Annotated in this window: 407 protein-coding genes, 4 tRNA genes, 5 pseudogenes, 1 CRISPR repeat array and 2 riboswitches (2 of these 419 cut by a window edge); of the genes and pseudogenes, 148 read left to right on the forward strand and 268 right to left on the reverse strand. The window is 69.5% G+C overall.

Features of this window, described 5'->3' with window-relative positions:
• The 3 genes from J4H86_RS04525 to J4H86_RS04535 form a co-directional block, all read right to left on the reverse strand.
• Positions 1-823, reverse strand: the 5' portion of a protein-coding gene (locus tag J4H86_RS04525) for a methionine ABC transporter ATP-binding protein (protein ID WP_236542248.1). It extends 167 nt beyond the left edge of the window; only the first 823 of its 990 coding nucleotides appear in the window; it begins with the start codon at positions 821-823; the stop codon falls past the left edge of the window.
• A 281-nt stretch (positions 824-1,104) separates the two neighbouring features.
• A complete protein-coding gene (locus J4H86_RS04530; protein ID WP_236542249.1) occupies positions 1,105-1,737 on the reverse strand; it encodes an NUDIX domain-containing protein in 633 nt (210 codons plus the stop codon).
• Positions 1,734-3,392, reverse strand: a complete 1,659-nt coding sequence (locus tag J4H86_RS04535) for a CTP synthase (RefSeq protein ID WP_236542250.1) — start codon at positions 3,390-3,392, stop codon at positions 1,734-1,736. The genes J4H86_RS04530 and J4H86_RS04535 overlap by 4 nt, the downstream gene beginning before the upstream one ends.
• 389 nt (positions 3,393-3,781) lie before the next feature.
• Here J4H86_RS04535 and J4H86_RS27210 point away from each other — a divergent pair, with 389 nt between their 5' ends.
• Positions 3,782-3,904, forward strand: coding sequence for a hypothetical protein (locus J4H86_RS27210; protein ID WP_269134529.1), 123 nt, complete (start codon positions 3,782-3,784; stop codon positions 3,902-3,904).
• Here the strand turns inward: J4H86_RS27210 and J4H86_RS04540 are convergent.
• From J4H86_RS04540 to polA, 6 genes and pseudogenes are all read right to left on the reverse strand, one after another.
• A pseudogene (locus J4H86_RS04540) lies at positions 3,901-4,895 on the reverse strand (GNAT family N-acetyltransferase). The gene J4H86_RS27210 and the pseudogene J4H86_RS04540 sit on opposite strands and share 4 nt — an antisense overlap.
• A 295-nt stretch (positions 4,896-5,190) precedes the next feature.
• Positions 5,191-7,293: an excinuclease ABC subunit UvrB gene (gene uvrB, locus J4H86_RS04545; protein ID WP_330932486.1), complete on the reverse strand. Its 2,103-nt coding sequence runs from the start codon at positions 7,291-7,293 to the stop codon at positions 5,191-5,193.
• Between the two features lie 125 nt (positions 7,294-7,418).
• Positions 7,419-8,012, reverse strand: coding sequence for a dephospho-CoA kinase (gene coaE / locus J4H86_RS04550; protein ID WP_236542251.1), 594 nt, complete (start codon positions 8,010-8,012; stop codon positions 7,419-7,421).
• Between the two features lie 63 nt (positions 8,013-8,075).
• Complete coding sequence (locus J4H86_RS04555) at positions 8,076-8,600, reverse strand: GNAT family N-acetyltransferase (RefSeq protein ID WP_236542252.1); 525 nt, start codon at positions 8,598-8,600, stop codon at positions 8,076-8,078.
• A 95-nt stretch (positions 8,601-8,695) separates the two neighbouring features.
• Positions 8,696-10,207, reverse strand: coding sequence for a 30S ribosomal protein S1 (rpsA, locus tag J4H86_RS04560; RefSeq protein ID WP_236543899.1), 1,512 nt, complete (start codon positions 10,205-10,207; stop codon positions 8,696-8,698).
• Between the two features lie 351 nt (positions 10,208-10,558).
• The gene (polA, locus tag J4H86_RS04565) at positions 10,559-13,339 is read right to left on the reverse strand and encodes a DNA polymerase I (RefSeq protein WP_394356447.1); all 2,781 of its coding nucleotides are present in this window, start codon (positions 13,337-13,339) and stop codon (positions 10,559-10,561) included.
• An 80-nt stretch (positions 13,340-13,419) separates the two neighbouring features.
• Here polA and J4H86_RS04570 point away from each other — a divergent pair, with 80 nt between their 5' ends.
• Both J4H86_RS04570 and J4H86_RS04575 read left to right on the forward strand, forming a co-directional pair.
• On the forward strand, positions 13,420-13,836 hold the full coding sequence (locus J4H86_RS04570) for a PaaI family thioesterase (RefSeq protein ID WP_236542253.1): 417 nt from the start codon (positions 13,420-13,422) through the stop codon (positions 13,834-13,836).
• 249 nt (positions 13,837-14,085) lie between these two features.
• Positions 14,086-15,333, forward strand: coding sequence for an ABC transporter substrate-binding protein (locus tag J4H86_RS04575; RefSeq protein WP_236542254.1), 1,248 nt, complete (start codon positions 14,086-14,088; stop codon positions 15,331-15,333).
• Positions 15,334-15,474: 141 nt separating this feature from the next.
• Here the strand turns inward: J4H86_RS04575 and J4H86_RS04580 are convergent, their stop codons facing one another.
• Entirely contained in the window at positions 15,475-16,095 is a 621-nt protein-coding gene (locus J4H86_RS04580; protein ID WP_236542255.1) for a helix-turn-helix domain-containing protein, read from the reverse strand.
• Positions 16,096-16,176: 81 nt separating this feature from the next.
• Here J4H86_RS04580 and J4H86_RS04585 point away from each other — a divergent pair, with 81 nt between their 5' ends.
• Positions 16,177-17,181: an NAD(P)/FAD-dependent oxidoreductase gene (locus J4H86_RS04585; RefSeq protein WP_236542256.1), complete on the forward strand. Its 1,005-nt coding sequence runs from the start codon at positions 16,177-16,179 to the stop codon at positions 17,179-17,181.
• 1,314 nt (positions 17,182-18,495) lie between these two features.
• On the opposite strand, the gene J4H86_RS04590 is transcribed toward J4H86_RS04585, so the two are convergent.
• From J4H86_RS04590 to J4H86_RS04610, 5 genes are all read right to left on the reverse strand, one after another.
• Positions 18,496-19,332, reverse strand: a complete 837-nt coding sequence (locus J4H86_RS04590) for an ABC transporter ATP-binding protein (RefSeq protein WP_236542257.1) — start codon at positions 19,330-19,332, stop codon at positions 18,496-18,498.
• Complete coding sequence (locus J4H86_RS04595) at positions 19,329-20,201, reverse strand: ABC transporter ATP-binding protein (protein WP_236542258.1); 873 nt, start codon at positions 20,199-20,201, stop codon at positions 19,329-19,331. Before J4H86_RS04595 ends, J4H86_RS04590 begins: the two co-directional genes overlap by 4 nt.
• A complete protein-coding gene (locus tag J4H86_RS04600; protein WP_236542259.1) occupies positions 20,191-21,216 on the reverse strand; it encodes a branched-chain amino acid ABC transporter permease in 1,026 nt (341 codons plus the stop codon). Before J4H86_RS04600 ends, J4H86_RS04595 begins: the two co-directional genes overlap by 11 nt.
• A gap of 8 nt (positions 21,217-21,224) precedes the next feature.
• Positions 21,225-22,790: a branched-chain amino acid ABC transporter permease gene (locus tag J4H86_RS04605; protein ID WP_236542260.1), complete on the reverse strand. Its 1,566-nt coding sequence runs from the start codon at positions 22,788-22,790 to the stop codon at positions 21,225-21,227.
• Positions 22,791-23,051: 261 nt separating this feature from the next.
• A complete protein-coding gene (locus tag J4H86_RS04610) occupies positions 23,052-23,564 on the reverse strand; it encodes an ANTAR domain-containing response regulator (protein WP_236543901.1) in 513 nt (170 codons plus the stop codon).
• 174 nt (positions 23,565-23,738) lie between these two features.
• Between J4H86_RS04610 and J4H86_RS04615 the strand changes: the two genes are divergently transcribed.
• Positions 23,739-23,824, forward strand: a tRNA-Leu gene (locus tag J4H86_RS04615).
• A gap of 517 nt (positions 23,825-24,341) precedes the next feature.
• A complete protein-coding gene (locus J4H86_RS27360; RefSeq protein ID WP_330932487.1) occupies positions 24,342-24,695 on the forward strand; it encodes a hypothetical protein in 354 nt (117 codons plus the stop codon).
• A gap of 61 nt (positions 24,696-24,756) precedes the next feature.
• Here the strand turns inward: J4H86_RS27360 and pyk are convergent, their stop codons facing one another.
• The 21 genes from pyk to hppD all read right to left on the reverse strand — a co-directional run bounded on the left by pyk (position 24,757) and on the right by hppD (position 46,494).
• Positions 24,757-26,187 (reverse strand): pyruvate kinase, encoded by a 1,431-nt coding sequence (gene pyk / locus J4H86_RS04625; protein ID WP_236542262.1) that lies wholly within the window; start codon positions 26,185-26,187, stop codon positions 24,757-24,759.
• A 72-nt stretch (positions 26,188-26,259) separates the two neighbouring features.
• Positions 26,260-27,138, reverse strand: a complete 879-nt coding sequence (locus tag J4H86_RS04630; protein WP_236542263.1) for a prenyltransferase — start codon at positions 27,136-27,138, stop codon at positions 26,260-26,262.
• A complete protein-coding gene (locus tag J4H86_RS04635) occupies positions 27,135-27,542 on the reverse strand; it encodes a DUF2784 domain-containing protein (RefSeq protein ID WP_236542264.1) in 408 nt (135 codons plus the stop codon). The genes J4H86_RS04630 and J4H86_RS04635 overlap by 4 nt, the downstream gene beginning before the upstream one ends.
• 142 nt (positions 27,543-27,684) lie before the next feature.
• On the reverse strand, positions 27,685-29,139 hold the full coding sequence (locus tag J4H86_RS04640; RefSeq protein ID WP_236542265.1) for a glutamate synthase subunit beta: 1,455 nt from the start codon (positions 29,137-29,139) through the stop codon (positions 27,685-27,687).
• A gap of 29 nt (positions 29,140-29,168) precedes the next feature.
• On the reverse strand, positions 29,169-33,719 hold the full coding sequence (gltB, locus tag J4H86_RS04645; RefSeq protein ID WP_236542266.1) for a glutamate synthase large subunit: 4,551 nt from the start codon (positions 33,717-33,719) through the stop codon (positions 29,169-29,171).
• 879 nt (positions 33,720-34,598) lie between these two features.
• Positions 34,599-35,441, reverse strand: a complete 843-nt coding sequence (locus J4H86_RS04650) for a hypothetical protein (RefSeq protein WP_236542267.1) — start codon at positions 35,439-35,441, stop codon at positions 34,599-34,601.
• 88 nt (positions 35,442-35,529) lie between these two features.
• Positions 35,530-36,468: a hypothetical protein gene (locus J4H86_RS04655; protein WP_236542268.1), complete on the reverse strand. Its 939-nt coding sequence runs from the start codon at positions 36,466-36,468 to the stop codon at positions 35,530-35,532.
• Between the two features lie 2 nt (positions 36,469-36,470).
• Positions 36,471-37,460: a prolipoprotein diacylglyceryl transferase gene (gene lgt / locus J4H86_RS04660; RefSeq protein WP_236542269.1), complete on the reverse strand. Its 990-nt coding sequence runs from the start codon at positions 37,458-37,460 to the stop codon at positions 36,471-36,473.
• Positions 37,461-37,481: 21 nt separating this feature from the next.
• Positions 37,482-37,688: a hypothetical protein gene (locus tag J4H86_RS04665; protein ID WP_236542270.1), complete on the reverse strand. Its 207-nt coding sequence runs from the start codon at positions 37,686-37,688 to the stop codon at positions 37,482-37,484.
• A 16-nt stretch (positions 37,689-37,704) separates the two neighbouring features.
• On the reverse strand, positions 37,705-38,451 hold the full coding sequence (locus J4H86_RS04670; protein WP_236542271.1) for a DsbA family protein: 747 nt from the start codon (positions 38,449-38,451) through the stop codon (positions 37,705-37,707).
• Positions 38,396-38,956 (reverse strand): DoxX family protein, encoded by a 561-nt coding sequence (locus J4H86_RS04675; RefSeq protein WP_236542272.1) that lies wholly within the window; start codon positions 38,954-38,956, stop codon positions 38,396-38,398. The genes J4H86_RS04670 and J4H86_RS04675 overlap by 56 nt, the downstream gene beginning before the upstream one ends.
• Before the next feature lie 110 nt (positions 38,957-39,066).
• Positions 39,067-39,879: a tryptophan synthase subunit alpha gene (trpA, locus tag J4H86_RS04680; RefSeq protein ID WP_236542273.1), complete on the reverse strand. Its 813-nt coding sequence runs from the start codon at positions 39,877-39,879 to the stop codon at positions 39,067-39,069.
• Complete coding sequence (gene trpB, locus J4H86_RS04685; RefSeq protein WP_236542274.1) at positions 39,876-41,102, reverse strand: tryptophan synthase subunit beta; 1,227 nt, start codon at positions 41,100-41,102, stop codon at positions 39,876-39,878. The genes trpA and trpB overlap by 4 nt, the downstream gene beginning before the upstream one ends.
• A 198-nt stretch (positions 41,103-41,300) precedes the next feature.
• Positions 41,301-42,107 carry an indole-3-glycerol phosphate synthase TrpC gene (gene trpC, locus J4H86_RS04690; RefSeq protein ID WP_236543902.1) on the reverse strand — a complete coding sequence of 269 codons (807 nt, stop codon included), beginning with the start codon at positions 42,105-42,107 and terminating at the stop codon, positions 41,301-41,303.
• A 203-nt stretch (positions 42,108-42,310) separates the two neighbouring features.
• Positions 42,311-42,790 carry a DUF2752 domain-containing protein gene (locus J4H86_RS04695; protein ID WP_236542275.1) on the reverse strand — a complete coding sequence of 160 codons (480 nt, stop codon included), beginning with the start codon at positions 42,788-42,790 and terminating at the stop codon, positions 42,311-42,313.
• Positions 42,791-42,986: 196 nt separating this feature from the next.
• On the reverse strand, positions 42,987-43,340 hold the full coding sequence (locus tag J4H86_RS04700; RefSeq protein ID WP_236542276.1) for a CD225/dispanin family protein: 354 nt from the start codon (positions 43,338-43,340) through the stop codon (positions 42,987-42,989).
• Between the two features lie 60 nt (positions 43,341-43,400).
• A complete protein-coding gene (locus J4H86_RS04705; protein WP_330932488.1) occupies positions 43,401-43,676 on the reverse strand; it encodes a CD225/dispanin family protein in 276 nt (91 codons plus the stop codon).
• A 304-nt stretch (positions 43,677-43,980) separates the two neighbouring features.
• Entirely contained in the window at positions 43,981-44,268 is a 288-nt protein-coding gene (locus J4H86_RS04710) for an HGxxPAAW family protein (protein ID WP_236542278.1), read from the reverse strand.
• A 15-nt stretch (positions 44,269-44,283) separates the two neighbouring features.
• Positions 44,284-44,883 (reverse strand): Trp biosynthesis-associated membrane protein, encoded by a 600-nt coding sequence (locus J4H86_RS04715; protein ID WP_236542279.1) that lies wholly within the window; start codon positions 44,881-44,883, stop codon positions 44,284-44,286.
• Positions 44,880-45,257, reverse strand: coding sequence for a phosphoribosyl-AMP cyclohydrolase (gene hisI / locus J4H86_RS04720; protein ID WP_236542280.1), 378 nt, complete (start codon positions 45,255-45,257; stop codon positions 44,880-44,882). The genes J4H86_RS04715 and hisI overlap by 4 nt, the downstream gene beginning before the upstream one ends.
• A gap of 136 nt (positions 45,258-45,393) precedes the next feature.
• Positions 45,394-46,494, reverse strand: coding sequence for a 4-hydroxyphenylpyruvate dioxygenase (hppD, locus tag J4H86_RS04725; protein WP_236542281.1), 1,101 nt, complete (start codon positions 46,492-46,494; stop codon positions 45,394-45,396).
• A 102-nt stretch (positions 46,495-46,596) separates the two neighbouring features.
• On the opposite strand from hppD, the gene J4H86_RS04730 reads away from it, so the two are divergent.
• On the forward strand, positions 46,597-47,073 hold the full coding sequence (locus J4H86_RS04730) for an Lrp/AsnC family transcriptional regulator (RefSeq protein WP_236542282.1): 477 nt from the start codon (positions 46,597-46,599) through the stop codon (positions 47,071-47,073).
• A gap of 6 nt (positions 47,074-47,079) precedes the next feature.
• Here the strand turns inward: J4H86_RS04730 and J4H86_RS04735 are convergent, their stop codons facing one another.
• From J4H86_RS04735 to hisD, 12 genes are all read right to left on the reverse strand, one after another.
• The gene (locus J4H86_RS04735; RefSeq protein ID WP_236543903.1) at positions 47,080-48,891 is read right to left on the reverse strand and encodes an ABC transporter ATP-binding protein; all 1,812 of its coding nucleotides are present in this window, start codon (positions 48,889-48,891) and stop codon (positions 47,080-47,082) included.
• Positions 48,892-48,905: 14 nt separating this feature from the next.
• Positions 48,906-50,849: an ABC transporter ATP-binding protein gene (locus J4H86_RS04740; RefSeq protein ID WP_236542283.1), complete on the reverse strand. Its 1,944-nt coding sequence runs from the start codon at positions 50,847-50,849 to the stop codon at positions 48,906-48,908.
• A gap of 351 nt (positions 50,850-51,200) precedes the next feature.
• Positions 51,201-51,794 carry a peptidoglycan-binding domain-containing protein gene (locus J4H86_RS04745; protein WP_236542284.1) on the reverse strand — a complete coding sequence of 198 codons (594 nt, stop codon included), beginning with the start codon at positions 51,792-51,794 and terminating at the stop codon, positions 51,201-51,203.
• A gap of 62 nt (positions 51,795-51,856) precedes the next feature.
• Positions 51,857-52,453, reverse strand: a complete 597-nt coding sequence (locus J4H86_RS04750; protein WP_236542285.1) for a peptidoglycan-binding domain-containing protein — start codon at positions 52,451-52,453, stop codon at positions 51,857-51,859.
• Between the two features lie 189 nt (positions 52,454-52,642).
• Positions 52,643-53,407 carry an imidazole glycerol phosphate synthase subunit HisF gene (hisF, locus tag J4H86_RS04755; RefSeq protein ID WP_236542286.1) on the reverse strand — a complete coding sequence of 255 codons (765 nt, stop codon included), beginning with the start codon at positions 53,405-53,407 and terminating at the stop codon, positions 52,643-52,645.
• Entirely contained in the window at positions 53,404-54,132 is a 729-nt protein-coding gene (priA, locus tag J4H86_RS04760; RefSeq protein ID WP_236542287.1) for a bifunctional 1-(5-phosphoribosyl)-5-((5-phosphoribosylamino)methylideneamino)imidazole-4-carboxamide isomerase/phosphoribosylanthranilate isomerase PriA, read from the reverse strand. The genes hisF and priA overlap by 4 nt, the downstream gene beginning before the upstream one ends.
• A 163-nt stretch (positions 54,133-54,295) precedes the next feature.
• A complete protein-coding gene (locus J4H86_RS04765) occupies positions 54,296-54,706 on the reverse strand; it encodes a CD225/dispanin family protein (protein ID WP_236542288.1) in 411 nt (136 codons plus the stop codon).
• Positions 54,707-54,976: 270 nt separating this feature from the next.
• Positions 54,977-55,612 carry an imidazole glycerol phosphate synthase subunit HisH gene (hisH, locus tag J4H86_RS04770; protein WP_236542289.1) on the reverse strand — a complete coding sequence of 212 codons (636 nt, stop codon included), beginning with the start codon at positions 55,610-55,612 and terminating at the stop codon, positions 54,977-54,979.
• 48 nt (positions 55,613-55,660) lie between these two features.
• On the reverse strand, positions 55,661-55,819 hold the full coding sequence (locus J4H86_RS04775) for a hypothetical protein (RefSeq protein WP_236542290.1): 159 nt from the start codon (positions 55,817-55,819) through the stop codon (positions 55,661-55,663).
• Positions 55,819-56,409, reverse strand: coding sequence for an imidazoleglycerol-phosphate dehydratase HisB (gene hisB / locus J4H86_RS04780; RefSeq protein ID WP_236542291.1), 591 nt, complete (start codon positions 56,407-56,409; stop codon positions 55,819-55,821). The genes J4H86_RS04775 and hisB overlap by 1 nt, the downstream gene beginning before the upstream one ends.
• Before the next feature lie 32 nt (positions 56,410-56,441).
• Complete coding sequence (locus J4H86_RS04785) at positions 56,442-57,521, reverse strand: histidinol-phosphate transaminase (RefSeq protein WP_236542292.1); 1,080 nt, start codon at positions 57,519-57,521, stop codon at positions 56,442-56,444.
• A complete protein-coding gene (gene hisD / locus J4H86_RS04790; protein WP_236542293.1) occupies positions 57,518-58,846 on the reverse strand; it encodes a histidinol dehydrogenase in 1,329 nt (442 codons plus the stop codon). Before hisD ends, J4H86_RS04785 begins: the two co-directional genes overlap by 4 nt.
• A 316-nt stretch (positions 58,847-59,162) precedes the next feature.
• On the opposite strand from hisD, the gene J4H86_RS04795 reads away from it, so the two are divergent.
• Positions 59,163-59,726 (forward strand): ferritin, encoded by a 564-nt coding sequence (locus J4H86_RS04795; RefSeq protein ID WP_236542294.1) that lies wholly within the window; start codon positions 59,163-59,165, stop codon positions 59,724-59,726.
• A gap of 25 nt (positions 59,727-59,751) precedes the next feature.
• On the opposite strand, the gene J4H86_RS04800 is transcribed toward J4H86_RS04795, so the two are convergent.
• From J4H86_RS04800 to J4H86_RS04840, 9 genes are all read right to left on the reverse strand, one after another.
• A complete protein-coding gene (locus J4H86_RS04800) occupies positions 59,752-60,327 on the reverse strand; it encodes a hypothetical protein (RefSeq protein ID WP_236542295.1) in 576 nt (191 codons plus the stop codon).
• A gap of 245 nt (positions 60,328-60,572) precedes the next feature.
• Positions 60,573-64,130 (reverse strand): DNA polymerase III subunit alpha, encoded by a 3,558-nt coding sequence (dnaE, locus tag J4H86_RS04805; RefSeq protein WP_236542296.1) that lies wholly within the window; start codon positions 64,128-64,130, stop codon positions 60,573-60,575.
• A gap of 163 nt (positions 64,131-64,293) precedes the next feature.
• Positions 64,294-65,133, reverse strand: coding sequence for a LolA-like protein (locus tag J4H86_RS04810; RefSeq protein WP_236542297.1), 840 nt, complete (start codon positions 65,131-65,133; stop codon positions 64,294-64,296).
• 98 nt (positions 65,134-65,231) lie between these two features.
• Positions 65,232-65,948 carry a hypothetical protein gene (locus J4H86_RS04815; RefSeq protein ID WP_236542298.1) on the reverse strand — a complete coding sequence of 239 codons (717 nt, stop codon included), beginning with the start codon at positions 65,946-65,948 and terminating at the stop codon, positions 65,232-65,234.
• A gap of 191 nt (positions 65,949-66,139) precedes the next feature.
• On the reverse strand, positions 66,140-66,835 hold the full coding sequence (locus J4H86_RS04820; RefSeq protein WP_236542299.1) for a PaaI family thioesterase: 696 nt from the start codon (positions 66,833-66,835) through the stop codon (positions 66,140-66,142).
• Between the two features lie 195 nt (positions 66,836-67,030).
• Positions 67,031-67,345, reverse strand: a complete 315-nt coding sequence (locus tag J4H86_RS04825; protein ID WP_236542300.1) for an AzlD domain-containing protein — start codon at positions 67,343-67,345, stop codon at positions 67,031-67,033.
• Positions 67,345-68,046, reverse strand: coding sequence for an AzlC family ABC transporter permease (locus J4H86_RS04830; RefSeq protein ID WP_236542301.1), 702 nt, complete (start codon positions 68,044-68,046; stop codon positions 67,345-67,347). The genes J4H86_RS04825 and J4H86_RS04830 overlap by 1 nt, the downstream gene beginning before the upstream one ends.
• Before the next feature lie 41 nt (positions 68,047-68,087).
• The gene (locus J4H86_RS04835; RefSeq protein WP_236542302.1) at positions 68,088-68,942 is read right to left on the reverse strand and encodes an AraC family transcriptional regulator; all 855 of its coding nucleotides are present in this window, start codon (positions 68,940-68,942) and stop codon (positions 68,088-68,090) included.
• Between the two features lie 784 nt (positions 68,943-69,726).
• A complete protein-coding gene (locus J4H86_RS04840; protein ID WP_236542303.1) occupies positions 69,727-70,671 on the reverse strand; it encodes a LysR family transcriptional regulator in 945 nt (314 codons plus the stop codon).
• Between the two features lie 72 nt (positions 70,672-70,743).
• Here J4H86_RS04840 and J4H86_RS04845 point away from each other — a divergent pair, with 72 nt between their 5' ends.
• The gene (locus J4H86_RS04845) at positions 70,744-71,241 is read left to right on the forward strand and encodes a DUF3291 domain-containing protein (protein WP_236542304.1); all 498 of its coding nucleotides are present in this window, start codon (positions 70,744-70,746) and stop codon (positions 71,239-71,241) included.
• Here the strand turns inward: J4H86_RS04845 and J4H86_RS04850 are convergent.
• The 4 genes from J4H86_RS04850 to J4H86_RS04865 form a co-directional block, all read right to left on the reverse strand.
• A complete protein-coding gene (locus J4H86_RS04850; RefSeq protein ID WP_236542305.1) occupies positions 71,193-72,119 on the reverse strand; it encodes an RluA family pseudouridine synthase in 927 nt (308 codons plus the stop codon). The two genes, J4H86_RS04845 and J4H86_RS04850, sit on opposite strands and share 49 nt — an antisense overlap.
• On the reverse strand, positions 72,112-72,852 hold the full coding sequence (lspA, locus tag J4H86_RS04855) for a signal peptidase II (protein ID WP_269134573.1): 741 nt from the start codon (positions 72,850-72,852) through the stop codon (positions 72,112-72,114). The genes J4H86_RS04850 and lspA overlap by 8 nt, the downstream gene beginning before the upstream one ends.
• Positions 72,849-73,253 carry a TraR/DksA family transcriptional regulator gene (locus J4H86_RS04860; RefSeq protein ID WP_236542307.1) on the reverse strand — a complete coding sequence of 135 codons (405 nt, stop codon included), beginning with the start codon at positions 73,251-73,253 and terminating at the stop codon, positions 72,849-72,851. The genes lspA and J4H86_RS04860 overlap by 4 nt, the downstream gene beginning before the upstream one ends.
• A gap of 306 nt (positions 73,254-73,559) precedes the next feature.
• Positions 73,560-73,823, reverse strand: coding sequence for a hypothetical protein (locus tag J4H86_RS04865; protein WP_236542308.1), 264 nt, complete (start codon positions 73,821-73,823; stop codon positions 73,560-73,562).
• 433 nt (positions 73,824-74,256) lie between these two features.
• On the opposite strand from J4H86_RS04865, the gene ileS reads away from it, so the two are divergent.
• Complete coding sequence (ileS, locus tag J4H86_RS04870) at positions 74,257-77,454, forward strand: isoleucine--tRNA ligase (protein WP_236542309.1); 3,198 nt, start codon at positions 74,257-74,259, stop codon at positions 77,452-77,454.
• Between the two features lie 114 nt (positions 77,455-77,568).
• Positions 77,569-78,342: an SDR family oxidoreductase gene (locus J4H86_RS04875; protein WP_236542310.1), complete on the forward strand. Its 774-nt coding sequence runs from the start codon at positions 77,569-77,571 to the stop codon at positions 78,340-78,342.
• A 333-nt stretch (positions 78,343-78,675) separates the two neighbouring features.
• Here J4H86_RS04875 and J4H86_RS04880 read toward each other — a convergent pair whose 3' ends face one another.
• The 20 genes from J4H86_RS04880 to mraZ all read right to left on the reverse strand — a co-directional run bounded on the left by J4H86_RS04880 (position 78,676) and on the right by mraZ (position 100,836).
• Positions 78,676-79,650 (reverse strand): hypothetical protein, encoded by a 975-nt coding sequence (locus tag J4H86_RS04880; RefSeq protein WP_236542311.1) that lies wholly within the window; start codon positions 79,648-79,650, stop codon positions 78,676-78,678.
• Between the two features lie 102 nt (positions 79,651-79,752).
• Complete coding sequence (locus J4H86_RS04885; protein ID WP_236542312.1) at positions 79,753-80,667, reverse strand: DivIVA domain-containing protein; 915 nt, start codon at positions 80,665-80,667, stop codon at positions 79,753-79,755.
• A gap of 126 nt (positions 80,668-80,793) precedes the next feature.
• The gene (locus tag J4H86_RS04890) at positions 80,794-81,087 is read right to left on the reverse strand and encodes a YggT family protein (RefSeq protein ID WP_236542313.1); all 294 of its coding nucleotides are present in this window, start codon (positions 81,085-81,087) and stop codon (positions 80,794-80,796) included.
• A gap of 75 nt (positions 81,088-81,162) precedes the next feature.
• Entirely contained in the window at positions 81,163-81,675 is a 513-nt protein-coding gene (locus tag J4H86_RS04895) for a cell division protein SepF (protein ID WP_236543904.1), read from the reverse strand.
• Between the two features lie 97 nt (positions 81,676-81,772).
• Positions 81,773-82,528, reverse strand: coding sequence for a YggS family pyridoxal phosphate-dependent enzyme (locus tag J4H86_RS04900; protein WP_236542314.1), 756 nt, complete (start codon positions 82,526-82,528; stop codon positions 81,773-81,775).
• Complete coding sequence (gene pgeF / locus J4H86_RS04905) at positions 82,525-83,283, reverse strand: peptidoglycan editing factor PgeF (protein WP_236542315.1); 759 nt, start codon at positions 83,281-83,283, stop codon at positions 82,525-82,527. Before pgeF ends, J4H86_RS04900 begins: the two co-directional genes overlap by 4 nt.
• Positions 83,280-84,854 carry a cell division protein FtsZ gene (gene ftsZ, locus J4H86_RS04910; protein WP_236542316.1) on the reverse strand — a complete coding sequence of 525 codons (1,575 nt, stop codon included), beginning with the start codon at positions 84,852-84,854 and terminating at the stop codon, positions 83,280-83,282. Before ftsZ ends, pgeF begins: the two co-directional genes overlap by 4 nt.
• Positions 84,855-85,066: 212 nt before the next feature.
• Positions 85,067-85,831, reverse strand: coding sequence for a cell division protein FtsQ/DivIB (locus tag J4H86_RS04915; RefSeq protein ID WP_236542317.1), 765 nt, complete (start codon positions 85,829-85,831; stop codon positions 85,067-85,069).
• Entirely contained in the window at positions 85,831-87,267 is a 1,437-nt protein-coding gene (gene murC, locus J4H86_RS04920; RefSeq protein WP_236542318.1) for a UDP-N-acetylmuramate--L-alanine ligase, read from the reverse strand. Before murC ends, J4H86_RS04915 begins: the two co-directional genes overlap by 1 nt.
• A gap of 46 nt (positions 87,268-87,313) precedes the next feature.
• Positions 87,314-88,480 (reverse strand): undecaprenyldiphospho-muramoylpentapeptide beta-N-acetylglucosaminyltransferase, encoded by a 1,167-nt coding sequence (gene murG / locus J4H86_RS04925; RefSeq protein WP_236542319.1) that lies wholly within the window; start codon positions 88,478-88,480, stop codon positions 87,314-87,316.
• Entirely contained in the window at positions 88,477-89,811 is a 1,335-nt protein-coding gene (ftsW, locus tag J4H86_RS04930) for a putative lipid II flippase FtsW (protein WP_394356448.1), read from the reverse strand. Before ftsW ends, murG begins: the two co-directional genes overlap by 4 nt.
• A gap of 148 nt (positions 89,812-89,959) precedes the next feature.
• Positions 89,960-91,462 carry a UDP-N-acetylmuramoyl-L-alanine--D-glutamate ligase gene (gene murD / locus J4H86_RS04935; RefSeq protein ID WP_236542320.1) on the reverse strand — a complete coding sequence of 501 codons (1,503 nt, stop codon included), beginning with the start codon at positions 91,460-91,462 and terminating at the stop codon, positions 89,960-89,962.
• On the reverse strand, positions 91,459-92,514 hold the full coding sequence (mraY, locus tag J4H86_RS04940; RefSeq protein WP_236542321.1) for a phospho-N-acetylmuramoyl-pentapeptide-transferase: 1,056 nt from the start codon (positions 92,512-92,514) through the stop codon (positions 91,459-91,461). Before mraY ends, murD begins: the two co-directional genes overlap by 4 nt.
• Entirely contained in the window at positions 92,511-93,941 is a 1,431-nt protein-coding gene (locus tag J4H86_RS04945; protein ID WP_236542322.1) for a UDP-N-acetylmuramoyl-tripeptide--D-alanyl-D-alanine ligase, read from the reverse strand. Before J4H86_RS04945 ends, mraY begins: the two co-directional genes overlap by 4 nt.
• Before the next feature lie 135 nt (positions 93,942-94,076).
• Complete coding sequence (locus J4H86_RS04950) at positions 94,077-95,621, reverse strand: UDP-N-acetylmuramoyl-L-alanyl-D-glutamate--2,6-diaminopimelate ligase (protein WP_236542323.1); 1,545 nt, start codon at positions 95,619-95,621, stop codon at positions 94,077-94,079.
• Between the two features lie 478 nt (positions 95,622-96,099).
• Positions 96,100-96,663 carry an NADPH-dependent FMN reductase gene (locus J4H86_RS04955; RefSeq protein ID WP_236542324.1) on the reverse strand — a complete coding sequence of 188 codons (564 nt, stop codon included), beginning with the start codon at positions 96,661-96,663 and terminating at the stop codon, positions 96,100-96,102.
• Between the two features lie 74 nt (positions 96,664-96,737).
• Positions 96,738-98,672, reverse strand: coding sequence for a peptidoglycan D,D-transpeptidase FtsI family protein (locus tag J4H86_RS04960; RefSeq protein WP_236542325.1), 1,935 nt, complete (start codon positions 98,670-98,672; stop codon positions 96,738-96,740).
• Positions 98,673-98,688: 16 nt separating this feature from the next.
• Positions 98,689-99,180 carry a hypothetical protein gene (locus J4H86_RS04965; RefSeq protein WP_236542326.1) on the reverse strand — a complete coding sequence of 164 codons (492 nt, stop codon included), beginning with the start codon at positions 99,178-99,180 and terminating at the stop codon, positions 98,689-98,691.
• Positions 99,181-99,182: 2 nt separating this feature from the next.
• Complete coding sequence (gene rsmH / locus J4H86_RS04970) at positions 99,183-100,178, reverse strand: 16S rRNA (cytosine(1402)-N(4))-methyltransferase RsmH (RefSeq protein WP_236542327.1); 996 nt, start codon at positions 100,176-100,178, stop codon at positions 99,183-99,185.
• 226 nt (positions 100,179-100,404) lie between these two features.
• Positions 100,405-100,836, reverse strand: coding sequence for a division/cell wall cluster transcriptional repressor MraZ (mraZ, locus tag J4H86_RS04975; RefSeq protein ID WP_236542328.1), 432 nt, complete (start codon positions 100,834-100,836; stop codon positions 100,405-100,407).
• Positions 100,837-101,376: 540 nt separating this feature from the next.
• Between mraZ and J4H86_RS04980 the strand changes: the two genes are divergently transcribed.
• From J4H86_RS04980 to J4H86_RS04990, 3 genes are all read left to right on the forward strand, one after another.
• Positions 101,377-102,369, forward strand: a complete 993-nt coding sequence (locus J4H86_RS04980; protein WP_394356449.1) for an AAA family ATPase — start codon at positions 101,377-101,379, stop codon at positions 102,367-102,369.
• Between the two features lie 2 nt (positions 102,370-102,371).
• The gene (locus J4H86_RS04985) at positions 102,372-103,661 is read left to right on the forward strand and encodes a DUF58 domain-containing protein (RefSeq protein WP_236542329.1); all 1,290 of its coding nucleotides are present in this window, start codon (positions 102,372-102,374) and stop codon (positions 103,659-103,661) included.
• A gap of 391 nt (positions 103,662-104,052) precedes the next feature.
• Positions 104,053-106,362: a transglutaminase family protein gene (locus J4H86_RS04990; RefSeq protein WP_236542330.1), complete on the forward strand. Its 2,310-nt coding sequence runs from the start codon at positions 104,053-104,055 to the stop codon at positions 106,360-106,362.
• Between the two features lie 661 nt (positions 106,363-107,023).
• Here J4H86_RS04990 and J4H86_RS04995 read toward each other — a convergent pair.
• The 10 genes from J4H86_RS04995 to J4H86_RS05040 form a co-directional block, all read right to left on the reverse strand.
• Positions 107,024-107,416 carry a DUF3040 domain-containing protein gene (locus tag J4H86_RS04995; protein WP_236542331.1) on the reverse strand — a complete coding sequence of 131 codons (393 nt, stop codon included), beginning with the start codon at positions 107,414-107,416 and terminating at the stop codon, positions 107,024-107,026.
• 214 nt (positions 107,417-107,630) lie between these two features.
• Entirely contained in the window at positions 107,631-108,920 is a 1,290-nt protein-coding gene (dinB, locus tag J4H86_RS05000) for a DNA polymerase IV (RefSeq protein ID WP_236542332.1), read from the reverse strand.
• Positions 108,921-109,005: 85 nt separating this feature from the next.
• On the reverse strand, positions 109,006-109,764 hold the full coding sequence (locus tag J4H86_RS05005; RefSeq protein WP_236542333.1) for a methyltransferase domain-containing protein: 759 nt from the start codon (positions 109,762-109,764) through the stop codon (positions 109,006-109,008).
• An 88-nt stretch (positions 109,765-109,852) separates the two neighbouring features.
• Positions 109,853-110,266 (reverse strand): transcription antitermination factor NusB, encoded by a 414-nt coding sequence (gene nusB / locus J4H86_RS05010; RefSeq protein ID WP_236542334.1) that lies wholly within the window; start codon positions 110,264-110,266, stop codon positions 109,853-109,855.
• Positions 110,266-110,829 (reverse strand): elongation factor P, encoded by a 564-nt coding sequence (efp, locus tag J4H86_RS05015; protein WP_236543907.1) that lies wholly within the window; start codon positions 110,827-110,829, stop codon positions 110,266-110,268. Before efp ends, nusB begins: the two co-directional genes overlap by 1 nt.
• A 96-nt stretch (positions 110,830-110,925) precedes the next feature.
• The gene (gene aroB, locus J4H86_RS05020) at positions 110,926-112,011 is read right to left on the reverse strand and encodes a 3-dehydroquinate synthase (RefSeq protein WP_236542335.1); all 1,086 of its coding nucleotides are present in this window, start codon (positions 112,009-112,011) and stop codon (positions 110,926-110,928) included.
• A complete protein-coding gene (locus J4H86_RS05025; RefSeq protein WP_236542336.1) occupies positions 112,008-112,547 on the reverse strand; it encodes a shikimate kinase in 540 nt (179 codons plus the stop codon). Before J4H86_RS05025 ends, aroB begins: the two co-directional genes overlap by 4 nt.
• 1 nt (position 112,548) lies before the next feature.
• The gene (aroC, locus tag J4H86_RS05030) at positions 112,549-113,727 is read right to left on the reverse strand and encodes a chorismate synthase (protein WP_236542337.1); all 1,179 of its coding nucleotides are present in this window, start codon (positions 113,725-113,727) and stop codon (positions 112,549-112,551) included.
• Positions 113,728-113,782: 55 nt separating this feature from the next.
• A complete protein-coding gene (locus J4H86_RS05035) occupies positions 113,783-114,613 on the reverse strand; it encodes a prepilin peptidase (protein ID WP_236542338.1) in 831 nt (276 codons plus the stop codon).
• Positions 114,614-115,034: 421 nt separating this feature from the next.
• Positions 115,035-115,478, reverse strand: coding sequence for a MarR family winged helix-turn-helix transcriptional regulator (locus J4H86_RS05040; RefSeq protein WP_236542339.1), 444 nt, complete (start codon positions 115,476-115,478; stop codon positions 115,035-115,037).
• A 50-nt stretch (positions 115,479-115,528) separates the two neighbouring features.
• Here J4H86_RS05040 and J4H86_RS05045 point away from each other — a divergent pair, with 50 nt between their 5' ends.
• The gene (locus J4H86_RS05045; protein WP_236542340.1) at positions 115,529-116,533 is read left to right on the forward strand and encodes a quinone oxidoreductase family protein; all 1,005 of its coding nucleotides are present in this window, start codon (positions 115,529-115,531) and stop codon (positions 116,531-116,533) included.
• 13 nt (positions 116,534-116,546) lie between these two features.
• Here J4H86_RS05045 and J4H86_RS05050 read toward each other — a convergent pair whose 3' ends face one another.
• Positions 116,547-117,260 (reverse strand): SseB family protein, encoded by a 714-nt coding sequence (locus tag J4H86_RS05050; protein ID WP_236542341.1) that lies wholly within the window; start codon positions 117,258-117,260, stop codon positions 116,547-116,549.
• A gap of 98 nt (positions 117,261-117,358) precedes the next feature.
• Positions 117,359-117,814 (reverse strand): MarR family winged helix-turn-helix transcriptional regulator, encoded by a 456-nt coding sequence (locus tag J4H86_RS05055; protein ID WP_236542342.1) that lies wholly within the window; start codon positions 117,812-117,814, stop codon positions 117,359-117,361.
• A 140-nt stretch (positions 117,815-117,954) separates the two neighbouring features.
• Here J4H86_RS05055 and J4H86_RS05060 point away from each other — a divergent pair, with 140 nt between their 5' ends.
• Together J4H86_RS05060 and J4H86_RS05065 are read left to right on the forward strand one after the other, a co-directional pair.
• Positions 117,955-118,497: a YceI family protein gene (locus J4H86_RS05060; protein ID WP_236542343.1), complete on the forward strand. Its 543-nt coding sequence runs from the start codon at positions 117,955-117,957 to the stop codon at positions 118,495-118,497.
• Between the two features lie 73 nt (positions 118,498-118,570).
• Positions 118,571-118,897 (forward strand): DUF2470 domain-containing protein, encoded by a 327-nt coding sequence (locus J4H86_RS05065; protein WP_269134530.1) that lies wholly within the window; start codon positions 118,571-118,573, stop codon positions 118,895-118,897.
• 169 nt (positions 118,898-119,066) lie between these two features.
• On the opposite strand, the gene J4H86_RS05070 is transcribed toward J4H86_RS05065, so the two are convergent.
• On the reverse strand, positions 119,067-120,239 hold the full coding sequence (locus J4H86_RS05070) for a CaiB/BaiF CoA transferase family protein (protein WP_236542344.1): 1,173 nt from the start codon (positions 120,237-120,239) through the stop codon (positions 119,067-119,069).
• Between the two features lie 362 nt (positions 120,240-120,601).
• Here J4H86_RS05070 and J4H86_RS05075 point away from each other — a divergent pair, with 362 nt between their 5' ends.
• The 7 genes from J4H86_RS05075 to J4H86_RS05105 all read left to right on the forward strand — a co-directional run bounded on the left by J4H86_RS05075 (position 120,602) and on the right by J4H86_RS05105 (position 129,280).
• Positions 120,602-123,259, forward strand: a complete 2,658-nt coding sequence (locus J4H86_RS05075; protein ID WP_236542345.1) for a protein kinase domain-containing protein — start codon at positions 120,602-120,604, stop codon at positions 123,257-123,259.
• A gap of 402 nt (positions 123,260-123,661) precedes the next feature.
• Complete coding sequence (locus J4H86_RS05080; protein WP_236542346.1) at positions 123,662-124,390, forward strand: NUDIX hydrolase; 729 nt, start codon at positions 123,662-123,664, stop codon at positions 124,388-124,390.
• Positions 124,387-125,529: a 5'-methylthioadenosine/S-adenosylhomocysteine nucleosidase family protein gene (locus tag J4H86_RS05085; protein WP_236542347.1), complete on the forward strand. Its 1,143-nt coding sequence runs from the start codon at positions 124,387-124,389 to the stop codon at positions 125,527-125,529. Before J4H86_RS05080 ends, J4H86_RS05085 begins: the two co-directional genes overlap by 4 nt.
• Positions 125,526-127,487 carry a hypothetical protein gene (locus J4H86_RS05090; RefSeq protein ID WP_236542348.1) on the forward strand — a complete coding sequence of 654 codons (1,962 nt, stop codon included), beginning with the start codon at positions 125,526-125,528 and terminating at the stop codon, positions 127,485-127,487. The genes J4H86_RS05085 and J4H86_RS05090 overlap by 4 nt, the downstream gene beginning before the upstream one ends.
• A gap of 188 nt (positions 127,488-127,675) precedes the next feature.
• Positions 127,676-127,945, forward strand: coding sequence for a hypothetical protein (locus tag J4H86_RS05095; RefSeq protein ID WP_236542349.1), 270 nt, complete (start codon positions 127,676-127,678; stop codon positions 127,943-127,945).
• Positions 127,938-128,543: a DUF6879 family protein gene (locus tag J4H86_RS05100; RefSeq protein ID WP_236542350.1), complete on the forward strand. Its 606-nt coding sequence runs from the start codon at positions 127,938-127,940 to the stop codon at positions 128,541-128,543. Before J4H86_RS05095 ends, J4H86_RS05100 begins: the two co-directional genes overlap by 8 nt.
• Positions 128,544-128,587: 44 nt before the next feature.
• Positions 128,588-129,280: a DUF6082 family protein gene (locus tag J4H86_RS05105; protein WP_236542351.1), complete on the forward strand. Its 693-nt coding sequence runs from the start codon at positions 128,588-128,590 to the stop codon at positions 129,278-129,280.
• Positions 129,281-129,424: 144 nt separating this feature from the next.
• On the opposite strand, the gene J4H86_RS05110 is transcribed toward J4H86_RS05105, so the two are convergent.
• The 3 genes from J4H86_RS05110 to J4H86_RS05120 all read right to left on the reverse strand — a co-directional run bounded on the left by J4H86_RS05110 (position 129,425) and on the right by J4H86_RS05120 (position 143,033).
• Positions 129,425-133,528 carry an Eco57I restriction-modification methylase domain-containing protein gene (locus tag J4H86_RS05110; RefSeq protein ID WP_236542352.1) on the reverse strand — a complete coding sequence of 1,368 codons (4,104 nt, stop codon included), beginning with the start codon at positions 133,526-133,528 and terminating at the stop codon, positions 129,425-129,427.
• Entirely contained in the window at positions 133,528-136,620 is a 3,093-nt protein-coding gene (locus J4H86_RS05115; RefSeq protein WP_236542353.1) for a DEAD/DEAH box helicase, read from the reverse strand. The genes J4H86_RS05110 and J4H86_RS05115 overlap by 1 nt, the downstream gene beginning before the upstream one ends.
• A 119-nt stretch (positions 136,621-136,739) precedes the next feature.
• Entirely contained in the window at positions 136,740-143,033 is a 6,294-nt protein-coding gene (locus J4H86_RS05120; RefSeq protein WP_236542354.1) for a protein kinase domain-containing protein, read from the reverse strand.
• A gap of 238 nt (positions 143,034-143,271) precedes the next feature.
• On the opposite strand from J4H86_RS05120, the gene J4H86_RS05125 reads away from it, so the two are divergent.
• The 5 genes from J4H86_RS05125 (at position 143,272) to J4H86_RS05145 (ending at position 150,449) form a co-directional block, all read left to right on the forward strand.
• Positions 143,272-144,768: an N-6 DNA methylase gene (locus J4H86_RS05125; protein WP_330932490.1), complete on the forward strand. Its 1,497-nt coding sequence runs from the start codon at positions 143,272-143,274 to the stop codon at positions 144,766-144,768.
• Between the two features lie 367 nt (positions 144,769-145,135).
• Positions 145,136-147,241 (forward strand): UvrD-helicase domain-containing protein, encoded by a 2,106-nt coding sequence (locus tag J4H86_RS05130; protein WP_236542355.1) that lies wholly within the window; start codon positions 145,136-145,138, stop codon positions 147,239-147,241.
• 233 nt (positions 147,242-147,474) lie between these two features.
• Positions 147,475-147,852, forward strand: a complete 378-nt coding sequence (locus J4H86_RS05135) for a hypothetical protein (protein ID WP_236542356.1) — start codon at positions 147,475-147,477, stop codon at positions 147,850-147,852.
• Positions 147,853-148,140: 288 nt separating this feature from the next.
• Positions 148,141-149,274 carry a hypothetical protein gene (locus tag J4H86_RS05140; protein WP_236542357.1) on the forward strand — a complete coding sequence of 378 codons (1,134 nt, stop codon included), beginning with the start codon at positions 148,141-148,143 and terminating at the stop codon, positions 149,272-149,274.
• Between the two features lie 239 nt (positions 149,275-149,513).
• Positions 149,514-150,449, forward strand: coding sequence for an aldose 1-epimerase family protein (locus J4H86_RS05145; RefSeq protein WP_236542358.1), 936 nt, complete (start codon positions 149,514-149,516; stop codon positions 150,447-150,449).
• Here the strand turns inward: J4H86_RS05145 and J4H86_RS05150 are convergent.
• From J4H86_RS05150 to J4H86_RS05165, 4 genes are all read right to left on the reverse strand, one after another.
• Positions 150,446-151,408 (reverse strand): immunity 49 family protein, encoded by a 963-nt coding sequence (locus J4H86_RS05150; protein ID WP_236542359.1) that lies wholly within the window; start codon positions 151,406-151,408, stop codon positions 150,446-150,448. The genes J4H86_RS05145 and J4H86_RS05150 overlap by 4 nt on opposite strands.
• Before the next feature lie 83 nt (positions 151,409-151,491).
• Positions 151,492-152,127, reverse strand: a complete 636-nt coding sequence (locus J4H86_RS05155) for a pyridoxamine 5'-phosphate oxidase family protein (RefSeq protein ID WP_236542360.1) — start codon at positions 152,125-152,127, stop codon at positions 151,492-151,494.
• A gap of 113 nt (positions 152,128-152,240) precedes the next feature.
• Positions 152,241-152,492 carry a DUF397 domain-containing protein gene (locus J4H86_RS05160; protein ID WP_236542361.1) on the reverse strand — a complete coding sequence of 84 codons (252 nt, stop codon included), beginning with the start codon at positions 152,490-152,492 and terminating at the stop codon, positions 152,241-152,243.
• Positions 152,489-153,340 carry a helix-turn-helix domain-containing protein gene (locus tag J4H86_RS05165; RefSeq protein WP_269134574.1) on the reverse strand — a complete coding sequence of 284 codons (852 nt, stop codon included), beginning with the start codon at positions 153,338-153,340 and terminating at the stop codon, positions 152,489-152,491. The genes J4H86_RS05160 and J4H86_RS05165 overlap by 4 nt, the downstream gene beginning before the upstream one ends.
• A 206-nt stretch (positions 153,341-153,546) precedes the next feature.
• Here J4H86_RS05165 and J4H86_RS05170 point away from each other — a divergent pair, with 206 nt between their 5' ends.
• From J4H86_RS05170 to J4H86_RS05180, 3 genes are all read left to right on the forward strand, one after another.
• Entirely contained in the window at positions 153,547-153,804 is a 258-nt protein-coding gene (locus tag J4H86_RS05170; protein WP_236542362.1) for a hypothetical protein, read from the forward strand.
• A gap of 163 nt (positions 153,805-153,967) precedes the next feature.
• Complete coding sequence (locus J4H86_RS05175; RefSeq protein WP_236542363.1) at positions 153,968-154,213, forward strand: type II toxin-antitoxin system Phd/YefM family antitoxin; 246 nt, start codon at positions 153,968-153,970, stop codon at positions 154,211-154,213.
• Complete coding sequence (locus J4H86_RS05180; RefSeq protein WP_236542364.1) at positions 154,210-154,467, forward strand: Txe/YoeB family addiction module toxin; 258 nt, start codon at positions 154,210-154,212, stop codon at positions 154,465-154,467. Before J4H86_RS05175 ends, J4H86_RS05180 begins: the two co-directional genes overlap by 4 nt.
• 5 nt (positions 154,468-154,472) lie before the next feature.
• Here the strand turns inward: J4H86_RS05180 and J4H86_RS05185 are convergent, their stop codons facing one another.
• The 9 genes from J4H86_RS05185 to rpe form a co-directional block, all read right to left on the reverse strand.
• A complete protein-coding gene (locus J4H86_RS05185; protein WP_394356500.1) occupies positions 154,473-155,051 on the reverse strand; it encodes a nucleotidyltransferase family protein in 579 nt (192 codons plus the stop codon).
• Positions 155,052-155,059: 8 nt separating this feature from the next.
• A complete protein-coding gene (locus J4H86_RS05190) occupies positions 155,060-156,184 on the reverse strand; it encodes an XdhC family protein (protein ID WP_236542366.1) in 1,125 nt (374 codons plus the stop codon).
• 15 nt (positions 156,185-156,199) lie between these two features.
• Positions 156,200-157,384: a vWA domain-containing protein gene (locus J4H86_RS05195; protein WP_236542367.1), complete on the reverse strand. Its 1,185-nt coding sequence runs from the start codon at positions 157,382-157,384 to the stop codon at positions 156,200-156,202.
• A 2-nt stretch (positions 157,385-157,386) separates the two neighbouring features.
• Entirely contained in the window at positions 157,387-158,340 is a 954-nt protein-coding gene (locus tag J4H86_RS05200; RefSeq protein ID WP_236542368.1) for an AAA family ATPase, read from the reverse strand.
• A gap of 426 nt (positions 158,341-158,766) precedes the next feature.
• Positions 158,767-159,225 carry a PH domain-containing protein gene (locus tag J4H86_RS05205; protein WP_330932491.1) on the reverse strand — a complete coding sequence of 153 codons (459 nt, stop codon included), beginning with the start codon at positions 159,223-159,225 and terminating at the stop codon, positions 158,767-158,769.
• Positions 159,218-159,730: a 6,7-dimethyl-8-ribityllumazine synthase gene (ribH, locus tag J4H86_RS05210; protein ID WP_236542369.1), complete on the reverse strand. Its 513-nt coding sequence runs from the start codon at positions 159,728-159,730 to the stop codon at positions 159,218-159,220. Before ribH ends, J4H86_RS05205 begins: the two co-directional genes overlap by 8 nt.
• Before the next feature lie 25 nt (positions 159,731-159,755).
• Complete coding sequence (locus J4H86_RS05215) at positions 159,756-161,018, reverse strand: bifunctional 3,4-dihydroxy-2-butanone-4-phosphate synthase/GTP cyclohydrolase II (protein ID WP_236542370.1); 1,263 nt, start codon at positions 161,016-161,018, stop codon at positions 159,756-159,758.
• Between the two features lie 68 nt (positions 161,019-161,086).
• Positions 161,087-161,704: a riboflavin synthase gene (locus J4H86_RS05220; RefSeq protein ID WP_236543911.1), complete on the reverse strand. Its 618-nt coding sequence runs from the start codon at positions 161,702-161,704 to the stop codon at positions 161,087-161,089.
• A gap of 101 nt (positions 161,705-161,805) precedes the next feature.
• A riboswitch (FMN riboswitch) is annotated at positions 161,806-161,936 on the reverse strand.
• A 105-nt stretch (positions 161,937-162,041) separates the two neighbouring features.
• Positions 162,042-162,725, reverse strand: coding sequence for a ribulose-phosphate 3-epimerase (gene rpe, locus J4H86_RS05225; protein ID WP_236542371.1), 684 nt, complete (start codon positions 162,723-162,725; stop codon positions 162,042-162,044).
• 186 nt (positions 162,726-162,911) lie between these two features.
• Here rpe and J4H86_RS05230 point away from each other — a divergent pair, with 186 nt between their 5' ends.
• Both J4H86_RS05230 and J4H86_RS05235 read left to right on the forward strand, forming a co-directional pair.
• Positions 162,912-163,232, forward strand: coding sequence for a DMT family transporter (locus J4H86_RS05230; protein WP_236542372.1), 321 nt, complete (start codon positions 162,912-162,914; stop codon positions 163,230-163,232).
• A gap of 2 nt (positions 163,233-163,234) precedes the next feature.
• Positions 163,235-163,798, forward strand: coding sequence for a TetR/AcrR family transcriptional regulator (locus J4H86_RS05235; protein WP_236542373.1), 564 nt, complete (start codon positions 163,235-163,237; stop codon positions 163,796-163,798).
• 31 nt (positions 163,799-163,829) lie between these two features.
• On the opposite strand, the gene J4H86_RS05240 is transcribed toward J4H86_RS05235, so the two are convergent.
• Positions 163,830-165,446, reverse strand: a complete 1,617-nt coding sequence (locus J4H86_RS05240; RefSeq protein ID WP_236542374.1) for a serine hydrolase domain-containing protein — start codon at positions 165,444-165,446, stop codon at positions 163,830-163,832.
• A gap of 172 nt (positions 165,447-165,618) precedes the next feature.
• Entirely contained in the window at positions 165,619-166,536 is a 918-nt protein-coding gene (locus J4H86_RS05245; RefSeq protein WP_236542375.1) for a LysR family transcriptional regulator, read from the reverse strand.
• 167 nt (positions 166,537-166,703) lie between these two features.
• Here J4H86_RS05245 and J4H86_RS05250 point away from each other — a divergent pair, with 167 nt between their 5' ends.
• Positions 166,704-167,558, forward strand: a complete 855-nt coding sequence (locus J4H86_RS05250; protein ID WP_236542376.1) for a DMT family transporter — start codon at positions 166,704-166,706, stop codon at positions 167,556-167,558.
• Between the two features lie 888 nt (positions 167,559-168,446).
• Here J4H86_RS05250 and J4H86_RS05255 read toward each other — a convergent pair.
• From J4H86_RS05255 to J4H86_RS05265, 3 genes are all read right to left on the reverse strand, one after another.
• Positions 168,447-169,913: an RsmB/NOP family class I SAM-dependent RNA methyltransferase gene (locus J4H86_RS05255; protein WP_394356450.1), complete on the reverse strand. Its 1,467-nt coding sequence runs from the start codon at positions 169,911-169,913 to the stop codon at positions 168,447-168,449.
• Positions 169,910-170,839, reverse strand: a complete 930-nt coding sequence (fmt, locus tag J4H86_RS05260) for a methionyl-tRNA formyltransferase (protein WP_236542378.1) — start codon at positions 170,837-170,839, stop codon at positions 169,910-169,912. Before fmt ends, J4H86_RS05255 begins: the two co-directional genes overlap by 4 nt.
• A gap of 905 nt (positions 170,840-171,744) precedes the next feature.
• Positions 171,745-173,220: a hypothetical protein gene (locus tag J4H86_RS05265; RefSeq protein WP_236542379.1), complete on the reverse strand. Its 1,476-nt coding sequence runs from the start codon at positions 173,218-173,220 to the stop codon at positions 171,745-171,747.
• Positions 173,221-173,965: 745 nt separating this feature from the next.
• Here J4H86_RS05265 and J4H86_RS05270 point away from each other — a divergent pair.
• Entirely contained in the window at positions 173,966-176,002 is a 2,037-nt protein-coding gene (locus J4H86_RS05270; RefSeq protein WP_236542380.1) for a primosomal protein N', read from the forward strand.
• Between the two features lie 233 nt (positions 176,003-176,235).
• Here the strand turns inward: J4H86_RS05270 and J4H86_RS05275 are convergent, their stop codons facing one another.
• The gene (locus J4H86_RS05275; protein ID WP_236542381.1) at positions 176,236-176,442 is read right to left on the reverse strand and encodes a hypothetical protein; all 207 of its coding nucleotides are present in this window, start codon (positions 176,440-176,442) and stop codon (positions 176,236-176,238) included.
• 375 nt (positions 176,443-176,817) lie between these two features.
• Here J4H86_RS05275 and J4H86_RS05280 point away from each other — a divergent pair, with 375 nt between their 5' ends.
• Together J4H86_RS05280 and J4H86_RS05285 are read left to right on the forward strand one after the other, a co-directional pair.
• Positions 176,818-178,008, forward strand: coding sequence for an acyl-CoA dehydrogenase family protein (locus tag J4H86_RS05280; protein ID WP_236542382.1), 1,191 nt, complete (start codon positions 176,818-176,820; stop codon positions 178,006-178,008).
• 56 nt (positions 178,009-178,064) lie between these two features.
• A complete protein-coding gene (locus J4H86_RS05285; RefSeq protein ID WP_394356451.1) occupies positions 178,065-178,526 on the forward strand; it encodes a nitroreductase/quinone reductase family protein in 462 nt (153 codons plus the stop codon).
• A gap of 137 nt (positions 178,527-178,663) precedes the next feature.
• On the opposite strand, the gene J4H86_RS05290 is transcribed toward J4H86_RS05285, so the two are convergent.
• The 15 genes from J4H86_RS05290 to pyrR form a co-directional block, all read right to left on the reverse strand.
• Positions 178,664-179,401 carry a hypothetical protein gene (locus J4H86_RS05290; protein WP_236542383.1) on the reverse strand — a complete coding sequence of 246 codons (738 nt, stop codon included), beginning with the start codon at positions 179,399-179,401 and terminating at the stop codon, positions 178,664-178,666.
• 18 nt (positions 179,402-179,419) lie between these two features.
• Positions 179,420-180,838, reverse strand: a complete 1,419-nt coding sequence (locus J4H86_RS05295; protein ID WP_236542384.1) for a hypothetical protein — start codon at positions 180,836-180,838, stop codon at positions 179,420-179,422.
• Positions 180,839-181,672: 834 nt separating this feature from the next.
• On the reverse strand, positions 181,673-182,866 hold the full coding sequence (metK, locus tag J4H86_RS05300; protein WP_236542385.1) for a methionine adenosyltransferase: 1,194 nt from the start codon (positions 182,864-182,866) through the stop codon (positions 181,673-181,675).
• 614 nt (positions 182,867-183,480) lie between these two features.
• Entirely contained in the window at positions 183,481-184,680 is a 1,200-nt protein-coding gene (gene coaBC / locus J4H86_RS05305; RefSeq protein ID WP_236543913.1) for a bifunctional phosphopantothenoylcysteine decarboxylase/phosphopantothenate--cysteine ligase CoaBC, read from the reverse strand.
• Between the two features lie 92 nt (positions 184,681-184,772).
• Positions 184,773-185,039 (reverse strand): DNA-directed RNA polymerase subunit omega, encoded by a 267-nt coding sequence (gene rpoZ, locus J4H86_RS05310; RefSeq protein WP_236542386.1) that lies wholly within the window; start codon positions 185,037-185,039, stop codon positions 184,773-184,775.
• 4 nt (positions 185,040-185,043) lie between these two features.
• The gene (gmk, locus tag J4H86_RS05315; RefSeq protein ID WP_394356501.1) at positions 185,044-185,640 is read right to left on the reverse strand and encodes a guanylate kinase; all 597 of its coding nucleotides are present in this window, start codon (positions 185,638-185,640) and stop codon (positions 185,044-185,046) included.
• 328 nt (positions 185,641-185,968) lie between these two features.
• The gene (gene mihF, locus J4H86_RS05320; RefSeq protein ID WP_236542388.1) at positions 185,969-186,289 is read right to left on the reverse strand and encodes an integration host factor, actinobacterial type; all 321 of its coding nucleotides are present in this window, start codon (positions 186,287-186,289) and stop codon (positions 185,969-185,971) included.
• 297 nt (positions 186,290-186,586) lie between these two features.
• A complete protein-coding gene (gene pyrF, locus J4H86_RS05325; protein ID WP_236542389.1) occupies positions 186,587-187,360 on the reverse strand; it encodes an orotidine-5'-phosphate decarboxylase in 774 nt (257 codons plus the stop codon).
• 88 nt (positions 187,361-187,448) lie between these two features.
• Positions 187,449-188,384, reverse strand: coding sequence for a dihydroorotate dehydrogenase (locus J4H86_RS05330; protein ID WP_236542390.1), 936 nt, complete (start codon positions 188,382-188,384; stop codon positions 187,449-187,451).
• Between the two features lie 9 nt (positions 188,385-188,393).
• Entirely contained in the window at positions 188,394-189,284 is an 891-nt protein-coding gene (locus J4H86_RS05335) for a dihydroorotate dehydrogenase electron transfer subunit (RefSeq protein ID WP_236542391.1), read from the reverse strand.
• A complete protein-coding gene (gene carB, locus J4H86_RS05340) occupies positions 189,277-192,612 on the reverse strand; it encodes a carbamoyl-phosphate synthase large subunit (RefSeq protein ID WP_236542392.1) in 3,336 nt (1,111 codons plus the stop codon). Before carB ends, J4H86_RS05335 begins: the two co-directional genes overlap by 8 nt.
• Positions 192,612-193,835 carry a glutamine-hydrolyzing carbamoyl-phosphate synthase small subunit gene (gene carA / locus J4H86_RS05345; RefSeq protein WP_236542393.1) on the reverse strand — a complete coding sequence of 408 codons (1,224 nt, stop codon included), beginning with the start codon at positions 193,833-193,835 and terminating at the stop codon, positions 192,612-192,614. The genes carB and carA overlap by 1 nt, the downstream gene beginning before the upstream one ends.
• Before the next feature lie 8 nt (positions 193,836-193,843).
• The gene (locus tag J4H86_RS05350; protein WP_394356452.1) at positions 193,844-195,172 is read right to left on the reverse strand and encodes a dihydroorotase; all 1,329 of its coding nucleotides are present in this window, start codon (positions 195,170-195,172) and stop codon (positions 193,844-193,846) included.
• A gap of 101 nt (positions 195,173-195,273) precedes the next feature.
• Positions 195,274-196,209 carry an aspartate carbamoyltransferase catalytic subunit gene (locus J4H86_RS05355; RefSeq protein WP_236542394.1) on the reverse strand — a complete coding sequence of 312 codons (936 nt, stop codon included), beginning with the start codon at positions 196,207-196,209 and terminating at the stop codon, positions 195,274-195,276.
• Positions 196,206-196,841 (reverse strand): bifunctional pyr operon transcriptional regulator/uracil phosphoribosyltransferase PyrR, encoded by a 636-nt coding sequence (gene pyrR / locus J4H86_RS05360; RefSeq protein ID WP_236543915.1) that lies wholly within the window; start codon positions 196,839-196,841, stop codon positions 196,206-196,208. The genes J4H86_RS05355 and pyrR overlap by 4 nt, the downstream gene beginning before the upstream one ends.
• 582 nt (positions 196,842-197,423) lie before the next feature.
• Here pyrR and bldD point away from each other — a divergent pair.
• Positions 197,424-197,918, forward strand: a complete 495-nt coding sequence (gene bldD / locus J4H86_RS05365) for a transcriptional regulator BldD (protein ID WP_236542395.1) — start codon at positions 197,424-197,426, stop codon at positions 197,916-197,918.
• A 185-nt stretch (positions 197,919-198,103) separates the two neighbouring features.
• On the opposite strand, the gene J4H86_RS05370 is transcribed toward bldD, so the two are convergent.
• Positions 198,104-198,556, reverse strand: coding sequence for an SAV_6107 family HEPN domain-containing protein (locus J4H86_RS05370; RefSeq protein ID WP_236542396.1), 453 nt, complete (start codon positions 198,554-198,556; stop codon positions 198,104-198,106).
• 279 nt (positions 198,557-198,835) lie between these two features.
• On the opposite strand from J4H86_RS05370, the gene J4H86_RS05375 reads away from it, so the two are divergent.
• Complete coding sequence (locus tag J4H86_RS05375) at positions 198,836-199,414, forward strand: GNAT family N-acetyltransferase (RefSeq protein ID WP_236542397.1); 579 nt, start codon at positions 198,836-198,838, stop codon at positions 199,412-199,414.
• Between the two features lie 111 nt (positions 199,415-199,525).
• On the opposite strand, the gene metF is transcribed toward J4H86_RS05375, so the two are convergent.
• Positions 199,526-200,488, reverse strand: a complete 963-nt coding sequence (gene metF, locus J4H86_RS05380) for a methylenetetrahydrofolate reductase [NAD(P)H] (protein WP_236542398.1) — start codon at positions 200,486-200,488, stop codon at positions 199,526-199,528.
• Between the two features lie 107 nt (positions 200,489-200,595).
• Here metF and J4H86_RS05385 point away from each other — a divergent pair, with 107 nt between their 5' ends.
• From J4H86_RS05385 to J4H86_RS05395, 3 genes are all read left to right on the forward strand, one after another.
• Positions 200,596-201,684 carry a polyprenyl synthetase family protein gene (locus tag J4H86_RS05385; RefSeq protein ID WP_236542399.1) on the forward strand — a complete coding sequence of 363 codons (1,089 nt, stop codon included), beginning with the start codon at positions 200,596-200,598 and terminating at the stop codon, positions 201,682-201,684.
• Between the two features lie 68 nt (positions 201,685-201,752).
• Positions 201,753-202,643: an SDR family oxidoreductase gene (locus tag J4H86_RS05390; protein ID WP_236542400.1), complete on the forward strand. Its 891-nt coding sequence runs from the start codon at positions 201,753-201,755 to the stop codon at positions 202,641-202,643.
• Between the two features lie 142 nt (positions 202,644-202,785).
• Positions 202,786-203,757, forward strand: coding sequence for a zinc-binding dehydrogenase (locus J4H86_RS05395; RefSeq protein ID WP_236542401.1), 972 nt, complete (start codon positions 202,786-202,788; stop codon positions 203,755-203,757).
• A gap of 110 nt (positions 203,758-203,867) precedes the next feature.
• Here the strand turns inward: J4H86_RS05395 and thiE are convergent, their stop codons facing one another.
• Complete coding sequence (gene thiE, locus J4H86_RS05400; RefSeq protein ID WP_236542402.1) at positions 203,868-204,539, reverse strand: thiamine phosphate synthase; 672 nt, start codon at positions 204,537-204,539, stop codon at positions 203,868-203,870.
• Between the two features lie 68 nt (positions 204,540-204,607).
• Positions 204,608-204,967 carry an Rv2175c family DNA-binding protein gene (locus J4H86_RS05405; protein WP_236542403.1) on the reverse strand — a complete coding sequence of 120 codons (360 nt, stop codon included), beginning with the start codon at positions 204,965-204,967 and terminating at the stop codon, positions 204,608-204,610.
• A gap of 119 nt (positions 204,968-205,086) precedes the next feature.
• A riboswitch (TPP riboswitch) is annotated at positions 205,087-205,200 on the forward strand.
• Between J4H86_RS05405 and thiO the strand changes: the two genes are divergently transcribed.
• From thiO to J4H86_RS05420, 3 genes are all read left to right on the forward strand, one after another.
• Entirely contained in the window at positions 205,195-206,373 is a 1,179-nt protein-coding gene (thiO, locus tag J4H86_RS05410; RefSeq protein ID WP_236542404.1) for a glycine oxidase ThiO, read from the forward strand. Its footprint overlaps the riboswitch before it by 6 nt.
• Positions 206,374-206,414: 41 nt before the next feature.
• The gene (thiS, locus tag J4H86_RS05415; RefSeq protein ID WP_236542405.1) at positions 206,415-206,615 is read left to right on the forward strand and encodes a sulfur carrier protein ThiS; all 201 of its coding nucleotides are present in this window, start codon (positions 206,415-206,417) and stop codon (positions 206,613-206,615) included.
• Between the two features lie 7 nt (positions 206,616-206,622).
• Positions 206,623-207,432: a thiazole synthase gene (locus J4H86_RS05420; protein WP_269134532.1), complete on the forward strand. Its 810-nt coding sequence runs from the start codon at positions 206,623-206,625 to the stop codon at positions 207,430-207,432.
• Between the two features lie 490 nt (positions 207,433-207,922).
• On the opposite strand, the gene J4H86_RS05425 is transcribed toward J4H86_RS05420, so the two are convergent.
• The 5 genes from J4H86_RS05425 to J4H86_RS05445 form a co-directional block, all read right to left on the reverse strand.
• Complete coding sequence (locus J4H86_RS05425; protein ID WP_236542406.1) at positions 207,923-209,398, reverse strand: sodium:solute symporter family transporter; 1,476 nt, start codon at positions 209,396-209,398, stop codon at positions 207,923-207,925.
• Positions 209,395-209,682, reverse strand: a complete 288-nt coding sequence (locus J4H86_RS05430) for a hypothetical protein (RefSeq protein ID WP_236542407.1) — start codon at positions 209,680-209,682, stop codon at positions 209,395-209,397. The genes J4H86_RS05425 and J4H86_RS05430 overlap by 4 nt, the downstream gene beginning before the upstream one ends.
• Positions 209,683-209,720: 38 nt before the next feature.
• A complete protein-coding gene (locus J4H86_RS05435; RefSeq protein WP_236542408.1) occupies positions 209,721-210,446 on the reverse strand; it encodes a LytR/AlgR family response regulator transcription factor in 726 nt (241 codons plus the stop codon).
• A gap of 122 nt (positions 210,447-210,568) precedes the next feature.
• Positions 210,569-211,741 carry a sensor histidine kinase gene (locus tag J4H86_RS05440; RefSeq protein ID WP_236542409.1) on the reverse strand — a complete coding sequence of 391 codons (1,173 nt, stop codon included), beginning with the start codon at positions 211,739-211,741 and terminating at the stop codon, positions 210,569-210,571.
• Between the two features lie 91 nt (positions 211,742-211,832).
• Positions 211,833-212,459: a molybdopterin-dependent oxidoreductase gene (locus tag J4H86_RS05445; RefSeq protein ID WP_236542410.1), complete on the reverse strand. Its 627-nt coding sequence runs from the start codon at positions 212,457-212,459 to the stop codon at positions 211,833-211,835.
• Between the two features lie 309 nt (positions 212,460-212,768).
• Between J4H86_RS05445 and aroF the strand changes: the two genes are divergently transcribed.
• Positions 212,769-213,818, forward strand: coding sequence for a 3-deoxy-7-phosphoheptulonate synthase (gene aroF, locus J4H86_RS05450; RefSeq protein WP_236543917.1), 1,050 nt, complete (start codon positions 212,769-212,771; stop codon positions 213,816-213,818).
• A 48-nt stretch (positions 213,819-213,866) separates the two neighbouring features.
• On the opposite strand, the gene thiI is transcribed toward aroF, so the two are convergent.
• The 3 genes from thiI to J4H86_RS05465 form a co-directional block, all read right to left on the reverse strand.
• On the reverse strand, positions 213,867-215,150 hold the full coding sequence (gene thiI, locus J4H86_RS05455) for a tRNA uracil 4-sulfurtransferase ThiI (protein WP_236542411.1): 1,284 nt from the start codon (positions 215,148-215,150) through the stop codon (positions 213,867-213,869).
• Positions 215,151-215,300: 150 nt separating this feature from the next.
• Positions 215,301-216,329, reverse strand: a complete 1,029-nt coding sequence (locus J4H86_RS05460) for a 6-phosphofructokinase (RefSeq protein WP_236542412.1) — start codon at positions 216,327-216,329, stop codon at positions 215,301-215,303.
• A 108-nt stretch (positions 216,330-216,437) separates the two neighbouring features.
• Positions 216,438-217,241 carry a lysophospholipid acyltransferase family protein gene (locus J4H86_RS05465; protein ID WP_236542413.1) on the reverse strand — a complete coding sequence of 268 codons (804 nt, stop codon included), beginning with the start codon at positions 217,239-217,241 and terminating at the stop codon, positions 216,438-216,440.
• Between the two features lie 376 nt (positions 217,242-217,617).
• Here J4H86_RS05465 and J4H86_RS05470 point away from each other — a divergent pair, with 376 nt between their 5' ends.
• Entirely contained in the window at positions 217,618-218,493 is an 876-nt protein-coding gene (locus tag J4H86_RS05470) for a hypothetical protein (protein WP_236542414.1), read from the forward strand.
• Between the two features lie 737 nt (positions 218,494-219,230).
• On the opposite strand, the gene J4H86_RS05475 is transcribed toward J4H86_RS05470, so the two are convergent.
• Together J4H86_RS05475 and J4H86_RS05480 are read right to left on the reverse strand one after the other, a co-directional pair.
• Positions 219,231-220,184, reverse strand: coding sequence for an ROK family glucokinase (locus J4H86_RS05475; RefSeq protein WP_236542415.1), 954 nt, complete (start codon positions 220,182-220,184; stop codon positions 219,231-219,233).
• A gap of 143 nt (positions 220,185-220,327) precedes the next feature.
• Entirely contained in the window at positions 220,328-220,702 is a 375-nt protein-coding gene (locus J4H86_RS05480) for a hypothetical protein (RefSeq protein ID WP_236542416.1), read from the reverse strand.
• 413 nt (positions 220,703-221,115) lie between these two features.
• Between J4H86_RS05480 and J4H86_RS05485 the strand changes: the two genes are divergently transcribed.
• Together J4H86_RS05485 and J4H86_RS05490 are read left to right on the forward strand one after the other, a co-directional pair.
• On the forward strand, positions 221,116-222,909 hold the full coding sequence (locus J4H86_RS05485; RefSeq protein ID WP_236542417.1) for an AMP-dependent synthetase/ligase: 1,794 nt from the start codon (positions 221,116-221,118) through the stop codon (positions 222,907-222,909).
• A gap of 163 nt (positions 222,910-223,072) precedes the next feature.
• Positions 223,073-224,221 (forward strand): glycosyltransferase family 4 protein, encoded by a 1,149-nt coding sequence (locus J4H86_RS05490; protein ID WP_236542418.1) that lies wholly within the window; start codon positions 223,073-223,075, stop codon positions 224,219-224,221.
• Positions 224,222-224,384: 163 nt separating this feature from the next.
• On the opposite strand, the gene J4H86_RS05495 is transcribed toward J4H86_RS05490, so the two are convergent.
• The 3 genes from J4H86_RS05495 to J4H86_RS05505 all read right to left on the reverse strand — a co-directional run bounded on the left by J4H86_RS05495 (position 224,385) and on the right by J4H86_RS05505 (position 228,375).
• Positions 224,385-225,356 carry a C40 family peptidase gene (locus tag J4H86_RS05495; RefSeq protein WP_236542419.1) on the reverse strand — a complete coding sequence of 324 codons (972 nt, stop codon included), beginning with the start codon at positions 225,354-225,356 and terminating at the stop codon, positions 224,385-224,387.
• 308 nt (positions 225,357-225,664) lie between these two features.
• The gene (locus J4H86_RS05500) at positions 225,665-226,660 is read right to left on the reverse strand and encodes a C40 family peptidase (protein WP_236542420.1); all 996 of its coding nucleotides are present in this window, start codon (positions 226,658-226,660) and stop codon (positions 225,665-225,667) included.
• A 344-nt stretch (positions 226,661-227,004) separates the two neighbouring features.
• Positions 227,005-228,375, reverse strand: a complete 1,371-nt coding sequence (locus J4H86_RS05505) for an NYN domain-containing protein (RefSeq protein ID WP_236542421.1) — start codon at positions 228,373-228,375, stop codon at positions 227,005-227,007.
• Between the two features lie 159 nt (positions 228,376-228,534).
• Here J4H86_RS05505 and J4H86_RS05510 point away from each other — a divergent pair, with 159 nt between their 5' ends.
• From J4H86_RS05510 to J4H86_RS05520, 3 genes are read left to right on the forward strand one after another with little or no spacing between them, the layout of a single operon-like run.
• The gene (locus J4H86_RS05510) at positions 228,535-230,283 is read left to right on the forward strand and encodes a DEDD exonuclease domain-containing protein (RefSeq protein ID WP_236542422.1); all 1,749 of its coding nucleotides are present in this window, start codon (positions 228,535-228,537) and stop codon (positions 230,281-230,283) included.
• Positions 230,258-231,025, forward strand: a complete 768-nt coding sequence (locus J4H86_RS05515; RefSeq protein WP_236542423.1) for a rhomboid family intramembrane serine protease — start codon at positions 230,258-230,260, stop codon at positions 231,023-231,025. Before J4H86_RS05510 ends, J4H86_RS05515 begins: the two co-directional genes overlap by 26 nt.
• Before the next feature lie 35 nt (positions 231,026-231,060).
• Positions 231,061-231,339, forward strand: a complete 279-nt coding sequence (locus J4H86_RS05520) for an Lrp/AsnC family transcriptional regulator (RefSeq protein ID WP_236542424.1) — start codon at positions 231,061-231,063, stop codon at positions 231,337-231,339.
• An 884-nt stretch (positions 231,340-232,223) separates the two neighbouring features.
• Here the strand turns inward: J4H86_RS05520 and trpD are convergent.
• Entirely contained in the window at positions 232,224-233,300 is a 1,077-nt protein-coding gene (trpD, locus tag J4H86_RS05525) for an anthranilate phosphoribosyltransferase (RefSeq protein ID WP_236542425.1), read from the reverse strand.
• A 144-nt stretch (positions 233,301-233,444) separates the two neighbouring features.
• A complete protein-coding gene (locus J4H86_RS05530; RefSeq protein WP_236542426.1) occupies positions 233,445-233,894 on the reverse strand; it encodes a DNA-binding transcriptional response regulator in 450 nt (149 codons plus the stop codon).
• Between the two features lie 301 nt (positions 233,895-234,195).
• Between J4H86_RS05530 and ctaE the strand changes: the two genes are divergently transcribed.
• The 4 genes from ctaE to qcrB are packed head-to-tail and all read left to right on the forward strand — an operon-like array spanning position 234,196 to position 238,437.
• Positions 234,196-234,774 carry an aa3-type cytochrome oxidase subunit III gene (gene ctaE / locus J4H86_RS05535; RefSeq protein WP_449451345.1) on the forward strand — a complete coding sequence of 193 codons (579 nt, stop codon included), beginning with the start codon at positions 234,196-234,198 and terminating at the stop codon, positions 234,772-234,774.
• A gap of 17 nt (positions 234,775-234,791) precedes the next feature.
• On the forward strand, positions 234,792-235,706 hold the full coding sequence (qcrC, locus tag J4H86_RS05540) for a cytochrome bc1 complex diheme cytochrome c subunit (protein ID WP_236542427.1): 915 nt from the start codon (positions 234,792-234,794) through the stop codon (positions 235,704-235,706).
• Positions 235,699-236,802, forward strand: a complete 1,104-nt coding sequence (gene qcrA / locus J4H86_RS05545) for a cytochrome bc1 complex Rieske iron-sulfur subunit (protein WP_236542428.1) — start codon at positions 235,699-235,701, stop codon at positions 236,800-236,802. The genes qcrC and qcrA overlap by 8 nt, the downstream gene beginning before the upstream one ends.
• A gap of 3 nt (positions 236,803-236,805) precedes the next feature.
• On the forward strand, positions 236,806-238,437 hold the full coding sequence (qcrB, locus tag J4H86_RS05550) for a cytochrome bc1 complex cytochrome b subunit (RefSeq protein WP_236542429.1): 1,632 nt from the start codon (positions 236,806-236,808) through the stop codon (positions 238,435-238,437).
• Positions 238,438-239,015: 578 nt separating this feature from the next.
• On the opposite strand, the gene J4H86_RS05555 is transcribed toward qcrB, so the two are convergent.
• From J4H86_RS05555 to J4H86_RS05620, 14 genes are all read right to left on the reverse strand, one after another.
• The gene (locus tag J4H86_RS05555) at positions 239,016-240,422 is read right to left on the reverse strand and encodes a L,D-transpeptidase (RefSeq protein WP_236542430.1); all 1,407 of its coding nucleotides are present in this window, start codon (positions 240,420-240,422) and stop codon (positions 239,016-239,018) included.
• 397 nt (positions 240,423-240,819) lie between these two features.
• Complete coding sequence (locus tag J4H86_RS05560; RefSeq protein WP_236542431.1) at positions 240,820-241,260, reverse strand: cytochrome c oxidase subunit 4; 441 nt, start codon at positions 241,258-241,260, stop codon at positions 240,820-240,822.
• 15 nt (positions 241,261-241,275) lie between these two features.
• Positions 241,276-242,949 (reverse strand): aa3-type cytochrome oxidase subunit I, encoded by a 1,674-nt coding sequence (gene ctaD, locus J4H86_RS05565; protein WP_236542432.1) that lies wholly within the window; start codon positions 242,947-242,949, stop codon positions 241,276-241,278.
• The gene (ctaC, locus tag J4H86_RS05570) at positions 242,946-243,860 is read right to left on the reverse strand and encodes an aa3-type cytochrome oxidase subunit II (protein WP_449451341.1); all 915 of its coding nucleotides are present in this window, start codon (positions 243,858-243,860) and stop codon (positions 242,946-242,948) included. The genes ctaD and ctaC overlap by 4 nt, the downstream gene beginning before the upstream one ends.
• A gap of 413 nt (positions 243,861-244,273) precedes the next feature.
• On the reverse strand, positions 244,274-244,885 hold the full coding sequence (gene rpsD, locus J4H86_RS05575) for a 30S ribosomal protein S4 (protein ID WP_236542434.1): 612 nt from the start codon (positions 244,883-244,885) through the stop codon (positions 244,274-244,276).
• A gap of 135 nt (positions 244,886-245,020) precedes the next feature.
• Entirely contained in the window at positions 245,021-245,992 is a 972-nt protein-coding gene (locus J4H86_RS05580) for a carbohydrate kinase family protein (protein WP_236543919.1), read from the reverse strand.
• Between the two features lie 195 nt (positions 245,993-246,187).
• Positions 246,188-246,538 carry a HesB/IscA family protein gene (locus tag J4H86_RS05585; protein WP_236542435.1) on the reverse strand — a complete coding sequence of 117 codons (351 nt, stop codon included), beginning with the start codon at positions 246,536-246,538 and terminating at the stop codon, positions 246,188-246,190.
• A gap of 120 nt (positions 246,539-246,658) precedes the next feature.
• Positions 246,659-247,825, reverse strand: a complete 1,167-nt coding sequence (locus tag J4H86_RS05590) for a glycerate kinase family protein (protein WP_236542436.1) — start codon at positions 247,823-247,825, stop codon at positions 246,659-246,661.
• A gap of 48 nt (positions 247,826-247,873) precedes the next feature.
• Positions 247,874-248,455 (reverse strand): PspA-associated protein PspAB, encoded by a 582-nt coding sequence (gene pspAB, locus J4H86_RS05595; RefSeq protein ID WP_236542437.1) that lies wholly within the window; start codon positions 248,453-248,455, stop codon positions 247,874-247,876.
• Positions 248,456-248,621: 166 nt separating this feature from the next.
• Positions 248,622-249,983 carry a cytosine permease gene (gene codB, locus J4H86_RS05600; RefSeq protein WP_236542438.1) on the reverse strand — a complete coding sequence of 454 codons (1,362 nt, stop codon included), beginning with the start codon at positions 249,981-249,983 and terminating at the stop codon, positions 248,622-248,624.
• On the reverse strand, positions 249,980-250,453 hold the full coding sequence (locus tag J4H86_RS05605; protein ID WP_236542439.1) for a nucleoside deaminase: 474 nt from the start codon (positions 250,451-250,453) through the stop codon (positions 249,980-249,982). Before J4H86_RS05605 ends, codB begins: the two co-directional genes overlap by 4 nt.
• Positions 250,454-250,591: 138 nt before the next feature.
• Complete coding sequence (gene htpX / locus J4H86_RS05610; RefSeq protein WP_236542440.1) at positions 250,592-251,509, reverse strand: zinc metalloprotease HtpX; 918 nt, start codon at positions 251,507-251,509, stop codon at positions 250,592-250,594.
• 149 nt (positions 251,510-251,658) lie between these two features.
• Positions 251,659-251,943 (reverse strand): PspA-associated protein PspAA, encoded by a 285-nt coding sequence (gene pspAA, locus J4H86_RS05615; RefSeq protein WP_236542441.1) that lies wholly within the window; start codon positions 251,941-251,943, stop codon positions 251,659-251,661.
• Positions 251,940-252,704, reverse strand: a complete 765-nt coding sequence (locus tag J4H86_RS05620; RefSeq protein WP_269134534.1) for a PspA/IM30 family protein — start codon at positions 252,702-252,704, stop codon at positions 251,940-251,942. Before J4H86_RS05620 ends, pspAA begins: the two co-directional genes overlap by 4 nt.
• A gap of 117 nt (positions 252,705-252,821) precedes the next feature.
• Here J4H86_RS05620 and J4H86_RS05625 point away from each other — a divergent pair, with 117 nt between their 5' ends.
• Positions 252,822-253,448: a DUF3043 domain-containing protein gene (locus tag J4H86_RS05625; RefSeq protein ID WP_236542442.1), complete on the forward strand. Its 627-nt coding sequence runs from the start codon at positions 252,822-252,824 to the stop codon at positions 253,446-253,448.
• A gap of 195 nt (positions 253,449-253,643) precedes the next feature.
• On the opposite strand, the gene J4H86_RS05630 is transcribed toward J4H86_RS05625, so the two are convergent.
• The gene (locus J4H86_RS05630; protein ID WP_330932492.1) at positions 253,644-253,883 is read right to left on the reverse strand and encodes a hypothetical protein; all 240 of its coding nucleotides are present in this window, start codon (positions 253,881-253,883) and stop codon (positions 253,644-253,646) included.
• A 490-nt stretch (positions 253,884-254,373) separates the two neighbouring features.
• Here J4H86_RS05630 and J4H86_RS05635 point away from each other — a divergent pair, with 490 nt between their 5' ends.
• A complete protein-coding gene (locus J4H86_RS05635) occupies positions 254,374-255,309 on the forward strand; it encodes a bifunctional adenosylcobinamide kinase/adenosylcobinamide-phosphate guanylyltransferase (RefSeq protein ID WP_394356502.1) in 936 nt (311 codons plus the stop codon).
• A gap of 16 nt (positions 255,310-255,325) precedes the next feature.
• Positions 255,326-256,114 (forward strand): adenosylcobinamide-GDP ribazoletransferase, encoded by a 789-nt coding sequence (locus J4H86_RS05640; protein WP_236542444.1) that lies wholly within the window; start codon positions 255,326-255,328, stop codon positions 256,112-256,114.
• Here J4H86_RS05640 and J4H86_RS05645 read toward each other — a convergent pair whose 3' ends face one another.
• A complete protein-coding gene (locus J4H86_RS05645) occupies positions 256,115-256,687 on the reverse strand; it encodes a hypothetical protein (protein ID WP_236542445.1) in 573 nt (190 codons plus the stop codon). It lies immediately after the preceding gene.
• Between the two features lie 169 nt (positions 256,688-256,856).
• Between J4H86_RS05645 and J4H86_RS05650 the strand changes: the two genes are divergently transcribed.
• From J4H86_RS05650 to J4H86_RS05665, 4 genes are all read left to right on the forward strand, one after another.
• Entirely contained in the window at positions 256,857-258,362 is a 1,506-nt protein-coding gene (locus J4H86_RS05650) for a leucyl aminopeptidase (RefSeq protein ID WP_236542446.1), read from the forward strand.
• Positions 258,363-258,443: 81 nt separating this feature from the next.
• A complete protein-coding gene (lpdA, locus tag J4H86_RS05655) occupies positions 258,444-259,820 on the forward strand; it encodes a dihydrolipoyl dehydrogenase (RefSeq protein WP_236542447.1) in 1,377 nt (458 codons plus the stop codon).
• Positions 259,821-259,897: 77 nt separating this feature from the next.
• On the forward strand, positions 259,898-261,337 hold the full coding sequence (locus tag J4H86_RS05660; protein ID WP_236542448.1) for a 2-oxo acid dehydrogenase subunit E2: 1,440 nt from the start codon (positions 259,898-259,900) through the stop codon (positions 261,335-261,337).
• A gap of 784 nt (positions 261,338-262,121) precedes the next feature.
• Complete coding sequence (locus J4H86_RS05665; RefSeq protein WP_236542449.1) at positions 262,122-263,015, forward strand: TIGR01777 family oxidoreductase; 894 nt, start codon at positions 262,122-262,124, stop codon at positions 263,013-263,015.
• Positions 263,016-263,193: 178 nt separating this feature from the next.
• Here J4H86_RS05665 and J4H86_RS05670 read toward each other — a convergent pair whose 3' ends face one another.
• The 3 genes from J4H86_RS05670 to J4H86_RS05680 all read right to left on the reverse strand — a co-directional run bounded on the left by J4H86_RS05670 (position 263,194) and on the right by J4H86_RS05680 (position 266,841).
• Entirely contained in the window at positions 263,194-264,396 is a 1,203-nt protein-coding gene (locus tag J4H86_RS05670; RefSeq protein ID WP_236542450.1) for a DUF418 domain-containing protein, read from the reverse strand.
• Between the two features lie 79 nt (positions 264,397-264,475).
• On the reverse strand, positions 264,476-265,021 hold the full coding sequence (locus J4H86_RS05675; RefSeq protein WP_236542451.1) for an SRPBCC family protein: 546 nt from the start codon (positions 265,019-265,021) through the stop codon (positions 264,476-264,478).
• Positions 265,022-265,386: 365 nt separating this feature from the next.
• A complete protein-coding gene (locus J4H86_RS05680; RefSeq protein WP_236542452.1) occupies positions 265,387-266,841 on the reverse strand; it encodes an APC family permease in 1,455 nt (484 codons plus the stop codon).
• Between the two features lie 412 nt (positions 266,842-267,253).
• On the opposite strand from J4H86_RS05680, the gene lipB reads away from it, so the two are divergent.
• The 3 genes from lipB to J4H86_RS05695 all read left to right on the forward strand — a co-directional run bounded on the left by lipB (position 267,254) and on the right by J4H86_RS05695 (position 269,798).
• The gene (lipB, locus tag J4H86_RS05685; protein WP_236542453.1) at positions 267,254-267,976 is read left to right on the forward strand and encodes a lipoyl(octanoyl) transferase LipB; all 723 of its coding nucleotides are present in this window, start codon (positions 267,254-267,256) and stop codon (positions 267,974-267,976) included.
• Positions 267,977-268,026: 50 nt separating this feature from the next.
• Positions 268,027-268,971, forward strand: coding sequence for a lipoyl synthase (lipA, locus tag J4H86_RS05690; protein ID WP_330932493.1), 945 nt, complete (start codon positions 268,027-268,029; stop codon positions 268,969-268,971).
• A 77-nt stretch (positions 268,972-269,048) separates the two neighbouring features.
• Positions 269,049-269,798, forward strand: coding sequence for a DUF4191 domain-containing protein (locus tag J4H86_RS05695; protein ID WP_236542455.1), 750 nt, complete (start codon positions 269,049-269,051; stop codon positions 269,796-269,798).
• Positions 269,799-269,885: 87 nt separating this feature from the next.
• Here the strand turns inward: J4H86_RS05695 and J4H86_RS05700 are convergent, their stop codons facing one another.
• Together J4H86_RS05700 and J4H86_RS05705 are read right to left on the reverse strand one after the other, a co-directional pair.
• Positions 269,886-270,332 carry an RDD family protein gene (locus J4H86_RS05700; RefSeq protein WP_236542456.1) on the reverse strand — a complete coding sequence of 149 codons (447 nt, stop codon included), beginning with the start codon at positions 270,330-270,332 and terminating at the stop codon, positions 269,886-269,888.
• Positions 270,333-270,374: 42 nt separating this feature from the next.
• Positions 270,375-270,632 (reverse strand): GlsB/YeaQ/YmgE family stress response membrane protein, encoded by a 258-nt coding sequence (locus tag J4H86_RS05705; protein ID WP_236542457.1) that lies wholly within the window; start codon positions 270,630-270,632, stop codon positions 270,375-270,377.
• A 329-nt stretch (positions 270,633-270,961) separates the two neighbouring features.
• Here J4H86_RS05705 and glnA point away from each other — a divergent pair, with 329 nt between their 5' ends.
• The 4 genes from glnA to J4H86_RS05725 all read left to right on the forward strand — a co-directional run bounded on the left by glnA (position 270,962) and on the right by J4H86_RS05725 (position 274,700).
• A complete protein-coding gene (glnA, locus tag J4H86_RS05710; RefSeq protein ID WP_236542458.1) occupies positions 270,962-272,386 on the forward strand; it encodes a type I glutamate--ammonia ligase in 1,425 nt (474 codons plus the stop codon).
• A 323-nt stretch (positions 272,387-272,709) separates the two neighbouring features.
• Positions 272,710-273,468: an SDR family NAD(P)-dependent oxidoreductase gene (locus tag J4H86_RS05715; protein WP_236543922.1), complete on the forward strand. Its 759-nt coding sequence runs from the start codon at positions 272,710-272,712 to the stop codon at positions 273,466-273,468.
• Entirely contained in the window at positions 273,465-274,292 is an 828-nt protein-coding gene (locus J4H86_RS05720; protein WP_269134535.1) for an enoyl-CoA hydratase family protein, read from the forward strand. The genes J4H86_RS05715 and J4H86_RS05720 overlap by 4 nt, the downstream gene beginning before the upstream one ends.
• Positions 274,293-274,700 (forward strand): RidA family protein, encoded by a 408-nt coding sequence (locus J4H86_RS05725; RefSeq protein WP_236542460.1) that lies wholly within the window; start codon positions 274,293-274,295, stop codon positions 274,698-274,700. It begins immediately after the preceding gene.
• A gap of 91 nt (positions 274,701-274,791) precedes the next feature.
• On the opposite strand, the gene J4H86_RS05730 is transcribed toward J4H86_RS05725, so the two are convergent.
• The 3 genes from J4H86_RS05730 to J4H86_RS05740 all read right to left on the reverse strand — a co-directional run bounded on the left by J4H86_RS05730 (position 274,792) and on the right by J4H86_RS05740 (position 276,684).
• On the reverse strand, positions 274,792-275,076 hold the full coding sequence (locus J4H86_RS05730; RefSeq protein WP_236542461.1) for a Rossmann-fold NAD(P)-binding domain-containing protein: 285 nt from the start codon (positions 275,074-275,076) through the stop codon (positions 274,792-274,794).
• 3 nt (positions 275,077-275,079) lie between these two features.
• Complete coding sequence (locus J4H86_RS05735) at positions 275,080-275,475, reverse strand: SDR family NAD(P)-dependent oxidoreductase (protein WP_236542462.1); 396 nt, start codon at positions 275,473-275,475, stop codon at positions 275,080-275,082.
• Between the two features lie 345 nt (positions 275,476-275,820).
• Positions 275,821-276,684, reverse strand: a complete 864-nt coding sequence (locus J4H86_RS05740; RefSeq protein WP_236542463.1) for a PaaX family transcriptional regulator — start codon at positions 276,682-276,684, stop codon at positions 275,821-275,823.
• A 169-nt stretch (positions 276,685-276,853) separates the two neighbouring features.
• Between J4H86_RS05740 and J4H86_RS05745 the strand changes: the two genes are divergently transcribed.
• From J4H86_RS05745 to J4H86_RS05765, 5 genes are all read left to right on the forward strand, one after another.
• Complete coding sequence (locus J4H86_RS05745) at positions 276,854-277,984, forward strand: acyl-CoA dehydrogenase family protein (RefSeq protein ID WP_236542464.1); 1,131 nt, start codon at positions 276,854-276,856, stop codon at positions 277,982-277,984.
• A gap of 28 nt (positions 277,985-278,012) precedes the next feature.
• Positions 278,013-279,650, forward strand: a complete 1,638-nt coding sequence (locus J4H86_RS05750; RefSeq protein WP_236542465.1) for an AMP-binding protein — start codon at positions 278,013-278,015, stop codon at positions 279,648-279,650.
• 56 nt (positions 279,651-279,706) lie between these two features.
• Positions 279,707-282,130, forward strand: coding sequence for a bifunctional salicylyl-CoA 5-hydroxylase/oxidoreductase (locus J4H86_RS05755; protein ID WP_236542466.1), 2,424 nt, complete (start codon positions 279,707-279,709; stop codon positions 282,128-282,130).
• 52 nt (positions 282,131-282,182) lie between these two features.
• On the forward strand, positions 282,183-282,911 hold the full coding sequence (locus J4H86_RS05760; RefSeq protein WP_394356453.1) for an alpha/beta hydrolase family protein: 729 nt from the start codon (positions 282,183-282,185) through the stop codon (positions 282,909-282,911).
• 109 nt (positions 282,912-283,020) lie between these two features.
• On the forward strand, positions 283,021-284,388 hold the full coding sequence (locus J4H86_RS05765; protein WP_236542467.1) for an MFS transporter: 1,368 nt from the start codon (positions 283,021-283,023) through the stop codon (positions 284,386-284,388).
• Between the two features lie 67 nt (positions 284,389-284,455).
• Here J4H86_RS05765 and J4H86_RS05770 read toward each other — a convergent pair whose 3' ends face one another.
• Positions 284,456-284,797 carry a hypothetical protein gene (locus tag J4H86_RS05770; RefSeq protein WP_236542468.1) on the reverse strand — a complete coding sequence of 114 codons (342 nt, stop codon included), beginning with the start codon at positions 284,795-284,797 and terminating at the stop codon, positions 284,456-284,458.
• 190 nt (positions 284,798-284,987) lie between these two features.
• Between J4H86_RS05770 and J4H86_RS05775 the strand changes: the two are divergent.
• Positions 284,988-287,946 (forward strand): annotated as a pseudogene (locus tag J4H86_RS05775) (bifunctional [glutamine synthetase] adenylyltransferase/[glutamine synthetase]-adenylyl-L-tyrosine phosphorylase).
• A 48-nt stretch (positions 287,947-287,994) separates the two neighbouring features.
• Here J4H86_RS05775 and J4H86_RS05780 read toward each other — a convergent pair.
• A complete protein-coding gene (locus J4H86_RS05780) occupies positions 287,995-288,447 on the reverse strand; it encodes a GreA/GreB family elongation factor (protein ID WP_236542469.1) in 453 nt (150 codons plus the stop codon).
• 433 nt (positions 288,448-288,880) lie between these two features.
• Between J4H86_RS05780 and J4H86_RS05785 the strand changes: the two genes are divergently transcribed.
• Entirely contained in the window at positions 288,881-290,464 is a 1,584-nt protein-coding gene (locus tag J4H86_RS05785; protein WP_236542470.1) for a PucR family transcriptional regulator, read from the forward strand.
• A 17-nt stretch (positions 290,465-290,481) separates the two neighbouring features.
• Here J4H86_RS05785 and J4H86_RS05790 read toward each other — a convergent pair whose 3' ends face one another.
• Genes J4H86_RS05790 through J4H86_RS05800 form a run of 3 tightly spaced genes read right to left on the reverse strand, consistent with a single transcriptional unit; the run spans position 290,482 to position 291,861 of the window.
• Complete coding sequence (locus J4H86_RS05790; protein WP_236542471.1) at positions 290,482-290,901, reverse strand: type II toxin-antitoxin system VapC family toxin; 420 nt, start codon at positions 290,899-290,901, stop codon at positions 290,482-290,484.
• Positions 290,898-291,131: a FitA-like ribbon-helix-helix domain-containing protein gene (locus J4H86_RS05795; protein WP_236542472.1), complete on the reverse strand. Its 234-nt coding sequence runs from the start codon at positions 291,129-291,131 to the stop codon at positions 290,898-290,900. Before J4H86_RS05795 ends, J4H86_RS05790 begins: the two co-directional genes overlap by 4 nt.
• A gap of 55 nt (positions 291,132-291,186) precedes the next feature.
• Complete coding sequence (locus J4H86_RS05800; protein WP_236542473.1) at positions 291,187-291,861, reverse strand: DUF1028 domain-containing protein; 675 nt, start codon at positions 291,859-291,861, stop codon at positions 291,187-291,189.
• A 92-nt stretch (positions 291,862-291,953) separates the two neighbouring features.
• On the opposite strand from J4H86_RS05800, the gene J4H86_RS05805 reads away from it, so the two are divergent.
• The 5 genes from J4H86_RS05805 (at position 291,954) to J4H86_RS05825 (ending at position 295,822) form a co-directional block, all read left to right on the forward strand.
• Positions 291,954-292,175, forward strand: coding sequence for a hypervirulence associated TUDOR domain-containing protein (locus J4H86_RS05805; protein ID WP_236542474.1), 222 nt, complete (start codon positions 291,954-291,956; stop codon positions 292,173-292,175).
• A gap of 8 nt (positions 292,176-292,183) precedes the next feature.
• Entirely contained in the window at positions 292,184-292,732 is a 549-nt protein-coding gene (locus J4H86_RS05810) for a DUF488 domain-containing protein (protein ID WP_236542475.1), read from the forward strand.
• Positions 292,733-292,807: 75 nt separating this feature from the next.
• Positions 292,808-293,329 carry an ArsR/SmtB family transcription factor gene (locus J4H86_RS05815; protein ID WP_236542476.1) on the forward strand — a complete coding sequence of 174 codons (522 nt, stop codon included), beginning with the start codon at positions 292,808-292,810 and terminating at the stop codon, positions 293,327-293,329.
• Positions 293,326-294,186, forward strand: a complete 861-nt coding sequence (locus tag J4H86_RS05820) for a M23 family metallopeptidase (RefSeq protein WP_236542477.1) — start codon at positions 293,326-293,328, stop codon at positions 294,184-294,186. Before J4H86_RS05815 ends, J4H86_RS05820 begins: the two co-directional genes overlap by 4 nt.
• Before the next feature lie 265 nt (positions 294,187-294,451).
• Positions 294,452-295,822 (forward strand): MFS transporter, encoded by a 1,371-nt coding sequence (locus J4H86_RS05825; protein ID WP_236542478.1) that lies wholly within the window; start codon positions 294,452-294,454, stop codon positions 295,820-295,822.
• Between the two features lie 661 nt (positions 295,823-296,483).
• Here J4H86_RS05825 and J4H86_RS05830 read toward each other — a convergent pair.
• On the reverse strand, positions 296,484-297,017 hold the full coding sequence (locus J4H86_RS05830; protein WP_236542479.1) for an ATP-binding protein: 534 nt from the start codon (positions 297,015-297,017) through the stop codon (positions 296,484-296,486).
• 225 nt (positions 297,018-297,242) lie between these two features.
• On the opposite strand from J4H86_RS05830, the gene J4H86_RS05835 reads away from it, so the two are divergent.
• Together J4H86_RS05835 and J4H86_RS05840 are read left to right on the forward strand one after the other, a co-directional pair.
• On the forward strand, positions 297,243-298,097 hold the full coding sequence (locus J4H86_RS05835) for a helix-turn-helix domain-containing protein (RefSeq protein ID WP_236542480.1): 855 nt from the start codon (positions 297,243-297,245) through the stop codon (positions 298,095-298,097).
• Positions 298,098-298,102: 5 nt separating this feature from the next.
• Positions 298,103-298,288: a DUF397 domain-containing protein gene (locus J4H86_RS05840; RefSeq protein ID WP_236542481.1), complete on the forward strand. Its 186-nt coding sequence runs from the start codon at positions 298,103-298,105 to the stop codon at positions 298,286-298,288.
• On the opposite strand, the gene J4H86_RS05845 is transcribed toward J4H86_RS05840, so the two are convergent.
• From J4H86_RS05845 to J4H86_RS05865, 5 genes are all read right to left on the reverse strand, one after another.
• Positions 298,289-298,726: a hypothetical protein gene (locus tag J4H86_RS05845; protein WP_236542482.1), complete on the reverse strand. Its 438-nt coding sequence runs from the start codon at positions 298,724-298,726 to the stop codon at positions 298,289-298,291.
• A 231-nt stretch (positions 298,727-298,957) separates the two neighbouring features.
• Entirely contained in the window at positions 298,958-299,602 is a 645-nt protein-coding gene (locus J4H86_RS05850) for a hypothetical protein (RefSeq protein ID WP_236542483.1), read from the reverse strand.
• A gap of 50 nt (positions 299,603-299,652) precedes the next feature.
• Positions 299,653-300,540 carry an SAM-dependent methyltransferase gene (locus J4H86_RS05855; protein WP_236542484.1) on the reverse strand — a complete coding sequence of 296 codons (888 nt, stop codon included), beginning with the start codon at positions 300,538-300,540 and terminating at the stop codon, positions 299,653-299,655.
• Positions 300,541-300,587: 47 nt separating this feature from the next.
• Positions 300,588-301,478, reverse strand: coding sequence for an SAM-dependent methyltransferase (locus J4H86_RS05860; RefSeq protein WP_236542485.1), 891 nt, complete (start codon positions 301,476-301,478; stop codon positions 300,588-300,590).
• A gap of 156 nt (positions 301,479-301,634) precedes the next feature.
• Complete coding sequence (locus tag J4H86_RS05865; RefSeq protein WP_236542486.1) at positions 301,635-302,555, reverse strand: LysR family transcriptional regulator; 921 nt, start codon at positions 302,553-302,555, stop codon at positions 301,635-301,637.
• Positions 302,556-302,625: 70 nt separating this feature from the next.
• Between J4H86_RS05865 and J4H86_RS05870 the strand changes: the two genes are divergently transcribed.
• Positions 302,626-303,663 carry a YeiH family protein gene (locus J4H86_RS05870; RefSeq protein WP_236542487.1) on the forward strand — a complete coding sequence of 346 codons (1,038 nt, stop codon included), beginning with the start codon at positions 302,626-302,628 and terminating at the stop codon, positions 303,661-303,663.
• 5 nt (positions 303,664-303,668) lie between these two features.
• On the opposite strand, the gene J4H86_RS05875 is transcribed toward J4H86_RS05870, so the two are convergent.
• The 5 genes from J4H86_RS05875 to J4H86_RS05895 form a co-directional block, all read right to left on the reverse strand.
• Entirely contained in the window at positions 303,669-304,082 is a 414-nt protein-coding gene (locus J4H86_RS05875; RefSeq protein WP_236542488.1) for a PIN domain nuclease, read from the reverse strand.
• The gene (locus tag J4H86_RS05880; RefSeq protein WP_236543924.1) at positions 304,079-304,279 is read right to left on the reverse strand and encodes a type II toxin-antitoxin system VapB family antitoxin; all 201 of its coding nucleotides are present in this window, start codon (positions 304,277-304,279) and stop codon (positions 304,079-304,081) included. Before J4H86_RS05880 ends, J4H86_RS05875 begins: the two co-directional genes overlap by 4 nt.
• Positions 304,280-304,416: 137 nt before the next feature.
• A complete protein-coding gene (locus J4H86_RS05885; protein ID WP_236542489.1) occupies positions 304,417-304,749 on the reverse strand; it encodes a hypothetical protein in 333 nt (110 codons plus the stop codon).
• A 70-nt stretch (positions 304,750-304,819) separates the two neighbouring features.
• On the reverse strand, positions 304,820-305,344 hold the full coding sequence (locus J4H86_RS05890; RefSeq protein WP_236542490.1) for a hypothetical protein: 525 nt from the start codon (positions 305,342-305,344) through the stop codon (positions 304,820-304,822).
• Between the two features lie 116 nt (positions 305,345-305,460).
• Positions 305,461-307,212, reverse strand: a complete 1,752-nt coding sequence (locus J4H86_RS05895) for an NAD+ synthase (RefSeq protein ID WP_236542491.1) — start codon at positions 307,210-307,212, stop codon at positions 305,461-305,463.
• Positions 307,213-307,355: 143 nt separating this feature from the next.
• Here J4H86_RS05895 and J4H86_RS05900 point away from each other — a divergent pair, with 143 nt between their 5' ends.
• Together J4H86_RS05900 and J4H86_RS05905 are read left to right on the forward strand one after the other, a co-directional pair.
• Entirely contained in the window at positions 307,356-308,717 is a 1,362-nt protein-coding gene (locus J4H86_RS05900; RefSeq protein ID WP_236542492.1) for a glutamine synthetase family protein, read from the forward strand.
• Between the two features lie 138 nt (positions 308,718-308,855).
• Positions 308,856-309,533: an HAD family hydrolase gene (locus J4H86_RS05905; RefSeq protein ID WP_236542493.1), complete on the forward strand. Its 678-nt coding sequence runs from the start codon at positions 308,856-308,858 to the stop codon at positions 309,531-309,533.
• Positions 309,534-309,551: 18 nt separating this feature from the next.
• Here J4H86_RS05905 and J4H86_RS05910 read toward each other — a convergent pair whose 3' ends face one another.
• A complete protein-coding gene (locus J4H86_RS05910) occupies positions 309,552-310,394 on the reverse strand; it encodes a PhzF family phenazine biosynthesis protein (protein ID WP_236542494.1) in 843 nt (280 codons plus the stop codon).
• Between the two features lie 297 nt (positions 310,395-310,691).
• Between J4H86_RS05910 and J4H86_RS27215 the strand changes: the two genes are divergently transcribed.
• Positions 310,692-310,823, forward strand: coding sequence for a hypothetical protein (locus J4H86_RS27215; RefSeq protein ID WP_269134536.1), 132 nt, complete (start codon positions 310,692-310,694; stop codon positions 310,821-310,823).
• Between the two features lie 537 nt (positions 310,824-311,360).
• Here J4H86_RS27215 and J4H86_RS05915 read toward each other — a convergent pair.
• The 5 genes from J4H86_RS05915 to J4H86_RS05940 all read right to left on the reverse strand — a co-directional run bounded on the left by J4H86_RS05915 (position 311,361) and on the right by J4H86_RS05940 (position 317,613).
• A complete protein-coding gene (locus J4H86_RS05915) occupies positions 311,361-311,744 on the reverse strand; it encodes a VOC family protein (protein ID WP_236542495.1) in 384 nt (127 codons plus the stop codon).
• Between the two features lie 23 nt (positions 311,745-311,767).
• On the reverse strand, positions 311,768-314,713 hold the full coding sequence (locus J4H86_RS27365) for a helix-turn-helix transcriptional regulator (protein ID WP_330932494.1): 2,946 nt from the start codon (positions 314,711-314,713) through the stop codon (positions 311,768-311,770).
• A 42-nt stretch (positions 314,714-314,755) separates the two neighbouring features.
• A complete protein-coding gene (locus J4H86_RS05930) occupies positions 314,756-315,091 on the reverse strand; it encodes a hypothetical protein (protein ID WP_236542496.1) in 336 nt (111 codons plus the stop codon).
• A gap of 341 nt (positions 315,092-315,432) precedes the next feature.
• Positions 315,433-316,026, reverse strand: coding sequence for a TetR/AcrR family transcriptional regulator (locus J4H86_RS05935; RefSeq protein WP_236542497.1), 594 nt, complete (start codon positions 316,024-316,026; stop codon positions 315,433-315,435).
• 15 nt (positions 316,027-316,041) lie between these two features.
• Complete coding sequence (locus J4H86_RS05940; protein ID WP_236542498.1) at positions 316,042-317,613, reverse strand: MFS transporter; 1,572 nt, start codon at positions 317,611-317,613, stop codon at positions 316,042-316,044.
• Between the two features lie 191 nt (positions 317,614-317,804).
• Between J4H86_RS05940 and panB the strand changes: the two genes are divergently transcribed.
• The 3 genes from panB (at position 317,805) to J4H86_RS05955 (ending at position 320,917) form a co-directional block, all read left to right on the forward strand.
• Positions 317,805-318,632, forward strand: coding sequence for a 3-methyl-2-oxobutanoate hydroxymethyltransferase (panB, locus tag J4H86_RS05945; protein ID WP_236542499.1), 828 nt, complete (start codon positions 317,805-317,807; stop codon positions 318,630-318,632).
• 223 nt (positions 318,633-318,855) lie between these two features.
• Positions 318,856-319,761, forward strand: a complete 906-nt coding sequence (locus J4H86_RS05950; protein ID WP_236542500.1) for a hypothetical protein — start codon at positions 318,856-318,858, stop codon at positions 319,759-319,761.
• A 118-nt stretch (positions 319,762-319,879) separates the two neighbouring features.
• Positions 319,880-320,917: an LLM class F420-dependent oxidoreductase gene (locus J4H86_RS05955; protein WP_236542501.1), complete on the forward strand. Its 1,038-nt coding sequence runs from the start codon at positions 319,880-319,882 to the stop codon at positions 320,915-320,917.
• Between the two features lie 3 nt (positions 320,918-320,920).
• On the opposite strand, the gene J4H86_RS05960 is transcribed toward J4H86_RS05955, so the two are convergent.
• Together J4H86_RS05960 and npdG are read right to left on the reverse strand one after the other, a co-directional pair.
• Positions 320,921-321,706, reverse strand: coding sequence for a helical backbone metal receptor (locus tag J4H86_RS05960; RefSeq protein WP_236542502.1), 786 nt, complete (start codon positions 321,704-321,706; stop codon positions 320,921-320,923).
• Positions 321,707-322,393, reverse strand: coding sequence for an NADPH-dependent F420 reductase (gene npdG, locus J4H86_RS05965; protein WP_236542503.1), 687 nt, complete (start codon positions 322,391-322,393; stop codon positions 321,707-321,709).
• A gap of 81 nt (positions 322,394-322,474) precedes the next feature.
• Between npdG and J4H86_RS05970 the strand changes: the two genes are divergently transcribed.
• Complete coding sequence (locus J4H86_RS05970) at positions 322,475-323,065, forward strand: hypothetical protein (RefSeq protein WP_236542504.1); 591 nt, start codon at positions 322,475-322,477, stop codon at positions 323,063-323,065.
• A 120-nt stretch (positions 323,066-323,185) separates the two neighbouring features.
• Here J4H86_RS05970 and J4H86_RS05975 read toward each other — a convergent pair whose 3' ends face one another.
• Positions 323,186-323,386, reverse strand: a complete 201-nt coding sequence (locus J4H86_RS05975) for a hypothetical protein (RefSeq protein WP_236542505.1) — start codon at positions 323,384-323,386, stop codon at positions 323,186-323,188.
• Positions 323,387-323,501: 115 nt separating this feature from the next.
• Here J4H86_RS05975 and map point away from each other — a divergent pair, with 115 nt between their 5' ends.
• From map to J4H86_RS06005, 6 genes are all read left to right on the forward strand, one after another.
• Complete coding sequence (gene map, locus J4H86_RS05980) at positions 323,502-324,353, forward strand: type I methionyl aminopeptidase (RefSeq protein WP_236542506.1); 852 nt, start codon at positions 323,502-323,504, stop codon at positions 324,351-324,353.
• Positions 324,350-325,291, forward strand: a complete 942-nt coding sequence (locus J4H86_RS05985; protein ID WP_236542507.1) for a S66 peptidase family protein — start codon at positions 324,350-324,352, stop codon at positions 325,289-325,291. The genes map and J4H86_RS05985 overlap by 4 nt, the downstream gene beginning before the upstream one ends.
• 204 nt (positions 325,292-325,495) lie before the next feature.
• Positions 325,496-325,972: a septum formation family protein gene (locus tag J4H86_RS05990; RefSeq protein ID WP_236542508.1), complete on the forward strand. Its 477-nt coding sequence runs from the start codon at positions 325,496-325,498 to the stop codon at positions 325,970-325,972.
• A 98-nt stretch (positions 325,973-326,070) separates the two neighbouring features.
• The gene (locus tag J4H86_RS05995) at positions 326,071-326,787 is read left to right on the forward strand and encodes a metal-dependent hydrolase (protein WP_236542509.1); all 717 of its coding nucleotides are present in this window, start codon (positions 326,071-326,073) and stop codon (positions 326,785-326,787) included.
• Between the two features lie 58 nt (positions 326,788-326,845).
• On the forward strand, positions 326,846-327,508 hold the full coding sequence (locus tag J4H86_RS06000; protein ID WP_236542510.1) for an O-methyltransferase: 663 nt from the start codon (positions 326,846-326,848) through the stop codon (positions 327,506-327,508).
• A 77-nt stretch (positions 327,509-327,585) separates the two neighbouring features.
• Complete coding sequence (locus tag J4H86_RS06005; RefSeq protein WP_236542511.1) at positions 327,586-327,999, forward strand: hypothetical protein; 414 nt, start codon at positions 327,586-327,588, stop codon at positions 327,997-327,999.
• Here J4H86_RS06005 and J4H86_RS06010 read toward each other — a convergent pair.
• Positions 327,964-330,168 (reverse strand): cytochrome c oxidase assembly protein, encoded by a 2,205-nt coding sequence (locus tag J4H86_RS06010; protein ID WP_236542512.1) that lies wholly within the window; start codon positions 330,166-330,168, stop codon positions 327,964-327,966. The two genes, J4H86_RS06005 and J4H86_RS06010, sit on opposite strands and share 36 nt — an antisense overlap.
• Before the next feature lie 271 nt (positions 330,169-330,439).
• Here J4H86_RS06010 and ald point away from each other — a divergent pair, with 271 nt between their 5' ends.
• The 4 genes from ald (at position 330,440) to J4H86_RS06030 (ending at position 334,770) form a co-directional block, all read left to right on the forward strand.
• A complete protein-coding gene (gene ald / locus J4H86_RS06015) occupies positions 330,440-331,561 on the forward strand; it encodes an alanine dehydrogenase (RefSeq protein WP_236542513.1) in 1,122 nt (373 codons plus the stop codon).
• Positions 331,562-332,355: 794 nt separating this feature from the next.
• The gene (locus J4H86_RS06020; RefSeq protein ID WP_236542514.1) at positions 332,356-333,465 is read left to right on the forward strand and encodes an enolase C-terminal domain-like protein; all 1,110 of its coding nucleotides are present in this window, start codon (positions 332,356-332,358) and stop codon (positions 333,463-333,465) included.
• A gap of 89 nt (positions 333,466-333,554) precedes the next feature.
• Positions 333,555-333,977, forward strand: coding sequence for a hypothetical protein (locus J4H86_RS06025; protein ID WP_236542515.1), 423 nt, complete (start codon positions 333,555-333,557; stop codon positions 333,975-333,977).
• A 181-nt stretch (positions 333,978-334,158) separates the two neighbouring features.
• The gene (locus J4H86_RS06030) at positions 334,159-334,770 is read left to right on the forward strand and encodes a superoxide dismutase (RefSeq protein ID WP_236542516.1); all 612 of its coding nucleotides are present in this window, start codon (positions 334,159-334,161) and stop codon (positions 334,768-334,770) included.
• Positions 334,771-334,880: 110 nt separating this feature from the next.
• Here the strand turns inward: J4H86_RS06030 and J4H86_RS06035 are convergent, their stop codons facing one another.
• On the reverse strand, positions 334,881-335,573 hold the full coding sequence (locus J4H86_RS06035; RefSeq protein ID WP_236542517.1) for an HAD family hydrolase: 693 nt from the start codon (positions 335,571-335,573) through the stop codon (positions 334,881-334,883).
• A gap of 121 nt (positions 335,574-335,694) precedes the next feature.
• On the opposite strand from J4H86_RS06035, the gene J4H86_RS06040 reads away from it, so the two are divergent.
• Together J4H86_RS06040 and J4H86_RS06045 are read left to right on the forward strand one after the other, a co-directional pair.
• Complete coding sequence (locus tag J4H86_RS06040) at positions 335,695-335,979, forward strand: metal-sensitive transcriptional regulator (protein ID WP_236542518.1); 285 nt, start codon at positions 335,695-335,697, stop codon at positions 335,977-335,979.
• 112 nt (positions 335,980-336,091) lie between these two features.
• Positions 336,092-336,715 carry a metal-sensitive transcriptional repressor family protein gene (locus J4H86_RS06045; protein ID WP_236542519.1) on the forward strand — a complete coding sequence of 208 codons (624 nt, stop codon included), beginning with the start codon at positions 336,092-336,094 and terminating at the stop codon, positions 336,713-336,715.
• On the opposite strand, the gene J4H86_RS06050 is transcribed toward J4H86_RS06045, so the two are convergent.
• Entirely contained in the window at positions 336,657-338,066 is a 1,410-nt protein-coding gene (locus J4H86_RS06050) for an NAD(P)/FAD-dependent oxidoreductase (RefSeq protein ID WP_236543925.1), read from the reverse strand. The two genes, J4H86_RS06045 and J4H86_RS06050, sit on opposite strands and share 59 nt — an antisense overlap.
• A 100-nt stretch (positions 338,067-338,166) precedes the next feature.
• Positions 338,167-338,769 carry an SACE_7040 family transcriptional regulator gene (locus J4H86_RS06055; RefSeq protein ID WP_236542520.1) on the reverse strand — a complete coding sequence of 201 codons (603 nt, stop codon included), beginning with the start codon at positions 338,767-338,769 and terminating at the stop codon, positions 338,167-338,169.
• Positions 338,770-338,863: 94 nt separating this feature from the next.
• Here J4H86_RS06055 and J4H86_RS06060 point away from each other — a divergent pair.
• A pseudogene (locus J4H86_RS06060) lies at positions 338,864-340,488 on the forward strand (carboxyl transferase domain-containing protein).
• A gap of 78 nt (positions 340,489-340,566) precedes the next feature.
• Here J4H86_RS06060 and J4H86_RS06065 read toward each other — a convergent pair.
• Positions 340,567-340,779: a DUF397 domain-containing protein gene (locus tag J4H86_RS06065; RefSeq protein ID WP_236542521.1), complete on the reverse strand. Its 213-nt coding sequence runs from the start codon at positions 340,777-340,779 to the stop codon at positions 340,567-340,569.
• A 285-nt stretch (positions 340,780-341,064) separates the two neighbouring features.
• On the opposite strand from J4H86_RS06065, the gene J4H86_RS06070 reads away from it, so the two are divergent.
• The gene (locus J4H86_RS06070; RefSeq protein WP_236542522.1) at positions 341,065-343,191 is read left to right on the forward strand and encodes an acetyl/propionyl/methylcrotonyl-CoA carboxylase subunit alpha; all 2,127 of its coding nucleotides are present in this window, start codon (positions 341,065-341,067) and stop codon (positions 343,189-343,191) included.
• 82 nt (positions 343,192-343,273) lie between these two features.
• The gene (locus J4H86_RS06075; protein WP_236542523.1) at positions 343,274-344,428 is read left to right on the forward strand and encodes an acyl-CoA dehydrogenase family protein; all 1,155 of its coding nucleotides are present in this window, start codon (positions 343,274-343,276) and stop codon (positions 344,426-344,428) included.
• 1,062 nt (positions 344,429-345,490) lie between these two features.
• On the opposite strand, the gene J4H86_RS06080 is transcribed toward J4H86_RS06075, so the two are convergent.
• Genes J4H86_RS06080 through J4H86_RS06100 form a run of 6 tightly spaced genes read right to left on the reverse strand, consistent with a single transcriptional unit; the run spans position 345,491 to position 350,509 of the window.
• The gene (locus J4H86_RS06080) at positions 345,491-346,393 is read right to left on the reverse strand and encodes an amidohydrolase family protein (protein ID WP_236542524.1); all 903 of its coding nucleotides are present in this window, start codon (positions 346,391-346,393) and stop codon (positions 345,491-345,493) included.
• Between the two features lie 3 nt (positions 346,394-346,396).
• Complete coding sequence (locus J4H86_RS06085) at positions 346,397-346,711, reverse strand: EthD family reductase (RefSeq protein WP_236542525.1); 315 nt, start codon at positions 346,709-346,711, stop codon at positions 346,397-346,399.
• Positions 346,711-347,748, reverse strand: coding sequence for a xanthine dehydrogenase family protein molybdopterin-binding subunit (locus J4H86_RS27220; RefSeq protein WP_269134537.1), 1,038 nt, complete (start codon positions 347,746-347,748; stop codon positions 346,711-346,713). Before J4H86_RS27220 ends, J4H86_RS06085 begins: the two co-directional genes overlap by 1 nt.
• A gap of 1 nt (position 347,749) precedes the next feature.
• Positions 347,750-349,126: a xanthine dehydrogenase family protein molybdopterin-binding subunit gene (locus J4H86_RS27225; RefSeq protein WP_269134538.1), complete on the reverse strand. Its 1,377-nt coding sequence runs from the start codon at positions 349,124-349,126 to the stop codon at positions 347,750-347,752.
• Positions 349,123-349,647 carry a (2Fe-2S)-binding protein gene (locus J4H86_RS06095; protein ID WP_236542526.1) on the reverse strand — a complete coding sequence of 175 codons (525 nt, stop codon included), beginning with the start codon at positions 349,645-349,647 and terminating at the stop codon, positions 349,123-349,125. The genes J4H86_RS27225 and J4H86_RS06095 overlap by 4 nt, the downstream gene beginning before the upstream one ends.
• A gap of 37 nt (positions 349,648-349,684) precedes the next feature.
• Positions 349,685-350,509 (reverse strand): FAD binding domain-containing protein, encoded by an 825-nt coding sequence (locus J4H86_RS06100; RefSeq protein WP_236542527.1) that lies wholly within the window; start codon positions 350,507-350,509, stop codon positions 349,685-349,687.
• A gap of 56 nt (positions 350,510-350,565) precedes the next feature.
• Between J4H86_RS06100 and J4H86_RS06105 the strand changes: the two genes are divergently transcribed.
• Together J4H86_RS06105 and J4H86_RS06110 are read left to right on the forward strand one after the other, a co-directional pair.
• Positions 350,566-351,237 carry a GntR family transcriptional regulator gene (locus J4H86_RS06105; protein WP_236542528.1) on the forward strand — a complete coding sequence of 224 codons (672 nt, stop codon included), beginning with the start codon at positions 350,566-350,568 and terminating at the stop codon, positions 351,235-351,237.
• A gap of 403 nt (positions 351,238-351,640) precedes the next feature.
• Positions 351,641-352,324: a type III secretion system chaperone family protein gene (locus J4H86_RS06110; RefSeq protein WP_236542529.1), complete on the forward strand. Its 684-nt coding sequence runs from the start codon at positions 351,641-351,643 to the stop codon at positions 352,322-352,324.
• A gap of 37 nt (positions 352,325-352,361) precedes the next feature.
• On the opposite strand, the gene J4H86_RS06115 is transcribed toward J4H86_RS06110, so the two are convergent.
• From J4H86_RS06115 to J4H86_RS06160, 10 genes are all read right to left on the reverse strand, one after another.
• Complete coding sequence (locus tag J4H86_RS06115; protein WP_236542530.1) at positions 352,362-353,366, reverse strand: sugar phosphate isomerase/epimerase family protein; 1,005 nt, start codon at positions 353,364-353,366, stop codon at positions 352,362-352,364.
• Positions 353,367-353,539: 173 nt separating this feature from the next.
• A complete protein-coding gene (locus tag J4H86_RS06120) occupies positions 353,540-354,256 on the reverse strand; it encodes a hypothetical protein (RefSeq protein WP_236542531.1) in 717 nt (238 codons plus the stop codon).
• A gap of 98 nt (positions 354,257-354,354) precedes the next feature.
• Complete coding sequence (locus J4H86_RS06125; protein ID WP_236542532.1) at positions 354,355-358,641, reverse strand: ThuA domain-containing protein; 4,287 nt, start codon at positions 358,639-358,641, stop codon at positions 354,355-354,357.
• Between the two features lie 185 nt (positions 358,642-358,826).
• Positions 358,827-359,564, reverse strand: a complete 738-nt coding sequence (locus J4H86_RS06130) for a hypothetical protein (protein WP_236542533.1) — start codon at positions 359,562-359,564, stop codon at positions 358,827-358,829.
• An 87-nt stretch (positions 359,565-359,651) separates the two neighbouring features.
• Positions 359,652-360,554: a sugar phosphate isomerase/epimerase family protein gene (locus tag J4H86_RS06135; protein WP_236542534.1), complete on the reverse strand. Its 903-nt coding sequence runs from the start codon at positions 360,552-360,554 to the stop codon at positions 359,652-359,654.
• Positions 360,554-361,765 carry a substrate-binding domain-containing protein gene (locus tag J4H86_RS06140; RefSeq protein WP_236542535.1) on the reverse strand — a complete coding sequence of 404 codons (1,212 nt, stop codon included), beginning with the start codon at positions 361,763-361,765 and terminating at the stop codon, positions 360,554-360,556. Before J4H86_RS06140 ends, J4H86_RS06135 begins: the two co-directional genes overlap by 1 nt.
• 5 nt (positions 361,766-361,770) lie before the next feature.
• Positions 361,771-362,856 carry an ABC transporter permease gene (locus J4H86_RS06145; RefSeq protein ID WP_236542536.1) on the reverse strand — a complete coding sequence of 362 codons (1,086 nt, stop codon included), beginning with the start codon at positions 362,854-362,856 and terminating at the stop codon, positions 361,771-361,773.
• The gene (locus J4H86_RS06150; protein WP_236542537.1) at positions 362,853-363,980 is read right to left on the reverse strand and encodes an ABC transporter permease; all 1,128 of its coding nucleotides are present in this window, start codon (positions 363,978-363,980) and stop codon (positions 362,853-362,855) included. Before J4H86_RS06150 ends, J4H86_RS06145 begins: the two co-directional genes overlap by 4 nt.
• Positions 363,977-365,650, reverse strand: coding sequence for a sugar ABC transporter ATP-binding protein (locus J4H86_RS06155; protein ID WP_236542538.1), 1,674 nt, complete (start codon positions 365,648-365,650; stop codon positions 363,977-363,979). The genes J4H86_RS06150 and J4H86_RS06155 overlap by 4 nt, the downstream gene beginning before the upstream one ends.
• Complete coding sequence (locus J4H86_RS06160) at positions 365,647-366,783, reverse strand: Gfo/Idh/MocA family protein (RefSeq protein ID WP_236542539.1); 1,137 nt, start codon at positions 366,781-366,783, stop codon at positions 365,647-365,649. The genes J4H86_RS06155 and J4H86_RS06160 overlap by 4 nt, the downstream gene beginning before the upstream one ends.
• A gap of 109 nt (positions 366,784-366,892) precedes the next feature.
• Here J4H86_RS06160 and J4H86_RS06165 point away from each other — a divergent pair, with 109 nt between their 5' ends.
• On the forward strand, positions 366,893-368,104 hold the full coding sequence (locus J4H86_RS06165; protein WP_394356454.1) for an ROK family transcriptional regulator: 1,212 nt from the start codon (positions 366,893-366,895) through the stop codon (positions 368,102-368,104).
• A gap of 822 nt (positions 368,105-368,926) precedes the next feature.
• On the forward strand, positions 368,927-369,487 hold the full coding sequence (locus J4H86_RS27575) for a transposase (RefSeq protein ID WP_394356455.1): 561 nt from the start codon (positions 368,927-368,929) through the stop codon (positions 369,485-369,487).
• Here the strand turns inward: J4H86_RS27575 and manA are convergent.
• Entirely contained in the window at positions 369,414-370,595 is a 1,182-nt protein-coding gene (gene manA, locus J4H86_RS06170) for a mannose-6-phosphate isomerase, class I (RefSeq protein ID WP_236542540.1), read from the reverse strand. The two genes, J4H86_RS27575 and manA, sit on opposite strands and share 74 nt — an antisense overlap.
• A gap of 23 nt (positions 370,596-370,618) precedes the next feature.
• Here manA and J4H86_RS06175 point away from each other — a divergent pair, with 23 nt between their 5' ends.
• A complete protein-coding gene (locus J4H86_RS06175) occupies positions 370,619-371,179 on the forward strand; it encodes a gluconokinase (protein ID WP_236542541.1) in 561 nt (186 codons plus the stop codon).
• A gap of 32 nt (positions 371,180-371,211) precedes the next feature.
• Here the strand turns inward: J4H86_RS06175 and J4H86_RS06180 are convergent, their stop codons facing one another.
• A complete protein-coding gene (locus J4H86_RS06180) occupies positions 371,212-371,955 on the reverse strand; it encodes an IclR family transcriptional regulator (protein WP_236543927.1) in 744 nt (247 codons plus the stop codon).
• Between the two features lie 292 nt (positions 371,956-372,247).
• Here J4H86_RS06180 and pip point away from each other — a divergent pair, with 292 nt between their 5' ends.
• The gene (pip, locus tag J4H86_RS06185) at positions 372,248-373,207 is read left to right on the forward strand and encodes a prolyl aminopeptidase (protein ID WP_236542542.1); all 960 of its coding nucleotides are present in this window, start codon (positions 372,248-372,250) and stop codon (positions 373,205-373,207) included.
• A 31-nt stretch (positions 373,208-373,238) separates the two neighbouring features.
• Positions 373,239-373,661, forward strand: coding sequence for a hypothetical protein (locus J4H86_RS06190; protein ID WP_236542543.1), 423 nt, complete (start codon positions 373,239-373,241; stop codon positions 373,659-373,661).
• 37 nt (positions 373,662-373,698) lie between these two features.
• Here the strand turns inward: J4H86_RS06190 and J4H86_RS06195 are convergent, their stop codons facing one another.
• The 8 genes from J4H86_RS06195 to J4H86_RS06230 all read right to left on the reverse strand — a co-directional run bounded on the left by J4H86_RS06195 (position 373,699) and on the right by J4H86_RS06230 (position 385,825).
• Positions 373,699-374,490 carry an HNH endonuclease family protein gene (locus tag J4H86_RS06195; RefSeq protein WP_236542544.1) on the reverse strand — a complete coding sequence of 264 codons (792 nt, stop codon included), beginning with the start codon at positions 374,488-374,490 and terminating at the stop codon, positions 373,699-373,701.
• Positions 374,491-374,644: 154 nt separating this feature from the next.
• Positions 374,645-376,255 (reverse strand): AMP-binding protein, encoded by a 1,611-nt coding sequence (locus J4H86_RS06200; protein ID WP_236542545.1) that lies wholly within the window; start codon positions 376,253-376,255, stop codon positions 374,645-374,647.
• Positions 376,256-376,357: 102 nt separating this feature from the next.
• Entirely contained in the window at positions 376,358-376,996 is a 639-nt protein-coding gene (locus J4H86_RS06205) for a sarcosine oxidase subunit gamma (protein WP_236542546.1), read from the reverse strand.
• On the reverse strand, positions 376,986-379,781 hold the full coding sequence (locus J4H86_RS06210) for a 2Fe-2S iron-sulfur cluster-binding protein (RefSeq protein ID WP_236542547.1): 2,796 nt from the start codon (positions 379,779-379,781) through the stop codon (positions 376,986-376,988). Before J4H86_RS06210 ends, J4H86_RS06205 begins: the two co-directional genes overlap by 11 nt.
• A 548-nt stretch (positions 379,782-380,329) precedes the next feature.
• Positions 380,330-380,599, reverse strand: coding sequence for a sarcosine oxidase subunit delta (locus tag J4H86_RS06215; RefSeq protein ID WP_236542548.1), 270 nt, complete (start codon positions 380,597-380,599; stop codon positions 380,330-380,332).
• Between the two features lie 15 nt (positions 380,600-380,614).
• Positions 380,615-381,832 (reverse strand): sarcosine oxidase subunit beta family protein, encoded by a 1,218-nt coding sequence (locus J4H86_RS06220; protein ID WP_236542549.1) that lies wholly within the window; start codon positions 381,830-381,832, stop codon positions 380,615-380,617.
• Positions 381,829-384,303: a GcvT family protein gene (locus J4H86_RS06225; RefSeq protein ID WP_236542550.1), complete on the reverse strand. Its 2,475-nt coding sequence runs from the start codon at positions 384,301-384,303 to the stop codon at positions 381,829-381,831. The genes J4H86_RS06220 and J4H86_RS06225 overlap by 4 nt, the downstream gene beginning before the upstream one ends.
• A gap of 316 nt (positions 384,304-384,619) precedes the next feature.
• Positions 384,620-385,825 carry a glycine cleavage T C-terminal barrel domain-containing protein gene (locus tag J4H86_RS06230; protein ID WP_236542551.1) on the reverse strand — a complete coding sequence of 402 codons (1,206 nt, stop codon included), beginning with the start codon at positions 385,823-385,825 and terminating at the stop codon, positions 384,620-384,622.
• 329 nt (positions 385,826-386,154) lie between these two features.
• Between J4H86_RS06230 and J4H86_RS06235 the strand changes: the two genes are divergently transcribed.
• Together J4H86_RS06235 and J4H86_RS06240 are read left to right on the forward strand one after the other, a co-directional pair.
• Positions 386,155-386,532, forward strand: a complete 378-nt coding sequence (locus J4H86_RS06235; RefSeq protein WP_236542552.1) for a methylenetetrahydrofolate reductase C-terminal domain-containing protein — start codon at positions 386,155-386,157, stop codon at positions 386,530-386,532.
• A complete protein-coding gene (locus J4H86_RS06240) occupies positions 386,529-387,473 on the forward strand; it encodes a methylenetetrahydrofolate reductase (protein ID WP_236542553.1) in 945 nt (314 codons plus the stop codon). Before J4H86_RS06235 ends, J4H86_RS06240 begins: the two co-directional genes overlap by 4 nt.
• An 85-nt stretch (positions 387,474-387,558) precedes the next feature.
• Here J4H86_RS06240 and J4H86_RS06245 read toward each other — a convergent pair whose 3' ends face one another.
• From J4H86_RS06245 to J4H86_RS06265, 5 genes are all read right to left on the reverse strand, one after another.
• On the reverse strand, positions 387,559-388,569 hold the full coding sequence (locus tag J4H86_RS06245; RefSeq protein ID WP_236542554.1) for a LysR family transcriptional regulator: 1,011 nt from the start codon (positions 388,567-388,569) through the stop codon (positions 387,559-387,561).
• 22 nt (positions 388,570-388,591) lie between these two features.
• Complete coding sequence (locus J4H86_RS06250) at positions 388,592-389,299, reverse strand: GntR family transcriptional regulator (protein ID WP_236542555.1); 708 nt, start codon at positions 389,297-389,299, stop codon at positions 388,592-388,594.
• 245 nt (positions 389,300-389,544) lie between these two features.
• A complete protein-coding gene (locus J4H86_RS06255) occupies positions 389,545-390,438 on the reverse strand; it encodes a sugar phosphate isomerase/epimerase family protein (protein ID WP_236542556.1) in 894 nt (297 codons plus the stop codon).
• Positions 390,435-391,586, reverse strand: a complete 1,152-nt coding sequence (locus J4H86_RS06260; protein ID WP_236543928.1) for a dihydrodipicolinate synthase family protein — start codon at positions 391,584-391,586, stop codon at positions 390,435-390,437. Before J4H86_RS06260 ends, J4H86_RS06255 begins: the two co-directional genes overlap by 4 nt.
• 47 nt (positions 391,587-391,633) lie before the next feature.
• Positions 391,634-392,782 carry a Gfo/Idh/MocA family protein gene (locus tag J4H86_RS06265; RefSeq protein ID WP_236542557.1) on the reverse strand — a complete coding sequence of 383 codons (1,149 nt, stop codon included), beginning with the start codon at positions 392,780-392,782 and terminating at the stop codon, positions 391,634-391,636.
• A gap of 156 nt (positions 392,783-392,938) precedes the next feature.
• Here J4H86_RS06265 and J4H86_RS06270 point away from each other — a divergent pair, with 156 nt between their 5' ends.
• Complete coding sequence (locus J4H86_RS06270) at positions 392,939-394,396, forward strand: PQQ-dependent sugar dehydrogenase (protein WP_236542558.1); 1,458 nt, start codon at positions 392,939-392,941, stop codon at positions 394,394-394,396.
• 140 nt (positions 394,397-394,536) lie between these two features.
• On the opposite strand, the gene J4H86_RS06275 is transcribed toward J4H86_RS06270, so the two are convergent.
• The 3 genes from J4H86_RS06275 to J4H86_RS06285 are packed head-to-tail and all read right to left on the reverse strand — an operon-like array spanning position 394,537 to position 397,339.
• Positions 394,537-395,367 carry an ABC transporter ATP-binding protein gene (locus J4H86_RS06275; RefSeq protein WP_236542559.1) on the reverse strand — a complete coding sequence of 277 codons (831 nt, stop codon included), beginning with the start codon at positions 395,365-395,367 and terminating at the stop codon, positions 394,537-394,539.
• Positions 395,368-395,404: 37 nt separating this feature from the next.
• On the reverse strand, positions 395,405-396,430 hold the full coding sequence (locus tag J4H86_RS06280; RefSeq protein WP_236542560.1) for an ABC transporter substrate-binding protein: 1,026 nt from the start codon (positions 396,428-396,430) through the stop codon (positions 395,405-395,407).
• A 30-nt stretch (positions 396,431-396,460) separates the two neighbouring features.
• Positions 396,461-397,339: an ABC transporter permease gene (locus J4H86_RS06285; RefSeq protein ID WP_236542561.1), complete on the reverse strand. Its 879-nt coding sequence runs from the start codon at positions 397,337-397,339 to the stop codon at positions 396,461-396,463.
• 198 nt (positions 397,340-397,537) lie between these two features.
• On the opposite strand from J4H86_RS06285, the gene J4H86_RS06290 reads away from it, so the two are divergent.
• A complete protein-coding gene (locus J4H86_RS06290) occupies positions 397,538-398,551 on the forward strand; it encodes a LacI family DNA-binding transcriptional regulator (protein ID WP_236542562.1) in 1,014 nt (337 codons plus the stop codon).
• Between the two features lie 145 nt (positions 398,552-398,696).
• Here the strand turns inward: J4H86_RS06290 and J4H86_RS06295 are convergent, their stop codons facing one another.
• Complete coding sequence (locus tag J4H86_RS06295) at positions 398,697-399,935, reverse strand: molybdopterin molybdotransferase MoeA (protein ID WP_236542563.1); 1,239 nt, start codon at positions 399,933-399,935, stop codon at positions 398,697-398,699.
• A gap of 207 nt (positions 399,936-400,142) precedes the next feature.
• Between J4H86_RS06295 and J4H86_RS06300 the strand changes: the two genes are divergently transcribed.
• The 3 genes from J4H86_RS06300 (at position 400,143) to J4H86_RS06310 (ending at position 400,423) form a co-directional block, all read left to right on the forward strand.
• Positions 400,143-400,215, forward strand: a tRNA-Gly gene (locus tag J4H86_RS06300).
• Positions 400,216-400,260: 45 nt separating this feature from the next.
• Positions 400,261-400,334: transfer RNA gene (locus tag J4H86_RS06305), tRNA-Cys, on the forward strand.
• An 11-nt stretch (positions 400,335-400,345) separates the two neighbouring features.
• Positions 400,346-400,423: transfer RNA gene (locus J4H86_RS06310), tRNA-Val, on the forward strand.
• Positions 400,424-400,519: 96 nt separating this feature from the next.
• Here the strand turns inward: J4H86_RS06310 and J4H86_RS06315 are convergent.
• The 4 genes from J4H86_RS06315 to J4H86_RS06330 all read right to left on the reverse strand — a co-directional run bounded on the left by J4H86_RS06315 (position 400,520) and on the right by J4H86_RS06330 (position 403,414).
• Positions 400,520-401,692, reverse strand: coding sequence for a tyrosine-type recombinase/integrase (locus tag J4H86_RS06315; RefSeq protein WP_236542564.1), 1,173 nt, complete (start codon positions 401,690-401,692; stop codon positions 400,520-400,522).
• 38 nt (positions 401,693-401,730) lie between these two features.
• Entirely contained in the window at positions 401,731-402,243 is a 513-nt protein-coding gene (locus J4H86_RS06320) for a hypothetical protein (protein ID WP_236542565.1), read from the reverse strand.
• 182 nt (positions 402,244-402,425) lie between these two features.
• Positions 402,426-402,608: a DUF397 domain-containing protein gene (locus J4H86_RS06325; protein WP_236542566.1), complete on the reverse strand. Its 183-nt coding sequence runs from the start codon at positions 402,606-402,608 to the stop codon at positions 402,426-402,428.
• Positions 402,609-402,610: 2 nt separating this feature from the next.
• Complete coding sequence (locus J4H86_RS06330; protein WP_236542567.1) at positions 402,611-403,414, reverse strand: helix-turn-helix domain-containing protein; 804 nt, start codon at positions 403,412-403,414, stop codon at positions 402,611-402,613.
• Between the two features lie 294 nt (positions 403,415-403,708).
• On the opposite strand from J4H86_RS06330, the gene J4H86_RS06335 reads away from it, so the two are divergent.
• Together J4H86_RS06335 and J4H86_RS06340 are read left to right on the forward strand one after the other, a co-directional pair.
• Positions 403,709-404,110 carry an ATP-binding protein gene (locus tag J4H86_RS06335; protein ID WP_236542568.1) on the forward strand — a complete coding sequence of 134 codons (402 nt, stop codon included), beginning with the start codon at positions 403,709-403,711 and terminating at the stop codon, positions 404,108-404,110.
• Positions 404,107-404,427, forward strand: a complete 321-nt coding sequence (locus tag J4H86_RS06340; protein ID WP_236542569.1) for a hypothetical protein — start codon at positions 404,107-404,109, stop codon at positions 404,425-404,427. Before J4H86_RS06335 ends, J4H86_RS06340 begins: the two co-directional genes overlap by 4 nt.
• Before the next feature lie 117 nt (positions 404,428-404,544).
• Here J4H86_RS06340 and J4H86_RS06345 read toward each other — a convergent pair whose 3' ends face one another.
• Positions 404,545-405,429: a phosphotransferase enzyme family protein gene (locus tag J4H86_RS06345; protein WP_236542570.1), complete on the reverse strand. Its 885-nt coding sequence runs from the start codon at positions 405,427-405,429 to the stop codon at positions 404,545-404,547.
• Entirely contained in the window at positions 405,426-406,784 is a 1,359-nt protein-coding gene (locus J4H86_RS06350) for a helix-turn-helix domain-containing protein (RefSeq protein ID WP_236542571.1), read from the reverse strand. The genes J4H86_RS06345 and J4H86_RS06350 overlap by 4 nt, the downstream gene beginning before the upstream one ends.
• Before the next feature lie 87 nt (positions 406,785-406,871).
• Here J4H86_RS06350 and J4H86_RS06355 point away from each other — a divergent pair, with 87 nt between their 5' ends.
• The 7 genes from J4H86_RS06355 to J4H86_RS06385 all read left to right on the forward strand — a co-directional run bounded on the left by J4H86_RS06355 (position 406,872) and on the right by J4H86_RS06385 (position 413,925).
• A complete protein-coding gene (locus tag J4H86_RS06355) occupies positions 406,872-407,942 on the forward strand; it encodes an NAD-dependent epimerase/dehydratase family protein (protein WP_236542572.1) in 1,071 nt (356 codons plus the stop codon).
• Complete coding sequence (locus J4H86_RS06360) at positions 407,942-408,883, forward strand: thymidylate synthase (protein ID WP_236542573.1); 942 nt, start codon at positions 407,942-407,944, stop codon at positions 408,881-408,883. Before J4H86_RS06355 ends, J4H86_RS06360 begins: the two co-directional genes overlap by 1 nt.
• Before the next feature lie 20 nt (positions 408,884-408,903).
• Positions 408,904-410,619, forward strand: a complete 1,716-nt coding sequence (locus tag J4H86_RS06365) for a carbamoyltransferase family protein (RefSeq protein WP_236542574.1) — start codon at positions 408,904-408,906, stop codon at positions 410,617-410,619.
• Positions 410,616-411,665, forward strand: coding sequence for a hypothetical protein (locus tag J4H86_RS06370; RefSeq protein ID WP_236542575.1), 1,050 nt, complete (start codon positions 410,616-410,618; stop codon positions 411,663-411,665). Before J4H86_RS06365 ends, J4H86_RS06370 begins: the two co-directional genes overlap by 4 nt.
• 165 nt (positions 411,666-411,830) lie before the next feature.
• Positions 411,831-412,352: a P-loop NTPase family protein gene (locus J4H86_RS06375; protein ID WP_236542576.1), complete on the forward strand. Its 522-nt coding sequence runs from the start codon at positions 411,831-411,833 to the stop codon at positions 412,350-412,352.
• An 18-nt stretch (positions 412,353-412,370) separates the two neighbouring features.
• A complete protein-coding gene (locus J4H86_RS06380; protein WP_236542577.1) occupies positions 412,371-413,195 on the forward strand; it encodes a class I SAM-dependent methyltransferase in 825 nt (274 codons plus the stop codon).
• Positions 413,188-413,925, forward strand: a complete 738-nt coding sequence (locus J4H86_RS06385) for a phosphotransferase (protein WP_236542578.1) — start codon at positions 413,188-413,190, stop codon at positions 413,923-413,925. Before J4H86_RS06380 ends, J4H86_RS06385 begins: the two co-directional genes overlap by 8 nt.
• A 343-nt stretch (positions 413,926-414,268) precedes the next feature.
• On the opposite strand, the gene J4H86_RS06390 is transcribed toward J4H86_RS06385, so the two are convergent.
• Both J4H86_RS06390 and J4H86_RS06395 read right to left on the reverse strand, forming a co-directional pair.
• Positions 414,269-415,141: a phosphotransferase gene (locus tag J4H86_RS06390; protein WP_236542579.1), complete on the reverse strand. Its 873-nt coding sequence runs from the start codon at positions 415,139-415,141 to the stop codon at positions 414,269-414,271.
• Positions 415,138-416,361, reverse strand: a complete 1,224-nt coding sequence (locus J4H86_RS06395; RefSeq protein WP_236542580.1) for a helix-turn-helix transcriptional regulator — start codon at positions 416,359-416,361, stop codon at positions 415,138-415,140. Before J4H86_RS06395 ends, J4H86_RS06390 begins: the two co-directional genes overlap by 4 nt.
• Before the next feature lie 170 nt (positions 416,362-416,531).
• On the opposite strand from J4H86_RS06395, the gene J4H86_RS06400 reads away from it, so the two are divergent.
• From J4H86_RS06400 to J4H86_RS06435, 8 genes are all read left to right on the forward strand, one after another.
• The gene (locus J4H86_RS06400) at positions 416,532-417,377 is read left to right on the forward strand and encodes an SAM-dependent methyltransferase (protein WP_236542581.1); all 846 of its coding nucleotides are present in this window, start codon (positions 416,532-416,534) and stop codon (positions 417,375-417,377) included.
• A gap of 194 nt (positions 417,378-417,571) precedes the next feature.
• Positions 417,572-418,237: a hypothetical protein gene (locus J4H86_RS06405; protein ID WP_236542582.1), complete on the forward strand. Its 666-nt coding sequence runs from the start codon at positions 417,572-417,574 to the stop codon at positions 418,235-418,237.
• The gene (locus tag J4H86_RS06410) at positions 418,234-419,487 is read left to right on the forward strand and encodes a styrene monooxygenase/indole monooxygenase family protein (protein WP_236542583.1); all 1,254 of its coding nucleotides are present in this window, start codon (positions 418,234-418,236) and stop codon (positions 419,485-419,487) included. The genes J4H86_RS06405 and J4H86_RS06410 overlap by 4 nt, the downstream gene beginning before the upstream one ends.
• 24 nt (positions 419,488-419,511) lie before the next feature.
• The gene (locus tag J4H86_RS06415) at positions 419,512-420,168 is read left to right on the forward strand and encodes a class I SAM-dependent methyltransferase (protein WP_236542584.1); all 657 of its coding nucleotides are present in this window, start codon (positions 419,512-419,514) and stop codon (positions 420,166-420,168) included.
• Positions 420,165-423,026: an acyltransferase domain-containing protein gene (locus tag J4H86_RS06420; protein WP_236542585.1), complete on the forward strand. Its 2,862-nt coding sequence runs from the start codon at positions 420,165-420,167 to the stop codon at positions 423,024-423,026. Before J4H86_RS06415 ends, J4H86_RS06420 begins: the two co-directional genes overlap by 4 nt.
• Before the next feature lie 294 nt (positions 423,027-423,320).
• On the forward strand, positions 423,321-424,085 hold the full coding sequence (locus tag J4H86_RS06425; RefSeq protein ID WP_236542586.1) for a CPBP family intramembrane glutamic endopeptidase: 765 nt from the start codon (positions 423,321-423,323) through the stop codon (positions 424,083-424,085).
• Positions 424,086-424,111: 26 nt separating this feature from the next.
• Positions 424,112-424,309: a DUF397 domain-containing protein gene (locus J4H86_RS06430; RefSeq protein WP_236542587.1), complete on the forward strand. Its 198-nt coding sequence runs from the start codon at positions 424,112-424,114 to the stop codon at positions 424,307-424,309.
• A gap of 201 nt (positions 424,310-424,510) precedes the next feature.
• Positions 424,511-426,469: an AAA family ATPase gene (locus J4H86_RS06435; RefSeq protein WP_236542588.1), complete on the forward strand. Its 1,959-nt coding sequence runs from the start codon at positions 424,511-424,513 to the stop codon at positions 426,467-426,469.
• 60 nt (positions 426,470-426,529) lie between these two features.
• Here the strand turns inward: J4H86_RS06435 and J4H86_RS06440 are convergent, their stop codons facing one another.
• The 11 genes and pseudogenes from J4H86_RS06440 to J4H86_RS06490 all read right to left on the reverse strand — a co-directional run bounded on the left by J4H86_RS06440 (position 426,530) and on the right by J4H86_RS06490 (position 441,404).
• The gene (locus tag J4H86_RS06440; RefSeq protein ID WP_236542589.1) at positions 426,530-428,638 is read right to left on the reverse strand and encodes an SEL1-like repeat protein; all 2,109 of its coding nucleotides are present in this window, start codon (positions 428,636-428,638) and stop codon (positions 426,530-426,532) included.
• Between the two features lie 769 nt (positions 428,639-429,407).
• The gene (locus J4H86_RS06445; RefSeq protein WP_236542590.1) at positions 429,408-430,598 is read right to left on the reverse strand and encodes a hypothetical protein; all 1,191 of its coding nucleotides are present in this window, start codon (positions 430,596-430,598) and stop codon (positions 429,408-429,410) included.
• A gap of 629 nt (positions 430,599-431,227) precedes the next feature.
• Positions 431,228-431,320 (reverse strand): annotated as a pseudogene (locus J4H86_RS06450) (IS5/IS1182 family transposase); the annotation flags it as partial.
• Positions 431,321-431,713: 393 nt separating this feature from the next.
• Positions 431,714-432,004 (reverse strand): CRISPR-associated endonuclease Cas2, encoded by a 291-nt coding sequence (gene cas2, locus J4H86_RS06455; RefSeq protein WP_236542591.1) that lies wholly within the window; start codon positions 432,002-432,004, stop codon positions 431,714-431,716.
• Positions 432,004-433,080 carry a type I-C CRISPR-associated endonuclease Cas1c gene (cas1c, locus tag J4H86_RS06460; protein ID WP_236542592.1) on the reverse strand — a complete coding sequence of 359 codons (1,077 nt, stop codon included), beginning with the start codon at positions 433,078-433,080 and terminating at the stop codon, positions 432,004-432,006. The genes cas2 and cas1c overlap by 1 nt, the downstream gene beginning before the upstream one ends.
• Positions 433,077-433,721: a CRISPR-associated protein Cas4 gene (gene cas4 / locus J4H86_RS06465; RefSeq protein WP_236542593.1), complete on the reverse strand. Its 645-nt coding sequence runs from the start codon at positions 433,719-433,721 to the stop codon at positions 433,077-433,079. The genes cas1c and cas4 overlap by 4 nt, the downstream gene beginning before the upstream one ends.
• Positions 433,708-434,613 (reverse strand): type I-C CRISPR-associated protein Cas7/Csd2, encoded by a 906-nt coding sequence (cas7c, locus tag J4H86_RS06470; RefSeq protein WP_236542594.1) that lies wholly within the window; start codon positions 434,611-434,613, stop codon positions 433,708-433,710. Before cas7c ends, cas4 begins: the two co-directional genes overlap by 14 nt.
• Positions 434,613-436,418: a type I-C CRISPR-associated protein Cas8c/Csd1 gene (gene cas8c / locus J4H86_RS06475; RefSeq protein WP_236542595.1), complete on the reverse strand. Its 1,806-nt coding sequence runs from the start codon at positions 436,416-436,418 to the stop codon at positions 434,613-434,615. The genes cas7c and cas8c overlap by 1 nt, the downstream gene beginning before the upstream one ends.
• A 4-nt stretch (positions 436,419-436,422) precedes the next feature.
• Complete coding sequence (gene cas5c / locus J4H86_RS06480) at positions 436,423-437,112, reverse strand: type I-C CRISPR-associated protein Cas5c (protein WP_236542596.1); 690 nt, start codon at positions 437,110-437,112, stop codon at positions 436,423-436,425.
• Entirely contained in the window at positions 437,109-439,322 is a 2,214-nt protein-coding gene (cas3, locus tag J4H86_RS06485) for a CRISPR-associated helicase Cas3' (protein WP_236542597.1), read from the reverse strand. Before cas3 ends, cas5c begins: the two co-directional genes overlap by 4 nt.
• A 235-nt stretch (positions 439,323-439,557) precedes the next feature.
• A CRISPR array of direct repeats spans positions 439,558-440,253; the repeat unit is 38 nt; unit sequence GTTGCGATCCTCAGCCGCGCCGAAGTGCGGCTGCCACC.
• 347 nt (positions 440,254-440,600) lie between these two features.
• Positions 440,601-441,404, reverse strand: a complete 804-nt coding sequence (locus J4H86_RS06490; RefSeq protein WP_236542598.1) for a DUF2637 domain-containing protein — start codon at positions 441,402-441,404, stop codon at positions 440,601-440,603.
• A 1,212-nt stretch (positions 441,405-442,616) separates the two neighbouring features.
• Here J4H86_RS06490 and J4H86_RS06495 point away from each other — a divergent pair.
• The 5 genes and pseudogenes from J4H86_RS06495 (at position 442,617) to J4H86_RS06520 (ending at position 449,784) form a co-directional block, all read left to right on the forward strand.
• The gene (locus J4H86_RS06495) at positions 442,617-442,769 is read left to right on the forward strand and encodes a hypothetical protein (protein WP_236542599.1); all 153 of its coding nucleotides are present in this window, start codon (positions 442,617-442,619) and stop codon (positions 442,767-442,769) included.
• 129 nt (positions 442,770-442,898) lie between these two features.
• Positions 442,899-444,308 carry a lanthionine synthetase C family protein gene (locus J4H86_RS06500; RefSeq protein WP_236542600.1) on the forward strand — a complete coding sequence of 470 codons (1,410 nt, stop codon included), beginning with the start codon at positions 442,899-442,901 and terminating at the stop codon, positions 444,306-444,308.
• 74 nt (positions 444,309-444,382) lie between these two features.
• Positions 444,383-446,503 (forward strand): annotated as a pseudogene (locus J4H86_RS27580) (lantibiotic dehydratase family protein); the annotation flags it as partial.
• A 214-nt stretch (positions 446,504-446,717) separates the two neighbouring features.
• Positions 446,718-447,626, forward strand: a complete 909-nt coding sequence (locus J4H86_RS06515) for a thiopeptide-type bacteriocin biosynthesis protein (RefSeq protein WP_236542603.1) — start codon at positions 446,718-446,720, stop codon at positions 447,624-447,626.
• A gap of 196 nt (positions 447,627-447,822) precedes the next feature.
• Entirely contained in the window at positions 447,823-449,784 is a 1,962-nt protein-coding gene (locus J4H86_RS06520; protein WP_236542604.1) for an ABC transporter ATP-binding protein, read from the forward strand.
• Positions 449,785-450,694: 910 nt separating this feature from the next.
• On the opposite strand, the gene J4H86_RS06525 is transcribed toward J4H86_RS06520, so the two are convergent.
• The 4 genes from J4H86_RS06525 to J4H86_RS06540 form a co-directional block, all read right to left on the reverse strand.
• Entirely contained in the window at positions 450,695-451,654 is a 960-nt protein-coding gene (locus J4H86_RS06525; protein WP_236542605.1) for a VOC family protein, read from the reverse strand.
• 467 nt (positions 451,655-452,121) lie between these two features.
• The gene (locus J4H86_RS06530) at positions 452,122-452,976 is read right to left on the reverse strand and encodes an LLM class flavin-dependent oxidoreductase (RefSeq protein ID WP_236542606.1); all 855 of its coding nucleotides are present in this window, start codon (positions 452,974-452,976) and stop codon (positions 452,122-452,124) included.
• A 28-nt stretch (positions 452,977-453,004) separates the two neighbouring features.
• The gene (locus J4H86_RS06535) at positions 453,005-453,211 is read right to left on the reverse strand and encodes a hypothetical protein (RefSeq protein ID WP_236542607.1); all 207 of its coding nucleotides are present in this window, start codon (positions 453,209-453,211) and stop codon (positions 453,005-453,007) included.
• Entirely contained in the window at positions 453,204-454,250 is a 1,047-nt protein-coding gene (locus tag J4H86_RS06540; RefSeq protein WP_236542608.1) for an LLM class flavin-dependent oxidoreductase, read from the reverse strand. The genes J4H86_RS06535 and J4H86_RS06540 overlap by 8 nt, the downstream gene beginning before the upstream one ends.
• A gap of 93 nt (positions 454,251-454,343) precedes the next feature.
• Between J4H86_RS06540 and J4H86_RS06545 the strand changes: the two genes are divergently transcribed.
• Positions 454,344-454,805 carry a MarR family winged helix-turn-helix transcriptional regulator gene (locus J4H86_RS06545; protein ID WP_236542609.1) on the forward strand — a complete coding sequence of 154 codons (462 nt, stop codon included), beginning with the start codon at positions 454,344-454,346 and terminating at the stop codon, positions 454,803-454,805.
• 323 nt (positions 454,806-455,128) lie between these two features.
• Here J4H86_RS06545 and J4H86_RS06550 read toward each other — a convergent pair whose 3' ends face one another.
• Positions 455,129-455,716, reverse strand: a complete 588-nt coding sequence (locus J4H86_RS06550; RefSeq protein WP_236542610.1) for a TetR/AcrR family transcriptional regulator — start codon at positions 455,714-455,716, stop codon at positions 455,129-455,131.
• Between the two features lie 85 nt (positions 455,717-455,801).
• Between J4H86_RS06550 and J4H86_RS06555 the strand changes: the two genes are divergently transcribed.
• Entirely contained in the window at positions 455,802-456,647 is an 846-nt protein-coding gene (locus tag J4H86_RS06555) for an SDR family NAD(P)-dependent oxidoreductase (protein WP_236542611.1), read from the forward strand.
• Positions 456,648-456,696: 49 nt separating this feature from the next.
• On the opposite strand, the gene J4H86_RS27585 is transcribed toward J4H86_RS06555, so the two are convergent.
• Complete coding sequence (locus J4H86_RS27585) at positions 456,697-457,128, reverse strand: MerR family transcriptional regulator (protein ID WP_394356456.1); 432 nt, start codon at positions 457,126-457,128, stop codon at positions 456,697-456,699.
• Between J4H86_RS27585 and J4H86_RS06560 the strand changes: the two genes are divergently transcribed.
• The gene (locus tag J4H86_RS06560) at positions 457,127-457,492 is read left to right on the forward strand and encodes an SDR family NAD(P)-dependent oxidoreductase (protein ID WP_236542612.1); all 366 of its coding nucleotides are present in this window, start codon (positions 457,127-457,129) and stop codon (positions 457,490-457,492) included. The two genes, J4H86_RS27585 and J4H86_RS06560, sit on opposite strands and share 2 nt — an antisense overlap.
• 45 nt (positions 457,493-457,537) lie before the next feature.
• On the opposite strand, the gene J4H86_RS06565 is transcribed toward J4H86_RS06560, so the two are convergent.
• The 3 genes from J4H86_RS06565 to J4H86_RS06575 form a co-directional block, all read right to left on the reverse strand.
• Positions 457,538-458,458, reverse strand: coding sequence for an alpha/beta hydrolase (locus J4H86_RS06565; RefSeq protein WP_236542613.1), 921 nt, complete (start codon positions 458,456-458,458; stop codon positions 457,538-457,540).
• 213 nt (positions 458,459-458,671) lie between these two features.
• Positions 458,672-458,866 (reverse strand): ferredoxin, encoded by a 195-nt coding sequence (locus J4H86_RS06570; protein WP_236542614.1) that lies wholly within the window; start codon positions 458,864-458,866, stop codon positions 458,672-458,674.
• On the reverse strand, positions 458,863-460,023 hold the full coding sequence (locus J4H86_RS06575; RefSeq protein ID WP_236542615.1) for a cytochrome P450: 1,161 nt from the start codon (positions 460,021-460,023) through the stop codon (positions 458,863-458,865). The genes J4H86_RS06570 and J4H86_RS06575 overlap by 4 nt, the downstream gene beginning before the upstream one ends.
• Positions 460,024-460,579: 556 nt before the next feature.
• On the opposite strand from J4H86_RS06575, the gene J4H86_RS06580 reads away from it, so the two are divergent.
• Complete coding sequence (locus tag J4H86_RS06580) at positions 460,580-461,176, forward strand: TetR/AcrR family transcriptional regulator (protein ID WP_236542616.1); 597 nt, start codon at positions 460,580-460,582, stop codon at positions 461,174-461,176.
• Here J4H86_RS06580 and J4H86_RS06585 read toward each other — a convergent pair.
• Positions 461,138-461,373, reverse strand: the 3' end of a protein-coding gene (locus tag J4H86_RS06585; protein WP_236542617.1) for a transposase. The gene runs 376 nt beyond the window's last position; only the last 236 of its 612 coding nucleotides appear in the window; its start codon lies beyond the right edge, outside the window; it ends in the stop codon at positions 461,138-461,140. The genes J4H86_RS06580 and J4H86_RS06585 overlap by 39 nt on opposite strands.

The following is a 461,373-nucleotide window of genomic DNA, read 5'->3' on the forward strand; positions in this document are numbered from 1 at the left end:
CGTCCACGCCGAAGCGCCGGGACACATCGCTGATCACCGGATCGTCGGCACGTTGGGCGTAGGTCAGCACCACGCTGTCGGGACCGCCGTCGGTGAGGGGGAAGAGGGAACGGGCGAGCAGTGACCCCGGTGTGCGCAGGAGATCGATCACCCGCCCCTTCTCCAGGAACCGGCCACCGGACATGATCGCCGCGGAGTCACACACCCGCTTGATCACGTTCATCTCGTGGGTGATCAGCAGGATCGTGATGCCGAGGTCCCGGTTGAGCTGGCGCAGCAGGTCCAGGATGGAGTCCGTCGTCGCCGGGTCCAGGGCGGAGGTCGCCTCGTCGCACAGCAGCACCGCGGGGTTCGCCGCGATCGCCCGCGCGATACCGACGCGCTGCTTCTGTCCTCCCGACAACTGGGCGGGGAAGGAGCGGGCCTTGTCCCCGAGCCCCACGACGTCGAGCAACTCCGCCACCCGGCGCCGTCGCTCGGCCCGTCCCATCCCCATCACCTCCAGGGGGAAGGCGACGTTCCCGGCCGCGGTGCGGGCGGAGAGCAACGCGAAGTGCTGGTGCACCATACCGATGTCGCGACGCGCCGCCCGAAGCTCGGAACCGGCGAGGGACGTCAGCTCCCGACCGTGCACCCGCACCGTCCCGGAGGTCGGCCGCTCCAACAGGTTCACGCTGCGCAGCAGGGTGCTCTTCCCGGCGCCGCTCTGTCCGACGACGCCGTAGACCTCACCCGGCTCCACGTGCAGGTCGACCCCGTCCAACGCGGTCGTCTCCTGACCACGGGAGCGGAAGACCTTTCTCAGTTGTGTCGCTTCAATCACTCGGATCCTCGACGGGTTCACCGGCACGTGTGTCACACGACGACCGGGGGATAGTCAGGTTCGGTCACCGTCTGTCGGCAACGTGGGCCGCCACGCCGAAGCCGGCGGGACCTCTCGACCGGAGACCGGGCGGCCGGGCAGGCCGGCAACGGGCGTCACCGCCCGCCACAGGCCCTCACCCGACGTTCGTCCCTGGTCGATGTCCACACACGGGTGCAACAGCCAGAAACACCCGACCATTCCGGTAGGAAATGTGATCTAGCGAACACCCGTGTGGTGGATCACTCCTCCGGCGCGTCCGCGGAACGCAGGCCGCCGAATGCGTCGCCGTGGGCCGCTGACGCGGCGAGCACCCCGACCTGCGCCAACGCGTTGTGAACATCCCCCGACAGTACAGCCGCCACCGCCTGTGGCAGCGGGACCCACGCCAGGGGCATGTCGGCTTCCTCGTGCACGCGCTCGAAGTCCACCTCACTGGCGGGGACCTCGCGCAGGTCCCGCGCCAGGAAGATCCGCACCCGCTCGTTGGAGGACCCCGGGGTCGTGTAGAGGTCCACCAGGGTGTCCCAGCGCCGCGCCTCGTACGAGGCCTCCTCGAGGAGCTCCCTGCGCGCCGTGGCCAACGGGGGCTCACCCGCCTTGTCCCGCAGCCCCGCCGGAATCTCCCAGAGCTGGCGCCCCACCGCGTGACGGTACTGGCGCAGCATCAGCACCCGGTCCCGGTCGTCCACCGCGACGACGGCGACCGACCCGGGATGTTCCACCCGCTCCCGGGTCACCAGCTCGTCACCGTCGGACCCGGGCATGCGCACCCAGTCGGTACGCACCCGCACCACGGCACCGTCGAAGCCGACGTCGCTCTTCTCGACCGGCCACGCCTCGGGGTAGTCGCGGACCGGATCGACCGCGGTCACTGTCCCGCCCCCGACACCTTCTCCTGGCTGTGCTTCAACGCGGCGGCGGCGAGTCCCACGAACAGCGGGTGGCCCCGCGTGGGCCGGGACAGGAACTCCGGGTGCGCCTGGGTGGCGACGAAGAACGGGTGCGTCTCCCGCGGCAGCTCCACGAACTCGACCAGCGTGCCGTCGGGCGACAGGCCGGAGAACACCAGCCCCGCCTCCTCCAACCGCTCCCGGTAGGCGTTGTTGACCTCGTAGCGGTGGCGGTGCCGCTCCTTCACCTCCTCGGCGGAGTAGGCCTCACGGACGAGGGAGCCCTCCGCCAGACGCGCGGGGTACAGGCCCAGACGCATCGTCCCGCCCATGTCCCGCTCCCCCGCCACCACATCGGCCTGCTCGGCCATGGTGGCGATGACGGGCGCCTCGACCGAGCTGTCGAACTCGGCGCTGTCGGCTCCCGGAATCCCGACGACCGTGCGCGCGAACTCCACGACGACGCACTGCAGGCCCAGGCACAGCCCCAACAGGGGAACCTCGTTCTCCCGGGCGTAACGCACCGCACCGATCTTGCCCTCGATGCCGCGGATACCGAAGCCGCCGGGGATCACCACACCGTGCACCCCCCGCAGCTCCCGCGCCGCGCCCTCGGGGGTGGCGCAGGCGTCACTGGGAACCCAGCGAATGTTCACTCGGGTGTCCTCCGCGAACCCGCCGGCGCGGATGGCCTCGGTCACCGAGAGGTAGGCGTCGGGCAGGTCCACGTACTTGCCGACGAGGGCGACCGTCACCTCGTGCGCCGGGTGGTGCACCCGACGCAGCAGCTCGTCCCACTCCCGCCAGTCCACGTCCCGGAACGGCAGACCGAGCCGCCGCACCACGAAGGCGTCCAGACCCTCCCGGTGCAGGACCTTGGGGATGTCGTAGATCGAGGGAGCGTCCGGGGTGGCGACGACACCCCCCTCGTCCACGTCGCACATGAGGCTGATCTTGCGCTTCATGGAGGTGGGGATGGGACGGTCCGACCGGCACACGATCGCGTCCGGCTGGATTCCGATGCTGCGCAGCGCGGCCACCGAGTGCTGGGTCGGCTTGGTCTTCAGTTCGCCCGAGGGGCCGAGGTAGGGAATGAGCGAGACGTGCAGGAACAGGCAGTCCTCACGTCCGATCTCGTGACGGATCTGGCGAACCGCCTCGAGGAACGGCTGGGACTCGATGTCCCCGACGGTCCCCCCGACCTCGGTGATCACGACGTCCACGTCGTCGCCCGCCATCGCGTAGATCCTGGACTTGATCTCGTTGGTGATGTGCGGGATGACCTGGACGGTGTCGCCGAGGTAGGCGCCCTGGCGCTCCTTGGCGATGACGCTGGAGTACACCTGGCCGGTCGTGACGTTGGCCGTGCCGGAGAGCTCGGTGTCGAGGAAGCGTTCGTAGTGCCCGATGTCCAGGTCGGTCTCGGCGCCGTCGTCGGTGACGAACACCTCTCCGTGCTGGAACGGGTTCATGGTGCCGGGGTCGACGTTGAGGTAGGGGTCGAGTTTCTGCATCGTGACCCGCAACCCCCGCGACTTCAACAGCCGACCGAGACTTGAGGCCGTCAGGCCCTTCCCGAGGCTGGAGGCGACCCCGCCGGTGACGAAGAGATGTTTGGTTCTCGCGGCGGATGCCAAGGCGCTGCTCCCGTGGTTGAAGAACGTACGGCCCCGGGAAACACCAGGTGACCGTGCGGTTTCCGCTAGTGGCGACGCGTGATGACGCGCTCCGGTTTCCCAGCGGACTCCACGGGCCACCAGGATAACAGTCCTCGGAGACAGCCCTGCTGCTGGTCGCGCCCGCGACGTGGACGCGGTGCGCACCGCCCCACTCCACGACCACGGGCATCACACGCGGCAACGCCGCCGGCGTAGGCGATCGGGGCCACCGACGAGGGTCCCGTGCCCGCGCACGACAGCGGTCCAACCCGCTCCGGATCGGTCATGGTGTTGGTCTCGGACGGTGGGTGTTGTCGACCCCCACCGGTTGGATGTTGCGTGATCCCGGTGGGGGTGGAGAAAACCTGGTGGGGGTAGTCATCTCCGCGAACGGCACCGAACCGACCCCCACCCGATTGATCATGGTGTTGGTCTCGGACTCCCCGCCGCGGGCCCTCGCCTCCGCGTCCCGGGCCACCGCCCCGTTCTAGCGCAGCGCCAGGGCGGGGCGGACCTCCCAGGTCGTCCACAGCGGACGGTAACCCATCCGGTGCCAGAACGGGCCGGACAGCGGGTTCTGGATGGCGTAGTGCAGCAGGCTCACGTCGAAGCCGTGCGCGTCCATCGCGTGGTGCGCCTGGTTCACCAACATCGTCCCGATGCCCCGGCCCCGCGCCTCCTCGGCGACCACCATGTAGCCCACGTAGGCGGCCGGCGCCGCGTTGACCAGAGGGGTGATCCAACGGGCACGGTGTGGCGGCAGCACCCACAGCAGGCCGGTGGGACTACCGCGCCGCTCGGCGATCCACACCCACGAGGGGCGTTCGCTAGGGCTCGGGTCACCACGCGGCGGGTCTGCTCCGCGGTCTCCGGCTGGATGAACACCCCACCGAAGTGCTCCTCGTAGCGGTGTTCCTCCATCACCAGGGAGACGACCGCCGCCACGTCGTCGAGGTCGGCCAGACGCACGGTGACGTCGCGGGGCGGCAACGACGGTGGTACCCCCCGCCCCCGACCGCGCACCGCGAGCACCGTCTGGGGCTGCAGACCGTGGCGGCGCAGGGGACGCACACCGGCGACGTCACGCGCCGGCCAGGTCAGCAGGGCCGCCGACTCCGCGCCCACCCCGGTGGGCGCGGTCTCCAACTGATCGCGCCACAGGGTCAGCAGCTCGTCGAAGGCGACCTCCGGGTCGGGGCCGCCCACCAGCGGCGTGAGCCAGTTCTGGTCGGGAACGCCCCAGGTGCGCCCGGCCTCGCCCGGCTGGAACCAGGAGTAGCGCATGGTGCCGGCCGCGACCGGACGGTCGGCCGCGTCGCTGACGGTCAGCAGCGGGTTGGTGCTCGCCGCCGGGTTGAACGGCGGCGCGAGATAGGCGTCGGTGGTGGACCAGCGCCGGGCGACCGACCGGATCAGCGGATCGAACCGGGCGGTCGTGCCCGGGCCGTCCTCGTGGTCGACCCGCGTGACGAACCCACCCATTGCCCGTGCCCTCCAAGCGGTAACGCGGTAGCCCGCACGCGACCAGAATCACGAGTCCCCAGAAGAACTAACGTGACGTGGTGGGGACGCCACTCGACATTACCGGTATTTCCCGGGGTTTCGTGGAAACTTCAAACAGCCCGTTGCCCAATCGACGCATTGCACGTGCTGATGGTTTTGCACCATGCACGTGCACGAGAAAGCCCGCTACACAGGCGTTTCTCGTACGCGATGCGCACTCGACCACCCCGCGCCGAGACGGGAGTGACACCCGCCCCCCACCCCGCGCCGACGGTCAGTCCACTCCAGCGGTCTCCATGCCACGCAGCTCCCGCTTCAGCTCCTTTACCTCGTCACGGATCCGCGCGGCCAACTCGAACTGCAGGTCGGCCGCCGCCTGGTGCATCTGGTCAGTGAGCTTGTCGACCAAGGTGGTCAGCTCCGCCCGCGGCATGGAGGACACGTCCCCGGCCACACCCGACTCGGCCGCGGCCAGAGTGGGCACCGGCGCGCTGGAACCGGCCTGACGGTACCCGGACCGCATGAGCTGCTCGGTGTCGATGTCCTCACGCGTCAAGGAATCCAGGATGTCGGCGATCTGCTTGCGCAGCGGCTGGGGGTCGATCCCGTGCTCGGCGTTGTACTCCAACTGCTTCGCCCGCCGCCGGTTGGTCTCGTCGATGGCGGCCCGCATCGCCTCGGTGACCTCGTCGGCGTACATGTGCACCTGACCGGCGACGTTCCGCGCCGCGCGCCCGATCGTCTGGATCAGGGAGGTCGCGGACCGGAGGAACCCCTCCTTGTCGGCGTCGAGGATCGCCACCAGGGACACCTCCGGCAGGTCCAGTCCCTCACGCAGCAGGTTGATGCCGACCAGGACGTCGAAGGAGCCCACACGCAGTTCCCGGAGCAGTTCCACCCGGCGCAGCGTGTCGACCTCGCTGTGCAGGTAACGCACCCGAACCCCGACCTCGGTGAGGTAGTCGGTCAGGTCCTCGGCCATCTTCTTGGTGAGCGTGGTCACGAGCACTCGCTCGCCGCGTTCGCCGCGCGTCCGGATCTCGTGCAGCAGGTCGTCGATCTGGTCCTTGGTCGGCTTGACGACGACCTCGGGGTCGACCAGGCCCGTGGGACGGATCACCTGCTCCACGACGTCACCGCCGACCTGGCGCAGCTCGTAGCCGCCGGGGGTCGCCGACAGGTACACCGTCTGTCCGATGCGTTCGACGAACTCCTCCCACTTCAACGGCCGGTTGTCCAGCGCCGAGGGCAACCGGAACCCGTGCTCCACCAGGGTGCGCTTACGCGACGCGTCGCCCTCGTACATGCCGCCGATCTGCGGCACCGTCACGTGGGACTCGTCGATGACGAGCAGGAAGTCCTCGGGGAAGTAGTCCAGAAGGGTGTTGGGGGCGCTGCCCGCCTCGCGCCCGTCGAAGTGACGCGAATAGTTCTCGATGCCCGAACAGGTCCCGATCTGGCGCATCATCTCGATGTCGTAGGTGGTGCGCATGCGCAGCCGCTGCGCCTCCAGCAGCTTGCCGCCCCGCTCCAGTTCCCCGAGGCGTTCGGAGAGCTCGGCCTCGATGTCGCCGATGGCCCGCTCCGTGCGTTCGGGGCCGGCGACGTAGTGCGACGCGGGGAAGATGTAGAGCTCCTGGTCCTCCCCCAACACCTCGCCCGTCAACGGGTGCAGGGTGAGCAGACGCTCCACCTCGTCGCCGAACAGCTCGATGCGCACGGCGAGCTCCTCGTACACCGGGATCACCTCCACGGTGTCGCCGCGCACCCGGAACGTTCCGCGGGTGAAGGCGGTGTCGTTGCGGGTGTACTGCATGTCGACCAGGCGACGCAGCAGGTCGTCGCGGTCGACCCGCATTCCGACCTTGATGCTCGCCATCCGGTCCACGTACTCCTGCGGCGTGCCCAGGCCGTAGATGCAGGACACCGACGAGACCACGACGGTGTCCCGACGCGTCAACAGCGAGTTGGTCGCGGAGTGCCGCAGGCGCTCCACCTCGTCGTTGATCGAGGAGTCCTTCTCGATGTAGGTGTCGCTCTGTGGGACGTAGGCCTCGGGTTGGTAGTAGTCGTAGTAGGAGACGAAGTACTCGACCGCGTTGTTGGGCAGCATCTGGCGCAGTTCGTTGGTGAACTGGGCCGCGAGGGTCTTGTTCGGCTGCATGACCAGGGTCGGCCGCTGGACCCGCTCCATCAGCCACGCCACGGTGGCGGTCTTGCCGGTCCCCGTCGCTCCGAGCAGCACCGCGTTGCTGTCGCCCGCCTCGATCCGCCGGGTCAGCTCCTCGATGGCCCGGGGCTGGTCACCGGCCGGGGACATGTCCGAAACCACCTCGAAGGGTGCCAGCTTGCGTTGGATGTCGGTGACCGGGCGCACGAAAGACCACTCCCCACAGCGAGAACCGTACTCACGTTCAACGGTAGCGGGCACCGGCGCCATTCCCGCCCGGCCGCGGGCCCGGTGAGAGGCCGCGGGACCCCCCGACGGCCGGACGGACGGCGTCACCCTCCGGGGACGATCTCCCGCCACAGGGCCTCGACCCGGGAGTCGAGGTCGGTCAGGGCCCCGGAGTTGTCGATGACGTGGTCGGCGGCGGCCAGTCGTCGTTCGCGGGAGGCCTGCGCGGCGATCCGCTCCTTGGCGTGCGCCTCGTCCATCCCACGGTCCCGGACGAGCCGCGCCAGCCGCACGTCCTCGGGAGCGTCGACCACCACCACGACGTCGAAGTCCGGGCCGAGGTCGTTCTCCACCAGAAGTGGCACGTCGTAGACGACGACGGCGTCGTCGGGCGCCGCGGCCACCAACTCCTGGGTGCGGGCGGCCACGCGGGGGTGCACGATGGCGTTCAACGCGGCGAGTTCGTCGGCGTCGGCGAACACCAGCCGCCCGAGGCGCTCCCGGTCCAGGGCACCGTCGGGACGCAGGACCTCCGTCCCGAACCGTTCGACCACCGCCCGCAACCCCGGCGTGCCGGGGGCGACCACCTCACGCGCGACTTGGTCGGCGTCGACCACGACCGCGCCCCGGGCGGCGAGCCGCCGCGCGACCTCGCTCTTGCCCGAACCGATTCCTCCGGTGAGTCCAACCCTTCGCATGGACCGCAGCCTACGGGGTGACGGCGGGGTCCACGGCGTCCGGTCGCCTCCAACGGGGCCTGGCTACGCGGACGGCAGCGACTTGCGCATCTGCACCAGCGAGAGGTGGTCCGCGGCCCGTTCCGTGCTCACCTCGCTGTAACCCAGCCCTCGGTAGAGGGCGCGCCGCGCGTCGCACACCGGCGCGACGAAGGAGGCGAGCGACGCCACGCGCGGATACTGGTCCCGCACCCGCCACTCCAGTTCCTCCATCAGCTTCCGGCCGACCCCGCGTTGCCGCCGGTCGGGGGCGACCGCGAGCCGGCTCACGAGGAACGTGGCGTCCTGGGCCACCCCGCGCACAGTGCCGACGATCCGGGAGCCGTGCGTGGCTTTCAGGAGGATCGCGCCGCGGTCCAGTTGTTGGCGGACCTGGCCCTGACTCTCGGTGAGGGGCAGGATGAAGGGGTCACCGAAGAACTGCGCCTCGTCGACGAACGCCGCGCGCATGAGGGTCCAGACCTCCCCCACGTCCTCGGGCTCCACCGGGTCGACGACCGTTTCGGGCAGCCGGGTGGACACGTCGGACCGTCGCGGGGGCTGGCTCATGCGCCAATTCAAGCACAATCGGGCCGCCCCGAGTGGGACGGCCCGATCGTTACCTGCTGTGCGCTGTCATCCCGTCACCGGGACGCGGTGGAGCCTCAGGCGTCGCCGCCGCCGGCCAGTTTCTCCCGCAGCGCCGCGAGCGCCTCGTCCGTCGCGAGAGCGCCACCGCTCTGCGCGCCGCCGGAGGAGGAGCCACGCTGGGCACCGCCACCGGAGGAGGCACGCGGAGCCTCGGCTTCCTCGACCTCGTCGACCGGCTCGGCCGGTGCCTCGGCGTCGGCCTGGCGGGCTTCCTCCACCTGCTTGCGGTGGGCCTCGAAGCGGGACTGGGCCTGCGCGTATTGCGCCTCCCACTCCTCGCGCTGAGTGTCGTAGCCCTCCATCCACTCGCCGCTCTCGGGGTCGAAGCCCTCGGGGTACTTGTAGTTCCCCTCGTCGTCGTACTCCGCGGCCATGCCGTAGAGCGTCGGGTCGAACTCCTCCTGGTCGGGGGAGACGCTCTCATTCGCCTGCTTGAGCGAGAGGCTGATCCGACGACGCTCCAGGTCGATGTCGATGATCTTGACGAAGATCTCGTTGCCGACCTGCACGACCTGCTCGGGAATCTCGACGTGGCGCTCGGCCAGCTCCGAGATGTGCACCAGACCCTCGATGCCCTCCTCGACACGCACGAACGCGCCGAAGGGAACGAGCTTGGTGACCTTGCCGGGAACGACCTGGCCGATCTGGTGAGTGCGCGCGAACTGCTGCCAGGGGTCCTCCTGGGTCGCCTTCAGCGACAGGGAGACGCGCTCGCGCTCCATGTCCACGTCCAGGACCTCGACCGTGACCGGCTGGCCGACCTCGACGACCTCGCTGGGGTGGTCGATGTGCTTCCAGGACAGCTCGGAGACGTGCACCAGACCGTCGACCCCGCCGAGGTCCACGAACGCACCGAAGTTGACGATCGAGGAGACCGTGCCCTTGCGGATCTGGCCCTTCTGCAGGGTGTTGAGGAAGGTCTGGCGGACCTCGGACTGCGTCTGCTCCAGCCAGGCACGGCGGGACAGGACCACGTTGTTGCGGTTCTTGTCCAGCTCGATGATCTTGGCCTCGAGCTCGCGTCCCACATACGGCTGCAGGTCGCGGACACGGCGCATCTCCACCAGGGAGGCGGGCAGGAAGCCCCGCAGGCCGATGTCGAGGATCAGACCGCCCTTGACGACCTCGATCACCGTACCGGTGACGATGCCGTCCTCTTCCTTGATCTTCTCGATCGTGCCCCAGGCGCGCTCGTACTGGGCGCGCTTCTTGGAGAGGATGAGGCGGCCTTCCTTGTCCTCCTTCTGGAGGACAAGCGCCTCGACGTGGTCGCCGACCGCGACGACCTCGTTCGGGTCCACATCGTGCTTGATGGACAGTTCCCGGGACGGGATGACGCCCTCGGTCTTGTAGCCGATATCGAGCAGGACCTCGTCTCGATCGACCTTCACTATGGTGCCTTCGACGATGTCACCGTCGTTGAAGTACTTGATGGTCTCGTCGATCGCGGCGAGGAAGGCTTCCTCGGACCCGATGTCGTTGATCGCTACCTTGGGTGTCGAGGTGGCCTCGGTGCTGCTCGTCATGTGTAGGTGGACTCCGGATACGGACATGGACAGAGAATGGTGAGCTGCGCGCCCGCGGCCGCCGGCCCTCTCGGACCCACGCCACCCCGAACTCCGGGGGCCCAACACCTCCGGAAAGGAGTATGACAACAGACACCAACAGGGGCGAAGCCCCTCACCTGTCGCGACACCGCACCAGTGAGCTGGACATGCGAACACACAACGCTCCGGCAAGGATAGAAGAACGCCGCGCGTTGGTCAATCTGAGAGCCCGCACATCACCTAAAAAGTCGGATATTTCGCCCGCATAGTACCAGCCGATGTGCCCTCCCCCGTGCTCGCACCGACGAGGGCACCCTCCGGCGTGGGTGATCAGTGCGCCGCCGACTCCCAGTCCCGCCCCGACCCGAGGGACACCGCGAGCGGCACGCGCAGGTCATAGGCCCCGGCCATCTCGCGACGCACCAGCTCCGAGACGGTGTCCAGTTCGCCGGGCGCGACCTCCAGCACGAGCTCGTCGTGGACCTGCAGGAGCATGCGGGACCGAACGTCGGCCGCGCGCAGCGCGCCTTCGACGCGGAGCATGGCGACCTTGATCACGTCGGCGGCCGACCCCTGGATCGGGGCGTTGAGCGCCATCCGCTCCGCCATCTCGCGACGCTGGCGGTTGGTGCTCGTCAGGTCGGGCAGGTAGCGGCGTCGCCCCAGCATGGTCTGGGTGTAGCCGTCCTGGCGTGCCCGGTCGACCGCCGCGCGCAGGTAGTCGCGCACGTCGCCGAACTCGGCGAAGAAGTCGTCCATCAGGGTGCGCGCCTCGTCGGGCGCCACCCCGAGCTGTTGGGCGAGCCCGAAGGCGCTCAGGCCGTAGGCCAGGCCGTAGTTCATGCCCTTGATGCGGGCCCGCGCCTCGGCGTCGACCTGTTCGCGGTCGATCCCGAACACCCGCGCCGCCGCCTCGGTGTGGAAGTCGTGTCCGCTCTGGAAGGCCGCGATGAGGGAGTCGTCCTGCGAGAGGTGCGCCATGATCCGTAGTTCGATCTGGCTGTAGTCCGCGGTGAGCAGTGTCTCGTAGCCCTCGCCCGCGACGAACGCCCGGCGGATACGGCGCCCCGCGTCGGTGCGCACGGGGATGTTCTGCAGGTTGGGATCGGTCGAGCTGAGCCGGCCCGTCGCCGCGACGGTCTGGTTGTAGGTGGTGTGGATCCGGCCGTCCACCCCGATCGTCTTGACCAGGCCCTCGACCGTCGTGCGCAGTTTGGTCTGGTCCCGGTGCCGCAGCAGGATGACGGGCAGGTCGACGTCGGGGCGCTGTTCGGCCAGCCAGGCCAACGCGTCGGCGTCGGTGGTGTACCCGGTCTTGATCTTCTTGGTCCGGGGCAATTCCAGCTCGTCGAACAGGATGCCCTGAAGTTGTTTCGGGGAGCCCAGGTTGAAGCTGCGGCCCACCGACTGGTGCGCCTCCTGTTCGGCCTGTCGGACCGCGGACGCGAACTCCGACTCCAGGCCGTCGAGGTAGTCGCGGTCCACGGCGATCCCGCGGCGCTCCATCGCCGACAGCACGGAGACGAGTGGGAGTTCCAGGTCGCTGAGTAGTGCGGCCTCGCCCCGTCGGCCGAGCTGGGCGTCGAGCTCGGCCGCGAGTTCGACGGTGGCGCGCGCCCGGGCGGCCAGGGCCGCGCCGCCGGGCTCCTCGTCACCGGAGATGTCCAGGGCGAGCTGGCCGTCGCCGGACCCCTCGGAAAGCTCGCGCCCCAGGAATCGTTGGCACAGCTCGGCGAGGTCGTAGGCGCGCTGGCCGGGGGTGAGAAGGTAGGCGGCGAGACGGGTGTCGGTGTCCAGCCCGGCCAGGGTCCAGCCGCGCCCGGCGAGCGCCGACATCGGTCCCTTCGCGTCGTGCACCGCCTTCCTCCGCGCGGGATCGGCCAGCCACGTCGCGAGCGCGGACTCGTCCTCGTCGGTCAGTCGGGTAGGGTCCACCAGGACCGCGCCGCCCGCCGCGTCACTGATCGCCAACGCCTCGACGTCGGTCGTTCCCTCGACGGCGAGGCCGAGACGGCGGTCGTCGGTGGCGTGCTCGGCCAACCAGGCGCCGAGCCGCCCGGGTTCGGTGGTGGCGACGTCGACGGGGAAGCCGGCGGCGACGGCGGACTCCGACGCCTGGATCTCGGTCTCCGTGCCGCGGACCAGGTCGAGCGCGGCGATGAGGCGGTCCCGCAGGCCGGCGCCGAACTCGAGCAGGTCGAACAACCCGTTGACCCCGCTCTGGTCGAACGCGCCGAAGGTGAGGTCCTGGACCGCGAAGCCGGTCGCGACGTCCCGCAGGAGCCGGTTGAGCTGGTAGTTGCGCAGGACGTCACCGAGATGCGCCCGCAGGTTCTCCCCCGCCTTGCCGGTGATCTCGTCCGCGTGGTCGACGATGCCGTGGATCGAGCCGTACTTGGCGATCCACTTGGCCGCGGTCTTGGGCCCCACCCCGGGAATGCCCGGGAGGTTGTCACTCTTCTCCCCGACCAGCGCGGCGAGGTCCCGGTATCGCTCCGGCGGCACACCGTACTTGGCCTCCACCGCGTCCGGCGTCATGCGCGCCAGGTCGGCGGGAGTCCGACCGGGATAGAGCACGGTGCAGCGGTCGGTGACCAGTTGGAAGGCGTCACGGTCCCCGGAGGCGATGACGACCTCGACCGACTCCTCCCCCGCCAAGGTGGCGAACGTCGCGAGGATGTCGTCGGCCTCGAAACCCGCGACCGACACACCCCTGATCCCGATCAGGTCGAGGAGTTCCTGCATCAGTTCGACCTGACCGGCGAACTCCGGCGGACTCTCGTCGCGTCCCGCCTTGTACTCCGTGTACCCCTCGTGCCGGAACGTCGGCTCCGACCGGTCCCAGGCGACCGCCACGTGCGTCGGCCGCTCGTCGGCGAACAGCTTCACCATCATGGAGGTGAAGCCGTAGACGGCGTTGGTCGACTGTCCGGTGCTGGTGGTGAACTTCTCCACCGGCAGGGCGTAGAAGGCGCGGAACGCCATGGAGTGCCCGTCGATCAACAGCAGCCGTCGCCCGCCGTCCCCGGTCGCGCCCGGGGGCGCCGATACTGGGAGGGATTCGCTGCCGGTCGTGCTGCTTGCCTGGGGGTTCTCCGATGCATTGGCCACGGCCAAATCCTAGGGCCCCTCGCGGACAACCGTGCGGCGCGACATTGTGATCCACAGAGAGTGAAGAGGCGCGGAACCCGATGCAGACGGACATCGCAGAGCTGGTCAAGTCACTGGGAACGAACCCCGGTGGCCGCTTGGGCGAGAAGATGGGGATCGAACTGCTGGAGTTCTCCCCCGACCGCGTCGTGGGCCGGATGCCCGTCACCGACAACACCCAGCCCTACGGGCTGCTGCATGGTGGGGCGTCCTGCGTGCTGGCCGAAACCCTGGGGTCGGTCGCCGCCGCGGCGCACGCCGCCCCCGACCGCGTCGCGGTGGGCATCGAGCTCAACGCCACTCACCACCGCAGCGCGACGGGAGGACACGTCACGGGGGTCGCGCTTCCGCTCCATCTCGGTCGGACTCTGGCGACCTACGAGATCGAGATCGTGGACGACGCGGAGCGTCGCGTGTGCTCGGCGCGCCTGACCTGCATGCTCCGCGACCCGCGCTGAACCCGCCGTGGCCTGCGTGTCCCCCTGCCCGGTTGGCTACGACCGCATAACATCATGAAGGCGACTCGGCAGCGACTTCCAGTCCCATCTTCCTCGTCAGCACCGTTTCTGCTTAGGTTCAACCAGGACGCACCTAATTCGTACTGAATTGTGCGAACAACACCCGGATGCCCGTTTGATTGCCGAGGAACCGGCAGACGCGGCGGCCACTGTGAACGCACATGACGCTGGTTGAACGGAGAGACATCAATGTCCAGGAGAAAGGCCCTTGGCTACTCGGCGGCAGTCGCCGCGCTGGCCCTCGGACTGGCTGCGTGTGACTCCGGTGGGAATGGTGACGGCGGAAACGGTGACGCCGACGTCGATCCCCTGGTGATCGGGCAGATCGCTCCGGAGTCCGGTTCGCTGGCCTTCCTCGGCCCGCCCCAGATCGCCGCCGCGGAACTCGCCGTGCAGGACATCAACGACGCCGGTGGGATCCACGGGACCGAGATTCCCGACATCGTCAACGGTGACGAGGGCGACGACGCGACCCTCGCCCAGGAGGCCGCCGACCGCATGGTGACCGAGGGCGTGTCCGCGGTCATCGGCCCCGCCGCCTCGGGCATGGCCGCCGCGACCTACGACACCATCACCGGTGCCGGGATCGTGCAGTGCTCGGGCTCGACGACGGCGCCCGACCTCTCCGACATCGACGACGACGGCTACTTCTTCCGTACCGCGCCGAGCGACGACCACGCCGGACCGGCCATGGGGCAGGTCATCGTGGGCGACGGCCACAGCACGGTCGCGATCGGGTACCGCGCCGACGACTACGGCGAGGGCTACGCCGACAGCCTCGAGGCGGAGCTGGAGTCCGTGGGTGCCGAGGTCACCGCCAAGGTCGGCTACGACCCCGACACCACGAACTTCGACCCGATCGTCAGCGACATGACCGACGGCGACCCCGACGCCTTCGCCCTGGTCGCGTTCGAGGAGGGCACCGGCGTCCTCGCCGGCCTGTTCGAGGCGGGCGCCGAGGGTGACCAGATGTACGTCACCGACGGCATGCAGGTCGACGACCTCGGCGAGCGGATCGACGAGTCCGACCCGGGCATCGTCGACGGCGTGTCCGGTGTCGCCCCGGGCGCGGACGCCCCGGAGTTCTCCGAGGCCCTGCAGGAGCACACCGACGGTCTTGACTCCGAGCAGTTCGCCGCGCAGGTCTACGACTGTGTGACGATCATCGGTCTGGCCGCGGAGGCCGCGGAGAGCACCGACCCGACCGAGTACGTCAACGAGATGGCCGGCGTCACCCAGGACGGCACGGAGTGCTCGGACTTCGCGGAGTGCCGCGACCTCCTGGCCGACGGTGAGGACATCGACTACCAGGGCAAGAGCGGTGGCATCGCCTTCGACGACAACGGCGACCCCACGCAGTCCACGTACCAGAACTTCGGGTACGACGACGGTGGCGATCAGACCGTCTTCGGTTACGAGGACATCGGCGGCGAGTAGGCGGGCACGGCGGCCGGATCCGCGTCGGACACCGGCCGCCCCCGTCTCACGGCGGTGAACGCCGCGTACGGCAGAGGACGGGTGGATCGCGGGAACGACCGCGGCCCACCCGTCTTTCGCGTATGAGGGACCCGCTCTCGGCTAATCCTCGCCGTGATCCGCCGACGACCGCGTGGCCGGCCGGGCCCGCACGTGCGCGCGCTCGCCCTGTTGGCCGAACAGACTGAGGAACTCCACCGGGGCCTCGTCCGCGCAGCCGAACCAGTGCGGAACGTGGGTGTCGAACTCCGCGGCCTCCCCGGGCGCCAGCACGATGTCGTGTTCCGCGAGCACGAGGCGCAGCCGACCGTTGAGGACGTAGAGCCACTCATATCCCTCGTGCGTCTGCGGGACGGGGACCGACGGAGGGTTCGTGGGCGTGATCACGAACTTGTAGGCCTGGATGCCACCAGGGCGGCGGGTCAACGGCAGCAGCGTCATGCCGTCGCGGGTGATCGGCCGCAGGTGGATCCGCGGGTCTCCGGTCGCCGGCGCGTCGACGAGGTCGTCCAGGGTGACGCCGTGCGCCCGCGCCAACGGGAGCAACTGTTCCAACGTGGGGCGGCGCCCGCCGGACTCCAGGCGCGACAGTGTGCTCGCCGAGATCCCGGTCGCCTCCGACAGGTCCGTGAGTGTCGTCCCGTGGCGTCGCCGCAGCGCGCGCAGTCGGGGCCCCACCGCGTCCAGCGCCCGCTCCAGCCCCTGTGCGTCCGGCTCCTCCATACCTCGGATTTTGCCAGATCAGCAACGAATGTTGCAAGGATCTGGGTGGGGTACGCATCCTCGTGTGTGGAGGTGTTCATCGTGACTGACCAACTCAACGACAACTACGACGTGATCGTGATCGGTGGAGGCGCCGCCGGCCTGAACGGCGCCCTGATGCTGGGACGAGCCCGGCGGTCCGCCGTCGTGATCGACGCCGGCTTCCCACGCAACGAACCGGCCGCCGGAGTCCACGGCCTCCTCGGCCGGGAGGGGGTGAGCCCCACCGCCCTACTCGAACGAGGACGCGCGGAGGTCCGCGGCTACGGGGGCCACATCGTGACCGGCGCCGTGGCGACGGTCACCCCAGACACGCGCGGACCACACGACGCGGAATCACCCACCGGCTTCACCGTCACCCTGGCCGACGGACGCGGCGCCCACGCGCGCCGGATCCTCGTCACCAGCGGCCTGGTCGACGAACTCCCCGACATTCCGGGAGTTCGCGAACACTGGGGCCGCGGGGTGCTGCACTGTCCCTACTGCCACGGGTGGGAGGTGCGCGACCAGCCGATCGGGGTCCTGGCGACGGGTCCGATGTCGGTCCATCAGGCACTCCTCTTCCGCCAGTGGAGCGATGACGTCACCTACTTCGCCCACACACTCCCGGAGCCGAACGCGGAACAGGCCGAGCGACTCGCCGCACGCGACATCCGCGTCGTCTCGGGAGAGGTGACGCACGTGACGGCGGAGAGCGAGCGCGTCACCGGCGTCCGTCTCGCCGACGGCACCCTGGTCGAACGGCACGCCGTCGCCGTCGCGCCGCGGATGGTGGCACGGACGGACTTCCTCGCAGGGATCGGGCTCAGCCCCGAACCACACCCGTCCGGGATGGGCGAACACATTCCCACCGACGTCACCGGACGGACGACCGTCCCCGGTGTGTGGGCCGCGGGCAACGTCACCGACCTGTCGGCGCAGGTCGGCCCGGCCGCGGCCGCCGGAGCGAACGCCGCCGCCCAGATCAACGCCGACCTCGTCACCGAGGAGACCGACCACGCCGTGGCCCGACGCCGCACCGCCGAGGCGCCCGCCCCCACCGTGTGACCGACGCGCTGGGCCGCCGGCGTAGGAGCGCGATCGCGGGTTTCGGATCAGGGAGCGGCCGTCGCCCCTCCTGGGGCCGCTTCGCGATGACGTCCGAGCGGCGGCCCAGGCGTCGGCTCGCATGGCGATCCGAGCTGAGCGTCCTGGTGGGCTGTCTGAGCTGGGTGTGCGAAAAGGATCGGCGCGGCGAACGTCGTCCTCGCGATCGCGAACCTCCAGCACCCCCGATGCACACGTCGGTGAGAAAAGCGCGACCCAGGGTCGGCGCCCATGGTCGGAGGGCGGTTCGGACGCCCAGACGCCCGTCTCCACCACACCACCATGGGCCGAACGCCAGTCGGGATTCGCCGTCCGGCACCGAGGTCCACCTCCGCCGAGACAACGACACGGTACGAGAGGCCATCGCGCCGAACACGCGCCGGGGCGAGGGGGCGTGACTCCCCGAGCCCTCTCGGCCCGCGCGGCCTGAGGACCCAACAGGCACGAGGGAGTCCGCCGGCCACCGGGCCGAGGACGCGGTCCTCCAGGGCGTGGGTCCCGTCCGTCAGTCCCCGCCAGAGGCGGTCCGCACCCGCCGGCCACGCCCTGTCGGTCGAGGCTCCGTACGGGGGAACACCCCAATTCGCGCCGCGGGGGAACCCCGACACCGGTCGGAACAAGGCCACGGCAGGAGGAGAGACAGGCACATCGAACCACGGGGGCGCCATCGCCAGTACGGGCCACCGGTGAGGCACACACCCGGAGCGGAGTCCGCCGCTCACCGACAAGGACCACCGGATCGCTGGTGATGGCACAGCCACCCCCACTCACCGGACCCACGGCCACGCCACCACCGACCGCTCCCCCGGGCCGCCACCGAACGCGGCCCGAACCCGGGTGCGCCGACCAACGAAACGAGGTCACCGCGGGACCCGCCCGCGAGGCTTGGCGCTGCCGGGGCGGAGAACCGCCGTGCAGGCAACGTCCGCTGGCCGAGGCAAGGGAAGCCAGGGAAGAGAGAAGAAGGCGGCCGGGTCGCCCTCGTTCGACCCGACCTACGAGGAGACCGGGTACCGCCACGCCCGCGCCGTACCTCGTGGAGGGCGTGCCACGGCCCGCCGGTCGGCGCGTGCTGGCACGAGACAGCGACGGGGCCGACGCGCCGTGGCTGGCGAGCCACGGGTGAGGCCGTCCCCCGAGGTGTCGCGCAACCCGCTCGTCGCGGGTGCGCGGAGGATCCGCGACGTGGCACGTCGGGCCCCACCGGCGCGGGCGACCAGGCGCCGACGGGGCGTCCCCGGGGTGCACCCCTGTGAGGCACCCCGGGGACACCGGTCACGCCTTGGCCAGCGTGCCCAGGTAGAGCTCGATCACGTTGGGGTCGTTGAGCAGGTCCGCGCCGGTGCCGGTGTAGGCGTTGCGTCCCTGGTCCAACACGTAGCCCCGGTGGCAGATCTGCAGACAGCGCCGGGCGTTCTGCTCCACCATGATGATGGAGACCCCGGAGGAGTTGATCTCCTTGACCCGCTGGAAGACCTCGTCCTGGTAGATCGGGGACAGACCGGCGGTCGGCTCGTCCAGCAGGAGCACCTGCGGCTCCATCATCAGCGCCCGCCCCATGGCGACCATCTGACGCTCACCACCCGACAGCGATCCGGCCTTGGCCTTGCGCCGGTCCCACAACAGCGGGAACAGGGCGGCCACGGCCTTGATGCGTGCCTGAACCTGGCGGGGGCGCAGGTACGCGCCCATCTCCAGGTTCTCCTCGATCGTCAGCGACGGGAACACGTTGCGGGTCTGGGGGACGTACCCGACCCCGCGTTCCACCAGCGCGTGCGCCTCCAGCCCGGCGATGCTCTCACCACGCAGCTCCAACGAGCCACCGCGGATCCCCAACAGACCGAAGACCGTCTTGATCAGGGTGGACTTCCCGGCGCCGTTCGGCCCGATGATGGCCACGACCTCGCCGTCGGAGAGGGTCAACGTGCAGCCGTCCAGGATGTTCACCCCGGGAACGTAGCCCGCCACCAGGTCCTCCGCCACGAGGAGGTAGTCCTGGGACCGGTCCACCGTCACGCCGCCGGCCTGGTCCAGCACCTCCTCACGGACGCGCTGGATCTCCGCCTCCGTGGCGTCGGGAACCTCCTGCTTGTCCGACTCCTCGCCGCTCACTCGTCCTCCGTACTGGACGCGTCCGCGCCCGGATCGTCGTGCTGCGTCCCCAGGTAGGCGTCGATCACCGCTTGGTTGGAGCGAATGTCCTGCGGCCGCCCCTCGGCGATCACCGACCCCTGCGCGAGAACCACCACCCAGTCACTGATACCCATCACGACGTCCATGTCGTGTTCGACGAACACCACCGACATGCCGTCGTCCCGCAGACCCGTGATGTGCCCCAGCAGTGACTGCACCAGCGCCGGGTTCACCCCCGCCATCGGCTCGTCCAACATCACCATGGAGGGACGCACCATCAGCGCGCGCGCCATCTCCAACAGCTTGCGCTGCCCACCCGACAGCCCGTTGGCGAGCTCATCACGCATGTGCGCGAGGTTGAACCGTGCCAGCAGCTCCTCCGCCCGCGCCCGGTTCTCCTCCTCCTGCGCCCGCCACCCGGATCGCAGGAACGCGCCGAGGAAGTGCTCACCCTTCTGCCCCGGCGCGGCGAGCAGCATGTTGTCCAGCACCGTCATCCGGGTGAGCGCCTTGGTGAGCTGGAAAGTACGCACCAGCCCACGCCGCGCCGCCTTGTGGCCGGCGACACCGTCGAGCCGCTCCCCCTCGAACCACGACCTGCCCTCGTCCATCCGGTCGAAACCGGTCAACAGATTGAACAGCGTGGACTTCCCCGCACCGTTCGGACCGATGAGAGCGGTGATCGTGCCCCGTTGCACCTCCAGGCGTCCGACGTCCACCGCCGTGAGACCACCGAAGGAACGGCGGACCCCCGCGCAGCTCAGGATGGGGTCCGGCTTGCTGACGCCCGGCTCCGCCGCCAGACCTTCCAGCCCCGGACCAGGATCGGTGACCGCGTCACTTGACATTGATCAACATCTCCCTGCGATCTCCGAGGAGGCCCTGGGGCCGGTAGATAATGAGCAGCACCAGCACGAGGCCGACCACGGAGTGCCGCACCGCCCCCAACTGGTCGCCACCGCTGATGAAGGGAAGCATTCCCATCGAGTCCAGGCCACGCACCACCCCGTCAGTCAGGGCGAGGAAGAACCACAGCACGACCGGCCCCACGATGGGACCCCAGGTCCGTCCCGCTCCACCCAACAGCAGCATCGCCCAGACGTAGAAGGTGATCTGCGGCCAGAACTGGTCCGGGGTGATCGCCGCCTGGTTCACGGCCATCAGACAACCGGCGAGGGCACCGAGCACACCGCCGATGACGAGACTCTGCAGCTTGTACCCGAACACGTTCTTGCCGAGGCTGCGGACCGCCTCCTCGTCCTCACGGATGCCCTTGATGACCCGCCCCCACGGGCTGTGCACCAGCATCCACATGATGACGCTGGCGATGGCCACCATGCCCCACCCGAGCACCATCACCCACAGGTTGGTGTGGGTGAAGGTGATCCGGTTCAGCACCGGCACGAACTCCAGGAGCGGCAGGTCCCCCGGACCGTAGCGCCCCGAGGGGATGGGGTTCAGGTCCTGCCACCCGCCGGACAGGTTCTGCCGACCGTAGACACCACCGGTGAGGTCACGCGAGAACGGCGCGCGGTAGATCATCCGCAGCACCTCCGCGATCGCGATCGTGGCGATCGCCAGGTAGTCGGCCCGCAGCCGCAGCGTCGGGATGCCCATCAGGAGCGCGAGCACGATCGCGCACCCGACCCCGGCGAGGAAACCCGCCCACAACGGCCAACCGAAGGTACCGACCCCGATGCCCACACCGTAGGCACCCACCAGCATGAAACCGACCTGACCGAAGTTCAGCAGGCCCGTGTATCCGAAGTGCATGTTCAGACCGATGGCGGCTAAGGCGTACGTCGCCGCGATCGGACCCAGGGCCGTGGCGATGCTCACGGCGAGGACTTGCGCGATATCCATGTGAGCTCCTAGCCGACCCGTTCCCGGCGGCCCAGGATGCCCTGGGGCCGGACCAGCAACATGACGATCATCAGCGCGAGTGCCCACGCCTCCATCAACTGAATGGGGAACCACAACGTGGAAAGCTGCGCGATGAGCCCGATGAATATGCCGCCCACCATCGCGCCGTAGGCGGTCCCCAGGCCGCCGAGGATGACCGCCGCGAACATGAGGAGCAGGAGGAAGAAGCCCATCTCATAGAACACGGCCACGTTCAGACCGAACAGCACACCACCCAGCGCGGCCAGACCACCTCCGAGCATCCACACGTACAGCGTCACGCGGTCCACGTTGATCCCGGAGGACTCCGCGAGGTCGCGGTTGTCCGAGACGGCACGCATCGCCTTACCGATCCGGGTGAACTGCAACATGCTCGCCACGGCCACCAGCACCACGATCGCGACGACCATGATCGTCAGGTCGCGCGGCGTGATCGAGAACGGCCCCAGGGACATCGGCTCCTGGATCCGGTACTCACGGAAGTTCATCCGACCGCCACCGAACATCACCAGCATCACGTGGCGCAGCAGGATCGCGAACCCGATCGACACGATGAACATCTGGATCAACGCGACGTGCCGCTTACGCAGCGGACGCCAGATGAAGTGCTCCATCCCGCCACCCAGTGCGGCGCCCAAGGCCACCACCAGGACCGCGGCGAGCGCCACCGGGACGCTCCAACTGAGCCAGTCGCCGTATATCCCGAGGAAGACCACCGAGGTCCCGATCCCCACCAGCGCCACCGCCAGCGGAACCCCGGTACGCACGGCGCGGCTCGCCTGCCCCTTGAGGAAGTGCTTCGCGCCCAGCGCCAACAACACGCTGGCGACGATGCCCAGGATCGAGTTACCGAGGCCGGCCGCGTTCACGGTGAACATCAGGGCGAACAAGGCCCCGAAGGTGACCAGGTCGCCGTGCGCGAAGTTGATCATCCGCGTGGTGCCGAAGATCAGCGAAAGGCCGATCGAGCACAGCGCGATGATCAGACCGTAGAGCAGGCCCGTCAGGGCCGTCTGGGCCAGGCGCTCGCCGAAGGGGGCGCCACGCTGAACGTCAGGTTCCAGCCCCGCCCCGGCGGCGTCCTCGTCCTCCTCCGCGGCGTCTGCCTCCTCGTCCGCGGCTTCCGTCTCCTCCTCTGCGGCGTCGGCCTCCTCGTCGTCGGCCTGCCACTCCTGGCCCGGCTCACCGAGGTTGAAGATGACGCGTGACTCGCCGCGGACGGTCACGGAGGCGTGTTCGGGGCCCGGGTTGGCGATGACGTACTCGTCCGGGACGGTGTCCTCGTCGAGTACGACGCGGTACTCCCCGGCCTCGGGTAACTCCATCTCCCACGCGCCGTCGGAGTCGGTTTCGGTTGTCGCGACCTCGGTGTCGCCGGAGTAGGCGGTGATCCGCAGGCCCTCGACCGGTTCGGGCTGTTCAACGGATCCCCACAGCCTAGCTTCACCGCCGTCGTCGTCGGCGACCGCTCCGCCCGGCGCCACGATGAACGTGACGGCCAGGCTGAGCAGAACTATCGCGAGGCGTCTGAGCACACGCGCTCCCTTGCCCATCAGGTTTTGGATCTCCTTCGGCGACTCGCGCGAAGGCGGCCGGCCGGAGGACCCGGCCGGGATGGGCGTGATTTTAGTCCGTTTTACCTGGGGTTCCAGTGGCACTAAGCGGTCACTGCACGCACGTAACCCAAACGTCACCCCAGTTGCCCAAAATGAGTCCAAATCGCGATTTTTCGGATATCCGGACCGCCGCGAGCGACCTCACCACACGGGAGAACACAGGACCCGACTCAGACCGACTCAGTCACTGAGGGTGTCGATCACCGTCTCGGCGACCTTGCGCATGGTCAACCGACGGTCCATCGAGTTCTTCTGGATCCACCGGAACGCCTCAGGCTCACTCAAACCATGCTGGCTCTGCAGCAAACCCTTGGCCCGCTCGACCAGTGTGCGCGTCTCCAGACGCTCCGCCATCGAACTGACCTCGGCCTCCAGCGCGGCACGCTCGGCGTAGCGGCTCATGGCCATCTCCACCGCGGGCACCAGGTCACTCTTGGTGAACGGCTTCACCAAGTAGCTCATCGCTCCCGCCGCACTCGCGCGCTCGACCAGGTCCCGCTGGGAGAAGGCCGTCAGTATCACGACCGGAGCGATCCGGTCCGCCGAGATCCGCTCCGCGGCCGACAGCCCGTCCAGGATCGGCATCTTGATGTCCAGGATCACGAGGTCGGGCTCCAACTCCCGGGCCAGCCGCACAGCGGCCTCGCCGTCACCGGCCTCCCCCACAACCAGATAGCCGTCCTCCTCAAGCATCTCCTTGAGGTCCAGGCGGATCAGGGCCTCATCCTCCGCGATGACTACGCGGCTCTGCGTCTTGGTCACAACACGAGGGTATCGGGATGCGTTAGTATGCTTGGGACGGGCACCCCGAGCACGGTGCTCTTCCCACCTTCACAACTCGGACACATACCCCGATGTCCGAATAATGCCGGAATGGTGGAATGGTAGACACTATGACCTCAAAAGTCATTGTCCGAAAGGGCGTGTGGGTTCGAATCCCACTTCCGGCACCACCCAAGTAGTTATCCACAGAGAATTCAGGGCGCCTAGACAACATATGCGGCGCCGCGCACGCTCGACGGTATGTATTCACGTGAAACCGTTGATGTCGCCCTTCGACTCCACTCACAAGGCTTCAACGATCGCCAGGTAGCGGAACGCTGCGGGGTGTCCATCGGCGCGGTACGCCACTGGCGGACGGGTCGGCGCCGCTCACCGGAGGCAGGGCATTCGCTCGCCGAACGCACCACGTACTGCCCGGTCTGTGCCAACGGTCCACTCGACGGCGAGGCCTACGCATATCTGTTGGGACTTTACCTCGGCGACGGACACATCTCGAAATCGCGGCGAGGTGTTTACTTCCTCTCCATTTACTGCGCCAATGAATATCCCACCCTGATGAAAATGTGCGCTGACGCCATGGGGGCCGTTTTTCCGGTCTCGTCGTTCCAGGTCGCGCGCCCCGGTTGCGTGGAGATCAAATCCGCGTCCAAACACTGGCCCTGTGTCTTCCCGCAGCACGGTCCGGGAATGAAGCACAGTCGGCGCATCGTGTTGGCGGGGTGGCAGGAGGACGTCGTGACGCGTCACCCCGGGGCGTTGGTACGGGGACTGATCCACTCCGACGGGTGTCGGTTCACCAACCCGGTGCGGCGTCGGGTGGCCGGCGAGTGGAAGCACTACACCTATCCCCGGTACATGTTCAGCAACACCTCGGCCGACATCATCGCGATCCTCGGCCACGCGCTGGACCGGTTGGGGATCGCGTGGCGGCTGCGGTGGCGGACCCACACGCACCCCAACCACCAGCCCACCGGGACTCTGTCCGTCGCCCGACGCGAGTCGGTCACCCGGTTGGACGCGCTGGTCGGTCCGAAACGGTGACCGGCCCCCGGGGTTTCCCCCGAGGGCCGGTGTGGTCACGCGGGTGTCGCGGTGCGTCGCGTCACTCTCCGTGCGCGATCACGTCGCCGATCCGGTGCACGCGCAGCGCGTTGGTCGAACCGGGGGATCCGGGCGGGCTGCCCGCGACGATCACGACCTTGTCGCCCTTGTGGAACCGTCCACTGGCCAGTAGGCCGTTCTCGACCTGGCGCACCATCTCGTCGGTGTGCTCCACGAACGGCGCGCTGAAGCACTCCACGCCCCAGGTCAGCGACAACTGGGCGCGGATCGAGTCGTTGGCGGTGAAGGCCAGCAGCGGGATCCGGGAACGGTACCGGGCCAGCCTGCGCGCGGTCTCGCCACTCATGGTGAACGCGACCAGGGCCTTGGCACCGATGGTGGCACCGACCTCGGCCGCGGCGCGCGCGATGGCTCCGCCCACGGTCTCGGGAATGCGGTCGAGCATGTGGCTCGCCCGCAGGGTCTCCTCCTCCGCCGCCATGATGATCTGGCTCATGGTGCGCACGGCCTCGACGGGGTACTCCCCCACACTCGTCTCCGCGGAGAGCATCACGGCGTCCGCCCCGTCCAACACGGCGTTGGCGACGTCGGACACCTCCGCCCGGGTCGGGCGGGGCGCGTGAATCATCGACTCCAGCATCTGGGTGGCGACGATGACCGGGTGCGCCTTGTCACGGCAGCGTTCGATCGCACGCTTCTGCACCATGGGGACCTTCTCCAGGGGCAGCTCCACACCGAGGTCACCGCGGGCGACCATGACGGCGTCGAAGACGGCGCAGATGTCCTGCAGACGCTCGACGGCCTGCGGCTTCTCGATCTTGGCAATGAGGGGGACGCGCACCCCGACCTCGTCCATGATGGCGTAGCAGGCGTCGGCGTCGGCGGGGCTGCGGACGAAGGAGAGGGCGACCATGTCGACCCCTCGTCCCAGCGCCCAGCGCAGGTCCTCGGTGTCCTTCTCGGTCAGCGCCGGGACGCTGACCGCGACGCCGGGCAGGTTGATGCCCTTGTGGTTGGAGACCGTTCCTCCGACGACCACGCGGGTGTGGACCTCGGTGGCGGTGGTCTTGAGGCACTCCAGGACGATGCGTCCGTCGTCGACGAGGACGCGGTCCCCCGGCTGCACGTCGCCGGGCAGACCCTTGTAGGTGGTGGAGGCGCGGCGCGCGTCTCCGGGAACGTCCTCGGTGGTGATGACGAACTCGGCGTCCACCTCGAGCTCGGCCTCTCCCTGGGCGAACGTTCCCAGGCGGATCTTCGGGCCCTGGAGGTCGGCGAGAACTCCGACACTGCGACCGGTGGCGGCCGACGCGGCCCGGACGTTGTCGTACAGGGCGTCGTGTGCGTCGTGGTCGCCGTGACTGAGGTTGAGTCGGGCGACGTCCAGGCCGGCCTCAACCAGGCTCTGGATACCTTCTCGACTCGAGGCGGCTGGCCCCAGCGTGGCGACGATCTTTGCTCTGCGTCTCACATGACCACTCTAGAGCCTCCGAACCCCGGATTGGTCTAAACCAGATGATCGATCACGTGTTGTGACCTCTGATCACACAGTGTCGAGTCGCCCGAAGTTCCGTAGCGCGCACAGTGCGCGCACGGTGCGCATGCCGCGCCACTCCGCGGTGGCGGCGGTACACCAGGCCTCCTTGCTCGCCGGCCACCCGCCGTCGGCCTGCTGCGCGCCGACCAGCCCGTCGAGGGCGGTCTCGAGTTCCTCGTCGGTGAACAGGGCGCAGGCGATGTGGTTGGGGTGGGGGGCGAGGTCGAGGGGTTTGGGCGCCTCTCCGACGGAGTGCGGATTGAAGTCGATCTCACTGCGGATCATGGGACGCAGCCGGTCGAGTTCCGCGCGGGCCCGTACGGGGTCGTTGACCCGGTCGAGGAAGTCGCAGATCGCGACCGCGTCGACGGCCGGGACGCGGAACAGGACTTTCAGGGCGTTCCACGCGAAGGCGGTGGCCCGGTCACGCCAGGGGTGGGCGACGTGGTGCGTGTGGAGGATTCCCGCGAGCGGCCCGGTCGGGTTCAGGGACGCGGAGTAGTCGTCGTACTCCCGCCACCACGGCGCCGACTCGGTGTGGCGCGCGCTGGGCAGGACGCGGGGGACGCCGCCGGCGGGCCTGCTGATGCTGGTGAGGTAGGTGGCGATGTGGTCGGCGGTGTCCCCGGGCATGTCGCCGAGCTCGTCGAGGATGGACAGGGCGATGAGCACGGCCCGGGGTTGGCTTCCGTGTCCTCGGAGGTCCGGGTGCAGCCCGTTTCCGTACCCACCGTCGACGTTCCGGTAGGCCTCGAGGCTGGTCCGCACGGGGCGGACGGGACCGTCCTGGAAGTGGTACGCGAAGCGGTGTCGGTCGAGGAGCCGGGCCTCGCGCATGATGAAGTGATCCGCCGCGTGCAACATGTCGGTACTGACCGTGATCATAGGTTGACATTACGACGATTCGCCGCGAATTCGGCGTGCGTCGCGCGCGCGTGTCGCCGGCGCCACCAGACGGCGCCCGCGTAGGAGAACACGACCACGACGCCCGCGGCGAACTGGAGGGGGACGTAGTAGTTCTCGGGGTAGACGACACCGGTGAGGTAGTGGTCGATGAACCCGGTGGGTTCGAGTTCGCCCTGTCCCGCGTTGCGGCGTGCCCAGTTCTCCACGTAGGTGAGGGGGCAGTCCCAGCCGATGAGGGCGATCCCCAGGCCGTAGAGGGCCACGGGAGCGTGCGCGAACACCGTGCGGGGCCAGCGCCAGGCGAGGAACCCGCCGAGTACGACGAAGCACAGGAAGCCGAAGTGCGCCGCCATCGCCGCCTCGCCGATGATTCGGTACCCCACGATTCCAGCGTACGGCGTGGGGGGCGCCTGTGCCGAGGACCCGTCGGGCGCTCCCGTGCGGGGCGGGCTGGCGGGGGGCGTCGGGTGGTTGGCCGCGGGGACCGGCGTGTCGTCGCACGTGCCGGTCCCCGCGGGGTTCGGGTCACACCAGGGCGCGTGCCGTTGGTGGGATGGGTGCGGGCAGTTCGGTGTGGCCGCTGAGGGCGCGGTCGACGGCCGCGGCGGCCGACCGTCCCTCGGCGATGGCCCACACGATCAGCGATTGTCCCCGGCCCATGTCGCCGGCGCAGTACACGCCGTCGACGGAGGTCCGGTAGGCGTCGTCGCGGGTGACCACGCCCCGACCGTCGAGCTCGACGCCGAGGTCGGTGAGCAGACCGTCGCGTTCGGGGCCGGTGAAGCCCAGGGCGAGGGTGACCAACTGCGCGGGGATGTCCCGTTCGGTGCCGGGGACGGCCTCGAAGCCCGTCTCACCGCGTCGGACCTCCACGAGGCGCAGTCCGCGCACGTGCCCTTGGTCGTCGCCGAGGAACTCCTGGGTGTTGACGGAGTAGACGCGTTCGCCGCCTTCCTCGTGGGCGCTGGTGACCTTGTAGAGCATCGGGTAGGTGGGCCAGGGCTGGGCGTCGGGGCGTTCCCTGGGTGGCTTGGGCATGATCTCGAGCTGGGTGACGGAGCGGGCGCCCTGGCGGTGGGCGGTGCCGACACAGTCGGCGCCGGTGTCCCCTCCGCCGATGACGACGACGTCCTTGCCGGCCGCGGTGATGGGCGGGGTGTCGAGGTCGCCTTCCTGGACCTTGTTGGCCAGGGGTAGGTACTCCATGGCCTGGTGGACGCCGTGGAGTTCCCGTCCGGGGACGGGGAGGTCACGCCAGAGGGTGGCTCCGCCGGCGAGGAGCACGGCGTCGTGTTCGGCGCGTAGTTCGCGCACGGTGAGGTCGTTTCCGACGTCCACTCCGGTGCGGAACTCCGTGCCCTCCGCGCGCATCTGTTCGAGGCGTCGGTCGAGGTGGCGCTTCTCCATCTTGAACTCGGGGATGCCGTAGCGCAGCAGCCCCCCGGGCCGGTCGGCGCGTTCGTAGACGGTGACCGTGTGTCCGGCGCGGGTGAGTTGTTGGGCCGCGGCGAGGCCGGCGGGGCCGGATCCGACGACGGCGACGCGCTTGCCGGTGCGCTCCTCCGGGGGGTGTGGTCGGACGACGCCTTCGTTCCAGGCGCGTTCGATGATGGAGGCCTCGACCTGCTTGATGGTGACGGCGGGTTGGTTGATGCCGAGGACGCAGGCGGCTTCGCAGGGTGCGGGGCACAGCTTCCCGGTGAACTCGGGGAAGTTGTTGGTGGCGTGGAGTCGTTCGATCGCCTCGCTCCAGTCGGAGCGGTACACGAGGTCGTTCCACTCGGGGATGAGGTTCCCGAGTGGGCATCCGTTGTGGCAGAACGGGATCCCGCAGTCCATGCAGCGGGCGGCCTGGCGTTCGACGGTGCGGTTTTCGATCTCCTCGTACACCTCGCGCCAGTCCTGGATTCGGATGTCGACGGGGCGGCTCGCGGGGAGTTCCCGTGAGGTGACGTTGAGGAAACCCTTGGGGTCGGCCATGTCTGTCCCTCCTTTCTGTTCTGGCCCGGTCAGCCCTGGGCGGAGGCCATGATGGCCTCGTTGACGTCGCGGCCTTCGCGTTCGGCGGCGCTGCGCGCTTGGAGTACGCGCTTGTAGTCGCGCGGCATGATCTTGGTGAAGCGCGCGAGCGCGGCGTCGCCCTCGGTGAGGAGTCGCTGGGCGACCTCGGAGCCCGTCTCGGCGTGGTGGCGCTCCAGGACGGTGGTCAGGAACTCGGTGTCCTCGTCGTCGAGTGCTTCCAGTTCGACCATTCCGGGGTTCACCCGTGTCGGGTCGAGGTCGAGGACGTAGGCGATTCCGCCGGACATTCCGGCGGCCAGGTTGCGGCCGGTCCGGCCCAGGATGACGGCACGCCCCCCGGTCATGTACTCGCACCCGTGGTCGCCGATCCCCTCGGCGACGGCGAGCGCGCCGGAGTTGCGGACGCAGAAGCGTTCTCCCACGATTCCGCGGAGGAACAGTTCCCCGGAGGTCGCTCCGTAGCCGATGACGTTGCCGGCCACGATGTGTTCCTCGGCGCGGAACGGCGCCTGCGCGGGCGGACGCACGGTGACGCGTCCTCCGGAGAGGCCCTTGCCGACGTAGTCGTTGGCGTCTCCGGTCAGTCGCAGGGTGACGCCCTGGGGGATGAACGCGCCGAGGGACTGTCCCGCCGAGCCGGTGAGGCTGACGTCGATGGTGTCGGGTGGCAGCGTGTCCGTTCCTCGGCGGCGGGTGACCTCGTGTCCGAGGAGTGTGCCAACGGTGCGGTTGACGTTGCGGACGGGCAGCTCGAGGCGCACGGGGGTGGCGTCGGCGATGGCCCCTTCGCTGAGCTGGATGAGGGTGTGGTCCAGCGCCTTGTCCAGCCCGTGGTCCTGGTCCCGGACGCGACGTCGGTGGTCGCCGTCGCGGGCGGGGACGGGGTGCAGTACGGGCGCGAGGTCGAGCCCCTGGGCCTTCCAGTGCTCCACGGCCGCGGTGGTGTCGAGGAGTTCCACCGCGCCGACGGCCTCCTCGAGGCTGCGGAACCCGAGGGCGGCGAGGTGTTCGCGCACCTCCTCGGCGATGAACTCGAAGAAGTTCACCACGAAGTCGGGCGACCCGGAGAATCGACGCCTGAGTTCGGGGTTCTGGGTGGCCACGCCGACGGGGCAGGTGTCCAGGTGGCAGACGCGCATCATGACGCAGCCGGAGACGACGAGGGGCGCGGTGGCGAAACCGAACTCCTCGGCTCCGAGAAGGGCGGCGACGACGACGTCGCGGCCGGTCTTCATCTGCCCGTCGGCCTGGACCACGATCCGGTCGCGGAGTCCGTTGTGGAGCAGTGTCTGTTGGGTCTCGGCGAGGCCGACCTCCCACGGTGTTCCCGCGTGCTTGAGGGAGGTGAGAGGCGAGGCCCCGGTGCCGCCGTCGTGTCCGGAGATGAGGACGACGTCGGCGTGGGCCTTGGAGACACCGGCGGCGACGGTTCCCACGCCCGCCTCGGAGACGAGCTTGACGTGGATCCGTGCCCGCGGGTTGGCGTTCTTCAGGTCGTGGATGAGTTGGGCGAGGTCCTCGATGGAGTAAATGTCGTGGTGTGGTGGTGGCGAGATGAGGCCGACCCCGGGTGTGGAGTGGCGGGTCTCGGCGACCCACGGGTAGACCTTGTGGCCGGGGAGTTGCCCGCCCTCGCCGGGCTTGGCTCCCTGCGCCATCTTGATCTGGATGTCGTCGGCGTTGGTGAGGTAGGCCGAGGTCACCCCGAACCGGCCGGACGCGACCTGCTTGATGGCGCTGCGCCGCAGGTCGCCGTTGGCGTCGGGGGTGAACCGCGCGGGGTCCTCCCCACCCTCACCGGTGTTGGACTTGCCGCCGAGCCGGTTCATGGCGATGGCCAGGGTCTCGTGGGCCTCGGCGGAGATCGAGCCGTAGGACATGGCCCCGGTGGAGAACCGGCGCACGATCGCCGACACCGGCTCCACCTCCTCGATGGGCACCGGGGCCCGGACGCCCTCCCTGAGGGTGAACAGGCCGCGGAGGGTCATCAGGCGCTCGGCCTGGGAGTCGACGAGCCGCGTGTAGTCCTTGAAGACGTCGTACTGGCGGGCGCGGGTGGAGTGCTGGAGCTTGAACACCGTCTCGGGGCTGAACAGGTGTGGTTCTCCCTCGCGGCGCCACTGGTACTCGCCTCCGACGTCGAGCCGTCGATGGTCGGCCCGGTTGGTGGCGTGGGCCGTCGCGTGCCGGAGTCGGGTCTCCTCGGCGAGGACGTCGAAGCCGACGCCGCCCAGCCGTGAGGTGGTGTCGGTGAAGCAGCGGTCGATGACCTCGTGGCCGAGACCCACCGCCTCGAAGATCTGGGCTCCGGTGTAGGAGGCGACGGTCGAGACGCCCATCTTGGACATGACCTTCAGTACACCCTTGCTGAGCGCCTTGACGGTGTTCGCGGCCGCCGTGTCCGCGTCGACGTCGGTGATGACGCCGCGGGCGACGAGTTCGCGCACCGTGGCCAGGGCGAGGTAGGGGTTGACCGCGGACGCGCCGTAGGCGAGGAGCAGCGCCATGTGGTGGCACTCGCGGGCGTCGCCGGATTCGACGACCAGCCCGACCTGGGTGCGGGTCTTCTCCCGGACCAGGTGGTGGTGCACCGCGCCGGTCAGCAACAGTGACGGGATCGGCGCGCGTTCGCCGTCGGTGTCGCGGTCGCTGAGCACGATGACCTTGGCGCCGTCGGCGATGGCGGCGGAGACCTCGGCGCAGATCTCGTCGATGCGCTCGCGCAGGGCGGTGCCGCCTCCGTCTGCGCGGTAGACGCCGGGGACGGTGTGGCCCCGCAGTTCGGGACGGTGGTCGGAGGCGGCGACGATCCGTGCCAGCGTGGTCCCGTCGATCACGGGCGAGGGCAGGGAGAGGCGACGGCAGTCACCGGGTTCGGCGGCGAGAAGGTTCCCCTCCGCGCCGACCAGGGTGTTCAGCGAGGTGACCAGTTCCTCGCGGATCGCGTCGAGCGGCGGATTGGTGACCTGGGCGAACTGTTGGGTGAAGTAGTCGTAGAGCTGGCGGGGGCGCTCGGAGAGCGCGGCCACGGGCGAGTCGGTTCCCATGGAGCCGATCGGTTCGGCCCCGGTGCGGGCCATGGGTGTGAGGATGACCCGCAGTTCCTCCTCGGTGTAGCCGAAGGCGCGCTGTCGTTGGGTGAGGTGGGAGACAGGGGTGGGCTCGGCCGCCGGGAGGTCGTCGAGCCGGACGACGCCCTGGTCGACCCAGGTCCGGTAGGGGTGTTCGGCGGCGAGTTCGGCCTTGATCTCCTCGTCCTCGATGATGCGCCCGGCCGCGGTGTCGACGACGAAGATCCGGCCGGGCTGCAGGCGTCCCTTGCGGACGACGCGTTCCGGTTCGATGTCGAGCACGCCGACCTCGCTGGCCAGCACGACGAGCCCGTCGTCGGTCACCCAGTACCGGCCGGGGCGCAGCCCGTTGCGGTCCAGGACGGCTCCGGCGACGGTCCCGTCGGTGAAGGTGACCGACGCGGGCCCGTCCCACGGCTCCATGAGGTGGGAGTGGAACTCGTAGAAGGCGCGGACGTCCGCGTCCATCTCGGTGTGGTTCTCCCACGGCTCGGGGATCATCATGAGCACCGCGTGGGGCAGGGAGCGCCCGGCGAGGTGCATGAGTTCCAGGGCGTCGTCGAAGGACGCGGTGTCGGAGTCGTCGGGGTCGACGATGGGGAACAGGTGCGAGAGGTCACCGGGCAGGACCGCGCTGGACAGCGCCGCCTCCCGGGCGCGCATCATGTTGCGGTTCCCGCGCACCGTGTTGATCTCTCCGTTGTGCGCGACGTAGCGGAAGGGGTGCGCCAACGGCCACGACGGGAACGTGTTGGTGGAGAACCGGGAGTGGACGAGCGCGAGCCCGGACTCGAACCGTCGGTCGGAGAGGTCGGCGAAGAAGGGCTCGAGTTGGGGCGTGGTGAGCATGCCCTTGTAGGTGACGGTTCGCGGCGAGAGGCTCGGGAAGTACACGGCCGTCTCGTGTTCGGCGCGCTTGCGCACCCGGTAGGCGTAGCGCTCCAGCTCCAGCCCGGAGAGTCCCGCGGCGGGGCCGTCGGGGCGTCCGGTGAGGAACGGTTGGGCGAAGTGGGGCATGACCTCCCGTGCCGCGGGGCCACAGAAGGACGGGTCGATGGGCACCTCCCGCCACCCCAGGACGTGCAGCCCCTGCTCCTCGGCGATGCGCTCGACGGTGGCGCGCGCCGTGGCCCGGTCGGTCTCCTCCGCGGGGAGGAACCCGATGCCGGTGGCGTAGTGCCCCGCGGGCGGCAGGTCGAATCCGCAGGCGTCGCGGTAGAGCCGGTCGGGGATCTGGGTGAGGATCCCCGCGCCGTCGCCGTCGTCGGGGTCCGCGCCCGAGGCGCCACGGTGGTCGAGGTTGCGCAGGACGCTGAGGGCCTGTTGGACGGTGCCGTGGCTGCGCCGCCCCGTGAGGTCGGCGACCATGCCCACACCGCAGGCGTCGTGCTCGAAGGCGCGGGAGTACAGGCCGGTCGTGGTGGGGGATTCCTCCGGGGACATGCCCGGTGGATGGACAGCAGACATGGGCCCTCCTGTCGTCGGCTCGGCGATACATCGGTGCGCGAGGGACGACGTTGGCCCTGCTGGTGCTGTCTTCAGTTGTTGTGCGCGGCGGTGACCCGCGTGTGGTCACCGTGCGCGGCGACGCCCCGAACGGGCCGGGGCCGCCCGGTGCCCTCGGCGCCGGGTGGCGCGCGGCGACCGGACGTGGCGTCCGAGTCGTGGTGACCTACCCCCGGACCGCTCACCGCGCCAGTGCGGTGCGCGCCCGATCGCGTCCAACGGATCGTTAGGGGTGTGTATGTATGTCACCCGGATGGACGGAGATCAAACCACTCCGCCACCCATTCCGATGAACACCCCACAAGGGGACGAATCATCGCGTTCGGTCACTCTACTGCAGGCGGACGGCTGCCCCGGGCGGCAGGGGCACGGCGGGCGTGTGGCACGACGCGCTGCTCACCCCTGGATGAGGCCCCGGATCCCCGCCCCCCTGGGGCGTCCCGAGCGGTGGGCACCGACCCCCAGCCGACACCGCGCGGTCAGGAGAGCATCACATAGACGAAGAGGACGAAACCTCCGACGGTGGGTGACAGCACGAGGAACGCGACCAGCCCCCAGACGGTGGGACTGACTCGACGCAGCAGGGACGACAGGTCCTGGACGTCCGCCGGACCCCTCGTGCGGGATCCCCCACGAGGGGTCCGCGCCCGCGGGGTCGGGCGGGGGCGTCGGGCGGTCGGAGGCGTGGAGCCCGTCCCGGGCATCGTCGGGCCGCCGCGCTGGGTGGTGGGGTGGCATGGTCATCGCACCGTTGGACGCGGGACCGGCCGCGTTTCGTTCCCTCGGGGGCGAGCGACACGCGTCGGCCGCACCCCGAGGGACACGCTCGGCCCGATCCCGCTACTCCGCGGGGACGTCCTCCGCTTCGGCCTCGGGGTTCTCGGCGCCCTCGGCCGCCTCGGCGTCACCCTCGTCCTCGGCGTCGTCGTGGTCGTGTTCCAACAGGCGACGGAACAGTGGCATCTCGAAGTTGGACAGCGTCCGCAGCGGCTGGGAGAGGCTGTCGTGGGACTCCGGATCGGTGGAGGATCGCTCCTGGACCCAGGTCACCATCAGGTAGTGCCCCTGCACGGTGATCTCCGCGGAGCTGTAGCCGGTTCCGAGGTCGGCCACGGCCTCGTTGTCCATGACGGTCACGAAGCCGTCGTTCTCGCTGCCGCCGGGCTCGAGCGAGGCGGCCATCACCTCGGCGGACGCCACGTCGGTGAGGTTGAACACAGTGACCATCGCGATGTGGTCGTCGGCGGTGTAGGCGCCCCGCGCCACCTGGGTGCAGTCCGCGGACCCCAGGGCGTCCTCGGGGCGCACGCCCCAGACCGCCGGGGCACAGTCGTCCAGGATCTCGCCCTCCTCGAGGGTGAAGGTCAGGCCCTGGCTGGAGAGTTCCTCTCCCCCGCGTTCGAACAGCTCCGGCTCGGTGAGCTCGCGGGGGTCCACCTCCCGGTCGACCAGCGTCTCGGAGACGGAGCTGTTGGAGTAGACGCCGGCGTCCGCGGGGAGCCGTTCGTCGTCCCCGCCCTGGAGGAACGTCCAGGCCAACCATCCGCCGACGCCGAGAACCGCGAGGCCGACCACGATCGCGGCCACGAACCAGACGCGCGGCCGACCTCCCCGGCCTGGCTCGCGGCGACGCGCGTTCTCGCGTCGGAGGGACGTGGACTCGGTGGACTCCGCAGTAGACACGACACACCTCGGTTGAAGGAGATTTGGCTTCGGGAAACGGGCGAGCCGGCTTCCCACAGCACCGCCCGGATGCGCACCATTATGACGGCTATTCGCCGTCGCCGTTGGCGCCGTTGACCCGTCGATAGATCTCGAGGGCGGCGTCCATCACGGCCACGTTCACGCTCGCGAGTGAGTCGTCGTCCTCCGGTGGTTCCCCATCGGCCCGCGCCACCCAGAAGACCCCCAGGTAATGCCCCATCACCTGGGCCGTGGCCTGGCTGTGGCCCTCGTGGAGACCCTCGTAGTCGGAGTCCATCGGCACGATGAACGCGGGGGTGGAATCGGGTGCGAGCTCCGCCACGACCGATTCGGCGCCGGAGACGTCCGCGAGATCGAACATCGTGACTTGCGCCACGTACTCGTCGTCGGAGTCGACGTAGAGGGCGTGGGATGCCGACGCGCACTCGGCCTCGGCCAGTGTCTCCGCGAGCGTGTCCCCCCACACCTCACCCGTGCACGTGTCGGTGGTGCGGCTCTCCCGCAGCTCCAGGTCCAGGTCCTCAAAGCTGAGCTCCTCCTGGTCGGCGAAGAGCTCCTCGTCGGTGAGGGCCTCGTCGTCGGACCCACGCTGGGCGATCGGGTCGAAGAGCTCCAGTTGGTCCTGGGCGTGGAACACCGTGGGCTGCAGCCGGGCGTGGCCCTGGGGCGGGTCCACGATCGGCGCCTCGACCGTGGACTCGGTGAGGCGCTGTGGGTCGGTGATGTGGACCGCGAGGAGGGTACCCAGGCCCAGGAGGCAGGCGAACGCGACGGCGAGGAACGCCTTGAGTAACAGCGGCGACAGCGTCTTGCGCCCACGTCGCCCCTTGGGCGCGGGGGATCCCCCTCCGTCGTTGGACGCGGGCGGCCGTCCCTCACCCCCGGACCCGCCACGCCCCGCCCCTCCGGCGCCGGGGGCGGCCATGAGACCGTGGGAGCCACGCCCACGCGCCGGCGGCCGGCGCCGTCGGCTGTTGCGCTGTGGGGCGGCGGGATCCGCGGGCACCGCTAGTCCCTCCCGCTTCCGGGTTCCCCCGTACCGTGCGGGGTGTCGGCGTCGTCCACCGCGATGTCCGGGGTGTGGCGACCGGAGTCCTCGGACCCGTCCGAGCCGTCGTGGCCCTCCCCAGCGCGCTCACTCGTGTCGTCGGCCGCGTCGTCGCCGGGGACGGGCCGGGTGGCCTGTGGGGTGGCGGTGGTGTCGGCGACCGGATTGGCCCCACGCCAGAGGAAGAAGCCCAGGGCCAACACGAACACCGCGAGCGTCGTCCAGTTGTTCAGACGGAACCCGAGGATCTCGTTGGCGGGGTCGACCCGGAGGTACTCGATGAAGAACCGTCCGACGCAGTAGCCCATCACGTACAGGGCGAAGAGCCTGCCGCCCTGCAGTTGGCTCTGCCACAGGCGCCCGGCGAGGGCGATCGCCCCGGCGAGCGCCAGGCACCACAGCGACTCGTACAGGAAGGTCGGGTGGTAGGTCTCGACACCGGGAATGGTGCCGGACCGGCCCGGGTCGACCTGGAGCCCCCACGGAAGGTCGGTGGGGCCGCCGAAGAGCTCCTGGTTGAAGTAGTTGCCCCAGCGCCCGATCGCCTGTGCCAGAGGGATGGCGGGGGCGATCGCGAAGCTGAGCTTGCTCACCGACCAACCGCGCCGCCGCGCCATCCACCACACACCGAGGGCCCCCAGCGGGATCGCGCCCCAGATCCCCAGCCCGCCCTGCCAGATCGCGAACGCCTGCCACGGCGAGTTCGGACTGTCGGGCAGGAAGTAGAGCTGGTAGTCGGAGATGACGTGGTAGAGACGTCCTCCCACCAGGCCCAGCAGTACCGCCGGTACCGCGACGTCCAGGATCGCGCCGGGCTGGCCGTCCAATGCACGCCACCGACGTTCGCTCCAGAACACCGCGAGGATGATCCCCACGAGGATGCAGAGCGCGTAGATGTGGATCGTGAGGGGACCCACCGACAGTGAGTCAATGGGCGGGCTGGGAATCATGCGCGTCCTTCGGGTTTGGGATCAGGGAACGCTCTCCACGGGAGAGGTGTCCACGTCGCCTGGAGGCGCGTCCACGACGGCGTCCCGGAGATCGTCCCGCGTCATCGCCTGCTGCCTCAAGTCGAGCAGCTCCCCGTCCACGTAGATCGCCGGTGTCCCGGTGAACGCGTTCGCCCCGTCGGGGTATCGCTCGCCGGCCGCCGCCGTGGCGTCGAGAATCTGCCGCACGTAGGTTCCGTCCAGATCAGGGGCTTCGACCGCCCCACTGTCCTCGCCCCAGTATGAGTTGGCCAACGGACATGGAACTGAGCTCGTCATCGGAGAGTACCGCCTGCGCGGCCTGCACCAGACCGGCGGCGTAGGTGGTGAACTCCTGGACCGCGGCGGACTCGTCGTCGACCCGGGCCGTGAACTCCTCCAGGTCGTCCTCGGCGATCCCGGCGTCCGCGCCCCAGTCCCGCAGGTCCTCGACCGCGTACCCCTCGCTGCCCTCCGTGGGCTGGTTCTCCCAGAGTAGCTCGCTGTACTCCACGTAGCGCCCGTAGTCGGCCGCGGCCCGTGCGGCGGCCGCGGAGCGCAGCGAGTTCCCGGAGATGGGTTCGCCCTGCAGGGCGAAGATGCTGACCGGTCGCAGGTGGACGATGGCCTCGCCCTCGGCCGCGAGCTCGTTGAGGGTGCCGGAGTTGGCGTCCTCGAAGTCCTTGCAGATGGGGCACTGGAAGTCGGCGTACACCTCCAGGACTGGAAGCTCCGCGTTCTGGTCGCCCATGACGACGCTGCCGTCGTCCTGCAGCACCTGCTCGGCGAGGTCCCCCTCGTACTCGAACCCGGTTCCGCGGTTCATCAACCACCAACCGGCCCCGACGACGACCACGATGAACAGGGTCGCGCCGACGATGATCGCCAGGGTCTTCAGTCCCTGCTGACGTCGCCGCTCACGTTCCCGCTGCGCCCGGACCCGCTCCCGTGCGCTCGCCGTCTTCTTGTTCACGTTCCAGGTCCCTTTCCCGATTTCGCGTCCCGCCGCCCAACAGGTGGTCCAGGGAGACCGGGGAACGTGGCCACGCCACGACGATCCCCGCCATCACCAGGAACCCCAGGTCCCGCAGCAGCGGCGTGACGTAGTTCTCCTCCCCCGGCGCGACCGGGCCCCCGTCACCGAAGCATCCACAGTCGATGGAGAGCCCGCGCGCCCACGCCGACGCTATCCCCACGATGAACGCGGCGAACAGCAGGGCGCTCAGTGCGCCCACGTACCGAGTGGCGAACCCGACCACGAGCAGCAGTGCCATGGCGATCTCGAGCAGCGGCAGCGTGTGGCCGATGAACTGGTTGAGACCGTCACCGAACAGCTCGTAGGCCGCCACCGCCTGCACGGACTGCGTCGGCGTGTCGATCTTCGTCCACCCGGCGTAGCCGAGCACGCCCGCGACGCCGAGGCGGGCCACGAGTGTGACCCACGGTTGGGCTGTCACCCACCGTAGTCGATTGGTCATGGACGTAACCGTACCGGCCACCGGACCCCGGTGTGGACCGACCCGTGAGATTGCCGCGGGCGGCCCCACCCGGGACCCGTGGTGTTCACCGACTGTTCGGCGTCAGGGTGTCAGGAGCGGGAACGCACCCCGGCGGCGAGCTCCTCGGCGAAGCGCCGCACGGCGTCCTCCGCCTCCTCGATCGTCGCGGCGTCCAGGACCCGCTGGCAGAAGCCGGCTCCCACGATCACGCCATCGGCGTAGGCGGCGACTTGCGCGGCCTGAGCTCCGGTGGAGATCCCCAGCCCCACGCAGATCGGCAGACCGTCGGCACCGGTGACGGCACGGGTGCGGGCCACGAGGCTCTCCGCGGCTCCGCTCACCGACGCCCGCGTTCCGGTGACCCCCATGAGTGAGGCCGCGTAGACGAATCCGCGGCAGGCGTCCGTGGTGATCTTCAGTCTCGTGTCGGTGGAGGACGGCGCCACCAGGTAGATCCGGTCGAGACCGTGGGCGTCACTGGCCCGGTGCCAGTCGCCCGCCTCCTCGGGCAGCAGGTCGGGAGTGATGATCCCCGACCCCCCCGCGCCGGCCAGGTCACGGGCGAACCGGTCCACGCCGTAGCGGTCGATGGGGTTGTAGTAGGACATGACGAGGCCCGCTGCCCCCGCCTCGGTGACCGCCTCCACCACCGGGAACACCCCCGATGGCACCGTCCCCGCGGCCAGCGCGATCTCGGCGGCGCGTTGGATGGTGGGGCCGTCCATCGTGGGGTCGGAGTAGGGCAGCCCCACCTCGACGACGTCGCACCCGCCCTCCACCATCGCCCGCACGATGCGTGGCGAGGTCTCGGCGTCGGGGAACCCGGCCGGCATGTAGCCGACGAGCGCGGCGCGGTTCTGGGCCCGCGTCCGGGCGAGTGTCTGCTGCAGCCGCGTCGTCATGAGTGCTCCCCCGAGTCGATCAGGCCGAAGTAGGACGCCGCGGTGTCCATGTCCTTGTCGCCACGGCCGGACAGGTTGACCAGGATGGTGGCCTCCGGTCCCAGTTCCTCACCGAGGACACGCGCGCCGGCGAGCGCGTGGGCGCTCTCGATGGCGGGGATGATCCCCTCGGTCCGGCAGAGGAGTTGGAAGGCCTCCATCGCCTCCGCGTCGGTGACGGGCCGGTACTCGGCGCGGCCCGACGCCGCGAGGTGGGCGTGTTCGGGGCCGACCGCCGGGTAGTCCAGGCCCGCGGAGATCGAGTGACTGGGCAGGGTCTGGCCGTGCTCGTCCTGGAGTACGTAGGTGCGGGCGCCGTGGAAGACGCCGGGCGTGCCCGCGGTGATGGCGGCGGCGGTCCGTCCGGTCTCGACCCCGTCGCCGCCGGCCTCGAACCCGTAGAGGCGCACCGACTCGTCGGGGATGAACGCGGCGAAGATCGCGATGGCGTTGGAACCGCCTCCGACACAGGCCGCGACGGCGTCGGGCAGCCTGCCGGTGAGTTCGGTCACCTGGCGGCGCGCTTCCTGACCCACGACGTAGTGCAGGTCACGCACCATGGCGGGGAAGGGGTGCGGTCCCGCGACGGTCCCGAACAGGTAGTGGGTGGAGTCCACGTTGGCGACCCAGTCACGGAACGCCTCGTTGATCGCGTCCTTGAGGGTGCGGCTGCCCAGAGACACCGAGACCACCTCGGCGCCCAGCACCCGCATGCGGGCCACGTTGAGTGCCTGGCGCTGGGTGTCCTCCTCGCCCATGAAGATGGTGCAGTCCAGCCCGAGCAGGGCGCAGGCGGTGGCGGTGGCCACGCCGTGCTGTCCGGCGCCGGTCTCGGCGATGACCCGCGTCTTGCCCATCCGCTTGGTGAGCAGCGCCTGCCCCAGCACGTTGTTGATCTTGTGGGAGCCGGTGTGGTTGAGGTCCTCGCGCTTGAGGAGGACGCGCGCGCCCCCGGCGTGCTCGCCGAAGCGGCGGGCCTCCGTCACCGGTGTGGGCCGGCCGGAGTAGTTCGCCAACAGGGCGTTGAGGTCGGCGAGATAAGTGGGATCGTTCTTGGCCTTGTCCCACTCGGCGGCGACCTCGTCCAGGGCGGCGACGAGCGCCTCCGGACTGAACCGTCCGCCGAACTGGCCGTAGTGTCCCGCCGCGTCGAGATAGGCGGGTTCTGGAACCTGGGAAGTCATGGGTGTTCTCTCCCGCCACGCCGGGTCGGCGTGGCCTACGTCGGTCGAATCGACACAGCGCGTGTGGGACACCGGCGGTTGGATCCGCGGGGTGCCTTGGTCGACGCGCGCGTGGTGGTGGACAACGCGAGCTCGGCGGTCCGGGCTGGGCGCGGACCGCCTAACGCCATCGTCGGGCGTGGGTGAACGCCGGCGTGGTCAACGCCGGTCCCGTAGCGCCGGGTGGGCTCCCGCGGTCACGAGGTCGGCGACGGCGGAGCGCGGGTTGCCGCCCACCACGAGGCTCTCCCCCACCAGGACGGCGTCCGCGCCGGCTCCGGCGTAGGCGAGTAGGTCGTGCGGTCCCCGGACCCCGGACTCGGCGATCCGAACCCGGTCGGTGGGGATGAGCGGAGCGATGCGGGCGAAGGTGTCTCGGTCCACGCGCAGTGTCTTGAGGTCGCGCGCGTTCACGCCGATGACCCGGGCCCCCGCGGCGAGCGCACGGTCCACCTCCTCGGCGGTGTGCACCTCCACGAGTGGGGTCAGCCCCAGCGACATCGCGCGTTCCACCAGCGACACCAGGGCCGACTGCTCCAGCGCGGCCACGATCAGCAACACCGCGTCGGCTCCGTGGACCCGCGCCTCCCACAGTTGGTAGGCGCTCACGACGAAGTCCTTGCGCAGCAGCGGCGTGTCCACGGCCGCGCGCACGGCACTGAGGTCGGCGAGGCTCCCGCCGAACCGACGGGGTTCGGTCAGGACGCTGATCAGGCTCGCGCCGCCCGCCTCGTAGTCGCGGGCCAGCGCGGTGGGATCCGCGATGGCGGCCAGCGCGCCCTTGGACGGGCTCGCCCGCTTCACCTCGGCGACCACTCCGACTCCGGGCTGGCGCAGGGCGGCCTCCACGTCCCGTGGGGCGTCCATGCCGGCGGCCTTGGCCTTGAGTTCCTCCAGCGGGGTGGCGGCCTGCCGTTCGGCGAGGTCGATGCGCACCCCGTCGAGGATGTCCTCCAGTACGGTCACGTCGCGCTCCCCCGCTCGCCCCTCCACGTCGTTCATTCTGGCTGTTGGCCCCCTCGCCCTACCGCCGGACATCCGCACGGCTGTGTGCCGTCAACTCCGATCGTAGCGAGCAACAGCCGATTACCGCGCACCGGTACCACCCGCACGTGTCCCGCTCGTAGCCGTTGGGCCGGCGTACGCGTCGCAGGTCAGGTGTCCGCTGGTCAGCCGAACGCCGGTGGGGCCGCGCCTCCGGGCGCCAGGAAGGTCGCGAACGGGAGGTTGCGGATGAGCCAGAATCCCAGGATGGCGATGAGCAGGATCCAGGTCGCCGTGACCGTGGGCACCGGCGGCGGGCCGGTGGGGGGCCGAACGCTGCGGTAGAACCACTTCATCCACGCCCACAGCAGGAAGGGAAGGAGCCCAAGGAGCAGGACGTTCATCTGTACCGCGCCCATGAGGTCCAGGTGACTGAGCGCGGCGACCGCACGCATGGTGCCGCAGCCCGGGCAGTACGTCCCGGTGATCATCAGCCAGGGACAGGTGGGATAGTTGCCCGGCTCGTTGGGGTCCAGGAAGTGGACCATCGTCATGGCGGCGATTCCCGCCCCCGCGGTGAGCAGGGGCCACACCACCGCCGGAACACTCGAGGTGACGCGGTTGACGACGGACACGGTGCGCTGCGCGAGCGACGAACTACTCATGGCTCCTCCGTCCGTGTCCGTCCACGCTCGGCCGGTTCGGACCGAACTGTCTCAAGGGTAGGTCCCGGGGTCGCCCCCAGCCGTCGGCGCCGGTTCGGGACCCCGACGCGGGCGGGGGCGATTCGAGGGACCGACGGGGACCACGTCGGTGACGAGGAGGGTCCCGCCCGAGCTCCGCACACGTACGCGCGGCGGTCTAGTACGTGCTGTAGGCCATGAAGGCGAACCCGAAGTACAGGACGAAGATCCCGATGTACACGATCCAGAACAGCACCATCACGATGAAGCAGATGAGACTGATGATCCCGAGGATCCGCGCGGTGTCGGACGCCGACTGGGCTCCGGCGTAGTCGCCCATCTGCCACTTGCTGTTGACCTGGAGCGAGAACACGAGCCCGATGACGCCCAGAATGGTGCACCCGAAGATCCCCAACACGTTCATCCACGTGTAGGTCTTCGGGGGTTCTCCCGGGGGTGGCCGCATTCCGGGGTGGCCGCCCGTAACGCCGCCAGGCGGCCCGTAGCCGCCGGGCGGCGGTCCGTAACTCATTCGAGGTCTCCCTCGATCGCGACCCGGGAGCGGTCGATCGCCGCGTCCCTGGCCCGGCGATCAGTAGTAGTAGGTGCTCGTCGAAGCGGCGACGACCAGGATGTACCAGAGGACCCACGCGATGCCTCCCACGACACCACCGATGATCCCGATGAGACCGAAGATCTTGGCCTTGTTCGCGGAGTCCTGCGCCCCGGCGTAGTCACCCATCTGCCACTTGCTGCTGACCTGCAGCGAGAAGATCAGGCTGATGATCCCGAACAGGGTGCAGCAGAACAGCGAGACGATCGCGGCCCACATCCAGTTGTCGGGCTGGGGACCGGCGGGTCCACCCATACCAGGACCGGGCGGCGGCGGGGCGCCGTATCCACCGGACGGGGGACCATAACCACCGGGAGGAGGTCCGGGAGGGGGGCCGTAGCTCATGAGCGTGTCTTTCCGTGTACCTGAAACGTCTGATTGGGCTCACGGTCAGCGCGGCTGACGACACCAACGGGGTTCAGGGTTGTGTCCGCAGGTTGTGGGCGTGAGCGAAGATATCATCGCAGAACTTCGGGCGTGCTCCGACCTCGCCCGTGTGATGATGCTCGGGAGCGGAGACCGAGTGTAGCCCCCCGTGGTGACACCGACCAGAGGCGCGTCACACATTGGCCTCTTGTGGCCGGGAGTCCCCGATCCGTTCGACGTCGGGGGCGCCCGGCGCCACGGGTGCGACCCGCGGCGCGGTCCGCCCGAGCCCGGCCTTCTTCATCACACCGGCGACCACGGCGCACACCGTGCTCACGGCCAGGGTGATCGCGGACCACAGGATCACCCCGCCACCGAGGATGATCATCGTCCCACCGATGCTCCATACCACAAGCCAGGAGATGGTCAGGAACCAGGCGGCGGGGGTGTTTCCGTGATCGTCGTGGTGTTCGTCGGCCATGAACGCTCCAACTTCTCAGTCTCTGGACGGCTCGCCGGCGGCGGCCTCGCGAACGTCGGGTGCGGTGGTGGGATCGTGTCCGTGAGACAGGGCGTCCCACATCGCGGCGGGATCGTCCCCGGGATCGGGGGCGCGCGCGGCGCCACCGGGTGCATCGTACCTGGCTCCCAGGGACGGCCACCGTGCCCCCTGGGCGATCGTGACCAGTCCCACGACCAGCAGCAGCGCCGCCGCGGCCATGGCGGCCACCGACCACTCGGGGGTGAGGGCGACTGTGGCGTCGGCCATACCCTCACGGGCGGTCAGGGTCTCGACTCGTTCGGGGCGGGTCCCCGCCCACACGTCGTACAGGGCGACCAGCGCGAGCAGCGCGACCAGTGCCCCGACGAGACGTCGGGTCCAGCCCCGCGTGGCTATGACGCCGGCCACGGCCGCGAGGCCGACCGGGCCCAGCGCACTGGCGAGGGGGCTCAGCGTGGCACCGTCCAGGGTCAGTTCGGCCGCCGCGGACTCGGCTCCGGCCACCGCCCACGGGCGTCCCATGACGGCGAGGAGGCCACCGGCGGCGGCGAGCTGGACGAGGATGACGAGAGTGAAGACGCGGCGGGGAGTCACGACGTCGCCGTCTCCTCCGCCAGGAGTTCCCGACCGTCGAAGCAGGTGCGGGTCCCGGTGTGGCAGGCGGGCCCCGTCTGGTCGACACTGACCAGGAGCGTGTCCCCGTCACAGTCGAGGGCGACCCGCACGACGCGCTGGGTGTGTCCCGACGTCGCCCCCTTCTCCCAGTACTCGTCGCGACTGCGCGAGTAGTAGGTGGCCCTGCGGGTGCTGAGGGTGCGGCGCAACGCCTCGTCGTCCATCCACGCCAGCATGAGGACCTCGCCGGTGTCGTACTGCTGCGCGATCGCCGGGACGAGTCCGTCCTCGGTCCGTTTCAACCGTTGCGCGATCGCCGGATCGAGGGCCGGCTCCGGTGACGTTGCGCTCATGCCTCCAGCGTATGGGGGGGTTGGCGTCTCCTGTCCCCGGGGGTGGGTTGGCGGTCGCCCGCCCGTACGCGCGGTCCTGGCCGGGTACCTCTCCGGAAACCGCGCGCACGGGTGCGGGCGGACATGGATGGGGTCCTCAGTCGAGGTTACCGCGGCGTTCCTGTTCGCGTTCGATCGCCTCGAAGAGTGCCTTGAAGTTGCCCTTACCGAAGCCCATCGAGCCGTGGCGCTCGATGAGCTCGAAGAACACGGTGGGCCGGTCCTGCACGGGCTTGGTGAAGATCTGCAGGAGGTAGCCGTCCTCGTCGCGGTCCACGAGCACGCTGCGGCGCTTCAGCTCCTCGATCGGCACCCGAACCTCGCCGATCCGCTGACGCAGCGCGGGGTCGTCGTAGTAGGAGTCCGGTGTAGCGAGGAACTCCACGCCCGCGGCCCGCATCCGGTCCACCGAGGCCAGGATGTCGTTGGTCGCCAGGGCGATGTGCTGCACCCCGGGGCCGCCGTAGAACTCCAGGTACTCGTCGATCTGGGACTTGCGTGGGCCAGTGGCGGGTTCGTTGATGGGGAACTTGACCTTCCGCCGGCCGTCGGCGACGACCTTCGACATCAACGCTGAGTACTCGGTGGCGATGTCGTCACCGATGAACTCCAGCATGTTGGAGAAGCCCATTACCCGCTTGTAGAACTCGACCCAGGAGTCCATGGCGCCGAGTTCGACGTTGCCGACGCAGTGGTCGATGGCCTGGAAGGACCGCCTCTCGGGCGGGGCGACGATCGGGTCGGTGGGAACGTAGCCGGGAAGGTAGGGGCCGCCGTAACCCGAGCGCTGGACGAGGCTGTGTCGGGTCTCGCCGTAGGTGGCGATGGCGGCACGGACGACCTTCCCCCGCTCGTCCTCGAGGACGTGGGGCTCCTCCAGTCCGGTGGCGCCCCGCGCCAACGCGGTGGCGTAGGCGGCCTCCACGTCCGGGACCTCGAGGGCGAGATCGACGACACCGTCACCATGCCGCGCGACGTGCTCGTTGAGTGGTGTGCCGGCCCGCACCGCGGCGGTGAACACGAACCGGGCCCCTCCGGACTCCAGGACGTAGCCCACCTGGTCGGGGCTGCCGGTCTCCGGCCCGGTGTAGGCCGTGCACACCATGCCGAATGCGGTCGAGTAGTAGTGAGCGGCCTGCCGCGCGTTTCCAACCGCGAAGACCACCGCGTCCATTCCTGTCACCGGAAAGTCATCCATACCAGGATTCTGTGATTTCCTACTCGAACTGCGCAACACTCCGCGCGATCAATGGACAATATGACCAGCAGAATCCGGTGATCATCGGAAGGATTGCGCAGTATGGCCATCGACGCGTTGGACTCACGGTTGATCGCGCTGCTCACGACCCATCCCCGGATGGGCGTCCTCGAGTGTTCCCGACGTCTGGGGATGGCTCGGGGAACGGTCCAGGCACGGATGGACCGGCTGTCGGAGCGCGGGGTCGTGCGTGGCTACGGGCCGGACGTTGATCCCGGCGCGCTGGGGTACGGCGTGACGGCGTTCGTCACGCTCCAGATCAGTCAGGCGGGCGGACACGGCCCCGTCGCCCACCGCCTCGCCGACATCCCCGAGGTCCTGGAGGTCCACACGATAACGGGGGTCGGCGACATGTTGTGTCGGGTGGTGGCACGCACCAACGCCGACCTCCAGCGCGTGATCGACATGATCGTCGACGCGGCGGGGGTCGTCCGGGCCGAGTCGGTGATCTCACTGGACACCCCGGTCGCGTACCGGACGCTGCCGCTGGTGCGGGCGCAGGCGTGGGAACGTTCGTAGTTCCGGTCAGCTCGTTCCGCGCACCCAGGAGGCGTGCAGTGTGGAGTAGATGCCCGGGCGAGTGACGAGGTCGGTGTGGTGGCCACGTTGGACGACCTCGCCGTCGTCGAAGACGAGGACCTCGTCGGCCCCCTCGGCCGTCGAGAGACGGTGGGCGATGGTGACGGAGGTCCGGCCACGGGTGAGACGTTCCAGGGCGTGTTGCAGGCGGGTCTCGGTCGCGGGGTCGACCGCGGAGGTCGCCTCGTCGAGGACGAGCAGGTCGGGGTCGGCCACGTGCGCGCGCACCAGGGCGACGAGCTGACGCTCTCCGGCGGAGAGGGACTCCCCGCGTTGGCCCACGGGTGTGTGGAGTCCGTGCGGAAGCCCGTCCAGCCACTCCCCCAGGCCCAGTTCCCGCACGGCGTCCTCCAGGGCCGCGTCGTCGGCGTCGGGACGCGCGAAGCGGATGTTGTTGGCCAGCGAGCTGTCGAACAGGAATCCCTCCTGGGGGACCATGACGACGCGTTGGCGCAACGAGGAGAAGGGGACCCGGCGCAGGTCAACACCGTCGAGGCGCACGCTGCCGCCGTCGGGGTCCATGAGGCGGGTCAGGAGCTTCACGAAGGTGGTCTTGCCCGACCCGGTCTCACCGACGACGGCGACGCGGGTCCCGGGGTGGATCTCCTCGTTGACGTCGCGCAGGACGACCGGGCCCCCGGGGTAGGCGTAGGTGACGTCGTCGAAGGTTACCGACACGGGCCCGCGGGGCAGCGGTGTTCCGGCCTCGCCGGGGTCGGCGACGTCGGGTTCGGTGTCCAGGACGCCCAGGACCCGCCGCCATCCGGCGATGGCGTCCTGCGCCTGGTTGAAGAGTTCGGTCGCCATCATCATCGGCCCGACGAACAGGGTGATGAGGAAGACGAACGCGACGAGCTGGCCGGGGGTGAGCCCGCCGCGCAGACCGATGAGCAGGCCGACGACCACGACCGCGACGTAGACGACGGCGGTCACGAGTTCGGCGACGGGTGAGATCGCCATCGACAGCCGTTGGGCCTTGACCTGCGCCCGCCGGGTGGCGACGACGGTGGTGTCGATGCGTTCGGCGCTGCGCTCCTCGGTGCCGTGGGCGCGGATGACCGCGGCCCCCACGACGGTCTCGCTGATGGCGCCGAGCATCTCGCCGGTGCGTTCCCGGACCGAGAGGTAGGCACGGGAGAGGAGTCGCTGTAGCCACCGCACGCCCAGCATCATCGGCACGAAGCACGACCACACGACGAGGGTGAGCTCCCAGGAGTAGTACGCCATGAGCGCGGTCGCGGCCACGAGCTGTCCGGAGGCGACGATGAGCATCGTGCCGCCCCACTGCATGAAGTTGCTGATCTGGTCGACGTCAGCGGTCACCCGGGAGACGAGCGCGCCCTTGCGTTCGCTGTTCTGGGTGAGCACGGACAGGTCGTGGACGTGGCGGAAGGCCTTGCGGCGCAGGGTGGCCAGACCCGACTCCACCGCGCGGAAGAGGCGGTAGTTCATCACGAACGAACAGAAGCCGGTGACCACGACGAGCGCGGCGCAGACCCCGACGGCCACGGCGACGAACCCGACCCCGTCACCACCCACGATCCCCTCGTCGATGACGAGTTGGACGGCCGCGGGGACGATCACCTTGCCGGCGGTGGCCACCAGCCCGACGAGGATCGTGATCCACAGTCCTCGGGCGAACTCCGGCGAGAGGGCGAACCCGCGCCGGATGGTGCGCCACGCGCCGTCGGTGGACCGGCTCAGGCCCGGCTTCGCGGCGGTGTCCTGCTCCGGTGTGCGCGCACCGCGCTCCGGGATGACCGTGGACGTGCTCACAGGGCGTCTCCTTCCATCTCGGCGTGGTCGCGCGGCACGTCGGCGTCCGACTCGCGCTGGGCCTCGCGTTCCTCGGCGGCGCGCTCGTAGGCCGTGACCAGGTCCCGGTATCCCGGGGAGCTGGCGAGGAGCTCGGGGTGGGTTCCCCGGGCCCGGACCGTTCCGTCCTCCATGTAGAGGACCTCGTCGGCGAGTTCGATGGTGGCACGCCGGTAGGCGACGACCACGAGGGTCGCGCCCGCGGCCGCCTCGCGCAGGCCCGCCAGGATCTCCGCCTCGACGCGGGGGTCCACCGCGGAGGTGGCGTCGTCGAGGACCAGCAGTCGCGGTCGTCGCACCGCCGCGCGGGCGAGGGCGAGACGTTGTCGCTGCCCCCCTGACAGGGACGTCCCTCGCTCCCCCAGCGGCGTGTCGAGCCCGCGGGGGAGCTCGGCGACGAACCCGTCCGCGCGGGCGACGCGCAGTGCCTGCCAGACCTCGTCGTCGGCGATGTCGAGGCCGAGGGCGACGTTGCCACGGACGGTGTCGTCGAAGATGAACGTGGCCTGGGGCACGAGTGCCGTGAGTCGTGACATTTCGCCCCGGCGCATGTCCCGTACGTCGACATCGTCGAGGGCGACGTGCCCCTCGTCGGGGTCGACGAGCCGGACCAGCAGGGAGGCGAGCGTGGATTTTCCGGACCCGGTGGGTCCGACGAGCGCGACGGTGCGTCCGGGGTCGACGGTGAAGGTGACGTCGTGCAGGACCTGGGTGTGCACGGCCTCCCCGTCCTCGGTGTGGGCGAGGTCGCGGGTGAGCTGCCCGTCGTCGGAGTCCGCCCGGTAGGCGTCGGGATAGGAGAAGGCGACGTCGGTCAGGGCGACGGCGGCGCCGCCGCTGTCGGGGGTGCCGGTGACCGAGCCGTAGGGCATCTCGCCGCGCGCGGTGAGGACCCGCTGGACCCGGTCCCACCCCACCACCGAGCGTGGCAGGTCGCCCAGGAGCATTCCCAGGGACCGAACCGGCATGCTCAGCAGGGTGAAGAGGTAGGCGATCTGGACGATGTCGCCGGGGTCGACCGCGTTGGTGGAGAGGCGCCACACCCCCACCAGGAGCACGGCGAGTACGCCGAGGTTGGGCAGTGCCTCCATGACGGGGTCGAACATGCCGCGCAGGCGCCCGACCCTGATCTGGGTGTCGCGCAGACGGTTGGCCGCGGCCCCGAAGCGTTCGGTCTCGGTGTCCTCCCGACCGAGCGTCTTGACGACGACCGCACCGTCGAAGGACTCGTGGGCGACCTCACTGACCTCGGCGCGCAGGGCCTGCGCGCGGCTGGCGACCGGGGTGACGCGCCGCTGGAACCAGACGTTGGCGACCGCGACGGCGGGAAAGACGACGAAGCCGACGGCCGCGAGCACGGGGTCGGTGACGAGCATCGCGCCGCCCGCGATGAGGAGCATCGCGACGCTGCCGATGGTCATGGGGAGGGGTGCCAGCGGCGACCACGAGGCCTCGACGTCGGCGTTGGCGTTGCTGAGGAGTTGACCTGCGGGGTGTCTGTGGTGCCAGGACAGGGGAAGTCGCAGGTAGCGACGGGCCACCTTGCGGCGGTAGTGCGCCTGCATCCGGTACTGGTGCAGTCCGGCGAAGAAGCGGCGAGCGCCCAGGCCGAGCGCGCGCAATACCCCGACCCCCAGGAGCAGGGCGACGGCGCCCCCCAGCAGCGCCGGGGTGGTCTCGCCGGAGTCGAAGGCGGGCAGGAGCACGGAGTCGGTGACATAGCCGAGCACGGAGGCCAGGGCCACCCCGACCGCGGCGTGGAGCACGCTGCCGGCCACCGCGATCCAGAAGACCAGCGGCTCGGTCCGCGCGGACACCCACAGCACCCGCACGCCACGCAGGAAGACGCGGGGGTCGGAGCCGGGCGGGGAGGATGGAGTGTCGTCCGCCAACCGTGCCATGCGCGCCCCCTCGCAGAAGTCCTCGAATCACCCGTGTCCACGCTACTGACGTTCCGGAGCGCGCACACTCCAGGTGTCAGCGTCGGACGAACCGTGGGTATTCCGCCGCGCGAGGAACGAATGACTCCCCGAACGCGCCGAAACGGTGCGCCCCACGGAACCACCCCATTCGCGAATCGTACACAAGTTCGATACCTTGCGCGCGCCACGCTTGGCCCGGATCGATCCCGGGCGCTCGGTGGAGCCGTCGGCACGGGTGGACGCCAGGGTTTCGGGCCCCCGCGCACGCGAGAGGTGGGCCGGCCGCTCGCGCGGGCCCACCCACCTCGGGACTCTGTGGTCCGACTCCGGTCAGATGCCGCCGGTAACCAGGGCACGCCAGGTGTACTTGCCGACGAGACCGTCGTCGTCCAGGCACGTGTCTCCGGAGCAGGTCGTGCTCTGGAACTCCCGGACCGCCGTCTCGGTGGCTCCGCCGTACTGACCGTCGATCTCGACGGACTCTCCGTTGTCGTTCAGCAGTCGCTGGATCGCGGAGACGACAGGACCGCTGTCGCCCGGGCCGACGTGGTTGGTGTCGTCGGGCGGGAAGTAGAGGTCACTGAGCGTCTGCCAGGTGTCGGAGTCCAGGTTCCCGTTCACCTCGACACCGTGGTCCTCCTGGTAGTTCGTCACCCCGCGGGTGAGGTTGGAGTCGAAGGTGTCGTCGATGGCGCTGTCGAAGTATCCGCGGTCGTGCAGCAACTGTTTCGCCGCGTAGACGTCCGCGTCCTCGTCGCCTTCGGTGTAGGTCGGCCACGGGAGCGCCATGATCTCCTGTGCCAGCTCCTGCGGTGGCTGGCTGTCCGGGCCGTCGGCGCTGGCCGTGGTCGCCCCGCCGATCCCGAGTGTGCCCACGAGGCCGGCCGTTGCCATGCCCGCGAGCAGGCGCTTCTTCCAAAGCATTGCGAATCCCCTCTCCACGTACGGTCCGTGACCGACACGCGTGTTTCCGGTGGCGACGCCGGTCAGATTCCGCCCGTGACGAGCGCGCGCCAGGTGTGCTCACCGGTCTTACCGTCCACGTCCAGACACGTCTCGCCATCAGGCGTGCACGTGACCCGCTGGAAGTGCTCGACCGCCGCGATCGCGTCGTCGTACTCGCCCGTACGGTGGACGTCGTAACCGTGTCCCTGCAGCAGGCGTTGGATCGCGTAGACAATCGGGCCCCTCGCCCCCGACTCCACCGCGTTGCCACTGCCTGGCGGGAAGTAGATGTCGCTCAACGTCTGCCAGGTGTCAGCGTCGAGTTCACCGGTCCGCTCCAGGCCGTATCTGTCCTGGAAATTCCTGGTGCCGCGGATCAGGTTGTCGTCGAAGTCATCGTTGATCTTGCTGCCGAAAAAGCCCTGCTCAGTGAGCAGATGCTTCGCCGCGTAGATATTGACGTGCTCGTCTCCCACGGAATACTCCGGCCACGGCTGTTCCATGATCAACGCAGCGAGTTCCGGAGGTGTCTCACTCTCCGGGCCGTCCGCGTAGGTGGCCGTGGCCCCCGCCACACCGAAGGTGCCGAGAAGACCCACGCTGGCGATTCCCGCCACGAGCCGCTTCGTCAACAGCATCCTGGTTTCCCCTCTCCCGGTAGCGCCCGCCGAGGGCGCGACTACCAAGGAAGATGCGGGAGAGCTGCGTCACGTTCACGCGGCCGCGGTCAAGGATTCTTTGCGTCCCACGTCCCCCACCAGCGGGGACGTCGCGACCGGCGAGAGGGAAACCTGGCCACCGGCGGTGTCGAACGGCCGGTGCCCGGATCAGCGCACGGGGTATCCAGCGGCGCGCAGCGCCACCTTGACGTCGTCCACGGTGAAGGCACCGAAATGGAACACGCTCGCGGCGAGCACCGCGTCGGCGCCCGCCGCGATCGCCGGCGGGAAGTGCTCGACCGCGCCGGCGCCGCCGCTGGCGACCAGGGGGACGTCCACCGCGGCGCGCGCCGCGCGTATCAGTTCCAGGTCGAAGCCGGCACGGGTGCCGTCGGCGTCCATGGAGTTCAGCAGGATCTCGCCCGCTCCCAGTTCGGAGGCGCGCGCGACCCACTCAACGGCGTCGATCCCGGTGCCTCGTCGTCCGCCGTGGGTGGTGACCTCGAACCCGCTGGTGGTGCTCCCCGAGCCGCGACGCACATCGGCGGACAGCACCAACACCTGGCGGCCGAACCGTTCGGCGATCTCCGCGACGAGTTCGGGGCGCGCGATCGCGGCGGTGTTCACCCCGACCTTGTCGGCACCGGCACGCAGCAGCCGGTTCACGTCGTCGGCGCTGCGCACTCCACCACCGACGGTGAGGGGGATGAAGACCTGTTCGGCGGTGTCGCGCACCACGTCGAAGGTGGTCTCCCGGTCGGCGCTGGAGGCGGTGACGTCGAGGAAGGTGAGCTCGTCGGCGCCCTCGGCGTCGTAGCGGTGCGCCAGTTCGACCGGGTCGCCGGCGTCGCGCAGGTTGGCGAAGTTGACGCCCTTGACGACGCGTCCGGCGTCGACGTCCAGGCAGGGGATGACGCGGACGGCGAGGGTCACGGCGCGCTCACCGCGGCGAGCGCCTCGGGCAGGGTGAAGGCTCCCTCGTACAGCGCCGTGCCGGTGATGGCACCCTCCACACCGTCGGGCACGAGGGTGGCGATGGCGCGGATGTCTTCGAGACTGGAGATCCCGCCGCTGGCGACCACGGGGCTGTCGGTGCGGGCGCAGACACGGCGCAGGAGGTCGAGGTTGGGGCCCTTGAGTGTCCCGTCCTTGGTGACGTCGGTGACGACGTAGCGGGCACAACCGTCGGACTCGAGGCGGTCGAGGGTCTCCTCCAGGTCGCCGCCGTCGCGGGTCCAGCCACGGGCGGCGAGCGTCGTCCCGCGTACGTCGAGACCGATCGCGATCCGGTCACCGAACTCGCCGATGATCTTGGAGCACCACTCGGGGTCCTCGAGCGCGGCGGTGCCGATGTTGACCCGGGTGCAACCGGTGGCGAGTGCGGCGCGCAGGGACTCGTCGTCGCGGATGCCGCCGGAGAGCTCGACTTTGACGTCGAGGCGACCGACGATGTCGGCGAGGAGTGCGCGGTTGTGGCCGCGTCCGAACGCGGCGTCCAGGTCGACCAGGTGGATCCACTCCGCGCCCTGTTCCTGCCAGCGGGTGGCGGCGGTCAGTGGGTCGCCGTAGCGTCCTCCGGATCCCGCCTCCCCCTGGACGAGCTGGACGGCCTGTCCATCGGCGACGTCCACGGCTGGAAGCAGCTCAAGCTTGGGCATGTGGTGGTTCCTCGGTTCCCTCGTCGTCGTGCCCGATAGTACTGGCTGGTGGGTGGATTGGTGGCCGATCGACCTCAGGTCGGGGCACCCGGTGGTGGTACGTCGGAGAGCGTACGGGTAGTGGCCCGCGGCTTCCTCCGGCGTCGCCGGGTGCCCACCAGGATCAGTTGTCGAGGTTCTCCAGCTCGTCGAGCTCCTGCTGCAGCTCCTCGTCGAGCTCCTCGAGTTCGTCGAGTTCCTGCTGGATCTCCTGGTCGAGCTGGTCCAGCTCGTCGACGGCCGCGTCGGTGGCGGTGAAGAGCGCGCCGAGGAACAACACCCAGGCGAGCCAGAAGAGCAACCAGAACGCGATACCGGAGACGAGAGCGATGATCCCCCAGCGCTTGGCCTTGCGGTTCGCCTCCTGGGCGCCGTGGTAGTCGCCGGCGTTCCAGGCACTGTTCACCCGGCTCGCGTACACGACTGAGGGGATGCCCAGTGGCCAGCAGCACAGCAGGGAGACGATCGCGGGGACCATCCAGTTGCCGGGCGGTCGCTGCGGGCTTGGCGGGGGGCCGGAAGGGGACGCGTGCATGTGCTACCTCAACTTGTGCGGTACGGATACGGGGTCGCCCACCGCGAACCACGGTGCGGTGGGCGCTGCGCATTCTGACACACGGCTCTCACCTGGGCAAAAGCTGTGGAATCCGACCAGAAATCCCTTTTCGTGCGTGACGATGTCGCGATCACCCAGATCACGGGCATGGGAAGCGCACGCCCCAACTGGCGGTGAGTACGGTGGCCGAACGCCGCATTCCCTACCCGCGAGGGTGGTGGGTGCTCGCCGAGGGCGGCGCCCCCGGGATCAGAGCGTGCGCACCCAGTTGCGCAGGAGACGCGCGCCGGCGTCCCCGGACTTCTCCGGGTGGAACTGGGTCGCCCACAGCGGCCCGTTCTCGACGGCGGCGACGAACGGCTCTCCGTGCGTGCTGTAGGTCACGAGTGGCGCGGCCATCGCCGTCCCCGAGGTGTCCAGCTCCCATCGGCGCACCGCGTAGGAGTGCACGAAGTAGTACCGGTCGGTGGGGTCGCTCCCGGCGAACAGCGCCGAGCCCGGCGGGGTGTCCACCGTGTTCCATCCCATGTGGGGAACGACGGGCGCGTCGAGGCGCTCCACCGTCCCGGGCCACTGGGCGCACCCCTCGGTCTCGACGCCGTGCTCGACGCCGCGGTCGAAGAGGATCTGCATCCCCACACAGATTCCCAGGACCGGACGCGAGCCGGCGAGCCGCCGCCCGATCACACGGTCCCCGCCCACCGCGCGCAGGCCCCGCGCGCACGCGGCGAACGCGCCCACGCCGGGGACGACGAGCCCGTCGGCCTCGACCGCCGCCGTCGGGTCGGCGGTGACCTCGACGCTGGCGCCAGCGCGCTCCAGGGCGCGCTCGGCGGAGCGCAGGTTCCCCGACCCGTAGTCGAGGATGACGACCGAGACACTCACTGGCGCTCTCCTGCCCTTCGCGTCGTGCGGCGCGGGCACGGCCGCCGCTCAAACATAGCCGAGCCGCGTCGCCCCGGCCACGACGGCGATCACCGCGGCCACGGCCAGCAGACCGCCGAGGATCCGGTTGACCTTCCACAACGCGATCGTTCCGCCGACGAGGAACCCCGCGACGGCGAGCAGCAGCACGCCCCACAGTTCCGGCATTACAGAACGCCCTTGGTGGAGGGGATGCCCTGGGCCCGCGGGTCGGGCTCGCATGCGGCGCGCAGCGCCCGGGCGAACGCCTTGAACTGGGCCTCGACGATGTGGTGGGCGTTACGTCCGTAGGGGACGTGGACGTGCAATCCGATACGCGCCTGGGCGACGAAGGACTCGAACACGTGTCGGGTCATGGTGGTGTCGTAGTCCCGACCGATCGTCGGGGCCATGTCCGGTTCGGTGTGCACCAGGTAGGGGCGCCCGGAGACGTCCACCGTGACCTCTGCCAGCGCCTCGTCGAGGGGCACCTTGGCGTCGGCGAACCGGCGGATCCCGGACCGGTCGCCCAGCGCCTCCCGGAACGCCTCCCCCAGCGCGAGGGCCGTGTCCTCGATCGTGTGGTGGGAGTCGATGTGGAGGTCGCCCTCGGTGCGAACCGTGACGTCGAACAGCCCGTGCTTGGCCAGCTGGTCGAGCATGTGGTCGAAGAATCCGACGCCGGTGTGCACGTCGGCGACACCCGTGCCGTCCAGGTCCACGACGACCTTGACCGAGGTTTCCTTGGTGGCGCGTTCGACGCGGCCGATGCGACTCATGGTTCTCCTGGTTGAGGTGGACCCGTCCCGACTCAGGAACGTGTCACCTGGGTCAACGCCTCCTTGAAGGCGGTCATTTCCTGCGGTGTTCCCACCGTGACGCGCAGCCAGCCCCGTGGGCCGACCTCACGTACGAGCACGCCCCGCTTCAGGAGCGCCTCCCACACGGCGGTGCGGTCGTCGAAGACCCCGAACATGATGAAGTTCGCGTCGGAGTCGGCGACCGCGAAGCGCCGCTCCCGCAGCCAGGCGACCAACGCGTCGCGCTCGCCGCGCAACCGGTCGACACCTGACAGCAGCTCCTCGCGGTAGGCGAGCGCGGTGGTCGCGACGGCCTGGGTGATGGCCGACAGATGGTAGGGCAGACGGACCAACTGCAGCGCCTCGACGATGGCCGGCGAGGCGGCGAGGTAGCCGACCCTGGCGCCGGCCAGGGCGAACGCCTTGGACATGGTGCGCGAGACGATGAGACGCGGGTGGCGGGGCAGCAGCGACAACGCGCTGGGCGTCCCCTCGCGCCGGAACTCGGCGTAGGCCTCGTCCACGACGACGATGCCGGGCGCCGCGCTCGCGATCGCCTCGACCGTCTCCAGCGGCACCGCCGTACCGGTGGGGTTGTTCGGCGAGGTGATGAACACGACCGTCGGTTGGTGCACGGCGACCGCGACCCGCGCCGCGTCGACGTCGATGGAGAAGTCCGACTCCCGGGGCAGACTCATCCACTCCGTGCCGGTGACCCGGGTGAGCACGGGGTGCATGGAGTACGACGGCTCGAACCCCGCCGCCTTGCGCCCCGCCCCACCGAACACCTGCAGGATCTGCAGCAGGACCTCGTTGGAGCCGTTGGCGGCCCAGACGCTCTCATGTCCCAGGCCGTGGCCCAGGTAGTCGGCCAACGCGGTGCGCAACACGACGGCGTCCCGGTCGGGGTAACGGTTCAGCCCGGTCGCCGCGTCGGTGACGGCGCGGCCGATCGCCGCGGCGAGCTCCGGTGACGGCGCGTAGGGGTTCTCATTGGTGTTCAGCGCGACCGGGACCGCGAGCTGAGGCGCCCCATAGGGGCTGGTCCCCCGCAGGTCGTCCCGGATCGGCAGGTGGGAGAGGTCGCTCACGGTGTGGAGTCTCCATTGTCGCGGTCGTCGCTGGTGCGTACTGTCACGGCGGCGCCGTGCGCCGGCAGATCCTCCGCCGAGGCCAGCGCGACCACCTGGTCGGCGACGGCGGACAACGCCTCGGCGTCGTAATCGACCACATGGACCTGACGCAGGAACGTGAGCACACTCAACCCCGAGGAATACCGAGCGCTCGCCCCCGTGGGGAGCACATGGTTCGAGCCCGCGCAGTAGTCCCCCAGAGACACCGGAGCGAACCCACCCACGAACACCGCACCGGCATTACGGACCCGCGCCGCCACACCCCGCGCATCAGCGGTCATGACCTCCAGGTGTTCGGCCGCGTAGGCGTCCACGACCCGCAGCCCCTGGTCGACGTCGCCCACGAGCAGGATCCCGGACTGGGGTCCGTTCAGGGCCGCGGTGATCCGCGCGGCGTGGCGTTCGGTGGGGACGCGGCGGCGCAGCTCGACCTCGACCGCGTCGGCGAGGGCCACGGAGTCGGTCACCAGGACCGACGCGGCGTCCTCGCTGTGTTCGGCCTGGCTGATGAGGTCGGCGGCCACGAATCGGGGGTCGGCGGTGTCGTCGGCGAGAACCGCGATCTCGGTGGGGCCCGCCTCGGCGTCGATGCCGATCCGTCCCTTGAGCAGCCGTTTGGCGGCGGTCACGTAGATGTTGCCGGGCCCGGTGACGAGGTCGGCGGGGGCGCACTCGCCGGCCCCGTAGGCGAACATGGCGACGGCCTGGGCCCCGCCCACCGCGTAGACCTCCTCGACGCCCAGCAGGGCGCAGGCGGCGAGCACGGTGGGGTGCACTCCGCCATCGAACTCCGCCTGGGGTGGTGAGGCGACGGCCAGCGAGGCGACACCGGCCTCCTGGGCCGGCACGACGTTCATCACGACGCTGGAGGGCAGCGCGGTGACGCCCCCGGGCACGTAGAGTCCGACGCGTTCGACCGGGACCCAGCGTTCGGTGACGGTCCCACCGGCCGTGACCTGGGTGACGTGGTCGCTGGGGTGTTGGTCCCGGTGGACCTGGCGGGCGCGCCGGATCGACTCCTCCAGCGCGGCGCGCACCGCGGGCTCTTCCTGGCGCAGCGCGGCGCGGATGTCCTCGGTCGGTACCCGCAGATGCGGGGGGCGGACCCCGTCGAACCGCTCGGCGAGGTCGAAGAGTGCCTCCTCGCCGCGCTTCTCCACGTCGGCGCAGATGGGACGGACGAGGTCCAGCGCCGCGGCGACGTCCAGTTCCGCGCGTGGCAGCAGGCCTCGCGGGTCGCGTGGGTCGTCGCGCAGGTCCGTTCGGGAAATGGTGAGGTCCACGGGGCCATTGTATGAGCGTGTGACCCTGGGCCGGGCCGCCCCACGCGAGTTCGCGGGCGCGGCCCGGCCCGTCTCCTCCCTCTCGTCTCTTTCCTCCTCTGGGGGTGGCCCGCCGCGCTCCCCGCCGACCCGTCGCACGCGCCTGCGTTGGCCCGGACCGCCGGCCGGTTCGCCACGCTCGCGAGCCGATGGCGAGGAAAGGCTCAACTAACTTTGGGAAGCCTTATCAATTGACGAAAGAAAAGGCTTGCCTTAGTGATGGAAATCGCGGATATCCCATTCGACGTCGCAATTTTCGGGGGGTAGCCTCATTGGTATGAGCACAACGACGGAAACCCAGACGACGGAACTCACAAAATTCCAGCGACTCTTGATTGACCAGGTGGGACACGAGTTCGCGGCCTCGCAGCAATACGTCGCGATCGCGGTGTGGCTGGACCGGTTGGAGCTGCCGCAACTCGCGGGCTTCTTTTACCGACAGGCACTCGAGGAACGCGACCACGCGATGATGATCGTGCGGCATCTCGTGGACCACGACATTCCCGCGGCAATTCCCGGGAGCGGGCCGGTCCGCAACGATTTCTCCGAGGTGGGTGAGGTCGTGGAGCTGGCGCTCGCGCAGGAGCGCGAGGTGACCCAGCAGTTCTACGCGCTGGTCGACGCCGCCCGGGAGGCGCGGGACCACCAGGGCGAGCAGTTCCTGCACTGGTTCCTGCGGGAACAGACCGAGGAGGTCGCCACGATGTCAACGCTGGTGACCGTGGTGCGCCGCGCCCAGGGCAGCCTGTTCCACGTGGAGGAGTTCGTCGCCCGCGAGCTGACGGCGGCCGAGGCCGAGTCGGGGCCGACGCCGGAGACGGCGGGTCCGGCGGTCTCGTGACCGGCCGCGCCGGCGCGGCCGAGCGCTACTCGGTGTCGGAGCGGGGGCCGCTGGTGACCGGCGGGCGGCTCCCGCGGTGGTGACCGAGGTCCCGACGGATGATGCTGACCGCGTCGAACACCCCGTACTGCAGGACCGCGGTGAAGGGCCACAGCAGCAACGCGCCGTAGGCGCGTAGCTCCATCGCGACCGGAACGGTGTCTCCTTCCCCCGCGTCCGCCATGGCCCGCGCCACTGTTCCGGCGTCCAGCGCGAGGCCGGTGCGCCACGCGAGCACGGCTGCCAGGCCCGTCCCGAGCGTCACGCCGACGAGGCCCGCGAGTCGCAGGTCCGTCCCGGAGGCGGCGCTGGCTCGGTACTGCGCGAGATAGGCGAGAATCCCGCACACCAAGCCGACGACGGCGCCCAGCACACTGAAGTACGCCTCGTCGAGGAAGAGCAGTGTGGTCGGTTCGGGGGGTTGGAGTTCGCCGCCCGGCCCCACCGTGGTCTCGTCCCGTGGGACGATCCACCACCACAGGATTCCGACGAGCGGGCCGAGAACGGCGGCGGCCACGGCCGTCGCGCCGCCGAGGACCAGGTGTCGCCTCAGGCCTCCCACACGCACCTCATCGTGTCGTCACCGGCGCCCTGGCGCTCGACGTCGTCTCCGGCCCGTGTCGACGGTGTCCGCGACGGACGCGCCACCGTCCCCGCGTCGTACCGCACACCGACCACCTGACCCCCCGTACCCACGCAGCCGCTCCCCCGTCGTGGCGTCCCACCGTGCGCCCCTCGCCATCCACCCGCCGGTCTCCCGGCGGGTGACGAACGACACCGGTGTCCCTCCGACGCGTCCCGGCCCACTCAGTATCGCACCGCGTCCGCTCCGAGCAGGCTCTTGATCTCACCGGAGAACTCGGTTCCGTACCGGATGGGGAAGTCGTCCAGGGCGAGGATCCACGACCGCGCCGGGGAGTCCACGCGCAGCCGCACGGGAGTGTCGCCACGGTTCTCCCGGAGCACCTGCTTGAGGTCGGCGACGAGGTCCGGAGTGATCTTTCGCTGGGGCAGGGTGAGGAGCAGCGGCGGTTCTCCCTCCTCGATGTGGGAGACGTCCAGCGGTGCGAGCTCGGAGGCGAACATGCTGAAGGTGCCGTCGCGTTCGTTCACCCGGCCCTTGACCGTGACCGCGTTGTCCTCGAGGAGTTCGTGGGTGTAGAGCGGATAGGCCTTGGGGAAGAACAGGACCTCCACCGAGGCGTCGAGGTCCTCGACGGTGGCGATGGCCCACGGGTTTCCGGCCTTGTTGGTGCGCCGCTCGACCTTGGAGATCATGCCGGCGATGCGGACCTCGCCCTCTCGGACCTCGCCGGCCACGAGTTGCGCGATCGGGATGTCGGAGGAACGGGCCAGGACCCGCTCGGCGCCGGCCAGCGGGTGGCTGGACACGTAGAGGCCGAGCATCTCGCGTTCCAGCGCGAGTTTCTCCTTGCGGTTCCACTCCGAGGCGTCGAAGTCGAGGTCGAGCCCGAGCGGCGCCGCGGGTTCCTCAGTGTCCTCCGCCGCGCCGAAGAGGTCGAACTGGCCGATGGCCTCCTGGCGCTTGGTGGAGGTGACCGCGTCCACGGCCGCCTCGTGGCGCAGGTAGAGACCGCGGCGGGTGTGCTGCAACTCGTCGAATCCGCCGGCCTTGATCAGGGACTCCACCACGCGCTTGTTGCAGGCCGCGATCTCCACCTTGCTGAGGAAGTCGGGGAAGGAGCTGAACTTGCCCTTGTCATTGCGGGTCTTGACGATCGAGTGCACGACGTTGGCGCCCACGTTGCGCACCGCGCCCAGGCCGAAGCGAACGTCTCGTCCGACCGGAGTGAAACGCAGGCCGGAGTCGTTGACGTCGGGGGGGAGCACCTTGATGCCCATGCGGCGGCATTCGGCGAGGTAGACCGCCATCTTGTCCTTGTCGTCGCCCACGGAGGTGAGCAGCGCGGCCATGTAGGCGGCGGGGTGGTTGGCCTTGAGGTAGGCGGTACGGAAGGACAGGATCGCGTACCCGGCGGCGTGGGACTTGTTGAAGGCGTAGCCGGAGAACGGGAGCATGACCTCCCACAGGGTGCGGATCGCGTCCTCGGAGAAGCCGTTGTCGAGCATCCCCTGGTGGAAGTTCTCGTACTCCTTCTCCAGGACCTCCGCCTTCTTCTTGCCCATGGCGCGACGCATCAGGTCGGCGCCGCCGAGGCTGTAGCCGGCGAGCTGCTGGGCGATCGCCATGATCTGCTCCTGGTAGACCAGCAGGTGGTAGGTCTCGCGCAGGATCGGGTCGAGGGCGTCGTGCAGCTCCGGGTGGATCGGGGTGACGTCCTGGCGCCCGTTGGACCGGTCGGCGTAGTCGTTGTGGGCGTTGGCCGCCATGGGGCCGGGCCGGTAGAGGGCGTTGACGGCGATGATGTCGGTGAAGGCGCTGGGCTCCATGCGTCGCAGCAGGGCCCGCATCGCGGTGCCGTCCAGTTGGAACACGCCCAGGGTGTCGCCGCGGGAGAGCAGCTCGTAGGTCTTGGGGTCGTCGGACCCGATCTGGGTCCAGTCGATGTCGACGCCCTCGTTGGCCTTCACGTTCTGGATGGCGTCGTCGATGATGGTGAGGTTGCGCAACCCCAGGAAGTCCATCTTCAACAACCCCATGTCCTCGCACTGCGGGTAGGGGAAGCCGGTGATGATGGCACCGTCGGTGTCGCGCATGTGGACCGGGATCACGTCGATGACCGGATCGGCGGACAGGATCACACCAGCGGCGTGCACACCGGTGCCGCGGGTCAGTCCCTCCAGACCGGTCGCGGTGTCCATGACCGTCTTGACATCGGGCTCCGACTCGATCATCTGCCGGAGTTCGGTGGCCTCGACGTAGCGCTCGTGGTTCTCGTCGTGCACGGCGGAGAGCGGGATCTCCTTGCCGAGCACGGCCGGCGGGAACGCCTTGGTGATCTTGTCCCCGAGCGCGTAGGGGAAGCCGAGGATGCGGGTGGAGTCCTTGACGGCCGCCTTCGCCTTGATCGTGCCGAAGGTGAGGATCTGGGCGACCCGCTCCTCACCGTAGAGCTCGGTGACGTAGCGGATCATGTCGGCGCGCTTACGCTCGTCGAAGTCCAGGTCGATATCGGGCATCGACACGCGTTCGGGGTTGAGGAACCGCTCGAACAGCAGACCGTGCTCGAGCGGGTCAAGGTCGGTGATCCCCAGCACGAAGGCCACCATGGAACCGGCGGCGGACCCACGTCCGGGACCCAGCGCGATCCCGTTGCGGCGGGCGTACTGGCAGATGTCGGCGACGACGAGGAAGTACGCCGGGAAACCCATCTCGTTGATGATGCCGAGTTCGTAGTCGACGCGCTCGCGGACGTCGTCACCCGCGCCGGAGGGGTACCGGTTGTCGACCCCCTCGTAGGCCTTGCGGCGCAGCCACGTCTCCTGCGTCTCCCCGTCGGGGACCGGGAACCGGGGCATCCTGTCTCGGTGGGCGAAGATCTCGTCGTAGACGCCGGCCTGGACGCGTTCGGCGATCTCGAGGGTGTTGACGCAGCCGCGCGCCCACTCGTCGAAGTTGTTCAGGGACCGCATCTCGTCGGCGGACTTCAGGAAGTAGCCGGAACCGTTGAACCTGAACCGGTTCGGGTCGTCGAGGTTCTTGCCGACACCGACGGCGAGGAGCGCGTCGTGCGCCGATGACTGGCTCTCGTAGACGTAGTGGGAGTCGTTGGTGACCAGAGGGGGGATGTCCAGCCGGCGCCCCACCTCCAGCAGCCCGTCGCGGACCTCGCGCTCGATCGGTACCCCGTGGTCCATCAGTTCCAGGTAGACGTTCTGCTTGCCGAAGATCTCCTGGAGGCGACCGGCGTAGGCCACCGCCTCGTCCTGCTGTCCCAGTCGGAGTCGGGTCTGGACGCCGCCGGAGGGGCATCCGGTGCTGACGATGATGCCCTCGCTGTACTGGCTCATCAGGTCCAGGTCCATGCGGGGCTTCATGTAGTAGCCCTCGATGGAGGCCAGCGAGGAGAGCTTGAACAGGTTGCGTAGGCCGACGGCGTTCTCGGCCATCATCGTCATGTGGAGGTAGCGGCCGCCGCCGGAAATGTCCTTGCCGCCCTCGGCGGACTCGTCCCCTTTGTCGCCGCGCCCCCAGTAGACGCGCTTCTTGTGGAAGCGCGACTCCGGCGCCACGTAGGCCTCGATGCCGATGATCGGCTTCACGTTGGAGTTCTTGGACTGCTGCCAGAACTCGTAGGCGCCGAACATGTTCCCGTGGTCGGTCATCGCCACCGCGGGCATCCCCAGCCGCTCCGCCTCCGCGAACAGCGGTTTGAGCTTGGCGGCGCCGTCCAGCATCGAGAACTCGGTGTGCACGTGCAGGTGAGCGAAGGAGTCGGCCATGGCGGGCTGCTTTCCAGGGGTGGGGCGGAAGGGTCACTCGTGACACCGAAGCCTACGACTGTCACGGCCCGGGAGCATCCACCACGGCGCCGGGTGTTCGAAACGTCACCGGGGCGGCCCGGCCTCGTGGGTCGGGCCGCCCCGGATTCGCGTTCGGTGCGGGTCAGAACTCCACGTCGGGGGCGTCCGGGAGGTCGGAGACGTCGGGGACGTCGGGGACGTCGGGAATGTCCGTGAGGTCGCCGAGGTCCTGGATCTGGTCCTCGGTGGGGTACTCGATGGTCAGGTCCTCGCCGAAGTCGCGGAACTCGAAGACCGTCTCGGTCGCGTCCCCCATGGTGTTCACGAGGCGGCGCGGCAGGCCGTCGTCGTCGATGAAGACCTCGAAGTCCACCGCGTCGACCCCGGCGTCGCCGTAGACCTGGCGGGCCGCCTCCGCGAGCTCGGCGTTGTCGACGTGCTCCAGCGCCTCCTCGGTGCTGTAGGAGCCCGCGTACCCGGTCGTCGCGACCCCGTCGATCTCCTCGGAGCCGATCTCCTCGACGTCGTTGGCGGCCAGCAGCTTCTCCACCTCGGAGGCGGGATCCTGCGTGGCGAGGTCGGCGCCCAGCTCCGCCGCGTCCATCCGCACCCACTCGGAGCCGCCGAAGCCCGCGCCGGACATGAGGATCTCCGAGCCCCGCAGCAGGACGGAGCTCTCGGCGCCGGCCTCCGCGACGGTGAGTCGCATGGTGGGTTCGGGGTCACCGACGTACTCGATGTCGGAGGACGACTCCACACTGACACCCTCGAGCTCCCCCGACATGGTCATGGTCGCCCGGTAGCTGTCCGCGGAACCGGCGTTGTTCACCGCGTCGGCGACGAACGCCATCGGGCCGCCCCCGCCTCCCCCGTCGTCCGCGGCGCCCGAGCTGTCGGGCTCGGAGTCCCCGCCCGAGCATCCAACGGTCGTCATCAGGACCGCGGCCCCCATGGCGACGACCCCCGCGTATCGCTGGTTCATTGTGGTTTCTCTCCATGTCTCACTGATGGCTTGGTGACGCCTATGAGACTCACGCCGGCACGGATCGGTTCCCCCCGACCTCACAGACCGTGCTGTGGTCAGGGTGTCAGCCGGAACGAGTCGATGATCGTCGCCGCGGCCTCGCTGTCCTCCATCAGGTCCTGGGGACCGATGAGGATGAGGGAGTGGATGCGTTCCCCGTCGTTGGTGGCGAGCTGGACGCGCGTCAGCTTGCCCTCGGGGGATCCGTCGACGAGTCGGGTGAGTTCGTCGGGGGTGTAGACGCCCTCGGAGTAGGCGGCGTCCAGGCCGCCGGCGCCCTCCCCCGGGACCTCTTCCAGGGTGACCTGCTCGTAGTCCTCGTGTTCCTCGTCGCGGGAGCTCTCCACCGACGTCAGTACCTCGATCGCGGGGATCGGCGCGTCGTCGAAGGGTTGGGTACGCACGTAGGTGAGTTCGAAGGCGGCGTCGCCGGGTCCGACGAAGTCCAGCGTCACGGAGTCGATCTCGTCGGGGTCGGCGAACTCGTCCTCCGGGGGCCGCTCCTGGGCCTCCCAGCCGGCCGGGATCTGGAACGTCGCGTGCTCGTTGTGGAAGGTGTCGAGACCGAGCTCGTCCAGGGCGACGGGAGCCTCTCCACTGGCGTCCACCGCGACGGCCTCGTTCTCCGGGCCACCGAGGAAACCGCGCAGCGGGTTGTCCAGGGCGAACAACGCGACCCCCGCGAAGACGATGGCGAGGGTCAGCCCGACGGCGAGGGCGACGAAGACCCGCCGGCGCCCGCGCGGGCGCTCCGGACGCGGCGCGGTGGCCATTCCTACCCCCGGGAGAGTCGATCAGCGCGAAAAGGACGTGCGTAGGCTACCGTCGCGCCCCGCGACGACCAACCCCTGGCCTCGCGTTCCGGGCACCGCGAACCCGGGCGACCTCCCCACGGCCCCGCGCCACAACGCCCCCGTCCGCGGCGATGGCCCCCGCTCATCGCCGGAGGACGGGGACGCGTCGGTCAGGATTCCAGCGGTGGCCAGATCCGGACCATGATCGCGGTCGTCTCCGCGGTGGTCTGGCCGTTGGCGCGGATCTCCCCGGTGACGTGGATCTTGCGGCCCTCCACGGAGTCGATCCGCGCCGCGACCTCGAGGGGCATGTTCACGGGAGTGGGGACCCGGTAGTCGACCTCGAGTCGTCCCGTCATCACCACCGAGCCCGTCTGCCACGCGGCCTCCCCCACGGCCTGGTCGAGCAGTGCCGCGACCCAGCCCCCGTGGACGCATCCGGGCGGCCCCTCGTAGGCGTCGTTCAGGGTGACGGTGCCCTCGACCCCGTCGGTGACCGAGGACAACCGGAGTGGTGGGGCGAGCGGGTTCGCCGGCCCGGTGACCCCGTTTCCGAGGGTGTTGAACCGGACGAGCCCGTTCTCCTCGCTGCGGACCAGCGGCCCGCTCTCGCGACGCTGGGCATTCAGGCGGCGGGTGGCCTCGTGCACGAGGTCGCCGACCGCGGTGAGCTCGGCGCTGGGGACGTCGGTACGGACGGTGGCCGCGACCAGGCCCCGGATCTGGTCGACGAGCCCGGCGAGTTCGGCGGGGAGGTCGTCGTTGTCGATGACGTCGAATCCGAACTCTGTTGGGTCGAGGGTCTCTTTCGGGGCCTGTGCCTCGACTGTCATGACGTCCTTCTCCAACTCCACGTTCGCGGTCACCAACCAAACCGAATCCTACTCGGTTTCGGTGGCTGAGCCATGGCGGTCACGGCGTGAACCGCGCCACCACGGCGGTGTCGGATCGTCACAACGGTCCCGAGGTGGCGGCGGTCCGCGACGGGGCAGTGCTGTGGCCCGTCGGGATCGCGTCGATCCGGACGGGGCCGCACGACCTCACCCATTCGAAGGCACGACCTAGCCGACCCCGACCGCGCGCAGTCCCGCGGCCGTGGCGGCGGCGACGAGGAGCACCACCAGGAACGGGGCCCGCAGGGCCAGGGCCACCGCGGCGGCCGCGACCGCCGCGACGCGGGGGACGTCGACTGTGAGGCTCTGTCCGGACGTGAAGGTCTCCAGGCCGATCAGCGCGGCCAGCAACGCGACCGGGACGATCGTCGCGAAGTCGGCGATCCGTGGGTTGTCCAGCAGTCGACGCGGCGCCGTCATGCCGACCACCTTCAGTAGTAGGCATCCCACGCCCGTCACGAGGACCGCGATCCACATGCTCATCACGTGCCTCCCGAGGTCTCGGTCGGGCGCGTCGACGCGGCGAGGGTGGCGACGAGGGCCGCGATCGCGGCGCACAGGACGGGGACTCCCGCCGGCAGGAACGTCGTCGTCGCCAGGGCGATCGCCACGCCACCCAGGGCGACCCACCGTTCACGACCGCCGTGGCGCAGACGGGACCACAACAACGCCAGGAAGACGGCCGGGACCACGGCGTCCAGGCCCAGCGCGCTGATGTCGCCGACGTGTCCCGTGGCGACCGCGCCAACGACCGTCGTGACGTTCCAGCAGACGAAGGTGGTCACCGCCGTGGTCGCGAAGCCGAGGCGCGCGTCGTCCCGGTCACGTTGGGCGAGGGCGACCGCCGTCGACTCGTCGATGACACCGTGGGTCGCCACGATCTTGCGGGTGCCGCGCCATCCCAGCACGTCGGCCAACCGCAGGCCGTAGAGCGTGTTCCTCGCCCCCAGCAGCATGGCTCCCACGACGCCGGCGGCGAGGTTCCCGCCACCCGCGATCACGCCGACCAGGGCGAACTGCGACGCGCCGGTGAAGGCGAGCACGCTGAGGACACTGGCCTGGGCCACGCTGAGGCCGGCGGTGACCGCCGAGGTCCCGAAGGCCAGGCCGGCGAACCCCGCGGCGACACCCACACCCAGGCCGTCCCGCACAGGCGGCGCCCAGGCTCGTTGCGAAACGATCATGCCAGGACACTATGTCGGGTCGACCCGGAAGTTCTTGAACGTTATTGCGTGAATCCACGACGGTACGCGCCGGGCCCCACACCGGTGTGCCGCTTGAAGTGACGCGTGAGGTGGGCCTGGTCGGCGAACCCAACCAGGTGCGCCACGTCGGCCGGCGCGTGGCCCTCGGCGAGGAGGTGTCGCGCCCGTAGCACGCGCACCTGGTTGAGGTAGGCGTGCGGCGGCAGACCGTAGTGTCGCCTGAACGCGCGCAGGAGCGGGTGCGGCGCGGAGCCCACGGCGCTCGCCAACTCCGCCAGCGACGGTGGGCCCACCAGGCGCTGACGGAGGATCTCCTCCGCCCGGCGCACCGAGCTGGGCCCGTCCGCGGCGACCGCCGCCCGCCGTGGCCCGGACAGCGAGTGCTCACGGATCAGGGAGGTGAGCGCGAGCCGCAACAGGGTGGACGCGGACAGGTCGTCGCCCCGCTCGGCTGCGATGTGGGCCCGCCGCACGTGGCGCGACGCCGCCTCACCGCGCAGGGGTTCCTCCCCGAACCGCGGCGCGCCCGGGTGTCCCTCCGCTCGCGCGATGTCGCGCACGAACGCCTCGGTGGGGTACATCACGCGGTACTCCCACCCGCTCGGAACCCCCGCCTGCCCGGTGTGCAGGGTGTCCGGCTCGATCAACCCCAGATCCCCCGCGACGGCGCGCCGAATGCCGCCCCGGTAGTAGTACTCCTCCACGCCGCGCTCGATGTGGGCCAACGTGTAGGTCGGATGCGTGTGCCGGGCGAAGCGGTGCCGCACGAAGCGCGCCCGCAACAGCTCGACCTCGGAGCTCGCGGGATGGCTCCAGTACCGCGCGTTCTCCGCCGGAGGCGCCACCCGCGCGTGCTCCTCGGCGACCGATGTCATTCGTTCAGCCTAGGTCGTCACCAGGACATCCACCGCCCCCGAGGAGGGTGAGAACCGCCCCTGACCTGCGGCCACCGGCGACGCCCCGCTCCCCTCACCCCAGACCGCGGGACTGGGGGAGTCGCTTGGAGGCTCGCGGATGATGTGAGGCCGCCCCGGGCGACGGCGCCCAGCGATCCGTGACGGGCGACCCGGCCGGCCGTTCGCGTGGGTCGGCGTAGGGAACGTCGTTCGCGGCGCGAGCCTAGTGCTACCAAGAAGCCCAGCGGTTGGGGCTCACGACCTGGCGTCCCCGCTCGGCGCGGGCCCACACCGCGGTCACCGCCACGCCCGCCCTTCGTCTCCGGTCCGGGTGGTCCCCGGAGCCGTGACCCCGCCCACGGACCTCTGTGGTTCTGGGGAGTCTGTGCGGTGCCGAGCACCTCAGCGTGGTGTGCGCACCCACCGCCACGCGGCCCCGACGCGTCGAGCGGCTGGGCCCGGTTCTCGTTCCCCAGCCCGTGACCAGGGGCCCCTCTCCCGAGACCACCCCTGGTGGTGGCGAACAGGACCGACTCCGCAGCCACACGTCGGAGCGGAGGCACCCGTCCGCGGTCGCCGGCCGGGTCACGGCCCGGCCTCGGACGCCACGACGCCCACACGGCGGGTTCCAGGTCGGCGACCGACAGCACCATGGGGCTCTCTGGATCGCCACCGCGTCGTGACGCGCTCCGTGCCGGCACGCGACGACCACGTCGGTGGCCGCGCCGCGCTCGGTGTCGGCACCGGCTGGCCGCGTTCGGAGTCAGTTGACCTGGGTGAGCGGTCCCGTGGTGAGGGGGTGGCGCGCGGCGTAGGTGTCGGCGGCGTCGCGGAGCGCGCGGACGGTGGCGCGGATCGCGGGTCGGCGGCCGTTCTCGGAGCGCCAGAACGCGTAGACGTGTCGCGCCAGGGCGGGACGTACGGGAACGAGCCGCACCCCCGGCGGCGGCAGGCCGACACCGAGACGCGGCATGACGGCGGCACCGAGGCCGGCCGCGACCAGGGCCAGGCGGGTTTGGTGTTCCTCGGCCGCGTGCACGATGACCGGCTCGACACCCCGTGCGCGCACCATGTGGTGGAGCCAGTCGCTGCAGATGGAGCCGTGGCTCCAGCCGATCCACCTCTCCCGCAGGACCTCGTCGAGGTCGAGGCTCTCCCGGTAGGCCAGGGGGTGATCCACGGGCAGCGCGATGTCGGCGACGTCCTCGATGAGGGCCGCTCGTTGCACACCCTCGGGAAGGGACAGCGGGGCGCCGGCCCAGTCGATCACGATGGCGAGGTCGGAGTCGCCACGGTCAACCGCGCTCACCGTGACGTCCGGTTCCCCCTCGCGGAGCTCCACGCGCAGTCCCGGAAAGCCGTCGGCCAACGTCCTCAGCGCGGACGGCACGATGTCACGCGCGGCGGTGGCCACGGACGAGAGCACGACGTGGCCGATCACTTCCTCCCGGTGCGCCTCGACCTCGGACTCCGCCTGGCGCACCAGGGAGAGGATCTCACCCGTGTGGCGCACGAGGATCTCGGCGGCCTCGGTCAGGCGGACACCCCGCCCGTTGCGCTCGACGAGGGGTTGTCCCACCTCGCGTTCGAGTTTGCTCAGTTGTTGGGACACCGCGGAGTTCGTGACGTGCAGGGTCGCGGCCGCACCGCTCAACGAACCGCTCATCGCGATGGCGTGCAGCACTCTCATTCGATCCACACTCAACACGAAAGCAATACTAACACCGCGACTTAGGAGATTGAAGCAGACCTAACGTCCATTCGGGGATACAACCGAAGTATGACGAAGCAAACGCTCACTGAGCCCACACACGCGCCGTTCACCGCGCCGCCGCGCGACCGCGACCCCGATGTGCCCGTACTGGCGATGGCGCACACCGTCAGCGCCCCCGGAGTCCCCGCCGACGGACTGGCGGAGGTCAGGGCCACCTTGCGCGCGGGGATGACACGAGGCCCGGAACCCCTCGCGGTGTCCGAGGGGGACATCGTCGACCTGTCCCTGTGGGAGTCCCCGCTGGACGTACGCGCCTTCGTCCACGGACGCCACCAGGACCTGCTCCGGCTTCGACGCCGGTGGGGACTCCCCGCCGACGCCGTGACACGCGTGCTGTGGTGGGTCGCGCCCGGGCACACGCCCGACCACGCCGAGGCCGCGGCACGCCTACGCCACCTGCGGGAGTTCGGCCCGGACCGCGAGGCGTTCACCCTGCGCAGCCCGGTGCCGCCCCCTCAGGTCTCGCGCAGGGCCTCGACCGCGGCCGCGAGGTCCTCGGGATAAGGACTGGTGAACTCCATCGGGCGCCCCTCCGTGGGGTGGGTGAAGCCCAGACGCACCGCGTGCAGCCACTGGCGGGTGACGCCCAGCCGCTCGGCCAGTCGCGGGTCGGCGCCATAGAGTCGGTCGCCGACACAGGGGTGACGCAGGGCTGCCATGTGGACCCGGATCTGGTGCGTGCGCCCCGTCTCCAGCGTGATGTCCAGGAGGCTGGCGGCGCGGAAGGCCTCGATGGTGTCGTAGTGCGTCACCGAGGGTCGTCCACCGGCGACCACGGCGAACCGTCCGTCCCCGCTGGGGTGCCGGTCGATGGGGGCGTCAACGGTGCCGCGGAGGGGATCCGGCCGGCCCTGCACCAACGCGTGGTAGCCCTTGTCCACGGTCCGCTCCTTGAACGCCCGCTTCAACGCGCCGTAGGCCGCCTCGCTCTTGGCGAGCACCATGGTCCCCGTGGTGTTGGCGTCCAGGCGATGGACGACGCCCTGACGTTCCGCCGCGCCACTGGTGGTCAGGCGCACCCCGGACGCGAGCAGACCCTCCACCACGGTGGGGCCGGTCCAGCCCACCGCGGGGTGGACGGCGATCCCGGTGGGCTTGTCCACGACGACGATGTCGGCGTCCTCGTAGATGATCCCGAGTCCCGGGACGGCCTGAGGCTGCGTCGTCGGGGCGCTCGGCGGAGGGGGCAACGAGATGTCGAGCCACGCGCCGGCGAACACCCGGTCGGACTTGGCGGCGTCCTGACCGTCGACCAGGACGTCCCCGGCGCCGATGATCTCCGCGGCGCGAGCGCGGGACAGGCCGAACATACGCGCGATCGCGGTGTCCAGGCGTTCCCCGGCCAGACCGTCGGGGACGGGCAGACTGCGTTGGTCACCCATGACGATCGTCCCGCGTCGAGGTGTCGGAGCCGCCCGGGCCCTGGCCGTCGTCGCGCCCGGCACCGTCACCGGGGGTGTCGGCGCCGGCCTGGGGCGGATGCGTGGTCGTGTCCGTCGCCTCGTCACGCGTGGACGGCGTGGTGGCCTTCTCGCTGGCCGAGGCGTCGGCGTCCCTGTCCTTCTTGCGCGCGTCCCGGGTTCCGTCCAGGTTCACGCCGAAGAAGGCCAGGAGCACCGCGAGGACGCCACCGCAGACGATCGCGGAGTCGGCCAGGTTGAACACCGGCCAGTTGGGGACCTGGATCCAGTCGATCACGTGGCCCTGGAGCGGTGCCGGCTCACGGAAGAACCGGTCGATGAGGTTGCCCACCGCCCCACCGAGCACGAGCCCCAGGGCGATCGCCCATCCGACGCTGCGCAGCTTGAAGGCGGCGCGCAGGATCGCCACGACCACGATCGTGGCGATGATGGTGAAGACCCACGGGAAGCCCTGTCCGATGGAGAAGGCCGCACCGGAGTTGAAGACCAGCGTCAGGGTGAGAAACCCGCCCAGCAGTTCCACTGGGTCGTGCGCCGAGTAGTTGCTCAGCGCGATCTCCTTGGTGGCGAAATCGAGGGCCACGGCCACCAGGGCCAGCCCACCGAAGAGCCAGAGCCGCCGCGGGGCCTGCGCCGTCGCGGTGTCGTCGTTCGCGTCCTCTGTCCCCTCGGGGGGCTCCTGCTCTGTACTCAGCGACGCTCCTCGCGCTGTTTACACCGCACGCACTGGGTGGCGCGAGGGAACACCTGAAGCCGGGCCTTCCCGATCGCCTTGCCACACGACTCGCATGCGCCGTAGGTTCCGGCATCGATCCGTTCAACCGCTCGTTTACTCTGCGCGAGCAGCTCACGAGTATTGTAGGTCAGCGCGAGGTCCTGTTCGCGCTGGTGCGCCTTCGCCCCGGTGTCAGTGGGGTCGTCCCCGGCGGTGTCCACCGAGTTCGCGAGCCACTCGGCGAGGGACGTCTCGGCCTGGGTCACCTCGCCGCGCAGGCGGGTGATCTCCCCTTCCAGCTCCGCTCGGACCGTGGTGAGTTCCTCCTCGGTCCAGGGATCCTCGTCGCCACGTACGGGGAGGTTCTCCGTCTCCGACATCTGCGGTTCCCCCTTCCGCGTCGCTCCACGTTGACGAACGGCACCCCGTTGCACAGCGGCTGACGATCCCATTCGATTCCCGCCCCTCCACACGCGCGGACCCGGCCGCGGCGGTCTCCCCTGGCATTACACAACCGTGCGTCTCGTCCCGAATGCGCACAGTGCCGGGAACACTAGACGGTTCACGCAGGTGAGGCAATCATTCACCGAACGTCACGAGGACTTTTGACCATCTCGTTAACGCCTGCGGACACCACGAGAACCCGAGGGGCCTGACGTGGGAAAACACTGCCCCGATCCGGTGGTCTACTCGATGGTGACGAAGCCGCCGTAGTCGTGCGCGAGGGTCGACAGGTGCGGCTCCTCGAACACGGCCGGTCCGCCGTGGGGGCCCGTACGCACCACCACGACCCAGTCGACGTCCTCGGCGTCGTCCTCGCCAGCCAGCATCTCCCGATGCACGGTGCACGGTTCGTATCCCTGGTCGGACAGCTCCTCGGCGAGCTCCTCCGCGTCGTCCCTGTCCGGCAGGGAGACGAGGACCTGTCCCTCGTCCGCTTCCTCGACCATCGGCCACCTCCGCTGTACCGCCTTCACCGGCGACAAAGGATAGGCCAGTCCGGGGAACTCCAGGACACGCGGTGTGGTGCGAGAAGACCGTCGTCGGTCGCGACAATCCGTCGGGTCGGTGGCCTACTGTGCGTTATTCTTGGTGCTGACGCAGCGACGATGGGGACACGCGCCCACGGAAACAGCCGTCGAGCGACCCGGGGACGGTGAGAGCCCGGGGGCATGACCGTGCGGGGCATCACCCCGGAGCCGCCGGAGGAAAAGCCGGAGTGTTCCGGCCTGAGTAGAACCGGCCGTCACGTAACGAAGCGGACCGTGATCCCTCGGAGGGGAGTCGGTCAAGAAGGGTGGTACCGCGGGGTCGCGCACCTCGTCCCTTCGACCAGCCAGCACCCCATCTCCCCCCGGGGGGAGTTCGATCTGGAAGGTACCAATGGCACCGCAGCCCACCTCCGACCCCGCCTTCCCCGCCCTGCCCGCGCAGATCGACCTGCCGGCCATGGAGCGTGACCTCATCCGCCGCTGGTCCAAGGACAAGGTGTTCGAGCGCTCCCTGGAACAGACGCGCGGCGGACCCCACTGGGTCTTCTACGAGGGTCCCCCCACCGCCAACGGCAACCCCGGGGTGCACCACGTGGAGGCACGTGTCTTCAAGGACGTCTTCCCCCGGTTCAAGACCATGCAGGGCTTCCACGTCGACCGCAAGGCCGGGTGGGACTGCCACGGTCTGCCGGTTGAGGTGGCGGTCGAGAAGGAGCTCGGTCTGTCCGGCAAGAAGGACATCGAGGACTACGGTGTCGCCGAGTTCAACGCGCGCTGCCGGGAGTCGGTGATGCGCTACGTCGGCGCCTTCACCGAGATGACCGAACGCATGGGCTACTGGGTCAACATGGACGACGCCTACCGCACCATGGACCCGCGGTATGTGGAGTCGGTGTGGTGGTCGCTCAAGCGGATCTGGGACAAGGGGCTGCTCGTCCGCGACTTCCGGATCAGCCCCTACTGCCCGCGGTGCGGGACCTCGCTGTCGGACCACGAGTTGGCTCAGGGCTACGAGACCGTGACCGACCCGTCGGTGTACGTCCGGCTCCCCATCACCTCGGGCCCCCTCGCCGCCCCCGAACGACCCACGTCGCTGCTGGTGTGGACGACGACACCGTGGACTCTGGTCTCCAACACGGCCGTCGCCGCGAACCCCGACGTACAGTACGTGGTCGCCACGAACGGTTCCGAGCGGGTGCTCCTGGCCGAGCCACTGCTGGCCTCGGCCCTGGGCGAGGACTGGTCGGCCACCGGGGAACGCTTCGAGGGGGCGGAACTGGAGCACTGGTCCTACCAGCGCCCCTTCGAGCTGGTCGACTTCCCCGAGTCGGCCCACTTCGTCGTCCTCGCGGACTTCGTCACGGTCGAGGACGGGACCGGGCTCGTGCACATGTCGCCGGCCTACGGCGCGGACGACCTCGCCGCCTGCCGCGCCTACGGTCTGCCCGTGGTGGAGCCGGTCCGCGCCGACGGCACCTTCGCCGGCGACCTGGACCTCATCGGTGGGAAGTTCTTCAAGCACGCCGACCCGGTGCTCGTCGCCGACCTCCGCGACCGGGGGCTGTTGTTCCGCGAACAGGCCTTCGAGCACAACTACCCCCACTGCTGGCGCTGCCACACCCCGCTGCTCTACTACGCCCTGCCGTCCTGGTACATCCGGACCACGGAGCTCAAGGACCAACTGCTCGCGGAGAACGAGAGGACGAACTGGGTCCCCGACAACGTCAAGAACGGCCGATACGGGGAATGGTTGCGCAACAACGTCGACTGGGCGTTGTCGCGCACTCGCTACTGGGGCACTCCTCTGCCGATCTGGGAGTTCCCCGACGGCCGCCGTATCTGCGTCGGTTCGCTGCGGGAGCTGAGCGAATTGTCCGGCCGCGACCTCAGCGACATGGACCCGCACCGGCCCTACATCGACGACGTCGTGATCCCCGACCCGGACGCCGACCCGTCACTGCCCGAGGAGCAGCGCGTCGCCCGCCGGGTCCCCGACGTGATCGACGCCTGGTACGACTCCGGGTCCATGCCCTTCGCGCAGTGGGGCGCGCCGCACCAGGCCGAGGAGACCTTCCGGGCGAACTTCCCCGCGCAGTACATCTGTGAGGCCATCGACCAGACACGCGGCTGGTTCTACTCGCTGATGGCGGTGAGCACGGCCGTCTTCGGGCAGTCCTCCTACGAGAACGTGGTCTGCCTCGGCCACATCCTCGCCGAGGACGGGCGAAAGATGAGCAAGCACCTCGGCAACGTGCTCGAACCCATCCCCGTCATGGACCAACACGGCGCGGACGCCCTGCGTTGGTTCATGGCCGCCAGCGGTTCGCCGTGGATGGCGCGCCGTGTCGGCCACGCCGCGCTGGAGGAGATCGTCCGCAAGGTGTTGTTGACCTACTACAACACCGTCTCCTTCTTCACGCTCTACGCGCGGGCCGACGGATGGACCGTCGCCGGTCTGGACACCGCTCCCGCCCCGGCGGATCGCCCTCTGCTGGACCGCTGGGCGCTCAGCGAGCTCCACCGCACGGTGCGTGACGTGGAGTCGGCGCTGGAGCGGTTCGACACCGCGGGGGCGGGACGCCACCTGACCAACTTCATCGACGACCTGTCCAACTGGTACGTGCGGCGTTCCCGGCGTCGGTTCTGGTCGGGTTCGGATTCCGCCGCCGGCGCCTCCGCGTTCGCCACCCTGTACGAGTGCCTGGAGACGCTGACCCGGTTGATGGCGCCGCTGGTGCCGTTCCTGACCGAACACGTCTGGGGTGCGCTGCGGCGTGGCGACGCCCCGGAGTCAGTGCACCTGACGTCGTGGCCGACGGTGAACGAGTCCCTCGTCGACCCGGCGCTGTCGGAGCGGATGGCGTTGGCGCGTCGACTGGTGGAGCTGGGCCGTTCGGCCCGGGTGGAGTCGCGGGTGCGGACGCGTCAACCGTTGGGCCGGGCTCTGGTGGGCGCACGCGACTTCGCCGACCTGCCCGAGCAGCTACGCGAGCAGGTCGCCGAGGAGTTGAACGTGCAGACGCTGGACGCCCTCTCGACGGTCGGAGCGGGCCTCGTCGAGTTCTCGGTGAAGCCCAACTTCCGGGCGCTGGGCAAGCGGTTCGGGAAGCGGACCCCGCGGATCGCCGCGGCGCTCACCGAGGCGGACGCCGCGTCGGTGGTCGAGCAGGTGCGCGACACCGGGTGGGCCCACGTGCGGGTCGACGGCGAGCCCGTCGACGTCAGCGCGGAGGAGGTCCTGGTGACCGAGCGTCCTCGCGAGGGGTGGGCGGTGGCCTCCGGTGGAGGTGAGACCGTCGCCCTGGACCTCTCGGTCACCCCGGAGTTGGAGCGTGCCGGGGTGGCGCGTGAGGTGATCCGGGTGGTTCAGGAGGCACGCAAGAACTCCGGCCTGGAGATCACCGACCGGATCCACCTGTGGTGGGAGAGCTCCTCGGAATTGACCGCCGGAGCCCTGCGGGACCACGAGACGACGATCGCCGGCGAGGTCCTCGCCGATGAGGTGGTTGAGGGCCATCCGGACGTGGAGACGTCCGCGGCGGAGTCGGCCGACCTCGACCTGCGTGTGTGGCTGCGCGCCACCCGCTGATCCGGGGGCTGGTGGACGTCTCGGCGTTCACCAGCCCTGGGTCACCGCCGCGCCGATGATCGTCGCCCTGTAGGGTCCTGGCGAACTTCGTCGTGCGCGAGCGGGAGGAAACCCATGGACACAGGCCTGCGCGGGAAGACCGCTGTCGTTCCCGGATCGACCTCGGGCCTCGGTGAGGCCATCGCCCGATCTCTGGCCGCGGAGGGGGCCAATGTCGTCCTCGGCGGGCGCCGGGGGGACCGGGCCCGCAAGGTGGCCGGTGAGCTGGACTCCGCCGTGGGGGTGGAGTTCGACCTCACCGACCCCGACGCCCCGGACACGCTCGTGGGCACGGCCGTTGAGCACTTCGGCCGCGTCGACGTGCTGGTCCTCAACAGTGGCGGCCCCAAGCCCGGCAACGCGACCAACATCAGTGACGAGTCGCTTCGCGGCGCGCTGGAGACCCTCCTGCTGCGGCAGCTTCGCCTGGTGGAACTCACCCTTCCGGGCATGCGGGAGAACGGCTGGGGACGCATCGTCGGAGTCGGCTCGGGCGGTGTCCAACAGCCCATCACCGGTCTCGCCCTGTCCAACGTGGGCCGCGCCGGCCTCGCCGCCTACCTGAAGTCCCTGGCGAACGTCGTGGCCGGGGACGGCGTGACGGTCAACATGGTGCTGCCCGGCCGGATGGACACCGAACGGGTGGAACAGCTCGACCAGGCCCAGGCCTCCGCCGCGGGCAGCACGCCCGAGGAGATGCGCCGCCGCTCCGAGGCCGCCATCCCCACGGGTCGCTACGGCACCGCCCAGGAGTTCGCCAACGTCGTGACGTTCCTCTGCGGCACCGGCGCCAGCTACGTCACCGGAGAGCAGATCCGCTGCGACGGCGGCCAAATCGGCTCCTACTGACGCCCAGGGCCGCCCGCCGGGGTGCGGGCGGCCCAGGACGCTGTCGACTCGGGCCCCCGTCACGTCCCCACGCATGCGCCAGTCGACCGTCCCGGACTCCGCTCCCCCACGGCCCCGAGCCACACGGAGACGCCCGACCGAGCGGGTCACCCGCCGTCCGCCGGCGCGCCGCCCCGAGGCCCCCGGTCCCCTCGGCACCGCCCCACCACGAGCGGCTCACACCCCCGGCGGGAGCTCGCGGTCACGGGGCATCCCCCTCGTCATTCCGGTGTCGTGGGTCGAGCGCAGTCGAGCGGGTACCGTCCGCGCGGCAGCCCACCCCATGATCGGTGCTCAGGTGGAGGCGCGGGCGCCGCTGTCCTCTTCGTGGTCGGTGTCCCGGGGGCCCTCGTCCGCGAGGTCCTCCGGGGCGAGGGCGAAGGTGGTGGAGTCCTCGGGCTCGGTCGGGTCCTCCGGTTGGGGGCCGGCGGAGGGGTCACGGTCGAGCTGGGTGTGGTCGGCGGTCGCGGTGGCGAAGACGTCGGGGTCCCACGGGGACCTCAGGACTCCCAGGGCCTGCTCGGGGCCGTCCTCCTCGTCCTCCTCCGCGGCGTCGCCGTCCACCGGGAACTCCCGCGGCTCTTCGGCGGTGTGTGTGACCGTGGGCGGCTCGGTGAGGCCGGCCTCCGGGGCGTCGGGTGTCCCCTCGGTCTCGGCGTCGACGACGTCGTCTTCCGTATCGTCGTCCGGGTCCACCGGGGGATCCACCAGGTCGGCGCCGTCGTCGCCGTCAACGTCGGGCGCGGCTTCCGTGGTGTCGAGAGGGACCTCGTCGTCCACGGGGACGTCGGAGGTGGGCGCGGTGTTGGGAAGGTCGGCCACGGGGTGGGGGCCGGCTCCTGGGTCCCCGGCCGCGCCTGCCGGGGACGAGGAGTCGTCGATGTCCACCACGGGCCCGCCGGGTGCCGGCGGACCGGACCACGCTTCGTCGCCGCTCCCCCCGCCTCGCTCCGGGTCACGTGGACCAGCGGGCGCGGGAACCAGCCCTGGGCCGGTGGTGGGGTACTGCCACCGCTCTCGCGGCGGTGTCGCCATGGGCGGCGGCGTCCACTGTGTCGGCTGGGCCGACACCGGTGGCTGCCCCATCGGTTGGCTCACCGAGGGTGGCGCCCCGCCGGCCTGCTGTGGTGCGACGTCGGCAGCGGGTCGCCGCCCCAGATTGGGGGCGAAGAGCCCGAGCGCGACGAGCAGGACCGACACACCGGTCAAACCGAAGGCCAAGTAGACAAGCACCTCGTTGGCGAGGATCACCGCCACGACCAAGAGCACAATGGCGGACGCTACGGGGACGAGACTCGCGCGGAGGAACACCGTCGAAATGGCCTATCCGGGAAAGCTGGGTGGATTGGATCTCGGCCAGCTTACACCGGGTCAGCGGTGCTCGTGCGGCGTTTCGCTCGGGTGGTAACCGGCGGGCTGCTGCACCGGCTCGGGCTGAGCGAAGGGGTTGCCACCGGTCATGGCTCCACCAGCCGGCGTCGCCGGCTGCAGCGCCGGGGCCGGGCCCGAGGGGGCGGTGGCGGGGGCCATGGAGGGCTGCTGGAAGCTGCCGGTGTTGCTGGCGGGCTCCTGCGCGCCCTCGGCGAGTTCGCGGAGCTGCCGCTCGAAGTAGTCCTTGAGTCGGCTGCGGTACTCGCGCTCGAAGTCCTTGAGGGTGTTGACCCGGTGCTCCAGCTCGTCGCGCTGCTGCACCAGCGAGCCCATCACCTGACGGTGACGCTCCTGGGCGTCGCGGTCCAGGTTCTCCGAACGGGCGCGGGCCTCGTTGACGATCTGCTCCGCCTGACGGCGGGCCTTGCCCAGGATGTCCTCGGCCTCGTGCCGGGCACGGCCCAGGGTCTCGTCGGCCTCACGACGGGCGTCGGAGATGGCCTGGTCGGCGGTCTGCTGCGCGAGGGCCAGCACCCGAGAGGCGGTGTCCATACTGTCGCCGGACTCCTGCATTCCCATCGCCATCCCGGCAAGTGCCTGCTCGGGGGCGGGCTGCTGGAGCTGGGGCTGGGCGGGCGGCTCGGGGGCGACCTGCATCTGCGGCTGAGGCTGCTGCTGGACCGGCTCCGGGGGTGCCTGGGGCTCGGACTGCATGTCCTGGGCCGACATGGGCGGGACCTTGCCGCGGAGCGCTTCGGCGAGCTTTCCGCGCAGTTCCTCGTTCTCCTGGATCAGCCGGTCGAGCTCGGCCTCGACCTCATCGAGGAAGGCGTCGACTTCCTCTTCGTCGTAGCCGGGCCGAAGCCGGGTGGTACTGAACTGTTTGTTCCGCACGTCCGCGGGTGTCAGCGGCATGTTCGTCTCCTTGGCGCGCTTGGAGTCCGTCCGTAGGGACAGTACCTGATCGTGACACGTGAGGGGTGCCGTTCATGGCGAAGACCACATGTGGAACCGGCGGCCCTGAGCGGCTTTCCCATCGATTCAGATGACCTGGAACGTTGTCACGACCTGGAGCAATATCACCACAATCAGGAAGAGAGCCAGGAAGCTCAGATCCAGGGCAAGGCTACCCAGCCGGACCACCGGAATGAACCGGCGGAGGAAGGACAGCGGGGGGTCGGTGATGGTGTAGACGATCTCGGCGAGGACCAGCACGAGCCCGGTCGGGCTCCAGGAGCGGGCGAAGTTGCGCACCCACTCCAGAATGAGCCGAGCGATCAGCACCATCATGAAGAGGTACAGGATGACCTGTATGACGGACAGCACGATATTCACGGCCGTGCCTCCTGGGAAGGTGCCTCCAACGCCGCGACGGCGACCAATGGCCGCAACCGGCCCGCGGAGATGTTTCTAACTCTGATTGAAGAACCCTCGTTCTGCGATGCGTGCTTTGTCTTCAGCGGTGACCTCAACATTAGCCGGGGACAGCAAGAACACCTTATTGGTCACGCGCTCGATGCTGCCGTGCAGCCCGAAGATCAGCCCCGCCGCGAAGTCGACGAGACGCTTGGCGTCACTGTCGACCATCTCCGACAGGTTCATGATCACTGGCGTGCCCTCACGGAAGTGCTCTCCGATGGTACGCGCCTCGTTGTAGGTCCGGGGGTGCAGCGTCGTGATCCGCGCCAGGTCGGCCGTGCTCGGAGGGGAGACTGTGTGCCGCCTTTCGCCGATGAATCCGCCGTATTCGGCGTCGTCGCCGGAGTCGTTGCCGCCACGGGAGGGCCCGGAGTCGTTGTTGGACCGGTCGTCGACCTGGTCCTCGAACTCGTCGAACTCCTCGTAGTCGTCGTAGCGGTGATCGTAGCGGTCATCCTCCACGAGGCCGAGGTAGACCGCCATCTTGCGCATCGCGCTGGCCATCGTCAGTCCTCCGTCGTCCCGGTGGTTCGCCGCGGATAGGGCGCCCTTGTCCATGTCGGCGTTCACCCCGGCAGGCGAACCAACGAAAGGCGCGACCCTAGAGGGACATTACCCCACCAGAGGGCCGGTCGCCGAGCAAAGCGGTCCCGATCCGAAGGTGTGTCGCGCCGTGTTCCACCGCGGCCTCGAGGTCGGCACTCATCCCGGCGGACACCATTGTCGCGGCCGGATGGTCGGCCCGCAATCGGACACCGAGTTCGCGCAGGCGGGCGAAGGACTCCCCGACGGGCACCCCCGCGTCCGGAGGTGGGGCGACGGCCATGATCCCGCCCAGGCGCAGTCCCTCCCGCTCGGCCACGAAGTCGGCCACGGCGGCGACGTCCTGGGGGTGGCACCCCCCACGTGGGCCCAGGGTGCCCACGACGGCGTCGGGATCCAGGTTGACCTGCACCAGGGCCGTGATCTCGCGCTCGTTCTCCCGGGCCCGTTCCGCGAGGACCCGGGCGAGGCGGGTGCGGTCGACCGAGTGCACGACGTCGGCCCACCGTGCCACGAGCCGGGCCTTGTTGGTCTGCAACTGCCCGATGAAGTGCCATCTGACCTCGGGTGCGACGAGACCGTGGCCGGCGCAGTACTCCGCCTTCTCAGCCAGTTCGGCGGCCCGGTTCTCCCCCACGTCCACGAGTCCGGCCCTCACCGCGGCGCGCACGTCCTCGGCGGGCCGGGTCTTGGTGACGGCGATGACACACACGGAGTCGGGGTCCCGGTCAGCCGCGACGCAGGCGCGTTCCACTCGGCGTCGGACCAGGGAGAGGTTCTCGGTGATCTCGGCGACGCGATCCGGCTCGCTCACGCCGCGTCCCGCCACACGTATCCGGCGAAACGACCCGTGGTCGCGTCCCGCCGGTAGGAGAACAAGGTGTCGTCCTCCCGCGTGCACCGTTCGTCGTGACCAATCTCGGCCACGCCCGCACGCCGGAGTTGGGCGACGACCGCGGCGCGGATGTCGACCCCAGGGCTCCCCCACCGGGTGACGCACGCACCCTCCGGCGTGACGCGCTCCATCGCGTCGCGCAGGTCACGGGGAACCTCGTAGCACTGGCCGCACACACTGGGTCCCAGCAGGGCGACGCACCGCTCCGCGACAGCACCCTGGCGGGTCATCTCCTCGACCAGGGCGCCGGCGATGTCGGCGGCGGTGCCCGGCCGGCCCGAGTGGGCGGCGCCCACCACTCCGGCCTCGGCGTCGGCCACCAGGACCGGGAGACAGTCGGCGACGAGGACCGCGAGCGCCACTCCCGGTCGGGTCGTCACCATGGCGTCGACCTGACCAGCGTTACCTGGAGTGTCGACCACCGCCACGTCGCGGCCGTGAACCTGGCTCATCCACGCCACGGAATCCGGGGATATGCCGAACCCGCGCGCCGCCAGTTCCCGGTTCCGGGCGACGGCGGCGGGGTCGTCTCCCACCCCGTTGCCGAGGTTGAGCCGCGCGAACGGAGGAGCACTGACTCCCCCGTCCGCACGTGCGGTGAATCCGGCGGAGACGCCCCGCCCCAGTCCGTGAATGCGTTGCCCGATGGGCGTCGCGTCAGCGTTGGTGGTCACTTGAGAAAGTCTGGCACATCCAGGTCGTCGCCCTCGTCGAAGACCACCCGCCGCCGCGGGGCACGCCCCTCGCTCCCCCGGCCACCGCCGAGGTCGTCGGTGTCGGCACGGTCGCTGACCGCGCGGATGCCACTCAGCGAGGTCCCCGAACTCGGGGTGCGCAGGTCCTCCAGCGGGTCGCTGTCGTCCACGACGTCCTCATGCGGCGGCTCGGGCTCCGCCACCGGCTCCGCGACCTGCCGCGGGGCGGGTTCGGGCTCCGGATCCGGCTCGCGCACCGGAGCGGGAGTCGACGGCACCGAGGTCGCGGAGGCGCTCGGCGACGCGCTGGTCGCCGTGGGACGCGTCTCCGACGTCACCGGTGTCGGCTGGGCCGGTCGCACCGTTGGCGCGGGCGGCTCCGGAGCCGCGGGTCGCGTCGGCTGCGCCGAGGCCACCGGGGCGATCGGGGGAACCTCGGACGCACGCGGCCGAGCCTCCTCCTCCGCCTCGGGCTGGGGCGTGGGCTCGGGTCGCGGCTCCGGCTGGCGGGCGGGAGCCGGCGGTTCCGCGGCGGCGGGTGTCTGGGTCGGACGAGCGGGCGCGGTCTGCGCCGTCGCCTGCGCCGGTGACGGTCCCCCGTCGCGCACGTCGTCGAACCCTGCCGCTATCACGGTGACGCGCACCTCGTCACCGAGGGCGTCGTCGATGACGGCGCCGAAGATGATATTGGCCTCGGGGGCGGCGGAGTTCGCCACCAGTTGCGCCGCCTCGTTGATCTCGAACAGTCCGAGGTCGGAGCCACCCTGGATCGAGAGCAGCACTCCGTGCGCTCCGTCGATGCTGGCCTCCAGCAACGGCGAGGAGATCGCCATCTCGGCCGCCGCGACGGCGCGGTCGTCCCCGCGCGCCGAACCGATCCCCATGAGGGCCGAGCCCGCGCCCGACATCACGGACTTGACGTCCGCGAAGTCGAGGTTGATCAGCCCCGGCGTGGTGATCAGGTCGGTTATGCCCTGAACACCGGAGAGCAGTACCTGGTCGGCGGCCTTGAACGCGTCGAGAACGCTGACCTGACGGTCGGAGATCGACAGGAGCCGGTCGTTGGGAATCACGATCAGCGTGTCGACCTCGTCGCGCAGCATCGCTATCCCGGACTCCGCCTGGGTGGCGCGCCGCTTGCCCTCGAAACCGAAGGGCCGGGTGACGACACCGATGGTGAGCGCCCCGAGTGAACGGGCGATGTTGGCCACCACGGGTGCGCCACCAGTGCCCGTCCCGCCGCCTTCGCCGGCGGTCACGAACACCATGTCCGCGCCCTTGAGGACCTCCTCGATCTCCTCTCGGTGGTCCTCGGCCGCCTTGCACCCCACGTCGGGGTTGGCGCCCGCGCCCAAGCCGCGTGTGAGTTCGCGCCCAACGTCAAGTTTGACGTCGGCGTCACTCATCAGAAGCGCTTGGGCGTCGGTATTGATCGCTATGAACTCGACGCCCTTGAGACCCTCCTCGATCATCCGGTTGACGGCGTTGACGCCACCGCCGCCGATGCCGACGACCTTGATGACCGCGAGGTAGTTTTGCGGTGCTGCCACGACGAGGGGCCCTTCCGCTCGCTTGATGACCGACGCCACGGACGGGCGACGGTGCCCGTCCCTGCAACCCGGCTGCCAGACTTATGTCAACTGGGAGCATTGCTTCCGACAGTAGGCTCAGGCCCACCTGGGGAGCAACTAACTAGGTGTTCAGCCTAGCGGCGTGTCGCGCGGGGACGCGATGCGACGCCCCGGCGCCACGCCTTTGGTTTTTATCGAACGACCGCCACATCCGGCGCGCTCACGTCATACTCCAGCTCCGGTTCGGCGGGGTGCTCCTCCGTGAGGGCCGCCAGAACCCGTGCCTTGTCGGTGTTGCCCTCGGCGCTGCCCCAGACCACACGTGCCCCGGAGGCGAGGTCGAGTTCGATCCTCTCCTCGGTGGCGTCGATGGTCCGGATCTCGCTGAGGAAGTCCTCGGGGAGCGCGCCGGTGACGGCCGCGGCGGCGGCGACACCCGTGTTTCCCTCGATCTCGCCACGCACCGTCACCAAGGGGCTCTCCGACGGCGGGTCGTCGGCGTCCTCGATGCGGACACCGTCCGCGTCGACGAGCTGGTACCCGTCGTCCGCCCGCACGCTCAGTACGGGCTCGCGTTCGGTGACCTCCACGCGCAGGTGGGTCGGCCAGCCGCGACGCACGACGACCTCCTCCGCCAGGCGTAGCTCCTCGGCGCGTTCCGAGGCCGCGTCGGTGTCGACTCGGGCGAGCGGTGTCCCCTGCTCGACCGCGACGGCGTCCACCACGTCGGCCTCGGGGATCCGGTCGGTCCCCGACACCTCGATGTCGCGTACGACCAGCAGCCGGGATCCGAGCAGGATCCACACCACGGCCGCCAGGACGCCCACCGTCAGTAGGAGCACGAAGGCGAGCTTCCACGGGTTGGATCTTCGACGGGCCGACACCGTGGCGGCGTCGCCGCTCGTCGGCTGGTCCGAGGCGTCCCGTCCGTTCCCGCCGTCGCTTTTCTTGGTCACTACGCCTCGTTCAGAGCTGCCGCGATGTCGGGACCGAGTTCCGTGACATCCCCGGCTCCCATGGTCAGCACCACGTCACCGGGGCGAGCGAGCTCCGCGACGCGTTTCGCCACGGTCTCCCGCTCCAGGTGGCCCAGGACCCGCCCGTCGGTATCGGGGCCGTCGGTGATGAGACGCGCGTCCACACCGGGGATGGGGTCCTCACGGGCCGGGTAGATCGGCAACACCAGTGCCGTGTCCGCCAGCGCGAGCGCGGCGGCGAACTCGGCCGCGAACGCGCGGGTGCGACTGAACAGGTGTGGTTGGAAGACCACGAGGACGCGGGGGTGCCGCTCGCCGCCGGCGGTGTCGGCCCCGGTGGAGTCCAGGGCGGCGCGCACGGCGCGGAGGTCGGCCGCGACCTCCGTGGGGTGGTGGGCGTAGCTGTCGTAGACGCGGACACCGCGGCCCCCACCCTTGGGTTCCATTCGACGCCCGGACCCGGTGAACGCGGCCGCGGCGCGCGCGGCGGCCTCCAGGTCGTGGCCCAGACGGTGCGCCGTCGCCACGGCGGCGGCCGCGTTGAGGGCGTTGTGCTCTCCCGCGGCCTCCACCCGACAGTCCACGCGCTCGCCGTCGGGCGCGCGCAGGGTGAACCGGGTGGCGAAGCCCTCGGCTCGCACGTCGTCGACGACGTAGTCGGCCGACGCCGAACGTCCGAAGGTGACGACGTCGGCGGTGGGGTGGTGGAGGTCGGCGGTCAGGGCGACGGTTTCGGGGTCGTCGGCGGAGACCACGATCAGCTCGGTGGTCCGTGCGGCGAACTGGGCGAACAGTGCCCGGATCTCCGCGAGGCCCGCGTGGTTGTCCAGGTGGTCGGCCTCGATGTTGGTGATGACCGAGACCGCGGGCGAGAGCAGCAGGAAGGACCCGTCGCTCTCGTCGGCCTCCACGACCATGACCTCGCCCGTTCCGGCCTCGGCTCCGGTTCCGGTCGCGGTGAGCGTTCCACCGATCACGTATCCGGGGTCGGCGCCGAGCTCGCGCAGGATGACCGTCAGCATGGACGAGGTGGTGGTCTTGCCGTGCGTGCCCGCGACGGTCACACCGCGACGGGACAGCAGCAGCCCGCCCAGGGCGGCCGCCCGAGGCAGGACCCGCAGGCCCCGCTCCCGCGCCGCCGCCAGTTCCGGGTTGTCGTCGCGGATCGCCGAGGAGACGACGAGCGTGTCGGCGTCGCCGAGGTTCTCCGCGGTGTGGCCCACGTGGACGGTGGCGCCGGCCGCGCGCAGTTCCGGCAGCGCCGGCCCCTCGCGGGCGTCACTACCGGAGACGGGGACGCCCTGCCGCAGCAGGACGCGGGCGATGCCGGACATGCCCGCGCCGCCGATCCCGACGAAGTGGACGTGGCCCAGTTCCGTCGTGGGTGGCACCTCGGTGCGTTCCACCAGACTCATCGACCCGCCTCGCCCTGGTTCCGGCTCGCGGCGCCCCGCGTGGGACTCACTGCCTGTCCTCCCCGTCGTCGGAGTAGCGCGACGACTCGTAGTCCACCTGTCCGTCGATGGGCGCCTGGCCCCGGTTGCGGGAGCCCCCGGCCACCGCGAGGACCTCCTGCGCGAGCTCCTCGTCGGCGTGGGAGCGTCCCATCCGCGAGGCCGCCTCGGACATGGCGACGACTCGGTCGGTGTCGGTGAGAACGGGGAGCAGGGTGTCGCGGATCCACTGCGGGCTGAGCGCCGCCTGGTCGATGAGGAGACCGCCACCCGCCTGCACGACGGGCTCGGCGTTGAGCCGCTGCTCGCCGTTGCCGATCGGCAGCGGCACGTAGGCCGCGGGAAGTCCCACCGCGGTGAGCTCGGCACACGTCATGGCGCCGGAACGGCACAGCGCCATGTCCGCGGCCGCGTAGGCGAGGTCCATCCGGTCCACGTAGGGAACGACGACGTAGGGGACGTCGCCCTGGGTCCGGTCCTGCGGACCGTCGGCGTTCTTGGGTCCGACGACGTGCAGGACCTGGACTCCGGCGTGGTGCAGCTCGTTTGCGGACGTGAACAATACGTCGTTGACGGTCTGCGCGCCCTGCGACCCACCGAACACCAGCAGGGTCGGCAGGTCGGGCCGTAGACCGAAGTGGGCCCGCGCCTTGTCTCCCGTGCTGAGCCGGTCCAGCTTGGAGATCTGTTCGCGCAGCGGGATCCCGATGAACCGGCTGTTACGCATCTCGGCGTTGGGGTGACCGGTGTACACGTGGGTGGTGAGGTAGGCGCCGAGGCGGTTGGCGAGGCCCGGCAGCGGGTTCGCCTCGTGGACCACGATCGGCACCTTGCGGCGGCGCGCGGCCAGGTATCCGGGGGTCGCGACGTATCCGCCGAAGCCGACGAGGACGTCGGCCCCGACCCGGTCCAGCACTCCCGCCGCCGCACCGATCGCGCTGTTCAGGCGCCCCGGAACGGTCAGGAGCTGTGGGGTGAGCTTACGGGGCAGCGGCACGGCGGGGATCTCCGCCAGCTCGTAGCCGCGCATCGGCACCAGGCGGGTCTCGAGCCCGCGCTCCGTCCCCAGGCACACCACGTGCGCGCTCGGGTCAATCCGCCGCAACGCGTCAGCCAGGGCCAGTGCGGGTTCAATATGACCCGCGGTTCCGCCCCCGGCAAGGACCACCTTCATCGCCGCCGACTCCTCTTCGCAGAATCCTGTCCGTTCCCCGCCCCATTCTGCCGGGTTCGGGAGGTGTTTGGGCCAGATGTGGCGCCGAGGCCCAACCAGCGCAGCCCGCGCTCGAGCAGACTCGGGTTCCGGGCGGCGAGCGCCTTCCTCGCCTCCGGCTCGGCGCGGGCCAGGGAAAGCAGGACTCCCAACCCCACCAACGTGGGTATCAGTGCCGATCCACCGGCGGAGATCAGCGGCAGTGGAATCCCGGTCACGGGCAGCATACCGATGACGGTGCCGATGTTGACGAAGGCCTGGACGACGATCCAGCACGTGACGGAGATCGCGGCCAATCGGACGAAACTGTCCTTGGCGCGCATGGCCACACGGAGCCCCGCGTAGCCGAGAAGGCCGAACAGGCCAACGACGAGCAGGGACCCGAGCAGTCCGAGTTCCTCACCGATGATGGCGAAGATGAAGTCGCTCTCGGGGTGCGGCAGCAGGCCCCACTTCTCCCGGCTGGCGCCGATCCCCACCCCGAACAGGCCCCCCGTGCCCAGAGCGTACAGCCCGTGCAGGGCCTGGAAGCCCGCGTCGGTGGGGTCGTCCTGGGGGTTGAGGAACGTGGTCATGCGCGCCACGCGGTAGGGCTCGACCACGGCCATGATCGCGACCAGCAGGCCCACGAGCGCGAACATGCCGATGAAGAGGCGTCCCGGGGCGCCCACGACCCACAGCAGGGCCAGGAACACCGCGAGGAGGACGCAGGTGGTTCCCAAGTCGCTTCCGAGCAGGACCAGCAGGACGAGCACCGCGACCCCCGGCAGGAGGGGCATCAGGAGCTGTCGCCACTCATCGAGCTGGTTGAGTTCCTCCCGTCGGGCGAGGATCGTCGCGCCCCAGAGCGCGAAGGCGAGCTTGGTCGGCTCCGAGGGCTGGATCGTGACGCCCCCCAGCTCCAGCCAGCGCGCCGCCCCGGTGTAGTAGGTCTCCCCCTGGAACACCGTCAGCAGGAGGAGGACGATGCACACGATCATCGCGGGGTTACCCACGACACGCAGGATCCGCACCGGAACGTGGGAGGCGAGGATCATCAGCGGGACGCCGACCAAGGCGGCGAAAAGCTGCTTCTGGAACAGTGAGAACGACGACCCGGTCTCGGTGAGGGAGTCGATCATCGAGGACGACAGGACCATCACCAGGCCGAGCGCCATGAGCAACGCCGACGCGCCGAAGATGAGGTAGTACGACGTGAGCGGCCGATCCAGGCGTTGGAGCAGCCGCGCGGTCCGGCTGGGGGGCCTGACCCGCCTCGTCTTGGTCGAGGACGTCGGAACCGTTGCCGTCACACGCCACCTCCGCACATTCGCACGTCGCCAAGTGTGGCGGGAACACGCGCGCGGACACCGGACATTTCCCGCGTGTCGCTGGATCGCGTGGTGTCCGGGCATCGGGAGGGGCGGCCTCCCCCCACCCGTCCCTCCCCCGGGCCGGCGATCAGTCGCGGGTGGCGGCTGTGTCGATCCCCCGGGTGACCGCGGCGGCGAAGACGTCGCCCCGCTCCCCGTAGTTGGTGAACATGTCCATGGAGGCCGCGGCGGGCGCCAACAGCACGGTGCTCGCGGCATGGGTGGTGGCCAGGTCACGCGCCGCCCCGATCACCGCGTCCATCGCGTTGACGTCCGTACGGTCGATCTCCACGACGGGGACGTCGGGAGCCGTCCGCTCCAGGGCGGCACGCAGCCGCGCCCGGTCGGCGCCGATCAGGACGACACCGCGCAGTCTCTCCCGCGCGGCACGCACCAGCGCGTCCAGGTCGGCCTCCTGCGCACCCTTCAACAGACCGCCCGCGATCCAGACCACCGAGTCGTAGGCGGCGAGGGACGCGGCCGCGGCATGGGCGTTGGTGGCCTTGGAGTCGTTGACGTACTCCACCCCGTCAATGGTGCCGACCGTGGCGATGCGGTGATCCTCGGGCGTGAACGCGACGAGGCCGGCACGGACGGCGGCGGCCGGGACACCGGCCACGCGTGCCATCGCGGCGGCGGCGAGCGCGTTGGCCACGTTGTGCGGCGCGGCCGGTCGGACGTCGTCCACGCTGGCGAGCACCACGCCGGGTTCGTCCCGGGTCGCGCCGGTGCGGTCCACCAACGTCCCGTCGGCGACGCCCAGCTCCCCGATCGCCGGCGCGGCGAGGGTGAACCCGATCGTGGGCGTGGTGGGGTCCCCGTAGCGGTCGGCGAGCCGACGGGACCAGGGGTCGTCCAGGTTCACGATGCGCGTCGTGCCCGAGGCGTAGATCCGGCCCTTGTCCGCGGCGTAGGACTCCAGGTCGCCGTGCCAGTCGACGTGGTCGGCGGCGACGTTGAGGACGGTGGCCGCCTCCGGGCGGACACCGGTCGACCAGTGGAGCTGGAAGCTGGAGAGCTCGACGGCGAGGATCTCGTTCTCGGCCCCGGGTTCGAGGGCGACGTCGACGATAGAGGTTCCGACGTTGCCCACGGCGCGCGCCTGGTAGCCCGCGGCCCGCAGGATCGCCTCCAACATGCGCACGGTGGTGGTCTTGCCGTTGGTCGCCGTGACCGCCAGCCACCGCTGTCCCGCGGGCTTCAGGCGCCAGGCGAGCTCGACGTCGCCGATGACCTCGATGCCCGCCCGGTTCGCGGCGACGAGCGCCGGCGCGTCCGGTCGCCACCCGGGTGAGGTGACGACCAACTCGGTGCCGGCGGGCAGGGCGTCGGTGCCGGTGCGGACCTCGATACCGTGTCCGCGCAGCTCGGCCGCCTGCGTGTGGACCCGCGCGGCGACGGGGTCGGCGTCCGCGGCGTCGCTCTCCCGCTGGCCGTCGATGACGCACACCCGGGCGCCGCGACGGGCCAGCGCGCGGGCGGCGGGGGGGCCGGAGACGCCGAGGCCGGCGACGCAGACGGCGAGCCCGGTGAGGTCGGCGTCACTCCAGGGAGCGGACGGCCGGGGGGGCGGCGCGCCGTCCGGCGTCATCGCGGCATCCATTCCAGGTAGAACAGGCCGACACCCACACCGACGAACAGTCCCTGGATGATCCAGAAGCGGATGACGATAGTCGTCTCCGCCCACCCCTTGAGTTCGAAGTGGTGTTGGAGCGGCGCCATGCGCAGGATGCGTTTCCCGGTCAGTCGGAAGGTGCCGACCTGCACCATGACCGACAAGGTGATGAGGACGAACAGTCCGCCGAGGATGACGAGCAGCAACTGGGTCCGGGTGGTGATGGCCAGGCCCACGAGCAGACCACCCAGGGCGAGGGAGCCGGTGTCCCCCATGAAGATCTTGGCCGGCGGCGCGTTGTACCACAGGAACCCGATACAGCCGCCGAGGCCGGCGGCGGCCACGACCGCGAGGTCCAGGGGGTCGCGCACCGTGTAGCAGTTCGGGCTCAGCACCTCGACGCAGCTCTGGCGTAGCTGCCAGTTACCGATGATGACGTAGGCGACGAGGGAGAGGACGGTGGCGCCGGCGGCGAGCCCGTCCAGTCCGTCGGTGAGGTTCACCGCGTTGGACGTGCCGACGATCAGCAGCAGCGCCCAGATCACGAACACGCCGACCATCAGCGGCGGGCCGAAGTCGCGCAGGAACGACAGGTGGGTCGATCCCGGGGTGTAATCGTGGTGGTTGGGGAACTGCGTCGCCCCGATCGCGAACGCGACACCGACGACGATCTGTCCGAGCATCTTGGCGCTGCTGCGCAGGCCGAGGCTGCGCTGCATGAAGATCTTGATGAAGTCGTCGAGGAAGCCGACGAAACCGAGGCCGACGAACAGCCCCATCACCAGCAGCCCACTCACGGTGGGCACGGTGAGGGAGACGGCGTGCGCGGCCAGGTAGCCCACGACGGCGCCGATGATGATGGTGATGCCGCCCATGGTGGGCGTGCCGCGCTTGTCGTGGTGGGCCTCGGGGCCCTCCTCACGGATGTGCTGTCCGTAGCCACGCCGGCGGAGAATGCGGATCAGCAGCGGTGTGCCGAACAGTGAGATCAGGAGTGAGACCCCCGCGGCGACAAGAATTCCTGTCACTGCGTGCCTCCCTCGGCCGTCAGCCGTTGCGCCAACTGCTCCAGCCCGGTCACCCGCGATCCTTTCACCAACACGATGTCGCCCGGTCGGAGCACGTGCGACAGGGAGGTCACCGCGTCGTCGCTGTCGACCACCCGACGTGTCTCTCCGGGCCATTCCGTCACAGTGGCGGCTCCCGCGGCAATCGGTTCCGCGGCCGAGCCGACCGTCACCAGCACGCCGACACCGAGTTCGGCGGCGAGTCTCCCTACGCGTTCGTGCTCGACGTCGTGGCCGTCGCCGAGTTCGGCCATGTGGCCCAGGACGGCGACCGCGCGGCGTCCCGGTGTCGCCTCGACCATCGTGCGCAGGGTGCGCAGCGCGGCCTCGGTCGACTCGGGGTTGGCGTTGTAGGCGTCGTTCACGACGGTGACACCGTCGGCGCGCTCCGACACCTCCATGCGCCAGCGGCTCTTCGCCCGGGCGTCGGTGAGCGCGGCGGCGATCTCGCCGGGCGCCAGTCCGAGTTCCCGCGCCGCCGCCGCGACGGCTAGCGCGTTGTGGACCTGGTGCTCACCGGCGAGGGCGAGGGCGACGTCGCCGCGCCCCTCGGGGGTGACCAGGGTGAACCGGGGACGTCCGCCCGCGTCCAGGACGACGTTCTCGGCGTGGACGTCGGCGTCGGGCGTCCGCCCGTACCGGACCACACGCGCGGTGGTGCGGGTGGACATGGCCGCGACCGCGGGATCGTCGGCGTTCAGTACCGCGACCCCACCGTGTTCGGCGTCGGGGAGCGCCTCCACGAGTTCGCCCTTGGCCTTGGCGACCGCCTCCCGGCTGCCGAACTCTCCAAGGTGGGCGGTGCCGACGTTGAGGACGATGCCGATCCGGGGCGGCGCGACGTCGCACAGGTGCGCGATGTGCCCGGTCCCTCTGGCCGCGGCCTCGAGGACGACGAAGCGGGTGTCGGGGCCGGACTTGAGCACCGTCAGGGGCAGCCCGATCTCGTTGTTGAAGGATCCCACCGGGGCGACCGTCGGCCCCTGGGGGGCGACGACCTGGGCGAGTAGGTCCTTGGTGGTGGTCTTGCCGGAGGATCCGGTGACCGCCATGACCTGGGCGTGGGGCAGGGCGTCCAGCGTGTGGCGGGCGAGCCGGCCCAGCGCGTCGAGCACACCGGCGTCGCCGTCATCGACGACGAACTGCGGGATGGTGGTGTCGGTCGGCCGGGAGACGAGCGCCGCGGCGGCGCCAGCTCGCGCGGCGGCGGCGACGAAGTCGTGGCCGTCCACGCGTTCCCCCGTGAGCGCGACGAACAGCGCGCCGGGGACCACCTCTCGTGAGTCGATGACGACAGGGCCGTCCACGGTCTCTTCCCGTCCACTGTCTCCAGGAAGGAGACGGGATTGGGTGACCGCAGCGATCCGATCGAGCGGCAGCACGACCAAATCCACTCCTTAGGACTTCGGGGTCTGTCCGTGCGCGGCAGCGACGCACGCGGCGGCCCACAACGGGGCACAGGGCGCTCCCGCGAACCGCGTCCGGAGAGGATACCGACTTGGTGCCAGGTCCGTTTGCCGCACCTACCCTAGAGCATGTCGACCGGCCGCGTCGCGCAGCGCCTGCCGGAGAACCTCGCGGTCGTCGAACGGGAGTGTCACCCCCGCGACGGTCTGACCACGTTCGTGACCTTTCCCGGCCACGACGATCGTGTCGCCGGGACGGCCACGACGCACCGCGAGGGCGATCGCCTCGGCGCGGTCGGGTTCCACCGTGACGCGGGCCCGCCGCTCGTGGGGCACCTCGCTCACACCGTCGAGGATGCCGCTGAGGATGCCCAGGGGGTCCTCCCCGCGGGGGTTGTCGTCGGTCAGGATGACGGCGTCGGCGAGGCGCGCCGCCGTCTCCCCCATCAGTGGGCGTTTGCCGCGGTCCCGGTCGCCCCCGCAGCCGAAGACGATGGTGAGTTCGCCGTCGGTGACGGTCCGCAGGGAACGAAGGACCGCCTCGATGGCGCCGGGTTTGTGGGAATAGTCAACGAGGGCGGTGATGTCGGTGCCGTCACCGACGCGCTCCATGCGCCCCGGCACACCGGGGCACGCCGCGACTCCGGCGGCGGCGTCGTCGAGGGGGACCCCGGCCTCGACGAGCGCGACGATGGCCGCGAGCGCGTTGTCCACGTTGAAGGGACCGGGAAGGGCGATCGACCCGTGGGCCGAGACGCCGCCGGGGCCCACGACACGGAAGGTGCTGCTGGTGTGTCCGAGCTCGATGTCCTCGGCGCGCCAATCGGCGGTGGGCTCGTCCTTCGAGGAGACCGTGGTGACGGGGACCTTGCCCTCGGCCGTCACCATGTCGATCAGGGCTCGGCCGAAGGGGTCGTCGGCGTTGACGACCGCGACCCGGGTCTTCTCCGGACGGAAGAGCTGCGCCTTGGCCTCGAAGTAGTCACGCAGGTCGGCGTGGAAGTCGAGGTGGTCCTGGGAGAGGTTGGTGAAGACGGCCACGTCGTAGACGACCCCACCCACGCGGCCCATGGTCAGCGCGTGGCTGGAGACCTCCATCGCTGCCGCGGAGACGCCCTGTTCCTGGGCGAGCGCGAACACCGCGTGCAGGTCGGTCGCCTCCGGCGTGGTCAGCGGCGTGGAGATCGTGGAGCCGGCGATCTGCGTCTCCACCGTGCCGATGAGGCCCGTCACCATGCCGGCCGAACGCAGTCCCGACTCCAGCAGGTAGGTGATGGTGGTCTTCCCGCTGGTGCCGGTGGTGCCGATCAACAGCATGCCGTCCGCGGGGTGACCGTAGGTCCACGCCGCGGCGACGCCGAGCTGTGACCGCGGGTCGGCGACGACCAGGACCGGGAGTCCGGTGGCCCGGGCGCGTTCCCTGCCCTCGGGGTCGGTCAGGATCCCGGCCGCTCCCGCCTCGACGGCCTGAGCCGCGAACGCCACCCCGTGGCGCTGTTGCCCGGGCAGCGCGACGTAGAGGTCACCGGGTCGCACCTGTCGGGAGTCGTGGGTGATTCCGGTGACGGTGACGGAGCCCGGCTCACCCTCGGCTCCGAGGACACGGACCAGGTCGCTGAGCGGACGCGGTTCAGTATGGCGAGGTCGCGGTACAGGTTCCACGCCGAGAGGCTATCGCACCTGGACGGGGGAACCACCGTGTCGAGCGCGCCGCGCGACCGAGCGCCGTCACCCGACCGTGGTCCCGTGAGTACGGCCGGATCCCTCGCCCCCACGCCTGCTCGCCCACGTGATCGCACGCCCCCTCGGGGAGTACTCACGCGGTGCCTGCGGTGGGCCCTCCCGTCACCGCCACCAACATGGGGTCCTCCGCCCGGCTCGAAGCGACGCACCCCCTCCCCCGCGCCCTTGCGCCGTTCGATCACGGACGTGGTGGACGGGCACACCCGCACCCGGTGCGTGCGGCGGAGCACCGACGTTCCGGGGGGGCGTGAGGCAGTCGGCGACGAGGGTGGGGAGCGCCGGCCGGGCGATCGACGTGTGGCGTCGTGCGTCCGCCCCGCCGGACGGCCTCGGTGACCTGGACTCCGGACCGGAGCGACGGCGCGCCTCCGGCTCGCGCGCAACCCGACGCGACCCGTCAGCGCAGCAGCGCCTGTGACGCCTTCCGTTCGGACCGGACCAGGGCTGCGGACATCTCACGCAGCGCGAGTTCGACCCGCTGAGCGACGTCGGGATCGGTGAAGTCGCCCCGACCGTCGGTCCGCGCGGGGGCACCGGAGATCGTGACCGAGTCGACCAGCACGCTGCCCATCAGGGTGAGTGTGGGGATGAGGGCGAGGTGGCCCCGCATGCCGCCCGCCTGGCCCGGTGACGAGCTCATCAGGAGCGTCGGCTTGCCGGCGAGCCCGCTGGATCCCACGAGCCAGTCCATCGCGTTCTTCGTGGCGCCCGAGGGGCCGTGCGCGTACTCCGGTGTCGCGATGATGATGCCGTCGCACCGGTCGGCGCACGCCCGGAACTCGCGCGCGGCGTCGGGGAGCAGTGCCTCGTCGTCGAGGTCGGGGTTGAACAGCGGAAGCCGGCCGGCGAGCTCGGCACCGAGCACGGTGATGTCGGGCCGGGCGCGGTCGGCCGCGCGGAGCAGCCCCGAGCTGTAGGAGTTCCGCCGCAGGCTCCCGCAGATCCCCAACACGTTCCACATGGGCACACCCCGGTCCGCTCGCCTGACGACACGGTCGCGACCACCCTACCCAGCGTGGTCTCCGGCGCGACTCGCTACTCTTCGAAGAGCCGCAGCGACTCCATCTCCTCGTCGGCCGGCGGTACCTGTTCGGACTTCAGCGCGAAGGACATGACGTCGCTGAAGACGGGGCCGGCGGCCTCGCCGCCGTGATAATCGCTCTCGGCGTCGTGGAGGACGACCTGGACGACGAGCTCGGGGTCGTCGGCCGGAGCGAAGCCCACGAAGGTGCTGGTGTAGCCGCCGCCCTCGTAGGTCCCGGTCTCGGGGTTGACGTTCTGCGCGGTCCCCGTCTTCCCGGCGACGCGGTAGCCCGGGATCTGCGCCTGCTGCGCGGTGCCGTGTTCGCCGGTGACCGCCTCCAGCATGAGCCTGAGGTCCGCGGCGGACTCCTCGCTGATCACCCGTTCCTGGGTGGCGTCCGATCCCTCGTCGAGTTCACCGTCCTCGCCGACCGTGCCGGCGACGATGTGCGGTTCGGCGCGCACCCCGTCGTTGGCGATGGTGGCGTAGACGCTGGCCGCCTGGACGGCGTTGACCGAGATGCCCTGTCCGAAGGAGATCGTGGCGAGCTGGGTTCCCCACCACTCGTCCGGCGGCGCGACGATGCCGGCGTTCTCGCCGGGAAGGTCGAGCCCGGTGGGCTTGCCGAAGCCGAACCGCCCCAGGTAGTCGTACAGGCCGTCCGCCCCCACCTGTTCCGCCATGAGCACGGTCCCCACGTTGGACGACAGGGCGATGATGCCGCTCATGGTCAGTCGTTCGTACCCGTGGGGGGTGGCGTCGCGGAACGTGCGGTCGTGTCGGTCGAGGCTCTCGGGGACGGAGTAGACCGTGTCGGGTGTTCCCAGCCCCTCCTCCAGCACCGCGGCGGCGGTGATCACCTTGTTGGTGCTGCCGGGTTCGAAGGCGTCGGCGACGGCACCGTTGCGTCGGTCCTCGGCCTCGGAGTCCTCGACGGCGTTGGGGTCGAAGGTGGGCGCGTTGGCCATGGCGAGGATCTCACCGGTGGGCCGCATCACGATGACACTGCCGCCGGCCGCGTTGAGCTCCTCGACCCGGTCCTGTAGCGCCTCCTGTGCCTGCCACTGGATGTCCCGGTCCAGGGTCAGGCGCACGTCGGTTCCGGGCACGGGTTCGCGCTCCAGGCCTCCGGCCATCGGGATCTGGGTGCCGCCCGCGCCCAGCTCGATGTGTTGGCGTCCGGGCTGTCCGGCCAGGGTGTCGTCGAGGGACCCCTCGAGCCCCTCCAGGCCGTGGCCGTCCGCGCCGACGAAGCCGACCAGGTTGGCGACTCCACTGTCGTCGGGGTAGACGCGCCGGTACCCGATCTGGTCGTTCACTCCGGCGAGCTCCAGCTCGCCCAGCTCCCGCGCCTCCTCGGGGGTGACGTTGCGGGCGACCACCTGGTACCGCGTGGGTGTGGCGTCGACCTTGACCGCGACCTCCTCCGGGTCGAGGTCGAAGCGTTGCGCCAGCTCGTCCACGACGTCGTCCCGTTGGTCCTCGTCGACCTCCATGGGGTCGACGAAAACGGTGCGGGTCTCGACCGACACCGCGAACGGGTTGCCGTTGACGTCGGTGATCTCCCCCCGGGTCGTGGGGATCTCGATGCGCTGTAGACGCAGGTCGGCGGCTTCGGCCGCGTAGGTGGCGGACTCGATGCCCTGGATCTGCACGAGCCGGCCCGTGAACAGCAGCAGCAGGGCGACCAGCAGGACGAGCCCCGCCTTGATCCGCCTGCCCGGCTCGCCGCGGCGCAGGGTCGGACGCAGCGGAACGCGTACACCGGGCCGCTCGCCCGGCCGCGGACCGCCGCGACCTGCCCCCGGGCGTCCCTGTGGAGGGCGCGGCGGTCGTGTCCCGCCGCGCCTGGCATTGGTTCCGGGCCGACGACGCTGCGCGCTGGACGGCCCACGACTGGGCCGCCCCGCGGCGTCGGGCCGTCGGGAGTCCCGCCCCCCACTCACGGTCCCACCTCTTCCGTCAGGAGCCCGATTCCCCGGGGGCTCCGCTGATCTCCCCGGTCTCGGGGTCCAGGAACCGTGGCGCGTCGCCCGGTTCCATCCCCAGCTCCTCCGCGCGACGCGCGAGCTCCTCGGGCGACTCCGCCTCCATCACCTCTTCGGACAGCGCCTCCTCCTGTTGCGAGAGCTGCCGGTTCTCGCGCTGGAGTTCGGTGATGACGAAGGCGTCCTGGGCGAGGATCGTGTGCAGGACGAGCATGCTGACGAACGCGCCCCCGAGCAGACCCAGGATGAGCAGCACGAACGGCAGCCGCGGCGCACGCGCCTGCCGGCTGTCCGGGCGGGTACGGCCGGTACGCCGTTGCCCGCTGGTGGGGTCCTTCCGTGGTTTCGTGGCCGGAGGCGCGGTCTGCGGGCCGCGTTGGCGCCGTGGCTTGGTCTCCGCCCCCCGCCGTTTCCTCGTGGTGCCGGCTCCGCTCGGCGCCTGGGTGTCCTTCGCGGTCGGGCTCATGCTCATCCCCCAGCCTGTCCGCTGTGTCCACTCTTTCCACCGCGTGGCGTACGAACGCGTTCGGCCGCCCGCAGTCGTGCGGACGCGGCACGTGAGTTCTCGCCGCTCTCCTCCGCCGTGGGAACCTCCGCGCCTCGGGTGAGGAGTCGGAGTTCCGGCTGGTGCTCGGGCAGCGACACAGGGAGGTCCTGTGGTGTCGTGTCCCGCGCACGGGCGGACAGTGCTCGTTTGGTGGCGCGGTCCTCCAACGAGTGGTAGGACAACACGGCGATCCGGCCGTCGAGCGCAAGTTGGTCGATCGCGGAGGGGAGGGTGTCCTCCAGGACCGATATCTCGGCGTTCACCTCGATACGGATCGCCTGGAAACTGCGTTTGGCGGGGTTGCCCCCGGTACGCCGTGCGGGGGCGGGGATGGCGTCGCGGACTATGGCGGCCAGGCGTGCGGTGGAGTCGATCGGGCTGGTCGCCCGTTCCCGCAGGATCGCGTCGGCGATCCTGCGGGCGAAGCGCTCCTCGCCGTACTGGCGCAGGATGCGGGCGAGTTCACCGGCGGAGTAGGTGTTGACGACGTCGGCCGCCGTGAACGGCTGGCTCTGGTCCATCCGCATGTCCAGCGGCGCGTCGTAGGAGTAGGCGAAGCCGCGGGTGCCCTCGTCCAGTTGTGGTGAGGACACGCCAAGGTCGAGGAGGATGCCCTGGACGGTCCCGATGCCGAGTTCGCGCAGCACGTCGGCTATGTGGTCGTAGCGGGCGTGGACGAAGTCGACCCGGTCGAGGTCGTCACTGAGGCGGGCTTTGGAGAACTCCAAGGCCGTCACGTCTCGGTCGATGCCGACGACGCGCAGTTCGGGGTGTGCGGCCAGCAGGGCGGCGGTGTGCCCGCCCATGCCCAGGGTTCCGTCGACCAGGACAGCGCCCGGAGCCCGCAACGCCGGGGACAGGAGTTCACCGATGCGGTCGGCCATGACCGGGATGTGCGCCGCAGCGTTCTCCGCCATGTCTCCGCCCCCTCGTCGCTCTGCTCCCCCTCGCTCACGTCCCCGCGAAGGGGGCCCAGTCCAGCCTCCAGGCGCCGTGGCGCTCGCGGTCCAGCAATCCGTCACCTGGCGCCGGGGAAGATGCGTCAGCTAACGGGGCGCACGGTCACCTGAAGGCCGAGCCGGACTGGGACTGACGGTTGTGACACCAACAGTCGGCCGTGGGGAACACCCCTTGGCCTCGGCGTCACAGCACTCCCGGCAACACCTCCTCCGAGAGTTCGGCGAACGCTTGCTCCTGCTCGGCCTCGTAGTCCGCCCATGCCTGGGCGTCCCAGATCTCCAGCCGCGTGTTGGCCCCGACCACGACGCAATCGCGCTCCAGGCCGGCATACGTTCGCAGACCCGCGGGAACCGTGACGCGGCCCTGCCGGTCGGGAACCTCGTCGGAGGCGCTGGCGAACAGTATTCGGCTGTAGTCACGAACTGCCTTGGCAGTGACCGGGGCCGTCCGCAGCGCGGCGGTGACGCGTTGGAACTCGTCCGTCGTGAAGACGTAGAGACAACGCTCCTGGCCCTTGGTGATCACTAACCCCCCCGACAGCTCGTCGCGGTACTTCGCCGGAAGGAACAGGCGTCCCTTCTGGTCGAAGCGGAGCGGGTGGGTTCCGAGGAACATCGGCCCCCACCTCCCCAGACCGATGGAGCAGTCTCCTGCTCCACAGTGCTCCACTGTACTCCACTCTCCCCCACGGTCAACAGATTCACACCTGCGGTGACCACGACATTCCGCCGAAAACCGCAGGTCCTCGCCGGCACCCGAACGGAGCACGGTGCGTGGCGCACTAAAGCCGCAGTGTCACCGACCGAAACAGGGCGCCCGCACGGAATATCGGGAGATTGACGGCGAGGTTCCCAAAGTGGTCGATTAGCCCTACTCTTTGGGTTTGTGGGTCGATCTGGGCATGAGGGGCGAGCGTTCCGTGCCGCCTCCGCTCGCCGTGGCGCGCGCCACGGGGCCCGATGTCTGGGCCGACACACCCCGATTCGGACATCCATGGACGCCGTCGGGTGCGGGCGGGCCGCGACCGCATCACCGGGGTCCTCCCCGTCGACGGCCCGAAGATCGCCCGACGCGCGGCACGCCCCCCACGAGACAGAGCCACGGTCGAGCGGGCTGGGGCGCCCCGGCGACGGGTGTTGACCACGAGGAGTGCGGGTGTCGCTGGACACGGGGCATAGAGGTCACGGTGAGGCGGAGAGGTCGGACACGTCAGGGGGCATCCTCGGCGTCGCCGACCGGATCCGCTCCGCGGTGGAGACCGTCCTGGAGGGCAAACCCGAGGCCGTGCGCATCGCGCTGACGGTGCTGATCGCCGAGGGACACCTGCTGATCGAGGACATCCCGGGGGTGGGAAAGACCATCCTCGCCAAGGCGCTGGGGCGCGCCGTGGACTGCTCCGTGAGCCGCATCCAGTTCACCCCGGACCTGTTGCCGGGGGACATCACCGGTGTGAGCGTCTATGACCAGGCGCGTCGGGAGTTCGAGTTCAAGCCGGGCCCCGTCTTCGCCAACATCGTCGTGGGTGACGAGATCAACCGCGCCTCGCCGAAGACCCAGTCGGCTCTGCTGGAGTGCATGGAGGAGAGCCAGGTCAGCGTGGACGGGTGGACCCGCCAGCTCACCCGGCCCTTCATGGTCGTGGCCACGCAGAACCCTGTGGACATGGAGGGCACCTATCCACTGCCCGAGGCACAGCGGGACCGGTTCATGGCGCGCATCGCGGTGGGGTACCCCGACCCGCAGGCGGAACTCGACATGATCGACACCCACGGCGCGCACTCCCCCCTGGCGGAACTGGAGCCGGTCGCCACGGCGGCCGAGGTCATGGCCATGAGTGACACCGTGCGGGATATCCACGTCTCCCCCAGCGTCCGCCGCTACACCGTCGATCTCATCAGCGCCACCCGAACCGCGTCGGCGCTGCGCCTGGGCGCCTCGCCGCGCGCCACCCTGCACCTGATCCGCGCGGCCCGTGCCTACGCGGCCCTGGAGAACCGCTCCTACGTTCTCCCCGACGACATCCAGGCCTTGGCGGTTCCCGTGTTGGCGCATCGTCTGATCCCCAGCCCCGAGGCGCAACTCGAACGCCGACTGCCCGAGCAGGTCGTCGCCGACATCGCCGCCCGCATCCCCGTACCGAGCCGCTGAGCATGGGGTCAGTTCGTCGCGTGCTGGCCGCGTTCACCCCGCGGGGGCGGGCGCTCATCGTCTGCGGGGTTCTCGCGGTGACGGCGTCCCTCGTCACCGGAGAGCGCGACCTGATGCGTGTGGGTGTGTTCGTGGCGCTGATCCCCCTGCTGGGTGTCCTGTCGATCGTGGGCGCGCCGATGCGGCTTCGACACACCCGGGCGCTGGAGCCGCCCCGTATCGCGACCGGTCAGGAGACCCGGGTCCACCTTCGCCTGTCCAACCCGGCGACGCGCGGGCGGACCAGCACCGCGTTCGTCACCGACACGGTTCCCCACAGCCTGGGCGGACCGCCACGGTTCCAGCTCGGCCCGCTGCGGCACGGTGAGCGGCGTGAGCTCACCTATCGTGTGCGGGCCCAGGCGCGGGGACGGTTCCCGATCGGGCCGCTACGGCTGTCCGTGCGAGACGCCCTGGGCTGTGTGGAGCTGCGCCGCACCTACTCCGCGGAGCAGTCCCTCGTGGTCACGCCGGCCGTGGTGGAGCTTCCCGCCGCGGCCGCGCAACGGGCCCGTGCCGGTGGCGGCCCCAGCCGTGCCCGCATGGTGGCGAGCTCCGGCGAGGACGACTCCGTGCCCCGGGAGTACCGGCACGGCGACGAACTACGGCGGATCCACTGGCGCTCGACGGCGCGGCACTCCGTGCCCATGGTGCGGCGAGAGGAGCAGCAGTGGCAGGAACACTGCACGCTGCTTCTGGACACCCGAGTCTCGGCCCACGCGGGACGGGGACGCGACTCCAGTCTGGAGACGGCTGTCGCCGTGGCGGCCTCGATCGGCCGTCGCGTGCTCTCCGACGGACTTCGGCTGCACTTCGTGTCCACGGACCAGGAGATCCCGACGGACGCGCGGGCGGAGGGACTCCTCGAGGCGCTCGCGCTCCTGCGCGGCTCCCGCTCCGCCTCGGTCGGTGGGCGCGCCGACCTGCTGGGCCACGCGCGGACCGCGCAGGGTGGCCTCACCGTCGCCGTTCTGGGGGCGCTGCGCCCCGGCGAGGCCGAGACACTCGCCGAAACCCGACGCGGCGAGGACCGCGCCGTCGCCATCCTCAATCCCCTCTCCGCCTGGACCCGCCCGACCGACCTGGACACCACCCGCGCCGAACTGAGCCGCACCGGCTGGCGCACCATCACCCTCAGCTCCCTGGCCGAACTCCCCCCGCTCTGGCCCGAGGCCCTCCGCCTGAGTGTGGGCGCACGCCTCGGCCCCACCACTGGGGACGCAGGCTCGCGACACGGGGGTGGGGTCGAGTGACGAGCCGCCTTTCACCCTTCACGACGGCCACGGAGCGGCACGCGGGCGCACCACCTACCGACCCACCGCCGGTGACCGTGACTCCACCGAGGGCCCACGAACACCGCGCACCCTCCATGCGTTCCGCTCGAGGAGAGAAGCACACGCGCGGCCGGCCGCGTCGGTCACGGGGTGGCGGGGGACATGGGTGGGGGCGGGCGACGACCCGCCTCGGTCCCGTCCTCGTCGTGGCGACCGTGGCGCGCCCACTCCCGCCGTGGCGACTCTCGTGCGACGCGTGCCAGCCGGTGGGTGCGACGTGCGGCGAGCCGCGAACCGCCGTGCTCGGCCGGCACGCGGAGGTCCGTCACGTCACCCAGGGAATCGTGGTGACCGGAGGGGGCGAACACGGATGAGGCGACGTCTGGCCCTCGCCGCGGCGGTGGCCACGGCGGCCGGAGTGCCGCAGCTCCATCCTCTGTTCCTGGAGACGTCCTGGATCGTCGTGCCGTTGGGGATGGTCCTCGCGGTCTCCCTTCTTCGTGTGCTGGTGGAGTCCCTCGGCAGGGGCACCATCGTGGTGCTGCTCGCCCAGAGCGTGGGCGTGCTCCTCGTGCTCACCACGCGCTTCGCCGGGAGTTCGGCGCTGCTCGGTGTGGTCCCCACGCCGGGGTCGCTGGCCGATCTGGGCGTGTTGCTGGCGCGGGGCGTGGTGGAGATCCAGACCAATCCCGCGCCGATCTCCGCGAGTCCGGCCATCGTGGTGGTGACGAGCCTGGCGGTGGCGCTCGTCGCGATCCTCGTGGACCAGTTGGCGGTGACGTTCCGCGCCCCGGCACTGACCGGGCTCCCGCTCGCGGGCTTGGCGTTGGTTCCACTGTTCGTGCACTACCAAGGAACGAACTGGCTGGCGTTCTCGCTCGCGGCGGGCGGGTTCCTGTGCCTGCTCGCCGTGGACGGCTGGGCCCGGACACACGCCTGGCACGGTAGGACGGATCGTCTCTCCGGGGCGGCCGCCGTGGGCGCCGCCGGTGGGTTGGACGTGTCCCGCCTCGCGACGCGTACGGGGGCGATCGCGCTCGCGGCGGCGCTGTTGGTCCCGGTGTTCGTCCCTCACCTCACGGGGGACGCGCTGTACACGTGGGCCGGTGACCGCAGGTCGGACGGTGAGAGTGTGACCACGGTGCATCCGCTGGTCAGTCTGCAACGGGACCTGCGCAGCTCTCCGGAGGAGGTGGTCCTCACCTACGAGACCGACGCGTCCCGCCCCGAGTACCTGCGCACGCACGCCTTGGACACGTTCGACGGGGAGAACTGGACGATGTCCCCGCTCAACGCGGGACGCCAACACCTCGTGGACGAGGAGTCCCTTCCGACTCCGCCGGGGCGGGGGTCGGGGGAGGTAGTGGAGACATCCATCCAGTTGGCGGACCACCTACGGGCCGTGGACTTCCTCGCCATGCCCTACCCGGCGCGCGAGGTCACCGCGCCGGGGGCCTGGTACGTCGACCCGGAGTCCCTGATGGTGTTCACCGTGAGCGACCCGGCCCGAGGTGGCTCCTCCTACACCGTGCGCACCGAGGCGCCGGTGGCGGACGCCGAGGCGTTGGCCCGGGTGCGCAACGCCTCGCCCAGTGTGCACGATCGGTACCTGGAACTGCCCGACTCGGTGAGCGCGGACGTCGCCGATCTCACCGAGCGGGTGACCGAGGACGCGGACGGACCTCACGAGGCGGCCGTCGCGCTGCAGGACTGGTTCACCGGAGGTGATTTCGACTACGACCTCGACCCTCCGTCGGTGCCGGAGAACGCCGATCCACTGGACGACTTCGTCCTCGACCAACGGACTGGGTACTGCGAACAGTTCGCGGGGGCGATGGCGGTGATGGCTCGGCTGGCCGGGATCCCGTCCCGCGTCGGCGTCGGCTACACGCCCGGTGAGCGGCGGGGTGACGACTGGGTGGTGCGGCGCCAGAACGCGCACGCGTGGCCGGAACTGTACTTCGAGGGCTACGGCTGGCTCCGGTTCGAGCCCACGCCCGCCTCGACCGCCGGACAGGGGAACGCCGCGGTGCCCTCGTGGGCACAGGCGGCTCAGGAAAGCGCACCCGAGGAGTCGGAGGCGAGCACCGCCGAGGACGGCGACGATCCCGCCGCGCAGGGGGACGAGGAGACGCCGCCCGACGCGGGGGAGGACCCTCTCGACTCCGAGCTGGCGGAGGACGAGGGCGGCGTCACCACCCGGTCACCGCTGGACTCGACGCCGATCGTGGTGACGCTCCTGATCGTGCTCGTGGTGTTGGTGACGCCGTGGGTGTTCCGAACGGCGGTGCGCGGTTGGCGGTTCGCCCGCGCGGGCGACGACTCCGCGCGCGCTGGCGCGGCCTGGTCCGAGATCCGCGACACCTGCCGTGACCTGTCCCTGCCGTGGAGTTCCGCCCACAGCCCCCGTGCCGCGTCACGCGCTCTCCTCGAGACGGTGGAGCTGCCCAAGCAGGCACGCCGAGCCCTGTGGCGTATCGCGTCGGCCGAGGAACAGGCACGGTACGCGCCGCACGCTCCGGTGGCCCCGTCGCTCCGGGCCGACACCCACACCGTCCGCTCGGCAGTCCTTCGTTCGGTGAGCCGCCGCGCCCGGCTGCGTGCCATCGTTCTCCCGCGTTCCCTGTGGCCACTCGGTACGGACCGGCTGGATCGAACAGCCGGGATCGCCGGATCCTGACCGTGGTGTGCCGGGAACCGCGCGATGCCGCGGGCGGACGCAGAGCTCACGTCCCCGCGTCGTCGCCGTAGACACGGCTGGACCAGACCTCGGGGACCGCCCGGTGTGCCGGGGCAACCGTGATACCTCGAGCGGACGCACAAGGGACACCTCCCGCCACGACAGACACGGCGGCAGCGAACGGTGGGAGTGAGCGACCGACCATCACGGAAGCGGCCCCGGCCGCACGGAACAAAGGGACGAGGCGCGTGGCGCCAACCGATCGAGCCCGTGCCCCCGCGACAGAGCTCACATCCCCGCGTCGTCGCCGTAGACACGGCTGGACCAGACCTCGGGGACCGCCCGGTGTGCCGGGGAACCACGACTTCGGGCGGACACACAAGGAACCCACGCGGCACGACAGACAGGGCGGCTCGATGCGTCAGGAGATCCACACAGGCGAACTCCGGCACCGAACGATCAAGGCGACCCGCCGCCATGAAGCGGCCCCGGCCAACCGATCGAGCCCGTGCCCCCGCGACAGGGCCGTACCCCCGCGAGGTCGCCGGTGACGCGACGCCGATGTGGTGTCCGGGCTCGAGCGAGGCGGGGCGAGGACGCGCCCGCGTGCTCGCCCGTCGCCACAACCCGCCACAAACGCTTCAGGCTCCGCGACCGCGGGCTATGAGTCGCCTTCCTGGCGCCGTTTCCACCGCTCTTCGAAGCGGTTCATCATCCCGCCGCGTTGCTGCTTGCGGGATGGGGCGGCGGCCGGTTCGGCCTCGCCACCACCGTTGACCATACGACGCCACGCGGCGAGGAACCACAGTGCGCACGCCAGCATGATCAGGAAACCCAACGCGCTGACGCCGTACCCGATCGGGTTGTTGACGATCACGCCCCCCATGAGGAGCCCGATCCCGAGGAAGAACCCGACCGACGACTTGACGATCGAGCCTCGGTAGTGGGCCTGCGGGGTGGTCTGCCGCACGGTGTTGGCGAACTTTGGATCCTCGTCGTACAGCGCCCGCTCGATCTGGTCGAGCATGCGCTGCTCGTGTTCAGAGAGCGGCACGGCGCCTCCCTATGACAGTCCCCGAGTGGGGTGGCGGGTACTGGAGCAGAGTCCCGTCAACGCTGCTGCCCCCAGAATACGGCGGATTGACGCCCGGTGGAAAGAACGGTTGCGCGTATCGGTGACCCACACCAGTCACCCTACCCGCGTGACGGGGCCAACACACCAGCCCCCCGCGATACGCAACAGTCCCGGACATCGTCGTTCCACCCATCTAGCGATCGTGCCGTGAGGAGTCGTCGGGGGGTTTGAGTGCCGCGGGGCGGATCGAGTCGGCACCGAAGCGCTTGACGACCTGGTCCATCGCCCGTTCGGCGGCGTTCCAGGCGTCGCCCGGGTCCTCCTCCAACGTCATCTGCCGTGGTTGGCTCTCGGCGTCTACCAGGCCGCTGACGCGTACTCCCACTAACCGCAAACGGACACGTTCCATTCCCGCGGCGGCGTACATGTGGCGTACCTCGGTGTAGATCTCCCGGGCGAGCGCGGTGCCCTCGTCCAGGGTGTGTGACCGGGTGATGGTCGTGAAGTCGGCGCGGCGCAGTTTCACGGTGACGGTGCGGGCGACGAGGCCCTCGGCACGGGTTCGGCGCGCCACCTTCTCCGACAGCCGCAGGAGTTCCCGGTTGATGGTGGCGGCGTCCGCCGTGTCCTGGGCGAAGGTCTCCTCGGCGCTGATGCTGCGCTCCGCGGTGTCGGAGCCGGGGACGACCTTTCGGGGGTCTTCTCCCCGGGCCAGCGCCGCCAGGTGGTTACCCGAGGCGACGCCCAACTGGTCGCGCAGCACCTCGTCGGAGACGCGTGTCGCGACGTCGCCGATCGTGCGCAGCCCAAGCCGGTGCAACGCCGACTCGGTCTTCTCCCCCACCCCCCACATTGCCCCGACGGGCAACGGGTGCAGGAAGTCCAGGACACGGTCCGCGGGCACGTACAACAGACCGTCCGGTTTGCAGACCGTGGAGGCCAGCTTGGCGACGAACTTGGTGGGGCCCACCCCGACCGAACACGTGAGGCGCTGTTCGGAGCTGATCCTGCCGCGAATGAACTCCGCGATGTGGACCGGGTCGCCCATGCGCAGTCGCGCACCGCCCACGTCGAGGAACGCCTCATCGAGCGAGAGGGCCTCCACCTGGGGTGTGACGGCGCCCAGGATGTCCATGACCGCCTCGGAGGCCTGTGCGTACTTGCGGTGGTCCGGGGGGATGACCACGGCGTCGGGGCAGGCGCGCAGCGCCCGCACCATCGGCATGGCCGAGTGGACTCCGTAGGCCCGGGCCTGGTAGTTCGCGGAGGACACCACCCCACGAGGACCCGGATGACCGACGATCAGGGGCCGGCCCCGGGCCTCGGGGTGGTCGAGCTCCTCGACCGCCGCGAAGAAGGCGTCCATGTCGACGTGCAGGACGTGGCTCTGGCTCGCGTCCACGGTGGCGGGCAGCGGGACGACGCCGTCCGCACCCACCATGCCGCGTTGCGGCACCCCACGTTCCAACTGACGTCGGCTCATACCACCAGTGTGCGCCACGACCGGCACTGTGGCGGCCGGCCGCGTTCCTCCCGCGGGCGGGACACGGGCGTCGACGGCCGCGGGGTCAGGCGGTGCGCCACCCCAGGACGTGGATCTGTGTGGCGATTCCGGACAGTGTCGGGTGTGCCGAGGCCTCGCGTTCTAGCTCCGCCAGTGTCTGCGCGCTCGCCTCGCCGGTGTCGAACAGGCGCCCGGGCACCAGGTCGGTGAATACCCGGACCCCGGCCGGCGCGTCAGCGCGCAGGCCGGTCCCCTCGACCAGACGCAGGAGTTCCGCGCCGGTGAACCTCCTGGGAACGGGATCGTGCGCTCCGGAGCGGCCCTGGGGCGATCGCAGCACGTGCAGGGCCCCGTCGGGGTCACCGGCCAGGGCCCGGTGCAGGACGGCCGCGAGCGCGTTCGTGGCGAGGACGCTTACGGCGCCGCGTGGCCGCACGCAGCGACTCACCGCCGTGAGCACCGCGGCGGGGTCCTCGACGTGTTCCAGGACGGTGTGGAGCAGGACCAGGTGGACGCTGCCGGGCTCGACGAGTCGCTCGAGGTCGGCCGCGTCCCCCTGGAGTCCGCGGACCTCCACACCGGTCTCGTCGGCGCGTCGTTCCAGCGCGGCGAGGGAGTCGGGACTGGGGTCCACGACGGTGACCCGGTGCCCCAGCTCCGCGAGCCGGACGGCGGACCCGCCGGTTCCCCCGCCCACGTCCAGCACCTCGAGCGGCGCGGGGTCCGGTTGGCGGTCCAGCACCGCACGCAGGGACGCCCACAGCGTGTCGGTGCCGTGCGTGCCCGTGTGGGCGGTTCCTCTGTCGACCGGGTCCTGCGACAAGCGGCCTCCCTCGACCCGTGGTGGTGTGCGTGCTGCCCCGCAGGGGACCGGAGCCCGCCGACCTCCACCCCTCGGTTGCCCGACGGGGTCAGAGCGTCAGGGTCTCCTTGTGCTCGAGCACCCGTGAGAGCAGGCCGTTGACGAAGCCAGGGGCGTCGTCACTGGACAGGTCGCGGGCGGCCGCGACCGCCTCGGCGACCGCGACTCCGTCGGGAACGTCCTCGACGCCGAGCATCTCATAGATCCCCATCCGCAGGATGTTGCGGTCCACGATCGGCATCCGGTCAACGGTCCACCCGATGGCGAACTGGGCGATCAACGCGTCCAGCCGGTCACGGTGGAGGTCGATCTCGGTCGCGAGGTCCTCGGTGAAGTCGTTGATGGGCGGGCTGGTCTGGGCGCGGCGCCGTTTCACCACGTCGGCGACGTCGACCCCGCGCACCTCCGCCTCGTACAACACCTCGATCGTGCGCAGCCGGGCTTTGTGTCTGGAACCGTTCACTAGTTGACGCGGCTCAGATAGTCACCGCTGCGGGTGTCGACCTTCACGCGCTCGCCGGTGGTCACGAACAGGGGAACCTGGATGACGGCCCCGGTCTCCAGCGTGGCGGGCTTGGTGCCGCCGGTGGAGCGGTCGCCCTGCAGCCCGGGCTCGGTCTCGCTGATCGTGAGGTCGACGGCGGCCGGCAGCTCGACGTAGAGCGGGTTGCCGTCGTTCGTCGCCACCGTGGCGATGGAGCTCTCCAGCAGGTAGTCGGCGTTGCTACCGACCACGTTGGCGGGGACCTCGAGCTGCTCGTAGGTCTGGGTGTCCATGAAGACGTAGGAGACGCCGTCGAAGTAGAGGTACTGCATGTCGCGACGGTCAACGTTGGCGACATCCACCTTGATGCCGGCGTTGAAGGTCTTGTCCACGACCTTGCCCGAGGTGACGTTCTTGAGCTTGGTACGCACGAACGCGCCACCCTTGCCCGGCTTGACGTGCTGGAACTCCACGACGCTCCAGAGCTCGCCGCCGTCGAGTCTCAGCACAATGCCGTTCTTGAGATCGTTGGTCGAGGCCACTTCGGTTGTCACTCTCCAGATTCGGGCGTGTTGAGCCGGAGTCTCATGTCCGGCTTGCGATTGTAGTGTCTCGGTGTACTGCTTCCCGCCGGGCGATCAGGCGCTGACGTCGCCGTACGCGGCGCTCAGCAGGTCCTCCGGCGGGTCGGTCAGTGTTCCCGGGCGGGCGAGGTCGTCCAGCACCACGAAGCGTCGCACCGCGCCGCGGTTCTTCTTGTCCACCCGCATCGCGTCGCGCAGGGCGGGCCAGGAGTCGACGTCGTAGCTGGTGGGAAGGCCCACAGCGCGCAGGATATCCCGGTGTCGGTCCACGAGCTCCTGGTCGATCCGACCGTCGCGTCGCGCCAGTTCGGCCGCGTAGACCATACCGATGGCGACGGCGTGGCCGTGTCGGAACCGGTAGTCCTCGACTTTCTCCACGGCGTGCGCGAGCGTGTGGCCGTAGTTGAGGATCTCCCGCCGCCCGCTTTCCCGCAGGTCACCGGAGACGACCTCGGCCTTCACCGTGACGGCCCGCTCCACCAGCTCCCGGGTGTGCGCACCGTCGGGCCGGGCGGCGACGTCGGCGTCGCGCTCGACCAGGTCGAGGATGACGGGGTCGGCGATGAACCCGGCCTTGATCACCTCGGCGAGTCCGCCGATGTAGTCCTGACGGGGAAGCGAGTCCAGGACGTCGAGATCGCAGACCACCGCGGCCGGTGGGTGGAAGGAACCGACGAGGTTCTTGCCCTCGGCCGTGTTGATGCCGGTCTTCCCGCCCACCGCCGCGTCGACCATGGCGAGAAGCGTGGTGGGTACGTGGACGACGTCGACGCCACGCAGCCACGTGGCGGCGACGAAGCCGGCGAGGTCGGTGACGGCGCCGCCGCCGACGCCCACGACGACGTCGGCGCGGGTGAAGCCGGCCTGCCCCAACTGTGCCCACAGGCCGGAGGCGACGTCGACGTGTTTCGCGGCCTCACCGGCCGGAACCGGCAGGGCGAGGACCTCGTGTCCGGCGTCGGCCAACGCGGCGCGGACGCGCCGGGCGAGCTCCTCGAGGCCCTCGGGGTGGACGACGCCCACCCGTCGGGGGGTCGGGCCAACACAGGGCGCGACCTCACCGAGGATCCCCCGCCCCACGACGACGTCGTAGGGGCGCTCGGTCCCGTTGGCGCCGACGGTGATCCGGGTGGGGCTCATCGGGACCCCGCCGTGTGGTTTCCCAGGGCGGCCAGGATCTCGTCGACGATCTCCTCGGGGTGGTATCCCGTGGTGTTGACGGTCGCGGTGGCGAGGCCCTCGTAGATGGGGAGACGTTCCTCCAACAGCGCTTTGAGGCGGGCACGTGGGTTGCCGGCGAGGAGCGGCCTCGCCTGGTTGAGTCCGACCCGCTTCACCGCGTCGGCGAAGTCCACCTGGAGGTAGACCACCGCGTGCGCGGCGAGATCGGCCCGGGTCCGCTCGTCGAGCACGGATCCGCCACCCAGGGCGACGACGCCGGACGCCTCGCGCAGGGCGTCGGCCACGGCGGCGCGCTCGAGCCGCCGGAACTCCTCTTCGCCCTCGTCGAGGAAGATGTCGCCGATGGGTTTGCCCGCCCGGTGCTCCACGACGATGTCGATGTCGACGAAGTCCACGTCGAGCCGCTCGGCCAGCAGGGTGCCGATGGTGCTCTTACCGGCGCCGGGCGGTCCGATGATCACCGCTTTGGGTGCGGAGTGTGCGCTCTCGTCCATGTCAGCGGATCTCCAGTGTGTCGAGGTAGGCACGTGCGTTGCGCCGGACCTCCGCGAGTGAGTCCCCGCCGAACTTCTCCAGGACCGCCTCGGCGAGCACGAGGGCGACCATGGCCTCGGCGACGACGCCCGCGGCCGGCACCGCCGTGACGTCACTGCGCTGGTGGTGCGCCTGCGTGGCCTCGCCGGTGACGACGTCCACGGTGTCCAGGGCGCGGGGCACGGTGGCGATCGGCTTCATCGCGACCCGGACCCGTAGGGGGTCGCCGGTGGACATGCCGCCCTCGACTCCCCCGGCGCGGTTGGTGCGGCGCCGCAGGCCGGACTCCCCGGGCTCGATCTCGTCGTGGGCGGCGGATCCGCGTCGGGTCGCCGTGGCGAAGCCGTCGCCGATCTCGACACCCTTCATCGCCTGGATTCCCATGAGCGCTCCCGCGAGCCGGGCGTCCAGGCGCCGGTCCCAGTGCACGTGGCTGCCGAGACCTGGTGGGAGTCCGTAGGCGACGACCTCGACCACACCGCCGAGGGTGTCGCCGGTCTTCTTGGTGTCGTCCACCTCGGCCACCATGCGGGCGCTGGTGTCGGGGTCGGCGCAGCGCACCGGGTCGGCGTCGACACGGGGCAGGTCATCGCGCCCCGGCAGCGTGCCCTCGGGCACGGAGACCCCGCCCATCGCCACGACGTGGCTGAGGATCTCCACGTCCAGGGCCTGGCGGCAGAACTGGCGTGCGACCTCCCCGATGGCGACCCGCGCGGCCGTCTCGCGGGCGCTGGCGCGCTCCAGGATCGGGCGTGCCTCGGAGTGGCCGTACTTCTGCATGCCGGCGAGGTCGGCGTGACCGGGGCGGGGACGGGTGAGGGGCGCGTTTCGGGCCAGCCCCTCCAGTTCGTCGTCGGGGACGGGGTCGGCGGACATGACCGTCTCCCACTTGGGCCACTCGCTGTTGGCCACCTCGACGGCGACGGGCGAGCCCAGGGTGCTTCCGTGTCGGAGACCCCCGATGACCCGCACCTGGTCCCGCTCGAACTTCATCCGGGCGCCGCGGCCGTACCCGGCACGCCGGCGCTGGAGCGCCGTGGCGATGTCGTCGGAGGTCACCGACACACCGGCCGGTAGTCCCTCCAGGGTCGCGACGAGTGCGGGTCCGTGTGATTCGCCCGCGGTCAGCCAACGCAGCATAGTTCCAATTTTCCCATGTCTCCGTACGTGCTGTGGCCACGGAGGCGCAGGCCTCTCAGGGGAGCAGTGCGGAGAGCGTCCGCGCGGTCCAAGGGCCCGCGATAACAGCTCCGAGCGTACCGACCGCCATGAACGGTCCGAGCGGGACCACCGTGCCGCGGGCCTCGCGCAGCGCGACCCGCCACCCGGTCGGCTCGGGTCGCACCCGCCAACGATAGGTCGCGGCGGCGACGCCGTACCCGGCGGAGAGAAAACTCCACAGATAGAACGCGACGACGATGTTGATGATTCCGGTCCAGCCCAGGTAGGCACCGAGAAGGCCCACGATCTTGATGTCGCCACCACCTATCCCCCGGCCGAAGAGCAGACCGACCAGGCCATAGATCGCGGTCAGACCGACGAGCCCGGCTCCGGCGCCCAGCAGCGGCTCGGGGCCGCCCCACAGCGCGGCGAGGCCGAGGAGCAGGAACGCGACCGGGTAGGCCGGGAGTACGAGGCGGTCCGGGAGACGATGGACCCGGGCGTCGATGACGGCGACGGGGACGAGGACCGCGGCGAGGAAGCCGAAGGCCACGAGCTCGAAGCCGACGTCGAACCGGACCGCCAGGGCGGCGAACGTCGCGGCGAGCAGGAGCGGGACCAGGACGTCGCCCCGCGCTCGGTGGTGACAGTGCGGACAGGGCGCTCGGGAGAACAGCCGAGGCGGAACGGGCGACCATCGCGACCAGGGGACGATGGTGCCGCAGGTGGGGCACTGCGGTGGGGGCGGGACCACCGTCTCCTCGTCCGGGTAGGGGACGAACATGCCGGTGACGGGGGCCAGCCACAGCCCGAGGAGTCCGCCCAGCGCCGCCACCACCCCGACGCTCGCCAACTCCGCCCCCATCGTCTCCCCCTCCGTGCCACCGCGCGATTCCGTCGACCGTCAGGATCCACCATCCGCGGCGGTGGGGGTAGTCGGAGGCGTGGACGTGTGGACCGGCCGGCTCGTCACGCACGCGTTGGCGTGTCACACGCGAGAGGCCCCGCTGAGGAACTGGCGAGCCACCGGGAGCCGGGGCCGGGGCCGCGAACGCGTGCCACGGGTGGGCGGACCACTCGGTGTGGCCGGCCAGGCCGGCCGCGTCGTGCGGCCTTCACCGACCTGGCGGGGGTGCGGCGTGCCGAGAGTGCGCACCGCCACTCCCTCGAACCCCCGCGAACACGATCGCCCGCTGGGGCGCTCCGAACACGGCGCGGTGACGTCGCGGGAGCCTCACCCACGCCCCTTCTCGGGTGGCGGGGATTGGGCGGCCTCCCGCGCGCGGTCAGTGTCCCTCGAGTTGGTTCCGGACCTCGCGGACGAGGGTCGTGGCGTCGTCGAGTCGTCCTTCGGTGAACCGCTCCGCGAACTCGGCCAGCAGGGGCGCACGGGCGGCGCGGGCCGCGGCGGCGAGGTCCGCTCCTCGTGCGGTGAGCGTGATGAGGACAGCTCGGCCGTCCTGGGGCGAGGCGGCGCGTGTGACCAGGCCCTCGGCGTCGAGCCGGCCGATGAGTCGGCTCGGGTGGCCGGATTCGGCGACGAGGTGTGTGGCGAGTTCCTTGAGCGTGACCGGCCCCAGCCGTTCCAGGGCCATCAACGCGTCCGCCTGGACACAGGTGAGTCCCAGTTCTTTGAACGTCCGGGTGAGGACGGGGTTGAGCTCGGCGATCATGCTCTTCACCTCGAAGATGAACTCGAGCACGGATTCGTCGGCCAATTTAGATGACATGTGACCTACTTGTCTGTATCGTCTAGTGCATGACATGTTACGTAAATTCGGTGCGTCACACACGACGCTCCGCCCGCGTCACCCGGTTCGGCGCCCCCGAGACCACTCTGTCGAACGAACCGACGAATCCACGTCGAATCGGACACCGTGCGCGGATCCGCGTCACCCACGCCTCCGTGGGCGTCACCGACGTCCTGGCCCGCGACGGGCGCTACCTCCTGAAGCCGAGGACGGGGTTCGTTCCCGGGTACGACTTCGTCGGAGTGCTCGAGGAGCTCGCTCCGGGGGCCAGCCCCAATGGGCTCTCCCCCGGCCAGCGTGTCGCCGGAGTCCTGCCGCGAATGGGGGCCCACGCCACGGAGGTTCGAGTGAACCCCGCACTCCTCGCCGCCGTTCCCGACGGGCTCGACTCGGAGGTCGCCGCCACACTGCCGCTCGACGCGCTCACCGCGTACCACGCGCTTGACCAGGGCCCCGCCGGCGCCACTCAGGTGCTGGTCCAGGGCGCGGGGGGCGCGGTGGGGAGCCTCGCCGTCCAGCTCGCGCGCGAGCGCGGCCTCGCCGTGTTCGGTACCGCGTCCGCCCGGACCGGGCACACGGCCGAGAGCCACGGCGCCCGGGTGTTCGACTACCGCGACCCCGCGTGGCTGGACGCCTTGTCGGCCGAGCTCGACGGCGGTGTCGACCTCGCGATCGACCACACGGGCGGCACGCGGGTGCGTCGGGTGGTCGCGCGGCACGGACGTGTCGTACGGACCGCGTTCGGCGACGCGTCCGCGCTTCCACGCGCCACGACCGCGCTCCGTAGCCTGGGAACGGTCGCGCGACACCTCGCCCGACCCACGGAGCGGATCTGCTCCGTCCCACTGTGGGCGATGGCGCGTCCGTCCGAGGTTGGGCGCACCTTGGACGCACTGTTGGAGCGGTGCGCCCACGGACGGTTGTCGCCCCCCAGCCCACGAGTCGTGCCGTTCACCGCGTACGACGAGGCCGTCGGACTGACCCGGGATCAGGCACCCGGCACCAAGGTCGTGCTGCGGATGCCACCGGGGTGACGTCCGGCTCGGCTCAACCCTGGTCGGCTTGGGCGCGGACGACCGCGCTGAGCTCGACGCCGCTGGGCAGCATGGGCCGCAGGTGCCCGCGGAGCTCCTCGGCGATCCTGCGGACCATGGCGTCGTCACGGCGGTGGAGTTCCAGACGGACCCCCAGGTCGGCGCGGTCGGAGTCCAGGACACGGACGCGATCGATGTCGGTCTCGGCCTGGGTGACGCGGTAGATGGTGGCGAGAACCTGTGGGTCGGCCTTGGCCTCGGGGACACTGCCGTCCTGGGCGAAGGCGCGCAGGAAGTAGTCCTCCACCGCGTAGGTCACGGGACCGGCGACGTCGATGACGAGAGCGTCCGCGCCTTCGTCGAGCGCCGCCTGGCAGGCCTCCTCCACGTAGGCGGGGACGGGGCGGGCGTCGCGACGCCAGCGTTGCATGGCGTCCACGCAGGTGAAGGCGAGCACACCACGGCGGCCGTCCGCACCGACCATGATGGGCAGGGCGACGTCGCTGCGCTTCTCCCGGGTGCGACCGTTGGCGTCGGTCTCGGTCTCCGAAGCCAGGGCGACGACGGGGATCAGCAAGCGCACACCGCCGAGGACCGCGAGCACGTCACGGTCGGTCGCGGTGCGCTTGGCGAAGGAGTGCAACGCTGCCCGCAGCGTGGGATCGACCGCTCCGGTGTCGCCGGTGAATCGCCGCGCTCCGATGATCTGAGGTCCTGTGGCCGTCACGCTTCGACCCTACCCAGGGCCGGCCCGCGTCGTGACGGTCCCCCCGTGCCCTGGGGACATCTTGGGCGTGTCGCGGACGAGGTGTGCGTCCGCACGCGTCAGTCGTCGAGCCCTCGGTTCAGCCGGTCGAGGGTGTCGCGCAGTTCCTTGAGGTCGTCGGGCGTGAGGTGGTCGAAGAAGTAGCGCCGAACGTCGGAGACGTGCCCCGGCGCCGCGGAGCGGACGGCCTCGAGCCCCTTGTCGGTGAGCACCGCCCACGACCCACGCCGGTCCTCCCCGCAGGTCTCCCGGCGCACGTACCCGTCCCGCTCCAGTCGGGCGACCTGGTGTGAGAGACGACTCTTGGACACCAGGACGGCGTCGGCGAGCAGACTCATCCGCAGTCGCCGCTCCGGCGCCTCGGACAGGTGGACCAGCAGCCCGTACTCCACGAGCGTGATCCCGCTCTCCTTGCGCAGCGCGCGGTCCAGACGCTCGTCGAGCTTGGACGTCACGGCGAGGTAGGTACGCCAGACGTGCTGTTCTTCGGGGTCGAGCCACCCCACCACGTTCATGCCTCCAGTGTAGACTTGCGCGAAATTAGTTTAAGCATAAACTATCTCCACGGGGGCTTCCGGCAGAGCGCACTGCGGACAGCCATGCCGTTTCGCTTAGAGTAACAATGAAACCACCATCCGTTATGGGGGCATCACCTATGAGCGACGTCCAGATCAAACCCGGAACGTGGACCATCGACCCGGACCACACCGAGATCGCGTTCACCGTGCGGCACATGATGGTGAGCAAGGTCCGGGGACGGTTCGACAAGTTCTCGTCCACGATGCGCATCGACGAGGACCCAGCGAAGTCCTCGGTCGAGGCGACCATCGACGCCTCGTCGATCGACACCGGGCAGGAGGATCGGGACAACCACATCCGGTCCGCCGACTTCTTCGAGGTCGACAAGCACCCGTCGTTCCTGTTCAAGTCGACCGGGATCCGGCCGGCCGGCGACGACTTCGTTCTCACCGGTGACCTCACGATCAAGGGCAACACGCGACCGGTCGAGTTGAAGCTGGAGTTCAACGGGACCACCGTCGACCCCTACGGCAACGACCGCGCCGGTTTCCACGCCGAGACCGAGATCGAGCGCAGCGAGTTCGGCGTCGACATCAAGATGCCGATGGACGGCGGCGGGGTCGTCGTCGGCGAGCGCATCAAGATCGAGATCGACGCGGAGTACACGCGCCAGCAGTGACCACCTGACGGGTATCGTGGGGTGGCTTCCGTCCGGCCACCCCCGATACCACTCACGCAGTTGGGAGCGCCCGGTGAACGACACCGCGTCGACCAATCCGTTCTCGCCAGAGGTCGTCGCGGCCGTCTGTCGACACATGAACGAGGACCACCCCGAGGACTCGCTCCTGATCTGCAGAGCCTTGGGTGGCGTCCCCGACGCCACCGCGGCCCGCATGACCGGCTTGGACGGCCACGGTGGGGACTTCGTCGTCACGGTCGCCGGGGGCGAGACGAGCGTCCGCCTGCCGTGGGCGCGGGAACTCACCGAACGCCCCCAGATCCGGGCGGAGGTCGTGCGGATGTACCGGGAGGCGTGCGCGCGGCTGGGTGTCACCCCCCGCGGTGAGGACGAGCACTGAGCGAGTAGGCCGCTCCCCTCCCCCGGTCGTCCTCCCACTTTCTCTGGATTCCGGCCGGCGCGCGGGCGTCATCCCGTCCGGTTCGCCGTCGCCGTCGTCACGGTCACACGCGCCGGGCCCCGGGGATGGTCGACTCTCCCCCGGGGCCCGGCGGACCGTTCGTCTGGACCTACCGCTCGTCCAGCCCGTCCAACCACGCGCGGACGCTCTCGTTGTGCTCGCCCAGCATGGGCGGCGCCACGTGCTCCTGCCGCCCGCCGTCGTCGAAGCGGACCGCCGATCCGGGCAGATCGATCTGCCCGAGGACACTGTGCTCGACCGGCAGGACGAGTCCCTGGGAGCGGGTCTGGTCCCAGGAGTAGACCTCGTCGATGGTGCGGATCGCGCCGCAAGGGATACCGGCGGCGTTGATGCGCTCCAGCCACGAGTCCCGTGTGTCCGTGGCGAACACCGCCTCCAGCTCGGTGTTGAGCGCCGCCCGGTTGGTGACGCGGTCGGGGTTCGTGGCGAAGCGTGGGTCGGCGACGTCGAGCCCGACCAGCTCAGCGAAGATCTTCCACTGTCGTTCGCTGGCCACCGCGATCTGGAACATGCCGTCGGCACACGAGTAGGCGCCGTACGGGGCGATGGACGGGTGGTGGTTGCCCAGCGCGGTGGGCACCTCGCCGCCCACCGTCCATCGGGTTCCCTGGAACGCGTGCACACCGACGATGGACGACAGCAGGGAGGTCCGCACCACACGCCCGCGGCCGGTCTGGTTCCGCTCGTACAGCGCGGCCAACACGCCGTGCGCGCCGTGCAGACCGGCGAGGAGGTCACCGATCGGGACGCCGACCTTGGTGGGGTCGTCGGGGCCGGCGCCGGTGATGCTCATCAGGCCGGCCTCGCCCTGGGCGATCTGGTCGTAGCCCGCGCGACCGCCCTCCGGGCCGTCGTGGCCGAACCCGCTGATCGAGCAGACGACCATCCGGGAGTTCAGCTCATGGATGTGTTCCACGGGGAAGCCCAGCCGGTCCAGCACCCCGGGGCGGAAGTTCTCCACCAGCACGTCGGAGGCGCGGATCAGCCGGGTGAGTTGGGCCTTGCCGTCGTCGGACTTGAGGTCGAGCTCGATGGACTCCTTGTTGCGGTTGCAGGACAGGAAGTAGGTGCTGATCGGGCCGTCCTCCGGACCGACGAAGGGCGGCCCCCAAGTTCGGGTGTCGTCCCCGCTGCCCGGGGCCTCGACCTTGATCACGCGCGCTCCCAGGTCCCCCAGCAGCATGGCGGCGTGGGGACCAGCGAGGGCCCGGGACAGGTCCAGCACCACGATGCCGGCAAGGGGTCCACCAGCGTCCGTCATAGTCGACTCCCGTCACAGATGAATTGGCCTAGCCAATTCAGCACGTTAGTGATCGACAACGCGGCCCGACAAGGCGGGGCCCGGAAATCCCGCCGCACATCACACCGGCTCCCACCCGTGGGGGCCGCCATCTCGAGCACGGTCCCGCTCCGGGGAGCGGTGACACGGCGACGGGCGGAACGAAGGAATCCCCGCGAAACCGCGCCTCTCCCCACCCATAGGAGGGGAAGGGCGTCAAAGAGTGACTACCCTGGAACCACGTCCGGGACAACCGAACGTGTACCCGTCACCCGCCCCGAGGACGACCGATGGCCCAGTCCGATCCGGATGACCACACCGGACCGACGCACAGGCTGGATCCTGTGCCGCCACGATTCGGCGTGGACGAGGAACCGGCCCCGGCGGACCGGGAGGAGAATCGGGAAACCGACCAGGGAGAGGCCGGTCCCACCGAGCGTCTCGGCCCGCCCTCACCGTCGTCCACCGTCGGGGGGTCATCCGGACCCGCCGCGCCCACCCGGCACGTCACCCAGGTCATCGGCGCGGACCAGGGACACACCCGGGTCTTCGCCGACTCCGAACCGGCGTCTCCCACCCCCGCCACGGCGCCGTCACCCAACGCCACCACCACCCTGGCGCCCCAGGTCGAGGAACCCGAGCGGGCCGAACCCGCCAAGCGTCGCGGGCGCCGGTTCGCCCCGCTGGAGTGGTTCAGCCGTGGGGTGGCCCGCGTCCTCGTCGGCCCCGCCAGCGACCTCGAGCACAGCATCCCGGCGGAACTGCGGGAGAAATACCACGTCCAGGGACACGTGGGGGCGGGAGGCGAGGCGATCGTCTACCGCGCGGAACCGGAGAAGGTCGGTGTGGCCGGCACGCCCGTCGCGCTGAAGGTCTACCGGCCCGGCCACGACCTCAACCGGGAACTCCTGGACCGGCTCCGCGCCCGTCCCGGCACCGATCCCTACACGCCCGTCATCGACGGCTACGGCTACGCGCGCAGTTCCTGGGGTGAGGACCTGGCGTGGGAGGCCCAGGAGTTCTTCGACCAGGGGTCGTTGCGGGGCGTGCTGGACGAGGCGCCGCTGTCGGAGGACCACGCGCGCGACATCGTCGCCGCGCTCGCCGCCTGCCTGCGGCACTGGCAGGAGGAACTGCAGCACAACCACACCGACGTCAAGCCGGAGAATCTGCTGCGGCGGCGCGGCGACTCCCCCGTGTTCGCGCTCACCGACTTCGGGGGCGCGGTGCGGGCGACGATGAGCCGGGTCTATGGCGGCCTGGCCGTCACCGAGGCCTACGCGGCGCCCGAGGTCATCGAGGGCCGCCGCGAGGCTCCCGCCGCGTGGTGGTCGCTGGGGATCATGGTGCACGAGATGATGACCGGCCGCCGCCCGGAGGGGGCGGGGAACTGGCTCTCCGCCCGTAGCTCCGAGGTCGACGTCTCCGCGATCACCGACCCTCGGTGGCGACTGTTGGCCCGCGGCCTACTGACCCCGGTCCCCACCGCGCGGTGGGGCTATCGGGAGGTCATGGAGTGGCTCGCCGGCGAGGAACCCACCGTCGCCCGGCCCCGACGGTACAGGTCGCTGCGGTTCGGCGACGTCGACCACGACGACCCCCCGAGCCTCGCCTTCGACCTGATGGACCGCTCCGACAAGGGCGCGGTGTGGTTGGGGTCGCACTGGCAGTCGCTGCGCACGTGGCTGGACCGCGAGGTCAACGACTACACCTTCGACCGGGCGAACCTCACCCAGCTCGCGTCTCACCCCGAGCGCACCCACCTGGTGATCAGCAGCCTGGCCGCGGCGTTCGTCCCCGGGATGCCGCCTCGGTACCGGGGGTACGAGGTGACCGCCGAGGGGGTTCTCGCGCTGGCGACCGGGGACGGGAGCCGCCACGCGGCGCTGCGTGAGGCGATCGAGTTGGGCGCGCTCGCGTTCGCCGCCCGCCACTGGTGCGGTCACACCGAGTGCCGTGACACACAGGGACGCTGCGCACGACTGGAACGGGTGCAGCACGAGGTCCCCCTGGTGATGACCGAGACCATGCAACAGGTGGAGCGGTTGGTGCGCGACGGGGACGCGCAGGTGACCGAACCCGCCGACCACGAGTGGGACGCCGCGTGGGCGCAGGCGGTCGAGTTGGTCCTGGACGAGGACGCGGCGCGTCGCTACCGGCGTTCGTTGCGCGCGGAGTCCTGGCACCCGACCCGGCGCAGCCACGCGCACCGGGCGGAGTGGTGGCGCGAACAGCGCCGCGCGGGCGCACGCACCCGTTCGCTGAGTGACGCCGCGGCCGTCCAGGCCAACGCCGCACTGGTGACGGCGGTGCTGCTGCTGCCGAGCGCGACGCGCGCCGGTGCGATCGAGCGGGAGCGACAGAACGCCGACTGGCAGCGCCGCCGTCAGGCCCTGGGCGCCCGGATCACCCGCGCCGTCACACAGCGGGGGAACACTCCGGAGGCGCTCGGGTCCGGGGACGACTCCGCGCCGTCCGACAACGCCTCCGCGTCCCAACGCAAGGAGCACCGACGCCAGGAACGTCAACAGCGACGAGTCGACCGCGGGATGCGCCAGATCGAACGGGCGATGACGGCCGGGCGCTGCCGCCGTTTCACCCGCCCGCTCGCCATGCTGGGCTTCCTGGACGCGCTGGGGACCGCGCTGCTCTTCTCGGTGGGCCTCGCCTACACCGCGCCCTGGATCGCCAACGCCGACCAGATCGTCACCACCATCGTCGAGGCGCCAGGAATCGCGCACCTCAGTGGCGCCCTGACCGCGCTGCTGGGCGTCCTCCCCGGGGAGATCGGCCTGTCGTGGTGGTTCGCCGCCCTGCTGGCACTCGCCCTCATCCTGTGCGGCCGCTACGCCGCCAACCACCGCAAACGCGCACGCAACCGCCTGATCGCCTACCGCCTCGCCATCGCCGGATCCGTCCTCATGGCCCTACGCCTGGCCGCCAGCGCGTTGTTGATGGTCGTCTACGCCGTCCTGATCCCGTTGAGCATGGTCGCGGGGTAGCTCGCGCTCCTGGGTCTGTCCGCACACCGGACGGATCAGCCGTCAGTGCCTCGCGATGGCACCTGACCGCTGGTCGTCGGGGACGGTCGCCTGAGTCGAGGCTTCGGCACTGGAGGTGACCGAGCGCGAGCGATCCGAGCTCCAGCGATGGGTGCGACGCCGCGAACCCCCGGCGGTATCTGGGGTCACCTGGGATCGCGGGCGGGGCGTTCTCGCCTTCGCGCGGGTCCATGCCGGTGGGACTGGTGGAGGTCACGACGCGTCGGTGCTGGAGGTGGCGGCGGGCGCGGGTCGAGGCCGTGTCGGTCTGAGTACTCACCGACCGCTCGCTCAGCGGTGATCAGTGCGGGGATAGCAAAGTGTCACTTCCTGTCTAACTGACAAGAAATTATGGTCGGCACCATGACCGAAGAGTCCTGGGAGCCACCAGCCGTACTGATCGCGGTCGATCTCGTGATCCTCACCCTGCGCGAATCGGCCCTTCATGTTCTGCTCGTGCGGCGAGGGATCGAGCCCTACGCAGGTGCCCAGGCTCTGCCCGGGGGCTTTCTCAACAACGCCGGAGAGGATGTCGAGGCCGCCGCGCACCGCGAACTGCGCGAGGAGGCGAACCTGGACGCCTCGCGGTTGTACTTGGAGCAACTGGCCACCTACGGCACCCCGGACCGTGACCCGCGGGGACGGGTTATCTCCGTGGCCTACCTGGCGATCGCTCCGGGGCTGCCCGAGCCGGTCGCCGGGACGGACGCTGTCGCCGCGTCCTGGCAGCCGGTACACGACGTCCTCGCTGGACATCTGGAGTTGGCCTTCGACCACCGGCAGATCGTCGACGACGGAGTCAAGCGCGCCCGGGAGAAGATGGAACGCTCCTCGCTCGCGACCTCCTTCTGTGGAGACACCTTCACCATCGCCGAACTTCAACAGGTCTACGAGGCGGTCTGGGGGCTCCGACTGGACCCCCGCAACTTCTACCGCAAGGTCCAGGCGGCCTCCGGGTTCATCATCCCGGCCGGTACCGACCGCCGCACCACCAAGGGGCGCCCGGCGCGGCTGTTTCGCGCTGGCCCATCCACCCGGCTGCACCCACCGCTCATCCGTCCTCCACAGGACGACGAGGGAGACTACCCATGAGCAGCACCATGGTCGTCATGCTCAGCGCGCTCAACCTCGAATACGAGGCCGTGCGGCGCAGGCTCACCAATCCGCGGCTCCACCAACACGAGAAGGGAACGCTGTTCGAGCTCGGCGGCCTTCCCGGCACTGAGGGGCAGGTCGCCCTCGGGCTCACCAGCAAGGGCAATCACTCCGCCGCGGTCCTCGTCGAGCGGGCCATCCAGAGCTTCTCTCCGGCGGCCGTGCTCTTCGTGGGCGTCGCCGGCGCGCTGTGGGACACCACCGCCTTGGGGGACGTCGTCATGGCGACGCAGGTCTACGCCTACCACGGCGGTACCAGCGAGGACGACGGTCTCAAGGCGCGACCACGGGTCTGGGAGGTCCCCCACGACATTGGTCAACTGGCCGCCCATCTGGCCCGCACCGGTGACTGGGCCGAGGGCGCGGACGGCCCTCCTCCCAAGGTCCACTTCGGGCCCATCGCCGCGGGTGAGATTGTCCAGAACTCTTCCGTCTCCCACGAAGCGGCGTGGATCCGGCGGGTCTACAACGACGCCCTCGCCATAGAGATGGAGGGCGCGGGTGTGGCGCAGGCAGGACACCTGAACAGCTCTCCCGTCGCCGTCGTCCGCGGGATCAGCGACCGGGCAGATGGCACCAAGACCGCGCTGGAAGACCGGACCTCGCAGCCCGCCGCTGCGCACAACGCGGCCGCATTCGCCGTGCGGCTGGCACAGGAACTCGTCACGAAGCGAAGGGGCACGGCGATGGCTGACGACGACACGACTGGCACTGGCGAAGGCACCACCAATGTCGCCTTCGGACAGGTGGGGCTCCAGGCGGGCAACATCACCAACAGCACCGTCTCCGTTGGCCAGAGTGTGCAGCACTCCGAACCCGAGGACCTGCGGTCCATGCTGGCCGCGCTCCGTGACGAGCTCGCCAGCGAGCGGTCGGCGGATCGGATCGACGACGCCACCTACCAAGCGGCGCGGCAGGAGGTGGAGACCGCCCGCACCTCCCTCGAGGAGTCCACGCCCGAGGCCGCCGGCGCGGTGATTCTCGCCCTCAAGCGGCTGCGCGGGCTCGTCGGCGATGTCGCCAAGCTCGCCGCGCGGGTCGCCCGCATCATCACCGCGGCCCAGGGAACGCCATGAACGCATCCGCGACACCCACCATCAACACTGTGGCGCCCGGCAGCAACGTGGGAGTTCAAACCGGGAACGTCCACAACTCCACTATCTACGTCGTTCCTCCCGATGCCACCCCCGAGCAGAAGTACACGATCGGTCTGCGCTCTCTGGAGGCCGGAGCACCCAGTAAGGCCAGAGGGCTGATCCGAGACGCCATCGACCACGGCCTGGATCACACAGAAGCCAACTTCCACTGGGTGCTAGCCCTACTCAGCAAACGCACACTGCGCGACCTTACCTCCGAAGAGCATGAGCAAATAAAACGCTTGTTCGCCGCCCTGCACACCTACCTCGAGGACGAGTGGCGCACGGCGCTGGAAGTGGTCTTCCGGCTCCTCTACTCACCAAACGACTCCAGCGGCGCCACGGCCGCGGCCATCAAAGACCTGCACGCCCTACCACCGGGTCGACGCGAGATGATCCTGCGCCACCTCGACCTGGTTCTGACCGGCGCCAAGAAGGACAGCGTGTGGGAGGAGACCCGCCGCGAAGCCGAGGAGTCACAGTGCGGTGCGCAACGACTCGACCGCGTGTGGGCGTATTTCCATGCCGACCCGATACCCGCCCGCACCCGTGAACCGGACCGAGCCGAAGTCTTCACCGCTCACTACGTCTACGCGGTCGCATGTACCGGCCTGTTCGCGGGGGCGGTCGGCTACCTGGGCTGGCTGGTCCTGCTGAACACCGCTCCCTCTCCCATCCTGGCCTACTTGGTGTTGCTGGCCGCCGGATCCACCGCGGGGCGGCAGGGTCTGGAGTGGCACTACCGCGCGAAGCGGTGGCAAGCCAGGGACAGACAGTTGCGCAGCGCAGGGCGCGAGTCCCAGCCGCCGGAAGGCGGATTCGCCCGCGGGGTCGACCATTCCTTCACCCACTACTTCGGCACCTACCTGCCCCAGGGGCTCGGGCGCGAGCACTGGCTGTCCAAAACCGCCGGGATCCGTCGCCTGCTGCGCGATGAGGTCGTCGAGATCTACCGCGAGAGCCGGATCGGAGTCCGGCGCGTGGACTGGCTAATCCGCTTCATGGCGCGAGATGTTCGGCAGCGCTGGCAGGCCGGGACACTGCTGGAGTATCGCGACCGGTACAGCGTCGCGACGTCGACCAAGATCTGGTGCCTCCTGCCTGCCGCTATCGCTGTCGCATCGGCCACAGTCGTGATCGCCGCGGCCTTCACGGTGAACCCGCTGGGGGCCGTGCTCGCCGCCGTATGCGCACTGGCTGCGGGATGGTACACGGCAGTGTGGTGGACACACATCCTTGGCGAGAAACGACGCGAGCGTGAGGAAAGGGAGGAACACGACCAGGCTCAGTCGGCCAGGAAGACAGAACACCAACGGTGGAAGGCCAAGCTGGACGCCACGCGCCCCAACGAACAAGAGATGGAAGCCTGGCTGACCTACGACAAGACACTCCTACTGTCGCAGGCGCTGGACCTCTACCGCCTGCCTTGGCAGGACGTCATCGCCCACACGTTCCTGCAAACACACGCGCCCGGCTGCAAGAAGGCACGGCGGCGTGGCGGGGTGTGGCGGTTCTCCAAATACAGCATCCGCCTATTCCTCGTCACCCACGACGGGGTCCGGGACTTCAGCGCCGACCTCAACTTCGAGCGCGCCCACATCGACTGGACGGAACGGCGCAACTTCCGCTTCGACGCCGTCTCCTCCATTGAAGTTGCTCGGGAGAGCACCTACAGCTACACACTGAAACTGACCCTCTCCAACGGCCCAACCACGGACGTGGGCGTCGCGAACAGCGAAGGCGTTGCTCCCGAGCCGGAGGAGGACCCGGACGCCTTCTCCGAGACCAACCTCGACGCGGCGGGATTCACCACCACGCTGCACATTCTGGAGGGCATCGCCGCAGAGGGGAAAGCCTGGTTCAACCGACACACGGTCGACACCCCGTCACAGCGTTGAGGTCGTTCCGTCCTGTGGCTGCCGGGGGCCGATGGCTGCCCGCGGTCGCGACCCTCTGGTGGCCGCAGAGCTTCGTACCGCCTCCAGGCTGGCATCCCCACGAAGTTCTGGATGCCTCTCACCCATTGTGCGATGCTGCTGTCAGGGAACCCCAGGCTGCCCACAAGCGATTCGCCCTGGAGGTAGCGATGCCCCGACCCTGGGAGGCCAACCCGGCCGCGGAGTTCACGCGGAGGATCGGCAAGTCCGCACTCGAACTTGGGGACACCAAGGGCGATCCGACCTGCCCGGACATCTGGGAGTTGAGCAACGGCGACATCGCCGTGGTCGGCCGCGACCTGACCGAGGCCTACCGCGGGCGTCTCCCCCACGACGTGAACGTCGGCCACGACGAACGGTTGGTGATCATCCCCCGCACCATGCTGCTCGCGGCGAAGCCAGACATTCCAGATGCTTGAGCAAATACCGGACGTCCCGGGAGTCCACCTCGACCTTGACGCCTACCTGCGTGACTTCCGACAGGAGTTCGAGCACGGTGGTGACATCTTCGCCAAGTTGGAACGGGCGCAGACGTTCCGGGAGCCGGGTGACCCGAGCTGGGAGGCGTTCGCCGCCGGGGACTGGCAGCGGGCGCTGGAACTGAACGAGGAGGATCGCCCCTCCGCCGTAGGAATGATCGACACGTACCGGCGCCTCGGCTACGCCACACAGCGGATCCGTGTGGTCGAATTCCCCATCAGCCCCTACCTGCAGTGGGAGATACAGTTCCTCCGCCTTCTCGCTGAAGCGGGACAGGACATCCGGGTGCTGCGCGGCGAGCGGGCGGCGGAGTTCGAGGCGCACCGCCCGCTACCAGAGCTGGTGATCATCGGTGACCGGGTGCTGTACGAGGTGCTCTACGATGACTCCGGCACCCCGGCGGGCGGCCGGAGGATCGACGACCGTAAGGTGATCGCCGGCTGCCGCCGAGACGTGGCGAAGCTCTATGCCCAAGGTGAGCCTTTGCTGGCGTTCTACGACCAGCACATCGCTCCGCTTCCGCCCCCGATCGTATGAGAGTTCTCCGGCGAGCCGGCCGCCGCAGACTCCATGTTCCGCTCGTGGTGACGCTGCTGGTCGTACTCGCCGTCGCTCTGGTCGGACTCTCCCCGTTCACGCTGGTCTGGTTCACCGGGCAGGCCCAGGACTGGGAACAGCTCAGCCTGGTCGGCCAGACCTACGGCGCGGCCTCGGCACTGCTGGCCGGCCTGGCGCTACTGGGTATCGCGGCGACCTTGGTGCTTCAGCTCCGGGAAGTGCGCAACTCCCGAGAGATCGCTCTGCGCGAGTCCAACAGCGAACTGCTGCGCATGGCCATGGATGACCCCGCATACCGCGCCTGCTGGGGCACCAACTTCCCCGCCGACGCGAGTACGGCCGACCGCCAGCGCATGTACACCAACATGATCTTCTCGCAATGGGAGTCGGCCTTCGAGTCGGGCGCCATGGGCGAGGCGGTGATCCGAGCCGTGGCGCGAAAGGTCCTCGCCGGGCGGATCGGCTGGGAGTACTGGCGCGACGTGCGCGAAATCCGCCTGTCCACCTCCGAAACCCGCCGAGCGCGTCGGTTTCACCGAATCATCGACGACGAGTTCCACGCCTTGCCCGAGCCCCGATCCGAGCGGACGGCGCCAGTGAAGACCTCACCCAGAGCTCAGTCCCACTGGACGACGTTGGCAGCACTCGGGACCTCGGCGGCGGTGAGTGCGGCGACCGCATGGCTCTGGCTGCGCCATCGATACGGACGATCCTGACGTTCTCGCGGATAGCGGGGGGTACCTCCGAGACTGGGCGAGGCCCCACTCCCCCTTCCCCAGCGGCGGAGTCCGAGGAGCGCGATGCGCATCCCTCCTGTCAATATGTGCGTGCTGAGCTGGGCAGTTTAGGGCGGTGGGCGGTCAGCCCTCGGCGGCCGGGTGGCGGGGGCCGTGGCCGGGGGGTGGGGTGAGGGCGGAGGTGAAGTTCTCGCCGTCCACGAGGGGGGTGTCCTGCCCGACGCCGACCTTGGCCATGCGGTCGTAGACCTCCAGGATCAGCTCCTTGGTGCGGTAGGAACCGTGCGCCGCCACATCCTTCTTCTTGACGATCGGGAAGGTCTCCATGATGTAGTCCACGTCATCGCGCTCGATGCCGTAGAGGTGAAAGAACAGGGCATCCAGCTCGGCGCGCATAATCGTGCGGCGTTCCTCGTCCCAGCGGAAGGGCGGGCCGTCGTCGTCGAGGTCTCGAGCAAAGGGGGCCATGTCGTGGGCGGTGTAGGTGAGCTCGAGAGATCTTCTCGCGATAAAACCCTCGTGTAGCTTCAATCTCTGTGGAGCCAGCACTGGAAGCTGCTTCCACAGAAAAAACGCCATGCTCGTTCCACCAATTTTTTGACGACTCGCATAATCAAACACAAAAGAAGCCTGACAGCCACATAGACCTACAACTTCGCTTGCCTCCCTGGGGAGAATCGACAGGAGGTATTTGTGTCCAACCGCAACCCGAGGTATCACGGCAGCGATAGACGTCCGTTCATTTGTGGCTGATGTAGCATCACACCATCCAAACAGCCATTGATGACGCCATCCAACGGCCTGAAGTCGCGACGCAACCGTAACTTCGACTCTCCCCCGGGAACTCTCTGACGATTCATGAATCCCAGCGGGAACCCAGCTCAGGGGAACAGCCCTGCGATTCGGATCTTGAAGCTCATCATGTTGAAGGTAACGCGGCTGATTCTTTCTCTTGGTTGCGGTTTCACTCTTTACAACGTCTGCTGCACGATGGTTATAAAAATCCACCATCTTCGCCTCGTACAGCGGGAGCATGCGCTGCTCGCCCTTGGTGAAGACGTTGCCGTGCAGGGTCCAGCCGTCGGACTCCAGGTCCTCGCGGGCGTGGAAGAGCCCGGAGTCATGGGACATGTTGAACAGCCCTTGCGCAAACGACACCCCCCAGGGGTTCCCCTCCGGATCCCCCTCCTTCACCAGGACCGGAACCCGCCGGTAGATCCCCAGGGTGACCTCCGCATCCCGGCGAGAGCGGAACACTGGGAGGGTTCCCGTGTTCGGGTTGACCAGGGTGATCTCCTCCGGAGTGAGGGTGAACACCTTGTCCGGGGTCTCCAGATCGGCGGGATCATGCAGGAAGAAGGCGAACGGCGTCGCGGACTCGCGCATGTCCCGGCCGGCGAGGGCCAGGATGCAGAACTTCATTCGCGAATCTACGGCCGGGAACAAACCACTGCGATTCTCGAAGTCATACAGCGCCGCGATCGAACCCCGCTGCACAAGGTCCTTGAAGAAGTACTGCGTGCGCGCATCTGTAGCGATTCCCGTCGGCACGATGATCCCCGTACGACCATTTGCGCTGAGCAAGACGCGGTCCGTCTCCGCGAACACCGCATACAGATTCAAGTTCCCCTGGCCGGTCAGCGGAACCCGCCCGGAGCGCCGCAGGAAGTGGCTCTCCGCGTAGACCTTCCGCTTGGCCGCCGCGTGCTCGCGGAACAGCCACTGCTTGTCCGGGTCGTCCTTGAGTGCCGCGATGCGCTTCTTCCGCTCCGAGGCACGCCCGATCTCAGCGATCTCCGGGTCGCGCAGTGCGAAGAACTCCTGCTCCTTCAGCTCCACGCTGTCCCACGGCGGGTTCCCCACCACGCAGTCGAAGCCCCCGGCCCAGCCGGTGTCCTCCTCGGTACCGGTTCCGCCTTCCGGGACGGTGAAAACCTCGGGGAACTCCAGGTGCCAGTGGAAGAAGTCGTATTGTTCGCGCAGCCGCACGATCTCCACATTGGTTTCCGACGAGGCTCCGGCCCCCTCGGGGTCGCTGAGTGCTTGGAACACCTCTTGGGTGACCGGGCGTGGAGCGTCCGGGGTCTTGAGCCACATGAATGCCGCGCACCAGGCATCGGCCAAGTGCAGCGCGTGCGTGTACTCCGCCGAGCCCTGCCAGGCGGCGTAGGCCTCCTGCTGCTCGCGCACCTCCAACAGCGAGTCCGCCGTGGCATCGGTGATGCGGCGCAGGCCGCGCGCGAAGTCCAGGTTGGACACCTTCACCGTGTCCGCGGCGAGGTCGAACAGGCTCTCCTGCCCGCCGTGCTCCTTGGCGTTGAGCTTTTCCAAGTACTTCGCGCGCTTCTTGTCGTCCCCCTCGGTAGCGATGAACGCCGCGTCCGGAACGCCCCCCTCCAGCAGCTTCGGCGTCGCTCCGATCAGTGCGTTTCCCTGTTTGATGTGTGCGTCCAGGAAGTTCAACGCCTTGCCCGGCTCCAGCGCCTCCAGCCACAGGGACACCTTCGCCAGTTCCACCGCCATGGGGTTCAGGTCCACCCCGTAGATGCACCTTGCCGCCACCTCGTGCAGTGCCCCCCGCACCGCGCCCACGGTCGGCTCGGGGTTGCCTTCCCGCACCGCGGCTACCCGCTTGGCGATCCTTCGGGCCGCCGCCAGCAGGAAGTGCCCGGAGCCGCAGGCCGGGTCACACACCTTCAGGTCCAACAGCTCGCCCACTACGGCATCCGCGTCGTCCGGGTTGCCCGCCCGCGTGGCCTTCTCCTGTCCACGTTTCACCGCGTCGTCCAGCACCGGATCCAGCGACGAGTCCAGCAGCGTCTCGATCAGCGAGGTCGGGGTGTAGTACGACCCGGTGGTCTTGCGGTCGTTGCCGCCGATGACTTTCAGTTCGAAGGTGAGGTCGGAGGCGTTGTGCTTGGGCACCAACTCCAAGAGGGATTCGTAGATGGAGCCCAACTCTTCGGCGTCCAGGTTGCGGTAGTCCACCGACCGCTGGCGCCGGGAGTCCTTGTCCCTGACCTCGGCGAGGTGGCGCACCGCCGCCAACAGGTGCTCGTTGGCAAGCTCCAGCCCGTCCAGGGGCGTGTCGGCCTCGGTGCGGTCGAACAGCCCGCCCAGTCCTGGCAGCCCCAGTTCGGGGCGGCCCTCGACCTCCCCCAGCGCGTCCAGCACGAGGCGCAACGCCCGGTACAGGTCCCGATGGGCGGTGCCGCGGCGACGTCGGGCGTGGCGGCGCAGGCGGGCGGTGGAGAAGTAGGCCGCGTAGCGCTCCTTGACCTGCTCGTCGGTCCCCGGCGGGTGCAGCGCGCCACGGTCCTCGGCCACGAACACGAACAACAGCCGGTAGACGAGCCGGAGCAGCGCTCGGTGGAAGGCGGTGACGTCCAGGTCTCGGCGCAACTCGGGGTTGGCGCGCAGGAAGCCGGTGCCCAGCACCGTGATGGCCTCGCGTACGCTCTCGCTGAGCTGTTCCAGCGCGCGGGTGCCGGACTTGATGGCCTCGCTCCGCCAGGTCTCCAGCCAGCAGGCCGAGGCCGGCTGCTCGGGGGCGGTCTCGAAGCGGGAGGCGTGCAGCAGCCGGAACAGCAGCACGAACTCGTTGAAGAGTTCGCCGTCGAAGATCGCCTCAAGGTCGAACTCGACGTAGGCCGCCCCGGCCAAGGCGCTGGAGTCGCGGAGCAGCCGCACCTGGCGGCCGTTGGTGAGCAGCGCCCACAGGCGGGGCGTGGAGGTGTTCAGTAGCTCCTGCACGAACGACTGTGGCGGAACACCTCCCGAGCTCGGCCGCCGGTCCAGCTCGGTATGCCAGGCCACGACGTGGATCGGCACGTGCTGCCACAGGTGGGAGACGTCGAAGGTCTTGGTGCCGTCGTCGCTCGCCACCCCGTCCGCCGGTCCAGGTGGCACGCGGCCGAAGCCCAGTTCGCCGAGCAGTGGCTCCACCCACTGCGGCAGCGCCGCCCCGGCGGAGTCGGTGGCGGGGGTGCCGTCCTGGGCGGTGGGCAGGTTCTTGCGCAGCTCGCGCCAGGCACCCTTGAGGTAGTCCCAGCGGCGTTCGGCCTCGTCGCTGACCGAGCGGGCGCCCACAACCCCGTAGTCGGACGGCCTAGCGCCGGATATGTCCTTCTGTCGTCCTTCGGCGATGCGCAGCAGCATGTCGGCGGGCAACAGCCCACCCTCGGTATGCACCGCGGTGAGGACCTGGGTACGGGTGACGGCGGCCATCAGGCGGCACCTCCAGCAACGGTGGGGGCGACGGGCAAGTAGACGTAGACGCCGAGGATGTCGGCGGGTTTCTGGGCCTGAACCCGCAGGCCGCGGCGGATCTCGTCGGAGGCGATGCGCACCCGCCGGTGGGCGTCGGCCAGCTCGGTGGCCAGTGTCTCGCCGTGAGCGTCCAGGTGCGACTCTGCGGAAGGGAGATCGTCGAGCACCATTCGCATGGTCGGTTTGGCCATGGCCAGGGCCGTGTTCTGCGTGGCGGAGACCTCCAGGAGCGCCGTCGCCTGCTCCGGCTCCAGCCATTCGGGATGATCGGGGGTGCCGGTGAAGGCGAGCAACCGGGCGTCCTCGGCGACCATCTGCCGGGTGCCGTGCCTGGAGGGCAGGGTGAGGTGGAATCGGTAGCGCACGAGGAGCAGGGTGGTGGCCTCGTCGACGGCATCGGTACGGATCACCCCGCAGCGCCGCGCCGGGCGACGGTCGTCGCTCGGCCTCCCGTCTGGCGCGGTGTCCAGCGCGGTGTCGAGCACATGGGCGGCGAGCGCGCCCAGCACCGGGTCCGTGCGCACCAGCGCTGCCTCGCCCCGGGCCACGGCGGCGGTGTCCCGGAAGCGCACGCCCCGGCCCGGCCGGGTGGCGTCGGTACCGGCCAGCGGTTCCACGGCGTCCCGCAGCCCGATGGGGGTGCCGGAGAGATCGGCGCGGAACCCCTCGCCGCCGTCTGGAAGCGGGGTGAGCAGGCCACCGAGTCCGCGCAGGGCGCGTTCGGTGAAGGTGCGCACCTCCCCCGCCCCGCCCAGGGCGTCACGCACGGCGGCCACCTCGCGGGCCACCTCCTCGGGGTGGATAGCACGCTGGGCGAAGCGGCTGCGGGAGGTGCGCTCCCGCTCGGCCGCGGACTTCCACTGGGTTTCGATGGCCTCCGCCTGGCGGTCCAGCGCGGCGAGTTCCTCGGAGCCGAACAGGGACTCCTGTTCGGCGGACTCGCTACCACGCATCAACAACCACTCCACAATGGCGTCCGTGACCCCGCTGGAGGCCTCGTCCGGGACGGAGACCGCGATGCCCAGGTCCTTGCGAATCTGGCGGTGTTTGCGGATGAGCACCTCCAGGACCTTGCCGTCGATGCCGTTGTCCTCGCCGTACAGAGTGACCACGCGCACCAGGTCCCGGAGCTGGCCGAAGCGGTCCACCCGGCCTTCGCGCTGGTCGTGGCGGGTGGGGTTCCAGGCGAGGTCGTAGTGCACTACGGCATCGAAGTAGTGCTGGAGGTTCACACCTTCGGAAAGGCAGTCGGTGGCTACCAGCACCCGGCGCGGGGTAGGGCCTTTCGCCGCATCGTCGGCGGCTTCGGCGGCGGTCTGTTTGGCCAACTCCTCGATCCGCTCTACGCGCTGCTGCGGGGAGAGCTTGCCGGTGACGGCCATGACGGTGGTGCGTCGGCCGTTCGCGCCGCCCTTGTCCAGCAGGCTCTTTCGCTTCGCGGCGACGCCCTTGCCTGAGGTGCTCTTTTCCGCTGAGCCGCCGTCTTGCTCTCCGCCCAGGTGGGCGGCGACGTACTCGGCGGTGTCGATGTAGTGGCAGAAGACGATCGGGTTGTAGCCCGCGTCCAGTAGCCCGTTGAGGTGCTTGATCAGCGCTGCGAGCTTGTGGTCCTTCTGCGGGCCCTCCAATTCTGCTGCGCGGCGGGCCAGGGCCGCCAGCGGGCCGTCCGGGGCGTCCTCTGTGGCGCCTCGCTCACCCTCGGCGGCGAGGTCCGCGCCGTGGGCGGTGTCCATGCCCTCCAGAGTGTCGGTGTCCACGGCGTCCCGGGCCACTGGTGCGCCGAGCGCGTCGGCTTCCTCCGCGGTTTCGGCGGCGGCCGCAGCCGAGCGGGTGGTCAGGGTCTTCGCGGCGGCCCGCGGCGAAGAGACCATGGCGCGCAGCAATGCGATGGCCGACCACCAGGCCACCCGGTAGTCGCGGTCTCCCTTGCCGCCCGCCCGATGCACCCGCTCGCGGGCGTAGGCGATGGCATCGCCCAACAGATCCTTGTATTCCGGGGAGAGCCGGTAGGTCTCGTCAGCGAACTCCCGATCCCGGGGGAAGGACGTGGTTTCGGCGAGGGAGTCGTCGGCCAGACCATCGCCCGTCCGGGTGAGGTATTGGCGCACGTCGGCGCGTTTGCGCTGAACGAAGTGCCGCGCCAGCAGCCGGCGCCCTTCGTCGGTATCCAGGTCAACATCCGCCAGCTCGGGATTGACCAGGCCGAGGAGCGCCCGGAATGCCTCCTCCTTGCCGCTGTGCGGCGTGGCCGTGACCAGCATCAGGTGCCGCTCGGCGTCGGCCGCCACCTTCCGCAGCAGCTCGTAGCGAAGCTGATTCTGGGTGCTGCGGCCCGCTTTGGTGTCGCCGGCGGTGACGCAGGTGTGTGCCTCGTCCACGATGACCAGGTCCGGGCAGTGGCGCACGAAGTCGTCACGGTGGCGGGTGGACTTGATGAAGTCCGTGGAGACGATGACGTGGCGGTGCTTGTCGAACAGGGACTGGCCGAGATCCAGGCCGCGCTCCAGTTTGGAGACCGTGGAGGAGAGCACGAGTTCGGCGTCGATGCCGAACTTGGTGCGCAGCTCCTCCTGCCACTGCTCGGCGAGTGCCGGACTGCACAGGACGGCGAGCTTGCGGGCCTCGCCCTGCGCCAGCAGCTCGGTGGCGATCAGCCCGGCTTCCACGGTCTTGCCGATGCCCACGTCGTCGCTGATCAGCATGCGCACCGTGGGCTGGCGCAGCGCCATGAGCAACGGCACGAGCTGGTAGGCGCGTGGCTGCACCGCGATCCCGGCCAGGGAGCGGAAGGGGCCGGCCCCGGAGCGGAAGCCGATGCGCAGCGCGGAGCGCAGGAGTCCAGCGGCCTGCTCGTTGCCCAGATCCTCCGGAGTGGGCCAGGCGAAGGAGGCCTCGGCGACGTCCTCCAGGCTTGGGAAGACGGCGGCGACGTCGTCGTCACCCCCACCCAAGGGGCGCAGCACGAGCATTTCCTCGGCGCTCTCGGGGAGCACCACCCATTCCCGGCCCCGCGCGGAGACCAGAGATCCGGGTGCGTAGGAGGTGGGCATTGTGCGTCACTCCTTGTCGTGGGGATGGGGGAAGCGATGGCAACGGGAGTTCGAGCGTGACCACGCGCCCCGCGTCGCACGGTGGTGAACGTGTCCGGTGGTCTCTAGAGAGCGCATGGTCAGTGGTCGGAGCCGCGGCCGAAGAAGTCTTGGTAATCGGCGACGATGCTCGCCCAGTCGGCGTCGTGGGGGAAGCGGATCGCCAGCCAGCCACTGCGGAACAGGCGTCTCTCCGCCTCGGCGTCGCGTTCGGCGACCCGTTCGTGCTCATGCACCGGGCCGTCCACGAACACCGCGACCTGGGCGTTGGACAGGCGATAGACGAAGTCCGGTCGTGCCTGGGCCTCGGGAAGATAGACCTGCCCCTCGTCGGGCATCCGGTAGCCGTGCTCCTTGAGCCAGTTCACGAACCGCTTCTCCAGTCCGGTCTCACTGGCGCGTCTCAGCCGCCGCATCTGGTCGGTGCGTGACTCACCACGCCCCGTGGGCAGGGTCTCGGCTCCGGCCAGGCGCCGCAACAGGTCCACGATTCGGCGTCGGTCGATGTCCTGGTGGTGCATCTGATTCTGGTAGGTGAGCAGGCAGTTGTAGCAGCCGCGGGAGCAGTGGTTGGGCTCCGCAGTGCCCAGGTCCGCACCGTCGGGAGCGAAGTGGCACAGGTCCAGGGCGGTGGCGGCGGCGACGGCCAGGGCTTCGCCGTCGTGTTGGATACGGCGCAGCACTCCGGCCCCACCTTCGGCGGCCTCCGTGAACAGGATCCGATCCCGCGGCCCCTTGTCAGGAGGTAGCAGCTCGCTGGTGAGCTCGGAGTCCTCCAGCTCGAACGCTGTCTCGATGCCGCGCTCCAGCGCGTACATCAGGGTCAGAGCCTCCTCCCGAGGCAGGGCATCGGTCAGGTGCACCACCAGGATGTTGCGCCGGTCCTCTACGTAGGGGATGACGCGCAGGGCGTGGCCGGCCTTGTCGTCACCCGCACGGTCGCCGCCTTCGACCAGCGGCAGGTCGCCGGGGTCGTGCGAAGCGTCCTGGCCCTGCTTCTCGTTCAGCCATCGCCCGGTGGTGGGGTCCAGCCAGAAGCCGTCGGGATCCTCGCGCTTGGCCCGCAGCCGGCCGAGGTTGGTGATACGCACTGTGGCGGAGTCGCCGTAGTGCAGGGTGGCCAGGGTGTCGGCACCGTCGCGGGCCATGGCGTCCTGCCTGCCCACCCGGCCGCCGCCATGCTCGGCGAAGCGGTAGGAGGTCGCCAGGCGGAACCCGGCCCGGCGGCGCTCCTCCTCGTCGGAGGAGATCTTTTCCCGCTTGGTGGTGTACACGGTGTGCAACTGCAGCAGGTTCGGGGTGGGCGAACCCAGGGGAGAACCGCACAGGCGGCACTGGGTGTCGATGTCCTTCGGTTCGTGGTGATACCCGCAGTCTTCGCAGCGGGTCGCCTGGCCGGTGTGCAGGTCGCCGCTGGAGTCCGGCGGCAACTGGATGCGCGTCACCTGGTAGCGCGAGCCCTCGTGGTAAATGAGTGCGCCGGGGCCGAACTCGCGGATGGCCACGAACCGGGGCCGTTGCAGGAAGTCGCCGTCGTCGGAGCGCCCGCGAGTGGGAATGTAGGCGGCCAGTGGCAGGCGCGGAAAGGAGTAGCCAGGCAGGAAGCCCTCGCTGGCCAGGTAGCGATAGGGGTTGAAGTCGCTGAGCACGGACTTGCTGTCCTGACTCTCGTTGAGCAGCAGGGTGATCTGGGTTTCCGCCTCCCGGCGTCGGTTGGCCGCGCGCTGCCGGTCTCGCTCCGAAAGGCTGTGGTCCAGACGACGGCGGTTCTGCTCGGCCTGGTCCACCAACGCGGCGCGGAACAGTTCCCGCCAACGGTCGAAGGCGTCGTTGAATGCCTTGGGGGCGCCACGCACCATCCGCTCCAGCCAGCAGTCGTCCCACCACGGCATCTCGGCCAGCGCCTCCAACTGCTCGCCGAACACCTCGTGGGCCGCGATCAAGGCCCGACGCTGGGCACCCTCCTGCTCGATCTTCTGCTGAACGTCGCTGTGCAGTTCCAGTGCGGGCTCGGGCCTGCTCTTCGCCTTGTCGTAGTCGACACTGATGACCTCGGGTATTGCGCGGCCGAGCTTGACGCCGGTCTCGGCCAGCCACAGCGCGTGCAGGTGAGCCGCCACCAGGTCCTCATTGGCCAGTTCAAGGCGCGGGGCCTGCACCGCCCCGGCCACCATCCGGTCGGAGTGGCGGAAGTAGTACTGGTCATGGCTGTTGCCGGTCGCGCAGTATGTGGTGATCAAGGCCGGCTGGCCGCTGCGCCCGCCCCGACCGCTGCGCTGGGCATAGTTGGCGGGGGTGGGCGGCACGTTGCGCATCAGCACCGCGTTGAGGTCCTTGATGTCCACGCCCAACTCCATGGTGGGCGAGCAGTACAGCAGCGGCAGCGTGGCCTCGCCGAACAGCTTCTCGCGGGTCTCGCGGTCGTCCGGGGTGACCTGCGCGGTGTGTTCGCGCGCCCACAGACCGCCGAGGGACGCCGCCGCTCCCCGGTAGAGGTCGCGGAAGAACTGGTTCACCGCGGGCCCCTCCCCACTGGCGTAGGTGCGGGTCAGCGGGTCTTGTGCGCCGAAGAGGCCGTCGCCGGCCTTCCAAATGAGGCATCCGGCGTCCACCTGGTAGCCGGTGACGGACTCACCGCGGTGGAAGCGGCGCCGCGCGGCGCGCGGGTCGTGGGCGGTGCGGGTCAGCAGACCGGCCTCGGCGAGGACTTCCAGCAGTTGGGCGACGATGTGCTGCAGATCCTCGGCGCCCAGCCCGGCCTCGCGGAAGTGCATCCGCTTGAGGTACTGGGCGAACTTGTGCCGCCCAGAGAAGAACAGGCCGTTGGGGTTGACTTTGGCGCGCTGGGTGGACGCCATCGGATAGGCGGCCACGAACTTGGGGCGCTCGGAGTCCTGGACCACCCATGATTCGTTAAGGCGGTACTCGCTCGCGCTCTGTACCGACTCGAATTTCTCGTCGCCGAGGTAGGGCGTGGCGATGGCCAGCTCGCGGCGCATCTCGTCCAGCAGCGCGCGCAGAATGACGGCCCGCTGCCGCGACCCGGCGCCGAGCAGCGAGGGGTGAGTACCCGCCCAGGACCGCTCGTTCTCAGCGAGCCAGTCGAGGTCGGCGTAGTCGACGCGCAGCAGCCCGGTCTGTTCCAAGTTGGGCATGGTGACCCGCCAGCCGCCGCCGAGGTCGAGGTAAAGCCGGAAGGTGATCACGTCGCGCAGCGCCGTGGCCGCCTGGGCCGCCTGGCGAGGTGGGAGCTCGCCGTCAGTGGACCTCGCGTAGTCCCCGGGGGTTAGGCCCAGCGCGTCGCTGACCCGCGAGGCCAGGTGCTCGGCGGTGAGGCCATCGCTCCCGTCCTCCACCGCGGCCATGAGTGCCCGGTAAAGCCCACCGCGCAACTGGGTGACTTGAACGAAGTCGTTGAAGTGCCCGGCCTGCAGCGAGGCATCCTGCCGGTTGTCCACGAACGTCAGCAGCTTTCGGGCCTCTTTGCCCAGAGCGTCCTCGGGGACACGCCTGAGGGCGCGCACGATGGTCTCGGAGATCAGCGAAGTGGCCGAGGAGCGGCCCTCCTGGCCCAAGGTGGCCAGCTTCGCGAAGTCCTTACCACGCTTGGTCGCGTAGCTCACCCCGCAGTGCAGGCAGAACAGGAACGGCGAGGGGACGAACGCCGCCGTCAGGTCACCCTTGCCCTCGTGGCCGTGCACGTCCACAGTGACGGTGCGCGGCACGTTGTCCTGGTAGTTCTTGGCAACGTTGTCTTGGCCGTGGTCGTCGACCTCCAGCCAGGCGTCCGGAAGCCGATCCTTGGCGAGCACCTCCTTGAGGGTCTCCGGCCACGGGGAGTCCGCGGAGAGGTATAGGTAGCCCTCCTTGCCACCCTCCGGGGCATCCGCCGCGGGGCCGCTTTGGCGGGATGTGTAGGCCGTGCCCGTGGCGGTCGTGGTCCGCCATACCGTCAGATACTCCTGGCCACATTCGCGGCAGAACGCCAGCGGCAGCAGGATCTTGCCCTCAGAGCCGGGAAGTTCCAGCTGGTAGTGGCGGGTCAGCGGCCGCTCACCGGGCGGCTCCAGTGTGGTGAAGACGGTGTCGCCCTTGGACAGGAACTGGTGCAGTCGGAAGGCGAACAACGGGCGACCATTGCCTGGGTGAAGGGCCTCGGCTCCCGCCTCAAGGGTGCGGCGGATCGCTTCCCGGCACTGCGTGGCGTCGACACCGGTCTCGGCGGCGAGCTGCTCGGCGGCCTGCTCTACCTGGGTGGGGCGTTGACGGACCAGGCGCCCTTCGGTGTCGGTGGTCAGGCCAAAAGTACTCTCGATCCATTGGGCCAGCGGGTCGTGGTACAGCTCGTGGTAGCTCCGCGGGGCGTCCTGGGCGGTGATCCGCGCCGGGGGCACCTGTGCGGGGCCGTCGGCGGTGGCGCGCACTACGGTCTCGGTGATCACGTTGTCCGCCTCGACCGGCGTACCGAAGATCATGCCGGCGACCTCGGCGACCTTCTCCTTCTGGGCCTGGTGGGTACCACCACTGACCATGGTGGCCGACGTGCCCACGCACTGCAGGTTCGGGGCCGCACAGGCCTGGCGCACCCGCCGGGCGAGGAAGGCGACGTCCGCGCCTTGGCGGCCGCGGTAGGTGTGCAGCTCGTCGAACACCAGGAAGTCCAGGCCGCCCGCCATCGCGATGAGCGAGTCGCGCTCGTGCGGGCGGGTGAGCATGAGCTCCAGCATCACGTAGTTGGTGAGCAGGATGTCGGGAGGGTTCTTGCGTATCCGCTCGCGCGCCTCCTCGCTCTCCTGGCCGGTGTAGCGAGCGAAGGTGACGGGTTCTCGGCCCGGGCCGTAGCCGAATTCCAGGAACTTGCGCAGCTCGTTGAGCTGGCTGTTCGCCAGGGCGTTCATGGGGTAGACCACGATGGCGCGCACCCGACGCTCGGCCTTGCCACCGGCCCGCTCCCGCTCGCGCAGCACCCGATCCACGATCGGCACGATGTAGCCCAAGGATTTGCCGGATCCGGTGCCGGTGGTGAGGACGTAGGAGGCACCGGTGCGGGCGGTCTGCAAGGCCTGGCGTTGGTGGCGGTGCAGGGTCAACGGGCGGCCCTCGCAGCGCGTGGCGCCCTCCTTCTTCTCCGTTTGGAATATGCGGGCCGCCTCGGGGTGCAGCAGGCCCTCCTGCACCAGTTCGGGCACGGTGCCCCCGGAGGAGAAGAAGGGGTTGAGCGAGAGCCAGGGGTCAGGCCACTGGGATTTGTCGTCGAGGTCTCGCCGCACGAATTCGGCGATGTCGACGTCGCGGATGACGGTACCGCCCTCGGTGAACTCCCGATACTCCCTAATGAGCTCGCCGTGCAGATTGAACACGTCCATCACGCCGCGCGGGGCGTCGTGGGCCGGGCGTTGGGGCGCGGTGTCGTCCAACAGCGGCGCCGGGGCAGGCTCGGGAACTTCGGCGCGTGGGTCGAACTCTGCCCAGCCGGTGACCGAGCCCTCCCCCTTGGCCAGGGGACGCAGGGCGTCGCGGACCTCGGCGGCGCTGGCTGGACGCCGGTCGGGTTCCTTGCGCAGCAGCTGTTCCACTAGCTGGGTGAGCGCACTCGGGATGTCGGCGCGCAGCAGGCCCATCGGGGGCACGGCGTCATTGTTGTGCTTGTGTCCCAGCTCATAGGGAGTGGCGCCGTCAAAGGGGAGCGTTCCCGTGAGTAGCTCGTAGAGCACACAGCCCAGGGCGTAGAGATCGGCCGCGGCCGTGACTTTGGCTCCGGCGAACTGCTCAGGGGCCATGTATCGCGCGGTCCCGACTGTGGCATCGGTACTGGTGAGGCTGCTGATGTCCGGATCATCGACGATGCGCCCCATCCCGAAGTCCAGCACCACGGCCCGGCCGCCGCGGGCGATCATCACGTTGGCGGGTTTGAGGTCACGGTGCACGATGTCCGCGGCATGCGCGGCATAGAGGGCGTCGGCGATCTGTGCGCCGAGGGCGGCGGCCCAGGAGACCGGCACTTGGGGCTCTTCGTCGCAGAGGTCGCGCACCGTGCGCCCGTCCAGCAGCTCCATCGCCAGGTAGGGCTTGCGGTCTACGGCGGTCTCGTCCACACCGCCGTCGATAACCCGCGGGATGTGGGGATGCACGAGTCGACGCATGATCTCCACCTCACGCGCGAAGCGCCGCACCGCCACGTCGTCGGGGTCGACGGGGATCCCAGAGCGACGGCGCAACAGGAGCTTCACCGCAACGTGGCGGTCCGGGGACTCCGGATCCACCTTCGTGTCCTCGGCGCGGTGGACCTCGCCCATGTTGCCACGTTCGATGAATCCGTCGAGGTGGAAGCGTCCAGCCACCCACTCCTGAGACATGGCACTGCCCTCACCCATGACACTGTCCCTCGCACTCGGCGTCACCCGGCTACGGCTCCCCCTAAATGCCCATCTTCCCAGCTTTCACCGCCAGGTGGCGACGCTCACGGAAAGAACTGCCGGTTGTCTGTTTGCGTCGCCAACATACTCGTGCTCTAGCATTCACACAAGAGCGGCTAACGTATCCGTCTGTGGTGTTGACGCAGTAAACGAATCTCTCCCGCCCCTATACACACAGTTCGTGTACGGTGATCACATGACCGAGAGCAGCCAGCGCGCGTACGAGCAGCAGGTCAGCGCCGCGGACATCGCCCGTCTCGCCGGCGTGACCCGCGCAGCGGTGTCCAATTGGCGCCGGCGCCACGAGGACTTCCCCACCCCGATCACCGACCGTGGCACCGTGGCCCGCTTCCGGCTTTCGGAGGTTCGCGCGTGGCTGGGCCGCCAGCACAAGGGCGAACTGGAGTCCGCCGATGTGCGGTTGTGGAACGCGCTGCGCAGCACCTACCACTCGGACATGGCCGCTGGAGTGGCCGCTGTCGCGGAGCTGCTCACCGGCGGCGCCCCCGGGGATCTGGGTGAGGAGGCCGCCGCCGACGCCCGCGAGTTGGCCACGGAGGGCTCCGCGAGTCAGGCGGTGCAGGTGCTCGTAGAACGGCTGGGCCGCTCCCCGCTGCGGGCGGACACCGAGCTGACCACCGATCTCCGTCTGGTGCGCGTCATCGCCCGCGCCGTCGATGGTTCCGCCCGCTCGGTTTTCGACCCCGCCTGCGGCACGGGGTCGCTCCTGCTGGGCGTCGGCGCCAGGGACGCCCAGCGTTACGGGCAGGAGGCGGTGGGCTCCGCCGCCCGGCTCACCCGTGCCCGCGCCGCGCTCGCAGGCGCACCGGAGACCGAGGTGCGTATCGGTGACGCGTTGCGCGTGGACCGCTGGCCGGAGCTGCGCACCGAACTCGTTATCTGCCACCCGCCCGCGCCGACGCCGGAGTGGGGGCGAGAGGAACTGCTCGTCGACCCTCGCTGGGAACTCGCCCTGCCGCCGCGTGCGGAGAGCGAGATGGCATGGCTACAGCACGCCTATGCCCATACCCTGCCGGGCGGCATGGCAGCAGTGGTGATGTCGACCGCTGCGGCGTACCGACGCACCGCGCGGCGCATCCGCTCCGAAGCGGTGCGGCGCGGCCTGCTTACCCAGGTGCTCGCCCTGCCGGCTGGGTTGGCGACCGGTCACGCCCAGCCGGTGCACCTGTGGGTGTTACGCCGTCCTTCACCGCGGACGCCGGCAGTGCGAGAGGTGCGCATGGTCGACCTGACCGGTACCTCCCCCGACGACGTACTCGACCCCGAGCAAGCGCCCAGTGCCACGCTTCCGCTGGTCGATCTGCTCGACGACACGGTGGACCTCTCGCCGCAGCGCCATGTCGCCGAACGCAGCGGGGATCTGCTGGGTGACTACGAGGCACTGCGCGCCGAGTTCGACGAGGCGCTCGCCACACTGCACGGCTCCCTGCCCAATGTCCTGCCCGAGCTCACCGAGGGCGGCGAGGACACGGGGCACAGCATGGCGCGGTTGGCCGACCTGGCATCCGCCGGACTGGTGGATCTGAGTGGGGAGCGCCCCCGAGCTCTCGATGAGCAGCTCGACAGCGACTTCCTCAACGGCTTCCTGTACAGTCCGGCCAACCGCGGGAGGGCCACGAGCGCCAGCGGCACCCATCGCACCGACGCCGCTCTGCCGCGGTTCCGCGGCTGACCCCAGAGGACCAGCGCCGCTACGGCGCGGCCTTCCGGGCGCTGGAATTGGCCGAGCGCCGGGCTCGCCACCTGGCGGACGTTGCCGCGCGCGCCGCCGAACTGGCCCGCACCGGACTGACCACCGGGAGCATCGCGCCGGGCGCGGCCGAGCCTTCCTCGACTCCCCGAGACGCACGATGATGTGGTCGCTGCCCGGTTCGCGCCCGAAGAGCGCCGGTGCGCTTGGCACCGGCCGCGGCCCTCCACCCTCGACAAACCGCGTTACGCTGACCGCTCACGTGACCCCTACGAGTCGCCGGGTCGCTGAGGACCGCGATCCGACTTCCCCCTTACCCCCCGCGCCCGACTTCCACAAGGTGACAGCCGTGGCACAGCTCGCCCTATACCGGGACTTTCTGACCGACTTCGCCAAGCTCGAGAAGACCGTACAGATGCGGGTCAGCGAGGCCTTCGAGAAGTTCGAGAACGCCGTGCACGCCGGCGCGCACCTGGAGAAGATCAGCGGGCTCAAGGGCTCTCCTTTCCGCACCATCCGCATCGATCGATTCTGGCGCGGCGTGGTGCTGGCCCCGGAATCCGGCGACACCTACACCCTGCTCGCGGTGCTGCCGCACGACGACGCCTATGAGTGGGTGCGGCGGCGGCGCGCCTCGGTCAACACCGCGACCGGCCGGATCGAGATCCGCGACGTGGCCGCCATCGATGCCTCTATGCCTCAGTTGGAGCGGATGGCGAGCAAGCGCCAGGGGAGGTTGTTCGACCACATTGGCGACGCGGACATGCGACGGCTGGGGGTGGACGAGCAGACCCTGGCCTTTGCTCGGGCGCTGACCGACGACTTCCAACTGGAGGCCGCCCGCGCCCTGCTGCCTCAGGTCCAGTGGGAGGTGCTCTACGGGCTGGCGGCCGGCATGAGCCCCGAGGACGTTTGGCAGGAGCTGGGCGCGGCGATCTCCGCGGGCCAGGACTTCGACACCGAGGATCTGGACGCCGCGGTCCGCCGCAGCGGCGACCGGGTGCTGTTGGTGGACGGACCGTCCGATCTGCTGGCCGTGCTGGCCGACCCCTTCGAACTGTGGCGCATCTACCTGCACCCCGCCCAACGCTCCGTGGTGGAGGCGACCTACCGCGGTCCCGCCCGCGTCGGCGGAGGGCCGGGCACCGGCAAGACCGTGGTGGCGCTGCACCGCGCGTTCCGCCTCGCCCAGCGGGGCGCCGGCATGGTGCTGCTGACCACCTTTACCTCCACCCTCGCCGAGCAGTTGGAGCGCAGCCTGCGTCTGCTGGCCGAGTCCTCCGGGGACACCGAGGCACTTCAGCGCGTTCGGGTGGAGCACGTGGACCGGCTCGCCCATCGCGTCTTCCGCGCCGAGCACGGCAGGCCCACGCTGCTGGACAACACCGCCGAGCAGAAGCTGTGGGAGCAGATCACCGCCGGGCTGCGAGACGACCTCCCGCCCGCCTTCCTCGCCGAGGAGTGGCGCCAGGTGGTGCTGGCCCGCCGGGTGTCCTCGGCGCCTGACTACCTCGCGGCGAAGCGCACCGGGCGCGGGCGAGCGTTGAACCCGACGGTGAAGTCCCGGGTGTGGCAGGCGGTCGACGAGTTCCGGCGCCTGCTCGACGAGCGCGGGCTGTGGACACACGAGACGGTGTGCGAGGAGGCGGAGCGGCTGCTCACCGCGCGCGCTAAGCCCGAGTTCCGCCACGTGGTGGTGGACGAGGCCCAGGATCTGGGCGCGCTCCAGTGGCGCCTGCTGCGCGCCGCGGCACCCGAGGCCGGTGATGACCTCTTCATCACGGGCGACACCCACCAGCGCGTCTACGGCCCGCAGGTGACCCTCTCCGAAGTCGGCGTGAACATCCGGGGCCGCTCCACCAAGCTTCGGGTCAACTACCGCACCACCGCCCAGATCCTCGGCTGGAGCCTTGGGGTCGTCCGCGGCGAGCCGGTGGACGACCTGGACGGCGGTCTGGAATCGTTGGCCGGGTACCGCTCGGAGATGCGCGGCGCCCCGCCGCAAACCGCGGCCTTATCCACCTGGGAGCGCGAGCTGGATCACCTCGCCTCCACTGTGCGCCAGTGGCGTGAGGACGGGGTGCTGCCCGGAGAGATCGGCGTGGCCGCTCGCTCCAACAGGCTGGCCGAGCAGGCTGCGGCGGCCTTGGAGCGAACCGGGGTTCCGGTGCGGCTTCTGGCCCGCTCCGGCGAGCCCAGCGAGTCGATCGCCGTGGGCACCATGCATCGGATGAAGGGGTTGGAGTTCCGCTGCCTGGCTGTCGTCGGTGCCGGCGCCGACCATCTCCCCGCCCCGCGCAGCCTCACATCGGAGGCGCAGGATTCCGGGGCGCACGCCCGTGACCTGCTGCGCGAGCGCTGCCTACTGTACGTGGCGTGCACCCGCGCCCGCGAGCGCCTCAGCGTGACCTGGCATGGTGCTCCCAGCCCATTCCTGGCCGATCTGGGGAACTGACCGGTCTGTCCCACCCGTTGGCCGGACGGGTCCCCTACCGATAGCTAGGGCTCGAACCGCGTTCTACCGCTCGGTACCACCGACGGCCTCTCGCGGGGCGACGGCGCACTCGCCTCCCGGTCGGGGACCGCGAGTGCCTGCCGGGCATAGCCTCGTCGAGTCACACCGGAACGGGCACGATCCTGCTAGAGTACTATTAGCGCTTTACCGGATTATCGAGTAAACTGCCCTCCATGCCCCACGTGGAGATCACCCAGAAGACTGACGACAGACTCGAACTCCTCGCCTCGTGGGAGGGCATCTCGAAGGGCGAGGTCATCGCCCGACTGCTGGAGCGGCTCCACGAGGCGGGGGAAAAAACGAATACCAACGCCACCACGGTCACCGTCTTCACCGTGTATCAGAAGACCCGCGTCGAGGCGGAGTTCGACCCGGCCACCCACACCTTGGCGATCACTTCCTCCCCCTGGTCCGGGGAGACGTTTAGCAAGCCCAGCACAGCCGCGATCGCCGTAGTGGAACACCTCAACCCCAACGCCAGCCCGAACAGGAACGGGTGGTCCTTCTGGCGAGTGGCGAGCACCGGACGGCCGCTTGATACACTAAGATAGTTCTGAATCTGCTTTATAGCATTAAAAGTCCTGAATCTGAGGCTAATGATTCTCTCTACCCACGCCACCATCGCCCTGTTGACCTTTATCTTTCTCGCGTTTGTGATGACCCTCCTCGCTGTCACGTGACCGCCCATATCCCAGACCTCCTCACCGCTCGGCCAGGACACTGTTTCCTTCCGGAGACTTGCCGCATCTGGAGGGAAGTTCCTTCACTGGGGAGGAGTGACTCCTCAATAAGCTCCGGATCGCGTTGATTCGGATTGGACACACGCCCCTGGGGGTGCTGTGCCAGAGCACACAGCCACCGGTGCCTTCTTCACCGAACCGCCCGGACGTCTCTTCCTGCACGTGAGTCCTTCGCCGCGGGCATGCCCCGGCGATGATCCGCTGGACTTGGTCAGCCCCGATATCGGCGGGCTCATCGTCTCTGACGACGATGGCGTCCACGCTTCCGCCTACCTCGAGCAGGTCGCCGACGATGGGGCCTTCACCGGACCGATCATCTACGACCCGGCGGTCTATGCGCGAGAGATCGCTCGACCCGACGAGCAACCAGCGCTCTTTGCGCTGAGCCGCGAGATGCGCGCCGCCTCCATACGCCTGCAGCCCGCGCGCCGTCACGCGCAGGTGAGCCTCACCCCTACCAGGTACCTCTATCCAGAGCCATATCGGTGTCTGCACAACGCCGCGCACGCCGCTGCGGAGATCGCGGCACCGGACATCGTCTTTGCCGTGCCCGTCGACCACACGTGGTTGGACTCCCCGCACTACCGGGAGCTGATCACCGTTCTCGTCGATACCCCCGGACCGAAGGCACTCATCCTGGGCGACGATGATGACCCGTTGGAGAAGCTCGACCGGGCCCAGCACTTGCGGGAGATCGTCACCTCGGTTCCCGGGCTCGCGCTTCTGCGCACCGGTCTCGCTGGCTTGGACGCCTTGGTCCACGGCGCGGAGTTCGCCTCGATTGGCGTGTCCGCCGCCACACGACGAACCCCTCCCCCGGGCCTTTCCTCCACCGGCCCCCGGAGTGGGCCACCGGAGGTTCTTGTGCCTGACCTGATGCACTACGTCGATGGTCAGCGCTTTTCGACAATGCTCAGTCAGACCAGTCAGGTCCCGCGGTGCCGGTGCCCGGAATGCGCTCGGGGCAGCATTGAGTTTGGCGAGCGAGGACGCCCGGTCACCACGTTCACAGAGGCCGCGGACGAGCAGATCGCCCACCGGCACAACTACTGGCTGATCGAGGAGTGGCACGCCACGCTCATGCGCGGTACCGAAAGCACCAAGCGACAGGACCGCTGGCGGCGGTTGTGCGCCGAGGCGCTCGGCAATCACATCCCAATCAACGCGCGTCGCCACCCGCATAGCGAGCCATTGGAAGCACCGAGCTCGCTGAAGTTCTGGGCAGCGGGCTGAGAAGGGGGTGCGAAGGTATCGCCTGAGGAGATCCAGGAATCGGCCGCCCCTCCTTCGATCACTGGTTCGGGGGTGCGGTCCGTCTGCGACGAGGAGCCGAAGCACGAACCAGTACCCGCCTTCGCAGGCCACAGTCGCCGATCGCCTGGTCCCACCGATCGACCGCGGGACGCGAACTTGACCAAGCCGATGCCACACCTCCCGGTGCTCCGATGGGCGTCGGCTATAGAATTCCCCGAATGAGCGCTCCCCCCGTTTCCCCGTTTCTGGGGCTCACCGCTGGTCCCTATTCCGCGTTCGTGAGCCGCGCTGGTGCCACGCTGTGTTCTCTCACGCGGGAGGGTGTGGACCTGGTGTTGCCGGTGGATCCCGCTGTGGGGCCGGTGATGAGTCAGGGTGAGGTGTTGGTTCCCTGGCCGAACCGGGTTGACGGGGGGCGGTACTTCTTCGGGGGTGTGGAGCACCAACTGGAGGTCACCGAGCCGGGGCGGGGCAACGCGATCCATGGGCTCGCGCGGCACCGGGAGTGGACGGTGCGCGCGCGTGACGAGCGGTCCGTGGGGTTGGGGTGTCGGCTGGCCGGGGCGCCGGGGTATCCGTGGGATCTGGACCTCGAGGTCACCTACACACTCGACGCTGACGCCGGGCTGCGGGTCGCCGTGACCGCCGTCAACCTCGGGGCGGAGCCCGCGCCCTACGGAAACGGGACGCACAGCTTCCTCACCGTGGGTGGGGCGGTGGACGACACGACGCTCCACCTGCCGGCCGCGACCCACCTTGCCGTCGACGACCGAATGATCCCCACCGGAGACGCGCCGCCGGTCGCGAACACGGAGCTGGACTTCCGCGCCCCGCGTCGAGTCGGGTCGACGGTGCTGGACACGGCCTTCACCACGGTGACGGAACGCGACGACGAGGGACGGGCGTGGGTCACCCTCTCCGGAGAGGACCGGGCGGTCGCGCTGTGGGCGGACGCGACCTACGGGTGGATCCAGGCCTTCAGCGCCGAACGCCCCGGTCACCCGCTCCATCGCCGTGGTCTCGCCGTGGAGCCGATGACGTGCCCGCCCAACGCGTTCGCCTCCGGCACCGACGTGATCACCTTGGGCGCCGGGGAGACGACCACGTCGACGCACGGCATCCGCGCAGTCGCCCCGCTCCGAGGGCGCGACTAGTACTTGGCGTGCCAGCCGCCGAGGTTGTTCTGGTTGGTGTCCGCCGCCCGCCGCATCGCGTCGGTGTCGCCGAGGAGGTCCCGAGGCAGATACGGCGATCGGACCGTGAGCTCCCACCCGTGCACCTGGACGGCGAGCACGGCCAGGGTGAGGGGACCGAGCGGCAGGAGGGTCCTGGGCGCGGGGTCGTCCATCGCCTCCGCCGTTTCCCGGTGCTCGACCAGGCGGGCGACGAGCGCCTCCTCGAACGTGTGCTGGTCGTCGTCGAGGAGCACCCGGAGCAGGCGTTGGTCGGGGGTCAACGGGCCGGCCGCGTCCAGGCGCCCCGCCGCCTCGGCACGCTCGGAGTCCTCGGGCTTGCATAGCGGGACGGTGGGCCAGTCACTCGGCAGGTTTCCGCTGGCGCTCCGCAGGTAGGTCGAGAGGGTGTCCATCACGTCGAGGTCCGCGGCGTCGGAGATCGAGTCGAACGACGAGTACGGCACGCCTTCGTGGATCATGGGCGCGTAGTCCTCGCGCAGCAACAGGCCGATCACGCGGTGCCAGTCCCACACCAGGCCGCTCACCACGGACATCTGAAAGGTGTCGATCCACGTTCGGGCGTTGGGGGCCCATGACACCGAGTTGGCGAAGACGATCTCCTCGCTGGTGAGGCTCTCCTCAAGGAGGGGAAACAGGATCTCCTGGTCGCCTTCGGGAAAACAGCTCACCGAGAGCGCCCCCAGCGAGCACTCCGCGGCCGTGGAGAGAGCGAGCCGGGTAGTCTCCTCCGCCGAGGCGCCGCTCGCGATGCGGGCGGCGACGTGGTCGAGCAGGTCGTCGCTGGTCTGGAGTATCTTGTCCGGCGAGGCGCTGGTGTAGCGCATCGTGAACCAGTGGTCCCAGGTCCGATCCCTGATATCGCCGAGCGCCCGCGTCATCTGAGCCGTGCTGACCTCGTGTCCTGCCACGTCCCGCACAGAGCCTTCCTCCCGTCGTCGTTCGCCACCGGAGAGGCACCGTACCAGTGGATTCGGGGGGCTCCGCGAACGTCGGGAGTGACTCAGTACAGGTACTTGGCGTAGCCCGGCCCGTAGTACAACTCGAGGTTCTCCAGCGACTCCTCGGGGCGCTCCAGCCGCTTGGCGAGCTGGGCGCGGGTGGGGATGGCGTCGGGCCGCCAGCTCTCGGGGTTCCACAGGTCGCTGCGCATGAACGCCTTGGCGCAGTGGTGGTAGATGGTGTCGATGTCAACTACGACCGCCAGCGGCGGCCGGTGGCCCTTGACCACCATGTCGTCGAGGAACGGGGCGTCGCGCACGAGGCGTGCCCGACCGTTGATCCGCAGGGTGTCCCCACGCCCCGGCACGACGAACACCATGCCGACGTGGGGATTCTCCAGGATGTTGCGCAGCGAGTCGACGCGACGGTTCCCGGGACGCTCCGGGATGGCGATCGTCGAGTCGTCCAGCACGTGCGCGAGCGAGCCCGCCGGGTCGCCCTTGGGCGAGACGTCGCAGTTGCCCTGGGCGTCGGCGGTGGCCACCAGACAGAACGGGCTGTGCGCCAACCACATGCGGTCCGTCGGGGAGAGACTCGCCCGCTCCTTCGTCCACGCGGCCTCGATCGGCTCGGGGATCACCTCGCGCAGCTCCGCCTCGGTGGTGATCTCGGTACCAGCGGTCACGCTGTGCGCCATGTTCCCTCGCCTCCCTACGACTCGCGACCAGCCCGGCCGCCCCCTCATCCTCACCGACGAGCGGCACTGACCAGACCACACCCCCGCCTTTCACGTGCCGGGCGGCGTGCGCGCTACAGCTCGTCCCGGCGGGCGGCGCGGACGAAGGCGGCCCACTCGGCGTGCGGGAACAACAGGTAGCCCTGGGCACGGTTCTTGGTGTCCCGCACCGCGATCCCCGGCGCCTCCGTCACACCACGACCCACCTCGACACAGCGGCCGTTCGTGTCGACGCTGTAGCTGCTGGTGCGCCACCCCACCTCGACGCAGTCGCCACGGCGGTTGGAGCTAGCGCTGCTGCTCTCCCAGGTGAATTGAGTACTCATGACAGTTCCTTCTCAATGTGCATCATGAACGCGCGGGATTCCTCAGCGTCAAGACACGCTTGGTGCAAGCGCTCGTACGCATTCGCAAACTCACGAACATCATCGGCCTCGAGGAATATATTGCCGGCAGCGGAATCGATCGCGACGACCTCGGGAAACGGGTCAGGCATCTTGACGAGCATGAAAGTCCCTTTTGGGCCAGGGTATTCGCCAGCCACGAAAGGTAGAACGCGGAGGTCAATCTGATCCCGTCGACCGACTTCAATCATGTGACTCAACTGGCGGCGCATCGCGAACGCGCCACCCACCGGACGACGCAGCGCGGCTTCATCGATGACAAAGGTGGCCGACAGCGAGTCACGCGCCAACACTTCCTGGCGCGCCATCCGCACACTGACCCACCGCTCGATCTGCTGCTCGGGAACGGTCGGATCATCAATCCGGATGAGACGCTCCGCGTAGTCACTGGTCTGGAGCAGTCCTGGCAGCACCGAGGGGTTGAACACGCGAAGGCGCTCCGCCTGGCTTTCCAGCCAGACCCAGTCGAAGGTGCTGCTGTAGACGTCCTTGTGATACCGCTCCCACCACCCGGTCTTGGCGATTTCCTCGGCCAGGCGAAGGATCAACGCCCGCTGGCTGGCCTCGCCTACGCCGTACAGGTTCATCAACTCCACGACTTCGTTGCTTGGCGAGGGCAGTATCCCGGACTCGTATCGACTCAGGGTCGCGGTACTCCGACGTATGTGGTCAGACGCTTCCTTCAAGGTGAGGGAGTTCTCTTCGCGCAGCTCTCGAAGAATCTTGCCGAGCCATCGAGCCCTAAGTGTCGCGTTGGGAGGAGCAGCCATGATCACCTCAAGATTTATCCCCAAGTTTTCCGAGCAATCTTGCGAAGCATGTCAGCAGGTGCCACTCTAGCACTAGGTGAGCGCAGTCTCACTGGGAGTTGGGAGAAATCGGGCGGTGGTGACTGCCGCCGCTAAATCCACCGCCCGGGGCTCATGAGATTGAACCCCTCGGCGCCCCGGGCGGTGTTACCGAAAGGGGATTCGCCGTGACCGACGACCACACACCTTCCGGACCTTCTGTCTACCACGATCAGCCGGACGGCGCCTTTCCGGACCGGCCGCGTGCGTTCTACATCGACGTCTATGTGGACGACGAGACCGACGACACCGAGCACGCCTACTACGGGGCGACGAATCCCGAAGGCGGAGCCGTCGCGCGCGGGATCGGCGACCGGTCCATCCTCAGCCTGTCCACGCCCGAACGTTTCGCCGACCGGGTCGGTGGATTCGTGGTGTGGTGCTGAGCGCTCAGCCTTCTAGCCCACCAAAGTGATCCGCGCCCGGGCGAGGTCCTCCACCGTGTCGATGTCGCTCGGGTCCGCGATGTCGTCCTGTCGCGCGGCCATGGAGTACCTGCGACAACAACCATCCAGTGGTACCATATTTAGTACCATCCAGGAGGAACACATGGCAATCACCGCGTCCGAGGCGCGCAAGCACCTCTTCCCACTCATCGAAAAGGTCAACGACGACCGAGCACCCGTGGAAATCACGTCCCGCCGGGGTGATGCCGTACTGATCTCCAAGGAAGACTACGAAGCCCTGGAAGAGACCGCGCATCTGCTCCGGTCTCCGGCGAACGCCCGCCGCCTGCTGGAGAGCCTGGCCCAAGCACGGCGCGATGAACGCCACGAGCACTCCCTAGCCGAGTGAGAGTGGTTTTCACTCCCCACGGTTGGGAGGACTACACCCACTGGCTCTCGGCGGACCGATCAACTCTGAAACGCATCAACCGGTTGATCGACGACATCCTGAGAGATCCCTTCGAAGGCATCGGCAAACCTGAACCGCTGCGGCACGCGTTCGCCGGTGCCTGGTCGCGACGCATCAGTGAAGAGCACAGACTCGTCTATCTGGTGGACGACGAGGACATCGTGATTCTCCAGGCCCGCTATCACTACAACTGACCCTTCTAATCGAACAAGTTCACAGCGGCGCGCGCCCGGGCGAGGTCCTCCACCGTGTCGATGTCGCTCGGGTCCGCGAGATCTCCGCACTCCACGTAGGTCACCAGGTCGGGGTTCGCCCGGAGGAAGGCCCGGGCTCCGACGTCGCCGGCCGCCGACTCCCCTACGGCGGCCCAGTGCTCACGGCCGATCAGCACCGGGTTGCGCGGCGCGCCCTCGTAGGCGGCGACGGCGACCGACGCGCCGTCGGCGTAGGCGCGCAGTAGGCGGGACACGACGGGCGCGGTGACGAACGGCTGGTCCACCAGCGCGACCACGGTCGCGGTGGCTCCCTCGGGCATCGCGTCGAGACCCGCACGCAGGGACGATCCCATGCCCGTGTCCCACAGCGGGTTGTGCACGCGGCGTGCCCCAGGGACGGTGAGGTCGGGGGCGGCTCCCGTGACCACGACGATCGGGGCGCACCCACCGTCGCTCAGCGTCCGGACGCCCCGGTCGACCAGACGTTCGCCACCGAGCCGGACGGTGGCCTTGGGGGTGCCGAGTCTGCTTCCGGAGCCGGCGGCGAGCAGTAGGCCGGCGATCCGCACGGTCACCGCCCGCCGGCCGCGATCGGCTCGCCGTGGATCCGGCCGTCGGTGGCGTGCAGCGGCCGGCCACTGCCGCCCCATCGGGTCTGGATGAGCTCCGCCGCGATCGACACGGCGGTCTCCTCAAGCGTCCGCGCGCCGAGGTCCAGGCCGATGGGTGAGTGAAGCCGGGCGAGCTGTTCCTCGGGGATCCCCGCCTCCCGCAGCCGCGCCAGCCGGTCGTCGTGGGTGCGGCGGCTGCCCATCGCGCCGATATAGCCGGCGGACGTGCGCAGAGCGACCTCCAGGACCGGCACGTCGAACTTGGGATCGTGGGTGAGCACACAGATGGCGGTGCGTTCGTCCACCTCGTCCTCGATCTCGCCGAGGTACACGTGCGGCCACTTCACCACGACCTCGTCGGCGCGGGGGAAGCGGGCGGCGGTCGCGAAGACCGGCCGCGCGTCGCACACCGTCACCCGGTAGCCGAGGAACGAGCCGACGCTGGCGACGGCCGCCGCGAAGTCGATGGCGCCGAAGACCAGCATGCGTGGCGCCGGCGCGAAGGACTGCACGAAGATCTCGACCTCGTCGCCACGGCGCTCACCGCCGGCCCCGTACCGCAGGATGCCGGTGCGGCCCTGGGCGAGCATGCCGCGCACGTCGTCGTCCACGGCGTCGTCCAGTCGGGGGATGCCGAGGCTCCCCTCGGCCGCGTCCTGCCAGATGACCCGGCGCGCACCGAGCGAACCGAGGCCCCCGGCGACGGTGGCGACCGCGACCGGCCGGTGCTCGTCGATCGCCTCGATCACGCGTCGCAGTTGGGGATACAGGGTGGTGCTGACCGGTTCGACCAGCACGTGTAGCGTGCCACCGCAGGTGAGGCCGACGGAGAACGCGTCGTCGTCGCTGATGCCGTACTTCTGGCGCACCGGCTCGCCGGTCGCCATCACTTCCTGGGCGAGCTCGTAGACGGCGCCCTCGACGCAGCCACCCGAGACGCTGCCGACCGCCTCACCGGAGCTGGAGACGGCCATCGCCGCCCCGGCCTCCCGGGGGGCGCTGTGATAGGTGTCGACGACGGTCGCCAGGGCGAACGTTTCGCCGGTGCCGAACAGTTCACCGACCCGTTGTCTGATGTCACGCATGGTTCGCTCCCTTGCTCAGCCTGCCAGCGGCCGACGGCGCGGCTGGCTCGGCGCTCCGCCCCGTCCCCCGATGATGGCGTAGGCCAGTTCCTCCAACGCGGCGAGGCTGTGGCCCGCCACGAAGTCGTCGATATGTGGCAGGGCGGCCTGCATTCCCGCCGTCAGCGGCTCGTACCCGGCCTTCCCACGGTGTGGGTTGGCCCAGACCACACGGTGGGCGAGCCGGTGCAGACGTGCCATCTGTCGTCCCAGCAGGCTCGCGTCACCGCGCTCCCACCCGTCGGAGGCGATGACCACCAGGGCCCCGCGCGCCATCCCGCGTTGTCCGAACCGGTCGAGGAACTCCTTGAGTTCGCTGCCCAGACGGGTGCCGCCGTTCCAGTCGGGGATCGCCGCGCCGGCCGCGGCGAGCGCCGCGTCGGGGTCCCGGCGGGAAAGCTCCGCGGTGAGCCGGGTGAGGCGAGTTCCCGCGCTGAAGACCTCGGTGTGGTCGGGATGTCCGCGCTCCACCGCGTGGGCGAGGCGCAGCAGCGAGTCGGCGTAGGGCGACATGGACCCACTGACGTCCACGATCAGGACGACGCGGCGTGGTTTGTCGGTGCGGTTGCGGTAGTGCAGTCGGACCGGTTCGCCGTCGAGCCGGGCGACTCCGCGCAGCGTGCGACCGAGATCGAGCTGTCCCCGGGTGGCGGGGGTGAGCCGGCGGGTGCGTCGTTTGGGGCGGCGTGCCGCGATGAGGCTGAGCAGCCGCTGGACCTCGGCCCGTTCGGGGACGCTGAGTTGGGCGATGTCCCGGTTGCGCAGCACCTCGGCGTCGCTCGCGGCCGTCGCCTCGTCGGGGTCGCTCTCCTCCTGCTGGCCGGGCGCGCTCTCGGGCTGCCACATGGCCGGACGCACCTGCGGCACCGCCACGGTCTCGGTGGTGGGACGCGGGAGGGGCTCGGTGGAGAAGTAGTACGCGAAGCAGGCGTCGTAGCGTGCCACGTCTTCGGCGGTCGAGCAGAGGGCCAGGCGTCCGGCCCAGTAGACGTCCCGAGGGCGGGAGACGTCGAGTTCGGCGACGGCTTCGATCAGGGTGTGGGTTCGGTGCTGGTCCGCTCCAACGCCGGCGGCGCGCAGCGCGCGGGCGAACCCCAGCAGCATCACGTCGGGGTCGCCGGAGCGTGGCTCCGGTGTCGAGTGGTCCCGCGCCGTGGACACGACTAGGCTCCCACCACCGAGGCGTCCGGATTGTCGAGCAGGGCCGACAGCCGGGCGCGGACCGTCTCGTGGTCCTCGACGTGCTTGAGGAGGGCGCCCAGGGTGCGGGCGGCGGCGTCGGCGGTGAGGCGTCGTGCCCCGACGGCGGCCAGGGCCTGGGCCCAGTCGATACTCTCGGCGACTCCGGGGGGCTTGAGCAACTCGGCACCGTTGTCGGCGGGGTCGCGCAGGCGCTGCACCGTGGCGGCGACCTCCTTCGCCAGTACCTCGGTGGTTTCCGGCAGTCGGCGCCGGATGATGGAGACCTCCCGCTCGAAGCCGGGGTGGGCCATCCAGTGGTACAGGCAGCGGCGCTTGAGCGCGTCGTGCACCTCGCGTGTCCGGTTGGACGTCAGGATCACCACGGGTGGGGTGTGTGCGCGGACGGTGCCGAACTCCGGGATCGACACCTGGAAGTCGGAGAGGAACTCCAACAGGAACGCCTCGAACTCGTCGTCGGCGCGGTCGATCTCGTCGACGAGGAGGACACTGGGCGCGGCGGAAGCGGACTCATCCTCCCCGCCCAGGGCGCGCAGCAGTGGCCGCGTCAGCAGGAACCGGCGGTCGTACAGGCCACGCTCCAGCTCCTGGGTGTCGTGCACCCCCGCGGCCTGGGCGGCGCGCAGGTGCAGAAGCTGGCGGGGGTAGTCCCAGTCGTAGAGTGCCTGGCTCGCGTCGATGCCCTCGTAGCACTGCAGGCGGATGGGCTGGGTGCCCAGCACGCCCGCCATCGCCTTGGCGAGCTCCGTCTTCCCGACGCCCGGCTCTCCCTCCAGGAAGAGCGGTCGCCCCATCCGCAGCGCGAGAAACGCCGCGGTCGCGGTCCCCTCGTCGGCCAGGTAGTCCTGGGCGTCGAGCAACCGCACCAACGCGTCGGGAGAGCCGATCGCCTCCGTACCACCCGGCTCGGCCGCCATGTGCTCCCACCTTTCGTCGTCCGCCCTGATGCCAGGTTATTCTCCCCACTCGCGTTCCGGGAGTAGCCGGGTCGGGCGCCGTACGTCCTCGCAGGCCCGAGGGGCCGACGAGGAGTGGGCTGTCGGCGATGTCGCGTTGAGGCCCGGCCCGCGTGGCCAGGACGCCGCGCCGGCCGGGGTTGGGGCTGGTGCCTCGGTGCTGTGTCCTCGAAGGCTCTCGGTTGGGGAGCGGCTGTCGCCCCTACTGGGGCTGCCTCGCGGATCCTGCCCCAGCAGGGGCCCGGGCTTCGGTTCGCACGGCGATCCGTGACGGGCATCCTGGGTGGCTGTCCGAGAGAACCGACACGGGCGAACGCCGTCCCGGCGGTCGCGAGCCCGTATCAGCCATGACCGAAGACGCGAACGTCACGATCTGTCGTCGCCGTACTAGATCTCCGGTTCCTGGGCTTCGCCGCGTTCGTGGAGGAGAGCGATGAGTTGGGCGAGGTCGTCCTGGGCACGGGGGCCGTCGCTGCGTTGGATGCCCATGGCGACGATGGACGTGCCGTCGGCGAGGTCGAGGGTGGGCCAGGGTTCGCCTTCGGGCATGCGGACGTCGACGATCTCGGGCCACTCCAGGATCCACGTCCGGATGATGTTCACGACCCGCAGGCCGTCCTCGGTGGCGGTGATGCTCGCTCGGGCGAGGAAACCCATGACGACCGCGCCAACAAGGCCCAACAGCACGAGGCTGACGCGGTCGACGATGGTCCAGTTCGGTGGAAGGATCACCGCGAGGATCACCAGGGTGACCATGATCGCGACGGCCAGGACGCCCATGACGACGCGGATGCGGCGAGGCCGCCACACCATGGGAAGAGTGGTGTTCGCGGAGTCGTCAGCCACGGACCGACTCCCCCACCGGGCTCTGGGCGTCGGCGCGCAGCGTCCGAAGCACAGTGGCGGTGTCGATGGCCGCGAGGGTGGCGTCCCGCCCCTTGTCCTCGATCGACCCCGGCGCGCCGCTGCGTTCCCGCGCCTGCTCCTGGGTGTCACAGGTCAGCACGCCGTTGCCGACGACGGTCGCCGTGTCCAGCGCGACCTGGGTGAGCCCCTGCGTGACGGACTGGCAGACGTAGTCGAAGTGGGGTGTCGCCCCCCGCACGACGCAGCCCAGAGCGATGACCGCGTCGTGGGTGCGGGCCAGCTCCTGGGCGACGACCGGGATCTCCATCGCACCGGCGACCCGGGCCACCGTCGGCGCCGACACCCCGCTCTCCGTCGCCGCCTCCGTGGCGTGCGCCAGGAGGAGGTCCACGATCTCGGCGTTCCAGCGGGACGCGACGATTCCGACCCTGAGATCCGCCGGCGCGGACACCGGTGTTTCTCCCGGCCGTCCGGTTGTGCTCACTGCTTCCTCCGTGGCTGTTGGTGCGTCAGTTGACGGCGGCGACGCCGGGCAGCTCGTGCCCGAGACGTTCCCGCTTCGTCTGCAGGTAACGCAGGTTGTCGGGGGTGACGACCGTTGGCAACGAGACACGCTCCACGACCGAGACTCCGCCGGCCGCCACGCTCTCGACCTTACGGGGGTTGTTCGTCACCAGGCGCACCCCCCGCACTCCGAGGTCGACGAGGATGTGGGCCGCGACGGTGAACTCCCGCGCGTCGGCGGGCAGGCCGAGTTCGAGGTTCGCCTCCACCGTGTCCGCGCCGGCGTCCTGTAGGCGGTAGGCGGCGAGCTTGCGCAGGAGACCGATCCCGCGTCCTTCGTGGCCACGCAGGTAGACGATGACCCCCCGGCCCTCCTCGGCGATCCTCTCCATCGCGGCGTCGAGCTGGGTGCCGCAGTCGCATCGGTGGGATCCCAGGACGTCACCGGTGAGGCACTCGGAGTGGATGCGGGTCGTCACCGGTTCGCCGTCGGCGACGTCGCCCAGCACCAGGGCGAGGTGTTCCGCTCCGTCGATCCGTCCCCGGTAGCCGACCAGGCGCCATTGCGCGTGGCGGTTGGGCAGGCGCGTCTCAACCTCTCGCTCCACCTGGCTCTCGGTGCGCAACCGGTGGTCCACGAGCTGCTCCACCGAGACGAGGGTGAGTCCGTGCTCGTCGGCGAACTCGCGCAGCCGAGGCAGGCGCGCCATGGTTCCGTCGTCGTTGACCACCTCGGCCAGCACTCCGGCCGGGCGTAGGCCAGCGAGCCGTGCCAGGTCGATCGCGGCTTCGGTGTGTCCGCGCCGTTCCAGGACTCCCCCAGCGCGGCCGCGCAGCGGCAAGATGTGCCCGGGCCGCACGAAGTCGGTGGGCTGGCTGGTCGCGTCCCCGAGCAGCCGGATCGTGTGCGCGCGGTCGGCGGCGGAGATCCCGGTGCTGACGCCGTGGCGTGCGTCGACCGTCACGGTGTAGGCGGTGCGGAGGCTCTCCTCGTTGTGCTCCACCATCAGCGGGAGGTCGAGCCGGTCCAGTTCGTCGCCGGGCAGCGGGACGCAGATGACCCCGGAGGTGTAGCGGATCATGAACGCGAGCAGTTCCGGCGTCGCCTTCTCCGCGGCGAAGATGATGTCGCCCTCGTTCTCGCGGTCGGTGTCGTCCACGACGACCACGGGCTTGCCGGCGGCGATGTCGGCGAGCGCGTCGTGGACCGAGTCCAGTGCGACGTCGTCTCCGGGCGCCGATCCGCGAGGTGCCTCGGTTTCGGTCATGGCCTGTGCCCCCTGTGCTGCGCGTGCCGCGTCTGCTGTGGTGTGTGCGTGGTCGACGGCCGTATGACTCATCGCTGCGCCTCCCGTCGCGCTCCCGGACCCAACATTCGTTCGACGTACTTGGCGATGACGTCGACCTCGAGGTTGACGAACGCGCCGTCCGCGGCTCGCCCGAGTGTCGTGACCTCGCGGGTGGTGGGAATGAGACCCACGGTGAACGACTCGTCGTCCACGGCGGCGACAGTGAGGCTCACCCCGTCGACGGTGATGGAGCCCTTCTCCACGACGTAGTGGGCCAGGTGGGTGGGGAGGGAGAAACGGACGTTCTCGGCGTTGCCGTCCGCGACCCGGCCGAGGACCTCCGCGGTTCCGTCCACGTGGCCCTGCACGATGTGGCCGCTGAGCCGGTCGGAGACCCGTGCCGCGCGTTCGAGGTTGACGCGCGCGCCGGCCGTGAGGGCTCCCAGCGTGGATCGGTCCAGGGTCTCGGGGATGACGTCCGCGCTGAACCGCGCGTCGCCGGGATCGACCACGGTGAGACACACGCCGTTGACCGCGATGGAGTCTCCGGCTTTCGCGTCCGTGGTGACGTGAGGGGCGTGGACTGTGAGGCGTGTGGTCTCGCCTTCGGCCGCGTGCGCGACGTCGACGACCTCGCCGAGTTCTTCGACGATCCCGGTGAACATCTCTTCCCGCCGTTCCATCGCTGGGCACGGCTCCGGGATGTCGGGACTGTGTCGCCCCCGGGGTTGGTTCACGTGTCGGCACGCGCACGAGAAACGACCCCCCGCGCGCTGCCTCCCATCCGGACTTTCACCGTCGGTCCCGGAATTCCACCGGATCAGCCGGCCGATGGCATCGGCCGGGTCGCGGACTGTCACCGCCGGTTCGGATTTTCACCGACCCCGGAGCACGCGTTGAACGTTTGCTGTAACAAGTGTGCCATGGGGATCTGTTCCCGACACGGAGAGGTGGCTCACACGCCCCACCGTGGACTCGGGGTTCTGTGGCGGGGTGTCGCCCTCAGCGGTGCTGGTGACTGACGGAGAGCCCTTGTTCGGCTCGGGCCCGCAGGTCACGGACCGCCGCGTCGGGGTCGGCCTTGCCGTAGACGGCCGATCCGGCGACGAAGACGTCGGCTCCGGCTTCGGCGCAGCGGCCGATGGTCTCGGCGTCGACGCCGCCGTCGACCTGGATCCAGAGCTCGGTCCCCCGGGCCTCGACGTGCTCGCGCGCGGCCCGGATCTTGGGGAGTACGAGGTCGAGGAACTTCTGTCCGCCGAAGCCGGGCTCCACCGTCATCAGCAGCAGCATGTCGGCCTGCTCCAGGAGGCCGGTGTAGTGGTCCAGCGGGGTCGCCGGGTTCAGCGCGAGCCCCGCGCGGGCGCCCGCGTCGCGGATCGTGCGCAGGGTGCGGACCGGGGCGCTGGCCGCCTCGGCGTGGATGGTGACGCTCCCGGCGCCGGCCTCGGCGTAGTCCGGTGCCCACCGGTCCGGGTCGGCGATCATCAGGTGGCAGTCCAGGGGAAGGGACGCCGCCTTCTTCAGCGACTCCACCACCGGGATCCCCAGGGTCAGGTTCGGTACGAAGTGGTAGTCCATCACGTCGACGTGAAGCCAGTCGGCGGAGGTCGCCACCGCTTCGGCCTCGCGAGCGAGGTGTGCGAAGTCGGCGCTGAGGATGCTGGGAGAGATCTGGATCGCCACGCCCGGGAGTCTAGCCGTACCGCTCGGTGCTCGGCTCCGGGGCGCGGCTCCGTGGCCCCGTGCGGCGAGGGGACCGGCGAGACCCATCTCACAAACTTGCGCGTTCGCTCCACTTTACCGGCGGCCGTAACATCTGGAGCAATCGCTCAGTTTTCTCCCACCGCTCGTCCCCACTGGAGCCGCATCATGCCCTGGATCCTTCTCGGCTTCGCCATCGTCCTCGAGGTCATCGCGACCACGTTCCTCAAGCTCAGTCACGGCTTCACCCGGCTCGGCCCGTCGATCGTCGTGGTCGTCGGCTACCTCGGGACCTTCTACCTGCTCTCGCTCGCACTACGCGACCTGCCTCTGGGCGTGGCCTACGGAGTGTGGGCCGCCTTCGGCGTGGCCCTGGTCGCGATCGTCGGAGCGGTCTTCCTGGGGGAGGGCATGACCTGGATCCAGGTCATGGGTATCGTCCTGGTGGTGGCGGGGGTCGTGGCACTGGAGATGGGTGGCAATCACTAGGCATGCCGACCGAGGAAGCCGAGCTCAGCGACGGGCGACTCCGTAAGGGGATGCGCCGGCGTCGCCAACTCCTGGACGCGACCATGCGGGTCATCGAGCGCGACGGCGCCGGCGCGGTCAGCCAGCGCGAGGTCGCCCGCGAGGCCGGGGTCCCGCCCAGCGCGGTGACCTACTACTTCCCCACCATCGACGAGATGCTCGTCGCGGCCCTCACGGCGACCAACGACACCTACCTCGCCCGACTCGAGGAGTTCGCGACCGCCGCGCGACCCCTGGAGCTCCTGGCCGAGATGATCGCGGAGGCCAGCGACACCCACCGGGCGCACACCGCGGCGGAGTACGAGCTGTTCGTCATGGCGGCGCGGCGCCCCGACATGCGCGAGGAGCTCTCGCGGTGGCTGGACGCCATCGACGCGTTCCTCCTGCCCATCGTGACCGACCCGGTGCGACGCAGGGGAGTCTCGGCCGCGGTGGACGGCCTCTTCCTCCGGACCCTGAGCGTGGGCGAGGGCACCGACCCCGCCGACGTGCTCGCGGTGCTGGAGAACCTCACCCGTACCCCGTGAGGCTCCAGCACCGCCACCGGCGGGCCCCCGCTCAGCTCAGGTAGGCCGCTCCCAGGGCCCAGGCCATCGCGACGCCGATCACCAGCGAGACCATGACCGACAGGCCGAAGCAGGTCAGGCGCAGCCATCGGAAGCGGGCACGCACCGTGGGGGTGTACGGCCACAGACCGATCCCCACGACCAGCGCCGCGACCACCACCGCCAGGCAGAGCGCCCACACGACGGGCCCCACGAGAGCCAGACTGCCCAGGCGCAACGCAAGGAGCATCATGGCGAGGGCACCCAGTGGCATGGAGATGATCCGCAGCCGGTCCAGGGGGCGTTGGCCGATCAGGGTGCGACGGCGCAGCATGAGGGTGATCGCCAACAACGCCGGGACGACCATCATGAGCAGCGTCTGGACGACGAGGGACGGCTGGTTCGTGGGGAGGCCCTGGAGCGCCGGCGGCACGTCGTCCACGCCCAGCGCGGCGGCGGCGAACGGCGCCATGTCGACGAGCATGGTGTTGGACAGGGCCACGACCGCCGTGTCCCCGCGGTAGCCCATAAACGCCATCGACCCGTTGGTGGTCCCGCCGTGTCCCACGACGTCGTCACCGTCCGAGGTCGGGATGATCCACCAGCCCAGCCCGTGACCGAAGTCCAGGTCCCCGTCGCCCTGCCAGGCCTGGTCCAGGGAGGACAGGCCGGGGGCCGACCCGTCCCGCACGGCGTTGAGGAACCGCGCCATGTCCGCGGCGGTGGTCCAGGTTCCCGCTCCCGCGGCCACGTACGTCGACGCCGACCACGTGGTCGCGGGCGCGCCCCGCTCCACTCGCGGCGGCGCCCCGCCCTCGGGCATCGTGTCGACATCCGTGCCGAGCATGACGGTGTCGTCCATCCCCACGGGGTCCAACACACGTTCCCGGACCAGTTCTGGGTAGTCCTGGCCGCTCTCCCGCGCCAGTGCCTCGCCCAGCACCGCGAAGCCGTAGTTGGAGTAGACCCACTCCCCGGGTTCGACGAGCCGCGTGGTCTCCAGAGACCGCACCGGGTCGGGCAGGTGCCGGAAGGCGTCCAACGCAGTCGACGACCGGTACGTCGCCCCCGCGATCGCCTCCGCGGGGATCTCCGCCAGCCCGGAGGTGTGGGTCGCGAGCTCCTGGAGCGTGACCTCGGCGACGGCGGGGTCGGCGAACTCCAGTTCGGGGAAGACCTCGCCGAGGGTCCGGTCGAGGTCCGTCTCGCCGTTCTCCACCATGTCGGCGAGGGTCATCCCCGTGAAGATCTTGAAGATCGACCCGGTCTCGAACGGCGTGTCGACGTCGGGCTCGGTGCCGCCGTCGGTGGTCCCGCCGCTGACGACCTCCGCCTCCCCGTCTCCGCTCTGCCGCGTGACCACCATGCTCTGGGCGAGACGGTCCCGACCGTCGAGGGCGTGGACCACGCTGTCGGCCAGCTCCCGATCACCACGGAGCTCGAAGTCCGCCCCTCCCGAGTTGGGTATCGCGACATAGGCGACGGCGCCGACCAGGAGGCCGACCAGCAGCGCGGCCAGCCAGACGCGCCGCGACGCCGAAGCTTGGCGGGCGGCACGCTTCTGGGTGAGCTTCGACGGATCTGGGGTCACCTCAGGGGATGGGGCCTCGGGAGAGTTCTCAACGGTCATGACGACACTGTCCCAATGGCGTGGATCTGTCGGTAGACGTGCCTGTCACGCGACGGCGGTGCCCCACGCACGCCCCGAATGTGACGGGAGGGAGGGGACTCACCATGACAGACGTCATCACACCCCTGGCGACCAGGGACGATCCGTACCCACCGACACGGGTGGTGCGCGCTCACTCCGACACCGGGACGCCCGCCTCCGGGAGCGGCGTCGCCCCCAGGGCCGCCAGGCACGCCCGCACCGGCGGTCCCGCCGCGGCGGTCCGCCACACGGCGTGGATCTCGCGGCGCAGGTCTTGGCGAGGCGACACGAAGGCCACTCCCGGCGGTGTGGGTTGTCGACCCATGTCGGGGATGAGCGCGACCGCGAGGCCGTGGCTGACCAGTGAGAGCTGACTGGGAAACTCGGCGAGCCAGTACGGGATCCGAGGCTCGACCCCCTGCCCACGGAGTACCTGGACCAGGGCCTCGTAGGGTTCCGTCCCCGGTGGGCAGCTCGTCCACCGCTCCTCAACCAGGTGTCCCAGGTCGACGGTGTCCTCACCGGCCCTGTGATGGGCTTCCGGCAACGCGACGTCGACCCGTTCACTGATCAACAGGGCACGGGAGAGACCGGCGGGGAGCGTCAACGGACGGTTCGACCAACTCTCGACGACGAGGAGGTCGAGCGCGTCGTCGAGCAGGCGGGGCAGGAGGTGGATGACCTCCCCGTCGCGCAGGGAATGGCTGAGCCGAGGGTGACGGCGGGTCAGCGTGGCCAACGCGTCTGGCAGCAGGGCGCGCACCGCGCTGCCCACGGCTCCCAGGCGCAGCGACCCCAGGACGTCGTGGTGGAGGTCCGCGAGATCGCTCTCCGCCTTGGTGAGCTGACCGAGGACCCGCGCCGCGTGTTCCGAAAGCACACGCCCGGCGTGGGTGAGGCGCACGGTACGCCCCTGGGGCTCGAGAAGCCGGTGACCGGCTTCCCGTTCCAGCTTCCCCAACTGCTGCGACACCGCCGACGGCGTCATATGCAGTGTTCGCGCGGCGGCCGCGATCGAGCCGTGCTGGGCGACAGCGGCCAGCGCACGCAACCTCTCCATACTCAACACGAAAGCGATACTAACGAGAACGCATTAGGAATCAACGCTTTTCCTTTTGGGTCCGTGGCACCAAGCTGGAGGTCATGACGACGGACGAGGTGATGGGATCAGGCGTACCCCGGGGACAAGGCGGACCCGAAACGTCCGACCGACCGCAGCGATCGGCGGTGCTCCGCATGATCGGCTCAGCGGCGTGCACCTCCTCGTCCGGCGCGTTCGTCAAACTCGGGGACGTGACCGCGGGGACCGCCGCGTTCCTCCGTTGCGCCCTCGCCCTGCCGGTCCTGTTGCCGATGGCGCTGCGCGAACGGCGTCGGCACGGCCCGCGACCGACCCGGCTCCACGTGACCGACGTCGCGGCCGGGCTGCTGCTCGGTGTCGACTACGTCTTCTGGGCCGCGGCCGTCCACCACGTGGGCGCCGGCATCGCGGCGGTGCTCATCAACATCCAGGTCGTGATCTTCCCGCTGTTGGCCTGGATGGTCTCCGGCACCCGGCTGAACCGTCGGTTCCTGCTCTCGGTCCCGGTCATGCTGTTCGGGGTCGCGTTGTCGGCCGGCGCCCTGGGCAACGCCGAGCCCGGCAGCGATCCGATCGCCGGTGCCGTCTTCGGTGTCGCCGCCGGGATCAGCTACGCGGGTTACCTGTTCCTGCTGCGCCGCGGCGGTGAGGGAAAACACGTGGCCACCCCGGTGTTCACCTCCACCGCGGCGGCCGCCGTCGCCGCGGTCGCGCTGGGCCTGCCCTGGACCGGAATCCAGTTGGACCTGAGCTGGCAGACCTGGGGATGGATGATCCTGCTCGCCCTCGCCGGACAGGTCCTCGCCTGGATCCTCGCCGCTGAGGCCCTCCCCCGCCTGACCCCCAACGTCGGCGCCACCCTGCTCCTCCTCCAACCCGTACTCGCCGTCCTCATCGGCCTCGCCTTCCTCGCCGAGCGCCCCACCGCCAGCCAGTACGTCGGCTGCGTCCTCGTGGTCGTGGCGATCTGGCAGGCGACACGTGTCCCCAAACAGCGCGCCGGAGGGTGAGCCGCGCCAGCCTCCGGGAAGCAGCGCCCCCGCTAGCGCACCGCGGGTTACCCGTCAGCAGATCCCGGCCCTCGGCCCGACGTAGCAGCGCGAGGAATGGCGTCGCCACCTCGCTGATAGGGTCCCGGAGGTCCGAGGGAGGGACCGGCCTCCTCAAACGTCGCCGGGCGGACGGCCACACGGTGCGTGCGGCGCGCACCGCGATCACGGCGAGGCGAAGGCTCGAAGCCAGACGTAACACTGCCCCGACGTCGGCCGGCTGCCCCCAGGACCGGCCTGGCAACGTGAGGAACGTGGCGTCGCCGCCGCGTTGATGGTGTCCCGGGGTTCGAGGGGATCCAGCTTCCTCAGGCACCGCCGCGTGCGGAGTTCCCCTCGATCAGCGAGCCGAGAACCTCCCGCCCCCGAACGGACCTGCGCCCCGCAGAGCCCGACAGCTGCTCCACGTTCACAGCACACACCCCGATCACGACGAGGCGAAACCTCCGAGCCGGACGTGGCACCGCCCAAGTCCGCGACAATCCCGCCCACCGCCTCAACGCCCCTGAGCGAGGCGCTGTCCCAGCAGAGCCCCACCCCCGACGGCCCGACGGTCCCAGCGCCGACGCAGAAGAGCGAGGGAACATGACGTCGCTGCCGTGTCAATTGCGTTCCGGTGGTTGGAGCGGACACGACCTTCGCAGGCACCGCCGAACGCGGGCATCCCCCGATCAGGGAGACGAGACCCCGTCCCGAACGGGCCTGCGCCCTGCGGAGGCCGACGGCCGCCCCACGTTCACAGCGCACACCCCGTTCACCTCATCAGCCCCACCACCACGGCCAGTGAGGCCCCGGCCACCCGGCCAGTTCACTGTCCCAACGGAGCCCCGCCCTCGGCCCGACGGCCCCTCAGCGCCGACGCAGCAGCGCGAGGAACATGGCGTCGGTGCCGTGTCGATGCGGCCAGAACTGCGCGAAGAGTCCGTCCGGGCCGGTGGCGATGTCGGGGACCTCGGAGAGGTAGTCGGCGGCGCGGAGGATCTCCACGTCGTCACGCTCGTCGTGGATCGCGGCGACGACCTCCTGGGTTTCGGCGACCACGGGAGAACAGGTGACGTAGGCGACCACGCCGCCGGGGCGGGTGGCGTCGATCGCGCGGGCCAGAAGTTCGCGTTGCAGGGGGACGAGTTCCCCCACGGACTCCGCGGCGCGGCGCCAGCGGGACTCGGGGCGGCGGCGAAGCGCCCCCAGACCCGTGCAGGGTGCGTCCACCAGGACCCGGTCGAACGCGGCGTCGCGCCAGGCGGGCCGAGTCGCGTCGGCGATGACGACGCGGGCGGCGTCCTTCACCGAACGGTCGACCGTCCCGGCCACCATGGTGGCGCGGTGGGGACGGAGTTCGCCCGCCAACAGCCGCGCGTCCCTCCGCCCGGCGAGTCCCGCCAGGAGAGCGGCCTTGCCTCCCGGGCCGGCACAGGCGTCGAGCCACACTGCGTCGTCACCCTCGACACGTACCCGGGTCAACGCCAGCGCCGTCATCTGGCTCCCCTCGTCGGCGACGGCGACACGTCCCTGGCGCACCTCCGTCAACTCCGCGGGGTCGCCCTGGGGAAGGTACGCGGCGTAGGGCGAGAACCGCCCGGGCGTCGCCCCCACCGGATCCAGGTCAGCCGGCGTGGCCCGGCCCGGCTTCGCGAGCAGGGTGACACCGGGGCGCTCGTTCTGCGCGACCAGCAAGCGCTCAGTCTCCGCCAGCCCGTCGCCCGGCGTCTCACCCAGCGCCCGTGCCAGCTCGGTGACGATCCATCGGGGGTGGCTCTGCCGCAGTGCCAGCTCGCCCACCGGGTCGGACGCGCGGTCCGGGGCGAGCAGGGACACCCACTCGGAGAGGTCGCGCGCACTGACCTTTCGCAGCACCGCGTTGACGAACCGCGCCCGGTGCGGACCGGCGACTCCGCGGGCCAGGTCCACCGTGGCACTGACCGCCGCGTGGGCGGGCACGTTCATCGACAGCAGTTGGTGCGCGCCGAGGCGCAGCGCCGGGAGGACCTCCGCGTCGACCGAGGTGAGGCTGCGGTCGACGCAGGCGTCCAGGACGGCGTCGTAGGTGCCCTGCCGGCGCAGGGTCCCGTAGGTGAGCTCGGTGGCGAGCGCGGCGTCCCTTCCGCTCACACCGGCGGCCGCCAGGGTGGGCCCCAGCAGGAGGTTCGCGTAGGCGTCGCGCTGGTCGACCGCGCGCAGGACGTCGTAGGCCACACGGCGTGCCGGGTCGCGCGGTTGACGCGCCCGGGTGTCCCTCGGCTTGCCCGCGCCGTGTCGGCCTCGGGAGGGGCGGCGGCCACCACGACTGGCTGGTGAACCCTCGGCCACCGTCACTCCCCCACCCGTTCCCCGGACTCCGGACGCGTTCCCCGCGCCCACTCCACCGCGCTCATCCGTCGCTTCCCCCGCTGCTGCACCTCGGTGAGTTCGACCGCGTCGGTCGCGGTCCCCACCAACACACGTCGTTTGTCCGCCGCCAGCTCCCCAGGGGCGAGGCGCGGCGCGTTGCTGTCGGGTACGACCGGCCCCAGCTTCAGTCGCTCACCCCGGTGCGTCGTCCACGCCCCCGGCGCGGGCGTGCAGGCGCGGACCAGCCGATCCACCCGCATGGCCGGCGCCGACCAGTCCACCTGGGCGTCCTCGACCAGCAGCTTGGGGGCGAGGGACACCCCACTCGTGGGCTGGGGGCGCGGGCTGAGCTCACCGGACTCGATGCCGTCCATGGTGCGCGCCAACAGTTCCGCGCCGGAGACGGCCAACCGGCGCAGGAGGTCGCCGCTGGTGTCCCGCGGTCGGACCTCTTCGGTGAGCATCCCGAAGACCGGACCGGCGTCCAGCTCCTCCACGATGCGGAAGGTCGCGGCGCCGGTCACGTCGTCGCCGGCCAGCACCGCTCGCTGGACCGGGGCCGCCCCACGCCACGCCGGCAGCAGCGAGAAGTGCAGGTTCACCCACCCGTGCCGGGGAATCTCCAGGGCCGCGGGCCGCAGCAGCGCGCCGTAGGCCACGACGGGGCAGCAGTCAGGCTCGAGCTCGGCCAGGCGTCGCAGGAAGTCCGGGTCGCTCGGCGAGGCGGGGTTGAGCACCTCCAGTCCGGCGGCGTCGGCCCGCTCCCCTACCGGGCTGCGCCGCGGCATCCGCCCCCGACCAGCGGGAGCGTCCGGGCGCGTGACCACGGCCACGACCTCGTGACGCGATGCCAGGAGTCCGTCGAGGGCGGGGACCGCGACCTCGGGAGTTCCGGCGAACACCAATCTCATGAAACCCGTCTCCTCGAACCGCCCGCACGAACTGTGCCAGTGTAGTGGTCCGATCACTGCTCAAACGCCTGATTGGCCTTGTGATCAGGACCAGCCCACCGGCCTGTGCCGTCGGGACCTCAACACGCCACGACACCGTCCCGCCACGCACCACGAACTTCCCGCCTGGGGCTCCACCGCCCGGGTCCAGTTCCCACTCCCAGAGGAACCCATCCACGTCAGCCCCCAGCACATGCCCGATCCCGGCGCCCGGCCAGGAAAGGCGGATCGTGCACCGCCCTGACTTCGAGCCCCATCGCGGTCCAGCCTCAACCAGCCACGAAACTGGCCCTCACTCCCGTTAGTGACAAGGAGACGGCTCTCCGGAGGCCCTACCCAGATCGACGCCCCGGTTCTGCCTACGGGTAAGGAGCAGGCCAGATCCCGCCACACGCCCTTCACCTGACCATCCATCCTCTCTCAGGCGAACCCGCCCGTGTCAGAGCTTCAACGGGCGCACGGGCCCGGCGTTCCGGCCACACCCTCCGCGCTGCCCGTTCCTTCCGGGACAGGTGGTGGGCCGTGGCGCGACGCCGAACTTCGTCGCGGGCCCCGCCCACGGGCGGTCAGGCCCAACACCGTCGCGTCAGCACGGTGATCCCCTCCCCGGCCCCACCGATGATCCGTTCCCTCCGCTCAAGGTCGTAGCCAGCGGTCGCGGGCACCGGACGGCCGGTACCACCTTTCTGGAGCTCCGCCGGGTGCGGCGGCCGGGCTTCCAGCCTCGCGGTGGCGCCCCGGAGTCGGTGGGGCCGCGTGCCGCTCACGCGGCCTGGAGTGCCCGAAGAACCAGTTCCCGCGGGAAGCGCGGGTCCCGCCCGCGTCCCAAACCACAGGTCCACGGGCTGTCCGGACGGAGACCTCGGTCAGGGGTCGTCGGGGGACAGACGCTGGGACAGCAGGCCCGTAACGGCGGTCACCGTCCAGTCGGGGTGCAGTTCGAAGAGGAGGCGGAGCATCTCCGGCACGGAGGGGTGCGGGATGCGGGCCGCGACGGGGATCAACTCGTACTGCGCGGGGCTGACGAGTCCACGGAGACCGGCGACGAACTCCTCGGGGGAACCATCGCGGGAGGCCGCGATGACCTCGTCCACCAAGACGTGGGCCCGGTCCTCGACGCTGGGCGCCTCGCCGTGGCCGCGCGCGCTGAGCCAGGCACGACAGTGGGGGCCGATCAGCACGCCGGAGGCCGCCTCTCGGATGGCGCTCTCCACGCCGGTGCGCATGCGGTCGACCAGCACGAGGGCCTGCACACGGTCACCGGGCCCCATCCGGTCCGCGGCGGTCAACAACTCGCGCACGGCCTGGGCGTCGGAGCGGGATCCCCGCCACGCGTCGAACTCCTCCATGCGTTCCCGGCCGGTGTAGCCGACCAGGCACCGAAGCAGGGCCTCCGCCGAGGCCGTCGCGAGGGACCCACGGACGGGAGCGATGTGGCCGGTGTCGCTCAGCCGCACGTTCATGCCCCACAGGCCGAGCGGCGTCAGTTCGTAGTTGCCGAAGGTGCCCCTCCGCACCGCGCCGTGGCCCATCAGCCGGGTCAACGCGAACCGCACGGCGGCGAAGGTCCGGGTCCGTACCTGGGCCCGTTCCCGAGACGACATGGTCTCCCCGGCTACCGCCTCCCCGACCAGGTCGCCCAGGAGCCGGGTCACGGCGCCGGCCATGTCCAACGGCCCCCGGCGCACATACAGCTCGAACAGCAGCGCGGCGAGGACACGCTCCGCCGTGCGGTAGCTGTGGCGTTCGAGAACCGTTCCACGGCCCCGGTGCTCGGCGAACCGCAGCGTCCAGTCGAAACCGGCCCGCCACATCCGCAGGACCTCGTCGTCGGTGTCGTCGAGCGTGGTGGCGTGGGCGACGGCCTCCACTGGGCCACGTCCGTCTGCGGTGCCGCGTACGTGGCGGATGTCGATCGCTCCGGCGGCCAGTGCCGGCTGCCACAGTCGTAGCACGGCGGGGTCGTCGCCTCGGACCGCGGACCGGTCGAGGGTCGCCTCCGGGCGGATGGTGAAGTCCTCGACGAACGCCGTGGCGTCGGCGTCGGACAGGACCTGGCCGCACAGGACCGGACGGCGGCGCACCGCCCAGTCGCGCACCTGGTACAGCTCCCACAACCGCCGGGAGCGGCGTGCCTCGACGGCGAGTTCGTCCCTGCTGGGCAGAGACACCGGGGGAAGGATCACTCCTCGCCCCGGCTCGTCGGGGTCGGGGCCGGTCGGCACCGTCCGCGCACGCAGCAGCCGCCGCAGCGTGTACAGGTCGGCGGGATCGTACCCATGCCGCGACAGTCGCTGCTCGACCTCGCCCAGCAGCGATGCGAATTCCTTGTCAACGGTCACCGCGGTCTCAGATGGGGCTCCCCGGGGAACGTCTCCGGCGTGGCGCGCACCGCCGCGAACCACTACGGCGTGTGGTCCGAGGCCCGGGGCCCCGCGGTGGCGGGTCGATGCTCCGTGGCCCGCCTCGGGGTCGAGGAAACCGGCACCAGCCTCTTCTGGGGTCACCGACACTGAGAAGCGGGCGGAGCACCGATCGGGAGCACGGGGTGGATCACACGCGACAGGAGACGGCTGAGGGGTGCCCTTCCTCCCTCCGGGGCTCGAGGCGTTCGCGGGGTTATCCAGCTTCCCACACGAAAGGGGATCGACGACCCGTCATCGGCGGATCGGGACCCCCATCTTGCCGGCTGCCGTCGCCGCGTGCCACCAATCCCGGACACCTGCTAACAAGGAATATCAACGCCGTCCTCTCCCGCGAAGGGAGGGGGTGCCATCCCTCGCGGGGTGGAACCCCGCTTGGTCGCCGACCGTGGAAGGAGGATCTCTTGCGGGCTGACACCAGCTCCCGCCCCCGCCGCGCTGGCTTCGCCAGAACCGCCCGGCGGGGGCCCGGCAGCGCCCGAGTGTGCTCGGGCCGCGGCTCGACCAGCCGCGACAACGCGCTTCGGCGCGTCGACGTCACGGCCGCACCACGCGGGGAAGACCCAACGCACGGACCAAGCACCACGGGAACGCACGACACGTGCCAGCCACACACCGGACTCCCCTCCAGCCCGAAGGCCCGGGGCACCTCCAGGAGGCACCGGTGAACCCGTCCCCAGCCGGCGACGACGGTACCCTCTTCGACGTCGCGCGCACCGTGGCCAAGGAGAAGAAGCCGCGACCGCGCCGCCCCGCGCCCACGTCCCCCGTCGCCCGGGTCGCCGTCAACACCCACCTGCCCCACCTGGACCGCCTGTTCGACTACTGGGTTCCCGAGGAACTCGACGACGCCGCGGTTCCCGGGTGCCGGGTGCGGGTCCGGTTCAACGGCCAGGCCCAGACGGGATTCCTCATCGAACGGGGGACGGACTCCGAGCACCCCAAGGGCCTCGCCTACCTGCAGGGCGTCGTCTCCTCGGAGGTGGTGCTCAGCCCAGAGGTCCTCGAGCTCTCCCGCGCGGTCGCCGAACGGTACGCGGGCACCCTGACCGACGTTCTGCGCTTGGCGGTGCCTCCCCGGCACGCTCGGGTGGAGAAGGAGGAAGTCAGCACCACGGCCCCCGCGCCCGCCCCCGAACCGGCGGACCCCTCCCAATGGGACGTCTACGACGGCGGACCCGAGCTGCTCGCGGCACTGGAACGGGGCGAGTCACCACGCACCGTGTGGGACGCGGCCCCCGGAGTCGGGTGGCCCGACGCCGTGGCCGAAGCCGTCGCGGCGACGCTCCGCTCGAATCGAGGGGCGCTGGTCGTCGTTCCGGACGGACGGGACGTCGCGACCGTCGACTCCGCGCTGGCCGAACGGCTCGGCGCCGGTCACCACACCTCCCTGGTGGCAGACCTGGGCCCCGCCGAACGCTACCGACGCTGGCTGGCCACCGCGCGCGGGCACGCCCGTGTGGTGGTGGGCACACGGGCCGCGATGTTCGCCCCCGTCCACGACCTTGGTCTCGTCGTGCTGTGGGACGACGGCGACGACACCCACTCCGAACCCCACGCCCCCTACCCCCACGCGCGGACCGTGCTCGGCCTCCGCGCGCACCAGTCCGGGGCCGCGGCCCTCATCGGCGGGTTCTCGCGCACCACGGACGCGCAGATGCTCGTGCGTTCCGGGTGGGCCACCGAAGCGCGCCCCATACGGTCGCTGCTACGGCGGCTCGCCCCCAGAGTGCGTCCCGCCGGTGACGACGCGGAACTGGAGCGCGACCCGGCCGCGCGCTCGGCGCGCCTGCCCAGCCTGGCGCTGCGCGTCGCTCGGGAGGCGCTGCGCACGGGACCGGTCCTGATCCAGGTGCCGCGCCGCGGCTACCTCAACACGATGGCCTGCGACGGATGCCGTACCCCCGCCCGCTGCGGAGAATGCCACGGTCCGCTGGCCCTCACCGACGCCCGCGCGCAGCCGTCCTGCCGGTGGTGTGGCCGCCTCGCCGTGGACTGGCGGTGCCCGCACTGTGGACGGGGACGCCTACGCGCCGTGTCGGTGGGGGCTCAGCGCACCGCGGAGGAGCTGGGTCGCGCGTTCCCGAACTACCGGGTGCGAACCTCCGGCGGCGGCGCGATCCTCACTGACGTCGACACCCGCCCAGAACTCGTGGTCGCCACTCCCGGGGCCGAACCCTCGCCCCCGGAGGGCTACCAGGCGGCGCTGCTCCTGGACGGGTGGTCCCTGCTGGGCCGCGAGGACCTTCGGGCGGGCGAAGAGACCCTTCGACGGTGGCTGAGCGCCTCCGCGCTTGTCCGGTCCGCTCCCGACGGCGGACAGGTGGTCGTCGTGGCGGACGCGTCACTGGACACCACTCAGGCCCTGGTCCGTTGGGACCCCGCCGGATTCGCCGACCGGGAGCTCGACGAACGCCTGGAGCTCGGTTTCCCGCCCGCGGTCCCGTTCGCTGCCGTCAGCGGTGCCCCCGACGCGGTCCGCGCGTTCCTCGACTCCCTGGACCTCCCCCCGTCGGTCGACATCCTGGGCCCCGTCCCCACCACCCGCGGCGGCGAGGAGCAAGAACGCGCCCTGATCCGCGCGCCCCGCGGCAGCGTCTGGCGCCTGGCCCGCACCCTCCGCTCCGCCATGGTCGCCCGCGCCGCCCGCCGCCCGACCAGCCAGGTCAACGTACGCGTGGATCCGTCCGACATCGGATAGCGCGCGGCGTCCAACCCGAGGCCCGGTGGGTGTTCCCGTCCTCGGGTCGCGATCGGTACGGAGGTGGGGCGTCGGTCTCCGGGCGGCTACGCGACACCCACCTCTGGGAGGAGACGCGAGTGGAGTCCGCCCTCTTCCCTCTTCGTGGGCGTGTCCGTGGGTGAGTCGCCGTCCCCGCCGGCGCGGAGCGGGTGCGGTCCCGGAGTCGCTCCCCGTACGCTCGCCCGTCGCGCTCATGACCTGGCGTCTCGTGCACGCCGGATGAGCGCCGAGGACTCCGCCCGCACCTGAGCGACCTCCTCGGTGTTAGTGGCGTCGAGGGTCTCGCCGCGACGCACGCGGTCACAGCGGCCCGCGCCGGCGTGAGCGATGATCTGGCGGTCCGGAGTCGCTTTGGCCTCTTCCTGGGCGGTCACGGCGGTGTGGACACCCATCGCCATGGACCGCCCCACACGTCACCGGATCGTCGCGCCTCGACGTCACTACTCCCATCCCCTTCGGGCCGGGGGCCGGGATGTTACCCGGAGGATCGCGATGGTGGCGCGCGGCACCGCCCCCGTGAACGCTTCTGAGCGGGGTCGTGTCCACGACCGGTGCGGCCGCGGAGCGAGAAGTGGAGTGGTGGCGGGCGCGGATACCGCTGGAGTCGACGCGGCTCGTGGTTCCCGTAGCGACACGCGGGGACGAGGCCCGTCGACACGAGATAGCGCTCTCCCCCGGTGATCGTCGGGGAGGCGGAAAGCTAGGTTGGGAGCGAACGGGTCGCCGACTTCGCGCGGTGGGCCCGGGAACCGTCCAGAGAGGAGCCCCCCACAGTGAGCCAGGATTCGCGTCCCGCAGCACCCGACCCACGTGACTTTCTCGGCCTGGAGTCAGAGCTCTCCGAAGAGGAGCGCGCGATCGGGGACGCCGTGGCGGACTTCGCCAAACGGGAGCTCGAGCCCCACATCGCGCAGTGGTACGAGGAGGGCACGATTCCCGAGCCGCGGACGCTCGCCCGGGCGTTCGGGGATCTGGGTCTGCTCGGCATGCACCTGGAGGGCTACGGGTGCGCCGGTACGAGCGCCGTCGCCTACGGGATCGCCTGTCGGGAGTTGGAGGCGGTCGACAGCGGGATCCGCAGCTTCGTGTCGGTCCAGGGCTCCCTGGCGATGGCGGCGATCCACAAGTACGGGTCGGAGGAGCAGCGGCAGCAGTGGCTGCCCGGGATGGCCAGTGGGGAACTGATCGGCTGCTTCGGTCTCACCGAACCGGACTCCGGCTCCGACCCGGGATCGATGCGTACGCGAGCGCGCCGTGACGGCACCGACTGGGTGATCGACGGCACCAAGATGTGGATCACCAACGGCTCGGTCGCCGACGTGGCGGTCGTGTGGGCACAGACCGAGGACGGGGTGCGCGGCTTCCTCGTACCGACCACGTCCCCGGGATTCACCACGAACGTGGTGCACTCGAAGTTGTCCCTGCGAGCCTCGATCACCTCCGAGCTCGTCCTCGACGGGGTGCGCCTGCCCGCCGAGGCCCAATTGCCCGGGGCCGCGGGACTGGGTGGCCCCCTGTCCTGCCTCAACGAGGCCCGGTACGGGATCCTCTGGGGCGTGGTGGGAGCCGCGCGTTCCTGCTACTCCTCCGCCCTGGACTACGCGACGACCCGCGAACAGTTCGGGCGGCCCATCGGCGGGTTCCAGATGACCCAGGCGAAGCTTGCCGACATGGTGATCGACGTGAACCACGCGGGACTCACCGCGCTGCGCATCGGTCGGCTGAAGGACGCCGGGTCGTGCCACCATCACCACGTAAGCTTCGGGAAGCTCGCCAACGTGGCCGCGGCGCAACGGGTGGCCTCGGCGGCACGGTCCATTCACGGCGCGAATGGCATCACACTGGAGTACCCGGTGCTGCGGCACCTGCTCAACCTGGAGACCGTGGCGACCTACGAGGGCACCGCGGAGATCCACGCGCTGAGCATCGGGCAGGCGGTGACGGGGATTTCCGCGTTCCGCTAGAACGTCGGGGCCCGCCGTGGGGGTCGGGCAGCGTGGCATGGTGTGGAGGGATACAGGTGGAGGACAGGAAACGCAACCGAGCGGCCAGAGCGTGGCGCACGGTCAACGCCGTGGTGTCCGGCATGGTGGGATTCGGCCTTGGTCCACCGTCGACACATCTGCTCACGACGCGGGGCAACCAGTCGGGCTTCCTGCGGACCACACCGGTGGACCTGGTGGAGGGACCTCAGGGTCGCTTCCTGGTCGCTCCCTACGGGCCCGTCGGTTGGGTCCGTAACATCCGCACCGACGGTTTCGCGACGCTCCGGCGCGGGGGGTGGATCGAGCTCATCACCGTGCGGGAGGTCGAACCCGAGCGGGCCGCCCCGGTCTTGCGGGACTACGTGTCCGGCGCTCGCGCGCTGGTGGTGGGGCGGGCGTTCGGCCTGTCCGCCGACTCCCCGTTGGAGGACTTCGCGGCCCGAGCGTCGAAGCACCCCGTGTTCGAGATCGTGCGCAGCACCACCGTGCGCATCTAAACCGTGGCCACGTGCCCCGCGCCCATCCGGCGCGGGGCACGTGGCTCGTACCGCGCTCGGTGGAGTGAACGCGAAGCGCCCCCGCGGGGACGGTGACCCGGGTCAACCGGTCCCCCGCGGGGGCGCTCTTCTTCGTCCTAGGCCTCGTTGCGGCGCGCCGCGAACGCGGTGGCCCCTCCGAAGCCGACCAGCATCACACCGGCCGCGAACAGGGCTGATGTGCCTGGACCGGTCAGCGGAAGCTGTTCTCCGCCTCCCGAACCCGACGCCGAGGAGACGTGGGTGTCGGGCACCTCGACGATGAGAGGCGCCTCTCCACCGTCGTCGTCCGGCGGTGCGGGAACGTCGACGATCGGATCGTCGTCCTCCGGCGGAGGCGGCGGCGGGTCGTCGTCGTCCGGCGGGTCCTCGTTGTCGTCCGGCGGGTTCGCGCCGGGCGGCGGGTCGTCGTTGTCGTCCGGCGGCGGATCGTCATCCTCCGGCGGCGGATCGTCGTCCTCCGGTGGATCCTCCGGCGGCGGGTCCTCCGGTGGAGGATCCTCTGGCGGCGGGTCATCGGGCGGGGGATCGTCCGGCGGCGGATCGAACACCGGCGGTTCGAACTCCGGGAGTTCGATCGGCGGGTCGATCGGCAAGAGCTGGGGCTCCGGTTCGGGGAGCGGCTCTGGCTCGACGGGCTCCGGTTCCGGAGCCGGCTCGGCCTCGATCGGAAGCGTCTCGGCGGAGCCGTTCGACTCCGGCACGGGCATCGCGCTGACCGCTGCCTCGGAGAGGGATTCCTCCTGCGCATCGGCGAACGCGGTTCCCGGCATGAACCCGAAAGCGATCAAGCCAGCCGCGGCGATCCCTACCGTACGAGTGGTACGGGGGGACATACTTCTCCTTCCTGGTGACTATTCGGGGGGCAGGACGTAGATGTCCCGCTCTGCGACGACGACGGCCCTGCCACCCAGGAGACCCCAGGGTCGAGCCGTGTCGCCGGCCAGTTCGGACAGCGAGCCGTCCGCGTCGACCGCGGTGAGCTCACCGTCCAATTCACCGTAGAGATCCTCCCCAGCGGCACCCACGGGATGGAACCCTGGCTGGACCTCGGTTTCGCCTTCGTTCAGGTCGACCAGGAGCGGGCCGTAGGCTCCCCACGCCTCGGCGGACTGCCACCGGTCCTCGTCACCACGGTCGTCGTCGCTGATCAGGGCCGAGCCGATGAGCGATCCGTCCTCCGCGTCGTGCACCGCGATCACGGACTCGTCGTCGTCACCGTCCTCGCTCTCCCACTCCACGACGACGTGGTCGGCCGAGGCCGTCAGGACGCGCGTCAGGTCTCCGGCGTCGCCCGGCTCCTGTGCGTCGACCGCCTCGGCGTCCTCCCCCGGCTCGACGAGCGTCCAGGCTTCGCCCGCCTCGGCGGCTACCACCAGTTGGCCGTCGGACGCCAGAGCGCGTGCGTCCTCGGGCAGGGACAGCTCGACGAACTCGCCGTCCACGGGGATCATCGGTGGCTCGTCCTCGTGCGTGAGCAGCGGGGATCCGCCCGCGAAGGAGACGCTGACGTCGTCGGGGAGCGCCAACTCCTCCGGGTCGCCACCATCCAGCGGCCACAGCCAGAGGGTGTCGCTCGTCACCACCGAGATGAATTCGTCCCCCCCGATGGGGACGACGCGGATGGGGCCCTGGACGTCCTCGACGTCCGCGACGAACGGTTGCGACCACTGACGCTCACCGTCGGGTGTGTGCGCGACGAGAGCCTCGTCCCGGGTGACGACGACGAGGGTGTCCCCGTCCGGCGCCACGGCGGGAGACGTCCCCCCGGCCATGGAGATCCGCCACTCGGCGTCCTCGGAGTACCCGGGTGGGGCACCCCTGGCCTCGAGTTCGACGTCGCGATCCACTCCGGGCTCCACACGGCCGCGATCGGAGTCCTCGGGGTCGGCGGAAGGTGAGAAGGGAAGTGGAACACGTGCGGCGATCGCGGCCCCGAGGCCCACGACGGCCAGCGCGACCACACCCAGCACGACGGCGCCACGCAGCGGGAAGCGTGAGCGTTTGGTCGGGGGGTCGGGACGCAGCTCGCGGATCACACCCCCGGGCGTTGCCATGAGACGCCACGAACTGTGCGCGTCGGCCGCGTCGATCACGACGTCGTTCCCGGTCGCGGCCGCCAGGGAGAGCGCGACCTCCAACGCCTGGCGACGCGTTCGTTTGGGTGAGTCGCCGGTGATCCGGCGAACGTCGCCGTCGACGGTGACGTCGGCGTAACTCTCGTCCGCGGAGATCACGATCCAGACGCGCCGCGGTTGTCCCGGCGCCGTCACGCGTGCTCCCCGGAGACGGGCCGTCCCAGGGGGCGTTGTCGAGCCCCCACCTGCAGCGCGGACGCTGTGGCCACCACAGTTGTGCCCCTGCCGTGTGCGTTTGTCGGTCGTGCCTCGGTGTGCGTCGCGCCCGGTGCTCTCCGCGCGCGAAAGCCGCGCCGGGCCCTGGGTTTCGGAACACACGGGCAGGGATGATCCTACTCGTTTTCCGGCGACTCAGGGCAGGCCCACACGTCCCCGCCGAAACCTGTACGTGGCCGGTTGAGGACGCTCGGCAGCGACACGGATCCACCCCACCGCACGGAAGTCGCGCCCCGGGGACGCGCAGCCGTGGCACCCTCGTGCGCACTTTCCATACCCGACATCCACCGACCTGCGAAAACCCCCGACATCCCGCCTCGGCGGACCGAACCCGAAAGGGGACGGAAGACGCCAACGGCAGTCACAGAGCACGGCACCGGAGTCCGCCCCACACCGGCGACGGGTTCGGACGCGCGCCGCGATCGACGCGAGCCGACACCAGACATTGATCTACACCGGCGGTCCGTTAACCCGACGGCCATCCCCACGTCCACAGAACCCCGCCGGTCCTGACGGGCGACAGAACGGTCCACGTCGTACCACCAGAATCGCGACCAAGCCACGCGCTCCCGACACCCTCGGACGGTCGCGTTAATGGGCAGGAGAGCGCACTCGGTGCTCTCCGCGCCATGACACCCGGCCACGGCTGGCCGGGGCGCGGCGCGAGATCGCTCCCCGGTGGGAGACGGGGACGGAACGCACAGGTGGGGCGCGCTCGGTTGAGCGGCCCCACCTGTCCGTGAGTTCGGGAGATCAGGCTCCGACAGCGGCCTTCAGGGCGGCGGCGCGGTCGGTGCGCTCCCAGGTGAAGCCCTGGTCCTCGCGACCGAAGTGTCCGTAGGCCGCGGTGGCCGAGTAGCCCGGACGCAGCAAGTCCAGGTCACGGACGATCGCGGCGGGACGGAGGTCGAAGACCTCACGCACGGCCTTCTCGATGACGTCCGGCGCGACCGACTCGGTGCCGAAGGTCTCGATGAAGACGCCCACCGGGGCGGCCTTGCCGATGGCGTAGGCGACCTGAACTTCGGCGCTGTCGGCGAGACCGGCGGCGACGATGTTCTTGGCGACCCAGCGGGTGGCGTAGGCGGCGGAACGGTCGACCTTCGACGGGTCCTTGCCGGAGAAGGCGCCACCACCGTGGCGGGCGTAGCCACCGTAGGTGTCCACGATGATCTTGCGTCCGGTCAGCCCCGCGTCACCCATCGGGCCACCGATCTCGAACCGGCCGGTGGGGTTGACGAGCAGGCGGTAGTTGTCCGCGCTCAGGCCATAGTTCGCCACGACCGGCGCGATCACGTGCTCCTTGATGTCCGGGGTGAGGAGCTCGTCGATGCTGATGTCGGGGGCGTGCTGGCTGGAGACGACCACCGTGTCCAGGCGGACCGGCTTGTTGCCTTCGTACTCCACGGTGACCTGGGTCTTGCCGTCCGGGCGCAGGTACGGAACCACACCACCCTTGCGGACCTTGGTCAACTGCTCCGAGAGAGCGTGCGCGAGCCGGATCGGCAGCGGCATGAGTTCCGGGGTCTCACGGTTGGCGTACCCGAACATCAGGCCCTGGTCGCCCGCACCCTGCTTGTCCAGAGCGTCGTCCTCGTTCTCCACCCGCGCCTCGTAGGCGGTGTCGACGCCCTGGGCGATGTCGGGCGACTGGGCGTCGATGGAGACCGACACTCCACAGGAGACTCCGTCGAAACCCTTGGCTGAGGAGTCGTAACCGATCTCGAGGATCTTCTTACGGATCACGTCCGGGATGTCGACGTAGGTCTGCGTCGTGACCTCACCGGCGATGTGTACCTGTCCAGTAGTGATCAGCGTCTCGACGGCGACCCGGCTCTTGGGGTCGTCCGTGAGCATCGCGTCGAGGATCGCGTCACTGATCTGGTCGGCCATCTTGTCGGGGTGACCTTCGGTGACCGACTCGGAAGTGAAAAGGCGACGGGACACGTTGAGGGACTCCTTGCAGCGGCTGCTGGCTGACAGTTGTCGGACGCCGGCTACCTGGGGTTCGTCACGCTCTGATGTCGCCCCAAGTTCACAGACGTCGTTTTGTTTTCGCCACCACTGTAACTGGCCGGGTCCGTCCACCCCCGGGCGAGACCCACCCAGAGCTCGACGGTCGACATCCACCCGATCGCCAGATTTACGATGGTTCGTCCGCAAAACACCTCTTCAGACGGCACACGATCGAACCGTGACCGAGCTCACACAAGATAATTCCTCCCGTGGTTGAGCTGCCGAAAAACCGCCTGAAACTGTCGCGGACTGCGCAGGCCATCTCCGATCGCGCAACATGGGCGCCTTGCTTCGCGCCCCCCCGCCCGGTGGACGAGTCCGGGCAGACCGACGTCGGGAAGCCTTCGAGACGAGCAGCGCCACCCCGAAGAACCGAATCCGCCAACGTCGATATTACCGCAGGTCACGGCCGTTTGAAGCGCCGGAACGCAGAAGGCTTCCGGAGCACACCCATCCGCCGGACGCCGGGACCACCACGCCCCCGACGACGACTACCGAGAGTCACATCGCCGGGAATCGCTGCCGAACGGGCGGAACGGAGTCGGTTACGCCGGCCAGTCCACGACGAGGTCCCACACCCGGTCGGCGAGCTCCTCCTTGGGGCCCTTCGCTATCTCCACCGCCGAACCGTCGGTGCCCAGGACCACGGCCTGGTTGTCGGTGGTCCCGAACGCCTTGCCGTGCCCCACCTGGTTGACCACCAGGAGGTCACACCCCTTGCTCTTGAGTTTCTCCTCGCCGTTGCGACGAACGTCGTCGGTCTCGGCGGCGAACCCCACGATGACCCGGGCGGAGAGTTCGTCGGCCTCCCGCGCGCGGGTGAGCGCGGCGAGGATGTCGGGGTTGGGCACGAGCTCGATGGTGGGCGTGCCACCCGTCTTCTTGATCTTGGACTCGGCCGTGGTGGTGGGGCGGAAGTCGGCGACCGCGGCGGCCATGACGACCGCGTCGACCGGCTCCGGTCCGGAAACGGCGGCGAACATCGCGTCGTTCAGTTCCCGCGCCGTCCCGACCGGCCGAACGTCGACCCCGGCCGGGTCGGGCAGGCTGGTGTTGGCGGCGACCAGAGTGACCTTCGCCCCCCGCGCCGCCGCGGTGGCGGCGAGTGCGTAACCCTGGCGACCGGAGGAGTTGTTCCCGAGGTAGCGCACCGGGTCCAGCGGTTCCCGCGTCCCCCCGGCCGAGACCACGACGTGGCGTCCGCTGAGGTCGGCGCTCGCGCCCGCGCGGTGCAGGACGGCCCGCGCCGCGAGGAAGAGTGCCTGCGGGTCGGGAAGGCGACCCTTGCCCGAATCCGCGCCGGTGAGCCGGCCCTCGGCGGGGTCCAGCACGATCGCGCCACGGTCACGGAGGCGGGCGACGTTCTCCCGCGTCGCGGGGTGCTCCCACATCTCGGTGTGCATCGCCGGCGCGAACATCACGGGGCACCGGGCGGTGAGCAGCGTGTTGGTGAGGAGGTCGTTGGCCAGGCCTCCTGCGGCCCGAGCGAGCAGGTCCGCGGTGGCCGGTGCCACGACGACCAGGTCGGCCCGCTGTCCGATCCGAACGTGGGGCACCTCGTGCACCTGGTCCCAGACGTCCGTGGCGACGGGCTGCCCTGACAGAGCGGCCCAGGTGGGCTCGCCGACGAACCGCAGGGCGTCGGTGGTGGGAACCACCCGCACCTCGTGTCCCGACTCGACGAAGAGTCGGAGGAGCTCGCACACCTTGTATGCGGCGATGCCCCCTCCGACACCCAGGACCACTCGCGGCGCGCTCTGTGTACTCACGGTTCCGAGGGTATTCGCGTCAGGTGGAGGATTCGACACGGAGTCCTCCGTCGGCGGCACCGAAGCGGTCAGCGCCCTTCGTAGGACTCCGCGGTGAGCAGGTGCTCGTTCGTCTCACGCAGCGCGATGGACAGCGCCTTCTCCTGGACCTGGGTCTCGACCAGCGGTCCGACGTACTCCAGCAGGCCCTCGCCGAGCTGGGCGTAGTAGGCGTTGATCTGGCGCGCACGCTTGGCGGCCATGATGACCAGGCTGTACTTGCTGTCAACGACGCCCAGGAGCTCATCGATGGGCGGGTTGGTGATGCCTTCGGCGGTGGGCTGTGTTCCTGCCACGTGTCTACCCTCTGTCCTGGCTGTTTGGATCCATCATCCACGCTAGCAGCTCACCGCAGACGTCCTGCACCGACGAGTTCACCAGCGTGACGTCGAACTCCTCCTCAGCGGCCAGCTCCTCGCGGGCCGCGCGCAGTCGCCGCTCGACGACCTCCGGAGCCTCGGTTCCCCGGCCGGTGAGTCGCCGCACCAGCTCCTCCCAGGAGGGCGGGCGCAGGAACACCAGGAGCGCGTCGGGCATGCTGCGTCGAACCTGGCGTGCGCCCTGGAGGTCGATCTCCAGCAGCACCGGCTGCTGGGACTCCAGCCGAGAGAACACGGCCGAGCGCGGCGTACCGTACCGGTTGCCGGCGAACTCCGCCCACTCCAGGAGGTCCCCGTCGGCGACGAGTCGGTCGAACTCGGCGTCGCTCACGAAGAAGTACTCGACCCCGTCCCGCTCCCCCACCCGCGGCGCGCGTGTCGCGACCGAGACCGAGAGCCACACCTCGGGGTGGTGCCGTCGGATCTCCCGCACCACCGTGCTCTTACCAACCCCGGAGGGCCCGGAGAGAACGGTGAGCCGGGCGGCGTCGGCCGACGGCCCGACCAGCGCGGACAACGGCTGAGCGGTGTGATGATTGGACACGGACCCCTGCCCCTGCGGGCGGACCCGCGAACGACGGTGATGCCGCGCGTCGGCCGTGTCGGTCGCGTCGGGGACCGGGCCCTGCGGGCCGTGGGCATCCTTGGGGCTCATGAGAATCACCCCGCGACGACGGGTGGCGGACACACGGACGGTGTGCTGCTGACAGATGCACACCCTAGCGCTTTACCAGCGCATCGTGGTACGTGGCCACACGTGGGGGTGGGGGACGGGGCGGAGCCGCGATGTGGCTCCGCCCCGGAAGCCTCTCGGCCGAGTCGCTCGGCGGTGAGGCCGCTGAGTGCTACGCGGCCGTGCCGTAGCGCTCCTCCAGCGCGGCGCGCTGGTTGGCGCCGAGACCACGCACCCGCCGGGACTCGGCGATGTGCAGATCCTGCATGATCTCCTTGGCACGCACCTTGCCGATGCCCGGAAGCGACTCCAGGAGAGCCGAGACCTTCATCTTGCCGATGACGTCGTCCTCCTGACCCTTGGAGAGGACGTCGGACAGGGAGATCTCTCCCCGCTTCAGTTGGGCCTTGACTTCGGCACGCGCCTTTCGGGCCATTGCGGCCTTCTCCAGAGCGGCGTCGCGTTGCTCCGGTGTGAGGGAAGGAAGGGTCACGCCAGGTCACCTCGGTTTTCTGTGTGTTGTGGAGGGCGGACGCCTGCGCAAGTTAGTAGGTTCCGCCCCTGTTCGGCAACGCAAAGTGGCCTTTCAAACCCTTTTTAATGCCATCAAATACTCTGTGTTGCGTTCCAACCACAGAGAGCTGATAGTGCCGGGAAAGATCAAGCGCACACGGCCCACCGAAAGATATGCCAGGAATAGTGACACACTTCACTGACATGTGCGTCCCGGTGGGTTCCGGGCGTCCGAACCACCGACCACCCAAGGCCCGTAACAACGCATCACGGTTGCTCACAGGGCCTCCGCGCCGTCCCCCAGACGCCGCCTGCGGCCCGCGACCCCCTCCGGGTCGCCGGGACCTAAGTCGCGCCCGGTCGGCGTCGCACGGCCCACCTCCGCCGCGATGGCGGCCGCCGCGGCGCCGGGGTCGCTCGACCCGGTGATCGGCCGGCCGATCACGAGCAGGTCGGCCCCCGCCCGCAGGGCGTCCTCCGGGGTAGCCACCCGTGCCTGGTCCTGCGTCCCGGCGCCGGCGGGCCGCACCCCGGGGGTGATGAGCGTGACGTCGGGCCCCACCTCGGCGCGCAGCGCGGCGGCCTCGTGTGGGGAGCACACCAGCGCCCGCGCGCCCGCGCCGACCGCGAGGGCGGCGAGACGGCGCGCGGCGTCGAGCGCCGGCCCCTGGATCCCGATCTTCGCCAGCGCGGCCTCATCGAGCGACGTCAGCACCGTGACGGCCGCGATGTCGGTGTCAGGCGCGGCCTCGACCGCGGCACGCACCATGTCGGCGCCGCCGGAGGCGTGCACGGTCAGGATGGACGGCTTGATCCGGCCCATCGCCTTCGCGGCGCTCTCGACCTGGGCGGGGATGTCGTGGAGCTTGAGGTCCAGGAAGACGCCGACCCGGTTGGCGCCGCGAACGGTCGCGACGACCTCCGGGCCGTAACGCAGGAACAACCCCAGCCCGACCTTCACCGTGCTCACGTGGGGCGCGACGGCCGAGGCCCATCGAGCCGCGGTCTCGATCTCCGGCGCGTCGATCGCGACGGCGATAGGTGCGCTCACGTTCGTTCTCCCTTCGGTTGCGTTCGGGTTGTGGCGGACGCACGGGCCCACTGTGCCGCAGTCGCGTCCGGTTCGCAGGAGAGTGGCGTTACTCGTTGCCCCCGTGCGCCGCACCGACGAGGTCGGCGGCGCGTTCGATCCCCCGCCGCTCCAGCCCCTCGGTGAACTCGCGCAGGATCCGTTCACCGGCTCCCGGGTCATGCACGATCGCGGTGCCCACGGCGACGGCGCTGGCGCCGGCGAGCATGAACTCCATGACGTCGGTGCCCGAACGCACGCCGCCCATGCCGATGATGGGCACGTCCGGGACGGTCGCGTGTACGTCGTGGACGGCGGCGAGCGCGATGGGCCGAATGGCGGGTCCCGACAGGCCTCCCTGCTCGCTGCCGCCGGCGACCGCGAGCCTGCGGGTGTCGATGTTCACCGCGAGTCCGCGGACGGTGTTGATCAGGGACAGTCCGTCGGCTCCGGCCGTGACACACGCCTCGGCGAGCTCCCGAAGGTCCACGCCGTCCACCGCGAGCTTGGCGAACACCGGGACGTCCCCCGCCGTCGCGTCGCGCACCGCACGCACCACCGCGGCGGCCTCGGCCGGCTCGTGGGCGAAGCGTCGTCCCTGGCTCGCCGGGTTCACACACGACAGGTTGACCTCGACGGCGCAGATCGAGAGACCGTCGAGACGGTGGGCGAGTTCCGAGTACTCCTGGGGGCCGCTTCCGGCGAGGGACACGATCGCGCGTGCGCCTTGGGAGACCAGCCAGGGAAGGTCGCGTTGCACCAGGACGTCGATCCCCGGCCCCTGCAGACCGAGCGCGCTCACCATGCCGCTGGGTGTCTCGGCCATCCGGGGCATGGGGTTGCCGGCGCGCGGCTCGATCATCACCGACTTGGTGGTGACGGCCCCGATCCGGGAGAGGTCGCAGAACGGGGCGAGCTCCCTTCCCGTCCCCGCGCAACCGGCGGCCGTCAGCACGGGGTTGGGGGCTTCCCACGAGCCCAGGCGTACCGTGAGGTCCGGACGCATGTCTTGTCCCTACCCCGCCTCACGTACGGCGGTGTCCTCCACCGCCGACTTCCATCCAGGAGCCCCCAACGCGTCGAAGGGGATCGTCCCGACGTCACCGAACCGCAACCGCTCGGCGCGGAACACCGGCCCGTCCACGCACGCGCGGGCCATGCGGGTGATCCCGTCCTCGCCGACCACGGGGACGACGCACCCCATACAGACCCCCGTGCCGCAGGCCATCGCCTCCTCCACGCGGACCTGGGCCGGGATGTCGTACTTCTCCGCCACCGCGGCCACGGAACGCAGGACCGGGACGGGCGCGCTCGCGTAGACGACCTCGGTGCGCGAGGTCTCGATCAGACGCGAGACGAGGTCGAGCACGCCACCACGGGTGCCGGCCGACCCGTCCCCGGTCGCGACCGAGACCGTCTCACCGAGCCGGCGGGCCTGCGCGGTGCCCAGCACCCGGTCCGCGGTCGCGCCCCCCAACGCGAAGTCGACCCGGCACCCACGGCGGCGCAACGTGTTGGCGAGGGGGAACAGAGCCGCCGCGCCCTGCTCCTCCCCCACCAGCGCGCAGTTGACCGGGTCCCGCGGCAGCGGGAAGGGGCGTCCGAGTGGACCGACCACGTCCAGGAGATCGCGCGCCCGTCGCTCCGCCAGCCACTCGGTCCCGTTTCCCCGCTCGGAGAAGACGAACTCGACCGTGCCGCCGAAGTCGGGCTTGACGTCGTGGATCGAGAAGACACGGCGCAGCAGCATGCTCGAATGCTCCCCGCCCACCGCCACCGCCACGAACTGTCCCGACCGGAACCGCTCGGCGATGGACGGCGCCACGACGGTGATCGCGTGATAGGAGTCCATGTGCCGCACGGAGAGAACCGGGACGCGCACCTGAACGGGTCGGAAGTCACTCACCCGGATGCGTATCCTCCTCTCCGCCCTCACCCCGCAGCGCCTTGGCGTGCTCCTGCAGGGAGCGCACCTGGACCTCGCCACGGGCCAGGGCCTCGACGCCCTGCACCGCGGCGGCGAGCCCCTGCACGGTGGTCACGATCGGCACGGACCGGGCGATGGCGGCCGTGCGGATCTCGTAACCGTCGAGGCGGGGGCCCGACTGTCCGGCGGAGCCGAAGGGGGTGTTGACGATCAGGTCGACTGAACCATCATTGATCAGTCGCACAATAGTCGGTTCACCGTCGGGACCGGTTCCCTCGCTCAGCTTGCGCACCACCGTGGCCCGGACACCGTTGCGTCGCAGCACCTCCGCGGTGCCCGCCGTCGCCAGGATCTCGAACCCGAGGTCGGCGAGGCGCTTCACCGGGAAGATCATGGTGCGCTTGTCACGGTTGGCGACCGAGACGAACGCACGTCCCCGGGTCGGCAGGTTGCCGATCGCCGCCTGCTGGGACTTGGCGTAGGCGCCGCCGAAGTCGGTGTCGAGGCCCATGACCTCTCCGGTGGAACGCATCTCCGGACCGAGGATGGTGTCCACGCCCTCGCCGTCGCGGCTGATGAACCGGTTGAACGGTAGCACCGCCTCCTTCACCGCGACGGGTGCCTCCAGGGGCAGGGTCCCGCCGTCCCCGGTCGCCGGAAGCAGGCCCTCCGCGCGCAGTTGGCCGATAGTGGCCCCCAGCATCACCCGGGCGGCGGCCTTGGCCAACGGAACGGCGGTCGCCTTGGACACGAACGGCACCGTCCGCGACGCGCGGGGGTTGGCCTCCAGGACGTAGAGGACGCCGGAGGCGAGCGCGTACTGCACGTTGAGCAGGCCCCGGACCGCCGTCCCCCGGGCGATGGCCTCGGTGGAGTAGCGGATACGTTCGATGTCCTCCCGGCCGAGGGTGACGGCGGGGAGCGCGCACGCCGAGTCCCCGGAGTGTACGCCGGCCTCCTCGATGTGCTCCATGACGCCGCCCAGGTAGAGGTCCTGGCCGTCATAGAGGGCGTCCACGTCGATCTCGATGGCGTCGTCGAGGAAACGGTCGACCAGGACCGGGTAGTCGGCGCTGACCTCCGCGTTCTGGGTGACGTACTCCCGCAGCCGCTCCTCGCTGTAGACGATCTCCATACCGCGTCCACCGAGAACGTAGGACGGGCGCACCACCACCGGGTAACCGATCTCGTCGGCCACGGCCTTGGCCTCCGCGAACGACGCCGCCATGCCGTGCTTGGGGGCGGGCAGCCCCGCCTGGGCGAGGACCCGGCCGAACTCGCCGCGGTCCTCGGCCAGGTCGATGCTCTCCGGCGTGGTGCCCACGATGGGGACGCCGGCGGCCTTCAGCTCCCGCGCGAGACCCAGCGGCGTCTGGCCGCCGAGCTGCACGACGATACCGACGACCTCGCCGGACGCCTGCTCCGCCCGCACCACCTCGAGGACGTCCTCGAGGGTGAGGGGCTCGAAGTAGAGCCGGTCGCTGGTGTCATAGTCGGTCGACACCGTCTCGGGGTTGCAGTTGACCATGACCGTCTCGTAGCCGGCCTCCCGCAACGCGAAGGAGGCGTGCACGCAGCTGTAGTCGAACTCCACGCCCTGACCGATACGGTTCGGCCCCGACCCCAGGATGATGACCTTGGGCCTGTTCCCGGGTGGGACCTCGGTCTCCTCGTCGTAGCTGGAGTACAGGTAGGGCGTCTGCGCGGCGAACTCCGCCGCGCAGGTGTCGACGGTCAGGTACACCGGGTGCACGCCCAGCGCGTCGCGCAGCTCGCGGATCACCATCTCGGGCTTTCCGACGATCTCGCCGATCTGGGTGTCGGAGAAGCCCAGTCGCTTCACCGCGACCAGCGCCTCCGCGTCCAGTTGTGGCCGGGCGGCGAGTTCCCGGGCGGCCTCCTCCAACAGCAGCATCTGGTCCAGGAACCACGGGTCGATGCGCGTGGACCGGTGCAGTTCCTCGACGGTCGCGCCCGCGCGAAACGCCTGCTGCACGGTGCGCAGACGGGTCTCGGTGGGCGTGGCAGCGGCGGCGACGAGCGCGGCGCGCTCCTCCGGGCCTCCGCGCGCACCGGCCCAGGTGAACCCGACCTCGCTCTTCTCCAGGGACCGCATGGCCTTCTGCAGGGCCTCGGCGAAGGAACGGCCGATCGCCATCGCCTCACCGACCGACTTCATGGTGGTGGTGAGCGCGGGGTCGGCGCCCGGGAACTTCTCGAAGGCGAATCGCGGCACCTTGACCACCACGTAGTCGAGGGTGGGCTCGAAGCTCGCCGGGGTCTTCTCCGTGATGTCGTTGGGGATCTCGTCGAGGGTGTAACCCACGGCGAGCCGGGCCGCGATCTTGGCGATGGGGAAGCCGGTGGCCTTGGAGGCCAACGCCGAGGACCGGGAGACCCGGGGGTTCATCTCGATCACGATCATCCGCCCCGTCTCGGGGTTGACCGCGAACTGGATGTTACACCCGCCGGTGTCCACACCGACCTCACGGATGACGGCGATGCCGACGTCGCGCATCCGCTGGTACTCGCGGTCGGTCAGCGTCATCGCGGGGGCGACCGTGATCGAGTCGCCGGTGTGGACGCCCATCGGGTCGAGGTTCTCGATGGAGCACACCACGACGACGTTGTCGTTCGCGTCGCGCATGAGCTCCAGCTCGTACTCCTTCCAGCCCAGGATGGACTCCTCCAGGAGCACCTCGGTGACCGGGGAGAGGGTGAGGCCCGTGCCGGCGATCCGACGCAGTTCCCGCTCGTCGTGGGCGAACCCGGACCCGGCCCCGCCCATGGTGAAGGACGGGCGGACCACGACGGGGTAGCTGAGCTCCTCCGCGGCGGCCAGGCACTCCTCCATGGTGTGGCAGGTCCGGGAGCGCGCCGACTCCGCGCCGACGCGCTCCACGATCCCCTTGAAGGTCTCGCGGTCCTCGCCGGCCTGGATCGCGTCGAAGTCCGCCCCGATCAGCTCCACCTGGTACTTGTCCAGGACACCGGACTCGTGCAGGGCGACGGCGGCGTTCAGGGCCGTCTGTCCGCCGAGGGTTGGCAGCAGCGCGTCGGGACGCTCCTTGGCGATGACCCGCTCGACGAAGTCGGGGGTGATCGGCTCGACGTAGGTCGCGTCGGCGAACTCCGGGTCCGTCATGATCGTGGCGGGGTTGGAGTTCACCAGGATGACTCGCAGGCCCTCGTCCTTCAGGACCCGGCAGGCCTGGGTCCCCGAGTAGTCGAACTCGCACGCCTGTCCGATGACGATCGGCCCCGAACCGATGACAAGCACGGATTCAAGGTCACTACGGCGCGGCATCAGGCCCCTCCGGTTGGTGCGGTGGGGGTCGTCGTCGCCGCGTCCCCCGCGTGGTTGCTCATGAGGTCACAGAAGGCATCGAAGTGGGCCGCGGCGTCGTGCGGGCCGGCGGCGGCCTCCGGGTGGTACTGAACGCTGAACGCCGGGCGGTCCAGGAGCCGCAGGCCTTCGACGACCTGGTCGTTCAGGCCGATGTGGCTCACCTCCGCCCGCCCGTAGGGCGTGTCGAAGGCACCGTCGAGGGGGGCGTCGACGGCGAAGCCGTGGTTGTGACTGGTGATGTAGACCCGCCCGGTGTGCACGTCGCGCACGGGCTGGTTGACGCCGCGATGGCCGAACCGCAGCTTGTAGGTCCCCAGGCCGAGGGCGCGTCCCAGGATCTGGTTGCCGAAGCAGATGCCGAAGAGGGGCACGCCGGCGTCCAGGACGGCACGCATGACCGCGACGGGGCCGTCAGTGGTGGCGGGGTCCCCTGGGCCGTTGCTGAAGAAGACGCCGTCGGGGTCGTCGGCCAAGACGTCCTCGACGGTCGCGTCGGCGGGCACGACCCGCACCAGGCAGCCTCGTTCGGCGAGACGCTGCGGTGTCATGGCCTTGATCCCCAGGTCCACGGCGGTCACCCGGAAGCGTTCCGGGACGCCCTCGGTTGGACGGACGGTGTAGGGCTCTGTGGTGGTGACCTCGTTGGCGAGGTCGGCCCCGGACATGGGCGGGCTCGCGAGGACACGCTCACGCAGCCGTACCGGGTCGGTCTCGGTGGTGCTGATCGCGGCCCGCATCGCGCCCCGGTCCCGCAGGTGCCGGGTGAGCGACCGGGTGCCGGGCATGGCGATGCCGACGACGCCCTGGCGGCGTAGTTCCGCGTCGAGGGTGCGTTTGGCGCGCCAGTTGGACGGGATCCGGGCCGGTTCCCGCACGACGTAGCCCGCGACCCAGACCCGCCCCGACTCCGGGTCGTCGTCGTTCACGCCCGTGTTGCCGATGTGCGGCGCGGTCATGGCGACGATCTGACGGTGGTACGAGGGGTCGGTGAGGGTTTCCTGGTAGCCCGTCATCCCGGTCTGGAACACGATCTCGCCCAGCGTCTCGCCGTGAGCGCCGAAGGACCGGCCTCGGAACGCCCGCCCGTCCTCCAGCACCAGCAGTGCGGGGACGGTTCCGGTCTCCGCGCCCTTGGCACCGTTCGCGTTGCCCGGGGCGTCGTGCTGGCCGGCTCGGCTCATTGCTGTACTCAAGTCAGATTCCCATCGAGAACGGTCGGGACGCCGCGCAGGAACGTGGCGACGCCACGCCCCGGGAGGGTCATCCCCGCGAAAGGTGTGTTGGTGCTCTTGGAGGCGAACGGCGCGCCAACGCTGGTGACGGTGCGGGAGGCCGCGGGGTCGTGGAGCGTGAGGTTCGCGGGCTCACCTGGGCGCAGGGGCCGGCCGTGGTCGGCCACGCGACCGATGCGGGCGGGCGCGTGCGACATCCGCTCGGCGACGGCCTCCCAGCTCATCAGACCGGTGTCGACCATGGTGTGCTGGACCACGGACAGCGCGGTCTCCAATCCGAGCATCCCCATCGCGGCCTGGCACCACTCGGTCTCCTTGGCCTCCACCGGGTGCGGCGCGTGGTCGGTGGCGACACAGTCGATGGTGCCGTCGGCGAGGCCCTCCCGCAGCGCCGCCACGTCCTCGGCGGTGCGCAGGGGCGGGTTCACCTTGTAGATGGGGTCGTAGTTCTCGGCGAGGTCGTCGGTCAGCAACAGGTGGTGCGGCGTGACCTCGGCCGTGACCTGGCAGCCGCGGCTCTTGGCGTCGCGCAGGATGCGTACCGACCCCTTGGTGGAGACGTGGCAGATGTGCAGGCGCGCGCCGACGTGTTCGGCGAGGAGACAGTCGCGGGCGATGATCGCCTCCTCGGCGACGGCGGGCCAGCCGGTCAGGCCGAGCCGATCGGAGACGACGCCCTCGTTCAGTTGCGCGCCGACCGTGAGGCGGGGCTCCTGGGCGTGCTGGGCGATGACGCCACCCAGTGCCTTGACGTACTCCAGGGCCCGACGCATGAGGAGCGGGTCGTCCACGCACTTGCCGTCGTCGGAGAACACACGGACCTGGGCGGCGGAGTCCGCCATCGCGCCCAGTTCCGCGAGCTGTTCTCCCCCGAGGCCCCGCGTGACGGCGCCGACCGGACGCACGTCGCAGTAACCGGCCGAGCGTCCCAGGCGCCAGACCTGCTCGACGACTCCAGCCGTGTCGGCGACGGGTTCGGTGTTGGCCATCGCGTGCACCGCGGTGAAGCCCCCCAGGGCGGCGCCCCGCGAACCGGTGAGGACCGTCTCGGCGTCCTCACGTCCGGGTTCGCGCAGGTGGGTGTGCAGGTCGACGAGGCCGGGCAGGGCGACGAGGCCACTGGCGTCGATGACGTCGGCGCCCACCGCGTCGTCGACCGCGCCGGCCCCCTCCGCGGCGATGGCGCCGTCGCGCAGCAACAGGTCGGTCTGGACCCCGTTGGGAAGGCGCACACCGCGCACCAGCACGGGTGTGGGCGTCGCGGCGGCTCGGTCCTCTGTCCCCACGGTGTTTCCGTCTCCTTCGGAGGACGCGGTATCCCGGCGTCCCGGTCCTGGTCGGTTCTGGCGTGTGTGCTCTGGTGTGGCCCCTGGTCGTCGCGTGGCGCTCACGGCGTGCCCCCTTCGCCCGCAGAGCCCCCCAAAAGGAGGTACAGCACGGCCATGCGCACGCTGACACCGTTGGTGACCTGGTCGGTGATGGTGGATCGTGCGCTGTCGGCGATGCGCGCGGAGATCTCCATCCCGCGAATCATGGGACCCGGGTGCATGACGATGGCGTGGTCGGCCAGCCGGGTGAGGCGCTCGTCGTCGAGGCCGTAGCGGCGGCTGTACTCCCGCGCGGTGGGGAAGAAGGCGTCGTCCATCCGCTCGGACTGGACGCGCAGCATCATCACCACGTCGGACTTCGGCAGGACCTCGTCGAGGTCGTAGGAGACGGCGCAGGGCCAGCTCGCCACGGTCCCGGGGAGCAGAGTGGGCGGCGCCACGACGGTGACCTCGACCCCCAACGTCGCGAGGAGGAAGACGTTGGAGCGCGCGACCCTGCTGTGCAGGATGTCGCCGACGATCGCGACCCGGACTCCCTCCAGCCGGCCGAGGCGCTCGCGGATGGTATACGCGTCCAGCAGCGCCTGGGTGGGGTGTTCGTGTGTGCCGTCCCCCGCGTTGACGACGCACCCTTGGGCCCAGGTCGCCAGCCGGCGCGCGGCGCCGGACGCCGCGTGGCGGATCACGATCCCGTCGGCGCCCATCGCCTGCAGGGTGAGCGCGGTGTCCTTGAGGCTCTCGCCCTTGGACACGCTGGAGCCCTTCGCCGAGAAGTTGATGACGTCGGCGGACAGCCGTTTGGCGGCCAGCTCGAAGGACGTGCGGGTTCGGGTGGAGTCCTCGAAGAAGAGGTTGACGACGGTGAGGCCGCGCAGGGTCGGCAGCTTCTTCACCGACCGGTCACCGACACGGGCCATCTCCGAGGCGGTGTCGAGGATGCCCAGGGCCTCCTCCCGGGAGAGGTCTCCGGTGGACAACAGGTGGGGCGTGGTCACTCCTCCACCTCCCGCGCGCCGGAGTCCTTCGCGCCACGCGCCAGGTCGCCCGAAGCGACACCCGGTGTGTCCGGGCTCGTTCCGGGGGCGTCGGTGGTGTCGGCGCCGCGGCGCGGGGCCGGGCCGATGAGGACGGCGTCGTGTCCGTCGAGCTCGGCGAGCTGGACCGTGACCGTCTCGCGTAGCGACGTCGGCAGGTTCTTGCCGACGTAGTCCGCGCGGATCGGGAGTTCGCGGTGTCCACGGTCGACAAGGGCCGCCAACTGCACGGCGCGCGGCCGGCCAAGGTCGTGCAGCGCGTCGAGGGCGGCGCGGACGGTGCGGCCGGAGAAGAGGACGTCGTCGACCAGGACGACGAGACGGCCGTCGACACCCTCCGGCGGGATCCTGGTGGGGCCCACCGCACGGACGGGGGCGAGCCGGAGGTCGTCGCGGTACATCGTGATGTCGAGTGATCCCCAGGGAACGGTTCGTCCCTCCACCGCCTCGATTCTCGCGGCCAGGCGTTCCGCGAGCGGGACTCCGCGCGTGGGAATGCCGAGAAGGGTCACGTCGTGGCCCCCCTTGGTGCGTTCGAGGATTTCGTGGGCGACTCTGGTGAGCGCGCGGGTAATCTCGGGTCCTTCGAGCACGGCACGGGCCGGGGCGGCGTCGCCGGCGGATCGTGGTGACGATCCGTCACTGGCTGGGTGACGTCGCGTGGGCGTATCAGCGCACACGGATGGGACCTCCTTCTCCGCCTCTCGGGACGGCTCGTTAAAGGATGTCAGCGCGTTCACGTTACCAGCGGTTTCGGCAGGACCCAGCGGTCGCGGACGCAGGGCAGCCAAGATCACACGATCGGCTGTGACCCTGCTCACATTGCGGTATCCTTGCACTGTGTCGTTGACAGCGTTCGAGGCGTGGCATTCGCGACCAGAGCCGGCCGCGAGTTGGCCGCGAAAGCCTTGCCATGCAAGGCTTTACATCATCCATACACCGGTGTATCAACGCCCGTTTTGACGGCCTTCGGCCCGGATTTCACTTACGCACAGTTTGGCTACTGATTGATCGCGTTTTAACCGAACCGCTTGACCTGGCGGACGCACCGTTTTACGGTCACTGTCCGTAACCACAATGCATGAGCCGGCGGGGACCGACCGGGGAGGACAGAGCCCATCCCGTCCGCACATGCCCCGCAACCATCGATAATCCCCGGCCAGGAGCGACGAGAAATGCCATCGGAATACGCGAAATCGTTGGGAGCGCGCCTGCGCGCTATTCGTACTCAGCAGGGCCTCTCCCTGCACGGAGTGGAGGAGAAGTCGCACGGTCGCTGGAAGGCCGTCGTCGTCGGGTCCTACGAACGCGGCGACCGCGCCGTCACCGTGCAGAAGCTCGCCGAGTTGGCCGACTTCTACGGCGTCCCGCTCTCGGAGCTCCTTCCGGGTGGCGCGGCACCGACCCCCATGGGGCCGACCCCGAAGCTGGTCATCGACCTCGAGCGGATGCAGCAGCTCCCCCAGGAGAAGGCCGGACCGCTGGCACGGTACATCGCCACCATCCAGAGCCAGCGCGGCGACTACAACGGACGCGTGCTCTCGATCCGCCAGGAGGACCTGCGCTCCCTGGCCGTCATCTACGACCGCTCCCCCGCCGACCTCACCGAGGAGCTCATCACCTGGGGTGTCCTCGACCCCGAGGCCCGGCGGGCCGTGGACTCCTTCTGACCTCCCACAACCGCCTCGTCGATCGCTTCGGCTGAGGATCGGACCGTACCGCGGGTGGTGACACCGCGGCCGGGGGACGCGTGTTTTCCCCCGGATCACCCCCCGGCCCGGGAACGGCGAGGCACGATCCCGGGCCACCCCCCAGCCCGGGCCCGCCGTGTCCCCGCGGCCCGCGACGCGACCGGTCACAGGACCTGATCCCCCACATGGCGATGGACGGCGGCCACGAACGACTCCGCGGCCCGCAACAACGCGGTGACCTCCCCCGCCTCGACCTCGGCGGCGAGATTGACCTCGATCGCCGCCCTGCGCTCCGCGCTCGCCAGGAACACCCCCACCCACGGCGTGAGTTCCGGCGCGAGCCGCGGGAGCTGCTCCCAGACACTGCGCGGCCTGGCCCGACCGCTCCCCCGCTCGGCCCTACGCTGCTCCACCATGGCCGCCGCGGCCCGCAACGCCGCCATGTGGGCGTCGATGTAGCGCACGCGAGGATCGTGCCCCTCGCGCGCCTCGGACAGGTGGCGCGCGGACGCGGCCAACCAACGCCGCGCGGCGGGAACCAGACCGCTCGACGCGCAGGATCGGACGGTGGACTCGGGGGGCGGCGCGGTCGACGCGCGGGTCGTTGAGGGGGCCATGGGTCGAACCAGACCTCTCCGTGCGGGCCCGGGCCGGGGGGCGAGCGGCTTCCCCTCCGCCCGACCCCCTGTGGGTCCCGCAACCAACGCCACACGACCCACGTACCCGCGGCTTGTGTCACATCCATCGAGCGTCCTGCCCGACGGTTCCAGTTGACGTCATCGAACACGTGTACGTCAAGTGGCAGTGGTTCCCGCTCTATAGACTCACTCCATGGACGCCTACCCGCGGCCGCGGCGGTGGACGCCGCGCGTCGCGCCGCAGCGATCGGTCCTCGATTGACCACCGAGGACGTCTCGGTGACCCCGATCGGGGCGACCGCCTTCACCTGGGCCGCGCCGCGGTTACTCACCGTGTACGAGGCCGCGATGGCCCCTCCTCCCGACCAGCTCCCCGCGCGGGAGGCGGTCATGCGCCATCACGCGACCCTGGCGGGCTTCCACGCCGTCGTCGCCCACGAGCCCGGTTCGCCGGACGCCTCCGACGCCGTGGCCTTCGCCTACGGTTTTCCCGGCCGTCCCGGACAGTGGTGGCACGACATCGTCACCGCCGAGGTCGCCCAGCGTGATCCGGCGGCGCTGCGTCCCTGGTTCGGTTCCGTCTTCGAGATCGCCGAGGTCCACGTACGACCGGAGTGGCAGGGGCGGGGGCTGGGCCGGTCGATGCTGAGCCGCCTCACGACCAGCCGCACGGAGGCCACCGCGGCGTTGTCGACACGTCCGGGCCCCACGCCGGCGCGCCGGCTGTACCACTCATTCGGCTTCGTCGACCTGCTGCCCCGCTTCTTCTTCCCTGGGGCGCCCGACCAGCCGTTCGCCGTCATGGTGTCGCGGCTGCCGCTGCGCTCCACGTCCTAAGGCGCGGGGGCGGCCAGGCGCGACGTCCCTCGAACAGTGGTGCCGTGTCACCGACGGGGGTGACACGGCACTCCTTTCGGCGTCCCTCTCCTGACGCCGGGGCCCTAGGCTTTAGCCCCGCAGCCGACGGTAGATCTCCCGCGTCGCCGGGGAGGTGTTGAAGGTGATGAAGTGGATGCCCGGTGCGCCCTCGCGCAGCAGGCGCTCGCACATCGCGGTCGCGTGGTCGATGCCGAGCTCACGCACCGCGTCCGGGTCGTCGGCCACCCGCTCGAACTCCTCGGCCAGCTTGGGTGGGAACGGAGCCCCGGACAGCTTCTCGGACATGGCGATCGTCGAGAACTTCGTGACGGGCATGACCTCGGGGATGATCGGCGTCTCGCAGCCACGAGCGGCCGTTCGGTCACGGAGCCGTAGGTAGTCCTCAGCGTCGAAGAACATCTGGGTGATCGCGTAGTCGGCACCCGCCCGGCACTTGCGCACCAGGTAGTCGGCGTCGACCTCGGCGTCGGCGGACCTGGGATGCTTGTGTGGGAAGGCGGCCACCCCCACACAGAAGTCTCCGACGCTACGCAGCAGATGAACGAGTTCCTCCGCGTACTCCAGGCCCTCGGGGTGTTTCACCCACTCACCGAGCGGATCGCCCGGAGGGTCCCCACGAAGGGCGAGGATGTTGCGCACTCCCACCGAGGCGAACCGGCCGATCAGGTGGCGCAGTTCGCTCACGGAGTGGTTCACCGCCGTCAGGTGGGCCACCGGAAGCAGTGATGTGTCGGCGGCCACCCCCTCGGTGATCGCGACCGTGCGGTCGCGTGTCCCGCCGCCCGCTCCGTAGGTCACGGAGATGAACGAGGGGCGCAGCGCCTCGATCTCCCGGATGACCCGCCAGAGCTTGCGCTCGCCCTCCTCCGTCTTGGGAGGAAAGAACTCGAAGGAGAAGGTCGGCTGACCCTCCTTCAACAGATCGCGGATGTTGCGTGGCCTCTCCACCAGCTCCTCCGCGGTCAGGGTGCCGCCTGGTTCGATCCGTGTGTTCCGTGTGTGACGTTGTGTTGGTTCGATTGAGCCAAGCATGCTGTCAACCATAGGCCACGGCGACACACCGCCCCGGAGGTGGCCCGCGACCCCCTGTCCTGGCGACCCGCCGCTTAACAGCCCAAACCCCCCGATAACCTGGAGCGGTGACCGCGACCCATCCTGACTCACGTGACCCAGTAGCGCCGGTACGCCCCGGTGTCGACGAAGCTCTCACCGCGTTCGTCGCGCGACGCAGGACGGAGCTTGAGGAGATCGGCTCCGAACTCACACCGGTGCTCGACGCGCTCAACGCGCTGCTGTCGGGTGGCAAGCGGATCCGCCCCGTGTTCTGCTATTGGGGCTGGCGCGGCGTGGGTGGAGAGCACACACCGGCCATCCTGGAGGCCGCGGGCGCGCTGGAGCTGTTGCAGGCGTGCGCCCTCATCCACGACGACGTGATCGACAACAGCGACACCCGCCGCGGGATGCCGGCGACCCACCACCGCCTCGGCTCGTTGCACCGGGACTCGGCGTGGAGCGGGGACAGCGCCGCGTTCGGGCGTGGGGCCGCGATCCTGCTCGGCGACCTGTGTCTGGCGTGGTGCGAGTCGATGTTCGCCGACAGCGGCCTCGGGGAGGCGGCGCTGCGGTCCGCGCGCCCCCAGTTCGACGCGATGCGCACCGAGGTCATGGCCGGGCAGTACCTGGACATGGTGGAGCAGGCGCGCGAGACGAACACCGTGGAGGGCGCGCTGCGCGTCATGCGCTACAAGGCCGCGAAGTACACCGTCGAGCGCCCCCTGCTCCTGGGGGCCGTCCTCGCGGGTGGGCAGTCCGACCTGGAGCGGGTGTACGCCACCTACGGCGCCACCATCGGTGTCGCGTTCCAGCTCCGCGACGACGTCCTGGGGGTCTTCGGTGACCCCGAGCGCACGGGGAAGCCCGCCGGAGACGACCTGCGGGAGGGCAAGCGCACGGTCCTGGTCGCCGAGACGATCGCCCGGGCCGCCGCCCCCGACAGCGCGCGGTTCCAGGACCTGCTCGGGGACCCCACGCTGTCAGCGGAGGACGTCGCCTGGATGCGCGACCTCATCGCTGGCTGCGGGGCCCTCGCCGCGTGCGAGGAACGAATCGGGGAGTACGCGGCGTCGGCGCGGACGGCGCTACGAGGGCCGCTGGCACAGTCCCTTCGCGACGAGGCCCGGGACGCCCTCGACCACCTGATCGACACCGCCACCACACGCACTTCCTAAACGTCCGGGTTTCTCCCGACCCGCGAGCCGGCTCCCCGAATTCGGGTAAGTACCCGAGAATGGGCCACATGGGTGAGTTCGAACTTGATTCAGGAGTCATCGGGGTCACGGGAGCGACCGGCGCCGTCGGGCAGCGTGTCGCGGCGAGCCTGGCGCGGCAGGGGCTACGCCAGCGCCTCATCATCCGTGACCTGAACCGGGCACCCGAGCTCCCCGGAACCGAGGCGGCCATGGCCTCCTATCTGGACTCCGCCACGTTCACCCGAGCCGCGCGGGACGTCCACACGCTGATGCTCGTGTCCGCGACCGAGGCCCCCGACCGCGTCGCCCAGCACCTGACCGCCGTGGACGCCGCGGTGGAGGCGGGCGTCCAACGCATCGTCTACCTGTCGTTCCTCAACGCGGCCGCCGACGCCACCTTCACCTTCGCGCGGGACCACTTCCACACCGAGCAGTACATCAAGGCGACCGGCGTGCGGTGGACGTTCCTGCGGCCCAGCCTCTACCTCGACGGGGTCCCCGGGTTCGTCGACGACTCCGGTGTGGTCCGCGGCCCCGCCGCAGGCGGTCGTACCGCCTGGGTGGCCCGCGAGGACGTCGCCGCGGCCGCGACCGCCGTCCTCACCGACGCGCAGAGCGGAGCCCACGACGGCCACACCTACGACCTCACGGGCCCGGAGGCCCTCACCCTGGGTGACACCGTGTCCCGGCTGTCGAGGCTCACCGGCAAGACCATCGCCTACGTCCCGGAGACCTGGGAGGAGGCCCTCGCCTCCCGACGGACCCTGAGCGATGAGGACTGGCGAATCCTCGGCTGGGCCAGCTCCTACGCCGCGATCGCCGCCGGAGAACTCGACACGGTGAGCCCCGCCGTCTCCGACCTCACCGGCCGCCCACCCCAATCCATCGAGGGTTTCCTTCGCCACCACCCCACCGCCCTGGCACACGTGGAAATCTGATCGAAGACAAGCCTCTCCCCGCATGCACCTCGTGCTCCGTGCGGGGGGTCTCACCGCTCTCAAGGCGACCGCGCCAAGCACTTGACTTCAAGTTTGGTTCAAGTATCAGAATCTCCGTATCGGAATCGAAGCGGAGGACACTATGCGCGCGGTACAAGCGATCCGGTTCGGCGGCCCGGAGGTCCTGGTCGCCACAGAGCTTCCGGAACCCGACCCGGGACCCGGCGAAGTGGTCGTGGCGGTAGAGGCCGCCAACGTGATCTACCTGGACACCCTGATACGGTCCGGCTCCGCCCAGGACTTCTTCCCTGTCGAGCCACCATACGTGCCCGGGGGGAGTGTCGTGGGGCGGGTCGCCGAGATCGGCGCGGGAGTCGACCCGTCCTGGAAGGGCACCCTCGTGCTCACCCGAACGGACAACGGCGGGTACGCCGAGCGGGTCGTGGTCCCCGAGGCAGGACTGCTCACGGTGCCCCCCGAGCTGAACCCCCAGTACGCCTTGGCGCTGTTGGTCGACGGCGCCACGGCGATGAGCCTGCGGCGGGCGGCGCGGTTCCGCCGCAACGACAGTGTGCTGGTCCTGGCCGCCGCCGGTGGTGCGGCCAATCTTGTCGTGCAGCTCGCCCGCCTCGCGGGGGCGCGGGTGATCGGCGCGGCGTCCAGCCCGAACAAGCGGGAACTGGCCCGGTCCCTGGGCGCGGAGGAGACCGTGGACTACACCGCAGCGGACTGGGTAGACCGGGTCCGTTCCCTCAACGGTGGCGCCGGGGTCGACGTGGTGATCGACGGAGCGGGCGCGGAACTGGGCTCGGCCGCCTTCCCACTGGTGGTCGACGGAGGTCGCTTCGTCAGTTACGGAACCGCCGGGGGTGACTTCGCCGAGGTCGACGCGCAGGAGGCCGCTCGGCGCGGCATCACCGCCCTGGGGCTGTACGACATCCAGGCCCAGGAGGAGCTGGGAATGGGCGACCTGGCCCGACTTGCCCTGGAGGAGGCCCGAAATGGGCGGATCCACCCGCACATCGGGTCGACTCTGCCCCTGGAGCGGGCAGCGGAAGCCCACCGGGACCTGGCCGACCGGCGAGTCGTCGGCAAGGTGCTGCTGGTGCCCTGACACCGTTGCCCCGAGAACGCGCCGAGCGGGGGTCACCAGTGGACCCCCGTTAAGTCGATGCCCCCACGCATCGCCGGGGCCATCGCTCGTACGCGTAGCTGGTGCGCCGACTAACCTGCCGCGTCGTCCCGCGTGCGATCGGACAGGCGGCGGGCGAACTCCGCGGCGGCGGCTCCGGGGTCCGGCGCCTCGGTGATCGCGCGGACCACGACGACGCGGCGGGCGCCCGCGTCGAGGACCTGGTCGAGGTTGTCGAGGTCGATGCCGCCGATGGCGAACCACGGGCGGGTGGTGTTCAGCGTGGCGGCGTGGGAGACGAGGTCGAGGCCGGCCGCGCGTCGGCCCGGTTTGGTGGGGGTGGACCAGACGGGGCCGGCACAGAAGTAGTCCACGGCGTCCTGCTCGGCCGCCGCGGAGGTCAGGTCGGGGGCGTTGGTGGAGCGCCCGATGATCATGTCCGGGCCGACGATGTCGCGGGCGCTCGGCACCGGGAGGTCACGCTGCCCCAGATGGAGGATGTCCGGCCGGACCGCGTGCGCGACGTCCGCACGGTCGTTCACCGCCAGCAGCGCGCTGTGGGCCGCGCAGGCGCGCGCGAACACCTCCAGCGCGGCCAGCTCCTCCACGACGTCCAGGGACCTGTCCCGGAGCTGGACGATGTCGACCCCGGCCGCTAGCACGGTGTCGAGGAACTCGGGCAGGTCACCTTGGTCCCTGCGCGCGTCGGTGCAGAGGTACAACGAGGCACGGCGCAGGCGTTCGCGTGGAGGAGTAGTGGTCACGCCCCCAGGATAGGACGCGGTGGGCCAGCCGCCGCCGCGCGGTCACACCACGCGCCGGTCCCCCGGGGCTAGATGGCCAGGGCCTGGGCGCGGCGCCGGATCTCGGTCCCGCGGTCCTTCGTCAGGGCCTCGATCGGCGTGCCGGGGAGAGTGTCGTCGGCGGTGAAGAGCCACCGCAACGCCTCGCTCTCGGTGAACCCGGCGTCGGCGAGGACGGTGAGCGTACCCGCGAGACCTTTGAGCACCTCGCCGTCGACGATGAAGGCGGCGGGGATCGTGATGGTGCCCCCCTGACGAATCCCCGTCAGCTTGTTGTCCCGCACGAGCTGCTTCACGCGGTTGGGGCTGGTCGACAGGGCCTTGGCGGCGTCGTTCAGGGTGAGCCACTCACCGATGAGCGTCTCGGTGTCATGATCGATCTGTGTCACGTCCCCACTCTTCCACATTCCGGGCCTCCCTACACCTGCCGGAAGCGCCAAAGCCCGCCTCCCGTGGGTGGCACTCCGCATAGTCCCGCCGTTCGACCGACCACCTACGATGGAGGGCGGAACGGACCCGCGGGAGCCGGGCGGAACTCGGCTGAGAGGGAGACTCCACGGTCTCCGACCGCATGAACCTGATCCGGATCATCCCGGCGAAGGAAGTGGTGAACGCGATGACACGAGGCACGACCCCGAACGCGGCGGAGTCGTCGCACCCCGAACCGGAACCCGTCGACACCCTGGTGGTCGGCGCCGGACTGCCCGGACTGGTCACCGCCTGGTTCCGCGCCCGGTCGGGCGCCACGGTCGTGGTCGTCGACGATCACGCACCGAGAGCAGCGTCCCCGGTGGCGGCCGGAATGCTCACGCCCGCCTCGGAGGCGACCTTCGGCGAGGACGCTCTGATGCGCCTGGCCATGCTGTCCCGGGACCGGTTCCTGGACTTCGTCCACGAACTGGAACAAGAGAGCGGGGAGAACGTCGCACACCACCCCGGAGGCACACTCCAGGTCGCGTTCGACACCGACGACCTCGCGGTGCTGACGCGCCTGTTGGAGCTACACGAACGGCTCGGTGTCAAGACCGAACGTCTCACCAGCCGTGAGTGTCGACGACTGGAGCCGATGCTGGCGACCAGCATCCGGGGTGGGATCTTCGCCCCGGAGGACGACTCGGTGGACCCCCGGCGGCTCGCCAAGGCCCTGCGCGTGGCGGCGGAGCGACGTGGGGTCGAGTTCGTCACCGGCCACGCCGCACGATTGGCCGTGTCCGACGGGCGGTGCCACGGCGCCGACCTGGACGACGGACGGGAACTCCGCGCCGCCGCCACCGTGGTGGCCGCCGGGGCGTGGACGTCCTTGCTCGACGGAGTGCCGGCGGACGTGCCGCGGGTCCGCCCGGTCAAGGGCCAGCTCCTGCGGCTGCGTCTCCCGAAGGGCGGAGAGCCACTGGTGACGCGCACGGTGCGTGGACTCGTCCGCGGCACGCCCGTCTACGCGGTCCCCCGGAAGGACGGCGAGGTCGTACTGGGAGCCACCCAAGAGGAGCGGGGGTTCGACGGCGAGGCCACGGCGGGCGGACTGTGGCAGGTACTCCGGGACGGACACGATCTCCTGCCCGGGTTGAGTGAGCTCGACGTCGTGGAGGTCAACGTGGGCATGCGCCCCGCCACGGCGGACAACGCGCCACTTCTGGGCCCCACCCGCGTTCCCGGGCTGTTCCTCGCGACCGGCCACCACAGACACGGGGTGCTCCTCTGTCCGGTGACCGGCGACGTCCTCTCCCACGCCCTGGAGCACGGCCACGTCCCCGACTACGCCGCGGAGTTCGCCGCCACCCGTCACATCGGGTAGGTCGCGCCCACGGAGCGGCCACGACAACGGAGGAAGCACGTATGCGTGTACAGATCAACGGAGCGGAGCACGAGTGGCCCGCGACCACCACGGTGGCGCAGGTCGTGCGTTCGCTGACCGAGGCGTCGTCGGGGATCGCCGTCGCGCTGAACGACACGGTGGTCCCCCGCGCGCAGTGGGAGAACACCGAGTTGAACGAACACGACCGCGTCGACGTCTTGACCGCGGTGCAGGGAGGTTGACGCACCAATGCCCACAACCGCAGCTCCGGAGCAGCCGGACACGGCCGCGGACACATCCGTGGACACGCTGCGCGTCGGGGACGTCGAGTTCTCCTCGCGCCTCATCATGGGGACCGGTGGGGCTCCGAACCTCAGCGTTCTGGGTGAGGCCCTGCGTGCCTCGGAGACCGAGCTGACCACGGTGGCCATGCGCCGGGTGGATCCGGCGACGACAGGTTCGGTGCTGGACGTCCTGCGTGAGCTGGACATCCAGGTCCTGCCCAACACCGCGGGGTGTTTCACCGCGGTCGACGCGATCCGGACCGCGCGGCTGGCCCGTGAGGCCCTGGAGACGAACTGGGTCAAGCTCGAGGTCATCGCGGACGAACACACCCTGCTGCCGGACCCGGTGGAGCTTTTGGACGCCGCCGAACGTCTCGTCGACGACGGGTTCGTGGTCATGGCCTACACCAACGACGACCCGATCATCGCCCGCAGGCTCGAGCAACTGGGCTGCGCGGCGGTCATGCCGTTGGGGTCCCCGATCGGCTCCGGTCTGGGCATCCGCAATCCCCACAACATCGAACTGATCGTGGAGCAGGCCCAGGTTCCGGTCGTTCTCGACGCCGGCATCGGCACGGCGAGCGAGGCGGCCCTGGCGATGGAACTGGGGTGCGACGCCGTGTTGCTCGCCAGCGCCGTCACGCGGGCACAGGAACCGCGCCGTATGGCGTCGGCGATGCGTGACGCCGTTCGGGCCGGCCGGCAGGCGCGACTGGCGGGTCGGATTCCCGCCCGTCGATACGCCTGGGCTTCGTCGCCGCCCGTCGAGGACTGACGCCCGCCAGGAGAGTCGGTGTTCGTCGGCGCGCGGGACGGCGCCGAACGGCCGGGTCGACGCCTGCTGGGCGACGTGCTCCGATGCGGACACGGTCGCTGCCCGCGTCGGAGCACGTTCCTCGCCCCCCAGACCACCGAATCGCGGGAGTCGTCGTCCCAACCGCCCGGCCGCCCCCACTCGAGGTGTCAACCAGGACACGGACCAGCGACGTGGATTCCCCTCCCACTCCCGCGTACTGCGTTGCGGGACTCCTGACGCCGGAGCGTCGGTCGAACGTCCCAGCCACGATCGCGGCGGTCTGGGATCAACTCTAGGCGCACCGCCAAAGTGGAGCCCGGAGTTGGAGCCCTGGATCGGTGAACGGCTCTGGAGCGTCGGTGGGCGGCGTCGTGTACGACGGACGGGGTGGGATCGTCGACGAACGGTCATCACCCGGCCCCGTCGGGGGCCCTTCCCCACACGATGGCCCGTCCGGCGCGCCGCGGCCTCAGTCCGGGCCGCGCGTCTCCCGCACCCCGCCGTGCAGGGTGGCGAGCGCCGCCGGAGCGGAGTTGGGCAGGTTCCTCCGCCACGCGAGTGACAGCCCGACGGCCACCAGGACGACCACAGGCAGCGTGGTGAGGCCCGGGTAGACGGTCAGGGCGCGGAACGCCTGGAGTACCGGTGGGTCCCACAGCGTCACCGTGGCCGTGATTCCCACCAGCAACAGGCCGACGATCATCGCCGCGCCGGCCCCGATGGGGGTCAGGCCGCGCCACCACACCCCCAACAGCAGGACGGGCGCGAGCGTGAACGCGCAGACGTGGAATCCGGCGAGTACGAGCACGAGGATGTCGACGTGCCGCAGCGCCGGAACCCCCCAGATCAGCAGCGGTGGCATCAGGACGGCGCAGGTGGCGCCGGTGCTGTACAGGCGCATCCCGCCGCCGGTCAGACACTGCGAGACGTGACTGCCGACCGCCGACGACACGGCGACGACGACCGCGACCGTCGACACCGCCGCGACCACCAGCAGCACCGCGGTCAACGTCTGGCCGAGGCCTCCTGGCGCCACCCACAGGGGCACCAGGAACATCACCATCGACGTCGTCTCGCCCCACCGCTGCGAAGGGGACGGGGCGAAGGAGTGGGCCAACACCGCGAAGGCGAACGGTAGGACGAGCATGCTCGCGATGAGGGCGAAGGTGACCGTGACCGAGTCACGCGCGGTGGTCGCGTCCCGCGTCCCGTAGTAGCGGAACACGAAGAGCGGCAGCCCGACGACACCGAAGAGTAGCGTCATGGCGATGGAGTAGTGCTCGAGCATGGTGCCACTGGGGATGGCCAACGACTCCCACTCTGCGGAACCGCGCGCGGCGCTCGTCGGTGCGTCGGAGGTCACCGACAGGCCGAGCAGCGACAGCGCGGGGATGGTGAACCCCAGGAACTTCAACCAGAAGCTCAGTGACTGGAAGCCCGCCCCCGCACCCGGACGTCCGGAGCGCAGGATAACGAAGGTGACGGCGGACAGCGCGATCCAGGCGTAGTGCGCGGGCCAGTCAGTGGCCGCCTCAACGACGTCCCCGACGAACCGGAACTGTGCCGTCAGCAGGCACAGGCAGAAGGCGACCACGCAACAGGTGACGATACGTCGCACCTTCCGCGACTCAAGCCGCCACTCCACGAAGTCGGCGAGGCTGAAGGCGCGGCTGCGGCGCAGCGGGCCGGCGACCAGGACCGCGTAGAGCACGAAGCCGACGCCCACGGCGACCACGAGCCACAGGGCGTGCAGACCGTGGGAGTACACGACCGCGGTGAGAACGGCGATCGCCACCGCGCACACATTCTCCCCACACACGGCGGCGGCCGTCGTGACGGACGACACCGCGCGTGGTCCACCGCGTGTTCCGCGTCGCCGGGCCAGGACGGACACCGCCAACACCAACCACACGGCGCCCAGGGCTCCGAGGACACCAAGATTCACGGTCGCGTCGTCGCCACCCATCGATTGTGGGCGAGCAGCAGCGCGACCCCCACGGCGGGGACGAGCCCCACACTGAGACCGACCCACAGTCCGGAGTAGGACGGAACCACCGAGGATACGACGTCGCCCAGGACGGGAGCCACGAACGGCAGGGCGAGGCCGGTGAGGAGGGTGAGGAAGGTGATGGGCATGGCACGGGTGAAGGCACGCGCCACCAGGGACCGCGCGGATCGTTCCCGCCGGTGGACGGACCGTTCGGGTCGACGCGCGCCGGCGGAGGTCACGCGGACCCTACCTTCCCTCAACTCCGGCACCTGACGGCTCACCCCTCCTCGGCTCGGTACAGCAACCGCTCCCGCACTTCACGCGTCTGTCTGCGACTGACCTGCAGAACCTCTTCACCGACGCGGACACTGGCGCGCGTCCCGTCGATCCGGAGCTCGGAGACGTGGCGCGTGGCGACCAGGAGGCTGCGGTGGACGCGCACGAACCCCGCGCCGGTCCACTCACGTTCCAGCGTGCTCAGTGTGCTCCGGATGAGGAAGCCCCCCTCCGCTGTGCGTAGCCGCACGTAGTCCCCTCGCGCCTCGGCGTACCAGATCTCCTGACGCGGGATGAACCGGATCCGTCCCGCGAGCTCCACCGCCACCCGCGGCTGGTCGTCCGCCGGGGCGAGGGTATCGGCGATGCGGTCGAGTGTCCGCGTCAGTCGCGCCTCCTCCAATGGCTTCAGGAGATAGTCAACCGCGTGGAGCTCGAACGCGGCAACCGCGAAGTCCTCGTGCGCCGTGACGAAGACGACCGCGGGTGGGGAGGGCAGGTTGTTGATGAATCGGGCGAGATCGACGCCGCTGGGGCCCGGCATTCGTATGTCGAGGAAGAGGACGTCGAAGCGGTGCCCGGTGGACACCGTGTCGCCGACCAGTCGCATCGCGTTGGTCGCGTCGCCCGCCATCGCGACGGAGTCCACCCGGGGGTCTCGCCGGAGCAGGTAGACCATTTCCTCAAGCGCGGGAACCTCGTCATCCACCGCGAGGACACGGATCATGGACCGAGCATGGCGACCCGGCAGGGCCGGCGCAACCGGTTCGGAGCCCTAAAGCCCAAACTCGGCGATCCTGGGCCCACCAACCACCCGAATCGCCACGCGACGCTGGTTCGACCGACGCATTATTCGACGACGGCGGGCAGGAACTTCGGAATCCGAAGCCGCACCTTCGTTCCGGCGCCCACTCCCGTCTCCACGATCAGGCCGTAGGTGTCCCCGAACATACTGCGCAGACGCGCGTCCACGTTGCCCAGCCCGATGCCGTGCCCCGAGGGGACCTCCCCGGCCAGAATGTCGCCCACCTGCGCCGGCGCCATCCCCACGCCGTCGTCCTCGACACTGAGATGCGCCTCCGCCCCCGCGTCGCGGGCCGTCACGATGACGTGGCCGGCGTCCGCGCGTCCCTCCATGCCGTGCCGAATCGCGTTCTCCACCAACGGCTGCAGGCACAGGAACGGAACCTGTGCGCTGAGGATCTCCGGCGCGATCCGCATCGTGCACTGGAGCCGCTCGCCGAACCGGGCCCGCTCCAGCGCGAGGTAGCGGTCGATGGAGCGGAGTTCCTCGTCCAGGGTGGTGAGCTGGCGAGTGCCGCGGAACGCGTAGCGGGCGAACCCGGCGAAGTCCAACAACAGGCGACGCGCCCGCTCGGGGTCGGTGCGCACGAACGAGGCGATGGTGGTCAGACAGTTGTAGATGAAGTGTGGTGAGATCTGGCTGCGGAGGGCCCGTAGTTCGGCCTCGGCCAACCGGGTGCGCGCCCGGTCCAGCTCGGCCAGTTCCATCTGCTGCGACGCCCACCGCGCCACCTCGCTCAGCGCACGCGCCATCTGGTTGGAGGGCCCGGGGCCCAACGCGAGGATCGCTCCGGACATCTGGCGCTCGGTCACCACGGGGGCCACGACCGCGGTTCTCACCTCACAGCGCGGGTTGCCGCAGCCGATGTGGTCCACGACGCAGGTCCGTCGGTTCCGTAACGCCGGCTCGATCCACTCGGCGACCTCCGCGGAGTGTTCGGACCCCACCCCGGACCAGGCGAGCACGTCCCGTTCGTCGGTGACGGCCACGGCCGTCGCCCCGAGCACGTCGTGCAGATGGCGGGCGACCCTGCGGGCGGTCTCCTGGCGCAGGCCGTCGCGGAACGCGGGCGACACCAGCTCCAAGGCGTGCAGCACCGCGAACGTACGTTCCGCGTCACTGCGGTTGCGCGCCCGACGCAGCAGGACCGAACACCAGACGAGCGCCACGACGCAGGCCAGTGTGCTGAACGCGAGAAACCCCGTTAAGTACTGCATCCGGCAAAGCTAACGGCCCCACCCGACAAATGTGGCGGAACCACGGACCTGGCCCCCGCCGACCTCCCTCGGGCGCCCGCCACGGGAGAGCTCACGGTTCGCGGGCCGACGGCGGTTCGCTCGGTTCCTCCTGGTAGGCGTAGCGCTGTTCCGACCAGGGGTCGGCACGATTGTGATAACCCCGTTCCTCCCAGAACCCGCGGCGATCCGCGCGCAGGTACTCGATCTCCCGCACCCACTTCACGCTCTTGTAGCCATAGAGGTGGGGAACGACGAGCCGCAGCGGGTGGCCGTGTTCAGGCTCGAGACGGTGCGCCCCCCGGTGCGTCGCCAGGAGGGTGGTGTCGGCCAGGAAGTCCACCATCCGCAGGTTCGCGCTGTACCCGTACTCCCCCCACACCATGACGTGGGTGGCCTCGCCGTCGGGTGGACAGAGGTCGACGATGGTCGCCACTGACACCCCCGACCAGTCCACCGCGGGAACCGTGAGACGGGTCACGCAATGGAAGTCGGCGACCAGGCCGACGCGGGGCAAGGAGTCCACGTCGTCCCAGGACAGCCGAACATCGCCGTCACCAGTGCTGCCGTGGATCCGCAGGTCCCACCTCTGGGGGCGAAACGTGGGCACGGGTCCGTAGTGCAGTGCCCCCCAGTCCTGGGCGACGACCTGCCCGGGCGGGAGCGATGCCTGCGCCTGTCTCCTCGTGTCCGCCGCCATGGGCCAATCCTGCCACCACCGTGACACGCCCACCGAACCCCCCACCGTCAATCCCGAACCGCCCACGCCTCCGGGGTTCCCGGGGGCCGCAGCCGAGGGACGGTCCCGTGGCGTTGCGGATTTGACGGCGGGATGCGCTATAGTCCGTAACCATGCACCGCAACTTCTGGTTCTTTTATGGCTACCGGCCCTTGGCTTGGACGGTCGCCGCCAGACGCTTGCGCTGACAGACGACATCGAAGAGCCCCGGGCCGTTGGCCCGGGGCTCTTTTGCGTTCACGCAAGACCCAACAGGAACAGGACAGCGACATGGTCATCGTCATGGCTCCCGAGGCCACATCCTCCGACATCGACGCGGTGACGGATCTCGTCACCGCGGCCGGTGGCGAGGCGTTCGTCAGCCGCGGCGTGCGGCGGACGATCATCGGTCTGGTCGGGGATGCGGCGGAGTTCGCCTCCCTGGACCTGAGGGCCAAGCCGGGCGTGAGTGACGTCCTGCGGATCACCGCGCCTTACAAGCTGGTCAGCCGGGAGAACCAGCCGCAGCGGTCCGTGGTCGAGGTCGCGGGGGTGCCGATCGGTGGGGACGCCGTGACGCTGCTGGGCGGTCCGTGCGCGGTGGAGACCCCGCAACAGACCCTCGAGGCCGCGCGCATGGCCCAGTCGGCGGGCGCGGCCGTACTGCGCGGAGGTGCCTTCAAGCCTCGGACGTCGCCCTACGCCTTCCAGGGCCTGGGTGAGGCGGGCCTGGAGATCCTGGCCGAGGTCCGCGCCACGACCGGGATGCCCATCGTGACGGAGGTCGTCGACGTGCGCGACGTCGACTTGGTCGCCTCCTACGCCGACATGCTGCAGGTGGGCACGCGCAACATGCAGAACTTCGCGCTGTTGCAGGCCGTGGGTGAGGCGGGGAAGCCCGTACTTCTCAAGCGCGGCATGAGCGCCACCATCGAGGAGTGGCTGATGGCCGCGGAGTACATCGCGCAGCGCGGCAACCTCGACATCGTGCTCTGTGAACGCGGCATCCGGACCTACGAGAAGGCGACCCGCAACACCTTGGACATCAGCGCCGTCCCGGTGGCGCAGAGCCTGACCCACCTGCCGGTGATCGTGGACCCGTCCCACTCGGGGGGCAAGCGTGACCTGGTGCTCCCCCTGACCCGAGCGGCGCTGGCCGTGGGCGCCGACGGCGTGATCGTCGACGTGCACCCCACGCCGGAGACCGCGCTGTGCGACGGTCCGCAGGCGCTGGTCCCCGGGGACATGGAAGAACTGGGCGACGTGATGCGGACCCTGCCGGGCATCCTGGGACGCCGTCTGGTGCGCCCCGCGGATACCGTGGAGCCCGCCCTCGTGTGAACGCCCGAGGACCGTGACCACCGGGCCCCATCACGGGGCGGGGCCCGGTCAGGCGGGAGTGGGTTCGCTCGCCCGCTCCCCGGCGGGGGCCGCCTCGGCCGCCGCGAGGAAGCTGGGGCGATGGAGCTGGGCGGACGCGGCGAGCTGCTCCGCGACCTGGGGGGCGTCAAGACGACGTTCGATCTGGCGCAGGTCACTGACCTTGGCCGCCGTCTCCACCTGGCGCGGTGTCAGCAGGGTGCAGCAGTCCTCGTCAGGCAGTTCGGAGATCGCGAGCGTCTCGATGGCACGCGCCTGCTCCATGATCTCGGTCTTGTCCATCCCGACGAGCGGACGCAGGATAGGCAGGTCCACGGCGTCGTCCAGGGCGGTCATGTTGGTCAGGGTCTGGCTGGACACCTGCCCCAGCGCGTCACCGGTGACCAGACACTCCGCGCCCAGGCGTTCGGCGAGGGCCTCGGCGGTGGCCAACATGAGGCGGCGCTGGGCCACGATCTGCAGCCGGTCCGCGCCGGAGGTTTTGAGCTGCTGCTGGGCCTTGCCGAATGGCACCACGAACAGGCGCGAGGAAGACTGGTAGCGATCGAGCTGGCGTACCAGGCTGTAGGCCTTGTAGATGGACTCCGGCCCGGTGAACGGCATCCCGGAGAAGTGCAGGAAGTCGACCTTGAGTCCGCGGCGCATCATGCGGTGCGCGGCGACCGGCGAGTCGATCCCCCCCGACATCAGAACCAGGCCCCGCCCGCTCATCCCGACGGGCAGTCCGCCCTGGCCCGGAATTCCGTCGGTGTAGACGAACACCTCGTCGCGGTCGACCTCCACCGACAGGGTGTGGTCGGGGCGCTTCAACCGGACGGGGAGCTCGTGGACCCGCTGGATGCTGGCGCCGAGGTCCTGGGCGATCTCGGAGGAGGACAGAGGGAACCGCTTGTCGCGACGGCGGGCCCGGACCGCGAAGGTTCCCGAACGCCCACTCATGCTTTGGACGGCCACGTCGCGCACGGCCTCGAGGTCCTTGTCGACGCGGCGAACGAGGTGCACCCAGACGATGCCCATCACGCCGGCCATGCGTTGTGCGAGCTCGGCGACCTGGGCGTCGTCGGCCTCGGGGAGGCGCAGAACGATCACACCGGCGCCCCGCTGGTTCAGGCGCACGTCCCCGAGGCCACGGGCGGCCGCGCGGATGTTGTTGTGCAGGCGCCGTTCGAAGAGTTTCCGGTTGCTTCCCTTGAGGACGATCTCACCGAGCTTGAGCAGAACGCAGAGTTCGCCCAGCCCCGAGGGGACGACGGGCAGTGTCCGCGCCTCGACGGCCTCGGCCGTGGTGGACATGACGGACCTCCCGATGAGTCGTGGTGGATGGGCGGAATGCCCACCCACCAGTATCGGTGACGTTCGGGCCCGGTTCGACCGCGTGACCGTGACCGCGTGAAGTGACCGCGCGGCCGGACACGGTCACGTCGGCGAGAACCGGACCACGACTCAGCCGAAGAAGACCTCGGCCTCGGCGTAGCGCTCCGTGGGCACGGTCTTGAGCTTGTCGGTCGCGGCGGCGAGATCCACGCGCACGATCTCGGTGCCCTGCAGGGCGACCATCTTCCCGAAGTCCGCCTCCTTCACCGCGTCGATCGCGTGCACGCCCAGGCGGGTCGCGAGAACACGGTCGAACGCGGTCGGGGTCCCGCCCCGCTGCACGTGGCCGAGGACGACCGAACGCGCCTCCTTGTGGGTGCGACGCTCGATCTCGTCGGCGAGACTCTGGCCGATACCGCCCAGACGGACGTGACCGAAGGCGTCCTTCTCCCCCGTGGACAGCTCCATCTGACCGTCGATGGGGTGCGCGCCCTCGGCGACCACGAGTATCGGGGCGTAGCGCTTGGTGGCGAAACGGCTCTCCACGTGGGCGACGACCCGCTCGATGTCGAAGGGACGTTCGGGGATCAGGATGACGTTGGCACCGCCGGCCATCCCGGAGTGCAGCGCGATCCATCCCGCGTGGCGTCCCATGACCTCGACGATCAGCGCACGATGGTGTGACTCGGCCGTGGTGTGCAGCCGGTCGATGGCCTCGGTGGCGATGTTGACGGCGGTGTCGAAGCCGAAGGTGTAGTCCGTGGCGTTCAGGTCGTTGTCGATCGTCTTGGGAACGCCGACGACCGGGAGGCCCTGCTCCGTCAGTTGCCGCGCGACGCCGAGGGTGTCCTCACCACCGATGGCGACGAGCGCGTCCACCCCCAGTTCGGACAGGTTCTCCCGCACCCGGGCGACACCGTTGTCGATCTTCATTAGATTGGTGCGCGAGGAGCCGAGGATCGTGCCACCGCGAGGGAGGATCCCGCGCACCGCCTCGGTGTCCAGCGGCATCGTGTCGCCCTCGAGGGGACCACGCCAGCCGTCCCGGAATCCGACGAACTCGAATCCGTACTCGTTGATGCCCTTGCGGACCACCGCCCGGATGACGGCATTCAGCCCCGGGCAGTCCCCGCCACCGGTCAGGACCCCGACTCGCATGCGTGCACTCCTCGTATTGGACCAGACTTTGGTCTAGACCATAGCGGTCCGAGAGGTACCTGGCGAACGTTTGACCAACGTTCGGGCGAAGGCGGGATACCCGGTTTCTCAGTCCTCCGGCGTGTCGTCGGCCTTCTTGCGCCGCAGCCGCGGGAACCGGAACCGACGCTCACGCCGCTCGGTCTGTTCGGTCCTGCGTTCGGCGCGTTCGAGTGAGCGCTGCTCTCTGCGGGCCTTCTCCTGCTCCGCCTTCACCGACTGCGCGTACCGGTCGACGTACTCCTGTCCGGAGAGCTCCATCAGGGCGTACATGACCTCGTCGGTCACGGCCCGGAGTACCATCCGGTCGTTCTCCATGCCACGGTAACGGGAGAAATCCAGCGGTTCGCCGAACTTCACGATCGGGCGGATGCCCAGTTTCGGGACGGTCTTGCCCGGAGGCATGATCTTGTCGGCGTTGATCATCGCCATCGGGATCACCGGGACCTGGGCGGACAGGATCATGCGGGCGGCGCCGGTCTTGCCTCGGTAGAGGCGTCCGTCCGGCGAGCGGGTGCCCTCGGGGTAGATGCCCAGCAACTGTCCGCGGCTGAGCACCTTCAGCCCGCTACGCAGTGACGCCTCACTCGCGCGGCCGCCAGAGCGGTCGATCGGAAGCTGTCCCACCCCACTGAAGAACATGCGGGTGAAGAACCCCTTGACGCCCTTGCCGGTGAAGTAGTCGGACTTGGCCAGGAAGATGATCTTCCGTGGCAGCGGCAGGGGCCCGAAGAAGTGGTCGGCGAAGGACAGGTGGTTGCACACCATGATCGCCGGGCCGCGTCGCGGAACGTTCTCCACGCCCTCGGCGCGCGGTTGCCACAGCACCGCGAGCACCGGGCCCAGAATCGCCTTGACCACCCAATAGAACACGTGTCACCTCCGTGCGCGGAGGAGGTGCCGCCTCGACACGTTCACCTTCCCGCCACCCTCGACCGATCGCGGACATCTTCCCATCAGCGTCGTTGTCGAACCAATACGGGCCGGGACTTACCAGCGAGTAGTTCCCGGTGGGCCGCCCGGTCGCACCGCCGAAGCCCCTACGGTGAACCCGTGTTGGGCCCACCGTCGGCGTCTCGGGACCGCGACACTCCCGACGCTGTGGCGCGCGTCACGACAGACCCCGCCCGCTGTCGTCGCACGTCCGCCGAAGAATACCCCTGACTTCGCACCTTGTGCCCCGTAGGTCTCGAATATCCTCCGAGTAAGGTAAAACCGCACGCCTCCACCGCCGGGGGAAGGGACCCGCATGACCAACCGCCGGGGCAACGGACTACTCGCGGACTCCTACGCACCGCTGGCGGCCGTCTCCGCACGTCGGGCCGACCGACTCCTCGTCGCCCTGCGCGAGGCCGGAATCGCGGCCTACGCCCTGTCCGTGGCCGTGGACGAGGGCGACCTGCTCACCGACTCCGGTGAGGCGACCCTCCAACGTGACGAGGCGCCGGAGACCACCGCGGACCACGTCTACGTCGACGCCGAGGAACACACGCGCGCCGTCGACGTCCTCCGCCACGAGACCGACCCGCCCACCACCGCCGTCGACGACGGCTCAGGAGACGACACCGAGGCCTCACTGGACCCGAACGGACCGACTCCGGACGACGAACCGGCGGGGTCCGACCCCCAGGGGTCGAGGGAGCCCGGAACGGAGTGGGACGACCTCGTGGCCCGGTTCTACGAGGACGACCGCGACGGCGGCTCCTGGCCCGACGCGGAGAACGTCGGCGGTTCCGACAGAACGTCCGACGCCGCCGACCACGGCGGTCGGGCCACCGGGATCGCCGGGCTGGTGTTCGCGGACCGGATCCTGGGTTCGGGACCCAAGGACAACGACTCGGAGAAGGACACCCCCGACCAGGAGAACCCGGCCGACGAGGGACACTACGTTCCGCCCCCTCCCCCGCCCTTCCCCACCGGCACCCCGGCCGGCCGCCTCGCCTGGACAGGTGTCCTCGGCGGCCCCGCCCTGGTCCTGGTCATGGTCATGCTCGGCCGCTACGTGCCCGGCTGGCTGCTGTTCTGTGTCCTGGTCGGCTTCATCGTCGGAATGGTCGTCCTGATCATCCGGATGCCCGACCGCCCGCCCCGACGCTCCGACCCCGACGACGGCGCGATCACCTGAGGTGGTGGCACCACCGGCCCCGCGCCCGACCGACGCCGACCCTGACCCCACACGGCCATCGCTCCGGGGCCCGTTGAACAAGGTCGCAGCCGTGTCACTCCCCGTGCGACGTGAGGAGGGGCAGCGCGTCCTGAGTGAGTGTTCCTCGGCCACGTCCCTCGACCCGTCCGCCGTCCGGCCGGCCACCCGTACCTCGGCGTGGATCGCGCGGGACGACGTCGCCGGAAGCGCGCCCACGACCAAGGACGCCACCGGCCTGACTCACCGGTCACGGGGGCGTCCGCATCGGACGGGCGACGGCGCGTCCGGCGCGATACCGCGAGCCATCACCGACCATATCCCTCCCCGGTTCGTCGGTCGGGTGAACCGCGAAGAGGGGAGGCCGGCCACGCCGACGACTCCCTACCGACCTCCCGTGCGCCACACGCCAGGTGCGGACGGGACACGTGACGGTCTCGGTCACCACCGAGGTCGCCCCCAGCACGGCGAGGGGAAAGACTCCCCCACGGCATCCCGCGGTCGCACGCCACGGGCGGCAGGGGCGCCACTCCACGGGGACGAGTACGAACCAGGTGCGATGCGGGCGCGCCCAGTCGAACCGGAGAAACCAACCGGACGTGAGCACGGACCGGGACGACGTCCCACCGCACCGCGGCCCTCGCCCGTACCGGCCGACGGCGTCGCGTGCGCGGGCTGGAGCTGGCCGGGCCGGACACCCCGAACGGGTGGGTGGGCGGCTACCCCGCGCGTGCGAGGTCGGCGGCACCGACGAGGGCCGCGTCCACGCCGAGCCGTGCGACGCGGATGTCGGCGACCTGGTGCTCCTCCCGGCCGATCAGGCGGGACCGATAGGCGTCCCACGCCGCGTCCAGCAGGATCTCCCCCGCTTCGGCGACGCCGCCCCCCAGGACGAACCGTTGGGGGTCGAGGATCTCGGCGAGGTTGGCGAGGCCTTCGCCCACCCAGGCGCCGACGGCGGCGAAGGAGTCCACCGCGGCCGCGTCTCCGGCCTGCGCGGCCGCCGTCACCTCCATACCGGTCACGGCGGAGAGGTCACCGTCCACCAGCGACCACAGGGTCGGGGCGCTCTCAGGGGCGGCCTCGGCGCGGGCACGGGCCTCGAAGGCGAGAGCCCGCCCGCTGGCGTAGGCCTCCCAGCAACCAAGGTTGCCGCAGGCGCACGGTCGCCCCTCGGGGACGAGGCGCGCGTGTCCGACCTCGGCGGCGAGACCGAACCGGCCGCGGTGCAGCGCACCGCCCAGCACCAGTCCGCCGCCGACTCCCGTTCCCAACGTGACGCAGACCAGGTGTTCACATCCTTGGCCGGCGCCGAACCGCGCCTCGCCCCACGCCCAGGCGTTGGCGTCGTTCTCGACCACCACGGGCAGGCCCAGGCGTTCGGTGAGCCGGGCTTTCAGGGGTTCGTCGCGCCAGGGGAGGTTCGGCGCGAAGGTCACGGTGGAACGGTCGGCGTCGACGTGGCCGGCGGTCCCCACCCCCACGGCGCTGACGTCCGGGTGACGGTCCCGGAGTTCGGCGACGGCGCCGTTCACCGCGTCGAGCACCTTGTCAGCGTTGGCGGCCGGTGTCGGGTACCGAACCCGGTCCAGGACGGTTCCCTCCTCGTCCACCACTCCGGCGGCGAGCTTCGTTCCGCCGATATCGATACCGACCGTCAGTCGCGTGGACACGTGACCGGCCCCTTCCCCAGATCCGAGCGAAACAGCGTTCTGCGAGCTGAGCACATCGACGGTGGAACGGTCCCCGTCACTCCATCCGGGGCGGGCAACCCTCGACCTGTCTAGACCACTGGATTAAACCAGGAACGGCTCGGTCAGGATCGGTCGGAGTCCTGTTTCTCGTCCGGCGCGGGCCGGGAACGCTCGTAGGTGGCCCACAACTCGTCGGCGGCCGCCCGCAGCGTGGTCGCGACCCGGTCCATGGAGCCGGAGACGTCGACGCCTGACGCCCGCATCGCGTCCATCGCCTTGCAGATCGGGCAGTACTCGCAGCTCGAGCGGTGGTCGGGGGCGTCGCTGACGGCTTCCTCCCAGACGTCGCCCTTGGAGGGAGCCGCCGTCGCCGCGGACACACCGCGACGCACTCCGGCGACCAGCAACTTGCGCTGCAGACTCTCCACCATGCGCAGCGCGTCGTCGATGATGTCGTTGGTGGTTCCGTTCTCACGGTCCCGGTTCGGCTCTGTCATAACGGCGTTCCCCCGCCTCTCGGCTCTTCACCTCGGCACGCGGTCCTCCCACATGCCGGCGCACGCGCGCTGTCCTGCGCCCACGGTAGGCCACGACGCGCCCGTTGGGTCGTCTCGGCCGTGCGACCTCTGGGCCGTCCGCCATCCGTCCAACGGTCGTGGCGTGTGGGGTGGTTCCCGGCAGCCCCGGACCGACCTGCTCGTCCCGACCCGGGGGGCCGAGGGCCTACCGCGGGAGCGCGTGTCCGCGCCACGCCGTAGGTGCGGCGGGCCCGCTGGTGAGGAAGAACGGGGTGACCTGGGCGCGCGTGTCACTTTCGGATACCGAGTAAGAACATGTTCTACCGATCGAAAGGCATACTTGTTAACGTCGACGCAACCCCGTAGACAAATCGTACGCCCAGGAGCATCCCGTGCGCGAGTACACAAAACCCGTCAAGGTCAAGATTCCCGCTGACGCGCTCCTCAGCGACAAGGTCGTTCAGCGCGCCGAGGAGACCCCCAACGCCACCATGTTGCGCCGCCAGGTCGACGGCCAGTGGCGCGACGTCTCCGCGCGGGAGTTCCGCGACGAGGTGCGTGCCCTGGCGAAAGGACTCATGGCGTCGGGAGTCGAGGCCGGCGACCGGGTCGGACTGATGTCCCGCACCCGCTACGAGTGGACGCTCCTCGACTACGCCATCTGGACGGCCGGCGCCGTCACCGTCACCATCTACGACTCCTCGTCCCCCGACCAGATCGAGTGGATCCTCGGCAACTCCACCTCCAAAGCGGTCTTCGCCGAGACCCCCGAGCACATGGACAGGGTCGACGAGGTCCGGCCGTCACTGGAGAGCCTCACCACGGCCTGGCTGATGGACGAGGAGTCCCTGTCCGCGCTGTCCGAGTCCGGCAAGGACATCTCGGACGAAGACCTGGAGGAGCGCCGCACCTCCCGCACGGCGGACGACCTCGCCACGATCATCTACACCTCCGGCACGACTGGCCGCCCCAAGGGCTGCGAGCTGAGCCACCGCAACATCCTGCACGTGGTGCGCAACGGCTTCTCGGACCAGCTCAAGGCGGTCCACAGCATGCCGAACGGTTCCTCGCTGCTCTTCCTGCCGATCGCGCACTCCTTCGGGCGCATCGTGCAGGTGGGCACGATCGAGATGGAGACCACTCTCGGCCACTTCCCCACGCTCGGCCCGGAACTCATCGACGCGTTGGAGGCGTTCAAGCCGACCTTCATCCTCGCCGTTCCCCGGGTCTTCGAGCGGGTGTTCAACCGTGCCGAGCAGAACGCCGCGGAAGGCGGCAAGCAGAAGATCTTCGCGAAGGCCGTCGACACCGCCATCGCCTACAGCAAGGCGTTGGACTCCGGTGGCCCCGGTCTCGGCCTGCGACTCAAGCACGCCGTGTTCGCCAAACTGGTCTACAGCAAGATCCTGAACCGGATCGGTGGCGAGTGTCGCTACGCCGTCTCGGGCGGCTCCGGCCTCGGGTCCCGGTTGGGACACTTCTTCCGGGGAGCCGGCCTCACCATCATCGAGGGCTACGGTCTGACCGAGACCTCCGCACCCTCCACCGTGAACTCGCCCGAACACAACAAGATCGGCACCGTCGGGTCCCCGATCCCGGGCGTCAGCCTGAAGATCGCCGACGACGGTGAGGTCCTCATCAAGGGCGACCACATCATGCGCGGTTACTGGCAGAACGAGGCCGCGACCAAGGACGCGTTCGACGAGGACGGCTGGTACCTGAGCGGGGACATCGGCCAACTGGACGACGAGGGCTACCTCTCGATCACCGACCGGAAGAAGGAGATCATCGTGACCTCCTCCGGCAAGAACGTCGCCCCGGCGGTCCTGGAGGACCAGCTCCGTGGACACGCCCTCGTGAGTCAGTGCATGGTGATCGGCGACAACCGCAACTTCATCTCCGCCCTGGTCACGATCGACACCGACGCGCTGGACTTCTGGAAGCGCCAGCACAACAAGAGCGGCGAGATCGGCGACTTGATCGACGACCCGGACCTGGTCTCGGCGATCCAGTCCGCGGTGAACGCCGCCAACGAGTCGGTGTCCAAGGCGGAGTCCATCCGCAAGTTCCGCATCCTCGACACCGACTTCACCGTCGAGGGCCAACAGCTCACCCCGTCGATGAAGATCAAGCGACGGGTGATCACCGAACAGTTCTCCGACGAGATCGAAGGCCTCTACGCCTAGCCCCGACCCCCTCATCAGGATTTCGGTACCCCCATCGGTTCTCCGCCACATCCAACCGGTGGGGGTGCACATTCCCCTGCCACAGCGGGGCTGACCGCACCCGGACGCCGCGCGGGGCCAGCGTCGCGAGCGAGCGGGTGATCCACGTCTACACTGGCGCAGCGTGGCCCGCACTCTCTTCGTGACCAACGACTTCCCGCCCCGCCTGGGCGGGATCGAGTCCTTCGTCCACGCGTTGACGCTTCGTCGCCCGGCCGACTCGGTGATCGTGTACTGCTCGACGCCGGCGGGCGCCGCGGGCTCCCGCGACGCGGAACGCTTCGACATCGCCCAGCCGTTCCCCGTGGTCCGGGAACGTCGACACGTCCTCCTTCCCACCCCGGACGTGGCACGGAGAGCGCGGAACATCGCCCGCGCGGAGGGCTGCGACACGGTCGTGTTCGGCGCGGCGACGCCGCTGGGGCTGCTGGCCGATTCGCTGCGGCGCGCGGGTGTCGCCCGCACCGTCGCGCTCACCCACGGCCACGAGACGTGGTGGGCCGCCGTCCCCGGCGCGCGCCGGCTCTTGCGCTCCGTCGGGGACACCGTCGACGTCGTCACCTACCTCAACGACTTCACCCGCGGCAGGATCGCGTCCGCCCTTTCTCCCGCCGCCAGGCGGCGGATGCGCCGGTTGACGCCCGGGGTCGACACCTCCACCTTCCACCCCGACGCCGGCGACGGGCACGTCCGCGCCGTCTTCGGACTCGGTACCCGGCCGGTCGTCGTCAGCGTCTCCCGCCTGGTCGCGCGCAAGGGGCAGGACACCCTGATCGACGCGTGGCCACGGGTGCGCGCCGCGCACCCCGACGCCCGACTGCTGATCGTGGGCGACGGGCCCCACCGCGGCCCCCTGCTCGCGCTCGCGCGACGGCGGGGTGTGCTCCCCGAGACACTCTTCACCGGCCCGGTCCTTCACGACCAGACCCCCGCCTTCTACGCCGCGGGCGACGTCTTCGCGTTCCCCTGCCGAACCCGGCGTGCCGGTCTGGAGATCGAGGGCCTCGGTATGACCTCACTGGAGGCCGCGGCCTCGGGCCTTCCGGTCGTCGTCGGCGATTCCGGTGGCGCCCCGGAGACCGTGATCCCCGGTCGTACCGGTGAGGTCACCCCAGGCCGCGACCACCGCGCCACCGCGGACCACCTGGTCGCGCTGCTCGACGACCGGGAGCGCGCACGCGAGATGGGAGCACGCGGCCGGGCGTGGGTCGCCGACGAGTGGAGCTGGCGCCACACGGCCTCCCGTTTCGACGCGATCCTCGCCGACGCCTGAGGCCCGCACTCCACACGGCTCGCCACGAACACGGTGTGACACCACGTCCGCGTCCCACCCCAGGACAGGCGTCCTCGCCACCGCGCTGGCGCTGGGGGCCGCCCGCCGCACACTCGGGGCGGGCGGCGATCCCCTGCGTCGGGCGACTCCCGAGCGCGTGGGGTCAGGGACGTACCGCGCCGACGAAGCTGCTCTGGTAGTGGCCCGCGACGCTGTCCTCCACGACGGGCCGGGAGGAGTTCGGCGCGTGGACCATCTTCCCGTCGCCGGCGTAGAGGCCCACGTGGGACGGGGCGCTGGCGTTGTAGAAGAACATCAGGTCGCCGGGCTGCAGGTTGTCCCAGGAGACGCGCTGTCCGGCGCCGAACTGGGCCGCCGCGGTGCGGGGCAGGCTGACGCCGGCGGCGCCCCATGCGCCGGAGGTGAGGCCGGAGCAGTCGTAGCAGTTCGGACCGGTGCCTCCCCAGCAGTAGGATTTGCCGATCTGGGCGTAGGCGAAGTCCAGCGCGGCGCGGGCGTCGCCGGAGGCCGACCCGTCGTAGGACGGTGGTGAGCCGCCCGAGTCCCCACCTCCGCTGTCGCCGTCGTTGCCGACGGCCTCGGCCTGCTCCTCCGGGGTGAGCTCGGCGAGCAGTTCCTCCTGCTCCTCGATCCGGGCCTCGCCCTCGTCACGCGCCTCCTCAGCGGCCTCGAGGTCGTCGGCGGCTTGCTCCTCGGTCGACTCGGCCTCCTCGTGCAGCGCGTCCAGACTGTCGCGCTCATCGAGGTACTCCTCCAGTGCCTCACTGCGGGAGGCGGAGAGATATCCGAGGTCCGCCGAGTTGTCCATTACGGCCTCGGGGTCGTCGGTACCGATCAGGTAGATGGGAGAGCCGGTGTCCATGCCAGTGTAGGCCGCGTTGGCCACGGAACGCACGGAGCTGCGCAGCCCCTCGACACGGTCCTCGAGTTCGTCGATCTCCTCCTCGAGGTCCGAGAGACGGGTCTCGGCCGCCTCGTGGTCCTCGACGGCGGTGTTGTAGGTGGCGTTGAGCTCGGAGAACTCCTCCTGCAGCTCCTCGATACGCTCACGGACCTCGTCCTCGGAGGGCTCCGCTGCGGCCGGGCTCGCCACCGCGATGGGGAACAGGGCCACACCCACGACCGTGAGGCAGCGCACTGTGTGGCGACGTGGGGAACGGCGCGGGGATCCGTTCACGACAGTCCTTCCGATGGGAGACATCGCCGAGCGCGGCACGCACGAGGGGGTGCGGAAGCGCGACGCCCGCGATTACAGGGAGATAACGTTGCGGCGGAACCATAGCGCATTCACGCGCACCACCGCCACCATCCCCCCAGATTCTCGGGCAAATGTGGCAGAACAGTCCATTGTGGGCGATTCACGGCGCATGACGCACAAAAAACCGGGGTGCACCCGTGGTGCACCCCGGTTCGACGCTTCGACTACGGGCGTCGGGCGAACTGGAACTCGCCCTGCCAGTAGCCGGCCAGCGGCACGACCTCGACCGACTTGCGGGGGTTCGGCGCGTGGACCATCTGGCCGTTACCGGCGTACAGGCCGACGTGGCTGATCCCGCTGTAGAAGAACAGCAGGTCGCCCGGCTGAATGTCGCTGTAGGAGACGGCCTGGCCGACGTGCTGCTGGGTGCCGGTCACGCGGGGGAGGCTGACTCCGGCTGCCTGCCAGGACATCATGGTCAGACCGGAGCAGTCGTAGCAGTCCGGACCGGTACCGCCGGAGCAGTAGGCCTTGCCGACCTGCGCGAAGGCGTAGTCCAGCGCCGCGCCCGCGTTTCCGGTCGCCGAGCCGGTGTAGCTGGCGCCCTCCGAGTCGGAGTCGGAGTCGGAGTCGGAGCCGTCCTCGCCGGTGATCTCGGCGAGCTCGTCCTCACGGTCGGAGAGGGTGGACTCGACCTCGTCGCGCTGCTCCTCGAGCTCGTCCCGACGCTCCTCGGCGTCCTCGAGCGTCTCCTCTGACTCCTCACGCAGGGAGAAGAGCCGCTCGGCGGAGCCGGAGAACTCGTCCAACTGCGCCGTCTGGTTCTCGGAGAGGTAGCCGAGGTCCGCGGCCTTCTCCTGGATCTCCTCGGGGCTGCCGGCGGTCAGGACCGAGGACGGTGAGTCCAGGTCGCTGCCGCCGTAGAGCGCACCGGCGAACTCGACGACGCTCTCGCGGAGCTCCTCGTAGCGTTCTTCCTCGTCGCCGATCTCGTCCTGGAGTTCCTCCAGGCGTTTCTCCGCGGCCTCAACGTCTTCTTCGGCCTGGTTGAGTTCTTCGACCAGTTCGCTGACCTCCTCGGTCAGCGCGTCGATCTCGCTCTCGAGTTCATCTGGGTCAGCGTGGGCCACTGCGAGGGGGAGGATGAGGCTACTCGCCGCAACGAGGCTGAAGCCAGTGAACGCCCGGCGCGCCGCGCGCCGAACTCCGGTGCTAGACACGTCTCGTAACGCTCCTTAGTCTCTCTGGCGCTGCCTGTAAGGCACGGCCACGGCTCACCGGACTGCGGGGCTGGTGGCTGGGGCGGCCTGCCGTGTCCGGGCGCGCTCACACCGGAACGTCGGTGAGCGCCCGTCGCCGGACACACGAATTGGAACTGTCGCTTGAAGGTAGCGGAGTCTCGTTCCGGTCTCAACCACTCCGGCGCGTTCCCGACTCAGGAATCCCGCTGGCCACGTACCGCAACAAGTCGCACAGTATGTCCACATAAACCGCTAACCAGCACATTCATCGCGCCACGTGATTTCGGCCATGCGGTAAATGTGACCATTCCGCTATCAGGAGTTCAGTGTTCTCCCAGCCGGCGCGCCAGCATCTCCGAGGGGACCGGCCGCGCACCCGCGCGCCGCACCGTCGTGACGATCTCCTGGTCGGAGCTGACCACCGCGACCGGGCGGCCCTGTGGTTCGGCGTAGACGAGACGAACGATCACGTCGTCGGCGATCTCGTTCGGCTTGCTGAACAGTACCCGCACCGGACCCGCCATGCTCACCCGCGACCCCTCGACGTCCGCCCCGTCGAACACGCAGGTGATTTCCGCCTTCGTGCGCGTGGCCAGCCCCTGGAGCCCGGTGAGGAGCCGACGGCGCTGGTCGGCGAGCGGGAGCTGCCCGTAGGCCCCTTGGGTGACGTTGTAGCCGTCGATCAGTAGGTGGACACCGGGGAGGGTGAGGAGACGGTCGATGAGGGTCGGGTCATCGGTGGGAATGCCCAGCAGTACACCTGGCGGGTTTCCCTCGCCCGAGCCGTCCCGGGTCGCGACGTCGGCGGGTCGTTCGGTCGCGGCGGGCAACGCGAGCTCGCTGCGCAGTCCGTGGGCGGTGTCCATCAGGAGGTCGACGAGCATCCGCAGGCGGGCCGACTCGGCGTTGCGTCCGGTGCGTTCCGCGCGGCGCGCGATCTCTCGCTGCTCCTCCGCCCGCTCCAGTCGGGCCCTGAGGCGGCGGACCTGCGACTCCAGTCGTTGGGCGTGCCCCTGGGCGGAGTCACGCTCCTCGGCCAACTGGTCGCGTTCCCGCCGGGCCGACGACGTGGCGTCCTTGCTCTGCCCCCGTTCGGCGTGCATCTGGCGCCGCAGGTCGGCGATCGTGGACCGCGCGGAACGCAGCTCACCACGAAGACGGTCCAGCTCGTGGCGGTGTTCCTTGCGCTGCTCCTCCAGGCGCGCCCGGAGGTCGGCGAGTTCCTCGTCGGCCTCCCGAGCCTCCTTCCGCGCGGAACGTCGCTCCAGCTCGTCCTGGGCGTCGCGCACCATCGTGGCCCAGCCCTCGGGGCGCAGGACGTAGGCCGCGGCGGCCACCACGTCGGGTTCCGTCGCCGGGGGGACGACGCCTCTGCCCAGTTCGCTCGAGAGTTCCGGCCAGACCTGGCGCACCCGGTCGCCGACCAGCCGGCGGAAGGCGCTGTCGCTCTCCAGTTGCGCTCCGATCTGTGGCCCCGCGAGTCGGGAGCGGCGGCGCGGTTCGAACCGGGCCACCCGGCGTAAGGGCGCGGGCAGGTCCGCGTCCGGCAGCCCCCCGAGCACCTCGGCCGCGTACTCGATGACCCGTGCCCGTACCGATTCGGGCAGGGGACGGCCCAGGCGCTCCTCCGCGTCGCCGGTGTCCTCGCCACCGTCGTCGGATGCCGGTCCGTCGCTGTCTGTGGCCGAACTCATGTGTCCGCGCTCCCTGCCTCTCCACCCGGCCACACCGCGGTCCCTGGTACCGGTCCGCGCTGAACAGCCATTTCTGACAACCCCCTTCTGGGATACCGCACATCCTGCCACCCCGCGCGACCGTACGTGGTGTCCCCCGCCGGCCCCTAGGCTGACGGCGTGAGCCGGCAAAACGACACCACACCCGGCCAGATGGCTCTTGAGGATCTCGGTCAGCCACTGGCCGAGACCTCGTTCGTCGTCTTGGACATCGAGACGACGGGCGGCCGGGCGGGCACCAACGGCATCACGGAGATCGCCGCGGTGAAGGTTCGCGGCGGCGAGGAGATCGGGATGTTCTCGACCCTCGTCAACCCCGACCAACCGATCCCCCCGTTGGTCACCCTGTTGACGGGAATCACCGACGCGATGGTGGTCGAGGCGCCCCGGATCGACGCGGTGCTGCCGAGCCTGCTGGAGTTCCTCGGCGACTCCGTGGTGGTCGCGCACAACGCGCCCTTCGACATCGGCCACCTCCGCGCCGAGTGCGGTCGGCTCGACTACACTTGGCCCTCACCCGTGGTGGTGGACACCCTCACCCTCGCCCGGAAACTCGTACCGCGCAGCGAGATCCCCAACCACAAGCTCGCGACGCTGGCCCGCTTCTTCGGCACGGATCCCCAGCCCACCCACCGAGCCCTCGCCGACACCCGGGCGACGGTGGAGGTGTTCCACGCCCTCCTCGAACGCATCGGGGCCTTCGGCGTGGACACCCTGGAGGAGCTTCGGGGCTTCGGCTCCGCCCCGACCGCGACCCAGCGACGCAAACGGGTCCTCGCCGACGACGTCCCCACGGCACCGGGCGTGTACGTGTTCGAGGACGGTCAGGGCAAAGCGCTCTACGTCGGCAAGAGCGGCAACATGCGCAAACGTGTCCGTTCGTACTTCACCTCGGCGGAACGGCGCGGCCGGATCCGCGAGATGCTGAACCTCGCCGAACGCGTCACTCCGATCGTCTGCGGCACACCATTGGAGGCCGAGGTCCGGGAGCTGCGTCTGATCGCCGAACGCGACCCGTCGTACAACCGCCGCTCCCGACGGCCGGAGCGCGCGTCGTGGATCCGCTTCACCTCGGAGCCGTTTCCCCGTCTGTCCATCGTCCGCGGCCTGACCGGGCCGGGGCCACACATGGGCCCGTTCTCCTCCCGCTCGGAGGCGGAGCGAGCCCTGGAGGCACTGCACCACGCCTTCCCACTGCGGCAGTGCACCCAACGGATCACCCCCGGACGGTCCAGCCGATCGTGTGTGCTGGCCCAGTTGGACCGGTGCGGCGCCCCCTGCGAACAGCGCGTCTCCGTCGAGGAGTACGCGCGCCACGTCGACAGCGCCCGCGAGGCGATGACCTCGCGCGCCGGTCACGTGGTCACGGTCCTGGGTGACCGGATCGAGGTCCTCGCCGAACAGTTGCGCTACGAGGAGGCGGCGGCACACCGGGACCGGCTGGCGGCCTTCCTGCGTGGCGCGACTCGAGCGCAACGCCTGAGCGCGCTCGCGTCGTGCCCGGAGATCGTGGCGGCCCGGCCCGCCGAACCCGACCTTCCCCCCGAGACCCGCCGCTACGAGGTGTGCGTGGTGCGACACGGACGCCTCGCGGGAACGGTGACGACACCCCCGGGCGAGGACCCCTGGCCGCATCTGCGGGCCACGGTGGCCACCGCCGAGACCGTTCCCGAGCCGGACCGGCCGACGCCGGCGCCCGCCGCCATGCCCGGCGAGATGGAGTGTGTGCTGCGCTGGTTGGAACGCCCCGACGTCACCCTCGTCCGGGTTGAGGGGACATGGGTGTCGCCGGTGGACGCGGCGCAACGCTATGTCGACCTGACACAACTGACAGACTGGCACCGTGGCAGTAGTTCCGCTGAGCGATGACTACCCGATCCGCCGGGTACCGGTCGTCACCTACACCCTGATCGCGGTGACGGTCGCGGTCTATTTGTTGTCTCCGCTGTCCCTCATGGCCGTGTGGTACTCCGCGGAGCCGTTGGTCCGCTTCTGCCAGCAGGACCTGTACGTCCTGCGGTGGGGCGCCATCCCGGTGGAGCTGCTCACGGGTGACCAGCTTCCGGGCACACCCCCGTCGTGCGGGGGCGACGCGGCGGAGTTCACCAAGTATCCGTGGGTGGCCGCCCTCACCGCGCAGTTCCTGCACGGCGACGAGTTCCACCTGCTGTTCAACATGATCTATCTGTTCGTGTTCGGGCCCACGGTGGAGGACCGACTGGGCCGGGTGCGCTACGGACTTTTCTACCTGGGCACCGGTATCGCCGCGACGGTCGGTTTCTCGCTCGGGGAGCCGTCCTCGGGGATTCCCCTGGTGGGCGCGTCGGGCGCGATTCTCGGCGTACTGGGCGCCTACATGGTGGTGCAGTTCCGCAGTCGGGTCGTGTCGCTGGTGTTCGGCCTGATCCCGGTACGACTCCCTGGCTGGGCCTTCGTCGCCACCTACTTCCTCATCGACTATGTTCACTACGTCAACCAAGGCCTGCTCCCCGACACCCAGACCGAGGTCGCCTACGGCGCGCACGTCTACGGCTTCATCGCTGGTGTCATCGGCGGACTGCTGGTCTACCGGATTCGCTGGCGCGGCGGCCCCCGCCTCAACGTTGGGTGAGACCCGCCGACGCGGCACGACAGGAGGTTTGTCCCGTGGTCACTGCCATCGTGCTCATCAAGGCCGAGGTCCAGCGCATCCCCGAGGTCGCCGAGGCCATCGCCGCGATCGAGGGCGTGAGTGAGGTCTACTCAGTGACCGGAGGAGTCGACCTCATCGCCATGGTGCGCGTCCGTTCCCACGAGGACCTCGCCACCGTCATCCCCGGCCGCGTCAACCGCGTCCCCGGCGTGCTGTCCTCCGACACCCACATCGCGTTCCACACCTACTCCCAACACGACCTGGAGGCCGCCTTCTCCCTCGGCATGGAGTAGGTCGACACCGCGCCCCGCGGATGGCGGGAGTCGTCGCTGTTGGACCTCCGGCGTGGCACGCGGCGCCGGCGTGGACAACGCCGATCCCCCGTACCGACCCACGCCGACGGGCGGGGACCCCCGCTTCCCGCGGGGTGGCCAACACACAGCGGGCCACCACGGCCAACCGCCCCGCCCCACCCCGCCCACACGAGGCGTCACGTGCAAGGCCCGTCCGTTGTTGGCGGCGCTCGGCCACGCGCGCCATGGATGGTTCACGGAGGCATCCGCGCTGGTCACCGTCCGGCCCCCACACCCAGGGCCAGGCCCAGCCACCCCTCACGCGTGGCGCATGGCGGGGTGCCTGGCGTGGTGCGTGCGAAGCGGGATCGCGTCGCACGTCGGAAAGGCCCGCGCGCCGGCACACGCGCTCTCGGCCACGGGGATCAACTCGACGCCGGCGCCGCACGAGCCCACGAGTGAGAAACGGTGCGAACCGAACGGACCCACCATGATGCTCTCCGACACGTCCTCGGAGTGCGCACCCGACCCACTGCCCCACCGCCGTTGGGCGCGGGGCGGCCTCCCCGTGTGGTGGCCGTCGGGGTAGTCCGTGTAGTCCGTTCGTGCGCCCGATGACCGGCCGCCGGTCCCGGCCCGTGCCCGCTTGGCGTCACGCGCCCACCCACCACCCGTGTGGCACGGCGGTGGCACCAGCGGACCTCCTCGGCGTCCGCGCAACGGACGTTCTCCGCGTGACGGCCGACGCACACGTCATTCGGCCACGGAGTTCGACTCGCCGCCAACCCCCTCCCACCCGCGACCAGCGGCCGGGCGCGGCCCTTGTGGAACTCGGGCGGTGACGGAAACGCGCGGCACGGTGCCCGCCGATGACGGGCGGGTGCCTAACGGCGCGGAGTCTTCGCGCGGGACTGGCCGGCCTCGACCCAACGCTCCAGCAGGCGTTCGGCCTCGCCACTGTCGACCGCGGTGGCCGCCCGCTCGTAGGCCGAGCGCAGTGCGTCGGTGAGATCGCCGGGAACACCCGCGTGTACCGCCAGGCCAGCGGCGGCGTTGAGCAGGACGGCGTCGCGTACCGGACCCTGTTCGCCGGCGAGGAGGCGACGCACCGCCGACGCGTTGTACTCCACGTCTCCCCCACGCAGGGCGCCCTCCGGCGCCGGAGGGATGTCGAGGGCGCGAGGGTCGACCACCTCGCGGCGGACCGACTCCGCGTTCACGATCCACACCGTCGACGTCGTGGTGGTGGTGAGTTCGTCCAGCCCGTCGTCCCCTCGGAAGACGAGCGCGTCCACTCCACGCCGGTGGAACACGCCGGCGACGGTCTCACACATGTCGGGGTCGAACACACCGATCGCTGACGCGCGGGGGCGTGCGGGGTTGGTGAGCGGCCCCAGGAAGTTGAAGACCGTGGGAACGGCGAGCTCCCGGCGGGGCTTGGCCGCGTGTCGGAACGACGGGTGGAACTGCGACGCGAAGCAGAACCCGATGCCGGCCTCGGCCACGACCTCGGCGGTGTGCCGCGGCGACAGGTCGATCACGACGCCGAGCCGCTCCAGGACGTCGGCCGTCCCGCACGAGGACGACGCGGCCCGGTTTCCGTGCTTGACCACCTGCGCCCCGGCCGCGGCGGCGACCAGGGCGGCCATGGTGGACACGTTGACCGTGTGCGCTCGGTCGCCGCCGGTGCCGACGATGTCCAGCGAACGTCCCGGAACGTCGATCGGCACCGCGTTGTCGAGCATGGCGGTGGCGAGGCCGGCGACCTCCTCGACGCGCTCGCCCTTCGCCCGCAGCGCCACCGCGAACCCGGCGATCTGCACGTCGGTGGCGGAGCCCGACATGATCTCGTTCATGGCCCACTCCGTGTCCGCGGCACTGAGGGACTCGCCCTGAAGGAGCGAGGAGAGCAGGCCCGACCAGGTGCGTCCGCCGTCGGTCGCGGTGTTCGTGGTCGTCACGAGTGGGCTCCTAACCTGTGGCCTCTCGGTGTCGCGTCGGCGTGGAGCGGCGTCGCGGCCGCCGCACGCCGCCTTGGCCGCGGCACCGACGTCGTACACGGTCCCGCGGCGGTCCGGGGCCACCACGGACGTCGCGGGATTCGATCAGGAGGAGGCGACGATCCGGTTGCTGTGCTCCCGGATCAGTTCGGCCAGCTTGGCCGGGAGGTCGGTGGGGTCGATCGGGTGGGACGCGACCGCCTCCGCGCGGGACCAGGCCGCGAGCCAACTGTCATCGGCGCGCCCGACCAGGACGAGCGTGGGAGGACAGCGGTAGATCTCGTCCTTCGCCTGGCGGCACAGGCCCATCCCGCCGACGGGCTGCGCCTCGCCGTCCAGGATCATCAGGTCGACCTCACCAGCGCGGAGCTTGCGCCACACCATCGGCTCGGTCGCGCACTCCACGAACTCGACCTCGGCGACGTCGGCCGCGGGGCGCCGTCCGACGGCGAGACGCACCTGCTCCCGAACGCCGGCGTCGTGACTGTAGAGCAGTACCCGCACCGTGCCACGCGCGGATTCCCGCTGGGGTGCCCCAGCCTCGGTCTCGCTCATGCTTCGCCCGTCCCTACTTCGCTCAACTTCGCTCAGGGTCTACCGCGCGCATACTACGCCCAGCTTATACAGTGGCGCCACGCGTGCGGTCGCCCCGAACGCGGCCAAGATCTCACTCCCTCGCCGGGGGGCCGAAAACCCGCGCAACCGCCCGATTTCCAGCGGAGAAGGGCCGGCGTGGGGGATACTAGTCGTGCTCGTTACGGGGGGTCGGATCACAGTCGGCGCGAGATACCGCAATAATGCTCCCGTGGCGACAGTAACCGCGAACGAAGAGACAGCATCCGCACCCGAGCATGGTGTGGCAAGGCGACCTGACCTGGTGAGCGTTGGCACCATTGTGTGGCTGGCCAACGAGCTCATGTTCTTTGCGGCGCTGTTCGCGATGTACTTCACCATCCGATCGGTCACCGTCGGCAACCCCGAAGAGTTCGGTGAGTGGCCCGCCGCGCACCTCAACGTGCCGTGGGCCTTTGGGATCACCGTGATCCTCGTTGCCTCCAGCTTCACGGCTCAGGCCGGCGTCTGGGCCGCGGAACGCGGCGACGTGCGCAAGCTTCGACGGTGGTTCGGGCTCACCTTCCTGATGGGCCTGACCTTCCTCGCCGGGGTGGTCGTGGAGTACTACGAACTGATCGTGGAGTACGGACTGACCCTTCAGTCCAGCCCCTACGGGTCGATGTTCTATCTGACGACCGGCTTCCACGCGATGCACGTGACCGGGGGGTTGATCGCGTTCCTGTTCATGCTGGGACGCACGTACGCCGCGAAGCGCTTCACTCACCAGCAGGCAACCAGCGCGATCGTCGTGTCCTACTACTGGCACTTCGTTGACGTCGTCTGGATCGCCTTGTTCGCAACCATCTACTTCATCCAGTAACCCGAAACGGGGACACCGTGAAATGGATTACCGCGCGGCGGCGGCATCCCCTGGCGGGCTATGCCGTCGTCCTTCTGGCTCTGGCGTTGTTCGGAGTCGGATACGCGGCGTTTGTGCCCAACGCCGATCGCGCCCAGGCACAGAGCCAGGCCGCCGATGTCAACGACGACGTCGACATCAGCGAGGGGAGGGAAATCTACATCGCGAGCTGCATGAGTTGTCACGGTGACGACGGTCTGGGGTACGAGTCCAACGAGGACCTCAGCGGCCCCTCGCTGGAGGGTGTCGGCGCCGCGGCCGTCAACTTCCAGGTCAGCACCGGACGCATGCCGTCGATGGATCCCGACACCCAGATGCCCCGTAAGGACCCGGCCTGGGATCAGCAGCAGACCGCGAACCTCGCCGCTTACGTGCAGGCGGAGTTCGGTGGCGGGCCGGAGATTCCGCTCGATGTCCCCGGCGAGGCACCTGACCCGGCCTTGTTCGACAGCGACGCCGAGTACGAGGCCGCTGTCGACGCGTACGAGGACGCGTACTCCGCTTACGTGGCGGGCGGCGACATCGACGCGGGTCAGACCCTCTACCTCACCAACTGTGCGCACTGTCACAGCTGGTCCGGTGGTGGCGGTGCGCTGACCGACGGGCACATCGCCCCACCTCTGACGGAGTCGACTCCGCGCCAGATCTACGAGGCGATGCTCACCGGTCCCGGCTACATGCCGGTGTTCAACGATGAGACCCTGGAGCCGCAGGAGAAGCAGGATCTCATCACCCACGTCAAGGAACTCCAGATGGAGCCGAACGCCGGCGGCATCTTCGACCTCAACCGCGTGGGGCAGACCGCCGAGGGCTACATGTCCTGGGTCGTCGGCCTCGCCCTGATCGTCGCCGCGGCAGCCTGGATCACCGCGAAGCAGCGAGCCCATGACTGATAACCCACACAACTCATCCGAATCCGATGGCGCCAAGCGCGTCATCGGCACGCCCGTCGACTCCGACGAGGTCGTGACCTCCACCGAGTCGTCCGCCGAGGACGACCGGCACGAGGGCCCCTATCCGGCCAGTGAGACCCACGGCCACTCCGAGGAACGGCAGCGCACCGGCGAGCGGATGGCCGCGGCCTGGTTCGTCGTCGCGTTCCTCGCGGGCGTGGGCTTCATCGTCAGCTACTTCCTGTTCCCGCCCGGGCCCGATGACACTCCCGTCATCGCCGACCCGGGAGTTGAGCAGCTGTCGAATCTCATGCTCGGCGGGACTCTGACGATCGCCCTGTTCGCCCTGGCGGCGGGGATGACCGTGTGGGTCCGGCGCGTGATGCCGCACTACGAGGTCTCGTCCCCGTACGACGACCTCCCCTCGTCCCCGGAGAAGAAGAGCTCGTTCTCCGAGTTCTTCATGCGCGGGGCCAACGAGAGCGGCTTCACCAAGCGCCCACTCATGCGCCGGACGCTGCTGCTCTCCATGCTGCCACTGGGGATCGCCCCCATCGTGTTGCTGCGCGACGCCGGGCCGCTGCCCGGCGACAAGCTGCGGCACACCATGTGGGAGGACGGCCACTACATGGTCGTGGAGGGCACCACCCGCCACATCAAGGCCACCGACCTGGAGGTCGGCGGCATGATCGCGGTCCTGCCGGAGAACACCGAGGACCCCGACCACCCGGTCAGCCTGAACGAGCAGGCGAAGAGCTCGACGATCCTGATCAAGATGGATCCCGAGGACTTCGGGGAGGAAATGACCGACGAGCGGATCGGCTGGACGCACGACGGCATCGTCGCCTACTCCAAGATCTGCACCCACGTGGGATGTCCGGCGGCGCTGTACGAGCGCACCACACACCGGATCCTGTGCCCCTGCCACCAGTCCACGTTCGACGCCGCCAACGCGGCCAAGGTGGTCTTCGGTCCGGCCGCGCGGCCCCTGCCGCAGTTGCCGATCCGCGTGGATTCCGAGGGCTACCTGGTCGCCGCTGGGGACTTCTCCAGCCCGGTCGGACCCACCTTCTGGGACGCGGAGAAGGAGGACTAGCCAGTGAGCACAACGGAATCCCCGAAGGCGCTCAAGGGGCTTGGCAACTTCGTCGACGACCGGTTCAAGATCGCCTGGGAGAAGAACCTCCGCAAGGTGTTCCCGAACCACTGGTCGTTCATGCTGGGCGAGATCGCGCTCTACTCGTTCATCATCCTGATCCTGACCGGCGTGTTCCTCTCACTGTGGTTCAAGCCGAGCATGCAGGAGATCATTTACGAGGGCTCCTACGCCCGCCTCAACGGTGTGGAGATGAGCGAGGCCTACGCCTCGACGTTGCACATCATGTTCGAGGTCCGTGGCGGGAACCTGATTCGCCAGATCCACCACTGGGCGGCCCTGATCTTCCTGGGCTCGATCGCCGCGCACATGCTGCGGATCTTCTTCACCGGCGCCTTCCGGCGTCCGCGTGAGATCAACTGGGTGATCGGTGTCCTGATCTTCGTGATCTCCATCCTGGAAGGGCTGTTCGGCTACTCGCTGCCGGACGACCTGCCTTCTGGGCACGGTGTTCGCATCCTGCAGGGTGTGATGATGTCGGTGCCACTTGTGGGACCGCACCTGTCGTTCTTCCTGTTCGGCGGGGAGTTCCCGGGTGAGGACATCATCAGTCGGCTGTACCTGCTGCACATCCTCGTGCTGCCGGGGATCCTGCTGGCGCTGATCACCGCGCACTTCATGATCCTGTGGCACCAGAAGCACACGCAGTGGCCCGGCCCGGGCCGCAGCGACAAGACCGTCGTCGGGTCCCCGATGTACCCGGCGTTCGCGGTCAAGGCCGGCGCGTTCTTCTTCTTCACGTTCGCCGTGATCGCCGGCCTCAGCGCCCTGGTGCAGATCAACCCGATCCACCTGTTCGGACCGTTCACACCCACATCCGTCACCTCGGGTCTGCAACCCGACTGGTATATGGGCTTCCTGGAAGGTGCCTTGCGTATCTTCCCGGACTGGTTCGATATCTGGATAGCCGGCTACGTGATCCCCACCGGCGTACTGTTCCCCGCTGTGGTCATCTTCGGCGCGCTCTTCACCGCGCTGGGGGTCTGGCCGTGGGTCGAACGATGGATCACCGGGGACCGCCGCGTCCACAACGTCCTCGACCGTCCCCGCAACGCCCCCGCCCGCACCGGGCTCGGCGTCGCCGGAATGACGTTCTACGGACTGCTGTGGGCCGCCGGTGCCAACGACGTGATCGCGGAGACGTTCTCGATCAGTCTCTACTGGACGACGTACTTCTTCCGTGTGGCCGCCATCATCGGACCGGTGATCGCCTTCATCATCACCAAGCGGATCTGCCTGGGACTGCAGCGTCGGGACCGGGCGACCCTGGAGCACGGCTACGAGAGCGGCGTCGTGCGCCAGCTGCCCAGTGGTGAGTTCCTCGAGGTGCATCGCCCGATCTCCGAGGAGACCCAGGACTCGATCAGTGCCAAGGAGGACCTCGTCCCGGCGAGTTCCCAGGAGACTGACGAGAACGGGGTGGTGGACCCACGGCGACGCACGATGAAGGGTCGCCTCCAGATCCGGCTGAACCACTGGTTCACCAAGGACAACGTCTCGATGGCCGACGTGGAGCCGCACGCTCACGACGAGGGCCCCGAAGAGGTCCACGACGAGGTGCGCTCCGGCCGGTAGGAGCAGGTCGGACGGACACGACTGTCGGTCCGAACTCGGGGGCCGGGCTTCACGATCGTGAAGCCCGGCCCCCGACGTCTGTCCGGCGCCCTCCCCGTCTACGCGACCCCTCGCCGCCCTCGGCAGGAGGACGACCCGTGCCGGGCTCGGCTCCGGCCTCGATGTCGTGACCGGCCCGCACACTCCCGTAGCCAGGTCGTGGGCGTCACGCCGCTCCGTCCAGTCGGTACTCACCCCAGGGACCCAGCGCGGCGGAGTCACCCGACCGCCACCCCGTGGGTCGTGCGAGGCCATCGCTCAGGTGCCTCTGGACGACGCCACGACAGCGCTGACCGCCGTGGCCGACAGAGGCTGATCCCCGGGAGGGTCCAGGAGCCCCCGGGCCCCTGAGGCGCGGGGCCCACGGAACGCTCGGGAGCCCACCTGGCACGGCCGACAACGCACCAAGGACATCCGGGGCACCGGGAGGCGAGGAGCACCACTCCCCCACCGGTTCCACACCCCACAGACGCCGCTGGGCCGTCCCGAGGGATCTCGGGGCGGCCCAGCGGCGTCTGATTCTGGAGCGAGACTCTGACCTACTCGGCGGGCTCCTCAGCACCTTCCTCGGTGCCCTCGTCCGCGCCTTCCTCGCCTTCGGTGTCCTCCACGTCCCTGGAGTCCTCGCCCACCGGCGGGGCGTCGGGCGTGCCGGCCTCTCCGGTGTTCTGGGCCTCACCGAGCGGGCTGTTCTCCATCCACTCGTCCCAGGAACGCTGCCAGTACGCCCACCCGTTGTCCCACTCGGCCTCGCGGTCGGTGCCCGACTTCACCACCGGGTCGCCCATGAGGGAGTTCTCGTAGAACCACAGCGCGTCCTCAGTGAGCATGTTGGTGCACCCGTTGCTGTTGTTCCGGACGCCGTGGTCGTTGTGGTAGTCCGCCGCGTGGGTGAACTCGCCACTGTTGGAGATGCGCACCGCGTACTTCACGTCGAGCCGGTAGTAGCCGGGGGAACCCTCGGGGATCCCGACCGTGGCGGAGTCCATGGTGAGGTCGGTGTACTTCTCCATGGTGAGCTGGGTTCCGCTCATGGTGGTGTCGAACTCGCGGTTGGCCGCCCCGTTGGAGACCGGGAAGGTCTTCTCCACCTCGCCGTCGACCGACACGATCATCTCGTGGTCGGGGACGTGCATCTCCGTGATCTGCTCACGGCCGACGTCGAAGTTGATCTGGTAGTTGCGGTCGGCGTACTGGCCGTCGGCGAACTGCACGCCCGCCAGCCGCACGTTGACGGTGATCTCCTGGTAGGGGTCCCAGTACTCGGCGGGACGCATGACCATCATCTCGTCGCCGACCCAGTTGGCGGCGATCTCGTTCGGCTCCTCCGAGAGGACCTCGACCGCGGACTCGACCTGTTCCTTGTTCTCCACGGGCATGTCGAAGTTGATGATGATCGGCATGCCGACCCCGACCTCCTGCCCGCTGGTCGGGAAGTTGGAGGTGATCTCCAGGCGCTGTCCCTCGGTGGCGGACTCGGTCGAGAACTCCGAGACGTGCTCGGACTCCTCCCCGTCCTCGTTGGCCGCGGTCACCGTCACCGTCAGGTCGGCGCCGGGGGGCAGTGTCCAGTCGGAGACCCACTGGGTCTCCTCCTCGTTGAGCGACCCCGTGACCTCGTCGAGGGTGTGCCCCTCCTCCTCGGCCTCCGCGTCCTCCCCCTCGGCGGCGACCTCTTCCGCGCCGTCGTCCTCCTCCGCCGCGCCACCGGCGACGTCCACCTGAACGTCGGTGATGGTGCCGTCGCTGGCCTCGACCGTCAGGGGGAGGTCGGGACGGACTGACTCGGAGCCGTCCTCGGGTGTCACGGTCACCGAGACGTCAGGGGAGGAATCCCCCGTGTTCGCGGCTTCACTCGCCCCCGAACATCCAGCGCTCAACAGGACGAGCGCGCCGACGACGGCGACGCCGGTCCGCCAACGCAGGGATAGGGATGCGTCGCTCATAACGAGAGGGTCCTCCAGGGTCGCACGGTGGCCCGAAGCTTTACTGTCCTTGTACTAGGACGCGCCGCGCCCCTCTGAGGTTTCCCGCACGGTTCCACCGTTGGGAAAAACCTGTCTCCAGCGTAGCTGTCCGAACACAGAAGGATACCGCGACTGGTACCCGCACCCTGACAACGCTACATCCCCCAGATCACGGGGCAATCTCATTCGTCGTCCCGGTGCGGACTCATTAGCTTCCGACGGCTCCAGCGTCCCGGAATCGTTCGGGACCACCGCGTCCGACGAGTCACCGGACACGGGCGCGTGGGCCGGCACACGAAGAGGTCCGCCCATCCCAGTGGTTCTGGGACGGGCGGACCTCGTGGCGTGAAACCACCGCCGGTCGGGCCAGCACCGTCTAGTGCTGGAACTCCTTGCGGTAGTACTCGAAGACCCAGCCGAGCGCGGTCAGCACTACGGCGACGGCCCCCGTGGCGAACATCCACCAACCGAAGACGATGCCCAGCGCGGCGAAGCTCACCGCCATCGCGACGAACAGCGGCCACCAACTGTGCGGGCTGAAGAACCCGTACTCGCCGGCGTTCTCGGCGATCTCGCCTTCCTTGTCGTCCTCCGGAGCGAGGCCGTGGTGACGCTCACTGCGTCGCGCGGCCTGCCAGATCCAGAACCCCACCATGAAGGAGAAGGGAACCGAGAAGACCAACGCGACGGTGCCGGTCCACTCGATGCCGCCCCCACCCACGCTCGCGGGTTCGGCGAGGATCCAGTAGATGTATACGCCGACGACCAGGATGAGGAAAGCCCCGATGCCACCCCATATGTACGCCTGGCTCTTCATTGCTGCTCCTCGAAACTAACGCGCGCTCGGCGCGGCGGCGCCGGGCGCGGCGGCATGGGGATGGTTGAGGTCGAACGTCGGGCGCTCGGACCGGATCCGCGGCAGTGACACGAAGTTGTGCCGCGGCGGCGGGCAGGACGTCGCCCACTCCAGGGAGCATCCGTAGCCCCACGGGTCGTCCGCCCGCACCATCGGGGCCGTCTTCGCCGTCTTCCAGATGTTGTAGAAGAACAGCAGCGTGGAGGCGCCGAGCACGAACGAGCTCACCGACGAGAACACGTTCAGCTCGGTGAACCCGTCGGAGGGCAGGTAGTCGGCGTAGCGGCGCGGCATACCCGCGGCACCCAGCCAGTGCTGCACCAGGAACGTGCCGTGGAAGCCGAGGAAGAGCAGCCAGAACTGAATCTTGCCGATCCGCTCGTCCAACATCTTGCCCGTGAACTTCGGCCACCAGAAGTAGAACCCGGCGAACATCGCGAACACCACGGTGCCGAACACGACGTAGTGGAAGTGCGCCACCACGAAGTAGCTGTCGGTGACGTGGAAGTCGATCGGCGGGGACGCCAGCAGAACACCGGTGAGACCACCGAACAGGAAGGTCACCAGGAACCCGATGGTGTACAGCATCGGCGTCTCGAAGGTCAGTTGCCCACGCCACATCGTCCCGACCCAGTTGAAGAACTTCACCCCGGTCGGTACCGCGATCAGGAACGACATGAACGAGAAGAACGGGAGGAGCACCGCCCCCGTCGGGAACATGTGGTGCGCCCAGACCGTGACCGAAAGCCCGGTGATGGCCATGGTGGCGGCGACCAGGCTCTTGTACCCGAAGATGGGCTTACGGCTGAACACCGGCAGGATCTCGGTCGCGATACCGAAGAAGGGCAACGCGATGATGTAGACCTCGGGGTGCCCGAAGAACCAGAACAGGTGTTGCCACAGGATGGCGCCACCGTGCTCCGGGTTGAACACCTGGGTGCCCACCATCCGGTCGGCGCCGAGCGCGATCAGCGCCGCGGTCAGCACGGGGAAGGCGATCAGCACGAGGATGCTAGTGAACAGGACGTTCCACGTGAAGATGGACATCCGGAACATGGTCATGCCCGGAGCGCGCATACACACGATGGTGGTGATGAAGTTGACGGTGGCGAGGATCGTGCCCAGACCGGACACGACGAGGCCCATGATCCACAGGTCGCCACCCACGCCGGGCGACCGCACCGCGTCGGACAGGGGCGTGTAGGCGAACCAGCCGAAGCTGGCCGCCCCGCCGGGGGTCAGGAACCCGCTGATGACGATGAGGCCACCGAACAGGAACAGGTAGTACCCGAAGATGTTCATCCGCGGGAACGCCACGTCGGGCGCTCCGATCTGGAGCGGAATGATGATGTTGGCGAAGCCCACGAACAGCGGGGTCGCGAACAGCAGCAGCATGATGGTGCCGTGCATCGTGAACAGTTGGTTGAACTGTTCGTAGCTCATCACCTGCATGCCGGGGAACATCAACTCGGCGCGGATCAGCAGCGCCATGATGCCCGCGATCAGGAAGAAGCAGAACGCGGTCACCAGGTACATGTACCCGATGATCTTGTGGTCGGTGGAGGTCATCCAGTTGACGACGGCCGAGCCCTTGCGGGTCGGCGCCGCTCCTCCCACCGCGCCAGCGCGGGGTTCGCTCACGGTGGTCATGATGTGGCCGCCTCCTCCTCGGCCTGCTCCTGCTCGTCCTGCTCCTGCTGCACGTCGTCCTGTTCGCCCTCGACGACGCCCTCGAGCTCGGCGATGTCCGGAAGGGGGGCGGGGTTGTTCTTCTGCTCCTCGAGCCAGGCCTCGTAGTCCTCGGGGGACATGACCTCGACGGTGAACAGCATCTGCGAGTGCTCGACGCCGCAGAGTTCGGCACAACGGCCCTCGAAGACGGCGTCGCCGTTCTCGACCTCTTCCTCGGGAACATGCACGTCGACCTGGAACTCGTTGGGTTGCCCAGGAATGACGTCCATCTTGAACAGGAACGCCGGGATCCAGAACGAGTGGATGACGTCGGGGGACTCGAGGTTGAAGTGGACGACGCTGTCGTTGGGCACGACCATGTGGGGCGAACCCTCGGGCCCGGGAACACCGGAGACGGCGACGTCGTCGCCCTCGATGTTCTCCTCGCCGTCGTAGGTGAACTGCCAGCTCCACTGGTACGCGAGCACGTCGATGGTGACGTCGGGGTCACGGTCGGTGTCGGTGATGTAGTTCTGGTCGCGCGCGGTGAAGTAGAAGAGCACCGCGATCACCACGATCGGCAGCACGGTGTAGAGCGCCTCGATCGGGAGGTTGTAGCGCACCTGGGGCGGGAGTTGGCTCGAACGTTTGCGGTGGAAGATCACCGACCAGATGATCAACCCCCACACGAGGATGCCCACCGCGAACGCCGCCACCCACGACCCCTGCCAGAGGTCCAGGACGCGCTCGCCCTGCGCGGTAATCGGCTCCGGCACACCAAGGCGCGCGGCCTCTCCCGAACAGCCCGTCAGTGCGAGGCCAAGTACGGCGAGCGCGGCGCCACGTGATGCCCATCGGCGCGAATGCCGATTCCGAAGGGTCGGACTCACGGAATGCCTTCCCAGCGTTGCTGCCCGCGTCCCGCGGGCTGTCGGTTGTCCTAGGTTTTCAGGGGAGACCATATCGCGCCACCGTCCCCACTGGCGGCACGGACTTTGGCCGCCAGCGTGTTGCACGGCACCGGTCCGAGCCAGGAACAGGTCTGCGGTTTTCTCCCCGGCTCGCCGCGACGCCTCCAGGCGCTGTGCGCGGGGTTGTTCCACGTACACCGCGGCGAGCTAAGGCGAGCGTATCGTTGCACTGAGAGCGGCCCGCACCGGGTCCCCTTAGCCGCGTCACCGGGTTCTCTCACCGGAATCCACGGGGGGTGGCCGATGCTGTGGAACGCCCCGCGCGCCGACACGCTCCGCACAGCGGAAGGCCCCGCCCGGACGAACCGGACAGGGCCCTCCAGAATGCCGTGTCAGCGGGAGTAGTACTCAACCACCAGCTGCTCGTTGAACGGCACCGGAACCTGGTCACGCTTGGGTCGGTCGACCACGGCGACGCGGAGTTCCTTGTGGCTGACCGCGAGGTAGCCAGCGATGCGCTCGTCGGCGTGCACGCCTTCGGCGGCCTCGATGAACGGCACCATGGCGCGGGACTTCTCCCGCACCCCGATGACCTGTCCCGGCTTCACCTTGTACGACGGGATGTCCACCTTGCGCCCGTCCACGGTGATGTGACCGTGGTTGACGAACTGACGCGCGGCGTAGATGGAGGGGGCGAGCCCCGCACGCAGCACCACGGTCGCCAGACGCAGTTCGAGCTCAGCGATGAGCTCCTCACCCGTACGTCCCGAGCGCTTGCGGGCGCTCTCGAAGGTACGGGAGAGCTGCTTCTCGGACAGGTCGTAGTACCAGCGCAGCTTCTGCTTCTCCAGTTGCCGCAGGCCGTAGTCACTGTTGGAACGCCGGACGCGGCGGCCGTGCTCACCCGGGGGGTACGGCCGCTTCTCGAAGTACTTGACCGCCTTACGGGTCAAGGGAACACCGGCGCGCCGTGACAACCGCACCTTGGGTCCGGTGTAGCGCATGTGTGGGTCCTCTCAGGTCATGATCGAAGCGTGCGAAACCCCCAGGTAAGGCTTGCCTGGTTCTGGGTGGCACGGCGGTGACGCCGTTCGTTGCCGCGGTTCCGCGTGGCAGTTACAGCATCCCAGCTTAAGCCCTCACAGGTGCCCTTCGACCGCGGCCGCCGACTCCGGGCCGTAGGAGTCGGTCAGACGGCGCAGGAGCGACTCCTTGGTGAGCTCGTATTCCTGCGGTCCGGTGACCTCCAGGGCGTGGACGGCGACCGCGTTACCGACCTCGGCCGCGCGCTCCAGTGACTCGCCCCACGCGAGAGCGGCGAGGAAACCACCACGGAAGGCGTCACCCACCCCGGTGGGGTCGACCTGTTCGCGCACGGCGGCCGAACGCACGTGCACCGGGGGCTCACCCTTGCGCTCGATACGGACGCCCTTCCCACCGAGTGTGGTGATCCGGGTCCCCACGCGGTCCAGGATCTCGTCAGCGCTCCACCCGGTCTTCTGCTGGGCGAGTCCGGCCTCGTACTCGTTGGTGAACATGTAGGTCGCGCCCTCGATGAGCTCCCGGACGTCGGGGCCCTCCATGATGGCGAGCTGCTGGGAGGGGTCGGCCGCGAACGCGATGCCCTTCTCTCGGCACTCCTTGCTGCGCAGCACCATGGCCTGCGGGTCGTCGGCTCCGATGAGCACGAGGTCGAGGCCGCCGGTGTGGTTCACGATGGCGCCGAGGTCGATGTCCCGGGCCTCCGACATCGCCCCGGGGTAGAAGGAGGCGAGCTGGTTCTGGTCGCGGTCGGTCGTGCAAACGAACCGCGCCGTGTGGCGGGTGCTGGACACGAGGACCTGGGAGGTATCCACACCGTGGCGGTCCAGCCAGGCGCGGTACTCCCCGAAGTCGGCGCCGACGGCGCCCACGAGGACGGGGTTGAGGCCGAGACGGCCCAGGGCGTAGGAGATGTTGCAGGCGACGCCACCGCGCCGCATCTCCAGCTCGTCTACCAGGAAGGACAGCGAAATGTTCTCCAGTTGGTCAGCGACGAGCTGCTCGGAGAACTTCCCTCCGAAGGTCATGAGATGGTCGGTAGCGATGGAGGCGGATACCGCGATACGCACTGCGGCGTACTCCTTGTCAAGAGGGGACATGACCCGTCAAGCCTACCGAGGTGGCTTTTCGGCGTCCCGATGAACCCCTTTCGGGGGTCTTCCTACCCACCGCGGCGGCCAGCGCCGTCACCGGCTGACCTGGGCGTCCCGGCCGGACACGATCGGGGGCCCGGCGGTCGACCGCCGGGCCCCCGATCGTGGCTGCTAGTTGAACGAGTCGCCGCAGGCACACGAGCCCGTGGCGTTGGGGTTGTCGATGGTGAACCCCTGCTTCTCGATGGTGTCCACGAAGTCGATGGTGGCCCCGATGAGGTAGGGAGCGCTCATCTTGTCGGTGACCACGTCGACGCCCTCGAAGTCCGCGACGATGTCACCGTCGAGTTCCCGCTCGTCGAAGAACAGTTGGTAGCGAAGGCCCGAGCAGCCGCCCGGCTGGACGGCGATCCGCAGCCGGAGGTCGTCGCGCCCCTCCTGGTCCAACAGGGTCTTCACCTTCGTTGCGGCCCCTCCGGTAAGGATGACTCCCTGTGCGGTGGACTCGCTCTGAACCGTCATCTGCACTCCTCGCAGCCGGGGCCGCCGTTCGCGGCCGAGTTCTCCCTGGCGTTGAACACCGAGGAATCCGCGCGTATTTCATCGCTAGCGGCGCCTGACGCCTCTCCTCAGGCTAAGGGGTCACCCGGGGGTTGTACCAAATGACTCCTCCGTCGCGGTGTCCTGGGCGGACTTCGTTCCCCGCTCCGTGGCGACCCGGGCGGCGAGTCGGGTCAACTGTGTCGCGGACTCGGCGAGGGCCAGTTCCACGCTGCCGGCGGACTCGACCAAGGAGTACGTGGTGGAGATCCCCGCCTTCTCCGCCTCCGCGGGGTCGACGGTGACCCGGCCGGCGAGGACGAGACAGTCGACCTCGTGGGCGGTGGCCATCCGCGCGACCCCATGGGGGAGCTTTCCGCGCAGGGACTGGGAGTCGAAGGAGCCCTCGCCGGTGAGGACCAGGTCCGCGGCGGCGACGCGCCGGTCGAGCTGGACGGCGTCGAGAACGAGCTCGACACCGGACTCGACGCGTCCGCCCAGCAGCAGCAGGGCGTAGCCGAGACCGCCCGCGGCGCCCGCCCCGGCGGTGTCGCGCAGTCGCCGATCGGGGTCGGTCGCGTCCGCCCAGCGCACCAGGTCCGCCTCGAGTCGTTCGACGGCGCGGGCGTCGGCTCCCTTCTGTGGCCCGAACACCCGTGTGGCGCCGTGTGCGCCCAGCAGCGGGTTGTCGACGTCGGTCGCCGCGACCAAACGCACCGCACCCACGGCGGATCGGGCGGGCTCGAGGTCCACCGAGCCGCGCAGCGACGCGAGGCCGGCGCCGCCGCGGGAGAGGGCGGGGCGCGGGGTCGCGCCGAGAGCCGCGAGGAGACCGGCACCACCGTCGTTGGTGGCGCTGCCGCCCAGCCCTACCACGATGGTCGTGGCGCCGTGGTCGACCGCCGAGGCGATCAACTGCCCCACTCCGTAGGAGCTGGCCCGCTCGGGGTCTCGCTGGTACTCCTCGAGAAGGTGGAGGCCGCACGCCTGGGCGCTCTCGATGTAGGCCGTCGTGCCCTCCTCGGTGTCCAGGAGGGCGAACTGGGCGGAGACGGGCCGGCCGAGCGGGTCGGTCACCTCGACGGTCACAGTGGTGGCGTCGAGGGCCTCCCCCATGACCTCAACGAATCCGGGACCGCCGTCGGACAGGGGAACGATGTCGACGTTGGTCTGGGAGTGGACACTGGTCCACCCGTCGGCCATGGCGCGGGCGGCCTCGGGCGCTGAGAGGGTTCCCGCGAACTTGTCGGGGGCGATCACAATGTGCATGGTTCGCAGTGTTCCCGATTCCGGGCGTCGGCGTCGATTCGATCGGGTTCAGCGCAGGCCTGGTGCCCCGTACACGGGGAACCAGCGACGCTTGTCCTTCTCCACCGGTAGGTCGTCGCCGACGCTGGCCGCGATCTGCAGTTCCAGGGCGTTGTCGCGGCGTTCCCCTCCGGCGGGGGCGAACGGGTAGAACGTGCCGCGCTTGTAGAGGTACACCAGCGCGACGGTCCGGCCGCGCTGGTCGGTGAAGGGGACCAGTGAACACAGCAGCGAGGGGCCGAACCCGCCGCCTTCCAGGGTGGAGTTGACCATGTGCAGGCCGGTGACGAGGCCGCTCACGTCGTCCCCGGCGTCGGGGGCGGAGCGCAGCACGAGCCAGGTGTAACCGTAGGCGTCCTGGGTGGCCTCGACCGGTGGCCCGTCGCCCGCCTGCAGCAGCTCGGTGACCTCGGCCTCCAGGTCGGCGAACGCTTTGCCCTCGGCGGCGCGGAAGGCGACGGAGCCCACGCCCGTGGGTTGGAAACCGGCGGCGGCTCGGAGGGTCACCGCGGCGGACGGCAGGGCGAAGAGGTCGTCGAGCTGGGGTTTGGCGGGTTTCGAGCGACCGAGTAGGGCGCGTAGAAAGCTCATGCCCAGATTCTGCCCCACCTGGGGCGTGACAAGGCCGAGGGGCGTGGGTCGTGGTGCTCACCGTGCGGCGCTCGGGCCGACGGATCCACTGGCCCCGGGCCCCGGACGGTGTGTGTCGTCGGGGCCCGGGTCGTGACACACCCCGTCCGGGGCACGGGGGATCGGGTCAGGATCCGGTGTCGGTGTCGTGGGTCCGTGGCGCCACCGCGAGGTCCGCCCGGTTGTTCGCACCTGACGGCAGGTAGCAGACGGCGAGTGCTCCCACTACGGCCGCGAGCACTCCGACGATGGGCGGTACGAACCAGCCGGCGATGCTGGACCACGCGGCCAGCCCACAGGCGGCGACGTAGACCGCGATGGTCGACCAACGGACCGCGCGTAGGGACTCCGGGCCGGGCATCCCACGACGCCACTCGGCGATGAACACTCCGATGATCACACCGCCCAGGGGCGGAATGAGGACACCGAGCCACTCCAGGAATCCGAGGAGGTTGTCGTAGATACCGGTGACCGCCAGCGCCGTCCCGAGGACCACACCACCGATGACCCAGGGCTTGCGGGACGGGCTGTTGAAGAGCTCGGCACCGGCCACACCGAAGTTGTAGGCGGTGCTGTCGTTCGTGGTCCACAGGTTCGCGACCAGGAAGACCAGCCCCCAACCGACGAGGCCCATCTGGAAGAGCACGAGGACGAAGTCGCCCTCACCGAAGGCGAAGGCCCCCACCGCGCCGCAGAACAGCATCAGGAGCTGTCCGATGACGAACGCGGCGAAGCACGACCACAGCCCGGCCGAGGGACGTCGGGCGAAGCGGGTCCAGTTCGGGGCCTGGGTCCCTCCGGAGGCGAAGGTCCCGACAATGACCGTGATGGCGACGGTCAGACTCATCGTCTCCTGTGGCACGACCGAGTCCAGGCCGGCGCTGCCGCCGACCTCGGCGAAGGAGCGGATCGCGACCCAGACCGAGAGGATCACCAGCAGCGGCACGGAGACCACGGACAACCAGTACATGCCCCGGTACCCGATGTAGGCGGTGATCGCCATGAGGGCCGCGCCCAGGACCATCAGGACGCGGATCACGGTGTCGGACTCGATGCCCAACGCCTGCGCGGTGACGAGCGCGAGTGTGGCGACGGTGACGCCGTACCAGCCGATCTGGGAACCGCCGAGGAGTACCGACGCGAGCTTGGCCCCCCGGGTGCCGAAGGCGTAGCGCGCCATCATGACGGTGGTTAGCTTGGTGTGGGCACCGATCCAGCCGATGACGCACACGTACACGCCGAGGACCGCGGTCCCCAGGAGGAGCACCCCGACCAGGGGCCAGAACGCGAAGGCCGCCCCGATCTGGGCGCCCGCCAACATGGTGGGAGTGAACAGTGTGAAGCCGACGAGGACGATCGTCAGGGAGAGCAGGGAGCGCCGCGCCGACGGCGGGACCGGCTGTACCGGGTAGTCGACGTCGGTCGGTGCCGGGGTGGGGGCGGGTAACGACGCCGGATCTTCGGGAGGGCGACCCGTCGCCGCGCTCACGCGTCCCGCTCCGGCTCGTCGTCGACACCGATGTCCTCGAACCACAGGTTCGGGTGCTTGTCGATGAACTCCGTCATCAGCCCGACGCAGTCCGGGTCGTCGAGTAGGACCACGTCGACGCCGTTCTCCGCCAGCCACTCGTGACCACCGAAGAAGGTCCGCGCCTCGCCGATGACCACACGGGAGATCCCGAACTGGCGCACCAGTCCGCTGCAGTACCAACAGGGCGACAGAGTCGTGACCATCGTCGTCCCTTGGTAGGTGCGTTGGCGTCCCGCGGCACGGAACGCCGACGTCTCCCCGTGGGCGGAGGGGTCACCGTCCTGCACGCGCCGGTTGTGGCCGCGGCCGAGTACGGTGCCCTCCGCGGAGATCAGGGCGGCGCCGATGGGGACTCCGCCGGAGTCCCGGCCTGCCTTGGCTTCCTCCGCGGCGACATCGAGCCAGGAGCGGAACTGTGAACTGGACATGGCACAGGCCTTTCGCGCACCAAGCGCCTTGATGATCATTTGCGGATCCACTCAACACCGTGCCGAGGAGATACGCCAGACCGATCGTGTTAAATCACGTTCCGCCACTCAGTGAGCACCACACGTTGAGGGTGGTTCTCAGGATCCCGTACCGAGCTGCCGGGAGATGGTCGCCAGCTGCTCCAACCGGCGCTCCACCGGCGGATGGGTCGCGAACATGTTACTCAGGGAGAATCCGCCCCGCGAGAAGGCGGGGGTGAAGAAGAAGGCGTTGAACGGCTCCGCTTGGCGCAGATCCCGGCTGGGGATGCGCGCCATGTCCCCGGTGATCTTGGTCAGGGCGCTGCCCAGCTCCGAGGGACGCTGCGTGAGGAACGCGGCGGCGCGGTCGGCCGAGAGCTCCCGGTACCGCGACAGGATCCGGGTGAGCAGGAAGCTCAGGGCCCACACCACCGCGCTGAGGACGACGACGCCCAGCGCGATGAGGGCGATGGGGGCGCCCTCCCGGTTACGGCCGCCACCGGAGAACACCATGAAGCGCAGGCCCGCCTGGGTGAGGAACCCGGCGACGATGCCGAGGAACCCGGCGATCGTCATGACCGACACGTCGCGGTGAGCCACGTGGGACAGCTCGTGCGCGAGCACCGCCTCCAGTTCCTGGGGTTCCAGGCGGCGCAACAGCCCGGTGGTCACGCAGACCAGCGAGGAGGAGGAGCTGTGCCCGGTGGCGAAGGCGTTGGGGACGTCGGTGTCGGCGATGGCCACGCGGGGCTTGGGCATGTCGGCCATGCCGCACAGTCGGTCGACCAACGCGTGCAGCTGGGGCGCCTGCTCCGGTGTGACCTCCTGGCCGCCCATGGCACGCAGGGCGATCTTGTCGGAGGTGAAGTACTGGAACACGGCGAACCCGACCACGATGGCCACCACGAGCCACACGTTGAGTCCGATGAGGACCAGGCCGATGATGAAGGCCACGTAGACGATCGCGAGGATCGCCATCGTCAGCACCATGCGGGACGTCAGCCCACGGTCCGGAATGAATCGGGAAGAAGCCACCTCATACCCCCAGGCGTTTCGGCGCACGCTCGATGCTGCCCGCTCCCAGTCTATGCAGGTGGGACGGCGTCAATATCACAGCGTCGAATGATCAGCGCCGGTCCGCGGGGACGAATGCGGACCGGCCATGGGGGATCAGCGGCCTCGCGTCACGCTGGGCCGGGGATGAGACCCTCGTCGCCCAGCATTTCCTCCACCTCCGCCATCGTGGCTTCGGCGTGCGGAAGGATGAACGCCGACGGCTCCAGGCTGTCGGAGGGGACGGGGGCTCCGTCCGCCCGCACCCGCTCCAACAGGTCGTGCAGCGCCTGCCGGAACGCCGCCTCGTCGCCCGAGGAGATCGCCGTCTCCAGTGCGGCGTCGAACCTGTTGAGTACGTCCAGATCAGCGTCGGAGAGGTCGAGCTGCCCCTCACCCATGATGCGCACGATCATGCGTTACCCCCCGGACGAGCCTCCCCGTTGCCTCCCTCGATCTGCTGCGGGGTGCTGCCGCCGCCCTGACCGATCTCGCCCTTGAGCCGCTCCAGCTCCAGCTCGACACCCGTGGTGCTGGCCATCCGGTCCAGCTCGCTCTGGATGTCGTCCTTGCTGCCGGAGACGTCCTCCAGGGCACCGCTGGCGAGCAGGTCGTCCACCGCACCGGCGCGGGCCTCGAGCTCGGCCGTCTTGTCCTCAGCCCGCTGGATCGCCATGCCGACGTCGCCCATCTCCTCGGAGATCCCCGAGAAGGCCTCACTGATCTGCGTCTGGGCCTGGGCGGCGGTGTAGGTTGCCTTGATGGTCTCCTTGCGGGTGCGGAAGGAGTCCACCTTCGCCTGCAGCCGCTGCGCGGCGTTGGTGAGCTGCTGTTCCTTGCCCTGCAGGTCCTGGTGCTGCTGCGAGAGGTCGTCGATCTGGGCGGTCAGGCCGGACCGGCGGCTCAGTGCCTCACGGGCCAGGTCCTCTCGACCTTGGGTGAGGGCCGCGCGGCTCTGGTTCTCCAGCTTGTCCGACTGCTGCTGCAGCTTCTGCATCTGCAGCTCGACACGCTTCCGGGAGGTGGCCACGTCGGCCACACCGCGCCTGACCTTCTGTAGCAGCTCCAACTGGCGCTGATAGGAGTAATCAAGGGTCTCACGTGGATCCTCGACCGAGTCCAAGGCGCTGTTCGCCTTGGACTTGAAGATCATCGAAAGTCGCTGAAACACGCTCATCGGCGTGGCCGTCCCCTTCTCGGTCGGTATGCGGCTGTGGTCCCGGCGGGCGCTCTACTCAACCCTACGCGCTTTCGCAAGCGGTCGCCACGAGGGAATAGCGGTTACCCTGGTGGAGTGTTCCGCCGCCGATCCACATCCAACGAACCGGCCCCGACCGGCTCCCTGAGCGCGCCCGAAGAGACCGATTCCACCCGGCCCAAGGGATATACCCCCAAAAAGGGAGTTCGTACCCCTAAGCGCCGGGAATCGGAAAACTACCAGCGCCGCCCCCTGAACGCGCCACAAAGCTGGCGCGAGTCGGTCAAACGCAACCGCGAGCTCCGAAAGAAGGAGACCCAGCGACAGCGTGAGGCCTACGCCAAGGGCGACGAGCGCTACTACCGGCCACAGGACCGGGGCAAGGTACGCGCCTACGCTCGGGACTTCGTCGACTCGCGCCGCATGATCAGCGAGTTCTTCCTCTTCTTCTCGATCATCATCATCGGTGCGATGCTGTTCCCCACGCCCGAGGTGCAGATCATCGTCAGCTACGTGCTGTTCCCGACGATGATGATCACGATCGTGCTCGAGGGGATCTGGCTCTCCCGGCAGGTCAAGAAGCGGGCCGCGATCCTGTACCCGGAGGAGTCCGTCCGTGGTGCGGGCTGGTACGCCGCCATGCGGATGCTCCAGATCCGTAAGCTGCGCCTGCCCAAGCCGGAGCTGCGTCCGGGCGACGACCCCGACATCCGCAAGCGCTGAGCCCACTCGGCCGCGGAGGGCGGGGACGCCTTGTCATCCGTCCGGGGCGGATCCCGCCCCGGACGGAGTTCGGCCCCAGGTTCCCCTCGGCACGGATCACCCGAACACGCGAGGTAACGGGACCGTCTCTCCGCGAGGTCTCGACCCTCCGGACCCACCCGGAGCGGGCTCGCGCCCCCTCCCCCGCGCCGACCCCTAGGCGTCGTCCAACTTCATCGTGTAGCGGGCGTCCTCCCCGTCGAGAAGGGTGACCTGGGCGACACCGGCGTCACTCAGGGCGCGCCAGTTCTCACCCAGCCAGGACTCGGCGTCACCACGGGACGGGAACAGTTCCGACACGGGGTCCTCGACCGTGACCTGTTCACCCGCGACGTCCTCGAAACGCCAGCTCCATGCCATCGGCTTCTCCCCCATGTTCGTCAGCGGCCGCGTCACGCAGCAGAGCCTATGACCCGGGGCTCGGATGTGTCTTCCCCGGCGTCGGTCAGGGGGATCGGGCGCGTCATGGAGTACCGTGCCGGGTTGTCTCCATCTCCCTCGCCCTCACTCGCCAAGGGAGGGCTCTCCACCCCGCGGGTGGGCTTCCTGTTTCGTCACTGGTCGCGAAAAGGTGGAACCCTTGCCGTCTGACACCAGCCTCTCGGACATGACCCAACCGCTCTCGGACCCCGGCTCGACCACGCGCGGGCGCCCCGCCACGATCACACTGATGAACATCGAACCGACCGTCGACGGCCTCCAGGGAGCGCATCGTGTTCAAGCCCCGCACCGGGTCCCTCTCCGGCCAGAAGGCCGGACCCCCTTTCGGGAGTAACTGGTGAATATCCGACTGACCGGCACGGCCAAGGCATCGGGCTGGCCAGCGCCCGGGTGCCACTGCGCGTCCTGCAACGCGGCGGCGACGAATCGGCGCGCGCCGGCGCGGGTGCTGGTCGACGACGCGTTCACGCTCCCCGCCCCCGGGGAGGCCGCGCCGGACGTGCCGTCCGGGTTCGACCTCATCGACACCGCCCAGGGAACGGTGTTGCGTTCCGCCGACGGCGGGACCCTGTTGTACGCGCGCACCGACCCTGACCCGGAGGTCGGCGCGGAGTCGGTGGATCTCGTCCTGGTCGACGTGGTGGCGGCCCCGAGCGCTGTGGGCGCCCTGCGCAGGTGTGGTGCCGTCGCACCCAGCACGGCGATCGTCGGGCTTGGCGGTGACCACCGTGTTCGCTCCCCCGCCGAGCTCGAGCGGTGGTGCCGCCTGTGGGGGGTGCTCTTCCCCAGTGACAACCAGGTGCTCCCCTGCCCTCCGAAGGCATGGCCCCCGTCCCGTCCGCACGGACCACACCGGCTCTTGGTGCTGGGCGGGGCCCGCTCCGGGAAGTCCACGGAGGCCGAGCTGCGGGTGCTCGCCGAGCCGGAGGTGACCTATGTCGCGACCGGCCCAGCGGCCGACACCGACGCGGAGTGGGGCCGCCGCGTCGCGGCGCACGTGGACCGACGTCCGGACTGGTGGCGCACCGTGGAGACCCAGGACGCGGCCTCGGTCCTGCGAACCGCCCGCGGAGCGGTGCTGCTCGACTGCGTGGGGACGTGGCTCACCGCCGCCATGGATCGGTGTGGGCTGTGGGAGGAGTCGCCGAGCGCGGAGGCCGAGGAGCTCCTCCAACGGGAGGTCGACGACCTCGTCGCCGCCTACCGCGAGACCAGCGCCTACGTGGTCGCGGTCAGCAACGAGGTCGGAGCGGGAGTCGTGCCCGCGACCCCGAGTGGACGCCTGTTCCGGGACTGGTTGGGCCGCGTCAACCAACTGCTCTCCGCCCAGTCCGAGGAGGCGGTCCTCACCGTCGCCGGTCGTGTCGTGGACCTCCCCTGAGGCGCGAGGAGCCCGAATGAACACGCTCGAGAGTCTGGGACAGGGCCTGCGTACGGCGGTGGGAACGCTCACCGTGTTCCCCGTGGGGGCGGCACGGTGGGATCGGGCGACGATGCGGTGGGCGATGGCGCTCGCGCCGGTACCCGGACTGGTTCTGGGGGTGGCCGGGGCGGTCCTGTTGTGGGGCGGCCTCGCGGTGGGGGCCTCGCCCGCGGTTGCGGCACTGCTGAGCGTCGGGGCGTTGGCCCTGCTGACGCGTGGGCTGCACCTGGACGGATTGGCGGACCTCGCCGACGGGCTCGGGTCCGCTCGGCCCGCCTCCGGCGCGCTGGAGGTGATGCGCCGCTCGGACATCGGCCCGTTCGGGGTGATCACCCTCATCGTGGTGCTGGGGCTGCAGGTGGCGTGCCTCATCCAGTTGGCCGACAGCGGTCACGCGACAGCGGCCGTCGGCCTGGTGGTCGCGGTCCTCGCCGGGCGGCTGGCCATCACATGGGCGTGCCGCACGGGGGTTCCATCTGCCCGCCCCGAAGGGCTGGGGGCGATGGTCTCCTCGGTTCTCCCGTGGACGACCGTCGCGCTGAGCTCGACGGTCGTGGTGCTGGCGAGCTGGTCCCTCGGTCTGGTGGGCCCCTGGAACGGGCTGTGGGCACCGCTCTCCGTGGTCGCGGGTGTCGCCGCCGCGGAGGGGCTGCGCTGGCACGCGGTGCGCCGGCTCGGAGGGATCACCGGCGACGTCCTGGGCGCGGTGGCGGAGACCGGGGCCACGGTCACGTTGGTGGTGGCGGCCCTCCTGCTGGCGTGATCACTGTGGTGCTGGCCTCTGGTCCGGGCCGCCGCGGCCCCGAACACCGCGGACGCTGAGCGCCCGGTCGCCACACCAGCCCAGCAGTCCGCCCAGGAGCGCCCCGGTCACCATGTACACCCAGATCTCCGCGCCGGCCTGTGTCTCCGTCCATCCGGCGACGTCGAGGTTGGTGTGGACGATTCCGCACCACGCACCGGTCAGGAGGCCGCCGGTCCCGGCGTTGAAGGCTCCCACCAGTCCGACGGGCGGAACGCTCTTCGAGGTGCTCAATCGGGCGAGGCGTGGCGAGAAGATTGCGGTGAGCATCCCCAAGGTCAGCACCGTGATGAGCGGAAGGCCGATGAGGTTCGCGGTCACCGACATCGAACTCGACGGGTCGCCGCCGCTGCCGACCCGCGTGGCCATCGGGTCGGGCAGCCGGTCACGGAGCGCGAGGATCAGCACGACCGGCACCGACGCGCTGACGATGGTGAACCCCACAAACGACACCCACAGCGCTTTCCACTGGCCCGGCGTACGCTGTGCCCGGATCCGTTCCTCCAGTTCGCGTGTGTCGTCGAATCCGCGCACGAGGACCTCCAATGCCTGGGGTGATGAGGGTTGTCGAGCGAACGCTCCTCGGTCATTGTCTCGTTCGTCCGACCTCCGCCTGACAGCGGCCCGGACGTCGCGGTCGAGGCGTTCGAGGCCGGCGCGCTGCCGCGCCACCGCCCGCCCCGAATGCCCTAGCATCGGACCCGTGAGCACCGTGTTGACAGTCACCGCAGACTCCCCCGAAACCGCCCAGGCCGACGCGCTCGTCGTCGGCTACCACTCCAGTGATTCCGGTCCCGTCCCGGCTCCTGGGGCTGAGAACGTCGACGCCGCCTTCCCCGGCGGACTCGCCTCGGTCCTGACCCAGCTCGGCGCCAAGGGGACGGCCCAGGAGGTCCACACCGTTCCCTCCATGGGAGCCGTGTCCGCCTCCGTCGTCGTCGCCGTGGGCCTGGGACCGGCCTCCGACGCCCCCGAGCCCGAGTCCGTGGCGCGCGCGGTCGGCGCCGCCGTGCGTGGCCTGCGTGAGAAGGGCTCCGGCGGCACCGTCGTCGTCGCCGTTCCCGCCCACACCTCCCGTCTCGTCGAGTTCGTCGCCACGGGCGCGCTGCTCGGCGGGTACGACTTCCTGCGCTACCGCACCAACTCCGACGCCGGTGCGGGCCAGCTCGAGGAGGTGCGTCTGGTCTCCTCCGCCGAGGGCGCCGCTGACGCCGCCGAGCGTGGCCGGGTTCTCGCGGAGTCGGTGTCCCTCGCGCGTGACCTGGTGAACACCGCCCCCGTCGACCTCACGCCCGAGGACCTGGCTTTGGCCGCGAACGAGGTGGCGCGGGAGCACGGTCTGGGCATCGAGATCCTGGACGAACAGCGCCTGATCGAGGGTGGCTACGGCGGCATCACCGCGGTCGGGATGGGGTCGTCGAACCCGCCCCGGCTGGTGCGGTTGAGCTACGAGCACCCGGAGGCCAGCCGCACCGTGGCGCTGGTCGGCAAGGGGATCACCTTCGACAGTGGTGGTCTGTCCCTCAAGCCCAGTACGGCCATGGAGTGGATGAAGAGTGACATGGGCGGTGCCGCGGCGGTGCTGGCCACGCTGCGCGCCACGGCGCTGCTGCGTCCCGCCGTCAACGTCGTGGGCTACCTGGCCATCGCCGAGAACATGCCCAGCGGGACGGCGCAGCGGCCGTCCGACGTCCTGCGCGTCTACGGTGGCACCACGGTGGAGGTGCTCAACACCGACGCCGAGGGGCGTCTCGTCATGGCCGACGCGCTGGTGCGGGCCCAGGAGGACTCCCCGGACATCGTCGTGGATGTGGCCACTCTCACCGGCGCCCAGCTCGTGGCGTTGGGCACGCGCGTGTTCGGTGTCATGTCCAACGACGCCGAGCTTCGTGGCAGTGTGGTGTCCGCGGCCGACACCGCCGGTGAGGACGCGTGGCCCATGCCGCTGCCGGCCGAACTGCGCAAGGGTCTGGACTCGTCCGTCGCCGACATCGCCAACGTTCCCGGGGAACGGTGGGGCGGGATGTTGGTCGCGGGGCTGTTTTTGCAAGAATTCGTGGCGGACGGAGTTCCGTGGGCGCACCTGGACATCGCGGGACCCGCGTTCAATCAGGGTTCCCCGCACGGGTACACCCCCAAGGGGGGAACGGGTGCGGCAACCCGCACCCTGGTGGGCCTCATCGAGGCCCAGGCCGCTCAACAGAACTGATCGGCCACTGACGACACATGGCGTGGGGGCTGTTGGCCAGCCCCCACGTCGGAACCACAAGCCAAGAGGAGTGTCCTTCCCGTGAGCGACAGCGGCGGAACCTTCGACCTCGTCATACTGGGCGGCGGCAGCGGCGGCTACGCCGCGGCGCTCCGCGCGGCCGAACTGGGCATGAGCGTGGCCTTGATCGAGAAGGACAAGGTCGGCGGAACCTGCCTGCACTACGGCTGTATCCCGACCAAGGCGCTGCTGCACGCCGCCGAGGTCGCCGACTCCTCGCGCGAGAGCGAGACCTTCGGGGTCAAGAGCACCTTCGAGGGCATCGACATGGCCGGCGTCAACGCCTATCGCGAGAAGATCATCGCGGGCCCGTACAAGGGGCTCTCCGGGCTGATCAAGTCCCGCGGGATCACCACCGTGGAGGGCCACGGGACGCTCACGGCCCCCAACCAGGTCACCGTCGACGGCACTGTCTACGAGGGCCGCAACATCCTGCTGGCCACCGGGTCCAAGACCAAGACCATCGGTCTGGACATCGACGGGACCCGGCTGATCGACAGCGAGCAGGCGCTGCGGCTGGACTACGTGCCCAAGTCCGCCATCGTGCTGGGCGGCGGCGTGATCGGGGTCGAGTTCGCCAGCGTGTGGCGCTCCTTCGGCGCCGAGGTCACCATCGTCGAGGCACTGCCCCACCTGTTGCCCTCGGAGGACGAGGACAGCTCCAAGCTGTTGGAGCGGGCCTTCCGCAAGCGGGGCATCAAGTTCGAGCTGGGCACTCCCTTCGAGAGCCACAAGATCACCGACTCCGGGGTCTCCGTCACGCTCCAGGGCGGCAAGACGTTGGAGGCCGACGTCATGCTGGTGGCGGTGGGACGCGGACCGGTGTCGGAGGGGCTCGGCTACGAGGAGCAGGGCATCAGCCTGGATCGTGGCTTCGTCCTGGTGGACGAGAACCTGCACACGGGCGTGGGCAACATCTACGCCGTCGGTGACCTGACCCCCGGCCCGCAGCTCGCGCACGTGGGCTTCGGCGAGGGGATCTTCGTCGCCGAGCAGATCGCCGGTCTCAACCCCGTGCCGATCGACTACGACGGTGTCCCGCGCGTCACCTACAGCGACCCCGAGGTCGCCTCGGTCGGACTCACGTCCAAGGTCGCCCAGGAGCGCGGGTACGAGACCGAGGAATACACGTTCAACCTCGCGGGTCTGGGCAAGGCACGCATCCTCAACACTCAGGGTGCGCTCAAGATGATCTCCGCGAAGGACGGGCCGATTCTCGGTGTCCACGTCGTCGGCAGCCGCGTCGGCGACCTCATCACGGAGGGGCAGCTCCTGTACAACTGGGAGGCCCTGCCCTCCGAGGTGGCGCAGCTCATCCACCCGCATCCCTCGATGTCGGAGGCGATGGGTGAGGCGGCTCTGGCGCTCACCGGGAAGCCCCTCCACACCCACGACTGATGGTTGACGGGGTGGCGCCCTCCTAGCGCCACCCCGTCGTTCCGCACAACCAGGTACAGCAGACCAGCGAGGAAGTCATGTCCACTCCCGTCACACTGCCCCCCCTCGGAGAGAGCATCACCGAGGGAACCGTCACCCAGTGGCTCAAGAAGGAGGGTGACACTGTCGACGTGGACGAGCCGCTGCTGGAGGTCTCCACCGACAAGGTCGACACCGAGATCCCCTCCCCCGCCGCCGGCGTTCTCTCCCGGATCATCGTGGCCGAGGACGAGACCGTCGAGGTGGGCGCCGAGATCGCGGTGATCAGCGCGTCCGGCGAGGCCGGCGCTGCCGCCGCCCCCGAGCAGACCACGCCCCCGGCCCCCGAACCGACCCCCGAGCCCACGCCGGAACCCACGCCGGAGCCGGTCGCGCAGGCCGAGCCGACGCCCGCTCCCGCGACGCCCCCGGCTCCGCAGGCCCAGACCGCCCCGCCTGCTCCGCCGGCCCCGGTCGCCGAGCAGCCGGAGCGGCTGGGCACGCCGCCGCGGCCGACGCGTGACGAGGTCACGCCCTCCGTCGACGTGGGGACGATGGACGCCGGCGCCGTTCGCCGGTCGGACGCGGCCAGCGAGTCCTACCTGACGCCCCTGGTGCGCAAGCTGGCGGCCGAGCGGAGTGTGGACCTGAGCACGGTGACGGGAACCGGTGTTGGCGGCCGGATCCGTAAGCAGGACGTCCTCGCCGCCGCGGAGCGTCAGGCGTCCGCGCCGGCCGCCGCCCCCACCCGGATCGTCACACCGGACACGACGCTGCGGGGCCGCACGGAGAAGATGTCGAGCCTGCGCCAGTCGATCTCCCAGCGGATGGTGGAGTCACAGCGCACCTCGGCCCAGGCGAACCAGGTCATCGAGGTCGACGTGACCCGCGTCGCGCGGCTGCGGGAACTGGCCAGCGCGGAGTTCCAGGCCCGTGCCGGGGTCGCGCTGACCTACTTCCCGTTCTTCACCCTCGCCACGGTGGAGGCCCTCAAGGGCCACCCGAAGCTGAACGCCGTGATCGACAGCGCGGCCCAGCAGGTGACCTACCACGCCGAAGAGAACCTGGCCATCGCGATCGACACCGAGCAGGGGCTGCTCGCGCCGGTCATCCAGGAGGCGGGGAACCTCAACCTCGCCGGTCTCGCGCGGGCCATCCAGGACCTCGCGTCACGGACGCGCTCCGGCGCGGTGAGCCCGGACGAGCTGAGCGGCGCCACGTTCTCGCTGAACAACACGGGCAGTGTGGGCGCGGTGATCGACACCCCGATCATCAACCAGCCGCAGGTGGGCATCCTGAGCGTCGGCAAGGTCACCAAGCGCCCGGTCGTGGTCGAGGACCCGAACCTGGGTGAGGTCATCGCGGTCCGCTCCATGGTGTTCCTCTCGCTGAGCTTCGACCACCGGCTGATCGACGGCGGCGACGCGGCTCGCTTCCTCCAGGACATCAAGGCCCGCCTTGAGGAGGGCGCCTTCGAGTCCGAGGTCGGGCTCGCCTGACCCGTCCCGCATCCCCGATCGCGCGCCCGCCGAACGTCCACCGACGTTTCCGGCGGGCGCGCTTCGCGTCTCCGGGGTGACTGGCCGGGAAGCGCCGAGACGTGGACGACCTCGCTGTCTCGTGATGCCACTGTGCCGACCGCGAGGAATCGGCCGTAGGACCGGGGCCTTGTTCGGAGGGGGTCACCACGAAGGGACGTGGAGGGGACTCGTCCGCGCTCGATCGCCGTTCTGTCGCGGCGTGAGGGTGTTGCCCCTACCTCCGGCGCGCGTCCGCGGTTGGCCTGGCCCGACGTGCAAGACGTGTCCGGTCTTCGCTTCGCGCACGCGCTCGACGCCCGGAACACACGAGGGAAGACGCCCCACGGCGCCCGAGTTCCGGGCCGGTCGCGGTGCGCGCCGAACGCCCGCCCACGCCAGCACGCCCTCCACGGGTCCTCGGGACTCAGCTTCTCGGCTGGTCGACGGCCGATCGACGCGTCCGGTGCCCGCCCCGCCCCGTCACCACCGGGAGTCCAGACCGGAGACCACGCGCACGGCGACGCGGACGTCGCGCCCCGGAACCAAGATCACCGACGACGGTATGGCTCCACTCCACCAGCGGAGCCGGACTCGCCCGCGTCCGAGAACGGCGTCAGGGGTCGGCGTGTGTCCGTCGACGTGAGCCCGTCGGGGCACACGTCGGATCGAACGCGTGGGGCCCGCCAACCGCGCTGGCGACCACCATCCTTCTACGCTGGTGGCCCTTTGTGTCCAGTCCAGACCTTTCGGGGAGGACCCCACCATGAGAGTCGCGATCACGGGAGCGTCCGGGTTCATCGGTACCGCGCTGCGGGAGTCCCTGCGGAGGGACGGCCACGAAGTCCTGCGGTTGGTTCGTGGGAAGGCGCGGGCGAAGGACGAAGTGGGATGGGATCCCGAGGCAGGGGATGTTGACTCCGCGGCGTTGGTCGGGACCGACGCGGTGGTGCATCTGGCGGGGGCGCCGCTCGGCCCGCGGCGGTGGACCGCCGAACACAAGCGTCGGATCCGGCTGAGCCGTACCCGCGGGACCCGAACCCTCGCGGAGGCACTCGCCGCGATGGACAGTCCGCCGCCGCGAATGCTGTCGGCCTCAGCCGTCGGATTCTACGGCGACACCGGATCGGTGGTGGTGGACGAGTCCGCCCCCCGGGGGTCGGGATTCCTGTCCGAGGTGGTCGCGGACTGGGAGGCCGCCACAGAGCCCGCGGCCGAGGCCGGGGTGTCGGTGGCCCACACCCGGACGGGGGTCGTCCTGTCGACGGACGGTGGGCTCATGGGCACCGTACTGCCGTTGTTCCGGCTGGGGCTGGGTGGTCGTCTCGGCTCCGGGCGGCAGTACATGAGCTGGATCGCCGAGACCGACGAGATCGGTGCGATGCGGTTCCTGCTGGAGCGGCCCGACCTGACCGGCCCGTTCAACCTGACGGCGCCGGAGCCGGTCACGAACGCGGAGTACACGCGGATGTTGGCCGCGGCGCTACGCCGCCCCGCGCCGTTCACGGTCCCGGCGGGAGCACTCAGGTTGGCGCTGGGCGGGTTCGCCGACGAGGCCGCGCTGGTGAGCCAGCGGGTGGTGCCGGCCCGGCTGCGGGAGGCGGGCTACACCTTCCGTGATCCCGCGCTCGTCCCGGCGTTGGCCGCGCTGCTGCGGTGAGGGGACGCCCGAGGTCACGGGTGGCCACGGTGAGCTATGTGCGATTGGCCGCTCCGCCACGGTGGAACACCGGCGGGATTCGAACCCGCGTGACCCGGTCCGGGTCGCATAGTCCGAAGGAACCGTGATCGTCGCACCGGGCATCCCCGCACTACTAGACATCAGGGGCGGCCCGGGGTCAACTGGGATCCCGCCCGGTCGCGGACCGTCGGCGTGGGCGGTAGACCAGTCGCCGCAGTAGGGCGTCCGCGGGACCGGGCCGGTCGGCGCGGTCGAGACTGTACGCGGCGCCAAGGGACACCAGCCACGCCCCGAACGCGGCCGCGAGGGCCCCCGCCATCCCGACGTGGGTTCCGAGGCCGCCGAGCTGCGGATGCAGCACCAACGTGACCAGTATGGAGTTCAGGAGGTAGAACGTCAGTGAGCGCTGGCCCATCGCGGCAACGGCGCCCGAGAGGACGCCGGTCGGGGAGCCGAGCCGCAGCGCGATGAGGCCGAACAGGGCGGCGTACCCCGCTCCCCCGAGCACACCGGTGTGGACCTGAAGGGCCATCAGCGCCCCGACCGTCACCGGGGAGACCGCGAGGAGGCCGACGGCGTACGCGGCGGCGGGAAGCGCCCCCAGGAGCGAGGCGGAGATCCCCGCCACCGCGATCCGCGCGAGCGCGACGCGGTGGCGCTCGGGGTCGTTCAGCAGGCCACGGCGGCCCGCGACGAAACCCAGCACCACCAACAACAACAGGGGGTAGGCGAACGCGATGAACAGTGGGGTGGCGAGGATCGACACCACGCGTTCGATCCAGTCGGCGGTGGTCAGATAGCCGGGTGTTCCCGCCTCGGCCAGGTCGTCGCCGGTCGCGAGGGACCAGCCGTAGCCGATCATGGCGACGGTCACGGTCAGCAGGGACAGGCCCGCCAGCACCACGACGGCGCGACGCAGCACCACGTCACTCCGGAAGAGCAGCCAGCCGAGAAGCAGACCGGCGAGCCCGTAGGACGTCAGGATCTCCCCGGGGAACACCAGGACGATGTTGACCGCGCCGAAGAGGAACAGGAACACCGCGCGTCGGCGTAGCAGGCGGCGGACCTCCCGTTCTGACTCTCCACGGGCGAGCTGGCGCGCCACGAGCCACGCCATCCCGTAGCCGAACAGGATCGCGAACATCGGGAAGGCGCGGTTGTCGAGGACGAGGACGGTGAGGAACGTCGCCACCCGGTCGACGGTCGGAGCGGTGTCCAGTGACGTGCCGAAGCCGACGCCCGCGTACACCCCGGCGTAGGCCATGGCGATCAGCAGCAGCATCGTTCCCCGGGCGAGGTCGGGGGCGGGTTTGCGCTCCGTCGCGCGCACTGGACCAGAGGGGGCGAAGGGAACAGACATACCCCTAATGGAACACGTGTGTTCCATAAACGTCAATTCGCGTGCCTTTGTGAGTCACCAACCTCCATGGTCAGTACACCTAGGTGGTGGCGTCGGTCAGCTCCTCCCGCAGGGCGTCCAGCGCAGCGCGCCAGTACTCCTTCGTTCGCGCGGCGGCCTCGGCGTCGGCGAGTCGACCGTGCTCCACGGCGACCTGACACCGGTCCGGCCCCTTCACGGTGAACGTGACCGTGACCCGGTCCCCACCGGCTCCCCAGTCGGCGCGCAGGGACCTCGGTTGGGTGGTCCGGCGAAGGTGCAGCCGGTCGTCGACGAGCCACCGCCGCCGTCGCTCCTCCTCGACGAACGCGGCGAAGACACGTTCCGCGGACGCCGGCAGGGTCTTGGCCGCGCTCACGCTGAACGTCCCGTCCGGCTGCTGCCCCGGACTCCGCATGCCGCGTGACTGTTCGTAGCCCACCGTGATCGTCTGCGCCCACCAGCCGTCGACGGCCCCCTCCTCCACCAACCACCGCGCGATCTCGGTGTGGCCGTGGTCCCGCGCGCCCCACGCGTCGAGAACCTCGAACCATTCCTCCCAGCCGCGTCCGGTCCGCTCGCGCACCGCCTCGTCCGACACCGCCATCACGTACCTCCTGTGCGGATCCCCACCTGGTTGGTATCCGTCGGCGACGACGTCACACGTGGATCGTTCGGCTGCGGGTCACATACCCCGGCGGGTGCGGCGCGAAGGGTCGGTCCGGCACGGGAACCGGGCGCGACGGAACGTGCGGGAGATATGGCGCCGCCCGCCCTGGGCCGTGGGGGCGGGGGCCGGGGCGTACCCACGGATGGCCAGGGCGGGGGCGCCCGGGAAGGAAAGCCCGAAGCACCTTCCAAGCTGACACCACGGACGATAGGAACACCTCGCCCCGGGCGCCACCGCTTCGCGAAATCTGGGGAAAACGTGGTGGCCGGTGGAGTCCGGCCAGGCCCGCGCTCGCCCGGGGTCTAGGAACGGGGTTCTGGGTCGGGATCCTCACGGCGACCCACCGCCGCCATCAGGCGTTTCTCCGCGTCGGGGCCCCTACCGACGGAGGGGAGTCGCAGCAGCAGGGGTAGGCCGATCACCCACCAGGCGAGGATGATGACCCACTCCTCCGGCCAGTTCAACGACGCCGGCATTCCAGGTAGGTACAAAACACCCAGCCCGAGGGCGAGCACCAGTGCGCTGCCGCCCACCAGGCGGGGGTAGCGCACTCGAAAGGGGCGCGGCATCTGTGGCTCCGTCCTGCGCAGGACGAGGAACGACACCACCACCACGACGTAGGCGACCACGATGCTCATGCCGCCGGCGTTGATGAGCCAGTTCATCATCGGCTCGCCGAACAGTGGGGCGATCACCGACAGGCCGCCCACGAACAGCAGGGCGTTTCCCGGGGTGCGGAACCGCGGGTGGAGCCGACCGAACCAGCGGGGAAGCATCCCGGAGACGGCCATCGCGTACAGCAGGCGACTGGCGCCGATGAGGAAGGCGTTCCAGCTCGTCAACAGGCCGGCGATCCCGCCCAGGACGAGCAGGTTGCCCATCGTGTGGCTGTTCCACAGCGCACGCATGGCCTCCGCCGTTCCCAGGTCGGCCTCGACCAGGTCCGGCACGGGCATGCTCGACCCGACGGTGAGCATGATCAGGATGTACCAGGCCGCAGCGCAGAGCACGCTCACCACGAGGATGCGCCCGACCTGCCGATAGGGGATCTTGATCTCGCTCGCCGACTGCGGGATGACGTCGAAGCCGACGAACAGGAAGGGAACCGCCACGAGCACGGTGAGAAGCCCGGCTGGTCCGACCCCGAAGGCCGGCCGCATGGTCTCGGTGGAGCCGCCGGTGAACGCGCCGAGCAGCAACACCAGACCGACCGCCAGCAGGAAGAGCACGGCGATGGTCTGGAAGACACTGGCTGGCCGGATACCGACGTAGTTGAGCACCGTCATCACCACGGCGGTCCCCACACCCACCGCGACCCAAGTGGCGTAGACGTCGTAGTCGGCGACCGTCCACATGTGTCCGGCGAGCATGCCTGGGAACAGGTCCACGATCGTCTGTGGGATGGCCACGGCCTCGAACGCGACCACGGAGACGTAGCCCAGGACCATCGCCCAGGAGGCCACGAACGCGCCCTTGGCGCCCAGCGCGCGCATCGCGTAGTGGTGCTCACCGCCCGCCTTGGGCATCGCGGTCACCAACTCCGCGTAGGTGAGCCCGACGAGGGCGATGATCACGCCACCGATCGCGAAGGCGAGCGCGGCACCCACGGGACCGGCGGCCTCCAGGAAGCCGGAGGTGGCCGTGATCCACCCGAACCCGATCATCGCGCCGAACGCGAGAGCGAGGATGTCGCCCCGCCCCAGCACCTTCAGGAATCCGTCGTTGGATCCCCGTGGCGAGCCATCACTCGTGGCCATGGGCGGCACCTCTCTGTCGTCCGACACGCACGCGGTCCCGGCGGTCATCGGCCCCGGGACGACCTGTCGTCACGAGACAGGAAGTACCTATCGGACGCCTTCGGAGCACAACCCCCGGAAACACGGTGATCCACAAAACACGCACCAAACTGCCACACTCCTCCCTCTCACACCAGAGGGTTCCGCGGCCCACTCCCCCACCAGGCGACTTGGCGTGCCCCAGGTCTCTGAACTCCCCACTCAGGTGGGCTCTCGGTTACGCCGGCGACTCGGCGTAACCGTCATCCGGCCCGGTGCGACACGGGAGCGGGCGGTAACTCCGGCGGACGCCGAGGTATTCCGGCGTGGGGCCGCACGTCGAGGGTGGTCCTCACCACCCTCGCGCGCCGAGAAGGGCGCGTAAGGTGGGGGTATGGCTGAACTCGCCTTCGCGTGGTTGGGCCCCGAGCCGGTTCCGTACCAGGCGGGGTGGGACCTTCAGAAACGGCTCCACGCCGCCCGCGTGGACGACCGTGTCGGCGACACGGTGCTGCTTCTGGAACACGAGCCGGTGTACACCGCGGGCAAACGCACCCGGGCCCCGGACCGCCCGGTCGTTGACCCCGGCGCGCCGGTGATCGACATCGACCGTGGCGGGAAGATCACCTGGCACGGCCCCGGCCAGCTCACCGGGTACCCGATCGTTCGGCTCAGCGATCCGATCGACGTCCTCGCCCACGTCCGCGCGTTGGAGGAGGTCATGATCCGCACGATCGCGGACTTCGGCCTGACCGGCGTCCGGGTGGAGGGCAAGAGCGGTGTCTGGCTCGACCCCGACCCGCGACGCGGGCTCATCCAACGGAAGGTCGGCGCGATCGGCTGCCGGGTCTCCCGTGGGGTCGGTATGCACGGGTTCGCCCTGAACTGCGCGAACGACCTGTCCTGGTACTCAGCGATCGTTCCCTGCGGCATCCCCGTCGACGAAGGGGACGTCACATCGCTCACGCGAGAGCTGGGGCGCGAGATTCCCGTCGCCGAGGTCCTGCCTCCGGTGCGGCGCCACCTCGCCGCCGTGTTCGGAGCCACCTCCACGACATCCTCCGACGGTGTTCCGGAGATACCGGAGCCCGCGTCGCACACATTGAGTGCCGTATGACCGGCACCACCCGAAACGATCCCCCACAAGGGCGCGGAAAGGAAGACGCGGTGACCGCTGTCGCACCCGAAGGCCGCAAGCTGCTGCGCATCGAGGCCCGCAACAGCCAGACGCCGATCGAGAAGAAGCCTCCGTGGATCAAGACCCGGATGCGGATGGGCCCGGAGTACAGCGCGCTGAAGTCGCTGGTCCGTCGCGAGGGCCTGCACACGGTGTGTGAGGAGGCCGGGTGTCCCAACATCTACGAGTGCTGGGAGGACCGCGAGGCAACGTTCCTGATCGGTGGGGAACAGTGCACCCGCCGGTGCGACTTCTGCCAGATCGCGACCGGCAAGCCCACCCCGTTCGACCGCACGGAACCGTTGAAGGTCGCGGAGTCGGTGCGGACGATGGGGCTGCGCTACGCCACGGTCACCGGCGTCGCCCGTGACGACCTCGACGACGGCGGGGCGTGGCTCTACGCCGAGACCGTCCGGAAGATCCACGAACTCAACCCCGAGACCGGGGTGGAACTGCTCATCCCCGACTTCGACTCCAAGGACGACCAGTTGGCCGAGGTGTTCGGGTCCCGCCCGGAGGTCCTCGCCCACAACGTGGAGACGGTGCCGCGGATCTTCAAGCGGATTCGCCCGGCGTTCCGCTACGAACGGTCGCTGGAGGTCATCACCAAGGCGCGCGCGGACGGCCTGGTCACCAAGTCCAACCTGATCCTCGGCATGGGTGAGACCCGCGACGAGGTCAGCACCGCGATGCGGGACCTGCACGAGGCCGGCTGTGACCTGCTGACCATCACGCAGTACCTGCGCCCGTCGAAGCTGCACCACCCCATCGAGCGGTGGGTCAAGCCGGAGGAGTTCGTCGAGCTCAACACCGAGGCCGAGGAGATCGGCTTCGCCGGCGTGATGTCCGGGCCGATGGTGCGCTCCTCCTACCGCGCGGGCCGGCTGTACAAGCAGGCCGTGGAGAAGCGGGCGGCCCAGGGCGCCGCACAGTAGTGTCGTCCCGGTTCCCCGCCCGAGGTGGGGAACCGGGACGGAGCGGACGTCGTTCGTGAGGGAATATCCTTGGTTGTATGGCGAAGTCCAAGGACACCGAGAAGGCACCGGCCGGCAAGAGCGCTGGCAAGAACGCGGACAGTGGCGCCGCGGAGAAGCGACCCGGGCGACTGAAACAGATCCGGATGGTCGCGGGGCTCGTGCACAAGCAGAGCCCGTGGAGTATCCCGATCGCCGTCGTGATCGCGATCGTGGTCCTTGGACTGGCGATTCTGGGCGGGATCCTGACCGGGGCCGTCTGGTACTGGGTCATCCTCGGTATTCCCACCGCCTTCCTCTCCGGATTCATCTTCTTCACCCGCCGCGCCCAGACGGTGCAGTACAAGATGCTGGAGGGCCAACTGGGCGCCGGCATGGCGATCCTGGAGAACATGCGGGGCAACTGGGTGTTCACCCCGGGGGTCAACGGCAATCGGGAGATGGACGTCGTGCACCGCGTGGTGGGGCGGCCGGGCATCATCCTGGTCGGCGAGGGCAACCCCAACCGGGTCAAGGGCCTGATCGCCAAGGAGAAGAAGCGGGTGGCGCGCGTCGCCTACAGCGCCCCGATCTACGACCTTCGGGTCGGCAGCGGCGACGAGGAGGTCTCGATCTCCCAACTGCGCAAGCGGGTGATGAAGCTGCCGCGAAACCTGAACAAGGCGCAGGTCGCCGAGCTCAACTACCGGTTGAAGGCGCTTCCGCCCGCCATGCAACTTCCCAAGGGCCCCATGCCCAAGGGCGCGAAGATGCCCAAGGGCCCCAAGATGCCGGGCGGTCAGTCCTAGAACAAGGCTCGCCAGCCGGGAACACGTCGGACGACGGGGACGGGCGCCTCGCGCGGTACGGGTCGCGGGAGGCGCCTTCCCTTGTGCTCAGATGCGGGTGCTGACCGTTCCCACCGCGCGGTCGTGCAGTCCCCGGTTGTCCCGGTCGTAGACGACGGCCGGAATGACCAGGCACAGCAGAAGCGTCCGCACGAGGACCGCGAGCGGCCAGGTCACCGACGACGCGGGAAGCTGCCCCATCCGGATACCGAAGATCCGCTTGCCGATGGTGGTGCCGGTGAACGTGATGAGCAGTGTGGCCTGCGCGGCGAAGACGACGAGCGCGACGTAGGCCGTCAGGTTCGCCGATCCGTCGAACACCGTGTGCGCGACCCCGAGGGACAGCAGCCAGTCCACCGCGAGCGCCCCGAGCCGTCGCGGCACCGACGCGACGGCTCCCGTTCCGTCGCGCGGCATACCCAGACGGTTGCCCGGGTGAACGAACTCCTCGGAGTGGGGGTCGTCGGAGTTGGCGGGGGTGTTACGCGTGGCCATACCACCACGGTACTGGCCCGTGGCGGTGGTGAGCGGGCAGGGTCAGGACGCGCGACGGCCCGCGAACCCGCGGTCCACCAGCGCGACACCGATCGCGGCGACGATCACCTGCACGATGAGTACGAAGAGCCAGAACGTGGTGAAGATGGCCGCGATCGCCGAGCCGACGAAGGCCGCGACGATGCCGATCACGAGAGTGAGCCACAGTGGGACGTGTTGACGGCCCGGCGCGACGAGCCGTCCCAGCGCTCCGATGATGAGGCCGACGATGATGGCCGAGATGATTCCTGTGATCTCCACGGTTCCTCCTGGTCGCGGTGATCCCTGTTCCCCCAGGCCGATCCCCAGGCTGTCTGAGTCATTCCCCGCCCGACTCGCGCCCATGCGAACGCCGCGTGACGTCCTTCTCACGCCGACCGCATAGCATCGTTGTGACCAGCCGGAACACCGGCGCGGGTTCCCCGGCGCGGGGATCGCGCGGCGTAACATACGGGAAACATCGGGGACACGGAGTAGAAATCGCCTGGTCGTAGCGTTGAGGGCGCAGTCGGGAGGTGGTCTGGGCCGGCGCGACACCGCCGCCGCTCCCCCGACACCCGGTCACCTCTACCTACCGCACGGAGGCAATTTTGTTCAGCAGCGCGCAGGAACTCCTGGCCTTCACGGCCGCGGAGGACGTCAAGTTCCTCGATGTCCGATTCACCGACCTGTTCGGATCGACGCACCACTTCACGATCCCGATCGAGCAGGTGGACGAGGACTTCCTCGACGACGGCCTCATGTTCGACGGCTCCTCCATTCGTGGGTTCCAGGCCATCCACGAGTCCGACATGCTGCTGCTCCCCGACTACACCACCGCCGTGTTGGACGCCTTCCGTCAGCACAAGACGGTGAACCTGACGTTCTTCGTGCACGACCCCTTCACCCGTGAGTCCTACAGCCGCGACCCGCGCAACGTCGCCCGCAAGGCGGAGGCCTACCTCAAGGACTCCGGGATCGCCGACACGGTGTTCTTCGGCCCGGAGGCCGAGTTCTACATCTTCGACGACGTGCGGTTCGAGACCCGGGAGAACGCCAGCTTCTACTACATCGACTCCATCGAGGGGGCCTGGAACACCGGCACCCAGAACGGCAAGTCGAACCTCGGGTACCGGCCGCGGTACAAGGGCGGGTACTTCCCGGTGGAGCCGGTCGACCACTACAGCGACCTGCGGTCCACCATGGTGCGCAACCTGATCGACGCCGGCATGAAGATCGAGATCCAGCACCACGAGGTCGGCACCGCCGGTCAGGCGGAGATCGACTTCCGGTTCGACACGATGTTGAAGTCCGCCGACAACGTGCAGCTCTACAAGTACATCGTCAAGAACACCGCCTACGCCGAGGGCAAGTCGGTCACCTTCATGCCCAAGCCGGTGTTCGGCGACAACGGCTCCGGCATGCACTGCCACATGAGCCTGTGGAAGGACGGCCAGCCGCTGTTCTTCGACGAGTCCGGCTACGCGCAGCTCTCCGACATGGCCCGCTACTACATCGGCGGCCTGTTGAAGCACGCCCCCGCGATCCTCGCCTTCTCCAACCCGACGGTGAACTCCTTCCACCGCCTGGTCCCGGGCTACGAGGCCCCGGTCAACCTGGTGTACTCCCAGCGCAACCGTTCGGCCTGTATCCGGATTCCGATCACCGGAACCAACCCGAAGGCCAAGCGCCTGGAGTTCCGCGTCCCCGACCCCGCGGCGAACCCCTATCTGGCGTTCTCGGCGATGCTGATGGCCGGTATCGACGGCATCAAGAACAAGATCGAGCCGCCGGAGCCGGTGGACAAGGACCTCTACGAGCTGCCGCCCGAGGAAGCCACCGCGATCCCGCAGGTCCCCGACTCCCTGGACGCGTGCCTGACCGCGTTGGAGGAGGACCACGAGTTCCTCCTCGAGGGCGGCGTGTTCACCCCGGACCTGATCTCGACCTACGTGGAGTACAAGCGCACCGAGGAGATCGACTCCCTGCGGCTGCGCCCGCACCCCCGTGAGTTCGAGCTCTACTACGACTGCTGACGCGTCCTCCGACGCGCCCCGCGGGCCCACGCCTCAGTTGAGGCGCGGGCCCGCCGCGTTGTGCGAGCCGATCCAGCGGTTGGTCGGCGTCCGGCCGAGACCGGTCGCCGCTCGGTCCGGCGGGAGGCGTTCCGCGATGTCACGGCGATGGGCACTCGCCTACGACGTTCCCGATGACGCCGAGATCACCCACATGCTGGTCAACGGCGCGACCATGTTCGACGACGGGGAGCGCGTGGACATCGACTGACATCCCCGCGCACCACTGTGTCGGAATGATGACGACAGTCACACATGAGTGATACGGTGCCGGCATGGCGAGCATGTCGGACTCCCGAGGGATCGCGGTCGTCACGGGCGCCACGGGCGGGATCGGCCGAGCCCTGGTGGACGCGCTGGTGCGCGACGGATGTCGCGTGGTCGGCCTGGGACGGGACCGGGAACGGCTCGACGACCTGGAGCGTGAGCACGCGAGCGCTCCGGTGACCGGACTGGTCTGCGACATCACCGACGAGGACGATGTCGCGGCCACCTTCGCCGAGCTGGACCCGGTGTCGGTCCTGGTGAACAATGCCGGGATCTCGGAGACGGCCCCCGTGGCGCGGACGTCCCTCGCTGACTGGGAGGCTCACCTCCGGGTCAACGCGACGTCGGCCTTCCTGGCGACGCGGGCGGTCCTCCCCGGAATGCGGGACCGCGACCACGGCCGCGTCGTGTTCGTCGCCTCCACCGCGGGACTCGAGGGCACGCGCTACACCAGTGCCTACACCGCCTCCAAACACGCCATGCTGGGGCTGGCCCGCTCGGTCGCCGCCGAGGTGGCCGGCACCGGGGTGACGAGCAACGCCGTCTGCCCCACGTTCGTCCGCTCGCCGATGACCGAACGGTCCGTGGCCCGCATCAGCGGACGCACGGGGCGCGGCGTCGAGGAGGCCGAGGCGGCGCTCGCCACGGCCTCCCCTTTGGGGCGGCTGGTCGAACCCGCCGAGGTGGCCGCGGCCGTATCCTACCTCGCGAGTTCACACGCCGCCGCAGTCAACGGCCAGTCCCTGATCATCGATGGAGGAGGCATTCAGCGTTGAGCCCGTTCCGCGCTTCGGCGCCGCTAACACAGACGTGGGAGCACTTCGACGTCACACACGCTGACGGCGTCACCACGGTGACGCTGAATCGGCCCGAGAAACTCAACGCCCTCACCTTCGACTCCTACGCCGACCTGCGGGACCTCCTGCTGGAGATCCCCCAGCGCGGAGACACCCGGGTGCTGGTGCTCCGGGGCGAGGGACGCGGGTTCTGTTCCGGGGGCGACGTGAACGCCATCATCGGCGAGACGCTCGCGATGGACCCGGCCGACCTCCTCGACTTCACCCGCATGACGGGCGAGGTGGTGCGGGTGATGCGCGAGTGCCCGGTGCCCATCATCGCCTCGATCCACGGCATCGCCGCTGGCGCCGGCTCGGTGCTGGCCCTCGCCTCCGACTTCCGGGTCGTCGCCGAGTCCGCGAAGTTCGCGTTCCTGTTCACCAAGGTGGGTCTCTCGGGAGCGGACATGGGGGCCGCCTATCTCCTGCCCCGCGTCGTCGGTCTGGGCCACGCGACGAAGCTCCTCATGCTCGGCGACACCATCCCCGCGGCGGAGGCCGACCGTTACGGGCTGGTGAGCGAACTCGTGGCCGACGAGGAACTCGACGCCGCGACAACGACCCTGGCCTCCCGCCTGGCCGACGGCCCGGCGCTCGGCTACGCGCAGACCAAGGCCCTGATCACCCGGGAACTGGACATGAGTCTGTCCGGGGCCCTGGAGTTGGAGGCCACCACCCAGGCGCTGCTGATGAAGAGCGTGGACTACGCCGAGTTCCACGCCGCATTCACCGGCAAGCGCGACCCCCAGTGGAAGGGACGTTAGGTGACCTCTCCGCACTCCCTGGTGAACCCGCCCGGCCTGAGCCCGGCGGTGGGTTTCGCGCACGCGGTCGTACCCGCCGCCGGACGCACGGTCTACCTGGGCGGCCAGACCGCCCAGGCGCCGGACGGCACCATCCAGGGCGCGACGGTCACCGACCAGATGGACGTCGCCCTGTCCAACCTGGTCGAGGCCCTGCGCGCCTGCGGCGCCCAACCCGAACACCTGGTCAGTCTCGTCATCTACACGACCGACGTGCCCGGATACCGAGCGGCCCTACGCGACATCGGACGACGCTACCGCGACCACCTGGGCCGCCACTTCCCCGCCATGGCCCTCCTCGGCGTCGCGGAACTCTTCGACCCCGACGCCCTCGTGGAACTGATCGGTACCGCCGTCATCCCCTCATGACCGGCTCCGGAGGGGAGGGGTGTGCCGGCCCCCACCCCTCCGGAGCACGGCCTCGTCGGCGGATCTCTCATCGCCGGCCGGGCGGTCGCCGTCACTCGGCATCGGTGCCCCCCGCGGCGTCCGCCCCTCCGGCGTTCGAGGCGCTGACCAGGACTTCGGTCTGCCACAGGTGTCGCGGCTGGGCGTGCAGCCGCAAATAGTGTTCGGCGATCTCGTCGGGGTCGAGGACGGTACCGGCCGCGACGGGACCGTCTATGGTGACGCTGGCGACGTGCACCCCCGAGGGGCCGTACTCCTGGTCGAGCAGGGAGACGAGGGTTCGTACCCCCGCCTTGCCGAGCGAGAGGCTGACGTACCGGGGTTTCGCCGCGGGCATGCCTCAGGTGACGATGATCGACCCACTCCCCCGTCGCGCCATCGCGGGCGCGACGTGAGCGGCCGCGGTGAGGGCACCAACCACGTTGACCGACCAGGCGTCCAACTGGGCCCGCACCGACAACTCCCCGGGCGAGTCCGGCTGGATGACCGCCGCGTTGTAGACCACGACGTCGGGCAGGCCAATCTCCTCGCAGACTGTGTCCAGCGCGGCACGCAACGCTGTCTCATCCGCGCTGTCGGCGGGGAGGGAGACGACGGGAACCGCCAAGGAGGCGACCGCCTCGGCCACGTTCGAGAGGGTCCCTGGGGTGCGTGCGACAAGCGCGATCGGCATGCCCTCCTGGGCGAACCGGCGGGCGACGGAACGGCCGACCCCCGGGCCCGCTCCGATGACCACTGCTCCTGGCAGCGCTGGCTCCTTCCGTCGACCACACCGGGCCAGCGGAACGTTAGGGCATGACGTCGACGTGAAGGCAATCCCCGCGAAGGATCGAATCGTCGCCGAGGATCCACGTCCCCTCGCCGGGGTACGAGAGGGACGCCGATGCCCGCCCGCCGGAGAACTCGTGCCCAGGGACGCGCCGACAGTCCTCCCAACGCGCGGGGTCCCACGACCGGGGCCGATCCACCGTGTCACCCCCATCGTGATCACTCCACCCCCACCGGGATTTCTCCGCTTCCAGCGGGTGGGGGCGCACCCCGCTCCGCGAGGGCGCGGTCAACACCACCCATTCGAGCGGCGTCATCCAGGGGCGCCGGTGACCTCGCGGACGTGGGCGAGGCCCGGCTCGCGGAGTAGGGCGTGGAGGTCGAAGAAGACGCGGGCCGCTCGGCTGCCGGCCCACGCCTCAGGGAGGACCTCGGGGGGCAGGCCGGGATCGAGGAACGGCATGCGACGCCAGGCGTCGACGGCTCTGAGGTGGCTGGCGAAGGCGGCGCCCATGGTGCCCGCGGCGCCGGAGCGGCGCCAGGCGCTCAGTTCGGGCTCGTGGTCGGCGAGGAAGGACTCGTACATCCGCTGGAGGGCCGGCAGGTCCCACCAGCGGGCGACGGCCTCGGTGAGGTCGCTGAAACCGAGGTGGGTGGCGCGGAACAGCTCGACGTACTCCGACATCCCGAGGTCCCGGATGGCCGCGCGCGCCTCCGGCTCCAGGTGCGCGGGGGCGAGCCACACGCCCGCCGTCGTCGTCCCGAACCCGAGCCACGCCAATTGGGATCGCAGCACGTGCCGCTTGTTGCGCTGGGACTCCGGCACGGAGAACACCACGAGCACCCAGCCCTCGGACAGGGCGCCCACCGTGTGGTGGAAGATGCGGCGGTCGCCCTCGGTCAGGATGCGCAGACCGGCCTCGGAGAGGCGGTAGCCGGCGACGCCACCGATGCGCTCGGCCGCCAGGAGGCCGCGTCGCTTGAGCCGGGAGACGGCGGAACGCACCGCGGGGGGCTCCACGTCCAGCTCGCCCATGAGGGCGATCAGGTCCGCGACCGACACCCACCCGCCAATGTCCCGCCCGTAGGAGCCGAAGAACGAGACGATCAGTGACCGCGGCCGACGGGTCGGGCGTTCGACCTCACCCGGGTTCTCCGGTTCCACATTGAGCGTCACACGAGCACGATATCCGGTCACTCCCCGCCACGCTCCCGCATCCTCCGTTCCGGGACGACGCCAGAGATCCAAATCGCGCTCTATTGACGACCGTCATGGATTCTGTATATTGCGATGTGGGGCGGATCACTCCCGCCACACGTCGATCCGACGAGAGCCGAGGTCCGGCATGCAGCTTCCGACCGTCGACGAGGACTTCGCGCGGTGGGCCGAGGAGACGGCCGCATCCCTCTTCGCACCCCCCGGCCCCGGGGACGACTCCGGCCGGGTGGACCGGGACCTCGTTCGGCGTCTCGGTGACGCCGGCCTCCTCCCCGCCCTCTTCCCGGGGGTCGGCTCCGGCGCGCTCGACCAGGAGGCGCCCGCGCGACACATCTGCGCGATGCGTGAGGAGCTCGCCCGCCGCGACACCCACGCCGAGACCGCCCTGGCCCTCCAGGGGCTCGGCACCTACCCCCTGGTCCAGTCGGGGACCCCGGCACAACGCGCGGCCTGGATCCCCCGGGTCGCCGCCGGTGACGCGGTCGCCGCCTTCGCGTTGAGCGAGCCCGACGCCGGCTCCGACGCCGCCGCCCTCGCCCTTCGGGCCGAGGCCGACGGTGCGGGCTGGCGGCTCTCGGGCGAGAAGACGTGGATCTCCAACGCACCCGACGCGGACTTCTACACCGTGTTCGCCCGGACGACACCCGACCGTGGGGCCCGGGGCGTCACGGCGTTCCTCGTGCCCGGCGACCGGCCGGGGCTGCGTGGGGAGCCGCTGGACATGCTCTCCCCCCACGCCTTGGGCCACCTCACCTTCGACGGCGTCGTCGTCACCGAGGAGGACGTCGTGGGCGAGGTGGACCGTGGCTTCCGGGTCGCCATGCGCACCCTTGACCTGTTCCGCCCCAGCGTGGGCGCGTTCGCGGTCGGTATGGCGCGCGCCGCTCTGGACGCCGCGCGGACCCACACCGCTCAGCGCTCCGCCTTCGGTGGCACGCTGAGCGACCTGCAAACCGTCCGCCACACCCTCGCCGAGATGGCCACCCGCATCGAAGCGGCCCGCCTTCTCGTCTACTCGGCGGCCGCCGAGTACGACGTGTCCGGCCCGTTGGTCACCCGGAACGCCGCCATGGCGAAACTGTTCGCCACCGAAACGGCGCAGTACGTCGTGGACGCCGCCATGCAGATGCACGGCGCACGTGCGCTGCGGCGCGGTCACCTGCTGGAACACCTGTACCGCGAAGTCCGCGCCCCCCGCGTCTACGAGGGGGCCACCGAGGTGCAACGCGAGATCATCGCCCGCCAGCTCCTCTCCTGATCCGTTCGCTCGGCCGAGGAGGTCACCCATGCCTCATCTCCACCCCACCAGCCATGTCGACACCTTCACCCGCGACAACCTCCCCCCTGACCCCCAGTGGCCCGAGCTACTCTTCGACCATCCCGACCTGCGGTATCCCGACCAGATGAACTGCGTCGAGGAGCTCCTCGACGGCACCATCGAACGGCACGGCGCCGACCGGCCCTGTCTCCTCAGCCCGGACGGCTCCTGGACCTACGGTGAGCTCGCCGAGCGGGTGAACCGGATCGCGCACGTCCTGGTCGACGAGTTGGGGGTGCGGCCGGGCAATCGGGTCCTCCTGCGTGGTCCGAACTCCCCGTGGTTGGCGGCGTGCTGGTTGGCGGTGCTGCGGGTGGGCGCGGTCGTCGTCACGGTGGTCCCGGTGCTGCGTTCCGGGGAGCTGGTGACGATCCTGCGCGCGGCCGAGGTCTCCCACGCGATCTGTGAGGAACGTTTCCGCGCCGACCTGGACGAGGCCATCGACGAGATCGCCCAGGATCCCTCCGGCCGCTCGGTCTCCGTCCTGCCCTACGGTGGCGACTCGCCCTACGACCTCTCCCGCCGCGCCGAACGCCACGACACCGTCTTTCCGGCGGTCCGCGTCTCGGCGGACGACGCCTGCATGATCGCCTACACCTCTGGGACCACCGGTGTCCCGAAAGGGTGTGTGCACTTCCACCGCGACGTGCTCGCGGTCGCCGACACCTTCTCCCAGCACGTCCTGCGCCCCCAGCCCAGCGACGTGTTCGCGGGCAGCCCGCCGTTCGCGTTCACGTTCGGGCTGGGTGGGCTGTTGATCTTCCCGATGCGGGCCGGCGCGTCGACCCTGCTGCTGGAGAAGGCCGGCCCCAAAGAGCTTTTGCGGGGCGTCCACGAGCGCGGCGTCAGCGTGCTCTTCACCGCGCCGACCGCCTACCGGGCGATGCTCGCGGACCTCGCCGACCACGACCTCGCGTCCCTGCGCCGATGCGTCTCCGCCGGGGAGCACCTACCGGCGGCGACGTGGGAGGCGTGGCGGGAGGCCACGGGGATCCGTATCATCGACGGCATCGGCGCGACCGAGATGCTGCACATCTTCATCTCGGCGGCCGACGACGACATCCGGCCCGGAGCGACGGGACGTCCGGTTCCCGGATTCGTGGCCGCCGTCCTGGACGCCGACGGCAACCCCGTACCCGACGGAGAACCCGGTCTGCTCGCGGTCCGGGGCCCGGTCGGCTGCCGCTACCTCGCCGACCCGCGCCAGGAGCGCTACGTCCGCCACGGCTGGAACTACACCGGCGACACCTATGTCCGCGACTCCGACGGCTACCTGTGGTACCAGTCGCGCAGCGACGACATGATCATCTCCGCTGGCTACAACATCGCGCCGGCCGAGGTGGAGGAGGCCCTGCTGACCGCTCCCGAGGTGGCGGAGACGGCGGTGGTGGGCGTGCCCGACGAGCGGCGCGGCGCCGTGGTGGCGGCCTTCGTCGTCCCGGCCGCGGGCACCGACGCCGGGCCCGACCTCGCCGAGAAGCTGAGGGACCACGTCAAGGCGCGCATCACGCCCTACAAGGCGCCGCGCGTCGTGGAGTTCGTGTCGGAGCTGCCCCGCACCGTCACGGGCAAGCTCCAGCGGTTCAAACTCCGGAACACCGAGTAGGGCCTCGGCATCCCGCACTCCACGCACACCGAACGACTGAAGGGCAGTGTGAGTCCATGCGCATCGCGTGTATCGGGGGCGGTCCCGGCGGACTGTACTTCGCGGCGCTGATCAAGCAGCTCGACGCGTCCCACGAGGTCACCGTCTACGAACGCAACGCCCCAGAGGACACCTTCGGCTTCGGTGTGGTGCTCTCCGACGAGACGCTCGGCGGCATCGAACACGCGGACCCCCACGTCTACCAGGAGCTCTCGGCGCGGTTCGCGCAGTGGGACGACATCGACATCCACTATCGCGGCACGCTGACCACCTCCGGTGGGCACGGCTTCGCGGCGATCGACCGACGTCGTCTGTTGCAGATCCTGCGGCGACGCTGTGAGGAGCTGGGGGTTCGGCTCTGGACACGTACCGAGGCGCCGCCGGTGGAGGACCTCGCCCGGGGGAACGACCTGGTGGTCGCCGCCGACGGGATCAACAGCCACACCCGCGCCACCTACGCCGAGGACTTCGGCACCACGTTGGACCAGCGGCACAACACCTTCATGTGGCTGGGCACCGACCGCGTGTTCGACGCCTTCAACTTCCACATCCTGCACACCCCGCACGGCGTGATGCAGCTCCACAGCTACCCCTACTCCGACACCGCGAGCACCTTCATCGTGGAGATGCACGCCGAGGTGTGGCGCCGCGCCGGGTTCGCGGATCTCACGGCCGGCCGCGCGTTCCCGCCAGGAGTGAGCGACGTCGCCAGCATCGCGCGGTGCGAGGAGCTGTTCTCCGACGTCCTGGAGGGCCACCGGCTCCTGCCCAACAACTCCAAGTGGCAGAACTTCGTCACGGTACGCAACGAGTCGTGGTCGAGGGGCAACGTGGTGCTGCTCGGCGACGCCGCCCACACCGCGCACTTCTCCATCGGTTCGGGGACCAAGCTGGCGATGGAGGACGCGCTGGCCCTCGCCGCCTGTCTGCACGAGCGGCCGGACGTCCCCCGGGCCCTGGCCGCCTACGAGGAGGAGCGGCGGCCCGTGGTCGCCAGCACACAGCGCGCGGCGCAGGCCAGCCTGGAGTGGTTCGAGGAGATCGCGCGCCACGCCGAACAGGACCCCCCGCAGTTCGCGTTCAACCTCCTCACCCGGAGCCGACGAGTCACCTACGACAACCTGCGCCTGCGCGACCCGGAGTTCGTCGCCACCGTGGACGACTGGTTCGCCGACCAGGTCGGGGACGGCCCCTCCCCGACGGTCGTATCGGCCTCGCCCACCCCCGACGCCCCGGACCGGCGTCCCCCGATGTTCCACCCCTTCCGGCTTCGGGAGCTCGAGCTACGCAACCGCGTCGTCGTCTCGGCCATGGACATGTACTCCAGCCAGGACGGGGAGCCCAACGACTTCCACCTGGTCCACCTGGGCAGCAAGGCCATGGGTGGCGCCGGCCTGGTCATGACGGAGATGGTGTGCGTCTCCCCCACCGGACGAATCACCCCCGGCTGCACCGGGCTGTACCGACCCGAGCACGAGACGGGATGGCGCCGCGTCACCGACTTCGTGCACGACAACTCCGGCGCGCGGATCGGGGTACAACTGGGCCACTCCGGCCGGAAGGGCTCCACCAGACTCATGTGGGAGGGCATCGACCTCCCGCTCGACGAGGGGAACTGGCCCGTCGTGGCGCCCTCCGCCCTGCCCTACCGACACGGCACCAACCAGGTTCCCGCCGAACTCGACCACGACGGCATGCGGCGGATCCGCGAGGAGTTCGTCGCCGCCGCCCGACGCGCCGACGCCGCGGGCTTCGACCTCCTGGAGTTGCACTGCGCGCACGGCTACCTGCTGTCCAGCTTCCTCTCTCCCGTCACCAACCAACGCAGCGACGCCTACGGCGGGTCGCTCGACGCCCGGCTGCGCTACCCGCTGGAGGTCTTCGCGGCGGTACGCGAGGTGTGGCCGGACCACAAGCCGATGAGCGTCCGCATCTCGGCCACCGACTGGGTCCCCGAGGGGACGACCGGCGAGGACGCCGTCTCCATCGCCCGGGCGTTCGTGTCGGCCGGGGCCGACGTCATCGACGTCTCGACCGGCCAGGTCACCCCGGACGAGAAGCCCGCCTTCGGCCGCAGCTACCAGGTTCCGTTCGCCGAACGCATCCGCTCGGAGATCGGGGTTCCCACCATCGCGGTGGGTGCGATCTCCTCCTACGACGACGTGAACTCCACCCTGCTCTCGGGGCGGGCCGACCTGTGCGCGCTGGGCCGGCCCCACCTCTACGACCCGCACTGGACCCTGCACGCCGCCGCTGAGCAGGAGTACTCCGGTCCGGGCGTGGAGTGGCCGGCCCCGTTCCGCGCGGGGAGTCGACGCCCCCAGACCGGCCGCACCGACGGGCCCCGACCTCGACTGGAACCGTTGCGCAGCCCCGAGGCCGGGGCCACGGCCCATCGACGGTGGCTCCCCGCCCGACCCCCCGTGAGCGCGCCCCGATAGTGTCGTCGACCCCTGCGGGGCGACAGCGCGGACCTGACCAAGGAGGACCCTGGTGCACCGATATCGCTACGGGCAACACCCGAGTCAGTTCGCCGACCTGTGGCTCCCGGACGCCCCAGACACCGTGCCCGCCCCCGTCGCGGTGCTCCTCCACGGTGGATGGTGGCGGGACCTGCACGACCTCACGCTGATGGACCCGCTCGCCCGTGACCTCACCGCGGCGGGCTGGGCCGTGTGGAACGTGGAGTACCGACGCACCGGAGCCGACGGTGGGGGCTGGCCCCAGACGGTCGAGGACGTCGCGGCGGCGCTGCGGCTGCTGGCGACGACGGCCGCGGCGGACACGGAACGACTGGACGCGGGCAGGGTCGCGGCCGTGGGTCACTCCGCCGGCGGCCACCTCGCCCTGCTGACCGCAGCCGCGTCACCGGTCACACGGGTGGTCGCCCTGGCGCCGGTGACCGACCTGGCGCGCAGCGACCGCGAGGGCCTCGGGGAGGGGGCCGTCGCCGCGTTCCTCGGCGCGTCGCCCGGCGAGGACGCGCCGCGTGACGGCTCGCCCGTCGCACGACCGGAGACCGGGTTCTCCCAGCTCGTGGTGCACGGTGACGCCGACCAACGCGTACCGGTGGACCAGAGCCGTGACTACGTGGTGGCCGCTCGCGCCGCCGGAGCCCCGGTGACCTACGAGGAAGTGCCCGGAGCCGACCACTTCGCGGTCATCGACCCCGACCACCCGGCCTGGCGCACCGCGCGCGCCTGGCTGCTCGGTTCGGGCTGAGTCCGTTTCCGCTCCACCCGTCGTCCTCAACGTGTGTCAGCCCCGCTGACCCTGGCCGTCGCGGCCCACCCTCCCCCCACCGCAGTCCCCCGAGAAAGGCAGACCTTCCGTGGCCAACAAGTCCGCAGGCGACACGGGATCACCACCCGTCCAACGCCACAGCCGGTTCATCGTGGTCGCGATCTGCGCGTTCGCGATCATCCTCGACGGCTACGACCTCGCCGTCTACGGCGCCGTCGTCCCGAGCATCCTGGCCGACCCCGACCCGAGCTGGAACATCGACGAGTCCACCGCCGGAACTCTGGGCTCCACCGCCCTGGTGGGCATGCTGCTGGGCGCGCTCCTCGTCGGCACGATCACCGACCTGCTCGGGCGGCGCCGGATCATCATGATCTGTGTCGCGTGGTTCTCCGTGGGCATGGCGCTGACCGCGTTCGCCCCCACACCGGAGGTCTTCGGCACGCTACGGTTCCTCACCGGGCTGGGCCTGGGCGGTGTCATCCCGACAGCGATCGCGTTGACCATGGAGTACGCCGAACCGCACCGACGCAACATGACGAACGCGTTCATGTTCTCCGGGTACGCGGTCGGCGGCATGATCGCGGCCCCGCTGGCGATCCCGATCCTGGCGAACTTCCACTGGACCACGATGTTCTGGATCGGGTCCCTGCCCGCCCTCGTGCTGATCCCGCTGGCCTACTTCAAACTGCCCGAGTCGCCCAACTACCTGCGGGCGCGCGGACGTGAGGACGAGGCGCAGGCCGTCGCGGCCCGGTACGGCGTCACCCTCGAGGCACCGACCGAGCGGGCCCCCAAGGGCCCGGGCGGGTCGCGCGGCGCGATGGACAACGTGCGGGCCATCATGGGGCGCGGCTTCCTCGGCGGCACGCTGCTGTTCTGGCTCGCCAACGGAATGGGGCTGCTGTTGGTCTACGGCCTGAACACGTGGCTGGCCAACATCATGCTCTCGGCCGGGTTCCCCCTGGCGTCGTCACTGTCGTTCCTGATGGTGCTCAACATCGGCGCCATCCTCGGCGCCCCGAGCGGCGGAGCGCTCGCCGACCGCCTGGGCTCCAAGCCGGTCGTCACCACGATGTTCCTCCTCGCGGCGACCAGCATCCTCATCATGAGTCTGGAACCACCCATGGTGGTCCTCTACCTGTGTGTGGCGATCGCCGGCGCCTGCAGCATCGGCACCACGATCCTGGTCAACTCCTTCACCGGCAACTTCTACCCCGCCGAGATGCGCGCCACCGGACTGGGCTGGGCGCTGGCCATCGGGCGTATCGGCGCCATCATCGGCCCGATCTACGGTGGCCTGGTCATGGCCTCCGGTATGGGTGTCGAGGTCAACTTCTACGCCTTCGTGATCCCCGCCGTCATCGGGGCTCTCGCCTGCGTCCTGGTTCCCCCCTCGCGGGCCAACCTCCCCGTCGGCACGGCCAACGGATCCGCGACGGACAAGGCCTCCGCGTAGGAACCCGCGTCCGAGGCCTCGCTGGGTTCACGTGATCCCCGCGAGGCCTCGGAGGATGGGGACGGACTCAGGCCGCGGCGGTCTCCGCAGTATCCGCGGTCAGCGGGCGCTTGGGGTCGACGTGCGGCCGATCTCCGGTGGCGCCACCCGCGGCCTGTAGGGCCGTACGTACGGTGTCGAGGAACATCACCGTGGCGTCGGGCCGCGTCTCGGCATCCACGACCAGAGTGACACTCAACGTGTGCGCGGTGAGACCGGCCGGCGCGTCGGGATCGTGGATCCCCCCGTTGATCTCTTCGAGGACGAGGAGTTCGTCCATCACCCGGTTGGTGAACTCGTCGAACGCTTCGACCATGTCGCAGCCGCTGGCGGTGGCGAAGCTCACGGCCACCGCCAGTCGGTACTTCACGTCAATCCTCCCAGCACGCGCCCCGATCTGAGACGACCGTCGTCAGGTTCAACGACCTCGCCGGACGATGCCCACTTCCGGCCAGCGACGCGGACTCGCACGCGCGTCACGGACGCCAGCTCCGCTCCTCAACGGCTGCCCCGGCCCTCCCCCGCCCACGCTGTACGGTTGGAGCGTGAGCGCGCGGGACATCTCTCAGGCGGGACCGGGGACTCTGGCACGGCGGGGGTTCACCAACGCGCGGCGCGCCGTGGAGTTGATCGACGAGGCCGGTCTGCGTTCCCACGCCGCGATCGTCGAGTCGCTGGGCGGATCCGCGGATCCCGACCTCGCCCTGTTCGGCCTCATCCGGATCCTGGAGAGCACCCCGGAGCCGGAGGAGCTGCTCGCGCAGCTCGACCAGGACCAGGACCTGCGCTTCCGCCTCGCCACGGTGTTGGGCGCCAGCGCGCTCGGCGACCACCTGGCCCGCCATCCACGGGACTGGGAACTCCTCCAGGGGCCGTTGGAGGCCCCCACCCCCGCCGCCGCCCGGGCGCTGCTCCTGGGCGTGCTCGACACGGCACCGGTCGATCCCGCGCACGCGCTACGGCTGGCCTACCGGCGAGCGGTGCTGCGACTCGCGGCACGTGACCTGACCGGGGCCGCGGGGATGGAGGAGGTGGGCGCCGAACTCGCCGACCTGGCGGGAGCCCTGCTCGAGGGGGCGCTCATCCTGGCCCGCGAGCAGAACCCCGAGGCCGCGGCGCGGTGTCGGATCGCGGTGATCGGCATGGGCAAGTGCGGCGGACGCGAGCTGAACTACGTGAGCGACGTCGACGTGGTGTTCGTCGCCGAACCGGTCGAGGGCACCGACGAACACCGGGCGCTGCGCGCGGCGACCCGCCTCGCCACCGAGACCCTGGCCCTCCCCTCCGCCACCGACGCCGAGGGAACCCTGTTGGCAGGTGGACGCGGGGCTGCGCCCCGAGGGTCGCAACGGCCCGCTGGTACGTACCCTGGCCAGTCACCGCGCCTACTACGAGCGGTGGGCGAAGACGTGGGAGTTCCAGGCCCTGCTGAAGGCTCGCCCGCTCGCGGGAGACCCCGAGTTGGGGGCCCGCTACGTCTCCGCGTTGGCTCCCATGGTGTGGGAGGCCGCGGGCCGTGAGGGGTTCGTCGAGGACGTGCAGGCGATGCGACGTCGGGTGGAGGCCCATGTCCCGGCGGATCAGGCCGAACGGGAACTCAAGCTCGGCCGCGGTGGGCTGCGCGACATCGAGTTCGCGGTCCAACTCCTGCAGCTGGTCCACGGGCGCACCGACGAGGCGTTGCGTTCCCCGAACACTATCTCCGCTCTCGAGGCGCTGTCCGCGGGGGGCTACGTCGGCCGGGCCGACGCCGCGAGCCTCGTCGACGCCTACCGCCTGTTCCGGCACGTCGAACACCTGCTCCAGCTCCACCACCTGCGGCGCACACACCTCCTGCCCGACCCCACCGCCCCCGACGGCCCCCGGGACCTACGACGGATCGGCCGGGCCCTGGGCGACTCCATCGCACCCGGCGACGACTTCGCCGCCATGTGGCGACGCCGCACCGCGGAAGTGCGCCGCCTGCACGAGAAGCTGTTCTACCGCCCACTGTTGCAGGCGGTCGCCCGGCTCCCCGGCGAGGAGGCGCGGCTCACCCCGGAACAGGCGGGAACCCGACTACAGGCGCTGGGCTTCACCGATCCGGCGGGCGCGCTGCGGCACCTGCAGGCACTCACGCAGGGGGTGACCCGACGCGCAGCCATCCAACGCACCCTGATGCCCGTCATGCTGGGCTACTTCGCCGACGCCCCGGACCCCGACGCGGCGCTGCTGGGCTTCCGTCAGGTCAGCGAGGCCCTGGGCACCACGCCCTGGTACCTGCGGCTGCTGCGCGACGACGTGCGAGTGGCGGAGCGTATGGCGCGGCTGCTGGGCACCAGCCGGTACGCGACCGACCTCCTCCTCCGGGCGCCGACCGCGGTCGCCATCCTCAGTGACAACACCGACCTGCGGGCTCGCCCGGCCGCGGAACTGCGGAGCGAGGCCGACGCCGTCCTGCGCCGCCACGGGGCGGCGGAGCAGGCGGTCACGGCCGTTCGGGGACTACGGCGGCGCGAACTCCTGCGCACCGCGGCGGCCGACCTGCTCGGGGTCGCCGACGTGGAGGAGGTGGGCTCCGCGCTGACCTCCATCTCCTGTGTCACCATCGACGCCGCCCTGCGTGCCGCCGTCACCGAGATCGCCCAAGGGCTGGGACGCGACCCGTCCACCCGGTTGACGGTGATCGCGATGGGACGGTTCGGGGGCGGCGAACTCAGCTACGCCAGCGACGCGGACGTGATGTACGTCCACTCTCCCCTGCCCGACGTGTCGGCGGCCGAGGCAGCGGGCGACGCCGAACGGATCGTGCGGCGGCTGCGTCAACTCCTGGAGATGCCGTCGGCGGATCCCCCGCTACCCCTGGACGTCGACCTGCGCCCCGAGGGACGCAGTGGGCCCGTGGTTCGCAGCCTGGAGTCCTACGCCCGCTACTACGAACGCTGGGCGGCGACCTGGGAGAGCCAGGCGCTGCTGCGTGCCCGGCCCATCGCGGGCGACACCGAGCTGGGCCGGGAGTTCACCGCGCTCATCGACCCCATCCGCTACCCGGCGGCCGGACTGTCGGCGGAGCAGCTTCTGGAGATCCGGCGTCTCAAGGCACGGATGGAGAGCGAACGGCTCCCGCGCGGCGCCGACCCCGCGTTGCACACCAAGCTCGGCCGTGGCGGTCTCTCCGACGTCGAGTGGGTGGTCCAGCTCCAGCAACTGCGCCACGGGCACGAGATCCCCGCGCTGCGGACCACCAGCACGCTGCCCGCCCTCCGCGCCGCGGTCGAGGCCGAGCTCGTCGACCCCGAGGACGCCGAGACCCTCGCCTCCGCGTGGCGCACGGCGTCGTCCATCCGCGGAGCCATCACGCTGGTCCGGGGGCGCGGCAGCGACTCCATCCCCTCCAGCACCCCGGAGCGCGTCGCCGTGGCGGAGGTCCTCGGATACCACCAGGACGACACCTCCCCCGGCGAGCAGATGGCCGAGGACTACCGGCGGATCACCCGCAGGGCCCGCGCCGTCATGGAGCGCCTCTTCTACGACGAATAGGGCGCGGGTCCCCTCGTCGGGGCCCGCGCCGTCGTCCGTCGCCCGGGGTCAGGCGGCGTCCACGCCGTAGGGGTGGGCGCCGACCAGGGTCACCCGGATGGTACGACCGTTGGGGGCGGTGTAGGAGCGCTCCTCGCCGGGCTTCGCCCCGATGAGGGCCTGACCGATCGGTGACTCGGGCGAGTACACGGGCAGCTCCTCGTCGGATGCGCCGTCACGGAGGCTGAGGAGGAACGTCTCGGGCTCGTCATCGCCTTCGTAGCGCACGGTGACCGTCATGCCGGGCTCGACGATTCCGTCGTCCGGTGGGGTCTCCCCCACGACGGCCTCGCTGAGGATCTCCTGGATACGGGTGATGCGCGCCTGCCGGGCGTCTTCGCTGGGGGGAAGCGCGAACTCCTGCTCCGCGCCAGTGTCGCCCTGTCCCTCAAGCACGGCCAGTTCCCGCGTCAGCCGAGCGTGCGCGCTCGGAGTCAGCCAGGTACGGCTGGGTTGGGACATCGTTCTCCTTCGGGTGGATAGTAACGAAGCGGACCCTCCCGCTCTCCACCAGGAAGTGGTGGCGAGCGGAAACGTCCGCGGAGGTTCGAGTGTCGGGACCAGCGCGCCGGATGGAGTCAAACGGGCGTGTGCCGGTTCCGGGGTGTGCTGGTGAGGATGAGGGGTGGCGTAACGGCGACGCGGCTCGCGCCCCTCACGCTCGGCATGGAACGGGCGGCGTCCGCGGTCCTTCCCTGCCACGGACAGCCACGAGACCGGCCCCACGGGCTCGTCACACGCGCACCACGCACCAGCCGCCTCCGTACGCCAGCTCCCCACCCGGCTTGCAGTATCCCTGGTGGGAACATCGCGGGCATTGTCCTTGGCAGACAAAGTACGGCTATGGTTTGTGCACTGGAGACAAACACCTGGTTCGCGGTGGCGAGGAGTCAACGTGGTCATCCTGGACAGGCTCACCAACATCCTGGGCACCTACGGGGTACGCGCGGTCGGGGCGCGGCACGGGGCGGGGGCCATGGTGCGGGGCGTGTCGATCCACGACCCCGCCGCACCGGCGCCGGAGCAGGGGGACGTGTTCCTCGCCGTCGGGGTGGAGTCGATCGAGGAGAGTCTCCGCCTGGGGCGGCGGGCGGAGGCGATCGCGGTGGTGACCCGTGGCGCCGCCGAGGACCTGCCCGACGCGGGCCACGCCCGCGCCGCCGAACTCGGGCTCACCCTGCTCCACGTCGACCCGTCGGTGTCGTGGAGCCAGGCCGCCGGTGTGGTGTACGGACTCGTCTTCGAAGGGGGCGAGACCGAATCCGGACGCGGCCCCAGCGACCTTCCCGCGTTGGCCGACGCCGTCGCCGACTCGGTGGGGAGCCCGGTCACCATCGAGGACCCGCGGTTCCGTGTTCTCGCCTACTCGGCTCAGCCCCCGACGACCGACCGCGCGCGGCTGGACACGATCCTGCGCCGCCGCGTCTCCGACGACCTCCGTACCCACCTGGACCGCACGGGAGTGACGGCCCACCTCTCGGCCTCCGACGAGCCGCTGTTCGTTCCCGGCTCCGCTGACCTCGGGCTGACGCCCCGGACCACGATCGCCGTACGGGTGGGTGTGGAGTTCCTGGGCTCACTGTGGGTGGCCGCCGACCGGCCCCTGGACGAGGCGCGTCGCCGACTTCTCGTCGAGGGCGCCCACTCCGTCGCGCTGCACCTGCTCCGCACACGGGTGAGCGCGGACCTGGAGCGTCACGTCGAGTCCGACCTCGTGGGGCGGCTGCTCGAAGGCGGAATCGACCCGACCGAGGCCGTGGGTCGCCTGGGCATGGCCGCGGAGAGCTACCGGATCATCGGTATCCAGGCCCACACCCCCGCGGAACGCCACGCCGCGCTGCTGATGACGTTCGAGCGGGTGACGACGGGCTTCGGGTGGTCCCGCCCGGGCCGCAGCACGCTCTTCGGCAGTACCGTATACACGGCGCTGCCCTGCGGCGCCGATCCGACGCCCGCCCGCGAGTGGGCCGAGGAGATCGCCCGCGGCCTGCCGGAGCACGTGGTGGTTCACGTCGGCATCGGCGGCCCCGCCGACCCGGCCCGCCTCGCCGCGAGCCGCCGGGAGGCCGACGAGAGCCTCGCCCTACGTGCCACGCAGGGCGACGACGCGCCCGCCGTCATCTACGACGAGTCCTGGCACGAGGTCCTGGTGCACCGGCTCCGCATGGCCTCCGCCTCCGGCCGCCGCCCCCAGGACGGCCCGGTGATGGGCCCCGTCACCGACCTGGCGCGCCACGACACCAAACACGGCACCCGCTACGTCCCGACCCTGCGCGCCTGGCTCCACGCCCAGGGCGATCCCACCCTCGCCGCCGAATCCCTCGGCGTCCACCCCAACACCATCCGCTACCGACTCCGCCGCATGGCCGAAACCACCAACCTGACCCTGGACAATCCGCGAATGCGCCTCGCCCTGTCCATCGCCCTCGCCGTCCACGACGACGGCGACGACAGCAACGGACTCCTCGGCCCCACCTAGGACGGTTGGGGCGGCGTTCACTCGTCCCACGGGTTGATCAGCTCGATCCCAGTCTCGGTGAAGTCTTTCGTGTTCCGCGTAGCGCAGGTGGCGCTGTTGCTCCGGCACATCGCGGCGATCTGCGCGTCGGCCATGCTGATCGGGATGCCCGCCCTTTCGCGCGCCACGACGATCTCCGCGTAGTGTCCAGCCGCGTCGTCGTCGAAGACCAGTATCGCTCGGGTTTCCCGGTAGGGCTGAAGCGCAGCCTCGATCCGCATCTGAAGCGCCGATCTGCGCTTACCCTCTGGGAGACGGCCAACACCAGCCCGAAGCTCAGCCAGCGTGACGGCGGTGACGGCAACCTCCCCGGTGAGGGACCCCAGCCACGTGACGACTCGCTCGTCGGGGTTCGGTCGGAAGATCTCGGAGATGACGTTCGTGTCCAGGACAATCATCCGAAGTCCACCACCCGCGCGGCATCGGTGCGCACGGGAACCGGGAGATCGTCGACTCCGCCAACGTCCATCACGGCCCTCATGAGGGCAATGCCAATGTTCGGCCGTCCAGCCGCCCTCGTGAGGATCTCACGAACCTCGGCTTCCATGGAGTGCCCGTGCTCCTTCGCCTGGATCGCGATCTGCTTTTTCACTGACTCGTCGAGCCCTCGAACGACTATGGACGCCATATCCTCCACCCCCAGTTCGCTATCATAGATGATAGCATTCGCCGCAAGAGCAAGGTCACCACGGATCCCACCGACCCGCTGGGTTCTCCCGCGTGGGAAGGGTGTCGATGAACGGGAGGAGCTCCTGTCTGGCGACGGTGTGGACGCGGCGTAGTTCGTCGACGGGGTCGTGATGGTCATCGACACGGAGGTCCAGGTAGGGGTAGGGCAGCCCGGTGTCGAGGCGAAGGGCGGCGCTCTGTCTGCCCCGGTGGTCGCCGCCCGCGGCCTGGCCGGCCTCGAGGGCGCGGAGGAGCCGTTCGTGCAGGGGTTCTCCCCGGTTGGCCTCGAACCGCTCGGCCATGTCGGTGAGGACTCGTTCCCCCACCAGCATGTTGCCCGCCACCGCGTAGCCCTCCCCGGTCCGGTGCCCGCTCCACGGGTGGGTGCCGTCCCCGGTGTGCGCCGCTCCGTGGCCGTGCCGGTCGACCAGGGCCACCTGCCGCAGGTCACTGGCCGGATCGGTCGCGAGCAGTTGACCGAGTGCCCGCTCGGCTGGGGTTGAGGCGAGGAGCTCGATGCCGTCGACGCCGAGCAGCGGGTTGATCAGCGCCTGGGTCGCGATCGCCCCATGGCCGACGCGGGCGAAGACCGACAGCGCGCCGATGGCGGGCATCGCGCTGCTCACCGCCACCCCGCAGACGGACTGGTCGACGTCGTACGCCACGATCGAGAACGTTCCCGCCAGCATGTGCCCCCCTGACTCCGGGCCCCACCATAGGCGCACCCGGAGGCGGCCGGCGCCGGCACGTAGCCTGGAGGTAAGCGCGCACTGGAGGAGTCATGACGACGCACCGTTTCGCCGTCGGTGACCACGTGAGTTGGAACTCCGAAGCGGGCCGGGTGGCCGGCACGATCACGAAGGTCCACACCGACGACTTCAGCTTCAAGGGCTACGTCCACCACGCGTCGGCGGACAACCCGCAATACGAGATCCAGAGCGACCGCACCGACCACGTCGCGGCCCACCGGGGCACCGCGCTCACCCGCGTCGGTGACGACTAGCGACTTCCATGGCCCCGTCATTCGTCACGATCGGCCACTCCGATCGTGACCTCGACGTCCTCGCCCGCCTGCTCGACGAGGCGGGCGTCGACCTGGTGGTGGACGTCCGCAAGCTCCGTGGTTCCCGCCGGTACCCGCGGTTCAACGAGGACGTCCTGTCCCACGCGCTCCCCGCCGCCGGGATCGGCTACCGCCCGGCCCCGGACCTGGGGGGACGCCGCCCCAGGTCCACGGACATACCCGAGGACACCAACGCGCTCTGGCGCAACCAGAGCTTCCACAACTACGCCGACTACGCCCTCTCCCCACCCTTCCGCGCCGCCCTGGCCGAGCTACGCCAGGAGGCGGAGACACGACGCGTCGCCGTCATGTGCTCCGAGGCGGTCTGGTGGCGCTGCCACCGCCGCATCATCGCCGACCACCTCCTCGCCCACGGCGACGACGTCCACCACATCCTCGGCCCGGGCCACACCCCCTCAGCGAGCCTCACCCCGGGGGCGGTCGTGCACCCCGACCAGAGCGTCACCTATCCCGCCGCGGCGCCCAACCGCCAATAGCTCTGGGCCTGCGGGGTCGGCACCGCACAAGGAGCAGATTCTACGGGATTACGTAATTCTTGTAATGTGGTGGTCATGAGCCACGACGATCGGCCGGCGCCCGGTGAATCTTCCCTCGACCGACGCATGGCCGCCTTGGAGCGGCGGGTCGAGGCGTTGGAAGGTCGCGCGTCCACCACCGCTGCCGAGCACGACGAGCCGCTCTGGGTTCTCGACGGCGTGCGGGCCCGCGCTGAGGCCCCGGGAGCGGTCGTGTTGGCGGGCGCGGTCACGGTGCCGGACGGGCGGGCCGCCCACTACCAGGTGAACGGATCGACGTCGGAGCTCCTCGGCTCCGACTTCGCCGACCGGGTCGAGGCCCTGTCGGCGCTGGCTCATCCGGTCCGGCTGCGGATCCTGCAGCGGCTGCTCACCGACGCGTCCACCGTGCAGGATCTGGCCGACAACGGGGACTTCGGGACCAGCGGGCAGATCTATCACCACCTGCGTCAGCTCGTTTCCGCGGGGTGGCTGCAGGCACAGGGGCGTGGCCGCTACGAGGTACCGGTGGCCCGCGTCGTGCCGCTGTTGACGGTCTTCTTGGCGGTGGACGGATGAGGCGCCAGATCGCGCGGTTCCGGCCGTTGTGGTTCGCGGCGATCCCCGTACTGATCGCCCTCAACGAGACCATGTTGGCCGTGGGTGGGACCGCCGCTCCGGGGTGGCTCGTGTTCGGCCTGGCGGCCGTGCTGGTTGTCCTCATCTTCGTCCGGCCTCCCGTGGTTCACCGCGAGCCCGTGGAGGTCGCGGCCCCTGTCAACGGTCGGTGGGTCAGCCTGAACAGCCCCGGCTCGAAGGTGCCGAGCCACGGGACGCGCGCCTACGGCCAGAGCCACGCCGTGGACATCCTCCACCCATCCGACGCCGACTCCCCGCCGATGGCGCGCCGGGGCCTGCTGCCCAACCGTCCGGAGGACTACTCCTGTTTCGGGGAGCCCGTGCTCGCGGTCGCCCCCGGGGTGGTGACCCGCGCCACCGACTGGCAACGTGACCACCGGGCCCGCAACACCTGGCCCGCGGCGATCTTCATGCTGGTCCTCGAGGGGCTCCTGCGATCCTTCGGCGGTTTCCCCCTCATCGCCGGCAACCACGTGGTCATCACGCACGACGACGGCACGGCGAGCGTCTACGCGCACCTCAAACACCGGTCCGTTCTGGTCACACCCGGACAGCGCGTCACCGAGCGCCAGCACATCGCCCACGTGGGCAACACGGGAAACTCCTCGGAACCCCACCTCCACGTCCAGCTCGCCGACCGGCCCGAACCGGGGGCCAGCGTCGGACTGCCGATGCTCTGGCGCGGCCTGGAGGTCGAGGCCGCGCCGGACCCGCGACTCGCGCCGTACACCAAACCGCCCGCCGCGACGGCGATCGCCGGGTTTCCCGCGAACGCCCGGGTCTTTCGCTGCACGTGATCCGCCGCCGCAGTTCCTGTCAGGGGCACTGCGGGTGGGGGCGGGGCCGGATGTGGGGCCCGTAGAATGGCCGGCATGTCTGGTGCTTCCGCCGCGGCCGCCGCCGCTGTGACGAGGACGCTCCGCTAGCGGCGGAGCGTTCCTAGGTCTTCTCTCTTCGTACGTTCCGCCGCTCGAGGGTCGGAACGGTGCCACACGTCCGTGTGGCACCGTGTTCTTTCTTGAGCAACGGAGCTTCTCTGTGTTTCCACGCACCTCTACGGTCATGCGGTCTGACCGCACGTCGGCAGCACGTTCCTGGACGGTACTGAGCTGTCTGGCCGTGTTGCAGTTCTTCATCGCGGTCGACGTGACCGTGGTGAATATCGCCCTTCCGTCCATCGGCGCCGAGTTGGGCGCCGGTCCCCGCGAGTTGACCTGGGTGGTCGTCGCCTACACCATCGCCGGCGGCGGGCTGCTCATGCTCGGCGGCCGACTGGGCGACGTCTTCGGGCGACGCCGGGTACTCCTCGTCGGCACTGCCGTGTTCGGTGGGGCGTCGCTGTTGGCCGGTGTCGCCAACTCGTTCGCCGTGCTGGTGGTGACTCGACTGCTCCAGGGGGTCGGTGAGGCGCTGGCGCTTCCCGCGGCGATGGCCACCATCGTGCTGCTGTTTCCCGAAGGGCCCCGCCGGTCGCGCGCGTTGAGCGTGTGGGCGGCGATCGCCAGCTGCGGCCTGGTGCTTGGCTTCGTCCTGTCGGGGGTCATCACCGAGTTCCTGGGGTGGCGCTGGATCTTCCTCATTGCCGTCCCGTTCGTGGTGTTCGTCCTCGTGACCACGGTGATCCTCATCCCCGCCGATCGGTCTCGGGAACGGGCCCCGCTCGACGTGCTCGGCTCCCTCCTGCTGACCTGCGCCCCACTGCTGTTCGCGTTCGGTGTGGTGGAGGCTGGGGGCGATGGAGGAACGCCGTCCTGGGTGCCGGCAGTCGCTCTCGTGGGTGCGCTGGTAGCGGGCTTGTTGTTCTTCGCGGTCGAACGCCGGGCCACCAACCCGTTGATTCCGCTCGCGTTCTTCCGGAACCGTTCCCGCGTGCTCGCCAACCTCGCGACGGCGCTGCTGAGTGCGACACTGTCCACGTCGTTCCTGCTGTTCACCTTCCAGTTGCAGGACCGGCTCGGACTGTCCCCGCTCCAGGCCGGACTCATGCTGCTCCCCCTGGCGGTGAGTCTGGTGCTCGCCGTGACGGTGGTGCCCCGGCTCCTTGGCTCGTGGGGAGCACGCGGGTGCGCCCTGGTCGGGATCGGGTTCGCCGCCCTGGGCATGGTGGTGATCGGGGCCGCCGCACACCTGGGCGCGCCCGCGCCGATGCTGATTCCGGCGATGGTTCTGATCGCGGCGGGGATGGGCTTCGGCATCGTCGGCCTGCAGTACGCCGCGGTCACGGGCGTCACCGACGAGGACGCTGGGGTCGCCTCGGGAGTGCAGCGCGCCGCCGACCAGCTCGGGGGCGCGACGGGCGTCACCGTCTACGTCGGCGTCGGTTTCACACCGAGCGTTCTCGGCTCGTCGCCGTACCTGCTGAGCTGTGGCCTGGCACTGGTGGGCCTGCTCGGCGCCGCAGCCGTCGCGGGCCGCATCCGGATCGGGCGGTAGTTCGGTGTCGCGCACGTAGAAGTCGACGTTGCCGAAGTCCCAGGTGACCTGGATGACCTCGTCCCCGGGGAACTGGTCGTGCTCCTCGTGGACCTGCGCGGTCCCGGAGTACGAGGGGGTGTCGTCCTCGTCCGGGTGGATGTCGACGCAGTCCATGGAGAACTCGACGGGGTCGGTGTCGGGGTCGAAGTCGCCCGTACAGACCTTGGAGGAGCCGCCCTCCGTCTCGCCGGGATCACCCAGCAGGGAGACCTCGTCCCCCGATTCGAACCGGAACCACAGAACGGCGTGGCTGTCCGACGTTTCGTGGTCCAGGTGCCACGAGCCGAGGACGTCGGGGTCGTCGTCCAGGTCAGGCAGGTCCGTCTCGTCCTTGGACTCGGTGTCCGGCGCCGCCGCGGCCTCAGCTTCGGTATCCGCGTCGGCGTCGAGGTCCTCGCCGGGAGCACACCCCCCGGCGAGGAGGACGCTCGTGGTGGCGATGGTGAACACGGTCAGGGTGTTTCGCGTCAGCACGCTGGGGGCCCGCAATCCTGGTCGACGACAGCCGTCCCCCATCGTGCGGGACGCGGCACCGGACCGCACTCACACAGGGGCAGACTGGCCCCCTGCGGCCACCCGGGACACACACCGCACACGCGGGGGTCGTGCTCCGTGAGGATCAGTAGGCGAGGTGGAACCACACGCTGCGGAGGTAGGGGCGGCCGTTGTCGCCCCAGGAGTCGGCGAGCGTGTCGACGAGCATGAGTCCCCGACCGGAGACAGCGAGGGGATCCTCCCCCGCGTTGGGCGGGACCTCGAGGGAGAAGTAGACGTCCCGTGTCCACCGCTCCGTGCCCCGCAGGGTTCCGCTGTCGGTGCAGGTCAGCGTGATACCGCTCTTGGAACGGTCCGCCCTCAGGGTGAAGTAGCCGCCCGGGTCCCCGGAGAGTGTGTGCTGGATGGCGTTGTTCGCGAGCTCACTGCCGAGCAGGGTGAACGTGTAGCGGTAGTCGGGGTCACGGTGGGCCGCGCAGGTGTTTAGAAACGCGCGGACCAGCGGCATCATCGCGGACAGACCGCAGAACTCGAACCGGCGCTTGCGGTAGATCGGGCCGTCGGGGTCACCGTTGAAGTAGTGCGCGCTCCCGGACGGGATGAACCGGTTGAGCGGGACGGTGACGGTGGGCAGCGGGGCGACAGGGGTCAAAGGCATGCGGACACACTCCTCGGGCATGCGTGAACGAACGGGGTGGAACCCGCACCCGCACCACTTCCACGGTTTCCCGGACACATCAGCGGGAGCGGAACTACCGTGACCCGCAACAGGGTCTGGGGGTGAAGTGGATCACGGTCTCACCACCGAGAGTAAATAGTGGAATCCACTTCTGTCAATCATTCACAGTGGATTCCACTGCTTTTCTAGCGATAGGATCCCCTCGTGTCCGCTCCCTACAGCCCAAGCATCCGCAGACGACGCCTGTCCGCCGAGCTGAGGAAACTCCGCTCCCAGTCTGAGCTGACCCTGCAGGAGGCCAGCAAACAGGCCGGGATCGGAAAATCGAACCTGAGCAAGATCGAACAGGCCGAGTCCAAGACTGTGCCGACCAAGACGCTCGACATGCTGCTGGACACCTACAAGGTCACCGATACACAGACACGCGCGGCACTACACCAACTGGCCAAGGACGCCAAGGTCCGCGGTTGGTGGGCTCAATACAAGGACCTCATGCCGGAGATGCTCGCGGACTTTGAGGTTGAGGCGTGCGCATTCCGCACATTCCAGGCCCAGGTCGTGCCAGGCCTACTGCAAACGCCTGACTACGCCGGCGCGATCTTTCGCGCCAACAAGGTCCGTGAAGACTCCGAGATCGAACGCCGTATCGACGCACGTCTCAAGCGGCAAGATGTGTTGAACCAGGTGCATCCACCAACCTATGAAGCGGTGATCGAGGAGGGAGCGCTACGGCGGGTGGTCGGCTCGGCAGCGATCATGCACGAACAGTTGCTCCACCTCGACCACATGGCCGTCCGCCACAATGTCGACCTCTACGTGCTCCCCTTCAACGCGGGCGCCCATCCAGCGACCGAAGGCAGTTTCGTACTCTTGGACTTCCCCGACCCACGGGATTCCACTATCGCCTATTTTGAGACCCCGGTGAGTAGCCTGTACCTGGAAGAGGACGAACAGATCCGGCGCTGCAACACCATGTTCGGCAGCACACAGGCGTGTTCGCTCAACCCTGTCCAGTCGCTGGCGCTGATCCGCCACATCTGCAGCGAGCTAGAAGAGTGATACCCATGCCCAACGCTTTGACATGGCGCAAGAGCACCCATAGTGGAGTAAATGGCGATTGTGTTGAGGTTGCCGAGCTCCCCACCGGCACGGCTGTCCGGGACTCGAAGCACCCCGATCGTGGCCACCTCGACTTCCCCGCCGCCGAGTGGACCGCGTTCCTCACCGCCGCAGAGCGCGGCGAGCTCTAGTCACCCGCCACGGCGTGCGTTGGCCATCCGGCGAACCACGCCGTGGATCTCGTTCGCGGCCCCGCAGATCACTCCGGCGAGCCCCAGGATCATGCCGGCGTACCCCGCCACCGAGTACTCCGCGTACTCGCCCGCGTCGATCTTGAGGGCCAGCAGCAAGAACAGGATGCCGCAGATGACGGCGATCCCCGACGGAACGGCCGGCGTGCCCGGTCGGAACACCCCGATCCCGAGCAGCACCGCCAGTACACCCATGAACAGGATCGAGACCGTCCCGATGGCGAACCCATTGGCAGCGAGCTCCCACAGCATCGCGTAGGTGACCGACATGTCGTCGGACTCGTACTCGTAGAACGGCACGAACAGGAACAGCGGAACCAGGAGCAGCATCGGCGCGTAGATGAGGCTGTACCCCAGTAACGCCTGCCGGGTCTCCACGACGTTCAGCCGGCGCTCCAGATCCGCAGACGAAGCAACAGGTCCCGGAGCGCCAGACATCGGAGGGTGCGGAGGGTGTGGCCCCGGTGGGGGCGGTTGACTGTTCGGCCCCGACTGCCCCTGGGCCCCGTGTCCCTGTGCCCACTGTGGTTGTGCCTGCATCCCTGACCTCCTGTTAGGCCGATCCGTATGCATCCATAGACGCGACACCCGACACTGCGGTTCCCCCGATCACCACCGGTGATCCGCGATGATCACTTCACTACCCAGGGGAACGAACCCCACCGCCAGGAAGGCCCGGAGCGAACGCGCGTTACCGGGCGACACCGCGGCGAAGACCTCCTCTCCCTCCGGAACGAGCCGCAGCGCGTCCCGCAGTAGCGACCGCCCATGACCGGCGCCCGCATTGCCGGCGGTCTCGATCGACATCTCCCGCCGGCCCGCCAACCCCGCGGCGATGGTCACCAGGCCCCGCTCGTCAGCGAAGACCCGTACGTCACGCCGCAGTGCAGTGGCGTGTCGCACCCGGGGGTGCTCCAGCAGGTCGACTCTCTCGGCCAGCGGACAGGTGGCGTTCCCGGGATCACGATCACCGCTCCCCCTCGCGACCATGGTCACGTCGATCTGTCCGACGGTTCCGCGCTCCCCGGCGATGCGGCGCAGCACACGCGGATGCAAGGCCGCCCCATACCCGTCAAGCTTCGGGTCCCCCAGATCGGATGCCGCCCACCGAGTCGCGATCACCGCGTGGCCGGTGAACGACACGACGGCCTGGTGCCCGTCCGCGAGCGGGGGAACCACCACGGCCCGCCCGTCGACCGGCGGAAAGACCCCGGCCGCCGCGTCCACGAACATCGCCAACAGGGGGTGATCCATCGTCACCTCGTACCACCGCAGATGGTCGTTGAAGGTCCCGCCGCCGCGCCTCACGCCTTGCGCAGCAGCCCTCCGAACTCGTAGCCGCGCTTCGTGCCGCGGCTGGCGGCGCCGAGGAACTGGGTGAGGGCTGTGTCGACCTCGGGGAGAGGGGGCTGGTCGGGGTCGGGGCGCCAGTCGGCGACGGGGACCAGGCCGGGGTCGAGGAGTTCGAAGTCCTCAAGCCACGACTGGAACTCCTCGGGGGTTCGGGTGCGCCAGGGCATCCCACCCGCGGTGATGTGCCGGGTGATCTCGTCGGCGGTCGCCTGGTCGTCGGCGACCACGTGGGTGACGGCCAGGTAGCTCCCGGGGGCGGCGTGTGCCATCGGCGCCAGGATGGCCTCCCGCGCCTGGTCGTCGTCGGGCACGCAGTGCGCCGTGGCGAGCATCAGGACCCCGACCGGGCGGGTGAAGTCGATGAGCTCGCGGGTCTCGGGGGCGTCCAGCACCCCCCGCGGGTCGGTGACGTCGGCCTGGATGACCGTGGTGCTCGCGTCGTCGTTCAGCAGTGCACGGCCGTGGGCCGTGACGATGGGGTCGTTGTCCACGTAGACGACACGGGCGTCCGGCTGGAAGGCCTGGGCGACCTGGTGGACGTTGCTGTCGGTCGGCAGACCCGACCCCAGGTCCAGGAACTGGGTAATACCGACGTCCCGCGCCAGGTGGCGAACCACGCGGTACAGGAACCGCCGGTTGTCCCGCGCGTCGTCCAGGGTCTCGGGGAAGGCGTCGAGGAAGCCGAGGGCCATCTCCCGGTCGACCTGGAAGTTGTCCTTGCTCCCCAGCATCCAGCCGTAGACCCGCGCCGAGGTCGGCCGGTCGGTGGGGATCTCCGGCGGGTAGGCCGCGCCGTCCTCGGTGGCGAGGTGTTTCATGAACTGGTTCGGGTTGGTCATCGAGAGGCTCCAGGGGGCACGGTGAGGGGGCGGGTCCACAGGCGGGGTTATGGTTTGCGAAGCACTCCCCCGAACTCGAAGCCCTGCTTCGCGGTGTGGCGGGTCACGCCCAGGTAGGGCCGTAGTGGCTCGGCCACGTCCGGCAGGGAAGGTTGGTTCGGGTCCGGTCGCCAGTCGTTGATGTCCACCAGGCCCGGCTCCACCACGGTGAGGTCTCCCAGCCACGAGCGCACACGCTCGGGCGTGCGCGTCCGCCAAGGCATGCCCAGGTTATTCATGTACTCGGTGGCGGCCTCCGCGGTGGCTTCCCCCTCGACGACCACGTGGGAGATGGCGAGATGGCTCCCCGCGACCACGCGCCACATGGGGGCGAGGATCGCGTGTCGGGCGTCCTCATCGTCGGGGATGCAGTGCGGGATGGAGAACATCAGCACGCCCACCGGCCGATCGAAGTCCAACAGCGCCTGGGTCTCGGGCGCGTCCAGGACGGAGTCGGGGTCCGTCATGTCGGCCTGGATCACGGTGGTGTTGGCGTCCTCGTCCAACAACGCGCGGCCGTGCGCCAGCACGATGGGATCGTTGTCCACGTAGACGACGCGGGCGTCCGGCTGGAAGGCCTGGGCGACCTGGTGAACATTGCTGTCGGTCGGCAGACCGGAGCCCAGGTCCAGGAACTGCGTGATGCCGACGTCGCGAGCGAGATAGCGCACCGCGCGGTACAGGAACCGCCGGTTGGCCCGTGCCTCGTCGACCGCCTCGGGAAAGGACTCCAGCAGGGTCAGGATCAGGTCCCGGTCGACCTGGAAGTTGTCCTTGCCCCCCAACAACCAGCCATAGGTCCGCGCAGGAGTCGGCCGGTCGGTGAGGATCTCCGGCGGGAACGCGGCGGCGCCGTCGGTACCGGCGACACCCTTCATGAAACCGGTCGGGTCACTCACGGGGGGACTCCTGGGGACGAGCGGGCACACGGGGATGCCGTCGGCGGGCCACCGCCGCGACTTTCCGGGCAGAATGCCACATCTCTCCGCGACGCGGGAGACCCGATTGAGGGGTGTCCGCGTCACCACACCCCCCACCGCGTCGGCCGACCGGGCTCAGCACCCCTCCGAGGCGCCGGCGATGTGGACGAGACGCGTCGCGGGGTCGCTGAGGCGGGTGCCGCGTTGCCACACGGCGGTCAGGAGACGGCGCATGTCGACCCCGTCCACCGCGATCTCCCGGAACCTGCCGTCGTTGAGCTCGTTGGCCACGGCCAACACGCTCAGGACCGCGGGCGCGCTGTCCCCGGCGACGGCCACCTTGACCGCCGCGTTGGAGGAGAGCTCCAACGCCGGGGTGGCGGGACCGTGCCCCGTGGCCAGGGCAAGCGCCTGTTCCAGGGTTGTCCTGGTCCCCGAACCGGGTTCCCGCATGACCAGCGGAGTCTGGGCGAGCTCTGTCGCGGGCACCGGTCTGTGGCGGCGCGACCACGGATGGCGGGGCGTGGTGACCACCGCCAGTCGGTCCGTCCCGACGCGGGTCGAGGCCAGGTCGCGCGGCACGTCCTTGGACTCCACGAAGCCGAGGTCCACGGCGGAGCGGCGCAGGAGATCCGCGACCGTCTCGGAGTTCACGACGCGCAGTTCGACCTCGGTGTCGGAGGCGCTGGCGCGAAAGGCCACCAACCACTGCGGCACCAGGTACTCCGCGATCGTCATGCTCGCCGCGACCCGGAGCCACGCGGTTCGCCGCTCCCGCAGCGCGGCCACCCCGACCATCAGCTCCTCGGCGGTGTCCACCACGCCCGCGGCCCACCCCGCCACGCTGTGTCCCTGCGGAGTGAGCCGCGACCCCGACGTGTCCCGGAGGAGCAGCGGAAGCCCGAGTTCCCGCTCCAGGGTGTCCAGGCGGCGGCTCGCGGACGCCTGTGTGAGACCCAGCGCGTGGGCGGCCCGGCCGATGCTGCCGTGCTCCTCGACCAGAAGCAGCAGTCGCAGGCTCGCGATGTCCGGCCACTGGAGCCGCGGAGTGGTCATACGTCCACCGTATGACCTTGCCCGAAACTGACCCCTAGTGGCCCGCCAGACCCAAGATCACCATGGGCTCATGCCCGAAAACCGACAAACCGCCGGACCCGTCGCGCCGGAACCGGAGCTCCCGCGCTTCCAGCCGCTTCGGACGCTGCTGCCGGGCGTGGCGCTGACAGCGCTCGGCACAGGCGCCGCGTTCGGGGCGCACCTGGTCCTGCCGGCCGTCAGCGCCCTCATGGCCGCCCTGGTGCTGGGCGCGGTGGTCGCCAACACCGGGCTGCTGCGGCCGAGCGCACAGCCGGGGGTGCGTGCGACCTCCAAGACTCCGCTGCGGGCGGGGATCGTGCTGTTGGGACTGCAGCTCGCCGTGGCCGACGTGCTGGCGCTGGGACTCCCCGTCCTGGGCGTCATCGTGGTGACGGTCTTCTGCACGTTCTTCGGCACCGTGGTCCTCGCGCGATGGCTCGGGCTCGGCACCGAACGCGGAGTGCTGGTCGCCGCCGGAACCGCCATCTGTGGCGCCTCGGCGGTGGCCGCCATGCGCGGCGTGGTCGACTCCGAGGAAGAGGACGTGATGACCGCCGTGGCACTGGTGACCCTCTTCGGCACCGTCACGGTGTTCGCCCTGCCCGTCCTGCACGGCGGTGGGGCCATGGACGACGCCGGGTTCGGCATGTGGGCCGGTGCCAGCGTCCACGAGGTGGGCCAGGTGGTGGCGGCCGCGGGTGCGGTCGGTTCGACGGCGCTCGCGTCCGCCGTCGTCGTCAAGCTGACCCGGGTCCTCCTGCTCGCCCCGATGATCGTCGGTGTCGGCCTGTGGCGGCGAACCCGCACCCGGACCACCGCCGGCCCCCGGCCCCCGATCGTTCCCCTGTTCGTGGTGGGCTTCCTCGGCGCGGTCGCCCTGGGGTCCCTCGACGTCCTGCCCGCACCAGTCCTCGACGCGGCGGCCCTCGCCCAGACGATCCTCCTCAGCGCCGGCCTCTTCGCCCTGGGGACAGCGGTGCGGATCGTCCCGCTCGTGCGTACCGGCGGCAGAAGCATCGTCCTGGGCGCCGGAGCGACCCTGATCGTCACCACCGTGGCGGGAGTGGGGATCGTGCTGGTGACCTGAGGGGGTTACGGCCCACTGAGCCACTGAACGGGTTGACCAGTGACCGCGGCAACACACTCGAAGTCCCGATCGCCGTGCAACAGCGTGGTTCCGGTGAGTTCGGCGGTGGCGGCGAGGAGCAGGTCCACCGCGCCGGCGGAACGATGCTGGCCCCGGCTCGTCAGCTCCTCCTGAACCTTCGCGGCGCGCCCATAGACCCCGTCGGGGATGAACACGGACGGAAACAGCTGGTTGAGGCGTCGCGTCTTGTCTATATGGTCCTCGCGGGAACGAGCGCTGTAAAGGAATTCAAGTTCAGTAACCGGACAGATGCCTACCAGTCCGGCTGTCACCGGCCCCTCCCACTCATGCACGATCTCCGGTCGCGTGAGGAGTCGGACGAGCGCGCTGATGTCGACGAGGTAATGGGTGACGTTCACGGTCGGTAGTTACGCTTGTCCTTGAGGACTTCGAAATCGCCTCGATCCCCCATCGCCAGCAGCTCCGCGAAGGCCTTCGCCTTGGCGATACGTTCTCCCACGTCCTTCAGTGCGGCGTTGACCGTGTCCTGCTTGGTCGCGGTTCCCAGCACTTCCGCACCCTTGGCCAGAGCTTGGTCGTCGATGTCGATGAGCATCTTCGTCACGACCCACCTCCCACATGCGTATATACAGATGCCATGTTCCGTATATATGAGTGACTGGCGCCGCGGGGGCCCGTGGCCGCACCGGGGTCGAACCGTGATGTACGACCCCGGGGGTGTGGCCGGTGGGGTCACCAGAACACGGCGACGGCGACGTTCACGACCGCGAGGGCGCCGGCGGTGTTGGCCAGGGCGGTCTTGGGGTTGCGGACGTTGAGGATCGCGACGACGAGGACGGCGACGGCCACGGCCGCCTTGACCGTGATCTTGATGTGGTTGACGTCGCCATCGCCCATCTCCAGCATGCCGACCAGCAGCAGACCGGACACGAGCTGCAGGATCGAGCTGTGCAGGATCGCCTTGGGACCCTTGGTGCTGGCGGAGAGCTGCATCAACCACCCGGCGATGATCCCCGCCATGCCCAGTAGGTGGAGGAAGAGAAAGACGTTCTTGAGGATTTCCATGCCTGCAAACTACTACAGAGCGTAGAAGACGCAGGACCGGGGGCGTCGACGCGTATCGGATCCGCCCCGCTCAGGCACCGCGAAACGCGTGCAGTTGCTCGACGGACAGGGAGTATATTCCGGCCGCCCGGTCCAGGGCGTCGTCCACGATCTCCCGCCGGTCCGCCACACACAACCCCCGCGCGAAGGCCAGGGCCCGCCCCAGGTCGACGCGCGCGTGCGGCAGCCGCACCTCCACCCAACCCCGACGCATGAACTCCACCGTGCGCGGCCACATCATCCAGCTCGGCATACGAACCAGGTCCTGCAGGCTCATCCGCTCCCCGTCCAGGGGGCGCCGCGCCAGGGTGTCGACGACCACGGTGTGACGCACGCACGCGTCGAACAGCTCGGTGACCATCCCGCCGTCGGTGAACTCCGCCGCGCATCCCGCGATGTAGGCCACGACCTCACTGCGGCACATCCGGCACTTGTCCATGGAGATGGACAGGCAGCGACGCACCGCGAGGGAGTCCGGCTCGACGGGGCCCGCCGGGTCCTGCGCCTCGTGCGCCTGCCCGTACGGGCAGCGAATCGCCAGTGGATGGGTGGCCATGACTCCCCGCTTCTCCCGCGCGGGGCCTGGGCACTGTCCGGATATGCCGCCCTCGCGCACAGGCTCATCGTAGCGGAGCGACCGCACACTGTCCGAGGTTCAAGATCACGCGCTGGTCAGGTCCAACGGCTGGTGATGGGCAGTCGACGGTCCCGTCCGAAATTGCGCGCGCTGACCTTCGGGCCCGGTGGGTACTGGCGGCGCTTGTACTCGGCGCGGTCCACCATGCGGATCACCCGATCCACCAGTGTGGGGTCGTGTCCGACGTCCACCAGCTCGGCGCGGCCCAGGTCGGTGCCGATGTAGTCGTCCAGCAGGGCGTCGAGCACCTCGTAGGGAGGCAGGGAGTCGGAGTCCAACTGTCCGGGGGCGAGTTCCGCGCTGGGCGGCTTGGCGACGGAGTTCTCCGGGATGGGTGGGGTCTCCCCGCGCCGCACCGCCATCGCGTTGCGCCACCGCGCCAGGTCCCACACGGCGGTCTTCCACACGTCCTTCAGTGGAGCGAACCCGCCCGCCGAGTCGCCGTAGAGCGTGGAGTAGCCGGCGGCCAACTCGCTCTTGTTGCCGGTGGTGAGCACCAGATGCCCCTCACCGTTGGACAGCGTCATGAGCAACTGCCCACGCACCCGCGCCTGCAGGTTCTCCGCCGCGAGCCCCGTGGGATGGACCGCGTTCTCGAAGGCGTCCACCATGGGGCCGACCGGCACGGTCCGCCCGTGGATGCCCTGCCGTTTGACCAGGTCCTCGGCGTCACTCACCGAGTGGGTGGAGGAATGGCGGCTGGGCATGAGCACGCCGTGGACGCGCTCGGGGCCCACGGCGTCGGTGGCGATGGCGGCGGTGAGCGCGGAGTCGATTCCGCCGGACAGGCCCAGGATCACCGACGGGAACCCGTTCTTACGCACGTAGTCGCGGGTGCCCGTCACCAGCGCCTCGTACAGCTCCTCGAGGTCCTCCAGGGCGTCGTGGCGCTGTGGGCCCAGCGGGTCCCGGGCGGGGGTCGCCGTGACGTCGAGGGCGTGGGAGCGGATGGTCAGGCCGGACCGTTCGTCGCGGTACTCCGTGCCCTCGCGGCGCTCGGCGCCGGACGGAAGGGTGAGGTCGGCGAGCAGAAGGTGCTCGGTGAACTGCGGGGCGCGGGCGAGCAGCTCGCCGTCGGCGTCCACCACGAGGGAGTCACCGTCGAACACCAGCTCGTCCTGGCCGCCGACCATGTTCACGTAGGCCAGGGCCGCTCCCGACTCCCGGGCACGCCTTCGGCACAGCTCGAGGCGAACGTCGTCCTTCGCACGCTCGAACGGGGAACCGTTCAGGACGACGAGGAGACCCGCCCCGGCCGTGTTCGCCGCGGCGACGGGGCCGCCCTCCTGCCAGATGTCCTCGCAGATCGCGAACGCGACGTCGACTCCCAGCAGGGAGACGACGGGGAGGACGTCGCCGGGAACGAAGTACCGGTACTCGTCGAACACCCCGTAGTTGGGCAGGTGGTGCTTGGCGGACACCACCCGGACCCGGCCCTCGTGCAGGACCCCCAGCGCGTTGCGCGGCGCCCCGGCGGGTTCACCGAGCCGTGTCCGCTCGTCACCGCGCCGGTCCAGGAAGCCCACCGCGACGGGGAGACGCCCCAGGCCCTCCTCGGCGAGTCGCTCGGCGAGCCGCTCCACGGCGGCCAGGGAGGCGGCCACGAAGGAGCGACGCAGCGCGAGGTCCTCGACCGGGTAGCCCGGGAGCGTCATCTCCGGGAACGCCACGAGGTCCGCACCCCGGCGGTCGGCCTGCCGGGCGTACTCGACCACCTGGTCGGCGTTGCCGTCGAAGTCTCCGACGCCCGGGTTAGTCTGGGCGAGCGCGATTCGCAGTTGAGGCACGAGCCCAAGCCTAGAGGGTGGCCCCGCGCGGCCACGCGCCGACCACTCCGACGGGACGTCGTTAACGCGCCAGAAACCCTGACCAGGCACACTGGGGGTGAGAGCGGCGAGCGAGCCGCGCGGACGACGACGAAGGAGGACCGGTGGATCGACAGCAGGAGTTCGTGCTCCGAACGTTGGAGGAGCGCGAGATCCGGTTCGTACGTCTGTGGTTCACCGACGTTCTCGGCTACCTGAAGTCGGTCGCCGTCGCCCCCGCCGAACTCGAGAACGCGTTCAGTGAGGGGATCGGCTTCGACGGCTCCGCCATCGAGGGCTTCGCGCGGGTGCACGAGTCCGACATGTTGGTGCAACCGGACCCCGCCACGTTCCAGGTGCTGCCCTGGCGCAACGAGCCGCACGGGACCGCCCGCATGTACTGCGACGTGTTGTTGCCGGACGGCTCGCCGAGCTACGCCGATCCCCGCCACGTGCTCAAGCGTCAACTCAGCCGGGCGTCCGACGCGGGGTTCACGTTCTACACGCACCCCGAGATCGAGTTCTACGTGTTGAAGCGCAAGCCGGACCCCGGTGAGCTGCCCGAGCCCAACGACGAGGGCGGCTACTTCGACCACACGCCGCACTCCAGCGCCTACAACTTCCGACGCAACGCCATCATGATGCTGGAGGACATGAGCATCTCGGTGGAGTTCAGCCACCACGAGGGCGGCCCCGGCCAGCAGGAGATCGACCTGCGCTACGCCGACGCCCTCACCACCGCCGACAACATCATGACGTTCCGCCATGTCATGAAGGAGGTGGCGCTGGAACAGGGCGTCTACGCCACGTTCATGCCCAAGCCCTTCGGACAGTTCCCGGGGTCGGGCATGCACACCCACCTGTCCCTGTTCGAAGGCGACCGCAACGCGTTCCACGAGCCGGGAGCGACCTTCCAGTTGTCGACGATCGGCCGGGGGTTCATCGCGGGCCTCCTCACCCACGCGGCGGAGATCACCGCGGTGTGCAACCAGTGGGTGAACTCCTACAAGCGCCTGTGGGCCAACGCCGCCGCGTCCGCGGGTGCGGGCGGCGAGGCACCGGCCTACGTCTGCTGGGGCCACAACAACCGGTCCGCGCTGGTCCGCGTGCCGATGTACAAGCCCGGCAAGCCCAACTCGGCGCGGATCGAGTACCGCGCGTTGGACTCGGCGTGCAACCCCTACCTCGCCTACGCGGTGATCCTGGCCGCCGGGCTCAAGGGGATCGAGGAAGGCTACACCCTGCCGCCCGAGGCCGAGGACGACGTGTGGGGCCTCACCCCCGCCGAACGACGCGCGCTGGGCATCAAGCCACTCCCCCAGAGCCTGGACGAGGCGATCCGCACCATGGAAGAGAGCGAACTCGTCGCCGAGACCCTCGGCGAGCACGTGTTCGACTACTTCCTGCGCAACAAGCGCGCGGAGTGGGAGGAGTACCGCAGCCAGGTCACTCCCTTCGAGCTGCAGCGCAACCTCCCCACGCTGTGACCCCCTCCCACCCATCCCCCCGTCAGGTTTTCTCCACACCGAACCGGTGGGGGTGCACATCGGCCTGCCCGAGGTGCCGACGCCACCCAGGCACGCGTGGGGTAGTTTGAGGGCCCCTCACAGGCTTGGAGACCCCGAATGGGCGGCGACGCGGGACCGACCGCGCTGGTGGTCTACGACCTCGACGGCGTCGTGACCCGGAAGGACACCTTCACCGCCTTGGTCGTCCTCCGTCTGCGCACCTCACCGGCGCGGTTCCTGCGCGCGTTGCCCGGGATCGTCGCGATGGTGCTCGGCCGAGGACCGGAGACACGGAAGCGCGCCGTCCACCGGATCACGGAGGTCGCCCTCTCCGGGCTCTCCGAGGACGACTACTCCGCTCTCGCCCGGACGGTCGGCGCACGTCTCGGTGGGGACGCGTCGTGGATCCGTCGCGAGATCGTGGAACGGATGCGACGCCAGCACGCCGCCAACACCCGGATCGTCGTCGCCACCGCGACCGAACAGCGGCTGGCGGAGTCCCTGCTGCTCCAGGCTCAGGCACCCTACGACACCATCTCGGCGTCCCAGCTGGCGGCGACGCCCACGGGTCTGCGCGTCGCCGACCACCGCATCGGCGCCCGCAAGGTGGAGGCGTTGCGGGAAAACGCCGTTCCCGTCGCCGAGGCGGAGTTCGTCACCGACTCGGTGACCGACCTTCCCACCGCCAAACGGGCGGCGCGGGTCACCCTGGTGGGGGCGACACGGCGCACCCTCGAGCGCTACCTGAGCGAGGGCCTCGCGGTGCGGGTGCACTCCACCGGGCTCGTCGACTGAGTGGGTTGGAAGCGGTTCCTAGTCGCCAACGGTGCAGGTGCCAAGAACGGTCGTCACCGACTCTCCGCCGACCCAGATCTGGCCGGAGGCGTCGGTGTCGATTCGGACCCGGCCTCTACGGCCAAGCACGGTGCCCTGGCTGGAGGTGTAGGAGGGGGGCAGCACGCCGTCCTTGGTCAGCCACTGCGCGAGACCCGCGTTGAGCGACCCGGTGACCGGGTCCTCGGGCACCCCGGCGTCGGGAGCGAACCCCCGGACCTCGACCGCGCAGTCGCCGCCCTCAGGGTAGGACCCGACGACCCCGATCTTGAGATCGTCGAAGGCCGCGAAGTCGGGGGTCAGCCCCAGTACGGCGTCGGCGTCGCGGAGCAACACCGCGACCCACCCGGGACCGTTGTCGATCCACTGGGCGGCCACCACGTCGGGCCGCGTGATCCGCAGTGCCCGCAGGATCCGGTCCACGTCGGGGTCCGCGACGGGGCCCGACCGATGCAGCGGTGGAGCCGCGAAGGCCAGACTCCCACCCGCGTCCCGGCGCAGGGAGACCAGGCCCACTCCGCACTCCTGCACGATGTTCTCGCCGCGTGACGTGCCCCCGGCCTCCAGCCACGCGTGGGCGCTGCCCAGGGTGGGGTGGCCGGCGAAGGGAAGTTCCCCTCCGGGAGTGAAGATCCGCAGCCGGTAGTCCGCTTCGGGGTGGGTGGGCGAGAGCAGGAAGGTGGTCTCCGACAGATTGGTCCACCGCGCGAAGGCCGCCATCGTCGCGTCGCTCAGCCCGTCGGCGTCGTGCACCACGGCGACTGGGTTGCCCAGCAACGGCTCGGAACTGAACACGTCGACCTGACGGAACGGGGTCTGCATGGCCCCGATGCTAGCCGAACCCCCAACACCCGGCCAGAGCCCGGCGGACGTTACGCGACCCCATCACCGGCCCCCTTCAGGCGCGGGCTCGCCCTCCGGCGCTGTCGAGGTGTTGTGTCCTGTGTGGCTGGTGACGTGGGGTGGGTGGGCCGGCAGGCGGTGTGGAGGCAGCCGGAGCCGATCACGGGGTGGCGCTCTCGCGGGCGGCGGTGCTCGTGCGCCTGTTCGCTGTGTCTTGGCTCGTCCGTGGACGCGGTGGCCGCAGGTGGGGATGGTGCCGGGTTTCTCGCTGCCGGCGTGGATCAGCTCGCCGGGGTGGTGGCGTTCGTCGCGGCGCTCCGCGCGGGTGGTGGCCCGGTCCAGGTGGGACAGGCGGGCGCACCGGTGGCGGGCCGGGATCCGGTGGACGGTGGAGGCGTGCGTGCCTAGGTGTCCGGCGATACGGGCCGGTCCGCACTGGTTGAGGTGGCGGAGTTCGATGACGCGGCGCTCGCGTCGGGTGGGGGCGCGGCGTGGCGAGTGCCGCGGGCGGTTGGAGGCAGCGGCCATGCCTGCCTGGCCCGCTCGGCGATAGCGCCTACCCGGCGCTGGGCGGTGGTCGGGCTGACCTGGAGGCGCTCGGCGACACGGCGCGGAGGCCAACGGTCCTCGACCGCACAGCGGGCCAACGCCAGACGGCCGGCGCACGCGAGATTGGCGTAGGTGTGGGTAGCGTGGGGTAACGAGGGCCTTCCGGCTGGTCGGACGTGAGACATCCGCACCAATCCGTAGGCCCTCCCCTATTGCCGCACCTTGTAGCCGGCACCAACCTGAATGGGCAGTACACCTGGCTTCTCGCGGTTCGGGTGGCTTGCCGGGGTCCACAGGGTGGAGCCGTGCGCGGGCCGGCGGTCCGGTTCCGGGCGGGTGGGCCACCCCAGCCCAGGCTCCCGTGGGCGCAATGCCCCGGCGGCCAACCAGCCGTGTCTACCGCGGGGTGACCAGACAGAACCCGTTGCGCTCCGGGTCGCGCATCACCTGGAAGGAGCCCTGATCGTCGGTGACGGTCCCACCGACGCGACGCGCGCCGAGAGCCTCGGCCTCCTTGATGGCGGTGGCCAGGTCCGCGACCCGAACATCGGCGTGGACGCGGACGCGTCCGTTCCGTGGGCGTGGATCGGGCTGGAATGACAGCCGTCCCATTCCCGGGATGTCGCGAACGACGGCCCATCCGTCGGCGCGGTTCACGGGTTCCCCGCCCACGATGGCGGCCCAGAACCGGGCGAGGGTCGGCGGGTCGGCGGCGTTGATGACCCACTGCTCCACCACACCCAGCGGAGGGCGGGAAAGGTCGGGGGCGGGTTCTGGCACGGTCAAGGGCCTCGCGGGGTTGGTCACGATGTCGGTTGCGGGGTGCCCAGGTCCAGCTCGGCGGCTTTGGCGGCCGCGGCGCTGCGGTTGGGGACGTCGAGCTTGGCCAGCAGGTTGGACACGTGCACGCTGACCGTCTTCGGAGCGATGAACAGGCTCTCCCCGATCTCCCGGTTCGTGCGGCCCTCCGCCAGCAGACGCAGCACCTCGATCTCCCGGGGGGTCAGGCCCGCCGGGTTCGCGTGGGGGACGGACGGTTCGTCGCGCAGCGACAGGCCGAGTCTGGCGCACACCTCGGTCAGCCGCAGTCGCCACCGTCCCAGCTCGTACTTGTCCAGGAAGCTGAGGACCTCCGGCACGTGGCCCTGGGCCGCGGCGAGGTCACCCATCTCGGCCGTGGCCTCCAGCCGGTAGATGAGCTGCTGCGCGGCCCACGTCGGCCGCCCGGAAATGTGGCACAGGTCGAGCGCCGACTCCGCGTGGCGCAGGGTAAGCGCGGGGTCCTCGCTCAACGCCGCCTGGGTCGTCGCGGCCATGGCCTCCGCCGCCGGCCCCCGCACAGGGATGCTCTCCGCCAGGTCCAACAGTCGGATCCGGAACGCCGCCCAGTCCTCCGGTCCGACGGACTCCCGCTCCCGCACCGCCACGTGCCACAGGTCGGAACCGAGTTCGATGATGTCCCACGTGTGGATGATGTCGCGCTCAGCACCCGCCACCGGGCCCTCCAGCAGCGACTCGAGCTTGGCCCGGGCCTCGGTCAGTCGCCCCTCCGCCTGTAGCAACACCGACTCGACCGTGGAGTTCTGGGCGATGTAGATCGGCATCGCGGTGTCCAGCGGCAGGTCCCGCGCGCTCGTCGCCAGGTGCTGGCGGGCCTCCGCGAGGTTCCCGCGCTCCCAGGCGATCAACGCGCGCAGCGCCCCCAACGTCCCCCGCCACCGGGCGGAACGCACCGTCCGCCGCGCCTGCGCGGCGTAGTGTTCCGCTTCGGCCGTCCGACCCATGTCCCGCAGGCACGAGATGACGTCGAGCATCGGCGACCCGTCGAGGTTGACCTCCCGGGCGCGGTGCACGGCCGCCCACGCCTCGTCCAGCCCCTGCTGCATCCGGTTGTTCATGCGCAGCACCACCGAGGTGGCATGCGCGACGCGCAGTTCGGTGACCGGGCGCTCCTCCGCGACCGCGAGGTCCCGCGCCCGGCGCAGCATCTCCAGGCCCACGTCGCACTCGCCCAGGTCGATCCCGTGGTACCGCCCGAGCGCGGTGAGCACGCGCGCCTCAGTACGCTTGTCCCCCGACTCCCGTGCCAGGCCCAGGGCCTCCTCGGCGACCCGCCGCGCGTCGTCGAACTCCCGACGGTGGATGAGGTCCTCGGCCAGGGTCGCCGTGAGCATGGGACGGCTCGGGCTGCCGCAGGGCAGGATACGCAGGGCCGCGCGGAGGTCATCGGTGGCGCGATCCTCGCCGTTCTCCTTGTAGGCGTGGCCGCGCTGGTGCAGTAGGTGGGCGATGCTGCTGGCGTCCAGTTCGGGAATCTGGTCGGCTTGGAGTTCGTCCAGGATGCCGCCGGTGAGCTCGTCGAGCCCCTGACTGGCGAACGCTATCCCGCGTGCCGGGTCCCCACTGTTGGTGGCGGCCCCGGCGGCGGCTTTCAGGACGTAGGAGCGCGGGTTACCGATGCGCTCGACCGCGTCGGGAACCTGCGGCCACAGTTCGAGTACCCGTTCCAGCATCGACAACTGTTCCGGATAGGCGTGGGCGTTCCACGCGGCCTTCGCGGCCTGCCATGACGCCGTCAGCGCCGCGGGCAGGTCGTGAGCGGCGTAGCGATGGCGGGCGATCCGCGCCGGAAGCCGGTTGGGCGGAAGCTGGCCCGCCCCCTGCTCCAGCGCGTCGGCGCAGGCCTGGTGCAGGCGAACACGTTCGCCGGGCAACAGCATGTCGCAGACGGCCTCGGACAGCAGGGCGTGGCGGAACACGAACATGGTGCCCTCCACGCGGAGGATGTTCGCGTCGATCGCGGAACGCAGCGCGGAGTCGAGGGCGTCCGGGGGAACGGGTGCGATCGCGGCGAGCAGCTCGTGGCTGGCGCGTTCCCCGGCGACCGACGCGGCGTTGACCACCGCGCGGGCCTGGCCGTCGAGCGCGTCGACCGGGCCGAGCAGCAGATCGCGGGCCGTCTCGGGGAGGTCGCCGACCTGGCAGTCGCCCTGTTCCACGAGGGACTCGACGAAGAGGGGGTTTCCGCCGCTGCGCCGGTACACCTCGTCGAGGGCGGACGGGTCGAGCGCCTGGCCGCGGATCGCCTTGGCCTGCTCCGCGACCTCTTCCTTGTTCAGGGGCTCCAGGTCGATCAGGGAGACCTCGGGCAGGCGGGAGAGCTCGGGGAGGAGTCGGCGCATGGGATGCCGGCGGTGGAGGTCGTCGGAGCGACAGCTCACCAGCAGGTGCACGCGGGCGGAGCCCAGGTTGTGGATCAGGAAGACGAGGAGGTCGCGGGTGGAATGGTCGGCCCAGTGCGCGTCCTCGATGATGACGGCGAGCCCGTCTGGCTCGGCGGCCTGCTCCAGCAAGGTCAGTACCTCTTCGAACAGGCGGGCGCGGCCGTCGCGGGACTCGTCACGCACGGCACCGAGTTCGGGGATGAGTCGCGGGAGCTCCACGACGCCCTCCAGCACCTCCGGCTGGGAGACGCGCACCGCGCGCACCAACTGGCGCAGCGCGGCGACGAACGGAGCGAACGGGAGTCCCTCGACCCCGAGGGCCAGACACCCTCCGGCGATGACGCGACCCACCCGACTCGCCTCGGTGTACTCCGAGAGCACGCGCGTCTTGCCGACACCGGCGTCACCGACCAGGAGCGCCGCGGTGGAGGTCCCGGACCGGGCGCGTTCCGCGCCCTGCAGGAGGTCGGTGAGCTCCGCGGTGCGACCAACGAAGCGCGTCCCGGAATTGCTGACCCTGACCATACCTTCCAGAATGTCAGGTGGCGTGGACACGGGAAACCCGATTTATCGGACGCAGGCGAACTCGGTGACCTCGACCGAGGATGGTTCCGTCGCTTCCTGAAGTGCGGAGGTGTCTGGATCCACGGCGGACACGGCATGCTCGGCGTGGTCGGAACGCGGCGTCGTGACCTCCGTCTCGCCGCTGACCGCCACGGTGCCCTCCTCGGCTCGCGCCGCCGCCGCGCGCGCCTGACGGCGGCTCCTCCTGGTTCCGGGCGTCGCCTCGGGTTCCTCGTCGTTTCGCCGGCGGACCAGACGCCCCAGCCGCCACCGTGCGGCCCTTTCACGCGCCTCCTGTTGATACTGGGTGTCCAGTGCGCGTACGAAATCCGGATGCATCGCGTATCCCCTCTCCCCGGCCGACTCTCCTGCGACCGGCCCGATTCCTACACTCGGGCTAAGGAGGGGGCCGGCGAATCGGGACGATGCCCTAGATTCGCCGCCTACTCAGGGGTCTTAGATGGCGCAGGTCACACAGACGCACCTGCCCTCGGCCGAAGACGGGGGGTCGGGCCTAAGGCGGTCCCTCCCGAGACCCCCGTGCCGGTCAGGCCCTGTGGACGCCCACCAGCGATCCCGGCCAGCGAAGGCTAAGCTGTGCTGAAGGGGGGACCCCGCGCCCACGGACATTCGCTCCCGTCCGCGGCCTCCGGGTTCGCCCCGCATGGCCCGCGGGGCGCTCAGTCGGTGCTGACGCCCGCCAGCATGGTGTCGACGAGCCGTTGGGCGCGTTGGTGTGGCGTGAGTGTGGTGCCGACCCGGCGGTACATGTGGACGCCGCCGAAGAGGAGCATGAACGCGACGTCGAGGTCGATGTCGGAGCGGAGTTCCCCGTTGTCCACCCCGCGCCGCAGGACCTCCGCCACCGTGTCGGTGCGGGGCGCGAAGACGTGCTGTCTGACCCGCTCGGCGATGTCGGGATGCGCCCCGCCCATCATGAGCAGGTCCACCGCGTGCTCCAGTGGGTTGTCCAGTTCGGAGCAGATGACGGTGATGAGGATCGTGAGGTCCTCCCGGACCGATCCGGTGTCGACGGCGGGCAGCGGTTGGCGGAGCCGGGCCACCGCGTCGGTGTAGAGCTCCACTTTGCCCGGCCACCGTCGGTAGATCGTGGCCTTGCTGACGCCGGCGCGTTGCGCGATCGCGCCCACCGACACCGCGGTGACCGTCATGTGTTCGCCGAGGAGCTCGAGCGCCGCCCGCAGGATGGCGTCGTCGGCCTCTTGGCTACGCGGCCGGCCTGGTTGGCGAGACGGCGTCGTCGGTGTGGGCATGGGCGGCCACCACTATCATTCGTCTTCCGTACGCGCGGAGCCTGGCGGACCGGAACGCCCGGGCATCCAGATGGCCACGGTCACCGCACCAGCCAGGGCGATCAGTGCGGAGCACAACGCTACCGTGTGCATCCCCGAAAGGAAGGCCTGCTTCGCGGGATCGAGCACCGCCTGGTAGGTCGCCTCCCCCACCGTACGGGCCGCGGCGAGGGTCTCCTCGATCGACGCCTCGCCGTCGCGCACGGCCTCGGGAAGGTCGTCCAGGGTGGGAGTGAGGCTGCGGCGGTACATGAAGGACAGCAGGGTTCCCAACACCGCCACCCCGAGGGAGACGGCCACCTGCCGCGCCGTGTTCTGCAGGGCGGAGGCGGATCCGGCCTGCTCAGGCGGGACGACGCTCATGATCGAGTTGGTCGCGGGCACCATGACGGTGGCCATGGCCGACCCTTGGAGCAGGAAGACGAGCCCCACCAGGACGAGGGGGGTGTCGGTGCCGAACTGCGTGTAGGCCGCCAGCGCCGCCGACACCCCGATCAGTCCCACCGAGCAGACGCGTCGGGCTCCCCATCGGGCGACCAGCGCCGGGCTGAGTGGGGAGAAGACGAGTTGCCCCACCGCGATCGGGATGATGAGGAGGCCGGCGTGGAACGGGGTCAGGCCGCGCACGCTCTGCAGGTAGAAGGTGCCAAAGAAGAACACGCCGGCGAGGGCGAAGAACACAAGCATGATCGCGGCGACCGCCACGCTCAGCCGAGGGTCGCGGAACAGGCGCACGTTCAGCGCCGGTTCCCGGGCGTGCGCCTCCCACCAGACGAAGGCCGCCAGGATCGCGAATCCGCCCACGGTGGCGCTGATGGTGTCCCAGCCGAGGAAGCTACCGCGGTCGCCGGCGGCGATGATTCCGTACAGCAGGAGCAGCAACCCCACGATGGACAGGAGCACACCCACCGGGTCGAGGCTGCGCGCACCCTCGTTGCGGGACTCCGGGACCAGCCACGCCATCAGGGCCAGCGCCAGCACCACGATGGGCACGTTGATCAGGAAGATCGATCCCCACCAGAAGTGCACCAGCATGAGGCCGCCGAGTGTCGGGCCGATGCACAGGCCGACCCCGACCGCGGCGGCCCAGATCCCGATCGCCCGGCCCCGTTCGTGTCGGGGGAACACGTTGGTGATGATGGCGAGGGTCTGCGGCATGACGGCGGCGCCAGCCAGCCCCTTCAACGCCCGGGTGAGGATGAGCTGCTCCGGGGTGACGGAGTAGGCGGAGAGCACCGAGAAGACGCCGAACGCCACGAGGCCCCAGGCCAGGACGCGGCGCCGGCCGAACCGGTCCCCGACCACACCGAAGGTGATGAGCAGCCCGGCGAAGAGGAGGGTGTAGGAGTTGATGGACCACGCCAGCTCGCTCTGGGTGGCGCCCAGGCCCTCCTGTGGGTCGGCGAGCACGCGCAGCGCGACGTTGAGGATGGTGTTCTCCAGCACCACCACCGTGACGGCGATCCCCACAACGGCGAGCACCGCCCACCTGCGGGGATGCCCCGGATCCTCGTGGCTGGAGGCACGCGCCTCCATCTGGTCCGTCACCACACCCCCGTAGCGTCCGCCCCGTGAACTCACTCTGAGCCATTTAAATACGGAACGGTCTCGTTTCGCAACGTGGTTTCCGGGATTATTTGGCGACCTGTCCCCGTTTGTCGTGCATGGCGGGTCGTACCATGAGGCGACACACCAGTCCGGGGACGCCGAAGGGCGCCACGAGACATCGGAGGAATACCATGGCTGCCACAGCCCTGTACGGCGGCATCACCGGCCGCCGCGTGACCATCCGCGACATCGCCGCCGCCAAGCGCGAGGGCCAGCGTTGGCCCATGCTCACCGCCTACGACGCGATGACAGCCCGGGTCTTCGACGAGGCCGGGATTCCCGTCCTGCTGGTGGGAGACTCCGCCGCCAACGTCGTCTACGGCTACGAGTCCACAGTGCGGGTGAGCGTGGAGGAGCTCCTGCCCCTCGCCGCCGCGGTGGTGCGTGGCAGCTCGCGCGCCCTCGTCGTCGCTGACCTCCCCTTCGGCTCCTACCAGGCCTCACCGGCGCAGGCCCTGGAGACGGCGACGCGATTCATGCGAGAGGCCGGCGCCCACGCGATCAAGCTCGAGGGAGGGGCGGCGGTCGCACCCCAGGTCGAGGCGCTGGTGAGCGCCGGAATCCCGGTGATGGGGCACGTGGGTCTCACTCCGCAGTCCGTGCACGGCCTCGGGGGCTACCGAGTGCAAGGCCGAGGCGAGGACGCCGCCCAGCTCCTCACCGACGCCAAGACCCTCCAGGAGGCGGGCGCCTTCTCCGTGGTGATGGAGTGTGTCCCCACCGACCTCGCCACCCGGGTCACCGAGCAACTCACCATTCCCACCATCGGCATCGGCGCCGGCGACGGCACCGACGCCCAGGTCCTCGTCTGGCAGGACATGGCCGGGCTCACCCCGTCCACGGCGAAGTTCGTCAAGTCCTTCGCCGACCTCGGCGACGTACTCAGCCGCGCCGCCCGCGAGTACGCCGACGAGGTCGTCGCCGGCACCTTCCCCGACGAGGCCCACTCCTTCGCCTAGGGAGCCACGCCGAAGGCCCGCTGATCCCTGGTGGGGGTACCCCCACCAGGGATCAGCCATGTGTGCCGCCGGTCGACCGGCCCGCACGCCTTGGGCACGTCGCGTTTGGGGCGGTCCCGATGCCAGGTTGAGGTCTTCCGACGAACGAGCCATTACTCGGACATATATTCGTTTTATCGCGGAATTCCTGCGAGTCCGTGATTCACCCTCTAGTGTTCACCTCATGCCAGAATCCCCGCATGAGGCGCTTCACCAGATCTTCCGGGAAGACACCTCACTCATCTGCCGCGTCCTCCAACAGTTCGCGGATGCCGACATCGACGACCCCACGTCAGTCACGGTGCTGAACGTGGACCTGACCGAGTTCAAACCATTGGTCCGGTTCACCGACACCGCGTTGATGTGTGAATGGGGCGACGACAAGCACATCTTCATCGTCGAATCCCAGACCGAACAGGAAGGCGAGAAACGCGCGGCATGGCCCTACTACGTGGCCTACCTCCACAACAAATACAACTGCCCAGTGACATTGGTCGTCCTGTGCTCCGATCAGGCCGTCGCCCGATGGGCCAAGCGCCCCATCGTCATCGGACTGAGCCAGCATCCGTCCATGGTCGTCACGGCCCTCGCCTTCGGCCCGAAGGACATCGCGCCCATCGCGGATCCCGACGAGGCGAGCAAGCACATCCAACTCGCGGTGTTCTCAACGCTCATCCACCGGAAAGACACACCAACCGTTTCCGAGCAACTCGACGCCCTCGCCGAGGCCTTGGCTACCATCGACACCAAGAGCGCGACGCACCTCGCGCACTTCACGGGCGCGGGACTCGGCCCCACCATGGCCCGACAGATCTGGAGTGATCTCATGAACGCCGGCACCCACCAGTACCAGTCCGACTTCACCGCCCAATGGGAAGCCAAGGGCGAAGCCCGAGGCGAGGCCCGGGGCGAGGCCAAGGGACGGGCCAAGGGCGAGGCGCAGGCGCTGTTGCGCATCCTCGACCGCCGCGACATCCCCGTGGACGAAACATCCCGCACACGCATCCTCGCCTGCGACGACCTCGAACAACTCGGCCACTGGATCGACCGCGCCCTCACCGCGACCAGCATCGACGAACTCTTCACCTGAACCTCTCCGAGGCAGTACTTCGTTCGTCAGCCCGCCTGGTCGGTGCGCCCGGAGCCTCCCGTTACTAGTTACTCGCTAGTAGGATCTGTGTTCCAGTGATCCGACAGGGAGGCTCTCCGTGCGCATCGCCATGCCCTTGCAGTACTCAGGAGATCTACGATCCGCCGCCCAACAGGTCGCCGAGTTGGAGAAGGTGGGGCTGGACACGGCGTGGGTTGCCGAGGCCTATGGCTTCGACGGACCGACCTCGCTGGGCTATCTGGCGGCCAGGACCGAGCGGGTGCGGTTGGGTGCGGGGATCCTGCCGGTCTACTCCCGGACGCCGACGCTGATCGCGCAGACCGCGGCCGGGCTGGACCAACTCTCCGACGGACGGGCCGTACTCGGCCTCGGAGCGAGCGGGCCGCAGGTGATCGAGGGGTGGCACGGCGTCCCCTATCGGCGCCCCCTGGCACGGACCCGGGAGACCGTCGACATCTGCCGCCGCGTCTGGGCACGCGAGGAGCGGCTTACCTACGACGGTTCCGTGTTCACCCTCCCGCTGCCGGCGGCGCAGGGCACCGGACTCGGCAAGCCACTGAAGATCATCAACCATCCGGTCCGTCCCCGGGTTCCGATCTATCTCGCCGCGCTCGGACACAAGAACGTCGCCATGACGGCGGAGATCGCCGAGGGCTGGTTGCCGTTTCTCTTCCTCCCGGAGAAGGCCGACGAGGTGTGGGGCGATGCCCTCGCCGAGGGTTTCGCCAAGCGTCCCGCGGAGCTGGGGCCGCTGGAGATCTCGGCGGGAGGCATGCTCGCGGTCGGCGAGGGAGAGGAGACACGACAGCTTCTCGACCTGGCTCGCCCCATGGTCGCGCTGTACGTGGGTGGCATGGGCGCCAAGGAGCGCAACTTCTACGCCGACCTCGCCGCCCGGTACGGGTACGGCGCGGAGGCGGAGCGGATCCAGGAGCTGTACCTCGCGGGGCGCAAGGAAGAGGCCGCCGCGGCCGTCCCGCACGAGCTCCTGGAGCTCACCAACCTGGTGGGTCCGGAGTCGTTCGTGCGGGAGCGCATCGAGGCGATGCGGGCGGCCGGGGTGACGGAGCTGAGTGTGGTTCCGCTGTCCGACGACCCCGTGCGTCTTGTGGAGCGTCTGCGCGGGTGGCTGTGACACTTACCCTCCCGGCGGTAGGAGGGTGGTGAGCTGCCTGGCCAGCGCGGCGCGTGCCTCGACGAGCGCCGGCCCGTACCAGGTCAGGTGCCGTCCTTCGAGCAAGGCGGCCGGCAGACGAGGGAAGGATTCCGGGCCGTCGTCGGCGGTGAACGCGTAGGGCTCGTCGGGGAGGACCACCAGGTCGGCCGGCACGGAGTTGAGCTCCGGAAGCGGCACCTTGGGGTAGCGGTCCTCGTGCGTGGCGTAAATGTTGCCGACGCCCATGCGGCGCAGCAGGTCACCGCCGAAGGTGTCGCGGCCGATCACCATCCACGGGCGGCGCCAGATGGGGATGACGGCCCAACGTTCGGGTGGCGGCGGTTCTCCCAGGAGGTCGCCCCACACGTCGTGAACGGTGTCCAGCCAGTCGGGGACACCCCAACCACACGCGGTGAACAGGCGGGCGAGGCTGGTGACGGCCTGTGGCAGTGTCCGGATATCGGTGACCCACACCGCGACGCCCGCCTCCCGCAGCCGCGACAGGTCGGTTTCCCGGTTCTCCTCGGCGTTGGCGATCACCACGTCCGGCACCAGTGCCAGAACCTTCTCGACGTCCGGGTTCTTGGTGCCACGCACCCGCGACACGTCCAACCCCGTCGGACGGCTGCACCAGTTCGTCGCACCCACGATGGCCTCGGGTTTGGTCGCCGCGACCGCCTCGGTCAGGGAGGGCACCAACGACACCACCCGGCGTACCGGGTGGTGGAGGTCCACGGCGGCCCCCGTGTCGTCTCGAGCGGACTCCACTCATACCCCCGTGATGCGCAGACCCGCGTGGGTCTTGTAGCGCCGGTTCACGGCGATGAGGTTGGCGGTCAGTGCCTCCACCTGCCCGGCGTTGCGCAGTCGGCCTCCGTACAGTCCGCGCACGCCCGGAATCCGGTCCGCCAACGCGCGCACGACGTCCGTGGCGTCGCGGTCCTCGCCCAGGACGAGGACGTCCAGCTCCACCGACTCGATCTCCGGATCCAAGAGGAGCACGGCCGACACGTGGTGGAACGCGGCGACCACCCGACTGTCGGGGAGCACGACGGCGGCCTGCTCCGCGGCGCTCCCCTCGGGCACCTCAAGGGGGTAAGGGCCGCGCTGGTCGAACCCGAGCGGGTTCACGCAGTCGACGACGATCTTTCCGGACAGCGGGCCGGCGAGAGACTCCAGGAGCTCGCGGTGCCCCTCCCATGGCACGGCGACGATGACGACGTCGGCGTTCGCGACGGCCGAGGCGTTGTCCGTTCCCGTCAGTGAGGGCCCGGCGTCGAGGTCTGCCGCCGCCTGCTCCGCGCGCTCGGCGCGACGCGATCCGATGGTGACCCGCTGCCCGGCCAGGGCGAGACGCCGCGCCAGACCCCTCCCCTGGTCTCCGGTGCCGCCCAGGATGGCGACGTGGAGGTTGGTGATGTCCGGCGTGGCGTAGGGACTGCGTTTCTGCGTCATAACCGCATCCTGCCAGCCCGAGGCACGAACGATTGCGCCGAACCCACCCCCCGGGCGCGCGGGATGCGGCACCATGGGTGCGTGGACGCCGCACACGTCGCGATGCTGCGCGAGATTCTGCAATCGACGGGCTGGCTGGAGCGGGCCGACGACTTCGGTCGGGCGCTGCGCCGGACCCGTAGCCCGGGCGGTCTGCTGTTGGTGGGCACGCCCGACGAGGAACCGTGGCATCTCGCCGCCCATCTGGCGGACGAGAGCCGCTACTCCGGGCTCCCCCAACTCGACCCCACCCTGGTGCGGTGGAATCCGCCCCTCGACGCACCGGCGCACCTGCGTACCGGCACCGACCGGTTGAACGAGGTACACCGCGGCGAGACCCTTTTCGTGGTGAACCCCGACGAGGAGGCGCCAGTTCCCCTGCTGGAGCGGGTCGACGACGCGCGCAGGAGCGGGGCGACCGTCCTGGCCCTGGACCGCGGGGACAGGGAACTCGGCCAGCTCGCCCACGACGCCATCAGCCTCGACGAGGCGACCGCCCCCCTCCATCTGGACGGTCTCCAACACCTGGTGAGCGCCGCCGCGGGCGACGCGCGCCAGGCCCCACAACGAGGCTGGAAGGAACGGATCTCCCGCTTCCTGGACGTCGTGAGCGGCCCCCGCTTCGAGGACTAGACCGCCCACGCGGTCGTAGGTGGCCTGTGGACGCTCACCGACCGCCCACGACGAGAAAAGCTAGGCTGTACTGAAGGGCGACCCCGCGCCCGCACAGGGGTCCCAGCGATGCGTCGGGGGTTACTGGTCGTCCTTTTCGCGTTCTTCCCATTCCTCGTTCCGGGCGGCGGCGCGTTGGAGGGCGGTGGCGGCTTCGGCCTCGGTCTCGAAGGGGCCGAGCCGGACGCGGTCGGGGCAGCCGGGGCCGAACTCGACCGTGTTGTGGCGCAGGCAGTACCACCACTTCCGGTCGCTTCCCGGGTTCAGGGAGGACTCACCCATGGCACGCTCCTTGTCGCTCGGTCGCTCGCCCCGTCTCCTGTCATTGTCGCATCGGGGGGGGCGAGAACCCCGGTAGCGCAGGATCACGGGATGCGACGAACTACACTCGTGTGCCATGACGACACCGCTGGTCCCAGGTCGGCTCTCCCCACCACGTTCGGTTCCGGCGCGGATTCCGCGCCCGGAGTACGTCGGCAAGAAGCATCCGATCGAGGGTGTGTTGGGTGATGTCCAGACCCCGGAGACCATCGAGGCGATGCGGGTGGCCGGCCGGGTCGCGGCCCAGGCGCTGCGGGCCGTCGGTGAGGCTGTCGCCCCCGGGGTGACCACCGACGAGCTGGACCGGGTCGGGCACGACTTCCTCGTCGCCCACGACGCCTATCCGAGCCCCCTCGGCTACAAGGGCTTCCCCAAGTCGGTCTGCACCTCCATCAACGAGGTCATCTGCCACGGGATCCCCGACGACACTCCGCTGCGGGACGGCGACATCGTGAACGTCGACGTGACCGCGTTCCTCGGTGGTGTCCACGGCGACACCAACGCCACGTTCCTCGTGGGCGAGGTGGACGAGGAGTCGCGACTGCTGGTCGAGCGCACCGAGGAGGCCCTGAACCGGGCGATCAAGGCGTGCCGTCCGGGGCGACAGGTCAACGTCATCGGGCGCGTCATCGAGTCCTACGCCAAGCGGTTCGGCTACGGCGTGGTCCAGAGCTTCACCGGACACGGCGTCGGCCCGGAGTTCCACTCGGGGCTGGTCATCCCACACTATGACGACCCCATGGCGACCGCCGTGATGGAGCCGGGCATGACCTTCACCATCGAGCCCATGATCACCCTGGGCACGATCGACTTCGACCTGTGGGACGACGGGTGGACCGCCGTCACCAAGGACCACCGGCGCACGGCGCAGTTCGAACACACGTTGGTCATCACCGACACCGGCGCGGAGACCCTGACGCTCCCGTGAGTGCCCCGGTCGAGGGTCTGGTGCGCCCCCACCGGCTACGGGCCGGGGACCGGGTGGCGGTGGTCGCGCCGTCCGGCCCCGTGGTGGCGGAGCGGTTGGCGGCGGGGCGGGAGATCCTGGAGTCGTGGGGGCTGCGGGTCGAGGTCGCCCCGCACGTGCTCGACACCCACCCCCGCCTGGGTTACCTGGCCGGTAGCGATCACGACCGTGCCGCGGACCTGCAGCGCGCCTGGTTGGACCCCTCCATCTCGGCCGTCCTGTGCGCCCGCGGCGGCTACGGGGCCCAGCGGATGATCGACCTGTTGGACTGGCCCGCCATGCGCGGGGTACCCCCCAAGGTCTTCGCCGGTTTCAGCGACATCACCGCTTTGCACGAGGCGTTCGCCGAGGAACTCGGTATCGTCACGCTGCACGCGCCCATGGTGGCCTCGTCCGCCTTCATCGAGGACGGGGTCACCGCGGACGGGCTGCGCCGCGCCCTGTTCGAACCGGAGCGCGCCACCGTGCTGAGCGCCCCCAGCGCGCGACCGGTCGCCTCCGGCCGCGCCATCGGCGTGACGATCGGCGGCTGTCTGGCGCTGCTGGCGGACGGGCGCGGCGCCGCGTCGACCCGACCCTCCGCCGCCGGCACGCTCCTCATGTTGGAGGACGTCGGTGAGGAGACCTACCAGTTGGACCGGATGCTGACCTCGCTGTCGCGTTCGGGCTGGTTGGCGGGCGTCGCGGGGATCGCGTTGGGTTCGTGGCACGAGTGCACGCCCGACCTGGAGGCGGTTCGGCTGGTGATGGAGGACCGGCTGGGTGACCTCGGAGTCCCGGTGCTGTGGGAGTTGGGCTTCGGGCACGGGCCACGTTCCCTCACCGTGCCGTTGGGTCTCCCGGCCGAGCTGGACGCCGACGCCGGGACCGTGACATACGCCATGCCGCCACTCGTCTGACCTAGATCTGGCCGGCGTCCCCCCACACAGCGAACGGATCCGTGGGCTCCGGGTGACGAAAAATGTGGCATAGTGCGACAGATCCTGGAACGGGTTGAACCGCGCGGTGCGTCATAGTCGCTGCGCTTCCCCCATCCCGCGCCCCGCAGGCGTGACGGATACGCACAATTCCAACCGGACACCATCACAACGCACGGAGCTGCAATGAACACGCCCCCTATCCCCCGAGTCGCGCGCAGGGTCGCCCTGGCCACCGCGGCGGGCACCACGGCACTCGCTCTCTCCGGCTGTGGCATCATCCAGGAGCTCGCCGGTGGCGGCGGGGACGACGTCTTCGATCTGCAGGTGGGGGACTGTCTCGCTGACACGATCGGGACCGAGGTCTCCTCAGTCGAGACGCTTGACTGCAACGAGCCGCACTACTACGAGGTCTACTCGTCGATCATCATGGAGGACGGCGCGTTCCCCGGTGACTCCGCGGTTTCCACCACGGCGGAGGACGAGTGCGTCGCCGACTTCGAGAGCTTCATCGGCGTGGAGTACGCCTACTCGGAGATCTGGATGGAGAGCCTCCGTCCGACACAGGAGACCTGGGACAACATGGACGACCGTGAGATCCTGTGCATGGTCTACGACCCCGACGGCGACACGATCGGGACGCTGGCCAACGCCAACCGTTAGGCAATCCCGGGCGGGGCTCTCGTGTCCCCGCCCGTCCTCCCCGTAATCCACCCCCTCGCCCCCCGCCGGCCTGACCGTGAAAGAGCGACGTTTCCGCGATGATGGGTCACACGCACGCGCTCAGCGGCGCCGCCGGTTGGATGGCACTCGTCCCGGTGCTGGACGGCCAGGAGTTCCTCGGGGCGACCTTCTCGCTCGGGCCGGGCGAGATCGTCGCGGGGGCGTTGGTGTGTGCGGGGGCCGCGCTGCTGCCCGACATCGACCACCACAACTCCACGGTCACGCAGACCTACGGGTTCGTGACCAAGTTGATCAGCCGGGTCACCAACTGGGTCTTCGGTGGACACCGCAACGGGACCCACTCTCTGTTCTTCGCCGTGCTCATGGGGGCCGGCGCGCACGCGCTCGGGGTGTACAGCCCGCTGGCGGCCCAGTTCCTGGTGTTCCTGCTGATCGGTCTGGCCCTGCGGGGTCTCGGTCTCGGCGTGCCAAAGAACCAGGTCGCCTCGGAGATCATCAACGCGTTGATCACCGGGGGGATCGTCCTCGCCCTGTTCGTCTCCGGTGTGGACTACGGCTGGTTGGGTGTCGTCGTCGCGTTGGGGTGTCTGCTCCACTTCGTCGGGGACATGCTGACCCACATGGGGTGCCCACTGTTCTGGCCGGTGAGCACGACCCGGGTGGGGCAGAGCTTCGGGTTCACCACCAACGGCAAAGTGGAGCGTCTGCTCGTGACGCCGGTGCTCACCATCGCCGTGGTGCTCTACTCCATCTACCTGTTTCCGTGGCCCCAGCTCCTGGACGACGTGGTCTGACCGACGGCGTCCGTCGTGCCTGCGCCCGTCGTCCGACGCTCCCCAGTAGGGTCGCCTCATGACGCGCACCAATCTCGGTCTGACCCCCGCACTGCAGGACTACGTCGAACAGCACTCCACCTCACCCGACGCGTTGTTGGTGGACCTCGCCGAGGAGACGCGTCGCCGGTTCCCCCAGCACCAGAGCATGCAGATCGGGGCCGACCAGGGCACGTTGATGACGATGCTCGCCCGGATGGTGTTGGCGCGAAACGCCGTGGAGGTGGGGACCTTCACGGGGTACTCGTCGATCTGCACCGCGCGCGGTCTCACCGCCGACGGGCGTCTTCTGGCCTGCGACGTCAACGAGGAGTGGACCGGCCTCGCCCGCGAGTACTGGCGGCGGGCCGAGCTCACCGACCAGATCGAGCTGCGGCTCGCCCCGGCGCTGGAGACCCTGCGCGCGCTCCCGCCCGACCCTGTGATCGACTTCTCCTTCATCGACGCAGACAAGCAGGGCTACGTGGACTACTGGGAGGAACTCGTGCCCCGGACCCGTCCCGGCGGGCTGCTCCTGGCCGACAACACCCTGTCCTACGGTCGCGTGGTCGATGACGCGGAGGCCTCGTCGCAGGTCCAGGGCATTCGCGACTTCAACGCCCGCGCGGTCCGCGACGATCGGGTGGAGCTGGTGCTGCTGCCCGTCGGCGACGGGCTGACCCTCGCGCGGCGCCTGGGCTGACGCCCCCGCGGCGTCACGCCGTGGCCCCACACGCGACCCCGGGTCGACCCCCCACGCGGCGATGGCACAATAGCGGGGTGAGTGTGCTGGTCATAGTTCTGGGTCTTGCCGTTGTCGGTGCCGTCATGGCGGCCGCGCTCCTCGGCGGGACATTGCTCCGCGCCGGGGAGCGCGGGAAGGTCATGCGTGTGGGCCGGGTCGTGGCGACCCTCGCCCTCGTCGTCGGCGTGCCGACGACCGCGGCCGTCGCGGTGCTGCGCTCGGCCCCTGACCCACTGTTCCTGCAGGTCTACGGGGCCGCGCTGCTGGTCGTCGTGGCTATCCTCGGCGTGAACGTGGCGCTCCCGACCGTGGCCGCACGGCGTTCCGGTGGCAAGAGCGCGACCACGGTCCCGCTGTCTCCCGCCGCGCTGAGTGTGGGTCTGCTGTGCGGGGCGTTGGTCGCGCTCCTGTGCTCAGGTGTCGCCGTCGCCGTGGTTCCCGTCGCCTGATCCTCCGGCCGCACCGGACTCGGCGACGGGTTCCCTGCTGGAGCTGTCCGCCGCGGGGGTTGGAGCCTGCCCGCGTGCCCGCCGGTCCAGGCGGGCGAGGTAGTCGTTGTAGGCGTCCAGGTCGGCGTCGTCGGAACCGCCGCGGCGGCTGTGGCGTTGGCGCCGGCGTTCGACGCGTTCGTCGTCACGGATCCACTGGTAGAGCACGGCGAACAGACACAGCACCGTGGGGATCTCGCCCATCGCCCACGCGATGCCGCCGCCGGTCTGCTGATCCTCCAGGACCGCCTCCGAGTAGCTCACGCCCTCGCTGAGCAGCCACGGCACTTCGAACGCCCCGTACCACTGCATGGCGATCGGTTCGCCGATGCTCATGATCCCGATGCCGAAGAATGCGTGCAGACCCATCGTGAGCAGGAGCAGGAGCACCCGCAGCGGGTGGGGCATGGATCGCGGCAGGGGGTCGACGCCGATGAGGATCCAGTAGAAGAGGTAGCCCACGATGATGAAGTGCAGGCTCATGAACATGTGCCCGGCCATGCTGAGCATGAGGGTGCCGAACAGTGGGGTGAAGTACAGCGCGTAGGTGCTGACCACGAACAGTGGGACGACGACGCCCGGGTGGGTCATGAAGTGGGCGAGCTTGCTGTTGAGCAGCAGGGTCAGCCACTCGCGAGGGCCGCGGTCGCCCCGGATCTTGGCGGGGTGCAACGCCCGGAGCGCGAGCGTCGCGGGACCACCGAGGACGAGGAGGATCGGCGTCAGCATGGACAGCACCATGTGCTGCATCATGTGCACGCTGAACAGGACCATCGCGTAGGTGCCCACGCCGGTCAGCTTGACGGCCACGATGCTGAGCAAGCCGAGGAACCACGCGGCGGTGCGCCCCCAGGACCAGTGGTCGCCGCGGCGCCGCAGCCGTACGACGGCCGCCGCGTAGAGGCCGCCGAGGACCAGTACGAGCAGGAAGTAGAAGAGGTCCGGGCGCCACAGCGTCAGCAGGGTCTCCGCTGACATGGGCGGTGGCATCTCGAAGCCGAGGAGTTCCCGGGCCGGGTCGTAGGGGAGGTCGTACTCCGGAGGGCTGGTCCGACTCAACGCCACCGAGATGCCGAGGACCGTACCCATCAGGATGATCTCGCCGCCGGCGAGTCGCGCGAAGGCGCGGCGACCGCCCTCGGCGAGGCGGGGCAGCACCGACGAACGGTGCAGCCAGCCCAGGTAACCGAGAACACCGAAAAGCACGATCTTGACGATGATCAGGTGGACGTAGGGGGAGTTGAGGAGCTCCACCAGGACGGCCTGGTTGACGAAGCCGTCCGAGGCGGCGAAGAGGTCCCCGAGTGTGGGCAGGTTCGCGATGGTGGTCGCCACCCCACTGACCCCGACGCCGATGTAGGCCCACAGGGCGATCGCGCTGAACCGGTTGGCGGCGATCGGCCCCGTCTTCCTGTCCCACTGGGTGGCGTGCCAGCAGAGTGCGGCGAGGCCGCCGATCCAGACGGTGATCGCGACGACGTGCAGCGCGACGCCGGTGATGGCCATCTCGTGGTTCGGTGAGGAGGCGGAGTGGCCGGTGAGGGGTGGCGGCAGCAGGCCGACCACGGACAGCGCCACCAGGCCGAGGGCTCCGCCTGGCGACTCCACCGTTCGTGCCAACAGGGCCACCGCGGTCGCGACCAGCACCACGACCATGAGCGCGATGCCCTGGCTCGTCGATCCGGCGTAGCTGGTGAGCTGGTCACCGATCACCTCGGAGGGGGGCAGACCGAGGACGTCGGAGAGCTGGAAGACGAGCGTGGCGCCGCCGGCGACGGCCCAGACGATCGCGCACCAGGACGCCGCCCGGACGTAGCCCACGGCCCGAGGGGACAGGGCACCCTTGTTCAGGGGCAGCATGACGACGGCGAGGAGCAGCAGCCCGAGGGTGAGCGCGGCGGCGATGTTCAGCGCCGTCTTGGTCACCGGCAGGCCCCAGCGGGTGAGCATTCCCGCGTCGGGGAGCCCCGGGACCAGTGGCGCGGTGGCGACTCCCCCGGCGAAGAGGGCACCGATCAGCCCCGCCAGGCAGGCCACGCCGGCGGCGACGGCCACGACCACGCCGCGACGTCGGGGCCCCGTCGGACGTTCCTCGGTCTGGGAACCGTCGGAGGTGCTGAGGGAAGCCACGAACTCTCCACTGAGTTGGGAAACGGATCATCGTCCACGTTGGTCGACCCGCCGAGGAGCCCACACGGCCAGGTCGGGCCGGATGTCCAGCACGGATCGCCACAGCGACGCGAGGTTCGGCCCCAGCCTAACCAACTACTACAACGTGTCGGATCCGGCTCCCGGACCAGAGGCGGCCCGTCGTCTGGCGCGTCGGGTCGCCGGCCGCCACAGTAGAGGGGTCCAAGGCCGCGTCAACGAGGACGTGGCCCCTCTCACAAGGAGGAACACAGTGCGTGTTGGCGTACCCAAGGAAGTGAAGAACCACGAGTACAGGGTCGCGACAACTCCGGCTGGAGTGCATGAGCTCGTCCGTGACGGCCACGAGGTCGTGGTCCAGGAGGGCGCCGGTGCGGGCTCCTCGATTCCCGACACGGAGTACGTGTCGGCGGGCGCTCGGGTCGTGCCGGACGCCGCGACGGTCTGGGAGTCCAGCGATCTGGTGTGGAAGGTGAAGGAGCCGGTCGCCTCCGAGTTCGCGCTCATGCGCGAAGGTCAGCTCCTCTTCACCTACCTGCACCTCGCGGCCTCGAAGGAGTGCACCCAGGCGCTGCTGGAGCACAAGGTCACCGCTGTCGCCTACGAGACGGTGCAGACCGCGGACGGCGGACTGCCGTTGCTCGCCCCCATGTCGGAGATCGCCGGCCGGCTCGCGCCACAGGCGGGGGCACAGACGCTGCTCAGTGTGGACGGCGGGCGGGGTGTCCTGATGGGGGGTGTCCCCGGAGTTCGCCCGGCCCAGGTCACGATCCTGGGAGCGGGTGTGGCGGGCCTGAACGCGGCGCGCGTGGCCCTCGGAATGGGCGCCGAGGTCACCCTCCTGGACGTGAGCACGCCGAAGCTGCGTCACGCCGACGAGCTGTTCCAGGGCCGCGTACGTACTCTGGCCTCCAACACCTACTCGGTGGAGAGCACCGTCCTGGAGTCCGATCTGGTGATCGGCGCGGTCCTGCTGCCCGGCGCGAAGGCCCCGACCTTGGTCTCCAACGAACTGGTCTCGCGGATGCGCCCCGGGTCGGTACTGGTCGACATCGCCGTCGACCAGGGTGGCTGCTTCGCGGACACTCGCCCCACCACTTACGACGCCCCCTCCTATCCCGTGCGCGGATCGTTGTTCTACTGCGTGGCCAACATGCCCGGAGCCGTCCCGCACACCTCGACCCACGCCCTCACCAAGGACACGTTGCCCTTCGCCCACGCCCTCGCCGACCGCGGGTGGCGCCACGCGATGGCCGAGGACCCCCGGCTCGCCCGCGGACTGAACACCCACGCGGGTGTCGTGACCAACACCGCCGTGGCCGAGGCACACGGCCTGCCCGCCATGTCCGTCGCCGAGGCCCTCACCGAGGGCTGACACCGACACACCGAACGTGGGCCCCGACCGACTGGTGGGGAGGAGGTGACGGGTCCCCTCGCGCCCGCTGGTCGTCTATCCGCGCACCGCTACTGACCAGGTGACCCACACGACGACGCGCCCAGCCCCCACACCCGCCCCCGTGTTGGAGATGACCGAATCGGCCTCAGGCACTCACCCCGCTCCCCCCGCCAGCGCGAGTCGACCAACGACCCCACCGCGTCCCCCGACGAAGCCCCAGCGCACCCCCACCTTCCGACCCCGAGGGCGCCGCGTCCCGGCGAGGCGGCCCGTGGGCCTTCCCGTCCCTCGCCGAGGGCCGACACCCACACCGAACGTGGGCCCCCACCCCCGGCGCCCCCGCGGTGTACGTGAGCGAATCGGCCTCGGGACTCACCCCGCTCCCCCGGCCACCGCGTCCACCGACGAAGTCCCAGCGGACCTCCTACGGTTGCCTCCCGCCACCACCGCCTGGCGAGGTGGCCCGTCAACCTTCCTTCTTGGTCGTCACTGCGACGCACCGGGGCCGGGTGCTGGCTGTCCCGTGTGGACACCGGGACGCGGTGGACCCACGCGGGGCCGCGCGCACCTCACCACCGCCAGGAGCACGAGCCCCATCGAGGGGTCGCCACTCCCGACGCCCTGTCCGAGGGGTCGGCCGGTCGTGGGCTGGCACGCGACGAACGCTCCAGCCCGGCGCCCCGCGCGGAGGGAAATACTGCTGGGTAGGAGGTAACGTCTAATAGCGAAGGATCTTGGTCGCGCACCGCACTCCCGGAGTTGGAGGCCTGCCCGTGGCACGCACAGAGTCCCAAGGGACGCTCACGCGCCTCGCGGCGGTCCAGGTGAGCCGCGTCCGCGTCCCGGACTCCGCGCGGCAGCGGCAGGACCACATCCTGGTGCGAGTCGAGGACGATCTGGGGCGGACGGGCTGGGGCGAGGTCCCGCGGGCGAGTGGCGCGGAGGGTGACGAGCTCTGGGACCACCTGGTGGGGCGGTTCGTTCCAACGCTGCTGAGTCACTCCTGGCAGCGCCCCACCGAGGTGCCCGACCTGTTCCGTCCACTGCCGTTCGTGCCCGCGGTCCAGGGCGCGTTGGACAGCGCCTGCTGGGACCTGTGGGCGCGCCGCAGGGGAACCCCGCTGGCACACGCCCTGGGCGGCACCCGCACCGCCATCACCGCCGGGGTCACGGTCCGCCAGTTCGCCAGCCCCGAGGCGACGGTGAGCGAGGTCAACCGGCAGGTCGGCGCGGGGATCCGTCGGGTCCGGCTGGACGTGGCGCCCGGTCGGGACGTCGACGTCGTGCGGGCCGTACGCACGGCCTACCCGTTCCTGGCGCTCCAGGTGCACTGCGGTGGCCGCTACCAGGGGGCCGAACACCTGGAGAGCCTACGCGTCCTGGACACCTTCGACCTGCTGGCGATCGAGGACCCCTACGGAACCGATCTGGCCGCCCACGCGGAGCTGCGCCGCGAGCTGCGCACACCGCTCGCGCTGGGGGCCGCCATCGACTCCCTGGAGGCGTTGGAGGCGGCGGTGCGAGCGGAGGCGGCCAACGCCGTCAACCTGTCCATCTCCCGGGTGGGTGGGTTGACGCCGGCCCGCCGCATCCACGACCGTGCGCGCGACGCCAGTTGGGACGTGTGGTGCGGGTCCGACGACGAGACGGGTCTCGGCCGATCGATGACCGTCGCTCTCGCCTCCCTCCCAGGGGTGACCCTGCCGAGCGACATGCCCGGCGCCGGCACTCGCCGCTCCCCCGCCCTCACGCTGGTGGAGCCCGCGGTGCGGGTCCACGACGGTGTCGTGGGCGTACCGTTGACGCGTCCGGGCTCGGGGCACGAGATCGACCTGGACGCGCTGCGTCGCATGACCGTCACCCAGACGACGCTGCGCGCCTGAGTACTCCCCCGTTGGGCGTACGCTCTTGCCCGACCGCCGGAATTGCCCGATGATCTAGGCGGACGCCGCAGGCCGGGGAGAGTGCCGTATTGACGCTGTATGAGGTGCAGGCTCGCAAGTGGGAGAACGGCTGGGAGCTCCGTGTCGACGGGGCGGGACAGACGTGGTCCCCGTCGCTGGACGACGCCGAGGCTCGGGTGCGTGAGCACATCCAGTCCGCGGGAGCGTCGAAGGGCGCTGTGCACGTCACGCTGGTGCCGCGCGTGGACGACGACACCGACCGTCTCGCCCTGGAGGCGCGACGGGCCGTCGCCGCCGCCGACGAGGCCACTCGGGACGCGGTGAGCAAGACGCGTGACGCCGTGCAGGGGATGAGCGCGGCCGGGCTGCCGCCCAACGACATCGCCCGGATCCTGGAGATCTCGCCCGGCCGGTTGGCGGAGCTGACCGCGGAGAGCGCGCCGGACGGCCGGGACGAACCCCGGTTGCCGCAGCGTCGCCGGCGGCAGTGACCCAGAAGGTACGCCGGGGGAGAACGGCGCCGGCGCCGGTGGTGATTCGGAGCGGGTTCGCGACGCCGGCACGATAAGACCTGGTCGGCGGGCATCTGGCTGATAGCTTGCCCCTCAGGGCGGGACGGTTGTCCCGCCGGGAACTCTTGTGCTCTCGATGCCTAGATCGGACGGTACGAACATGTCCGCGTACTCGCTCCCGGACCTGCCGTATGACTACAGTGCGCTGGAGCCGCACATCTCCGGCGAGATCATGGAGCTGCACCACGACAAGCACCACGCGACCTACGTCAAGGGTGCCAACGACGCACTGGACCAGCTCGCGGAGGCCCGGGCCAACAACAGCCTGGGCTACGTGAACCAACTGGAGAAGAACCTGGCGTTCAACCTCGCCGGGCACGTGAACCACACGGTGTTCTGGCCGAACATGTCGCCGGACGGCGGGGGCCGGCCCGGCGGCGAGCTGGCGGCGGCGATCGAGGAGTTCTTCGGCTCCTTCGAGGCGTTCCAGGCCCAGTTCGCGGCCGTCGCCACAGGGATCCAGGGATCGGGGTGGTCGATCCTGGCCTGGGACACGTTGGGGCAGCGGCTCAACATCCACCAGCTCTACGACCACCAGGGCAACCTGCCGGCGGGGCTCTACCCCCTGCTGCTGCTGGACATGTGGGAGCACGCCTTCTACCTGCAGTACCGCAACGTCAAGGCCGACTACGTCAAGGCGTGGTGGAACGTCGTCAACTGGGCGGACGTACAGCGCCGCTTCCAGGACGCGCGCGGGGTACAGCTTCGCTGACGCCGCGGGTGCGAGTCGCGCCCAGCGCCCTGGGGCGCTGGGCGAGCCCCTCCCCTTGTCCGCCGACGCGCGGCGGGGCCGGTGAGAGAATCCGGGCCGCGTAGGACCACCTAGCTCGGCGCCCGGTCGCCGACGAGGGCCACGGCCTCCTGGATGGAGTCGACCACGGGGAACCCGGTCCGTCGCAGACGTTCCCGGTCCATCAGGCCCGTCGTGACGAGCACCGCCTGTGCGCCGGCCTCGGCCGCCGCCCGCGCGTCGTCGTCGATGTCGCCGATCAGTACCGCGGTCTTCGGGTCCACCTCCTGCCCGCGCAGGTGATGGATCAGGTGCTCGGCCTTGGAGTCGCGCTCGGTGTCGAACCTGCGCCCGTCCACCCGCGTGAAATAGGACCGCAGCTCCCACTCCTCGATCATCGCCCGCACGTGGTCGTGGCCCGCCATGGACAGCAGGGACTGCGTCCACCCCTCGGACTGCCACCCCCGGAGCACGTGCGGCGCACCGTCGGTGAGGCCGCAGGACGCCAGGTGCTTGATGTAGTGGGTGTGGTAGATGTCGTTGACCGTCTCCCATTTGTGGGGGGAGAGGCTGGTGCCCAGAAGCTCCTCGTAGCAGTCGATCAGGGGGCGGCGGAACATACCTCGCCAGTGGTCGAGGGTGACCCGCTCGACTCCGAACGCGGCGCAGACCTCGTTCAGCGCGGCGAGGTTGGCGTCGTTGTCGGCGAGGAGCGTGCCGTTCCAGTCCCAGATAATGTGTCGTGTCGCCGTGCGATCACTCGACGTAGTCGCGAAGTCATCCACGGACAGTAGCCTACGCGTCCGCAGTGGGCGAACTATCAGACGGCACGTCAAATCGGACACAAAATACCCGGGTGGGGTATAGTGAGCGGGACGACGATATCCAACGGGGCGGGAGTCGACGATGACGACCTACGGCTACCACGACAACAAGCAGCGCCACCTCAACCGGCTCCGCCGAATCGAGGGCCAGGTGCGCGGCCTCCAGCGCATGGTCGAGGAGGACTCCTACTGCATCGACATCCTTACGCAGACCTCAGCGGTGAACAAGGCCCTACGCGCCGTCGCCCTGGAGCTCTTGGACGAACACCTGCGTCACTGTGTGTCCGACGCTCTGGCCAGCGGCAATGACGCGGAGGGCAAGGTACAGGAAGCCAGCGACGCCATCGCTCGGCTGGTGCGCTCCTGACCACCTTGGGCCACACCGCCATGGAACCTCACCCCGAGATCCACCTATGACCCGATCATAGCGCTACGCGCACCCCCGGGCTGGTTTGTGCGGCTGGGTTAGATTGCTGTGCGTGAACGACCAGCGTACAGAGCTACCCAACCGCCGGGCGGCCGCTCTGGAGCGGTCACTCAGAGTGCCCGTCCTTGTCGCCGCGATCCTCTCGGTCCCCGCAGTACTGTGTGCCCAGTTGGCCACGGGCACCGTGGCCTACGCCGGCTCGGTGGTCAACCTCGTGTCCGGGCTGGTGCTGTGGGCCGAGTGGATCCTGCTGATCCTGCTGGCCGAGAACAAGCGGGCCTGGCTGCGTGACCACGCGTGGGCGGGCGGCGTCGCGCTGGCGACCGTGCCGTCGGTGGCGCTGCTGCTGGGGCCGGTGCAGATCCTGCGGGTGGTGCTCGCGGTGATGGCGCTACCCATCACCCGCCTCACCCGGATCACCGAAGCCGGGACCGTGATCCCACGTCGGATGGGCCTCTCCGGGGCCTGGCGCGCCACCATCGTGACCGCCGCGATCGCCGTGACGGCCGTCGTGGCCGTCCTCCTTCTTACCGACCCGCACTCCGACAGCCGCGTCCTGTGGCGGATGATCATCGATGGGTGGGACCCGTGGCGGCTGCTGCTGAGCGCGGCCCTCATCACCGGTGCTGGCGCTGCCCTGACGGGGTACTACTGGCGTCGCTCGCGAACCCCCTGAGCGGCGCGGTGGCCGCCTCCTGACGCACCTGCTCCGCGGTGAGGTACTGGTCGCGGGCGTCGTCGTCGGCGAAGGAGTCCACCGAGTTCAGCGCGAACCCGAGCCGCGACACCTCGCCCCCCAGCAGGTAGCGGATCGCCCAGTTGGCCGCGACCCGGGCACGTGCCGGGCCGGAGGGCAGCGAGATGAGGTGCTGGGCGCGTGTCACGGCCAAGCCAGGCAGACCGCTCAGCTCGAACCCGAACGGGCGCGCCACCGCGTCCTTCCCACTGAGGTCGACGACGAGGCCGAGGTCGCGGTGGTGGAAGTCGGTGAGGGGCTCCCCACGCAGCGAGGCGATCACGTTGTCGGCGGCGACGGGTCCCTGACGGGTGGCGACCTGCGCGGTGGGCGGGCACGCCGCGTGGTCCTCGTGCGCCGAAAGGTCGGGAACCGCGGCACTGTCGCCGATCGCGAGGATCTCGGGGTGTCCCGGCACCGAGAGGTCCGCGCGGACCTTCAATTTGCCGCGGTCGGTGGGCAGGCCGGTCGCCTCCATGAGCGGGCTGGGGGCGACGCCCGCGGTCCAGATGAGGGTGCGGCAGGGCAGGGTCCGGCCGTCGGTGAGTGTGACCTCGCGTTCGGTGATGTTGCTGACGCTCACGCCGAGCTCGACGTTCACCCCCCGCTTGCGCAGGACGGCCATCGCCCGGTTTCCCAGATCCTCGCCGAGTTCGGGCAGCAGTCGGGGCGCGATGTCGATGAGGTGCCAGTCGATGTTCGGGGCGATATCGGGATAGCGTCGCGCCGCCTCGGAGCACAGCAGTGCCATGGTGGCGGCCGTCTCCACCCCCGAGTACCCGCCGCCGACGACGATGAAGCGGCACCGCTCCTCTCGTTCGCGCGGGTCGTGGGAGGCGTCGGAGAGTTCCAGTTGGGCGAGCGCGTGGTCGCGCAGGTACACCGCCTCGGCGAGGTTCTTGTTCCCGTGGCCATAGGCGGTGAGCCCGGGGATGTCCAACGCGCGGGTCATACTGCCCGGGGCGAGCACCAGCCGGTCGTAGCCGACGGCGGTGGTCTCTCCGGCGATCGTCCGTACGAGCACCATCTGCGACGCGGCGTCCACGCCGACGGCCTTGCCGGGCACGATTCGGGTGCGGGACAGGCGCCGATACAGCGACACCGCGATGGACTGCGGGGTCACCAGCCCGGACGCCACCTGCGGCAGCAGCGGCTGGTACAGCATGTAGTCGTCGGGCGTGATGAGGGTGATGTCGGCCGGCGTCCGCTGGCCGAGTCGTTGTTCGAGCCGCCGCAGTGTGGTGAAGCCGGCGAACCCGCCACCCACGACGACGATGTGTGGCCGCACGATCGCACCCCCGTATGGCCGGACGTCTTCTGTGCCAGGGGTGCCCCACCAGCCCCTGGGTAAACGTTGGCACCGGTCGCGGACCGCGTGGCAGCGGCCGTGCTCAGGCCTCCCGGGCGGTGTCGGCGAGCAACGCGGCGCGGCCCATCGCGCGCAGGAGGGGCGCCATGGACTCCCGTGGCACCTGGCCTGTGCTGTGTGGTGTGGAGTTGAGCAGACCGAACACCCCGTGCACGGCGACGCGTAGTTCCGCGGGGTTCGCCCCGGGGCGCAGCGCCGCGAGGATCGCGACCCACTGTTCGATGTAGTCGCGCTGCAACCGTCGAATCTGGTGCCGGTCGGGGTCGGGGACGTTGCGCAACTCCCGGTCGTGCACCGTGATCAGTGCCGACTCGGCGAGGGCGAAGTCGACGTGGCCGCGCAGCAACGCGTCCAGGGCAGCGGTGGCGTCGGGGGCGTTGGCGACACGCAGGCGGGCCCCAGCGGCGAGACGTTCGCTGACGTCCAACAGCATGGCCGACAACACCGCCTCCTTGCTGGTGAAGTGCCGGTAGAGCGCGGGGCCGGTCGTCCCGACCGCCCTGCCGAGTTCCTCTATGGTCACACCATGGAATCCGTGCGCCGCGAACAATCGGGCCGCGGCCCGCAGAATTGCGATACGGCGGGATTCGGTGTGGGGGGTGGGGCTCCCCACTCTCTGCGACATTCACGGTCCTTCCTGTGTCGCCTGGCGCCCTGGACACCGATAGTAGGCGCTACTACCATCGCGATGAGTTAATGGACATTAACGAAGGGGTTAGATGACCGGCTCCCCTACTCTCGGTTCCTCGGTGGATTCCACGGCGAGCGCGTTCGCGCGATACGCCGAGGAAAACCGCGCGCTGGCCGCCCAGCTTCGACAGCGGGTGACGACGCCGCGCTCGGCGGATCGGAACGCGCACGCACGAAACACACAGATCGGGGCAAACTACTCCCCCGGGAGCGTGTCGACACCCTGCTCGACCGGGGTTCACCCTTCTTGGAGCTGTCTCCGCTGGCCGGATACGGACTGTACGGAGACGACGGCCAGGACGCCCCCGGCGCCGGGATCATCACCGGTGTCGGTCGTGTCGCTGGCCGAGAGGTCATGGTGGTCGCCAACGACGCGACCGTCAAGGGGGGAAGCTACTTCCCGATGACGGTGAAGAAGCACCTGCGTGCCCAGGAGGTGGCACTGCACAACCACCTCCCGTGCGTCTATCTCGTGGACTCCGGTGGCGCCTTCCTCCCCATGCAGGACGACGTGTTTCCCGACCGAGAGCACTTCGGACGGATCTTCTACAACCAGGCCACGATGTCGGCGCGAGGCATCCCCCAGATCGCCGCCGTCCTGGGCTCCTGCACCGCCGGTGGCGCCTACGTGCCCGCCATGAGCGACGAGGCGGTCATCGTGCGCGAGCAGGGCACGATCTTCCTGGGCGGCCCGCCCCTGGTGAAGGCCGCGACAGGGGAGGAGGTGACGGCCGAGGAGCTCGGTGGCGGCGACCTCCACTCGCGGGTCTCCGGCGTGACCGACCACCTGGCCGACGACGACGCCCACGCGCTGGAGATCGTGCGGGACATCGCGGGCACCCTGGCACCCCCCGACGCGCCCGCCTGGGACGTCGGCTCCCCCTGCCCACCGGCGCTCGACCCCCAGGACCTGTACGGCATCGTCCCCACGGACACCCGCACGCCCTACGACGTCCGCGAGGTCATCGCCCGCGTCGTGGACGCCAGTGAGTTCACCGAGTTCAAGGCCGAGTACGGGACGACCCTCGTCACCGGTTTCGCGCGTGTCTGGGGCCACCCGGTCGGGATCGTCGCCAACAACGGGATCCTGTTCAGCGAGGCCGCGCTGAAGGGGGCTCACTTCATCCAGCTCTGTGACCGGCGTCGGATCCCCTTGGTGTTCCTGCAGAACATCTCCGGGTTCATGGTGGGCCGGGACTACGAGGCGGGCGGCATCGCCAAGAACGGCGCGAAGATGGTGACCGCCGTGTCCTGCGCGCGTGTCCCCAAGTTCACCGTGGTGATCGGTGGGTCCTTCGGGGCCGGGAACTACAGCATGTGCGGGCGGGCGTACTCACCGCGGTTCCTTTGGATGTGGCCCAATGCCCGGATCTCGGTCATGGGCGGCGAGCAGGCCGCGTCGGTGCTGGCGACCGTACGCAAGGAGCAGATGTCGGCCCAGGGTGAGGAGTGGCCGGCGGCCGAGGAGGAGGCGTTCAAGGCGCCGATCCGCCAACGCTACGAGGACCAGGGAAACCCCTACTATTCCACCGCGCGGTTGTGGGACGACGGGGTGATCGACCCCGTGGACACCCGCACGGTGCTCGCGCTGGGCCTGGCCACCGCGCGTAACGCCCCCCTGGACGAGATGGGATACGGCGTCTTTCGGATGTGAGACGCGCACGGGACGCTCGCGACCGAGAGCCCCGCCGGGACCGGGGTGGTGCGCCGCGACGACGCACCACGGTCTACGTCAGAACACTCCCTGGCGCACCGCGCCGAGGAACCTGACCCATTCGCCCACGGGCGCGCGCAGCCGCCCGCGCGTGGGGTTCTGGGAGTCACGGACCGCGACGTCGCGATCGTCGCGGGTCCCGGTCCAGATGCCACTCGCGCACTGGACGCAATTGTACTTCGCGCTGTAGCTACTGGTCCGCCACTGGGCGAGCGGATCCTGACTGGACACCAACCACGTCCCTTCACTGTCGAGCGGCCCGCGTGACGCGAAACCACCTCGAGATCATCTGGCGGACAGCAGCGTATCCCGTGTCGTCTGGTGCGGAACCCGGAACAGATGGAAAAGTTGGTCGGTGTTCCCCAGCGCCATTGTGGGTGACGGACGACGGCGCACCGAAGGTAGCCAATATCTTCCACTTCGCCACTATTGCCCACTTTTGTTGGCACGCCTGGACACCGTCGATTAATGACTACTAACATCCGAGTTATCAGCCACGAATGAAGGTCGGTCAGCATGCCAGCAGCGCCCACGGTTCTCGTGGCCAATCGCGGCGAGATCGCGGTCCGTGTCCTCCGCACGCTGCGCCGACTGGGGTGGCGTTCCGTGGCCGTGTACGCCGACGCCGACGTCGCCGCGCGGCACGTGCGCGTCGCCGACACCGCGGAACGGCTCGGCGGCACGGGTCCGGCGCGTGGGTATCTGGACATCGACGCGATCGTGGCCGCGGCCAGGCGCGCCAATGCCTCACTCGTCCACCCCGGGTACGGTTTCCTGTCCGAGAACGCGGACTTCGCGGTGGCCTGCGCCGAGGCGGGCCTCACCTTCGTCGGACCGCCGGCGTCCGCCATCAGCCTCATGGGTGACAAGATCCGCGCCAAGCGGGCGGTGGAGGCCGCCGGAACACCGGTGCTCCCCGGTTTCGCCGAGGAACCCGGACACCCGCTGGAAGGCGTCGAGCTGTCGGCCGCCGCGGCCAAGGTGGGATACCCGCTGTTGCTGAAACCGGCCGCCGGTGGTGGTGGTAAGGGCATGCGCCGCGTGGCCCGGCCCGAGGAGCTCGTCGGTGCCGCCGGCGCCGCGCGTCGGGAGGCGGCGGGTGCGTTCGGCGACACGACGCTGCTCGCCGAACGGTTGGTGGAACCGGCACGCCACGTCGAGGTCCAGATCCTCGCCGACACCGAGGGTCACGTCGTTCACCTCGGGGAACGCGAGTGCAGCCTGCAGCGCCGACACCAGAAGATCGTCGAGGAGGCTCCCTCCCCCGCCGTCGATGAAGAGCTCCGGGTATGGATGGGCGAGGCCGCGGTCGCGGCGGCGAAGGCCTGTGGCTACGTGGGTGCCGGCACGGTGGAGTTCATCGTTCCCACCCACGGCGCGTCGGACGAGTCCGCCCCCGGGAGCGGTGGGACCGACGCCGGGGCCGCCACGGGTCTCACGCGCGCGATCGGTGAGCATCGGTCCGACGCCCCACCCTTCGCGTTCCTGGAGATGAACACGCGCCTCCAGGTCGAACACCCCGTCACCGAGGAGGTCGTGGCCTGGGACGGAGCCCGGGGGGTCGACCTCGTCGAGCTCCAACTACGCGTCGCCCTGGGCGAGCCGCTGCCCTTCGCCCAGGCCGACCTCGGTCGGGTCGGCCACGCCGTCGAGGCCCGTGTGTACGCCGAGGACCCCGCCCGCGGTTTCCTTCCGGCGGGCGGGCGGGTGCTACGGCTGCGGGAACCGGCAGGGGACCACGTGCGGGTCGACTCGGGCCTCGACGTGGGAACGGACATCGGATCGGCCTACGACCCGCTGTTGTCCAAGGTGATCGCGTGGGGAGCCGATCGCGAGGACGCCCTGCGCCGGCTCCACCGTGCCCTGGCCTCCTACACACTGCTCGGCTGCGCCACCAACGTCTCCTTCCTTCGCGCGCTGTTGACGCGCGACGAGGTCCGTGCCGGGGACCTCGATACCGCCCTCGTGGAACGCATAGGCGACGGGCTCGTCACCGCTCCCCCGCCCGTCGTGTTCGCCGCGGCCGCGCTGGACCGCCACCTCTCCCTTCGCCGCGACACCTCCTCCAGCCGGTTCACCACCGCCGACGGCTGGCGCGTCGGCACCCCGGTGGCCACCACGTGGCGGCTCACCGTCGCCGGGGGTGAGCCCGTCGTGGTCCGCACCCGACCGTTGGACGACACGGTCACCCTCGACCGCTTCGAGGTCGCCGTCGGGGCGGACGCACCCTCCGTCGCCACCGTCTGGCGCGGCGAGGACGACGAGGAACTCCACCTGGAGTTCGACGGCGTCCGACACACCTTTGTCCGCGCCGCGCTGGACGGTGAGCTCTGGCTCGGCCGCGACGGTGCGAGCTGGCAGGTCAAGGAGGAGGCGCGTGTCTCCCCCCTGCGGCGCGGCTCGCGCCCCGTGGATCCCACGGTGCGCAGCCCCATGCCCGGAACCGTGATCAGTGTGGAGGTCGAGGCCGGGCAACACGTATCGGAGGGCGAGACCCTCGCCGTCGTCGAGGCGATGAAGATGGAGCACGCGATCCCGAGCCCGATCTCCGGCACCGTCTCCCGACTCGAGGCTCGCCACGGGCAGACGGTCGCGATGGACGCCGTCCTCGCCGTCGTCACCGCCGACGAGCCCGCCCCGTGAACCAGTGGCCCGTCGCCGCGACCACCGCGTCGGCGTGGCCGCCGCGCCATCCGTCACCCGCACGTCAAGCAGGGGAGCAGTCATGACCGACCCGCATCTCACACCCGAACTCCGGGAGCTGCGCGCGACCGTCGAGGAATTCGCGCGCACCGAGATCGCGCCCGTGATCGGCGACTTCTACGAGCGAAAGGCCTTCCCGTACGACATCGTCGCCGGGATGGGGCGGATGGGCCTGTTCGGGCTCCCCTTCCCAGAGCAGTACGGCGGCATGGACGGTGACTACTTCGCCCTGTGTGTCGCGCTGGAGGAACTCGCCCGCGTGGACTCCTCCGTGGCGATCACCCTGGAGGCGGGGGTCTCCCTGGGTGCGATGCCGATCTACCGCTTCGGCACGGACGCGCAGCGCGAGCGGTGGCTGCCGCGCCTGTGCGCCGGTACCGGCCTGGGCGCGTTCGGCCTCACCGAACCGGACTGCGGGACGGACGCCTCCGCGCTGCGCACCACCGCGCACCAGGACGGTGACTCCTGGGTGATCGAGGGCACGAAGGCGTTCATCACCAACTCCGGGACCGACATCACCGACCTGATCACGGTCGCCGCGGTGACCGGGCAGCGCGCGAGCGGGCCGGAGATCTCCACCATCATCGTGCCCAGTGACACCCCCGGGCTGACGGTCGGCCGCGCCTACTCCAAGGTCGGTTGGAACGCCTCCGACACCCACGAGGTCGTGTTGGACGGGTGTCGGGTTCCCGCGGAGAACATGCTCGGCGAACGGGGACGTGGCTACGCCCAGTTCCTGCGCATCCTGGACGAGGGGCGCATCGCCGTCGCGGCCCTGTCCGTCGGGCTCGCCCAGGGTTGCGTCGACGAGAGTCTGCGCTACGCCGCGGAGCGCGAGACCTTCGGGCGGCCCATTGGCGGCTACCAGGCGATCCAGTTCAAGATCGCCGACATGGAGGCGCGCGCCCACACCGCCCGCCTGGCCTACTACGACGCCGCGACCCGCATGCTCGCCGGCGCGCCGTTCAAACGTCAGGCCGCCATCGCCAAACTCGTCGCCGGCGACGCCGCCATGGACAACGCCCGCGACGCCACGCAGATCTTCGGTGGCTACGGCTTCATGAACGAGTCGGCCGTGGGCCGGTTCTACCGCGACGCCAAGATCCTGGAGATCGGCGAGGGAACCAGCGAGGTCCAACGCATGCTGATCGCCCGCGACCTGGGTCTTCCCGACTAGGCACTGGTCGAATGGGCGGATCGCGAAACCGGTTCGGGGATCGAGGCCGCCCCTAGGGTCCCGCCGAAGATCACGGCCCGCTCGTCATGACGGTCGCGACCGCCCGGATCCGGGTGAGCGGGTCGATCATTCGCTCCACGGTGTTCCGGCCTCGGTTGGACAGCCGGTTCAAAGCCGGGGTCCTACCACCCGCCGGCGAAGACGCCGATGCTCCCTTTGGCCGCGTCGTGGGCGCCGGCGCTCGGGGTGGGAGTGGGAGCGGCCCGTTCCGGCGGCCTGGTGAACGCGCGTGGTCGTCGTGATCTCCCGGTGTCGACGGGGTGCGCTCGCCCCGCTCGTGCCGGCGGGCTCCGGACGGAGGGCGACGGGTCCCCCCCCGGGGCGTCCACGCGCGATCCCGTTTTGTCCAGCACGGGCGTTCCCTGGTGGTCCACCGAACCACGCGGGAGGAACCGCACAGGCGCGTATCACGGGGGCACCCCCGGGGCCGGAGCGATCACCACGATCACCGCGGCTCGCCCACCGCCACGGGCGTCCTCCCGTGGCGGCCTCCATGCGAACGCGGAGCCACGACTCTCGACCAGCCCGGTGCGCGGACTTCGACCGACAGGCCCCACCTCACCCATGCACCGCCGTTGAGCAGACACGACCGGACCAAGCCACGCGTTGACACGCGTGGTCACCCACACGCGACGCCAGGCAGACCACGACCCCGACGGGGCTCCGCCACCGTCGTTCAGGCACGTGTGCTTGGCTTCGTGGTCTCAGGCTGGAGCGGGGCGTTGGCGGAGGTCCTCGCACGGCCGCGGCGACACCGGACGGAAACGGCGCTGCGCGTACCCAGGGACTCTGTTGCGGTGAACACCGCCGGGCGGTTCGTCGTCGCGCGAACCTGACGGTTCAGCGAGGGAAACCGCCAGGATCCAGCGACGCTCGAACGTGGCGGCGGGCTTCGTCGGTGGCACGCCGCGTGGGCGCGCCACCGGTAAACGCGCGGCACAGGCAGGCTGCGGCCGATCGGCGAATGCCACGCCGCGCGACCCACCACGACCGAGGAGCGTCTCAGGGGTTCGGGGCGTCCAGGCGGTAGACACGGCGGGCGGTGGTGGAGAGAACGTCCTCCCGGACCTTCTCCGGGTGAGCGGCGAGGGCGTCGGTCCAGGCGTCCAGGAGGGCGGCGTAGCTGGTCCAGATCTTCTCGACCGGGAAGTTGCTGCCCCACAGGCAACGGTGGGAGCCAAACCGCCGCAGGCACTCCGAGAGGACCAGGCGGATCATCGTGGGGTCGACACGGTGGCAGAAGGTGCCCTGGCCGGAGAGTTTGGCGACGACGTTGGGGTGGGCGGCGAGACGGGTGAGGGCATCGCGCCACTCGGTCACGGTGCGGGCGTCGCGGTCCACGAGCATCCCGGCGTGCACCAGGACGAACGTGATGTCGGGAAAGTCCCGGACGAGCCGCTCGGCGGCGTCGACCTGGCCGGGGAAGACCTGCAGCTCGAACAGCCAGTCGTGGTCGGCGAGTCGGGCGAGGTTACGGCGGAACACGACGTCGTCCATCGCCTCGGGGTCGGCGGCGAACCGGAACTCGGGGCGGGGGTGGTGGTGGAGTTGGAGCCGGACACCCCGCAGGAGCGAGGTGGTCCTCGCCTGCTCGGCCAGGACGGAGTCCGCCGTGGCCGAGAACAGGTCGACGCATCCCACGACCGCCGTGGGCCACCCCGTCTCCTCGTGCACCGAGCGCACCCACCGGACCTCGTCCACACAACGGTCCAACGGCCAGTTCGTCTGGACGTAGACCGAGGCGGTGACTCCCGCCTCGGTCGCCTCGGCCACGAACTCCTCGGCGGGGTAGTCGCGTCGGATCGACTCGTAGGGGCCGAAGATCCGGGGCACCATCGGACCGGTCAACCAGGGCAGGTCGTTCTGTCGCCAGAGGTGATGGTGGGCGTCGACGATCCCCGGCACGGCTCAGCCCCCGTCCAGGGGGCGGTGTTCGGTGCTGATGACATGGACGCGTTCGGCGGTGTGCGCGGCCGCGTCGGCCCCGGCCGCCTTGCCCGCGTCGGAGGCGAACGCCGCCGCGCGCGCCTCCTCGTCGTCGAAGTACATTTCGTTGACCGCGTCGTAGGCACTGGCGTCCGGGTCGACCGGGACGTTCACCCGGTAGCCGCGGAGCCCCGGCAGCGCACGGGCGTAGGGAACGTGGGTCTCCAGGACCCAGGTCCGAAACTCCGTCGAGCTCATGGTCTCGGCCCTGCGCATCAGTGAGATGACCTTCAGCATCAGGCGATGCCCTCCGTTCGGTCGAGGTGGGTGTCACGGTGGTCGGCGAGTTCGTCCAGGGCGCGCAGCACCCGCTCCGGGGTGAACGGCATGGTGTTCAGGCGCACCCCGCAGGCGGCGTGGATCGCGTTGGCGATCGCGGGGATCGGCGCGTTCGCGGTCATCTCGCCGATGCCCTTGGCGCCGAAGGGCCCGTTGGCCGCCGGTCGTTCCAGGAAGACGCACTCGATGGTGGGGGTGTCGGCGTGTCCGGGCATGAGGTAGCTGGCGAAACTCAGTGGGCCGTGGTCACGTCGCGGGTAGTAGGGCTCGGTGGTCTCGAACAGGGCGTGGGAGACCCCCATCCAGGAGCCTCCCTCGACCTGCTGTACGGCCATGGCCGGGTTGATGACCCGACCCACCTCGTAGACGTTGTGCAGCCGCTGTACCTCGACGACGCCGGTCTCGTCGTCGACCACGACCTCGGCCATGGTGCAGGCGTGTGCCTGGCAGGAGTCGGGGTCCATCGCGCCGGTCTCCGGGTCGGGCACGCTGGGCTCCTTCATGGCGATCCCGCGGCCGGAGATGGTGCGGCCCTGACTGAAGTGCGCGGCGAGGGCGACCTCGCTGACGTGCACCCCGTCGTGGCCCGCACCGCGTACCCGCACGTGGCCGCCCGCGACCTCCAGGTCGCGGGGGTCGGCCTCGAGCACCTCTCCGGCGGCCTCCAGCAGCGCTTCGCGGGCCTCCTTCGCGGCCATGATGATCGCGTTGCCGACCCGGTGCGTGCCTCGACTGGCGAAGGTGCCCATGCAGTGCGGACCGGTGTCGGTGTCGGCGGTGTCGACGATGACGCTGGCGACGTCGATGCCGAGGGTCTCCGCCGCGACCTGCGCCGCGACGGTCTTGATGCCCTGGCCGAGGTCGACCGAGGACAGGCTCACCACGAAGGCGCCGGTGGTGGTGGCGTGCACGAGGGCCTGGGTGGGGTCTCCCCCGAGGTTCATCCCGGTGGGGTAGTTGACGGTGGCGTATCCGCGGCCGTGTCGCAGCGCCATGTCACGCCTCCTCTCCACGTGGCGAGGAGAGAGCACGGTAGGTGTCCTCCAAGGGGTGCCCCGTGGCGGTCGCGGACCGTTGGATCGTCTCCACCAGGGCGGTTCCCTCCGCCTTCTTGCGGTAGGGGCGAACATCGCCGTCGCGGTAGGCGTTCTTCAACCGGAACTCCAGTGGGTTCAGCCCCAACGCCTCTGCGATGCGGTCCATCTGTGACTCCAGGGCGAAGTCCCCGATCGTCACCCCGAATCCCCTCATCGCGCTGGACGGGGTGCGGTTGGTGTAGACGCAGTGCGCGTCCACCCAGACGTTGGGGATGGTGTAGGGCCCGGGCATGTGCGCGGCCGCCTTGGTCGTGCCGTAGGGCGTGTGGCGGGAGTAGGCGCCGGCGTCGATCAGGAGCGTCACCTGGCGGGCGAGGATCGTGCCGTCAGCGTTCACCCCGTCTTTGACCCGGATGCGTTCCGCCGCCCGGGTGGAGGACACCTGCATCTCCTCGGCCCGCGAGTACATGTACTTCACCGGACGGTCGGTGGCCAGGGCGGCGACGCACGCGACCGGCTCCACCATCACGTCCACCTTGCCCCCGAACCCGCCCCCGACGGTGCCGCCCACCACCTGCAGCCGATGCGGCGGACGGTCGAGGATGAGCGCTGTGTTGTCCAGCGTGAAGAAGCACGCCTGGGTGTCGGAGCGGATCCGTAGCCGGCCGTCGGGTTGGGGCTCCACGACGCATCCCGTGGTCTCGGTGGGGGCGTGCTCGATCGGCGCGGACTGGTAGGTCCACTCGAACACGTGGTCCGCGGCGGCGAACCCCTCCGCGACGTCGCCGAACCGCACCCGTCGACAGTGGTGTCCCTCGTAGACGAAGTGGTTCGCCCCGTGCGGCTTGATCACGGGCGCGTCCGGCGCGAGGGCCTCCTCCACGTCGAGCACGGCGGGCAGGTCCTCGTAGACGACGAGGACCCGGTCGGCCGCCTCTATGGCCGCGGCCTCCGACTCGGCGACCACGGCGCAGATCGGTTCGCCCCGGTACAGGACCCGATCCTCGGCGAGTACCGGTTCGTCGTTGGGCTCGACCCCGATGAGACGCAGCACCGTGTACCAGTTGGCGGGGATGTCGGTGTGGGTCAGGACCCGCACCACCCCGGGCACGGCGAGCGCCGCCGACACGTCCACGGACCGGATCCGCGCGTGGTGGCGGGTGGAGCGACACATCTTCAGGTGGAGCAGACCGGGCACCGGGACGTCCTCGACGAACTGGGTCCGTCCGGTGACGTGCCCGCGCGCGTCGGACCGTGGCACGGTGGCGCCGACCACGCCCAGACCGCTGGTCCGGGTTCCCGGGAAATAGCTGTCGTCGACATGGGAGGTCGTCACTTTCGGTCCCCTTCCGTGCCGACGGACGCGGGTTCGACCGCCCGCCCTCGGTCGCGTCGGCGCCGGGCGGCGTCCAGCACGGCGCGGACGATGCTGGCGTAGCCGGTGCAGCGGCACACGTTGCCGCTGATCGCGACGGCGACGTCCTCCTCGGTGGGGTCCGGGTTGGCGTCGAGGAGAGCCTCCGCCGCCATGATCATGCCGGGGGTGCAGAATCCGCACTGCGCGGCGAACCCCTCCAGCATCGCGGCCTGGACGTCGTCGAGTTCCCCTTGGCCGCCGACGCCCTCGAGAGTGCGCACCGTGTCGGACTCGACGGTCTCGACGGGGACGAGGCAGGCGACGGCGGGGTTGTCGTTGATCAGAACGGTGCAGCTTCCGCAGGACCCCTGGGCGCACCCGCGCTTCGCGGCGGTAAGGCCCAGCGTGTCGCGCAGGGCGGTCAGGAGGGTGGTGCCGGGAGCGGCGAGGAGTTCCACGGAGCGGTCGTTGACGGTGAGGGTGATGACGTGGGACGGCATTCGCGGGAGTCCCTTCCGCGGGAAGAGGAGTGCGGGGTCAGGCTCCGAGGAGCGCGCGGCGCATATGGGTCGGGAGGACCCGCGCCCGATACCAACCACTCGCGTAGGCATCGGTGCGCGGAACCACGTGGGAGAGTACGGCGGCGCTGGCCTCGAGGACCGCCTCGGGGGTGAGGGCCCGACCCGCGAGCGCCCGCTCCGCGGCGCGGGCGCGCCACGGGCGCTCCGCCACACCGTTGAGCGCGATTCGCGCGGAGGCGACGTGGTCGGGTGCGTCGGGCGCCCGATGGAGGTGTGCCGTGACGGTCACGACGGCGGCGGAGTTGAGACGCCGCCGGGCCGCCTTGTGGAAGAACCAGGTGCCCTCCGCCGGGGCCCGGAAGTCGAACCGGGTCAGGATCTCCGCCTCCGCCACTCCGTGGTCGATCACCTCCTCCACGGCCACGACGCGCACGCCCGCCGGCCCGGCGACGTGGGCGCGCGCGTCCAGGGCGAGCAGACAGGCCGCGAGGTCACCGTAGGGAGGCGCGGCGAAGAGGTTGCCGCCGATGGTCGCCAGTGTGCGCACCGGAGGGGCGGCGACAGCGCCCAGCGCGGGGGCGAGGAAGGAGAGACGGGGGTCGGAGGCCAGGTCGGCCAGTGGTGTCGTGGCGCCGACCGTGACCTCATGTTCGGATCGTGAGACGTGTGCCAGGCCGACGCGGCGCAGGCTGAGCAACTCGGTCGCGGGTTCGGTCCCCGCGTTGACCGCCGGCATCACCTCGGTGCCGCCGGCGAGAACCCGCACCGTACCCGGTGGCCGGTCGCGTAGGTGGGAGAGAGCGTCGTCGAGGGAGGTGGGTGTGTGTACGTGCGCGAGCATCGCCACTCCTCAACCGATTATCGATAATCGGTAATTGATGAGTAAGCTAGGTCACAATGAGCGCGTACGTCAAGAGCACCGTGGGCGGTTCCCGGCTCCCCCTGGGCCGGGTCATCCGCGACGCCCTGGTGGAACGGATCGTCACCGGGGAGCTGGCCGCCGGAGAACGCCTGGTGGAGACACGGCTCGCCGCCGACTTCGGCACCAGCCAGACTCCGGTACGCGAGGCGTTGCGGGAACTGGAGGGCATCGGCCTGGTCGAGGTCGTCCCACGGCGGGGCACGTTCGTACTGCCCTTCGTGGAGCAGACCCTCAAGGAGAGCTACGTCGTCCGCGCGAGTCTGGAGGAGACCGCGACGCGGCTCGCGATCCTCAACGGCACCCTGCCGGTGACAGCGTTGCGGACCGACGTGGCGAACATGACGACCGCCGCGGTCGACGCCGACTCCGACGCCCTGGGCCGCGCCAGTGTGTCCTTCCACCGGCACGTGATGGAGGCGTCCGGAAACGGCCTTCTGCTCCACGCCTGGGAGGCCCTCCAGATCGAGGCGCGCACCGCGGCCACCCTCCTGGCGACCGAACTCGACCTCGTCGCCGTCGCCGAGGACCACGCCCACCTGCTGGCGAGCCTGGAATCGGGTGACCTCAACCACGCCTGCCTCGCCGCCCGCGACCACCAGTGGGCCTATGCGGACCTCCCCCACGACGCCCACGGTCGCCACCGCTGAGCAGCGCTTTCCGTGTGTCTGTCGGGGTTCTGTGGGAGGTGGGGCCACGGAATACGTTTCCAGTCCCGGTGGGGGCGGGGACCTTCTCTACCCACCTCCCATGACCGCGCACCCTCCTTGGGGGCTGACCGGCCCGGGCCCGAACCTAGCACCGCCACATTCCCGCCGCGTTGAGGGTATGATCGCCTGCCGGGAGAATAGGTCCCCGAACCCGCACGGCCGGGGCCACTAAATGGCCGCCATGGGGTACGAAAAACTGACAACATTCTCTACGTGGGCCCAATAGCGGGCTCACGTGGTTTCGTGCGTCCTCATGACGGTCCGAGACACCGGCCCGTCAAAGGAACCTATTGCACCGGCCGCGCATCTTATCGGGAAAGGGTCTGATCTCGGAGGTCACCCGATGGAATACACAGTTGCCCTGATCGCCCTCGTGGCAGTGGGCGTAGTGGTGGTCCTGGCGATGCAGGCCAGCCGTGAGCGGCAGCGCCGGGAGGAGTACGCCCAGTGGGCGAGTCAATACGACTGGGAATACACTCCCGAACGCTCGGACCTGGCGCGCCAGTTTTCCGGCACGCCTTTCGTCCGTGGCGGAAAGGTGCGTCACGTCCTCTCCGGAACGCACCGCGACCGTGAGGTGCTCGCTTTCGAGTACTCCTACACCACAAGCACCGGCGGGAATCCGCCGTCGTCGACAACGCATTTCTATCTCGTCGCAGCGGTCCGGTTGCCCCGGGCACGTCCGACCTTGGAGGTCACACAGGAACACCTCGGGCACAGCATCATGCGCGTCTTCGGGGTCGACGACCTCCAACTGGACAACGGCGAGTTCAACCAGGCGTTCCGGATCAGCGCCGACGACGACGGTTTCGCGCGCCACGCGCTCGACCACGACGTCATGCGGTGGATGCTCAACGATCCGCGCGCCATGGAGACGCCGTTCCGGATCGAGGGTGACACCCTGCTGGCCTGGAAGGCCACCAGGTTGACGATCCCGGAGATGCAGGCGTTGATCGACTACCAGATCGACCTGCTGGAGCAGTTCTCCCAGGACGTGTGGAACGACGGTCCCTCGCCCCGCCGCTGACCGGGCACGCCAACCGGTGGCCCACCAGGATGGGTCCTCAGGACGAACCGAACGCGGAGTCGAACGCCGCGTCGGGGGCGTCGAAGGCGTTGGCGCGGACGAACTGGACCGCCTCGGCGGCACCCGCCAGGCGGTCCATCCCCGCGTCCTCCCATTCCACCGAGATGGGGCCGTCGTAGCCGATCGCGTTGAGGGTGCGGAAGGCGTCCTCCCAGGGGACGTCGCCGTGCCCGGTGGAGACGAAGTCCCACCCTCGGCGCGGGTCGCCCCACGGCAGGTGCGACCCGAGCCGTCCGTTGCGCCCGTTTCCGGTGCGGCGGCGCGTGTCCTTGCAGTCGACGTGGTAGATGCGGTCCCGGAAGTCCCACAGGAACCCGACGGGGTCGATGTCCTGCCACACCATGTGGCTGGGGTCCCAGTTGAGCCCGAAGGCGGGACGGTGGCCGACGGCCTCCAGCGTGAGCACCGTGGACCAGTAGTCGTAGGCGATCTCCGAGGGGTGCACCTCGTGGGCGAAACGCACCCCGACCTCGTCGAAGACGTCGAGGATGGGGTTCCACCGGTCGGCGAAGTCGGTGTAGCCGGCCTCGATCGTGGTGTCGGGCACCGGTGGGAACATCGCGACGTACTTCCAGATCGCCGAGCCGGTGAAGCCGACCACGGTGGAAACGCCGAGGCGGGCGGCCGCTCGGGCCGTCACCTTCATCTCCTCGGCGGCGCGCTGTCGGACGCCCTCGGCGTCGCCGTCCCCCCAGACGTGGGGTGGGAGGATCGCCTGGTGTCGCTGGTCGATGGGGTCGTCGCACACCGCCTGGCCGACGAGGTGGTTGGAGATGGCCCAGAGCTTCAGGCCGTGCTCCTTCAGCGTGCCCAGGCGTTCGGCGACGTAGTCGTCGTCGCTGGCGGCGCGGTGGACGTCGAGGTGGTCACCCCAACAGCACAATTCGAGCCCGTCGTAGCCCCAGGACGAGGCCAGGCGGCACATCTCGACGAACGGCAGGTCGGCCCACTGGCCGGTGAAGAGTGTGACGGGTCGGGTCATCGGTGGTTCCTCCTCGGTCGGGGGTCACAGTCTGGGCGGAGGGTCGGGCGGCGGGGAAGGGCCCCGGGGCGACGACGATCCCCCCGCGGCCACGGCCATCGAGGTCGGGGCCGCGGGAGGACGACGAAAGTGGTCCCGCTGGTTCCGGCACACCAGCGGGACCGGTCTGTGGGTCAGTGCTCGTCGTGCACCCCCTCGGGGTGCGCGTCGGGCGCCATCGCGTCCTCGGTCGCCACGGAGTCGAGGTAAAGGTGCACGTGGCCGAGCTCGGCCTCGACGGCCAGGAGGTCGAGCTGCGTGGCCGAGACGGACCAGGCGTTGACGGCCTGCGTGCGAAGGGAGCTGGCCAGCTCCGTCAGTTCGGGGTCGAGATCGTCGCCGTCCAGGGCCATGTCGTAGGCGGAGACGGAGGACACGAGGAGGTCGATCGACCCCTTCAGCCCGGTGCGGGCGACGTTGTACTCCGAGGATCCCGACGGCGGGTCCTCGAGGTCGGTGGCGACGTCGGCCAAGGTGTCCCGCCACTCCCCCACGGTGTCGCTGTCGGCGACGGGCCCGGAGCCGCCGTCGGGGGGCAGCGCGGTGTCGAGTTCCCCCACGACGTCGGCGACCGCGTCGTGGGTGTCCTCGGTGAGCGTGATGAGTTCCTCCACCTGGGCGACGTCGCGTTCGCTCTCCTGCTGTTCCAGTTCGGCGACGCGGTCCGGGTCGGGGAGCACCGTGTCGTCGTCGCCCCCGGTGACGACGACGGTGGTGATGGCGGCGGCGGAGAGGGCCGCGACGGCGACGCCCACCAGCAGGGTCCGTCGGCGTCGGGGAGGTGTGTCTGGCTGCCGCGTGGGGGGACGCGCGGCGTTCCCGCGGCGTCGGCGCGTCGGCGTCGCTGTCATCGGAGCTCCCTCGCCTCGTGCCTGTCTTCGGGGGGTAGGGCGGGGCGGACGGGGGTCCGCCCCGCGTGGACGGTCAGGGTTGGGCGGTCAGGGTCGGGTCATTCCAGGTGGGAACGCAGCTCCTCCAGGGTTTCGAGGAGCTCGTCGCGGATGGCCTCGTCCTCGACCCGATCGAGGGCGGACTCGAACCGGTCGAGTGAGGTGTTCGCCTGCTCGACCTGTCCGGCTTCGGCCATCCGTTGCGCGGTGCGCAGGTGGGCGATCAGGGGTTGGGCCTGTCCCCGGTGGAGGTCACCGGCGTCGCGGTAGGCCTCGATCGTGGCAATCGCCTCGGCGAACGGGTCGTCGGGGTCTCCGGGACCGCCGTCGTCGAAGTCCAGGGTGAAGTTCTGGAACTCCGCGTCGCTGAACGCGGTCGCGTCGTGGGCCGTGGTGAACATGCCGACGTCCAGGACGTCGTTGGCGTCGGTGATCTCCACCTCCGCGAACTCGGTCCATTCCTCTCCGTCGGCGCTCGCCTGGGCGCTGAACACGTCTCCTTCCCGTTCGATCGCGACCCACTGCGGCGTTTCGGCGCCTTCCAACGCGGCCGAGGAGTCGGGGCTGCCGTTACCCGCCTCGTCCCACAGGGCCTCGAAGTCGCCGTTGCCCTGCTGGTGGACCAGGAGGTAGCCGCCCGCCTCGCCGGCGGCGCTGACGTCGTTGCGGACGATCAGGCCGGCCTTGGAACTGGAGTTCGGTGCCTCGTGTTCGGCGACCTCGACCTCCACTCGGAAGTCGCCCTCGGCCGCCTCGGGCAGGTACACCGCTCCGTACTCGTCGGTTCCCTGCCAGACGTTGGTGCCTTGTGCGGAGATGGCGAAGGCGTCGTCTCCGAGTTGGCGGAACTCCGCGTCCCTGCTCGCGAAGGTCTGCCACGGGGGACGGACGACCTCGTCGCCGACGTGGATGCGTACGCCGCGGGACTGGTTGCTGGCTCCGTCGGTGTTGACCGCGCGGGCGCTCAGCAGGTGTGTCCCGTCGGGTGCGTCCTCCCAGGCGATCCCGTAGGGGGCCTCGGTGTCCTCGCCGATCTTGTCATCGCCGGCGAAGAACTCCACGACCTCGATCTCGGATCCGCTGTCGGTGGCGTCGGCCTCGATCTCCACGCTCTGGCCGGTGTCGAAGATGCTCTCCGGGTCGGGTGCGGTGATGGCGACGTCGGGGCGGGTCCCGGGGGAAACGCCCTGTCCGATCGCCTCGAAGAAGTTGAGCTGGAAGTCGGCCTCCCCGGTGAACACCAGGTGCAGGTCCATGGTGTCCTCGACGTCGGGCGCGTCGATGACGAGGTCCTGCCACTCGGCCTCACCGCCGGTGTCGGGCACCTCGGCCGTACCGAGGAGCTCGCCGTCCGGAGCGTCCTGGCGTAGCTCGATCGTGCCCCCGTCGGTGTCCGCGGCGACACGGAAGGCCAGCTCGTCGACTCCGGTGAAGTTCACCGGGTCGTAGCGGGCCCAGGCGCCGTCGCCGAGCTCGGCGAGGACGTGGTTGCCGACCTCCACGTCGGTGGAGTCGATGACGGTGACGCCCTCGGCCTCGATGTTGTGTTCGGCCTGCTTCACCTTGGGCTGCAGGACCACCGTCGAGCTGCCCGTGAGTGGTGGAGCGGTGTCGGTCCCGGAGTCGGTGTAGTTGCCCTCCAGGGTGTAGAACGCGTTGTCGGAGCGTGAGTGCCCGCCCAGGCCGGTGACGACCGATCCGCTGAACCCGGGGACGGGTTCGGTGTGGTGGACGTGGTCGTCGTGGCCGATCCCGGGTTGGACGTAGGCGCGGTCGGGGTCGATCTCGGCGTCCTCCGGGTCGGAGACGTCGAGATCCCAGGAGATCTCGTCACCCCACTCGAAGAAGCCGCCGTTGGGTGGAGTCTCGAACTCGACCGTCGGACGGGTGTTACCGACACTGATCGGGACGACCGAGACACCGGTGAGGTCGTTGCTCCCGGTCACCGTGAGCCGCGCGTTGTACTCGCCGTCCTCGGTGTAGGTGTGGACGGGGTCGGGTTCGGTGGAGTCGATCTCACCGTCGTTGGTGAAGTCCCACTCGTAGGACACGATCTCCTGGTCGTCCTCGGGGTGGTAGGAGTTCGACCCGGTGAACTGGACCTCGAGCGGTCCTGGGCCGGAGTCTGGTTCGGCCTCCGCACGCGCCACGGGAGAGCGCCCGTCGGGCACGTAGTCGACCCGGTAGAGACCGGAGTCGGGGTTGTCCCGACCGAAGCCCCCGCCCCATTCCAGGACGTAAAGGGACCCGTCAGGGCCGTACTGCATGTCGATGGGGGCCAGCCACGACTCGTCGGGCAGGAACTCGTTGAGCTTGTTCAGGCGGCTCCCCGTCTCGGCCTCGTGGTCGACGATGCCGGAGAACAGGCTGTTCTTCGACCACTCGTAGAAGATGGGCTTGCCGTCGAAGTACTCGGGGAACTTGGTGTCGGTCTCCAGCTCGGGGTCGTAATCGTAGAAGGGGCCACCCATGGGGGCGAGGCCGCCACCGGGGGCGATGACCTCGGGCACGGTGGACATCTCGTAGCCGTAGACGAGGTCGGGCTCGGTGACCTCGGGCAGCTCGGTGAGGCCCGTGTTGCGTGGGGAGTCGTTGACCGGGTTCTCACAGTCGAAGAGCTCACCGAAGGTCCACGGGTCGGTGGTGTAGTCGACGTCGCGGTAGGGGGTCTTGTCACCGTGGCACATCGGCCACCCGTAGTTCCCCGGCTCGCTGATCAGACTCCAGGACACCATGCCGGTCGGGCCGAAATCACCGCACTGCGCCAGGTTGGTGCAGTCGGGGCCGTAGTCGGCGAGTCCGATGTCCCCGGTCACGGGGTCGACCGCGAACCGGAACGGGTTGCGGAAGCCCATCGCGTAGATCTCCGGCCGGGTGTCCTCCTGGCCGGGTTCGAACATGTTGCCCTCGGGGATGGAGTATCCGCCGTCCTCCTCGGGCGTGATGCGCAGCAGCTTGCCGCGCAGGTCGTTGGTGTTGGCCGAGGTCTCGCGGGCGTCGTGGAAGGTGCCCTCGATCGTGGACAGCGGCGCGGAACTGGGTGACGGTTCGCTGTGCGGGTTCACGTCGTCGCCCACGCTGAGCAGGATGTTGCCGTCGGGGTCGAACTCCAGCCCACCACCGGTGTGGCCCGGTTGGTCGAAGCGCTGCTTGGGGACCTCGATGACGACCGACTCCGAGTCGGGGTCGATGGTGCTGCCCTCGTCGTCCACGGTGAAACGGGACAGCCGGTTCACGTACTCGTCCTGGTCGCTGGGGGGCGAGTAGTAGACGTAGGCGTATCCGTTGTCCTCGAAGTCGGGATCCAGGGTGATCCCCAACATCCCGTCCTCGCCACCGGAGTACACGTCGATGTCGAGGGCGGTCGACGTCGTGTGCGTCTCGGGGTTGAACACCCGCACCTGGCCACGCACCAGCTCGGTGAAGAACACCCGCCCGTCGGGTGCCACGTCCATGCCGTAGGGAGCGCTGGTGTTCGTGTCGAGCGGAACCTTGTCGTAGGAGTCCCAGTCGGTCCCGCCGCAGTCGCCCTCGGCGGTCCCGGCCGCCCATTGGACGCCGCCGAGCAGGTGGTCGACGAGTTCGGGCTCGGAGTAGTGGGAGCTGAAGTGCCCCATCCCCGTCGCCCAGGCGCGGCCGCCGTCGTAGGGCTTGCACCAGGAGATGGGGTGGTCGTAGCCCATCGCCTCGGAGCCGGGGTCGTAGGTGGTCTCGTCCATGGTGAGCAGGACGTGGGCGTCACCGCGAACGTTGGTGGAGAAGTTGTACCACTCGTCGCCGCGGTTCCACTCCCACTCCTCGAGGTGGGCCGTGGAGGGGTGGACGTCGTCCTCGACCTGCACCGTGGCGGGGAGGCCGGGGTCCTGGCCCGTCGCGGCGTGGGCGGGCATCAAGGAGCCGACGAGCTCGTCCCACCAGTCGTACTCGCCCCGCATGTCGGTGGCGTTGTGGACCGCGACGATTCCGCCGCCGTCCTGCTGGTAGGCCTCCATCGCGGCCTTCTCCTCCTCCGACCAGGGGTCGCCGGAGGTCTGGAGCATGATGAGTACGTCGAACTCGGCGAGGTCCTCCTCGTTGAAGATGGAGGAGTCCTCGGTGTGGGTGAGGCCGAATCCGTGCTCTTCGGAGAGCGCCTCGAACAACGCGATACCGGCGGGAATGGAGTCGTGCCGGTAGGCGGTGGTGGCGGTGAAGAGCAGGGCGTTGAAGTCGTTGACGTCGACCTCGGGGGCTTCGGGGTCGTTCGGGTCGGTGTCGGCGCTGGCCGGGACTGTCATCAGCCCGAGGGTGAGTACGGCGGCGATTAACACCGCTAACCCGCGCAGCGCGGACTTCGCGTGGGCCACGGGGGAACCTCTCATTTCGTTGGTCACGACACATCAGCGATCGGGGAACGGGGCCGCGCCCGTCGTCCGGGCCACCGCGCGGTGGCGGGAGTCACGGACCGGAGGGGCGCCCATCGGCGTGCCGGCGCCGAACGAAACGGTGGTGGTGCGGCGTCACCTCGATTCACCAGTGCGGGGGGCGGGGGTCACTCGTCGGCCGTAGCCGGGGAGGGGTCCGACTCGATGGCTCCGGCGGCGGCGGAGTCGTCGTTCTCCTCCACGGTGGTGCTCGCGGCCGACAGGGATAGTTGGACGTCGTGGTCCGCGGCGGCGGCGAGGACCTCGACCTGACCGGAGGACACCTCCCACGAGGCCAGGGCCTGGCCGGTGAGGGTGTGGGCGTGATCGTCCAGGTCCGCCGCGAGGTCACCCTCGGCCTCGGAGGCGGCCGCGTGCGCCCGTAGCGCCGAGGCGAAGAGCCGCACCGAGGACTCCACCCCGCCCCAGGCGAGGTTGTGCTCGGTGGTGCCCGACGGTGGGTCGGTGAACGACTCCTCGGCCTCCTCCACGGTGGTGAGGAGGGAGTCGAGGTCGGAGGGCGCCTCCTCGGCGGACTGGGAGGTCTGGAGCTCGGCGGCGACCGGGGTGAGCGCGTCGCGGGTCTCCTCGGTCAGGGACGCGAGTTCGGCGACTCGCGTGGTGTCCAGCTCGGCCTCCTCGTCCTCCAGTTCCGCGACGCGTTGCGGGTCCGGGGTCACGGTCGTGTCCCACTGGGTCACGACCACGGCGACCCCGACGACGAGCACCGCGATCACGGCCACCGCGGCGACGGGGAGGATCCACGGGCGTCTCCCCGGCCGTGGCGGTGTGGCGGGAACGTCCGCGCCGTCGGCCGGATCGGGGGGTGTCGTGGGAGGGGTGGACTCCGGGGTCGACTGCGCCATGGTGACTCCTTGGTGTCACGTCCGTGCGGCGGGGGCGGTGGGGGCTGGGGGCCGAGGACGGCCCCCAACCCCCGGCTCGGCGCTGGATCACGTGTCGGTCCGCGGGCCCGCGAGGGCGCCACGGAGGAATTCGAGTCCGGTGGTGGCGAGGGCGTCCTGGCTGGGCGCTAGGGGGCGCCAGATGGACGCGGCGGTGGCGATGGTGGCGTTGTCTCCGGTGAACGACTCGATCACCAGTGGTCCGGGGTACTGGGCGTCGTCGAGCGCGCGGAGGATCTCCGGCCAGTCCAGGTGGTCCCGGCCGGGCGCGCCGCGGTCGTTGGCGCAGACCTGGACGTGGTCGATCCGGCCCGCGGCACGGCGGATGGCCGCGGGGACGTCCACCTCCTCGATGTTCATGTGGTAGACGTCCAGGGCCAGCCCGACCACGGTGGGGTCGAGCCCCTCCAGCGCGGCCAGGGCCTGGTCGACGGTGTTGATGAGGCTGGTCTCGTAGCGGTTCAGGGGTTCTACGGCGATGTGGACCCCCGTGGCCGCCGCGTGGGCGGCCACGGGGGCGAGTCCCTCGACCAACTGCGCGTAGCAGTCGCGACGGGCCTGGTCGTCCATCCGCCAGGTCCGTCCCACCGAGGCGTAGGCGGGGCCGGCGATCACCGGCGACCCCACCGTGGCCGCGGTGTCGACGACGCGGCGCAGATAGTCCTGGGTGGTGGCGACCGTCGCCAGATCGGCCGCCACCAGCTCTCGTCCGTCACCCATCACCAGTGTCACGGTGGCCGTGAGTCCGAGTGACTCCAGTAGTCGAGCCGCCCGGTCCGCGTCGAAGTCCCCCGGGTTCTCCACGGGGAGTTCGATCACGTCGAACCCCCACGCGGCGATCCGTGGAGCCAGTCGTTCCAGTGCGGCGTCGGTCAGCGGGGAGGTCCACACCCAGGTGTTGACTCCCAGCGCCCGCGGCGCGTGTCCGGTGGTGCGTGGCGTGACGGTCATCAGCGGTCCTCCCACACCTCCGGGAACCCGGGCAGGTCCTCGCCGCCGAACTGCGCGTAGTGCAGCGAGGGCATGTCCTCGTTCCGCTCCAGGTAATCCTGCAGGGTCTCCTCGGTGACGGGATCCTGCGGCAGGATCCACTCCTCGGGCACTTCCTCGCCGTTGAGGATGTCCACCGCGGCGATGACCGGGGTGCGCCACTGGAAGTTGGTGTAGACGGGCGCGATCGCGGTGAGGTTCTCCTCGTCCCACTTGCGCAGGAAGCTCATCTCGTCCTCTCCCGAGATCACCGGGTAGTCCATACCGGCGTCCTCGTAGGCCTCGATGGCCTGGACAGCGCCGTCGCCGGCGTCCATCCAGATTCCGTCCACCTCGCCCCGCTGGAGGTACTGGGTGACGTGGTCCTTGATCTGCGCACCGTCGCCCTCGGTGAACTCGAATCCGAGGATCTCCAGTTCGGAGTCGCCGAAGACCTGCTGGGCCGCGGCCCATCGGTGTTCGAGGACGTCGACGCCGGGCAGGATGCGCAGGGCGAGGACGGTGGACCCGGGTTCGAGGTTGTCGACCAGGAACTCCGCCGCGTCGGCACCGTAGGCGTAGCCGCCGATCGGGTGGATGAAGGTGACCGCGCAGTCGGTGTTCACGCCGCGGTCGAACACCACCACGGGCACCCCGGAGTCGCACGCCTCCTCGACGGCGGGGGTCAGGGTCGCGGTGGTGGACGGGGAGATGATGATGGCGTCACAGTCGCCGGATTCGACGAACGCCTGGATGTCGGAGATCTGGACATCGTCGTCGTCGTTAGCGTCCGAGACGCGGAAGTCCCCGATCTCCCCTTCGTCCATCAGCGCTTCGACCTGCTGTTCCATGGTGAGGAACCCGGTCACGCGCCACGGGTTGGAGACCGAGGCGTTGGAGAAGCACAGGGTGGCGTCACCTTCGTCGGTGGCCCACTCCGAGGTGTCGATCATCTCGGGTTCGATGGCCTGGAGCCAGGGCTCGTCGGCCGGACCTTCGGGTTCGATGTCGCGTTGGGCGAGCTGAAGCTCGTACTCCTCCTCGTCGAACCACTCGTCGTCGGGGCTGAGGTCGGTCTCCTCGCCCTCGGCGGCGGTGTCCTCGCCGTCGGCGTCCGGGTCGTCGACGGTACACGCAGTGAGCGTTAGCGCGGCCGCGGCGCAGCCGGCCACGAACACACGGGGGATCCGCATGGTGGTCAGTCCCTCCTTGTGGGGGCGCCGCCGGTGGGCGGCGCGGGTTGGGTGTCCCGCTGGTCGTCACGGCCGCGCCGTAACAGACGGAACGACGATCCGGTTCGGGGGCGCGCCGCGTAGGCCACCGCGGCGATGATGATGAGGCCCTGTACCGCCGGGTTGAGCGTCGACGGCATCCCAAACTGGTTGAACAGCACGAACAGGGCCTGGAGTGCCAGAGCCCCACCGATCGCGCCGACGACGGTCCCCCGTCCGCCGCCGAGCACGATGCCGCCGAGGACGACGGCGGTGATGGCCGTGAACTCCAGCCCCTGTCCGACCTGGGCCGTGAGGCCCGACCGGCCGCCGATGAGGATGGCGGCCAGCGTCGTCAGCAGGCTGCACGCCACGAACGCGGCGGTGCGGATCTGCCAGACGCGCGCACCGGAGAACCGGACCGTGACGTCGTTGTCGCCGACGGCCATGAGCGTGCGCCCGTAGGGGGTGCGCATGACCCACACGGCGAGCGCGCCCACGACGACGAGGACGAGCACGGCCCAGGGCAACTGCCCGATCACGGGCACGTCGCTGATGCCGTCCCTGCCGAGGATCCGGAACCGTGTGGACAGTTCCCCGGTCGGGGCTCCCCCGGTCCACAGGCGGATCGCCCCGAACAGGATCAGCATCATGCCGAGGGTGGTGATGATCGACGGGACCCGGAGGAGTGTGACGACGAGGCCGTTGACCAGGCCGACCAGGGCGCCGAAGCCCACCATCAGGGCGAGCACGCCGAAGGTGCGGCTGTCGTCGCCCTCCAGGAGTCGGGCCGCGATGACCACCTGCGCCCCGACCAGGGATCCGACCGACAGGTCGAGCTCCCCGGAGACGATGACGAAGTACTGGCCGATGGCCAGCACCACCACGCCCGCCGCGGGCAGCAGGAAGAACGCCACCATGGTGCGCGGCTGGGCGAAGGACGGGTTCATGACGAACACGAACGCGAAGATCACGACGATGAGGGCGAACACGGTCCCGCTCCCGCCGCCGAGCAGGCGGGCGAGGACCTCGGTCGCGCGTCCGGACGGGCCGGTGGTCGAGGAACGGGTCATGACCTGCCTCCCGGTTCCGCGGAGGTGACGTCGCCGGTGGGGTCGGGACGACCGTCGGGCGGCGGATCAGGGTCGGTGGCGCTCGCCGGATCTCCCGGCCCGCTCCTGGGTGTGGACGGGTGCCCGTCCCCGGCGAAGCGGTCCCGGTCGGCGTTGCGCCGGAACCGGTGCCGGGCGTACAGGGCGACGGCGGCGATCACCACGACGCCACGCAGCACGTCCTTGAAGAAGGGGTTCACGGCCAGCAGGTTGAAGACGCTGTCGAGGACCGCGAGGATGAGGACGCCCGCGATGGTGCCGGCGACCCCGCCCCACCCACCGAGGAGGTTGGTGCCACCGAGGACGACGGCGGCGATCGAGTCGAGCTCGTAGCCGGAGCGGTAGACGCGTTCCCCGCTTCCGGTGCCGAAGCGGGCGGCGAGGAGGAGTCCGGCCAGGCCGGCGGTCACGGCACAGAACACGTGGGCGGTGATGACGGTGCGGTCGGTGCGGATACCCGACATGCGGGCGACGTCGGTGTCGCCGCCGACGGCGTACATGTGGTACCCGACGCGGGTCGCGCGCAGCAGGACGATCGCGAGGACCGCGACCGCGAGCATCACCAGTGTGGACAGAGGCAGGACCCCGATCCGCATGTAGCCGAAGAGTTGGAACTCCGCGGGCACGGCTCCCTCGGGGCCCTGGAAACGGGTGTCCAGGTAGCCCTTGATGATGAGCCCCATCCCGAGCGTGGTGATGAACGCGTTGACGCGCAGCTTGGTGATGGCGAGTCCGTTGACGAGCCCGATGAGACCGGCGACGAGGAGCACCGCCAGGACACCCAGCGGGATTCGGGAGGGGTCGCCGTCCATCGTCGTGGCGGCGACCAGGCTGGACAACGCCACCACGTATCCCACGGACAGATCCAGGGAGCGGCAGATGATGACGAGGGTCTGGCCGATGGCCACGAACCCGAGCACGCTGGAACGGCCCAGCATGTCCACCACGTTGGACTCGGAGAAGAGGTTCTGGCCGCGGAACGCGACCAGCACGGCCGCGACGACGACGATCGCCACCAAGGCGACGTAGACGAGTCCGGTGGTGCCCAGCCGGCCCACGATCGGGATGCGTACGGAGCGGTTCACTGGTCACTCTCCGGCCCGTCGGCCCTCTCGGAGGGGGGTTCGCCGCGTGCGTCGGTGCGGCCCGGGGAGGCCACTCCGGCATCGCGGCCCTCGGCGTGGTCGGGACCGGCGTCGTCACCGACGCCGAGCGCGTCCGCCGTCGGCGGCGCCGCGGCGCTGTGCCCCGTGGCCAGGGCCATCACCGCCTCCTCATCCACTCCGGCGGGGAGCTCGCCGGCGATCCGGCCGTCGTGAAGGACGACGATGCGGTCGGCGAGGCCGAGGATCTCCGGCAGCTCCGAGGAGATGAGCAGGATCGCCACCCCGGTACTCGCGAGCTCCTGGATCGCCCGGTAGACGGCCTGTTTGGCGCCGACGTCGATCCCGCGCGTCGGCTCGTCGAGCAGGATGACCGTGGGGTCGGTGGCGAGCCACTTGGCGAGCACCACCTTCTGCTGGTTGCCGCCGGACAGGAACCGCACCTCCTGCTGCTCCCCCCGGGACACCAGTTCCAGGCTGGACAGGATTCCGGGGATCTGGCGGGCGCGGCGGTTGGACTGGGTGCCGAACACGCTGTCCAGGACGAGGCGGGCGTTGGCGATGACGGACTGGTTCAGCGCCAGCCCCTGCGCCTTGCGGTCCTCGGCGACCATGGCCACACCGGCCCCGATGGCCGTGCGGGGCGAGGTCAACGTGACGGGGGCGCCGTCCAGTTCCACGGTGCCCCGGGTGAAGCGTTCGAGACCGAAGAGGGCGTGGGCGAGTTCTGTGCGGCCACTGCCCTGCAGGCCGGCGACGCCCACGACCTCGCCGCCGCCGAGGTCCAGCGTGATCCCGTCGAGCTGTCGGTTTCCCGCCCCGCGGATCCGGAGCCGCACGGGCGGCTCCTCGGACCTGGGCGGCTTGTCCGGGAAGACCGTACTGACGGGACGGCCCACCATCTGGCGGATGAGCTCTTCCGGGGTGGTCGTCGCGGGGGTGAGGGAGCCGACCCGCTGGCCGTCCTTCAGCACGGTGACCGTGTCGGCCAGGTCGAAGATCTCCTTGAGCCGGTGGGAGACGTACAGGATCGCCATCCCGCGCGCGCGCAGTCGGTGCACGAGGCGGTAGAGGACCTCGACCTCGGCGTCGGCGAGCGCGGCGGTGGGTTCGTCCATGGAGAGGATACGGGCATCCGCCGACAGGGCCTTGACGATCTCCACGATCTGTTGCTCGGCGATGGACAGGGTCCCCACCTTCACGGTGGGGGCGATCCCGGGGATTTCGAGGTCGTCCAGGAGCTGGGCGGTGTCGGCCTGCATCCGTCGGGCGTCGACGACGCCACGCCGCAACGGCTCCCGGCCGAGGAACACGTTCTCCGCGACCGTCCGCTCGGGCAGCAGGTTGAACTCCTGGAAGACCGTGGACACCCCGGCCGCCTGCGCGTCGACGGGATGCGCGAATCGCACACCCGCGCCGTCGAGCACCACGCGTCCCGCGTCGGGCTGGTGCACTCCGGCGAGGATCTTCATGAGCGTGGACTTGCCGGCACCGTTCTCACCGACCAGCGCGTGCACCTCGCCCCCGCGTAGCTCCAGGTCCACCGCTGTCAGGACGTTGACTCCGAGGAAGGACTTTCCGATGCCCTCCATGCGCAGCAGTGGAGGGTTGGGTGCGTCGTTCGCGGACGCACCGCGCGACGCGTTCGTCATGGCACGTCCACCCAGGTGTTCTCCGTCGCCGAGGCGAGGACCGCGTCGGCGATTCGGGCCCCGCGCAGACCGTCGGCGAAGGTGGGGAGCCCCTCGGGGGCGGTCCCCCTCGTGGCGGCGTCGACGTCGGCGGCGAAGTTGTTGAAGCAGTCCTGGTAGCCCTGCGGGTGCCCCGAGGGGACGTGCGCGAGCCGCGCCGCGTCGGGGCTGAGTGTCGCGGGGTCGCGCATCCGGACCGTGTTCTGCGCTTCCTGGCCGATCCACAGCAGTTCGGGCTGTTCCTGGTCGAAGGAGAGCGTGGCCTCGGCTCCGGAGATCTCCAGCAGCAGGCGGTTCTTGCGTCCGGCGGAGACCTGGCTGATCACGGCGGTGCCCACGAGGCCGTGGTCGGTGACGTACTGCAGGGTCACGAGGTCCTCGGTGGTGACCGCCTCCTCGCCCTCGCCACGGTGGTCGTTGATGCGGCTGGTCTGGGCGTTGAGTGACCGGATGCGGTGCCCGCTGACGAACTCCAGCAGGTCGCAGAAGTGTGATCCGATGTCGCCGAAGGCGCGCAGCGGTCCGCCGATGCTGGGGTCGACCCGCCAGTTGCTCTCCGAGGGGCGCAGGAGCCAGTCCTGGAAGTAGCCCCCGTGCGCGAGCACCAGGCGTCCCAGTCCGCCTCGACGCACCAGGGCGCGCGCCTCGCGGACCATGGGGTGGAACCGGTACACGAACGGCACCGCGGTGATCCGACCGCTGTCGGCGGCGGCGCGCTCCATTCGTTCCGCGGAGGCGGTGTCAGTGGTGAGCGGCTTCTCGCAGACGACGTGTTTGCCGGCGGCCAGGGCGCGGACGCTGAAGTCCTCGTGGAGGTGGTTCGGGGTGCACACGTGAACGACGTCCACGTTGGGGTCGGCGATCAGGGTGTCGGGGTCGGCGAAGGCGCGTTCGGCTCCCGTGCGAACCGCGGCCTCTTCGGCCTTGCTGGGACTGGACCCGGCGACACCGACCACGGTGCCCCCCGCCGCGCGCACAGCGTGACTGTGGACCCGCCCCATGAACCCGGTTCCGATGACGGCGGCGCGGTATCCGTGTGGTCGTGGTGCGGCGTCGGTCGTGTCCCGGATCACGGGGCCTGTGGTGAATCCCATAGGGATGACGGTAAACACGACTTATGCCCGGAGTCAATCAGAAGTTCACAGAATTTCCGACAGATGTCAGCCGACTCATGTTGATTCGTGTATGTGATTCACTGGGAAGGTGACACAAGATGCGACAGCGCTGTCGCGACCGCCGTCGGGGCAGGCGCCAACGGGGACTCTCGGCGCCGGCACCCTGCTGCGGATGCTGCGCGACGGCAAGCCCCGCACCCGTTCCGAACTGGCCTCGATGACGGGCATGGCCCGGTCCACCCTCACCCAACGGGTGGACGCGCTCCTCGCCAGCGGCCTGATCCAACCGGCGGGTGAGGCGGCCTCCAGCGGCGGCCGGCCGCCCACCACCTTCGCGTTCGCCCCCTCCGCCCGGATCGTGCTCGCCGCCGACCTGGGAGCCACCCACGCCCGGCTCGGCGTCACCGACCTGTCGGGGCGAATCCTGGCCGAGACCAGCGCCGACGTCGCGATCGACCTCGGCCCCACCACCGTCCTGGACTGGGTCATCGACAACGGCCGCGCCCTGATCGCCGAGATCGGCCGTACTCCGGAGGAGCTGCTGGGGGTCGGGCTCGGCCTTCCCGGACCCGTGGAGCATTCCACCGGGCGGGCGATCAACCCGCCGATCATGCCGGGCTGGGACGGCTTCGACGTTCCCGCCTACGTGGGAGCCCAGCTCCCCGGGTCGGTCTTCGTCGACAACGACGTGAACATCATGGCCCTGGGTGAGTACTTCTCCCAGTGGAGCGACGTGCGGCACCTGCTCTACGTCAAGGTGGCCACCGGCATCGGCTGCGGCATCATCACCGACGGCACCGTCTACCGCGGCGCCCAGGGAGCCGCGGGCGACATGGGACACATCCAGGTCTCCGACGGCGGAGGCATCCTCTGCCGCTGCGGAAACACCGACTGCCTCGAAGCCGTCGCCAGCGGACCCGCCATCGCCACGAAGCTCACCCAGGCCGGGATCGCGGCCGACACCGCGCTCGACGTCGTCCACCTCGCCCGCGCCGGCACCCCGTCCCTCACCCCGCTGCTACGGGACGCGGGCCGCGACATCGGCGAGGTTCTGGCCGCCTCGGTCAACCTGCTCAACCCGGGAATCGTCGTCGTCGGCGGCGCGATGATCCTCGCCGGCGACCACCTCCTCGCCGGAATCCGCGAGGTCATCTACCAACGCTCCCTCCCCCTGGCCACCCAGAACCTCCGCATCGTCGCGGCCCGAACCGGGGAGGGCGCGGGAGTCATCGGCGCCGCCACCATGGTGATCGAGTACCGTCTCGGCCCGGACCGCGTCGACGCCCTCGTGGGCACCTGACCCACCCCTGGAATCCACGGGGACACGAGCCAGCGGCGTCGGATCCGCGCCGGAGTACCCGCCAGCGGCCGAATCCGGCCACCGCCCGTCGTCACGTCGAGGGGAGGAACGCCCCAGGGAGCCGCACGGCGTACCCGACGGAGTGCTGGCTCCACCTTCGCGGACGACAACGAGCCAGGACACCGACGCGACCACCCCCGTCGGGGAGAGGACGCCCCCAGACGCCTGACCGGACCGACGACGACCCGCCCACGGCTGCCCCGACGGCTCCGACCGCGGCCGGGGCGAAAGGGCGCTCCACACAACGAGACTTTCGTGGATTCCGGTTCCGGCCCGGCGAGGACGCCTGACCACCAGCGCCCACCGTGGTTCGCTCGCCACCCGAACCCGACCATCCGCAACCCGCCCGCCGAGAGCGAAGCCCCGGGGAGCCATGCGGAGGGCCGCCTCCGGGCGCCCCCCCAACAGCGCATCCGCCCACGTCACCGGCAGAGAGGGCTCGCCGCGAGCTACCGATCATTGACCAACACGGAGATCGCCCCTCACCCCGATGGGGAGGGAACGCGCAGGGCCTCCGCGCACCGGGCCCCGCGTTGGCACCGGTTCGGGATCGGCGAGGGCACCGGCACCACCACCCACCACCCACCGCCCCAGGGCGTGTTCTAGAAGGGTGTGAGGGTCGATTGGTATCGATTCGGTGGTCGCCGCCCGTAAACAGGTGAGGCCTCCAGGAGATGAGTCAACGACCAAGAAGACCGTCTCCACCAGAGACTTCGCGCTGTCTCGACCAGCCACCCACCGCCACGACCTCACCAATGGACAGTGGAAGCCCTTCGGCCGCTGCTGCCGGTTCCCTCCCCGCGCGGACGTCCGCCCCACCGGTGCCGCCGCACCCTGCTCAACGCTGTGCGCTCGCGGATACGGGTCGGGGCGCCCTGGCGTGACCTGCCCGCCGCCTACGGGCCCTGGCAGAGCACCTACGGCCTGTTCCGCCGCTTCGAACGCGAGGGGGTGTGGGACCGTGTGGCTGGCACTGCCGCAGGCCCGCGCCCACACCACCGGACACGTCGGGTGGGAGGTGTCGGTGGACTCCACGATCGTGCGTGCCCACCCCCGGAGCCCGCCCCGCCGGCGGCGAGCCCGGAGACCACGCCCTGGGGCGCTCGCGCGGGGGCTGGACCACGAAGGCGCACTCGCCCGTCCAGAGGGCCAGTGGGCCGACGCTCTCTCGCGCCTCCAGGCCGAGCCACGCTCCCCCCAGTGGGCCGACCGGCCGATACCGGACCGCGCGGCCCCCACGGGAGACGAATCAGTTCGAGCCCACCGTCGCCAGGACGGTTCTGCCGTCGGCACGGACCTCCACGGACGGGCCGGCCGCGGTGACGAAGGCGGACTCGCCCCGTTCGAGTTTGAGTTCCTCGTCGCTCCGCCGCAGGACACACGCACCGGAGAGGGCGAGGACGACGGCGGGGGTGTGAGCGGGGATGGACGTGTCCTTGCCACCGTTGATGAGGTCGAGCCGGAACTCGGGGTAGTCCACCGGGTAGCGCGCGCACGTCGAGTCGCGAACGGGGCGCACCCAGGGAACGGGCCGCGACGAGAGGTCGGCGACCTCCAGGACGCCCTGGGGGTCGACGTGCTTGCCGGTTAGACCGGCTCTGATCACGTTGTTGGAGCTGCCCATGATCTCCAGCGCGACGCCGCCCAGGTGGGCGTGGGGTCGCCCCGGGGGGACGAGTAGCGCCTCGCCGGGAGCGAGCGAGACGCGGTGGAGCAGGGGAACGATCGCCGCTCCCGGGTCCCCGGGAAAGCGGCAGGCGATGTCCATCGCGGTGCGCAGCGACGCGGGGATCTCACCCCGCGCGGCCTGTTCCGCGCACTCCCCCAGGAATCCGTCGAGCAGCCGGCCGGGGTCGGAGCGACGTAGTTCCAGGGCGCGGGACACGGCGCCACGGACGGCGTCGTCGGACTTCCCCAGCTCGCGCCGCAGGTCCCGCGCGAGCGGCCCGGACAGCGACCCGAGGTCCTGGGCCACCTCGCCCGGCGGGCGAAAGCCACACAGGGCGTCGAAGGAGCCGAGCGCGACCAGGAGCTCAGGCTTGGGGAACGGGTCGGGATAGTTGCGCGTCGCCCCGTCCCGGGGAACTCCCGCGACCTCCTCCGCGGCGAACCCGGTCCGGGCCTGTCGCGCGTTCGGATGGACCTGCAGTGACAGTGGGGAGCGGGCGGCCAACACCTTGAGCAGGAACGGGAGGCGGGCACCGAACCGGGAGGTCACACCCGCGCCCAGGTACTCCTGAGGGGCCGCGTCGATCGCCGCGTCCAGGGGCACCGGCCCGGTGAGGGTCTCCACGACGCTGGGGGCCGAGGCGTGCGCGCCGAGCCACAACTCGGCGTACGGCCGTCCGTCCGGGGAGCGCCCGAGCATGCGGGGGATGGCCGTCGGGGACCCCCAGTGGTAATGGCGCACCTGGTTGCGCAGACGTCGCATGACCCGTTCCTACCATTATCGGTGTGCACATCATCGTCATGGGTGTCGCCGGGTGTGGCAAGAGCACCGTGGGCCGTTCGTTGTCCGACCGGTTCGGCCTGCCGTTCGCCGAGGCCGACGACTTCCATCCCACCGCCAACCGTCAAAAGATGGAGTCCGGGCAACCGCTGGACGACGCCGACCGCGACCCCTGGCTCGACGCCCTCGCCGCCTGGTTGGCGGCACGACGCCGGGCCGGCGGGTCCAGCGTGATGGCGTGCTCCGCGCTGCGCCGTCGGTACCGCGACCGGCTCCGACTCGACACATCCGACGCCTTTTTCCTGCACCTGCGCGGCGACTATTCCGAGTTCGCGCGGCGGATGGCCGCCCGGGACCACTTCATGCCCCCGGAACTACTCGCGTCCCAGTTCGCCACGCTGGAGGAACTCCACCCCGACGAGGCGGGGCTGACGGTGGACGCGTCGTGGCCCGTCGCGGAGGTCGTGCGGTGCGTGGCGCGCCGTCTGCGGGGTCAACGCGACGTCGAGGTGTCCCCACCTGGGGTCCTCGGAACGGACGGGCCGAGACGGCGCGGCGACGGGTGACGCCGCCGAACCGCCGCTCGCCCCGACCTCCGTCAGCCGGAGGTCTCCATGTGACCCATCCGCGTGGAGATCTCCGCGCCGGCCTTGGCGACGCGACGGCCGATCTCCTCCAGGGAGTCCTCGGTCATCCGGTAGGAGGGACCTGAGGCACTGATCGCGGCGATCACGTCACCGGCCACGCCGCGTACGGGAGCCGCGACGGCGTTCAGGCCGATCTCCAGCTCCTCGACCGCGGCGATGTGGCCGTTGGCGTGCAGGGTGTCGATCTGGGATCGGATCACGTCCGGATCGGTGATGGTGTGTTCGGTGACTTGCTCGAGCGGGCCGCGTAGCACCCGCCGCTGGTCGTGGACGGACATGTACGCGAGGAGGACCTTGCCGCTGGATGTGGCGTGGAGAGGGCACTGACGCCCGATCCAGTTCTGACTGACGATCGCCGAGGCGCCGCGGACCTGGTCGATGTTGACCGCCCATTCGCCGCTGGGGATGGCGATGTTCACCGTCTCCCCCAGCTCAGAGGCGAGGTCCTCACAGACCCGTCGGCTCTGTTGCGTGAGGTCGAGACCCGCTGTCATCGCACCCGCCAACCGGATCACGCCGAAGCCGAGCTGGTACTTGCCCCGGGAGCCCGGCTGTTCCACCAGGCCTCGCCGTTCCAACGCTCCAACCAGCCGGAACGCGGTGGACTTGTGGACTCCCAGCTCTCCGGCGATCTCGGTGACTCCGGCCTCGCCATGCTGGGCGAGGATCTCCAACACCGTGATCGCGCGATCCACTGACTTAACCGGCGCCTCGTCGGAGGCAGGGCCACCCCGCGATCCACGGTCGACGGCTCCGAGGCTCGACGCGTCGATTCTGGTCCCGTACTGTGCGTGGTCGTCGTTGTTGGCCATATGATCCACAATAGTGGTCAAGACTGAACACAACCTGTACGGTCACTCCCAGAGACCAAATCGCAACCCCGTGACCTGCGGTTTTTCAGGCGCTCCCGTGATCGGCTTTGTCGGGTTAGGGTATTGACACTCCTCTGTTCCCGTCTCTGTTCCCGTCACGGTGAGGAATCAACGGATGCGAGCTCTGTACCCCTCCATCGACCCCTACGACCACGGGACGCTCGACGTCGGGGACGGACACCAGATCTACTGGGAGCTGTGCGGCAACCCTGACGGGAAACCCGTCGTCTTCCTGCACGGTGGGCCCGGAGCGGGGTGCGCGCCGATCCACCGGCGGTTGTTCGACCCGGAACGCTATCGCATCCTTCTGTTCGACCAGCGCAACTGCGGGCGGAGCACGCCCAGCGCCGCGCGGGTCGACACCGATCTCGCCACGAATACCACGTGGACGCTGGTCGACGACATCGAGGCCCTGCGCCGCATGGTGGGCGTGGAGCACTGGCAGGTGTTCGGCGGGTCCTGGGGCAGCGCACTGGCGTTGGCCTACGCCCAGACCCACCCGGAACGGGTCACCGAACTCGTCGTGCGCGGCATCTTCACCCTGCGGGACCAAGAGGTGAGGTGGTTCTACCAGTGGGGCGCCTCCGAGCTTTTCCCGGACCTGTGGGAGGACTACGTGGCTCCCATCCCCGAGGAGGAACGCGGTGACCTGGTCGCCGCCTACGCCAAGCGCCTGGCCAGCGCTGACCCGCGGGTGCGGATCCCGGCCGCGCGGGCGTGGAGCGTCTGGGAAGGCTCCACCATCTCGCTGTTGCCCAACCCGGACGTTCGCAGCGCACACGCCGAGGACGACTTCGCCGTGACGTTCGCGCGGATCGAGAACCACTACTTCACCAATCGCGGTTTCCTCCGCCCGAACCAGCTCCTGGAGGACGCGCACCGACTGCGCTCGATCCCCGGAGTCATCGTGCAGGGGCGCTACGACGTCTGCACGCCGATGGCCACGGCCTACGCGCTGCACAAGGCGTGGCCCGAGGCGGAGTTCCGGGTGATCGACGACGCCGGGCACGCGGTCGGCGAGCCGGGGATCCTGGACGCCCTGATCGAGGCCACGGACCGGTTCGCCGACCAGTAGCGCCACTGCGTGCGACGGCAGGGAGATCCAGGTGACCGACGGAGGCGTGGTGGACGGCTTCCGGCTGGGGCACGTCCCCGTGTCCGCCGACGCCACCGTCACGGACTTCACCTACGCGTGGGAGGACGTCGGCTTCACCTCGCGGGTGTGGGAACGTCCAACGGCCGACGGTGGATGGCGGGTGGTCCTGCAGGCGCTGGTCCTGCGAGGGGAGAAGCTGCGCGACCTCGCGGCGGTGCGGGTGTTCCTGTCCCGGTATCACGAGCGCGTGGACGCCACCTGGGACCTCGCCCTGTTCACCCGGGACGGCCGGGTGGGGCTGCGTGGGACGACCGAGGCGTTCTGGTGGGCGGGCCCCGGGGTCGCGGTCGAGGTACGCGACCCCCTGGGCGAACTGGGAACCGAGGAGTTGGTCGCCACGGCCCGAAGCGTGACACCGGTGGTCACCCGCTAGCGGGTGGACGACTCCCGTCCAGCCTCCGCGCCCACCGTCAGCACGCGCTCAGGACCTCGCGCAGCGCGGAATCCTCCGCCTCGTCCAGCGTCAACTCCCAGGTGTGCTTCACCTCGATCCAGGACACGACGTAGGCGCAGTGAGAGGACTCCAGCGGCGGCAACCAGTCGGCCGGATCCTGGTCGCCCTTGGCCCGGTTACTGGAGGCGCTCACGGCCCACAACTGGGTGGTGTCCAGGTCGTTGGCGAACCGCTGCCGCTGTTCGGTGGACCAGGAGTGGGTGCCGGAACGCCACGCCTCCTTCAACGCCACCATGTGGTCGATGTCGACGTCCCCCGGATCGGTGAGGGTCTCCCCGTCGTAGGCGCTGTACCAGGAACCGGACACCGGCTGACAGTCCTCGTCGGTCTCCACGTTCTCTCCGTCCCGCCCCAGCACGACCTGTCGGGTCGTGCAGTTGTCCTGGACGTCGGCGTCCCAGTGAGGGAACAGCGCCCGGTCGTACCCCGGCGGGTCGTCCTCCTCTTCCACGGTCAGCTCCCCCAGCCGCTCCTGTGCCAGCTCCACGCTGGAGGCGTCCGGAGGGTCCCGAAAGTCCGCGGGGGCGACGTCCCCGTCGGCCGTCGCCCCCGTCACACCGCCGGAGTCGGCCGTGTCCATCAGTCCGAGTTGCTGCGCGGCGAGGACGCCGAGCGCCGCGAGAACGGCGACCGCCGCCGCGCCGCCGGCGACGCGGGACGCGCGACCGCGACGGCCCTTCGTCGACCGAGGGGCGGCACGGCCACGGGTGCTCGAGGGTCGCGCGGACCGGGATTTCTTCTTGGCCATGAGGGGACTCCACACTTTCGCAGGGCGCGACCACGGGACGGACGTCAACGGTCTGTCCCCAGCTTGACGCATCGTGGTCGACGACGGGGGCGGGAAGCCGGAATGTGGGGAACACATGAGACGCCGCGCGCGGCCCCCTCCGAGGCCGCGCCGGTCACCCGTCCGCGGACACCGCCCACTCCCGTAGTTCGATCTTGCGCACCTTTCCGCTGACCGTCATCGGGAACTCAGTCATGACGCGCAGGTGGCGGGGAACCTTGAAGTGGGCGAGTTCGCCGCGACAGAACACCGTGATGTCGTCCAGCGTCGGCGGTTCCGAGAGGTCGGTAGGGATCACGCATGCCATGATCTCCTCGCCGTACTTGGGGTCGGGTACCCCAATGACCTGGACGTCGGAGATCTTCGGATGCCGGTACAGGAACTCCTCGATCTCGCGGGGGTACACGTTCTCGCCACCCCGGATGATCATGTCCTTGATCCGCCCCACGACCGACAGGTAACCGTCGGGGCGCATGACCGCGAGGTCACCGGTGTGCATCCACCGCGCGGCGTCGATCACCGCCGCGGTGGCCTCCGGCTGGTCCCAGTACCCCAGCATCACCGAGTACCCACGCGTGCACAGCTCCCCGGGTTCACCACGGGGCAGCACCCGGCCGGTCGCGGGATCGACGACCGAGACCTCGAGGTGGGGCATGACCCGGCCGACGGTCTCCGTGCGTCGCTCCAGGTCGTCGTCCCGTCGGGTCTGGGTGGACACCGGCGAGGTCTCGGTCATGCCGTAGCAGATCGCGACCTCCGCCATGTTCATGTCGCTGACCACCCGCTTCATCACTTCCACGGGGCACGGGGATCCGGCCATGATTCCAGTGCGCAGCGAGGACAGGTCGCGGTCGGCGAAGTCCGGCAGATTCAGTTCGGCGATGAACATGGTGGGAACCCCGTAGAGCGACGTCACCCGCTCCTCGGTGACGGCGCGCAGTGTGTCCGCCGCGTCGAACGCGGGACCGGGAATGACGACGCAGGCCCCGTGGCTGGTCGCGCCGAGATTCCCCATCACCATGCCGAAACAGTGATAGAAGGGCACGGGGAGACACACTCGGTCGTCTTCGGTGTAGCCGAGGGTCTCCCCGACGAAGAACCCGTTGTTCAGGATGTTGTGGTGCGACAGGGTCGCGCCCTTGGGAAAGCCGGTCGTCCCCGAGGTGTACTGGATGTTGATCGGGTCGTCGAAGCTGAGCTCGGCGGCGCGCTCCTCCAGTCGCACCGCGTCGAACCCGTCGGCGTCGGCGAGCAGCGCTTCCCAACTCTCGTCCTGGACGAAGACCACCTCGCGTAGGGCGGGGCAGCGGGGCCGGACCTCGTCGATCATGGCGTGGTAGTCGCTGCCACGGTGGCCACGCGCGGCGACCAGGACGCTCACGCCGGCCTGGGTGAGCGCGAAGGCGAGTTCGTTGCGTTGGTAGGACGGGTTGACGGTCACGAGAACGGCGCCGATCCGGGCGGTCGCGTACTGGGTCAGCACCCACTCCGGGACGTTCGGCGCCCAGATCCCGACCCGGTCCCCGACGGCGACCCCGCGGGCCAGCAGGCCACGGGCCACGCGGTCGACGTCGTTCAGGAGCTGCGTGTAGGTCCACCGGCGTCCGCTGGGGCGGTCCACCAGTGCCTCTCGGTCGGGGAATCGGGCGGTGGTGCGGACGAGGTTCTCGCCGATGGTCTCGCCCAGCAGGGGAACGTCCGACACTCCGCTGACGTAGGACTTCATACGTGCCCTCCCGTGGTCGCCCGGACACGGCCGTCGCCGCGCTTCCCCCATAGTGGGGAGAGTGACCCACGCCATACAAGTGGCGCTCGGTTCCGGGGCGGGTCAGGAGGTTCCGACGTACTCCGTCATCGCGTCGAGGAGCCACAGGGCCAGGTGTTCGGCGAACGAGGACCGGACCAGGACGCGGTACTCGTTCTCGGCCTCGGCGCACAGGACGCCGACGTCGACCCGAGCAAGCAGTGTCTGGGTGAAGGCGCCGGTCGGGAAGGCGTCGCGGTGCAGGTCGAGGGGACAGCCGTGGGCGAGGACGTCGCGCGCGTGCGGGCCGGACAACTCGAGGACGGTCCGCTGGGCGGAGACGTCGACGACGCTCGCGCACGGGGTGCCGTACTCCGTGCCCAGACAGGACTCCAGTCCGCAGGCGATCCCGTGACCGGTGACGTCCGGACCGGCGGCCAGAACGAGGTACCACCCCGGGCCGCACCACAGCACCCGCACCCCGTCGTGGCCGCGACTCCGTCCGGGCGGCGGCAGGGAACACCCCAGGAAGGACGCGGCGCAACGCCGAGCCGCCTCCTCCTCGCTGGGTTCCAGCCGCAACTCCACCTGGGCGAGGAACGGCACCTCCCGCAGGCGCACCGTGTTCGGCCCGCCGGTAGCACTCATCTGGGCGGCGACTCCGGCCGCCGGGCTGCGCCGGGACGGCGGGGTGATCGTGGCCGCTGCGCTGTCATCCGTCACGGCGCGCCCCCTCAGGGTCGTAGAACACGGGTTCGCAGATGGTCACGGGCACTCGGGCGCCGAGGTGGTAGGCCCACAGAGTCTCACCGTGGCGCTCGGCGCCGCCGGCCAGCAACGCGAGCCCGAAGGGGCCACCCTCGGTGGAGTGCGGGTAGGCGGAGGTGACATGCCCGACCATGGGCACCGGGGTGGCCGCCTCGGGATCCTCGATGAGCTGTGCCCCCTCCGCCAGCGGGGTTCGGCGGTCACGGGGCCGCAGGCCGACCAGGGTTTGTCGGTCCTCGCGCGCGCTGTCGGGCCGGGCCAGGGAGCGCTTGCCCACGAAGTCCTTCTTCTTACTGACCGCCCAGCCCAGGCCCGCGTCCCGCGGCGTCGTGGTTCCGTCGGTCTCGTGCCCCACCACGATGAACCCCTTCTCGGCGCGCAGCACGTGCATGGTCTCCGTGCCGTACGGGGTGATGCCGTAGGGACGGCCCGCCGAGACGACCGCCTCCCACAGGGCCAGGCCGTACCAGGACGGCACCGAGATCTCGTAGGTGAGCTCCCCGCTGAAGCTGACGCGCAGGATGCGCGCCTCGATCCCCGCCACCCGTGACTCCCGCATGTCCAGGTGGGCGAACCCCTCCACGGACACGTCGAGGTCGGGGGCGAGGTGACGAAGCACGTCCCGCGCCCGGGGTCCCACGACGCTCACGGTGGCGAACTGGTCGGTGACCGGGGTGCAGGCCACACACAGGTCCGGCCACTCCGTCTGGAGCCAGTCCTCCAGCCAGTTGAGCACGCTGTCGCTGTTGCCGCTGGTCGTGGTGATCAGGTAGCGGTCCTCGGCCAGCCGGACACTCACTCCGTCATCCATGACCATGCCGTCGGTACCGCACATCACCCCGTACCGGCACCGCCCCACCCGCATCGTCGAGAAGGTGTTGGCGTATATCCGGTCCAGGAAACGCGGCGCGTCCGCTCCCTCGACCATGATCTTGCCCAGAGTGGAGGCGTCGAGGACGCCGACCGCCGCACGGGTCGTGCGGCACTCCCGCGCGACGGCGGTGTCCATGTCCTCCACACCGTCGACGGTGGGACGCGGGTAGTAGCGGGCGCGTTTCCACTGCCCCACGTCCTCGAACACGGCGCCGGCGTCGACGTGCCAGTCGTGCATCGGCGTACGGCGCACCGGATCGAGGAAATCGCCGCGACAACGCCCGGCCACGGCGGCGAACGGGACCGGAACCAACGGGGGTCGGGCGCGTGTTCGTCCCACCTCGTCGAGGTCACGGTCCAACCGTTCGGCGAGGATTCCGGCGAGCACGGAACCGGAGGTGCGTCCCTGGTCCGGGCCGGTACCGATGGTGGTGAACCGCTTGACGTGCTCGACGCTGACCATGCCGTGGGCGATCGCGGCGTGGACGTCGGCGAGGGTCGCGTCCCGTGAGAGGTCGACGAAGGTCTGGTCCGGATCGGCGTCGGGTGCCGTCACCACCCATGTCGCACTCGGCGGCCCACCGGCGGACGGTGGGGACTCCCCCGCGGCGCCGCCCACCACGCGCACGCCAGGCGGGACCTCCGCGGGGATCCACGCCGCCTGCTCCTCCGACCACCGCGTGGTGCCCCGCGCCTGTGTGAGCAGCCCCAACACCGGATCCCGCCCACCGGACACGGCCAGCAGGTCACAGCCGAACTCTCGTCGGTCCGGCAGGACGACGCCCGTCGGTCCCAGCGGAGCGACGACCGCCCCTGTGAGGCATCCTTCCTCGTCGCCGGTCGTACGCACCACCGCGTGGCCGTTCAGCACCTCGATCCCACGTCGGAGGAGATCGGAGCGCGGTTCCGCCGCGGGGCGCGGGTCGACGACGGCGAGTACGTTCACGCCCGCGTCCGCCAGCGCGGCCGCGTCCGCCAGGGCCCCGTCGTGGCAGGCGAAGACCACGGCACGCTGGCCGGGGAGCACCCCGTAGTTCCGGGCGTACTCGACCGCCGCCCCCGCCAGCATGACGCCGGGCCGGTCGTTCCCGGCGAAGGCCACGGAACGTTCGCCGCGCCCGGTCGCGAGGACCACCTCACCGGCGCGGATGTTCCAGATCCGATGGCGGGCCCGTGCCTCCGGCGCGTCCACGGGCTGGTCGGTGCGGCGTTGGAACGCGGTCACGCCGCCGCCGGGGTGGTAGCCGGTGACGGTGGTTCGGGTCAGGACGCGTACCTCGGGCTGGGCTTCGAGGTCGGCGATCTCGCCCCGAAGATCGGCAAGGGAACGGGTCGGCGCGTCGTCGCCCCGTCGCGCGGTTCGCCCCCCGAGCGCCGGATGATCGTCGGCGACGACCACCCGCTGCCCCCGGGCGACGGCCGCCCGCGCCGCCGCCACTCCGGCGGGTCCCCCGCCGACCACCAAGACGTCACAGTGGGCCCACATGGTGTCGGACCGGCTGACGTCCGGGCTCGTGGACAGTGTGCCCAGCCCGGCGAGTGACCGCGCGTGCAGCCCGTCGTAGGCGGCGACCATGGTCGCCGCCACCAGCGGCTCCCCTGGCGCCGAGGTGATCCGCACATGGGCGTTGGCCTCGGCCTGCCCCACCCCGTGCACCCCGCGCGGGCGCCCCCGCTCGGGGCTGGTCGCCACGACGCGCACCCCGTTGGCCAACAGTGCCGAGGCGAGCGTGTCGCCGACGAACGCCGCCAACTCCCGCCCGTCGAAGGTGACCGAGATGGGCCGGTCCCGGTCCACGTGGCCCCCCTCGCCCCGACGGCGGGGTCCCACACTCGAGGGCTGTGCCACCCACGCTTCGTCAGCCACGACGGGCCTCCCGGAACACGGTCGGAGGGAACTCGGTGTGTCTTGTGGGGGCGGTCCCCCACGCCTTCCGGAAGCGGCGGCGGTGGGTCGTCCCCGACGCAGCCCCTCCATCGCCGCGCGCCAGGACCACACTCGGTACGTTGGCAGGGCGGTCGGAGGGCCGCCCCCCGCACGCCCCGAAGCGGTCGACGCCCTGGTATACGTCCACGGTCGGCGAATGGCCGAGACCCACCGACACCCCAACGACGCGGCCACGCACCATCCCACGCGCCGCAGCGGTGAGCCGGGCCTTCCGGAAGCGGCGGCGGTGGGTCGTCCCCGACGCAGCCCCTCCGTCGCCGCGCGCCGGCACCACACTCGGTGCGTTGGCAGGGCCGTGGGCGGGCCGCCGCCCCCCGCACCCCCCGAGGCGGACGTCGCCCCGACCGGAAGGAGCGTCCACCCGCGCGACGCCGGTCCGACACAGGCCAACAATGCCCCGGCAGACATCCACCGTCGGTGGATCGCCGAGGCGTTCCTTCCTCGAAGGCGACATCGCACGCGTTTCGTCAGCCACGGCGGGCCTCCTCCGCGGGGTTCGGACGGAACTCGTAGGTCCGGGTGTCGCGTTCCGCGACGAACCACTGGCGGCACCCGTGGATGTGGCACCAGCGTTCGGTGAACCACCCTTCGGGGTTGTCCCGGGTGAACAGGTACTCGGCCCATTGGGCGTCGTCCAGGGTCCAGGGGTCCGTGGGGTGGTGGAGGTGGGCTTGTCCGCCGTAGCGGAACTCGACCTCTTCGCGTGGGCCGCACCAGGGGCAGGCAATGAGCAGCATCGACACCTCCCGTGTTCAGTGGGCGACCGCGGCGGCACCGTGTTCGTCGATCAGGGCGCCGGTGCGGAACCGGTCCAGGGTGTAGGGGACGGCGAGTGGGTGGGGGCGGTCGTGGGCGATGGTGTCGGCGAACACCGCGCCCGCACCGGGTGTCGCCTTGAACCCGCCGGTCCCCCACCCGGCGTTCAGGTACAGGCCCTGGAAGGGGGTGAGGGAGATGATCGGTGAGGCGTCGGGGCTGATGTCGACGATGCCGCCCCAGGTTCGGAGGAGATGGGCGCGGGCGAAGATCGGGAAGAGGGCGACGGCCGCGGAGATCTGGTTGCCGATGATCGGGAAGGACCCGCGTTGGCCGTAGCCGTTGTAGGCGTCGATGCCGGCCCCGAGCACGAGCTCGCCCTTGTCGACCTGGCTCACGTACACGTGCACGGTGTTGGACATGACCACGGTGTCCAACACGGGCTCCAGCAGCTCCGAGACCAGCGCCTGCAACGGGTGACTCTGGAGCGGGAGGCGCAGTCCGAGCGTGGAGGCGAGGACGGAGGTGTGTCCCGCCGCGCACAGGCCGACACGATCGGCGCCGATCGGGCCCTGACTGGTGTGGACGCCGATGACACGGTCGCCGTCCCGTTGGAACCCGGTGACCTCACAGTCCTCGATGAGGTGTACGCCAAGGCGGTCCGCGGCGTGGGCGAGGGCCCAGGCCACGTGGTCGTGTCGGGCGATTCCGGCCCGGGGCTGGTAGGTCGCTCCGAGGACCGGGTGGCGAAGCTCGGCGCTGGTGTCGAGGATGGGGACGAGCTTGGCGACCTCGTCGGTCGTGAGCCAGTGGGAGTCGATTCCGTTGAGCTGGTTGGCGTTGACCCGCCGCACCGACTCGCGGACGTCGTGGGTGGTGTGGGCGAGGTTGAGGACACCGCGCTGGCTGACCTGCATCGGGTAGTCCAGCTCGTCCTCCAGCCCCTCCCAGAGCCTGAGCGCGTGCTCGTAGATGCCGGCACTGGCGTCGACCAGGTAGTTGGAGCGGATGATGCAGGTGTTGCGGGCCATGTTGCCGCCGGCCAGCCAGCCGCGTTCGAGGACGGCGACGTTGGTGATTCCGTGGTGGGCGGCGAGGTAGTAGGCCGTGGCGAGCCCGTGTCCGCCCGACCCGACGATCACGACGTCGTAGCGGGCGTTGGGTGTCCGCCGGCGCCACAGGGGACGCGGTTCTCCGTCGGTGGGCGCGGTCATGCGCGGACCCGGTTCATCTCACTGTCGTACAGGGGCTCGATGCTCACCGTCGCGCGGACACGCCGCTCGAAGTACCCGATGTCCAGCTCCGTCCCCGGGCGCGCGAGCTCTTCCGGGATCCACGCGTAGGCGACGCCCACCCCGAGCGTGTGGCCCCAGGCGGCACTGGTGACGTAGCCGACCGCGTGGTCGGTGCTCTCCTCCGGCGTGAACACCGGCTCGTTGCCCAGCGGTGTGCCCAGCGGATCGGTGTAGGTGAGGCAGGTGAGGCGGCGCGGCGCCGGCCCGGCCTCCCGTTGGCGCTCCACCGCGTCGCGCCCCAGGAAATCGCCCTTGTCCGGCCGGATCGCGAAGGACAGCCCGGCCTCCAGGGGGCCGTGCTCGTCGGTCATGTCGGCACCGAAGGCACGGTAGCCCTTCTCCAGGCGCAGGCTGTTGAAGGCGCCTCGGCCGGCGGCGATGACGCCGAGGTCCCTCCCCGCCTGCCACAGGGTGTCCCACAGTCGCAGCCCCAGGTCCGCCGTGGTGTACAGCTCCCAGCCGAGCTCACCGACGTAGGAGACGCGCAGCGCGAGGACGGGGATGTTGGCCACGTGGAACCGGGCGCACCGGAAGTAGCGCAGGCCGTCGTTGGTGAGATCGTGGTCGGCGATCGGTTGAAGCAGTTCGCGCGCCTGTGGGCCCCACAACCCGACGCAGGTGGTTCCCGGGGTGAGGTCGTGGACGTGCACCGATCCGTCGGACGGGAGGTGGGCGCGCAGCCACGCCTCGTCCAAGGGGCTGTTCACGCCGAGCTGGAAGGTGTTCTCGTCGACACGCGCGACCGTGATGTCGCCGCGCAGCCGCCCGTGCGGGGAGAGCAGGAGACAGTAGGTGACGGCACCGGGCGCACGGGTGACGCGTCCGGTCGTCATCCGGTCGAGGAACTCGGCCGCGCCGGGTCCCGACACCTCCAGGCGCATCAGGGATGACATGTCGTACATCGCGACGCGTTCCCTGGTGACCTGGGCCTCGGCGGCGACGATCGGTGACCAGAAGCGCTGTGCCCACGGGCCGGGGAGGGCGATGTCGCGCCCCTCCTCCAGCAGTGGCGCGTTGTGCTCGTACCAGTGGGGGCGCTCCCAGCCCGAGGCCTCCAAGAAGAACGCTCCGAGGTCCTGCTCCCGCTGGTGGAAGGGGCTGGTGCGCAGCGGACGCGGCTCCTCCATCGGCTGTAGTGGATGCAGGGCGTCGTAGACCTCGACGAAGTTCTGGCAGTCCCGGGACATCAGGTAGTCGGGCGCGAGCTGGTGCGGTTGGAATCGGGCGATGTCGCAGGCGTGGGTGTCGAAGGTCGACTCCCCGTCGACGATCCACTCCGCGACGGCACGCGCGACCCCGGCGGAGTGGGTGATCCACACGGCTTCGGCGACCCAGAACCCGCTCACGTCGCCGAGCTCGCCCAGCAGCGGCATGTTGTCGGGAGTGAATGAGAACAGGCCGTTGATTCCCTCGGTGACCTCGGTGGCCGCCAGGTCTGGCAGGAGGTCCAGGGTGTTGGTCCAGGCCGGCGCGAAGTCCTCCTCGGTGAAGGGCCGCACCGACGGCATCGCGGGAGCGTCGGGGCGAGGCGTGCCGATGGCGTCCGGGTCGACCGGCATGGGGCGGTGGCCGTAGTAGCCGATGCCGACCCGGTCGTGGTGCTCCCGATAGTAGAGGTCCTCACCCTGGTGCCGGAGGATCGGGTGTGGCGCGGTGGGTCCGTCCGGGGCCGCGAGTGCGGCGAGCGCGGGTACGGGACCTGTCCAGGCGTACTGGTGCTGCAGAGGGGTGAGCGCGAGGGTGTGGCCCACCATCCGGAGGATGCGCGGCCCCCACATCCCCGCGCAGCTCACCACGATGTCGCAGGGGATGCGACCGTTGTCGGTCACCACGGCGGTGACCCGTCCCCCGGCGGTCTCCACGTCGAGTACCTCGTGGTGGGGCAGGAAGCGGGCACCGCGCCACACGGCCTGCTCGGCCTGCGCGCGGGCGGCTCGTACGGCGTTCGCGAGCCCGTCGGTCGGCGTGTGCAGTCCGCCAAGGACCCGGTCGGCGTTGACCAGGGGGTGCAGCTTCGCGCAGTCCTCCGGGTCGAGGATGTGCGCCGGGATCCCCCAGGCTCGGGCCCAGCCGCCGCGGCGGTGGAGTTCGTCCATGCGGTCCGGAGTGGTCGCGAGTTCGAGACCGCCGACCGGGTCCAGGCAGGGCGTGCCCTCGCACCGCAGCGCGGCGTACTTGTCGACGGTGTAGTGGGCGAAGTCCGCCATGGCCTTGGAGCCGTTGGTCTGGAATACCAGGCCGGGGGCGTGCGAGGTGGAACCGCCGGTGCTGTAGAGGGGGCCCTGGTCCACCACGGTGATGTCGGTGTAGCCGCGCACCGAGAGCTCGTCGGCGAGGGCGCAGCCCACGATCCCGGCCCCGATGATCACGATCCTGGGGGTGGCGGACATGGTGGTCGTGGTACGGGCGTTGAGCGGAGTGTCCATGGCGACCTCGCAGCGACGTATAAGTATCGTCCTACGCAACCATCGGCGATCTACGCAACAGCGTCGAACGCGACGGGGTGCGTGTCAAGTGGCCACGAGCGGGGAGGACGAGGCTCGTCTCTCCCGCGCGCGGATTCGGCGATCGGGACTGGTGGTGCGGGACCCGAATTCAGTTGTTGACGGCGGAGAGCCGGTTCCGGACGGGGCTCCCGTCCGGAACCGACGCCTTCGCGGTGGCCGGCGCCTGGGGGCGCGCCCCTGACCCCGGATCGGGTCCGCGCTATCCGGTCACCAGCTCGCGGAGGTCCTGCTTGGGCAGGTTCTTCTTCGGGTCGACGAACGGCTTTTCCACCACGCGTGCCGTCTGCTCCCCCTGGGGTGTCACCACGATGAGCTCGGTGCCCAGCGCCGCGTGACCGATCGGCACCATGGCGAACCCGATGTTCTGTTCCATCCGCGGTGAGAAGCAGGCCGACGTCACCTTGCCGATCGCGAGCCCGCTGTCCGGCTCCCGCACCTCGAAGAAGTCGATCATCGATCCGTCGTTGAAGGACCCCAACGGGGGGCCGTCGATCGTGACGCCGGCGAGCTTGCGGCTGACTCCCTCGTCCCGGATCTTCTGCAACGCCGCCTTTCCGACGAAGTCGGCCTCCTGGTCGAGGTCGACCATCCAGCTCACCTCGTAGCCGTAGCCAACCTCGAAGGGGTTGGTGTCCAGGCTGATGTCGCATCCGTGGGAGAGGATGCCGCCCTCGATCCGGCGGATGTGGCACGGCCCGATGACCTCCAGCCCGTGCGGACGTCCGGCCTCCAGCACGGTGTCCCACAGCCGCACGCCGTCCCGACTCGCGTTGCGCAGGTAGATCTCGAAGCCCAGCTCGGAGGTGTAACCCGTGCGGGACACCACGACACTCATCCCGTTGAGGTCGAACTCCGCGCAGAAGTAGTAGCCGATGTCCAGCACACTCTCGCCGAACAGGTCGACCATGACCTCCTTGGACTTCGGGCCCTGCACCTGCACGGGGCCGACGTCCGCCTCGGTGATCGTGACGTCCATGCCGCTGTTCTGTGCCAACCCCTTGGCCCACAGCAGCACGTCACTGTCGGCGAGGGACAGCCAGAAGTGGTTCTCTCCTAGGCGCAGCAGCACCGGGTCGTTGATGATGCCGCCCTCGGGTGAGGTGATGAAGACGTACTTGCACTGCCCCACCTGGCACTTGTTGAGGTCCCGTGGCACCAGCATGTTGGTGAAGGCGAACGCGTCCGGCCCGGTGATCTCCACCTGGCGCTCGACGCCGACGTCCCACAGGGTCACACCCGTCAGCAGGTTCCAGTACTCGCCCACCGGGTCGCCGTAGTGACGCGGGTGGTACGTGTGGTTGTACACGCTGTAGGTGTGCACGCCGTGCCGGCGTGAGGCGTAAAAGAACGGCGACTTGCGGATCCGGCTGTACAGCAGGATCTCCGGGTTCTCCGTGATGGCCATCAGGACCTCCACTAAGCCTTAATACGCAACGTGATCCGCGATACGCAACGAAGCTTTCCCGTCGCTCGCCTTCGCTGTCAAGCGGAGTTAGTTTCTTATAACGCAACGGTTATCTATTGACGCAACCGTCGCCCGGTTCTACGCTGAAGCGAACGTCGTTAAGTTTCTTCATTCGCACAGTGTTTCTCTATACACAACACACTAGTAGCGGCTCACGGCGTCGTCCAGCAGCCACACCACGTGTTCAGGACTGGTTCGACTTCCAGACGCACCAGCCCTCACCACGGACGACGCGCACCCACCACCCGGGACCTAGCGAGGGCAGCCCTATGGCCACGTTCCTGGAGCTCGTCGAACATTCCGTGAAGAAACCCGTCTGGGACTGCCGCATGTGTGGGCAGTGCGTCCTGCACAGCACTGGCCTCACCTGCCCCATGACCTGCCCCAAGACACTGCGCAACGGTCCGTGCGGCGGTGTCCGTCCCGACGGCACCTGCGAGGTCAAACCGGAGATGCGCTGCGTGTGGGTCAAGGCGTGGCGGCGCTCCGACTACCTCCCCTGGTCGGAGGACCCGGAACAGCCCCGCCCACCGGTCGACAACCAACTGTGGGGCACCTCGTCGTGGACCAACCTCCTCACCGGCCGGGACAAGCAGACCCCACGGGGCTGGGACGACGCATCCGACGACGGGGAGGACGACCGATGAACCAGCTACGCACCCGCCTGGAGTCCGGCGAACCGGTGGTCACCGCCGAGCTACCGGTCATCGACGGGGGCGGCCTGGCCGCGGTACGCGCACACGTCGCCCGTCTCGCGCCCCACGTGGACGCCGTCAACGCGACGGACAACACCGCCGCCCACGCCCACGTGTCGAACGTGTCCATCGCCATCGCCCTGGCACACCTGGGCGTTGACCCGATCCTGCAGGTCGTGTGCCGGGACAAGAACCGCCTGGCGCTCCAGGCCGACATCATGGGCGCCGCCCTGCACGGCGTCGTCAACGTCTGCTGCCTCACCGGGGACGACGTGACGGCCGGCGACGAGCCCGAGGCACGGCGCGTCTTCGACCTCGACTCCCCGCAGCTCGTGCGCACGGCCAGCGCGCTCGCCAACGGCCGCTACCTCTCCGGACGCGCGATCGACCCCCCGCCCGACCTCTTCGTCGGCGCGGTGGAGAACCCGGGCGCACCGCCCTACGCCGAACGTGTCCGCCGAGCCACCCAAAAGGCCGCCGCCGGGGCCCGCTTCCTGCAACTCCAGACCTGCTACCGGCCGGAACTACTCGAGGCCTTCACCGAACGCGCCGTCCAGGACGGGCTCACCGAGACCACCGCGATGCTCGCCACCCTGTGCCTCGTCCGCGGACCTCGCGCCCTGCGCTACATGGACGACAACGTCCCCGGCATCGAGATCCCCGATCCGCTGATCGCCGGCGTCGAAGGCGCCACCGACCCGCGCGAGGCCGCCTACCAGGTCGCTCTCGAACAGGCACGCCACGCGCTCGCACTGCCCGGCATCCGCGGGCTCCACATCATCGACTTCCGCCACGACGACACCGTCGAACGGCTCAGGGCCGACCTCGGCCTCACCCGCGCCCCAGCCGTCGAGCCGGAGTCCGCCGAGATCCCCGCCACCGCGCCCCACTGAGACGCGACAGACCCGGGCGGTGTCGGCACCGAGGCCACCGGCGCCCACCGCCCGCACCACGCACACACGGGACTCCCGACCGCGCTCAGGGGTTGCCGGCCGTCCAGCCCTGGCGGGGTGGCCAGACGCCCGTGCCGGGGGCGGGGTCGCCGACCGGGCCCCCGGGTTCGGTTCCCGGTCGCGGGGCTGGAACCGCGGCACCCGCGGTCATGCGGCGGGCGCAGGTGAGGAACTCCTCGGCGACGTCCGGGACCGGACCTCGGGGGGCGGCGACCACACCGACGTGACTGACGGTGTCGGGTTCGCGCAGCGGGACCGGGACCACGTCGTCGGGAAGGGACAGCACCTCCAGCCACGACGCCGCGACGATGGCGGCCCCCGGGGCATGGCGCAGGTAGGCGAGCATGCCGGGCACCGATCCCACCTCGGCTCGTACGTCGAGGCGAGCACCGACGCCGCGTGCGGTCTCCTCCAGAACCCCCCGTTCCGGGGCCGGGTGCGCGGGAACGCACAGCGGGACCTGGTCGAGCTCCTCCCAGTCGACGTGGAGACGACCGGCGAAGCACCCGTCCGCCTGGGCCAGGACCACGTACCGCTCGTGGTAAAGCGGACACACGCGGCCCTCGTGCGGAGAGCGCGTGGTGTCCAGATACGTCACACCCACGTCGAACTCACCACCCGCGAGGCCGCGCTGGACCTCGGCCGGGGCGCACTCCCGAACCCGCAGCCGGACCCGCGGATGGTGACGCTGCATCTGCGCGCACAGGTAGCCCACGGGATCCACTGCGGTGGGAACCATCCCCACCCGCAGCATCCCCGTCAGGCCCTCGCGGGCGGAGCGGGCGTCGCTCATCAGTGCGTCGCAGGCCGCCACCGCCCGGTGCGCCCACCGGAGAACCCGCTCACCCTCCGGAGTGAAGCCCTGGAACCGGTTGCCGCGGCGCACGATGGGGACGCGGAGCTCGTCCTCCAGCTTGCGGATCCCCGCGGACAGCGCCGGTTGGGTCACGCTGCACGCCGCGGCCGCGCGGGCGAAGTGTCGTTCTCGGGACAGCGCCACCAGGTATTCCAACTGGCGGATCAACACCCGCGCCACCCCTCCCACCGTGCCCGATCCCTCAACGCCTCGGCGTCGCCTCCACATCGTCGTGCGCGACCTGGTCTAAGTACATACGGCGGGTGCGGTCGGTGTGCGCGCGCATCAAGTCGGCGGCTCGGTCGGCCTCGCCCCGCTCGACGGCGTCGATGATCTCGGCGTGCTCCGTCCAGGCGGCGGTTCCGCGCAGCTCGGCGACCGAGCCGTGGTACCACCGAACGCGCCGGGCGACCTGCGCGGCGAGCTCAGCGAGGACCGTGTTGCCGGACAGTTCGGTGAGGAGTCGATGCAGGTCGGCGTTGGCGGCGACCGAGGCGTCCACGTCACCGTCCCGGGCGGCCGACGCGCCCCGCTCCAGCACCGCACGCAGGTGCGCGACGCCGGCGGAGTCGGCGGAGTGCGCCGCGAGCCGGGCCGACTCGGTCTCCAACAGCCCACGGACAGCGAACAACTGGTCCGCCTCACTCGCCGTGGGCTGATGAACGAACGCGCCGTAGCCGGGGCGTAGGTCGACCCACCCCTCCATGCTCAATCGCTGCAACGTCTCACGCACGGGCTGGCGCGACACGCCCAACTGCTCGGCGAGGTCGCTCTCCACCAGATGGCGCCCCGGAGGGAGACGACGGCTCGTGATCAGCTCCAGCAGCGCGTCGTACACCCGTTCCCGCAGGGGAACCGGGCGCTCGACTCGGGCGGCCACCGCATCGTCGGTGGAGCGCGATGAACTCATACGTGCGCCCATTGTCTCCAGGATCGGGATCGGGATCGGACACGGTGAAGCCGTTGCCGGACGGCCCCGAGTTTACTCACTCCCGATCCACCAACGCCGCCACAGCGCGGGAACGGCGCTCCGCCACGCGCGGAACCGGGGAACCCGCGCCACCACGGCACCGTCACGCCACGACGCCCGCGGGCACGATCCAGATCATCGTGCCCGCGGTGAGGTCGGGAAGGCCTGCCTGGTCACGAAGCGGGTCAGACCACGTGCTGCACGTGGCGCCGAAGCAGCGTGTCGAACGCCTGGTCCCCGTCGGCGGCCCACAGCTCGGCGTTGAACACCTCCACCTCGATGTCCCCGGTGTAACCCTCGGCCTGCACTCGCCGCAGCAGACGCCGCAGGTCCACGTGTCCGTCGCCCGGCACGCCACGCGCCAGCAGCGCGTCCTCGGGGAACGGCAGCACCCAGTCACAGGTCTGGAAGGAGAGGATGCGTCCGCCGCGTCCGGCGCGCGTGAGCTGTTCGTCCAGGTCGGGGTCCCACCACACGTGGTAGGCGTCGACGACCACCCCCACCGTGGCGCCCTCGGGGTCGACCCGTTCGGCGAGGTCCAGCGCCTGGCGCAGAGTGGACAGGACGGCGCGGTCCGCGCAGAACATGGGGTGGAGCGGTTCCAGCGCGATACGTACACCGTGTTCGTCGGCGTAGGGCGCGAGCGCCTGGATCCCGTCGGCCACGGCGGCACGGGCTCCGGACAGGTCCCGGCTTCCCTCAGGGAGCCCACCCACCACCATCACCAGACACGGAGCGCCCAGTTCCGCGGCCTCCTCCACCGCCCGCCGGTTCTCCGCGAGGGCCGACGCCTGGTCGGCGCCCGTCAGGAAGCCGCCGCGACAGTAGGAGGACACCCGCAGGCCCGCGTCACCAACGAGCCGGGCGCTGCGGGCGAGCCCGCACTCGGCCACTTGTTCCCGCCACAGCCCGACCGCTCCCACACCCCGGTCCACGCACCCCCGCACGACCTCGGGCACACCCCACTGGGCGAGACTGCGTTGGTTCAGGGAGAACCGCGCGATTCGCGGGTCGTCGGGACGCGGGGTCGGGACGGCGGCCGGAGCACCGGAGGGAACGTCGATCGCGGTCGTGGTCACTGCTCCACCCCCGCCGTCTCCAGCAGCGACCGCGTGCGGTGGGCCGCCAACGGCGGGTCCTCCAGCACCCCGGCCTCGTCGGCGAGCCGCACCGTGTGGCACAGGTGTGGGAGGGAACGCGCGCTCTGCAGCCCACCGACCATCGTGAAGCCGGGTTGATGTCCGTTCAGCCAGGCGAGGAACGCGATTCCGGTCTTGTAGTAGAAGGTCGGCGCGGCGAACAGGTGCCGGGCGAGGGGCAGCGTCGGTTCGAACGCCGCGTCATACGCGGCGAGGTCGTCGACGTCCAGGGCGTGCAGGGCCGTGACCGCCGCGGGCGCGATCGCCGCGAACACCCCCAGGAGGGCGTCGGAGTGGTGTCCCCGCGACCCCTTGATCAGCTCCGGATAGTTGAAGTCGTCCCCGGTGTAGAGCCGCACGCCGGCGGGGAGCCGCTCCCGTAGCCGGATCTCCAGGTCGGCGTCGAGCAACGACACCTTGATCCCGTCCACGGCGTGGACGTGCTCGGTGACCAGCGCGACGACCCCGTCGATCGCCTTCGCCGGATCGTCCTCACCCCAGTAGCCCGCCAACGCGGGATCGAAGTCGGGTCCCAGCCAGTGCAGCACCACGGGGGCCCGCACCTGACCGAGGATCCGCCCGTACACCCTGGCGTAGTCCTCGGGCCCGGTGGCGAGCGCCGCGAGCTGGCGACTCGCCATGAGCACCGGGGTGACGCCCGCTCCCTCGACGACCTCGAGCTGGGTCTCGTACGCCCCAGCGACGTCGTCCACATGGTTCAGGCGCGGTTCCGCGTGGTCGGTCCCGGCTCCGCACACGATCGCGCCACCCACCGAACGCGCCTCCTCGGCGCTGCGCCGGATGAGTTCCGCGGTACACGCCCAGTCGAGCCCCATGCCACGTTGGGCGGTGTCCATCGCCTCGGCGACGCCCAGACCCAGACGCCACAGGTGACGCCGGAACGCCAGGGTCGCGTCCCAGTCCAATCGCGCGGGCTCGCCGGGGGCGTTGCCGGCCAGTGGGTCGGCGACGACGTGGGTCGCGGCGTAGGCGACTCGAGAACGGGGCGGGGCGGCGGAATACCCGCCACTCTCCTCGTGCCCGTCCCGCAGCCAGTGGTCGGCCAGGGTTCCGTCCAGTTGGGGCATGCGCAGGCGGAGTTCCGACACCACGCTCCCTCCTTCCGTTCGTGGTCTCACTCGCCGCTCGCGATCTCGACACGGCGTCCCTCCGCCGAGGACCGCTGCGCTGCCTCGGCCAGGCGCAGCCCACGTGCCCCCGCCCGAAAGTCGTAGGGGAAGGACTCGTCGGTGAACAGGTGGGCCAGGAACAGCTCCCACTGCCTGCGGAAGCCGTTGGTGAACTCGCCGTTGTCCGGGACGGTCTGCCACTGCTGCCGGTAGGGCTGGGCCTCCGCACGGTCGGGGTCCCAGGCACAGCGGGGCGTGGTGGCACGGGACTGGGCACGGCACTCGCGCAGACCGGCCACCGCGCTGCCGAGCGTGCCGTCCACCTGGAACTCCACGAGCTCGTCCCGGTTGACGCGCACACACCAGGAGGAGTTGATCTGGGCAATGGTGCCGTTGGCGAGCTCGAGGATCGCGTACGCGGCGTCGTCCGCAGTCGCCGCGTAGGCCGAGCCGTCCTCGCCGACCCGGTCCGGGACGTGCGTCGCCATCCGGGCCGTCACCGCTGACACCGGCGCGAAGATGTGCTCCAGCACGTAGTTCCAGTGCGGGAACATGTCCAGCACGATGCCGCCGCCGTCCTCGGCGCGATAGTTCCAGCTCGGCCGCTGGGCGTCCTGCCAGTCCCCCTCGAAGACCCAGTAGCCGAACTCCCCACGGACCGACAGGATCCGCCCGAAGAACCCGCCGTCGACCAGCCGACGCAGCTTCCGCAACCCCGGCAGGAACAACTTGTCCTGCACAACACCGCTCTTCAGGCCCGCGTCCTCCACCAGTCGCGCGAGCTCCAGTGCCGCGGCCTCGGTGTCGGCGACGGGCTTCTCCGCGTAGATGTGTTTGCCGGCGGCGACGGCGCGGCGGACCGCGTCCTCGCGCACGTTGGTGACCTGGCTGTCGAAGTACACGTGTACGGAGGGGTCGCTGAGGACGGAGTCGAGGTCGGTGGTCCACCGCTCCACCCCGTGTTGTTCCGCGATCGCTCGCAGCTTGCGTTCCGACCGTCCGACCAGGACCGGTTCGGGAATGACCCGGGTGCCGTCCGGCAACGGCACACCACCGTCGGCGCGGATGGCGAGGATGGATCGCACGAGGTGCTGTCGGTACCCCATGCGACCGGTGACACCGTTCATCGCCACGCCGAGGACACGATCATCCATGGACTGCTCTCCTTCACAGAAAACGCTTTCTTCTCCGGCGTGTCTGTCCGGGAGAAACACCCGGATACGCCGGTGCGTTACGGATCAGCGGGTTGACAAGGGGGGCCAGCACTCCCGAGCCTAGATTAGAAAGCGTTTTCTTGCCAGGAGGTGTGGATGTCCAGTCCCCCCACTCGACGCCGACTCGCGCCCATCGCGACGTTCGGCGCCGTGGCCCTCATCGCGACCACGACCCCCGCGCTTGCCGACAGCGACGACCCCATCTGGGACCCCCTCCCCGACCCCGCCCCCAGTGACCTCGCCATCACCGTCGAGGAGCACGCGCAGCTCCCGCCGTCACAGCCCGACCCCCCACCGACCGACGGGCGTCTCAACCGCGAGAACCGCATCAACTACCTCGGCGAGATCCCCGACGGATCGGGACGGCAGTTCGTGCCCGACCTCAACGGAATGCTCTACGTGCTCTCTCCCGAGGGCGATGTCTCCCCCTACCTCGACGTGGGCGGCGAGTTCGCGCCGGAGTTCTGGGACCACCAGGGGCTGGGCAGCGGGTTCGGATTCGCGGCCTTCCACCCCGACTTCGCCGAGAACGGCCTGTTCTACACGGTGCACACCGAGGGACGTGACGCACTGGAGGAGGAGACCCCCGACCTCCCCGCGCCCGACCCCGACGACGTCGCCCACCACGGCGTCATCACGGAGTGGCGCGCCGACGACCCGGAGGCCGACGAGTTCTCCGGCAGCCAACGCGAGGTCCTGCGCCTGGGCTTCGAAACCTTCATCCACGGCTTCCAGGAGATCAACTTCAACCCCACCGCGGAACCCGGCGACGCCGACCACGGTCTGCTCTACCTGGCCGTCGGGGACGGGGGCGGCAGTGTCACCGGACCGGCGCCGCAACAACTGGACCGGCCGGAGGGGTCCATCCTGCGCGTCGATCCGCTGGGCGACGACAGCGGAAACGGCGCCTACGGCATCCCCGGGGACAACCCCTTCGTCGACGAGGAGGACGCGCTGGGCGAGATCTACGCCCTCGGCCTGCGCAACCCGCACCGGTTCAGTTGGGACCCCAACGGGGACCACCGCATGTTCCTCGCCAACATCGGCGAGTGGCACATCGAGTCGGTGTACGAGGTGCGCGCCGGCGACAACTTCGGGTGGGCCGATCGCGAAGGTCCATTCCGGGTGGAGTCGGACCGCCTCATCTACCCCCTGCCCGAGGACGACCACCTCAACGGCTACACCTACCCCGTCGCGGCCTACGACCACAACCGGGAGCCCGGGGAAACCGGTGACCTGGGCGTCGCCACGGTGGGGGGTTTCGTCTACCGCGGCGACATCGGCCAGCTCAACGGCCTGTACCTGTTCGGCGACATCGTGAGCGGCGAGCTCTACTGGACCCGGGCCGGCCAGATGGACCGTGAGTCCGACGATCTCGCCCCCATCCACCAGCTCCGCGTCCTCGACGCGGACGGCAACGAGGTGTCCATGGCGGAACTCGCGGACGAGGAACGCGTCGACCTGCGCTTCGGCATCGACGCCGCCGGCGAGCTCTACCTGTTGTCCAAGGGCAGCGGGTCGGTCTGGCGCATCACCGACGCCAGCCGGGTCTGAAGACATCGGGCGCGGGCCCGGTCGGGATCGTCCGGGCCCGCGCTCCCGACGGGACCGTCCCGTCGCTATCCTCCGCGCGCGAACGCGCCCGCCAACTACGGGGCCCGGAGCACGTGCTCCGGGCCCCGTACTTGGGCGTTCTACTCGTGGGACGCCGAGGCCCCCAAGAGGTCGCGGATCTCGGCGGTGAGGGTGGCGAACGTCGGATCGGCCAACGTGGTGGCGTAGTCCCGTTCCTCGGGGAGGTCGACGTCGAGCTCGGTGACGATGCGTCCCGGTCGGGGGCTCATCACCAGCACCCGGTTGGACAGGTACACCGCCTCGGAGATCGAGTGCGTCACCAGGACGATGGTGGTGCCGGTGACGCGCCAGATGCGGTGGAGCTCGACGTTCATCTGTTCCCGCGTGAGCGCGTCCAGGGCGCCGAAGGGCTCGTCCATGAGCAGGACCGGCGGCTCGTGGAGCAGGGCCCGGCACAGGGCGACCCGCTGCTGCATCCCGCCGGAGAGCTGATGGGGGTAGGCCTCCTCGAACCCGGTGAGGCCCGTCGTGGCCATCAGTTCGTCGCAGCGCTCCGCGGCCCGCCGCTTGTCCATGCCGCGGATCTCGGCCTGGATCAGGATGTTGCGGCGGGCGGAGCGCCACTCCAGCAGGGCCGCACTCTGGAACACGAACCCGATCCGGTGCTGCGGACCGCGTACGGGCTCCCCGAGCAGTGAGATGTCCCCCACGGTGGGTGCGACCAGACCCGCGGCCAGCTTCAGCATCGTCGACTTGCCACAGCCCGACGGGCCCACCAACGACACGAACTCGCCCGTCGCGACCCGCACACTGACGTCGTCGACCGCGGTCACCGCGCCGTGCTTGCCGGAGAACGTACAGGTCAGGTCGCGGATGTCCAGAGCGGGTTCGGGCGACGCCGGAGGGTCGACGTCGGGTTGTTGGGGAGCTGCGTCCACCACGCGTTTCATCGGCGTGTTCCTTTCGCCACGGACGTTCACCGACACATCACTCCGCCAGGGACTCCTCCCAGTAGTCGGCCGGCTCGCCGTCCGCCGTGATCTCGGTGTGTTCGGCGAGCACCGCGAGCGTCTGCTCCCAATCCTCGACCGCGTTCACCCCCGGCCGCTCGCCCTCGGTGTTCTCCGTGTAGAGGAGCTCGAAGCTGGCCTCGAGCTGTTCGGCCATGACCTCGGTGGAGGGGTTCTCCTCCGCCATCTCGTCCATCGCCTCCACGGCGGCCTGGACGTCCTCCTGGGCGGCCTCCCAGGAACGCGTGGACGCCTCCAACATCCCGCGGACCTCCTCGGGGTTGTCCTCGATCCGGTCCTCCTGGGTCAGCAGACCGTTGCCGAGGAAGTTGGGTGCCCAGTCGATGTAGTACATGACGTCGACGTCGCGGCCGGACTCGGCCTCGATGGTGGGGGCCTGGTCGTGCCCGAAGCCGGTGATGCAGTCCGCCTGCTCCTCGATCAGGGTGGGAATCTTGGCCGCGGAGTCGACGTGCTGCATCTGGATGTCGTCCTCGCTCATGTCGTTGGCGTCGAGGAAGATCGGCAGCGTCTGACTGAGCGCGTCCCCCGGTGAGATCGCCATGTCCCGACCGACCAGGTCCTGCGGCTCCGAGATCCCGGTATCACTGAAACACTGGATGGCGGCGGGGTTCCGCTGAAGGAACACCCCGATGCTGCGCACCGGCACCCCCTCGCTCGCCGCCGTGACCATCGAGGGCGCGTCGGCCCAGCCGTAGTCGACCTGGCCCTGGCCCGCGGCCTGGGCCACCACCAGAGATCCCTCCCCCGGCTGGATCGTGAGGTCGATTCCCTCCTCCTCGAAGAAGCCCTGCTGCAGGCCGTAGTAGAACGGCGCGTGCTCGCCGTAGGGAACCCAGTTCAGGGTCAGGGTGACCTCGGCGAGGCCCTCACCGTCGTCGCCGTCTCCCCCGCCGCAGGCGGACGCGGCGAGGACGAGCGGGAGGGCGACGCACGCCGCCTTGACGGCGGTGGGCATGCGGAAAGCGGAGCTTGGGGGCATGAGCTTCTCCTCTGGGTGGTCGGGCCGGGGTCAGGCCGTGGCGACGGTGTCCTCACGGCGGCTCGCGTGCCACGGAATCGCCAGGCGCTCCGCGAGCTCCACGAGAACGAAGAGCAGGATGCCCATCAGCGACATGGCGATCAGGACCGCGAAGAGCAGGGTGGAGTTCAGGTTGCCGTTGGCGACGAGCAGCAGGTACCCGAGCCCCTCGTTCGCGCCCACGAACTCACCGACCACAGCGCCGACCACCGCGAGTGTGATCGCCACCTTCAGACCGGAGAACAGGTGCGGCAACGCGGTGGGGAAGCGGATCTTGCGGAAGGTCTGCCACCTGCTCGCGCCCATGCTGGCTGACAGGTGCAGCAGCTCCGGCGGAACCGACCGCAGCCCGGCGACACCCGAGATCACCACCGGGAAGAACGCCACCAGGACCGCCACCAGGATCTTGGGCCCTGGGCCGAAACCCATCCAGATGACGAACAAGGGCGCGATGGCCACCTTCGGGATGACCTGGGCGAAGAGGAGCAGCGGGTAGAGCGTGCGTTCGATGGTGCGCGAGTAGACGATGCCCAGCGCGCAGACCAGGCCGATGACGGTGGCGAGCACGAATCCGATGACGGTCTCGTACAACGTGACCCAGGTGTGGGTGAGGAGCATCGCGCGGTCGGAGACGAGCAGGGAGTCCGCCACGTCCCATGGGGCGGGAACCAGGTAGGGCCGGACCCACTCCTGCCAGGCGACGAGTGCCCAGACCGCGAGTAGGCCCAGGAGCAGCAACGCTGGGCGCCAACTGGCCTCGACCAGGTTGGCCAGTGATGTCACCAGTGGAGAACGCGGGGTCTCGCGGGCCGCACCGTGGGGTTCGCGGTCCCGGGTCACGGTTGGCTTGCGCTCCATAACCTCGCTCATCGGCGTTTCCCGTCGCGTAGAAAACGTTTTCTGTAGCCTAGCTCTGTGTCACGCGTCACTGTCAAGATCCGGCGGCGAAGATCTGTCACGATCCTGACGGCGACCGAGGAACAGGCGCCGGCGTGCTTCGGCGCACCAACCTAGGATGAGGAGGTCCACCATGCGCGGCAGGAGAGCGACACGTCGGAGAGGAAGCACATGGCGACCTTGACCGACGTTGCCCGGCTAGCGGGAGTCTCGCTGGCGACGGCATCACGGGTCATGAACGACTCCTCCTACGGAGTCGCGCCGGAGCTGCGGCAACGGGTGTTGGCGGCGTCGGAGGAGCTGCAGTACGTTCCCAACGCCCACGCACGGGCGCTGGTGAGTGCGAAGAACCCCACCGTGGGCGTCGTGGTCCACGACGTCAGCGACCCCTACTTCGCCGAGATCACCCGCGGCCTGCAGCAGGTGGCCATCCGCCACAACCGACTCGTCCTGATCTGCAACTCCTACCGCGCCCCGGAACGCGAGGCCGACTACCTCGCCCAGCTCCGCGCCCAACGGGTCGAGGCGCTGGTGCTGGTGGGTAGCGGCTATGTGGACCCCGAGGCGACCCGGACCCTGGTCCGCGGCCTCAACGCGTTCTCCGAAGGAGGGGGCCGGGTCACCGTCGTCGGTCGTCACCCCATCGTCGGGGACACGATCGCCCCCGACAACGTGTCCGGAGGCTACGCCGCCGGCCGGCACCTGTTCGGACAGGGACACCGGGAGCTCGCGGTCGTCACTGGTCCTCCCGGCCTGACCACCGTGGCCGACCGGATGACCGGCATGCGCAGCGCGGCCGAGGAGCACGAGGTCGAGATCGGCGGCGACCGCGTGTGGCACGGTGACTTCACCCGCGACGGCGGCGCCGAGGCCACCGACCGCCTGCTCCGGCGCTGGCCGCGGGTCACGGCGATCGCCGCGCACAACGACGCGATGGCGGTCGGGGTGATGGCCGTCCTGCGCGACCGGGGACTCCGGGTACCCGAGGACGTGTCGGTGATCGGCTTCAACGACATGCCGATCGCGCGCGACGTCACGCCCCCGCTCACCACCATCAGGCTCCCGCTGGTGGAGATGGGCGAACGGGCCATGACCCTCGCCCTGAGCCGCCAGGAGCACCCCGCGGTGACCGAGACGTTCCCGGCGACCCTCGTGGTCCGGGACAGCACCCGCCCCCCGCGCTGAACCTCGACTCCCCCGGCCCTGCCCACGCCTCCGGCGCCGGTGGGGCCGGGCACCGCGACACCGCGAACGCTGTTGGAGACCGAGGACCCGGTGGGATTCGACCGGCCGCCTCGTCGGTCCCGCCGGCCCCGCGCCGTCGTCGGGGTCAGCGGGGCAGGCTGATGAGGGCGACCTCCTCGGCCTCCTCCTCGTTCGGCGGTAGGACGGCGAGGGCGTCCGCGAGCGCGGCGCCGCGGAGGTTGCCCGGGCTGTCACCACCCAGCGGGTAGGCGATGCCCTCACGCACCCTCACCGCGATGAGGCGGGTGTCCTGGCCCGCCGCCGGCCGTGGCGCGTCCCCGAAGTCCAGGCGCGCCCGTTCGGGGGCGGCCAGGGAGGGGTCGGCGCGTCCGGTCGCCGCGCACAGGACCGGGACCAGGAGCGTCAACGCCGCGACCAGCGCCGCGTAGGGGTTGCCGGGAAGTCCGACCACCACCGGGCCGGGGGCGTCGTCCGTACCGAACCGGGCCAGGAGCTGCGGGTGTCCGGGGCGGCAGGCCACCCCGTCCACGACTGTCTGCGCGCCGAGGTCGCTGAGGACCGACCGGAGGTGGTCCGCGGGCCCCGCGGAGGACGCCCCGCAGACGGCGATGACGCACGGAGGCGCGTCGTCGCTCGGCCCGGGGTCGGACAGCGCCCGGAGTATGGTCCGCAGCGCGGCGCGGTCGTCCGTCACCGCCAGCCCCGGGAGCGGCTCCCCACCGGCCCAACGCACCAAGCCGGGCAGCATCGGACCGATGGCGTCGCGGACCTGGCCCTGCTCCGGGAGCCCGGCGCTGAGGACCTCGTCGCCGGTGACGAGAGGAAGAACCGTGGGACGTGCCACGCGCACGCGGTCGACGGCGAGACCGGCGAGCATCCCCAGCGCGGCCGACGTCACCTCCCGCCCGGCGGGCACCACGGTGTCGCCCAGGGCGATCTCCTCACCCGTCCAACGCACGTGCCGGCCCTGGGTGATCTCCCCGGAGACCGTGCGGTCCTGGCGGTGCGCCGCCTCGTAGGGCAGCACGGCGGTCGTCCCCTTGGGGGCGAGGGCGCCGGTGGCGATCTCCATCGCCTCCCCCTGGGTGAGCGGCGTCGGGGACTCCTGCTGTCCCGCGAGCTGGCGCGCGACGACGGTCCAGGGCCCCTCCCCACAGACGGCGTACCCGTCCATGGCGGCCGCGTCGAACGCGGGCAGCGCCATGGGGGCAATCACGTCGTCGGCGGTCGTCGCGCCGAGCGCCCCGTCCAGCCCGACGTTGGCGGTCCACTCCCCCGCCCGCCGGGCGGCCCACTCGCCGACCTCCACCGCCAGGGCCCGGGCCTGGGACCACGACGTCCTTGGACGGTGTCGTCCACCCATCACAGCACCCCGTTCCGGTTCCAACCACCCACGTTCACCTGCATGCTTCTTTTCTACCGCCCACTCGCCTCTCACTCCCGCAGGATGCGCGGTGGCGCGCCCACCAACCCTGCCCAACAACCCGATTTGCTGTCTGACGAGATTCCGCTACAGTTCTAAGTGCGCCACCGGGGAGAGGCCAAAGAGCAAGAACCCCGGGGCAAGCGCGCGGACGTGGCTCAGCTGGTAGAGCATCACCTTGCCAAGGTGAGGGTCGCGGGTTCGAATCCCGTCGTCCGCTCGGAGATCAGGGCTTACCTCCAGTTGGTACGTCCGGTTCGAATCCGGTGGAGTGGCCGAGAGGCGAGGCAGCGGCCTGCAAAGCCGTCTACACGGGTTCAAATCCCGTCTCCACCTCCAAGCAAGACAGAGGGCGGTTAGCTCAGCCTGGTTAGAGCGCTACCTTGACACGGTAGAGGTCACTGGTTCGAATCCAGTATCGCCCACCAAAGCAGTCGCAGGTCAGGGGCCATTCATATGGTCTTCTTCAGTTAGCTAAGGCCCCACTGTGGAGCCAATCTGGAGATGATCTTACTCCGGCACCCTCACGGCACCTTCTGTTCGCCGGGCGCACGGTAGTACTCACCGAGTCGCGGGACCGTCTCCACGATCCATTCGCGTTCGTGCGGTTTCAGTACCTGCAGGCTGTGGCGCCACCGTGTATCCAGGGCAGCGCAGACGTGTTCTTTCATCGCGGGTGTGACGTGTTCGTAGACGTTGCCCATCCCCCGCATCCGATGCCCGAGCCGGGCAGCGCGGGCCACCTCAGGGATGCCGTCCTCAGCGAGCCAGGTGCGGTGGGTGTGGCGGCCCTCGTTGAAGGTGAAGTCGGGCAGGATGGGCGCCCGCAGCCAAGGCTCGTCGTTGTCGGGCTGGCCGTCCCAGGCGGGACGCCAGAACCGGGAGCGGAAGTTCCCACGACGCAACTGCCCGCCACGGGACCCGGCGAACAGGGACGCCCCGGGCTCCGCATCATCGATCAGGTCTGTGTAGAGGGCAGCGAGGAACCCCGGCAGTTGGATCCAGCGTTTCCCCGCCGGTGTTTTAGTCCGCTTGGCCTTGGTCAGCCGGCCGGCGGTCTCCTGTAGCGGGGTGCGCACCGGGAACGCGTGGTTGACCTCGTCATAGTCGTGGGGCTCCAAGGCCACCAACTCCGACCAGCGCGCCCCGGTGTAACCATTGAGCAGGCACAGCACGAAGCCCGCCCGGCCGGAGGTGTGGTGCAACCGCATCGCCGCGCGCAGCACCTGTGCCGGAGTGGCGACCTGCCGGTCAGCCGCATAGTCACCGGAGGTGACCCGGATGCCGTTGCACGGGTTGGCCGGGATCCTGCGGGCACGCACCGCGGTGTTGAGGATCGTGGAGAACAGCGCGAAGACCGAGGACACGCTGGGCTCGGCCAGGTTGTCGTGGAGCCGGTTGACCCAGCCTTGGATCTCGAGATGGTTGTTGAAGATGGCGATCAGTGGCCAGTCGCCCCACTCGAGCAGGATGTGGGTGTCCAGGTAGGTGCGGTACTTCGCCCGGGTATTGTCGGAGAGCCGGGCGGACTCCATCCACTGCTCGGCGAAGACGCTAAAGGCGACCTCCCGGTCCTCAGGCGCGATCCAGGTGCGAGCGCGCACCTCGGCCTCCTGCTCCTCGCCCCAGTCGCGCGCGGCCTCTTTGGTCGCAAACCCCGATCTGGAGGCCCACCCATCGGGTCTCTTGTAGCGCACGCGCCAACTGGTGGCCAGGATAGCGGCGAACGTTCGCCTCAACATGAGTCGCGCTGTCCGATCAGGAACTCCTCAACGCGCCACGCGAGACCGTCGTAAACGACGGTCGCTTCAACCCGACGCATCAGGGGTTCGGTCGGGTCGTCCTCGAGAGCTTCCCCCGACTCAGCATCCCCACGCAGCCATTCACTGGAATCAACGCAGTCGTCGATAACGATCTCGGTGTCACCGACGTCTCCCACGTCCGGGGAGATTTCAGGGCGACCAAGAGCAACTTCCCCGGCTTCGGCACGCTCAGAGAGCGTGCCGAGAATATGCTCGGCCGCCTGCCCCATCGCATAGCGTTCCAGGTCACTCGGAGCTGCTTCGCCCTCCTGGGACGCCTCGATATACACATCCCACATGCCCTCATACGCCTCGAGAGCGAGTTCCTCATCCGAGGGAGGAGCGGACTCCGGCTCCTCTACCTCAGGCGTCTCGGAATGTTCCTGCGCGCAGGCCGAAACCAGCACCACAAGCACAGCCACCACACTCCGGCGCAGCCGCACCATACGCCCTCCTCAGCCCGGACCACCACAGCAGGTCCGCTGAGACTAAGCACACGTCCGAGATCAGCTCCAGACCCAAATACCAACTGCGAACTCCATTGGGATTCGCGAACATTTGGGCTCCATGGAGGACTTAGCACGATTTGCAAATACCGGTGAACCTCAAATTCACCTGCTTGGGCGCTTCAGAGTTCGTTGTGCCGCACCGCGTGGAGGAAGGCGTTCCACTCGGGTGCGGGGATGGCTAGGTGGTTGAGGTGGGGGTGTTGGCTGTCCCGCATGTGGACGTGTTCGGTGTCGCCGATGCGGCATTCGACGCAGTCGGGCTCGCGTGCTCCGCTGTAGCTGGACTTGGTCCACTGCCTCATGCTCACCTGAGTTCCCTTCGGATGGTGTCGACCAGCTGCATGGACTCCTGGGGGGAGCGGGCCTCGCCCTGAAGATGTCCGAACAGCTCGACGAGTTGTTCAGCGCGGGCGCCCTGAACGACGTTAACGCCCGAAAGGTACTGTTCATGCCCGATCAGGGTGCCGTTGCGTAGCAGCATCAGGCGGAAGGCGCCGTCTGGGCAGGGGTGCTGGAGCGTGCTGAGCGGGATGATCTGCAGGCGGATTCGACGGTGCTCCATGAGGTCGTGCAGGTAATCCAACTGTCCTAGCAGGATGTTGCTTGATCCGTGTCCTCTCCGGAGGACTTCTTCATTGATAACGAATGTCAGCGCCGTGTCCTCAAGGTTTTTCAGGCGATCGGCGCGTTCTTGGGCGAGACGATCGGCCTGCGCCTTGTTCCATCCGCCGTTGCGCAGGATCGCCTCGACGTAGTCCCGCGTCTGGAGCAGTCCAGGCACAAGCGTGGGATGGAAGCCTCGAATGGTGAGTGCCTGAAGCTCCGTCCGTTCGAAGTCACGCCACTCTTGGGGTACCTCACCACCTTCCTGCGCTTCCTCCCACATCTGCACGAGAACTCCTCCGGCAGAGAGGAACTCATCCGCCTCCACGGCATGCTGCCGGCGAGGTCGGCGTTCTCCTCGCTCGTAGGCGCCCAGCGTGGGTCGTGCGATGTTGAGCACTCGTCCGAGAGCGGCCTGGCTGACATCCGCACGCTCTCGAAGAGTGCGCAGTTCAGCCCCCCATCGTTTCCAATATCGATCACCCATGGCTTCATGGTGCTTCATGTGACACATTTTCGCTACACATGCTCGAAGAATTCACAAGTGTGGAGCATCTCTGGCGGCGTAGCCAAAAGAGCGGGATTCTGTCTTGAAAGAACACAGCCCCCGCGACGGCTGACTCCCGTCCGGGGGCATGGCCCATCGGGAGGTCTCCCCAATGGACAGACCCAACGCTATCGCTCGCCCTGAGGTTCATCGGTGGCGTCGCCGTGGACCGGCGCGCATCCGGCGCTACATAGCCGTAAGGAACCGCTGGTCCTGGTGGTGCACCTGCGGACCTCGGGAAGGAGCCGCATCATGAAGATCCGCGAACGGCAGTTCCCGGGAACCGCGGACTCAATTCCGCAGACACGCGAATGCCTGCGGCAGTTCCTCGCCCCAACGCGAGTTCCCCTGGTGCTGCAACAGGACGCGGAAGTCATCCTCAGCGAACTGGCCACCAACGCGGTACGTCACTCCCGCAGCGGAGTGAAAGGCGGCCGCTATACGGTCGTCCTCCGGCTGGGAGCCACTCACCTCATCGTCGCGGTAACCGACGCCGGCGCAACTTCCATTCCCCACCCTCGCCGGCCCCTCTCCCTGGAGCCCGGAGGACGGGGGCTCACAATCGTGCAGGCCCTGGCCTCCAACTGGTGGACATCCACTACACAGAGCCGCTGCACCGTCGTCGCCGAATTTGCGCTACGGGGGACACAATGAGCTTCCGCCCCGTGCCTCCGCTCACCCCCGAAGAACGGGAACAACTACGGCCCAAGCCACCTCCCGTGAACGAGTTCGTGCGGGCCTGCCGCAACCTCGCCCTCCACTCACCCCGACTGCACCGCGACGGCATCACCACCGAACTCGACGAAGACGCGTTCCGGGTTCTCGTCCGCCGAGGCGACCAAGCAGTCCACCTCACCGCCACAAGTAACGGCTGGGCCACCGACCCCAACTACCCCGAACTCCACCTCCCGCTGGAGAGCACAGTCCCACTCGAACGCCAAATTCACGCCATCCTCACCCAGTCCGACTGAGAACCAGCCCGGCCGCGCGCCAGAACCGGCCGAGCACCCCGGGCCCCGCGGCACACAGGAGGGGGAGCCGCAGGGCCCTCTCAGCTCCCCAGCAGGAACACTTCAACGGCACCACGCCTAGTGACCTGGTGTCCATGGCCAGGGGCGAGGGCCGTATTGGCCTCTGACACAGGCGAGTCGGAAGTCAGCTTCCGTGCACATGGAAGGCTTATTGGGGGCGTGTTGGGCGAAGTAGAGGCACATCCGCAGCTCGCGGATGTCGCGCAGGGTCTCGAACCCGGCCCCGGTAGTGACGTCGTGTCCGTAGATCCCTATGAAGTGGCGGTACTCCGCAGCCGAGACCCACCCGAAGGACGTGTGCTTGATTGCGGTGGAGACCAGGTCCCATTCGGGTCGTCCGATCGAGGACCGTTCCAAGTCCATCAGCCAGGTCGCACCGTCGGTTGTGCGGGCGATGTTGCCGACCCACGCATCGCCGTGCACCACGCACTCGCCCAAGCCGTCAGGGAGTTCGTTCCACGCGTCGCGGAGGTCGGCGAGGTAGCCGCGTAGCCAGTCGCGATCGCCGGCGGTCAGAGTGGTGGCCTGGTCGATGCGCTGGTCCAGCCGCACGAACGGATCGAGACGACCCAGCGGCAGGTCCCGCGGCGGGGTGAGCGCGTGCAGGGCACGGATCAGATGGGCAACGTCGGCAACCCTTCCCGGACCGTGCGGAGGTAGCTCTTCCCACCAGGTCACGGCATACTCGCCCACCATGGTGGGTTGGTCGACATCGAGCACGCGCACCGCCGCAACACCTTGCTCGGCAAGCCAACGGGATAATGCGACCTCCCGCGCCGCAGCGGCGTGTTGCCCGGGCCGGGCGATGCGCGCTACGGCACCAGCCCGCACACGCATGACCGCGTTCTCACCCAGGCGGATGACCTCGGCAGCCTCGGGGACGATCTCGGCGTGGCGAGCGGCAGTGGCCAGAATGCGCGCGTAGGGATCGGGGATCGTCATGAGGCAGCCACGAGGGTCGCGATGCGTTCGCGCAGCTCGTTCACGTCTCGCTCGGGGGCAACGTGGCCGGCGATGTCGTGGAGTTCACGCAGGTCGTCTTCGGCACGCCGGGAGCGCACCCGACCCACGTCATCCAGGGCTCGGTCAGCGGCGCTGATACCGCGTTCGGCCTCGCGTTGGTGCATCAGCAGTGAGGCGAGCTTGACGCCGGAGATAGCGCGGGAACGGGCATAGACATCGTCGTGTCCCTCAACCGCCGCGCTCAGGCGGTCGACCGCGGGACGAGCGGGGTGGATGTCGGCCACGGCGAGATCCCACAGTGCATGCCCGGTATCACCGGCGTGTTGGGCGGCGTCGTAGTAGCCCATCCACCTGGGAGCAGGCAATGGCGACTCGGAGGCGGAGGCGTCGTCGGCGTCGCCGACCGCGGCGAGGGTCTCTTGGCGTTGGCCCAGCTTGGCGTGGGCGCGAGCCCGGGCGGTGTGCAGCATTGCCCGCTCGGGGGATGAGAGTCGTTCCGCGCGCACCAAGCCGAGTTCGGCGTAGGTCAGCCCGTCATCGGGGCGACCGCGCCAGATGGCCTGACGCGAGCGGTGGGAGTAGATCTTGGCGCGCAAGTGCCAGTCGCCGGCTTCTTCGGCGCAGTCGGTGGCGAAGGCGAAGGCCCGTCGGGCGTCGTCATGGGCGTAGGCGTCGAAGGCCATGAAACCGCCCACCATGAACAAGTGCGCCACCGCCGCGAACGCTCGGTCGCGCAGGCTGGGAGGGCAGGGTGCTTCCAGGAGTTGGGCGGCCCAGTAGAGCTGGCCGACGACGGCACCGCGAATCGCGGTTCCGCCGTAGCTGTGGTCCCAACTGGTGAAGACCTGTGCCGCATCGCGCATCTGGTCGATGTCAGAGGAGTGGATCTGCGCCGGTCGAGAGAAGCCGGTCAGGGAAGCGCTGAAGGCGAGCAGGGGAGCTACGACCAGGCCGGCTCCGGCGGATTTGAGAAAAGCTCGGCGTTCCACGTCATCCAGGATGCTCCGCACCTGTGCCTTATCGCCATGAACCGCTTCACTCTGAGGGGGTTTGTCCGACTTAGGCAATGTTGCCTTGGCTTCGGCATCGAGCAGTTTCCATGCGCGGCGGAGCACTCCACCGGTCTGTAGGACCTCATCGAGCTGGGCTGCGAGTTCTTCGGTGCAGTGGCGATCGTTGGTCTCGATCTTGCGGATCGTGCTGTCGCTGGCCCATACGCGTTGGCCAAGTCCGCGCTGAGTGAGTCTGCGCAGAGTGCGCCAGTAGCGCACCTCAGCGCCGAACCAGTCGCTCGCAGACCGCTCGGGACGCAGCGGCTTTGGGGGAAAGGGCATCAATCCTCCTTCGTGCTGAAGCGGACACCCCTCGTTGTCCGCTTCAGCATCTCGACTCTCTCCCGGGAGCGCTAGCTCAATAGGACCATGAGTTCTTCCGTCGAGGCTTCCGACAGCAGCACAATCCCGGTCGCCGGCACCCCGAGGGCCGGGTGTTGCCCCCAGCGGGTTCTCGTCACTGGAGCGGGCGGGTTCATCGGGTCCCATCTCGTCGAGCGCTTGCTGGCTGAGGGGCGGTGCGTGATCGGTCTGGACGAGCGATCACCGTGGCGTAACGCCGAGGCAAGGAGGAACCTCGGCGCGGTACTAGATCACCCCCACCTCCGGTTCGTTCAGGCCGACGTCGGCCACCCGAGTGTGGTGCTGCTGCTGGAGGGCGTGACGACCGTCTTCCATCTGGCAGGCCAGAGCGGTGTCCGAGAGTCGTGGGGGCGGCACTTTACCCGCTATGCCGAGGTGAACATCCTGGGGACGCAGCACCTGCTGGAGGCATGCTGGGCGGTTGGAGTGCAGCGGGTGGTACTGGCCTCTTCCTCCAGCGTGTACGGCCCATCGGCGGGGCGCCCCTTTCGGGAGATCGATCCGGCGGCGCCGTTGTCGCCCTACGGGGTGTCGAAACTGGCAGCCGAGCGCTTGGCCCTGGCATATGGACGGCGCACGCGGGTGCCGTTTGAGGTGGTGGCTCTGCGCTACTTCACGGTCTATGGGCCACGCCAGCGCGCGAGCATGTTGATTGCCCGCGTGTTAGAGGCGACGTTGACCGGCGAGCCGGTTCCGGTGTTCGGCGATGGTTCCCATCGCCGGCACTTCACCTTCATCGATGACGCGATCGGGGCCACCGCCGCTGCGGGATGGTGCTCGGTGGACTCGCCGTGTGTACTCAACGTGGCGGGCCCGAGCACGGCCTCGGTTCACGAGGTGCTCGAGGCTGCAACCTCCATCACCGGCAAACACGTCCGCTTCTGTCTCCAAGCGGAGCGGGGCGGAGAAGCCGTGATCACGGAAGCTGATCTTGATCGAGCCGCTTCCGTGTTGGGTTATCGCCCTGGTGTCGGTCTTACCCAAGGGATGGCGGCCCAGTGGCACTGGCTATCCCGGACCACCACGGCTGAAGAACCGCCTGCTGCCTCTTCGATGCCAGTGAGGGAGGGGAAGTAATGATCACGGTGCGAGGCGACTCAGCGAACGAACTGTTCGCTGCGGCGGTCAGCGCGGTGTCCTGGCATGGGGCCTCGACCGCCCCGCGGGGGTTGGAGACCTCGGAGGTTCTGGGCGCTCATCTGTGCCTGACTCAGCCGCGGCGCCGCCTGGTGGAGCTGGCGCCGGTGCGCGTGGTGAACCCGGCGTTCGCCGCGGCCGAGGCGATCTGGATTCTGTCAGGCAGCGATGCGGCCTGGATCTATGACTACAACGATCGGCTCCGTGACTTCGCCGATGAGGGCGTGTTGCTGGGCGCCTATGGTCCGCGGCTGCGCCGGTGGAACGGCCGTCTCGACCAACTGGAGCGGGTTCGTGACCTGCTGTGTCGCGACCCGCAGACCCGCCGAGCCGTGATCCAGCTCTATGACCCGGGCCGCGATTCCAGCGAGCACAAGGATGTGCCCTGCACGTTGGGGTTTCGCTTCTACCTCCGCGACGGTCGGCTGCAGATGCACACCACCATGCGCAGCCAGGACCTGTGGCTGGGGTTCTGCTACGACCTGTTCACCTTCACCGTGATCCACGAGCTCATGGCGCACTGGGTAGGCGCGGAACTGGGCGACTACCACCACCATGTCGACTCCTTGCACCTGTACGCCCAGCATCAACCGGATGCGGCCCGCATCCCCCGCACGGTTGAGGCAAGCCGCACCTTTGCCCCGTTGGACGCGGAGTGGAACGCCTTCGACGACCTCCTGCAACAGACGCTCCTCAGTGATCCAGAGCCCCCGGGTGTATGGGGAGAGTTCAGTTCGACCATGCGCAGCTACCGGTTGTGGAAATCTGATGACCGCGAGGAGGCACGGGCCGTCGCGCGGCAAGCGGGCGGAGTGCTCGGCCCCGCTGCGCTGACCTGGTACCACCACCTGGCCCATCGCGGGATCGCCGCGGCACCGTGACCCGAATGGAGGGACGACACGTGGTCAGTCTTCCGAGCGTGCTTGGCGTGTGCAGCGGCACCCACGACTCCGCCGCGGCGCTCATCGCCGAGGGCAAGCTCATCGGCCTGGTCGAGGAAGAACGCCTCAACAGCGAGAAACACACCCGCGCCTACCCCGACCAAGCGATCACCCGCCTGTTGGACGAAGCTGGCCTCAGGCACTGCGACGTCGACGCTGTGGCCTACAACTTCGAGCCCGCTGCGTACCGACGCGGCGCGTGGACCAGCCTGGGCTACCTTGCCACCGCCTCGTCTTGGCGCCGCGCGCTGCCGCGCGCCCGCAGCTTCCACACTGTGCAGCGGCGAGCAGTCGGACGCCTCGCCGATCTTGCCCGCCGCTTTCCCCACGCGACGGTCGACGGGGTGGAGCACCATCGTGCGCACGGGCTGTATGCGTTCGCGGCATCCGGCTTTGACGAGGCCGCTGTGCTCATCGTGGACAGCCTGGGCGAGACCACCGCCACGAGCATCGCCCACGCGCGAACGGGGTCAATCACTTCGCTGGAGTACCGGCCTCTGCGCCGTATCAGCGATCCTGCCTCACTGGGTTATGCCTACGGCGCCATCACCGAGCACCTGGGGTGGCGCCGCGGTGACGAAGAGGGCACGGTTATGGCGCTGGCTGCACTGGGGGACCCCGGCCGCTTCGGGCCCTTGCTGCGCCAGGCGATCGGCCTGACAGACGATGGGTTCTCCCTCAATCCTCGGTACTTTCCTCTGCGCGTGATATCCAGCCGCTACCCGCGTCTGTCTTCTCGTTTCATCGAGACGGCCTGTCCTCCCCGCGCTGGCCATGAACCGCTGGAGCAGGTCCACGCTGACTTGGCCGCGGCCCTACAGGAACGCGCCGAGCAGGTCATGATCCACCTGGCCAGACTCGCTAAGCGGCTGAGTGGCGCGTCCCGGTTGTGTGTGGGCGGCGGGGTCGCGATGAACTGCCTGGCGATCGGGCGCGTCGTCGAACGGGGCGGATTCGACGAGGTCGCGGTCCCGCCCGCTCCCGGCGACTCCGGGACGGCAGCCGGCGCCGCGCTGGCCACCCATGTGGACTCCGTGGGTGCCCGGGTCGAAAAGATCGCTCAGCGTTGCTACCTGGGCCCCTCCTACGACGAGCACACCCTTTCGAACCGACCCCGGCCGGGCCTGTCGGCCCGACGTGTGCCCCGTCCCGCACGGCATCTGGCTCACGAGTTGGCTGCCGGCCGCATCGTCGGAGTATGTCGCGGCCGGTTGGAAGCCGGACCGCGCGCGCTAGGCAACCGTTCGATCCTGGCCTCCCCACTCCAGGTCGAGGTCGTCGAACGGTTGAACCAGACCGTGAAGTTCCGCGAGCCTTTCCGGCCTTTCGCGCCGGTGGTGCTGGAGGACAAGGCCGCCGACTACTTCACCCTGGGCCAACCCGCCCCGTTCATGTCGATCGCCAGCGGCGTCACCGAACTGGCGCGCCGCACGATCCCGGCCGTCATCCACGTCAACGACACCGCCCGCGTCCAGACCCTCACACCTGAGGACAATCCTTTCCTCGCCGAAGCGCTCACGGCCTTCGCCGAGCTGACCGGAGTCCCGGTGCTGATCAACACCAGCCTGAACATCAAGGGCAAACCGATCTGTGCCACCCCCGAGCAGGCTCTGGACTGCCTGGCCGAGTCCGGTCTGGACGCCCTTCTCGTCAACGACTGGTGGGTGACCAAGTGAGAATCGGCTACAGCTTCTGGGGCTTCCTCGGATCCGGTGTCACCGATACTCCGGACGGAGGGCGCAGCCACCGGCGCCCGCTCATCGACGGCCTCGTTGAGCGTGGACACGACGTTGTGTTCCTCCAGCACAATCGCGACCTATTGGAGGCCGACACCTCGATACGCACCTACCGATGGCACAGCGGCCTGCCCGAGATCGAAGCCCTGATGCTGGAGTGGCGCTGGCCCATCCCCGGCCGCAACACCACTCGCTGCGGAACGCCGGGCCACACCTGCGACCTGCACCGCCAAGACGAGTTGATCCGCTACTACATCGACACCCTCGGCGTGCCCACACTGCTGTGGGATAAAGATCAGCAGCTTGCCCTCGACGACCCGTTGCGCTCCCACCCCGCCGTCACCGTCTGCGAAGCAGCCCTCGCCCCCACCCCCGGGGCGCGTTCCCTCCTCTTCCCAGTTCCCGATCACGTCGTGGCCAGTGCTGACCCTGTCGCCCTCGCCGCACAGCACCGCGATCTGGCGCTGGTATATGTCGGCAATCAGTACGACCGCGACCGCGACGACGCCTTCGACCGCCTGTTCGCTCCTGCTGCGGCCCGCCACCCCCACCTGGTCGCCGGAAAGTGGCCCCACACCCGAGCCTGGCCGCACGTCCGATTCATCGGCCGCCGCCCGTTCGGCGACGTCGAACGCCTGCACCGACAAGCGTTGACCACGATCCTGCTCGCCCCTGGCCGCTACGCCCGCAGCGGCCAGATCACCCAGCGTCTGTTCGAAGCCGTCCTGGCCGGCTGCCTGCCCCTCGGACCCAGCGACACCCACCGCATCGGCGACGTTCTGCCCCGCGAACTCCTCGTCGACGACGGCGACCACGCGGCCGACCGCATCGCCGATCTGCGCGCCGTCGCCGGAACCCGACAGCACGCCGACTTGCTGGCCGCGTGCCTGGATCGCCTCGACCGCTTCCGCCTCTCCCGCCAACTCGACGTCATCAACGACATCTTCTCCACCCCCGCACCAACCCCGTGTGGAAGAGGAACGTGATGACCACCAGGCGCACCACCGGCCCGCTCCCCAGTATCCAGGGCATGATGTGTCCGCATCGGCTTCTCCTTCGGCGCGCTCACACCCACTCCCTGTCGGGAAGTGAAAGCGTCGAGACTGCATCTCACCGACACCCTGCCTGTATTCGGAGTAACGTCACTAGTGATGGACAGGATCGCGATCATCGGTTGCGGCGGCAGCGGCAAAACCATTCTCGCCCGCCAATTGGGAGCCGCCCTGCAGGCTCCGGTTACCCACCTCGATGTCGTCTACTACGACGACGGATGGACCCCCCTGCCTCAGGAGAAGTTCGCTGCGCTGCAAGAGGAGCTGGTTGCCCAGAGCCGCTGGGTGATCGACGGCAACTACGCCTCGACGTTACCGATCCGCTTGGCGCGCGCTACAACTGTTGTCTTCTTGGACCTGCCCGCGCTGACCTGCCTGTGGGGGATCGCCCAGCGCCGGTGGAAACACGGCGGCGGGCAAAACGACGCTCTCGGCGTCTACGACCGCATCAACCTCGGCTTCATCAAGTACGTGTGGAACTACCGCACCACCATGGCCCCGCGCGTGCGTGCCCTGATTGCCGAGCACGCCCCGCACGCCGAAGTCCACACCGTGCGCTCCCGCCGTGCCGCCAAGCGCCTGCTGTATCAGCTCACCGCCCAAGCACGCCCCGACTCCTAACGGGACAGGAGGTTGGGCGTGCCCTCGGCTAACCCCTTCACCGACCCCAGCCTCCACCAGCTCTATGCCACCCCGCAGCGCCTGACCGCGCGCACGAGCGCGCTGTTGACCGCCCGGGTATCAGGTACGCCGGTCGTCGACGTGCTCGGCGACCTGCTGCACGCCCACCTCGCGCTGCCGATGGACGCAGCCCGGATTCTCGACGTTGGCTGCGGGCGCGGCACCACGACCCGCGCCCTGGCCGCGCTCAGCCCACAGCTTCTGGTGGCCATCGATGCGTCCGCTGCCCTCATCGCCACCACCCGCGCCCGAATTGACACCACGGAGCAGCACGGTGCCTGTGTGGCCGACTTCCACCGCCTACCCTTCCCCGCGGAAACCTTCGATGCCGCCGTAGCGGCCTTCTGCCTCTACCACGCACCCCGGCCCTCCGCCGTCATCGCCGAGATCGCCCGCTGCCTGCGCCCCGGCGGGGTGTTGATCGCGGTGACCAAGGCCCGTGACAGCTACCACGAACTCGATCACCTGCTCGCCTCCACTGGGCTGGACCCCGGCGCGCCGACTCGCCCCAGCCTCTATGCCTCTGCCCACAGCCACAACATCACCACCCTGGCCGCACCGACGCTCACCGTCCGTGATCTACGTCATGACCGGCACCGGTTTCGCTTCACCGACCTTGGCCACTTGGCGCGCTACCTGGTCACCACCCCGAAATACGACCTGGCCGCACCACTCCGCCAGAACCCCGGCACCCTGGCCGATGAACTGCGCCGCCGTTGCCCCGACGGGCCCATCGACACGTCCTCGACCGTCACCTACTTGGTCGGAGCACGGCATGACTGAAGTGTTCACCAAGACCTACCCCGACCCCGACCGTGCCCGTACCGCAGCGCACCACCACCAGTGGCTCGCCGATCTCGGCGCTCCTGTCCCCGAGCTACACGCACTGGACAGCAGCGGGCTGCTGTTTCGCCATCTCCACGGTCGCCGCGCACACCGCAATGATCTCCCGGCCATCGCCTCTTTGCTGGGACAACTCCATGGACGCGCCCACCGCACGCAACTGCACACCGCCCGCCTGGACCAGGACTTCACCACCCGATGCGGCCTTACCCTGGCAGGCTTCATCGCCCCACGCCACGCGCGGCTGCACCGCCACCTCCAGCAGGGCTTGATCACCTCCGGCCAGCTTCACCACGCCACCGGCATGCTCGCCCACGCCCAAGCGCAGCATGCGGCGTTCTACAAAGACACCAACATCCGCAACGTCCTCATCACCCGAAGCGGCCCGATGCTCGTCGACTTCGACGACCTCACCCTCGCACCGTTCGGCTACGACCTCGCCAAACTACTGCTCAGCGCTGCAATGACCTACGGCCACCTTCCCTCCAACATCTACGCCACAGCCCTGGCCGCCTACAACGATGGTGTCCAAGCCGAAGGCGAACCGGCGTCTGCATGTCCCTGGAACGACCTCGCACAGTGGCTCGAACTCCAGCACCTGCTCACCATCGGCTACCTCGGCCACAACGGCTACCGACACCGGTGGGATGCTGTACGTCCTTGGAGCTGACCCTGGCCAACGGGCGTAAAGAGCCCGCTGAAGTGCGGGAATCGCAGTGATCTTCGAATCGGTGAGGTCATCCCAAACCAGCCCAGTGGGACGTGCCGCAGAGGGGCAGTCGATGGCTTCATCTGGAGTAACGATCACGTCGACACCGAAACTGTGACGCACCCACGACTTGCAGAGCATGCACGGTGGTCAGGGTCAACGTCCCTGGACCGACCAGTCCCGCTTCGATGAGCAGCGCCACCTCGATACCGGAGAAGCCTGCTCCCTTACCCCAACCCCACGCCCACGGCATCCCCCTGTGCGGCGTGTCCCTGGGTTTGGTCGAACACGACCGTCCCAAGCGTTAATGGGCGGCGGTCCATGGAGTGGTGGCGTTGGTGCGGAGTGTGGCGATGCGGTGGTCGAGTTGGCGGGCCGCGTTGTGGTCTCCGCGGTCACTGCGGCGGATGAAGGTTCCCAGGGAATGGAGGTCGCGGATATCGATCAGAAGTTCGAGGCTTCTCCATGCGTGGGCGGGGTCATAGCCGTAGGCGTTGAGGAAGGCGACGCATTCATCGCGGCGGCGGCCGAAGCGGCGGCCGCCGTGCAAGGTGTTGGCGAGATCGAGCTCGCGTGGGCCGACAGCGACTTCGTCCCAGTCGCCAAGCCGCACGCTCCCCGTTGCGGTGTCCCAGAGGGTGTTGGCTGGGTAGGCGTCGCCGTGGATCAGGCCAACCCCGAGGTGGCTGGTGAACCGCGCGTAGGCGTCAAGAAGTTCGGCTCGACGCTCGCGCAGCCATATTCGATCCTCCTGGGACAGGGTGCGGCTGTTGGTAAGCGCGGGGCCGAGTCGCTCCAGCGGCTGGTAGGTGGGCAGTTCGATCGGCGCGTCTACGACGTCTGTTTGGTGGAGTTGGCGCAGCAGTATCCCGAGATGCTGAGCCGGCGGCCGTTCAATTCCCGGCTGGGGGTAGTAGCGCCAGAACGTGACGACGTGACGCGCCGTTGTGATGGGGATGTCGACCGTTGTCGGTTCAGTCACCGCGACCCCCCGGTCGACAAGCCATCGCGTCATAGTGAGCGCGGTGCGCTGACGCTGGAACCGGTCCGTCCCGGTGACGCGCGCAATGATCTGCTCCCGGGGCAGCAGGTAGATGTCCGTACTATGTCGGCTCAGCGCGCGGAGTCCGGTGACATCGAGCCCCGCGACAGCGATCGCTTCGGCCACTGCGTTCATTGAGGGCTCACCGTGAATCCGTGCAGGAGCTCGACCATGGTTTGCGCCGGTCGGGAGACCGAAGATCGGTCGATGAGGACGCGACCGAGTTCGTTCACCGCAGGATGGAGCTGGTGGATGCGCATATCTGGCGGCAACTCCGTCAACGCGAGCAGATGCGTGGCGGCCTCGTCGTCGGCGCCACTAGTGACCAGGGCACCGACGAGGTCGACTCTAGCAATGGCCTCGTCCCCATAACTGTGTTGGTCAGGCGGGACCGCACTGTATAGGTCGAGGGCTCGGCGGGTGTCGGAAATCGCGTGATGAAAGTGACCAAGCAGTCGGTGGGTCCCCCCAGAATAGAAGGCTTGCTTCGCTTCGGGAAAAGCGAATAACCCCGCCACATTAACGCCAAGGTCTTCCGGATGAGGAGGCACCTCCCGAGCTCGCGCCAGGCGGCCCAACGCCTTCAGCGCCAAATCGGAATCCCCACAGCGTGCTGCGGCACGCGCTTGAATCGCAGCGGCCCGGACACCTGTCGCTCCTCGAGGGAGAAGCTCAAAGGCAGCGGCGGCGTGTTGGACCGCAGTGCCCTCCTGGCCGGGTATCCACTCACAGATCAATGCTGAAGTGTTGTGCGTGGCCGCACGCAAGGCGCGACTGTTGGACTCCGAGGCGAAACGTGCCGCCATCGTGAGGTAGGAAGCGGCTCTGCTGGTCCGCCCCCGGTTCTGCGCCGCGTGCGCCTGGAGTAGGTTCGTCGCGCCGGCGATCACCCGAAGACGGTCGAGCTGGCTGGGCGGAGCGATATCCAATAGATCCACTGTCTGGCGACCCAGTTCATCAAGTGGAAGCGCCACATCCTGGAGCGGTCGGTGCACATACTCCGCAGCAATCCGTACGAGTTCCCCATGCAGCACATCCGCTCCACCCCCACTGACATCTATCTCCGGGACCACCAGCTCACCACCCCACGGCGGCGCTTTCCCTACGAGGCTCGCTGGCGTGAACCCGGTGTCCTCACTGACACATGGGCTGTGGTTGAAGATGGCCTGTATCCGGTCTTGGGCTACACCGAAGAGTTCAGACAGGCGTATGCGCACGCCGGGTTTGGGGATGCTGGTGCCGCGTTCCCAGCGGGAAACCGTTGACGGTTCAACGCCAAGCGCATGGGCGAGCTGTTCTTGGGTGTAGGCCGCACCTTCACGCAATTCGATGAGGCGGTGTCGCCGTTGTGCCATGGCGCTTTCCCGTGGAGTCGGCGTCGAGAGTGGTCGCATCGTAGCGCTACACGCCTACCTCACGCCTAGTCCACGCCCAGTGGAAGCCTCATCCACGCTCTGGTCGATTTGACGCCTGCGAGATTCACTCGAGGACACAGCTTCTCGCCCCCACACAGGAGTCAAGAGCCATGTCCGATCCTGCGGATTTCATGAAGCACCTCGCCCCGTCCGAGGGAGAGGCAACTCCCTGGGCGGAAACGCGGATCGACACCTCTCGTGCGTCGATCGCTCGGGCGTATGACGCGGTGTTGGGGGGCAAAGACAACTTCGCCGCGGACCGAGAGGTCGCCGAGAAGGTCAGGGAGGTGCCCGGGGCATCTCTGCTTCCTCGTGACAACCGGGCGTGGATCGGTCGGGTGGTGCGGTGGCTCGTCGGCGAGGCGGGCATCCGCCAGGTCATCGACATCGGCAGCGGGCTTCCGACCGCGAATAACGTGCATGACTTCGCGCAGGCGATCGCGCCGGAGACTCGGGTGGCCTACGTCGATAACGACCCCATCGTCCTCGCCCACGGCCGCGCGATCCTTGCCAGCGACGACAACGCCACGGTGATCACGGCGGATGTCCGTGACGTCGACAGTGTCTTCGACAACCCGGATCTCCGTGACCTGATCGATCTCGACGAGCCCTACGCCATTCTGGTGGCCTCGGTGCTCCACCATCTTCCCGACGGTGAGGACCAGAGGGTCGCTGCGGAACTGCGTGCTCGGATCGCCTCGGGGAGCTACCTGGCGATCGCGAACTTCCACGATCCCGGCGACCCCCGTGCAGCCGAGCTAGAGACCGCCCTGGTCGAGAAGGGGCTCGGCTCCGGCTGGGTCCGCCCCTACCCCCAGCACCGGATGTATTTCGGCGACCTCGACCTCGTCCCTCCCGGGCTATGCCCGGTGAACGAGTGGAATCCGGACGAGAACACGCCCTCGGAGTCTCCGGTTCACCACCTTTACCTCGGTGGTGTCGCGCAGCGTCGGTAGTGCCGTCTGGTGGAGCCGCGTCTCTGTGTGGGGGCGTATGCGTCGTGCTCGGCCGACGTGCGGCTTCGGCGGCTTTCCCCCTGGTCATCGAAAGGATTGTGTTGTTCTCGTTGTCTGAGCGTCGTGTGGGTTCTCGGTTGAGTGACCGGGTGATGGACCATTCCGTTGTCCGGTTGTGCCCGGGGTGGCCGCCGGTGGATATGTCGGCGGAGGCGGATGTCGTCTACAAGGCCTTGAAGCGGGATGGGCCCGCGGCGCCGATCGATATGGCCTCGGTGTCCGGCGTTCCGTTGGGGGCGATCCACCTGGGAGTGCTTGAACTCCTCAAACGCGATGCGGTGTTGGTGGTGGATCCGTTGCTGGGCAGTGACGTGGGTGCGCCGCACACGTTGGCGTCTGCTGCCGTGCCCGCCCTGCACACTCCCGCTACGAAGCGGTGTTCGTTTCCCGTGGGTCTTGTTCTCGCTGGGGGTGGGGCTGTCGAAGCGCTGGCTGGGTTGGGGGACGTGGTCCCGGGCGCTCCCCGCCTCTACGCGCGGGTCAGCCTGGCGCCGTATCGCCTGTACGTGTGGACGGTGCCGGAGTGTGACCCGGACTTCCTGGGTTCCCGGGCCCGCGGCAGCCTCGGCGTCATCGTGGTCCCCGACCGTCACGATCAGGCGGAAGCGTGGGTGCGGGAGGCCGAAAGGATCAGCCGCCCCTGTGTCATCGCTGCCCCCCACTCCCCCACGCCCGCGGTGTCAGCGCCCGTGGTGCGGGTCCAGGTAGAGCCGCGGAACCAGTGCTCGGCCCTGTCGGTGCGGGCGGCGATGGTCACTCTCGCCGCGATGCTCACCGGTTCCCGGGGGAGCGTGACGTGAGGAAGATCCTGATCATCGGAGCGGGCCAGGCCGGGCTCCATCTGGGGCACGGGCTTGTGGCGGCCGGTTATGACGTGACGTTGGTGTCCGCGGAGAGCTCGACGGACATCCGCCACAAAAGACCGCACGTCGCGCAGTTCACCATGCCCGCCGCCCGGGGGTTGGAGCGGGCGCTGAACCTGGAGTTTTGGGGTGCTGACGCGCCCGAGATCTTCGGGGCCACGCTTCATCTCTACACACCGGAGGGTGCGGCGGTGTCGTTCTCGGGCGCGTTCGATGGCCCGGCGACGTCGGTGGATCGGCGCGCGAAGATGGCGGACTGGCTGGAGTCCCTGGAGGACCGCGGCGCGAAGGTCGTCGTGCAGGGGGTGACGGTCACCGACCTGGAGTACTTCGCACGCATGTTCGACCTCGTGGTTGTGGCGGTGGGACACGGCGAGCTGGGGGAACTCTTCTCCGAGAACGTGGGCTCGTCGATGACGGCGCGGCCCCGGATCATCGCTCAGGCGCTCCTCGACGACGTCGCCCGTGGCGACGAACGAGCGATCGTCGCGTCCTCCCCGCAGGCCCGGGTGATCCTCGCGCCCACCCTGACGCCGCAGGGCGTGTGTCACGCGCTGTTCATCGTGGAAGACGCGAACGCCGGAACCATCGACGCCTGGGCCTCGCGGCCGCGCCCCACCGAACAGCTCGCCCTGATGCGCGATCTCCTGAGCACGCACGCTCCCGCGGTATATGAGGCCGTCGCCGACGCGACTCCGATCGACGGGTTGAGCACCACGGTGCAGACCATCCGGCCCCACGTTCGCCACCCCGTCGGGCGCCTCCCCTCAGGAGGCACGGTCTTGGGGTTGGGCGACGTCGTCATCAGCCTGGATCCGATCGCCTGTCAAGGCTGGACCGTGTCGACCATGGCCGCCACGGCCTACCTCGACCGCATCGTCGCGCACGCGGATCGCCTTTTCGACACCGCCTGGATGGCCGACACGTTCGCCGCGTTCTGGAGCGGCCCTGGAAACGGCACCTACGCGGGTGCTGGGCGGGCCAGCGCGACGCTGGCAGCCGCGCTGGACGGCATGTGGTCCCCCAACGCACCGGCCCACCTGGGCGAGATCGTCACCGCGGCCTCCACGCATCCCGCCGTGGCGAACCGCTTCATCGGAGACCTGATCGACCCCCGCCGCTACGAGTCGTGGCTGTACGACCCAGACACGGCCCGCGGGTTCATTCGGCAGGTCGCCCGCCAGTAACCCCCCGACTGGAAGGACCGTGGAGTGTCTGAACGTCGAGAATCGATTCCACTACCGCGCGTGTGGAGCCGGACCGGGATGCGGTTCGTCTACGACTGGGCCGTGATCCATGGCACCTACCGCTGGTGCTGGGGATGCCCCAAAACTCACATCGAGCTGCTCTACCGCCGCTCGGTGCGCACACGACACCTGGAGATCGGCCCCGGGAGCGGCTACTTCCTGAACCGGCTCCCGTGGTTCATCCGCGACTTGCGTCTGCTGGACCTGTACCAGGGGCCGCTGGACGCCGCGAGCTGGCGGCTGCGCCGGTTCCTACCGGCGACCTATCGCCGGGACGCCCTCCACCCCTTCACCGTAAAGGCGGCAATCGACTCGGTCGGGATGTCCATGGTGCTCCACTGTCTCCCGGGAGACACCATCGCCGACAAGGCCGTCGTCTTCGACCACGTCAGTGACGTGCTGCGACCGGGTGGGGTGTTCTTCGGCGCGACCGTCCTCACGCACGGCGTCCACAACCGCGGACCTGGCCGCTGGATGTCCGCACGCCTCAACCGGGCCGGGATCTTCTCCAACCTCGGCGACGACCTCGCCCAACTCCACGAGGAACTGGAGAAACGCTTCCCCGGCCCCGAAATCCACGTGGTGGGATCGGTCGCGTTGTGGCGGGCGGTGGCCCCATGACCCCCGAGGCGCCACCCGCAGACCGTGTGGTGCTGGTCGGGATCGGGTGCCGGCTCCCCGGCACCATCACCACCCCCACCGCGCTGTGGCAGGCACTCCTGGACGGCCGCGTCAGCGTCGACGAGGTGCCACAGCCACAACGACAGCAGTGGGAAGCACAGCTCGCCCCACAGGACCGCCCCACCCACCCGCGAACCGCCGGAATGATCAACTTCGAGGAGTTCGACCACACCTTCTTCGGGTTGCCGCCCGGCGGCGACCACTATGACCCCCTCCAGCGCGTCCTGCTGGAGGTTGCGTTCGAGGCGCTCCAGGACTCCAGTATCGCTCCCTCGACACTGGCCGGCGGAGAGGCGCCGCGGGCCGGGATCTATGTCGGATCGGCGACCGTCGACCCCGCCACTCGCCGGTTCGCCCCCGGGCAGCAACCGACCGTGCTCGCGATCGGCGGAGGCGGCGCCGGCATGTTGGGATCACCGCTCGCCCGCCATCTCGACGCACGCGGACCCCTGGTCACCTTCGACACCTCCTGTTCCAGTGGCCTCACGGCCGCGCACTACGCACGCCGTGACCTGGAATCCCGCGACGTGGATGTCGCGATCGTGTGCGGCGTCAATAGCGTCCGTAACTCGGTCGTCACCCGCGCGTTCGCCGACGGCGGGGTGCTTTCGGAGGAGGCGCGGCCCTTCGACGTCGCCGCCGACGGGTACGTGCGCGCGGAGATGGTCGTCGTCACCATCCTCATGCGCCACACCGACACCCAGGGGCGCCGAGCGTACGCCAGCATCCTGACGAGCCGGATCGCCAACGACGGACGATCCCCCGCCCTGGGCGCACCCCGCGTCGCGGCCCAGGCAGAGCTCCTGCGCGACACCTGGACACAAGCCGACATCCCACCCGCGGAGGTGCCCTACCTCCACACGCACGGCACCGCGACGCGCGCAGGCGACCGTGCCGAAACAGAGGCGATCGCCCGCGCCGGCTTCGGCACGAACACGCCCGTGACGCTGGGGACCGCGAAGGCCAACTTCGGGCACGGAGAAGGAGCAGCAGGAGTCCTGTCCCTGGCCGCGACCGCACTCACCCTCCACCACGGACACATCCCCCCAACACCGGGACACCAAGAACTCCCCGCCCGGCTCGCGCGGCTCCCCATCGCCGTCCCCACCCAACCCCAGCCCTGGCCGGACGGCGCCCGCCGTGTCGCCGGAGTAACCGGGATCGGGTTCTCCGGAGCGACCGCCCACGCCGTCCTCGGATACGCCCCGGCCAGCGCGGTGACACGACCCGCACCCCCCGGTCCCGTGGTGGTGCCGGTCTCTGCCCACACCCCCGCCGCGCTGGCCGGCACCGCCACCGACATCGCCAACGCCCTCACCCGCTGCCCAGCACCAGTGAGAGGAGTCGCGGCCACCGCGATCACCGGACGCGACCATCACACCCACCGCGCAGCCGTTGTCGCTTCCCGAACCGAGGACGTGATCGCTGCTCTGCGGGCCCTGGCGGCCGGTGAGCACCATCCCGCTCTCGCCGGCCCGCGTGACGCACAATCCCACGGGCGTGTGGTGTGGGTGTTCCCCGGCCAAGGCCGTGCCGAGGACGCGATGGGCCAGGAGCTCTACGCGCGTGAACCCGTTTACAGGGCCGCGATCGAGAAGGCGGTGGACGCGCTTCCCGCCCCTGGGTGGCATCCGGCCCGCGGCTACCAGTCAGTGTCGGTGCGCAGCGTTCAGCAGGCCACCTTCGCCCACCAAGTCGCGCTCGCCGCACTGTGGCGCCACTGGGGCCTGCGACCAGACGTCGTCATCGGCCACAGCCTCGGCGAGCTCGCCGCCGCACATATCGCCGGGGTGCTGGACCTGGACGACGCGACCCGCATCGTGACCGTGCGCAGCGGCGTACTGGAGCGCGCCGCCGCCCAAGGCGGCGGCCTGATGAGCACCTCCCTGCCCGCGCCCGACGCCGCCGCACTCGTCGAGAACAGACCCGGCGTCGCGGTCGCGGCCCTCAACGGCCCCCAGACGACGGTCCTCTCCGGGCCACACACCGACCTCGACGCCCTTCACCACGCGCTGACCGAACGCGGCGTACACGCCACCCGGATCCCCCACGGGCCCCCCGCCCACAGCCCCGCCCTCACCCCAGCACTCCCCGGGTTCGCACGCGCCATCCACGCGATCACCCCCCGCGCAGGCCACACCCCGATCGTGTCCTCCATGACAGGACAGGAGATCGCCGGAACCGCCATGGACAGCGACTACTGGACCCGACAACTCCGCGCCCAAGTCGACTTCCACGGCGCGCTCACCCGACTCCTCACCGGGGAGCCCAGCGTCGTGATGGAGATCGCGACACGCACGACCCTCGCCCCCGCCGTCCTCGACACCATCGCCCACCACGAACTTCCCACCACCGCACTCACCGCCGACAACGCCGCCGGAGAACACCACCACCTACTCACACTCACCGCCCACGCCTACACCCACGGCCTCCTCCAACCCCCCGCACCCGACACCCCCCACGAACCCCTGCCCCCAATGCGGTGGGACTACGCCGCCGAGATACCCCCCGACCTCGCGGACCGACTACACAACGCCACCCCCCAAGAACGCGCCACCCTGTGCACCACCACCATCCGCGCCCTGGTCGCCACCATCGCCCACCGGCCCATCACCACCGACACCACCGACCTCGCTTCCCTCGGACTCGGTTCGCTCGACCTCGCACGCCTCCACAGCCTGATCACCCACCACACCACAGTGCGCGAGATCTTCCCGACCCCCACCAGCACCATCACCGACATCACCAACACCCTCCACGCCCACCTCGCACACCAGAAGCCGCGCGGCGACCGGTGACCAGCTCCCCCCTCCCTACTCCCACCGGAGCCGGACCGCGTCGCCGCGCCACTCACGCCCTGTGTCCGTTGGGGGACGGACCGGGGCGCCCGCCCCCGAAGAATCCCGCGGTCGCTCTTCGGGGGCGGGTCTTCACCACGCCCGCCCACGCTCCTGAGGAGGTTCCCGCTCCCCGACCCGCTCGCCTCGAATGCACACCCGCTAGCCCGCTACTGCGTCACGAAAGCTTTCACCAACTCCATGACGACATCATCAGATCTCTCCACCACTCCGGCGCCGACACTGTGGGCCCGCGTGACTTCGCGTTCCTCAGCCCTTGCCTCCACGGCGCCCGTGGGCGCGTTCAAGGCATACGCGATTCTCATGGGTCTCTACGTGCTGGTCTTCGGGCCCTCGATCGCCAGCCAGGTCGTCATGATGGTCCGCGACGGAAGGATCGCGGCCACCGCCCCGAACCCCGACCAACTCTGGTTTGTGGTCGGCATGACATGGGCGATGGACTTCCTCTTGGTCGCGTTCGCCGGCATCGCCTTGTGGGTCACCGCCCGCACTTGCCGGATCAAGGTCACCGACATCTTCACCCCGGCCACGCGGCGCTCCTGGTGGCAGTCGCTCGGGGTGTTCTTCTCGGTTCTCGCGGCCTACATCACCGGAATGGGGGCACGCGCCCGACTGGAATCGACGATGGCGACGACCGACGTCGGAATCATCATGAACTCGGCCGATGAGGCACTCCGGATGGTGTTGCTTGTCGCGGTCGGGCAGTTCACCTCCGCGTTCGTGGAAGAGACCGTCGCCGTGGCGTGCGTGGTCCTGCTACTGACCGCTGCATCGCGCCCCACATGGGAAGTCGCCATCGTCCTCGTGATCGCCAAGGCGCTCTATCACGCCTACTACGGCTGGCCCATCCTCATCATGGCCCCGGTCACCCTCCTCACCGCGTGGATGTACTGGAGAACCGGGCGCCTCTGGCCCATCATCACCGCCCACGCGGTATACAACGGCCTCTTCACCGCCGTAGTCATCACCACCATCATCACGGCACCCGACGCCTTCTGACCCAGCCGAGCCGAGAGGCACCCACCATGGAACCCCGATGGCGAACCAGCAGCCACAGCGCCAAGTACAACTGCGTCCAGTGCACTACCGGGCTCTGGAGCGGAGGACACGGGAATCACACCATCGCGATTCGTGACTCCCAGAACCCCGACCTGGGACGAATCCACACCCCCGCACATGAATGGATCCGCTTCCTCGCCGCGATCCGCCACGACGAACTGTGAGCTCCTCGGGTGCAGAGCCCCCACACAGAGACTCGCACCCGCTCACACCACCTCCCACTCCGAAGCCCCTTCCCCTGGAGTTCGTTGTTGTCCGTCTCGAACAGTGTTGGTAGTCCGGTGTACGGCACGTCGCTCCAGGCCGGGTCGGTGCATGGCGACATCAATCTGTATCCGGTGGCCCCTAGTCGGAGGCCGCGTCAGTTGCCCGCGGCTTCGCCGCATTTCGTCAACCGGGAGCGTGAGCTCGAGACGATGCGGGAGCTCGTCGAAGCGGACGCGTCAGCGGATCGTTCGGCGTTGCTGTGTGTGGTGGGTCTGGGCGGGGTGGGAAAGACCGGGTTGGCGCTCCGTTTCCTACACAGTCTGGAAGCCGACGCCTTCGCGGGGTTCTTCTACGTGGATCTGCGCGGGTTTTCCCGTGGACGACCGGTGGGGCCGTCGGATGTCCTGGCGCAATTTCTGTGCGCGCTGGGTGTACCGCCGCCGGCGGTGCCCTCCGATCTCGCATCCCGCGCCGCCTGGTGGCGGACAGCCACGGCGGACCAGCGCCACGCCATCCTGCTCGACAACGCTTCCTCCGCGGCCCAGGCCCGCGCCCTCCTTCCCGGAGCCGGTGGACACCTCGTCATCGTGACCTCACGTCGCCGCCTCGACGGACTGACCATCAACGGCGCCCGCTTCCTGCGCCTGGAACCGTTGCGGGTCGACGACGCGGCGGAGCTCCTGCGCCGGATGAGCGCCCGGCTCCATGCGCAATCCGATCTGGAGGCGACGAGGCGCATGGCACAGTTGTGTGGAGGGCTGCCGATCGCGGTGAACTCGGTTGCTGTCCGAGCGGCCAGCGGGCGCTCCTTGGTCGCGGTCGCGGCCGACTTGGAGGGACGTCGTCGCCGGCTGTCAGTGTTGAGCGGCGAGGAGGAGGAGCACGCTTCCGTACAAGCGGCGTTCGACCTGTCATACGACGCGCTACCCGAGGAGGCTAGGGTGCCCTACCATCGGCTCGGGTGGCACATCGGTCCCGACATCACGGTCGACGCCACCCGGATACTGACCGGACTCGACGCGGCGGAGAGCGAAAGCGCCCTCGACACGTTGGTGGCCGCCAATCTCCTCACTCCAGTCGGAGAGGGCCGCTACCGGTTCCACGACCTACTCGCGCTCCACGCGCTCGCCAAGGCGCACGCGCAGGAATCGGAGTCGGAGCAATCTGCCGCGCTCACCCGTCTCACCACTTACTACGCCGAGCGGGCAAGGGCTGCCGATAAGGCGCTGCGGCCCTACGCCAGCTCGGGGAAATCAGAGAGCGTTCCCTTCGATGCCCCCGTCGCCGCGCTGGCATGGCTGGTTCGGGAACGCGACAACCTGCTCGTCTACGCGGAGCACGCCGCCGAGAACGAGGACACCGACTCCGCGGTAGGCATCGCGGAGGGCATGTGGCCGCTGTACCTGCACCACCGCGACGCCCAACGCTGGCTCCGTGCTTGCGACGCGGCGCTCCTCGTCACCACCGACCCACCCACGCGCGCCCGTCTGCTCAGCAAACAAGGCCTCGCCTACGGCTTCCTACGCCAAAACGACGCGGCCGACCGTGCCTTCGCCCACAGCGAAGCCATCTGGCAACACCAGGGCGACTTGTGGCGCCTGTCCCAAGTACGCCAACGCCGCGGACTACTCGCCAACGAGATGGCCGACTACCCCACAGCCGTCACCCACCTCACCGCCGCACTGGATATCGACCACGGCCAGCACCAACCCCACGACCGCGCCGTCACCCTCCTGGGCCTGGGCCGCGCGCTCATCAACACAGGCGCCACCCCCAGCGCCCGCCCCCTCCTCCAAGAAGCGGTCAACCTGCTCAGCGCCTCCCGGGACGACAACCACCTCAGCCGAGCCCACGTCGCCCTCGCCCGCGCCACCATGCACACCGACCCCCACACCGCTCACGAACGACTACGCAACGAACTCGCCGCACTACAACAGCGAGGATCAACACTGGGACGCGCCGAAGCCCACGAAGCACTCGGCGACCTCCACACCCACCAAAACAACACCGCGGAGGCCGCCAAGCACTACGAAACATCCATCCAACTCCTACGAACCATGGGCTCCCACACCCCCGCCACCAGAATCGAAGAACGGTTGGACAGACTCACACGGTGACTGCGGGGTCGTCGCCAGTAGCTGAGTCAGTAAGAGTGGTTGAACGTAGGTTTGGGCCACTCATCCGATTCCGTAGACGAGTCGGCCGAGTAGGGGTAGCGCGTGTGGATGATGGTTCCGCGCCGCTTCGCGCAGCCATTCCGCCCCTTCGTCCATTCGTGCCGATTCGATCAGTACGGCTCCGAGGGTGACCATGGCGTCAGGGAGCGCGTGCTTTTCAGCCGCTTCTCGTATCCAATACTCACCCTCCCGTTGGTGGGTGATGTAGAGAAATTTACCGCACAGGTGCATGGCCACTGGTTCACCGGAATAAGCGGCGTCTCGAAACCAGCAGGCGCTTTCATCGATATTTCCGCGAATTCTTAACGCGAATCCGAGATAAGTTCGTGTGTGCGTGCCGGCTGAGTTTATTGCGAGGGCAGTGCGGAGTAATACCTCTGCCTCCAGTGGCATTCCGAGGGCTATGAGGCGCCTCGCGATTGCGTCCGCACTGTGGCCCAGTACGCGTTTTCCGAGGAGTGATCTGATGTAATGCCCGGACTCATCCGTGCATGGAAGTGGGGATGTATTGGATCGAGGTCTTATGGCGAACGTGTCACCAGCTTCCACGGCTTTGTTTAGCCACAATTTGGATTGGTGTAATTGGCCGAGATCGATTCGGGAAATGGCCCACGCAGTCATTGCCTGAGGGACTCCTGCGTGGATGGCGCGTTGCCACCAATACTCGGCTTGCTGTGTGCGGCCGGATTCGTACAGGAAGTTTCCGAACGCGGTCATCGAACCGGGGTGAAGGCACTCCGCAGCTTTCCGGAGCCAGCGCTCGGCCTCGCTGACTTTGTCTTTCTCGTGGGCATTTGCCTGCTCACGCAGGATGACCCCCAGGAGGAGCATCGGCTTCGGGCGTTCATCATCCTTGATCGACTTGCGGACGGCTGATTCGGCGTGCCCCAACAGGCGAGCGCTGAACGCGGTCCATGCGATCTGGTTGAGCTCGCTGGGGTCCGCGAGTTCGATCGCGGCGTCCCACACATCGTCAGGGATCGGTTCGTCTGTGGTGAGGTAGTCGAACGCTCGCCATCGTTCGCCGTCGTGATCGGTCGGGATGAGCAGACCATGCGTGCCGACTGTGGGTGTGGTCGCCCAAGCCCAGGCCTCATCATCGGTTTCCGCGAGAGGTGGTGGCGGAGGAAGGGTCTTCCGTGCCAGCCGCTGGATGTCGTGTCGGGATTGCGGGCTGGAGAGTCCCGTACCGTCAAGGTGAATGAGGAGCTTCACCGTGTGATACCCGAGCACGTGGCCGTCCGCACCGTCGTCGAATCGGTGCTGGAGTTCCGGGCCGGATGCGAGGCGCACGGCGACACACCGTTCCGGGTCGGTGCTGGCATCGACCAGTCGCGGGTCTCCGGAGTCCGCCGCGCTTCGGCGTTCGTCCGAGGTCCAGCCCCTGGACAGCGGGACCGGTGTCAGGGCGTCCAGGACCGGGTACCCGAGCTGGTCTCTCTCGGCCTCCGCGGCGGGCGGTCTCAGCGCATTGAACGGGTCGATGCGCATGGTCGCGGCGACGATCACATTGCGTTCGCGTAGCTCATGCAGCGTTGCTGGGTCAAGCCCGGCATGAGGCAGACGGCGGTCGAGATCGTCCAACCACAGGACCCACCCTCGACGCCGCCGCCAGCGCGGTTGCTTCGTGAGCCATTCGGCGAGGAGGCGAAGGTCGGCGTCCTCGGGAGGCTGAAGCGCGAATCGTTCCCCCATCTGATTTGCCAGGACCTCGGCCAGCAGCCGCGACTTGCCAGCCTTTGACCTCCCGGTCACCACGACACCGTAATGGAAGCGTTCGTCCGCCGCGCGAAGCTCCTCGCTAACCCTGAACCTCGATTCCCTCCGGATGAACGGGATGGACACATCCATCGCAGGCGAGGTCCGGGCCAGCACACGCACCGACACCCGCGGAGCCTTCGTCACCCAGCCAGGCGCTGATGAGCCACCCGATCTCAGCACCCACGCCACCGCGGTCGCTGCCGCCAGAGCAACCCCCGCGATCCAGGATCCCCGCTCCACGGCCGTCCACGGCAACCGCTCCACACCGAACCCGACAGCCCCCAACGTCAGCGCAGCCCCACACGCGAGAACCACCATCACCCGCAGAACGATCCATCGACCACGCATGCCGTGATTCTGCCGCGAACCACGTCCCGACACGAACCGGACCGCGTCCAGCCCGAGCAGTCAACGGCTTGACGACTGGGCATAACACCGTTCGGTGCGACGACGAACTTCAGCCCACGCCAGGTGCGGATATCCAGACAAGGTCAACGACGAAACCAGATGAGCGAACCGACACAGAAGAGGGAACCGAACACAGAGCCCATGCGAATTCACACCGAATACGGGATCAATACAGATCGAGCAAGATCAACGCGGAACCCAAATATCCAACCGAGAGACACACACAGAGCACACCGACGACCACACCGCTAACCCTGAACCGAGAAACGTATAGCGCAGCCATGAACACCACATTAAGAAGCACCCCAAAGGGGGTGCCATATATTAGCGCCCCAAAGGTAATGGGCACGAGCGTTGAGACCACGGCATCGAGATCCCCAGCCCACAATGCAAAGAATGCGAAAGCCGACGCCCACCCCAGAAGCATGTTACCCGCAACGATTACGCCCAATCTCCATCGAAGCACATGGCCAACCGACGTTAAGGTCAGTGTATAAACGGCAGAGAACACCAGTGCACCCACGACCTGGAGCGCCGCACCTGATGCTGTCAGAAAAGAGGAACCATCGAGCCTGAGGAGGAATCCACAAAGTGTCGTAATATAAATTGTACTGCCTGTGATGAAAACGGCACGCCGCCTCACCACAGGCACCACTTGCTCTCTAAGAATCCTAGCTCCAATCAGAAGTACACGACGCTGCCGCCGATGCTAACATGTCGCCGGCTCCCCGCCTGGGCCTGGGTGAAAGTCGAACGGAATGCCGGGGAACGGCAGAAGGTGGAACCCAGAGTTTTCTCTTTGAACGAGGCATTGAATAGACCTGGGGTGGTCAGCGTAAAAAGTGTGAACGTAGGCTTCGTGGTGAGGGGCGCGATCGAAACGCCCGCTAGCATACACTGTGCCATCCCGAAATAGCTCCACGTCGACATCGATATTGATGTCGGGAGCATCAAAGAATCCCAAAATGTGACACAGCGGGTTGGAGCTCGCAATGCTTATTACACCTCGCCCCGCATTCTGATTTATGGACGTTCCTGAAAGTTGGATATCCGACACTGGGGCTCGTTCTGACCCCAGCAGTACGGCACCTCCGTCCTCCCAGCGATATAGTCGAGTTTCCTGAATCTGATACCTTTCCAATACGGACTGATTGTCGAAATAGAAATTAAATCCGGCGCCTACTCGAGAGGGCGGCATGACCGCTTCTGGTCGGAAGTCTCTATTGTCTCCACCAAACCGATGTTCTCCCGGGGATGTTCCTCCACAAGGGAATGTCGCTTGGACGTACTCCTCGGCAATGAACGCCCGCCAACTGAATCCCTGAAAACTGACCTCCGCGTTCATATTGTTCGAAATGGCTTCAAATTCCTGCTGAAGGTCGCCGGACTCTGTCTCTACCGGTTCTATGCCTGGATTCTCAATGCGCCAGCTCAGCACGGGAAGATCTTGAAGTGAGCTGTCTTGTTCGAGTGCATGTGGACCCGGGTCATTGAGAACTCGAGGATCTCCCACGCTGAGATTAATGAAATCTGCGTTGGGAGTCGTTGAAATGCGAGACTCTATAGAGCCATCTGTCACCGAAGGGATATCCCCCCGAGTCCAGGTCACGTTCATGGATTCACTGGTCGAGGCGATTTCTTGGTTTTCCAGCTCATCTATCCGAAAATCAAAATTGTCGCCGTCGGTGATCCAAGTAAGTGACGGATACTCATGATCGTCCGTGGCCGTCGTTCTGACCATGCTGCGTTTTAGGATCGTCTCGTTTTCGTCTAGTGCGAGTATGCGCATCCTGAGTGGTTCGCTTTCTGTGAGTTGGGAGATCTCTAGAGCTGCTTCGCTGCCCCGGTATAGAGGTTCTCCTCGTGAATCTCTGTTTCCCGGCTTGGGCACCTCGTCCACGGCGACGTACTCCACCGCCCCATCAATTTCCGGCCACGAAATACGAACTGAACTAGATGTTCGATCAACTGAGAATTCTTCAATGTATCCAGAGTCAGACTCGGCTGCGGCTGGCGGGGCGTAGGTTAAGACGGCCGCACCTAGGGTAGCGACGAGGGGGATGGACAGTATGCGTCGCAATCTAGCTCCAACTCTTGTTATGCTCCAGGACGCATGAAGTGTCGCATGATTCCTTGAATGCCTGAAGACCCAATTGTGATCCTGAGTCCAGGGAGTTCGGAATGGCCCCACTTGATCTCGGCGTCTAACGCACGGTTAGGTCATATTGCTATCTGTGGATGTAGCATGTTCGATGCTCGCTCGGACTGCACAAGATCCACCACAGTGTGTCGCGAATGTCATGGTGTGCGAGTGGCTTCGTTTTCCTTGTGCGCGGAACTAATCTCGACCTTCAGTCATGCGTTGCGATCTCGGGGCTGAATCTCAAGTGAAACTGAAATGCGATATTCGCTTTAACTGAATCTCATGGCACTACGGCTATATCCCATAGTGATGCCGCAAAGGCGGATTTCCACTGAATACCTCAGGCCCCAGAGCCGTAGCATGGGAACTTCTACCGAGCTGGAGGCGCGTTCGACCTGCCAGGGTCGCCCCACCCTCTTCGAGGATTCGGCGCCCTTGCGCGCCAGGCGGAGGATAATTCCGCGTCCGTGGAGCCATCGGCAATCCTCAGCCGCCGTTGGGGGCCTCTGCCACTCCCGTCAGGCGGAGCCGGAGCGCCCGACCTCGACGTTGCGATCCTCAGCCGCCGTTGGGGGCGGCTACCACCGTCTTCGCGGCGACTTGCTCGTCCTCCCACCGCACGTTGCGATCCTCAGCCGCCGTTGGGGGCGGCTGCCACTTGGCCGGGCCCGGCAGTGGTTTCCTCGTGGACGGCGGTTGCGATCCTCAGCCGCCGTTGGGGGCGGCTGCCACGCGCCTGAGGTGGTGGTTCTGCGTGTTGGGGTGGGGTTTGGGTTCTCAGGGCCTGTCTCATTGTCCTTCTTTGTCTGTTTTCTGGTTGGGAACCTCTCGGGGTTCTGGTGTGTGCTTGTGGTTCCCAAGCTGGGGGGCTTCTACATGATGAGTGGGTCGTTGTGTGGGATGAGTCCGGCCTTTCCGAGGGTCTGAACTTTGGTGAAGCCTTCGGCTGGGAGGCGGTAGACGCGGATGTTGTCTTCGTCGTCGGCGATGGTGCGGGTGATGTGGTCGAGGAGGGTGAGTAGTCCGGCCTGGTCGGTGACGATCTCGAACACGGATTGCTGTACTCGTTGGCCGTAGCCTTCGCAGAGTTTGGCGACGTGGCGGAGTCGGCGCTGGCCTTCGGGTGTGGTGGTGTTGACGTCGTAGGTGAGCAGGATGTGCATCAGGTTGGGCTCCACGGCAGATAGTCGGGGAGTTCTCCGCGGAGGTGTCGGGCGAGGATTCGGGACTGTACGACGGGGAGCAGCGCGGCGGGGACGTCGCGCTTGAGTTGTTTGTGTCGCCATTGGCGTTGCTTCCACTGTTGCCACTCGCTCAGCACGATCTTGCGGCCGTCTTCAGTGAGGTGTACTGCTCGCTCGTGATCGCCGGCCGGGGCGACGGTGTCGGCCTCCTGTGCTGGTGGTTGGTATTCGAAGTGTTCGGCGCGGATTTGTTTGCGGTTAAGGAGGGTCACCGCGAGGCGGTCGGCGAGGACGGGGCGGAACTCTTCCATGAGGTCGAGCGCGAGGGAGGGTTTTCCGGGGCGTATGCCGTGGAGGAAACCGACGTAGGGGTCGAGCCCGACTTGTTCGAGTGCGCCGTGTGCGTGGCTGCGGGTTAGTCCGTAGAGGAAGGACAGTAAGGAGTTCACGGGATCGCGGGGCGGGCGGCGGCTGCGGCCGACAAGGGGGCCGGTGTCGTTGTTGGGGTTGAGGAGTAGGGCGAGTCCCGTGTAGTAGACCTCGGCGGTCTTTCCTTCCCAGCCCATGAGCTGGTCGAGGTCCGTGGCCTGTTGCGACTCGGCGAGGTAGTCGGCGCAGGTGGCGGCCTTGTCGCGGAGCTCGGTCTTGGTGGTTGCGGTGTTGGTGTCGCGGGCGCCTTTGAGGAGGATTTGGCGGGAGTTCTGAATCTTGCCGGCGATGATGCTCCGGGCGATGCGTAGGCGCGCGGCGAGGTCGGCGTGGGTGAGGTGCTGTGCGTGACGCAGAAGGACGTTGCCGCGCACTGGTCCTTGGAGTCGGGAGCGGAAGCGGCCGCCGGCGCTCATCCACACCACATCGCGTCCGTCGTCGGCGCAGCGCGACAGCAGTTCGGTGCTGAGGTGGACATGGCCGTAGACCACGATTGCGTCGAGGCGGCGTAGGGGGAGGGTGCGGCGTTGGTCGTCGTCGGGGATGCGCACCCGCACCGCGTCGTGTTCCAGGTGGAGACTGGCGCCGGGGGTTTGGATGTAGAGACTGTTGAGGAGTTCGGTCATGGAAGATCGGCTTCTGGATAGGGCTCGTGCAGCCGCGCCACAGCCTGGGTGTAGGAACGCTGGCCGGCGAGGAGTTTGGGCATGCACATGGTGTTCATGGAGCAGCGGCGGCAGCGTTGGTCGGCGGCTGGGTGGGGCAGGTGGAGGTCGTGGAGCATGGCGCGCACGGCTTGAGCGGTGGTCAGGACTCGGTCGCGTAGTGCCTGGTCGACGGCAACGGTGTGGCGTCGCCGGTCGGCTCCGGCGTAGATGAGCGCCGTGTCGATGCGGGTCTTCCACATTTCTTCGAGGCACATGGCTTGACCGGCGACTTGGAGGTCGCTGGGGCCGCCGGGGTGGTGTGTGCCCGACTTGTGTTCGACGGGGACGATCCGGCCGTCGTTGTGGACTTCAACGACGTCGCATACCCCTTGCAGGCCGTGGCGGTCGGACCATACGGGCAGCGCGCGCAGCGTTCGCGTGGTGCCGCGGGTCTCGGTGCCGGGTTCGTGGACCTTGCGGTGCATGAGGGTGCCGCGGGTGGTCGCGGCGTCATCGGTGTATCCGTCTTCCAGCAGGATCAGCCCGGACTGGCGTGGACAGTAGGCGTAGTGCTCCAGGGAGGACAGGGTGACCGGGGTCAGCGGTTCATTGTTGGCCATCGGGGGCGCCTGTGAGGGTGGTCATGGTGACGCCGGGGGGAAGCTGGCTCTGGTCGACTGTGACTTGGTAGTCGGTGAATGCGCGGATGGGGGTGCTGTGTTCGTTGGGGACGACCTGCACGAGGTCGGTGAGTTGGTGGGCGGGGGCTTTGCCGAATGCGTTGTCGTGGGAGAAGACGTAGAGGCCGCGTAGTGCCATCTCGCCGCGTGAGGCCGAACGGTCGTGTTCGAACATCATGGTTATGGCCTGCCAGAGGGCGTCCAGGTCGGCGGTGGTGACTCCGGTCTTGGCGGCCAGCGGGGCGCTGAAGTGGCCGATGCCGCGGTAGAGCCCGTAGGGCACGGTGTGCTTGTTGCCCATCTCCGTGGTTTCGCCCTGCTCCACGTCTCCGGCTCTGGTCTGGGTGATACGGGTGATGCCGTGTTCGAGGCCCAGGATCGGGCTGATCGATCGGGAGAAGGTGAGCTGTAGCGGGCCTTGGACCCGGCCCGCGGGCTTGTCACCGGTCGACATGACGGCGCCGAACATGCGTACGTCGAAGAAGGTGGCGCACATCCAGTCTCGTGCTCTGGGCTGATTCTCCGCGGTCTGCTTCTTGTCCTTCTTGTCACCTTGGAGGTTGAGGGCGGTGTAGGCGCGTTCGTGCTGGGTGTTGAGCGCGACCCCCGCTTCGACGTAGATGTCGAAGCCGGGTTCTCCTTCTTTGAGCAGGGCGATGGTGTTACGGATTTTGCGTTTGATCGCGACGTCGGTGACCAAGCCCTGTCCGGTATCCGGGTCAGTGCGTGGAGCGCCACCACTGTCGGGGTCGCCGTTGGGGTTGCCGTCGCGCACGTCGAACAGGAACACGAAGTCGTGCTTACGGGTGGGGTCGAGGTGGGGTTCGCTCATCACTGTCCTTCGTCCTGTTGGGGCGGCGTCGCGTTGCGGCGCTGACGGTGGTCGTGGGAGTGCTGCTGGTAGTAGCCGAGGCTGAAGAGGGATTGACCTTCCTGGTCCAGCGTGCTGGGCAGAGGTTGGTCGAGTAGGTCGTGTAGGCGGCAGATCGTGTCGAAGTATGCGCGGCCGGCCGCCTCGTCTTTGCGGTTGTCGGTGTTGCGCAGGCGACGCAGGTGAGCCTGGGACTTGTCCAGCAGTGGCTCCATGCGGGCTCGGGGTGTCGCCTTCGCCGCCGACAGCACCTTGTCCGCGATGGTGGCGTTGGGGCCCTTCTTCGTCTTCGGGTCGCGCAGGGCGCGGTACTGCAGGGATTCCAGAACCGCGAATAGTCGCCCGGCCACATAGGCGGGGTCTGTTCTCTCTTCGTTGAGCACCGCGTGGACCCTTCCGTCGTCGGTGGCGAATATGCGGTTGTAGAGCAGGCGCAGCAGGGCGGCCCTGGGATGGTCGATGCGTCCGTCGGCGCCGATGCGCTGGTTGAGGCGATGTAGCAGGACGGGTGTGGGGGTAGCGCCCCGCAGTGCGGCATGCAGCAGGTCACGCGAGGCGCGAGCGGGTTCGCTGTCAGCGATGTAACGCCATCCGTCCGCGGTGTCCTGTCCACGCCCCAGGCAGCGGGCGAGGAGCCACAGCGGCGCCTTGCGTGGGGTGTCGGAGTGCCAGTCGGTGATCTCATGGTCGTCGAACCACTGGGTGATCCGCTCCAGCGCCTGGTCCAGGGGTACGTTGATCCAGTCGCGCACGGCGACCCGGCTCTGGTGGGCCGAGAGCGTGACCGCGTGGAAGGTGTTGGTCTCCAGGCCGGTGGTGACCGGGCCGTGACGGCGAGCTTTGTGGAGTTCCGCGTAGACCGCGGCGATGTCCTCGGCATCCGCCGTGAGCAGTGAACCAAGCAGCGGCACGGGCTGGGGGTCCTTCAGCCACCACACGGTAACGGAGTCCTGCCCGCGGTAACGGTGATCGGTATCGCTCAGCAGCGCGTTGAGAACCGCGGTGGAGCGGGCCCCGCACACCTCGCACAGCGGAATGTCGTCCAACTGGATGCGGCCTCCGCGGCCTTGCGCGGGCTTGTTCACCGAGACCAGTTGGGCGTCGCGCGCCTGTGCGGTGCTGGGTACGGGGATCGCTCCGGCCTTGACTGACTCCGGCAACGAGTTCAACAGCGGGCGTTCTTCCCCGCATGACAGGCAGGTTCCCCTTCCGGCGCGTCCCGTCTTGCGGGTGGCGACCACGCCGGCCCAGCACTGCTGCGCGGCCTCGTCCAGGTGCGGCCAGGGGCGCCCCGCGACGTTCACGGCGACCAAGTGGGAGGACTTTGCCTGTTGGGGCACACTCAGCGCGCGATGACGGCCGCTGGTGAAGAAGTTCAGGACGGCGTGGGCCGCGGGGTCGGAGGGAACGGTCTGAGCCCACTGCTGCAAGAGCTCGATGTAGGCCTCGTTGCGCCGCGCGGCCTCGTCTTCCGCCTTCTCCGTGTCCTGTTTCGGCATCCCCAGGACGTACTCCAGGGTGTCCACCAACAAGGTCGGTGGGGGCTTTGCCCCTGACCGGTAGACGTAGGGAGCGTCGAGTGTGATCCCGTTCTTGCGCTGGGTATCGGCCAGGTCACTCACACTGGGGTTTCCGTCGCCGTCGACATCGAGGAGGAAGCCGTCCTCGTCGAGGGAGATGCACCAGCGCACTGTGCGGGGGCGATAGTTGGCGGGAGGAAGTCCGTTCACATGGGGGGCGTAGTCGGCCAGGGCCTTAAGTAGCACGCGTTCACTCCCTGCCGCCGGTGCGCGACGACGCGGCTCCGGGGAGCTCCGCCCCTCGCTCGGGGATAGTCATCACTCCCGAATCCATTCGCGCGTGGAACCAGCGGTAGGTCTCCTGACCACCGGAGTAGTCGATACTGTGCAGCATCGCGCCGAAATCCTCACTGCTGGCGATGGGAGGTCGCTCTGTTCGCGGAGTGAAGGACGCGGAGAACTCTCGAGTGCCCAAGAACGGCTGGGAGAAGCAGGCGCCGCGCTCCACCCGGCGGCGGAACTGATCCCGGTACTTGGCCGGCGGGGCATCAGCGTGCGGCTGCATCCGCACCTGCGCCGTGATGCGGTAGGCCACCTCACGCAGACCCGTCATCATGCGCTGGTCGCGCTTGGTCTCGGCGTCGAAGCGCACCGAGGTGTCTGCCATCGCACGGCGCACCCACTCCGAGGAGACCGTATCGGTGACCTCGTTGCGGCGTACCGAGAACCAACGGATGGGTGTGAGTACCTCGATCCGCTCGATCACGTATTGGAACTCTGGTTTCCAGAAGATCGCTTCCAGCAATCCCTTGGCCGCCGACGGCGTCATGACGGGGTAGCTGAACCGCTCCGTCTTGAACTCGGGGCGGGTGAAGCAGGCGTAGGGACCCTCGACCTCCACTACCAGAGGAGGTGTGTCGCCCTCGTGTTGTGCACTCAAAACACATACTCCTCACTGTCGGAGATCTCGATGCCGCGCCGCTCGTCGTAATCGCCAAGCCACTCGTGCAAGTCGCCGACGACGGGTGCCAGGAGGCCCGACGCCTTGTCGAAGGCCAGGCTCTTTGGCAAGGTCGCCATGTACGGGCGCAGTTCGCGCAGCAGCCCTCCACCGGGAACGCCCCCGCGCAGAAGCGCCAGCACCTCCTGGATGCGCTCGCGCTCTGCTTCGTATTGCGGAGGGATGGCCACGACCGGAACTGTCTCTTCCTTGATCATCCGGAAGAGGTTGGTCACCTCGGGAAAGTTCCACTCCCTCCGGGCGTCCTGGATCTTTTCCCCGTCGTTCTCGGTGTCGGTGAGCTTGAACCGTTCCCGGTAATAGGTGTCCAAGGCGTCCAGATCGTCTGGCGTGGCTTTCCCCGGGCCGAAGAACATTCGCGTGGCGGCCAGGGCGGCCCCGTATATGAACTCGCCCCCGCCGGACGACGCTCCCCCGTCCCCGTCGGCTAGCTCGAACACCACGACGCGGCCGCGTTCCAGCCGTCCGGAGCGGTTACAGCGCCCCGCCGCCTGCTGCATCGCCTCGGCTGTGGCGAAGGCGCGGAACACCACGGGGAAATCCAGATCGACTCCGGCCTCGACCAACTGGGTACTGACCACGGCCACCGGTGATCCGGCTGCGTTGAGCTCACTGACGTACCGCACGGTCTCTCGGCGGTGCCGGGCCACCATACGGGTGGACAGGTGCAGTACCGGCCCCGCCGACTCGTCCCGCCGCTGCGCCACCAATGCGTGCAACTCACGCGCCTGAGCCGTGGTGTTGCACACCGTCAGGGATGCTCGACACTCTGCCACTTCCTCGGCGAGCTCCTCCCGACTCGGAGCCGGATTCAGCCACCACTCATAGTTCACCCGCTGCAGCCGGGTGTAGAGGGGCTTAGGGTCGGCGATGACCTCGCGGGCCGCCAGATCCCGCAGTGGGCTCAGCTCGAAGAACGTTGGTTGTGTCGCCGACGCGAGCAGGACGGTCACACCGAAGTGGTCGGTCAACGTCCGCAACATCGACATGATCGGCACCAACAACCGATCCGGAAGAGCCTGAACCTCATCCAGCACGATCACCGAGCCCGCGAGTCGATGCACACGCCGCATGGCCGCGGGACGCCGGCCAAACAGAGACTCGAACAGCCGGACCGTCGTGGTCACGATGAACGGGGCGTCCCAGTTCTCAGCGGCCAAACGGGCCCACCGGCCGCCAGCACTCTTGGACGTCGCGTCCAGGTCGACCCCGCTGTGGTGCTCCAGCACCACCTCGGGCTCCCCGGGGCCCTCCAGCAACCGCCGATACTCCGCCGCGTTCTGCTCGGTGATCGACAGGTAGGGGACGGCGACAATGACCCGCCGCAACCCATGAACACGGGCATGATGCAGACCGAAGCCCCCCGCGGCGAACGTCTTTCCCGACCCGGTCGGCGCCGGCAAGCGATAGATACCCTGCGGGCCCTGAGCCGCGGCCACCGCTTGCTCGTACACCCGCGCCCGGTCCCCATCCACCGGCGACGAAACCCGACGCGCCAACCGCGCCTTCAGCGCCTCCTCGTAACGCTCGACCAGCCCACCAATCGCCACCCCATGCTCCTGCCGAGGAACGCCATCGAAGTGCGCCGCGGTATCCAAATGATCGGCATCCACCACGGCGCTGAACACGAACCGCACCAGCGAATCGACGACGAGCGCGTCGGCACCGTCCGCAGTGAGCCAGCCCGGCAAACCGGGGCCCTCCAGGATCTCCGGCACCACAGCGGCTACCCGGTCTATGGCCTCCTGTGCCGAGGACATGCCGCTCCCCTGCGCCATAGCCCGCACGTCTTGCCCAAGCTCCGAGAAAGCAGGCAACCCGCCATGGTGGCCCGCGACAACCGAGGCGAGCACCCCCAGATCCGCACGGTGCGCCAACCAGGTACCCGCGCCCTTGTGATCCAGCCCCACCGGCCGGTTCGTGCCCTCTACCCGGCGCAGCCCGTCCTGCCACTCACACCAGCCCTTACCGACGTCATGCACCAAACCCAAGTAGCCCGCGGTCTCCGCTGCCCTAAACGCCTCGCCGAAGCCGCCCGCACGATCACCCACCGCCCGCAGATGATCATCCAACCGGTGCCGCACACCAGCCCCATCCGCACTGTGTGCATACAGCTCATCACCGGCCATGGCCCTCCCTCACGGTTGAGCATGAGAGTAGGAGCCGGCACCGACATACCGAGGCGATACCCCAATCCTGGCCGAACTCGGCCAAACAGCCCCCGGTGACCGCTCCGAAGAGCGACACCGAGAGCGGCTGCGGGACTTTGGCCGTCGCCTTTCCGATCTTCCGCCACTCGAAGGACAGCGTCCAAGGTGCGGCTGCCACGGCGTTGAAGTGGGCAAGGAGACGTCCCTCGTCAGTGTTGCGATCCTCAGCCGCTCCGAAGTACGGCTGCCACCAAATACGGGGCGGTCTTCTCCTGGAACACGAACACGTTGCGATCCTCAGCCGCTCGGAAGTGCGGCTGCCACATCTCCGGGGCGTGCGCCCCCAGCCCGGCGTAGACGTTGCGATCCTCAGCCGCTCCGAAGTGCGGCTGCCACCGTGCTGCGGGTATGCCGGTGGTGGCGGCCACTCAGTTGCGATCCTCAGCCGCTCCGAAGTGCGGCTGCCACACCACCCACACCACCGCGCGCCATCCCACCCCCCACGTTGCGATCCTCAGCCGCGCCGAAGTGCGGCTGCCACGACCTTTACGGTGCTCCGCATGCCGAGAGAGACATCGTTGCGATCCTCAGCCGCGCCGAAGTGCGGCTGCCACCTCCTCACGGTCGTCCCGAGTCTCGCCGTCGGGACCGTTGCGATCCTCAGCCGCGCCGAAGTGCGGCTGCCACCTCAGCCCCACCCACCTGCAGACGTCTGACCACTGGGGGTTGCGATCCTCAGCCGCGCCGAAGTGCGGCTGCCACCGGCCGCTGGACCGCCTGGCCCATCCCCACCGTGGAGTTGCGATCCTCAGCCGCGCCGAAGTGCGGCTGCCACCGATCTGGTGCACCACTAGGTCCGTGGCGGTGAACGCGTTGCGATCCTCAGCCGCGCCGAAGTGCGGCTGCCACCTGCGATTGATCAGGGACGATACCGACTTGTGGGGTCGCGGATTGCCTCGAGGGGCGACCATTACGCGCCCGATGTCCGAATCGGGGTTCGGAACCTCCCGGGGTTTCACTGTGCACTCCAGGTTCTCAAGCCACTGACACATCCTTGCGTCTCTCGCCCTGCTCCCTCGCGATCTCCCGACCATGTTGCCTGACGAAACGGCTCTAGACATCCTTTCTCTCCAACGCCGCAAAGATCACCGCATCGATGAACCACAGCAAAGATTCCCGCAGTGACCTTGATGGCATGGTCGCTTTCGTCCCTCCCTTCAGGGGACAAAGTTGGTCACATCGAGGGGGCTCGACTGATCACACGACTGCCCCGGCCCCTGGCACACCTGACTTCACTACCTGATCCTCGGCGTTCTCGTCTGCTCTCCCGTTGGACCCATTCAGGAGCCCCCTCTCGCCTCGTTGTTTGACGAGGCGGCCCCAGCGGGGTTTGCGTTCGAACTGCTCGGCCACCTCCTCCCCAGTCGGCAGTGATCCGTCCTCGCGACGGTGCGCCAGAGCCCACTCCCACGCTTCGCACTGAAGCTCGGGCGGCGAGGAACTATCCGTGGCCACGCTCCCGACGCTCTCCTTCGACGATGACCATCCGCGTTCGTGAACAACCCGGAGATCCGGCCGATCGAGAACACCCTCAGGCTCCGAAACCGCACCCCCAGCAGCACGGTCATCGTTCGCCTGATCATCGTTGGTCTGCGTACGCACTGCATGTGCATCGCGAATGGACGCCGCACCGCGGAACTGACGCATCAACAGCTCGTAGCTCCCGATCAGCGCCACCGACGGCCACGCGTGAATGATCCGCGACCACACCGTCGGGTCAGCCACCGCGACGTTGGCCGCCAGCGACGCCAGGCTGCCCAGGATCAGCAAGCTCCACGGCAGCACTCCCCCGCGCCGGCCCTGACGGGCATCAGCAAGCAACGTCATCGACGCCGCGACCACCATCCCGTCCACCGACAACGGAAACAGTGCAGCACGCCATTCGGGTTCACCGTGGCGCAGCGCCAGGTCGTACATGTGGGAGTAGGAAACGACGGCCGCGATCCCGGCCAACAGCAACACCGCGCCAATAGTGGTCCAGCGCAACACCGGACTCGACATGGGATTGGACTCCCTTCATAGGTCATCGACCACGCGTGGGAGCCAAACGCCGGTGAGTACTACCGTGAACACGAGCCTCGGGCGACCCTGGAGATGCCCCGCGGACGCCGAAAGCGTGGAGACGAAATGGAGACGAGAACCCGGCTCAACGGAGCTCAACTACTGCGAGCGGCTCCCAACGAGGGCCCCTGACCTGCGACGCAGTACGTCGACCCAGGTCGACCGAGACGCCGAACTACCTTGACACGGTAGAGGTCACTGGTTCGAATCCAGCATCGCCCACCAAAGCAGTCGCAGGTCACGATGGGTCTCTCAGAGATCTCCACGGAAGGCGGAAGCCACCGTGGGAGATGTCTGGGAGACCATTTTCGTGTCGGGGGGTGCTTTCGGCCCCTCAATGGCAGTGCTCACACGGGTGAGTTCGACGACGAACGACGCCAGTCGCTCCCCCGCCCCTCCGGACCTTCGGGAGCCGCTTTCGCCCGCCTGCGCCCCTCAGCCCCAAGCATGGCCGGCCCGGTGAGTCCAAACACCCGAGCCAGTTCGTCGAATACGGACCCGCCCTTCGAGGCGGACCTGGTCGGCGCGGTACTGAGCTTCGCCGACCACGAATGCCGGATTCGCCGGGCTCCCGTCGCGGTGTCGTGGTCGGCGCAGGCCCAGGCGTAGTTGTGGCTGGCCTCGTTGACGAACCGCCGACCAGAAGCGTTGACCTGAATCGCGTGCGGCGATACCCGCTCGGTCAACGTGATCTTCGCCCGGGCAGCGGAAGTCTCGCCCCACGTGGTTTGGGTCGAAAGGGCCGACCAATACCAAGCCTAAATGTAGACCTGATCCACGCATGAGTGGATTTTCGTGCCGTTTGTGGGCGGAAACTTCGTACGCGGACCTCGGCCATGGCGCCCCCCTGAGAAGAACCGACCGGAGGGCCAGCGCCCCCATCTCATGTATCGGCGATCGGCCATACCGGGCCGCGTGGCCAGCGTGAGCACCGACCCGGCTATCCATTTCCCGCGCGCCGGCCCATCTCACTCCGAGAGTTCCGTTGCGCGCCAGGGCGTCCCCCGATGCTTCTGTCGCTCGAATTCCGCGTGTGGCGCATGTGTTGACGCTACTCATAGCGCTCAGCTACCTTCCATGCAGCTCTGAGTAATCCGGGCATTTGACGGATACCCGGAGATTTCCGTATAGCCCCTTATCGGAGGAGACACGGTGAGCGAAGAACTGCTGGAAGACGAATTCTCCCTGGACATGCGCATCGGTCACACGACGGTTTCGACCAGTTCCGCCGGTGCCACGAACAACGCCGCGAGCATCACGTCGCGTACATCGCTCTGCACCGACACACTCAGCGGATGCTGCTGACAGTCGCGCCTGTGAAGCGAGTACATCCATAGCGAGCCGCGCGGAGGGCCCTGGAGGCCGTGTAAAGGGTTCTCTGAGCCCTCCGTACGGTCGTTCACCGAAATGGGCGAGAGAGGGAACGACGCAACCATGGAGTCTCGTTCCGTGGAGAAGGTGACCGACGACGAGGTCCTGCGGCTGGCTCGCGAACTGGCCGACCGGCTCGCGGAACCGGCCGGCGACGCCCCACCGAAGACCCACCTCGCCGACGGTGCCCCCGGCACCGCGCTCGCCCTCCGGTACGCCGCCGAAGTCTTCGACGACGACCGCTACTTCAAACAGGGTCGGCTCCTCCTGCAGCGCACCGCCAAGGCGAGTGCGGCCGCGCCCATGCTCGCACCAGGTCTGTACCTCGGCACCGCGGGTGTCGTCTGGACGGTGACCGAGTACGCCCGTCTTGAGCCGCGCTACCTCCCGACGCTGGCCACGATGGCCGACCGGCTCGCCCACCAGACGCTGGCGATCACACTCCACACCACCGCGGGAAACGTCGCCGCCCACGATTACGACGTCATGGGGGGCGCGGCAGGCTGGCTCGCAGCGCTCCGCAAGGCGGCCGGCGTCCTCGGCGGGCGCACGACGGACGCGACCAGGGAGGCCGCGGACCGCCTCGCCGACTACCTGGTGGAACTGACCCAGGACGACGGCGGCAGGCTCAGGTGGTTCTGCGCGCCCTCCCACTTCCCCAGCATTCCTGGCCCCGACGGACAGCCGACACCGCTTCCGGGATACGTGGACCGGTTCCCCGACGGCGTGTACAACCTGGGATTCGCCCACGGGCCGCCGGGGATCCTCGCGGCCCTCTGCCGCCCCGACGCCGGTAACGCGGCCGGAGACGCACGGCCGCACCGGGTACGACAGGGAGTCCGCGCCCTCTCCCGGACGCTCGGAGCGCTGCGCATCGACGGCCTCCACTATCCGGCGTGGCCCAACCTCCTACTGCCCCACCCGGACTCCGGGCGCCCCGACACCGATGCTCCGCAGGTACCCGCCAGAAGCGCGTGGTGCTACGGCGCGCCCGGTGTCGCCGCGTCCCTGCTGTCGGCCTCGGCGGCCTGCGGGGACCCGGAGCCGACCGACCTCGCGATCGCGACGCTCCTCGGTGTCGACGACACCCCTGCCGAGTACCAGCGCATCAACTCACCGACTCTGTGCCACGGTCTGGCCGGGCTGCTGACCATCTATGGCCGCGCCGCCACCCAGACGGGCGTGCCGGAACTGCGGCGCATGCACGACGAGTTCCTGTCGCGGATGTGCTCGTACGCGCACTCGGACCACCCCTACCTCTTCCCCGACTACGACCCATGGGGAGGGCAGGAGCACAGTCCCGGGCTGCTGAACGGTGCTGCCGGCGTCCTGCTCGCTCTTCTCGGCACCGTGTCCGAGGCGGCGGCCGAGTGGGACGAGCTGCTGTTCCTGAATCCCAGGCCGCCGCGCGGGGACGAACCGGGCGAGACCGCGGCGGCAATTGGGGGCGACCGAGGCGTGGGGGAACCATGAGCGAGAAGGCCACCGAAACCTACAGGGTCAGCGGGTTCTTCATGCTGAGGGCGCCGGCCCTGCCGGCACGCCCGATGCTCGAACTACTCCGATCGCTCCCCGTGGCGGACGGCGCCACCGTTCGAGACGTCGTGCACGGAGACGCAGCGTACGGCGATGCCTGGCAGGACGCCTACGCGGACCAACTACTCAAACTGTGGCGGACCCCGGGCGTACCGGACGCCGTGCGGGCCGCCTCGCCTCATCTGACCGACGCCGTCGAACGCTTCGACAGCCTCACCGGCCGGAGCCGGCGGAAGGCCCTCCGCGGCCTCAGCCGATACCTGAACCGGATGAGTTTCCGTTCGACACCGTTCGGCCTCTTCGCGGGCGTGACCGCCGGCGTGTTCGGCGAGGAGCAGAGCACCCGGCTCGGGCATTCCGCCCTCGGAACCGCCCGCGCGCGTGCGGACTCCGGGTGGGTTATGCACCTGGTGAAGCGGCTCGCCTTCGGCGCCGAGCGCCCCCGCGACCTGCGGGTACGGCGCAACGACCTGCTCCATGTGGCCCGCGGCCGGGTGTGGCTGTCCACCGCCGAGGGCTACGGAATCAACGGCGCGGCCGCGGCTCCGAACGGAGGCGAGGGGCGGACCGCTCCCAAGGGCCGACGTTCCGTCAGCGTGCAGCTCACCGCGCCGGTGCGGACCGTGCTCGACCACACCCGTACTCCGACGACGTTCGGCGACCTCGCCGCCGTGCTGACTGAGGCTTATCCGAACGCCGGCGCCGAGCGTATCGCGGCCCTCCTCGACGGCCTTTTCGACAGCGACATCCTCATCACCGCCGACCGACCCCGAATGCTGGTCCCGCCGACCGGCGACACGGACCGCGACGACTCCCTGCTACGTTCGATGCTGCCGCCGGTCACCGACCTCGCCGTCGCGCGGGCGATCGACGATGTCGAGTCCGCGATCGGCGCGTTCAACCGGGGTGAGCTCCCGGTACCGGAACTGCTCGAGGCGGCGAGCGCACCGATGCCCGACAGCATCGCCGGCCACTCGGGCTCCCTCCTCCAGATCGACTCGACACTGAACCTGGACGCGCCGCTGGTCCTTCCCCGGCCAGTGGCCGACCTGGCCGAAGAGGCCGCCCACCTGTTCCTGCGGGTGGGAGCGGAAGACCGCTACCCGTCGCATCTCAAGGAGTACGCCGACGCGTTCTCCGAGCGATACGGCCACCTCTCCGAGATCCCCCTGATGGAGGCACTCACCCCGGAGACCGGCCTCGGCCCGCCGCGCGGGTACCTCTCCCCGGGGCAGACGTACCCGCTGCCCGGTGTCGTCCCCTCGCCCGCGGACCGGCCGGAGCTGAGGGGCGAGCCGACCCGTGAAGCCGTGCTGAACCGGATGGTAGCCGGGGCCCTGGCCCGCCGGGAGCTGAGCGTCCAGCTCGACGACCGGCTGCTCGACGAACTGACCGAGGTCTCGGCCGCCGAGGATGACCACCGGCCGCCGATGCCCGCGCTCGATCTGCACCTCGCCCTTCAGGCGCCGGGCCCGGGCCGTGCTCACTGGCGCGGCATCTGCAGCACAGCCGGGGTAGTGATGGGCGGTCGGACCTTCGCCCGCTTCCACGATCTCCTCGACGACGGGACCCGGGCATCGCTGCGCGGGCTCGCCGCCGCGGAGGAGCAGCGCCAGGGCGACGCCGTCTGCGCCGAGCTGTCCTCCCTACCCCAGGACGCCCGGTCCATCAACGTCACGATCCGTCCTGTCGCGCACACGTGGGAACTCCCGGTCAACGTCACTCCCGGCCGGGACGAGGAGCATGTGATCCGGCTCGACGACGTCCTCGTCGGCGTGGCCGACGGAAAGCTCTACCTGCGCAGCCGCACGCTCGGCCGGCGGCTGCACGTCACCGACCGCACGATGCTCAACTGGACCGGTGCGCCCGACCCCTGCCGGTTCCTGCTGGAGGTCTCCCAGTCCCTCTCGGGCACGGTCTCCTGGTTCAGTTGGGAGAGCCTGGGCTGGAGCATGCCGTTCCTGCCCCGTGTCGAGCGGGGCAACCTGGTGCTGCGCCGGGCGCGGTGGCGGCTGCGACCCGGCGAGCTCACCCCGGCCCCCGGCGGCGACGGGGACGGAGCCGGGCCGACAGCGTTCGCCGACGCCGTCGGCGACTGGGCCAGGACGTGGATGGTCCCCCGCCTGGTCAACATCATCGACAACGACAACACCTTGCTGCTCGACCTCACCAGCGCCCCTTCCCTGCGCGAGCTGCACGACAGCCTGGAACAGGCTCCGCCTGACGGGATCACCCTGGAAGAGGTCCTGCCAGCGCCCGACGAGGGCTTCCTGCGGGACCACCGGCGAACCGTACTCCTCCGAGATCGTGGTGCCCCTCGTACGGACCAGCGAGGACCCGGGCCGCGTGGTCCGACGCATCCAGCCCCGTCCGGTCCGGGACACCACCGATGCCGCGGAACGGTCCAAGCGGATCGGCAGCGACTGGCTGGCCGTGAAGCTCTACGCAGAGCCGGACGCGCACGACACACTGCTGGGTGTGGGCCTGGCGAGCCTCATCGCGCGGCTGTCCGAGGAGTATGGCGTGTCCGCCCCGTTCTTCCTGCGCTACGGCGATCCAGCCCCTCACCTGCGGGTGCGGTTCTTCGTGCCCGAGAAGGACGCCCGAGGGGACGTCCTGCGCGAGGTGACCGACTGGGCGTACGAGCTCGCCGATGGCGGGCACATCGCGGACCACACCTTCGTCGGCTACCAGCGCGAGGTCGAGCGGTACGGCGGTCCCGGGATGATCGACGCGGCCGAGGAATGGTTCCAGGAGGACAGCGCGGCCGTCGTCCGGCTCCTCCGGCGCCTCCGCGGCTCTCCGACCGGTCTTCCGGGTCTCCCGGACCTCGGCTTGGAGGCGTCCGAGGAACGCACCGCGCTGGTCGCCCTCACCCTCGACCGGCTGTGCGCCACCCTGGTCCCCGAGCCCGAGGCGCGTCACGCCCTCGCCCGCGTCGTGGGGAACAGCAACGCGGGCGGCGGCCTGTACCGTACGGCAGGGCGCGCCCTGTGGACCGCCCGCACCGAAGACGGCCCCGTCCGCGAACTGCTCGACCAGGCCACCGCCACGTGGCGCCCGGCCGCGGAGCGGCTCACCCGACGGATGGCGGCGCTGGAGCGGACGGGCGGACTCCAGGCGGAGCGGGACCACATCGTCGAGGCGCTGCTGCACATGCACTGCAACCGTATGGGGTTGCGACCCACCGAGGAGGCGGACTCCTACGGGGTGTGGCGGCGCCTGCTCGACCGGGCCGCGCACGCGTCCCGCTGAGTTACGGAGCCGGCCACCGCCCCGCGTCGCCGCCGTCCGGTCCGAGGGAGGCCGGGCCCTGCCGGCCGCGGCGCCCCGCACAGGTGGGCGGATGAGGATCGAACGCCCGTCCGTTCCCCTTGCCGCGCCGAACGCGGCTGGGGCGGCCGGTCACCGTGCAGTCCACCACACACACCTTTCGCCTGATGGGAGTCGCATGCGCCTGCCGCGCAGGAAGCGGAAGCCCGCTCCGCCACCCCCCTACGCCCCCCAGGAGCAGATGGCGGAGTCGAACGTCTCGCCCTATCTCGACGAGCTCAGCGAGACCTCGCTCTGGCACATGTCGACCCGACTGCCCCGCCTGATCGGGCTGGCCTGGACCTGGGCGTGGCGGGCCTCCCCCTGGGACACCGCGGCGACCATCGTCCTGAACCTCGCCGCCGGGGTGTTCACCGCGGTTGCCCTGTTCGCCGTCACGGGCGTGCTGGAGCCCTTGTTCACCGGGGGCCCGACTCCGGAGCGCGTGTTGGCGGCGCTGCCGTCGTTGGCACTGGTCGCCGCCGCCTATGCCGCGCGGTCGCTGCTCCAGGCCGGCGCGGGCTGGGCCCAGGCCCGCCTGCGTCCGCAGGTCGAGCGCCTCACCGAACTCCACCTGTTCGACCTGACGAGCAAGATCCGGCTGGAGTCCTTCGACGACGCGGATTTCAACGACACGATGTACCGGGCGCGCGACCGCGGCCAGTACGAGGCGGCCCAGGTCATCTCCTCCGCTGTCGACTTCCTCACCAGCATGGTCAGCATCGTCGCCGCGGCCGGTGTGCTGGCCGTGCTGCACCCGGTGCTGCTGCCGCTGCTGGCGCTCACGGTCATCCCCGACGGGTGGGCGGCGGCCCGGGCCGCGCGCATGCGCTACGAGCGGATCCGCGCCCTCACCCCGGGGCGGCGCCGCAAGTGGGCGCTGGGCGACATGCTCGCCTCGCGCGACTCCGCCGCGGAGCTGCGGGCGTTCACCATGCGCTCGTTCCTACTCGCGGAGTACACCCGCATCGCCGACATAGAGCGGGCGGCGATGCTGACCGTGGCGCGCAGGCAGACGGTGACCCTCCTGTTCGGAGAGGGGGCCGGTGGCGTGGCCACGGCCATGACGTATGCGGCGCTGGGCGGCCTGCTGGTCGCCGAGGTGATGCCGCTGGCCGTGGCGGGGACGGCGGTCTTCGCGATCCGCACCGCCCAGTCGTCGCTGTCGACGCTGTTGTTCTCGCTGTCGGCGACCTATGAGTCCGGGCTGTACTTCTCCGACTTCCTGGAGTTCTCCCGCAGGGCCACACGGCGGCTGCCCGAGGCGCCCACGGCGCAGGACCCCGCCCGGCTCGCCGAGGTGCGGGCACGCGCGGTGGTTTTCGCCTACCCGGGCGAGAAGGAGCCCGCGCTCGACGGCGTCGACATCGACATCCCCCGGGGCGAGGTCGTGGCACTGGTCGGGGAGAACGGCTCCGGTAAATCGACCCTGGCCCGGCTGCTCGCCGGCCTCTACATACCGCAGTCCGGCGCGATCACCTGGAACGGGACCGACATCGCCGAGATCGACTCCGACGCGCTGCGGGCACGCATCGGGCTGATCAACCAGGAGTACACCCAGTGGCCCCTGTCGGCCCAGCGCAACGTCACCATGTCCGCCGAGGCCGACGACGCCCGCCTGGCGGAGGCCGCCCGCCTCAGCGGCGCCGACGAGGTCGTCGCGGGCCTCGCGCGCGGGTGGGACACGATCCTGGACAAGCGGTTCGTCGACGGGGCGGATCTTTCGGGCGGGCAGTGGCAGCGGGTCGCCTCGGCGCGCGGCCTGTACCGCGACGCCGACCTGCTGATCGCCGACGAGCCCACCGCCGCTTTGGACGCGCGTGCGGAGAAGCGACTGTTCGAGAGCCTGCACGCGCACGCCGAGGGCCGCACAGTCCTGCTGATCACGCACCGGCTCGCCTCGGTGCGCATGGCCGACCGGATCTATGTGCTGGACAAAGGCCGGGTTGTCGAGCACGGCGACCACGAGCACCTGATGGCGGGCGGTGGGCTGTACGCCGAACTGTTCCGGATGCAGGCCCAGGCCTACGAAGAGAGCATGCCCCGCAAACACGCCGCCGGACCGGGCACCGCGGTGCCCAGCCCACTTGTTGACGGTTAGGTTCTGTTTCTTGAAGCATCGGCGGGATGGGCGGGTGCTCTGGAATCGTCGGGTGACATGGTTCGACGCCATGAACTCACCGATGGGAACTGCTCGCCCCGCTCATGCCCGCCCCCACACAAAGGCAAGCGATGGGCCGACCACCGGCGCGTCGTCCTGCTCGCTGACTGCCGCCGCCGTCCGCTGGCCATGGCCACCAGCCGCGGCCAGCGGGACGACATCCGGATGTTCGAACCGCTGATGGCCGGCCTGCAGCTGCCCCGCACACGGACCGACCCAGGACGCGCCCCGTCCGCCTGCTCGGCGAGAAGGCCTACCCTCGGCCGCGATCCGCGCCCACTTGCGGGCCCGCAACATCAAGGCGACCATCGCCCCACCGCGCGGCCGCCGAAGACCTCCGAGGTCTCCTCGGGCGGGAAACAGGTGATCTCACGTGGCGTGAAGGTCATCTCCTCGTTGTTCCCGAGCCCGTCGCCGGCCCTGCTGAGTGCCTTGTCGGTAGTCCTCGGCGTATACGGTGCGGGTGGCCCCACCCGGAGACCGTCTCGGCGCTCACGAGCGTCCGTGTCGGATGCTGGCTGGGCCGACCACGTCGGGGCCGAGGCCGTCGCCTCAACCAGGTGACAGCCCTGCCCGACGAGGAGCAGCCCGCTGGCAGGGCTGTCTTCGCCGACCTGGTAGCGATACGGCTCTGGCGTTCCGCTCGCACTGCATCATCAGCCAAAACCCGAGGGTGCATGAACCCCGGGACGCTTCACGCTGCGACGAGGTCTGGGGCGAGGGAACCGACCAACGCCGCGCCGGAGTGGCGGTAGCACCGATCCCGCTTGTTCCGGGATCAAACGCGTTCACACCTCGGGGCGAGACGTGACCCGACGGCGGCTACGGAGCCGGACGACGCATTGCGAGGTCAGGCGTCGACCACGATCGGCTCGAGCTGGGACATGATCTGTTCACGCTCGGCTTCGAACTGCGGAGGGAGCATGAAGCGCTGGCCCAACTCCTCGGGAGACTCGTCGCAGTCCCAGCCACCCTCGTCGTGGGTGACCGCGAGCTCGAACAGCGCGCCTCCCGGCATCCGGCAATACACCGACTTGAAGTACGTACGGTCCTTCAGCTCGGAGATGTCGGTGTAGCCGGCTCCTTCGATGGTGAATCTGAGGGCCAGCTGGTTCTCCAACGACTCAGCGTTCCACGCGAAATGGTGGTAGGTGCCCGCGCCGAACGACCAGGTGCCCTGTTCGTCCTTACGGTTGCCGACCACCTCGACGAAGTTCCCGAACTTGTCGTTCCCGACCTGGAAGGCCGCGCGGTGGCCGTCCTCGGTGATGTGACCTTCGGAATGGAACACGGACTCGGCGAACTCCACGGTCCGCTCCGGTGTGTGAGCGTGGATGGCCGTGCCGTGGATCCCGTGGATCCCGTACTCCTCGGGCACCCCGTTGCCGGCGTAGGGTCTACGCGGGTCGCCGATGTTGCCCACCAGGGCGTACTCGATGCCGCTGGGGTGGTGGAACAGGATCCGTCGCCGCTCGAAGACCTCCACATTCGTGGCGTCGATCCCGTGCTCGCGAAATCGCTTCTCCCAGTAGTTCAGGGATTCCTCCGGCACCGAGAGAAGTACCTCGCGGGCCTGGTTGGTTCCCCGCGTGCCGTGGATGCCGTGCTGGGCCCACGCGAAAGTGGTGATGACACTGGAGGCCTCACCCGTCGCGTTCGAGTAGTAGAGGTGGTAGACCGGCGTCGAACCGTCGTAGAGGACGGTCTTCTTGATGAATCGCAGGCCCAGGAGCCGAGTGTGGAAGTCGACGTCCTCCTGAGCGTGTCCGACCGACAGCGTCACATGGTGTGACCCCTGGATGTAGGTCATGTGCAAAGTTCCTTTCTTTAGGGAATCCCGTGCGGGTTCCTCGACGCACTGGGCCGCGGGTGGGTATTTCGAAATGAGAACGGCGAATCAGTCTCGACACGCGAGGCGATCTGTTCGCAAACACCTGATCGCACACGCCCTCGGCGACCGCGCGTACAATGGAGAACCTGCCCTCGGGGGAACGGAAACGTAGGCGGCGCCGAACGTCCATTCGTTTCTTCGGATATCAATCCAACGGTGTCGACATCACCAAAGAACCAGACGGTGATTCCGTGACTGGCCAGCACATGAATGACTGCGGGGCCACCGCCCTCGACCGGGTCTTCTTATCTCGACACAGAATGACCCGTTTCCTTGGCCCCTACTGGCCGAACATCGAATTTCATCAACCACTGACCTCGACGTACTCGAACGGCCGGGTCATTTGTCCGTTCGTCCAACGCTTCAGATGTGGGCGCGCCTGGAAGCTACAGCACCACCTCGGCCAGTCGCGCGATCTCGTCGAGGTCATCCGTTGTCGGATGGAAGATCAGTTCATCTACCCCGAGGTCGGCAAAGGCCCGGACCGAATCCCTCACCTCATCGGCGCCCGTGTTGATATTGGAAACCAGGAAGTCCGCGGTCTCCGGCCCCATCGACGCGTAGTAGTGGTACAGGTTCTCACCTCCGGTGGCGACATCGGCGAAGGCGAAGTAGGCGAGCGCCACCAGATACGGATCCCCGTCACGTCCGGCGTCCTTCCACGCGACGCGCACCCCTTCGAGGCTGGGGGCCACCATGGCGGGCGGCAGAGTACCGGCGACGTATCCCTCCCCGGATCGCGCGACACGGTCGAAAGAGGCCTGCACCGCACCACCGAACAGCAGAGGGACCTCACGCGCGCGCTCGGTCACCAACGGTAGGTCACCCCCTTGAGGAAGCGCGCCTCGCCACACACTCCTGTAGATCGTGATGTCCTCGTCCAAACGCTTGCCCTTGTCACGGGCGCCCAGGCCTTCCACGAGGTGGTCCTCCTGTCGGCCCCCGAGCCCGACACCAAGAGTCAACCGACCGCCTGAGACCTCATCGATGCCCGCTATTTCCTTCGCGAGGAGTGCGGCAGGCCAGACGGGCCCGGTCAGCACCGTGCTCAGCAGACCGATAGAAGTGGTGGCACCAGCGGCGGCGGCCAACGCCACCGTGTCCATGACACCGGGGTACACCATCCGACCGATGGTGCCGAGTGTGGAGAACCCGAACTGCTCAGAGCGTCGCGCCCACTCGGGCAGAACCGAGCCCCGCACGTCGCGCACTTGGTTGGGAATTCCTATTCCAATTTTCATCCGTCTTCCCTTTTCCCTGTTGCGTACCTCAAGCGCCTCGCAGTTCGTTCTCGTATTGGTTCAGCACACCGGGGGCGATCTCGACCATCTGAGAAAAGACTTCACCTGGGATGTTTTCGGATAGCAGGCCGAACTCCAGCGCGCCGAGGGCGATGGTGGCCAGGCCCATGGTTATGCACTGCTCGCTAGGATTTCCATTGACGATGACCACGCGGAGCGGCGTGGGCTCAGGCATCAGCGAGTTCCTTGTGGACGGCCGGGGCAACCTCGGTGCCGAGACGCTCGACGGCGGCCAAGAGTTCCTTTTGCGGCATGCTGCCCATTCCCATGTGGATGATGATGCGGGTGAGGCCGTACATCTCGCGGAAGCGAAGGATCTTGTCGGTGACCTCTTGCGGGTCACCGACGAGGTAGCTGCCCCCGTAGGAGGCCCCGGCGTCGAAAGCATCGCGCGGCAGCAGCATCCCGCGACCACGCTGATGGTTGTGCTCCATCATGAACCGGGCGAAGTGGGGATACATGGTCTCGCGCGCCTGCTGAGGGCTACTCCCGACGTAGCCGCCGACACTGAGACTGACCGGGAGGGATGCCGAGTCGTGGCCGGACTGCTCGGCGGCCGCGCGATAGAGCTGGATCGAGTCCTGGAGCATGTTCATCGGACCGAACAGGATCGCGAGCGCGAGAGGCAGGCCGAGCGTGCCGGTTTTAACCGCCGAGGCGGGTGTGCCGCCGACGCCGACCCAGATCGGAATGGTGTCGCCGTATGCACGCGGCGCGATGTCCGCGTCGACGAGGGGAGCGCGGAGTCTGCCGGTCCAGGTGATCGGGTTCTGCTCCCGAATGCTCAGCAGCAGGTCGAGTTTCTCGCGGAAGAGCTCGGAATAGTCGGTCACGTCGTACCCGAAAAGCGGGAACGACTCGGTGTAGGAGCCCCTTCCCGCGATGATCTCCGCGCGGCCAGCGGAGAGCTGGTCGATCGTGGCGAACTGCTCCCACACGCGTACGGGGTCTTCGGAACCCAGCACGGTGACGGCGCTCGCCAGCCTTATCCGCTTCGTGGTCTCGGCCGCGGCCGCGAGCATGATGCTCGGGGCGGAGCCCACGAAGTCGCTGCGGTGGTGCTCGCCCATGCCGAAGACGTCGAGGCCGACCTCGTCGGCGACCTTCGCCAGCTCGATCGTCTCGCGGACTCGTTGATGCGGGGTGCGATGCGTACCGCTGACGGGATCCTCTGTTACCTCGCCGAAGGTCATGATGCCGATCTCGAATGCCATCGACTGCTTCCTCTCGGTAGTGGCGACATCAGATTAACATGCTTACGCAAGCAAATACCTTGATGCATCGCGCCACCGACTACCCTGGACTCCATGGCAATGGAACGGCTCACCGAGCTCGAAGATGAGGCGTGGCGTGGCTTCCTCGTCACCCACGAGCGCATCTGGCGTCAGCTCGAGGCCGACCTGGCTCCACTCGGAGTGAGCGCGACCGAGTACAGCGTGTTGGGACTGCTCGGAGAGGCCGGCCGCGGCGGGATCCGGCTGACCGAACTAGCCGAGAAGCGGGTGATGTCTACCGCGGGTGTGTCCCGGCTCGCGGATCGACTGGAGCAGCGTGGTCTGGTCGAGCGTTGCCGTGCGGCCACCGACGGACGCGGGTTCGAGCTGACACTCACCCCGGCAGGCAGATCGCTCCTACGTAAGGCGTGGAAGCAGCAGTACGCCGGCATCAAGCGTCTCTTTCTCGACAAACTGAGCGACGAGCAGCTCCGAACCCTCGCGGACACTTGGGCAAGCCTTGCCGATCACGACGACCAGCGTCCTGGCGAATGAGGCGCGCGCCCGATGGGGCCGTGCGTGACTCATGAATCGCCCTGCCCTCGTGATCGGGGTGCTCTGCCCAGGATCTGTGCACGCGGGCGGGAGACCCGCGCTGACCCGGCTCCACACTCCCTCGGCGCTTGACCCTGAACAAAGCAGTTCGCCGTACCCGTCCGAACCAGTGCGGCGATGGCGGCGCTGAGGTGCTGCGGCGAGAGGGCTCTCCCGGGACCGACTATCTCCGGGGGACGCAGCGGCGCGCTTCCTACCCTGCGGGGGTCGGGGGAGGGAACGGAGAGATGCGTCCAGATTCCTTGGCAGACGCTACCCGCGTACTACGACAGGGGGCGCACGGTCGCCATCGTCGCGTCCAGGAGGGCGCTGAGGGATCTGTGCTCACCTGGTGTCAACCATTGCGCTTGGGCGACGTGCAGACAGGTGATCGCGGCGGCAGCGAGGGCTTCTGCGCGAAGAGACTCGTCGTCCGCGCCGTCCGGCGGCAGCCGGGGCAGGAGGGCGGACGCGATCCGACTTTGCCAGACCGCGTCCTTCCCCTGCTGCAGGGTAGGGCGTTCGAGCATGAGCAGCCCGAGTCTCTCGGCGTTGGGGTCGGAGTCCGCCTGTTCGGCCAGGGGGTCGAACGAACGCCGTAGCGCCAACCAGGGTGACTCCTCCTCGGGCCTGTGGCTGAGCGTTTCGGCGATCGTCGCGCCGAACGAAGCCAGCGCTTCGGCGAAAGCGTCGTCCTTGCTCCCGAAGTACCGGAAGTAGCTGCGACGCGAGATGCCCGCGGCGTGCGCGATGTCCTCCACCGTGGTCGCTTCGAAACCCTGGCTCAGGAACAGGTTCATGGCCGCGTCGACAATCTCCGCCCGCACGGCACGGCGCGTCCGTTCCCGCAGTGACACCTCTGGCGCATTCATGCCGCCATGCTACCCTCTGAGCCACATGTGACACCCGAGTGTCATAACGAGCATCGGGATGCCAACTTCAAGGAGTGACTGAGTAATGGGTGGACGGACGATCGTCATCACCGGCGGATCAGACGGCATCGGCGCCGAGGCGGCACGACAGGTGGCGCGCTCGCATCCGGACACCAGGCTCATTCTGGTGGGTCGCTCCCCCACGAGGACGGCGACCGTGGCGCAGGAGGTCGGCGCTGAGCACCTCCTCGCCGACTACGCCCGGATGGACGATGTGCGGCGACTCGCCGCTGACATTCGCGCCGCGACGGACCGGATCGACGTGCTGGCGAACAACGCCGGCGCGATCTTCGGAGAACGGACCGTGACCACGGACGGGCATGAGAAGACTTTCCAGGTGAATCTTCTCGCGCCGTTCCTGCTCACCCACCTGCTCCTGGACCGATTGCGGGATGGCGACGGGGTTGTGGTCAACACGTCCAGCGCTTCGGCGAAGATCGTCGGTAAGGTCGACGTCCGCGACCTCAACCACGAGAATACGTACGCGCCGATGCGCGCCTACGGTGATGCCAAACTCGGGAACATCCTCTTCACCCGGGGGTTGCACGCCAGGCACGGCCACCACGGGATCAACGCCGTCGCCTTTGATCCCGGAAATGTTCGCACACGCTTTGGGGCGGAGAACAACGGCCTCGTGACCCGTCTGCTGTACCGCACCCCGTTGTCACACCTGGCGCTGATCCCGCCCGAGAAAGGCGGAGCGAACTTGGTATTCTTCCTCAATGGGACGCCCGGCGTGGACTGGAAACCCGGACAATTCTACGCCCAGCGGAATCCGGCGAAGCCACATCAGACCAATAAGCAGGTCCATGACGACGCATTGATCGACCAGTTCTGGCAACGAACTGTCGACCTCGCGGGCGTGGAATGAGCCCAACATCGCCCACGCCTGAATCTTTCACTGCCGAACACCTGACCATTCACGCGCCCGGCATTCCCCGTTGATCAGTAGAGCATTGCATGGCTGAGGAAATCAGTTCGTCAAGACGGTCCCGAGCCTGACTAGCCGTGACGATACGACTCGTCAACCGATTCCTGTCAGCGCGCAATTGGTTGATCGCCTCCGAACTGATGGCGCCCGAGTCGACACAGGACAAGGCCATTCGGACCGACCTATTATCCAGACCCGCGGACCGTAGGCGGAGAATCAGCCGTATCCGATCGATGGAGGATTCGGAATACTCTCGGTGGCCGCCCGCGCTGCGTTCGGGTCGCAACAATCCTTCTTCCTCGTAGTAACGCAGAGCACGAGCGCTGACCCCCGCGCGCTCAGCCGCCATTGTGATCCGCATCTCACTCCCACGAAATGCATTGAACTTCACGTGCGCGTGAAGTTCTAGCCTATCCGACATGAAGATTCATCGCGCAACAGCCCTCGTCACCGGAGCCAACCGCGGCCTCGGCCGACAGTTTGTCCGCGAACTGCTCACACGTGGAGCCAGCGTCTACGCGACAGCTCGCGAGACCACTTCACTATTCGAAATCACTGGCGACAAGGTGACCGTCCTCCCTCTTGATGTGACGGACCCGTCCTCCGTAGCGGCATCCGCCGAGACAGCGAGCGACGTCGATCTCCTGATAAATAACGCTGGGGTGTTCACCAGGACCGGCCAGTTCGAGGTCGTTGCCGACAAAGCGGCGGCGTCCGACAAATCCGCTTTGAGCAAAACCCCAGAAGAGCGGTACCCAGAGTTGGCGAACGCGTTCCGCCGGTAGGAACCCGTTCGGGGAAACTCTTCCGATCGCGTTGAATGACAGGCTTTATGACTGGAAGGAGGATTTGAGCTGTCTGCCGAGAAGCCGCCGGGCGGTGTGCGCGTCGTTGATGAGGGCTCCGGCCTGAAGGAAGAGGTGTGGTTGGCCGAGGAATCTCACGGTTGATACTTTGTTCCCCTGTTGTCCCAATGCTCGTCCGTATGCTTCGCCCTGGTCTCGCAGCGGATCGCACTCCGCGGTGATTATGGTCGCTGGCGGTAGGTTGGTGAGGTCACTGTTCAGTGCGGGCGAAGCCCTGACGTCCTCACGTTCTTCGGGTTGGGTGTACTGGTCGATGTACCAGTTCAGATTGCGAGCGCTGAGGAAGTAGCCTTCGCCGTATTCCTGGTAGCTCGGGGAGTGCAGGTTCGACAGGTCGGTGCAGGGGTAGATCAAGCCTTGGTGAACGAGTCCGGGGCGGTGGCCTCGCATCTGCTGTGCTACGACAGCGGCGATGTTGCCTCCTGCGCTGTCACCGACCACCCCCACCTTCTCGATATCGATATCCAGGTCGGTTTCCCCACTGAGCACAGCGGACACGACCGCGATGGCGTCATCGATCGTCGCGGGGAACGGGTGTTCCGGGGCGAGCCGGTAGTCGACACTGATGCCAATAGCGCCGGCCTCGGCGGCGATCTCTCGAATAGTCGACTCGGCGAGGTCCAATGTGCCGGTCGTCCAACCGCCGCCATGAAAGTAGACGACACACGGCTGCGGATGGTTTTTCAGGCCCGGCGTGTATACGCGCACCGGAACGCCCGCGATCTTGGTATCCTCCACACTCAGCATTCCGACGGCATCACCAGTCAACGAAGCGGCTTTCTCGAAGTTTTCCCGGATTTGCCGCACACTGAGCGTGTCGAGCGGTGGTGTCGCGGCGATGGCGTCGAGGAGCCGCTGGGCTTCGGGGTGCACATGCTGCGTCATTGTGTACTCATTCCTCACTTTCACGCGTGAACGACGGTCCCGCCGAAGGCGTCGAGGAAGAGAAGACGTCGTCCTCGGCGCGGTAGTGGGTCGCCTGTGTACTGACGATTTCGTCCCTCAGGAAATCGCTGGCATGTCAGTACGACTGCGGAAGATCGCGTGGATGCGTGCGCGGCGACCAACTCGATCGCGACCGGGCCGGGTTGCGGGCGTTCAGTCGGAGAGACCCAGTGCCCGGCTGGGGCAGAGCCGTTCGGCCTCGCGGACCTTCTCCTGCTGCTCGTCGAGGGGCTTCTCGGTGAGCAGGTGCACCCGGCCGTCCTCTTCGTCCTGATCGAAGACCTCTGGTGCGGTCAGCGCGCACATACCGGCGCCGACACAGACCTCGCGGTTGGCGGTCACCCTCACGCCGGCGCCTCCCAGCTGACCGGAAGGCTGTGCAGGCCGAAGACCACACCGTCGTACTTGTAGTCCAGCTCCGCGACCGGCGCGTCCAGTCGCAGCCCCGGAAGTCGCTCGAACAGTGCGGGCAGCACCACCTCCAGCTCCATACGCGCCAGGTTGGCTCCCAGGCACTGGTGAATTCCGTACCCGAACGCCACGTGGCGCTGGTCTCCCGCGCGCATCTGGAGGCGCTCCGGGGGATCGAAGATCTCTGGGTCCCAGTTGGCCCCAGCGAGCAGTGCAATGACCCCCTCCCCTGCGGCGATGGTGACGCCGCCGATCTCGGTGTCACGTATCGCGACCCGGGTCGGAACCACGTCCGCGATGCTGTGGAAGCGCAGTAGCTCTGCCACCACATCGGACCGCCGGTTGGGTTGGTCCCGCAGCACCGCCACCAGGTCCGGGCGCTCCAGCAACGTGACCGTCGACAGTGTGATCATGTTGGCCGTGGTCTCGTGGCCGGCGGCGAGCAGCAGGGTGCACATCCGTATCACCGTTTCCCGGTCGAAGTCTCCCGCGGGTCTCAGGTGCTCGGTGGCCAGGCGGCTCATCACGTCGTCCTCGGGGTGGCGCTGTTTGCGGGTGAGCAGTTCGTCCAAATACGCGAAGAGCTCGGAGAACGCGGTACTGGTCTGTTCCGGGGTGCTGCTCCGGGACAGGACCGCTCCTGCTCGGGTCTGGAAGTACTCATGGTCGCTGTAGGGAACACCGAGGAGTTGGCAGATCACCAGCGAGGGCAGCGGCAGTGCCAGCATCTCCACGAGATCGGCCGGCGAGCCGCTGCGGAGCATCTCGTCGAGCAGGCCCGCGGTGGCGTGTTCCACCCCGGGTCGCAACCGCCGGACGCGGCGCAGGGTGAACTCCGGGATCAGGGCCCGACGCTCGGCGGTGTGCTCCGGCGGGTCCTTGCGAAGGAACGTTGGGTTGTCCAGCACCTCCTGCGGCTCGGGCTTGATGAGGGGAAGCCCGGGGGTCCTGTTGTCGGCGCTGAAGTCCGGGCTGGCGAGTATGGACTGGACGTCGCGATATCGGGCGACCGCCCACACCGGGCGGCCGTCCGGAGTGTGCATCCGGGTGGGGCCATTGGTGCGCAGATCCGCGTACTCCTCGGGTGGTCTCATGGGACACCCGCGACGCATGGGGATCTCGTTGGCGGGGTGGATTCTGGCGGGACCGCTCGTGGCTCGGCCATGACATGACTCCTAAGTGAAGGGAAGCGCCCCACTCTTTCGTGTGGATCAATCAGCGCGATCGGAGGGAGATCATCCAGATAAGGGAACAGGTCGGGCGGCCGACAGTTCGCGGGCCGCTCCATGCCGACGCGCGGCACAACCTGACGTTGGTCCTGGACGCGACACGGGAAGCGTTCGCCGAGCGCGGCGTAAACGCGCCTCTGGAGGACGTCGTCCGGCTCGCGGGGGCGTCGAACACCACATCATGGACAGCGAGTACCGCGGTCATCTCTATCGCATCGTGGTGAGCGGGGGCAGGCAGGGTAACTGCTCCGTCGTAGGTGACGAGTGGATCCCCGTATTCATCGTGCAACGCGGCACGCATCGCTGTCATCGAGTCTCCCTACATGGGGATATGGACGATTGAGCCGATAAGTGGAGCGCGTACTCCACTTAATCGACGCTATCATCTGGGGGCACCACCCAGGGCATGCGTGGAGGCGCGATGAGCCAAATGGACCAGACCGAGCCGTCCAAACCGGCATTGCGCGCCGATGCCGAGCGGAATCGCAGGCTCATCATCGATGCCGCCTACGAGGCGTTCGCGGATGAGGGGCTCGACGTCTCGCTGACAGAGATCGCCCGGCGGGCGGGGGTGGGCTTCGCGACGGTGCAGCGTCGCTTCCCCACCAAAGCTGCTCTGGTGACGGAAGTGGTCCGCGCCCAGATCGCACACATCGGTGAAGACGCCGCGCGGTCGACCACCTCCGACGCCTGGACCGCTTTCACCACACCCATACTCGACTGCTGTGCTCACCAGGTGAAAGACCCTGGGCTGGCCGGGGCTCTCGCTCAACTCCTGTCCGCCGCATCCCAACCCGCGGTGCGCGAGCCTCTCCTCGACGCTTTCGAGCCGCTGGCAGCGCGTGCCGTCGCAGAAGGCGTTGTGCGAAAGGACATAACCATCGACGACGTGTTGCTGATCCTGAAGGGCAACGCTGGAGTGATCGCCAACTCTCCCGGCGAAGAAGCAGAGGCGTCCCAACGCTTCGTAGAGATGGCATTACGCGGCCTGCGCAGCGAAATGCCAGCTGAGCGCTAGGGCCTGTTTTGGAGGTTGGAGCCAGTCGTTGATGATCGCGGTGTGGGTCGTGGCTGCGTAGCGGGCAGCGAGTTGTCGTAGCGTGTGCCTGCCCCCCCCCGATGGTGTTTGAGCCGGTTGATCGCGCATTCCACCGCGTGGCGCTGCCTGTGGGCAGCCGTATCGAGGGCCCAGGGTCGCCCGCCCCGGGGGACCGC

This window comes from Spiractinospora alimapuensis, from assembly GCF_018437505.1.
Classification (GTDB): domain Bacteria; phylum Actinomycetota; class Actinomycetes; order Streptosporangiales; family Streptosporangiaceae; genus Spiractinospora; species Spiractinospora alimapuensis.

Bases quoted from the DNA above. Each gene is read 5' to 3' on its own strand.
- cas2 (WP_236542591.1), bottom strand. From the start codon at position 432,004: ATGCACATCCTGCTCACCTACGACGTCAACACCACCACACCCGAAGGC.
- J4H86_RS05855 (WP_236542484.1), bottom strand. From the start codon at position 300,540: ATGACCAACCCGAACCAGTTCATGAAACACCTCGCCACCGAGGACGGC.
- trpA (WP_236542273.1), bottom strand. From the start codon at position 39,879: ATGACGACGCGGCTGCAGCAGACACTCGCCCGGACGCGGGCCCAGAAC.
- J4H86_RS05200 (WP_236542368.1), bottom strand. From the start codon at position 158,340: ATGGCGGCCGAGCCGGGTGGTACGGAGGCGATCGGCTCTCCCGACGCG.
- J4H86_RS05235 (WP_236542373.1), top strand. From the start codon at position 163,235: ATGCCGACCGAGGAAGCCGAGCTCAGCGACGGGCGACTCCGTAAGGGG.
- J4H86_RS06235 (WP_236542552.1), top strand. From the start codon at position 386,155: ATGGCCACGTTCCTGGAGCTCGTCGAACATTCCGTGAAGAAACCCGTC.
- J4H86_RS06200 (WP_236542545.1), bottom strand. From the start codon at position 376,255: ATGAAGTCCTACGTCAGCGGAGTGTCGGACGTTCCCCTGCTGGGCGAG.
- J4H86_RS05330 (WP_236542390.1), bottom strand. From the start codon at position 188,384: ATGCGTCCGGACCTCACGGTACGCCTGGGCTCGTGGGAAGCCCCCAAC.
- manA (WP_236542540.1), bottom strand. From the start codon at position 370,595: ATGCGACGTCTGCGCAACCAGGTGCGCCATTACCACTGGGGGTCCCCG.
- panB (WP_236542499.1), top strand. From the start codon at position 317,805: ATGGCTGCCACAGCCCTGTACGGCGGCATCACCGGCCGCCGCGTGACC.
- J4H86_RS06290 (WP_236542562.1), top strand. From the start codon at position 397,538: ATGGCGACCTTGACCGACGTTGCCCGGCTAGCGGGAGTCTCGCTGGCG.
- hppD (WP_236542281.1), bottom strand. From the start codon at position 46,494: ATGGATGACTTTCCGGTGACAGGAATGGACGCGGTGGTCTTCGCGGTT.
- J4H86_RS05230 (WP_236542372.1), top strand. From the start codon at position 162,912: ATGCCCTGGATCCTTCTCGGCTTCGCCATCGTCCTCGAGGTCATCGCG.
- lgt (WP_236542269.1), bottom strand. From the start codon at position 37,460: ATGATTCCCAGCCCGCCCATTGACTCACTGTCGGTGGGTCCCCTCACG.
- J4H86_RS04745 (WP_236542284.1), bottom strand. From the start codon at position 51,794: ATGCTTTGGAAGAAGCGCCTGCTCGCGGGCATGGCAACGGCCGGCCTC.
- qcrA (WP_236542428.1), top strand. From the start codon at position 235,699: ATGACTGATAACCCACACAACTCATCCGAATCCGATGGCGCCAAGCGC.
- J4H86_RS05885 (WP_236542489.1), bottom strand. From the start codon at position 304,749: ATGGAAATCCTCAAGAACGTCTTTCTCTTCCTCCACCTACTGGGCATG.
- J4H86_RS04825 (WP_236542300.1), bottom strand. From the start codon at position 67,345: ATGAGCATGTGGATCGCGGTCCTCGTGACGGGCGTGGGATGCCTACTA.
- J4H86_RS04955 (WP_236542324.1), bottom strand. From the start codon at position 96,663: ATGTGGAACGTGTTGGGGATCTGCGGGAGCCTGCGGCGGAACTCCTAC.
- J4H86_RS05805 (WP_236542474.1), top strand. From the start codon at position 291,954: ATGACGACGCACCGTTTCGCCGTCGGTGACCACGTGAGTTGGAACTCC.
- J4H86_RS06240 (WP_236542553.1), top strand. From the start codon at position 386,529: ATGAACCAGCTACGCACCCGCCTGGAGTCCGGCGAACCGGTGGTCACC.
- J4H86_RS05825 (WP_236542478.1), top strand. From the start codon at position 294,452: ATGCGGTCTGACCGCACGTCGGCAGCACGTTCCTGGACGGTACTGAGC.
- cas4 (WP_236542593.1), bottom strand. From the start codon at position 433,721: ATGGCCAACAATGAACCGCTGACCCCGGTCACCCTGTCCTCCCTGGAG.
- J4H86_RS06220 (WP_236542549.1), bottom strand. From the start codon at position 381,832: ATGACCGCGCCCACCGACGGAGAACCGCGTCCCCTGTGGCGCCGGCGG.
- J4H86_RS04765 (WP_236542288.1), bottom strand. From the start codon at position 54,706: ATGCACGCGTCCCCTTCCGGCCCCCCGCCAAGCCCGCAGCGACCGCCC.
- J4H86_RS05445 (WP_236542410.1), bottom strand. From the start codon at position 212,459: ATGGCGGCGGACACGAGGAGACAGGCGCAGGCATCGCTCCCGCCCGGG.
- J4H86_RS06340 (WP_236542569.1), top strand. From the start codon at position 404,107: ATGAGCTTCCGCCCCGTGCCTCCGCTCACCCCCGAAGAACGGGAACAA.
- J4H86_RS06330 (WP_236542567.1), bottom strand. From the start codon at position 403,414: ATGAAGCACCATGAAGCCATGGGTGATCGATATTGGAAACGATGGGGG.
- thiO (WP_236542404.1), top strand. From the start codon at position 205,195: ATGACACGAGGCACGACCCCGAACGCGGCGGAGTCGTCGCACCCCGAA.
- J4H86_RS05800 (WP_236542473.1), bottom strand. From the start codon at position 291,861: ATGCTGGCGGGAACGTTCTCGATCGTGGCGTACGACGTCGACCAGTCC.
- J4H86_RS05660 (WP_236542448.1), top strand. From the start codon at position 259,898: ATGTCCACTCCCGTCACACTGCCCCCCCTCGGAGAGAGCATCACCGAG.
- J4H86_RS05215 (WP_236542370.1), bottom strand. From the start codon at position 161,018: ATGACCGAAACCGAGGCACCTCGCGGATCGGCGCCCGGAGACGACGTC.
- J4H86_RS06275 (WP_236542559.1), bottom strand. From the start codon at position 395,367: ATGAAACGCGTGGTGGACGCAGCTCCCCAACAACCCGACGTCGACCCT.
- rsmH (WP_236542327.1), bottom strand. From the start codon at position 100,178: ATGGCGGAGAACGCTGCGGCGCACATCCCGGTCATGGCCGACCGCATC.
- J4H86_RS04730 (WP_236542282.1), top strand. From the start codon at position 46,597: ATGGCCATCGACGCGTTGGACTCACGGTTGATCGCGCTGCTCACGACC.
- J4H86_RS05190 (WP_236542366.1), bottom strand. From the start codon at position 156,184: ATGCGTGACATCAGACAACGGGTCGGTGAACTGTTCGGCACCGGCGAA.
- J4H86_RS05115 (WP_236542353.1), bottom strand. From the start codon at position 136,620: ATGCCCACCTCCTACGCACCCGGATCTCTGGTCTCCGCGCGGGGCCGG.
- J4H86_RS06545 (WP_236542609.1), top strand. From the start codon at position 454,344: ATGGCAATGGAACGGCTCACCGAGCTCGAAGATGAGGCGTGGCGTGGC.
- npdG (WP_236542503.1), bottom strand. From the start codon at position 322,393: ATGACGCAGAAACGCAGTCCCTACGCCACGCCGGACATCACCAACCTC.
- J4H86_RS04965 (WP_236542326.1), bottom strand. From the start codon at position 99,180: ATGAGCCCGACCGCGAAGGACACCCAGGCGCCGAGCGGAGCCGGCACC.
- J4H86_RS05395 (WP_236542401.1), top strand. From the start codon at position 202,786: ATGCGCGCGGTACAAGCGATCCGGTTCGGCGGCCCGGAGGTCCTGGTC.
- J4H86_RS05055 (WP_236542342.1), bottom strand. From the start codon at position 117,814: ATGAACGTGGTGGGGTGGCTCGACCCCGAAGAACAGCACGTCTGGCGT.
- cas3 (WP_236542597.1), bottom strand. From the start codon at position 439,322: ATGGCCGGTGATGAGCTGTATGCACACAGTGCGGATGGGGCTGGTGTG.
- J4H86_RS04555 (WP_236542252.1), bottom strand. From the start codon at position 8,600: ATGAGCCAGCCCCCGCGACGGTCCGACGTGTCCACCCGGCTGCCCGAA.
- J4H86_RS04850 (WP_236542305.1), bottom strand. From the start codon at position 72,119: ATGGGTGACCAACGCAGTCTGCCCGTCCCCGACGGTCTGGCCGGGGAA.
- J4H86_RS04630 (WP_236542263.1), bottom strand. From the start codon at position 27,138: ATGATCACGGTCAGTACCGACATGTTGCACGCGGCGGATCACTTCATC.
- J4H86_RS05125 (WP_330932490.1), top strand. From the start codon at position 143,272: ATGACCGAGAGCAGCCAGCGCGCGTACGAGCAGCAGGTCAGCGCCGCG.
- J4H86_RS05070 (WP_236542344.1), bottom strand. From the start codon at position 120,239: ATGACGGACGCTGGTGGACCCCTTGCCGGCATCGTGGTGCTGGACCTG.
- J4H86_RS06265 (WP_236542557.1), bottom strand. From the start codon at position 392,782: ATGGATGATCGTGTCCTCGGCGTGGCGATGAACGGTGTCACCGGTCGC.
- J4H86_RS06385 (WP_236542578.1), top strand. From the start codon at position 413,188: ATGACTGAAGTGTTCACCAAGACCTACCCCGACCCCGACCGTGCCCGT.
- J4H86_RS06295 (WP_236542563.1), bottom strand. From the start codon at position 399,935: ATGGGTGGACGACACCGTCCAAGGACGTCGTGGTCCCAGGCCCGGGCC.
- J4H86_RS05680 (WP_236542452.1), bottom strand. From the start codon at position 266,841: ATGGCCACGAGTGATGGCTCGCCACGGGGATCCAACGACGGATTCCTG.
- J4H86_RS06030 (WP_236542516.1), top strand. From the start codon at position 334,159: ATGTCCGCGTACTCGCTCCCGGACCTGCCGTATGACTACAGTGCGCTG.
- J4H86_RS04610 (WP_236543901.1), bottom strand. From the start codon at position 23,564: ATGCTTGAGGAGGACGGCTATCTGGTTGTGGGGGAGGCCGGTGACGGC.
- J4H86_RS06535 (WP_236542607.1), bottom strand. From the start codon at position 453,211: ATGCCTGAGCCCACGCCGCTCCGCGTGGTCATCGTCAATGGAAATCCT.
- J4H86_RS06070 (WP_236542522.1), top strand. From the start codon at position 341,065: ATGCCAGCAGCGCCCACGGTTCTCGTGGCCAATCGCGGCGAGATCGCG.
- J4H86_RS05880 (WP_236543924.1), bottom strand. From the start codon at position 304,279: ATGCTCATCGACATCGACGACCAAGCTCTGGCCAAGGGTGCGGAAGTG.
- J4H86_RS04775 (WP_236542290.1), bottom strand. From the start codon at position 55,819: ATGCCGGAACTGTGGGGCGTGCTGCTGCTCGCCGTCGCGGGGTTCCTC.
- J4H86_RS05605 (WP_236542439.1), bottom strand. From the start codon at position 250,453: ATGTCCAGTTCACAGTTCCGCTCCTGGCTCGATGTCGCCGCGGAGGAA.
- J4H86_RS05910 (WP_236542494.1), bottom strand. From the start codon at position 310,394: ATGCAGACCCCGTTCCGTCAGGTCGACGTGTTCAGTTCCGAGCCGTTG.
- J4H86_RS27220 (WP_269134537.1), bottom strand. From the start codon at position 347,748: ATGGCGCTGCGACACGGCCGCGGATACGCCACCGTCAACTACCCCACC.
- bldD (WP_236542395.1), top strand. From the start codon at position 197,424: ATGCCATCGGAATACGCGAAATCGTTGGGAGCGCGCCTGCGCGCTATT.
- J4H86_RS06155 (WP_236542538.1), bottom strand. From the start codon at position 365,650: ATGACGAACGCGTCGCGCGGTGCGTCCGCGAACGACGCACCCAACCCT.
- J4H86_RS04710 (WP_236542278.1), bottom strand. From the start codon at position 44,268: ATGGCCGACGAACACCACGACGATCACGGAAACACCCCCGCCGCCTGG.
- J4H86_RS06130 (WP_236542533.1), bottom strand. From the start codon at position 359,564: ATGGCGCAGTCGACCCCGGAGTCCACCCCTCCCACGACACCCCCCGAT.
- J4H86_RS06120 (WP_236542531.1), bottom strand. From the start codon at position 354,256: ATGACAGCGACGCCGACGCGCCGACGCCGCGGGAACGCCGCGCGTCCC.
- J4H86_RS04860 (WP_236542307.1), bottom strand. From the start codon at position 73,253: ATGTCGGAGACGGAGAACCTCCCCGTACGTGGCGACGAGGATCCCTGG.
- J4H86_RS06260 (WP_236543928.1), bottom strand. From the start codon at position 391,586: ATGCCCCAACTGGACGGAACCCTGGCCGACCACTGGCTGCGGGACGGG.
- J4H86_RS05470 (WP_236542414.1), top strand. From the start codon at position 217,618: ATGACCAACCGCCGGGGCAACGGACTACTCGCGGACTCCTACGCACCG.
- J4H86_RS05165 (WP_269134574.1), bottom strand. From the start codon at position 153,340: ATGGCTGCTCCTCCCAACGCGACACTTAGGGCTCGATGGCTCGGCAAG.
- J4H86_RS04700 (WP_236542276.1), bottom strand. From the start codon at position 43,340: ATGAGTTACGGACCGCCGCCCGGCGGCTACGGGCCGCCTGGCGGCGTT.
- J4H86_RS06430 (WP_236542587.1), top strand. From the start codon at position 424,112: ATGGAACCCCGATGGCGAACCAGCAGCCACAGCGCCAAGTACAACTGC.
- J4H86_RS06400 (WP_236542581.1), top strand. From the start codon at position 416,532: ATGTCCGATCCTGCGGATTTCATGAAGCACCTCGCCCCGTCCGAGGGA.
- J4H86_RS05715 (WP_236543922.1), top strand. From the start codon at position 272,710: ATGTCGGACTCCCGAGGGATCGCGGTCGTCACGGGCGCCACGGGCGGG.
- J4H86_RS27365 (WP_330932494.1), bottom strand. From the start codon at position 314,713: ATGGTCAGGGTCAGCAATTCCGGGACGCGCTTCGTTGGTCGCACCGCG.
- J4H86_RS04740 (WP_236542283.1), bottom strand. From the start codon at position 50,849: ATGGCACGGTTGGCGGACGACACTCCATCCTCCCCGCCCGGCTCCGAC.
- J4H86_RS06000 (WP_236542510.1), top strand. From the start codon at position 326,846: ATGACGCGCACCAATCTCGGTCTGACCCCCGCACTGCAGGACTACGTC.
- J4H86_RS06285 (WP_236542561.1), bottom strand. From the start codon at position 397,339: ATGAGCGAGGTTATGGAGCGCAAGCCAACCGTGACCCGGGACCGCGAA.
- J4H86_RS06135 (WP_236542534.1), bottom strand. From the start codon at position 360,554: ATGACCGTCACGCCACGCACCACCGGACACGCGCCGCGGGCGCTGGGA.
- J4H86_RS05995 (WP_236542509.1), top strand. From the start codon at position 326,071: ATGATGGGTCACACGCACGCGCTCAGCGGCGCCGCCGGTTGGATGGCA.
- J4H86_RS05155 (WP_236542360.1), bottom strand. From the start codon at position 152,127: ATGGCGCACAGCGTGACCGCTGGTACCGAGATCACCACCGAGGCGGAG.
- J4H86_RS06280 (WP_236542560.1), bottom strand. From the start codon at position 396,430: ATGCCCCCAAGCTCCGCTTTCCGCATGCCCACCGCCGTCAAGGCGGCG.
- J4H86_RS06085 (WP_236542525.1), bottom strand. From the start codon at position 346,711: ATGCTGAAGGTCATCTCACTGATGCGCAGGGCCGAGACCATGAGCTCG.
- ileS (WP_236542309.1), top strand. From the start codon at position 74,257: ATGGCACCGCAGCCCACCTCCGACCCCGCCTTCCCCGCCCTGCCCGCG.
- J4H86_RS05870 (WP_236542487.1), top strand. From the start codon at position 302,626: ATGCCCGAAAACCGACAAACCGCCGGACCCGTCGCGCCGGAACCGGAG.
- J4H86_RS06580 (WP_236542616.1), top strand. From the start codon at position 460,580: ATGAGCCAAATGGACCAGACCGAGCCGTCCAAACCGGCATTGCGCGCC.
- J4H86_RS04810 (WP_236542297.1), bottom strand. From the start codon at position 65,133: ATGAACCAGCGATACGCGGGGGTCGTCGCCATGGGGGCCGCGGTCCTG.
- J4H86_RS05555 (WP_236542430.1), bottom strand. From the start codon at position 240,422: ATGAGCGACGCATCCCTATCCCTGCGTTGGCGGACCGGCGTCGCCGTC.
- J4H86_RS05275 (WP_236542381.1), bottom strand. From the start codon at position 176,442: ATGGCGATGGGTGTCCACACCGCCGTGACCGCCCAGGAAGAGGCCAAA.
- J4H86_RS05930 (WP_236542496.1), bottom strand. From the start codon at position 315,091: ATGCATCCGGATTTCGTACGCGCACTGGACACCCAGTATCAACAGGAG.
- J4H86_RS04640 (WP_236542265.1), bottom strand. From the start codon at position 29,139: ATGGCCGACCCCAAGGGTTTCCTCAACGTCACCTCACGGGAACTCCCC.
- J4H86_RS05815 (WP_236542476.1), top strand. From the start codon at position 292,808: ATGAGCCACGACGATCGGCCGGCGCCCGGTGAATCTTCCCTCGACCGA.
- J4H86_RS05060 (WP_236542343.1), top strand. From the start codon at position 117,955: ATGAGCGACGTCCAGATCAAACCCGGAACGTGGACCATCGACCCGGAC.
- pip (WP_236542542.1), top strand. From the start codon at position 372,248: ATGCGAGCTCTGTACCCCTCCATCGACCCCTACGACCACGGGACGCTC.
- J4H86_RS05795 (WP_236542472.1), bottom strand. From the start codon at position 291,131: ATGGCGTCCATAGTCGTTCGAGGGCTCGACGAGTCAGTGAAAAAGCAG.
- J4H86_RS04895 (WP_236543904.1), bottom strand. From the start codon at position 81,675: ATGGCCAGCGCGATGCGCAAGATGGCGGTCTACCTCGGCCTCGTGGAG.
- J4H86_RS05090 (WP_236542348.1), top strand. From the start codon at position 125,526: ATGAACGCATCCGCGACACCCACCATCAACACTGTGGCGCCCGGCAGC.
- J4H86_RS05290 (WP_236542383.1), bottom strand. From the start codon at position 179,401: ATGTCCCCCCGTACCACTCGTACGGTAGGGATCGCCGCGGCTGGCTTG.
- J4H86_RS05990 (WP_236542508.1), top strand. From the start codon at position 325,496: ATGAACACGCCCCCTATCCCCCGAGTCGCGCGCAGGGTCGCCCTGGCC.
- J4H86_RS06440 (WP_236542589.1), bottom strand. From the start codon at position 428,638: ATGCGTGGTCGATGGATCGTTCTGCGGGTGATGGTGGTTCTCGCGTGT.
- J4H86_RS05530 (WP_236542426.1), bottom strand. From the start codon at position 233,894: ATGAGCGAGACCGAGGCTGGGGCACCCCAGCGGGAATCCGCGCGTGGC.
- J4H86_RS04580 (WP_236542255.1), bottom strand. From the start codon at position 16,095: ATGGAGGAGCCGGACGCACAGGGGCTGGAGCGGGCGCTGGACGCGGTG.
- J4H86_RS05390 (WP_236542400.1), top strand. From the start codon at position 201,753: ATGGGTGAGTTCGAACTTGATTCAGGAGTCATCGGGGTCACGGGAGCG.
- J4H86_RS05035 (WP_236542338.1), bottom strand. From the start codon at position 114,613: ATGGGGGCGGAGTTGGCGAGCGTCGGGGTGGTGGCGGCGCTGGGCGGA.
- pspAA (WP_236542441.1), bottom strand. From the start codon at position 251,943: ATGATCGTGCGCATCATGGGTGAGGGGCAGCTCGACCTCTCCGACGCT.
- J4H86_RS04990 (WP_236542330.1), top strand. From the start codon at position 104,053: ATGAGGCGACGTCTGGCCCTCGCCGCGGCGGTGGCCACGGCGGCCGGA.
- J4H86_RS05905 (WP_236542493.1), top strand. From the start codon at position 308,856: ATGGGCGGCGACGCGGGACCGACCGCGCTGGTGGTCTACGACCTCGAC.
- coaE (WP_236542251.1), bottom strand. From the start codon at position 8,012: ATGCGAAGGGTTGGACTCACCGGAGGAATCGGTTCGGGCAAGAGCGAG.
- J4H86_RS06075 (WP_236542523.1), top strand. From the start codon at position 343,274: ATGACCGACCCGCATCTCACACCCGAACTCCGGGAGCTGCGCGCGACC.
- J4H86_RS05865 (WP_236542486.1), bottom strand. From the start codon at position 302,555: ATGACCACTCCGCGGCTCCAGTGGCCGGACATCGCGAGCCTGCGACTG.
- J4H86_RS04595 (WP_236542258.1), bottom strand. From the start codon at position 20,201: ATGTCAAGTGACGCGGTCACCGATCCTGGTCCGGGGCTGGAAGGTCTG.
- J4H86_RS05780 (WP_236542469.1), bottom strand. From the start codon at position 288,447: ATGTCCCAACCCAGCCGTACCTGGCTGACTCCGAGCGCGCACGCTCGG.
- aroF (WP_236543917.1), top strand. From the start codon at position 212,769: ATGGTCATCGTCATGGCTCCCGAGGCCACATCCTCCGACATCGACGCG.
- cas7c (WP_236542594.1), bottom strand. From the start codon at position 434,613: ATGAGCGAACCCCACCTCGACCCCACCCGTAAGCACGACTTCGTGTTC.
- J4H86_RS06550 (WP_236542610.1), bottom strand. From the start codon at position 455,716: ATGAATGCGCCAGAGGTGTCACTGCGGGAACGGACGCGCCGTGCCGTG.
- J4H86_RS05095 (WP_236542349.1), top strand. From the start codon at position 127,676: ATGCCCCGACCCTGGGAGGCCAACCCGGCCGCGGAGTTCACGCGGAGG.
- J4H86_RS05730 (WP_236542461.1), bottom strand. From the start codon at position 275,076: ATGCCCGCGGCGAAACCCCGGTACGTCAGCCTCTCGCTCGGCAAGGCG.
- J4H86_RS06575 (WP_236542615.1), bottom strand. From the start codon at position 460,023: ATGAGACCACCCGAGGAGTACGCGGATCTGCGCACCAATGGCCCCACC.
- J4H86_RS04750 (WP_236542285.1), bottom strand. From the start codon at position 52,453: ATGCTGTTGACGAAGCGGCTCGTGGCGGGAATCGCCAGCGTGGGTCTT.
- J4H86_RS27585 (WP_394356456.1), bottom strand. From the start codon at position 457,128: ATGTCGGATAGGCTAGAACTTCACGCGCACGTGAAGTTCAATGCATTT.
- J4H86_RS05620 (WP_269134534.1), bottom strand. From the start codon at position 252,704: ATGAGCGTGTTTCAGCGACTTTCGATGATCTTCAAGTCCAAGGCGAAC.
- J4H86_RS06565 (WP_236542613.1), bottom strand. From the start codon at position 458,458: ATGACGCAGCATGTGCACCCCGAAGCCCAGCGGCTCCTCGACGCCATC.
- J4H86_RS05755 (WP_236542466.1), top strand. From the start codon at position 279,707: ATGCGCATCGCGTGTATCGGGGGCGGTCCCGGCGGACTGTACTTCGCG.
- J4H86_RS05670 (WP_236542450.1), bottom strand. From the start codon at position 264,396: ATGTCTGTTCCCTTCGCCCCCTCTGGTCCAGTGCGCGCGACGGAGCGC.
- J4H86_RS06040 (WP_236542518.1), top strand. From the start codon at position 335,695: ATGACGACCTACGGCTACCACGACAACAAGCAGCGCCACCTCAACCGG.
- J4H86_RS05250 (WP_236542376.1), top strand. From the start codon at position 166,704: ATGATCGGCTCAGCGGCGTGCACCTCCTCGTCCGGCGCGTTCGTCAAA.
- J4H86_RS06555 (WP_236542611.1), top strand. From the start codon at position 455,802: ATGGGTGGACGGACGATCGTCATCACCGGCGGATCAGACGGCATCGGC.
- J4H86_RS04830 (WP_236542301.1), bottom strand. From the start codon at position 68,046: ATGATCGTTTCGCAACGAGCCTGGGCGCCGCCTGTGCGGGACGGCCTG.
- J4H86_RS05675 (WP_236542451.1), bottom strand. From the start codon at position 265,021: ATGGCGGTGTCGGACGAGGCGGTGCGCGAGCGGACCGGACGCGGCTGG.
- J4H86_RS06390 (WP_236542579.1), bottom strand. From the start codon at position 415,141: ATGAACGCAGTGGCCGAAGCGATCGCTGTCGCGGGGCTCGATGTCACC.
- J4H86_RS05700 (WP_236542456.1), bottom strand. From the start codon at position 270,332: ATGGCCACGCGTAACACCCCCGCCAACTCCGACGACCCCCACTCCGAG.
- murG (WP_236542319.1), bottom strand. From the start codon at position 88,480: ATGAAGGTGGTCCTTGCCGGGGGCGGAACCGCGGGTCATATTGAACCC.
- J4H86_RS06160 (WP_236542539.1), bottom strand. From the start codon at position 366,783: ATGGGATTCACCACAGGCCCCGTGATCCGGGACACGACCGACGCCGCA.
- J4H86_RS05100 (WP_236542350.1), top strand. From the start codon at position 127,938: ATGCTTGAGCAAATACCGGACGTCCCGGGAGTCCACCTCGACCTTGAC.
- J4H86_RS04845 (WP_236542304.1), top strand. From the start codon at position 70,744: ATGACGAAGCAAACGCTCACTGAGCCCACACACGCGCCGTTCACCGCG.
- J4H86_RS05745 (WP_236542464.1), top strand. From the start codon at position 276,854: ATGCAGCTTCCGACCGTCGACGAGGACTTCGCGCGGTGGGCCGAGGAG.
- J4H86_RS06335 (WP_236542568.1), top strand. From the start codon at position 403,709: ATGAAGATCCGCGAACGGCAGTTCCCGGGAACCGCGGACTCAATTCCG.
- J4H86_RS05585 (WP_236542435.1), bottom strand. From the start codon at position 246,538: ATGACGGTTCAGAGCGAGTCCACCGCACAGGGAGTCATCCTTACCGGA.
- J4H86_RS05850 (WP_236542483.1), bottom strand. From the start codon at position 299,602: ATGGATCACCCCCTGTTGGCGATGTTCGTGGACGCGGCGGCCGGGGTC.
- J4H86_RS05840 (WP_236542481.1), top strand. From the start codon at position 298,103: ATGCCCAACGCTTTGACATGGCGCAAGAGCACCCATAGTGGAGTAAAT.
- J4H86_RS05590 (WP_236542436.1), bottom strand. From the start codon at position 247,825: ATGCACATTGTGATCGCCCCCGACAAGTTCGCGGGAACCCTCTCAGCG.
- J4H86_RS05160 (WP_236542361.1), bottom strand. From the start codon at position 152,492: ATGAGTACTCAATTCACCTGGGAGAGCAGCAGCGCTAGCTCCAACCGC.
- murC (WP_236542318.1), bottom strand. From the start codon at position 87,267: ATGAGTCTGGTGGAACGCACCGAGGTGCCACCCACGACGGAACTGGGC.
- J4H86_RS05135 (WP_236542356.1), top strand. From the start codon at position 147,475: ATGCCCCACGTGGAGATCACCCAGAAGACTGACGACAGACTCGAACTC.
- hisB (WP_236542291.1), bottom strand. From the start codon at position 56,409: ATGAGTCGCATCGGCCGCGTCGAACGCGCCACCAAGGAAACCTCGGTC.
- J4H86_RS04985 (WP_236542329.1), top strand. From the start codon at position 102,372: ATGGGGTCAGTTCGTCGCGTGCTGGCCGCGTTCACCCCGCGGGGGCGG.
- J4H86_RS05790 (WP_236542471.1), bottom strand. From the start codon at position 290,901: ATGATTGTCCTGGACACGAACGTCATCTCCGAGATCTTCCGACCGAAC.
- J4H86_RS04600 (WP_236542259.1), bottom strand. From the start codon at position 21,216: ATGGATATCGCGCAAGTCCTCGCCGTGAGCATCGCCACGGCCCTGGGT.
- cas1c (WP_236542592.1), bottom strand. From the start codon at position 433,080: ATGACCGAACTCCTCAACAGTCTCTACATCCAAACCCCCGGCGCCAGT.
- J4H86_RS06105 (WP_236542528.1), top strand. From the start codon at position 350,566: ATGAGCGCGTACGTCAAGAGCACCGTGGGCGGTTCCCGGCTCCCCCTG.
- J4H86_RS06420 (WP_236542585.1), top strand. From the start codon at position 420,165: ATGACCCCCGAGGCGCCACCCGCAGACCGTGTGGTGCTGGTCGGGATC.
- J4H86_RS06230 (WP_236542551.1), bottom strand. From the start codon at position 385,825: ATGGCCATCACGGAGAACCCGGAGATCCTGCTGTACAGCCGGATCCGC.
- J4H86_RS05420 (WP_269134532.1), top strand. From the start codon at position 206,623: ATGCCCACAACCGCAGCTCCGGAGCAGCCGGACACGGCCGCGGACACA.
- J4H86_RS05695 (WP_236542455.1), top strand. From the start codon at position 269,049: ATGGCGAAGTCCAAGGACACCGAGAAGGCACCGGCCGGCAAGAGCGCT.
- J4H86_RS06055 (WP_236542520.1), bottom strand. From the start codon at position 338,769: ATGTCGCAGAGAGTGGGGAGCCCCACCCCCCACACCGAATCCCGCCGT.
- J4H86_RS06540 (WP_236542608.1), bottom strand. From the start codon at position 454,250: ATGGCATTCGAGATCGGCATCATGACCTTCGGCGAGGTAACAGAGGAT.
- J4H86_RS05145 (WP_236542358.1), top strand. From the start codon at position 149,514: ATGAGCGCTCCCCCCGTTTCCCCGTTTCTGGGGCTCACCGCTGGTCCC.
- J4H86_RS04695 (WP_236542275.1), bottom strand. From the start codon at position 42,790: ATGAGTAGTTCGTCGCTCGCGCAGCGCACCGTGTCCGTCGTCAACCGC.
- J4H86_RS06145 (WP_236542536.1), bottom strand. From the start codon at position 362,856: ATGACCCGTTCCTCGACCACCGGCCCGTCCGGACGCGCGACCGAGGTC.
- J4H86_RS06530 (WP_236542606.1), bottom strand. From the start codon at position 452,976: ATGAAAATTGGAATAGGAATTCCCAACCAAGTGCGCGACGTGCGGGGC.
- J4H86_RS04865 (WP_236542308.1), bottom strand. From the start codon at position 73,823: ATGGTCGAGGAAGCGGACGAGGGACAGGTCCTCGTCTCCCTGCCGGAC.
- J4H86_RS05085 (WP_236542347.1), top strand. From the start codon at position 124,387: ATGAGCAGCACCATGGTCGTCATGCTCAGCGCGCTCAACCTCGAATAC.
- J4H86_RS05810 (WP_236542475.1), top strand. From the start codon at position 292,184: ATGGCCCCGTCATTCGTCACGATCGGCCACTCCGATCGTGACCTCGAC.
- J4H86_RS06110 (WP_236542529.1), top strand. From the start codon at position 351,641: ATGGAATACACAGTTGCCCTGATCGCCCTCGTGGCAGTGGGCGTAGTG.
- J4H86_RS05505 (WP_236542421.1), bottom strand. From the start codon at position 228,375: ATGAGTTCGGCCACAGACAGCGACGGACCGGCATCCGACGACGGTGGC.
- J4H86_RS06270 (WP_236542558.1), top strand. From the start codon at position 392,939: ATGTCCAGTCCCCCCACTCGACGCCGACTCGCGCCCATCGCGACGTTC.
- J4H86_RS04815 (WP_236542298.1), bottom strand. From the start codon at position 65,948: ATGGCCACCGCGCCGCGTCCGGAGCGCCCGCGCGGGCGCCGGCGGGTC.
- J4H86_RS04875 (WP_236542310.1), top strand. From the start codon at position 77,569: ATGGACACAGGCCTGCGCGGGAAGACCGCTGTCGTTCCCGGATCGACC.
- J4H86_RS04675 (WP_236542272.1), bottom strand. From the start codon at position 38,956: ATGACCAATCGACTACGGTGGGTGACAGCCCAACCGTGGGTCACACTC.
- mraZ (WP_236542328.1), bottom strand. From the start codon at position 100,836: ATGTTCCTCGGAACCCACCCGCTCCGCTTCGACCAGAAGGGACGCCTG.
- thiI (WP_236542411.1), bottom strand. From the start codon at position 215,150: ATGTCCACCACGGCCGAGGCCGTCGAGGCGCGGACACTGCCCGTCGTC.
- J4H86_RS05120 (WP_236542354.1), bottom strand. From the start codon at position 143,033: ATGGGTGAGGGCAGTGCCATGTCTCAGGAGTGGGTGGCTGGACGCTTC.
- J4H86_RS04835 (WP_236542302.1), bottom strand. From the start codon at position 68,942: ATGACATCGGTCGCCGAGGAGCACGCGCGGGTGGCGCCTCCGGCGGAG.
- J4H86_RS05220 (WP_236543911.1), bottom strand. From the start codon at position 161,704: ATGTTCACCGGGATCGTCGAAGAACTCGGCGAGGTCGTCGACGTCGCG.
- aroB (WP_236542335.1), bottom strand. From the start codon at position 112,011: ATGAGCCCCACCCGGATCACCGTCGGCGCCAACGGGACCGAGCGCCCC.
- gltB (WP_236542266.1), bottom strand. From the start codon at position 33,719: ATGTCTGCTGTCCATCCACCGGGCATGTCCCCGGAGGAATCCCCCACC.
- J4H86_RS06225 (WP_236542550.1), bottom strand. From the start codon at position 384,303: ATGTCCGCCACCCCCAGGATCGTGATCATCGGGGCCGGGATCGTGGGC.
- J4H86_RS04570 (WP_236542253.1), top strand. From the start codon at position 13,420: ATGCAGACGGACATCGCAGAGCTGGTCAAGTCACTGGGAACGAACCCC.
- J4H86_RS05025 (WP_236542336.1), bottom strand. From the start codon at position 112,547: ATGGACGAGAGCGCACACTCCGCACCCAAAGCGGTGATCATCGGACCG.
- dinB (WP_236542332.1), bottom strand. From the start codon at position 108,920: ATGAGCCGACGTCAGTTGGAACGTGGGGTGCCGCAACGCGGCATGGTG.
- J4H86_RS05080 (WP_236542346.1), top strand. From the start codon at position 123,662: ATGACCGAAGAGTCCTGGGAGCCACCAGCCGTACTGATCGCGGTCGAT.
- J4H86_RS05830 (WP_236542479.1), bottom strand. From the start codon at position 297,017: ATGCCTTTGACCCCTGTCGCCCCGCTGCCCACCGTCACCGTCCCGCTC.
- J4H86_RS04705 (WP_330932488.1), bottom strand. From the start codon at position 43,676: ATGGGTGGACCCGCCGGTCCCCAGCCCGACAACTGGATGTGGGCCGCG.
- J4H86_RS05240 (WP_236542374.1), bottom strand. From the start codon at position 165,446: ATGACCGTTGAGAACTCTCCCGAGGCCCCATCCCCTGAGGTGACCCCA.
- J4H86_RS04575 (WP_236542254.1), top strand. From the start codon at position 14,086: ATGTCCAGGAGAAAGGCCCTTGGCTACTCGGCGGCAGTCGCCGCGCTG.
- rpsA (WP_236543899.1), bottom strand. From the start codon at position 10,207: ATGACGAGCAGCACCGAGGCCACCTCGACACCCAAGGTAGCGATCAAC.
- metF (WP_236542398.1), bottom strand. From the start codon at position 200,488: ATGCTTGGCTCAATCGAACCAACACAACGTCACACACGGAACACACGG.
- J4H86_RS06360 (WP_236542573.1), top strand. From the start codon at position 407,942: ATGATCACGGTGCGAGGCGACTCAGCGAACGAACTGTTCGCTGCGGCG.
- J4H86_RS04885 (WP_236542312.1), bottom strand. From the start codon at position 80,667: ATGCCGCTGACACCCGCGGACGTGCGGAACAAACAGTTCAGTACCACC.
- carB (WP_236542392.1), bottom strand. From the start codon at position 192,612: ATGCCGCGCCGTAGTGACCTTGAATCCGTGCTTGTCATCGGTTCGGGG.
- J4H86_RS05975 (WP_236542505.1), bottom strand. From the start codon at position 323,386: ATGGGTGAGTCCTCCCTGAACCCGGGAAGCGACCGGAAGTGGTGGTAC.
- J4H86_RS06350 (WP_236542571.1), bottom strand. From the start codon at position 406,784: ATGCCCTTTCCCCCAAAGCCGCTGCGTCCCGAGCGGTCTGCGAGCGAC.
- J4H86_RS06095 (WP_236542526.1), bottom strand. From the start codon at position 349,647: ATGCCGTCCCACGTCATCACCCTCACCGTCAACGACCGCTCCGTGGAA.
- dnaE (WP_236542296.1), bottom strand. From the start codon at position 64,130: ATGGCCGACTCCTTCGCTCACCTGCACGTGCACACCGAGTTCTCGATG.
- J4H86_RS06500 (WP_236542600.1), top strand. From the start codon at position 442,899: ATGGAGTCTCGTTCCGTGGAGAAGGTGACCGACGACGAGGTCCTGCGG.
- J4H86_RS06115 (WP_236542530.1), bottom strand. From the start codon at position 353,366: ATGACCCGACCCGTCACACTCTTCACCGGCCAGTGGGCCGACCTGCCG.
- lipB (WP_236542453.1), top strand. From the start codon at position 267,254: ATGGCTGAACTCGCCTTCGCGTGGTTGGGCCCCGAGCCGGTTCCGTAC.
- J4H86_RS04795 (WP_236542294.1), top strand. From the start codon at position 59,163: ATGAGCACAACGACGGAAACCCAGACGACGGAACTCACAAAATTCCAG.
- pspAB (WP_236542437.1), bottom strand. From the start codon at position 248,455: ATGAGCTTTCTACGCGCCCTACTCGGTCGCTCGAAACCCGCCAAACCC.
- J4H86_RS05640 (WP_236542444.1), top strand. From the start codon at position 255,326: ATGAACACGCTCGAGAGTCTGGGACAGGGCCTGCGTACGGCGGTGGGA.
- J4H86_RS06100 (WP_236542527.1), bottom strand. From the start codon at position 350,509: ATGCTCGCGCACGTACACACACCCACCTCCCTCGACGACGCTCTCTCC.
- aroC (WP_236542337.1), bottom strand. From the start codon at position 113,727: ATGCTGCGTTGGCTGACCGCGGGCGAATCACACGGACCCGCACTCGTC.
- J4H86_RS05460 (WP_236542412.1), bottom strand. From the start codon at position 216,329: ATGCGAGTCGGGGTCCTGACCGGTGGCGGGGACTGCCCGGGGCTGAAT.
- J4H86_RS05665 (WP_236542449.1), top strand. From the start codon at position 262,122: ATGAGAGTCGCGATCACGGGAGCGTCCGGGTTCATCGGTACCGCGCTG.
- J4H86_RS05890 (WP_236542490.1), bottom strand. From the start codon at position 305,344: ATGGCCACCCATCCACTGGCGATTCGCTGCCCGTACGGGCAGGCGCAC.
- carA (WP_236542393.1), bottom strand. From the start codon at position 193,835: ATGAGCCGAGCCGGCCAGCACGACGCCCCGGGCAACGCGAACGGTGCC.
- J4H86_RS06250 (WP_236542555.1), bottom strand. From the start codon at position 389,299: ATGAGTTCATCGCGCTCCACCGACGATGCGGTGGCCGCCCGAGTCGAG.
- J4H86_RS06355 (WP_236542572.1), top strand. From the start codon at position 406,872: ATGAGTTCTTCCGTCGAGGCTTCCGACAGCAGCACAATCCCGGTCGCC.
- thiS (WP_236542405.1), top strand. From the start codon at position 206,415: ATGCGTGTACAGATCAACGGAGCGGAGCACGAGTGGCCCGCGACCACC.
- J4H86_RS05110 (WP_236542352.1), bottom strand. From the start codon at position 133,528: ATGGCCGCCGTCACCCGTACCCAGGTCCTCACCGCGGTGCATACCGAG.
- J4H86_RS05935 (WP_236542497.1), bottom strand. From the start codon at position 316,026: ATGCCCACACCGACGACGCCGTCTCGCCAACCAGGCCGGCCGCGTAGC.
- J4H86_RS06520 (WP_236542604.1), top strand. From the start codon at position 447,823: ATGCGCCTGCCGCGCAGGAAGCGGAAGCCCGCTCCGCCACCCCCCTAC.
- J4H86_RS06325 (WP_236542566.1), bottom strand. From the start codon at position 402,608: ATGAGGCAGTGGACCAAGTCCAGCTACAGCGGAGCACGCGAGCCCGAC.
- J4H86_RS05950 (WP_236542500.1), top strand. From the start codon at position 318,856: ATGCCAGAATCCCCGCATGAGGCGCTTCACCAGATCTTCCGGGAAGAC.
- J4H86_RS05560 (WP_236542431.1), bottom strand. From the start codon at position 241,260: ATGAAGAGCCAGGCGTACATATGGGGTGGCATCGGGGCTTTCCTCATC.
- J4H86_RS05040 (WP_236542339.1), bottom strand. From the start codon at position 115,478: ATGTCATCTAAATTGGCCGACGAATCCGTGCTCGAGTTCATCTTCGAG.
- J4H86_RS06215 (WP_236542548.1), bottom strand. From the start codon at position 380,599: ATGCTGCTCATTGCCTGCCCCTGGTGCGGCCCACGCGAAGAGGTCGAG.
- hisI (WP_236542280.1), bottom strand. From the start codon at position 45,257: ATGAGCGCAACGTCACCGGAGCCGGCCCTCGATCCGGCGATCGCGCAA.
- map (WP_236542506.1), top strand. From the start codon at position 323,502: ATGACGACACCGCTGGTCCCAGGTCGGCTCTCCCCACCACGTTCGGTT.
- ctaD (WP_236542432.1), bottom strand. From the start codon at position 242,949: ATGACCACCGTGAGCGAACCCCGCGCTGGCGCGGTGGGAGGAGCGGCG.
- J4H86_RS06345 (WP_236542570.1), bottom strand. From the start codon at position 405,429: ATGACGATCCCCGATCCCTACGCGCGCATTCTGGCCACTGCCGCTCGC.
- J4H86_RS05435 (WP_236542408.1), bottom strand. From the start codon at position 210,446: ATGATCCGTGTCCTCGCGGTGGATGACGAGGTTCCCGCGCTTGAGGAA.
- priA (WP_236542287.1), bottom strand. From the start codon at position 54,132: ATGCCCAAGCTTGAGCTGCTTCCAGCCGTGGACGTCGCCGATGGACAG.
- J4H86_RS06375 (WP_236542576.1), top strand. From the start codon at position 411,831: ATGGACAGGATCGCGATCATCGGTTGCGGCGGCAGCGGCAAAACCATT.
- J4H86_RS27360 (WP_330932487.1), top strand. From the start codon at position 24,342: ATGAAGCACAGTCGGCGCATCGTGTTGGCGGGGTGGCAGGAGGACGTC.
- fmt (WP_236542378.1), bottom strand. From the start codon at position 170,839: ATGAGATTGGTGTTCGCCGGAACTCCCGAGGTCGCGGTCCCCGCCCTC.
- rpsD (WP_236542434.1), bottom strand. From the start codon at position 244,885: ATGCGCTACACCGGACCCAAGGTGCGGTTGTCACGGCGCGCCGGTGTT.
- J4H86_RS05175 (WP_236542363.1), top strand. From the start codon at position 153,968: ATGGCAATCACCGCGTCCGAGGCGCGCAAGCACCTCTTCCCACTCATC.
- J4H86_RS06490 (WP_236542598.1), bottom strand. From the start codon at position 441,404: ATGTCGAGTCCGGTGTTGCGCTGGACCACTATTGGCGCGGTGTTGCTG.
- J4H86_RS05370 (WP_236542396.1), bottom strand. From the start codon at position 198,556: ATGGCCCCCTCAACGACCCGCGCGTCGACCGCGCCGCCCCCCGAGTCC.
- trpB (WP_236542274.1), bottom strand. From the start codon at position 41,102: ATGACTTCCCAGGTTCCAGAACCCGCCTATCTCGACGCGGCGGGACAC.
- murD (WP_236542320.1), bottom strand. From the start codon at position 91,462: ATGACGCCGGACGGCGCGCCGCCCCCCCGGCCGTCCGCTCCCTGGAGT.
- J4H86_RS05820 (WP_236542477.1), top strand. From the start codon at position 293,326: ATGAGGCGCCAGATCGCGCGGTTCCGGCCGTTGTGGTTCGCGGCGATC.
- J4H86_RS06525 (WP_236542605.1), bottom strand. From the start codon at position 451,654: ATGACCTACATCCAGGGGTCACACCATGTGACGCTGTCGGTCGGACAC.
- J4H86_RS05480 (WP_236542416.1), bottom strand. From the start codon at position 220,702: ATGACAGAGCCGAACCGGGACCGTGAGAACGGAACCACCAACGACATC.
- J4H86_RS05750 (WP_236542465.1), top strand. From the start codon at position 278,013: ATGCCTCATCTCCACCCCACCAGCCATGTCGACACCTTCACCCGCGAC.
- J4H86_RS05440 (WP_236542409.1), bottom strand. From the start codon at position 211,741: ATGCAGTACTTAACGGGGTTTCTCGCGTTCAGCACACTGGCCTGCGTC.
- J4H86_RS06320 (WP_236542565.1), bottom strand. From the start codon at position 402,243: ATGGTGCGGCTGCGCCGGAGTGTGGTGGCTGTGCTTGTGGTGCTGGTT.
- J4H86_RS06395 (WP_236542580.1), bottom strand. From the start codon at position 416,361: ATGGCACAACGGCGACACCGCCTCATCGAATTGCGTGAAGGTGCGGCC.
- J4H86_RS06560 (WP_236542612.1), top strand. From the start codon at position 457,127: ATGAAGATTCATCGCGCAACAGCCCTCGTCACCGGAGCCAACCGCGGC.
- J4H86_RS06140 (WP_236542535.1), bottom strand. From the start codon at position 361,765: ATGCGGATCCCCCGTGTGTTCGTGGCCGGCTGCGCCGCGGCCGCGCTA.
- J4H86_RS06195 (WP_236542544.1), bottom strand. From the start codon at position 374,490: ATGGCCAAGAAGAAATCCCGGTCCGCGCGACCCTCGAGCACCCGTGGC.